At 37.6% G+C, this 461373-nt stretch carries 377 protein-coding genes, 17 tRNA genes, 2 pseudogenes and 3 riboswitches (2 of these 399 running past the window's edge); of the genes and pseudogenes, 190 read left to right on the forward strand and 206 right to left on the reverse strand.

Annotated features, from left to right (window positions below; translation table 11 throughout):
- The 7 genes from pepN to pyrD form a co-directional block, all read left to right on the forward strand.
- Nucleotides 1–26, forward strand: partial view of an aminopeptidase N gene (pepN, locus tag RI845_RS07905; protein WP_348389190.1) — the final stretch only. The gene continues 2545 nt to the left of window position 1, outside the view; only the last 26 of its 2571 coding nucleotides appear in the window; the start codon falls outside the window, past its left edge; its stop codon occupies nt 24–26.
- Between the two features lie 427 nt (nt 27–453).
- On the forward strand, nt 454–2472 hold the full coding sequence (locus tag RI845_RS07910; protein ID WP_348389191.1) for a DUF1302 domain-containing protein: 2019 nt from the start codon (nt 454–456) through the stop codon (nt 2470–2472).
- A gap of 11 nt (nt 2473–2483) precedes the next feature.
- Nucleotides 2484–3848, forward strand: coding sequence for a DUF1329 domain-containing protein (locus tag RI845_RS07915; RefSeq protein WP_348389192.1), 1365 nt, complete (start codon nt 2484–2486; stop codon nt 3846–3848).
- Between the two features lie 133 nt (nt 3849–3981).
- The gene (locus RI845_RS07920) at nt 3982–4989 is read left to right on the forward strand and encodes a WD40/YVTN/BNR-like repeat-containing protein (RefSeq protein ID WP_348389193.1); all 1008 of its coding nucleotides are present in this window, start codon (nt 3982–3984) and stop codon (nt 4987–4989) included.
- Nucleotides 4990–4999: 10 nt separating this feature from the next.
- On the forward strand, nt 5000–7357 hold the full coding sequence (locus tag RI845_RS07925; protein WP_348389194.1) for an efflux RND transporter permease subunit: 2358 nt from the start codon (nt 5000–5002) through the stop codon (nt 7355–7357).
- A 307-nt stretch (nt 7358–7664) separates the two neighbouring features.
- The gene (locus RI845_RS07930) at nt 7665–12491 is read left to right on the forward strand and encodes an NAD-glutamate dehydrogenase (protein ID WP_348389195.1); all 4827 of its coding nucleotides are present in this window, start codon (nt 7665–7667) and stop codon (nt 12489–12491) included.
- Between the two features lie 118 nt (nt 12492–12609).
- Complete coding sequence (gene pyrD, locus RI845_RS07935; protein ID WP_348389196.1) at nt 12610–13620, forward strand: quinone-dependent dihydroorotate dehydrogenase; 1011 nt, start codon at nt 12610–12612, stop codon at nt 13618–13620.
- A 174-nt stretch (nt 13621–13794) separates the two neighbouring features.
- Here pyrD and RI845_RS07940 read toward each other — a convergent pair whose 3' ends face one another.
- The 3 genes from RI845_RS07940 to nrdG all read right to left on the reverse strand — a co-directional run bounded on the left by RI845_RS07940 (nt 13795) and on the right by nrdG (nt 16997).
- Nucleotides 13795–14583: a hypothetical protein gene (locus tag RI845_RS07940; protein ID WP_348389197.1), complete on the reverse strand. Its 789-nt coding sequence runs from the start codon at nt 14581–14583 to the stop codon at nt 13795–13797.
- Between the two features lie 103 nt (nt 14584–14686).
- Nucleotides 14687–16534: an anaerobic ribonucleoside-triphosphate reductase gene (gene nrdD, locus RI845_RS07945; RefSeq protein WP_348389198.1), complete on the reverse strand. Its 1848-nt coding sequence runs from the start codon at nt 16532–16534 to the stop codon at nt 14687–14689.
- Nucleotides 16521–16997 (reverse strand): anaerobic ribonucleoside-triphosphate reductase activating protein, encoded by a 477-nt coding sequence (gene nrdG, locus RI845_RS07950; protein WP_348389199.1) that lies wholly within the window; start codon nt 16995–16997, stop codon nt 16521–16523. Before nrdG ends, nrdD begins: the two co-directional genes overlap by 14 nt.
- Before the next feature lie 323 nt (nt 16998–17320).
- Here nrdG and RI845_RS07955 point away from each other — a divergent pair, with 323 nt between their 5' ends.
- The 3 genes from RI845_RS07955 to RI845_RS07965 all read left to right on the forward strand — a co-directional run bounded on the left by RI845_RS07955 (nt 17321) and on the right by RI845_RS07965 (nt 23278).
- Nucleotides 17321–18916, forward strand: coding sequence for a DUF2235 domain-containing protein (locus RI845_RS07955; protein ID WP_348389200.1), 1596 nt, complete (start codon nt 17321–17323; stop codon nt 18914–18916).
- A 103-nt stretch (nt 18917–19019) separates the two neighbouring features.
- Nucleotides 19020–20213 (forward strand): exonuclease SbcCD subunit D, encoded by a 1194-nt coding sequence (locus RI845_RS07960; protein WP_348389201.1) that lies wholly within the window; start codon nt 19020–19022, stop codon nt 20211–20213.
- A complete protein-coding gene (locus RI845_RS07965; protein ID WP_348389202.1) occupies nt 20213–23278 on the forward strand; it encodes an SMC family ATPase in 3066 nt (1021 codons plus the stop codon). The genes RI845_RS07960 and RI845_RS07965 overlap by 1 nt, the downstream gene beginning before the upstream one ends.
- 288 nt (nt 23279–23566) lie before the next feature.
- Here RI845_RS07965 and RI845_RS07970 read toward each other — a convergent pair whose 3' ends face one another.
- Nucleotides 23567–24337 (reverse strand): hypothetical protein, encoded by a 771-nt coding sequence (locus RI845_RS07970; protein ID WP_348389203.1) that lies wholly within the window; start codon nt 24335–24337, stop codon nt 23567–23569.
- Nucleotides 24338–25256: 919 nt separating this feature from the next.
- Between RI845_RS07970 and RI845_RS07975 the strand changes: the two genes are divergently transcribed.
- Together RI845_RS07975 and RI845_RS07980 are read left to right on the forward strand one after the other, a co-directional pair.
- Nucleotides 25257–26675 (forward strand): MBOAT family O-acyltransferase, encoded by a 1419-nt coding sequence (locus tag RI845_RS07975; protein ID WP_348389204.1) that lies wholly within the window; start codon nt 25257–25259, stop codon nt 26673–26675.
- Nucleotides 26650–27726: a hypothetical protein gene (locus RI845_RS07980; RefSeq protein ID WP_348389205.1), complete on the forward strand. Its 1077-nt coding sequence runs from the start codon at nt 26650–26652 to the stop codon at nt 27724–27726. The genes RI845_RS07975 and RI845_RS07980 overlap by 26 nt, the downstream gene beginning before the upstream one ends.
- An 11-nt stretch (nt 27727–27737) precedes the next feature.
- Here RI845_RS07980 and RI845_RS07985 read toward each other — a convergent pair whose 3' ends face one another.
- From RI845_RS07985 to RI845_RS08000, 4 genes are all read right to left on the reverse strand, one after another.
- Complete coding sequence (locus RI845_RS07985) at nt 27738–28517, reverse strand: slipin family protein (protein WP_348389206.1); 780 nt, start codon at nt 28515–28517, stop codon at nt 27738–27740.
- A gap of 4 nt (nt 28518–28521) precedes the next feature.
- Nucleotides 28522–29871, reverse strand: a complete 1350-nt coding sequence (locus RI845_RS07990) for an NfeD family protein (RefSeq protein WP_348389207.1) — start codon at nt 29869–29871, stop codon at nt 28522–28524.
- 72 nt (nt 29872–29943) lie between these two features.
- Nucleotides 29944–32163 carry a YHYH protein gene (locus RI845_RS07995; protein WP_348389208.1) on the reverse strand — a complete coding sequence of 740 codons (2220 nt, stop codon included), beginning with the start codon at nt 32161–32163 and terminating at the stop codon, nt 29944–29946.
- A gap of 502 nt (nt 32164–32665) precedes the next feature.
- Nucleotides 32666–34447: a tetratricopeptide repeat protein gene (locus RI845_RS08000; RefSeq protein WP_348389209.1), complete on the reverse strand. Its 1782-nt coding sequence runs from the start codon at nt 34445–34447 to the stop codon at nt 32666–32668.
- A gap of 139 nt (nt 34448–34586) precedes the next feature.
- Between RI845_RS08000 and RI845_RS08005 the strand changes: the two genes are divergently transcribed.
- From RI845_RS08005 to RI845_RS08025, 5 genes are all read left to right on the forward strand, one after another.
- Nucleotides 34587–35006 carry a DUF3293 domain-containing protein gene (locus RI845_RS08005; RefSeq protein WP_348389210.1) on the forward strand — a complete coding sequence of 140 codons (420 nt, stop codon included), beginning with the start codon at nt 34587–34589 and terminating at the stop codon, nt 35004–35006.
- A 1261-nt stretch (nt 35007–36267) separates the two neighbouring features.
- Complete coding sequence (locus tag RI845_RS08010) at nt 36268–38583, forward strand: RHS repeat domain-containing protein (protein ID WP_348389211.1); 2316 nt, start codon at nt 36268–36270, stop codon at nt 38581–38583.
- A gap of 216 nt (nt 38584–38799) precedes the next feature.
- The gene (locus RI845_RS08015) at nt 38800–39594 is read left to right on the forward strand and encodes a sulfite exporter TauE/SafE family protein (protein WP_348389212.1); all 795 of its coding nucleotides are present in this window, start codon (nt 38800–38802) and stop codon (nt 39592–39594) included.
- Nucleotides 39595–40059: 465 nt separating this feature from the next.
- The gene (locus RI845_RS08020; RefSeq protein WP_348389213.1) at nt 40060–42402 is read left to right on the forward strand and encodes an RHS repeat domain-containing protein; all 2343 of its coding nucleotides are present in this window, start codon (nt 40060–40062) and stop codon (nt 42400–42402) included.
- A gap of 1146 nt (nt 42403–43548) precedes the next feature.
- Entirely contained in the window at nt 43549–44229 is a 681-nt protein-coding gene (locus RI845_RS08025; protein WP_348389214.1) for a hypothetical protein, read from the forward strand.
- Between the two features lie 213 nt (nt 44230–44442).
- Here the strand turns inward: RI845_RS08025 and RI845_RS08030 are convergent, their stop codons facing one another.
- Together RI845_RS08030 and RI845_RS08035 are read right to left on the reverse strand one after the other, a co-directional pair.
- Nucleotides 44443–44967 carry an SPOR domain-containing protein gene (locus tag RI845_RS08030; protein ID WP_348389215.1) on the reverse strand — a complete coding sequence of 175 codons (525 nt, stop codon included), beginning with the start codon at nt 44965–44967 and terminating at the stop codon, nt 44443–44445.
- Nucleotides 44968–45062: 95 nt separating this feature from the next.
- Nucleotides 45063–45893, reverse strand: a complete 831-nt coding sequence (locus RI845_RS08035) for a class I SAM-dependent methyltransferase (protein WP_348389216.1) — start codon at nt 45891–45893, stop codon at nt 45063–45065.
- 465 nt (nt 45894–46358) lie between these two features.
- Here RI845_RS08035 and RI845_RS08040 point away from each other — a divergent pair, with 465 nt between their 5' ends.
- The 4 genes from RI845_RS08040 (at nt 46359) to RI845_RS08055 (ending at nt 48816) form a co-directional block, all read left to right on the forward strand.
- The gene (locus RI845_RS08040) at nt 46359–47084 is read left to right on the forward strand and encodes an HNH endonuclease family protein (RefSeq protein WP_348389217.1); all 726 of its coding nucleotides are present in this window, start codon (nt 46359–46361) and stop codon (nt 47082–47084) included.
- Between the two features lie 292 nt (nt 47085–47376).
- Nucleotides 47377–47826 (forward strand): hypothetical protein, encoded by a 450-nt coding sequence (locus RI845_RS08045; RefSeq protein WP_348389218.1) that lies wholly within the window; start codon nt 47377–47379, stop codon nt 47824–47826.
- A gap of 16 nt (nt 47827–47842) precedes the next feature.
- Entirely contained in the window at nt 47843–48382 is a 540-nt protein-coding gene (locus RI845_RS08050; protein WP_348389219.1) for a hypothetical protein, read from the forward strand.
- The gene (locus RI845_RS08055; RefSeq protein ID WP_348389220.1) at nt 48379–48816 is read left to right on the forward strand and encodes a hypothetical protein; all 438 of its coding nucleotides are present in this window, start codon (nt 48379–48381) and stop codon (nt 48814–48816) included. The genes RI845_RS08050 and RI845_RS08055 overlap by 4 nt, the downstream gene beginning before the upstream one ends.
- Before the next feature lie 43 nt (nt 48817–48859).
- Here RI845_RS08055 and RI845_RS08060 read toward each other — a convergent pair whose 3' ends face one another.
- From RI845_RS08060 to amrS, 4 genes are all read right to left on the reverse strand, one after another.
- Entirely contained in the window at nt 48860–49171 is a 312-nt protein-coding gene (locus RI845_RS08060; RefSeq protein WP_348389221.1) for a hypothetical protein, read from the reverse strand.
- 88 nt (nt 49172–49259) lie between these two features.
- On the reverse strand, nt 49260–50309 hold the full coding sequence (locus tag RI845_RS08065; RefSeq protein ID WP_348389222.1) for a metal-dependent hydrolase: 1050 nt from the start codon (nt 50307–50309) through the stop codon (nt 49260–49262).
- A 7-nt stretch (nt 50310–50316) separates the two neighbouring features.
- The gene (locus tag RI845_RS08070; RefSeq protein WP_348389223.1) at nt 50317–50928 is read right to left on the reverse strand and encodes a hypothetical protein; all 612 of its coding nucleotides are present in this window, start codon (nt 50926–50928) and stop codon (nt 50317–50319) included.
- An 8-nt stretch (nt 50929–50936) separates the two neighbouring features.
- A complete protein-coding gene (amrS, locus tag RI845_RS08075; protein WP_348389224.1) occupies nt 50937–52019 on the reverse strand; it encodes an AmmeMemoRadiSam system radical SAM enzyme in 1083 nt (360 codons plus the stop codon).
- 104 nt (nt 52020–52123) lie between these two features.
- Between amrS and amrB the strand changes: the two genes are divergently transcribed.
- The 3 genes from amrB (at nt 52124) to RI845_RS08090 (ending at nt 54083) form a co-directional block, all read left to right on the forward strand.
- Nucleotides 52124–52894 (forward strand): AmmeMemoRadiSam system protein B, encoded by a 771-nt coding sequence (gene amrB, locus RI845_RS08080; protein ID WP_348389225.1) that lies wholly within the window; start codon nt 52124–52126, stop codon nt 52892–52894.
- Nucleotides 52872–53447, forward strand: coding sequence for an AmmeMemoRadiSam system protein A (gene amrA / locus RI845_RS08085; protein ID WP_348389226.1), 576 nt, complete (start codon nt 52872–52874; stop codon nt 53445–53447). The genes amrB and amrA overlap by 23 nt, the downstream gene beginning before the upstream one ends.
- 348 nt (nt 53448–53795) lie before the next feature.
- Nucleotides 53796–54083, forward strand: a complete 288-nt coding sequence (locus RI845_RS08090; protein ID WP_348389227.1) for a GIY-YIG nuclease family protein — start codon at nt 53796–53798, stop codon at nt 54081–54083.
- Nucleotides 54084–54493: 410 nt separating this feature from the next.
- On the opposite strand, the gene RI845_RS08095 is transcribed toward RI845_RS08090, so the two are convergent.
- Entirely contained in the window at nt 54494–56701 is a 2208-nt protein-coding gene (locus tag RI845_RS08095) for a S46 family peptidase (RefSeq protein WP_348389228.1), read from the reverse strand.
- Between the two features lie 320 nt (nt 56702–57021).
- On the opposite strand from RI845_RS08095, the gene RI845_RS08100 reads away from it, so the two are divergent.
- On the forward strand, nt 57022–57501 hold the full coding sequence (locus RI845_RS08100; protein ID WP_348389229.1) for an aminoacyl-tRNA deacylase: 480 nt from the start codon (nt 57022–57024) through the stop codon (nt 57499–57501).
- A 75-nt stretch (nt 57502–57576) separates the two neighbouring features.
- On the opposite strand, the gene RI845_RS08105 is transcribed toward RI845_RS08100, so the two are convergent.
- Nucleotides 57577–58905, reverse strand: a complete 1329-nt coding sequence (locus RI845_RS08105) for an Hsp70 family protein (protein ID WP_348389230.1) — start codon at nt 58903–58905, stop codon at nt 57577–57579.
- Between the two features lie 128 nt (nt 58906–59033).
- Here RI845_RS08105 and RI845_RS08110 point away from each other — a divergent pair, with 128 nt between their 5' ends.
- Nucleotides 59034–59450 (forward strand): DUF1294 domain-containing protein, encoded by a 417-nt coding sequence (locus RI845_RS08110; RefSeq protein WP_348389231.1) that lies wholly within the window; start codon nt 59034–59036, stop codon nt 59448–59450.
- A gap of 90 nt (nt 59451–59540) precedes the next feature.
- On the forward strand, nt 59541–59720 hold the full coding sequence (locus RI845_RS08115) for a hypothetical protein (protein ID WP_348389232.1): 180 nt from the start codon (nt 59541–59543) through the stop codon (nt 59718–59720).
- On the opposite strand, the gene ppx is transcribed toward RI845_RS08115, so the two are convergent.
- Together ppx and ppk1 are read right to left on the reverse strand one after the other, a co-directional pair.
- Entirely contained in the window at nt 59721–61256 is a 1536-nt protein-coding gene (ppx, locus tag RI845_RS08120) for an exopolyphosphatase (protein ID WP_348389233.1), read from the reverse strand. It abuts the gene before it with no gap.
- Nucleotides 61249–63315 (reverse strand): polyphosphate kinase 1, encoded by a 2067-nt coding sequence (gene ppk1 / locus RI845_RS08125; protein ID WP_348389234.1) that lies wholly within the window; start codon nt 63313–63315, stop codon nt 61249–61251. The genes ppx and ppk1 overlap by 8 nt, the downstream gene beginning before the upstream one ends.
- Before the next feature lie 263 nt (nt 63316–63578).
- Here ppk1 and RI845_RS08130 point away from each other — a divergent pair, with 263 nt between their 5' ends.
- The 5 genes from RI845_RS08130 to RI845_RS08150 all read left to right on the forward strand — a co-directional run bounded on the left by RI845_RS08130 (nt 63579) and on the right by RI845_RS08150 (nt 69586).
- Nucleotides 63579–64931: a TackOD1 domain-containing metal-binding protein gene (locus RI845_RS08130; protein WP_348389235.1), complete on the forward strand. Its 1353-nt coding sequence runs from the start codon at nt 63579–63581 to the stop codon at nt 64929–64931.
- Nucleotides 64931–66259 (forward strand): glycosyltransferase family 2 protein, encoded by a 1329-nt coding sequence (locus RI845_RS08135; RefSeq protein WP_348389236.1) that lies wholly within the window; start codon nt 64931–64933, stop codon nt 66257–66259. The genes RI845_RS08130 and RI845_RS08135 overlap by 1 nt, the downstream gene beginning before the upstream one ends.
- Nucleotides 66259–67305 (forward strand): HlyD family secretion protein, encoded by a 1047-nt coding sequence (locus RI845_RS08140; protein ID WP_348389237.1) that lies wholly within the window; start codon nt 66259–66261, stop codon nt 67303–67305. The genes RI845_RS08135 and RI845_RS08140 overlap by 1 nt, the downstream gene beginning before the upstream one ends.
- Before the next feature lie 124 nt (nt 67306–67429).
- Nucleotides 67430–68821 carry a M64 family metallopeptidase gene (locus RI845_RS08145; protein ID WP_348389238.1) on the forward strand — a complete coding sequence of 464 codons (1392 nt, stop codon included), beginning with the start codon at nt 67430–67432 and terminating at the stop codon, nt 68819–68821.
- Between the two features lie 90 nt (nt 68822–68911).
- A complete protein-coding gene (locus RI845_RS08150) occupies nt 68912–69586 on the forward strand; it encodes a 1-acyl-sn-glycerol-3-phosphate acyltransferase (protein ID WP_348389239.1) in 675 nt (224 codons plus the stop codon).
- Here the strand turns inward: RI845_RS08150 and RI845_RS08155 are convergent.
- The 3 genes from RI845_RS08155 to RI845_RS08165 form a co-directional block, all read right to left on the reverse strand.
- Nucleotides 69583–70014: a GNAT family N-acetyltransferase gene (locus RI845_RS08155; protein WP_348389240.1), complete on the reverse strand. Its 432-nt coding sequence runs from the start codon at nt 70012–70014 to the stop codon at nt 69583–69585. The genes RI845_RS08150 and RI845_RS08155 overlap by 4 nt on opposite strands.
- 63 nt (nt 70015–70077) lie before the next feature.
- On the reverse strand, nt 70078–70575 hold the full coding sequence (gene ilvN / locus RI845_RS08160; protein ID WP_348389241.1) for an acetolactate synthase small subunit: 498 nt from the start codon (nt 70573–70575) through the stop codon (nt 70078–70080).
- Nucleotides 70575–72299, reverse strand: a complete 1725-nt coding sequence (locus RI845_RS08165) for an acetolactate synthase 3 large subunit (RefSeq protein WP_348389242.1) — start codon at nt 72297–72299, stop codon at nt 70575–70577. The genes ilvN and RI845_RS08165 overlap by 1 nt, the downstream gene beginning before the upstream one ends.
- Before the next feature lie 344 nt (nt 72300–72643).
- Between RI845_RS08165 and astB the strand changes: the two genes are divergently transcribed.
- Entirely contained in the window at nt 72644–73993 is a 1350-nt protein-coding gene (gene astB, locus RI845_RS08170) for an N-succinylarginine dihydrolase (RefSeq protein WP_348389243.1), read from the forward strand.
- A 36-nt stretch (nt 73994–74029) separates the two neighbouring features.
- Here the strand turns inward: astB and ltaE are convergent, their stop codons facing one another.
- From ltaE to RI845_RS08240, 14 genes are all read right to left on the reverse strand, one after another.
- Complete coding sequence (gene ltaE / locus RI845_RS08175) at nt 74030–75052, reverse strand: low-specificity L-threonine aldolase (RefSeq protein ID WP_348389244.1); 1023 nt, start codon at nt 75050–75052, stop codon at nt 74030–74032.
- A gap of 124 nt (nt 75053–75176) precedes the next feature.
- Nucleotides 75177–77087 carry a TonB-dependent receptor domain-containing protein gene (locus RI845_RS08180; protein WP_348389245.1) on the reverse strand — a complete coding sequence of 637 codons (1911 nt, stop codon included), beginning with the start codon at nt 77085–77087 and terminating at the stop codon, nt 75177–75179.
- A 32-nt stretch (nt 77088–77119) separates the two neighbouring features.
- Nucleotides 77120–77302: riboswitch (cobalamin riboswitch) on the reverse strand.
- Nucleotides 77303–77429: 127 nt separating this feature from the next.
- A complete protein-coding gene (locus RI845_RS08185; protein ID WP_348389246.1) occupies nt 77430–78377 on the reverse strand; it encodes a cobalamin-binding protein in 948 nt (315 codons plus the stop codon).
- 5 nt (nt 78378–78382) lie between these two features.
- A complete protein-coding gene (gene cobO / locus RI845_RS08190; protein WP_348389247.1) occupies nt 78383–78991 on the reverse strand; it encodes a cob(I)yrinic acid a,c-diamide adenosyltransferase in 609 nt (202 codons plus the stop codon).
- Complete coding sequence (locus tag RI845_RS08195; protein ID WP_348389248.1) at nt 78981–80510, reverse strand: cobyric acid synthase; 1530 nt, start codon at nt 80508–80510, stop codon at nt 78981–78983. The genes cobO and RI845_RS08195 overlap by 11 nt, the downstream gene beginning before the upstream one ends.
- Nucleotides 80503–81132: a histidine phosphatase family protein gene (locus tag RI845_RS08200; protein WP_348389249.1), complete on the reverse strand. Its 630-nt coding sequence runs from the start codon at nt 81130–81132 to the stop codon at nt 80503–80505. The genes RI845_RS08195 and RI845_RS08200 overlap by 8 nt, the downstream gene beginning before the upstream one ends.
- Nucleotides 81125–81721 carry a bifunctional adenosylcobinamide kinase/adenosylcobinamide-phosphate guanylyltransferase gene (gene cobU, locus RI845_RS08205; protein ID WP_348389250.1) on the reverse strand — a complete coding sequence of 199 codons (597 nt, stop codon included), beginning with the start codon at nt 81719–81721 and terminating at the stop codon, nt 81125–81127. The genes RI845_RS08200 and cobU overlap by 8 nt, the downstream gene beginning before the upstream one ends.
- Nucleotides 81718–82497: an adenosylcobinamide-GDP ribazoletransferase gene (locus RI845_RS08210; RefSeq protein ID WP_348389251.1), complete on the reverse strand. Its 780-nt coding sequence runs from the start codon at nt 82495–82497 to the stop codon at nt 81718–81720. Before RI845_RS08210 ends, cobU begins: the two co-directional genes overlap by 4 nt.
- A gap of 26 nt (nt 82498–82523) precedes the next feature.
- Nucleotides 82524–83576: a nicotinate-nucleotide--dimethylbenzimidazole phosphoribosyltransferase gene (gene cobT, locus RI845_RS08215; protein WP_348389252.1), complete on the reverse strand. Its 1053-nt coding sequence runs from the start codon at nt 83574–83576 to the stop codon at nt 82524–82526.
- 12 nt (nt 83577–83588) lie between these two features.
- The gene (locus RI845_RS08220; RefSeq protein WP_348389253.1) at nt 83589–84575 is read right to left on the reverse strand and encodes a FecCD family ABC transporter permease; all 987 of its coding nucleotides are present in this window, start codon (nt 84573–84575) and stop codon (nt 83589–83591) included.
- Nucleotides 84575–85372 (reverse strand): ABC transporter ATP-binding protein, encoded by a 798-nt coding sequence (locus RI845_RS08225; protein ID WP_348389254.1) that lies wholly within the window; start codon nt 85370–85372, stop codon nt 84575–84577. Before RI845_RS08225 ends, RI845_RS08220 begins: the two co-directional genes overlap by 1 nt.
- Before the next feature lie 158 nt (nt 85373–85530).
- Nucleotides 85531–85718: riboswitch (cobalamin riboswitch) on the reverse strand.
- Between the two features lie 105 nt (nt 85719–85823).
- Nucleotides 85824–87080, reverse strand: a complete 1257-nt coding sequence (locus RI845_RS08230; RefSeq protein WP_348389255.1) for a hydroxymethylglutaryl-CoA reductase — start codon at nt 87078–87080, stop codon at nt 85824–85826.
- A 102-nt stretch (nt 87081–87182) separates the two neighbouring features.
- Nucleotides 87183–87779, reverse strand: a complete 597-nt coding sequence (gene yfbR / locus RI845_RS08235) for a 5'-deoxynucleotidase (RefSeq protein ID WP_348389256.1) — start codon at nt 87777–87779, stop codon at nt 87183–87185.
- A gap of 152 nt (nt 87780–87931) precedes the next feature.
- Nucleotides 87932–89149 carry a pyridoxal phosphate-dependent aminotransferase gene (locus tag RI845_RS08240; RefSeq protein ID WP_348389257.1) on the reverse strand — a complete coding sequence of 406 codons (1218 nt, stop codon included), beginning with the start codon at nt 89147–89149 and terminating at the stop codon, nt 87932–87934.
- A 156-nt stretch (nt 89150–89305) separates the two neighbouring features.
- On the opposite strand from RI845_RS08240, the gene RI845_RS08245 reads away from it, so the two are divergent.
- Together RI845_RS08245 and RI845_RS08250 are read left to right on the forward strand one after the other, a co-directional pair.
- A complete protein-coding gene (locus tag RI845_RS08245; RefSeq protein ID WP_348389258.1) occupies nt 89306–89905 on the forward strand; it encodes a hypothetical protein in 600 nt (199 codons plus the stop codon).
- 194 nt (nt 89906–90099) lie between these two features.
- Nucleotides 90100–91368 (forward strand): MFS transporter, encoded by a 1269-nt coding sequence (locus tag RI845_RS08250; RefSeq protein WP_348389259.1) that lies wholly within the window; start codon nt 90100–90102, stop codon nt 91366–91368.
- A gap of 75 nt (nt 91369–91443) precedes the next feature.
- Here RI845_RS08250 and RI845_RS08255 read toward each other — a convergent pair whose 3' ends face one another.
- The 19 genes from RI845_RS08255 to RI845_RS08345 form a co-directional block, all read right to left on the reverse strand.
- Nucleotides 91444–91824, reverse strand: a complete 381-nt coding sequence (locus RI845_RS08255; RefSeq protein ID WP_348389260.1) for a hypothetical protein — start codon at nt 91822–91824, stop codon at nt 91444–91446.
- A gap of 220 nt (nt 91825–92044) precedes the next feature.
- On the reverse strand, nt 92045–93760 hold the full coding sequence (locus RI845_RS08260) for a proline--tRNA ligase (RefSeq protein WP_348389261.1): 1716 nt from the start codon (nt 93758–93760) through the stop codon (nt 92045–92047).
- A 127-nt stretch (nt 93761–93887) separates the two neighbouring features.
- The gene (locus tag RI845_RS08265; RefSeq protein ID WP_348389262.1) at nt 93888–94100 is read right to left on the reverse strand and encodes a hypothetical protein; all 213 of its coding nucleotides are present in this window, start codon (nt 94098–94100) and stop codon (nt 93888–93890) included.
- A 304-nt stretch (nt 94101–94404) separates the two neighbouring features.
- Entirely contained in the window at nt 94405–95385 is a 981-nt protein-coding gene (gene trhO / locus RI845_RS08270; RefSeq protein ID WP_348389263.1) for an oxygen-dependent tRNA uridine(34) hydroxylase TrhO, read from the reverse strand.
- Nucleotides 95386–95527: 142 nt separating this feature from the next.
- On the reverse strand, nt 95528–96244 hold the full coding sequence (gene tsaA / locus RI845_RS08275) for a tRNA (N6-threonylcarbamoyladenosine(37)-N6)-methyltransferase TrmO (protein ID WP_348389264.1): 717 nt from the start codon (nt 96242–96244) through the stop codon (nt 95528–95530).
- Nucleotides 96245–96263: 19 nt separating this feature from the next.
- Nucleotides 96264–96659, reverse strand: a complete 396-nt coding sequence (gene rcsF / locus RI845_RS08280) for an Rcs stress response system protein RcsF (protein ID WP_348389265.1) — start codon at nt 96657–96659, stop codon at nt 96264–96266.
- Nucleotides 96660–96678: 19 nt separating this feature from the next.
- Complete coding sequence (locus tag RI845_RS08285; RefSeq protein WP_348389266.1) at nt 96679–99081, reverse strand: ATP-binding protein; 2403 nt, start codon at nt 99079–99081, stop codon at nt 96679–96681.
- Nucleotides 99082–99428: 347 nt separating this feature from the next.
- Nucleotides 99429–101288 (reverse strand): DUF885 domain-containing protein, encoded by a 1860-nt coding sequence (locus tag RI845_RS08290; protein ID WP_348389267.1) that lies wholly within the window; start codon nt 101286–101288, stop codon nt 99429–99431.
- 143 nt (nt 101289–101431) lie between these two features.
- Nucleotides 101432–102739, reverse strand: coding sequence for a M28 family peptidase (locus RI845_RS08295; protein WP_348389268.1), 1308 nt, complete (start codon nt 102737–102739; stop codon nt 101432–101434).
- Nucleotides 102740–102774: 35 nt separating this feature from the next.
- Nucleotides 102775–103320, reverse strand: coding sequence for a YaeQ family protein (locus RI845_RS08300; RefSeq protein ID WP_348389269.1), 546 nt, complete (start codon nt 103318–103320; stop codon nt 102775–102777).
- Nucleotides 103321–103329: 9 nt separating this feature from the next.
- A complete protein-coding gene (gene gloA, locus RI845_RS08305; RefSeq protein WP_348389270.1) occupies nt 103330–103719 on the reverse strand; it encodes a lactoylglutathione lyase in 390 nt (129 codons plus the stop codon).
- Between the two features lie 34 nt (nt 103720–103753).
- The gene (gene nth, locus RI845_RS08310) at nt 103754–104389 is read right to left on the reverse strand and encodes an endonuclease III (protein ID WP_348389271.1); all 636 of its coding nucleotides are present in this window, start codon (nt 104387–104389) and stop codon (nt 103754–103756) included.
- Nucleotides 104390–104439: 50 nt separating this feature from the next.
- Complete coding sequence (locus RI845_RS08315; protein ID WP_348389272.1) at nt 104440–105147, reverse strand: electron transport complex subunit E; 708 nt, start codon at nt 105145–105147, stop codon at nt 104440–104442.
- A complete protein-coding gene (gene rsxG, locus RI845_RS08320) occupies nt 105140–105781 on the reverse strand; it encodes an electron transport complex subunit RsxG (RefSeq protein ID WP_348389273.1) in 642 nt (213 codons plus the stop codon). The genes RI845_RS08315 and rsxG overlap by 8 nt, the downstream gene beginning before the upstream one ends.
- 2 nt (nt 105782–105783) lie before the next feature.
- The gene (gene rsxD / locus RI845_RS08325; protein ID WP_348389274.1) at nt 105784–106842 is read right to left on the reverse strand and encodes an electron transport complex subunit RsxD; all 1059 of its coding nucleotides are present in this window, start codon (nt 106840–106842) and stop codon (nt 105784–105786) included.
- Nucleotides 106843–106844: 2 nt separating this feature from the next.
- Entirely contained in the window at nt 106845–109595 is a 2751-nt protein-coding gene (rsxC, locus tag RI845_RS08330) for an electron transport complex subunit RsxC (protein ID WP_348389275.1), read from the reverse strand.
- A 10-nt stretch (nt 109596–109605) separates the two neighbouring features.
- Nucleotides 109606–110160, reverse strand: coding sequence for an electron transport complex subunit RsxB (rsxB, locus tag RI845_RS08335; protein ID WP_348389276.1), 555 nt, complete (start codon nt 110158–110160; stop codon nt 109606–109608).
- Between the two features lie 2 nt (nt 110161–110162).
- Entirely contained in the window at nt 110163–110741 is a 579-nt protein-coding gene (gene rsxA, locus RI845_RS08340; RefSeq protein WP_348389277.1) for an electron transport complex subunit RsxA, read from the reverse strand.
- 147 nt (nt 110742–110888) lie between these two features.
- Entirely contained in the window at nt 110889–112796 is a 1908-nt protein-coding gene (locus RI845_RS08345; RefSeq protein ID WP_348389278.1) for an EAL domain-containing protein, read from the reverse strand.
- 257 nt (nt 112797–113053) lie between these two features.
- On the opposite strand from RI845_RS08345, the gene RI845_RS08350 reads away from it, so the two are divergent.
- From RI845_RS08350 to RI845_RS08360, 3 genes are all read left to right on the forward strand, one after another.
- Nucleotides 113054–113455, forward strand: coding sequence for a diacylglycerol kinase (locus RI845_RS08350; protein ID WP_348389279.1), 402 nt, complete (start codon nt 113054–113056; stop codon nt 113453–113455).
- Nucleotides 113456–113589: 134 nt separating this feature from the next.
- Nucleotides 113590–114648, forward strand: coding sequence for a CNNM domain-containing protein (locus tag RI845_RS08355; protein ID WP_348389280.1), 1059 nt, complete (start codon nt 113590–113592; stop codon nt 114646–114648).
- Nucleotides 114649–114741: 93 nt separating this feature from the next.
- Nucleotides 114742–115395 (forward strand): outer membrane beta-barrel protein, encoded by a 654-nt coding sequence (locus tag RI845_RS08360; protein WP_348389281.1) that lies wholly within the window; start codon nt 114742–114744, stop codon nt 115393–115395.
- A 127-nt stretch (nt 115396–115522) separates the two neighbouring features.
- Here the strand turns inward: RI845_RS08360 and RI845_RS08365 are convergent, their stop codons facing one another.
- The 4 genes from RI845_RS08365 to bepA are packed head-to-tail and all read right to left on the reverse strand — an operon-like array spanning nt 115523 to nt 119692.
- Nucleotides 115523–117373 carry a hypothetical protein gene (locus RI845_RS08365; RefSeq protein WP_348389282.1) on the reverse strand — a complete coding sequence of 617 codons (1851 nt, stop codon included), beginning with the start codon at nt 117371–117373 and terminating at the stop codon, nt 115523–115525.
- A 34-nt stretch (nt 117374–117407) separates the two neighbouring features.
- Nucleotides 117408–117830 carry a DUF2069 domain-containing protein gene (locus RI845_RS08370; RefSeq protein ID WP_348389283.1) on the reverse strand — a complete coding sequence of 141 codons (423 nt, stop codon included), beginning with the start codon at nt 117828–117830 and terminating at the stop codon, nt 117408–117410.
- Between the two features lie 4 nt (nt 117831–117834).
- Nucleotides 117835–118182 carry an arsenate reductase (glutaredoxin) gene (gene arsC, locus RI845_RS08375; RefSeq protein WP_348389284.1) on the reverse strand — a complete coding sequence of 116 codons (348 nt, stop codon included), beginning with the start codon at nt 118180–118182 and terminating at the stop codon, nt 117835–117837.
- 46 nt (nt 118183–118228) lie between these two features.
- Nucleotides 118229–119692, reverse strand: a complete 1464-nt coding sequence (gene bepA / locus RI845_RS08380) for a beta-barrel assembly-enhancing protease (RefSeq protein ID WP_348389285.1) — start codon at nt 119690–119692, stop codon at nt 118229–118231.
- 216 nt (nt 119693–119908) lie between these two features.
- Here bepA and RI845_RS08385 point away from each other — a divergent pair, with 216 nt between their 5' ends.
- A complete protein-coding gene (locus RI845_RS08385; RefSeq protein ID WP_348389286.1) occupies nt 119909–120136 on the forward strand; it encodes a sulfurtransferase TusA family protein in 228 nt (75 codons plus the stop codon).
- 7 nt (nt 120137–120143) lie between these two features.
- Nucleotides 120144–121220, forward strand: coding sequence for an AI-2E family transporter (locus RI845_RS08390; RefSeq protein ID WP_348389287.1), 1077 nt, complete (start codon nt 120144–120146; stop codon nt 121218–121220).
- An 85-nt stretch (nt 121221–121305) separates the two neighbouring features.
- Here the strand turns inward: RI845_RS08390 and bcp are convergent, their stop codons facing one another.
- Nucleotides 121306–121776, reverse strand: coding sequence for a thioredoxin-dependent thiol peroxidase (gene bcp / locus RI845_RS08395; RefSeq protein WP_348389288.1), 471 nt, complete (start codon nt 121774–121776; stop codon nt 121306–121308).
- Nucleotides 121777–121784: 8 nt separating this feature from the next.
- Nucleotides 121785–122312, reverse strand: coding sequence for a glycine cleavage system protein R (locus RI845_RS08400; protein ID WP_348389289.1), 528 nt, complete (start codon nt 122310–122312; stop codon nt 121785–121787).
- A gap of 424 nt (nt 122313–122736) precedes the next feature.
- Between RI845_RS08400 and bamC the strand changes: the two genes are divergently transcribed.
- The 3 genes from bamC (at nt 122737) to RI845_RS08415 (ending at nt 125756) form a co-directional block, all read left to right on the forward strand.
- Nucleotides 122737–123813, forward strand: coding sequence for an outer membrane protein assembly factor BamC (gene bamC, locus RI845_RS08405; RefSeq protein ID WP_348389290.1), 1077 nt, complete (start codon nt 122737–122739; stop codon nt 123811–123813).
- Nucleotides 123814–124029: 216 nt separating this feature from the next.
- Nucleotides 124030–124857, forward strand: coding sequence for an ABC transporter permease subunit (locus tag RI845_RS08410; RefSeq protein WP_348389291.1), 828 nt, complete (start codon nt 124030–124032; stop codon nt 124855–124857).
- On the forward strand, nt 124854–125756 hold the full coding sequence (locus RI845_RS08415; RefSeq protein WP_348389292.1) for an ABC transporter ATP-binding protein: 903 nt from the start codon (nt 124854–124856) through the stop codon (nt 125754–125756). Before RI845_RS08410 ends, RI845_RS08415 begins: the two co-directional genes overlap by 4 nt.
- A gap of 44 nt (nt 125757–125800) precedes the next feature.
- Here the strand turns inward: RI845_RS08415 and RI845_RS08420 are convergent, their stop codons facing one another.
- A complete protein-coding gene (locus RI845_RS08420) occupies nt 125801–126874 on the reverse strand; it encodes a hybrid sensor histidine kinase/response regulator (protein ID WP_348389293.1) in 1074 nt (357 codons plus the stop codon).
- Between the two features lie 151 nt (nt 126875–127025).
- Entirely contained in the window at nt 127026–128315 is a 1290-nt protein-coding gene (locus tag RI845_RS08425) for a citrate synthase (protein WP_348389294.1), read from the reverse strand.
- 494 nt (nt 128316–128809) lie between these two features.
- Between RI845_RS08425 and sdhC the strand changes: the two genes are divergently transcribed.
- The 20 genes and pseudogenes from sdhC (at nt 128810) to glnS (ending at nt 148046) form a co-directional block, all read left to right on the forward strand.
- On the forward strand, nt 128810–129184 hold the full coding sequence (gene sdhC / locus RI845_RS08430; protein ID WP_348389295.1) for a succinate dehydrogenase, cytochrome b556 subunit: 375 nt from the start codon (nt 128810–128812) through the stop codon (nt 129182–129184).
- Nucleotides 129178–129525: a succinate dehydrogenase, hydrophobic membrane anchor protein gene (sdhD, locus tag RI845_RS08435; RefSeq protein WP_348389296.1), complete on the forward strand. Its 348-nt coding sequence runs from the start codon at nt 129178–129180 to the stop codon at nt 129523–129525. Before sdhC ends, sdhD begins: the two co-directional genes overlap by 7 nt.
- Entirely contained in the window at nt 129526–131298 is a 1773-nt protein-coding gene (sdhA, locus tag RI845_RS08440) for a succinate dehydrogenase flavoprotein subunit (protein WP_348389297.1), read from the forward strand.
- Nucleotides 131299–131310: 12 nt separating this feature from the next.
- Entirely contained in the window at nt 131311–132021 is a 711-nt protein-coding gene (locus tag RI845_RS08445) for a succinate dehydrogenase iron-sulfur subunit (RefSeq protein ID WP_348389298.1), read from the forward strand.
- A 175-nt stretch (nt 132022–132196) separates the two neighbouring features.
- Nucleotides 132197–135004, forward strand: coding sequence for a 2-oxoglutarate dehydrogenase E1 component (locus tag RI845_RS08450; protein WP_348389299.1), 2808 nt, complete (start codon nt 132197–132199; stop codon nt 135002–135004).
- A gap of 48 nt (nt 135005–135052) precedes the next feature.
- Nucleotides 135053–136525 carry a 2-oxoglutarate dehydrogenase complex dihydrolipoyllysine-residue succinyltransferase gene (gene odhB / locus RI845_RS08455; RefSeq protein ID WP_348389300.1) on the forward strand — a complete coding sequence of 491 codons (1473 nt, stop codon included), beginning with the start codon at nt 135053–135055 and terminating at the stop codon, nt 136523–136525.
- Nucleotides 136526–136611: 86 nt separating this feature from the next.
- Nucleotides 136612–136771, forward strand: a pseudogene (locus tag RI845_RS08460) (2-oxo acid dehydrogenase subunit E2); the annotation flags it as partial.
- An 86-nt stretch (nt 136772–136857) separates the two neighbouring features.
- Nucleotides 136858–137017: pseudogene (locus RI845_RS08465) on the forward strand (2-oxo acid dehydrogenase subunit E2); the annotation flags it as partial.
- A gap of 355 nt (nt 137018–137372) precedes the next feature.
- The gene (gene sucC / locus RI845_RS08470) at nt 137373–138539 is read left to right on the forward strand and encodes an ADP-forming succinate--CoA ligase subunit beta (protein WP_348389301.1); all 1167 of its coding nucleotides are present in this window, start codon (nt 137373–137375) and stop codon (nt 138537–138539) included.
- A complete protein-coding gene (gene sucD / locus RI845_RS08475; protein ID WP_348389302.1) occupies nt 138539–139411 on the forward strand; it encodes a succinate--CoA ligase subunit alpha in 873 nt (290 codons plus the stop codon). Before sucC ends, sucD begins: the two co-directional genes overlap by 1 nt.
- A 78-nt stretch (nt 139412–139489) precedes the next feature.
- Entirely contained in the window at nt 139490–139747 is a 258-nt protein-coding gene (locus tag RI845_RS08480; RefSeq protein WP_348389303.1) for a DUF2999 family protein, read from the forward strand.
- Between the two features lie 148 nt (nt 139748–139895).
- The gene (locus tag RI845_RS08485) at nt 139896–140738 is read left to right on the forward strand and encodes a hypothetical protein (protein WP_348389304.1); all 843 of its coding nucleotides are present in this window, start codon (nt 139896–139898) and stop codon (nt 140736–140738) included.
- Nucleotides 140738–141214: a pilin gene (locus RI845_RS08490; RefSeq protein ID WP_348389305.1), complete on the forward strand. Its 477-nt coding sequence runs from the start codon at nt 140738–140740 to the stop codon at nt 141212–141214. Before RI845_RS08485 ends, RI845_RS08490 begins: the two co-directional genes overlap by 1 nt.
- Nucleotides 141215–141404: 190 nt before the next feature.
- Nucleotides 141405–142520: a sterol desaturase family protein gene (locus tag RI845_RS08495; protein WP_405054125.1), complete on the forward strand. Its 1116-nt coding sequence runs from the start codon at nt 141405–141407 to the stop codon at nt 142518–142520.
- A 126-nt stretch (nt 142521–142646) separates the two neighbouring features.
- Entirely contained in the window at nt 142647–144308 is a 1662-nt protein-coding gene (locus tag RI845_RS08500; protein WP_348389307.1) for a tetratricopeptide repeat protein, read from the forward strand.
- Nucleotides 144309–144375: 67 nt separating this feature from the next.
- On the forward strand, nt 144376–144807 hold the full coding sequence (locus tag RI845_RS08505) for a GFA family protein (RefSeq protein ID WP_348389308.1): 432 nt from the start codon (nt 144376–144378) through the stop codon (nt 144805–144807).
- A gap of 87 nt (nt 144808–144894) precedes the next feature.
- Nucleotides 144895–145356, forward strand: coding sequence for a VOC family protein (locus RI845_RS08510; RefSeq protein WP_348389309.1), 462 nt, complete (start codon nt 144895–144897; stop codon nt 145354–145356).
- Nucleotides 145357–145407: 51 nt separating this feature from the next.
- Complete coding sequence (locus tag RI845_RS08515) at nt 145408–145830, forward strand: hypothetical protein (RefSeq protein ID WP_348389310.1); 423 nt, start codon at nt 145408–145410, stop codon at nt 145828–145830.
- 9 nt (nt 145831–145839) lie between these two features.
- Nucleotides 145840–146217 (forward strand): VOC family protein, encoded by a 378-nt coding sequence (locus RI845_RS08520; RefSeq protein ID WP_348389311.1) that lies wholly within the window; start codon nt 145840–145842, stop codon nt 146215–146217.
- A 161-nt stretch (nt 146218–146378) separates the two neighbouring features.
- Nucleotides 146379–148046, forward strand: coding sequence for a glutamine--tRNA ligase (glnS, locus tag RI845_RS08525; protein WP_348389312.1), 1668 nt, complete (start codon nt 146379–146381; stop codon nt 148044–148046).
- A 101-nt stretch (nt 148047–148147) separates the two neighbouring features.
- Here glnS and fur read toward each other — a convergent pair whose 3' ends face one another.
- The 5 genes from fur to RI845_RS08550 all read right to left on the reverse strand — a co-directional run bounded on the left by fur (nt 148148) and on the right by RI845_RS08550 (nt 151172).
- On the reverse strand, nt 148148–148591 hold the full coding sequence (gene fur, locus RI845_RS08530; RefSeq protein WP_348389313.1) for a ferric iron uptake transcriptional regulator: 444 nt from the start codon (nt 148589–148591) through the stop codon (nt 148148–148150).
- A 260-nt stretch (nt 148592–148851) separates the two neighbouring features.
- Nucleotides 148852–149379: a flavodoxin FldA gene (fldA, locus tag RI845_RS08535; RefSeq protein ID WP_348389314.1), complete on the reverse strand. Its 528-nt coding sequence runs from the start codon at nt 149377–149379 to the stop codon at nt 148852–148854.
- 62 nt (nt 149380–149441) lie between these two features.
- A complete protein-coding gene (gene ybfE, locus RI845_RS08540) occupies nt 149442–149717 on the reverse strand; it encodes a LexA regulated protein (protein ID WP_348389315.1) in 276 nt (91 codons plus the stop codon).
- A 4-nt stretch (nt 149718–149721) separates the two neighbouring features.
- Entirely contained in the window at nt 149722–149943 is a 222-nt protein-coding gene (locus RI845_RS08545; protein WP_348389316.1) for a DUF2788 domain-containing protein, read from the reverse strand.
- A gap of 428 nt (nt 149944–150371) precedes the next feature.
- On the reverse strand, nt 150372–151172 hold the full coding sequence (locus RI845_RS08550) for an alpha/beta fold hydrolase (protein ID WP_348389317.1): 801 nt from the start codon (nt 151170–151172) through the stop codon (nt 150372–150374).
- A 193-nt stretch (nt 151173–151365) separates the two neighbouring features.
- Here RI845_RS08550 and seqA point away from each other — a divergent pair, with 193 nt between their 5' ends.
- From seqA to RI845_RS08580, 6 genes are all read left to right on the forward strand, one after another.
- Entirely contained in the window at nt 151366–151974 is a 609-nt protein-coding gene (gene seqA / locus RI845_RS08555; protein WP_348389318.1) for a replication initiation negative regulator SeqA, read from the forward strand.
- A 66-nt stretch (nt 151975–152040) separates the two neighbouring features.
- Nucleotides 152041–153687 carry a phosphoglucomutase (alpha-D-glucose-1,6-bisphosphate-dependent) gene (pgm, locus tag RI845_RS08560; RefSeq protein ID WP_348389522.1) on the forward strand — a complete coding sequence of 549 codons (1647 nt, stop codon included), beginning with the start codon at nt 152041–152043 and terminating at the stop codon, nt 153685–153687.
- A gap of 211 nt (nt 153688–153898) precedes the next feature.
- Nucleotides 153899–154960 carry a succinylglutamate desuccinylase gene (gene astE / locus RI845_RS08565; RefSeq protein WP_348389319.1) on the forward strand — a complete coding sequence of 354 codons (1062 nt, stop codon included), beginning with the start codon at nt 153899–153901 and terminating at the stop codon, nt 154958–154960.
- A 284-nt stretch (nt 154961–155244) separates the two neighbouring features.
- Nucleotides 155245–156426, forward strand: coding sequence for a thiamine pyrophosphate-dependent dehydrogenase E1 component subunit alpha (locus tag RI845_RS08570; RefSeq protein ID WP_348389320.1), 1182 nt, complete (start codon nt 155245–155247; stop codon nt 156424–156426).
- A gap of 2 nt (nt 156427–156428) precedes the next feature.
- Complete coding sequence (locus tag RI845_RS08575; RefSeq protein WP_348389321.1) at nt 156429–157406, forward strand: alpha-ketoacid dehydrogenase subunit beta; 978 nt, start codon at nt 156429–156431, stop codon at nt 157404–157406.
- A gap of 10 nt (nt 157407–157416) precedes the next feature.
- Nucleotides 157417–158988, forward strand: coding sequence for a dihydrolipoyllysine-residue acetyltransferase (locus RI845_RS08580; protein WP_348389322.1), 1572 nt, complete (start codon nt 157417–157419; stop codon nt 158986–158988).
- Between the two features lie 218 nt (nt 158989–159206).
- Here RI845_RS08580 and RI845_RS08585 read toward each other — a convergent pair whose 3' ends face one another.
- Nucleotides 159207–159686, reverse strand: a complete 480-nt coding sequence (locus RI845_RS08585; RefSeq protein ID WP_348389323.1) for a glutathione peroxidase — start codon at nt 159684–159686, stop codon at nt 159207–159209.
- A gap of 89 nt (nt 159687–159775) precedes the next feature.
- On the opposite strand from RI845_RS08585, the gene RI845_RS08590 reads away from it, so the two are divergent.
- Nucleotides 159776–160645: an NAD(P)-dependent oxidoreductase gene (locus tag RI845_RS08590; protein WP_348389324.1), complete on the forward strand. Its 870-nt coding sequence runs from the start codon at nt 159776–159778 to the stop codon at nt 160643–160645.
- An 81-nt stretch (nt 160646–160726) separates the two neighbouring features.
- Here RI845_RS08590 and RI845_RS08595 read toward each other — a convergent pair whose 3' ends face one another.
- The 10 genes from RI845_RS08595 to RI845_RS08640 form a co-directional block, all read right to left on the reverse strand.
- Nucleotides 160727–161746: a DUF4382 domain-containing protein gene (locus RI845_RS08595; protein ID WP_348389325.1), complete on the reverse strand. Its 1020-nt coding sequence runs from the start codon at nt 161744–161746 to the stop codon at nt 160727–160729.
- 140 nt (nt 161747–161886) lie between these two features.
- A complete protein-coding gene (sbcB, locus tag RI845_RS08600; RefSeq protein WP_348389326.1) occupies nt 161887–163320 on the reverse strand; it encodes an exodeoxyribonuclease I in 1434 nt (477 codons plus the stop codon).
- A gap of 187 nt (nt 163321–163507) precedes the next feature.
- Nucleotides 163508–164467, reverse strand: coding sequence for a glycosyltransferase family 2 protein (locus RI845_RS08605; protein ID WP_348389327.1), 960 nt, complete (start codon nt 164465–164467; stop codon nt 163508–163510).
- Nucleotides 164427–165659, reverse strand: a complete 1233-nt coding sequence (locus RI845_RS08610; RefSeq protein WP_348389328.1) for a polysaccharide pyruvyl transferase family protein — start codon at nt 165657–165659, stop codon at nt 164427–164429. Before RI845_RS08610 ends, RI845_RS08605 begins: the two co-directional genes overlap by 41 nt.
- An 89-nt stretch (nt 165660–165748) precedes the next feature.
- Entirely contained in the window at nt 165749–167038 is a 1290-nt protein-coding gene (locus RI845_RS08615) for an O-antigen ligase family protein (RefSeq protein WP_348389329.1), read from the reverse strand.
- Nucleotides 166993–168393: a GumC family protein gene (locus RI845_RS08620; protein WP_348389330.1), complete on the reverse strand. Its 1401-nt coding sequence runs from the start codon at nt 168391–168393 to the stop codon at nt 166993–166995. The genes RI845_RS08615 and RI845_RS08620 overlap by 46 nt, the downstream gene beginning before the upstream one ends.
- 15 nt (nt 168394–168408) lie before the next feature.
- On the reverse strand, nt 168409–169710 hold the full coding sequence (locus RI845_RS08625; RefSeq protein WP_348389331.1) for a polysaccharide biosynthesis/export family protein: 1302 nt from the start codon (nt 169708–169710) through the stop codon (nt 168409–168411).
- A 233-nt stretch (nt 169711–169943) separates the two neighbouring features.
- Nucleotides 169944–170663: a sugar transferase gene (locus tag RI845_RS08630; protein WP_348389332.1), complete on the reverse strand. Its 720-nt coding sequence runs from the start codon at nt 170661–170663 to the stop codon at nt 169944–169946.
- A gap of 50 nt (nt 170664–170713) precedes the next feature.
- Nucleotides 170714–171547, reverse strand: a complete 834-nt coding sequence (locus RI845_RS08635; protein WP_348389333.1) for a WecB/TagA/CpsF family glycosyltransferase — start codon at nt 171545–171547, stop codon at nt 170714–170716.
- Between the two features lie 194 nt (nt 171548–171741).
- The gene (locus tag RI845_RS08640; RefSeq protein ID WP_348389334.1) at nt 171742–172509 is read right to left on the reverse strand and encodes a glycosyltransferase family protein; all 768 of its coding nucleotides are present in this window, start codon (nt 172507–172509) and stop codon (nt 171742–171744) included.
- Nucleotides 172510–172775: 266 nt separating this feature from the next.
- On the opposite strand from RI845_RS08640, the gene RI845_RS08645 reads away from it, so the two are divergent.
- The 5 genes from RI845_RS08645 to RI845_RS08665 all read left to right on the forward strand — a co-directional run bounded on the left by RI845_RS08645 (nt 172776) and on the right by RI845_RS08665 (nt 179273).
- Nucleotides 172776–174452: an LruC domain-containing protein gene (locus tag RI845_RS08645; protein WP_348389335.1), complete on the forward strand. Its 1677-nt coding sequence runs from the start codon at nt 172776–172778 to the stop codon at nt 174450–174452.
- Between the two features lie 15 nt (nt 174453–174467).
- Nucleotides 174468–174995 (forward strand): hypothetical protein, encoded by a 528-nt coding sequence (locus tag RI845_RS08650; protein ID WP_348389336.1) that lies wholly within the window; start codon nt 174468–174470, stop codon nt 174993–174995.
- 151 nt (nt 174996–175146) lie between these two features.
- Nucleotides 175147–176625, forward strand: coding sequence for a sigma-54-dependent transcriptional regulator (locus RI845_RS08655; RefSeq protein WP_348389337.1), 1479 nt, complete (start codon nt 175147–175149; stop codon nt 176623–176625).
- A 233-nt stretch (nt 176626–176858) separates the two neighbouring features.
- Nucleotides 176859–178151: an oligosaccharide flippase family protein gene (locus tag RI845_RS08660; RefSeq protein WP_348389338.1), complete on the forward strand. Its 1293-nt coding sequence runs from the start codon at nt 176859–176861 to the stop codon at nt 178149–178151.
- 42 nt (nt 178152–178193) lie between these two features.
- Nucleotides 178194–179273 carry a glycosyltransferase family 2 protein gene (locus tag RI845_RS08665; RefSeq protein WP_348389339.1) on the forward strand — a complete coding sequence of 360 codons (1080 nt, stop codon included), beginning with the start codon at nt 178194–178196 and terminating at the stop codon, nt 179271–179273.
- A gap of 52 nt (nt 179274–179325) precedes the next feature.
- On the opposite strand, the gene RI845_RS08670 is transcribed toward RI845_RS08665, so the two are convergent.
- A complete protein-coding gene (locus RI845_RS08670) occupies nt 179326–180678 on the reverse strand; it encodes a sensor histidine kinase (protein WP_348389340.1) in 1353 nt (450 codons plus the stop codon).
- 551 nt (nt 180679–181229) lie between these two features.
- Here RI845_RS08670 and RI845_RS08675 point away from each other — a divergent pair.
- The 4 genes from RI845_RS08675 (at nt 181230) to RI845_RS08690 (ending at nt 192559) form a co-directional block, all read left to right on the forward strand.
- Complete coding sequence (locus RI845_RS08675) at nt 181230–183047, forward strand: S8 family peptidase (RefSeq protein WP_348389341.1); 1818 nt, start codon at nt 181230–181232, stop codon at nt 183045–183047.
- Nucleotides 183048–183180: 133 nt separating this feature from the next.
- Nucleotides 183181–187710 (forward strand): two-component regulator propeller domain-containing protein, encoded by a 4530-nt coding sequence (locus RI845_RS08680; protein ID WP_348389342.1) that lies wholly within the window; start codon nt 183181–183183, stop codon nt 187708–187710.
- Nucleotides 187707–189485, forward strand: a complete 1779-nt coding sequence (locus tag RI845_RS08685; RefSeq protein WP_348389343.1) for a two-component system response regulator — start codon at nt 187707–187709, stop codon at nt 189483–189485. The genes RI845_RS08680 and RI845_RS08685 overlap by 4 nt, the downstream gene beginning before the upstream one ends.
- A 20-nt stretch (nt 189486–189505) precedes the next feature.
- A complete protein-coding gene (locus RI845_RS08690; RefSeq protein WP_348389344.1) occupies nt 189506–192559 on the forward strand; it encodes a sigma 54-interacting transcriptional regulator in 3054 nt (1017 codons plus the stop codon).
- Nucleotides 192560–192582: 23 nt separating this feature from the next.
- Here RI845_RS08690 and RI845_RS08695 read toward each other — a convergent pair whose 3' ends face one another.
- The gene (locus RI845_RS08695; RefSeq protein WP_348389345.1) at nt 192583–193266 is read right to left on the reverse strand and encodes a DUF2982 domain-containing protein; all 684 of its coding nucleotides are present in this window, start codon (nt 193264–193266) and stop codon (nt 192583–192585) included.
- Between the two features lie 98 nt (nt 193267–193364).
- Between RI845_RS08695 and RI845_RS08700 the strand changes: the two genes are divergently transcribed.
- The 6 genes from RI845_RS08700 to RI845_RS08725 all read left to right on the forward strand — a co-directional run bounded on the left by RI845_RS08700 (nt 193365) and on the right by RI845_RS08725 (nt 204942).
- Nucleotides 193365–193697: a hypothetical protein gene (locus tag RI845_RS08700; RefSeq protein WP_348389346.1), complete on the forward strand. Its 333-nt coding sequence runs from the start codon at nt 193365–193367 to the stop codon at nt 193695–193697.
- Between the two features lie 90 nt (nt 193698–193787).
- The gene (gene recC, locus RI845_RS08705; RefSeq protein WP_348389347.1) at nt 193788–197261 is read left to right on the forward strand and encodes an exodeoxyribonuclease V subunit gamma; all 3474 of its coding nucleotides are present in this window, start codon (nt 193788–193790) and stop codon (nt 197259–197261) included.
- Nucleotides 197254–200901, forward strand: a complete 3648-nt coding sequence (gene recB, locus RI845_RS08710) for an exodeoxyribonuclease V subunit beta (RefSeq protein ID WP_348389348.1) — start codon at nt 197254–197256, stop codon at nt 200899–200901. Before recC ends, recB begins: the two co-directional genes overlap by 8 nt.
- Nucleotides 200894–202789: an exodeoxyribonuclease V subunit alpha gene (gene recD, locus RI845_RS08715; RefSeq protein WP_348389349.1), complete on the forward strand. Its 1896-nt coding sequence runs from the start codon at nt 200894–200896 to the stop codon at nt 202787–202789. Before recB ends, recD begins: the two co-directional genes overlap by 8 nt.
- A 5-nt stretch (nt 202790–202794) precedes the next feature.
- Nucleotides 202795–203310 carry a DUF3087 family protein gene (locus RI845_RS08720; protein WP_348389350.1) on the forward strand — a complete coding sequence of 172 codons (516 nt, stop codon included), beginning with the start codon at nt 202795–202797 and terminating at the stop codon, nt 203308–203310.
- 222 nt (nt 203311–203532) lie between these two features.
- Complete coding sequence (locus RI845_RS08725; RefSeq protein ID WP_348389351.1) at nt 203533–204942, forward strand: FlgO family outer membrane protein; 1410 nt, start codon at nt 203533–203535, stop codon at nt 204940–204942.
- A 29-nt stretch (nt 204943–204971) separates the two neighbouring features.
- Here the strand turns inward: RI845_RS08725 and RI845_RS08730 are convergent, their stop codons facing one another.
- Nucleotides 204972–205334 (reverse strand): DUF3718 domain-containing protein, encoded by a 363-nt coding sequence (locus RI845_RS08730; protein ID WP_348389352.1) that lies wholly within the window; start codon nt 205332–205334, stop codon nt 204972–204974.
- Nucleotides 205335–205925: 591 nt separating this feature from the next.
- Here RI845_RS08730 and RI845_RS08735 point away from each other — a divergent pair.
- From RI845_RS08735 to RI845_RS08745, 3 genes are all read left to right on the forward strand, one after another.
- Entirely contained in the window at nt 205926–206354 is a 429-nt protein-coding gene (locus RI845_RS08735; protein WP_348389353.1) for a CBS domain-containing protein, read from the forward strand.
- A gap of 130 nt (nt 206355–206484) precedes the next feature.
- On the forward strand, nt 206485–210384 hold the full coding sequence (gene hrpA / locus RI845_RS08740) for an ATP-dependent RNA helicase HrpA (protein ID WP_348389354.1): 3900 nt from the start codon (nt 206485–206487) through the stop codon (nt 210382–210384).
- A gap of 204 nt (nt 210385–210588) precedes the next feature.
- Nucleotides 210589–210903, forward strand: a complete 315-nt coding sequence (locus RI845_RS08745) for a PilZ domain-containing protein (protein WP_348389355.1) — start codon at nt 210589–210591, stop codon at nt 210901–210903.
- A gap of 8 nt (nt 210904–210911) precedes the next feature.
- Here RI845_RS08745 and RI845_RS08750 read toward each other — a convergent pair whose 3' ends face one another.
- Nucleotides 210912–212102 (reverse strand): class I SAM-dependent rRNA methyltransferase, encoded by a 1191-nt coding sequence (locus tag RI845_RS08750; protein ID WP_348389356.1) that lies wholly within the window; start codon nt 212100–212102, stop codon nt 210912–210914.
- A 159-nt stretch (nt 212103–212261) separates the two neighbouring features.
- Between RI845_RS08750 and RI845_RS08755 the strand changes: the two genes are divergently transcribed.
- Together RI845_RS08755 and RI845_RS08760 are read left to right on the forward strand one after the other, a co-directional pair.
- Complete coding sequence (locus RI845_RS08755) at nt 212262–212531, forward strand: acylphosphatase (protein WP_348389357.1); 270 nt, start codon at nt 212262–212264, stop codon at nt 212529–212531.
- Between the two features lie 42 nt (nt 212532–212573).
- The gene (locus tag RI845_RS08760) at nt 212574–213548 is read left to right on the forward strand and encodes an NAD(P)H-quinone oxidoreductase (RefSeq protein WP_348389358.1); all 975 of its coding nucleotides are present in this window, start codon (nt 212574–212576) and stop codon (nt 213546–213548) included.
- A gap of 69 nt (nt 213549–213617) precedes the next feature.
- Here the strand turns inward: RI845_RS08760 and RI845_RS08765 are convergent, their stop codons facing one another.
- Nucleotides 213618–213830, reverse strand: a complete 213-nt coding sequence (locus tag RI845_RS08765) for a DUF1653 domain-containing protein (RefSeq protein WP_348389359.1) — start codon at nt 213828–213830, stop codon at nt 213618–213620.
- 189 nt (nt 213831–214019) lie between these two features.
- Between RI845_RS08765 and RI845_RS08770 the strand changes: the two genes are divergently transcribed.
- The 3 genes from RI845_RS08770 to RI845_RS08780 all read left to right on the forward strand — a co-directional run bounded on the left by RI845_RS08770 (nt 214020) and on the right by RI845_RS08780 (nt 215517).
- Entirely contained in the window at nt 214020–214262 is a 243-nt protein-coding gene (locus tag RI845_RS08770) for a hypothetical protein (protein ID WP_348389360.1), read from the forward strand.
- A gap of 42 nt (nt 214263–214304) precedes the next feature.
- Entirely contained in the window at nt 214305–214577 is a 273-nt protein-coding gene (locus RI845_RS08775; protein ID WP_348389361.1) for a DUF4242 domain-containing protein, read from the forward strand.
- 544 nt (nt 214578–215121) lie between these two features.
- The gene (locus RI845_RS08780; protein ID WP_348389362.1) at nt 215122–215517 is read left to right on the forward strand and encodes a hypothetical protein; all 396 of its coding nucleotides are present in this window, start codon (nt 215122–215124) and stop codon (nt 215515–215517) included.
- A 136-nt stretch (nt 215518–215653) separates the two neighbouring features.
- Here the strand turns inward: RI845_RS08780 and RI845_RS08785 are convergent.
- From RI845_RS08785 to RI845_RS08795, 3 genes are all read right to left on the reverse strand, one after another.
- Nucleotides 215654–215729: transfer RNA gene (locus RI845_RS08785), tRNA-Asn, on the reverse strand.
- A gap of 132 nt (nt 215730–215861) precedes the next feature.
- Nucleotides 215862–215937: transfer RNA gene (locus RI845_RS08790), tRNA-Asn, on the reverse strand.
- Nucleotides 215938–216021: 84 nt separating this feature from the next.
- Nucleotides 216022–216097: transfer RNA gene (locus RI845_RS08795), tRNA-Asn, on the reverse strand.
- Between the two features lie 522 nt (nt 216098–216619).
- Here RI845_RS08795 and RI845_RS08800 point away from each other — a divergent pair.
- The gene (locus RI845_RS08800) at nt 216620–217993 is read left to right on the forward strand and encodes an MATE family efflux transporter (protein ID WP_348389363.1); all 1374 of its coding nucleotides are present in this window, start codon (nt 216620–216622) and stop codon (nt 217991–217993) included.
- Between the two features lie 2 nt (nt 217994–217995).
- Nucleotides 217996–219993, forward strand: a complete 1998-nt coding sequence (uvrB, locus tag RI845_RS08805; protein WP_348389364.1) for an excinuclease ABC subunit UvrB — start codon at nt 217996–217998, stop codon at nt 219991–219993.
- Nucleotides 219994–220007: 14 nt separating this feature from the next.
- Here uvrB and RI845_RS08810 read toward each other — a convergent pair whose 3' ends face one another.
- From RI845_RS08810 to RI845_RS08820, 3 genes are all read right to left on the reverse strand, one after another.
- The gene (locus tag RI845_RS08810; protein ID WP_348389365.1) at nt 220008–220214 is read right to left on the reverse strand and encodes a hypothetical protein; all 207 of its coding nucleotides are present in this window, start codon (nt 220212–220214) and stop codon (nt 220008–220010) included.
- Between the two features lie 119 nt (nt 220215–220333).
- Nucleotides 220334–221710 carry a sigma-54-dependent transcriptional regulator gene (locus RI845_RS08815; RefSeq protein ID WP_348389366.1) on the reverse strand — a complete coding sequence of 459 codons (1377 nt, stop codon included), beginning with the start codon at nt 221708–221710 and terminating at the stop codon, nt 220334–220336.
- Nucleotides 221703–223079 carry an ATP-binding protein gene (locus RI845_RS08820; protein ID WP_348389367.1) on the reverse strand — a complete coding sequence of 459 codons (1377 nt, stop codon included), beginning with the start codon at nt 223077–223079 and terminating at the stop codon, nt 221703–221705. The genes RI845_RS08815 and RI845_RS08820 overlap by 8 nt, the downstream gene beginning before the upstream one ends.
- A gap of 446 nt (nt 223080–223525) precedes the next feature.
- On the opposite strand from RI845_RS08820, the gene RI845_RS08825 reads away from it, so the two are divergent.
- On the forward strand, nt 223526–224128 hold the full coding sequence (locus tag RI845_RS08825; RefSeq protein WP_348389368.1) for a hypothetical protein: 603 nt from the start codon (nt 223526–223528) through the stop codon (nt 224126–224128).
- A gap of 82 nt (nt 224129–224210) precedes the next feature.
- Here the strand turns inward: RI845_RS08825 and queC are convergent, their stop codons facing one another.
- On the reverse strand, nt 224211–224891 hold the full coding sequence (gene queC, locus RI845_RS08830; protein WP_348389369.1) for a 7-cyano-7-deazaguanine synthase QueC: 681 nt from the start codon (nt 224889–224891) through the stop codon (nt 224211–224213).
- Between the two features lie 102 nt (nt 224892–224993).
- Here queC and queE point away from each other — a divergent pair, with 102 nt between their 5' ends.
- Nucleotides 224994–225665, forward strand: coding sequence for a 7-carboxy-7-deazaguanine synthase QueE (gene queE / locus RI845_RS08835; RefSeq protein ID WP_348389370.1), 672 nt, complete (start codon nt 224994–224996; stop codon nt 225663–225665).
- 12 nt (nt 225666–225677) lie between these two features.
- On the opposite strand, the gene dinG is transcribed toward queE, so the two are convergent.
- On the reverse strand, nt 225678–227759 hold the full coding sequence (dinG, locus tag RI845_RS08840; protein WP_348389371.1) for an ATP-dependent DNA helicase DinG: 2082 nt from the start codon (nt 227757–227759) through the stop codon (nt 225678–225680).
- 80 nt (nt 227760–227839) lie between these two features.
- Here dinG and RI845_RS08845 point away from each other — a divergent pair, with 80 nt between their 5' ends.
- From RI845_RS08845 to RI845_RS08855, 3 genes are all read left to right on the forward strand, one after another.
- Nucleotides 227840–230236: a DNA polymerase II gene (locus RI845_RS08845; protein ID WP_348389372.1), complete on the forward strand. Its 2397-nt coding sequence runs from the start codon at nt 227840–227842 to the stop codon at nt 230234–230236.
- Between the two features lie 76 nt (nt 230237–230312).
- The gene (locus RI845_RS08850; protein WP_348389373.1) at nt 230313–231503 is read left to right on the forward strand and encodes a cystathionine beta-lyase; all 1191 of its coding nucleotides are present in this window, start codon (nt 230313–230315) and stop codon (nt 231501–231503) included.
- A 248-nt stretch (nt 231504–231751) separates the two neighbouring features.
- Nucleotides 231752–232501, forward strand: a complete 750-nt coding sequence (locus tag RI845_RS08855; protein WP_348389374.1) for a hypothetical protein — start codon at nt 231752–231754, stop codon at nt 232499–232501.
- A 69-nt stretch (nt 232502–232570) separates the two neighbouring features.
- On the opposite strand, the gene RI845_RS08860 is transcribed toward RI845_RS08855, so the two are convergent.
- The gene (locus tag RI845_RS08860; RefSeq protein WP_348389375.1) at nt 232571–234013 is read right to left on the reverse strand and encodes a sulfatase-like hydrolase/transferase; all 1443 of its coding nucleotides are present in this window, start codon (nt 234011–234013) and stop codon (nt 232571–232573) included.
- A gap of 414 nt (nt 234014–234427) precedes the next feature.
- Here RI845_RS08860 and RI845_RS08865 point away from each other — a divergent pair, with 414 nt between their 5' ends.
- The 4 genes from RI845_RS08865 to RI845_RS08880 all read left to right on the forward strand — a co-directional run bounded on the left by RI845_RS08865 (nt 234428) and on the right by RI845_RS08880 (nt 238162).
- Entirely contained in the window at nt 234428–235243 is an 816-nt protein-coding gene (locus RI845_RS08865; protein ID WP_348389376.1) for an SDR family NAD(P)-dependent oxidoreductase, read from the forward strand.
- A 15-nt stretch (nt 235244–235258) separates the two neighbouring features.
- Complete coding sequence (locus tag RI845_RS08870) at nt 235259–236383, forward strand: saccharopine dehydrogenase family protein (protein ID WP_348389377.1); 1125 nt, start codon at nt 235259–235261, stop codon at nt 236381–236383.
- Entirely contained in the window at nt 236383–237225 is an 843-nt protein-coding gene (locus tag RI845_RS08875) for an enoyl-CoA hydratase/isomerase family protein (RefSeq protein ID WP_348389378.1), read from the forward strand. Before RI845_RS08870 ends, RI845_RS08875 begins: the two co-directional genes overlap by 1 nt.
- Nucleotides 237226–237406: 181 nt before the next feature.
- On the forward strand, nt 237407–238162 hold the full coding sequence (locus RI845_RS08880; RefSeq protein ID WP_348389379.1) for an acetoacetate decarboxylase family protein: 756 nt from the start codon (nt 237407–237409) through the stop codon (nt 238160–238162).
- Between the two features lie 122 nt (nt 238163–238284).
- Here RI845_RS08880 and RI845_RS08885 read toward each other — a convergent pair whose 3' ends face one another.
- The 8 genes from RI845_RS08885 to RI845_RS08920 form a co-directional block, all read right to left on the reverse strand.
- On the reverse strand, nt 238285–239658 hold the full coding sequence (locus tag RI845_RS08885; protein ID WP_348389380.1) for a hypothetical protein: 1374 nt from the start codon (nt 239656–239658) through the stop codon (nt 238285–238287).
- A complete protein-coding gene (locus RI845_RS08890) occupies nt 239645–240319 on the reverse strand; it encodes a hypothetical protein (protein ID WP_348389381.1) in 675 nt (224 codons plus the stop codon). The genes RI845_RS08885 and RI845_RS08890 overlap by 14 nt, the downstream gene beginning before the upstream one ends.
- Nucleotides 240313–241308, reverse strand: a complete 996-nt coding sequence (locus RI845_RS08895) for a vWA domain-containing protein (protein WP_348389382.1) — start codon at nt 241306–241308, stop codon at nt 240313–240315. The genes RI845_RS08890 and RI845_RS08895 overlap by 7 nt, the downstream gene beginning before the upstream one ends.
- A complete protein-coding gene (locus RI845_RS08900; protein ID WP_348389383.1) occupies nt 241301–242347 on the reverse strand; it encodes a vWA domain-containing protein in 1047 nt (348 codons plus the stop codon). The genes RI845_RS08895 and RI845_RS08900 overlap by 8 nt, the downstream gene beginning before the upstream one ends.
- Nucleotides 242344–242850, reverse strand: coding sequence for a DUF4381 domain-containing protein (locus tag RI845_RS08905; RefSeq protein ID WP_348389384.1), 507 nt, complete (start codon nt 242848–242850; stop codon nt 242344–242346). Before RI845_RS08905 ends, RI845_RS08900 begins: the two co-directional genes overlap by 4 nt.
- A 23-nt stretch (nt 242851–242873) precedes the next feature.
- Nucleotides 242874–243824 (reverse strand): DUF58 domain-containing protein, encoded by a 951-nt coding sequence (locus tag RI845_RS08910; protein WP_348389385.1) that lies wholly within the window; start codon nt 243822–243824, stop codon nt 242874–242876.
- Nucleotides 243825–243870: 46 nt separating this feature from the next.
- Nucleotides 243871–244839: an AAA family ATPase gene (locus RI845_RS08915; RefSeq protein ID WP_348389386.1), complete on the reverse strand. Its 969-nt coding sequence runs from the start codon at nt 244837–244839 to the stop codon at nt 243871–243873.
- 140 nt (nt 244840–244979) lie between these two features.
- Complete coding sequence (locus tag RI845_RS08920; RefSeq protein WP_348389387.1) at nt 244980–246002, reverse strand: hypothetical protein; 1023 nt, start codon at nt 246000–246002, stop codon at nt 244980–244982.
- 288 nt (nt 246003–246290) lie between these two features.
- Here RI845_RS08920 and RI845_RS08925 point away from each other — a divergent pair, with 288 nt between their 5' ends.
- The gene (locus RI845_RS08925) at nt 246291–247229 is read left to right on the forward strand and encodes a LysR family transcriptional regulator (RefSeq protein ID WP_348389388.1); all 939 of its coding nucleotides are present in this window, start codon (nt 246291–246293) and stop codon (nt 247227–247229) included.
- 86 nt (nt 247230–247315) lie between these two features.
- Here the strand turns inward: RI845_RS08925 and RI845_RS08930 are convergent, their stop codons facing one another.
- Complete coding sequence (locus RI845_RS08930) at nt 247316–248335, reverse strand: AraC family transcriptional regulator (RefSeq protein ID WP_348389389.1); 1020 nt, start codon at nt 248333–248335, stop codon at nt 247316–247318.
- Between the two features lie 191 nt (nt 248336–248526).
- Here RI845_RS08930 and RI845_RS08935 point away from each other — a divergent pair, with 191 nt between their 5' ends.
- Nucleotides 248527–250896: a TonB-dependent receptor gene (locus RI845_RS08935; protein WP_348389390.1), complete on the forward strand. Its 2370-nt coding sequence runs from the start codon at nt 248527–248529 to the stop codon at nt 250894–250896.
- A gap of 192 nt (nt 250897–251088) precedes the next feature.
- On the forward strand, nt 251089–252630 hold the full coding sequence (locus RI845_RS08940; RefSeq protein ID WP_348389391.1) for a cytochrome ubiquinol oxidase subunit I: 1542 nt from the start codon (nt 251089–251091) through the stop codon (nt 252628–252630).
- Between the two features lie 169 nt (nt 252631–252799).
- Here the strand turns inward: RI845_RS08940 and RI845_RS18840 are convergent, their stop codons facing one another.
- Entirely contained in the window at nt 252800–252982 is a 183-nt protein-coding gene (locus tag RI845_RS18840; protein ID WP_451923616.1) for a CBU_0592 family membrane protein, read from the reverse strand.
- Between the two features lie 397 nt (nt 252983–253379).
- Between RI845_RS18840 and nhaA the strand changes: the two genes are divergently transcribed.
- Entirely contained in the window at nt 253380–254579 is a 1200-nt protein-coding gene (gene nhaA / locus RI845_RS08945) for a Na+/H+ antiporter NhaA (RefSeq protein WP_348389392.1), read from the forward strand.
- Nucleotides 254580–254680: 101 nt separating this feature from the next.
- On the opposite strand, the gene RI845_RS08950 is transcribed toward nhaA, so the two are convergent.
- The 6 genes from RI845_RS08950 to udk all read right to left on the reverse strand — a co-directional run bounded on the left by RI845_RS08950 (nt 254681) and on the right by udk (nt 260394).
- Nucleotides 254681–255364, reverse strand: coding sequence for a penicillin-insensitive murein endopeptidase (locus RI845_RS08950; protein ID WP_348389393.1), 684 nt, complete (start codon nt 255362–255364; stop codon nt 254681–254683).
- Nucleotides 255365–255426: 62 nt separating this feature from the next.
- Entirely contained in the window at nt 255427–256878 is a 1452-nt protein-coding gene (locus RI845_RS08955) for an alkaline phosphatase (RefSeq protein WP_348389394.1), read from the reverse strand.
- A 116-nt stretch (nt 256879–256994) separates the two neighbouring features.
- Nucleotides 256995–257579: a thymidine kinase gene (locus tag RI845_RS08960; RefSeq protein ID WP_348389395.1), complete on the reverse strand. Its 585-nt coding sequence runs from the start codon at nt 257577–257579 to the stop codon at nt 256995–256997.
- An 89-nt stretch (nt 257580–257668) separates the two neighbouring features.
- Complete coding sequence (gene deoC, locus RI845_RS08965; protein WP_348389396.1) at nt 257669–258436, reverse strand: deoxyribose-phosphate aldolase; 768 nt, start codon at nt 258434–258436, stop codon at nt 257669–257671.
- A gap of 51 nt (nt 258437–258487) precedes the next feature.
- Nucleotides 258488–259735, reverse strand: coding sequence for a NupC/NupG family nucleoside CNT transporter (locus RI845_RS08970; RefSeq protein ID WP_348389397.1), 1248 nt, complete (start codon nt 259733–259735; stop codon nt 258488–258490).
- Between the two features lie 20 nt (nt 259736–259755).
- Nucleotides 259756–260394, reverse strand: coding sequence for a uridine kinase (gene udk / locus RI845_RS08975; RefSeq protein WP_405054112.1), 639 nt, complete (start codon nt 260392–260394; stop codon nt 259756–259758).
- A gap of 177 nt (nt 260395–260571) precedes the next feature.
- Here udk and RI845_RS08980 point away from each other — a divergent pair, with 177 nt between their 5' ends.
- Both RI845_RS08980 and RI845_RS08985 read left to right on the forward strand, forming a co-directional pair.
- Nucleotides 260572–261792, forward strand: a complete 1221-nt coding sequence (locus tag RI845_RS08980; protein WP_348389398.1) for a phosphopentomutase — start codon at nt 260572–260574, stop codon at nt 261790–261792.
- 192 nt (nt 261793–261984) lie between these two features.
- A complete protein-coding gene (locus RI845_RS08985; protein ID WP_348389399.1) occupies nt 261985–264282 on the forward strand; it encodes a TonB-dependent receptor in 2298 nt (765 codons plus the stop codon).
- 144 nt (nt 264283–264426) lie between these two features.
- Here RI845_RS08985 and RI845_RS08990 read toward each other — a convergent pair whose 3' ends face one another.
- Nucleotides 264427–266658, reverse strand: coding sequence for a tetratricopeptide repeat protein (locus tag RI845_RS08990; RefSeq protein ID WP_348389400.1), 2232 nt, complete (start codon nt 266656–266658; stop codon nt 264427–264429).
- 379 nt (nt 266659–267037) lie between these two features.
- Here RI845_RS08990 and RI845_RS08995 point away from each other — a divergent pair, with 379 nt between their 5' ends.
- Nucleotides 267038–267427, forward strand: coding sequence for a DUF3718 domain-containing protein (locus RI845_RS08995; RefSeq protein ID WP_348389401.1), 390 nt, complete (start codon nt 267038–267040; stop codon nt 267425–267427).
- A gap of 140 nt (nt 267428–267567) precedes the next feature.
- On the opposite strand, the gene deoD is transcribed toward RI845_RS08995, so the two are convergent.
- Both deoD and add read right to left on the reverse strand, forming a co-directional pair.
- A complete protein-coding gene (deoD, locus tag RI845_RS09000; RefSeq protein ID WP_348389402.1) occupies nt 267568–268281 on the reverse strand; it encodes a purine-nucleoside phosphorylase in 714 nt (237 codons plus the stop codon).
- A 73-nt stretch (nt 268282–268354) separates the two neighbouring features.
- Complete coding sequence (gene add / locus RI845_RS09005) at nt 268355–269359, reverse strand: adenosine deaminase (RefSeq protein WP_348389403.1); 1005 nt, start codon at nt 269357–269359, stop codon at nt 268355–268357.
- A gap of 268 nt (nt 269360–269627) precedes the next feature.
- Between add and aroG the strand changes: the two genes are divergently transcribed.
- Nucleotides 269628–270683 (forward strand): 3-deoxy-7-phosphoheptulonate synthase AroG, encoded by a 1056-nt coding sequence (gene aroG / locus RI845_RS09010; RefSeq protein ID WP_348389404.1) that lies wholly within the window; start codon nt 269628–269630, stop codon nt 270681–270683.
- A gap of 2 nt (nt 270684–270685) precedes the next feature.
- Complete coding sequence (locus RI845_RS09015; protein ID WP_348389405.1) at nt 270686–271072, forward strand: DUF2750 domain-containing protein; 387 nt, start codon at nt 270686–270688, stop codon at nt 271070–271072.
- Nucleotides 271073–271145: 73 nt separating this feature from the next.
- On the opposite strand, the gene RI845_RS09020 is transcribed toward RI845_RS09015, so the two are convergent.
- The 4 genes from RI845_RS09020 to RI845_RS09035 all read right to left on the reverse strand — a co-directional run bounded on the left by RI845_RS09020 (nt 271146) and on the right by RI845_RS09035 (nt 277049).
- On the reverse strand, nt 271146–272387 hold the full coding sequence (locus RI845_RS09020; RefSeq protein WP_348389406.1) for a Y-family DNA polymerase: 1242 nt from the start codon (nt 272385–272387) through the stop codon (nt 271146–271148).
- Nucleotides 272375–272788, reverse strand: a complete 414-nt coding sequence (locus RI845_RS09025; protein WP_348389407.1) for a LexA family protein — start codon at nt 272786–272788, stop codon at nt 272375–272377. Before RI845_RS09025 ends, RI845_RS09020 begins: the two co-directional genes overlap by 13 nt.
- A 98-nt stretch (nt 272789–272886) precedes the next feature.
- A complete protein-coding gene (locus tag RI845_RS09030; protein ID WP_348389408.1) occupies nt 272887–274716 on the reverse strand; it encodes an SLC13 family permease in 1830 nt (609 codons plus the stop codon).
- Nucleotides 274717–274907: 191 nt separating this feature from the next.
- Nucleotides 274908–277049: a winged helix-turn-helix domain-containing protein gene (locus RI845_RS09035; protein ID WP_348389409.1), complete on the reverse strand. Its 2142-nt coding sequence runs from the start codon at nt 277047–277049 to the stop codon at nt 274908–274910.
- A 333-nt stretch (nt 277050–277382) separates the two neighbouring features.
- On the opposite strand from RI845_RS09035, the gene RI845_RS09040 reads away from it, so the two are divergent.
- On the forward strand, nt 277383–280442 hold the full coding sequence (locus RI845_RS09040; RefSeq protein WP_348389410.1) for a TonB-dependent receptor plug domain-containing protein: 3060 nt from the start codon (nt 277383–277385) through the stop codon (nt 280440–280442).
- A 118-nt stretch (nt 280443–280560) separates the two neighbouring features.
- Complete coding sequence (locus RI845_RS09045; RefSeq protein WP_348389411.1) at nt 280561–281679, forward strand: metallophosphoesterase; 1119 nt, start codon at nt 280561–280563, stop codon at nt 281677–281679.
- A gap of 69 nt (nt 281680–281748) precedes the next feature.
- Here the strand turns inward: RI845_RS09045 and RI845_RS09050 are convergent, their stop codons facing one another.
- Together RI845_RS09050 and RI845_RS09055 are read right to left on the reverse strand one after the other, a co-directional pair.
- On the reverse strand, nt 281749–286236 hold the full coding sequence (locus tag RI845_RS09050; RefSeq protein WP_348389412.1) for an EAL domain-containing protein: 4488 nt from the start codon (nt 286234–286236) through the stop codon (nt 281749–281751).
- A 171-nt stretch (nt 286237–286407) separates the two neighbouring features.
- Complete coding sequence (locus tag RI845_RS09055; protein WP_348389413.1) at nt 286408–287409, reverse strand: adenosine deaminase; 1002 nt, start codon at nt 287407–287409, stop codon at nt 286408–286410.
- A gap of 111 nt (nt 287410–287520) precedes the next feature.
- Here RI845_RS09055 and RI845_RS09060 point away from each other — a divergent pair, with 111 nt between their 5' ends.
- Nucleotides 287521–288009, forward strand: a complete 489-nt coding sequence (locus RI845_RS09060) for a low molecular weight protein-tyrosine-phosphatase (protein WP_348389414.1) — start codon at nt 287521–287523, stop codon at nt 288007–288009.
- The gene (locus RI845_RS09065; RefSeq protein ID WP_348389415.1) at nt 288006–288386 is read left to right on the forward strand and encodes a hypothetical protein; all 381 of its coding nucleotides are present in this window, start codon (nt 288006–288008) and stop codon (nt 288384–288386) included. The genes RI845_RS09060 and RI845_RS09065 overlap by 4 nt, the downstream gene beginning before the upstream one ends.
- 40 nt (nt 288387–288426) lie before the next feature.
- Here RI845_RS09065 and RI845_RS09070 read toward each other — a convergent pair whose 3' ends face one another.
- Entirely contained in the window at nt 288427–289476 is a 1050-nt protein-coding gene (locus RI845_RS09070) for a 3-deoxy-7-phosphoheptulonate synthase (RefSeq protein WP_348389416.1), read from the reverse strand.
- 101 nt (nt 289477–289577) lie between these two features.
- On the reverse strand, nt 289578–290387 hold the full coding sequence (gene ppsR / locus RI845_RS09075; RefSeq protein ID WP_348389417.1) for a posphoenolpyruvate synthetase regulatory kinase/phosphorylase PpsR: 810 nt from the start codon (nt 290385–290387) through the stop codon (nt 289578–289580).
- A gap of 136 nt (nt 290388–290523) precedes the next feature.
- Between ppsR and ppsA the strand changes: the two genes are divergently transcribed.
- From ppsA to ydiJ, 5 genes are all read left to right on the forward strand, one after another.
- A complete protein-coding gene (gene ppsA, locus RI845_RS09080; RefSeq protein WP_348389418.1) occupies nt 290524–292896 on the forward strand; it encodes a phosphoenolpyruvate synthase in 2373 nt (790 codons plus the stop codon).
- Between the two features lie 162 nt (nt 292897–293058).
- Nucleotides 293059–293646 (forward strand): DJ-1/PfpI family protein, encoded by a 588-nt coding sequence (locus RI845_RS09085; protein ID WP_348389419.1) that lies wholly within the window; start codon nt 293059–293061, stop codon nt 293644–293646.
- A gap of 38 nt (nt 293647–293684) precedes the next feature.
- Nucleotides 293685–294473, forward strand: coding sequence for a PhzF family phenazine biosynthesis protein (locus RI845_RS09090; protein ID WP_348389420.1), 789 nt, complete (start codon nt 293685–293687; stop codon nt 294471–294473).
- Nucleotides 294474–294525: 52 nt separating this feature from the next.
- The gene (locus tag RI845_RS09095; RefSeq protein WP_348389421.1) at nt 294526–294951 is read left to right on the forward strand and encodes a DUF3224 domain-containing protein; all 426 of its coding nucleotides are present in this window, start codon (nt 294526–294528) and stop codon (nt 294949–294951) included.
- Nucleotides 294952–295045: 94 nt separating this feature from the next.
- Nucleotides 295046–298096, forward strand: a complete 3051-nt coding sequence (gene ydiJ, locus RI845_RS09100) for a D-2-hydroxyglutarate dehydrogenase YdiJ (protein WP_348389422.1) — start codon at nt 295046–295048, stop codon at nt 298094–298096.
- A 97-nt stretch (nt 298097–298193) separates the two neighbouring features.
- Here the strand turns inward: ydiJ and RI845_RS09105 are convergent, their stop codons facing one another.
- Complete coding sequence (locus RI845_RS09105) at nt 298194–299237, reverse strand: Leu/Phe/Val dehydrogenase (RefSeq protein ID WP_348389423.1); 1044 nt, start codon at nt 299235–299237, stop codon at nt 298194–298196.
- A gap of 241 nt (nt 299238–299478) precedes the next feature.
- Here RI845_RS09105 and RI845_RS09110 point away from each other — a divergent pair, with 241 nt between their 5' ends.
- Nucleotides 299479–299889: a DUF4826 family protein gene (locus tag RI845_RS09110; protein ID WP_348389424.1), complete on the forward strand. Its 411-nt coding sequence runs from the start codon at nt 299479–299481 to the stop codon at nt 299887–299889.
- Nucleotides 299890–299905: 16 nt separating this feature from the next.
- On the opposite strand, the gene RI845_RS09115 is transcribed toward RI845_RS09110, so the two are convergent.
- From RI845_RS09115 to RI845_RS09145, 7 genes are all read right to left on the reverse strand, one after another.
- Nucleotides 299906–300367 (reverse strand): GNAT family N-acetyltransferase, encoded by a 462-nt coding sequence (locus RI845_RS09115; RefSeq protein WP_348389425.1) that lies wholly within the window; start codon nt 300365–300367, stop codon nt 299906–299908.
- Between the two features lie 64 nt (nt 300368–300431).
- A complete protein-coding gene (locus RI845_RS09120) occupies nt 300432–301580 on the reverse strand; it encodes a cupin domain-containing protein (RefSeq protein WP_348389426.1) in 1149 nt (382 codons plus the stop codon).
- Between the two features lie 153 nt (nt 301581–301733).
- A complete protein-coding gene (purB, locus tag RI845_RS09125; RefSeq protein ID WP_348389427.1) occupies nt 301734–303101 on the reverse strand; it encodes an adenylosuccinate lyase in 1368 nt (455 codons plus the stop codon).
- A gap of 29 nt (nt 303102–303130) precedes the next feature.
- Nucleotides 303131–303745: a high frequency lysogenization protein HflD gene (gene hflD / locus RI845_RS09130; protein WP_348389428.1), complete on the reverse strand. Its 615-nt coding sequence runs from the start codon at nt 303743–303745 to the stop codon at nt 303131–303133.
- Between the two features lie 37 nt (nt 303746–303782).
- Nucleotides 303783–304907, reverse strand: coding sequence for a tRNA 2-thiouridine(34) synthase MnmA (mnmA, locus tag RI845_RS09135; protein ID WP_348389429.1), 1125 nt, complete (start codon nt 304905–304907; stop codon nt 303783–303785).
- A 109-nt stretch (nt 304908–305016) separates the two neighbouring features.
- On the reverse strand, nt 305017–305484 hold the full coding sequence (locus RI845_RS09140; RefSeq protein ID WP_348389430.1) for an NUDIX hydrolase: 468 nt from the start codon (nt 305482–305484) through the stop codon (nt 305017–305019).
- Between the two features lie 24 nt (nt 305485–305508).
- Nucleotides 305509–306192, reverse strand: a complete 684-nt coding sequence (locus RI845_RS09145; RefSeq protein ID WP_348389431.1) for a pseudouridine synthase — start codon at nt 306190–306192, stop codon at nt 305509–305511.
- Between the two features lie 252 nt (nt 306193–306444).
- Between RI845_RS09145 and RI845_RS09150 the strand changes: the two genes are divergently transcribed.
- Nucleotides 306445–308673 (forward strand): NADP-dependent isocitrate dehydrogenase, encoded by a 2229-nt coding sequence (locus RI845_RS09150; RefSeq protein ID WP_348389432.1) that lies wholly within the window; start codon nt 306445–306447, stop codon nt 308671–308673.
- A gap of 228 nt (nt 308674–308901) precedes the next feature.
- On the opposite strand, the gene cspD is transcribed toward RI845_RS09150, so the two are convergent.
- Entirely contained in the window at nt 308902–309114 is a 213-nt protein-coding gene (cspD, locus tag RI845_RS09155; RefSeq protein ID WP_348389433.1) for a cold shock domain-containing protein CspD, read from the reverse strand.
- A 245-nt stretch (nt 309115–309359) separates the two neighbouring features.
- On the opposite strand from cspD, the gene clpS reads away from it, so the two are divergent.
- The 3 genes from clpS to RI845_RS09170 all read left to right on the forward strand — a co-directional run bounded on the left by clpS (nt 309360) and on the right by RI845_RS09170 (nt 312896).
- Complete coding sequence (clpS, locus tag RI845_RS09160; RefSeq protein WP_348389434.1) at nt 309360–309680, forward strand: ATP-dependent Clp protease adapter ClpS; 321 nt, start codon at nt 309360–309362, stop codon at nt 309678–309680.
- A gap of 85 nt (nt 309681–309765) precedes the next feature.
- Nucleotides 309766–312030, forward strand: coding sequence for an ATP-dependent Clp protease ATP-binding subunit ClpA (gene clpA / locus RI845_RS09165; protein ID WP_348389435.1), 2265 nt, complete (start codon nt 309766–309768; stop codon nt 312028–312030).
- 239 nt (nt 312031–312269) lie between these two features.
- On the forward strand, nt 312270–312896 hold the full coding sequence (locus tag RI845_RS09170) for an outer membrane beta-barrel protein (protein WP_348389436.1): 627 nt from the start codon (nt 312270–312272) through the stop codon (nt 312894–312896).
- Nucleotides 312897–313029: 133 nt separating this feature from the next.
- Here RI845_RS09170 and RI845_RS09175 read toward each other — a convergent pair whose 3' ends face one another.
- A complete protein-coding gene (locus RI845_RS09175) occupies nt 313030–314139 on the reverse strand; it encodes an arginase family protein (protein WP_348389437.1) in 1110 nt (369 codons plus the stop codon).
- Nucleotides 314140–314195: 56 nt separating this feature from the next.
- Entirely contained in the window at nt 314196–315674 is a 1479-nt protein-coding gene (nhaC, locus tag RI845_RS09180) for a Na+/H+ antiporter NhaC (RefSeq protein WP_348389438.1), read from the reverse strand.
- 515 nt (nt 315675–316189) lie between these two features.
- Between nhaC and RI845_RS09185 the strand changes: the two genes are divergently transcribed.
- A complete protein-coding gene (locus RI845_RS09185) occupies nt 316190–317368 on the forward strand; it encodes a multidrug effflux MFS transporter (protein WP_348389439.1) in 1179 nt (392 codons plus the stop codon).
- Nucleotides 317369–317550: 182 nt separating this feature from the next.
- Here RI845_RS09185 and infA read toward each other — a convergent pair whose 3' ends face one another.
- The 5 genes from infA to ald all read right to left on the reverse strand — a co-directional run bounded on the left by infA (nt 317551) and on the right by ald (nt 321641).
- Nucleotides 317551–317769 carry a translation initiation factor IF-1 gene (infA, locus tag RI845_RS09190; protein WP_011043571.1) on the reverse strand — a complete coding sequence of 73 codons (219 nt, stop codon included), beginning with the start codon at nt 317767–317769 and terminating at the stop codon, nt 317551–317553.
- Nucleotides 317770–317854: 85 nt separating this feature from the next.
- Nucleotides 317855–318622, reverse strand: a complete 768-nt coding sequence (locus tag RI845_RS09195) for an arginyltransferase (RefSeq protein WP_348389440.1) — start codon at nt 318620–318622, stop codon at nt 317855–317857.
- Between the two features lie 33 nt (nt 318623–318655).
- A complete protein-coding gene (gene aat / locus RI845_RS09200) occupies nt 318656–319363 on the reverse strand; it encodes a leucyl/phenylalanyl-tRNA--protein transferase (protein WP_348389441.1) in 708 nt (235 codons plus the stop codon).
- A gap of 13 nt (nt 319364–319376) precedes the next feature.
- Nucleotides 319377–320339: a thioredoxin-disulfide reductase gene (gene trxB, locus RI845_RS09205; RefSeq protein ID WP_348389442.1), complete on the reverse strand. Its 963-nt coding sequence runs from the start codon at nt 320337–320339 to the stop codon at nt 319377–319379.
- Between the two features lie 186 nt (nt 320340–320525).
- Entirely contained in the window at nt 320526–321641 is a 1116-nt protein-coding gene (gene ald / locus RI845_RS09210; protein WP_348389443.1) for an alanine dehydrogenase, read from the reverse strand.
- A gap of 180 nt (nt 321642–321821) precedes the next feature.
- Here ald and lrp point away from each other — a divergent pair, with 180 nt between their 5' ends.
- From lrp to RI845_RS09245, 7 genes are all read left to right on the forward strand, one after another.
- A complete protein-coding gene (gene lrp, locus RI845_RS09215; RefSeq protein WP_348389444.1) occupies nt 321822–322304 on the forward strand; it encodes a leucine-responsive transcriptional regulator Lrp in 483 nt (160 codons plus the stop codon).
- Nucleotides 322305–322401: 97 nt separating this feature from the next.
- On the forward strand, nt 322402–324900 hold the full coding sequence (locus RI845_RS09220; protein ID WP_405054113.1) for a DNA translocase FtsK: 2499 nt from the start codon (nt 322402–322404) through the stop codon (nt 324898–324900).
- A gap of 8 nt (nt 324901–324908) precedes the next feature.
- Nucleotides 324909–325547: an outer membrane lipoprotein chaperone LolA gene (gene lolA, locus RI845_RS09225; protein WP_348389446.1), complete on the forward strand. Its 639-nt coding sequence runs from the start codon at nt 324909–324911 to the stop codon at nt 325545–325547.
- On the forward strand, nt 325534–326892 hold the full coding sequence (locus RI845_RS09230) for a replication-associated recombination protein A (RefSeq protein ID WP_348389447.1): 1359 nt from the start codon (nt 325534–325536) through the stop codon (nt 326890–326892). Before lolA ends, RI845_RS09230 begins: the two co-directional genes overlap by 14 nt.
- Complete coding sequence (crcB, locus tag RI845_RS09235; protein WP_348389448.1) at nt 326885–327262, forward strand: fluoride efflux transporter CrcB; 378 nt, start codon at nt 326885–326887, stop codon at nt 327260–327262. The genes RI845_RS09230 and crcB overlap by 8 nt, the downstream gene beginning before the upstream one ends.
- A gap of 22 nt (nt 327263–327284) precedes the next feature.
- On the forward strand, nt 327285–328565 hold the full coding sequence (serS, locus tag RI845_RS09240; RefSeq protein WP_348389449.1) for a serine--tRNA ligase: 1281 nt from the start codon (nt 327285–327287) through the stop codon (nt 328563–328565).
- Between the two features lie 517 nt (nt 328566–329082).
- Nucleotides 329083–330204: a DUF3083 family protein gene (locus RI845_RS09245; RefSeq protein ID WP_348389450.1), complete on the forward strand. Its 1122-nt coding sequence runs from the start codon at nt 329083–329085 to the stop codon at nt 330202–330204.
- A gap of 71 nt (nt 330205–330275) precedes the next feature.
- On the opposite strand, the gene RI845_RS09250 is transcribed toward RI845_RS09245, so the two are convergent.
- The 8 genes from RI845_RS09250 to RI845_RS09285 form a co-directional block, all read right to left on the reverse strand.
- The gene (locus tag RI845_RS09250; protein ID WP_348389451.1) at nt 330276–332501 is read right to left on the reverse strand and encodes a xanthine dehydrogenase family protein molybdopterin-binding subunit; all 2226 of its coding nucleotides are present in this window, start codon (nt 332499–332501) and stop codon (nt 330276–330278) included.
- A gap of 1 nt (nt 332502) precedes the next feature.
- Nucleotides 332503–332970: a (2Fe-2S)-binding protein gene (locus RI845_RS09255; protein WP_348389452.1), complete on the reverse strand. Its 468-nt coding sequence runs from the start codon at nt 332968–332970 to the stop codon at nt 332503–332505.
- A 175-nt stretch (nt 332971–333145) separates the two neighbouring features.
- A complete protein-coding gene (locus tag RI845_RS09260) occupies nt 333146–333478 on the reverse strand; it encodes a TusE/DsrC/DsvC family sulfur relay protein (protein WP_348389453.1) in 333 nt (110 codons plus the stop codon).
- A complete protein-coding gene (gene tusB / locus RI845_RS09265; protein ID WP_348389454.1) occupies nt 333469–333756 on the reverse strand; it encodes a sulfurtransferase complex subunit TusB in 288 nt (95 codons plus the stop codon). Before tusB ends, RI845_RS09260 begins: the two co-directional genes overlap by 10 nt.
- Before the next feature lie 3 nt (nt 333757–333759).
- Nucleotides 333760–334131: a sulfurtransferase complex subunit TusC gene (gene tusC / locus RI845_RS09270; RefSeq protein WP_348389455.1), complete on the reverse strand. Its 372-nt coding sequence runs from the start codon at nt 334129–334131 to the stop codon at nt 333760–333762.
- Nucleotides 334128–334502, reverse strand: coding sequence for a sulfurtransferase complex subunit TusD (gene tusD / locus RI845_RS09275; protein WP_348389456.1), 375 nt, complete (start codon nt 334500–334502; stop codon nt 334128–334130). Before tusD ends, tusC begins: the two co-directional genes overlap by 4 nt.
- A 216-nt stretch (nt 334503–334718) precedes the next feature.
- Nucleotides 334719–335390, reverse strand: coding sequence for a Bax inhibitor-1/YccA family protein (locus RI845_RS09280; protein ID WP_348389457.1), 672 nt, complete (start codon nt 335388–335390; stop codon nt 334719–334721).
- A gap of 200 nt (nt 335391–335590) precedes the next feature.
- A complete protein-coding gene (locus tag RI845_RS09285; protein ID WP_348389458.1) occupies nt 335591–336187 on the reverse strand; it encodes a DNA-3-methyladenine glycosylase I in 597 nt (198 codons plus the stop codon).
- 177 nt (nt 336188–336364) lie between these two features.
- Between RI845_RS09285 and RI845_RS09290 the strand changes: the two genes are divergently transcribed.
- Both RI845_RS09290 and RI845_RS09295 read left to right on the forward strand, forming a co-directional pair.
- Nucleotides 336365–336455 (forward strand) — tRNA-Ser (locus RI845_RS09290).
- A 287-nt stretch (nt 336456–336742) separates the two neighbouring features.
- Nucleotides 336743–337282, forward strand: coding sequence for a DUF3750 domain-containing protein (locus RI845_RS09295; protein WP_348389459.1), 540 nt, complete (start codon nt 336743–336745; stop codon nt 337280–337282).
- Between the two features lie 159 nt (nt 337283–337441).
- Here RI845_RS09295 and RI845_RS09300 read toward each other — a convergent pair whose 3' ends face one another.
- Complete coding sequence (locus RI845_RS09300) at nt 337442–337891, reverse strand: hypothetical protein (RefSeq protein WP_348389460.1); 450 nt, start codon at nt 337889–337891, stop codon at nt 337442–337444.
- A 400-nt stretch (nt 337892–338291) separates the two neighbouring features.
- Between RI845_RS09300 and RI845_RS09305 the strand changes: the two genes are divergently transcribed.
- On the forward strand, nt 338292–339983 hold the full coding sequence (locus tag RI845_RS09305) for a phytoene desaturase family protein (RefSeq protein WP_348389461.1): 1692 nt from the start codon (nt 338292–338294) through the stop codon (nt 339981–339983).
- A gap of 46 nt (nt 339984–340029) precedes the next feature.
- Here RI845_RS09305 and chrA read toward each other — a convergent pair whose 3' ends face one another.
- The gene (gene chrA, locus RI845_RS09310; protein WP_451923617.1) at nt 340030–341184 is read right to left on the reverse strand and encodes a chromate efflux transporter; all 1155 of its coding nucleotides are present in this window, start codon (nt 341182–341184) and stop codon (nt 340030–340032) included.
- A 187-nt stretch (nt 341185–341371) separates the two neighbouring features.
- Between chrA and RI845_RS09315 the strand changes: the two genes are divergently transcribed.
- Complete coding sequence (locus RI845_RS09315; RefSeq protein ID WP_348389463.1) at nt 341372–343420, forward strand: CapA family protein; 2049 nt, start codon at nt 341372–341374, stop codon at nt 343418–343420.
- Between the two features lie 233 nt (nt 343421–343653).
- Nucleotides 343654–343794: a hypothetical protein gene (locus RI845_RS09320; protein ID WP_348389464.1), complete on the forward strand. Its 141-nt coding sequence runs from the start codon at nt 343654–343656 to the stop codon at nt 343792–343794.
- On the opposite strand, the gene RI845_RS09325 is transcribed toward RI845_RS09320, so the two are convergent.
- The 3 genes from RI845_RS09325 to RI845_RS09335 all read right to left on the reverse strand — a co-directional run bounded on the left by RI845_RS09325 (nt 343791) and on the right by RI845_RS09335 (nt 347512).
- Nucleotides 343791–344891: a transporter substrate-binding domain-containing protein gene (locus tag RI845_RS09325; RefSeq protein ID WP_348389465.1), complete on the reverse strand. Its 1101-nt coding sequence runs from the start codon at nt 344889–344891 to the stop codon at nt 343791–343793. The two genes, RI845_RS09320 and RI845_RS09325, sit on opposite strands and share 4 nt — an antisense overlap.
- A 15-nt stretch (nt 344892–344906) precedes the next feature.
- Nucleotides 344907–346118, reverse strand: coding sequence for a sodium/glutamate symporter (gltS, locus tag RI845_RS09330; RefSeq protein WP_348389466.1), 1212 nt, complete (start codon nt 346116–346118; stop codon nt 344907–344909).
- Between the two features lie 137 nt (nt 346119–346255).
- Entirely contained in the window at nt 346256–347512 is a 1257-nt protein-coding gene (locus tag RI845_RS09335) for a type III PLP-dependent enzyme domain-containing protein (RefSeq protein ID WP_348389467.1), read from the reverse strand.
- 283 nt (nt 347513–347795) lie between these two features.
- Here RI845_RS09335 and RI845_RS09340 point away from each other — a divergent pair, with 283 nt between their 5' ends.
- Entirely contained in the window at nt 347796–352547 is a 4752-nt protein-coding gene (locus RI845_RS09340) for an NAD-glutamate dehydrogenase (RefSeq protein WP_348389468.1), read from the forward strand.
- Between the two features lie 247 nt (nt 352548–352794).
- On the opposite strand, the gene RI845_RS09345 is transcribed toward RI845_RS09340, so the two are convergent.
- Nucleotides 352795–353682 carry a LysR family transcriptional regulator gene (locus tag RI845_RS09345; RefSeq protein WP_348389469.1) on the reverse strand — a complete coding sequence of 296 codons (888 nt, stop codon included), beginning with the start codon at nt 353680–353682 and terminating at the stop codon, nt 352795–352797.
- 429 nt (nt 353683–354111) lie between these two features.
- Here RI845_RS09345 and RI845_RS09350 point away from each other — a divergent pair, with 429 nt between their 5' ends.
- The 3 genes from RI845_RS09350 to RI845_RS09360 all read left to right on the forward strand — a co-directional run bounded on the left by RI845_RS09350 (nt 354112) and on the right by RI845_RS09360 (nt 359832).
- A complete protein-coding gene (locus tag RI845_RS09350; protein WP_348389470.1) occupies nt 354112–356952 on the forward strand; it encodes a TonB-dependent receptor domain-containing protein in 2841 nt (946 codons plus the stop codon).
- 102 nt (nt 356953–357054) lie between these two features.
- Nucleotides 357055–358236: a M14 family metallopeptidase gene (locus RI845_RS09355; protein ID WP_348389471.1), complete on the forward strand. Its 1182-nt coding sequence runs from the start codon at nt 357055–357057 to the stop codon at nt 358234–358236.
- 15 nt (nt 358237–358251) lie between these two features.
- Nucleotides 358252–359832 (forward strand): N-acyl-D-amino-acid deacylase family protein, encoded by a 1581-nt coding sequence (locus RI845_RS09360; protein ID WP_348389472.1) that lies wholly within the window; start codon nt 358252–358254, stop codon nt 359830–359832.
- Nucleotides 359833–359962: 130 nt separating this feature from the next.
- Here the strand turns inward: RI845_RS09360 and RI845_RS09365 are convergent, their stop codons facing one another.
- Nucleotides 359963–360127 carry a hypothetical protein gene (locus RI845_RS09365; protein WP_348389473.1) on the reverse strand — a complete coding sequence of 55 codons (165 nt, stop codon included), beginning with the start codon at nt 360125–360127 and terminating at the stop codon, nt 359963–359965.
- 368 nt (nt 360128–360495) lie between these two features.
- Between RI845_RS09365 and RI845_RS09370 the strand changes: the two genes are divergently transcribed.
- The 11 genes from RI845_RS09370 (at nt 360496) to RI845_RS09420 (ending at nt 369996) form a co-directional block, all read left to right on the forward strand.
- Nucleotides 360496–361284 (forward strand): putative hydro-lyase, encoded by a 789-nt coding sequence (locus RI845_RS09370; RefSeq protein ID WP_348389474.1) that lies wholly within the window; start codon nt 360496–360498, stop codon nt 361282–361284.
- Nucleotides 361285–361302: 18 nt separating this feature from the next.
- Complete coding sequence (locus RI845_RS09375) at nt 361303–362037, forward strand: 5-oxoprolinase subunit PxpA (RefSeq protein ID WP_348389475.1); 735 nt, start codon at nt 361303–361305, stop codon at nt 362035–362037.
- Nucleotides 362034–362711, forward strand: coding sequence for a 5-oxoprolinase subunit PxpB (gene pxpB / locus RI845_RS09380; RefSeq protein WP_348389476.1), 678 nt, complete (start codon nt 362034–362036; stop codon nt 362709–362711). Before RI845_RS09375 ends, pxpB begins: the two co-directional genes overlap by 4 nt.
- Complete coding sequence (locus RI845_RS09385) at nt 362708–363667, forward strand: 5-oxoprolinase subunit C family protein (RefSeq protein ID WP_348389477.1); 960 nt, start codon at nt 362708–362710, stop codon at nt 363665–363667. Before pxpB ends, RI845_RS09385 begins: the two co-directional genes overlap by 4 nt.
- Nucleotides 363668–363687: 20 nt before the next feature.
- Nucleotides 363688–364548 carry a glutamate cyclase domain-containing protein gene (locus RI845_RS09390; RefSeq protein WP_348389478.1) on the forward strand — a complete coding sequence of 287 codons (861 nt, stop codon included), beginning with the start codon at nt 363688–363690 and terminating at the stop codon, nt 364546–364548.
- Nucleotides 364549–364562: 14 nt separating this feature from the next.
- Nucleotides 364563–365420, forward strand: coding sequence for an aminotransferase class IV (locus RI845_RS09395; protein ID WP_348389479.1), 858 nt, complete (start codon nt 364563–364565; stop codon nt 365418–365420).
- Nucleotides 365420–366526: an alanine racemase gene (gene alr / locus RI845_RS09400; protein WP_348389480.1), complete on the forward strand. Its 1107-nt coding sequence runs from the start codon at nt 365420–365422 to the stop codon at nt 366524–366526. Before RI845_RS09395 ends, alr begins: the two co-directional genes overlap by 1 nt.
- A gap of 197 nt (nt 366527–366723) precedes the next feature.
- Nucleotides 366724–366814 (forward strand) — tRNA-Ser (locus RI845_RS09405).
- A 394-nt stretch (nt 366815–367208) separates the two neighbouring features.
- A complete protein-coding gene (locus RI845_RS09410; RefSeq protein ID WP_348389481.1) occupies nt 367209–368393 on the forward strand; it encodes a tetratricopeptide repeat protein in 1185 nt (394 codons plus the stop codon).
- Nucleotides 368393–369328: a M28 family peptidase gene (locus RI845_RS09415; RefSeq protein ID WP_348385937.1), complete on the forward strand. Its 936-nt coding sequence runs from the start codon at nt 368393–368395 to the stop codon at nt 369326–369328. Before RI845_RS09410 ends, RI845_RS09415 begins: the two co-directional genes overlap by 1 nt.
- Nucleotides 369329–369432: 104 nt before the next feature.
- Nucleotides 369433–369996 carry a phosphoribosyltransferase gene (locus RI845_RS09420; RefSeq protein ID WP_348385938.1) on the forward strand — a complete coding sequence of 188 codons (564 nt, stop codon included), beginning with the start codon at nt 369433–369435 and terminating at the stop codon, nt 369994–369996.
- A gap of 310 nt (nt 369997–370306) precedes the next feature.
- Here the strand turns inward: RI845_RS09420 and RI845_RS09425 are convergent, their stop codons facing one another.
- Nucleotides 370307–371104 carry a MipA/OmpV family protein gene (locus RI845_RS09425; protein WP_348385939.1) on the reverse strand — a complete coding sequence of 266 codons (798 nt, stop codon included), beginning with the start codon at nt 371102–371104 and terminating at the stop codon, nt 370307–370309.
- 310 nt (nt 371105–371414) lie between these two features.
- Between RI845_RS09425 and RI845_RS09430 the strand changes: the two genes are divergently transcribed.
- The 4 genes from RI845_RS09430 (at nt 371415) to RI845_RS09445 (ending at nt 377529) form a co-directional block, all read left to right on the forward strand.
- Nucleotides 371415–372023 (forward strand): paraquat-inducible protein A, encoded by a 609-nt coding sequence (locus RI845_RS09430; RefSeq protein ID WP_348385940.1) that lies wholly within the window; start codon nt 371415–371417, stop codon nt 372021–372023.
- Entirely contained in the window at nt 372013–372687 is a 675-nt protein-coding gene (locus RI845_RS09435) for a paraquat-inducible protein A (RefSeq protein WP_348385941.1), read from the forward strand. The genes RI845_RS09430 and RI845_RS09435 overlap by 11 nt, the downstream gene beginning before the upstream one ends.
- 2 nt (nt 372688–372689) lie before the next feature.
- Nucleotides 372690–375674: a PqiB family protein gene (locus RI845_RS09440; RefSeq protein WP_348385942.1), complete on the forward strand. Its 2985-nt coding sequence runs from the start codon at nt 372690–372692 to the stop codon at nt 375672–375674.
- A gap of 577 nt (nt 375675–376251) precedes the next feature.
- The gene (locus tag RI845_RS09445; protein WP_348385943.1) at nt 376252–377529 is read left to right on the forward strand and encodes a tyrosine-type recombinase/integrase; all 1278 of its coding nucleotides are present in this window, start codon (nt 376252–376254) and stop codon (nt 377527–377529) included.
- A gap of 61 nt (nt 377530–377590) precedes the next feature.
- Here the strand turns inward: RI845_RS09445 and RI845_RS09450 are convergent, their stop codons facing one another.
- The 4 genes from RI845_RS09450 to yejK form a co-directional block, all read right to left on the reverse strand.
- Nucleotides 377591–378460, reverse strand: coding sequence for a M23 family metallopeptidase (locus tag RI845_RS09450; RefSeq protein ID WP_348385944.1), 870 nt, complete (start codon nt 378458–378460; stop codon nt 377591–377593).
- Entirely contained in the window at nt 378453–379331 is an 879-nt protein-coding gene (locus RI845_RS09455) for a 6-carboxytetrahydropterin synthase (RefSeq protein ID WP_348389524.1), read from the reverse strand. Before RI845_RS09455 ends, RI845_RS09450 begins: the two co-directional genes overlap by 8 nt.
- A gap of 18 nt (nt 379332–379349) precedes the next feature.
- On the reverse strand, nt 379350–380378 hold the full coding sequence (gene pyrC, locus RI845_RS09460) for a dihydroorotase (RefSeq protein WP_348385945.1): 1029 nt from the start codon (nt 380376–380378) through the stop codon (nt 379350–379352).
- Nucleotides 380379–380506: 128 nt separating this feature from the next.
- Nucleotides 380507–381604 carry a nucleoid-associated protein YejK gene (gene yejK, locus RI845_RS09465; RefSeq protein WP_348385946.1) on the reverse strand — a complete coding sequence of 366 codons (1098 nt, stop codon included), beginning with the start codon at nt 381602–381604 and terminating at the stop codon, nt 380507–380509.
- 91 nt (nt 381605–381695) lie between these two features.
- Between yejK and RI845_RS09470 the strand changes: the two genes are divergently transcribed.
- The 13 genes from RI845_RS09470 (at nt 381696) to pepE (ending at nt 393409) form a co-directional block, all read left to right on the forward strand.
- Nucleotides 381696–381917 (forward strand): YejL family protein, encoded by a 222-nt coding sequence (locus RI845_RS09470; protein ID WP_348385947.1) that lies wholly within the window; start codon nt 381696–381698, stop codon nt 381915–381917.
- 21 nt (nt 381918–381938) lie between these two features.
- Nucleotides 381939–383630 carry a DUF3413 domain-containing protein gene (locus RI845_RS09475; RefSeq protein WP_348385948.1) on the forward strand — a complete coding sequence of 564 codons (1692 nt, stop codon included), beginning with the start codon at nt 381939–381941 and terminating at the stop codon, nt 383628–383630.
- A gap of 118 nt (nt 383631–383748) precedes the next feature.
- Nucleotides 383749–383825: transfer RNA gene (locus tag RI845_RS09480), tRNA-Pro, on the forward strand.
- Between the two features lie 519 nt (nt 383826–384344).
- Nucleotides 384345–384902 carry an NAD/FAD-utilizing enzyme gene (locus tag RI845_RS09485; RefSeq protein ID WP_348385949.1) on the forward strand — a complete coding sequence of 186 codons (558 nt, stop codon included), beginning with the start codon at nt 384345–384347 and terminating at the stop codon, nt 384900–384902.
- 320 nt (nt 384903–385222) lie between these two features.
- On the forward strand, nt 385223–386617 hold the full coding sequence (coxB, locus tag RI845_RS09490; protein WP_348385950.1) for a cytochrome c oxidase subunit II: 1395 nt from the start codon (nt 385223–385225) through the stop codon (nt 386615–386617).
- 24 nt (nt 386618–386641) lie between these two features.
- Nucleotides 386642–388429, forward strand: coding sequence for a cytochrome c oxidase subunit I (locus RI845_RS09495; RefSeq protein ID WP_348385951.1), 1788 nt, complete (start codon nt 386642–386644; stop codon nt 388427–388429).
- A complete protein-coding gene (locus RI845_RS09500; RefSeq protein WP_348385952.1) occupies nt 388429–389100 on the forward strand; it encodes a cytochrome c oxidase subunit 3 in 672 nt (223 codons plus the stop codon). The genes RI845_RS09495 and RI845_RS09500 overlap by 1 nt, the downstream gene beginning before the upstream one ends.
- A 7-nt stretch (nt 389101–389107) precedes the next feature.
- On the forward strand, nt 389108–389785 hold the full coding sequence (locus RI845_RS09505; RefSeq protein ID WP_348385953.1) for a heme-copper oxidase subunit III family protein: 678 nt from the start codon (nt 389108–389110) through the stop codon (nt 389783–389785).
- Nucleotides 389786–389822: 37 nt separating this feature from the next.
- Nucleotides 389823–390137 (forward strand): cytochrome C oxidase subunit IV family protein, encoded by a 315-nt coding sequence (locus RI845_RS09510; RefSeq protein ID WP_348389525.1) that lies wholly within the window; start codon nt 389823–389825, stop codon nt 390135–390137.
- 19 nt (nt 390138–390156) lie between these two features.
- Entirely contained in the window at nt 390157–391083 is a 927-nt protein-coding gene (gene cyoE, locus RI845_RS09515) for a heme o synthase (RefSeq protein WP_348385954.1), read from the forward strand.
- Nucleotides 391084–391091: 8 nt separating this feature from the next.
- The gene (locus RI845_RS09520) at nt 391092–391790 is read left to right on the forward strand and encodes an SCO family protein (protein ID WP_348385955.1); all 699 of its coding nucleotides are present in this window, start codon (nt 391092–391094) and stop codon (nt 391788–391790) included.
- 437 nt (nt 391791–392227) lie between these two features.
- Complete coding sequence (locus RI845_RS09525; protein ID WP_348385956.1) at nt 392228–392635, forward strand: type II toxin-antitoxin system HicB family antitoxin; 408 nt, start codon at nt 392228–392230, stop codon at nt 392633–392635.
- A gap of 63 nt (nt 392636–392698) precedes the next feature.
- Nucleotides 392699–393409, forward strand: coding sequence for a dipeptidase PepE (pepE, locus tag RI845_RS09530; RefSeq protein WP_348385957.1), 711 nt, complete (start codon nt 392699–392701; stop codon nt 393407–393409).
- A 95-nt stretch (nt 393410–393504) separates the two neighbouring features.
- On the opposite strand, the gene bioD is transcribed toward pepE, so the two are convergent.
- Genes bioD through bioB form a run of 4 tightly spaced genes read right to left on the reverse strand, consistent with a single transcriptional unit; the run spans nt 393505 to nt 397188 of the window.
- Nucleotides 393505–394176 carry a dethiobiotin synthase gene (bioD, locus tag RI845_RS09535; protein WP_348385958.1) on the reverse strand — a complete coding sequence of 224 codons (672 nt, stop codon included), beginning with the start codon at nt 394174–394176 and terminating at the stop codon, nt 393505–393507.
- The gene (gene bioC / locus RI845_RS09540) at nt 394169–394954 is read right to left on the reverse strand and encodes a malonyl-ACP O-methyltransferase BioC (protein ID WP_348385959.1); all 786 of its coding nucleotides are present in this window, start codon (nt 394952–394954) and stop codon (nt 394169–394171) included. Before bioC ends, bioD begins: the two co-directional genes overlap by 8 nt.
- Nucleotides 394936–396111: an aminotransferase class I/II-fold pyridoxal phosphate-dependent enzyme gene (locus tag RI845_RS09545; RefSeq protein WP_348385960.1), complete on the reverse strand. Its 1176-nt coding sequence runs from the start codon at nt 396109–396111 to the stop codon at nt 394936–394938. Before RI845_RS09545 ends, bioC begins: the two co-directional genes overlap by 19 nt.
- Nucleotides 396112–396129: 18 nt before the next feature.
- Entirely contained in the window at nt 396130–397188 is a 1059-nt protein-coding gene (gene bioB, locus RI845_RS09550; RefSeq protein ID WP_348385961.1) for a biotin synthase BioB, read from the reverse strand.
- A gap of 105 nt (nt 397189–397293) precedes the next feature.
- Here bioB and bioA point away from each other — a divergent pair, with 105 nt between their 5' ends.
- The gene (bioA, locus tag RI845_RS09555) at nt 397294–398595 is read left to right on the forward strand and encodes an adenosylmethionine--8-amino-7-oxononanoate transaminase (RefSeq protein ID WP_348385962.1); all 1302 of its coding nucleotides are present in this window, start codon (nt 397294–397296) and stop codon (nt 398593–398595) included.
- Nucleotides 398596–398755: 160 nt separating this feature from the next.
- Entirely contained in the window at nt 398756–400156 is a 1401-nt protein-coding gene (gene asnS / locus RI845_RS09560) for an asparagine--tRNA ligase (RefSeq protein WP_348385963.1), read from the forward strand.
- 231 nt (nt 400157–400387) lie between these two features.
- Here asnS and ybaK read toward each other — a convergent pair whose 3' ends face one another.
- The 3 genes from ybaK to RI845_RS09575 all read right to left on the reverse strand — a co-directional run bounded on the left by ybaK (nt 400388) and on the right by RI845_RS09575 (nt 402222).
- Nucleotides 400388–400852 carry a Cys-tRNA(Pro) deacylase gene (gene ybaK / locus RI845_RS09565; RefSeq protein WP_348385964.1) on the reverse strand — a complete coding sequence of 155 codons (465 nt, stop codon included), beginning with the start codon at nt 400850–400852 and terminating at the stop codon, nt 400388–400390.
- 2 nt (nt 400853–400854) lie between these two features.
- Complete coding sequence (locus tag RI845_RS09570; RefSeq protein ID WP_348385965.1) at nt 400855–401406, reverse strand: nitroreductase family protein; 552 nt, start codon at nt 401404–401406, stop codon at nt 400855–400857.
- Between the two features lie 120 nt (nt 401407–401526).
- The gene (locus RI845_RS09575) at nt 401527–402222 is read right to left on the reverse strand and encodes an HvfX family Cu-binding RiPP maturation protein (protein ID WP_348389526.1); all 696 of its coding nucleotides are present in this window, start codon (nt 402220–402222) and stop codon (nt 401527–401529) included.
- A gap of 211 nt (nt 402223–402433) precedes the next feature.
- On the opposite strand from RI845_RS09575, the gene sppA reads away from it, so the two are divergent.
- Together sppA and RI845_RS09585 are read left to right on the forward strand one after the other, a co-directional pair.
- Nucleotides 402434–404305: a signal peptide peptidase SppA gene (gene sppA, locus RI845_RS09580; RefSeq protein WP_348385966.1), complete on the forward strand. Its 1872-nt coding sequence runs from the start codon at nt 402434–402436 to the stop codon at nt 404303–404305.
- A gap of 151 nt (nt 404306–404456) precedes the next feature.
- Nucleotides 404457–404873 carry an ester cyclase gene (locus tag RI845_RS09585; RefSeq protein WP_348385967.1) on the forward strand — a complete coding sequence of 139 codons (417 nt, stop codon included), beginning with the start codon at nt 404457–404459 and terminating at the stop codon, nt 404871–404873.
- 171 nt (nt 404874–405044) lie between these two features.
- Here RI845_RS09585 and RI845_RS09590 read toward each other — a convergent pair whose 3' ends face one another.
- From RI845_RS09590 to gndA, 9 genes are all read right to left on the reverse strand, one after another.
- The gene (locus tag RI845_RS09590; RefSeq protein ID WP_348385968.1) at nt 405045–407828 is read right to left on the reverse strand and encodes a DUF349 domain-containing protein; all 2784 of its coding nucleotides are present in this window, start codon (nt 407826–407828) and stop codon (nt 405045–405047) included.
- A complete protein-coding gene (locus tag RI845_RS09595; protein WP_348385969.1) occupies nt 407825–408127 on the reverse strand; it encodes a YeaC family protein in 303 nt (100 codons plus the stop codon). The genes RI845_RS09590 and RI845_RS09595 overlap by 4 nt, the downstream gene beginning before the upstream one ends.
- A gap of 7 nt (nt 408128–408134) precedes the next feature.
- Nucleotides 408135–408458 carry a hypothetical protein gene (locus RI845_RS09600; RefSeq protein WP_348385970.1) on the reverse strand — a complete coding sequence of 108 codons (324 nt, stop codon included), beginning with the start codon at nt 408456–408458 and terminating at the stop codon, nt 408135–408137.
- A 97-nt stretch (nt 408459–408555) separates the two neighbouring features.
- Nucleotides 408556–410031, reverse strand: a complete 1476-nt coding sequence (locus tag RI845_RS09605; RefSeq protein WP_348385971.1) for an alanine/glycine:cation symporter family protein — start codon at nt 410029–410031, stop codon at nt 408556–408558.
- 104 nt (nt 410032–410135) lie between these two features.
- Nucleotides 410136–411263, reverse strand: a complete 1128-nt coding sequence (locus RI845_RS09610; RefSeq protein WP_348385972.1) for a M14 family metallopeptidase — start codon at nt 411261–411263, stop codon at nt 410136–410138.
- A 145-nt stretch (nt 411264–411408) separates the two neighbouring features.
- Complete coding sequence (locus RI845_RS09615) at nt 411409–411903, reverse strand: peroxiredoxin family protein (RefSeq protein WP_348385973.1); 495 nt, start codon at nt 411901–411903, stop codon at nt 411409–411411.
- Nucleotides 411904–412064: 161 nt separating this feature from the next.
- Nucleotides 412065–413510 carry a glyceraldehyde-3-phosphate dehydrogenase gene (locus RI845_RS09620; RefSeq protein WP_348385974.1) on the reverse strand — a complete coding sequence of 482 codons (1446 nt, stop codon included), beginning with the start codon at nt 413508–413510 and terminating at the stop codon, nt 412065–412067.
- Between the two features lie 161 nt (nt 413511–413671).
- Nucleotides 413672–414055, reverse strand: a complete 384-nt coding sequence (msrB, locus tag RI845_RS09625) for a peptide-methionine (R)-S-oxide reductase MsrB (protein WP_348385975.1) — start codon at nt 414053–414055, stop codon at nt 413672–413674.
- An 11-nt stretch (nt 414056–414066) separates the two neighbouring features.
- Nucleotides 414067–415593 (reverse strand): NADP-dependent phosphogluconate dehydrogenase, encoded by a 1527-nt coding sequence (gndA, locus tag RI845_RS09630; RefSeq protein ID WP_348385976.1) that lies wholly within the window; start codon nt 415591–415593, stop codon nt 414067–414069.
- 192 nt (nt 415594–415785) lie between these two features.
- Between gndA and gap the strand changes: the two genes are divergently transcribed.
- A complete protein-coding gene (gene gap / locus RI845_RS09635) occupies nt 415786–416814 on the forward strand; it encodes a type I glyceraldehyde-3-phosphate dehydrogenase (protein ID WP_348385977.1) in 1029 nt (342 codons plus the stop codon).
- 541 nt (nt 416815–417355) lie between these two features.
- Here gap and RI845_RS09640 read toward each other — a convergent pair.
- The 5 genes from RI845_RS09640 to zwf are packed head-to-tail and all read right to left on the reverse strand — an operon-like array spanning nt 417356 to nt 422988.
- On the reverse strand, nt 417356–418012 hold the full coding sequence (locus tag RI845_RS09640) for a bifunctional 4-hydroxy-2-oxoglutarate aldolase/2-dehydro-3-deoxy-phosphogluconate aldolase (RefSeq protein WP_348385978.1): 657 nt from the start codon (nt 418010–418012) through the stop codon (nt 417356–417358).
- A complete protein-coding gene (locus RI845_RS09645) occupies nt 418003–418989 on the reverse strand; it encodes a glucokinase (RefSeq protein WP_348385979.1) in 987 nt (328 codons plus the stop codon). Before RI845_RS09645 ends, RI845_RS09640 begins: the two co-directional genes overlap by 10 nt.
- The gene (gene edd, locus RI845_RS09650) at nt 418982–420811 is read right to left on the reverse strand and encodes a phosphogluconate dehydratase (RefSeq protein ID WP_348389527.1); all 1830 of its coding nucleotides are present in this window, start codon (nt 420809–420811) and stop codon (nt 418982–418984) included. The genes RI845_RS09645 and edd overlap by 8 nt, the downstream gene beginning before the upstream one ends.
- An 18-nt stretch (nt 420812–420829) precedes the next feature.
- Nucleotides 420830–421522 carry a 6-phosphogluconolactonase gene (gene pgl / locus RI845_RS09655; protein ID WP_348385980.1) on the reverse strand — a complete coding sequence of 231 codons (693 nt, stop codon included), beginning with the start codon at nt 421520–421522 and terminating at the stop codon, nt 420830–420832.
- A complete protein-coding gene (gene zwf / locus RI845_RS09660) occupies nt 421522–422988 on the reverse strand; it encodes a glucose-6-phosphate dehydrogenase (RefSeq protein WP_348385981.1) in 1467 nt (488 codons plus the stop codon). The genes pgl and zwf overlap by 1 nt, the downstream gene beginning before the upstream one ends.
- 278 nt (nt 422989–423266) lie before the next feature.
- Between zwf and RI845_RS09665 the strand changes: the two genes are divergently transcribed.
- The 3 genes from RI845_RS09665 (at nt 423267) to RI845_RS09675 (ending at nt 426762) form a co-directional block, all read left to right on the forward strand.
- The gene (locus RI845_RS09665; protein ID WP_348385982.1) at nt 423267–424115 is read left to right on the forward strand and encodes a MurR/RpiR family transcriptional regulator; all 849 of its coding nucleotides are present in this window, start codon (nt 423267–423269) and stop codon (nt 424113–424115) included.
- A 31-nt stretch (nt 424116–424146) separates the two neighbouring features.
- A complete protein-coding gene (pyk, locus tag RI845_RS09670) occupies nt 424147–425592 on the forward strand; it encodes a pyruvate kinase (RefSeq protein WP_348385983.1) in 1446 nt (481 codons plus the stop codon).
- 138 nt (nt 425593–425730) lie between these two features.
- Nucleotides 425731–426762, forward strand: coding sequence for a 6-phosphofructokinase (locus tag RI845_RS09675; RefSeq protein WP_348385984.1), 1032 nt, complete (start codon nt 425731–425733; stop codon nt 426760–426762).
- A gap of 19 nt (nt 426763–426781) precedes the next feature.
- Here the strand turns inward: RI845_RS09675 and RI845_RS09680 are convergent, their stop codons facing one another.
- The 20 genes from RI845_RS09680 to RI845_RS09775 form a co-directional block, all read right to left on the reverse strand.
- On the reverse strand, nt 426782–427606 hold the full coding sequence (locus RI845_RS09680; RefSeq protein ID WP_348385985.1) for a LytR/AlgR family response regulator transcription factor: 825 nt from the start codon (nt 427604–427606) through the stop codon (nt 426782–426784).
- Nucleotides 427603–428676: a sensor histidine kinase gene (locus tag RI845_RS09685; protein ID WP_348389528.1), complete on the reverse strand. Its 1074-nt coding sequence runs from the start codon at nt 428674–428676 to the stop codon at nt 427603–427605. Before RI845_RS09685 ends, RI845_RS09680 begins: the two co-directional genes overlap by 4 nt.
- 106 nt (nt 428677–428782) lie before the next feature.
- Entirely contained in the window at nt 428783–429649 is an 867-nt protein-coding gene (locus RI845_RS09690) for a phosphotransferase (RefSeq protein ID WP_348385986.1), read from the reverse strand.
- On the reverse strand, nt 429633–430277 hold the full coding sequence (gene pnuC, locus RI845_RS09695) for a nicotinamide riboside transporter PnuC (protein WP_348385987.1): 645 nt from the start codon (nt 430275–430277) through the stop codon (nt 429633–429635). The genes RI845_RS09690 and pnuC overlap by 17 nt, the downstream gene beginning before the upstream one ends.
- 21 nt (nt 430278–430298) lie before the next feature.
- On the reverse strand, nt 430299–430565 hold the full coding sequence (locus tag RI845_RS09700; RefSeq protein WP_348385988.1) for a hypothetical protein: 267 nt from the start codon (nt 430563–430565) through the stop codon (nt 430299–430301).
- 96 nt (nt 430566–430661) lie between these two features.
- Nucleotides 430662–432788, reverse strand: a complete 2127-nt coding sequence (locus RI845_RS09705) for a TonB-dependent receptor (RefSeq protein ID WP_348385989.1) — start codon at nt 432786–432788, stop codon at nt 430662–430664.
- Nucleotides 432789–432872: 84 nt separating this feature from the next.
- A riboswitch (TPP riboswitch) is annotated at nt 432873–433005 on the reverse strand.
- Nucleotides 433006–433152: 147 nt separating this feature from the next.
- Nucleotides 433153–433503, reverse strand: coding sequence for a purine nucleoside phosphoramidase (gene hinT / locus RI845_RS09710; protein WP_348385990.1), 351 nt, complete (start codon nt 433501–433503; stop codon nt 433153–433155).
- 10 nt (nt 433504–433513) lie between these two features.
- Complete coding sequence (locus RI845_RS09715) at nt 433514–434110, reverse strand: DUF4136 domain-containing protein (RefSeq protein WP_348385991.1); 597 nt, start codon at nt 434108–434110, stop codon at nt 433514–433516.
- Nucleotides 434111–434574: 464 nt separating this feature from the next.
- A tRNA-Leu gene (locus RI845_RS09720) sits at nt 434575–434661 on the reverse strand.
- A 100-nt stretch (nt 434662–434761) separates the two neighbouring features.
- A tRNA-Gly gene (locus RI845_RS09725) sits at nt 434762–434837 on the reverse strand.
- 53 nt (nt 434838–434890) lie between these two features.
- A tRNA-Leu gene (locus RI845_RS09730) sits at nt 434891–434977 on the reverse strand.
- A 64-nt stretch (nt 434978–435041) separates the two neighbouring features.
- A tRNA-Gly gene (locus RI845_RS09735) sits at nt 435042–435117 on the reverse strand.
- A 29-nt stretch (nt 435118–435146) separates the two neighbouring features.
- Nucleotides 435147–435222, reverse strand: a tRNA-Gly gene (locus RI845_RS09740).
- Nucleotides 435223–435269: 47 nt separating this feature from the next.
- A tRNA-Leu gene (locus RI845_RS09745) sits at nt 435270–435356 on the reverse strand.
- Nucleotides 435357–435360: 4 nt separating this feature from the next.
- Nucleotides 435361–435434, reverse strand: a tRNA-Cys gene (locus tag RI845_RS09750).
- Between the two features lie 43 nt (nt 435435–435477).
- Nucleotides 435478–435553, reverse strand: a tRNA-Gly gene (locus RI845_RS09755).
- 177 nt (nt 435554–435730) lie between these two features.
- Nucleotides 435731–436336 (reverse strand): CDP-diacylglycerol--glycerol-3-phosphate 3-phosphatidyltransferase, encoded by a 606-nt coding sequence (pgsA, locus tag RI845_RS09760; RefSeq protein WP_348385992.1) that lies wholly within the window; start codon nt 436334–436336, stop codon nt 435731–435733.
- Nucleotides 436337–436384: 48 nt separating this feature from the next.
- Complete coding sequence (gene uvrC / locus RI845_RS09765; protein ID WP_348385993.1) at nt 436385–438223, reverse strand: excinuclease ABC subunit UvrC; 1839 nt, start codon at nt 438221–438223, stop codon at nt 436385–436387.
- A gap of 36 nt (nt 438224–438259) precedes the next feature.
- The gene (gene uvrY, locus RI845_RS09770; RefSeq protein WP_348385994.1) at nt 438260–438904 is read right to left on the reverse strand and encodes a UvrY/SirA/GacA family response regulator transcription factor; all 645 of its coding nucleotides are present in this window, start codon (nt 438902–438904) and stop codon (nt 438260–438262) included.
- A 69-nt stretch (nt 438905–438973) separates the two neighbouring features.
- Nucleotides 438974–439237, reverse strand: a complete 264-nt coding sequence (locus RI845_RS09775) for a hypothetical protein (RefSeq protein WP_348385995.1) — start codon at nt 439235–439237, stop codon at nt 438974–438976.
- A 179-nt stretch (nt 439238–439416) separates the two neighbouring features.
- Here RI845_RS09775 and fabA point away from each other — a divergent pair, with 179 nt between their 5' ends.
- On the forward strand, nt 439417–439932 hold the full coding sequence (gene fabA / locus RI845_RS09780; RefSeq protein WP_348385996.1) for a bifunctional 3-hydroxydecanoyl-ACP dehydratase/trans-2-decenoyl-ACP isomerase: 516 nt from the start codon (nt 439417–439419) through the stop codon (nt 439930–439932).
- Nucleotides 439933–440017: 85 nt separating this feature from the next.
- On the opposite strand, the gene RI845_RS09785 is transcribed toward fabA, so the two are convergent.
- From RI845_RS09785 to rlmKL, 4 genes are read right to left on the reverse strand one after another with little or no spacing between them, the layout of a single operon-like run.
- Complete coding sequence (locus tag RI845_RS09785; RefSeq protein WP_348385997.1) at nt 440018–441817, reverse strand: DUF3466 family protein; 1800 nt, start codon at nt 441815–441817, stop codon at nt 440018–440020.
- Entirely contained in the window at nt 441817–443733 is a 1917-nt protein-coding gene (uup, locus tag RI845_RS09790; protein ID WP_348385998.1) for an ATP-binding cassette ATPase Uup, read from the reverse strand. Before uup ends, RI845_RS09785 begins: the two co-directional genes overlap by 1 nt.
- Entirely contained in the window at nt 443720–443965 is a 246-nt protein-coding gene (locus RI845_RS09795; RefSeq protein ID WP_348385999.1) for a glutaredoxin family protein, read from the reverse strand. The genes uup and RI845_RS09795 overlap by 14 nt, the downstream gene beginning before the upstream one ends.
- Before the next feature lie 13 nt (nt 443966–443978).
- Nucleotides 443979–446105 (reverse strand): bifunctional 23S rRNA (guanine(2069)-N(7))-methyltransferase RlmK/23S rRNA (guanine(2445)-N(2))-methyltransferase RlmL, encoded by a 2127-nt coding sequence (gene rlmKL / locus RI845_RS09800; protein WP_348386000.1) that lies wholly within the window; start codon nt 446103–446105, stop codon nt 443979–443981.
- Nucleotides 446106–446342: 237 nt separating this feature from the next.
- On the opposite strand from rlmKL, the gene RI845_RS09805 reads away from it, so the two are divergent.
- The 3 genes from RI845_RS09805 to RI845_RS09815 all read left to right on the forward strand — a co-directional run bounded on the left by RI845_RS09805 (nt 446343) and on the right by RI845_RS09815 (nt 446764).
- A tRNA-Met gene (locus tag RI845_RS09805) sits at nt 446343–446419 on the forward strand.
- A 45-nt stretch (nt 446420–446464) separates the two neighbouring features.
- Nucleotides 446465–446541 (forward strand) — tRNA-Met (locus RI845_RS09810).
- Nucleotides 446542–446687: 146 nt separating this feature from the next.
- Nucleotides 446688–446764: transfer RNA gene (locus tag RI845_RS09815), tRNA-Met, on the forward strand.
- Between the two features lie 462 nt (nt 446765–447226).
- Here the strand turns inward: RI845_RS09815 and RI845_RS09820 are convergent.
- From RI845_RS09820 to RI845_RS09830, 3 genes are all read right to left on the reverse strand, one after another.
- Nucleotides 447227–448261 carry a helix-turn-helix domain-containing protein gene (locus RI845_RS09820; protein WP_348386001.1) on the reverse strand — a complete coding sequence of 345 codons (1035 nt, stop codon included), beginning with the start codon at nt 448259–448261 and terminating at the stop codon, nt 447227–447229.
- Nucleotides 448262–448374: 113 nt separating this feature from the next.
- Nucleotides 448375–449553: a CaiB/BaiF CoA transferase family protein gene (locus RI845_RS09825; RefSeq protein ID WP_348386002.1), complete on the reverse strand. Its 1179-nt coding sequence runs from the start codon at nt 449551–449553 to the stop codon at nt 448375–448377.
- Nucleotides 449554–449684: 131 nt separating this feature from the next.
- Entirely contained in the window at nt 449685–450746 is a 1062-nt protein-coding gene (locus RI845_RS09830) for an AraC family transcriptional regulator (RefSeq protein ID WP_348386003.1), read from the reverse strand.
- A 212-nt stretch (nt 450747–450958) separates the two neighbouring features.
- Here RI845_RS09830 and RI845_RS09835 point away from each other — a divergent pair, with 212 nt between their 5' ends.
- From RI845_RS09835 to RI845_RS09850, 4 genes are all read left to right on the forward strand, one after another.
- Nucleotides 450959–452356 carry a coniferyl aldehyde dehydrogenase gene (locus RI845_RS09835; RefSeq protein WP_348386004.1) on the forward strand — a complete coding sequence of 466 codons (1398 nt, stop codon included), beginning with the start codon at nt 450959–450961 and terminating at the stop codon, nt 452354–452356.
- A gap of 68 nt (nt 452357–452424) precedes the next feature.
- A complete protein-coding gene (locus RI845_RS09840) occupies nt 452425–454035 on the forward strand; it encodes a GMC family oxidoreductase (RefSeq protein WP_348386005.1) in 1611 nt (536 codons plus the stop codon).
- 144 nt (nt 454036–454179) lie between these two features.
- The gene (locus RI845_RS09845) at nt 454180–455748 is read left to right on the forward strand and encodes a long-chain-fatty-acid--CoA ligase (RefSeq protein WP_348386006.1); all 1569 of its coding nucleotides are present in this window, start codon (nt 454180–454182) and stop codon (nt 455746–455748) included.
- Between the two features lie 193 nt (nt 455749–455941).
- The gene (locus tag RI845_RS09850) at nt 455942–456454 is read left to right on the forward strand and encodes a flavodoxin family protein (RefSeq protein ID WP_348386007.1); all 513 of its coding nucleotides are present in this window, start codon (nt 455942–455944) and stop codon (nt 456452–456454) included.
- A gap of 271 nt (nt 456455–456725) precedes the next feature.
- On the opposite strand, the gene RI845_RS09855 is transcribed toward RI845_RS09850, so the two are convergent.
- Complete coding sequence (locus RI845_RS09855; RefSeq protein WP_348386008.1) at nt 456726–458282, reverse strand: arylsulfatase; 1557 nt, start codon at nt 458280–458282, stop codon at nt 456726–456728.
- 191 nt (nt 458283–458473) lie between these two features.
- On the opposite strand from RI845_RS09855, the gene RI845_RS09860 reads away from it, so the two are divergent.
- Complete coding sequence (locus RI845_RS09860; RefSeq protein WP_348386009.1) at nt 458474–459406, forward strand: LysR substrate-binding domain-containing protein; 933 nt, start codon at nt 458474–458476, stop codon at nt 459404–459406.
- Between the two features lie 77 nt (nt 459407–459483).
- Here the strand turns inward: RI845_RS09860 and RI845_RS09865 are convergent, their stop codons facing one another.
- Nucleotides 459484–459894, reverse strand: coding sequence for a hypothetical protein (locus RI845_RS09865; RefSeq protein WP_348386010.1), 411 nt, complete (start codon nt 459892–459894; stop codon nt 459484–459486).
- Between the two features lie 179 nt (nt 459895–460073).
- Here RI845_RS09865 and RI845_RS09870 point away from each other — a divergent pair, with 179 nt between their 5' ends.
- The gene (locus RI845_RS09870) at nt 460074–461003 is read left to right on the forward strand and encodes a LysR family transcriptional regulator (RefSeq protein ID WP_348386011.1); all 930 of its coding nucleotides are present in this window, start codon (nt 460074–460076) and stop codon (nt 461001–461003) included.
- A 63-nt stretch (nt 461004–461066) separates the two neighbouring features.
- Here RI845_RS09870 and RI845_RS09875 read toward each other — a convergent pair whose 3' ends face one another.
- Nucleotides 461067–461373: the 3' end of a TetR/AcrR family transcriptional regulator gene (locus RI845_RS09875; RefSeq protein ID WP_348386012.1), read on the reverse strand. Its footprint extends 335 nt past the window's final position; only the last 307 of its 642 coding nucleotides appear in the window; its start codon lies beyond the right edge, outside the window; it ends in the stop codon at nt 461067–461069.

Below are 461373 nucleotides of genomic sequence, written 5' to 3' on the forward strand. Positions count from 1 at the left end.
AAAAATTAACCGCAGCATTGCAATAAATGCTAAAAATGACGTAGAGCATAAAATTATTTTAATTTTTTTATGCTCTATTTTTAATTATTTTATTAATCCCCATTTCCTTATATCAAACAGAACAACCCGGCTCATTAAAGATCCATTTTGAATAGAGTATTTGCTTTAATAACTGGTTGGACCATTGGTACTTCTAGCCTGTAGCAAAGTCGATTTTTTTGCAAAAATTAAAACCAATTAAATAACGCCTTCATCTTTTAAACAAACGCTTTAAATTATCGAGTGAAAAATGTTGGATATCTGTACAAACCATTAGTTTCACTCAGGTTTACAAGTGTTATTTAGTATTGCCAACCTGTAAAAATAGTGTAATTATTATTTCTGCAATTATAAATTAAGAAAAATAACGCACATAAAACTATAAAGTTTTTCTAAATTCTTGGGGAAAAAACAATGCCAAGTTCTACTTTTAATTTTGGTAAAAATCGTATCGCAAAAAGTGTTGCAGCCAGTCTAATGGTATTAGCAACATCGCAAGTACAAGCAGTTCAATTCGATCTCGGTGACTTCAAAGTCAGTTTCGATTCAACATTTTCTTACGGTGAATCACACCGTATTGAAGATAGAAATTGGAATGATCTAGTCGGTAAGTCAAATAACTTAAATAACAATATTGACTGGGTAAACAACCCGCCTTCAAACTTTGATGTATGGGCTAATGGTGCCGGTAGTTATTCAACCAACGGTGATTTAGGTAACTTAAATTACGACTCAGGTGAAGCCTTTTCAAGAATGTTTAAAGGCAACCATGAATTAGATATTACCTATTCAAACGAAGTTGGCGATTTTGGTGTGTTTGTTCGCGGCATGTATTTCTACGATTTTGAAATGATGGATAACGATCGTCCATACACTAATCCGTTAACGGGTGAGTCTACCAGTCCTTGTGATGATGAAGACGCAAAAGACGAAATTTGTCGTGACGTACGTTTATTAGATGCATTTGCTTATGCCGACTTTTATGTTGGTGATACACCGGTAAGTATTCGTGTTGGTGACCAAGTGATCAGTTGGGGTGAAAGTACGCTAATTGCCCATGGTGTTAGTGAATTAAACCCGGTTGATATTGCTCGTTTACGCTCACCAGGTGCTGAATTAAAAGAAGCATTTATTCCATTTGGTGCGGTTTGGGCATCAGTTGGGGTTACAGAAAACTTCAATATTGAAGCGTTTTATCAATACCGCTGGGAAAAATCAGTATTACCTGCACCAGGTAGTTATTTCTCAACCAATGATTTTGCCGGCTCCGGCGGTTACGCAAATAACGTACAGTTAGGTTTTGGCGGTACAGCCGATGTAAACTTAGATGAATTAATTGCGCAATTAAATGCATTTAGAGGCGACTTCCTTTCAGGTAATGCAAGTGCTGCTGATTATATTGGTATTGCTCGTCAAGCAACGTTAACGCCGCAAAATGAAGACGCAGATATTGAGCCAGATGATGGCGGTCAATACGGTTTACGTTTTTCTTATTTCTTTCCTGAGCTAAACGATACTGAACTTAGCTTGTACCACATGAATTACCATTCTCGTCGACCGGTTATTTCAGGGCAAACGGCTAACTTTACTAATGCGTCTTTAGGTGCAGATCTTGGTATGATTGCTCAGCAAGGTGTTAATGAAGATAATATATTACAGCTTGGCGCATTTGCTAAAGCGGTATTTACATACCCTGAAGACATTTCTTTATACGCATTAAGTTTTAACACTACCGTTGGTTTAACTTCTGTTGCCGGTGAAATATCGTATCGTCAAGATGAACCGTTGCAAATCGATGATGTAGAATTGTTATTTGCCGCTGTGCCACAACAATTAGCCAATGCAGGTCTTGCTCCTTTAGATGGTATTTCACAAATGCCTGTTTTCGCTCCAGGTGAAATCGCAACAGGTTTTATTGAGTCTGATACTGTACAAGCACAAGTAACCTTTACGCATTTGTTTGGTCCTACATTTGGTGCAGGACAGCTTACTGGTTTAGTTGAAATCGGTGGTATCGAAATTTTAGATATGCCTGACGAAAATGAATTACGTTTGAATGGTCCTGGTGGAGCGCGTTCGGGCTCAACTGATCCAATAATGTTGTTTGTACAGGGCGGCACCGAGACTAATCCATTCCCAACAGATTTTGCTTGGGGTTACAGAGCGTTAGCTAAACTAGATTACAACGATGTATTTTGGGGCGTAAACGTTTCACCTCGTGTGGTTTACTCGCACGATGTGAAAGGTACAACACCAGATCCTTTATTCTTGTTTGTTGAAGAGAAAAAATCACTGTCATTAGGAGTTAGCTTTGATTATCAAAGTACTTGGTCAGCAGATTTTACCTATAACAGTTTCTTTGACGGTGTAGGCACTACCAACACCACTGAAGATCGTGATTTCGTATCGTTTAACATTAAATATTCAATCTAAGGTTAGAAACAATGAAAAATATTACAGCAATTTCATTAGCTATTTCACTGGCGCTAACTTCAGCAACAAGTTTTGCCAAAGTTAGTCCAGAAGAAGCCGCTAAATTAGGCAAAGAACTAACGCCAATGGGCGCTGAAATGGGCGCCAACGAAGATGGTTCAATCCCTGCGTGGACTGGTGGTATTACATCAGCTCCTGCGGGTTATAAATCTGGTGATCATCATCCTGATCCATTCCCAGAAGATAAAATTCAATATACCGTTGATAGCAGCAACTATGCACAATACAAAAGTTTATTGAGCTTAGGTCAACAAAAATTATTTGAGACTTATCCTAAAACATTCAAAATGAACGTTTATCAAACACGTCGCAGTGCTTCTTACCCACAACACGTGTACGATGAAACATTGAATAATGCATCTCGTGCTGAATTAATACGTGGTGGTAATGGTATCAGCAAAGCAGCTGTTGGTGTGCCATTCCCAATCCCTGCTAACGGCTTGGAAGCTATTTGGAATCACAGTCTACGTTATCGTGGCGAAAGCATTACACGTCAAGGTGGTCAAGCAGCACCTACAGCATCAGGCAGCTTTACTTACATTGGTTTTGATGAAGCACTAATCATTCCATACGGTGTTAAAGGTGCAAGTTATCAAAAACTTGAAGATACCAATATTTTGTTTAAGTTTAAGCAAAAAGTATCGCAACCAGCTCGATTAGCGGGTACTGCACTATTAGTTCATGAAACAATGGACCAAATTAAAACACCACGTCAGGCTTGGACATACAATACTGGTCAACGTCGTGTACGCCGTGCTCCTAATGTAGCTTACGATGCACCAGGTACAGCTTCAGATGGCTTACGTACAACTGATGATTTCGATATGTTTAACGGCGCACCAGATCGTTACACATGGGAATTAAAAGGTAAGCAAGAACTGTTGATCCCTTACAACGATTACCGTTTACACAGCGATAAAATAAAATACGATGATATTTTACAGGCAGGGCACATTAACCCTGATCTGGTTCGCTATGAAAAACATCGTGTATGGGTTGTAGAAGCGTCATTAAAAGATGGTACTAGCCATGTTTATAAGAAACGTACCTTCTACATAGACGAAGATAGCTGGCAAGTATCTGTAGCTGACATGTACGATAACCGTGATGAATTATATCGTGTGGCTGTTGCCCATGGTCTTAATTATTACGAGTTACCGGCACAATGGTCTACACTTGAGGTGTATCATGATCTGCAATCACGTCGTTATATTGCTATCGGTTTAGATAATGAACATAACATGTATGACTTTGCTCCTAAGCATAAAGACAGAGACTTTACGTCTTCTGCCTTACGCCGAGAAGGTCGCAGATAAGAACCATCCAAAGACAAAAACGGTTGGCTCTGCCAGCCGTTTTTAGTTTTAGGCTAGTTGTTATTAAAACGTTAATTTAATGGCCATGACATTTAATCAATGTGATTGCTATAACCATTGAGTTTAAAAATTTATGATCCGTGTATTCAAATGTGTACTAGTTTACTGCACCTTTTCCTTTTCTGCTTTAGCTACCAGTAATCCGGTTCCCGCTGAAATTTTACCATTAGCATCTAAATCGCTAATGTTGGATATCGCTAAGGTGAGCGAGTCATCATTAATTGCTGTTGGCGACAAAGGCCATATTTTGCTTTCATCTGACGGTATTGATTGGCAGCAGCAATCAAATCCGGCAAATTCTGCGCTAAACCGAGTTTATTTTTTAGATGAGCAACGTGGATGGGCGGTTGGTCACGACTCAGCTATTTTAAACACCATTGATGGTGGTAAAAACTGGGCCATTCAAAATTATCAACCTGAAAAAGAGCGACCTTTATTTGATGTCGTATTTTTTGATCAACATCACGGTATCGCTGTTGGAGCTTACGGTGTTTTTTATCGCACCAAAGATGCCGGGAAAACTTGGGTTGAAGAGTTTCATTTAGAGCTGGTAAACAGTGATGATCAAGAATATCTACAAGAGTTGAAAGTCGAAGATGAAGAATTCTATTTAGAAGAAATTGCCAGCATCCTACCTCATTTTAATCGTATTTTATCCGTAGGAAACGAGCTATACCTTGCGGGTGAAATTGGCATGTTGGCAAAAAGCAGTGACCAAGGACAAACTTGGGAGTTGCTTGATGAAATTTACATGGGGTCATTTTTCGATATCGCTCAGATTGATCAACAACAACTGCTTGTCGTTGGCTTACGTGGCAATATGTTTTCCAGCACAGATGGTGGCGCTCAATGGCAACATCAAGACACAGACACTACTGCCTTATTGAATGATATTGTTGTTACAGAACAAGGGCATGTATATGTGTTGGCAAATGCAGGGGTGATTCTAAGCAGTGCTAACGGCACTGATTTTACCTTAAGTACACAACCGGACGGTAAAGCCTTAATTGGTGGCGTTTGGTTTAATAATAAACTTGTCGTCGCCAGTGAAGTTGGCGTTAAAGTATTGGCTGTTAAATAAGTAGGAGCCAATGATGGCAATTATAAAATTTCTAAATCATATCGAACGTAACATCTTTCGCTTCAGGTTCTCTGTATTAGGTATCTTCCTTTTTATCACCGGTTACTTATTAGCGCAAGCAACAAACATTAAACTTGATGCATCGTTTGAGAAAAACGTACCGTTGCAACACAGTTATATGCAAACCTATTTGAAGCATCAAACTGATTTTGGTGGTGCGAACAATGTATTAATTTCTGTATGTAATACGACAGGTGATATTTTTAATGCAGACTTTTTTACCACGCTTAAAGGCGTACACGATCAATTGTTCTTCATTCCTGGCGTTAACCGAATTCTAGTTAACTCTCTGTATGCTCCATCAACTCGTTTTGTTGAAGTCGTTGAAGATGGTTTTGCTGGCGGGCCGGTAATTCCTGCCGATTTTCAGCCTGACGAGCGTGGTTTGGCTATTGTAAAAGGTAATATTGAAAAAGCTGGCATAGTAGGCAGTATGGTTTCAGATGATTATACCTGTTCAATGGTTAAATCATCGTTAATGGAAATTGACCCACAAACCGGTGAAAAGCTCGATACGTTAAAACTAGCCAAGCAACTTGAAGTTGAGCTGCGTGGTGAGTTTGAAAAAGATAATATCAGCATTCACATTATCGGCTTTTCAAAAATGGTTGGCGATATTGCTGACGGCGCGAAAGGCGTAGTTACATTTTTTGCTATTGCGATAGCGATCACCGCCATAATGGTTTACCTATTTTGTAATTCTATAACGTTAACTCTTCTGCCTATCCTGTGTTCTTTAATTGCCGTTATTTGGCAAATGGGCATGCTGACGGAATTAGGCTTTGGTTTAGATCCTATGTCTATCCTTGTACCGTTTTTGGTCTTCGCCATCGGCGTGAGCCATGGTGTACAAATGATCAATGCAATTTCCAAAGAAGTTGCTAAAGGCAACAGTGCAAGACAAGCTGCTCAGTTAAGTTTTAGGCGTTTACTTGTTCCTGGTGGTATCGCATTGCTGTCTGATACCGTGGGCTTTTTAACGTTACTAGCGATTGATATCGGTATTATTCGCGAGTTGGCAATTACTGCATCCTTAGGTGTTGGGCTTATTATTTTTACCAACCTGTTATTATTACCAATTTTAGTGTCGTTTGTTCGCTTCAATGAAGAAGAACAAAAGCATATCGTTGAAAATGCTGATCATAAACTGATGAATCGGTTGTTGTGGCGTAAAGCGGCTATTGTTACCTCTCGTAAACCAGCGGCGATTATTCTAACGTTCACGGCAATATTGTTTATTTGGGGCTTTAACCAAAGTGGTGAGCTAAAAATAGGCGAACTTCATGCTGGAGCTCCGGCTTTACACGAAGATTCTCGTTATAACCAAGATACATTTTTAATTACTGACAAATACGCAATCAGTGTTGATTATATGTCTGTTGTGGTTGAAACTTTTGCTGAATCTTGTGTAGAGCATGAAGTATTGAATACCATTGATACCATGCAATGGCGCCTGGAAAACGTGCCTGGTGTACAGTCAGCTGTTTCTTTAGCCAGCGTCGCCAAAATTGTAAATACCGGTTATAACGAAGGTAACAAGCGTTGGCAGGTATTATCACGAAACCAGCAAAGCCTTGTGCAATCTATTGCGCGTATTCCACATACCAGTGGTTTGTTAAATACTAATTGTAGTGCGATGCCAATCATTTTATTTATGGAAGATCATAAAGCAGAAACCATTGAACGCATTGTTACTGCCGTTAAAGAAAATGCCGCCGAACTAAATACTGATACCATCAAGTTTAAGTTAGCATCAGGACCTGTAGGGGTAATGGCTGCTACCAACGAAGCGGTAGCTGAAGCTCAAATCCCAATGATGTTTTATGTTTATGGCGCGGTAACCTTATTATGTTTAATCAGTTTCCGCTCGGTTCGTGCAACAGTTGTTGTTATTGCTCCTCTTTATGTAGTTTCAACACTGGCCCAAGCACTAATGACGTACCTTGATATAGGCTTAACTGTTTCTACATTGCCAGTAATTGCCTTAGGGGTTGGTATTGGTGTTGATTATGGTATTTATATTCTCTCTACCATGAGTGCCCATTTAAAACAGGGTGAAACAATGGGGCAAGCTTACCTTTCAGCTCTTAAAGAACGAGGTAGTGCAGTATTGATTACCGGAGTAACGTTAGCTATTGGTGTATCAACGTGGTTTTTCTCAGATCTTAAATTTCAAGTTGATATGGGGATATTATTAACCTTTATGTTTTTAGTTAACATGCTGGCAGCAATTATTATATTACCAGCCTTGTCTACTTTCTTATGGTCAGACAAAAGTCAGTCTAAAAAAGCAAGCAAGACGAAATAATTGTGATGCGATAAAAATATTTTTATTCAAGCAGTATTCACATAACTGCATAATTAATCACTAAAATGGCCGAAAGGCCATTTTCTATTTATAGCTACTGAATAATCACGTACATTTGCTTGATAGCATTATAAAAATTGGTATTTTTACTCTAATAAAGTACTCGCAAAACAATAAAAATCACAATAGAATCCGCCCCATAGACTATTCTAAAGTTATAATTTGCAAGAATTTACTATACTTGCTGTAATTAACTGTGAAAGTTTAAATAATCAATTACATTTCGCCTTAATCTGAGGGTAAAAATATGGCGTCATTAGATAATAAATCTTCTGTACTTTTTAAAAATGTTGCAAAATTAATTCACGATAAAGTGCCTAGTGAAACGGCCCCTTTATTAGAGAAATTTACCAGTTTACTTTATAGTAATCTGTCGAAAGATGATCTTGCTGGTCGTAATGACAGCGATGTTTATGGCGCAACACTAAGTCTTTGGAAAGCGCTGAACGCCCAAAAAGATGAAAAAGCCTTTATACGCGTATTAAACCCTGAAGTATCCAAACATGGTTGGAAGTCCAGCCATACTGTAATTGAAGTTATCATTAAAGATATGCCATTTTTGGTAGATTCAACGCGCATTGCATTAAATCGTTTAGGCCTATCTCCTCATTTAATATTGAATTGCCCACTAAATATTGTTCGTGGCTATAATGGCAGTGTTGAACAAATTTCTCCAGCTCGAGAAGATTTAAAAGACAGCATTTGTGAAACCGTATTTTTTATCGAAATTGATCGCTTATCTGATCAATCACAGTTAGATGATTTAACAGCTGAATTGCATTCAGTGTATGAAGATGTGTCATTAACGGTTACTGATTGGCAGCCATTAATGAAAAAATTCACTGACAGCATTAAAGGCCTGGAAAAGTTTAAAGCACAAGTTGATGACACTGACTTTAACGAAAGCAAAGAATTTTTAAACTGGCTTTGTGATAACCACTTTACCTTTATGGGCTATCGCTCGTATAACGTGGTAAAAGTTGAAGGTGATATCGCTTTAGAGGCTGATATCGATACAAGCTTAGGGTTATTGCGCAATTCTAATGGCACTAAACAACGGTTGATTTCTAAATATTCAGAATCGGCAAGAGAGTTAGCATTAGGTCAAAACTTACTGATATTGACCAAAACCAATTCTCGTTCACGTGTTCATCGTCCTGCTCATTTAGATTATATTGGTATCAAGCGCTTTGATAAAAAAGGCAATATTGTTGGCGAAGATCGTTTCGTTGGTTTATTTGGCTCAGCTTTTTACAATAACAGCGCCTTAAACGTGCCTATTATTCGACATAAGGTTCAACGCGTAGTTGATAATTCTGGCTTTGCCAAAGGATCACACGCCTACAAAACCTTGATCAATATTTTAGAAACATTCCCTCGTGATGAAATATTACAATCAAAAGAAGAAGAACTAATTAGCACCGTAAAAGGGGTGTTACAAATGCAAGAGCGAGACAGAACAGGGTTATTTGTTCGTCGTGATGCATTTAATCGATTCTTTTCTTGTATGGTATATGTACCGCGTGAGCGATATAACACCCGATTACGTATCGCTACCCAAGAAATATTACAAAACGCGTTTGGCACCTCAGCAGAAGTAGAATTTAATACTTTCTTCTCTGAGTCTGTACAAGCAAGAACACATTACATAGTCCGTGTAGACTCAACTAAAGCAGATATCGATGTGAAAGAAATTGAAAGCAATCTTAATCAAGCTGCACGCAGCTGGGATGACAAATTAGCCGACGCGCTAAACATAAATAAAGGTGAAGTGTTAGGTAAATCACTTAGCCGCAAGTATGCTAACTTCCCGCAAGCTTATAAAGACGAAGTGTTACCTGGTACCGCTATTGTTGATATTGAAAAACTTGAAGCTGTTTCGGCAGAAAAACCGCTTGAGATGTTGTTCTATCAACCACTTGAAGAAAAATCTGACTCGCGTTTTGTTAAATTAAAATTATTCCATAAAGGTGAGCCACTACATTTATCTGATGTATTGCCAATGTTGGAAAACTTTGGTTTGCGTGTTATCGGTGAAAGCCCATACATGGTACGTAACTGTGACGGAGAAATGTGTTGGATTTTAGATTTCTCAATGCTGTTAACCGGTAATAAAGAATTTAATTTAGAACAAGTTCAAATATTGTTCCAAGATGCATTTGCCAAAGTATGGCATGGTGAATTAGAAGATGATGGCTTTAACCGATTAATTTTAGGTGCTGGTCTTGCAGGCCGTGAAGTGTCTATTTTAAGAGCTTATGCTAAGTACCAACAACAAATTGGCAGCACGTTCTCACAAAGCTATATCGAATCAACATTTACCCGTTACCCGAACTTTGCTGAGTTATTAATTAATTTATTCGAACTTAAGTTTACGCCAAACGGTAAGAAGAACGACAAAGCTATTGCTAAAGTGGTTGAAACTATCGAGTCTTCACTGGATAACGTAGCAAGTCTTGATGACGACAGAATTATCCGTCGTTACGAAGAAATCATTAATGCTACGGTACGTACTAACTATTTCCAAAATAATGAACAGGGTAATATCAAGTCTTACATTTCATTTAAAATGTTGCCTGAGCTTATCCCAGAAATGCCTAAGCCGTTACCTAAGTACGAAATATTTGTTTATTCACCACAACTTGAAGGTGTGCATTTACGTGGCGGAAAAGTGGCACGTGGTGGTTTACGTTGGTCAGACAGACGCGAAGATTTCCGTACCGAAGTACTTGGTTTAGTGAAAGCGCAACAAGTAAAAAATACCGTTATCGTTCCTGTTGGTGCTAAAGGTGGTTTCTTCTGTAAGCAATTACCCGTTGGTGGCTCTCGCAAAGATATCTTTGAAGCCGGTCGTGAATGTTATAAAACCTTTATTCGCGGTCTATTAGACGTTACTGATAACATTGTTGGTGGTGAAGTTGTTCATCCAGAAAGCGTTGTACGCCTAGATGAAGATGATACTTATCTAGTTGTTGCTGCCGATAAGGGCACGGCAACATTCTCTGATACGGCTAATGGCATCGCTGAAGAATACGGCTTCTGGTTAGGTGATGCTTTCGCTTCAGGCGGAAGTGTTGGTTATGACCATAAGAAGATGGGTATTACAGCGAAAGGTGCTTGGGAGTCGGTTAAACGTCATTTCCGTGAAATTGATATCAACTGTCAAACTACCGATTTTACCTGTTTAGCTGTTGGTGATATGGCAGGGGATGTATTTGGTAACGGTATGTTGTTATCAAAACATATTTGTTTGCAAGTGGCATTTAACCACATGCATATTTTCATTGACCCAACGCCAAATTCTAAAGCGACTTACCCAGAGCGTGAACGTTTATTCAACCTACCGGGTTCAAGTTGGGAAGATTACAACCAAGATCTAATTTCTGAAGGCGGTGGTATTTTCTTACGTTCAGCGAAATCAATTAAGCTGACACCACAAATCAAGAAAATGCTTGGCACTAAAAAAGCGAGCATGGCACCGAATGAATTGATTCAAGCGGCGTTAAAAATGAAAGTCGATTTGTTCTGGAATGGTGGTATTGGTACTTACATTAAAGGTTCGAGTGAAAGTCATTTAGAAGTAGGCGATCGTGCTAACGACTTATTACGTGTAAATGGTAACGAAGTTCAAGCAAAAGTTATTGGTGAAGGTGGTAACTTAGGTTGTACGCAACTTGGCCGTATTGAATATACAGCCAATGGCGGCCGCATGAATACCGATTTTGTTGATAATGTTGGTGGTGTTGACTGTTCAGATAACGAAGTAAACATTAAGATTTTACTTAACGTATTAGTCGCTAATGGCGATTTAACCTTAAAACAACGTAATAACATACTTTACGATATGACTGATGAAGTTGAAGATATCGTATTAGAAGATTGTTACCGTCAAACTCATTCAATTTCTATTTCAGAGTCGCGCGGAGCAAGTAAACTTAAAGAGCATGCTCGCTTTATCCATCATTTAGAACGTGAAGGTAAGCTGGACAGAGGCCTTGAGTTTATTCCTAACGATGAAGAAATTGCTGATCGTATGGCAAGTAATCGTGGTTTAACTCGTCCAGAGCTATCGGTACTTATTGCTTACGGTAAAATGGTACTCAAAGAGCAATTAGTTATTGATGAAGTAACTAACGACCCATTTATCAGTGCGTTATTGATCAAAGCATTCCCTGTGCAATTACAGGAAAAATATCAGGCAGAAATGCAAAACCATCCTCTGCGCGGTGAAATTATAGCCACACGTATGGCAAATAACATGTGTAATTACATGGGCGCTAACTTTGTTTACCGTATGGGTGAAGAAACAGGTTGTGATGTTGCTGAAATAGCCAAATGTTTCACTATGGCTAGCGAAATATTTGAGCTGGAAAGTATTTGGTCGTCTATTGAAGCGCTTGATAATAAAATTTCAGCGAAAGTTCAAACTGAAATGTTATTCCAAATGCGTCGTACTATTCGCCGTACCACTCGTTGGTTCTTGCGTCACCGTAATAAAGCACTAGATATTGAGCAATCAATTGAGTTTTACCGTCCGGCATTTAAAGTGTTGGCAACTAAAATGGATAAATTCCTGGTTGATGAAGAAGCTCGTGAATTAACTAACGCTAAAGATAAATTATTGGCTGAAAAAGTACCTGCAAAACTTGCAGAGCGTATTTCATTGTTGTCTACGTTATTCTCAACAATGGATATTGCCCAAGTTGCCTGTCAAGATGCACGACAAGTTGAACTGGTCGCGCAATTGTACTTCCATATTGGTGTACGTCTAGACTTGCATTGGTTCTTGAACCAAATTACCCAGCAACCAGTTGAAAACCATTGGCAAGCATTGGCTCGAGCTTCTTTCAGAGAAGAGTTGGATTGGCAACAACGTGCATTAACGTCTGTAATTTTGCGCGGAAGCCCTGAAAGTAAAGACATTGAGCAAATGTTTGAAACTTGGATGGAAACGTCTTCGCAACCAATTGAGCGTTGGCAGCAAATACTTGCCGACTTTAGAACAACCAAAACACACGAGTTTGCCAAGTTCTCAGTGGCATTACGTGAATTAATGTTGCTTGCTCATCAGTAGTATAAATATTTATACTGTTTAACTGAAAAATGATAAACTCCTTTTTTTAAGGGAGTTTATTTTTTTATAAGCCTAAAAAAATAAACTTTATCAATAATATTTAATCATTTGAGACGTCATGCTTTATTCATTAGCCCGTAATTTATTGTTCAAACTTAGTGCTGAACAAGCCCACGAATTAACCATTAATATGCTTAAACTACCTGCTTCTTTTGCTTTAAAAGGCTTATACGGCGCACAGGTAAAAGATAAACCTGTAGAAGTAATGGGCATATCATTTCCTAATCCGGTTGGTTTAGCGGCTGGCTTGGATAAAAATGGTGAATGTATCAATGGCTTTGGTGCTATGGGATTTGGCTTTGTTGAAATAGGTACGGTTACTCCGCGTCCTCAACCGGGAAATCCAAAGCCTCGTATTTTTCGTTTACCGCAAGCGAATGCGATTATAAACCGCATGGGGTTTAACAACCATGGCGTTGATTATTTAGTAAACCAGGTTAAAAAGGCCAACTTTAAAGGTGTGCTTGGTATCAATATTGGTAAGAACAAAGACACACCAGAAGAAAATGCCAAAGACGATTATATTTTTTGTATGCGTAAAGTGTATGAGCACGCTTCATACATCACAGTAAACATTTCGTCGCCAAACACTCCAGGCTTACGAGACTTACAGTACGGAGACGCCCTTAATAACCTTTTAAGCGCATTAAAAGCAGAACAAACAGCACTTGCAGCTAAACACTCTAAGTATGTACCAATTACCGTTAAAATCGCTCCTGACTCAACGGCAGAAGAAATTGCAGGAATTGCAGAATGTTTGTTAGCCAATGACATCGATGGTGTTATTGCGACCAACACTACCTTAAGCCGCGAAGGTGTAGAAAACCTGGAACATGGCAGTGAAATGGGGGGGTTAAGCGGTTTACCTGTACAAGATAAAAGCACTGAAGTTATAAAGTTATTAGCCAAAGAGCTCTCTGGAAAAATGCCAATTATAGGTGTTGGTGGAATTAATAGCGCCGAAGCAGCCCAAGAAAAACTAGCTGCAGGTGCAAGCTTGGTGCAAGTCTACACTGGCTTTATTTACGAAGGTCCTAAACTTATCAAAGACATTGTCGATTCGATTTAATCAACAATGTAGGGCGTAGTCAGGGGTAATAAATCACCTGGCTTTGCCGTCACAATACTTTACAAAACCTAAATTTACTTGCTGAGACGGCTTTAATTACCTGAGTCAGCTTTAATTTCCTGAACTTGTTTCAGCAGCCATCATATAAAGCAGAGCCTAACGACTATTGAAAGGTTATTGCTTTGTCAGCAAACGAAGCTGTTTCGTATCATTATCGCGTTTTAACTCTTTTAGCGCTTTTCTAAAGTCCTTACGTAGGTGCGCTTTCAAATGAGACGTTACGTGTCTACCTGGAATTTTCTTTAATGTTGCAAACAGCGCTAAACAATAAATAATTTCCTTTTCAACCAATGCCGATTGTCGGTTGGCATACTTGTTGTAACAGCTGCCGCAGCCACCCTTGAATTGATAAGCAGTATTGGCAAACATTACACCAAACCCCATGAAAGCCGCGACTAAATCTACTGCCTGAGGAAGAAGCTTATCACCGCCTGGTGGCAATACACCACGCTGTGCAATCAAAATTGAAGCAAAGGCTTGTACAAAAGAAGCAACCAGATCTTGTGGTTGGTTAATTTGTGCTGGATTATAGCTGACTAAAATTTCAGAGTTGTTGTTTACGGTGTAATCAGTATTTATTACTTGGCTTTGTGAGCCGCGCATACCGCCAGTAAAGCTAAGCTTAGGCAACGCATGTTCTTGATATTTATCGGGCGCTACCAGTTTGATTGGCCAGTGTTGCATGCCAGCATACTTTAATGTGTGATCAAATACCGATTGCGCCATTTCTTCAATGCTGCTTACTTTACCGGGATAAAACTTATTTGTCGGTAGTATCAACTGTGAATCTTGCATAAATACGGCGGCATCAAACTCTGTTAATGCCCAGGTAAAGGTGTCAAAAATCCAGCCTTTAGCATATTGATTAATATAGGGGGAGGGTGTAAATATGTTTGCAAGCATGACGGTAAATAAATTAAAAATGATCTAACAGCGATATGGCAGAATAACATTTATACAATAATATTACACTGCCATGTTTACATTTTTTATCTATTTTTCAAAGTTATACCAATTCTAAATGAGATTGTTTTTGTCTTTGTTGTTGCAGCATTCTTTCATTATACACTCGGTCGCTTTGTAAACGCTGATAATGACGTAAACCGTGTTCTTTTTGTCTGTCATTTGAAAATGAAGACACACGCTTTAAATAACCAATAACTCTTGTGCCATGATCAACATCCTCACTGCCACACGAATTACAGTAATGCAGAGTACGTTTGTCAATATGCTCACATTCATTACAAATGGTAATTTTTACGTTCACACAAAAATAGTTACAACCGGTTTTAGCCGCTACATTAAACAGTTTCACATACGCCTCGGCCGACAAACTCTCATCTAAATTTAGATGCAGAGCAGAGCCTCCATCAAGGTACTGGTTGATCTCTTTACCATGCAAAACAAACTTATCTAAGTGATTGCTGCTTTCATCTTCTACCAGATAGAAGTATGAGTTATAGCATTCACGATTAGTTAGGTAACCATCTTTAGCATCCCATTTTGCGTTTTTAACGCCTAGGTTTTCTGCCGGTACAAATTCAGTATTAAACATATAACCAAATTGCTTTTTCGCCTCTTGGTTGGCTTTGAAAATAACTTGCAAATGATCACTGACAAAGTCTTTATATTGCTGATTGTTACTTACTGCTATGCCTTTGTACTCTGCCGCTTCAGCCATACCATTAATGCCAATAGTTAAAAACTGCTTGTCCAGGGTAATAAAGCCAGCATCGTATACGCTTAATGCGCCCTGAGCTAGATAGTCTTCCATTATTTTTCGATAGGCAACCTGATATTTTTGAATTTTTTCAATTTCGGTTTTTAAATCACGACCATCTTGAATTAAGCGGTTCATATTCAGGGTAATGACATTTATCGAGCCCGTTGCAACGCCACCAGCGCCTAGAGTAAATGAAAAGGTATTATCGGTAATTTCGTTACGCAGTCGACAACATGATGCTAAAGAATCCGGGCTGTCTGATAAATACATAAAAAAGGAATTACCCATCGCTTTTTCTTTGGCTAGGTTGTAAGCAAACTCTTTGTCCTTACATTCTCCATTTTCGGTAAGCATAGCTGCAGTGATAACCGGGAAAGTAAGTACAGCTTTCTCTCGTTCACTGTTTATCCAGGTTAAAAAGAAGTTTTGTAATTTATCGACACTTTGCCAACTTGGCTTGGTAAAGTCAGGGAATACAAAATCTTCAAACATTGATTGAAAATAGAACTGATCAAAAATTGAGATATTCCAAAATACGCTTTGGTAACCACGGGCTGCGGCAGGTTGGTTTAGTGCGTAAACGACATGTTGTAGGTGATTTTCAATTGCTTTGCTGTGCTTATCAAGGTAGTTGTCTCCAAATTCTTTACGAGCAAAATAATCAAAATAAGTTAAAAACTCAACCGAGGCTACCGCCCCGGCAAATTGTGCTGAGATGGCAAAAATCAAGTTAACAAATGAACCACAAAATGACTCAATGTGTTTTGGTGCTTTAGACTCTCCACCCAACTTAGTTAATCCATCAAGTAAAAAAGGATACATGCTAATTGAAGTGCAGTAGGGCTTAATACTGGTTTCATCATGTACATAAATCTCATGATCTTCAATTTGACGTTGATATTCATTGGCTAATTCAGCATCAAAGATCTCACTGATCTTATTTTTGACCAATGAGCGATTAATTTGAACATAACAATCTTTAAGCAATTCAGCCTCTAGTGTTGCAATGTTTTTTTGTGTCACATTGGCATTGGCATCCATTTTAGAGCCATCTGCTGCATTTTTGGCTGCAAAATATTCTTCAATGTAAGCTGTTTTATTATTAATTTGTTCTTCGCTAAGCCGCAACATGTTGTATTCCTTTTTTTATAAATAAGTGATTTAGAGTGTTTCCAGTGGCCAAATCAATGAATTTTTGATTTGTGTCAGGGTTGTTTAATCCGCCTTTGCTAGGATCCCATTTTCCAATTTTTACGTAGCTTAAATGTTTGCTAATTTCATCATCAACAAAATTTTCGCCCGTATATAAACAGGTTTTTAATCCTTGCTGTTTAGCCCATATGAGTTTTTCAATCAGGTGCTCTTTTTGCCATTCCCCGCCCATAAACAGCACCGTTGAAATCAACGTCTGATATTTGTTAATCCAATGTTGAAATTTTGTATTTGTTAACGGCTCGCCAGAGTTTTTATTCCAAAGTTCAGTACTGTGGCAACCCTTACAACCTACTTGGCAACCGGTGATGCTAAAGCACAAACTTATCTCATTTGGTACTTCCTGAAACACAATTGTTGGCGGTAATGAATTAAACGTCATAATCTATATATGGTGTAATTTTTATTGTTAGACACACTATATAGTGCTTGTTAGGTGCTAGAGTTTGATCTAGATCAAACATTTATGGTTTTAATATCCCCAAATATTTTAGGGGATATTATTTATACGAAAGCTGATTAATAAAAAACAGCGCAAGAAATAAAGTGTAATAAGTGGTAATCAGCGCGACCAAAGGCTGGTAAACAAAGGTTTACGAGATGTTAATTTAAAGTTGCGTGGATTTGCTTTTGTATTGACTTTTAGCTCGCAAATTGGCAACTTTCAACTAAGTTTAACTAATGTAATTAATATCAGCAGGAAGCATGATGAAGCGTTTGATTATTTGTTTTGATGGCACTTGGAATAACCCTGAACAAGAAGAAAATGGCGTTACCACTCCGACCAACGTTTATCGTTTAAAAAACTGTATCAGTGCAACTGCAAATTCATCTGAAGTTACTCAAAAAGTATTTTATCACCCAGGTGTAGGCGGTGAAGAAATTGGATTAATTGATGAGTTTTTGGGCGGCGCGCTTGGTATAGGTATAAACCGTCATATCTCCAGTGCTTACCATTGGTTGGGTTTAAATTACCGTGAAGGCGATGAGGTTTTCTTATTTGGTTTTTCCAGAGGAGCGTTTTCAGCAAGAAGTTTAGCTGGCTTTTTAGGCAAGGGATTAGTAAATCTGCAAGGTATTTCAGCTGAAGAGAGTTGGCATCGAGTTGAAACTGCTTTTAATAGTGGCTACAAAGATAAAATGCCACAAAACCAATGGGCGAAAAATCATTGGAGTTTCTTTCATGACAAAGGCGCTATTCCGATTACATTTCTTGGGGTGTGGGATACGGTTGGGGCACTTGGGATCCCTGATGATTTGGAGATAATAAATTTATTTGATCGCAAAGACAGTTGGCAATTTCACGACACTAAATTAGCCGATCATATTGAGCATGCTCGTCATGCGATGGCGATGGATGAAAAGCGCAGTAGTTTTACCGTCACTCGTTGGAGTAATGTAAAGGAGCATAACGACGCTGTTGAGTTATGGTTTCCAGGAGTGCATTCAGATGTAGGCGGAGGTTACCAAGATAGTGACTTATCAAATGGTGCGCTAAAATGGATGATCAAACAAAGTAAAAGTTTTGGCTTAGAGTTTCGACAAGATATTGATCAGCTAATAATAGACAACCCGATTGGTGTTTTGCATAACTCTTTTAAAGGGGTCTTTTCAAAACTACGCTCTAGACCAAGAAATATTCCGGCGTTAATCAAAGCAAATTCTGGACAATTTCACGATAGTGCCTTTATTCGCCAGCGTATTTCACCAATAGAGCATGAACCATATTATCCCACTCAAATGCTTGCCGTTAATGAGGCGACAACCTTGCAAATATATGCCAAGTGTCGGTGGAATAAAACATCTGTTTATTTAGAACAAGGCCATGAATATGTATTCAGTGCTAAGGGGCAGTGGCAAGATGGAGTAGAGAGCTGCGACTGGCTTGGCACCGAATATAACAACCAACGTACAGCAGGGGATTTATTTCGGGCAACGTCAAGTTTTTTAGGTAAGTTTGAATCGTTAATTAAGCGTTTTAATAAAAACGTATCAACCGATTTTTTCGCCAGTAAACGCGTAGAAGATAAACCTTGGTTTGGCTTAATTGGTGCAATAGCAAATGACAGCGGCCAAGCTCATAAAAACCTAAATGTAAATCATCAAACCGAGCAGCAACAGGTGGTAAAACACGATGGTAGTGCAATTCCACATCAATACATACAACTAGCTGAACATCAAGAAAACGCACCATTGTTAATAAACCATGCTGGCTATTTATATTGTTTTGCCAACGATGCCTGGAGTTTTTATGAAAACAACAAAGGCTATATTGAATTAACCATTACTCGGGTAAAATAAATAACGGCAATAATAGAAAAATGTTATTGAGATATTTAATAACATGCCTTACTTTGAACGTAGTACTTTAATATCAAAATAAACTCATACCTTTAGGGATTCAATGCGCTTTATCCACACTTCAGACTGGCACATCGGCCGGTTATTCCAAAATATCTCATTACTTGACGATCAACTGTTTGTGTTAAAGCAAATTAAGCAATATGCGCAAGATTATAAAATAGACGCGTTAGTGGTAGCCGGAGACATTTTTGATCGCTCAGTACCACCAAGCGATGCGGTAGATGCGCTAAATCAATTTATTAAAAGTATGGAAGTATTAGCGATCCCAATTATTATGATCAGTGGCAACCACGACAGTGCCAAGCGTTTACGCTTTGGTGCTAAGCAAATGCAAAAAGCAGGGTTGCATATATTGGCTGATTTACACGATATTGAGCAAGGTATCGTGATCAATAGTGAAACCGGGCCGGTGACATTTTATGGTATTCCTTATCATGATCCGGTAGAGGTGCGAGAAGCGTTTAATACTGCCGAACAAGGCCTTGAGATCAAAACATACGATCAAGCCCATACCTTTGCCGCTAAAAAAATATTGGCTCATAAAACGGCGAATTACCCTGACCAACCGGCAGTATTACTCAGCCATTGTTTTATCGACGGTGCCAGTGAATCAGACTCAGAGCGACCTTTATCTATTGGTGGAGCCGACAGAGTATCATGGCAACCGTTAAGTGATTTTGATTACGTTGCTTTAGGTCATTTACATGCACCACAGTATAAGGGTGAACAGCACATTCGTTATTCGGGGTCATTACTTAAATATTCCTTTTCTGAATACAAACAGAAAAAAGGCGTCACATTAGTTGAAATGAATGCTGAAGGTTTGCTGTCACATCAGCATTTACCGTTAACCGCAAAGCATGACTTACGAGTTATTGAAGGCACGTTAGAAGAGTTACTAAAGCAGGGTTGTGCAAATTTAAAAAACACAGAAACAGCAAATGATGATTATTTATTGGCAAAGCTTACAGACACTCAAGTGATTTTAGATCCCATGGGACGACTGCGGACCGTTTACCCTAATGTACTGCAAATAGAGCGTACAAACTTTGATCTGCAAAGCGGCAGCAAATTAAGCCAAAACACATCCTCCTCAAGCGCTAACCAACGCAGTGAAGAAGAAGTGTTTACTGATTTTTTTAGTCAGGTTATGAACACTGAATTATCAGCGGAGCAAATCTCGATATTGCAAACTACCATTAACAGTGCTCGAGCCAGTATGGAGGATGAATAATGAAACTCCATAAGCTTAATATTCAAGCCTTCGGTCCATTCGCTCAAACCGAAAAAATCGACTTTTCAGATCTCGGTGACAACCCTTTATTCCTTATTGATGGACCAACCGGTGCGGGTAAATCATCTATTTTACATGCGGTTTGTTATGCCTTGTATGGCGAAACAACCGATGAAGACAGAAAAGACATGGGCGTACGCTCAGATAACGCCGCGGATGAGACTTTAACAGAATTAACGTTGGAATTTTCAATAAGAGGGCAGCATTACAGAATTACTCGCATTCCAACTCAGCAGCGTAAAGCGAAGCGTGGCGACGGTTTTACCGAGCAAAAGTCACAGGCACATTTGGTCAAAATTTTAGATGATGGCGAAGAACAAACAGTTGTTACTAAAAAGGTAAAGGACGCGAACGAGCAAATTAAAGTGATTGTTGGTTTATCTGCTCAGCAATTCAGGCAAGTAATGGTTTTACCGCAAGGTAAGTTTCGAGAGTTATTGCTGGCAAATTCAACCGATCGGCAGGCTATTTTATCAACGTTATTTCAAACTGAAATTTACCAGCGTATAGAACAATTACTAAAAACCAAAGCGGGCAATATTGAACGTGAGTATGCACGTTTTAAAGAGCAAATTACTGAAGCACTCAACGAAGTTTTTGTTGATGGTAAAGAAAATTTAATTGCCGCAGTCTTAGACTCAAAATTAAAACAGGACAAATTGAACCAGACTAAGCTTTCGGTAGAAAAACAACGCCAACTTAGTCATAACCAAGTAGAGTCCGCACAAGCAATAGCCACCTTATTCACCAATAAAAAGTTAAAGCAACAAGGATTAGCTCAACATGTTCAACAACAAAATTTGGTTGAGCAAAAACGGGAGCAGTTAACATTAGCTAAACAGGCTCTGTTAATTGCACCAGAGTTTAACGCACTGCAACAAGGGCAAGTTGATTTACAAAATAATGACAGCCAATATCAACTGGCATTACAGTCGCAGCAGCAACTAGTAGTAGGTCTTGAACAAGCAACCAAACATTTAGCCGTGACAACAGAGCAACACCAGCAACGTGATTCGTTCGTTAATCAGGGCAATACCCTACAAGGGTATAAACAAACTTTATCAGGCCTTAATCAATTACAACAGCAATCTAAGCAATGCCAAACGCAAGAGCAACTGGCAATTACCGAGCAAGCAGAATTAAAGCGGCAATTTAATCAGTTTACTGAACGTAGCGAAAACGGCTTAAAACTAATACATGACTTACATCAAGAGTTACAGGGTAAAGCCCAAATGGTGCGAGTACAGCAGACATTGCGACAACAAACTAATTGTTTAACAACACTGCAAACGATTGAGCAAAATAGGGCTAAACTGCTGGAGAAAATCACACAGTTGGAAAAGTCTTTTAACCAAGTTAAACAACAGTATGAGCAAGCTACCCATAATGCCAACCACGTTGAAATGCTTTGGCATTCAAACCAAGCAGCCATTCTGGCTCAAACATTACAGGCAGATACACCTTGCCCTGTGTGTGGCGCTATTGAACACCCTCAACCGGCAACCAGCACTGAGCAAATGTCTAAAGCAACGAAAGAGCACGTTGATATAGCCAGAAAAGAGCAAAACAAACTGCTTCATGCTCAAAGCGAAGCTGATAAAGTGTTTAGCGGTGCAAAACAAGAATTAACACAATTAGAGCAGCAAAAACAAAATCTAGTTGCTGAACTTGGCGAAGATTTTAATAAAACCTTAGTTCAGCTAAATGATGAGCTTAATGGTTTAAGTAAGCAGATTGTTGAATTAGAGACAAAAGAAAATAACTTGCCAAAATGGCAACAAGCTCAACAAGAAATGCAAAAGCAGCTCGCCCCAATTAGCCAAAAAATTGCTGAGTTAGAGCTTAATTTACCAGCTTTGCAAGCCAATAGTGTTGCGGCTAAAACAAAATTACAAACCGCAGAGCAGGCTTTGCCAGAGCAATATAGATCTGCGCAAGAGCTTGAGACCGCAATAAATAACAACAACAATCAAATAGAAACGCTTGATACAAATTTACGCAATGCTCAGCATCAGCATCAGAAAGCGAGTAATGACAGCAGCGCTATAAATGCCACTATTGAGCAAATTTCTGCCAATAAAACCACATTAACAGCACGCGTTGAAAAGCTGTCATTAAGTTGGCAGCAGTCATTAAATGACAGCGTTTTTGAAAGTGTTACTGCCTTTCAGCAAGCAATAATATCAAATGAATTGCTTGAGAAGTTAGCGGGACAAATTAAACACTATGATCAATCACTGCAAGGCTTCCAATCGGAATTGTCGGTGCTTGATGAGCAACTAAAAGGTAAAGTTGAACCAGATTTAGAGCAGCTTAATGCGAACTTAATAGAGCAACAACGCTTATATAAACAAGCGGAAGACAATTGGGCATTAGCTCAAAATCAGCACAGTAAGTTACAAGATACCTTAACTAAAATCACCCGCATTGAAGCTGAACAAGAAGACAATAAAAAACAGTTTGAAGTGATCGGCACATTAGCCAGCGCGGCATCAGGCAAGGGCAATGTTAAAGTGTCTTTAGAACGTTTTGTTCTTGGCGATTTACTCGATTCAGTATTAGCCATAGCGAGCAAACGTTTGCATATTATGAGTAAAGGTCAATATCGCCTTGTTCGTCAGGATGAGGGCACACAAAAGCGTAATGTAACCGCTGGTTTAGATCTAGCGATCGATGATGCCTATACCGGTAAAACAAGACCTGTTGCAACACTGTCCGGTGGAGAGTCGTTTATGGCATCTTTATCGCTTGCCTTAGGCTTGAGCGATGTTGTACAGCAACGCTCTGGTGGTATTCAGCTTGATACCTTGTTTATCGATGAAGGCTTTGGCTCACTAGATCAGGAGTCACTGCAACTTGCCATTCAAACGTTAATTGATTTACAGGCTACAGGCAGAACCATTGGTATTATCTCGCATGTGTCAGAACTGAAAGAGCAAATGGCGCTGCGCATTGATGTACAAAGCAGTAGGGCGGGGAGTTCGATAACAACAATTGGTGTATAAGAACTTTAAGGGGTTCCGCAGAACTTCTACGTTATTCCTGCGAAACCTTCCTCCGTCATTGCCGCGCATGCGGTAATCCATGTTTTGTTAACTAAATGGATACCCAAACGAGTTGGGTATGACGGTGTTATGTTGGTTGGCTTTTCCCGCGAACGACTAAATGGATTTAGGAGGTAGAGCGACGCATGGATGCCAAAACCGAGGCGGGAATCTAGCGTTAAATCCATAAATAAAAAGCCAATGCGTTTGCATTGGCTTTTTAAAACTGAAAGTTAGGTTTAGCTTTATCTAATCGGCACCCATAGACATATCATCTCTGATGGCATAAACCGTATAAGACGTAGAATGGAAATTATCAGACCAGCTTTTAAGGGCATCGGCTGCTTTCTTTTCGTCACCAATTTGCTCTGAAAATGCTGCGGCAAAAGACTTTTCTGGAGGTGCCATGCCTGCATAACCTTCATAAGGGATAACTAGGCTTAATCCGCCTTCACCACCAATTTGCCAGCTCCAAGACCAAGAATATGGCCACTTCATTGCTTTAGCTGTATCACTCAACATTTTTTTGCCATCACTGATACTTTTACCTGCGCCCATTTTGGCTTTGTAGTCAGTGACTGCAAAGTATCTGTAGTTAGTGTCGCTGTTAGGCCAATTGCTGTTAGTAAAATCTAAACGTGAATAGTAGTGTTGATAACTCTCTACATATTGACCAACATTGTTATTCCAATGCTCGTTAACTTTATTGTCACTATCCCATTTGATATAGCTTTCAACATCTTTAAACGCAGTACAACAAAAGCGAACAACATAAAAGTTTAAGTTATTTCCTATTACCGGGACATAGGTATTCCATTCTCTTGGATCACCTTTTGATGCTCGATATTTAATGTGCTCTTTGAATGCTTGCTCGAATTGAGCTTGTTGACCTGCGTTAGGTACGATAATCCAAGCATCGGCTAATGAAGGAGGTTTTTCGTCAGCAGCAAATGCTGAAAAATTGAATTGCATTATTGCTAATAAGCTAACAATGAATGTTTTAAATATTACTTTACTCATTATGTTTTCCTTAAAACGAGTTGAAATGTCTAGCTACAATTCTTTGAAACAACTCACAACAAGTACATAACACTATGAATTCAAATGGCATTGAAGCCAGTATGATTACCGTTAAAGCCTAGCAAAAAAAATGAAAATAACAATTTTTACTGTTACAAAGGGGTAACACCCGATTACATTTTTATCTATATACTCGCCTGGTAATTTAGAAAACCTATGAGGCGTTATTTTGATAAAGCGTAAACATCCAATATTAAAGAACAAAAAACAAGTAGAGCAAAATGTCTCAGTAGGGCAGTTATTTACGATCTTTTTTAAGTTGTTGCTAAACTCATTACCTTTTCTTGCCAAAGGTTTTTACGATATTTTGAAAACTCAATTTACTGGGAAATCTAATATCCATAACAAAACAAATATTTATCGTAATAAAAGCGCCAAGTAAATTTCAAAAACATTCCCTATTAAAAATAGAAAGCCCCTGAAATAAATTCAGGGAGTCGTATTTTTACTATGAAGTTAATTGTATCCAGCGCCACCTACCATCATCAGTAAACGCATAACTAATCACTTCCAAACTACAGCTCTCATCATTTGCTGACCTTACCACCACTTACTGAACGTATTTCAGCATCTCAGCAATCACTTGCAGGCCACAGCACCACTTGCTGAACTAGTTTCAGCATCTCAGCAATCACTTGCAGCCTATGCCCCCTTGCTGAACTTGTTTCAGCATCTCAGCAATCATTTGCATCCCGTGCCACCAATTGCTGAACTTGTTTCAGCATCTAATTTATCTGCTATGAAGAACATATCGAGTGATTAGCAATTTAGACAAATTTCTTATAAACTTAATTTTTGTACAAAAAACTAGCATTATCAGTTACTAACTGAATGGTTTAAAAAATCAGCGGAAGGTAAAATGCTATTTAATTCATTTTCATTCATATTTTTCTTTTTAATTGTTCTTACTTTGCACAATATGCCATTTAGTTGGCGTATTAAAAAATCCAACCTGCTTATTGCCAGTTATCTGTTTTACGCCGCCTGGAATCCTCCTTTTGTAATACTGCTGTGGATCTCAACCGTTGTAGACTGGCATGTTGCCAAGCGGATGTTCAATGAACAAAGACCTCATGCTCGAAAAGTATTACTGGCAATAAGTGTATTAGTTAACCTTGGTATGCTTGGTTTTTTCAAATACGGTCAGTTTTTACTCGATAACTTTATCGCGTTTATGGCGGTATTTGGTATTGAATATCAAGCTGCTGCATGGGAAATAATTTTACCGGTAGGTATCTCTTTTTATACCTTCCAAACCATGGCGTATTCTCTTGATGTGTATTTGAAAAGGGCAGAGCCGGCTAAATCACTATTAGACTTTTCTTTATTTGTTACTTTTTTCCCACAATTAGTTGCCGGCCCAATTGTTAGACCAACTTACTTAATTCCACAGTTTGCTAAACCCAAAGTCGCAACAAGCAACCAATTGTTGTGGGGGATTGGTTTAATGATCATCGGTATGTTTTCAAAAGTAGTGGTGGCAGATGGTTTATTAGCACCGGCGGCAGAGGCTGTGTTTGCTTCGCATGATCAGCTTAACCCCATTGATGCATGGCTTGGAACTTTAGCTTTTTCAGGGCAAATATTTTGTGATTTTGCCGGTTATTCCACCATCGCTATTGGTGTGGCGTTAACCTTAGGTTTTTCTCTGCCTAATAATTTCAATTATCCCTATGCCGCCATTGGCTTTTCAGACTTTTGGCGCCGTTGGCATATTTCGCTGTCTAGCTGGTTACGTGATTATTTATATATCCCACTGGGCGGTAATAAAAAAGGCTCTAGGCGTACCTTTATTAATTTAATGCTTACCATGCTGTTAGGCGGTTTATGGCATGGCGCAGCTTGGACATTTGTTGTTTGGGGTGGGTTACATGGCTTGTACCTCGCTGGTGAAAGAATACTTCGACATAAATATCAACAAGTAGTCTTTTGGCATACAACTAAGGGCAAAATTATACTCGCGGCAGTTACCTATTTCTTAGTCAATATTACTTGGGTATTCTTCCGTGCACCGGACTTTGCCACCGCTTGGCGAATGATGCAATCTATGCTGTTGTTTAGCGGTGATACAAACGTTCTCTCTAATCAGTTTATTATTCAAACGGTATTAACCATAAGCATTATGCTTGGCATTCACTGGTACATGCGCAATAGAAAGCTTGAAGATGTCATTAGCAATATTTCTTTACCGGCACTAAGTGCTACAGGCGCTACATTAATGTTTTTAATTGCGATTACGCAAGGAGGAAGCAATGCCTTCATCTACTTCCAGTTCTAAAATTGTTGAACGAGAAATTCCTAATAAAAATTGGGCTACGCTATTTGTTGTTATGGTTAGCTTGTTTGTAGTGTTAATTGCCGGATGGGAAATGTATTGGCGCAGCGAAGGTGCAAAACCCGCCTATATAAACTCTGACAGTTTATGGGCAATAGAACGACGTAAAGTGCAACAAGATTCTGTAGTATTTACTGGCTCTTCAAGGATGTTGTTCAATATGCAAACTGATATTTGGCAACAGCAAACAGGTGTTAAACCTATTCAGTTATCACTAGAAGGTACAACGCCATTAGGTGTGTTGGAAGATTTAGCAGACGATGAACAGTTTAAAGGAACTGTGTTTGCCGGTGTTGCTCCAGGGCTTTTTTTCTCTGGCTATGAATATCGCAAAAATGCCTTGAAAGCATATAAAAAAGAAGCGCCTTCGCAATGGTTAGGACAACAGTTAGCTATGTTGATAGAGCCGTTATTTGCGTTCATGAAACCTGATTTTGCTTTGTTTACCGTGCTCAAACGACAAAACTGGCCTGAGCGAAATCAGGTTAAAAATAACTTGGATGTGCGCGCCTTAATGGTTATGTCTAAAGACAGAAATACCCAAATGTGGGACAAGGTTGTTAACAACGAAGAGTATCGACAATTAGCTATTAAAATATGGATGCAAGGGTTTGAGCCTATCGATAAAAAATCCGCTGAAGATATTGCAAAAATGCATGAGAACAGAGACAAACAAATCGCAAGAGCCGTAGCGGTTAACAAAAAGATGATCGCGAAAGGCGCAAAACTTTTTTTTGTTAGAATGCCATCGCAAGGTTTTTATACGATGGAAGAGGGGATGTATAATCCAAAAGAAACGAACTGGGATGTTTTACTGAAAGAAACAGGTGCCCCTGGCATTCATTTTGAAGATTACCCAGATTTAAGTAAATATACCTTACCAGAAGACTCTCATTTAACGGCACATGACGCAAAAACCTTTACCAAAGACTTCGTTAGTATTTATCAAAGTCTTAATGGGCAGGCTGATTTTTCTACGCTTTCGTCTCAATAAAAATAGCTAGGTTATTTGTTTTCTTCATTTAAACTTTTTGTCAGACTACTTATTAAATCCAATGGTAATGGAAAGACAATGGTTGAATTTTTTTCGCCGGCAATTTCGGTTAAGGTTTGTAAATAGCGAAGTAAAATTGCATTAGGCTCTTGTGCCAATTTATTTGCCGCTTCAACTAATGCTGTTGATGCTTCGTTTTCACCACTGGCATGAATTACTTTCGCTCTTCGAGTACGCTCTGCTTCGGCTTGTCGGGCAATAGCGCGTACCATGGTTTCATTTAAGTCAACGTGCTTAATTTCAACATTAGATACTTTTATGCCCCAGGCATCAGATCGGGTATCTAATATTTCTTGTATATCATCGTTAAGCATTTCTCTATTGGCTAACATTTCATCCAATTCATGTTGACCCAATACTGAACGTAGTGTGGTTTGAGCCAACTGCGAGGTTGCTTCTAAAAAGTTTTCAACGTTAATTATCGCTTTTTGCGGATCAATAACACGAAAATAGATCACCGCATTTACCCGCACCGACACGTTGTCTCTGCTGATCACATCTTGGCTTGGTACATCCATAACAACGGTTCGCAAATCTACCCGTACCATTTGTTGTATAAGCGGAATAACGATAATAAAGCCAGGGCCTTTTACTTTGTAAAATCGACCTAGTAAAAATATGACACCACGTTCATATTCGCGCAAAATTTTAAACATGCTGATCAAAATAATGACAACTAAAAGTATTACACTCGACCAGAAAATTTGAGGACTATAAGCTAGAAACTCCATTGCGTCACTCCTTATCTTTAAGTTCGCTAACTCGTAAAGTTAAGCCATCAATGCTGTTGATCTGTACTGATTGACCGCGAGTTAATTCGTGTTGTGATTGTGCAGCCCAACGTTCGCCATTAACAATAACGTAGCCCAAGCCGGTGAAATCATGCTCTACCAATGCATTAGCGCCAATTAGTTCTTCTTGTCCACTAACCACTTTGCTATTACGGCTTCGCCACAAATAACCAAGTGTAAAAACAAAAAATAACGTAGAAATAAATGCCACTGCAGCAATTAACGGAATTGAAATTTGAAAATGGGCCTGATCAGTGTCAATTAAAAATATTGAGCCCAATACAAATGCGATTACACCGCCAATGCCTAATATGCCAAAACTAGGAGCAAATGATTCTGCAATTAACAGTATTAAGCCTAAAATTAACAAGCCGGCGCCAGTAAAACTTATGGGCAGTAGCTGAAATGCATAAAGAGCTATTAGCAATGAAATACCGCCGGTAATGCCTGCTATACCGATACCTGGGCTATAAAACTCAAGCAGTAAACCATAAATACCAATTAGCATAAGAATATATGCAATGTTGGGGTCGGTGATAGTGGCAATAAAATTGTTACGCCAATCAGCCTTTATTGGTGTTAGTTGCGCATTGGCTAGGTTTAATTGCTGACTTTCTTTATCTATCACTACCTTATAGCCGTGTAGTTTCTGGACTAAACCTGCAGGAGATTGTGCAATTAGGTTGATCACATTTTTATCCAGTGCTTCTTTGGCTGTAAGAGTTGCTGCCTCTCGTACCGCCAACACGGCCCACTTTTCATTTCTACCGCGCAATTGCGCTAACGAGCGAATATAAGCGATGGCATCGTTTAACACTTTTTTTTCCATAGCGGTTGGCGAGTTTGTTTTTTCCTCTTGCTTATCAGCGCCTGTTGGCGCTCCTATACTTACCGGTGTTGCTGCGCCAAGGGTTGTCGCCGTAGACATTGCAGCAATATGGCAGGCATAAAGGATATATGTTCCGGCGCTGGCTGCTCTTGCTCCTTGTGGATAAACCAAACAAGCTATGGGAATTGAAGACGCCATAATTGCCATATTGATATCACGTAAGCTTGAGCTTAAACCACCAGGGGTATCTAATGTGATAATGAGTAAAGGAGAGCTCTTATTATGGTTAGTGTTGGCTATTTCAGTGACTAAATAATCACTTACTGCAGGCCCTATTGCGCCTTTAATTGAAAGTACAGGTACGGTTTGTGTTGCAACAGGGGAAGGGCTTATTTTGGGCGGCTCTGTAGTGGCCTTGCCAACAAAGCTAACAATTAATAATAAGCCTACCAACCAGCGTAGCATAAGCAGAACCTCGCATAGACCTACTTTAAGTCTAGTTCAAATATGCCAGTGCTGCTTATCACCTAAAAAAAGTTACTTATGAAATGTTGCATCTGGGGTACCTTTAAAGCAATTTAAAACATAAGGAAATCCGTCGGTAATGTAATAGCCATAAACACCATCGACGGTCATACCATTACATTCATCTAAGTCGCCTAAGCCTTGTACATATTCATTGTCGTCTCGATAAGTTCCGTCGTAGCTCCCGCCTGGGCTTCCGCTATCAGTAGGGCGATTACCGCTTATTAATTGATAGCTGGGCAAGGCTTTTCTTATATTACCGTTGTCATCAAAATAAGGACCGTAAATAGGGAAACCATCGGCGGCAAAACCGACAACCGGAGAAACACTACCGTTATTTTCGGTATGATAAAATGCATTTGGTGTACCGTGGTAATGATAGGTGCCATCAGGTTGTGCATGGGCATTATGACTATCTACTGAAAAACCACTTAAAGGTGACATAGGATCATAGCGCCAAGCTTGACTCATATCGTTACAACCAACTTTGCCATTACCCACTCCAAAGCAACCAGCAGCTAATAAATCAACCTTTACGCCGTTGAGTAATATCGCATTGTCTACTTGCAAGCTTATAGCCGTTGTTGTGTTGGCAAAGCTTGGGGTGGTGGTGATTTCAAAGGTATCGTTTTGTGTTGATACATTGTTTGGAAAGCTATTATTGCCATCATTAAAGTCATGATTGGGTATCGCATTGGTGTTAAAAATACATTTATCAGCGCTAGTGCTTATAACTAAATTACCCGCAAATACTGTACTGTTGTTAACATCTAAAACATTAGAGCTGTAACGTTCAACATAGGCACTGCAGTTTGCGCTTCTATTTTCAAAAATTTGATTGGTAATGTCTAACGCCGAGTTTGTTGTTTCATTACGAACAACTTGGGCAATTTCTTCAAGTGAATGAACAATATCATGGCTGTCAAAAGAGGTAAGCAGCAAATCATTGGTTTCTGCCAGATCATCTTCAACATTAAATAACTGCTGTTCGCCATTAGAATATTCAATTAATTTATAATCACCTTCACGAACAGACCAACCAGTCGTTGTGTCACTTTCAAACTCTGAATAGTTAGAACTTCTAATCGGCTCATTAGTGGTTAAGGTGTTAGCAAAACTGTGACTGTCGTACACGCTGCTTGTGTCGCTGCCAGCAAGTTCAGCGATAGTAGCAAATAAATCTACGCTGTTAACCAGAGCGCTCTCCAAGACATTATTACGTTCGACCCCTTTACCTGAAATTAGCAAGGGCACTCTAATTCCGCCTTCATACAGGCTGCCTTTAGCATGAGATTTTTCAAACACACTTGTATCTATAACGCCTTTAGGTGAGCCATTATCACCCATAAAAATAATCACGGTATTGTCTTGTACGTCTGCCGGTAATGACGCAATTAATCTGCCTATTTCACTATCCATTGCCTCTATGGCGGCAAGGTAGTAGTCACGTTTATTGGCATTTATATCTGTTTCACTACCCGTTAAACCATTTCGGGTGTGCAGCGATTCAGGCGGTAAATGAAACGGAGAATGCGGCGCTGAATAGGCAAGCCAAACAAACCATGGGCTTGATTGTTCGCCAATCCAATCGATAGCCAAATCGGTCATTTTGGTTGTGTGGTATTCATTAACCATGCTGGTTTGCCCGTTTACGGTTAGCTCCCAGTTGTAATAATCATCTAGGTTACCTAAATTGCCAGCATAGTGTTCAACACCAGTGTCATTAGGATGGCTAGCAGAGCTTTGTGCGCCGCCCAAGTGCCATTTACCAAACACTGCCGATTGATAGTGAGAAGTAGCAGGATCTGCTTTTAAATATTCAGGTAAAATTTGTAATGTAGTATCAAGGGTGGCAGGCACATAAGTAACTCCGCTATTGACGCCATGTTTGCCAGTTAATATAGACGCTCGGGTAGTTGTGCAAGCAGGCGTTGCCCAGGTGTTGGTATAGGTGATGCCTTGTTCAGCTAACGCATTAAGCGTTGCTGTATTTGGTAAGTCGTTTGAATATGAATACTGCGCAGAAGCATCCAGCCCCTGATCATCACTTAATATAAATAAAATATTGGTAGAGTCTGAGATCACAGTATCATTATTCGTGTCATCATTGTTACTACCATCATCAGGTGTCGGTTCAACCACAGGCGTGCTGACTTCAGGTTCATCACTAGAACCACTTCCGCCACAACCTACGATTAATAACACTGAAAGCACCGATAACACTCTATACATAAACTACAACTCTATTTAGGACCTTAGTTAAACTATACATATTCTAAAATAATTCACCGTAAGGCATAAGTAAGTGTTGTGTAAATGTATTGTAAATATAAAGGTCGGTTGAGGAGTTGAATTTTTTATGGATACCTGAACAAGTCAGGTATGACGGTGTAGGGCAGGTATGACGGTGTGGAGCAGTTATGACTGAGTGGGGCGGGTATGACGGTGTCAAATGGGGATGATATGAGTAGAGTAAATCGCTATGGAGTAACTACAAGTCAAAAAAAAACCTCCTAAATAGGAGGTTTAAAAATAAAAATATAGGTCCCAGGGAGAAATCTAAATTTTGTTTACGTTATGTATGACGTAACAAAGCCAATAAAGTTCAAATCTTAGAGCAAATAAACTAAATAATTTAAAAATAGGTTAAAGCAGTTAAATAATAACTTAACACCTTTTCAGAAACTGATAGGTTTATACCTACTTAGTATGTTTTTGAGGGTTAAATTAGTATCTATTCTGGTGTAGATAAACCAAGGTTTTTTCGACGTAAATTTCTCAATTTAGCAAATGGTGGAGTGCTTAATATGTGCTTAAGCCCAGGGTGTTCAATGTTTGTTCTAGGATCGACAATTTTTAAATCAATAAACGTAAAGTAATTTAAGCCTTTTAATAACGATTTTTTTAGCCAAATTTCAGCCAAATCAAAATTGTTATTTTCAAAATGTATATTGGCAATAAATAATGGGTAAATATCGGCATAACTGTAATCATATATTCTAGTGTTAACTAATTGATTTAAAGCTAATTGGTCTCCTGTTTTTGCAGCAACTGCCAGATCGGTAAATTGGCTTTGTAAGCCCCAGTTAGGTAACTGTTCAATATGATCTTTATTTGCAGAAATAAGCCTAATAGCAAAATAATTTGGCAAATTATTAATGTTACTTTTATTAACCGTAAATCTATTATCACTTGCTAGTGCGGTTAATATTTTGAAGCCTTGTAATTCATACCCCGCAGAGATTAAAACTTGTCCGTATTCGCTTTGATTTATGTAAGAGTTAGGGTCAAGTTTAAGAGCCATGGCTTCCATTTCAATGGCTTTTTCGTAATCCATCACGGTATTTAAATAGTCGCCGTAAAAATTATAAACTTCGGCATCTTTGGCCGAAATACCAATAATAGTTTCAAAATCTTGTTTAGCACCGATAAAATCGCCTTCAAATTGAAACTTAATGGTGGCTGATGACAGTAATGCACCAATATTACTACTATCTAATCGTAATGCTTTACTTGTTGCAGCACGAGCTAATTCCTTTTGTTTGTTAAGATCTACCATTAAGCCGTAATTCATCATTAAGGCATAAGTTCTACCTAAACTTGCATAAGCATTAGCATACTTATCGTCTAGGGCTATAGCTTGTTTAAATAAATTAATCGCTTTAAACAGCGCTTGCGGGTTAGTGTCTCGCTTAGCAAATTCAAATTTTCCTTGTAGGTAAGATGAATATGCTTCAATGCTGTTCGTTTGGCTATATTGAAGTTGCTCAGGATGTAGGGTTATTTTTAATGAACTCACAATTGCATGTGCAATTTCATCCTGAATAGCAAAAATATCAGTTAACTCGCGTTCATAAGTGTTACTCCACACAGACTTATCGTCTTCAACACTAATAAGTTGTGCGGTGATGCGAACTTTACTTCCTGATTTACGTACACTGCCTTCAAGTACGTGGTTTACATTTAAAGCCGCAGCAATTTGTTGAATACTGCGGTCATTATCTTTAAACACGAATGAGGAAGTACGTGAGCTGACGATTAACTCGTTTATACGTGTTAAGCGGTTTAAAATTTCTTCAGAAATACCATCTGAAAAATACTCTTGTTCAACATCGGAAGACATATTTACAAACGGCAGTACTGCAATAGATGGAGGTGACTTTTGTGATGAAGAAGAAAAGTATTGGTTATATAGCAAGCCTCCAATAATTAATAACAATGCCGCGATTATCACATAGTCAATATACCGGCTGGTTTGATGACAAATAGACTCATCTGGATCAACTTCTTTACTGCGCTTTATTCCTTCTGGAGTTAATTCAAATGCCCAAGCAAATAGGCAGGCGATAGGGAAACCGGCTAATAACAAAATAAACACAAATTTAGCGATCCAATCTGGCGCTAAAATAATAGGTACAATTGTATTAACCACTTGCACGATGAGCCAAGCAACAATGACATAAGCAACGGCTACTTTAAAAACGTTACGGCGTTTTAACTCTTTAATTAGGGTCATCGCATCCTAGCAAAAATGATTAATTATCGTTTATAAAGAATAGTTTAATTGTGAAATTAGTAAAATGAGTGAAAAAGTGCTGAACTTTGTTTTTAAATATCTGTACACTGAAGTTCATTTCTACAAACGAGACATTTAAATGGACCATAATTTGCGACAAGCCTATATAAACACAGATTACATCATTGATGATGAGTTAGGTTTTTGGCAAATTAATATCGGTGATACCGACCGCCCATTGAGCCGCTATTTAAATACCTTTGAAAATCCAACCGCAGCGTTTATTACCGCCTACAACCCAAAGAGTAAACGCCTTAAAGAAGGGCAAAACCAACAACGCCAACAACAATTGCATCAAGCTGTAAGTAAGCTTGGATTAGCGAGTTGTAAAGGCTACGGTCTTAGCCAACAGAACGACTGGCCCAAAGAGCACAGTTTGTTAATTACCAACATAACTAAACAACAAGCTAGCCAATTAGCCAAAGACTTTCAACAAGCTGCTTTCGTGTGGATTGATGATAAAGGTTTAGTGTCGTTAGTTACCCAGCAAGACTATTAACGTTTTCAAACTCTGAATTAAATCCAGGAAAAGGTGCTATTTAACCTATCTATTTGTTGTAATAGGTACATCAATATCGACCTGAGTTCGTTTCACGTTATTAAAACGGCATCCCCCAGTAATCAATACCAAGCTACCTTTGCGTAGTTATGCCGTGTTAACTGTGTGTAACGTTGCGAAACTAACTTTGATAATTAAATGTTAAATTAAAATAACCTATAAATATCAATACCTAACAAATAGTTAGTGCAACACTTGGTTAACGGTAAGTACACGTTAAATTCATACACCTTTCAGCTTTGTAACAGCCACTTCCTATGTTTGCAATTGTTACTTATTGTAACCGTGTTGTTTTTAAATATTGCCAGAAAGGTAATTGAGAAGGTTCTATGGCCATATTTTTAGTGTGCATGTTTGGTGTACTTGGCATTGTTATTTGTAATGAAATTAAATGGTTTTAATCATTAATTAATGTTTAACACTTTGCAGTTGTTCAGTACAAAGCTAGCTATTACAAGAAAATTCATGGGGAGAGATAACTAAGGGCAACCTGAGTTATAGCGCATAAAAACAACAATAAATAAAACAAAGGCAAGCTTGACTTGCCGTTAATGCCGAGCTCGCTCGGTATTTTTTTACCTTAAATTTAGCCGTTGCTTACATTCCAATGTCAATCCCGACTTGTTCGGGAATGCAACAACTTTATTGACCCTGAAATGAATTCAGGGAGTTGGCTAATATTGAGCCACTATAACCACTTGCTGGACTTGTTTCAGCATCCATAAATCTCGGATAAAAAACCATAACCCCACGTATTTGAGTACTTGTTACGGAATCCATAAATTTCAGGCAAGAAAAAGTCACCTGCAATAATGAGGTGGCTAAGCATTCCACTCTCACCGTCATTACCGCGAACGACTAAATGGATTTAGGAGGTAGAGCGACGCATGGATGCCAAAGCCGAGGCGGTAATCCATAAATTTCAGGCAAAAAAAAAGCCACCTGCAATATGAGGTGGCAAAGCATTTCAGGGAGGAAAACTATGAAAAGTTAACTGTGTTTAATTATACATCGGACCAGAAAATATTCCGTTAACCAAATGTAAAACACTGCAATAGTTTGTTGTTATTAAATCGTCAACTAAGTGTTAAGGGTGGGTTATAACCACATTCTTTGTAGGTTGTTTATTAGTATCTGTATTGCTATGTTGTTTGCTCGCCCATCCCTAAAAAATAATAATAATAATCAAAAGGTGAATGATATGCTTAAAAGTCAGCATGTTAAGTCGATCAAGTGTTTAACTTCTTCAATAATCATAGCTCTATTAACCGCTTGTGGTGGATCAGATTCGAGCGATCCAGAAATTTTAACCGTTAATGATTCCATCTCTGACGTTTCTGGTCGTGACGGTGTAAACAGTGTTTCAATCATCAATAATGACACGCTGGACAGTGAGCAGCTTGATCTTTCACAGGTAAACATTTCTGTAGTTATGGCTGATGCACCATTAACATTGAATGGAGATGGTACTGTTAATGTTGCGCCAATGACGGCAGCCGGAACTTATCAACTTCAATATAAGGTTTGTTTGGTTGACGATAGTTCAATTTGTGAAACCGCGACTGTAAGTGTTGAAGTGCTTGCTGCTGAATTGGCATTAGCTGATGATTTTATTGACAATATTAATGGCGGTTTTGGCAATTCAAATATAATTGATGTACTCGCAAATGACACCATGAATAGTAATGTCATCAATATTGATGACATTACTTTGAGTGTTTTATCAAATGATCCCTCATTGCAGCTTGATAGCAATTACGTAAGTGTTGCCAGTAATACTATGGCAGGGGAGCATCAATTAACTTATCAAGTATGTGAAAACTTGAACCCAGAAAATTGTACTTCATCGACAGCAATTGTGAACGTTGATAAAGGCCAATTTATGGGAGGGATCGCCGGGATCCGTTATGAGTCAGATTCAGCTAATGGCGTTACCGACGCCAATGGCGGATATATCTATAATGCCGGTGATAACATCAAGTTTTATATCGGTGCCACAATGCTTGGTGAACAAGCAGCAGCTAAAGCTAAACTGTCACCATTAGATTTGATAAAAGATTCAAAAGTGCCTGTTAGTAGTACAGAAGTAAATTCATTTTTAGATAACAAGTATGACTTTGATATAAACCCAAAAATAAATGAGTTGGTTAATGCATTAACGTTAATTTATAGCGTAGACAAAGACAAAGACATCAGCAATGGTATTGTCATTGATGAGAAATTGCATACTCTCTGGGCTGACAAACAATTTAACTTGAAACAAAGTATTAGCCGTTTCGAGCGAGATACCGTTATCAACATTGCTATGTATAAAGCATTTGATCAAGAATTGTTAGCCAATACAAGTTTAACGCCTTATTTTAGCTCTTTAGACACGTTTGCTGCACAACAGGGCTTAACTCCGCATGTGTATGGTACTAATCAAGAAACGTATTACTCTGACCCTGGTGTCGCTGATGAAGTTTATAAAATTTCAGTAAGTTCGGATAAAGGCACTGTCACTTGGGATTACTTTGAAACAGACGATGAAGGCAATTTGCTTCCTGAAATTTCTTACCAAGATAAATACTTTTACGATGGTAATGCTAACTATACTGGCATGGAATATTATGAAGAAGGTGTACTAAACAGCAGTGAAACCTACACACTCAATATCCATGGGAATATGATGCGCTCTGACTATACAAGTATATACGGTGATAACAGTAGCCGTTGGAAAGAGTACAACAACATTGGCCTTGAAACTGCCTATTATAAAGACAATGATGGAGATGAGGTAAGCGATGAAAGTGAGTTTAGCCAATATGATGAAAATGGTAATGAAATTTCCTATCTGCGTGATAACGACGGCGACGGCAAAAATGATTATAAAAGGCTAACGGAATATGCCAATAATCTAAAAGTGAAACAGTCTAATTACAATGACATTTCAGCTTATGCAGGTGCTGAAAATGATGTCGACAATATGACCTTTTATTACTATAACGAAGCTGGGCTGCTAATTAGACAAGAAACTGATAATGATGCTGATGGGGAAATAGATTATCTTACTGAGTGGGATTATAACGAAGCAGGTCAAACAATCGAGTATCGCTCTGATAATAATTTAGCGGATGAAGCCTTCAATCATCGAACCGTCACTACCTATGAAAATGGTTTAAGAGTTTCAAATTTAACTGATAGCAATGGTGATGGAGTTGACGACCGAGGCCAGTTTTATACATACGACGAGCACGGAAATAGAATTCAATATACATATTATAATAATGGTTTTGACAAGCCTCTTTATTCATACTTTTACAAATATGATGATGCTAACAATATGATTGAACAAAAAACTGATAATAACGGTGATGGTGTTGCCGATTATGCCAATATTTATAGCTTTGACGAGCATGGAAATATGGTGTCATATGTTAATTATAGAGGCGAAGATCAAGACGGTGTTTATAGATATGGCTACCACTATGAATATTTACTTACCGATTTTACCACAGCATATCTACTGGAAAATTAAATAGAGCATAGATACTGTTTGCTCAACATTTAAAAATAAAACCAGCGATATGTCGCTGGTTTTTTTATTTAGGACGCATTGCCTAGCATTGACTAGGATGGCTTAAATTCTGTTATTTGCATGTACATCACAAATTAATCCGAACTATTTAAAAAGTAAGTACAGCAGTAGTTTGTTAATACAAATAAGTTAATATCTCGATAGAACCGTGCTAGTGTGCTAACAACCATCATCTTTATCATGAATTCAATGCTTGAGCATTTATTACTTTTCGTTATCAGTTTACTTGCCAATACTCTTTCTTCTCTTGCTGGCGGTGGAGCAGGGCTTTTACAACTACCTGTTTTAATTTTTCTTGGTTTACCCTTTGGCGTTGCACTAGTAACACATAAAATTGCATCGGTTGCGTTGGGTGTTGGCGCTTCTTTAAAGCACCTTAAATATGGTGGTTTTCAATGGCAGCTTGTAACCATTATGATTGTAGGTGCGCTGCCCGGCGTAGTTATTGGTGCCAACGTTATATTAAATATACCCGAGAGTATCGCGATGTTCTCGCTTGGCTGTTTAACCATAGCATTAGGTATTTATTCATTCTTTAAACCTAACTTGGGCATGCATGACAGCTTAAAAAACTTAACCATTAAAGGTTATTTAATTGGCGCACTCGGTTTATTTTTATTAGGTATTCTTAACGGCTCTTTAACTTCAGGAACTGGCTTATTTGTTACAATGTGGCTCATCCATTGGTTTGGTATGAACTACGCCCGAGCAGTATCTTACACCTTGGTTATGGTGGGAATTTTATGGAATGGTGCCGGTGCAGTAACGCTGGCGTTATTAGAAACTGTACAATGGTCTTGGCTGCCGGCACTTATATTAGGCTCATTAATTGGTGGTTACTTTGGAGCACACCTTGCCATTGAAAAGGGCAATACTTTAGTTAAAAGAACCTTTGAATTGATGACCGTGATAACAGGCCTGGCTTTACTGATAAAAGCCGTTAATGTATAACTAACCAGAAGCATATAAGTAGAATTAACCGTGGCAGTAAACGGTTATTGTTACACGCCTTCATTGCGTACTACTCACACTAGTTCAGTACGACCAAAGGCCATAAGCCCACGTCTTTCCGTAGCTCCCCACGTCATTCCGTACTTGTTACGGAATCCATAAATTCCAGACAAAAAAGCGATAACCCACGTCTTTACGTACTCGTTACGGAATCCATAAATTCCAGACAAAAAAAAGCCACCTGCAATATGAGGTGGCAAAGCATTTCAGGGAGGAAAACTATGAAAAGTTAACTGTGTTTATAATAGCTGATGGTTATTAATTAAGCTGTTAACCAAATGTAAAACACTGCAACACTATGTTGTTACGCTGGTGTTAATTAGATGTGGCGTTAAATGGTCTGAACAGGAAAAAATTTAAAATTGGTTTATAGTTAAAACATAATAACAATCAATGGTGAAAAGTATGGCTCTACCCCCACGTTGCAACGCAATAAAATTCCTGTCAACTTCTCTTATCATAGCTTTGTTAAGCGCCTGTGGCGGTTCAGGCTCAGGCTCAAGTTCGGATCCAAAGGTAGATGATAACTCGCCAGAATTAGTCATTACCAACGACACAATAACGAATGTTTCAGGTCGAATGGGCAGTGTTGGCATTGCAATTATCGACAACGATACTATTGATGGATCTAACCTTACGTTAGAGCAAATAAGTATTTCAATGGTTAACAGTCATGCGCCTCTATCATTGACGGAAGAGGGCCTTGTTACCGTCATGCCGATGACAAGTGCAGGTACGTATGATCTTGTATACAAAGTATGTTTGGTTGATGAACCAACGGTTTGTGCAAGTGGTAGTGTAAGTGTTGAAGTTATTGCCGCAGAGCTTACTTTGTCTGACGATACAATTAACGATATTAATGGTGGGTTTGCGAACGAAAACATACTTAATGTTTTAGCCAATGACCTAATAGATAGCGACAGTATTTCTGCTACTGAGGTAACCACAAGTGTTATCTCAATAAGCCCAGAGTTATCTTTACTGGGTGAGCACGTTAGTGTAGCAGCCAATATTTCAACCGGCGAATATGCATTAACGTATCAAGTGTGTGAAAACCTTAATCCTGAAAACTGTGCATCAGCCAATGCCACGGTCAATGTTAACAAGGGCCAGTTTATGGGCGGCGCAGCCGGTGTTGCTTATACTTCTGATTCTGCCAGTGGCTTTACTGATGAAAATGGTGGCTATATTTATAGCCAAGGTGACAATATTTCATTTTATATTGGTGGTACGAAGCTTGGGGAAACAACTCAAGCATTAACAAGTTTGTCACCGCTCGACTTAGTACCAGGAGCTGAAATACCTGTTACTCAACTGCAGGCACGTGAGTTTATCGATGATTATGATGACTACGAAAAATTTCCAAAGCTGAGTGAAATGATCAATATTGTGGCTATGCTTTACACGGTTGATAAAGATAAAGACACCAGTAATGGCATTGCTATTGATACAAACTTACATGCTTTTTGGGCTGATAAGTCTTTTAACTTAAAGCAAGAGATTGATGACTTAGACCGAGACAACTTAATTACCATTGCCTTGTATAAAGCGTTTGATCAAAGCTTGATTTCAAATGCCGATATAACCTTTCATTTTAAAGCACTGGACTTAATTGCAGCACAGCAAAATTTGATGCCACAAGTGCCCGGAAAAACAAAGGAAAGCTATTCTTCTAATGGCGTATTACAAGAATATTATAATATTTATTTAAATGCAGAAACTAACTCAACCGACTGGGATTACTACGAATTGGACAGTGAAGGTAATGTGGTTGCGGACTCGTTTACCAAAGATAGATACTTCCACGATAGCAATGTTAACTATTTAGGATGGGAGTATTATGAGGGAGAAACCAAAACCAGCAGCGGTCTTTATACCATGAATATTCATGGTAACCGTCTTCAAAGAGTGTTTGAACAGCTAGGCGTAATGACAGGTTCAAGTTGGTATGAGTATAACAATATTGGCTTTGAAACAGCGTCTTATGATGATGAAGACGGCGATACCATTAGTGATAACAGTGATTTCTCTGAATATGACGAAAATGGTAATCTAACATCATATTCAAGTGATGACGATGGTGACGGTGTTATCGATTATAAGTACACCCGAGAGTACACCAACAATGTGTTAACCAAAGAAACAGATTACAGCTCAATTGATACTCCAGAGGGCCCTCAGCTGGTCATTGAAAATGTGTCTTATTCTTACTATAACGAGCAGGGCTTAAGAATAAGGGTTGAAAATGACGAAGGTGGCGATGAAATAATAAATTATATTTCTGAGTGGGTTTATAACGAAGACGGTGAAGAAATAGAATATCGTTCAGATGGTAATTTCAGTGATGAACTTTATGATTACGTTAGTGTGAGCACATATGAAAATGGATATGTGATGAGCCGATTGACCGACAGCGATGGTGACGGTACAACCGACTATGGTTATTATTATGAATATGATGAACGAGGTAACCGCACTTCCAACACCTACTATGATGGTGATTTAGTAACGCCACTTTATCGAAATACCTACACCTATGATGAAATGAATAACATTACCCAACGAATAAATGATCACAACGGTGATGGTGTTATCGATTACACCTACGTGTATACCTATGATGAATTTGGTAATAACACGTCGTACAGCAACTTTAGAGGGGAACTTATTAATGGTAATGCCAGATACCGATACGATTATGAATATAGTGTTGGAAGCTATACCGATTGGTGGAAGTTGTATTATTAAAGCCACATAGGATACACAAAATAAAACCAGCGAACTCGCTGGTTTTTTAATTCATGGAAGAGTTAACTTAAAATTGCCAAGTTAGGGAAGTGGCAAAGCATTTCACTCTCTCAGTTCAGTCATCCCGTAAGCCTCGCAGCGTCATACCGTATCACCACAGCGTCATTCCGTATCACCACACCGTCATTCCCGACTTGTTCGGGAATCCAGCTCTTAAATTCCAGACATAAAATCCACAATCACGTCATTCCGTATTTGTTACGGAATCCATAAATTTCAGACAAAAACCATAACCCCACGTCTTTCCGTACTTGTTACGGAATCCATAAATTTCAGGCAAAAAAAAGCCACCTGCAAATATGAGGTGGCAAAGCATTTCAGGGAGGAAAACTATGAAAAGTTAACTGTGTTTAATTATACATCCGACCAGAAAATATTCCGTTAATCAAATGTAAAACACTGCAATAGTTTGTTGTTATAAACTTGTTAATTTGTTTTTGGGCTGGATGTTGCTTGGTTGGGTTGAAGCTCTTGTTTCGGCATTTACCGTTAACATGCGTACGACTAGTCTTCATTCCGTACTTGTTACGGAATCCATAAATTTCAGGCAAAAATTCTTCTGGAAATAATTTTCTTTGCGAAGCAGTCCGAAGGACCGAGAACAGGGATGTTTGAGATAAAAAAAAGCCACCTGCAAATATGAGGTGGCAAAGCATTTCAGGGAGGAAAACTATGAAAAGTTAACTGTGTTTAATTATACATCCGACCAGAAAATATTCCGTTAACCAAATGTAAAACACTGCAAAAGTTTGTTGTTATAAACTTGTTAATTTCATTAACTGGCATGTCAAAACCTGTAATAGCCCAATAGATTAGGGCTTCTAGCTCAACAACTTCCCATTAATCAGTAACAAAGCTAAACAGAAACACATTAATTGTTTAGGTAAAATAGCCAGTAATTAACAAACAGTAATTTATTTAAAGACTTTTTTATGATTTATCCAAAACAATACATGAATCAAACCAGCCCTTAGTCGGCAAAATTTCTACCAGCTATGGTTATTCTTTCAGTGCCATTAGTACTATTTTTTATTGCTAAAGGCTGTGTATCTTTATTAAGTAAAGCTAAGTTAAAGGCCTGCTAGTTTGAGCTACCACAGCAACAATAACGAACACGACTTTGAACAGTTTCAGGGTGACGAATTCGAAATTGAAGAGCATTACTATGAAGATAGTTTTGACGAGTTCGATTATCATGAAGCGGGTGTTGAGGAAGGCTTAGGCTTCTTAGAGTTTGCTGGTATTGCTGCACTACTTGGTGCATTTAATTCAAACCAAAACCATGTTGAGCATGAAGAGGGCAACTCTTCGGCTATGTTTTGGTTTTTAGTCTTTTTACCATTTACATTTCCATTACTTGTTATGGCCATGATGGTTATAGTCCCATATCAAATTTTAAAGTTTGTATTTAAGCTTTTGTTTAAAGTTATTCAAGCATGCATTGCTACAAAGCCTGAAAAAGCAAAACCGCTATCCTCTGTTAACTCTAAAAACGTCACTAAGCAAAGTGCTAATAACTATGTTGCTAAAACTACAAAAAACTCTGTAAATGCCAACGTTTACGTAATAGATGAAATGGAAGCTATTGATATCAAAATTAAAAAACTAGAGCGACAAAAGCAACAATTAAACCAACAGACTACAGACAGTGTAAAAGACCAAGGTTTAAATAATGCAGGCCGTGGTTATTATTACGAAAGCAATTCATACAACATAAAGAAAAATGCCACCAAACTGGCTGAACAAGCGACTATTAAATACATTTAACTATAATTTCATCTCTTTGTTAGAGAAAATAAACTGGGGCCAGATAAAAAAGCAGCACCATTTAAATATTATGGTGAAGTTGAATATTTGAATCACTAAGGTGAAAAACCTATGAGTGTTGAATGGCGTATTGTACAGAGTTAAATGATAAATAAAGTAATTCGGATTAGATACTATGCACGTGATGGGGGCACTTGTTATGGATAGTAATAGTTAGTTGCGTTTCTGCCTTAATACACACTCATATATTTTTAGGTTTTTCTTTATTTGATTTTTAAAGTTTTCTGCTTTACGTTTATTAGCAAAGTAGGGGCTTGTTACCACATACCATTTGCCAGAACTACTTACGTTCATTGGCGTGAGTTTGCTAATTTTATTTTTTAGGTTTTGCGCGTCACTTTCTAGTTTAAATGCTCCGCAGCGTAATTGATGGGGAGTAGAGTCAGGGGTGTCATAATCCCTTTCAATAAAACTTATCTGTCCTTGTTCAAGCTTTTCAGGAAAAACATATTTTGGTTTTGGCTTATTTGGTAAAACGAGCTCTTCAGTTTGGCTATCATTTACCTGTGTAGAAATAGCCACTGTTTGTTTTTCAGTACTAGAGTTATAAAAATTCAAGCCTATAACTGGTGTAACTATGCCTACCGTTAAAATAGTGGTAAATAGTTTAATCTTATATGCGCGTTGTTGTTTTTGTTTGCTAGGGTTGCGTTTAGGCGATTTATTTACATAATCCATTTGAGCATTTCTTTTTTATTATTCTATTTTCATTATAAATAAGTGCGCTCAAATGAAAAGAGCTAATGAGCCGTCATAATTAGCTGAGATAATGCTTAAAGTTTTTCTGCAATGATCTCAACCGGTGCAATTAAGTTATTACCAATGTTTTCCACCATGTTTTTAACTTTGTAGGCAGCGCTTTGTTGCATTAGGGTATGAAGGCCTAATGGTGGTGGCCCGCCATCTGCATTTATTTTGGCCTTAAGTTGTTGAAAAAATTGTAGGGAAAAAGCATGGCGATTAGTTTCTTTAATAATGCTAAAGCCTTCATCGGTTAGTGCTTGTTGGTATTGCTCTGGTGTTGCCAGTTTACTGGTGCTGCTGTTTGTCGCCCACGGAACTGGGTAAATTAAATCACCGTCACTTTGGCGCATAACATCATAAACAGCAAAAGTGGCACCTGGTTTTAAAACTCTGTGTATTTCTTTAAACAGCGCGGCTTTGTCTTCTATATTCATGCCAACATGAAGCATGTAAGCACCGTTAAAACTGTTATTTTTAAAAGGCATGTTTAAGGCGCTGCCTTGTACCAATGTAACTTTACTTTCAAGCCTTACCCATTTGCATAATGCTGTGCCGGTTTCAATATACTCATTAGTTAAGTCTATTCCGGTTACTTGGCTTTTACATTTTGTTGCGACATATCTTGCTGCGCCGCCTAGACCACAACCAACATCTAATAATTGGTCTTGCTCAGAAAAGTTGAGTTGCTCAAGTAAGTGATCTGTCGCCAAGCGCCCGCCAATATGAAACTCATCGACAGGGGCAAGATCAGCTATGGTTATGTTTTCAGTGGTTTTGCCTAGTGCAGGAAGAGCCGCTTCGATGGCATTGAGCAAATTGCCGTGTTGGTAATGATCAGAGACTGATTTATCGTACGACATTGTTTGAATCCCGCTAATTGATGATTATAAAATATAGCACAATGGACCCTGAAATAAATTCAGGGAGGAATGCAGAGGTTCAAGAAATGGTGGTTGGTGTTCAAGGTAGTGCTGGTTAACAAACTGTTTCTGTTTATTTGACTGAATTCGTTTAGTATATTTGTAAATAATACCAAAGAATGGATTCCTGCCTACGCAGGAATGACGGCTGGCGCAGGAATGACGTGGTAGTCGAATGGATTCCCGCCTTCGCGGGAAAGACGGCTAGCGCAAGAAAGACGTGGTAGGCGAATGGATTCCTGCCTACGCAGGAATGACGGCAGGCGCAGGAAAGACGTGGTAGACGAATGGATTCCCGCCTTCGCGGGAAAGACGGCTAGAGCAGGAATAATTGGGTTGGGTCTACGTTGTAGGTGATACGTCAGGTGTTGATGTGTTACGTTAAAAAGAAACTGTTTTACTAATATGCTAAAAAATTACTTTGTTGTCTGCTTAATTGCGGTGAGTATTTTTTTTGATGTGCATGCTGCTTCAGGTTTGGTTAAAAAATCTAAATCTGGTATTTGTCACTCTCAAGAAAGTTCTTATTATAATCGCACCAAGAATTTCACTGCGTTTGATTCACTTGAATCTTGCATAAATTCAGGCGGGCGCTTGCCTAAAGGTTTTGTTGCTAAAGGTGATGTTGCTGCTCAGTCTGCGTCGCACCTTAAACATTATACTCGCAGTCAGTTTGGTAGTGGTTGGAGTGATGTTGACCGTGATTGTCAAAATTCACGTATGGAAGTGCTAGTGGCGCAATCTGTTGGTCCCGTGCACTTTAAAGACTCCAGAGAGTGCTCTGTGCGCTCTGGTAAGTGGATATCATCGTTTACCGGTGAAACACTCTATGAAGCCTCATCGATTGATATTGACCACGTTATACCGCTTAAATGGGCATGGGATCACGGGGCAAGCTCTTGGAGTTATGAACAACGCGTCGCGTTTGCCAACGATCCTGCAAATTTACTTAGCGTTGAAGCAAGCTTAAACCGCAGCAAAGGCGCGAAAGGTTTGGATGAATGGCTACCTCCTAAAAATCAGTGCCAGTATATTGCACGTTTTATTAGGGTTATGAAGAAATATCCGCTTAATGTAGGTTCAAAAAAACTCGACTCTATAACATCACTTAAAAACAGTTATTGCGCTTAGTTATCCTGTTTTAATTACCATTTTTGTTAAGATCCCCTCTTAACTAATCTTTTATACGCTGAAATAAACATCGGCAGTATTTTTTAAATCGCTATTTTCCAACTTCTTACTCTCGTGTTCATGTGCATTTTTGTAGGTGCTTAAAGGATTTATGTACTTTAAAAAATCAAGCTGAAAGTTTAGGTTTTATTATTTAATCTTCAAAAACAATGGTTTACCTGTTTTTGTGGTTTGGCATGTTACCTGCAACTTACTTTATTGATGTTCATTAGATAAATGTATGGAGGTTTAAATGAATGCTTTTTATAAATTAACGTTGCCTACCTTACTGCTTATGGCCATTTCTGGCTGTATGACAGCGCAAGAACATCAACAGGAAATTGCCGACGACTCTACAGGCAAGCTTACCGTTGGTGTTGTGCAAAAAGAGATCAATATTGGCATGTCAGGCGCAGAAGTTGCGGCAGTTTTAGGTTCACCCAACATTGTTTCTACAGATGAAAATAGAAACGAAGTGTGGATTTACGACAAAATTTCTACTGAATTTGTACACTCCAGCAGTAGCGGAGGCGTTTCATCACTTGTTCTAGGCTTTGGTAGTGAGGTACTGGGAGGAGCTGGTGGTAGTTACAATAAACAAGCGGGAGCTTCTTCTAAATCACAGAAAACCTTAACAATAATATTAAAATTTGATGATGAGGGGCTTATCAGAGATTTTGCTTACCACACGTCACGCTTTTAGGCGTTAAGGAAATATCATGTTAACTAAAAACGTTTTAATAATGGTGTTGGTGGTCGTTGCAATAAGTGGCTGTACTAGTAATAGCAAGCCACCTACAGATGCTTTTAAATTATCGCCTACATCAATAGAAGATAAACAAATGCAAACCCGACAATTTACAACAGTGCAACGCATTGACTTATTAGTTGCCAGTGCCAGTGTATTGCAAGATTTGGGATATTCGTTGGATGAATCAAACTCGGTGTTAGGGGTATTGTCGGCATCAAAAGTTATAGATGCTAAAGATAGTGGTCAGATTGCTGGAGCCATTTTATTGGCAATATTTACCGGATCATCACCGCCAGTTGATGATAAGCAAAAAATTAGAGTTTGTTTGGTGATAAACAGCGATTTATCTGATGATAAGTCATCACTAGCCAGAATAACCATTCAGAGGCTAATTTGGAATGACCGAGGCAGACTGTCCCGTGTGCAGTCAGTAAAAGATCCTGAGCTTTATGATGCATTTTTTACAAAACTGTCTAAAGCGGTATTTTTGGAGGCAAATAGCATATGAATATTTTAACAAGTACAAATAAAGCAGCTTTATTAATTTCTATTTTGTTTTTAGTAAGCAGCTGTAGCGGAAGTAGAACACCAAAAGACGCGTTTGCCATGAATTCTAGTCAAGTTGAGGTTCGCAGTTATCAAACCAGAGCTTATGATACTACTGACAAGGTACTATTACTGCGCTCGGTTATTGCAACATTACAAGATTTGGAATTTATTATCGACAAAGCAGATGTTGAATTTGGCGTGGTGTCAGCAACTAAACTTAATCGTTATTCATTACGAATGACTATTACTATCAGAGAGCGGGGCGAGCATCAGTTATTAGTGCGAGCTAACGCTCATTACAACCTAGAGTCGATTGAAGATCCCACTCCTTATCAAGACTTTTATAGTGCATTAAATAAATCTACTTTTTTAACCAGCCATGAAGTAGATTAAGTAGGTCATCGTAATTAGTGAATAGTGCTTGTGCTGGAATAGCCTAATGGACAATACCGTGATGTTTTTCAGCGCAAGTATGGCAAATGTATTCATCATGCATATGACCACGTAAATTTGCTTTATTACATTGAGCACAGCGAGCAAAATATTTATCGTCGCTTGTCAGCTTTTTAAGCTCTCGCTCTAGTTGGTCATCGCTGGTATTTAACGGCAATTTTTTAACAATTCTATATTCCCGTTTTGGCTCATGTGGCCCTAGCCAATCTACCATTTCAACTGAAATATCAATAACACCTTGGGTTTTATCTATCCAAATGTATCTTCTAAAGTCTTCTTCATTGTTGTTAGACATGATCTGGCTTCTTTTTATTATTAATCTGTTCTAATTATTACTGCTTTTTTTACTTTAGCAATTTATCAGTTTATAAAATTTTTCATCGTTAATTTAACGTGACTTGATGTTTACTAAAGTACTTCATTCGGTATACGTGCCAGTCACTTTTACTATCAGTTTGATGTTTTTGGCACATACCATAACGAAAAGACGGGGTTATATTTGGCCAGTGGTAGCGTAAGTCACTAAACCAAACGCAGGTTTGTTGCGGTGTGTGCTGGTAATCATAAAAAATAGGGTAAACGCTGAAACGTTGGAACGCCTTAAACTTATGATGTTGCCAAACTTGTCTGGCATGTTTGTTCATTTGTGGCTGTATTGGCAGGGTGTAATAGTGTTGCCAAATTAACTGCTCGTTCAAGTGGTAGCTTTGTTGTTGCGGTAAACTTAACTTGTTACTAAACCATTCTCCAACGTGATCGTTGGTCAGTTTTATATACGCTTGATCGAATCCATTTGCCGTTTGGCTAATTGCTTGCCAGTAAAAAAACGAAAATGGTTGTGGCAACAAAGTAACGGGTTGTGGGTTGTCACTTAGCGACTGCTGGACTTGATTTTTAACGTTAATTACCACAAGCAAGTAGCAAGCAGGCAACAACAGTGCCAATACTTTAATCACTTGGGTTTTGTAATTTATGACGAACAACAAACTGCACAATACTAATGCGCTAAAGTAAATATCGATTACAAATAATAGATTGAATGCAACTTTATAACGGCTTATCGGGGCAAACCATTGCGTACCAAATGCAGTAAGGCTATCAAGCAGGGGGTGTGAAATAAGGGCTAGTAAACACAGCCAATATAATTGTTTAGACGGTAGCGGCCAAGCAGTAAGGCGCTGCCAACATTGCATTATTAGCCAAGCCCACAAAGGCGCCAGTATTAAAGAGTGTGTTTCTGCCCGGTGCCAGTCAGCAAGAAACTCTAACGGGTTAATATAAAATAGCAGGTAGTCTATGTCTGGAAATAGCGCAGCGCTTACGCCAATCAGTGCCCGTTTTTGCCAAGACAGTACGGGTTGTTTATCTGTATCACTAGAGCGGGGTAGTTGTGCGATTGCAGCGCCAACAATAGCATGAGTTAATGCATCCATTTATATGTCACTTGCGTAGCCTTAATGGCCTGCTAATTACCTTCAACACATGGTATAACTCACTGCTTCTTTTTAACGTTCGTTGTAACAATGCCTTGGTTTTCGCATGTTGCACACTATTGTCAACAAAGTAGAAGCTTAAACTGAGTAAATAGGCCGACGTTACCGACAATTCATCGCCTACTCGTTTAACCCCTGAATAATCCCTACCAGCGGCTTGCAAAAACCATTGTACTGTACGGCTTACCCGCGTAACTCCGTGAGCTTGCAAGTGAAAGTGGCCCGGTTCAAATTTATAGGCAAGGATCTCTTTAATTATACTTTTGTGGGGCGCGAGAAAATTAAGCCAAGCCATTATGCAATCAATTAAACGCTCAGTACTGGTTGAATTGTTACGGTCTAGTTTGCTTGCGAGCTTCAGCATGGCGAGATCTGCCTGATCAAACAATGCTTCAGCCATATCGTCTTTCGAGCGGTAAAAGCTGCGAATAACGCTAAGATCGCATTGCAGCCTTTCTGCCAATGCCAACATACTAAAACTCTCCCAAGAGCTTTGCTTAGCCAGGCTCAAGGCTTCATCTAAAACGATTTGTGGTGTTATTTCTTCGCCATTCTTCATTTCACACTTTACCCAATTGATACCGGAATACGTTGTCTGCCAAAGCCATTTTTGTATTCACCAAATATGCCATTAATTGGCTGATCGCAGTGTTGGCAATTACCGCTTGAGGTTAGATGATATTGGCTTATTTCATACCAGTTGCGCTTTATTACCGGATGTTGGCAGTTCGGGCAATAGGTAGAGTCTGAGTCGACATCAAACACATTGCCGCAATACACAAATTTTAATCCATAGCTTTGGGCAATACTTCTTGCTTTTAACAAAGTGGTTATCGGTGTATTTCCTTTATCAAGCATTTTAAAGTCAGGATGGAAGGCACTGAAATGCAGGGGAATGTCAGTGCCAAGGTTTTCGGCAATCCATTGACACATATTGTGCAGCTCTGCCTCTGAGTCGTTTTCGTCGGGAATGAGCAGGGTGGTTATTTCAAACCAAACATCCGTTTCGTTTTTTAAATACAGCAGTGTATCTAATACCGGTTGTAAATGGCCGTGGCATATTTTGTGATAGAACTCTTCTGTAAATGCTTTTAAATCGATATTGGCCGCGTCCATGTGCTGATAAAATTCAATCCTCGGCTCATCACATACATAACCGGCACTTACCGCTACACTCTTTATCCCTTGTTCTTTTGCGGCAATGGCAGTGTCTATGGCGTATTCCATAAATATTACCGGGTCGTTATAGGTAAACGCCAAACTTTTGCAGTCGTTTTGCTTAGCTGTTTTTGCCAACTCCTCTGGCATGGCTGAACCGCACAGAGTGTCAAGCTGTCTTGATTTGCTGATGTCCCAGTTTTGGCAAAATTGGCAGCTTAAGTTACAACCGGCAGTACCAAATGAAAGAACGCGTGTGCCAGGGTAAAAATGGTTAAGTGGTTTTTTCTCGATAGGATCAATACAAAAGCCAGAAGAGCGACCATAGCTAGTTAACACAATTTCGCCTTTATGATGCATACGTACAAAGCAACTGCCACGTTTACCTTCACGTAATGTGCAATGCTGTGGGCATACTTCACAGCGCACTCTACCATCATCCAGTCGATGCCAATACTTGGTAGGAAAATGTTCTATGAAAGCATCTGCCATGTTTATTACCGCCTGTATTAAGTATAGCCAAATTCTTTTTCTATACTTAATAGTTGTAGAAGCATAATTTTAATTTAGTTTAATCCGTAGGAGCAATTGTGAATGTGCGCGAGCCTGCTGTAGCGGGCAGTTTTTATTTTGACGATCCCATCGATTTGGCAGACAGTGTGCTGCAATGTATTGGTGAATTTGTTGATGCGGGTGTACAAGCCAAGGCGTTAATTGTGCCCCATGCAGGCTATATGTATTCAGGGCCAGTAGCTGGTGCGGCCTATCGGTTGTTAGCTAACCGAGCTGATGACATTAAAAGAGTCGTTATTTTGGGGCCTTGCCATCGGGTAGCCGTAAATGGCTTAGCGGTTACTGATCATGATGCATTCTCAACACCATTGGGCGATATAAATGTTGATGTAGAAGGTTGTCAGCGATTAATAGATAAAGGCATGGTGCACTGTTCAAACGAAGCGCATCAGTATGAACATTCGTTAGAAGTTCAATTACCATTTTTACAAGGCTGTTTAAGCAACTTTACCTTGCTGCCTATTGTTGTGGGGGCATGTACGCCAGATGAGGTATATACCGTAATTAATGAGCTTAATGTTGAAGGTACTTTGTTTTTAATAAGCACCGACATGAGCCATTTTCATACGTATCAGCAGGCAAATGCTATCGATAACTTTAATATCGTGCGGATGCTTAACTTTGATACCGACCTGACTGGTGAAGATGCGTGTGGCAGTAATGTACTCAATGGTTTTTTTAAATTTTGTGATCATGCCCAGTGGAAAATAAAAATGGTTAAATATGAAAATTCCGGTGATACCGCAGGAGATAAAAACAAGGTAGTGGGCTATGCCAGCTTTATCGTGTATTGAGCTCACTCAACACGAGCAACAGCAAGCCATAAATCTTGTTTGGCAGGTTTTGAATCAGGCCGTTAAAGAAAACTGTTATACAAAGCCAATTGCACCAAATTCTACTACGTTACTTTCCCCATATGCGTGTTTTGTTACCTTGTATGTTAGTGATGAATTACGAGGCTGCGTGGGGACAATGCAACGTGAGACACCGCTGTGGGAAAACATCTGTAAATACAGTTATAGTAGTGCTTTTGAAGATTATCGCTTTGACCGGTTAACGGCTAAAGAGCTTGAACATTTAAGTTTTCAAATATCAATATTATCACCGCTTGAGCCGATGGAAAATAAAGGCGAAGCACAATTATTTGCCGAGTTGGAGCCAAATGTTGATGGTTTAGTTATTGAATACCAGCAGCATAATGCACTGTTTTTGCCTTCGGTTTGGCAGTCATTACCAAGCGTTAAAGATTTTGTTAGTAAGCTAAAGTTAAAGGCTGGTTTAGCGGAAGATTATTGGCATAACGATATTAAACTATTTCGTTTTAATACCTTTTCAATCAAGTCCTGAATCGTTTATCACCGATTACTGAACTCGATACTCTAGTATTTCCCTGAACTTGTTTCAGGATCTTTAGTAAGTATCTAATTAACCTAGACTCTGAAATAAATTCAGAGAGGAGGATGGACCCTGAAATGAATTCAGGGAGTGGTTAATGATAACTCAGTCTTACTCGCCACTTGCTGAACTTGTTTCAGCATCTAATTAACCTAGACCCTGAAGTGAATTCAGAATAGGAGGATGGACCCTGAAATAAATTCAGGGAGTGGTTAATGATAACTCAGTCTTACTCGCCACTTGCTGAACTTGTTTCAGCATCTATCATTAATAGCTAACCACATTGAAAAGGATTTCATAATGAGCAATTGTGCCGTATACATATTAACCAATAAAAAACATGGGACTATTTACATAGGTGCTACTCGAGATTTAGCACGTAGAATAGACCAACATCATCTACAAGCAACAGATTGTTTTACATCAAAATATAACTTACGTACTTTAGTTTATTATCAACTATGTGATCATTTTTATGAGGCTTTAACTAGAGAAAAGCAGTTAAAGAATTGGCGACGTCAATGGAAAATTAATTTGATAGAAGAGGATAATCCTGACTGGCTTGATTTAGGCAATCAACTCGCTTAACTAGTAGTTTATAACCTAGACTCTGAAATAAATTCAGAGAGGAGAAGTGGATCCTGAAATAAATTCAGGGAGTGAGAGGGGTAATGAACTCCAGTTCTCACCCACCATTTGCTGAACTTGTTTCAGTATCTTATTACTATTTTAATAGATCCTGAAATCGATGTCTTAGCATCGCCCTGAACTTGATTCAGGGTCTAATTAGCAACTTATAACCTAGACTCTGAAATAAATTCAGAGAGGAGAAGTGGATCCAGAAATAAATTCAGGAAGGGAAAATAGAAGAAAATTAACAGAATTTAAGCCATCCGTGGCAATTCTAAGTTAATTCATCCCTGAATTAAAAAAGCGCAATAATGTGAATTATCGCGCTTTTATTTCAAAGATTATTTTAGTTTATTTATGTAAACGTTTTATTCTGCAACTGTGGTGTTAATTTCACTGGTTGCCGACATTTCAACGATGTCCATTTCATCAATTAGGTTGGTCGCGCCATCAATGTGCTCCATAACCCAAAGCATGTAACGTACGTCTACATGAATTGAACGGTTTAATTTAGCGTCATAATCCCAACCACCAATGATGCTCTCGTATACACCGTCAAACACTAAACCAACAAATTCTGCTTTGCTGTTTAATGTTGGTGAGCCAGAGTTACCACCAGTAATATCTAATGTACCTAAGAAGTTTACTGGAACAGTATTCAAGTCATCTTTGGTGTATGAGCCATATTGTCTTTTGTTGATTAAATCGAGTTGCTTTTTAGGCGCATCAAAAGGAAATGCACCCGTATCTTTAGCGACAATACCTTCAACGGTAGTGAATGGGGTAGCAGTAATGCCATCTTTAGGTGAGTAGCCTTTTACGTTACCGTAGGTTACTCGTAGCGTACTGTTTGCATCGGCATATACCGGGATGTTTTTCGATTTATTGTAAGCGATTAACGCTTCCATAAATTTAGGACGGTATGCTTGTAAATTACCGGCTAATTCTTTGCTGCTGTCTTCAATGGCTTTACGCGCTTTAAAGGTGTTAACCGCTAATTGAATGAATGGGTCGTTTGAGTTATTAAACTCTTCTACGCTTTTGTTCATCCACGCTAAACGCGTAGCTTCGTCGGCCAATTTGGTTGTTTGGTAAATAGCATCAAGTTTGTTATTTAACTCGGTTTCATTTAATCCGTTTTCTAAGCCAAAAAATTGGTCAAGCTCTTCAATACGCTGCTTTTTAGGTAAAGCGGCATAGTGCGTTAGCATATGCGCTAATATCTTTTGATCAATGTCTACATCTAAGCGACGGTTAATGGTTGTCATGCTTTGAGCAAAACGATCCATATCGCGCTCTTGATAACCGCGTTGGCGCTCAAGATCAGGCTTTGCTTTTTCAATAGCTAAGCGGTGTAGTTTATTTGCGGTAGTCAGTAACTTGCTTCTTGCCATGTAGCTTAATACATAACTGCGTGGGGCAAACTCTTGGCTGTCATTAACTAGTTTGTTCAAACCAGACAGGGCACTGCCGTATTGAGCTTTACGTGTAGGGTTACTGTTAATCCACGCGCTTAATTGTGCTTCTAGCTGCTGCTTACGTTCAAGGGTTGTGCCTTTGTTGTAGCTTTCTATTAATGAACCGTAGTTCTTGGCGTAATTTGCCAAGCTTGCCAATTCGTTTTGATACTTAATGCGTTTATCGCTGCCAACTTCAGAGTTCTCGTGAATTAAATTGATGATCTCTTCACGGTAAGATTTAGCCACAGGATAAGCCCAAGTGAATTGATGCTCAACTTCACTCGCTACGCGGTAGCGGTTTGTTCGGCCAGGGTAACCCAACACCATAATGTAGTCGTCTTCATCAACAGAGGCTTTGTTCACTTTTAAGTGATGCTTAGGCTGATATGGTACGTTGTCCAGCGAGTAATCTGCTGGTTGGCCATCTTTACCTACGTATGCACGGTAGAATCCGTAATCACCGGTATGGCGTGGCCACATCCAATTATCAATATCACCACCATACTTACCAACACTTGATGCCGGTGCATGCACTAAACGTACATCGCGGATCATTAATTGTTTAAATAAGTAGTACTCAAGCCCGCCGTGAAAGTTAACGACGCTACAACGGTAATTTTTATCTTGTTCACATTCACCAACAAGCTTTTTACTATTAGTGTCAATAAACTTGTAACGCTCATCACCCTTCATTGCTGTTGTAATACCAGCTTTAATAAGTGGGGTTACTTCGGTAATTTCTTCGGTTACATAAATGCGTTGTCCTGGCGCTGCAGGTAATTCTTCTGCGAACGATTTTGCTAAAAAGCCATCTTTAAGAAGGTTGTTCTCTTCCGTCGAGTTATATTGCACAGAGCCATATACACAGTGATGATTACTTACCACTAACGCCTGATCAGACACAAACGAAGCAGTACAACCCCCTAAACTGACAATAGCGCCCATAGGAAACTCTGTAAGGTTGGTTAAATCAGTTGGGTTTAATTCTAAGCCGGCAGCTGTTAATTCTTTAGCGATACTAGGTAATTGATGTGGTTGCCACATGCCTTCGTCGGCAACAGAAATAGAACTTACTGCTGTAATTGCGCAAAGCAGCAAGGATGATAATTTTTTCATCTAATTCTCCATGATGATGAATTCTTTTTATATATGGTCGGGATTTTTACAAAAACAGTTACTTTTAGTCAAATTGAATAATTCAATAATTGTTATAAAAGTTATCTACTAGTGAATAAAGGTTTACAGTTATTTTTCCTGTTTCCATCATTATGTTTATTTTTTAAATGGTTTTCAATGAGTTAATTGGTGGTTTTGTTTGAATAATTATCATAAAAATAAAGCCAGCGGTATTGATTGTAATTATGCCTATCTATGCAGAAGCAACTATACTTAATAGGCTACATTAGCATTTGATTGACATAGTTTTGGAGGTGTTTATGACTATTGCAACTCGACTTGACTCTTATCTGAACGAACATCAAATTAATTATCAGTTACTTCCTCATTTTCATAGCCTTAATTCAGTAAGCAGTGCTGTATCTGCTAACGTACCATTACATAAAATTGCGAAGGCGGTGGTACTTGAAGATCATGAAGGACGAAAGCTTATGGCGGTGTTACCGGCAAATAATAAAGTGAGTATGTCGTATATTAATGATGAATTACTTGGCAGTTACCATTTAATTAAAGAAAGTAAAGTGTATGAGTTATTCAAAGACTGCGAACATGGTGCGGTGCCTCCTGCAGGTGACGCCTACAATATGACAATGGTTTGCGATTCATTGCTTGATGACTTAGATGAGGTTTATCTTGAAGCTGGCGATCACGAAAATTTAATTTGTCTTGATCATGAAGGCTTTAAAAAGCTCACAGAAAACTCAAGGCATATGCGTTTTAGTCGACAAGTGTTTCATTAGAATAGGAGCGAATCACGAATCACGATTTATCAAGAAGTGTAGGGTATTAAAACCCCACACTTCTTGAACTTGTTTCTATCCGAATTTACGGCCCGCATCTATCGCCAAGCCCATGCCTACGCTGCCAAATTTATCACCATCAACTATTTCTGTGTTAGGAAATAAATCTGCAATGGTTTGTCTAACCATAGGTATTGCTGTTGTGCCACCGGTCATAAATACTTTTGTTATGTCGGTGTATTTAATACCAGCATCAGCAATGGTCAGTAACGTCTGTTTTTTAATGTTGTTTACTTCAGTTTGTATCGCGTCATGTAATTGGTTAATGGTTAAATCAACGTTCAATTTTGACTCAACATAATCTAAATCGATATTAGCAGTGCTGTGTGTGGTTAAATCAATTTTTGCTTGCTCAACATCTATAGCCAACAAATGTCCCTCGCGTTTATTGATCACGTTTAATAAGCGGTCTATTAATTGTTTGTTTTCAACTCTGAACGCTAAGTCTTTTAACGAAATTTGTGTATTTTTTTCATATAAATGATGAATTTTATGCCAGGTTGCCAATTCATGATAATAGCTTGAAGGCATGAACATTTGCTTGGTTTCATTGTGCGAAACATTTGCCATTGAACTGCGAATGCTAAATTGGCTGTCGGTATTACGGATTTGTTTGGTTTCTTTAAGTTTACTTTTATAACCCAAGTGCGGCATAACGATTTCAAGGCTTAACTTACGGTCAAAGTCGGTACCACCTATATGAATACCACCGTTAGCTAATATATCGTCTTCACGATCACTTCTAAGAGCACGTTCAGGTGACAGGCGAACCACTGAAAAATCAGAGGTACCACCGCCAATATCAACGATTAAGGCTATTTCTTCGTTATTAATGCTTTGTTCAAAATCAAGGGCTGCCGCAATGGGTTCATATTGAAATAACACATCACTAAAGCCAGCTCTTAATGCCGCTGTTTCAAGAGTGTCTTGAGCTAATAAATCGGCTTGTTTGTCGTTATCTACAAAGTGAACCGGACGACCTAATACTACTTGCTCAAACGGGCGATTCGCATTAGTTTCTGCTCTGGCTTTTAAGTGGCTTAAAAAACTGGTAACAATGTCGGCAAAAGGAACCTGTTGCGACTTTATTTGAGTTTTCTCTTCCATTAACGGTGTACCCAACACGCTTTTTAATGAGCGCATAATACGGCCAAACTCACCGTCAATGTATTCGTTAATTGCCGCGCGACCTAAAAAGGTTTGGTTCAGTTCAAAGTGAAAAAATATTGCGCTGGGAATGGTAAATTTACCGCCTTCCAAAGGCAATAATATCGGGTTACCATCTTGAATTGTGCCAAAGGTAGAGTTAGAAGTACCAAAGTCTAAGCCGCAATATGTGTTCACAAATGTTCCTTGTTTACGTTAAAAACGCAATTGATCGTAGTTAGGCGGGCAATTTTACGCTGAGTTGCATTACTTGGCTATAACGTTGTTTAATAACTTATAAAATAATTAGAGGAGTAATAACAAACTTGGCTCATCACACTGTAAAACAAGGTAAAAATAGAAGAGTGCGCAATTCAAATAACGCATCGATATATTTTGCTCTCCTATTTATCATGTCTGTTGGTTTGTTAGTGGTGTTTAACGAACTTGCCATTCACTTTTTGGCTGGCTACGTGGTGCTAAGCATTATTACTATGATTATGTATGGCTGGGACAAAAAGGCTGCAGAAAAAGGTCATTGGCGAACACCCGAATTAACTTTGCAGTTACTTGCCTTGATTGGCGGCTGGCCTGGTGCTGTATGGGCACAGCAAAAATTTAGGCATAAATCTAGAAAACTGTCTTTTAGAATACAGCTTTGGTTGATGATCATTTTCAATGTGTCAGCTTTTGTCTGGTTTTGTGTACCGCTGGCTAATAGTTTTATTCAATCCTGGTTTTAACAAATTTCGGCTTTGATTTGGCAAGAAAAGCGTTTATTGCATAAACTTAGTGGAGTTAGCTGCGTATATCGACACTTCTAGGGGAGTAATATGGTTAAATCTTTATGTAAATGGAAGAAAAAAGAAGTAGAAAATCATTTACATGAGCTTTGGCATATTGTTGATAAACCACGTCATATTTGTAAAGACTGCGCTCGAGCATCGCATACCAAAGGGTATTTATGTAAGCCGGTTAAACTTCCACATGACAGCCATTCAGGCAAAGATTGATTAAACGCCTTTGTAAGTTAATTTTATCCCTAATTTTTGCATTTGTTTGATCTCTGTATCCAAGTTGGCTTTAAAAAGCTCCTTATTTGTTAACCATGCTTGCGGAAATTCTAATTCAGCGTTGTTTTTGTGTACCTTAAATTGCCACGTTGGTAAAAAATCTTTCTGACGCTTTTGGTTAAACAACACTGACAACCTAAAGATAACAATAAGCCGAGCAACCCATTTATAGTCAAATAGTGATAATTCAGGAATTAACTCATTTAAAATCTTCTTTCTGTGTAATCGTATTAAGGTAGCTAACAGGGTAACTTCATCTTGATTGAAGCCAAGCATGCCTGCATTTTCTATAACGTAAGCAGAATGCTTGTGATAATTTGATGAGTTAATGTGTAAGCCCACTTCATGCAAAGCACTTGCCCAACGTAAATACCTTGGTGTTTCTGGTATTGCGTTAAAGTCCCAGCCTGGTTGGCTCTGCTTTAATAGTTGTAAACAAGTAAGTGCTACATGCTCGTTGTGTTGTACATCTACACTAACGCGGTTAATCAGGCTTTCTATGCTTCTTTCTCTTATGTCTTCATGCTGTAAATTATCGTCCATTTCATAAAGCGCGCCCTCTCTTAATGCCTTATCACAATATTCAAGTTGCGTTATTTCAAACAGATCAAAAATGGCCATCATAATTATTAAACCACCAACAATGACATGTTGCCTATCGGTGGTCAGGCCCTTAAGCTTTATTTGTTCGAAGTGATCAAATTTTAAAACGGCATTTTTAATGTCTGTTAACGCTTGATGAGTCAATGGGCCTTGGCAAAAGTTATTGGCGTGCGCAATCTCTGTTAATGCTGAAGCGGTGCCCGATGTACCTATGGCTAATTTCCATGTTATGTTTTTAAATTTATCTACAATTGGCTCCAGCTCTTGCTCAGCAGCAAGTAATGCATTTTTGAAGCGTTTTTTATTAATTTTTCCTTGGCCAAAATGGGTTTTACTTAAACTTACACAGCCAACATTTCTGCTGCTCAGGGCAAGTGTGTTGAAACCGTTGCCAATAATAAACTCCGTGCTGCCACCGCCTATATCGACAACTAACCGATTTTCCTGATAGTGCATGGAATGTGCTACACCCTGATATATTAGGCGTGCTTCTTCTTGCCCTGAAACAACTTGAATTGGGTAGGGGATAATAGCTTTCGCACGTTGTAAAAATTTACTGGCATTGTTCGCCACTCTTAAGGTGTACGTAGCAATAATATTTACTTTACTAGGATGAAACCCTTTAAGTGTTTCTGCATATATCGCTAATGTTCTTAAACCTCGCTCAATGCTTTCTTCACTCAAATTTAAATTAATATCCAAGCCTTGAGCTAATCGGACTCTGAGTTTTTCTTTTAATAAAATTTGTACATCTTGCTCTACAATACGGGCAAGAACTAAATGAAAGCTGTTTGAGCCTAAATCAACAACCGCCACTTTTTGTGATTTACCGATAATTTGAGACTGGATGGATGTTACTTCCGAGTTAGTCATGGCTTTCACATTGTTTTAGGTATTGATAGATTTCTCGCTGAGAACTTAGCTTTTTAAGTTTGTTGCGGTTTACGTACTTATTTTGCTGAAGTGGATCAACGATACGAGCTTTACAATTATCAAATATTTGTAGGTTTAGAATGTCGATAATTTGTTGTTTTAACGCAGGTGAATATATGGGCAAGCCGACTTCGACCCTATCTTCTATATTTCGCGCCATCCAGTCTGCAGAAGTAATAAATACCAGGGGAGCGCCATTGTTATGAAATAACATTACTCTGGCGTGCTCTAAATATCTATCAACAATACTGGTGACTGTAATTCGTTCGCTAATACCGGCTAAAGCTGGTTTTAAACTACACATACCTCGAATGATCAAATGAATATCTACACCGGCATTGCTGGCAGCATAAAGTTTATCGATAAGCTTTTTATCAACCAAGTTGTTCATTTTTAAAATGATTTTGGCTGGTAAATTTGCCTTGGCATTTTTTATTTCATTTTTAAGTAGCTGATTCAAACGTTTTCGTTGATTTATTGGTGAGATCAACAGGTGATCAAAATGAACGTCTTTATAGCTGTGTTCGATAAATTTAAAGACGTTATCTACTTCTTCAGCAATTAACTGGTTTTTAGTAAAAATGGCAAAGTCAGTATACATTTTGGCGGTATCTTCGTTGAAATTGCCTGTACTTACTTGGGCGTACTTTACTATTCTTCCTTGTTCAACTCGGTTGACCAAGCACAGTTTAGAGTGGACTTTTAAAGAATTTATACCAAACAGAACTTTGATCCCTGCATCGGTCATTTTCTTGGACCATTCAATATTATTGCTTTCATCAAAGCGCGCTCTAAGCTCTACATTTACGGTTACCTTTTTACCATTTCGCACCGCATCTAATAACGAACCAATAATTTGTGACTTTTTGGCCACTCGATAAATGTTTAATTTTATCGAGGTGACTGCCGGATCAAAAGACGCCTGGCGCACAAACTCCTTAAAATGGTGAAACTTATGGTAAGGGTAGTGCAGCAATATGTCTTGCTCTGTAATTGCTTCAAAAGTAGTGTTGTATTTACAAAACTGTTGGTTATCCAGCGCTGGCCATTTGGTATACCTTAAGTTGGCTTTGCCAACGTTTGGAAATTTAATAAAGTCTTTAAAGTTACGATAACGACTACCCGGAGATGTACTGTCATAACTGGTAAAGCCAAGTAATTTTTTAAGCTTTTTTTCCATCCTGGAGGGCATTTGCTCATCACACACAATCCGTACCGGATCTGCATGTAGGCGTTGCTTAAGGCTTTTCGACATTTTCATTAATATTGAATCGTCTAAATCTTGTTCACTTAATAAATACTCGGCATCTCTGGTTACTTTAAATGAGTAGGCAACTATATCGTCAAAGGTGAAAAGTCCTTTAAAAATGTCAGTTAATGAAAAGCAAACCACATCATCAAGCAAGATAATTTTTTGAATATTGTCGTTTTTATCTTTCGGTAGTAAGACAAAGCGATTAGTTTCAGTGCAGGGTACTTCTATCGCAGCATACTGATACTTTTCTTGATTACTCAGCTCGACAAAAAGGTAGGTTAAATGATCTTCAATACAACTGGGAAAGTCGATTAAATTACTCACGATCAATGGTTGCGTATAGCGCAGTACTTTATTGGTAAAGTATTGCTTTAACCATTGTTGGTGGTATTCGCTCAGATGTTCATGGGTGATTATTTCAATGTTCTGCTTTTTTAATTCTTGCTGTATTTTTAAGTAGGTTTGATTGAAGTCGTCATTAAGCTTTAATACCTTTTCTTGAATATCATTAATTAATGCCTGGTATTTATTGAATGCAGCTAAATTACCCTCGGCTTTTTTAAGTAACGCCTTACGCTTTATATCTGCTACTTTAACGCGAAAAAATTCATCTTGGTTATTTGAAAAAATACCTAAAAACCGTACTCGTTCAATAACTGGGTTATTGATATCTTGGGCCTCTTGTAACACGCGTTCATTAAACGCTAACCAGCTGAGTTCTTTTGGATAATACAATTGAGTCATAATTCGCTTGCTAATTAAATCTATATTTATCAATGTTTTGTAGTTATAATTGGACGGTAAATAAAATCTATCGCTTCTATTTAACTGTAGTATAGGCATTTCAAATGTGCATAAATTAAATCTGTGGGTTTTATTTATTCTCCCCAGTTACTTGTCATTAACAAATCACCAACAATTTTAATCTATTTTTAAACTTTGCCTTATGTTCTAATCCGCCTGAAAATGGCCTAAGAGCCTCTGTTTTAAGAATTTGAGTGGCAAGTATGACAACGATATTATGTATTGGTGAAAACAATGTAGAACAAATAACATCAGAATATGATGTTGTAACAGTGAGTGCGACAGGCACTGATTTCACTTTTGATATTGAATACGCGGCAATTATTATAAATGTTGCTAAACAATCATTATTTATTCAATGGTTAGAAAAAGTCCGCTCAAACGATGTTAACTTCGCAAGCTTAGTGTTTACCAATAACAGCCATTTTTCTGAGTTGGCCATGGTAGATGGCTTATTACCAAACCGAATTGATATTGATATCAATCGTTTCTTATCACGTAAAAAAGAACTTAATTTAAACACCAATGATAACTTAGAAAATAAATTATTAAGTTACTTGTGGATGTGTGAATCACGAACTTTACGACCTAGTAAAATTATTAATAACGGTGTTAGTTATCAATACCCATTTTTAGAGTTGTGGGATGATGGCCAAGGAAAAGAGTATTGGCTAAATCGTATGGTTAAATCAGGAAATTTAGTACAAGAACAATTGATTGATCGCATTCGTCAATGTAAGTCATGCAGTTCGAGTTTACTCAATTATGTTGATTGTTGTGGTGACTGTGGCTCTATTGATCTCAAACTAGAGCAAGCTTTGCATTGTTTTGCGTGCGGCCATGTTGGCGAGCAAAAGTCGTTTATTCGTAGTGGTGAAATGGTTTGCCCAAATTGTATAAATACACTTCGTCACATAGGTACGGATTATGACCGACCAATAGAGAATAAGCGCTGTAATGGCTGTAATAATTTATTTATAGATGCGAAAGTATCAGCACAATGTTTTACCTGTAGTCATAACAATGAAGTTGATGACTTAATTCAAAAAGAATACTTTAGTTTTGCAATTGGCCACAATGGCATTATTAAAATAAAAACGGGGAGTGAGCCTCAACAATTAGCCATGGCTGTTGGTGAATCTGTCCCTAATGAACATTTTTCATGGATGGTGCAGTGGCTTAATAAAATGGCACTTCGTCAAAGTGACAATCATTTATTTTTAGGATTGCGTTATAGCAACTTAGAACTACTTACCGAAACAATGTCGACGGTAAGTTTAACTAGCCGTATAGAAGCATTTAGTGAACGTTTAAAAAGTGTATTAAGAACCACTGATATAATTTGTCAGCCAAACAGTGATAGTTTGTATTTCTTGTTGCCAAACGTTACTGAGCAAGGGATGGAAGTTGTTCAAACCAAACTCAGTGATATTGCCAGTGAGCAAGAAGATAATCCGTTAGAAATAAAGGTTACCTTTAAATTATTACCCGATACAACATTAAACTCTGACATTGAACAGTGGTTTACCGAGCGAAATCAAGAGTTGGTTAGCTAGTGGAATTTGGTTACATCGAGTATCAGTTTCTTTCTACGCTTTCATTATTGCAGCAACATTTTGAAGTACTGATTATTTATTTGCCTATGCTAATGGTAGTTGAGCTACCGTTAACCTTTACTGTATTTGCAGGTATTGTGTTTTGGTATCGCAGAGCGAAATTGCGTGGGCCATTAAAAATACATCCTGATGTGAGTATTATTATTACTTGCTATGGAGAAGGTAATGCGATTAAAGACACCATTTTAACGTTATGCGAACAAGTTTATAGCGGTCGAATTCAAATAATTCCTGTTATAGATGGTGCAAAGCAAAATGCCGACACTTATCAAGCCGCGCTTGATTGCCAAGAAATAGTGAAAAATTACCATAATCGCGATTTAGATATTTTACCTAAATGGCAACGTGGTGGACGGGTAAGTACGTTAAATGCCGGATTATATCGCTCGAAAGGCGAAATTGTTATCAATGTTGATGGAGACACATCGTTTGATAACAACATGGTGTACGAAATACTTAAAGAGTTTGAAGACCCCAATGTACCTGCTGTAGGCGGAAGCTTACGTGTTAGAAATTGGAAGCAAAGTTTTGTTACTCGCATGCAAGCGCTTGAATATATGATCTCAATGCAAGCAGGTAAAACAGGTTTAGCGGAGTGGAATTTAATTAATAACGTATCTGGTGCGTTTGGTGCATTCAGGCGTCAATTTTTAGTGCAAATAGGTGGTTGGGATACACATACGGCTGAAGATTTAGATCTCACTTTACGTATTAAACAATACATGAAGCGACACCCTGAGATCCGTATTCCATTTGCCACTAAAGCCATAGGTCATACCGATGCGCCAGTTAGTTGGAAAGAGTTATTTTGTCAACGTATGCGCTGGGATGGTGATTTACTGTTTTTATATTTACGTAAGCACCCGTACGCATTCAGTCCGAAACTATTAGGATTTAAAGGCTATTTTTTCACCTTGGTTTACGGTGTACTACAAAATATTTTAATGCCGCTATTGGTGGTGTTATTTAATATATGGTTAGTAACTGCGTACAGCTTTGAGTTGTTTATTGCGATGATTGCCGTGCAATTTGTTGCGTATTTAATGTTAAGTCTTATTCACTTTTTGTTCTTTTTATTTGCGATATCAGAAAGGCCAAAAGAAGACATAAAGGTTTTGTATTTGTTAATGTTTTTCCCATTTCCAGTGTATACCCTAATTACTCGGGTTTTCTCGGCAATAGCATTAGTAAATGAAATATTTAGGCGTGGCCATGAAGAAAGCAATATGGCGCCTTGGTGGGTTTTGAAAAAAGGTAAGAAGTTTTAATGAAGATTCAATTTCAATCTGAGAAGCAGAAGAATGCTACTTTAAACGATGGCTTTAAAGTAGTTTACGCTCCTGCTAAGCGCATAGCATTTAAAATTCGCTGGTATGTTTTACTATCTATTATTGCGTCGCCATTAGTAATATTTTCGTGGCATATGCTTGATGACACGTTATTAGTTACCGCAGATGGGATTTTAACTACAGAGCCAATTGTTCTTAATGCACCAAAGTCTGTTTATGTTGAAAATATTAATATATCTGCGGGTGATAAAATTAGTGAACGTGATGTATTGATAAAGCTAAATTCACCAGTTGTAGATAAAGAATTGATCTTGTTAACTAAAAAATATTCAGCATACAAAGCGCATCATGAAAGTGGTAACGAAACGATTAATCGTTTGTATGCCCAGCAAATAGCAACGTTAAAGTCGGCAGAAAAATCTCAAGACAAAATTAATGAAAAATACCAAGAATATAATAGTCGTGGTGTGTTGCCATTAAATGAACAACTGTTGATTGAACAAAATAGTTTGAATGCAAAATCTAAATATCAGCAAGCGATGATTGAACATCAAAGTGCTTTAGATGAACACAAAAATGGACAAGCAGCTAAAACACTAATGGAAATTGAGTTAGCAATGGTAGAGGCAAAAGCCAAGCAAGATATGCTCGCAATACGTTCGAATAAAGAAGCTGTGGTTAATGAAGTTTTTGTTGAAGAAGGAGAGTTTATTGCTGAAGATACGCCGTTATTAGCAATATCTAATTTAGTAGATCCTGTTGTTAATGTGTATTTGTCACCAGAGCGTATGGACTATGCAAAAGTAGGGCAAACAGCCACGATCACACTGCCAAACGGTGATGAACATCATGGAGTAATTAATACCCCAACACAGTTAAGCCAAAAAATGCCAGACGTTTTATCAGGTCCTTTTGATGGTAATAAGCCAGCAATCAAAGTAACGCTGGATATTAGTCCAAAGCCTGAAGTCGTGCTAGAAGGGTTGCCAGTGAAAGTAAGGTTTCATTATTTATCTGAGACATAATTAACCGAGACAAACCCACCCTAGACAGAATGTTGATATTTCTTAAAGGCCTAAGTAATAAAATTACTTAGGCCTTTTTTTGTGCTAATTTAATCTCAATAGACCAGCGGTATACGGAGATTAAATGAACAAGTTAGTGGCGATATTTGGACTGTTTCTTTCTTGGGCAACCATTGCTCAAGTACAAACATTACGCGTGGATTATTATCACACGGGTGACAGTCAGCAGGAGATATTCTCTCTAGACAGTGTGGTGGTGGAGCCTCTCGCGTGGCCAGGTTCAAAATCTCAAGTACTGGATGATCTGAATCGTGGCAAATACCGTTTTATTATTAAAGATAAAACATCAAAACAGGTGTTGTTTACCCGCAGTTACAGCTCTATTTATGGTGAGTGGGAAACAACAGGAGAAGCGAAAAAAATTAAGCGCACCTTCCATGAGTCATTGCGTTTTCCTATGCCTGATAAAGAAGTGATTATTGAAATTGAAAAACGTGATGCCAAGCATCAATTTCAAAATGTGTGGACCACTGAGATTGATCCAAACCATTATTTAAATCATCGTGAATCAGCTGGCTACGCTGAGCAAGTTATTGCCATTGAACACAATGGCGACCCAAAGAATAAGGTCGACTTGCTTATCTTGGGCGATGGCTATACCAAGGCTGAATTATCTAAATTTAAAACAACGGCAAAAGAGCTTACCGAAGCGTTGTTTGCCACCAGCCCATTTAAAGAAAATAGAAAAAACTTTAATGTATGGGCGTTAGCACCGCTTACTAAAGAGTCTGGCGTTTCTCGTCCATCTACCGGCACATACCACGACAGCCCTTTGGGGGTAACTTATGATGCATTTGGCTCTGAACGTTATGTGCTCACCAGTGATAATCGAAATTTTCGTCGTATCGCCTCATCTGCACCTTACGATTTTGTTGAAATTATTGTGAATAACGATACCTACGGTGGTGGCGGTATTTATGGCTTATATTCAACCGCTGCAGCAAACAGTGATTGGGCCGATTATTTGTTTATTCATGAATTTGGTCACCATTTTGCAGGGCTTGCCGATGAGTATTACACAAGCTCGGTAGCCTATGCGGCACCTACAAATATCATAGAGCCTTATGAGCCAAACGTTACTGCCTTATTAAATGGTGACACTTTGAAATGGCAAACAAAAGTTAACAAGCAAACGCCATTGCCCACGCCTTGGCCAAAACAAGAGTATGAAAAGCACTCTTATGAATATCAACAAATTCGCGGCCAGTTGCGTAAAGATAACAAACCTGAAAGTGAGATGGATAAACTATTTCATGAAAACCAACGCATTGTTGAAGGCATGTTTTCTAAAGCCGAATATAACAATGTAATAGGGGCGTTTGAAGGGGCAAACTATTCTGCCAAAGGCTTCTATCGAAGTGAGTTAAACTGCATTATGTTTACCCGTACCGATGATTTTTGTGATGTGTGTCAGCAGGGCATTGTTGATGTGATCAAATTGTATTCAAGCCAGTAATTAAAATTCGTAATATTTGAACTAGTCCTAGAGATTACTGGTCCAATCTGTAATGATGAAATACTGGTGTTTTAACGGCAGGTAAATCTATTGCGCTTTATTAGTTATCTCTTATTGGTTTGGGTTAAATGTTTATCTAAGTTGTTCTATAAAATAGAGCAACGGTGGTTGTCAGATGAAAAACAGCCGCATTGGCAAGATATTAACCTGATTGTCATTTTAAATCATACCAGTTTGTTTGAGCCGGTATTGCTCCGCAATATTCCTTTGTCATTTTTGTGGCGCATGTCTGATCAATTAGTGTTGCCCGGTGCTGACAATACAATGCAACGGCCCATCGTTGGTAAAATACTTTATTCACTAGTACCCGGTTGTATTCCTATTAGCCGAAAAAATGATGACACCTGGCAAGACTTTCTTGGCGTGGTTAACGATAAAAAAATTACAGCGATTTTACCTGAAGGTCGAATGAAACGACCAAATGGCTTAGATAAACATGGTAATGAAATGACGGTAAGAGGGGGCGTTGCAGATATAATATCGCGTCTAAACCGAGGAAAAATACTGTTTGTTTACAGTGGCGGTTTACATCATATTCAATCTCCGGGTGATAAATTTCCCAAACTATTTAAAACCATAAAGCTTAATTTAGAGCTTGTTGATGTTAAGGCATACAAACTGGAACAGTCAGCTACAGTGGAAGACGATTATAAAGCCAATGTAATTAACGATATGCAGCAAAGGCTAAAGAATAAAACACCTTAACGGTTATTAGACGCTGACTCACTTAAGTATTGGTAACATTGAAGTAGGTTGTTTTTGTTGGAATAAATTTGAAATCTATCAAGTAAGTTCGCTGGTAACCTATTTGCGTTGCTCTTAACAAACCCTAGTTTTAGATAAAATTCAGTTAAATCATTATTAGCGAAACAAATAATATCAGTAAATTGCTGTTGGCATTGTGCCACCAGTTGTCGGGCTAAGCCGTTTTTCTGTTGGTTTTGTTGAACGACAAGGGCATGTAAGAAAGGAGTCGTTTTAGAATATGAAACTATGACACACGCAACAATTTCTTCGTGGTGTGTAATATAAAAGCATTGATCATCGCCCATAAAGCTGGCGCTGTAACGGTTGTTTTTATAAAAGCGTTTTATTGCTGATTTATCTGCTTTAGTTGCGACTTGTATGTGCATAAATAAATGAAGGTCAGAGTCAGGCTTTCTATAACCTGACTCTGACCCCCCTGTGTTTTTTATTTAAACTCGTAGCGCTTTTTCGCCGCGGGCTATGCCAACAGTACCAGAGCGTACTACTTCAATGATTTCAGTTTCATTGTTTAATACGCTGATAAACGATGCAATTTTATCTTCATCACCGGTCAATTGAACGGTATAAATTTGCTTGCCAACATCGATGATGTCACCGCGGAAAATATCTGCGATTCGTTTAACTTCAGTACGGGTAATATTATTCATTGCCAGAACTTTTACCAATACCAATTCACGTTCAATGTGAGCTCGATCAGTTAGATCAGATACGCGAATTACATCGATAAGCTTGTTAACTTGCTTAGTGATTTGTTCGAGCACTTTGTCGTCACCAAAGGTAGAAATGGTAATGCGAGAGATTGTTGGCTCATCAGTTTCAGCGACACATAGGCTTTCAATATTAAAGGCACGCTGTGAAAATAAACCCACAATACGTGAAAGGGCACCTGGTTCGTTTTCTAATAAAATTGATAGGATACGGCGCATTATACTTTTTCTCCTTTTTTAAGCCACATGTCGTCTACAGCACCAAAACGTACTTGCATTGGGTAAACGTGTTCGGTTTCATCGACAATCACATCCATAAATACTAAACGTTTTCTTATTGAAAATGCCTCTTTCATTGCATCATCTAATTGATCAGGGTGAGTTACTTCCATGCCAACATGACCGTAAGCTTCGGCCAGTTTAATAAAGTCAGGTAACGACTCCATATAAGATGATGAGTGACGGCCACCGTATATCATATCTTGCCATTGACGTACCATGCCCAGCGAGCGGTTGTTCAAGGTAACAATTACAACGGGTAAGTCATATTGCAAACACGTAGATAACTCTTGAATGTTCATTTGAATTGAGCCGTCACCGGTTACACATACAACGTGTGCGTCAGGGTAAGCAACTTTAACCCCCATTGCCGCAGGTAGACCAAAGCCCATGGTGCCTAAGCCACCAGAGTTAATCCATTGACGAGGTTTTTTAAACGGGTAGTATTGCGCTGCAAACATTTGATGCTGGCCAACGTCTGAACATACATAAGCGTCACCATTGGTGTGCTTATAAATTGCTTCAACAACTTGTTGTGGCTTAATTTTATCCGGGTGTTTTTCATAGCTAAAGCTGTTTAGCTTGCGCCATTCGTTAATTTCACTCCACCACTCTTTAAAGTCATCCTTGTTATGTTTGTGGCCAACTTCATCCAATTCAGCAGTTAGTTGGTCAATAACAACATCGACATTACCCACAATTGGAATATGTGCATTAACGGTTTTCGAAATTGACGTAGGATCAATGTCTACGTGGATAATAGTGGCATTTGGACAAAACTTTTCTACTTTGTTGGTTACACGGTCATCAAAGCGAGCACCTAAAGCAAGAATAATATCAGCACCTGCCATGGCTTTATTTGCTTCAGCAGTACCATGCATACCTAACATGCCAATAAAGTTGTCATGTAAGCCGCTAAGACCACCTAAGCCCATTAATGTGTTAGTACAAGGAGCATTTAAACGTTCAACCAGTGTCGTTAATTTATCGGATGCATCCGCAAGAATAATGCCGCCGCCCGTATACATAACCAGCTTTTTAGCGTTAACGATTTTTTCAACGGCTTTTTTAATTTGTTTACGATGACCTTTAACATTTGGATTGTAAGAGCGCATTTTCACGTCTTTATTCATTACAAATGGCATTTTAATATCAGGGTTTAAGATATCTTTAGGCAATTCAATTACAACAGGTCCTGGACGTCCTGTCATTGCGATATATTGGGCTTTAGCAACAACGTTTGGTAATTCGCTAGCACTACGACAGTTAAAACTGTGCTTAACGATAGGGCGAGAACAACCAATAATATCGGTTTCTTGGAAAGCATCGCCACCAATAAGAGTTGATGCTACTTGGCCGGCAAGAACGACCATAGGGATAGAGTCCATATACGCATTAGCAATACCGGTTACACAGTTAGTGTTACCAGGTCCTGATGTTGCTAAAACATAACCACACTTACCTGATGCGCGGGTGTAGCCATCTGCCATATGTGTTGCTGCTTGTTCGTGACGGACAAGTATATGGCTTACGTCATCTTGTCTAAAAATTGCATCATAAATATCTAAAACAGAGCCGCCTGGGTAGCCAAAGATGTATTCTACATCTAACTCTGCAAGAGATTTTATAAGTAGTTCTGCTCCTGAATATTGTTCTGTGGTCATTTTCTTGCCTTATTTAAAAGTTTTTTTCGTCCAGAAAAAACAAAACCCTCGATTTTTACAGCGAGGGTTTTATGAATTATTATGCGATTTCTAAATATTCAGTCACAACCCTTGGCTTGGTAATAAAACCACGACCAGTATGAGTTTAATGATAATTAGAATATTTGACATCGAAAATTAATATTTGGTAAACATTGATTTATATTTAATGGGTTACGGTCGCAATGTCAACAAGTAATTCATAAACAGGCGCAAATAAGCGAAAAACAAAGGGTTTTGCCATTTACTAGTGCAGAAAACTCGCTACAATAGCGCAAATTTATAAAAATGTTGGATATTAAAAAGTGAAGAGTTTTGAAGCAAATTTTGATGGTTTAGTTGGTCCTACCCATAATTATGCCGGCTTATCGGAAGGTAATGTAGCCTCTAAATTAAGTGCTAATGATATTTCGAGCCCAAAAAGTGCTGCCTTGCAAGGTATTGCTAAAATGAAAGCATTGCACGATATGGGAATGACCCAAGGTGTATTTGCTCCACAAGAGCGCCCTGATATTCTTTCACTACGTCGCCTGGGGTTTTCAGGTACCGATGCCAACGTTTTAGAGCAAGCACACAAAGAAGCACCAAACGTGTTGTCTGCTTGTTTTAGTGCCTCGAGCATGTGGACGGCAAACTCTTCAACCGTTTCACCATCTGGAGACACCAGAGATGGCAAAGTACATTTCACTCCTGCAAACTTAACCAATAAGTTTCATCGTTCATTAGAGCCTGAAATTACCGGCAATATTTTAAAAGCTGTGTTTAATGATGATAAGCACTTTAACCACCATTTACACCTTAATGAAAATGATCATTTTGGCGATGAAGGCGCAGCAAACCATACTCGTTTATGTAATAACTATGGTGAACAGGGCATTGAAATTTTCACTTTTGGTAAATATGCGTTTAATAATGCTAAGCCTATCCCTAAAAAATTTCCAGCAAGACAAACATTAGAAGCAAGCCAAGCGGTTGCTCGTTTACACGGTTTACGTGATGACAATGTTGTGTATGTTCAACAGAATCCTGATGTGATTGATCAAGGCGTTTTTCATAACGATGTGATTTCTGTGGGCAACCAAAATGTGATGTTTTATCATGAGCAAGCATTTTTAAATACTGATGCTTTCTTAAATGAATTAAATACTAAGTTTGCGGCCATTGGCTCAGATGACTTACATTGTATCAAGGTGGCTACTGAAGAAGTGTCGTTAGATGATTGTGTTAAAACTTACTTATTTAATACCCAAATCATCACTTTAAATGACGGTACTATGGCAATAATCGCACCTATGCATTGTCACGATAACCCGCGTGTTAAAGCGTATTTAGACCGTTTAGTAACAAGTAACACACCAATTAAGCAAGTTAAATACTTTGATGTTAATGAAAGTATGAAAAATGGTGGTGGTCCGGCATGTTTACGATTGCGTGTAGCAATGACAGAAACTGAACTGGCAGCAGTGAATCAACATTGTATTATGAGTGATGCACTTTATGGCAATTTAGAAACTTGGATAAACAAGCATTACCGTGACCAGTTAAGTTTTGATGACTTACGCGATCCTAACTTGTTAGTTGAATCACGCACTGCGTTAGATGAGTTGACCCAGTTATTACACCTTGGCTCTGTGTACCACTTCCAGCAAGTTTAATGGTAAGTGCTAGCCCATGAACCTTTCATGGGCTGTTTAAACGCCTTCTGACATCAACGAAATCGCATCTTTTATCGTATCTGCAGTATGAATTACATCGGCTGTGCTGATGTTTAAATGGGTGACTAGTCGTAAAGTTTGTCCTGCAGAAATTTGAATACCTTCAGCAAGCAGCAATTTTGCCAACAGCACACCATCAATACTGTCGTCCAGGTCGATATACACCATATTGGTTTGTGGTGTAGTTACCTTGAGCTTATTACTTTCTTTTAATAAGTCGGCAAGCAACACGGCATTACCATGATCAATTTGTAAACGTTCAATATTATGATCCAAGGCATAGTCCATCGCTTTGGCAATAATGCCTGCTTGACGGGTGCCACCACCGACCATTTTTCGAATGCGTCTGGCTTTACTGATAAACTCGTTACTGCCGCAAAGGATCGAGCCCATAGGTGTACCAAGACCCTTTGAGAAACAAATCGAAATAGAGTCGACGTATTGGCAAATGTCCTTTAATTCGATATTAATCGCGGTAAGAGCATTATAAATTCGCGCACCATCAAGGTGGATATCAAGACCGTGTTGATTGGCAAACTCTCGTGCTTGTTTAAAATACTCCAAAGGGATCACTTTACCGCAGTGAGTATTCTCAAGGCTTAACAGTTTTGATTTGGCAAAATGTGAGTCGTCTTCTTTAATCACGGCGGCTATATCGGCAAAATCCAGCGCGCCATTATCTGATACTTTAATTGGCTGAGGAACCACACTGCCAAGCACTGCAGCGCCACCGGCTTCATAAAGGTAAGTATGATAGCCCTGACCAACGATATACTCTTCACCGCGTTCGCAGTGGGCTAACAAAGCACACAAATTAGACTGTGTTCCTGAATTAACCATCATAGCGGCTTCAAAGCCACTTAACTCTGCCATTCTTGCTTCCAGGGCATTAACCGTTGGGTCATCGCCATACACATCGTCGCCAAGTTCAGCGCTGATCATAGCTTGAAGCATTTCCGGTGTGGGTTTGGTTACGGTATCTGAGCGGTAGTCGATCATTGAAGTTCTCAATCTGTTTTAGGAATACAGGTTAAGTGTATAAAAAAATACCGCAGCTTAATAGTTTAACTGCGGTATTTTTAGTTACCGGGTTTCCGGCATGACATTAACGTTAGAGTTAGTACTAAAAACTATAAGTTATCGATGCTTTGTAGTTGGTACCATCAGCAAAGTAATTTAGTGATGTTTCGTATTCTTCATCGAAGATATTATTTACTTTCGCATTTACGGTAATGTTAGATGAAGCATGATAGCTTACGCCTAAATCAACTAATACATAGCTGTCCAGCGTTACATCACCAGCATCAACACTTTCATCACGATAAGACACAACACCATTAAAACTGAAGTCTTGCCACTGATATCCCAGGGTATAAGTCGCTGTTAATTCAGGGCGACGTAGTAATTTATCACCGGTGTCTGAATCTTCTGCATCAATCAAGGCAAGATTTAATTGGTTATTAAAATTGCCAATAGTAAGTATTAATGATGCTTCTAAGCCACTGATTTCAGCCGAGTTTATATTGTCTGGTTGCCATAAACCAAATTCGTTCGGTGCCCAGGCAATCAAGTTTTCAATTTCAGAGTCGAACGCGCTGAATTCAACTTTAGTACTTAGGTTGTTTGAGCTGAATTGATGACGAATTAATAATTCGTTATTGGTTATTTTTTCTGGTTGTAAGTCAGGGTTTCCTGAGCCAGGCCAATATAAGTCATTAAATGTCGGTGCTTTAAAGCCAGTACCACGAGTAACACTTAGCAACCAATCATCGTTAATTTGATAGCCTATCGACGCGTTATACGTCGTCTCGGCATCCAGGTTTTCAATATCATCATGACGCAGCGCACCTTCTAATAAAATGTGACTAAATTGGTGCTGAGCTTGCACAAATACTGCACTAACATCACGTTCGTCCTCTGCCCAAGTTTGAAAACCAGGCACCCAAGCATCAAGATCTTCACTGTTTGAGATCTCTTCAACGTAGTAGTCAACACCAAGGCTCAACGACGTTTTATTACTAAACTGGTATTGGTTAATAAAACTTATTTGATCTCGCTCGGTGCTAATCGTACTTGCGACAGTATCATTACCAAAACTTTCGCCTTCATCCTGACTGGTCGCAATTGACAACTCACTGAATAATTTATCGCCCTGATAGCGACTTGCCAGTTTTACTGAGTAGTTTTCGTGGTCTTGTTCATTGGCATAAAAAGCAGGACAAGCAACAGTCTCATCATACCAACATGGACTATCAGGGTACGATGCATCGAACTCACTGTTACCGCTTTCAAAGCGAGATACTAAATGTAGAGATACAGAATCCGTCAATTGGCTATTACCTACGGCGCTAACGCTGAATCGTTCATAACCGTCGTCATCATCTTCATTAATGTCATATGGAAATGGGTCAGTTGTATAGGCATTGAAACCGTCGCTGCTTTCTGTTGATACGGCAACACTTAAATTATGCTTCTCGCTACCTAAGCCAATTGCCGCGTCGCCTTGAACAAGGCCATTACTGCCTGCGCCAACCGTTAAACTGCCTTCTCCAGAGTGCAATTGTTTGGTAAATATTTGAATCACACCACCAATGGCATCGCTGCCCCAAAGTGCTGCTCTTGGCCCTTTAACGACTTCAATTCGTTCGATTTGATTTGGCGAAATGGCGGTTAGGTTAGTTGTTCCCAGTGTTGCTGAGTTAATGCGTACGCCATCAACTAAAATTAAGGTGTGATTTGAATTTGTGCCGCGCATGAAAATAGACGTTGCCTGGCCAGCACCACCTTGTTGAACTACGCTGATCCCGGCGACAGTATCGAGTAATTCACTGATGTTGCCAACCTGCATTGATTTTATCTGTTCGCTGGTAATAACAGCATTAGCAGAAAGCGCTAAAAATTGTTCTTGCTGATTTCGGTTAGCGGTAACCAGCATTTGATCATCTATGTCGGTGTTGGCAGCAATGGCCTGCTGACTGGTTATAGCGGAGATCCCAATAGAGATCAGTGATGTTGCGATTATGGTTTTCTTCATTATTTCCTCACTAAAGATGCCCACCGCATCTGAAAAAAAATAGCGTTAAGATCGGTCTCCGGACTTATTTATTAACAAGGCAATATTGGCCTTATTAATAAAATCACCGTTGCGGGGGCAGTACAAGAATAGGCACACACTTTAATAAGTGGGCTGGCACTTGTTTCCCGTTAAAATTCGTTTTAATGACGAATATCTTAACGACAATATTGTCAGTTTAACTGACGTCGTGTTTTATACCAATCTGCATAAAGAATGGTATTATCACCCTGAGAATGACGTTAGCAGGGCAATAACATCTGAGCTGCGCTCAAATTTGTTTTTTACTTATACCGATTGGTATTAGTTTTCTAAACTCTGATAAAAGTGTCTACTCGCATCAATATCCAGGCAAAGCTGCTCTAATTCAGAGAGCAATCGATAGCTCATGCGATGTAATATGTCTGAATTTGGTGTTAATAATTGCTTATGCTTGGCCGCGGTTACTTGCTTGAAGTTTTGCCAATCTATGGCATCAGGGTTCGGCTCTCCGGCTGACATCGGTTGAATAATTAACTGTGGATTAGCGACAATAATTTGCTCAATATTTATTTGTGGGTAATCATTTATTAATGGCTTAAACGGATTACTGGCACCGCATATTTCAAGGTGTTGTTGCGGCCATGCATTTTGCGCGACCGTAGTTAGCGGTTTTGACCATAATTCATAAAATACCGATATCGGCTGCTTATGTTGATACTGCTGATGTAATGCCGCTAACTTACGCTCAAAATCTTGAGCTTTTTGTTCAGCCAGTACGCTACTGCCAGTCAACTTTCCAAACAGCCTCAGCTCTTTTGCAACATCGGTTAAATTCACCGGATCAGAGTAAACAACTTTTAAACCCAATTGCTCTAACCGCTCTAAGTCATCGCTTGGATTTCCGGTTCGCCAGGCAATTATTAAATCGGGTTGATAAGCTAATATCTTTTCAATTTTTAGCCGTGCGTAATTGCCAACACGTGGGATAGAGTTGGCTTGCTGTGGAAAGTCAGAATGTTCAGTTGTAGCAACAATTTTACTGCCTACGCCTATATCAAAGAGCACTTCTACCACATGGGGCGCAAGTGCGATGATTTTTTGCTGACTAAAGTCTTGTTGTGCATTTTCTTGCTTTTGTGTTTGTACTTCTTCAATCACCTCATTGACCACAGAAATTGCTGTGCCAGAGGCAAAAAAGATGACCTTAAAAAGCCAAGCTAAAATAATTAAGCCAATAAATACCAACAGAGTTTTATGTTTTTTGTTCATCAGGTTTACCAGTCGATACCAGCTTGCGCTTTGATGCCGTTATCAAAAGCATGTTTAATTGATTGCACCTCAGATACCGTATCGGCAAGTTCGATCAATTGACGATGACAGGCTCTGCCAGTAATAATGACATGCTGATTAGCCGGGCGGTTATTCAGTGCGTCAACAACATCATCAAGTTCAATGTAACCATAGGTGACCATGTAAGTTATTTCATCAAGCAACACCAAATCGACTTGCTCATCTTCTAGCAACTTTTTAGCGTCAATCCATGCCGTTTGAGCGGCTGCAGTATCTTGTTCTTTATTTTGTGTTTCCCAGGTAAATCCAGTTCCCATTACATAAAAGTCAACATTGTGCTGCTCAAGTAAATTACGTTCGCCACACTCCCAAGTACCTTTGATAAATTGCACGACACTGGCGTTTAAACCATGCCCAACAGCGCGAGCAACGGTACCAAACCCAGAAGTTGATTTGCCTTTACCATTACCGGTAATAACAATTAATAGGCCTTTCTCATCGACGGCATTAGCAATTCGTTGATCAACTTTTTCTTTTAATCGTTGTTGACGTGCTTGATGTTTTTGCTCTTTAGTTGGTTTGTCATTGCTCATGTGAATTCCATTGCTTTGTCAGGGTAATTATTTTTGCCATATCCAGGTGTTGTTCTACCGAGTCGGCGAGTGTATTTAATGCGTTATTTTGTAGTTCATTAAAGCTTTGTGTGCGCTCTATATTTGCTCCGGCCCATTTCATTATAAGAGAAAGGGCGTCTGGACAATCAAACAAGCCATGCAAATAAGTGGCAATGATTTGTTGGTCCTGACTTTCAAAGCCAAGTGATTCATTATGACTAAAAATAGCGGTCATGTTGTTATTGAGTTGGGTTGAAATACCGGCATGTATTTCATAACCTTCAATGTTGGCTGTTTGCTTCAATATGGTAAGCTTGGTTGCTACATTGGTTAATGTTTTGTCAGGCGTTAGTTTTGTTGTAAATGGCAATAAACCTAAGCCGTCGCTGGACAGTAGGTCACTTTCAATATTGTCAGGATCTAAAATTTCATTGCCTAACATTTGCATGCCGCCACAGATGCCAATGACTTTCCCTCCGTAACGTAAATGCTTATTGATACAATCGTGCCAGCCCAAGCTTTTTAAGAAGGCAAGGTCTGCTTGAACATTTTTGCTACCCGGAAGAACGATCAAATCGCAAGGTGGTAGCGGCTGTTTCTGTAGGGTGGTTATATCATCAAAATTTGTCACATCTTTAGGATAGATGAATTGTAAATCAATTTCAGGGTGCCAACGCAGCGCATCAAAGTCGGTATGGTTACTCATGCGTGGATACACTGGCACTACAATGTTTAATTTTTTAGTTTGGTTATTGTCTGAGGCTTGGTTGGTGTCAACCGCATCCTCTGAAGCAATAGATAAACCGTGTAGATAAGGCAGTACACCTAACACAGGCTTACCGGTTTTTTGTTCTAACCAATCCAAGCCTGACTCGAGCAGTTTAATGTCACCACGAAAGCGGTTAATGACAAAGCCGACAACTCGTTGTTGTTCACTTTGAGAAAGCAATTCCAATGTACCAACAAGATGGGCGAACACTCCGCCGCGGTCAATGTCTGCAACTATTATTACTGGACAATCAACCTGTTCAGCAAAGCCCATATTAGCAATGTCACCTTCGCGTAAGTTTATTTCAGCAGGGCTGCCTGCACCTTCAACAACAATATAATCAAAACGCTGTTGTAGTCTTGTATGTGACTCTAGAACTGCCTGCATCGCAACTTTTTTATAGTCATGATAACTTTGAGCTTCCATTGATGTTAATGCTTTACCGTGTACGATTACCTGTGCGCCGGTATCTGAATTGGGCTTTAACAAAATTGGGTTAAAATCTACTTCAGGTTCGATGTTTGCGGCATGTGCTTGTACTGCTTGGGCTCGGCCAATTTCTCCACCATCGCTGGTTACTGCGCTGTTTAAAGCCATGTTTTGGGGTTTGAATGGTGCTACTTTAATGTTCTTTCGTGAAAGTACACGACAAATGGCTGCAACAAGAGTGCTTTTCCCTGCATCGGATGTTGTACCTTGTATCATTAATGTTTGGCTCGGTTTAGTCATCTGATAAAGATCTCGCACAATTGGAAATAGGTAATCCTATGCCATAAACTTCACAAAAATTGCTGCTTGGATGCTGAACTAATTTACAAATACTGCCATTTTCAACACGTAAACTGCTGAACAATTTGGGGTTTGTCCAATCCAGCTCTAAAACAATACTCAGCAACATACGAATAACGCCGCCATGGCAAATTACCAGTACATTTTCATCTTTATAATCAACAATGAGTTGATTAAATACTGATAGCATACGTTGATTAAAAGCTGTTAAATTTTCCGCATCAGGTAATGGGTTTTTAGCCGGGTTTTGCCAAAATGATTCGAGCATTGGCCAATGCTGTTTTGCCGTTTCAAACGCAATACCGTCAAGCTCACCGAAATCAATTTCTTTTAACTGCTCATCAATAACAATAGGTAGGCCACTGGAATTGGCGAGTTTAACAGCCAGATTTTGGCAGCGCTTTAAAGGCGAGCTGACAATATGCGTAAAGCTGTCTTGTACTTTGAGTAATTCAGTTAGGAGCTGTTCATCATGCTCTGTAATAACGCCAATATCAGTATGGCCGTATAATGCAGGAGGGCCAGCAACTTTACCGTGGCGCAATAAATAAACACTAGTCATTACTATTCCCTTTCAAGGTTAAAGGGATACCTGCAGTTATCAAGGTAACTGTATCTGCTATTTTAGCAATACCTTGGTTTAACCAACCGGCATTATCAACAAATAGTCGGCTCACGTTGCCAAGAGGGACAACCCCAAGGCCAACTTCATTAGCCACAAGAACCAGATGCTGCTTTTGGGATTGTTGAAATGCTGCAAATGATGCGAGCAGTTGCTTGGTTTCACGGTCTAAAGCGTGTTGTGATACTGTTTCACCTAAATTAAAAATAATGTTGTTTAACCACATCGTTAAACAGTCGACTAGATAAATAGTGCTTTTTATTGGGCGGGTTTGCGTTGTTAATAACTGTGCGAGCTCTAAAGGGCATTCGATAACTTGCCAGCTAATTTGCTCACTGTTTGCAGCTCTGTCTTGCTGATGTTTTTCAATGCGTTCTTGCATCTCAACATCATCAAACGCTTCTGCGGTTGCTATATATACCGGAAGTCTTTCGTGGTTTCTTTTATCTTGTTTTAAAAGTTTAGCGCACAATTGCTCTGCATAAGAGGACTTGCCAGAGCGTGCACCGCCTAAAATTAAGTGGATCATGACAGCGCTCCTGCGATGTTTGCCACAATACTTAGGTAAATGAGTAATTCGGCTATTTGCTGAGCCGCGCCAAGGCAATCTCCGGTATAGCCGCCAAGGCGTTTATTAAGCCAATATTTAAAAGAGAACCTGAAAATGGCTAGCATAACTACGATGATCACTACTGTATTTAGTGGTAACAGTACTAACGGTAGGGCGCCGATAACGAGTAATAGCCAAAGCTCCTTAACGGTTTGTTTCATCGCGAGCGGTTTACTTTTACTGGTTTCGTTATCACTGACATAATTCATGTCAAAAATAAGGCTGGCCGCTGTTGCTCTTGAGAGCGAATAACCGACGAGAATACTGGCGATTAGTAATTGTTGCTGAGCGAGTTCAACTAATAATACATATTTTAATGCTAACGCAGATACTATGCTTACTGTGCCATAAGTGCCCAGTCTGCTGTCTTTCATGATAGCTAATCGTTGGTTAATGGTAATGCCTCCACCAATGCCATCGGCCATATCGGCCAACCCATCTTCATGAAATGCGCCGGTGAGTAATAAGCTGGCAATTATTAATAATATGAGCGCAATGCTAACAGGAAGAAATAACAACACACTTTGGTAAAAGGCAAGAAGAAGTAGGGCGAGGACTAACCCAACTAATGAAAAATAACGCCCTGACTGATTTAATAATTGCGGCGAATAGTCTACTGTTGCAGGCACAGGCAAACGACTAAAAAAACTTAGCGCTAAAAAGAATAAATTAAGTTGTTGTCTAAACATCTGCATAATATAAAACCATCGCAAAAATGCGGTTAAATCGTTACTCCTGCTTGCTCAAAACTTGCCATGTCATTGTAAAAGTGTGCTGCCGCGACTAGTAGTGGTAAGGCCAAAGCTGCGCCAGTACCTTCGCCGAGTCTTAAATTAAGGTTTAATAACGGACTGGCGTTAAATTGATTCAATAATAATTGATGCCCAGACTCATCCGATTGATGTGAAAAAATTAGATAATCAGCAATGTTTTCATTAATTTGATTTGCTAAAAGCGCCGCAGCACTGACAATAAAGCCATCAATGAGTACGGCGATGCCAGACTCTGCTGAGGCTAAAATAGCACCGACCATTTGAACTATCTCAAAGCCGCCGACTTGTTCAAGTATATGAATAGCATCAGTGCTACTAATGCGCGTTAACGCCTGTTCGATCAGCTGTTTTTTATGGATTAATTGTTTAGGATCTATGCCTGTACCACTGCCAACACAGTCATCTACATTGGCTTTAGTTAATGCGGCCAAAATAGCTGCCGCTGCACTGGTATTACTGATGCCCATTTCACCGAGGATCAGCAAATTACAGCCTTGCTCAATTTGAGTTAACGCAATGGTTTTGCCATACGCTAACCCTTGCTTTACCTGAGTTTTAGTCATCGCTGCTTGTTCAGCAAAGTTATTTGTACCAGCACCTAGGCGCTGTTCAATAAAGTGTTGGTGCTGTATTTTTATGTCGTTTTCGATTGGCTGAATTATGCCGGCATCAATCACTTTTAAAGCAATGTTGTTTGCTCGACAAAAGCAATTAATTGCAGCGCCGCCATAAATAAAATTTAACACCATTTGACGAGTAACATCACTGGGGGCAATGCTTACTCCTTCAACACTGATGCCATGATCGCCGGCAAACACTAACGCTGTAGGGTTGGTAATTTCAATGGTGTTGGCAAACTTGCTTTTCCGATTAGAGGCAATTAATGCTAATTGTGCGGCAACAGTCTCCAATTGGCCCAAAGCGCCGGGAGGTTTTGTTTTTTGATCAATTTTAGCGATGATCGCATCGCTGTACTTGGTGTTTAACGGGGAAATATTCATGAAAACCATAGCCTACATTTTGCGCATTAATAACAAGAAGAAAATACTGCCTAAAGCAGAGGTGATAACCCCGATTGGAATTTCTTGGCCATCAAGGGCTGTTCGTGCAATAACGTCTACCCAAACTAAAAAACATCCCCCTAATAAACCTGAGCCAATCAGTAATCTTGCTGTTGTTATGCCAACAAATGAACGGACAATATGAGGGATCATTAATCCGACAAAGCCTATGCCACCACAGTAAGAGACAATCACTGCGGTACTTGCGGCACAAATGACTAACACCATAATTCTTAATCGGGCAACTTTTACACCCAGCGTACGAGCGCTTTCATCACTCAGTAACAGCGCATCAAGCTGTCTAGCTAAGCTAAATGCAATTAAAGTGGAGATAAGGATCACCGGGAAAATCCACATCAATGCCGTGTTATCAGCACGTGCTAACGAGCCCATTAACCAAAAAATTACTCGATTTGACGAAAATGCTTCGCCCATATAGAGGATGAAACTAGTTATTGAACTTAGTAAAAACGACACCGCAACACCGGCGAGTAGCAAGTGTGATACCCGGCGCCAGTTATTATTGGCTATTACGGTTAATACTAATGCGACTGCTGCTAAAGCACCGACAAATGCAGCTAAAGGCAGTGAAATAAAGTGAATGCTAGCCGGTAATAAACTTGCCAGTGTTGCGCCTAAGCCAGCGCCGGCAACAATACCAAACAGATAAGGATCGGCTAGTGGGTTGCGAGTAACGTTTTGCATTAACGCACCAGCAATGGCTAAGCCAAAGCCTGCTAAAAATCCAAGTAGTACTCTGGGGAGGCGAATATCATATAAAATTGTTTGGTAGATACTTTTTTCACAACCAGCACTAATGCACTGCCAGACAGCAGAATGGTCGACTTCACTTACGCCAAAGCCTATCGCTAATATGAAAGTACCCAGTACTAAACTAAGCAGCAGCAACATTGAGTAATTGAGATTTAATGGTTTCATCAACTATCACTTACCTGTTGTATGTTGTGGGCTGCAAAGGTGATCCTAGGTTTACTGGTAAATGGGTTTTGATCAACAAAACAGTCTAAATCGAATACTTGCTTAAGGGTGCTTGGTGTTAAAACGTCAATAGGTTTGGCGTTTGAAACAACAGCGCCATTATTCATTAATACCAGTCGATCACAATATTCGGCCGCTAAATTTAAATCATGGATGGTTAATAACAGGGTGATGTTAAGTGTTTTAGCCAGTTTGAGTATTTGATGCTGATAATAGATATCTAAATGGTTAGTCGGCTCATCCATAATAAGAATGTCAGCTGCTTGTACAATGGCTCTGGCAATTAAGGCTCGTTGTTGTTCGCCGCCAGATAAGGTATTAAAGCTTTGTTGCTTTTTATCAAGTAAATCGACTTTGTCTAATGCTTGATTTATATGCTCTAAATCACTGTTCGTGTCTGTTTCAAATAAGCCTTTATGAGGAATTAACCCCATACGAACAACGTCGACAACGGTTAAATTAAATACAGAATTGGAGTGTTGGCTTACCACGGAAAGTTGCTTGGCAATGTCTTTGGTAGAAATTGATTTTAGAGATTTTCCTTTTAGGAAAATATTACCAGTAAAGTCTTGGTATTCGCCATACAAACACTTTAACAGTGAGGTTTTACCTGCGCCATTTGGTCCGACAATAGCCACAGTTTCGCCTTTAACCAAGTTGAAATCAATTTGGTTAATGATGCTTTTCCCGTCTACTTGCCAGGAGAGTTGTTTTGCTTGTAGTACCGTATTGGCCATGCGTATTCTTTTAGCTATTTAGCGCAGGCAATAGTAAGAAGGGTGGTTAATATTCAGCAATGAATAGAAGCAGAGCGAAACGTGCACTGCCAAGAACCAAAATCTTCTTCGCGTTACCCGCACGATTGAATAATTTAACAGCAAGTAATTGTATTAATTACTGTTATTAACTTATGGCAGGTCTCCTGGCTTATAGAGATAACCTAATTTAACCCTTCCCAAAATTACTTCAGTGGTATGTTAAATAAGCTCTATTTACAGTTGCGGGAACAGCTGTGGAATTGCACCACATTCCCTTTTAAGTTCTCAAAAAATATTTGAAAACACCAAAAGTTATGGAATGCTAATTGTAGCAACTTAACCTCTGCTTTAACAATGGTTAAGTGTCTAAATTTCTTACCAATTTATTATAAGTAATAATGGATATGATAAGTATTTAAGAATCGTTCAATTAACGAGCAAGTTTTCGATGCGCTTTAGCAAAGTGACCAGCACAAAATGCACCAATCATTGATAATTCACCGGCTAAACAAAGGCCTGCACATACTTCTGCCAACGCTCTGGCATTGCCGTTGCCCGCTAAACCAAGTAATTGTAAATTAGCTTGTTGGCTTGGTAAGCCTGTGCCACCGCCAACTGTGCCTACCATTAGGTTTGGTAAGGTTACTGAGGCGTATAGGCTGCCATCATCGTTCAGTTCCATGCGTGTAACACCGACCGCTGATTCAGCGACACAAGCAGCATCTTGCCCGCAAGCTATATATAGAGCGGCTAAACCATTAGCGTAATGACCTTGTACACCAACAGAACCACTTAAAACGCCACCGACTGATGACATGCGCCAGAAGTCCGCCATACGCTCTGGAGTCGTATGTAGACGTTTTTTGACTAACTCTGCGCTAATGTGAACTTCTGCGGTTACTTTTTTACCACGAACGCCATTTAATGACTGCATGGTTGCCTTTTTATCTCCGGACAAATTAGCATCAAGAAAGGAGTATTTAGCTTTAGTCGGCGAGTGCTCGGTAATATATTCAAGCACGGCATTGGTGGCAATTGTCACCATGTTTTGCCCTGACGCATCACCCGTTAAATAATCAAAAATTAAATAAACATGATTTCCTTCAATGTTTATTTTTAAATCTTTTAGAGTTAAATGATTTGACGTGCTTTCGGTAATTTCTGTAAAAGTATCTATTTGTGTTGTTGCCCAAGCAACAAACTGTCCTGCTTGTACCAGGGTTTCAAAAGCAAAGCCAGGGGTGCGACACACGCCTTCATTTAATAGCATAGCGCTACAACCGCCAGCTTCAGAGATTAGTAACGCGCCGCGGTTATAAGAGGCTACTAGCGCCGCTTCAGTTGTTGCTAACGGAACAAAATAATCATCCTGTGCAAATAAGCCATTTACCCGCAAAGGCCCGGCGATGCCAACAGGAAGCTTTACTGTACCAATAAAATTTTCAATATTTTTTTGGTACATACTCATACAACGTTCAGTTGTCTGATCGAGTAACTGCTGTTTGGCTTGCTCACAGTCAATTGCCTGCCAACGCTTTTCAACCGTACTTGCTTTAATGTACATGTTTAACGGTTGACGCTTAGCAAGCGGCTGCTCATTCGGGCTTAATTTTTGCAGTGATTCATCATTAATGTCTGACATTACTGAATACACTTCTGCATATTTATTTGGGTTATTCTTTGGCATCGCTTATTTGATCATTTATAAAGCTTTTGGCGAACGGACAAAATTGTACAAGCCGCCTAAAAAGGACGCTTATTGTATAAGGAATCGAGTAAAAGTATAGTTTTAATTATGTTTTGAAAGCTTATCAACGGTCGCAGTACAAAACCGTAAAAATGTTGTCATAAAGTATTCAACTTCAGGCATGGTCTCGCTAAGCTGATCAAGTTTAGTCTTTAAACGCTGTTCAACGTGTTTAAATTCTGGATTGTTGTGGTTTAGTTCATCGAGAGATTTTACATAAGCAACCATAATATCTGCAGCTTTTACAATGCCTTTGTATTCACTGTCGACGTTATCTTGAATAATTAAATCTTCAAAAACATCGCGTAACTCTTCGGGCAATGCATCCAAACATTCCTGTTCGGCAAGGGCTTCTATTTTTTTAAATTCAAATGCTATTTCTTCATTGGCATACTTGGTAGGGCTAACGATATCGCCATAGCGTGTTTCAGAGGCCTCATGATATAACGCGATAGTTGCTGCTCTGTCGGCGTTCAAATTACCGTTAAATTTTTTATTTTTAATCACCGCAAGCAAATGAGCTACGATAGCAACTTGATGGGAATGTTCAGCAATATTTTCTGCTTTTACACAATACATTAATGCCCAACGCTTGATTAAAGGCATGCGAAACATCCAAGCTAAAAACGTGCTTTCCATCAATACTTCCTCTGGTTTGGTAACGTATTCGAAGCACTAGCGTATCCGAAGTAGCGAAGCTACGTATTCGAAACTAAAGTGAGACTACAGAGTTTATACCATCCGTGGCAATTCTAAGTTAAATCATCCATGATTTAAAAGTCCCACCAACCCTAGTCCTGGCTATAGTGGCTGAAGAAATGTTCTAAGCGGTTAATCGCTTGGATTAAGTCTTCACTGTGCGGTAAAAATACCAGTCTAAAATAAATACCATCATGTATGTTAAACGCACTACCTTGCACCAGAAGGATTTTCTCCTGGCGTAAAATATCAAGCACCATTTGTTCATCGTTATCGATGCCAAGCTTGTCACCATCAACTTTAACAAATAAGTACATCGCGCCTTTTGCTTTATGACAACTTAATCCGTCAATTTCATTTATCATTTTGTGAGCAATATCAACCTGCGCTTTTAAACGTCCACCGTCTTGAACCAACTCATTAATACTTTGATAGCCGCCCAACGCAGTTTGTATCGCATGTTGGCAAGGCACATTGGCACATAAACGCATAGATGCCAGCATGGTTAAGCCTTCAAGGTAACTTTTCGCGCGGAGTAAGGGCCCTGTTAACATCATCCAACCCGCTCTAAAACCGGCAATGCGATAGTTTTTTGATAATCCGCCCATGGTCACAATCAGCACATCTTCGTTAAGGCTAGCTGTTGGCGTGTGAGTGGTACCGTCGTAGAGCACTTTGTCGTATATTTCATCAGAAAAAACAATCAGATTATGCTTATGCGCCACTGCAATAATTTGCTCTAGCACCTCTTTTGGGTAAACCGAGCCTGTTGGATTATTAGGATTGATGAGTACAATCGCTTTGGTCTTATTGGTAATTTTGCTGGTGATATCTTCGATGTCCGGATACCAGTATTTTTTTTCATCACATTTATAGTGTACCGGTGTACCGCCGGATAATGATACTGCAGCAGTCCATAGTGGATAGTCTGGCGCTGGGATAAGTACTTCATCATCTGTATTGAGCAAGCCTTGCATTGCCATGATAATAAGCTCGCTGACACCATTACCAATGAAAATATTATCCACATCAAGGTTTTTCATACCAAATTGTTGGTAATACTGCATAACAGCTACGCGAGCAGAATAGATCCCTTGCGATTCACTGTAACCTTGAGCCGTTGGTAGGTTATGAATTACATCCCGTAAAATATCGTCTGGCGCTAAAAAACCAAATGGGGCAGGGTTACCAATATTGAGTTTAAGTATTTTGTGGCCTTCTTCTTCTAATCGCTTGGCTTCCGCGGCAACTGGACCTCTAATGTCATAACACACACCGGAAAGTTTATTCGATTTTAAATACTGACTCATCACGACCTACTGCTTTATATACTATTGTTAAAACATGAAGTTAACTTAAATGATAGTCGTTTGAAACACTTGCTGACATATTTTTTGTGATATTTACTGAGTTTTTTAATATAACTAATAATTAAGAAAGAAAAATTTATAAAAGAGTTCTCAATTATGCCTTTACCCTTGTTATGGTTAGGTGCTGCCGTACTAGGCGCAGCTGCCATTAAAGAGCTTGATACAAAACGTGAAGCCCAAGAACATCATCGTGAGAATAGTGATGGTATAAATACGCGTGGCAACATAAAAAAACATGACTCTGGCATTGCGAAATACCCTAAAGAAGTGTTTAAAACAGAGACGTTAGCTATTGTCCGTCCGGGGGCATTAGTTTGTTGTGGACTTGGCGGTGTTTTAGAGCATACGGGAATATTAGTTGACGAAGACACTATTGTTGAATTACATGGCAGTGGTCTAATAAAAGCAATTTCACCGAGTAGATTTTTACAAGAGCGCTCAGGCACTGAAATATATGTTGCTTGTGATTCAACGGGGGAGTCTATCTGTGATGACTTAACCGCAGAGCGTGCAATAAAACAAATATATGATTACCAAGAGTATGATTTAATTAAAAATAATTGTAATCGCTTTGTTTGGCAGTGTATTAGTGGGTTAAAAGAAGATATCACCACGTTTCATCAATTGAATAAAAGCCTATCAAAACGATATGATCGAAAAATTTATTGGGATCGGTGGGATACTAAAGCCAATTAGACCCGATAAACTATAAACTATAAACGAAAAACGAGGCATAACCCCGACTTATAGGGCTCTCATATGATTTTTGCTCTTCGCTTCTAGTCTCTAGTTTCCATCCTTTTATTAATTTATATTAACAAGTTGCTTACATAGTTGCTTGCAAATGTTAGTGTTAGCCCGTTTAGAAAATCAAGCAGTAAAGAGTAGTTATGCAAAGCGACATTTCCATCAACCGATTTAAACAATTTCCATTACTTATGTGGATTTTGTTATTTGGATCATTCATTACCCGTGGTAGTTACTATATGGTTTGGCCGTTTCTTGCGGTGATCCTGTATGAAAAGTTTGCCTTATCAGCAACTCAAGTTGGCTTGATCTTATCAAATGCCGCTGTTATTTCAGTATTAGTCAGCTTTGCTGGCAGTGTTTTATCTGATCGAGTAGGCCGTCATCAATTAATGTATATCAGTGGGCTTTTATACATCATTTCGTTTTCTATTTTGGCGCAAGTCGATACCATCACAGGTTACGTGGTGGTTATTACGCTGTGTTCTATTGCAACTGCACTGTGGAGGCCATTAACGTCAGCACTGATTGGCGATATTATTAGCGATTCAAAAACTCGTGAGCTTGCCATGCAGTCTCTGTACTTCGTTGTTAATGTTGGGTGTGCGATAGGGCCGCTATTAGGAGTTTGGTTTGGTTTAACTGGTGAGCAATCGAGCTTTTATATTACGGCTGGCGCATTTGCTTTTTTATTGGGGCTACTATATTGGGGCTTTAATCAACATAAGGTAAATACCAACAGTAAGAAAGTCAATATAGATAAAGCCAGTGATAAAGCTAAGCCTGTTAGCGAAAATAGAGGTCAAATTATTGCTGTGCTGTTACAAGACAGGCTTTTGCAGTGTTTGATTGTTGCCAACATATTATGCATGTTTATTTATGCGCAAATGGACAGCTCATTAATTCAGTATTTAACTCGTGCAGAAGTTCCTAACTTACTAGAGTTAATTTCATCAATGATCTTTACCAATGCTCTGGTGATTATATCTACGCAATTTATTTTGCTTAAGTTTATGGCTGGTTTAACTCTGATCGCCAGAATACAAATAGGCTTGGTGATGTTGATGTTCTCTCAGATTTGGTTGGCGGTAAATCCACTTGAACTTTTCTGGGGCTGGATTGGGGCAATTATTGTAATGAGCCTAGCTGAAGCAATACTATTTCCAACAATGAATGTGCATATTGACCGTTTGGCACCGGATCATCTTCGTGGTGCATATTTTGGGGCTTCTTCGTTTTATGATTTTGGTTTTGCTTTGGCGCCGCTGGGCGGAGGGATAATCCTTGATCATTTAGGTGGCCCTTGGTTATTTATGATTGGTGCAGCATTATGTTTAGTGGTTATTTATATGTATGCCATTTTAGATAAGCTGCCAAGGCCAGATTTTGAACGATTAAAAGAAGGTAGTTAGAAACGAGGCTCGAGCCTCTAAAAACGAAGAGTGGGGCAATCACTAGAAAAGTGAGCCCCGATGTTCGCAGAAAAGTTAGTGCTTTGTTGATGAATACAAGCTGTTACTTGAACAGTTGGCTAAAGCCTCAAATTCTTTTGATAAGGCTCTACCTTCTTCGCTATTTTCCATCACATTCTCACCAGCAGCCCAAGATTGCATATTAGGGTATACATCAACAAACATAAAACCTTCTCTATTACCGACTCTTGGTTCTAAGTTGTAGCTATTAATACCGCCGCCCTTAACATTAGCATTCATGAATTTGACCCATTTATCATTTAGTGCACCAGCATCTTTCATTGTTTTTCCGTCATTTAGTTTGCACTGCCAAACATCAACAATTGTTGGCTCGGCAAAACTGTATGAACTAAATAAAATAAATAAACTTGCTAATAATTTGATTGTATTTTTCATTATTGTTTCCTTGATTGAGTATCCAAAGAAAACGAGGGGCTAATTCCAACTCCCAAGACAACTTTCCCATTATCGTGGTCAATTATTGTACAGCAATACAAATAATACAAATTTAGAGCTACCTCATACCAAATAATGGGCATAAAAAAAGTCAGGGGCATATTTATGCCACTGACTCGATTAAAACGGTTAACCTATTTTAGGAAAACACACTGATTACTTAGATGTTAGTGATAAACTCTGATACATCGGCAATTTTAAGCGTTGATTTGTCACCTGAAATACGGTTTTTGTATTCAACTTCTGCGTTATCAAGATTACGCTCACCAACGATAATGCTATGTGGAATACCAATAAGCTCCATATCTTTAAACATAACACCAGGGCGTTCTTTACGGTCATCAATCATAACTTCAATACCGGCAGCTTTAAGGTCTGTGTACAGTTGCTCTGCTGTTTCATGTACGCGATGTGATTTATGCATGTTCATTGGAATGATCACAACTTTAAACGGCGCAATCGCTTCTGGCCAAATAATGCCATTTTCGTCATTATTTTGCTCAATCGCAGCTGCAACAATACGAGAAACACCAATACCGTAACAACCCATTGTTAATGTTTGGTTTTTACCTTGGTCGTTTAATACCGCAGCGCCCATTGCTTTGGCATATTTATCACCTAATTGGAAAATATGACCAACTTCAATGCCGCGTTTTATTTCTATTGTGCCGTTACCACATGGGCTAGGATCACCAGCAACAACGTTTCGAATATCAGCTATGGTGTACTCTTTAATGTCACGATCAAAGTTTACGCCATTAAAGTGGAAGCCTGTTTCGTTTGCACCGCAAATAAAGTCGCTTAAATGTGCCGCGCTTCTATCAACAATTACGGCAGTATTTAAGTTTACCGGGCCAATAGAGCCAGCATCACAATTTGCTGCTGCTGCAATTTGCTCATCACTGGCAAATGTTAATGGTGTAGCAACGCCGTCAATCTTTTCTGCTTTAATTTCGTTCAGATCATGATCGCCGCGTAAAACAAGCGCTACAATAGGTGCAGTTTCACCTTCTTCACACTCACCAACTACCAACAAGGTTTTAGCAACTCTATTTGCTGCTACATCAAAGAATTTACACACATCATCAATACTATGAACATCAGGAGTAGCAACTTTGCTAATGTCCATTTCAGCTGCCGCACGCTCACCAGCAGGTGCCAGTGCTTCAGCTTTTTCGATGTTTGCTGCATAATCGCTGTGTGAACTAAAAGCGATATCATCTTCACCCGATTCAGCAAGCACATGGAACTCATGTGACGCATCACCACCGATAGAGCCTGTATCAGCAATAACTGGGCGATAATCTAAACCTAAACGGTCGAATATACGACAGTAAGCGGCGTGCATGTTTTGATAAGTTGTATCTAGACATTCTTGTGATAAATGGAAAGAATACGCATCTTTCATTAAGAATTCACGACCACGCATAACACCGAAACGAGGACGAATCTCATCACGGAACTTAGTTTGTACCTGATACATACTAAGTGGTAACTGTTTATATGAGTTTAATTCAAAGCTAATTAACTTTGTGATCACTTCTTCGTGAGTCGGGCCTAAAACGAACGAACGGTGATGTCTGTCTTGCATGCGAAGTAACTCTGGACCATAGTCTTCCCAACGGCCTGATTCTTCCCATAAATCGGCTGGTTGTACTAATGGCATCAGCATTTCAATAGCGCCGGCTCTGTCCATTTCTTCACGAACAATGTTTTCAACTTTCTTTAATACTTTTAACCCGGTAGGCAACCAAGTGTATAAACCTGAAGCTAATGGTCGAATTAAACCTGCACGTAACATGTATTGATGACTGATAACTTCAGCACTTGCTGGAGTTTCTTTGAGGGTAGAAAGTAGATATTGGCTAGTGCGCATTACTGTTCAATTCCGAAATATAAAGTGATAAAAAATTTTTTCTGTATTCTAACAGCACAGTGGACTTTGGCAAAACTGAAATTGCTATATTGAAGGAATTAAACCAATTAAAGTAATTTTATCGCGATTATGAGCGTTTACGACGAATATAACTGCGTTTATTGCTGCAATGTTTGTGACAACGCCTACGAGAATTTAACCACCACATGCTGTGGTCTTTAGGACTGTTGGGTAAATGGCTCAAAGAGGGCTCTAAGGGAGGCGTATGCAGGGCAAATTCAACACTGGTAACTAGGTAGTTATCACGTAGAAGTTCATTATCTGAGTTAATGTCGGCCATAGCTACCATCAATTTAACTGGTCAAATTTTGACCAATAATAAATCTATTCAAGCTAGAATTCAAATTTATTTACTTCAGGAACGAGTTACGAATACATTCCATTCCGAATACGGCACTTCGTACCTTCGAATTAAAATACTATCGAAGCTACGCATTCGACGTTACGAAGTAACATATCCGAAACTAAGGAACGAGTTAAGAATACATTCCATTCCGAATACGCTATCGCTACGATAACTACTTCGTGATTCGAAATGAAATGCATTCGAAGGCACGAAGTAGCGAAGCTACGTATTCGAAGTGTTAAGCGTTGTTTTGTTGTTGCTTAATTTTTGCTTTTTTATCCTGGCGACGTTGTTCAATGGTTTTACTAACTTCGCTGCCAATGTGATTTTCACCACGGGCTTTGGCAAGGTTCATTTGCTTTTCACGCTCAGCATAACGTGCACGTTGCTCATCAGTTACTTTGTTAATACAACGATGACAACTCACGCCACGTTCGTATTCTGGACGTTGTTTTTCTTCTTCAGTAATAGGCATACGACATGCGTGACATTGATCGTATTTACCTTTTTCTAAAGAATGATCAACGGCAACGCGATCATCAAACACAAAACAGTCGCCTTGCCATAACGTATCTTCTTGTGGAACTTCTTCAAGGTATTTTAAAATGCCACCTTCAAGGTGATAAACTTCGTCAAAGCCTTGCTCTTTCATATACGCAGTAGACTTTTCACAGCGAATGCCACCGGTACAGAACATCGCAACTTTTTTGTGCTTTGTTGGATCCAGGTTTTCTTTTACATATTGCGGAAACTCTCTGAACGTTTCTGTTTCAGGGTTTACCGCGTATTTAAATGTACCAATTTCAATCTCATAATCGTTACGGGTATCAACCAATAACACTTCAGGATCTGAAATTAACGCATTCCAGTCTTGTGGCTTAACGTACGTACCAACCACTTGTTTAGGATCGATTCCTTCAACGCCCATCGTAACGATTTCTTTTTTAAGCTTTACTTTACAGCGTTTAAAAGGGGCTTCATCAGTGAAAGATTCTTTATGAGATAGGTTCGCTAAACGCTCATCGGCTTGTAAAAATGCCAAGACATTATCAATGCCTTCTCGAGTGCCTGCAATAGTTCCGTTAATCCCTTCATTGGCAATTAACAGGGTACCTTTAACATCATTCGTTTCCATAGCGCTATGGATGGGTTTTCTAAGTTGTTCGAAATTTTCTAAAGTAACAAATTTATAAAGTGCACAAACTACAAATTGTGACATGGTAATTCCTCTTGCTGACCAGAACGTAAATCTGGCGCTGATTAGGTTTAATTAAAGTAGTAATAAGCTTTTCAGAGATTACTTATTACCAATAAAGCGCCGCGATTATACCTATATAGTTCGATATTACCAAGTCTGTGGCCTAAGACTTTTCAATACTGAGCACCGTGCAGTCGTTATTATGTATTTGCCAGCGAATATTCAAGTCGTACAAGTTCATGCCATATTCTTGTCGGTCAGTTTGTGCTTTTTTATAGGCGGGCCTTGGGTCTTGGTTTAACACTTGCTCGATAAACAACCTTAAATCCTGATAATTTGATCCAAGTGAGAGCAGTTGTTGCTGTGCATTATCTGTAAAGCTTATAACAAAATTTGTTTGTTCAGGCATGGGCGCCATAATGGATTGGGCATCTTGTACGCTGTCAGAGTAGGGGATATAAGGTTTTATATCTAAAATCGGTGTGCCGTCCAAGAGATCCAAGCCGCTAATATCAAGTGCTAAATTACCATTTACGGTAGATGTGCCCGTAAGTTTAACTACTGACATACCTATTGGGTTTGGCCTAAAGGTAGAGCGAGTTGAGAATACACCGGTTTTTTTGTTACCGCCCAAGCGAGGAGCTTTAACCAATGGCTTCCAACCTTGCTCGCTGGTACCGTGAAAGACAAAGACTAACCAAAGGTGAGAGTGTTGTTCAATATCTCGAATCAGTTCTAACTGGTTGTCTGCAATTAATAATTCCAGCTTTCCGTGCGCGGCAGTCACCAGCCCAGGCTGCCTTGGTATAGCAAATTTTTGCTTATATGGAGAGTGAATTACTCCAACTGGAGTAAATGAATAACTGCTTTGTACGGTCATGATTTAAAATTAATTGCTGTTAATGCTCTGAAATTTGAAACGCTTTGCCATAACAAACCATCATTTCTAAGCATTGTTGATCTTCAATAGGTGTACAAGAGGTAAAAACAACTGCATTTGCCTCCATGCTAGCGGCTTTTTCTCTTGCCATAGTGCGGGCATCTGCGGCGTTGGCTGGAATATCGTTTTCTTTAGCTTTGCAGCTGTCACCTTCAACTAAGCCCAGAAATTTCACTTTACCAGGTAACTCGTTTTCATCTTGAAAAACAGTAACATTACCAGCGGCAAAATACTCATCGAAATTTTCTTTATCTAAATTAGTTTCGACACTCGGACCATTTGTACATGCGCAAAGCAGCATAATACTGTTGATTACTAGTAAGTTTGTAACTTGTTTTCGAAATGTTTTTTTCATTGGTTTCATCGTTTGTTAATTAAATATATTTTATATGTTTATGGATCATTTTCTCTATATCAGCCAATAGAAATGGTTTAGAAATAAAATCATCCATACCAGATTCTATGCATTGTTGTAGATGCTCATTTTGTGCATCTGCTGTTAAAGCAATAATAGGAATGTGATCATAGTCTTTATTGGCGCGAATCGTTTGGCTGGCTACATGACCATCCATTATTGGCATATGTATATCCATAAATACCAGTTGATAGTCATTATTTTTCACAGCCTCTACCGCTTGCGCACCATCTTCGGCTATATCGACCTCGATGCCTAGCTTTTCAAGTAATCCTTTCGCGACAATTTGATTCAATTTAAAGTCTTCAGCAAGTAATGCTTTGATGCCATGAAATACACTGTGTTGTTTCTCAATGGCAATAGTGGCTGACTCTGACGATAAAGAGTTAACAATACTACTGAATAAAACCGGGCAGTGCAGCGTTTGAACATTATCCTTAAAGACAAATAATTCTATACTATCATTTTGATTAAAATTGGAGATTAGTAATAATTGGATCTTATCGTTGTTTAACCAATCTTTTTGTTTCGCTATGATTTCTTTTACTGCACTATTTTGCTGACCAGTTAAGTCAATGACGATTAGTGATTCTTCGCTGATTACAGCTTGTTCTCTTGTTAAACATTCAGTACCAGCATTGCACAGTTTTAGGTTTAGCTTGCTCGTATGTTGACTAAAAACGTCAATATGATGGGGATTATTGCTATATAAGTATATCGGTTTCTTTAATATTGCCAACGGCTCTTCATCAAGTTGTTTTATGATCGGTATGGTTAAATTAAATTGACTGCCTTTACCTAGCTCTGATGTAACAGATACATTGCCATCCATTAGACTGGCTAATCGTTTGCAAATTGTTAATCCTAAGCCCGTACCGCCATGAATTCGGGATGTAGAGTTGTCACCTTGTGAAAATGGCGCAAAAATATGTTCAAGCTTATCTTTACTTAGACCAATTCCTGTATCTGTTACTGAAAATATAACCTCGCTTCTATCTTCGTTATAGCTCAGTGATACGTTAATAAAGCCTTGTTCGGTGAACTTAACCGCATTAGAGGTTAAATTCATTAATATTTGACCAATACGAACAGGGTCGCCATAAAACTTGGTGTTTAATTCTGGGTCATAGTTAAACTGCAATTGTATATTCTTATTTTGTGCGCTAATTGCTAAAACATTAGCTACCCGATCAAAAATGGACAATAAATCAAATTCAATATTATCTAAATTGAGCTTGTCACTGTCTATTTTAGAAAAGTCTAAAATATCGTTTAATATGTCCAATAGTTGCCTTGCTGAAAGTAAAATTTTGTCGACATAGAGCTTATCTTCTGCTGCAAGGTTTTGATCCTGTAAAAGCTGTGATAGCCCGATAATACCGTTCATTGGTGTGCGGATCTCGTGACTCATATTTGCTAAAAATTCTCCTCGAGATTTATTCGCTGCTTCTGCTTGTAATTTGGCTCGCTGAGCAAGTTTGGTTTGCTGTTCAAACTTTGACACTGTTTTAGCGATATCATCCTGCATTTGATTCATTGAATTTAGTAACAAGTTAACATCTGCGGTTTTACTTTTAAGTTTGGGACGCCTTGAAAAATCACCATTGGAAATACGTTGGGCTAAATTTGTGATGGTATAGAGCGGATTAGATATGTGTTTGATCAAATAAAACCGAATTGATAGCAAGGCAAGAATAAATGCTATTTGTAACAGTAGCTTAGTGATCCTAATGTACTTGATCTGTTTTTCTAAGTTATGGCTTTTATTGACATGCCATTTATCATAATCGTGTTGGAACAAGTCAATTTGCGCCATAATTTCACTTTTAGATTTAAGATATTCAGCACCATAGAGAATATCTTTGGCTATAGCTTTACCTGTTTTACTATTTTCTTGATATGCAGTAATCGCATTTAATTCACTCTGAACTAATTTATCAGCTAAGTTAACCGCGATAAGTAATTTATTTAGTTCACTTTCGCGAGCGAGCAAATTTTCAACAATTTCGACTAACGGCACTTCCCGGTAATTCTTTTCTTCTCTTTCAGTATGTACTTTATCCCAATAAATACTGAAATAATGCTCAGGTCGCAAGCGTTCACCATTACGAATTTCTAAGATCTCATAAAAATAATCGCGGTAGGTTGTATCGCCGGTGACAATATAGGTTCTTGATGTTCGGGTGAGTTTATTTGAGGTATCTCTGACTTGCGCAGCAAGCTCCATAATGGCTATACGATCGTTTTCAAGCGCGTTGAGTTGGTTTGTCGTTAATTGATAATAATAAAATACACTAATATTTGCGGTGATTAACACCAATAGCAGCATAAAAAAGCGTGAAAAATAACGATTTATAGTCATTAAGTTTGAACAGTATGAAAGACGAATAAGTTGAGTTTAAGTGTATCACTGAAGAGCTGATTTAGCGAAAATGTTTATCGTTTTTATGATGTTATCATTGTTGAAGGTGTAGATATGTGGTGTTAGATCATTCTTACATGTCGGTACAAACTTAATACCATGATTTACACGATGTACTGAATACCGTGATCACATGGATGTGAATGAACGGTCCATGGTGGTTTGCATTCCATCATCCCTGAAAAACAGAATTTATGCCGTCCATGGCAATTCTAAGTTAATTCATCCATGAATTAAAAAGCCGCTAAAAATAGCGGCTTTTGCTTTAACTGAATATAATCGAATTGCTACGAAGCTTTTTTCTCTGCAATGTAGTTTTTCATCATGGTATTCATTACATCTAATGGTAGAGGACCATTTTTAAGGTAAACGTCATGGAACTCGCGGATATCAAATTTATCGCCAAGTTCAGTTTGAACCATTTCGCGCATACGCAAAATTTCTAACATACCTATTTTATACGCGGTTGCTTGTGATGGCATAACAGCATGGCGTTCAACCATTTTGATTGCATCTGATTTTGCATTTGGCGTATTGGTCACATAATAGTTAATTGACTCTTCTCGAGTCCATTTTTTAACATGCATACCAGTATCAACAACTAAACGACAAGCACGCCATAATTCCATGGCTAAACGGCCAAAGTCAGAATATGGGTCAGAGTACATGCCAATTTCTTTTGGCAACTTCTCAGTGTATAAGCCCCAACCTTCACTATAAGCAGTGTAGCTTTTAAACTTACGGAAAGTAGGGATACCTTCTAGCTCTTGTGAGATAGCTAATTGCATATGATGTCCAGGAATACCTTCATGATAAGCTAATGCTTCCATTTGGTACGTAGGCATGGCCTTCATATCATAAAGGTTAGCGTAGTACATACCAGGGCGAGAGCCATCTGGAGCAGGGCGGTTATAGAATGCTTTACCTGCAGACTTTTCACGGAACGCTTCAACACGCTTAACAATTAAGTCAGCTTTTGGCTTAACTAAGAACAACTCATCTAAATGAGTCTTCATAGTATCAATTAATGCTGTTGCTTCGTCTAAGTAGCGTTGTTTTCCTGCTTCATCATCTGCGTAGTAAAATTGTTCATCTTCACGCATAAATTGCATAAATGCAGCCAAGTCGCCTTTAAAACCTACGCTGTCTTTGATAACACGCATTTCATTATGAATGCGGCTAACTTCACTTAAGCCGATTTGATGAATTTCTTCAGCAGTTAAGCTAGTAGTTGTGGTTTTAGCTAACGCAACATTGTAATAATCATTACCTTCAGGGAATTTCCAGGCCCCAGCATCAGCTGTAGACTTTGCTTCAAGGCTAATTAGGTAATCCACCAAGTCTTGATACGCTGGTTGTACACTTGAAAGTAATGCTTCATTAGCTGAAGCGATAAGCGCTGAAGATTCAGTTTCTGACAACTCTAGCTTTGCTACCTTCTTTTTAAAGTCAGCTAACAGCGTTGAGTCTTCACCTTCGGTGAACGGTGCACCAGCAATTAAGTTTTGTGAATCACGAATAACGTGTGGGAAAACGAAACTTGGAGCAATAATGCCTTTATCTTCACGAATTTTTAGTTGTACGATTAATTGTTCAATCACTGTATCAATGCCTGATAAGCGCTCAACATAAGCTGTTGCTTCTTCAACATTACTAACCGTATGCTGATTTATTAAAAACGACGGGATGCTTGAGTGTTGGCCATGCATTTGATTAACAGGGTAGTTATGGTAGCGCCATTTATGGTTAGCAATTTCTTGCTCCATGCTTTGTTCTGCTAATTTATAACTGATTTTTGTTTGTTCATCCAAAGCATCGTAATCAAACGTACGTAGAGCAACTAACTGATCTTTTGTTATTTGCAGCTCTTTTTCAGCATTGGCTTCAGAATTGTCATTCCATTTTCCATAGTCTTTTTTAATGCCCAAATATGTTTGAAATTGTGGATAACGCATAACTGTATCCATAAAGTTTTTTTCAAAGGCAGCGTTTAACCGAGCTGATTCACTTTGCTCAGCAGCTGACTCTGTAACAACTTCAGTAGATTCTGGTGACACGGATTCTGTTTGAGTCGGTGCCTGACTATTACAACCGAATAGCAGTGCTGAAGAAAGTGCTAAAGCGATTAGTGATTTGTTGGTTTGCATATAAATTCCTATGTACATGGAAAAATCAATTCCGAAAGGGTGCCTGAAATTGTAACTAATGGCAACATTGTCGTGAAATTTTGTAAACCCTACACGGTAAAGTGTAGGTTTTACACGTTGTTTTACTGAATGGTATCGTTAGGTTAAAAAATTAGACCTGTCGCTCTAGGTTTTACTTTTTCAATTCTATTTGGCGTATCTTTGCCACTCACTAACGACTTACTTGCTTTTGCAATTGCATTAACAATCTGAGTCATTTGCGGCAGGTCCAGCGTTGCTAGCTCATCACTCACTTGATGATAATCATGATCATTACTCATTTGGGTACTGGATAAACTGTGGGCTGGCACACCAAGTTGGGCAAGTGATGCATTGTCAGAACGATAAAATAATTTATATTTAGGGTAAGGATCGGCAAATATTTGTTGTTCTTTAGCATTCAAATTTTTATTCAATATTTGTGCTAAATTTGAACGTTCATAACCTGTCATCCAAAATGTTCCTGGTCCAAATTCAGATGGTTTTCCTATCATTTCGATGTTTAACATAGCAACGATGCTGCTTGCATCAATATCTTTAATAAAATAGCTGGAGCCTAAAAGCCCAGATTCTTCGGCCGTAAATGTCACATACATAATACTGCGCTTATTATCGATATTTTGATAATGGCGAGCTAAATTTAATACCGCACTTACCCCGGATGCATCATCATTAGCGCCGTTATAAATGCCATCTTCTTCACCATTAGCAGTTGTCCCTATATGATCATGATGAGCGGAAAACACAACGTACTCATTTGGTTTCTCTGAGCCAGGTTTCACTGCAATCATATTAGTTAATTGTTGCTGTAAATGTTGAATTGAACCAGACACCAATACCTCATCGATGGTTACTGTGTCGGTCAAAATCATCACTAAAGTTGCAGGCTTTCTTTTTTCATTACTTTGACTGCCACCGGCGAAGTGATTTTTATAGCGCTTGAATAGCTCTTTGTGTGCACTATTTACCAGCAATATGTTATTGCCGCCATTCGTATTTACATGCTTTAGTTCGGCACGTAAATCGTCAGCTTGGCTAACTACTTTAATATTGGCATTATCTTGATTGAATTCGAAGCTGCTGGCACTGCCGGAAAAAGCGATAAACTGGTTATCTATGGTGTTAGAATTTAATTTAACACTAATGTTGTCTGGTACGTAGCGCTGTAATGTAAAGTTTTGCTTAAAACTGCTTAAACCATTTAAAGGCTGTAAGCCTGCTTGTTTAAATTGTGTGGCAATATAATCTTCAGCGATACCGATTTCAGGACTTCCCGCAAGGCGGCCTTTCAATTCATCGGAGGATAGAAATTGCATATCCTTTTCAATATTGGCAACGGTGATGTCACTTGCCACACAAATATTGGATAAAGCGGCCAGGATCAGGGCAGTGTAATAGGGTTTAATATTCATCGGTATATTCTTATATTTATGGTCAGCTGTATTTACTAACTTTTTTGTTCCAGAAGGGTTTCAAGATCTATTTGGACGGTAGAGTCATTATTGCCAAGCCAGATTTGGCCGGAATCAATGCTGCATTGCAATTCCATGGTTCGATCGACCAAACCTGCAAGTTGTTCACACGTTTCGTCATTAATTTTATACACGTTTAAATTAGAAAAGGCCGATAACTTATTTTGAATTTTCTTCCACCAGACATCGGCGGCTGAACCGTAACTGTATAACCGCATTTCTTTGGCTTTCGTACAGCCTTTTTTAATGCGTTTTTCGTCAATTTGGCCTAACTCTATCCATAAATGAATTTGTTCAGAATAATCTTTTACCCAAATTTCCGGTTCATCATCATCACTTAGTCCTTTGCAAAACTGTATGTCTTCGCGTGCGTTTAAAATGTAAGCTAAAATCCTTACCATCATGCGTCTGTCTGTTTCTGACGGGTGTTGGGCAATGGTAACGTTTAATGTGTCGTAGTAATGCCTATCCATATCAGATAACGAAATAGTGGCTTTATAAATGGTTGCTTTTTGCGCCATAGCGAGTATTTAATCTTCTTTTGCTTGAATTAATTCAATGGCATAACCATCGGGATCTTTAACAAATGCAATTTCAGTGGTACCGCCCTTAACGGGACCGGGTGCACGAGAAATAATGCCACCAAGTGATTCTATCTTTTCACATGCGGTATATACATTGTCCACTTCAATGGCTATATGACCAAACGCCTGCCCAAGGTCGTACTCTTTTACGCCCCAGTTATAGGTTAGTTCCAGTACGGTAGAGTGTGCCATATCGTCATAACCTAAAAAGGCTAAGGTATATTGATATTGTTCATTATCACTACGGCGTAATAGACGCATGCCTAACACATCTTGATAGAAGTTAATTGAGCGGTCTAAATCGCCAACTCGTAGCATGGTATGTAAAATTCGCATTCAGCTTTTTCCTTGATACAGTAAAACTGTGTAATTATTCTGAAGTTTTTTCTTTAAATTCACACAGGTCTTCAATAATACAAGCGGTACAACGTGGTTTACGTGCAACACAAGTATAGCGGCCATGTAAAATAAGCCAATGGTGAACATCAACTTTAAATTCTTTGGGAACTACTTTTAGTAATTTTTGCTCGACTAAGTCAACGGTTTTACCCATTGCCAGTTTAGTGCGATTTGATACTCGATATATGTGGGTATCAACAGCAATGGTAGGCCAACCAAACGCAGTGTTTAATACTACATTTGCCGTTTTTCTGCCCACTCCAGGAAGTGCTTCTAACGCGGCCCGATCTTCTGGTACTTCACCATTGTGAAGGTCAACCAACATCTGGCAGGTTTTAATGGTGTTTTCTGCTTTGGTATTAAATAAGCCAATTGTTTTTATATAACTTTTTAGTTTATCTAAACCTAAATCTAAAATTGCTTGTGGTGTGTTTGCTACCGGGTAGAGTTTATCAGTGGCTTTATTAACGCTGACATCGGTTGCCTGCGCTGACAGTAATACCGCTATTAGCAGTTCAAATGGCGAGCTAAAGTTTAACTCAGTGGTCGGGTGCGGATTATCATCTCTAAGTCGAGTTAAGATCTCGAGGCGTTTATCTTTGTTCATTTATTTTTATTCTTATTGTTATAACTGAGCATACTTTAGGTTTCTAGATACTAACCTTCGAAATTAACCCGAACACGTTCAATTGTTTGACTTTGTTCTGGTTTAGGTTGCTTATCTGCGATACGTGAATCGATACTGTTTTTGGCAGCAATTAAAAAGCCCATCGCAATAAATGCTCCTGGAGGCAAAATAGCCAGTAGGAATTTACTATCAAAACTAAACACTTCAATACGCAGTACTGTAGCCCAGTTACCAAGGAGTAACTCTGCACCGTCAAATAATGTGCCTTGGCCCAGTATCTCTCTAATTGCGCCCAGTGTCATTAATACGAAAGCAAAACCAAGTCCCATCATTAAACCATCGAAACTGGCCTGTTTTACTGGATTTTTTGATGCATAGGCTTCTGCTCTACCGATAATGGCGCAGTTAGTTACAATTAGTGGTAAGAAAATGCCAAGTGATTGATATAAGCCATAAGTAAAAGCATTCATCAGCAATTGTACGCAAGTAACAAAAGCCGCAATGATTAATACAAAAATTGGTATCCGAACTTCTTTAGGAACCCATTGCCTAATAGCCGATACTGTTGCGTTAGAGCAGACTAGTACTAATAATGTGGCTAAACCAAGGCCGATAGCATTGGTTAAGGTATTGGTGACCGCTAATAACGGACACAGGCCCAATAATTGCACTAAACCAGGGTTGTTTTTCCATAGCCCCTGCCAGCTTAGTTCTTTATATTCACTGCGTTCAGTCATTGCTTATATCTCGACATGAGGTGGTATTGGTAACAATCTCATCTTTATGAGCGTTGAAATACAATAGGGCATTGTGAACAGCGTTAACCACTGCTCGTGGTGTGATCGTTGCACCAGTAAATTGATCAAACATACCACCGTCTTTTTTTACAGCCCAGCGTAAATCTTTTTCTCCATCAATGAATTTTCCGTCAAAGCTGTAAATCCAGTCGGCTTTACGAATTTCAATTTTATCACCAAGGCCTGGCGTTTCTTTATGCTTTAAAACACGTACGCCGCTTAAAGTACCATCTGCATTGATAGCAACAAGCAAATTGATATTCCCGTTGTAGCCATCAGGAGCAACTGTGGTGATAGCAACAGCAACTGGAATATTATCCATACGTGCCACGTAAGCCGTTTGGCTATTGGCGCTGCCAAGTAAATCGCTATCGGTTATAAATTGACAATCATGGTACAAGTCATTATTTAATCGGTCAGGCGCAATTACCTGATGTAAGGTATCGAGTAATTGCTGTTCTTCTTGTCGTGCAATGGTGTCTTTGGTTAAATAGTTTACTATACCAACCATTGCAGTACAGGCTATTGCGAACATTGCTAACACTTTGGCATTTTGTTGGATGGCTATTTTCATAATTATTTCGCCGCCTTATGACCATAAGTTCTTGGCCTTGCATATTGATCGATTAATGGTACGGCCATGTTGGCCAACAATACTGCAAACGCAATTGCGTCGGGATAACCGCCAAATTTTCTGATGATATACACTAAGAAAGCAACTAATGCGGCATAGATAACGCGCCCTTTACGGGTAGTCGCTGCCGATACCGGGTCAGTTAAAATGAAAAATGCGCCAAGCATAGTTCCGCCAGCTAACCAGTGAAACATTGTAGAAGCACTGCTGTCTGGACTTATGCTAAAACCAATAAAAGAAAAAATAAACATAGCACCAAGGAAACTTACCGGGATCACCCAGTCGATGGCTTTTTTGGCTATTAGGAGTAAACCTCCCAGTAAAAATCCAACATTTACCCATTCCCAACCAACACTAAAGTGTTGGCCAAATACTGGGTTAGTTAGACTTTCCGCAGAAGTTAAGCCTAAAGTAAGATCTGTTTTTAAAGTATCTAATGGTGTCGCCATAGTGATACCGTCGATGTTCATTCTAATTTGTTCGACTGAAAACCCTTCCCAAGTATAACCCGTTAGAATTAGCCATAAATGATTAAAAAAGTTTAAGTCGTAAACCATTAATTCATTCGCGGGTTGCCAGGATGTCATTTGTACCGGAAACGAAACTAACAACATGACATAAGCTGCCATTGCAGGGTTAAATAAATTGAAACCTAAACCGCCATATAATTGTTTGACGACACAAATAGCAAAGATACTACCAATAGCAGTTATCCACCAAGGTGCAAGTGAAGGTATTGAAATACCAATCAGTAAGCCCGTTAATACTGCTGAAAAGTCAGTTATTTGCGCGGTTATATTTTTATCTCGTACTGCTAAAAATAAAACCTCAGCTAAGACCGCAAAAGTGATTGCCAGGATAATTTGAATAATTGAACCCCAGCCAAAAAAGTACCATTGAGCAAAAACTCCTGGCAAGGCGGCTAAAATGACCAAGCGCATTAAGGCAGGCGTTTCTGCCTTTATATGGTTGTGTGGTGAACTTGCTATCCAAAATGCCATGGTTATTCAGACTCTTTATTTTTTTCTGCTCGTGCAGATTTTGCTTTAGCAATAGCAGATGCTATTTTGGCTTTTTTATCAGTATCGCTTACTGATTCTTTTTTTGCTTGTGTGTCTGATTTTTCAGACGCGGCAGCTTTCTTTGCCTTTGCTTTTGCTACGGCAGCAGCTACTTTTTGCTTTTTCAACTCAGCTGCGCTAACCGTAGTTTGCTGTTCAATATTGGCATCGGATTGATTGTCAATCGTAAAGTCCAATTCTTCTTGAACGGAACTTTTCAATGCTTTAACTGCGGCATCCGTATGTGCTTGTTTCTCTTCAGCACTGTTGGAACCTTGTTTTAACGGTGTCGACTCTTTAGTTTTGGGAGTTGATTTTTTTGCTTTAGTCACTTTCGTTGCTGCGGCTTTCTTTGCTTTAGCTTTCGCTACTGCGGCAGCTGTGCGTGCTTTTTTCTCATCAGCGCTACTCGGTACGGACTCTGTTGGTTTCGACGTTGCTGTTTTGGCGTCTGATTGCTCTGTTGCAGTCACTTTCGTTGCTGCGGCTTTCTTTTCTTTAGCTTTCGCTACTGCGGCAGCTGTACGCGCTTTCTTTTCATCAGCACTATTAGATGCTTGCTCTGAAGGTTTCGACTCTGCTGCTTTGGCGCCTGATTTCTCTGTTGCTGTTGCTTTCGCTGCTGCTGCTTTCTTTGCTTTAGCTTTTGCTACTGCTGCAGCTGTACGTGCTTTTTTCTCATCAGCGCTATTAGATGCTTGCTCTGAAGGTTTCGACTCTGCTGCTTTGGCGCCTGATTGCTCTGTTGCTGTTGCTTTCGCTGCTGCGGCTTTCTTTGCTTTAGCTTTTGCTACTGCTGCAGCTGTGCGTGCTTTTTTCTCATCAGCGCTATTAGATGCTTGCTCTGAAGGTTTCGACTCTGCTGTTTTGGCATCTGATTGCTCTGTTGCTGTTGCTTTCGCTGCTGCGGCTTTCTTTGCTTTAGCTTTTGCTACTGCTGCAGCTGTGCGTGCTTTCTTTTCATCAGCACTATTAGATGCTTGCTCTGCCGGCTTCGTGTCTTCTGTTGTTTGATCGCTTGACGTTACTGTAGTAGCGGCTGCCTTTTTTGCTTTCGCTCGAGCAATTGCTTGCGCGGCTCTGGTTTTTACATCTGCTACTTCAACTTCAGGCACGTCTGTTTGTGTTGCTTGTGCAGCTTTTTTTGCCTTTACTCTGGCAAGAGCTGCTGCAACCGCAGAATTGTTTGATTTTGCTTGTTCAGGACTTGTTGCTGCTTTTCTGGCTGCCATTGCTTTTTTGTGTTTTACTTCACGAGCAATCTTTTCTTTTTCCAGGCGCACGTTACGCGCTTCAAAACGTATTTTTGCTTTTTCGGCTTGTGCTTCTTGTACTTTATTTTGTCTGATTTCGGCTTTAGCTACGCGGTAGTATTGAACCAATGGGATCTGACTTGGACATACATAAGCGCATGCTCCACAATCGATACAGTCAAACAAATTGAGCTTTTCTAGTTGCTCATATTCTTTGGCCTTAGCATGCCACTGTAGTTCCTGAGGTAATAATGAACTAGGGCAAACTTCGGCACACTGACCACAACGGATACACTCAAGCTCCTTGGTTGCCGGAGATATTTCTTCAACGGTAGGGGCTAAAATGCAGTTGGTCGTTTTAACCACTGGTACGTTAAGACTTGGCAAGGTAAAGCCCATTAACGGGCCACCCATGATAATACGTTGTTGAGCTTTGTTGTTCTTCGGCTCTAGTGGACTAAAACCGCACTGTTCTAGTAAATGGGCTATTGGCGTACCCAAAGGTACCCATAGATTTTGCGGTTTTTTAAGGGCTTGACCGGTAACTGTTACTACTCTGCGTAGAAGAGGCTTGTCATCAATTATCGCCTCCGCAATTGCAAACACCGTTGCTACGTTTTGTACAATAACACCTAAAGAAAGAGGTAACACACCACTGGGCACTTCTTGCCCTGTTAATGCTTGGATAAGTTGCTTTTCACCGCCAGTCGGGTACTTAGTTGGCAACACACATACGTGTATGTTCTCAATGTCAATTGTTGCTGCTTTTAATGCTTTTATCGCTTGCGGCTTATTATCTTCTATACCAATTAGGATGTGCTCGGGCTCTAATAAGTAGTTTAAGATCTCTAAACCCTTGATTATCGCAGCAGAGCGTTCGCGCATTAACAAATCGTCGCTGGTAATGTAAGGTTCACATTCTGCCGCGTTTATGACTAAAAATTTAATCCCTGGTTGCGCATTAACTTTGATATTTGTTGGAAAACCAGCACCGCCCATGCCTGAAATACCGGCAGCTGCAATTTTTTCTACAATGTCTGATTTACTTAAACTTTTAAAGTCTTCAACAATATGTCTTTTTATCCACTTATCTAAACCATCTGGTTCGATAAATATGCATAAATCGGACATCCCAGAAGGATGTGCCATAATCGATGGTTTAATTGCTGTGATGGTTCCTGATGTAGGCGCATGAACAGGGACACACATAGGGTTGTCACTGCTAGTTAATGCTTGGCCTTTCAATACATGTTGACCAACTTGAACCAACATCTCACCAGTTTTACCTATGTGCTGCTTTATGGGTAAAATTAATTCTTTGGCGAGCGCAATGGTTTTAATTGGCTTATCAGTAGTTAAGAACTTTTGTTCTGGTGGATGAATACCACCGGCAAAATTGAAAAACTTTTGTTTTTTTATACGTTCAATGACAGATTCCATTACAACCTCACTAATCTATCTGAACTATATCGATAGCTTGCAAATCCCACTGCCAGGTTTCTGGCGTCTGTTCAACAGGGATCATCTCTATGCAATCTACAGGGCAGGGTTCTACACATAAATCACAACCAGTACATTCGTCGATGATAACAGTATGCATTTGCTTAGCCGCGCCCATGATGGCATCAACAGGGCAGGCTTGAATACATTTAGTACAACCAATACAGTCTTCTTCAATGATAAAGGCAACCTTTGGTGTATTGTCGTTTACGTGTGTTTCATCAAGAGGTTGAACTTCAACCCCCATTAAATCTGCAATTTTTTTAATTGTATCATCGCCGCCAGGAGCGCATTTATTAATGGCTTCGCCATCAGCTACAGCTTGCGCGTACGGTTTACAACCTGGATAACCACATTGACCACATTGAGTTTGAGGAAGTAGGGCATCCAATTGTTCTACTAATGGGTCGCCCTCAACTTTAAAGCGCACTGAAGCGTATCCTAACAATGCCCCAAACGCAGTAGCAATAAGGCCAAAAACAACGATAGCTAAAATAAGGTCCATAATTACTTAACCAAGCCAGTAAAGCCCATAAAGGCGAGAGACATAAGGCCTGCGGTGATCATAGCAATTGCCGCGCCCTGAAATGGTTTGGGAACATCGGCATTAGCCAGGCGTTCGCGCATTGCTGAAAACATAATTAATACTATTGAAAAACCGACAGCGGCGCCAAAACCATAAACAATTGATTCAAAGAAATTGTGTTGTTCGTACAAATTCAATAATGCCACGCCAAGTACTGCGCAGTTTGTGGTAATTAATGGTAAGAAAATGCCTAATAAACGATATAGGTTTGCGCTGGTTTTATGGACAACCATTTCAGTAAACTGCACGACGACTGCAATCACTAAAATAAAGCCCATAGTCGTTAAATACTCTAACCCTAATGGTTGCAGCAAATAGGTACTAAATAAATAACTTAATAATGAGGCAAGGGTAAGTACAAATGTTGTAGCTAAAGACATACCAATAGCGGTTTCGGTACGCGAAGAAACACCCATGAATGGGCATAAACCTAAAAACTTAACCAGAACAAAGTTGTTTACTAACACTGTGCCAATCAACAGTAGTAGATAATCAGTCATTTATAATAATTTTTTTGTGAAGTTACCTTCATTATCCTAGTTTATTAATGATTTAACAACACGTTGTTAGTAAGGTTATTTTAGTTGGTTACTTATTGCACATAATATGATGATTATGTGCAAATTATTTTACAATTACACTGAATTTTACAGCGGTTCTGGTTTGCCCAGGTAAAATCCTTGGCAACCATCCATAAATACTTCGTCAAAGGTATACTTTTCTTCCTGAGTTTCAACACTTTCAGCTAACACTCGAATACCTAAACGGTGAGCAAGATCTATCATTAGGCGTAAAAAGTACTGATTATTTTTGTCTAAGTGAATGTTGCGTGTATAGCTACCATCCATTTTTATGTAATCAGGCGATAACTCTCTGAAGAATTTAAATGAAGTGATACCGACACCAAAGTGTTCAACACAAATTCTAGCACCAACTCGGTGTACCATATCGATAAAATGTGAACTGCCTTTAATGTTTTGCTCTAAACCATATTCACTTATTTCAAACACCAAACGTGTTGCAATGTCATGATCTTTTAATAAACGGCGCTCTAACCAAATTACAAAATGTTCATCGTGAATAGAACGTGTGCTTAAATTAATACCAAAGGTTTGTTCGCTCAGGTTTTTTTCTTTAATTTCATTGAGAGTTTTCTCAATCACTAAGCGATCGATCAAGATGATTTTATCAAGCTTTTCGGCCATGGCAATAAAGGTAGCAGTAGGTAAAATGTCACCTTCTGAGCTGGTAAAGCGAGATAACACCTCGCTGTATATTCTATTGTTACGGCTACTTGGTTGAATTAATTGAGAAAGTAATGAAACACTTTGATTTTCAATTACATAACTGATTTCTTTATTCCAGTTTTGGTTACCAAAGCCAGCGGTTTCGCTTTGTAACAACTCAGGATCTCGTTGTACATACCAAGAATTCTTATTACGGGTTTGCGCCATGCTTATGGCGGTATCGGCCAATGCCAACATTTCACCAAGCGGACGATGCACATCAATCTTTACGATGCCAGAGAAGGCTATTGAATCAAAATCAGCAAGTTGTTGATATTCATTAAACAGACCTGTCAATTCTTCACTGAATTTTTCAGCTGCTTTTAACGTGATATTAGGCAAGAATGTAGCAAAGTCAGAGCCGTTTAAACGGTATACATGGGCTGATTCCAAGTGTTTAACTTGTGCTTTTAATATATTGGCAACTTGGCAAATATAACGATCACCTTCCTGATACCCGTGTACTTGGTTAATGGTTTGCAGCTCTGAACAGCGGGTGATTATAAGCACTCCAAAACCGGAAGATTTGTTTGATTGGGTAAACTCGGTAAAGAAGTCTACAAAGCCGCTGCGATTCTCAAGTTCTGTTAAATGATCAATATAAGCGGTTTGCTGCAACTCTTGCGTTTTGAGTAGTTTATTACTGACAAAGGTTTTTAGCTCGGTAAGTACGCTGTTTACATCGTCAAATTCAGTTGGAAGAGTCAATTTCCCCGTTGTTTCTCTATTGGTAATTGCGGTTTTAATTTCTGTAGCAATAAGTTCAGAAATTTTCTTTGAAGCTTTGCGACTCGCTCTACCAGTTACCGAGTTTGTTACCAATGAACCAACGATTAACACGGAGAGTGCAGTTAATAGAATAAATAGGGTAATCGAGTTATATAAGTTAAATAAACTGTCATTGTTTAGACGATACTTGATGTAGATGCTTAAAGCGTTATTTTTGACAGTTTCAAGTTTTGTCTCACCATTAAATAACGCTAAAATACTGAAACTAGGATCAGAGTTTGTATATTTGTAAATCACATCATTATTAAAATCAGTAATTACCAATTCGTCGTATTCAAATGCCAAACGTAACTGTTTAGAAAAGCCTTTTAGGTCATCTCCTTGATAATGCTCAGTGATCTTTTTAAGTGAGGTGTGATGATCGCTTTTTGCTTCATTTAAAAAGTTATTTAAGCTGTATAAGCTGAAACTAAAATAACAGATAAAAAATATTGCAGTAACGAAGATGTTCTTGAAAAAAATACGCGCTAATGTCGACATCGTAAAAATGGATCCCTAATACCTAAAATTATTTTTATTATTTCAGTATCTTGAAGATACTTTTTTATAATTTTTTTATATCTATACCTTATGCAAATTAATAGCTAAAAGCAATCTTTATAAAGTGTGTAGTTAACTAAAAATTAACAATTTTGTCTTGATTTTCATTCAATTTTTAAGTGTTGCTCTCGCTTTATTAAAATAGGTTAAATATAATCAGTGCATGCAAACGATAAAAATAATTATAAGTCCGTGTTATGAGCGATAATCAATCACAAACTAATAAGCCCAACGGCACAGGTATTAAGCGTTTATTTAAAGCGACCTATTGTTCTATTAAAGGGTTTAAAGCCGCCTGGAAGCATGAATCTGCATTTCGTCAAGAACTTGTTCTTGTGTTGGTGCTATTTCCATTTTCATTTGTAATAGCGCAATCAACTAATCATTGGCTAGTACTGTTTTTCAGTTTAATATTTTTATTATTTTCCGAACTTGTTAACTCTGCATTAGAGGCGTTAGCAGACAAGGTATGCCTCGAGCATGATGAATTAATTGGTCGAGCCAAAGATATAGGCTCTGCCATTGTGTTCCTTGCTTTGATATTTTTAAAATTGGTGTGGATTATTGCAACTTTGCAGTATTTTTCATTGATCAATTGAAATTAAACCGATTACACATTCTTGGTTACGCTTTGTTATAACATTTTTGTTTTATATTGGTTAAACTAAACTTATTACCCACACCTTGAATGGCAAAGGGTATATTTCTTATCATATTGTATTACAGAGTTTAAATGACATTATTAATTGTTTACTTGTGCATTGCCATCGGCGTTTCTTTTATTTGTTCTGTATTAGAAGCCGTATTACTGTCGATTACACCAAGTTTTATTGCTCGGACTAATAAAGTTAAGTCACGAGGCGGTCAAGTGTTAACTAAGGTTAAGCTGAACCTTGATCAGTCAATATCCAGTATCCTAATTTTAAATACCTTTGCTCATACCATGGGCGCGGCAGGTGTTGGTGCCCAAGCCATTCGGGTGTTTGGTGAAAAATGGGAGACATTAATTGCTTTCTTACTTACTTTGGCCATTTTATATTTATCTGAAATCATTCCTAAAACCATAGGTGCTACTTTTTGGCGTCAACTTGCAATTCCTTCGGCGTATGCAATTGCATTTTTAGTAAAGGTGGTCTTTCCACTGGTATGGTTGTCAACTCGACTTACTAAATTATTTTCCAGTAAAACCAATAATGAAACCAGTCGTGAAGAAGTGCTAGCTGTTGCTTCATTAAGTTTTAAGGATGGGGCAATTGCCAGCCAAGAAAATCAACTGGTCGAAAATATTCTTAAATTAAGAGATGCTGATACGGAAGATATTCTAACGCCACGAAGTGTTGTTCATGCCCTAAATGAAAACACTACTGTTATTGAAGCATTAGATTTAGAAAAAACAGCTAACTTTACCCGAATTCCTGTTTATAAGGACAGCATCGATAATATTACCGGTATGATCATTAAAGGTCAGTTGTATGAGAATGAGCGTAAAGGTAAAGGAAACCTGACTTTAAAAGACATTGCCAACCCTTTGTATAGAATATCAGAACGCTTTCCTGTGCTTAATTTACTTGATGTATTTATCAAACGCCAAGAGCATATGTTTTTAGTGGAAGATCACTTTGGCCAAACAGCTGGCATTGTTACTTTAGAAGATGCTATAGAGACTATTTTAGGGCGTGAAATAGTTGACGAAAGTGATAAGGATGCTGATATGCAAAAGCTTGCCAAAGCTAATTATCGTCAACGACTTCGAGAGAAGGGCAGTAAACTTTCTGATAAAGACAGTGAGTAATTAAACTAAACTCGAATTAACTTATTCACTAGTTTCCCATCCAAAATTTAAATATTGCCTATAATTAATGAAAATAAATATAGGCAATATTCAATGCGCAAGTATGTAACCCTTCTGCTCCTTTTACTAAGTTGTTTTGTTATTAAAGCAAAAGCACAACAGGACAATAATAATCCTCCTCGTTCCTACTTTTATCTCGGCGGTATAATTGCTAATGCGGATACAAAAGAAACGTTTGAGGATCAACTTAACCTAGATGGAAGCGAATATAGTCAATCAGATCAAAATGCAGCATTTGGTTTTTATATTGGTTTTAACTTTGCAGATAAATGGGCGTTAGAAAGCAGCATATTGGTAACTGGAGGGATGGAGGAACGCCCTTCAACACTTCCTATCGACGAAGTGTACTTAACCGCAATTACGGTAACTCCCGTTGTTCATATAGACTTAACAGAACAAGTATCTGTTTATGTAAAAGCGGGATTAGGAATTTTATTTTATATTGAAGATTTGCACAAACATGGTGATGTTTATCGACATAGCGATGATGATTACTGGGCTGGAGGCGGTCTGGCGTATGGGGTGGGGATAGAAGTTGATGTAAGCGAAAATATAGCTTTTCGTTTAGGGTATGACGCTATTGAAGCTGACTTAGAGGCTGATGAAAATAACCACCATCAAAATTTAGCAGATGTAGAAGAAGAGTTTTCAATGGTGTCGATGAGCTTTCATTATAAGTTTCAATGAATAAAATCATAGAAACGAGAACGAGAACGAGAACGAGAAACGAGAAACTAAGAGCGTGCATTGCCACCTGAACAGTGGATATCATTTATATAAAAACCCCAGCAATTGCTGGGGTTTTAGTTTGTAATTAATGATTAGGCAAGGCTTTACCGTGAGGTTGGTAGACTCTGATTGATTGCTGTTTATTACCTAGCTGTGTGGTATTTTTACTTTGCAGTTGAGCACTACCTTGTGGACTTATTGCTAAGTTATCCCACCAATCCAGACCCTTAGTCATTTGAATAGGCGTAGGTAGGGTGTCTATTAATGACAAATCAAACTCAGGTAATAAGCGGCTGGTTACATAAGATGCACGTTCACTAATGTCTGGCTCTGCAACACGACCACGTTGTCCCCAACTTACAACATAACCTCCATCTCTGTCTGATGTAACAGCAGTGTCGCGCTGAACGCCGTAGCGTAGTGACATCATTAAAGATTCAAATAAGATACCTAAGTCTTCTTTTTCGTTGGTGTAATTGTAAAAGCCATTAGATATATCTTCTTTATAAAATAGGCTAACATCATCGGGGGTATAGGCCTTTTGAATAGCATTTGCATCTTCACCTAAAAACCTCACTGCAGCTAAATCTTTCATTTCTTGACTTTGTAATGGGTATAAAACAATTAAATCATCAGATATTTCTGCTCGTGTTAACGCTGCATCTAAAAATCGAGTTGAACCAGAATAAATACCCCATTCAGCAGGAGGGAAATAATCGTTAGCATGAGCAAGTTCATGGTAAAGCAAATCAGCTAAATCATATTTTATATGCTCTAAGTCTCTATCTAAACGCTCTGCTACTGGAAATGAATATGACACATAGTCATTATTCTTTACATAGCGCCAAGGCATAACAAATTGTAATTCAGAGCCAAAGTTTGCACGATAATCTGGAGCTTCATTGATGGTATCTCGCTGCTCCGCGGTTAACCATAAGTTGTTAGGGTCCAGATAAATAGCGCCTGTAGCGGCCCAATAAAAAGATGGTCGAATATCATAGGATAAAACAATGGCGGTTGTTGCTCTTAATAAGTTTTTAAAGTCGTCATTTGTGTCAAATGCTTCTAAATAAGCTTTAAAGTTAATCGCCATCCAATCATGTGACACGACTAAGCGATCCATTATTTGCTCGATAGAAGGCGTTGCGCCATTATTTTCATCGGCAAGAATTGGCAAATCGCCCAAGTCACATGAACTACTTAGTTGATTAGAATATACACAATTAACTAAGGTATCTTTGTAAGGCGAATTGGAATTATATACATACACATTGGCTAAAGCAGAACCGGGATCGTCATCATCAAAATAAGCATTAGATGGTATAGCGGGGCGGTCTTCTATTAATACTGAAACCACATCTTTATAGTTACTTCCATCGCTGTCTTTTGCACTTACTTCTATTTCAACAATACTGTCTTCGCTCACTTTTGGTGAGTTGAAAATTGCAATTTCTTTATTAGTATTGTCAGCATCAAAACTAACATTTGGGCCCGATAACTGTTGCCAAGAAATAGTATCTTCATCAATATCAGCACTGATGAATGCTCTTAGGGATACGCCTGCATCTTCAACGACACTGTGACCTAAACGAGCGACTAATTTTGGAGAGCCGGATGAAGCCGTAAATGAAACCGTTTCGGTTTCTTCTTTGCCACCACTAACATAAGAAACTTCAAAACTATAGTCGCCAGCAGATGGTATGGTGAATGAGATCACTTTAGATTTAGCACTTAAAAACTCAACTGCTTCACCACTGGTTTGAGTCCAATTTATTGACGTTATTGATTCACCTGGTTTCAACAAAATCAAATCCGCATTTTTCCCACTTACTAGAGATGTATTGGGATCTTCTGGTGTAATTATTCCAGACTCATCAGCATTATCCCCACATGAGATGAGTAATAATAACGTTAAAAAGATGAATGAATATTTCATGTAAATTCCTGTGTGTATTTATTATTTTTATTTTTTATTTTTTATTTGCTTCGCGTTCTTCTTTTAGTTCAACTTTAAGTTTTTTTAAGCCTAAACCCAGCTCAATACCACGATATTTTGAATAATAAGACCCGGCAAAGAACATAATAGTTGCAAACAGTAGCTCAATAGATGCCAGGATTCGTTCGTCGCTGGTCACCCATAATGTGGTTAAACTATGTAGAAAGTAAATCATAACGATAAAATTTGCCCAAGCAAATGTGTAAGGATTGCCTTTTAACATGCCCCTAAGAGGGAATAGTAATGGCAAAACAAACATTACAAAGGTTAATGGCATCGATAAACTTTCGCTAGGGGCTAAAACAAATAACCACAAAGGCATTAATATTAATAAACCAAAATAACCAAACAAGGCTAGTTTGCGTAAATTATCAGTAGAAATTGATTGTGTGCTCATATTGTTATTTCAAAAGTGCCAAAACATTTTCAGGTGGACGACCTATACAAGCCATTTCGCCCGAAACGACAATTGGACGCTCTATCAACTTAGGTGTTGCTGCCATTGCAGCGAGTAACTCTGCTGTGCTGATATTTTTATCGGCTAAATTTTGTTGCTTGTATTCATCTTCTTTGGTGCGCATCATTGCTCGGGGTTCAACGTCTAACAACGCTAATAGATTCGCCAATGTTTCTACAGACGGCGGATTTTTTAAATATTCTACAATTTCCACCTCAGCATTAGCAGCTTCAATAAGAGCAAGTGTTTGACGGCTTTTTGAACATCTTGGGTTATGATAAATTGTTAGCATTAGGTTTTCTCTGTTAATAGTATTTCGATTTGGTTTTTTGAATCGTTTATAAACGTTTCAATTGATCTTCTTGTTCTTGAAATTGCAAAATTCTTGCTTTAATTCTTTTTTGCATCAAGGTGTTTTTTGCTGTTGCATTATAGGCTGTATGTAGTTCGTCTATCGCTTTGGGATAAGCACCTAATAAAGCATAAACTTCTGCTTGCTGGGCGTGCATTTGTGCCGTTTTTTTCTGTTTTCGATACACTTGCGTTAACAGATCATTGGCGACGAAATCTTCTCGATTCACAATTAAGTAATCTTGTAACAGCGTGCTCGCGAGGTTGTATTGCTCGGCTTTTTGAGCTGTGTTTGCGTAGTTTAGTGTCACTACTTGATTATTAGGCATAATTAAATTGAGTTTTTTAAGCATTTCTAATGCAGGCTCGAACTTCTTTTGTTCAATAAGTATGTCGGTCATGGCATCAACATAAAAAAGGTTCTTTGGATTAGATGACAGTAAATTGCTGATTATCTCTTCCGCTTTTTCAAATTGTTTATCTTCAAAGTAGGATAGGCCCTGACCATAGAGTGCCGCTTGCTTGATATTGTATTTACCGCGTCTAATTTCATCAGTAAAAATACTAATGTTATCTTTGCCGTTTCCTTCATACCTTGCTCTTAAACGAGCCTTGGCTAATTCAAAGTTCAAACTTGGTGCTAATAGTTTATTAGGATAAAGTTGCGCGCGGTTTCTAGAATCGGTAATTCGAGACTCAGGCAATGGATGGGTCAATAACATTGCTGGTGGCTTCGAGGTATAGCGATATTTAGCTGACATTTTTCTAAAAAATTCTGGGGCACCATTTGGATCAAAACCACTGTTAACGAGTATGTTCATACCAACCCGATCTGCTTCACTTTCATTACTGCGTGTATAATTGATCCCTGCCTGTTGTCCAGCGGCCATGGTGGTTGTTAGCGTTGCCAAACCAGCTTGTGGATTAATAAGTGTTAATAAAACACCTGTTACCATACCTGCAATCGTTAAAGGCGTTGTACGGGATTGTGCTTCCATTTTTCGGGCTAAATGACGTTGCGTAACGTGAGCAATCTCGTGTGATAGTACAGAGGCTAATTCACTTTCGTTTTCAGCCATGGTAATTAGGCCAGAATGTGTGCCTATGTGACCACCAAAAAAGGCGAAGGCGTTCAGTTCTTTGTTATTTAGTAAAAAGAATTGAAATTGATAATTTACACCGTCTGCGTTTTTAACTAATTCATTACCTAAGTCATTGATGTATTCAATTAATACAGGGTCATGAATAATAGGCTGAGATGCTCTAACTGAGCGCATCATTGCTTGCCCGTATATACGCTCCTTATCTAAAGATAAAGTGCTGACAGCAGAGGTGCCTATTTCAGGTAATTGGTTTTTATCGGTAGATAAGGAATGCGCACTCGCGGCAAATAAAAAACTTATAGAAAAACTAACGATAGTGATGACTGATGATCTGAGTGACTTTTTCATTAAAATCCTGATAATACTTGTGATAGAGCTTTGAGTTTAAATAGTCTATAAAGTTGCAACTAAATTGAGACTATTCAATTTTTAAAGATGCCCCACCTTCAATGCCTATATATTGAATTATGTTATTAAGTTTTACAAGGTTATATACACATAATAGGTTTATTTAACATTGCGTTATTGCTACTATTTTACAAAATAATGATTATTTCGTAAAACATGGTTAAAACACTACATTATGATGGTAGGCTCGAAAAGTGTCCGCTACCGTTGGTAAAAACCAAATTGTTACTAAAACAGCTAACTGCGGGACAGTCATTGACGCTATTTTTAGCCGACCCTGGTTCTATCCAAGATATTCCTCGCTTATTATCTAAGTTAAATATCCCTTTTGAACAAAGCTTAATTGCAGAACATCAAGTTAAGATAACCATATTAAAAGAGTAAATCCTACATGATTAAATACATTGTAAATTGGTACAAAGAAAAGTTTTCAGACCCTCATGTGGTTACCTTAACCTTGTTTATTTTAATTGCATTTGCGCTGTTGTATTACGTTGGCAATTTATTAATGCCTGTGATTGTTGCGGTGGTATTAGCATTTTTATTAGAGTCGCCAGTGCAAAGGTTTAGTAAAATTGGCTTAAGTCGAAATAAAGCCGTGATAATTGTGATGGTACTTTTTACCGGCATCGGCTTATTAACCATTTTAGGGTTACTTCCTGTTCTTTGGCAGCAGACGTCCAATTTAATTTCTGAAGTGCCACAAATGTTGGTGCAAGGAAATACCTATTTATTAACGCTTCCAGAACAGTATCCTGATTTAGTTAAGGCTGAACAAATAGATACTATTATAAGCTCTGTGAAAGACAAATTATTAGTGTGGGGACAAGTCGTTTTAGAAGCGTCACTTAACTCTATTTCTGATTTGGTTGCATTGTTAATTTACTTGATTTTAGTGCCATTGATGGTGTTTTTCTTTTTGAAAGATAAAGTCGATATGATGCAAAACGCTGCGCGTTTCTTTCCAAAAGAACGTCGTTTAACCACGCAAGTTGCGACTGAAATGCATCAACAAATTCATAACTATATTCGTGGTAAAGTGATCGAGATTTTAATTATTGGTGTCGCGTCTACCTTAGCTTTTGTGCTTCTTGATTTACGTTATGGCGTACTTCTTGGTGCGTTAGTTGGATTGTCTGTATTAGTGCCATATGTTGGGGCGACGGTAGTGACCATTCCGGTTTGTTTAGTTGGCTTATTCCAATGGGGGATCAGCCCTGAGTTTGGTTACCTAATGTTGGCTTACGGGATTATTCAAGTAATTGATGGCAACATACTTGTACCATTATTGTTTTCTGAAGCGGTTAACTTACATCCGGTCGCGATTATTATTGCCGTAATTTTATTTGGCGGATTATGGGGCTTTTGGGGAGTGTTCTTTGCTATTCCATTGGCGACATTGGTAAAAGCGATAATTAATGCTTGGCCAACGCCAGAAGATAAAGAAGCGGTTATCAGTGAGGCTTAAAGCAATGTTGAGTTAACGTTGTGCTAAACAAATAAAAAAGCCAGTTGTTAAAACAACTGGCTTTTTTCATTCAGAGATAATGAACTTATAAATTATCGATGATATCTATCACCACATCATGATGATTTTTGGTTTTAAACTTATTAAATACATGTTCAATATTGCCATCTAAGCCAATTAAAAAACTCAGTCTGTGAATACCATCATATTCTCTGCCCATAAACTTCTTTAAACCCCAAACGCCAAAGTCGTCAGCAACTTTATGGTCAACATCCGAGAGTAAACTGAAGTTTAACTCATCACGCACACAAAATTTGTCTAGTCTTTTCACTTCATCAGGGCTGATGCCAAATACAACAGTGTTTAACGCATCCAATTTAGTTTTACTGTCACGTAACCCTTGTGCTTGTACTGTACATCCAGGAGTCATCGCTTTCGGGTAAAAATACACAAGCACACGCTTTTTACCGATATAATCAGTGAGTTGTACTGTTTCATTGTTTTGGTTCAATAAAGAGAAAAGCGGGGCTTTATCGCCCACTTGCAAAGTGTTCATAAAATTCCTTAGAGGATAAAATTAGTTGGTGTTTTGAAATTGCCAGAAACGGCTAAAGTTTGACACAATTGTTGGAATTCTTGTTCCAATTGTTGTTTATTTGTTTGTTCAGATATATTAATTAGCAGAGACGTTGTAATGATGTTTGTTTTAGGCATAGTAATGGTTTTAAGGGAGGTGAGGTCAATCTTTCTTTTTGCAAAGAATTGAGTAACCTGTTTTAAAATCCCTTTAGAATCTTCACCTTTAATTTCAACCTCTAAACATTCACTGATAGCTGCTTTTTCTGGCTGAGTTGTTCGCTTTATAATGGTAAGTAATGCTAAAGAATGAGCCAGTAGGGGCAGACGAGACTCTATTTGGTTGATGGCTGACTTACTGCCACTTAATAACATTACCAGAGTAAATTCATTACCTAAAATAGCCATACGCGAGTCATCGATGTTACAACCAAATTCGCTGGTCAACTTCGTTACTTCACTAACAATACCTGTCCGGTCTGATCCAAGTGCGGTGAATACCAAGTAATGGGCCATATAATCTCAACATTTGTCATTATTTTTATTTTATTGTAGTTGGTCTTTTGATGACAATAAAGCGTTAATAAAAACTTCTCTGGAAGTAGGGCAGCCACATAATATTAAAGCTGTTGATGCGATTAACTTAAAAGCTGGTAAATTTAAAGTTGTTTTGGTCAGTAAACCTTGTGTTTATAACAGCAGACAAGTACCATAAAGCGCAATAAAAAAAGAGCGCCGATTTTATTTTAAAATTTTCGGAACTTTATAATTAAAAGAATATCAAAACGCTCTAATGAAACCATTTCATAACTGTCAATAATAGATTCATAGTTATATTTGGCGCTTAAATAACAATAACTGTTGTTAAACAACGTTTAGATTGTTTACATAACAGCAAAGTATACTTTATGTATACAGGCTTTATCCCTCAGGAGTTTCAATGGATCGCCGTATTTTAACTATTTCTCTTATTAGCCTTTCTCTTGCTGCGTGTAGCAATGTCGAAACACGTAAACAAGCTAAAGGTGACTTCGATTACGTTAATATTAAATCAAGCAAAGAATTACAATTACCAGAAGGTTTAGAAAAACCTGCTGAAAATACCTTATATTCAATCCCTGAAGTTAATAATCAAGGACCAGTTGGTAAGAGAGTTGATGTTAGAGCTCCAGCGCTGGTATTACCGTTAGCGTCAGGCAGTCGAATTGATGAATTTGATAAAACTGCAGCCATTTGGTTTGACAAAGTTGATGATGATCGCGACTTACGTGAATTATTAATAAAAGCAATCTCTGATTACTTAAGTACAGAAGAGGTAACTTTTACCAGCGAAGATTTAGCAAATAATGTCTGGGAATCTGATTGGTTTCATGTTGAAGAAGAAAGTGGTTACCTATTTTGGTCAAGCATAGACTTAACTGAGAGCTGGCGTTTTCGCTATTCATTAATCACTAAGCCACACGGTCGTAGTGTAGGGTTAAATGTTGAATTAATCGATTACATGCACACCTCAGATAAAGGCTCTACTAAAAAAATTGATCCGATTGAGCAACAACGTGTAGAAATGGCGATGATCAATGCAATTACATCTCAATTAGATTATCAATACCGTTTGAATAATCGTGATGATCGTATTGCTCGAGCTAATATGGAAATAGTAACACTTGGTGAGTCTGATAAAGGTGAACCTGCGCTAATTATTGATTATCCAATTGATGAACTGTGGCGCTATATGCCAGGCTTCTTTGAGCAATATAATTTTAAAGTGACAGACTTAAACGAAGATAAGTATTTCTATGATGTAGAATATACCTTGATTGAGCCTAGCCTTTGGGATTCTATTTGGGGCGATGAAATGCCTGTTGTAAATTTCAAAGATGGCCCTTATCGTTTTAAGTTGACCGCTAAAGGCAAGCAAACCACATTAGTTATTCAAGATGATGATAAACAGGTGTTATCAAAAGAACTTCTTGAAGAAAATTTTGAAGTTCTAGATCCAGCGTTATCGTTTAGATAAATCTAGGCAGCGGAAAATTAAAAGCCCTGTAGTTTTTTGCTACAGGGCTTTTTTAATGTTCTAGAAACTAGAAACTAGAAACTAGAAACTAGAAACGTGGAGTGTGTATTGGGGTCAGTCCAGTCAGCATAAATTCTGTTACAACCAAACCTTTGAATGTTATCTTTAATTGGTATAACTTGGTTTTAATAAGCTTTTAACTTTTGGTAAATAAAATTGAATCTTTCGTTTCAACAAACTCTTTTAAGGATGTGGCACTTAGCGTGTTTTGAATTAACCCGGGTTTTTCAAACCAAGAGTGGCTTATTAGCATTGTTTGCATTTTCACTGGTTTGGTTTCTGATTTTATATTACCCCGTTAATTCTGCTTTTGAATTTATTTCTTCGCCGTTATTTAAAGACATCGCTAAAAATATGTTCGGAGCTTTAGGCTTATCAGCATTATTAAAATGGCCTGTTGCTGAACTGGCAATTTACTGGCTGATAGCGCTTTATATTTTTCCGATATTTACCATTGTTATTACCAGCGACCAAACATGTGCCGATAGAGAGAGGGGCACTTTGCGGTTTATTTCTTTACGTGCAACCCGAGGTGAAATAGTTGTTGGCCGATTTTTAGGTCAGTTTGTAATCATGACATTTCTCATTGGTTTAAGCCTGGTCGCGACAATTATGATGGTTGCTTTTCGAGATTATCAATTGCTTCTTCCTGGGATAATTAAAGCAACTCAACTTTATTTTCAACTAGTTATAATCGTATTACCTTTTATCGCGTTGATGACATTGTTTAACAGTTTTACCACGTCGTCTAAAAAGGTCGTGTTATTCAGCATATTGTTTTTTGGCTTAGGACCGATGCTTATTGCCCTTATGGAATATAGTCTGCCAATGTTAGGTTATTTAGAATACGCAATACCGGGCACACAAATTGATGATGTGATTAATTCTGAGGGCCCAAATTTAAGAATTTATGTTATTCCACTGAGTCAAATGATGGTTTTTCTAAGCCTGGCTTACTTTAAAATGAAAAGGAGTTCGTTATGAGCGCTTTAATTGAAGTGTCAGGTTTGAATAAATTTTATGGTGAAAAACATGCATTAAACAATATTGAGTTTACCATTAATAAAGGTGAGCCTATCGCATTAGTTGGACCTAATGGGGCAGGGAAAACAACTCTATTAAGTATTTTGTGCGGATACATTAAACCATGTAGTGGCAAGGTGTCGGTGTTTGGAGATGAACCCGGAAAACGGGGGAACTTGTCGCGTTTGGCTGCTTTACCCCAAGATGCCCAGTTAGACCCGCGCTTTTCAATTGCCAAGCAATTAACTTTTTATGCACAACTGCAAGGCTTAACGAAATCACAAGCCAAGTTGGAAGCTTATAGGACATTAAAATTAGTGGGTTTAGAAGATTCTATAAATAGCAAACCAAGCACATTATCACATGGTATGAGAAAACGAGTGACAATTGCTCAGGCTTTGATAGGAGAGCCTGAAATTGTCATATTAGATGAAGCAACCGCCGGTTTAGATCCTCATAATGCTCGTGAAATACGTTCACTTGTTGCTGAGCTTTCAAGTCAAACTACTTTTATTTTGAGCTCTCATGATTTGAGTGAATTAGAGCGCTTATGTAACCGAGTTCTATATTTAGAGGATGGCTGTTTACAACAGCATCACACATTAACCAATTCAACAGATACTCAATTTATCACCTTACGTATGGCGCAGCAGCAAGATGACTTAATACCTGCATTGAATCAGTTGTCACAAGTTACTCAAGTCATTAATACCCAAGATAAAGAATACTTAATTTCATTTAATATAAATGAAAGTGAAGTAGCATTGGATGTGCAAATATTACAGTTGTGTCACCAAAATGCTTGGTTATATCGTCAGTTAATTAACGGCAAAACCCTAGAAAACCAATTGTTTAATTAAACATAGGAACGGTTTTTCTTGAAATGACTATTAAACGTCTCAGTTTAATAGGCCGGCATAGTAACGATAAACTCAGTATATTTTTCATCAATAATATTAAAGCTAATTCTGCCTTTTTGCGCTTCAGTCATAAGCTTGGCTGAATAGGCTCCAAGCCCTGAGCCGCGAATATGGTTTGAGGTTGAGTATTTTTCAAATAACGTGTCACGAAGGTCAGCGGGTATAGCTCCGGTATTGAAAAGTTTAAACTCTATTTCGTCATTTGCTTCAGATATGGTTATACGAATTTCTTCATTATCTGGCGATGCTTCTACCGAATTTTTAATCAGGTTATTGAATATTGACAGGCATAATAATTCTTCAGCATCCATATAGGTAGATGATTGCACAGAGTCTATGTTGAAAGTAATGTTCTTCTTGGACGTTAAACTACTCACGGCTTTAATTGCCATATCGACTAATTTATTTAAATCGACCATATCCGGTGAGAGTGGGTAGGTGCCATTTTCAATTTTAAAAATATCTAAGGTATTGTTTATCATGTTCAATACATTATTAGCTGATTCTTCAATAGAGCGAGCGACATTTTTATCGGCAATTTTGGGTAATTCAAACAGAATAACACCAAGCGGCCCCTTTAAATCATGATGAGTTAGTTTTTCAATATCTTCACGTAACTTGGCATTTTCTATTAAGGTTTCAACTTGGTTTTCAAGGGCTATTTGGCTTTCGTGCAAAGTAACATGGGTATTTACTCTGGCCTTAAGGATTTCTGGCTGCAGAGGCTTGGTTATGTAATCTACTGCACCTAAAGTGAAACCCCGAGTTATATCGGCAACCTCAGCTTTTGCTGTTAAGAAAATAACAGGAATATTTTTAGTGGTATCATTAGCCTTAATTTCTTTACATACTTCATAGCCGTCCATATCTGGCATCATGATATCAAGTAAAATCAAGTCTATATTTGGATCAGCTTGCGCAATTTTTATTGCTATTTTACCGTTAGTTGCTGCTTTAACCTTGTATTTATCTTTTAGTAATGCTGAGGCTAGGTCTATATTGCCTGGCTCGTCATCAACAACAAGTATGGTATTTTTTTTAGAAGAATCTGTAGTCATTTTTAAATAGAATTCACTCTGTTCATGGTAAAAGCGTTTAACTTAAATCTATTGCTAAATTCATGATAAAGCAATATTTTATCAAAAATTCGGAAAATTGAGTAAAAAAAAAGGCTGCAAAATGCAGCCTTTCTATCAAGATTGAATCTTCTTACTTATGAGAAGCAAGAGGAGTAAATTCTTTATTTAACTCGCCAGTGTAGTTTTGACGTGGACGACCAATTTTTTGGCCCGGTTGAGTTAACATCTCATCCCAGTGTGCACACCAACCAACAGTACGTGACATAGCAAAGATTACTGTGAACATGCTTGTTGGAATACCAATGGCTTTTAAAATGATACCTGAGTAGAAATCTACGTTAGGGTATAATTTTTTCTCTACAAAGTAAGGGTCTTCCAACGCTACTTTTTCAAGAGCCATAGCTACATCTAATAATGGATCTTCTACACCTAGCTCAGATAATACTTGATGACAAGTTTCACGCATTACTGTTGCACGTGGGTCGAAGTTTTTATAAACACGGTGACCAAAGCCCATTAAACGGAACGGGTCAGCTTTATCTTTTGCTTTAGCAACAAATTCATCAACACGATCAACACTGCCAATTTCTTCAAGCATAGTTAAACATGCTTCATTTGCACCGCCGTGAGCTGGGCCCCAAAGTGAAGCAACACCTGCAGCGATACAAGCATATGGGTTTGCGCCAGATGAACCAGCTAAACGAACTGTTGATGTTGAAGCATTTTGCTCGTGATCAGCATGAAGGATAAAAATACGATCCATTGCTTTTGCAAGCGTAGGGCTTACTTTATAGTCTTCTGCTGGTACAGAGAACATCATATGTAAAAAGTTTTCAGCGTAAGATAAATCATTACGAGGGTAAACAAATGGCTGGCCAATACTGTATTTATAAGCCATTGCCGCAATAGTAGGCATTTTAGCAACTAAACGGTGTGCACAGCGTTTACGTTGTTCTGCATCAGTAATATCTAAATCTGAATGATAGAACGATGATAAAGCACCAACAACACCACAAACCATAGCCATTGGGTGAGCATCGTGCATAAAACCACGGAAAAAGTTAGCTAGCTTTTCGTGTACCATAGTGTGGTTAGTAATGATGTTTACAAAATCATTGTACTCTTCTTGGCTAGGTGCATGACCATTAAGAAGAACGTAACAAACTTCTAGATAATCAGCATTGTTAGCTAAATCATCAATAGCATAACCACGGTGTTGTAAAATACCTTTACCACCATCAATAAATGTAATTTCTGATTCACAAGACGCTGTCGCTAAAAATCCAGGGTCATAAGTAAAGTAGCCATTGCTGCCTAAGGTACGAATATCGATAACGTCGTTGCCAGCAGTACCTGATAAAATTGGTAATTCTGTGATCTCTTTGCCATTAATGCTCAGAGTGGCTTTATTCTCAGCCATAGTTCTTCCTCTTATCTGTATTTATAGTTATAAGTTTCATGTGTATGTGTGCTTTTAAAAAATAAAGCAAGCAAACTTAATCTTTGCAATTGTATTCAAATACAGATGATAAACATTAATGTAAATCAAATGTTGTGAAAACTTAGTCACTATTCATGAATATAAAATTGCCCGTATTCTACTCTAAGTATGGGGTAGGAAGTCAATTTAAAACTTTACAAGTTGAAAGAAAATAATACTTTTGGATGATATTTGTGCTAAATGACAACAAAGTGTAATAAAACCTTCGTTAAAATTGTAATTAAATATGTAGGGCTATATAATTCCCCCCGATCTTTTACGGCTGTAAGGTTTTCTACTAATATTGCCATAATAGATAATTAAAAATAAAAACTTTTACTAAAGTAGAGTATCTTTTCGTTTTCTTATTATGGAAAATAAAAAGCTACAATAAATAACAATAGTTTGATACATAACTTTTTAGGCAAAGAACTGTGAAAAAACAAAGACCTGTAAATCTTGATTTATCTACAATCAATTTACCGGCAGCTGGTAAAGCCTCTATTCTACATCGCATAAGTGGTGTAATGATGTTTTTCGCTGTAGGTATTTTAATTTGGACCCTTTCAGTATCTCTTTCTTCCGAAGCCGGTTTTAACTCGGTCAAGGAATGTTTAGATGGTGGATTCTTTAAATTCATCATGTGGGGCATTATCTCTGCTCTAACTTATCACTTTGTTGGCGGTATCCGTCACTTAATAATGGATCTAGGTCATCTAGAAGAGAAAGGTTCGGGGCAAACTAGTGCCAAGTTCGTAATCGCTCTTTGGATCATATTATCTGTAGTAGCAGGAGTTTGGTTATGGTAGGCAATATCGCAACTTTAGGTCGCAACGGTGTTCATGATTTTATCTTGATCCGCGCCAGCGCAATTGTTTTAGCTTTATATAGCATCTTTATGATGTGTTTCTTTATTTGTACTCCTGAAGTTACCTATGAAGCTTGGTCAGGTTTGTTTGCAAACCTTGGCATGAAAATTTTTACAATACTTGCTGTTATAGCAGTACTTTTCCATGCATGGATTGGTATTTGGCAGGTATTAACAGACTACGTTAAAAACGTTAAGTTACGTGGTTTCTTACAATTTATTTTTACTATTACGCTATTCGTATATGTTTTAGCTGTACTATTAACAGTGTGGGGTGTTTAAGTGAACAACGTTCCAGTTCGTGAATTTGATGCCGTAGTAATCGGCGCTGGTGGTGCAGGTATGCGTGCCGCCTTAGCAATTAGTGAATCAGGTCAATCTTGTGCCTTGATTTCAAAAGTTTTCCCAACTCGTTCTCATACGGTATCTGCGCAAGGTGGTATCACTGTTGCACTAGGTAACGCGCATGAAGATCATTGGGAACAACACATGTACGATACCGTTAAAGGCTCTGATTTTATCGGTGACCAAGACGCAATCGAATACATGTGTAAAACCGGTCCAGAAGCAATTATTGAATTAGAGAAAATGGGTTTACCGTTCTCTCGTACGGAAGAAGGTAAAATTTACCAACGTCCATTCGGTGGTCAATCTAAAAACTTTGGTGGCGAACAGGCGGCTCGTACAGCAGCTGCAGCTGACCGTACAGGTCATGCTCTTCTTCACTGTTTATACCAACAGAACGTTAAAAACAAAACTAACGTATTTTCTGAATGGTATGCATTAGATTTAGTTAAAAACGATGACGGTAACGTTGTTGGTTGTACTGCCGTTTGTATTGAAACTGGTGAAGTTGTTTACTTCAAGTCTCGTGCAACAGTATTAGCAACTGGTGGTGCTGGTCGAATTTTTGCATCAACAACTAATGCTCACATTAACACTGGTGACGGTGTTGGTATGTCACTTCGCGCTGGCGTACAAATGCAAGATATGGAAATGTGGCAGTTCCACCCAACCGGTATTGCTGGTGCAGGTGTACTAGTTACTGAAGGTTGTCGTGGTGAAGGTGGTTACCTTCTTAATAAAGACGGCGAACGCTTCATGGAGCGTTATGCTCCTAATGCTAAAGATTTAGCAGGTCGTGACGTTGTTGCTCGTTCAATGATGACTGAGATTCGTGAAGGTCGCGGTCTTGACCATCCACAATTTGGTAAGCACATTCAACTGAAACTTGATCACTTAGGTCGTGAGACTCTTTACAAGCGTCTACCTGGTGTGTGTGATTTATCGAAAACATTTGCTCACATTGATCCTGCTGAAGCACCAATTCCAGTTATTCCTACATGTCACTACCAAATGGGTGGTGTACCTTGTAACGTTAACGGTCAAGCATTATCAATTGCTGCTGATGGCACTGAGACTGTTGTTGAAGGTTTATTTGCTGTTGGTGAAATTGCTTGTGTATCTGTACATGGTGCGAACCGCTTAGGTGGTAACTCATTACTTGATTTAGTGGTATTTGGCCGTGCAGCGGGTAACTTCTTAGGTACTTACCTAAATGATACGCAAAGCGGTAAAGATGCATCACAATCTGATTTAGACGCAGCCCTTGCTCGTTATAATCGTTGGGAAGGTAGTGAGAAGGGCGAAGATCCTACTCAAATCCGCAAAGATCTACAAAACTGTATGCAAATGAACTTCTCGGTATTCCGTGAAGGCGAAGCTATGGCGCAAGGCATGAAAGAGTTAACGGAAATTCGTGAACGCTTGCAACATGCTAAATTAGATGACAAGTCTTCTGAATTTAACACACAGCGTATTGAGTGTTTAGAGTTAGATAACTTAATGGAAACTGCTTTCTGTTCAGCTAAAGCTGCAAACTTCCGTACAGAATCTCGTGGTGCTCATGCCCGTCAAGATTTCACTGAACGTGATGATGCAAATTGGTTATGTCACTCAATTTACTCTCCTGGAAATGAAGAGATGAGTAAGCGTGATGTAAACATGGAACCAGTACACCGTGATGCTTTCCCTCCGAAAGCTAGAACTTACTAAGGAGTTGTTGACATGAATCAGAAGTTTTCAATTTATCGCTACAACCCTGATGTTGACGCAAAACCATACATGAAAGAATACTCTCTGGAAGTTCCAGAAGGATCTGACATGATGGTACTAGACGCTCTTATTTTATTAAAAGAGCAAGACTCTACATTATCTTTCCGTCGTTCATGTCGTGAAGGTGTTTGTGGTAGTGATGGTTTAAACATGAATGGTAAAAATGGCTTAGCGTGTATTACGCCATTATCAGATGTTAAAGCTAAAGTTATTGTTTTACGTCCATTACCGGGTTTACCGGTAGTGCGTGACTTAATTATTGATATGACTCAGTTCTATAATCAATATGAAAAAATTAAGCCATACTTAATTAACGATGGTCAAAACCCACCAGCTCGTGAACATCTTCAATCAATTGAGGAGCGTGACAAGCTTGATGGTTTATACGAGTGTATTTTATGTGCTTGTTGTTCAACATCTTGTCCATCTTTCTGGTGGAACCCAGACAAATTTATCGGACCTGCAGGTTTATTACATGCTTATCGTTTCCTTATCGATAGCCGTGATACTGCAACCGATGAGCGTTTAGACAACTTACAAGACGCATACAGCGTTTTCCGTTGTCACGGCATCATGAACTGTGTTGACGTATGTCCTAAAGGGTTAAACCCTACTAAGGCCATTGGTTCAATCAAATCAATGTTGCTACAAAGAGCGGTATAACTAAATACACTAATAGTTAGTTATCATAGCTAATTATTATAAGGTATATCGCCAGACCCATTTTATGGGTCTGGCATTTTAGTTTTACTAGGTTGATCAATAACAATTTTTTAACCAAATATAGACAGCGGTTATACGTTATTGGTTTTGTTGCTGTTATCCATAGGAACAGGCAATGCCCGAAGGTGCAATGAAGGCTTGGTTAGAGTCTTCCCATTTCAGCGGAAATAACGCTGAATATATTGAAGAGTTATACGAATCATATCTTGAAAATGCTCATTCTGTATCAGATGAGTGGCGCAAGGTATTTGATGAACTTGAGAAAGTTGATGGTGTTGAAATTGAAACGAATCACACCGTGGTTCGCAACGAATTTCGTCAACTTGCTAAAGAAGGTGTTAAACATGTAACTGTTGGCTCTGAGTCAGACGCTAAGCAGGTACGAGTGTTACAACTGATTAATGCTTATAGATTTCGCGGTCATCAAAACGCAAATCTTGATCCATTAGGAATTTGGAAACGTGAACGCGTTCGTGATCTTGAGTTGACCCACCACGATTTATCTAAATCTGAATTTGATAAAGAATTTAACGTTGGTTCATTAGCCGTAGGCGTTGAATCAATGAAACTAGGTGATATTTATAAAACGTTAGAGAAAACTTATTGTGGCTCTATCGGTGCAGAATATATGCACATCACCTCTACAACTGAAAAGCGTTGGTTACAACAACGTTTAGAATCAGTGCAATCGCAAGCTAATTTCAGTAAAGAACAGAAAACTGAAATATTAAAAGACTTGATTGCTGCTGATGGCCTAGAAAAATACTTAGGCGCAAAATTTCCAGGTGCTAAACGATTCTCATTAGAAGGCGGCGACAGCTTAGTTCCAATGTTAAAGCAGTTAATTACGCGCGCTGGCGAACATGGCACTAAAGAAGTTGTACTTGGTATGGCTCACCGTGGCCGTTTAAACGTACTAGTTAATGTTATGGGTAAAAACCCTAGCAAACTGTTTGATGAATTCGCTGGTAAGGTCGATCAAATCGGCTCAGGTGATGTTAAGTACCATCAAGGTTACTCATCTGACTTTGTTACCCCTGGTGGTAATGTACATTTAGCGTTAGCGTTTAACCCATCTCACCTTGAGATTGTTAACCCTGTGGTTATTGGTTCAGTACGTGCCCGTTTAGACCGTCGTGATTGTGATAAAGGTGACTTAGTATTACCAATCACTATTCATGGTGACTCAGCAATTGCTGGTCAAGGTGTTGTGCAAGAAACATTTAATATGTCACAAGCACGTGCATACAAGGTTGGCGGTACAATTCGAGTTGTAGTGAACAACCAAGTTGGTTTTACCACGTCTAAACCTGAAGATACACGCTCAACAGAGTACTGTACGGATATCGCTAAGATGGTACAGGCGCCAATTTTACATGTGAATGGTGATGATCCTGAAGCGGTAATTTTAGCCACTCAGGTTGCCCTTGATTATCGCAACACGTTTAAGCGTGATGTAGTGATTGACTTAGTGTGTTATCGCCGCCATGGTCATAACGAAGCTGATGAGCCAAATGCTACTCAGCCATTAATGTATCAAAAAATTAAAACTCATCCGACTCCTCGTCAAATGTACGCTGATCAATTAGATGCTGAGCGAACTATTAGCAGCGCAGAATCTAAAGAGTTGGTTGAATATTACCGTAAACTTCTTGATGAAGGCCAATGTACCGTAGACCAATGGCGACCAATGACTGAGCATTCAGTTGATTGGACACCGTTTATTGGTCATGACTGGGACGATGACTACGACCATCAAATAGATGTTAATAAATTGAAGTCCTTAGCGACGAGTATTAGCACCTATCCAGAAGAGCATAAATTACAATCACGTGTTAAGAAAATATACGATGATCGTAAAAAAATGGCTGCAGGCGAGAAATTACTTGATTGGGGTATGGCAGAAAACTTAGCTTATGCTTCAATTGTTGATTCTGGTGAACGCGTACGTATTACCGGACAAGATGCTGGTCGAGGAACGTTCTTCCATCGCCATTCTGTACTTCATAATCAAGAAGATGCGTCAACTTACATGCCTTTACAGAACCTTAGTAAAGAGCAGGGACCATTTGAAGTATACGATTCAGTATTATCTGAAGTTGCAGTATTAGCCTTTGAATACGGTTACACCACGGCAGAGCCAAGTGGCTTAACCATTTGGGAAGCTCAGTTTGGTGATTTTGCCAACGGTGCCCAAGTGGTATTTGACCAATTTATTTCTTCTGGCGAACAAAAATGGGGCCGTTTATGTGGCTTAACTATTTTGTTACCGCACGGTTATGAAGGTCAAGGTCCAGAGCATTCATCGGCTCGATTAGAGCGTTTTTTACAGTTATGTGCAGATCACAACATGCAAGTATGTGTGCCTTCTACTCCGGCGCAAGTATTTAATATGTTACGTCGCCAAGTGGTACGCCCAATGCGTCGTCCATTAATTGTAATGTCGCCTAAATCATTACTTCGTCATCCTTTAGCGGTTTCTTCATTAGAAGAGTTAGCTGATGGAACTTATCACAATGTGATTGGTGAAATTGATGAGTTAAATGCTAAGGATGTTACACGTGTTGTTATGTGTTCAGGTAAGGTTTACTACGAACTATTAGAGCAACGCCGTAAGAATGATCAGAAAGACGTAGCAATTGTTCGTATTGAGCAATTATATCCGTTCCCTGAAGCAGAATTGAAAGACGTTATCGCACAATATCCAAACGCAAAAGATTTCGTTTGGTGTCAAGAAGAGCCTCAAAACCAAGGCGCATGGTACTGCAGTCAACACCATTTCCGCAGTGTCTTGCCAACAGGGGCTACTTTGACTTATGCCGGTCGCACAGCGTCAGCAGCACCTGCATGTGGCTATATGTCTTTGCATGTAAAAGAACAGCAAGCATTAGTGAATGATGCGTTAACTATTAACAAAGCCTAACTTAAGAAAAGTTAGGTAATTTGAATTTAAGATTTCTAAGGAATAAAAATGACAACTGAAATTAAGGTTCCAGTTTTACCAGAATCAGTTGCTGACGCAACGGTAGCTACATGGCATGTACAAGTAGGCGATTCAGTAACACGTGATCAAATATTAGTGGATATTGAAACTGATAAAGTAGTATTAGAAGTAGTCGCGCTTGAAGATGGCGTAATTTCTGCAATCAACGAAGAAGAAGGTGCTACGGTACTGGGAGAGCAAGTGATTGGTGTTATTGGTGCTAGCGATGTAAAAGCAGCGCCTGCGGCTAAAAAATCTACCGATGCAGCTCCTACTGCAGCTGCTAAAGTAATTGATATTAACGTACCTGTATTGCCAGAATCTGTTGCAGATGCAACGGTTTCTACTTGGCATGTTAGCGAAGGTGAAACAGTAAGCCGCGATCAAAATCTTGTTGATATTGAAACTGACAAAGTTGTACTTGAAGTTGTAGCTCAAGAAGATGGTGTAATTGGTAAAATTATCCACGCTGAAGGCGATACTGTATTAGGCGATCAAACCATTGGTCATTTAAATGCAGGTGCAGTTACTGCACCAGTTGCTGCAGCAAGTGAAGACACTGCTGGTGACGACGTTGCTAGCCCATCGGTACGTCGTTTATTAACTGAAAATGGCTTAACTGCAGCACAAGTTAAAGGTACTGGCAAAGGCGGTCGTATTTCTAAAGAAGACGTTGAAGCACACCTAAGTGCTGCTAAAGCACCTAAGGCTGCTCCTAAAGCCGCTCCTGCACCTTCTGCTCCAGTTGTTGCCCAAGGCGAGCGTAGTCAAAAACGTGTTCCTATGACGCGCTTACGTAAAACGATTGCTAACCGTTTATTAGAAGCTAAGAACTCAACGGCAATGCTTACGACGTTTAACGAAGTAAACATGAAGCCAATCATGGATCTTCGTGCTCAATATAAAGATTTGTTCGAGAAAACTCATGATACTCGTTTAGGCTTTATGTCTTTCTACGTAAAAGCGGTTACTGAAGCGCTTAAACGCTACCCAGCTGTTAATGCATCAATTGATGGCGATGATATTGTATATCACAACTTCTTCGACATTAGCATTGCGGTTTCTACTCCTCGTGGTCTAGTGACTCCAGTACTTCGTGACGCTGACCAATTAGGTATGGCTGGTATTGAAAACGGCATCCGTGATTTAGCGATTAAAGGTCGTGATGGCAAGTTAACAATGGATGAAATGACTGGTGGTAACTTTACTATTACTAACGGCGGTGTATTTGGTTCATTAATTTCAACGCCTATTCTAAACTTACCGCAAGCGGCAATTTTAGGTATGCACAAAATCCAAGACAGACCTATGGCTGTTAACGGTAAAGTTGAAATCTTACCAATGATGTATTTAGCATTATCTTACGATCACCGTCTTATCGATGGTAAAGAGTCAGTTGGTTTCTTAGTAACTATCAAAGAGTTACTTGAAGATCCAGCTCGTCTTCTTTTAGATATCTAATCTAAAAAATGATTAATAGAAAGCCGCTTTTTATAGCGGCTTTTTTATGTCTGGATTTTGACAAATCCAAGGCAGAACTCAAAAGGGCTGTTAACGGCAAAGTTGAAATCTTACCAATGATGTATTTAGCATTATCTTACGATCACCGTTGCTCATACATGTATTAACGGTAAAGAGTCAGTTGGTTTCCTAGTAACTATCAAAGAGTTACTTGAAGATCCAGCTCGTCTTCTTTTAGATATCTAATCTAAAAAATGATTAATAGAAAGCCGCTTTTTATAGCGGCTTTTTTATGTCTGGATTTTGACAAATCCAAGGCAGAACTCAAAAGGGCTGTTAACGGCAAAGTTGAAATCTTACCAATGATGTATTTAGCATTATCTTACGATCACCGTTGCTCATACATGTATTAACGGTAAAGAGTCAGTTGGTTTCCTAGTAACTATCAAAGAGTTACTTGAAGATCCAGCTCGTCTTCTTTTAGATATCTAATCTAAAAAATGATTAATAGAAAGCCGCTTTTTATAGCGGCTTTTTTGTATATGGATTTCAAAGTGAATTATCGTCATCTCGCTCCTCTCTCGGGGATAACGGCGGAATTTATCTAGTTAAATATTTACTTGAAACTTTTTTATCTTAGACTAAAGTTTTAGAGGCTAAAAACCGCATATTTACTGCTTTTTTAGGTCATTTGTAATTATTCGTCATGAATGTGTGACAGAGGGCTTTAATCAGCTTGCTTTTCACTATATAATCACGGCAAATTTATAACAGGTTAGTGTATTTACTCAGTAATTTAACTGGTTAAGCACATTAGCTCCATTTCAAAAAGCAATTGGGAAACATCATGAATTTACATGAGTATCAAGCGAAACAATTATTCGCTGAATATGGTTTACCGGTTTCTGAAGGTTTCGCTTGCGATACACCTCAAGAAGCTGCAGAAGCTGCGGACAAAATCGGCGGAGACATGTGGGTTGTTAAAACTCAGGTTCACGCTGGTGGTCGCGGTAAAGCTGGTGGCGTAAAGCTAGTTAAAACTAAAGAAGAAATCAAAGAGTTTGCACAAAACTGGTTAGGTAAAAACTTAGTTACTTACCAAACAGATGCAAACGGTCAGCCGGTTTCAAAAATTTTAGTTGAAAGCTGTACAGATATCGCCAACGAATTATACCTAGGTGCAGTTGTTGACCGTGGTACTCGCAAAGTTGTTTTCATGGCATCTACCGAAGGTGGTGTTGAGATTGAAACTGTTGCTGAAGAAACTCCTGAGTTAATTCACAAAGCAGAAATCGATCCACTTGTAGGCCCTCAAGCTTACCAAGCACGTGAGTTAGGTTTTAAATTAGGTTTAAACCCTACTCAAATGAAGCAATTTGTTAAGATCTTTATGGGTCTTGGTAAAATGTTCAACGATTTTGATTTCGCATTATTAGAAATCAACCCATTAGTTATTACTGATGAAGGTAACCTTCACTGTTTAGACGGCAAAATCGGTATCGATGGTAATGCTTTATACCGTCAACCTAAAATCCGTGAAATGCACGATCCATCTCAAGAAGATGAGCGCGAAGCGCACGCTGCACAGTGGGAATTAAACTACGTAGCCCTAGACGGAAACGTTGGTTGTATGGTTAACGGTGCCGGCCTTGCAATGGGTACTATGGATATCGTTAACTTACACGGCGGCAAGCCAGCTAACTTCTTAGATGTTGGTGGTGGAGCTACTAAAGAACGTGTTGCTGAAGCATTTAAAATCATTCTTTCTGACGACAACGTTAAAGCTGTTTTAGTTAACATCTTTGGTGGTATCGTTCGTTGTGACATGATCGCTGAAGGTATCATTGATGCAGTTAAAGAAGTAGGCGTTAAAGTTCCAGTTGTTGTACGTTTAGAAGGTACTAACGCTGAAGCTGGTCGTGAAGTATTAGCAAGCTCTGATGTAAACATCATCGCTGCTGAATCATTAACTGATGCTGCACAAAAAGTTGTAGCTGCTGCGGAGGCTAAATAATGTCTGTATTAATTAACAAAGACACTAAAGTAATCTGTCAAGGTTTCACTGGCGGTCAAGGTACGTTCCACTCTGAGCAAGCAATTGCTTACGGTACGCAAATGGTTGGTGGTGTATCACCAGGCAAAGGCGGTCAAGAACATTTAGGCCTACCAGTATTCAATACAGTACGTGATGCTGTTGAAGCAACTGGCGCAACTGCTACTGTTATCTACGTTCCAGCACCTTTCTGTAAAGATGCTATTTTGGAAGCTATCGATGCTGGTATCGAATTAATCGTTACTATCACTGAAGGTATTCCTACGTTAGATATGGTTGATGTGAAAGTTAAACTTGAACAATCTGGTGCCCGAATGATCGGTCCTAACTGTCCAGGTGTTATCACTCCAGGCGAAACAAAAATTGGTATCATGCCAGGTCACATTCACTTACCAGGTAAAGTAGGTATCGTTTCTCGCTCTGGTACTCTTACGTACGAAGCCGTTAAACAAACTACTGATGCAGGTTTCGGCCAATCTACATGTGTAGGTATTGGTGGTGACCCTATCCCAGGTACTAACTTCATCGACGTTTTAGAAATGTTCGAAAACGATCCACAAACTGAAGCAATCGTAATGATTGGTGAAATTGGTGGTACTGCTGAAGAAGAAGCTGCTGAATACATCAAAGCTAACGTTACTAAACCTGTTGTATCTTACATTGCTGGTGTTACTGCACCAGAAGGTAAGCGTATGGGTCACGCTGGCGCAATCATCGCTGGTGGTAAAGGTACTGCTGACGAGAAATTTGCTGCTTTAGAAGCTGCAGGTGTTAAAACAGTTCGCTCTCTAGCTGACATTGGTGTAGCTCTTAAAGAGAAAACAGGTTGGTAATTACCACTTGTTAACACTGTAAAGAGGTCGCGAAAGCGGCCTTTTTTGTATTAACTACTTAATAGAAAGTGACTAAATATGAACCCAATTATTCAATTATTAAAAGATGAAAATATTTCTGATCAACAAATTGCAGATGTATTTAAGCAACTTACTGACAACCCTATGGTAGCAATGGCGATTATCAGCCAAATGGGGATTGCTCAAGATAAACTTCAGCAACTTATGATGCAGGTAATGACCAATCCGCAATTAATCCAAGATGCGGTTGCAGAATTAGGTCTTGATATGGATGCTGCTTTACAAGCAAAAGATAAATTCCAGCAACAGCAGTAATTCCAATAAACCTACTCATTACAATTCCAAGGTCGCATTAGCGGCCTTTTATTTTTACCTTTAAATTTTTCACAAAAAACATTAGTTGCTAAATTTTAAGTGATGAATTAATGTATTTGTCAATTATAACAACAAGATAAATGGAATTATGAGTTGGTCCCACTTCCACTTTAAATGTAGATTTTTAACCCAAAAGCTTGAGCAGGGTTATTCACCAAAGCAAGCAATTAAAGAGTTGGATGCATTTGATGTATCTGCTCTTTTTAGTAAAGATAAACTCATTGGTGCTCCGGCACGATTATTTCAAGAAATTTTACTCATTAACGACAGTGAAAAATTATTAAAGTGTTTGCATAATTATAATGCAGTTGACATGGATGAGATCAGCTTTAACGAATCGACAATAGTTAAACAGCAGCAGAAAATAAACTATATGGTTGCTTTAGCTGTTGTTTATTTTACCGTTGGTTCAATATTTAAAGTATTTGTCTTACCTAGTTTTAACAAAATTTATCAACTATTTGACAATGAATTAGACTCTAAATTTTTAGCGTTTGATGCGATTTATGCAACCTCGATATTGGTTTTAACTATATTATTTATTTTGATTTTTATTTTAATACGTAACACTAAAAACTTGGATGAGCAGTTAGTGTCTCGTAAAAGCCTGAAGGGCAGTAAGTTGTTATCAAAAAAATTGAATAGTAACTTAACTCGTCTTAACGAATTGTTATTAGCGCCCATAGATATCGCGCTTGGCAAAAATTCATCTACAATACTTCTCTCTATTTCACAGTTTAATTCACAAAATATAGAACTTTCACATGAATTTAAAGGTTTACTCGTTACTATGAAAAAGAGTATAGAGCCTGACTTCAACAGATTAATTAACCGTTACTTTAACTTTTTACAAATCTCTTTATTTCTAGCCATTGGTTATTTAATCACGGTTATGTACATGCCAATATTTTCATTAGGAGCAATAATATAATGAAACAAAAAGGATTTACTTTAATTGAATTAATGATTGTTGTTGCAATCATAGGTATTTTAGCTTCTGTTGCGTTGCCAAGTTACACCGTTTACATCATGAAGGCGCACATGGCTGAACCGGTGACATATGCAGGAAACTTAAAGCGTCCTATCAATGACTATTACCTCAACAAATTAGCGTTCCCCGTAGATAACGCACAAAGCGGTTTGCCAGATCCTCTTAAGCTTATGACTAATAAAATTGAAAGTGTCACTGTAGAGAACGGAGCTTTTCATATATTGATGGGGCATGATGCACCGGAACCTCTTAAGGGAAAATATCTTTCTTTTAGACCTGCCGTAGTAGAGGGCAGTGCGATGAGTCCTATTTCCTGGCTCTGTGGTTACGATGAACCGGTGGAAGGTCTTATTGCTCAAGGTGAAAATAAAACGGATATTGATCAAACGTTTTTATCTGGTGATTGTCGAGGTTAAACAACCTTTTACCGTGTTAGCTTTAAATATATTACAAAGGTCGCATTAGCGGCCTTTTTGGTTTTAACATGTTGTAAGCGCTTAAATAGGGGATGTTTCCATTTACCCTTTTGTCCGATATATTAAAAGCTATGGGTCAACAGTAAAATTCTCTACACAAAAAAAATAATAAGGGATCGTTATGGGTAATATGTCGGATAAAATATTTCGTTCTAAAGAACTACGGTTTGGTGAAGGGCTGATCAGTGGTTATGTCGCCTGCATGTTAGCTATCCTTTCCTGCCTAGGAGCTCTTGCCTTTCACTACCCTGAATATTTAACTACGCCTGAATTAAGAGCAAATTATGATGTGAGTCTACTAAGGGAAGTACTGTTTTATTCTTTGGTGATAGCAGGAGCCCTTGGTTTATTAAATTTTGTTCGCAATACTAATAAACGCATGGGGGCAGTTGCGTGGGTGTTTATCATTGCGACTATTTTGATGGGCGGCCACACTGTTGAAGTTACAGATTTCCCTGATGATACCAACTACATTGGCTTGGATTGGTTTATTTTAGACTTATTGGGCTCGACTATCATTTTCATTTTTATTGAAAAATTACTACCACATAGAAAAGACCAAGCAATTTTAAGAGAAGCTTGGAAAACCGATTTACATCATTTTTTTGTAAATCATTTAATTGTTGGTTTTGTTTTATTGATAACTAACCACTTTGTTCATGGTTTATTCGGCTGGGCTCAAACAGATGTTGTACAAACTTTTATCTTGCAACAACCACTTTTATTGCAGGTGTTTTTAATTGTTTTAGCTGCCGATCTTATTCAATATATAACTCATAGGTTTTATCATGAAGTCCCTTTGTTATGGAGCTTTCATGCGGTACATCACAGTGCCAAGAAAATGGATTGGCTGGCCGGTTCTCGTCAGCATATTCTCGAATTAATTGTAACTCGGTGTATGGTATTAACACCAATATTTATTTTAGGGTTCTCTAAACAAGTCATTGATTTATATGTTGTAATTGTTGGGTTGCAGGCAGTATTTAATCATGCCAATGTACGCATCAATTTTGGTTGGTTGCAATACATTATCGTTACGCCACAATTTCACCATTGGCATCACTCTTCTGATAAAGCTGCAATAGATAGAAATTATGCCGCGCATTTTTCTTTTTTAGATTATTTATTGGGTACAGCTGTAAAAGGGGAAAAGGAATGGCCCGATGAATATGGCGTTGTTGGTGATTACATGCCCGATGGAATGATAAAACAGCAGGTATTCCCATTCACAAAAGCCAATAAATGATACTTAGATAAGAGAGATTTAGATGTATATAAGTTTAAATTTCTATTGATCAACTTATTTTAGTTTTTTCAATTTTTTACACTAAGATTATAAGATCATTCATATTACAGTGAGCGGTTTATAACAATGAAAAAGCTATTAATAGGTTTGTTTATTGTCATTAGTCTTGTTCCTTTCGCCCAAGGCGATACACCAGATAAAAAGCTATTTAAAGGGCAAATAGCACCATTACTTTCGGGCATGGGAACACATGACTTTGAAATCTCAAGTAAAGATAAACGGGCTAATCAATTCTTTAATCAAGCAATCGCACTCACTTATGGCTTTAATCACTTAGAGGCAGGGCGCTCTTATCAGCAAGTTTCTCTATTAGATCCTAATTCGGCAATAGCCTTTTGGGGACAGGCATTAGTGCTTGGGCCTAATGTTAATGCTGCGATGGAATCTTCAGCAGTAAAGCCTGCCTATGAAGCAATAAATAAAGCTAAGAGTCTTAAGAAATTTGCTTCACTTAAGGAGAAACATTTGATTGATGCTCTTGCTCGTCGATATAGCACAGATGAAAGCCTAATAGACCGAGCAGAGTTAGACCAAGCTTATGCCGAAGCGATGCAAGAACTGGTAAGCATTTACCCAGATGACCCTAATATTAGAACCATGCTTGCTGAAGCACTCATGGTCATACATTCATGGGATTATTGGTACGGTGATGGCAGGCCGAAAGAGTGGACTCCGAAAATCCTTGACGTATTGGAAGTTGGGCTAAAAAAACATCCGCGTCACACTGGCTTAATTCATTATTATATTCACGCGGTTGAAGCATCGAAAACGCCAGAACGCGCACTCGATAGCGCCGATATACTCCGTGACTTAGTGCCAGGTGCAGGTCACTTAGTGCACATGCCATCACATATTTATATTAGAACCGGGCGCTATCAAGATGGGGTAGTCGCGAATGAAAAAGCTATTCTTGTCGACAGTGAGTATATTGCACAATGTCATCAGCAAGGAATATATCCTGTCGCCTACGTACCTCATAATCGTCACTTTCTTTGGGCCATGGCTACTATGCAAGGCAATAGTAAAAAAGCAATTATGGCTGCAGAACATATGGCTAAACACATTGATCAATCTCTGATGCGAGAAGTTGGTTATGGCACTCTACAGCATTATTGGGTAACGCCTACGTACGCTTATGTTAGGTTTGGAAAATGGGATGAAATTAAGTCGTTAGTACAACCTAAAACTGACTTACAGTATCCATTAGGTGTTTGGCATTATGCTCAAGGAATGAGATATGTTGCGACTAAACAGTTATCTAAAGCAGAGGATGAATTAACTAAACTGCGAAAAATAGCGAATAATGACACATTAAAAAACATTACCGTTTGGGAAATTAACGATGCATATAACGTGCTTCAAATTGCCTCTTTAGTGCTTGAAGGGGAGATGCAAGGTCAAGCAAACAATTATAAAGAAGCAATTACTGTTTTGAATAAAGCTGCAGATTTAGAAGATAAACTCAATTATAACGAACCGTCAGACTGGCATTATCCCGTAAGGCAATCACTTGGGGCTATTTTGCTTGCAAGTGGTGATTTTGCAGGGGCCGAACAAGTTTATCTTCAGGACTTACAAACATTTCCAGAAAATGGCTGGTCATTGTATGGTTTGTACCAGTCGCTTATAAAGCAAGAAAAGCTTGTCGAGGCTGAGCAAATAAAAGCGCGTTATGAAAAATCTTGGCAATGGGCTGATATATCGTTACAAAGCTCAAGAGTTCTTTAAACTTTCCAATAACCGTTAATGCATCATGGTATTTATCCTTGAAGCATTTCTGAATGAGGTATATCAAATGACAAGTAAAGGCAGCTGTTTATGCGGGAGCATAACCTTTTCGGTAAGTAAGTTTGAACCTATGGTAGGGAACTGTCATTGCCGCATGTGTCGAAAATTTCATGGCGCTGCTTTTTCAACGTTTGCTGATGTTAAATATGAAAATTTTAAATGGCTTAGCGGTGAGTCATTTTTGCAAAGCTATAGGGCAAGTAACAACACGGTTCGTCAATTTTGTAAACAGTGCGGTTCAAGCTTAACGTTTAGATCATCAAACAGCGATTTGCATAGTACCATTGAAATTGCGTTAGCAACGCTAGATGACGAAGTGAAAATTAGTCCTGATGCACATATATTCGTCGAATCAAAAGTCGGTTGGTACAGCCCGAATGATGATTTACCGTGCTTTCGTCAATATAGGGACTCTGAAATAATATCGCCAAATGATTGATTTTGGCTGATTTATTTTTGTGCAAAATTGATAATTGCCCAATTTAACCTATAAATAGAATATCACGGTTAATACAAGGTAAATGTTATGCCAGTAAAAGCTATTCCCGATGGATATCATTCAATAACACCATACTTAATAGTCAAAGATGGTAATGCAGCGGTTAAGTTTTACCAAAATGCCTTTTCTGCAGAGATAATTTTAGTCCTCAATACGCCTGATGGTGGCATTGCGCACGCCGAAATTAAAATTGGTGACTCTCATATCATGCTTGCAGAAGAATATATGGATATGGGATTTGTTAGCCCGGAAACCCTAGGCGGAGCCGGTGTAAGTTTAATGCTCTATTTGGAAAACGTAGACCAGTCTTTTACAAAGGCAATTAACGCTGGAGGTATTGAGTTAAAACCCGTATCCGATCAATTTTATGGCGACAGAGCAGGTACGCTAAAAGATCCATTCGGTCATATTTGGACGCTAGGAACACATAAAGAGGACTTATCTGAAGATGAAATAAAGCAGAGGATGATGGCTGAATTTTCAGAGTAACCTCAAAATACTAAACAACAAAAATTAAATTTAACAAGAACAGGAGGGCTAATGGATATCATTAGAAATATACTGGCGGTGTTTGTTGGTTTGGGAATAGGCAGCGCTGTAAACATGGCTATAGTAATCTATGGTCCTGGACTAATTCCACCACCAGCAGGAGTGGATGTTAGTAATGCCGAGTCGATTCGGGACTCCATTCACCTATTTGAAGCCAAGCACTTTGTAACGCCATTTGTGGCGCATGCGGCGGGTACACTTGTTGGAGCTGCCGTTGCGTTTGTTATTGCTGCAAAGCGCCAAGTCATTATCGCTTATATTATTGGCGCGGTATTCTTAGCCGGTGGCATAACTGCTTCTTTTATGATCCCAGCACCCGTGTGGTTTATTGTCGTTGATTTAGTATTTGCCTATATTCCTATGGCCTGGATTGGCGCAAAGTTAGGTAATAAAATCAGCAAAGCTAAAACCTAAGGCTCCGTAGTGGACATTTATTTAAATCATACCATTGTGTATTGTCATGACATGTTTGCTTCAGCAAAGTTTTATGAGAAAATCTTTGGTTTTAAATTTATCAAGGTATGGGAAAACTTTGCCGTTGTAACCGTAAACAAAACCCTAAGTTTAGATTTTAGAGATAAAGAATGTTTCACTGCCCAACATTATGCCTTTAAAGTCTCTGATTCTCAGTTTGATCAAATATTAGCTCGAATACAGCACAATAACATTGCTTATGGCCCAGGCCCTGAAAACACTTATGAAAATGAAATTAATCATCATTACGGTGGCAGAGGTCTCTATTTTAAAGATCCAAATCAGCATTTACTCGAAATAATTACTGCTGACTATATTCTCGATTAAGCATTAGACACTCGTCATTTTTTACTTTTGATTGAAGTACACAGTGATAATTAAGTTTGTATGAGTTTATTTTTTAATTGCTCTACAAGATAGCGGTAACTGTTGCTATAATCCAAGGTTCATAAATTTCATATTAGCTTTAATTTTCAGAGGTTCACTAGATGTCGGAAGTTGAAAACCGTCCTAGCAATTTTATTCGTAATATCATTGATACAGATTTAGCCAGCGGTAAGCACAGTTCAGTACAAACTCGTTTCCCACCAGAGCCCAATGGTTACTTACACATTGGTCACGCAAAATCTATTTGTCTTAACTTTGGTATCGCACAAGATTATCAGGGGTTATGTAACTTACGTTTTGATGATACCAACCCTGAAAAAGAAGACATCGATTACGTTAATTCGATTCAAGCTGATGTTAAATGGCTAGGTTTTGAATGGGCTGGCGATGTACGCTATTCGTCAAATTATTTCGATCAGCTATATGCTTATGCGGTTGAGTTGATAGAGAAGGGCTTAGCATTCGTATGTTTCTTAACGCCTGATGAAGTACGAGAGTATCGTGGTCCACTAAATGCACCAGGTAAGCATAGCCCATATCGAGATACTTCTGTTGAAGAAAACTTAGCGTTATTTGAAAAAATGAAAAATGGTGAGTTTAAAGAAGGTGAATGTTCTTTAAGAGCAAAAATAGATATGGCTTCAAGCTTTATTTGTATGCGTGACCCTGTACTTTACCGTGTTAAGTTTGCCCATCATCATCAAACAGGTGATAAATGGTGCATCTACCCAATGTATGATTTTACTCATTGTATTTCTGATGCTATTGAAGGCGTTACTCATTCAATTTGTACATTAGAGTTTCAAGACAACCGTCGTTTATATGACTGGGTAATAGAAAATATTTCAATAGAAACAGAACCTCATCAATATGAGTTTTCTCGTTTGAATTTAGAATATACGGTAATGAGTAAACGTAAGTTAAATCAACTGGTAACTGAAAATTTAGTTAACGGTTGGGATGATCCTCGTATGCCAACAATTGCTGCTTACCGTCGTCGCGGTTATACCCCAGCGTCTATGCGTGAATTTGCTAAACGAATTGGCGTTACCAAAATGGAAAACACTGTTGAAATCAGCGTTTTGGAAGCATGTATTCGTGAAGATTTAAATGATAATGCTCCCCGTGCCATGGCTGTTTTAGATCCAATTAAACTGGTTATAGAAAACTACCCAGAAGGACAAGTAGAGGAGCTTACTGTTAAGAATCACCCAAGTGATGAAGAGCAGGGTACTCGAATTGTACCATTTGAGCGTGAGCTTTATATTGAAGCGGAAGATTTTCGTGAAGAAGCAAATAAAAAATACAAACGCTTGGTGTTAGACAAAGCCGTACGTTTACGTGGTGCTTATGTTATTAAAGCTGTTCGTTGTGATAAAGACGAAGCAGGCAATGTTACTACTGTTTACTGTACTTATGATACAGAGACATTAGGTAAAAACCCTACTGATGGCACTAAACCAAAAGGTGTTATTCACTGGGTTTCAGCGAATAAATCTGTTGATGCAGAAGTACGTTTATATGATCGTTTATTTACTGTACCAAACCCAGGAGCAGAGGAAGACTTTCATTCAGTAATGAACCCTGAATCATTAGTTACCATAACCAATGCCAAGGTTGAACCGTCACTTGTTAATGCTAAACCAGAACAAGCGTTTCAATTTGAGCGTCAAGGCTATTTTTGTTTAGACAATAAAGACGGCTCTGCTGAGCACTTAGTGTTTAACCGCACGGTTGGATTACGAGATACGTGGGCGAGTAAAGCGTAATTTAATATTATTACTCTCTGCTGAATACTAAAAAAGCCTGCATTTGCAGGCTTTTTTAATTCTGTTACTTGATGGACGAAGGAATGCCGATCTAACAGCGATTAAGAATGATCTATTCGGTATTGCTCACAGGCAACTTCATCTTCACATTCGCCATATAAATATAAGCTGTGATTAGTCAGTTTAATTTTATTGTCTTTAGCGATATCTAATTGGCGTTGTTCTATTACGTCATCTTCAAATTCAACAACTTTGCCGCAATTTAAGCAAACAAGGTGATCGTGGTGTGCTTTTTGGGTTAATTCAAAAACTGATTTACCACCTTCAAAGTGATGACGAGTAACGATCCCTGCATCATCAAACTGGTTTAAAACTCTATACACCGTTGCTAAACCAATTTCTTCATTGTGATCTAATAGAATTTTATAAACATCTTCAGCACTAATATGTTGATTATCTGGCTGTTGCAGGATATCTAAAATTTTAACTCGGGGCAGGGTTACCTTTAGGCCAGCTCTTTTTAATTCTTCATTTTGCTCAGGCATTTATACGTGCTTCTCTATAAATAAGTTATACAAATTATAGGGACTAACTTAAGAGGATAAAAGAGCTAATTGATAATTATTTGCAATTAGGTAATTAAATTACTCAATAAGAATAATTTAACGATCATAATGTGGATGAATAATTGGTTATATCGATGAAGTACAAATTTAAAGCCATCCTTGGCAATTTGCATTCCTTCGTCCATGAAGTAAAAAAGCTCTGCAATGCAGAGCTTTAATAGGAAAATATAAACGCTTAATTAATCGAGTAATTCAGCTAAGCACATTTCATCGTTTAACTGTTCAATCCATGCATCAACACGCTGTTCGGTTAACTCAGGCTGACGGTCTTCATCTAAGGCTAAACCAATAAAGTTGCTATCATCAACAAGTGCTTTAGACGCTTCAAATTCATAACCGTCAGTTGACCATTGGCCTACAATAATTGCGCCTTTCGCTTCACAAATATCACGAAGTGGGCACATTGCATCGACAAAATATTCTGCATAATCTTCTTGGTCACCAAGACCAAAGATAGCAACAAGCTTGTCGTTGAAATCAATTTCTTCTAATTCAGGTAAGAAATCATCCCAATCACATTGGTTTTCACCGTAGTACCAAGTAGGAATACCTAAAATAAGTAGATCAAATTCGGCGATATCTTCTTTTGTGCTTTTTGCGATATCTTTAACATCAACGTTCTTTTTACCCAGTTTTTTCTGGATCATTTTGGCGACAGCTTCAGTGTTACCAGTGTCACTACCAAAAAAAAGTCCGACAGTTGCCATGTTTGTAAACCCTTAAATTCTAAAAATTACTGTTACTAACTGAATGTTTTAATTCAATTAATTTAATCTTTTGCTAAAGCTTCAATGATTAGTGACTCGATAAGTTCACTACGGCTTACGCCTTTATCTTTAGCTAATGTATCTAACTGAGCAAAGACTTCATGATGTAGTTTAAATTCTACTCGTTTTAAGCCTTTACTTTTGTCTCGTTTAACTTGATTTCGCTTGTTGATTTTAACCTGCACTTCCCTGGAATATGGGTTGGTCTTTGGTCGACCAGGGCGTTTTTCATCAACAAATAAATCGATTGTTGTTAAATCTGCTACTTCTTTTGCCATAATTTTAGCCTATTCCGTTACTTTCCCAAATGATCTGGATCACTCCTTTGGCAATGAACCCCGCACACCCTAAAAATAAAACCAAATATACAACCATCTTGCCTTTTTTGGGCACATCGTTTTTTTTCATTACATCATGAATTGACATGCCGATGAAAAAAAATATCGCGACAAAAAATAAATTTAAACCAATTGTTTCTATAAGTTCTAAATGTTCGGAAAGCATTCGATACCCGTTACCGTTCAAGATGCGGGTTTCAGAGTGCTTAAGCGATTTCAATACAAGGCGCAGTTATGTAGTAATGGTTATTCTCGGCAACTGCTCCTGCGTTGCTCTAATAAAATACATCCATGTACCAACCATACTAATAGCTGCAACGAAGTAGTGGGATTGCTCAAGCGCTTCTTCGATGGGTTTAAAAACAATTTATGCTGCGTTATTAATTTTAACAATGGAACAACCATTCTTTAAATTTAATGCCTTGCCTATATTGCTTTTAACGCCCACTGAAATCCCGCACTATGAATAGTGACGGGTATAGACCCTAAAATTTAAGGGCGCACTATAGCATAAACACTAAAGAGTATGCACCAAAAAAACATGGTTTTTATGCTTGATTAATAACATCAATTTGGAAAATTAATACCAATATATTATGCGCTTAGAAAATCATTCACAATTTTGTTAAATGCAACGGTTTTCTCGGCGTGTAACCAGTGACCCGCACCTTGAATGATTTTAGCTTTTGCCAATGGGAACAATGTTGATATTACTGCTTGGTGTTCACTGGTAATGTAGTTTGAATTTCCGCCTTTTATAAATAATGTTGGGCCATTAAATTGACGCCTAAGTTCAAACCCTTGGGCTATTGAATTATAGTCATTAGCGACATTTTCGATATTCGCACGCCAAGTAAATCCAGATTCGGTTTTTATTAAGTTTTTCAATAAAAACTGTCTAACTCCCGGTTCATTAACATATTTTGCTAACTGCTTATCTGCATCTTGTCTATTGTTTATCTCTTTTGTGTTGATGCTTAATAACCCTGCGATAATCTCATTATGATGAGGAGGGTATTCAACGGGGGCAATATCGGCAACGATTAGTTTTTTTATTCTTTCTGGCTTAGATAGGGCACATTGCATTGCTATCTTACCGCCCATGGAGTGCCCTAAAATATCACAGCTATTTATATTTAAATGATCAAGCAGTGCAAATATATCATCACTCATTTCTTCATAATTCATCGACTTATGGTGAAATGAACTTCCATGATTGCGAACATCAACACTGATCACTTTAAAGTGGTCGGCCAAGGTTTTAGCAACCATATTCAAATTTTCAAGACTACCAAACAGACCGTGTATTAATACTAATGGTTCACCTTCGCCCCTGATGACATGATTAAGAAACGGTAGGTGTTGTGATGTTATGGTCGAATTATTTGTACTCATGACTAATGGCTGTTCGCTTAAATAAACTTATTTACACTATTTTAATTGGCTAATGTGCTTTTCATCAATATATTTTGTTTTTAATTACTTAAATCAGGCTAAAAAAAATATAAAACAGGCATAAACAGGGTAGAGAGTTATCGATAACATCAGTATACTTTAGCTTTCTAAAAATAAGATCATTGGAAAGTAAATGAAAACCATCGATATTGATGACGAACTTTATCAATACATCGCCAGTAATACTAAGTTTATTGGTGAAAGTGCCTCCGACATTCTACGACGCCTGTTAAGCTTTGATGAGCTGGTTGAAGCTAACGCAACCGTACAAGAAGAAACTCAACCTGTTACTAAAGCAAAACCTAAAAAAGCTAAAGTGACTTCAGATGCAGTTGATTTAGTTGAATTAAAACCTAAAAAAGTAGCAAAGCCTGAGCCAGTTAAAACATCTGTGCCAGAAAATGTGCAAAACATTTTTGACTTAATTAACAAAGAAGAACTTGCCACCCAAAAGGGAGCGGTAGGACGTTTTTTATTAATCTTAAGTAATATGCATCGTGTTCATACGCAACAGTTTGATTCTGTACTGGATATACAAGGCCGAGATCGCTTGTATTTTGCTAAAGCCGAACTAGATTTATTAGAAGCAGGCAGCAGTACCAAACCTAAACAAATACCTAATTCTGAGTTTTGGGTTATTACTAACTCAAATACTACAAGAAAGAAGCGTATGCTTACCGAAGTTGCCAATGTGTTAGGTTACAGCACAAGTGACGCTGAAAGAATTAGAGAATTTCTTTAATTTACAAACATTGCAGCGAACTAATAAAGGCAAATTAATGCCAAGCTAGATATTGAAGGACTAATGATGAGCATTCATCCTCATGCCGGTAAACCAGCAAGACCAGAAGACAGAATTAACATTGGTCGATTAACCAGTGACTATTTCTTTCTTAAACCTGATGTAAATATTGCGGCTCAACAAGTAAGTTTTGGTACCTCAGGTCATCGAGGCTCTGCTGCTAAGACAAGTTTTAATGAAAACCATATATTAGCAATAACTCAGGCGGTCGCTGAGTACAGGACACAGCATCAATTTCAAGGGCCTTTATATTTAGGTAAAGACACTCATGCTTTATCCGAGCCTGCATTTATTAATGCCATCTGTGTTTTAATTGCTAATGGTGTGCCTGTTGTTATTCAACAAGATGAAGGATTTACTCCTACTCCTGTTATTTCCAGATTAATCATTGCTCATAATGCAACGAATGACGCTCAAGCTGATGGATTAATTATCACACCTTCACATAATCCACCGAGTGATGGGGGGATAAAATATAATCCACCGCACGGTGGGCCGGCAGAAGGTGAGATCACTAAACTTATCGAACAACGTGCTAATGAAATATTAGCCAATGGTTTAAGTGATGTTAAACAAGTTAGCTTTATAGAAGCGATGAGTTCTGAATTATTAACCAAGTCAGATTTCATTAACTTTTATGTGGATGAGCTTGCTAAAGTTGTCGACATGAACGCTATCAAAAAGGCGGGCATTAAAATTGGCGTCGATCCATTAGGTGGCTCGGGTATTGACTACTGGCCAGTAATAGCACAAAAGTATGGTTTAAACCTTGAGATTGTAAACCCTGTTGTTGACGCTAGTTTTGGTTTTATGGCGCTTGATAAAGACGGAAAAATCCGTATGGATTGCTCTTCGCCTTACGCAATGGCAGGTCTTATTGCGATGAAAGACGATTATGACGTAAGTGTTGGTAATGATCCCGATTTTGATCGTCATGGTATTGTGACCAAGTCTGGCGGCTTAATGAATCCGAATCATTATTTAGCTGTTGCAATAAATTATCTGCTCACTCATCGTAACTGGCCTGAAACTGCCAAAATCGGTAAGACCTTAGTGTCAAGTTCGTTAATCGACCGTTTAGCCGATAAACTTGATAGACCATTGTCTGAAACGCCTGTGGGCTTTAAATGGTTTGTTGATGGTTTAAAAGATTCAAGCTATGCCTTTGGTGGTGAAGAAAGTGCTGGGGCTTCATTTTTATCATTGGATGGCAGTTGCTGGACAACGGATAAAGATGGTTTCATTATGTGCTTGTTAGCCGCAGAAATTCTTGCTGTAACGGGCAAAGACCCATATCAATGGTATCAATTTCTAGCGCAAGAATTAGGTGAACCGTGTTATGGGCGTGTTGAGGCTGTTGCTTCTACAGAGCAGAAAAAGGTATTAACTTCATTATCGAAAGATGATGTTAAGCAAGACACACTTGCAGGTGAAACAATTACTGCTGTACTAAGCCATGCACCGGGTAATAACGCTGCAATAGGTGGCGTAAAAGTTGTTACTGATAACGGCTGGTTTGCAGCTCGTCCATCTGGCACTGAAGAAATTTATAAAATATACGCTGAAAGCTTTATCAGTGAAGAACACCTTCAAACAATAATTAGCGAAGCACAAGTATTGGTTAGTGCAGCATTTAAAAACGCTGGTTTATAAATTTAATTCTTAGTCTATATTATAAAAGCCACCTAACTGAACGTTAGGTGGCTTTTTTTCAGGGAAGAACACTATGCAGAAATGCTAAGGACCTTTCTTAGACAAAAACGAAATTTTATTATTTTATTTTCATTTATTTACTCGTCAAATTTTCTATTTAATTTTAAATAACCTAAAATATGACCATCTTCCCTTAAATGAATAATATTACGTGTCTGATTTACAACAACAATTACTTACCAATGCAGATTTCTTGGCCATTACGCGCCAATATCCAGATGCTCTTCCTGAAACATTTACCGTACATTTAACTCACCCAACATCTGGTATACAAACATTAATGAGTGTTTTAGATACTGGCGTTATTAGTTTTGAACCTGTAGAGCAATTTACCGACAGTGATATAGTGTTATCTTGTGCTGTGCACGGCAATGAAACAGCACCGATAGAAATTTGTCAGCAATTAATCTCAGAAATCATTAAAGGTGAATTAGCGCTTAAACAACGCGTGTTATTCTTATTTGGTAACCCCGCTTCAATTAATATTGGTCAGCGATTTGTTGAAGAAAATTTAAACAGATTGTTTTCAGGCGCTCATAGTGATGGCGAAGGACTTTGTAATAAAGAACGTCACCGTGCATTGGCGTTAGAAAACTATGTGAGGGACTTTTTCGATCAAGGTGGGGCAATAGCCGGAGAGCGAACTCGATACCATTATGACTTGCATACCGCTATTAGAGGGTCAAAAAATGACAAATTTGCTGTTTACCCATTTTTGCATGGCAAACCGAGAAATAAACAGCAACTTCAATTTTTATTAAGTTGCGGCATTAATACCATTTTATTGTCTCACAGCCCAACAACGACTTTTAGTTACTTTTCTGCAAATGAGTTTAATGCACACGCATTCACTGTCGAGCTTGGTAAAGTAATGCCATTTGGTGAAAATAACATGAATAAGTTTGCAGCCTGTAAAAATGCATTAACTAATCTTTTAAGCGCGAATGATCTCGAACTTGACGAGTTTGATGAAGGCAATTTTAATATTTATGAAATATTTAAAACCATAAATAGAGAAACCGAAGATTTTTATTTAACGTTTGCTGAAAATGCAGAAAACTTTACTGACTACCCTTTGGATCATGTATTGGCTGTAGACGGGCAAACAGAACATAAAGTAACAGTACCTGGTGAAGCGATAATATTCCCTAATGCCCAAGTGGCAATTGGGCAACGAGCTTTATTGACTGTAATACCATGTAGCATTGATTAACGAGATCTGTACATCAAGTAAATCGATATTAAAAAGTGTAAAGCAAAATTTCCACTAAAATTAACTTTTAAGCGACTAATTTTGCTAAAAAATTGCATGTATATTACCCAAAATGTAAAGTTCTCGCGATAAATGCCCTAAGCCAAAGCTGTAGGGCATTACACCTAAATAAAATAAATAATTCATAGTTAAAGCCTTAAATTAAACTTTACTTAATAAAAGTGGCTTTATAATTAGTTAGGTTAATACAACAAAGCACGTAAGTGCTGTTATCAGAGAATCTTATGAACACTGAAAAGTATCAAGAAGGTCGAGTGGTTCACCAAGTTGAAGCCATTGACGGTCATTCCGTAGAAATTCCAATTCTTAAAATATTAAAGCAAGACGGTAGTGTGTATAAAAATGCAGACATGCCTGTTATCGACAAAGAGCTTGCGACAAAAATTTATAAAACATTAGCATTTCATCGAGTATTAGATGAACGTATGATCGCTTCTCAACGCCAAGGTCGTTTAAGCTTTTATATGTCGGCATTAGGTGAAGAAGCAGCCAGTGTTGGTAGCGCAGCCGGTCTTGATGATAACGATATGATGATGGCTCAATACCGTGAACAAGGTGCATTGATGTTTCGAGGTTTTAGCCTTGAAAACTTTATGAATCAAATGTTCTCAAATGAGAAAGATCTTGGTAAAGGTCGCCAAATGCCAATTCATTATGGTTCACAAGAGCTGAACTATATGACAGTTTCATCACCATTAGGTACACAAATCCCTCAAGCTGCTGGTTATGCTTACGGGCAAAAGCTTAAAGGTAACAAGCAATGTACCATTTGTTATTTTGGTGAAGGTGCGGCTTCTGAAGGTGATTTTCACGCTGGTTTAAATATGGCTGCAGTGCAAAGAGCGCCAGTAATATTCTTTTGTCGTAATAATGGTTACGCCATTTCTACACCTTCTTCTGAACAGTTTGCCGGTAATGGTATAGCTTCACGTGGTGTTGGCTATGGCATACGTACAATCAGAGTAGACGGTAATGACTTATTAGCGGTATTAAAAGCGACTCAAGATGCTCGTCATTATGCCATTGAAAATAACAAACCAGTGATCATTGAAGCAATGTCATACCGTTTAGGCGCACATTCAACCTCTGATGATCCAAGTGGCTACCGTACTCGCGAAGAAGAAGCAAAATACGCTGACCATGATCCTATCCTGAGAATGAAAAATTGGATGCTTGCCAATGAATGGTGGGATGAAACCCAAGAAGAAGAATTATTCGAAGCATACCGAAAAGACGTATTAGCCGCTGTAAAAGTAGCTGAAGTAATAGAAAAACCAGCGATTGAAGAATTAATCACTGATGTGTACGACGTAGCTCCAAAACATTTAGAACAACAACTTGCTGATTTAAAAGAACACATTAAGAAGTATCCTGATGCCTACCCAGTTACTGCAGGGAGAATATAATTATGGCTCAAATGAATTTATTACAAGCCATTAATAATGCCTTGGACATCGCAATGACTGAAAACGAATCTGCGGTTTGTTTCGGTGAAGATGTTGGCCATTTTGGTGGCGTATTTCGCGCGACAAGTAACTTACAAGAAAAGTTTGGTAAAGACAGATGTTTCAATACTCCGTTAACTGAGCAGGGGATTATGGGCTTTGCCAATGGCTTAGCGTCACAAGGTAGTGTGCCTATTGCTGAAATCCAGTTTGCCGATTATATCTTTCCTGCATTTGATCAAATCGTTAATGAATCTGCTAAATTTAGATACCGCTCTGGTAACGAATTTGATGTTGGTAACCTTACTATTCGTACGCCATACGGCGGTGGTATTGCAGGTGGTTTGTACCATTCACAATCACCAGAAGCGTACTTTGCTCATACTCCGGGCTTGAAAATTGTGGTACCGCGTAACCCATATCAAGCTAAAGGTCTGCTACTGGCGGCAATTCGTGATAAAAACCCGATTATATTCTTCGAGCCTAAAAAGCTTTACCGTGCCTCTACGGGTGAGGTACCTGAAGAAGATTATCAATTACCTCTAGGTAAGGCTGAAGTTGTAAGCAACGGTACTGATATCACATTATTAGGCTGGGGTGCGCAAATGGAAACCATCGAAAAAGCTGCTCAAATGGCAGAAAAAGAAGGTGTTTCTTGTGAGATTGTTGATTTACGTTCAATATTACCTTGGGATGTAGATACAGTTGCTGAGTCTGTTAAAAAGACTGGTCGATTACTCATAAACCATGAAGCTCCTTTAACTGGCGGTTTTGCCGGTGAAATAGCGGCTACTATCCAAGATAAGTGTTTCTTACATTTAGAATCACCAATCTCTCGAGTGTGTGGTTTAGATACCCCGTTCCCACTAGCGCATGAAAAAGAATACATGCCAGATGAATTAAAAACCTTTGAAGCCATTATGGCCTCGGTAAATTACTAGGATTTATGAAATGAGTATTGATTTTATTTTACCTGATATTGGCGAAGGTATCGTTGAGTGTGAATTGGTTGAATGGTTGGTTAATGAAGGTGATCATATTGAAGAAGATCAACCTGTAGCTGATGTGATGACCGATAAAGCGTTAGTACAAATTCCAGCGATGCATTCAGGTGTTGTTGATAAACTGTATTATGCAAAAGGTGATATCGCGAAAGTACACTCACCTTTATTTGCCATGACACCAATTGGTGAAGAAGCTGAAGTAGCAGCACCTGCTCCTGAAGCAGTTGCTGAAGCGCCGCAAACGGCTAGCCCATCTGAAACAGTTACCGCAAGTTCAATTGAAGACTTCATTTTACCTGACATTGGAGAGGGTATTGTAGAATGTGAAATCGTTGATTGGTTAGTTTCAGAAGGTGATCTGATTGAAGAAGATCAGGCCGTTGTTGATGTAATGACGGATAAAGCGCTAGTTCAAATACCATCTAAATACGCGGGTAAAGTAGTAAAATTACATTACGCTAAAGGTGAAATTGCTAAAGTTCATCAACCGCTATTTGCCATTGAAGTTGAAGGTTTACAAGCGAAACCTAGTGCTGCAGTAACGCCTGTTACAGAAACTGCACCTACAGCAAATACGCAAACGGCAAAACCTGAAGCCGCTAAGGCAGCGGTAGCAGTTAAATCTGCAACAGGTAAAGCCATAGCAAGCCCTGCTGTACGTCGTGTTGCTAGAGAGTTAAGCGTTAATATTCACGAAGTGCCTGGAACCGGCCCTAAAGGTCGTGTGTATAAAGAAGATGTTGTTAACTTTACTCAAGCGCCACAAGCAGCTCCTGTTCAAGCGTCTACGGCCATAAATACACAAACTGTTGGTGGTACAAGGGTTGAGCCTATTAGAGGCATTAAAGCCGCTATGGCGAAAGCTATGGTAGCGTCAGTATCAACAATTCCTCACTTTACCTATTGTGAAGAAATTGACATGACCAAATTGATTGCTCTGCGCTCTGAATTAAAAGAAGTGTATGCAAAGCAAGACATTAAGTTAACCATGATGCCATTTTTCATGAAGTCTATGTCGTTAGCGATCAAACAATTTCCGTTAATGAATACTAAAGTAAATGAAGATTGTTCAGAGCTTACTTATTTTGATGATCATAATATTGGTATGGCAGTAGATTCAAAAGTTGGTTTATTAGTGCCAAACGTGAAAAACGTGCAAAGTTTATCAATTGTTGATGTAGCGAAGGAAATTACCCGTTTAACCAACGACGCTCGTGAGGGTAGAGTTGCCAGTGGTGATTTAAAAGGCGGTACTATTAGTATTTCTAATATTGGTGCTCTGGGCGGTACGGTTGCAACTCCTATCATTAATAAGCCAGAGGTTGCTATTGTTGCTTTAGGTAAATTGCAAACCTTGCCTCGCTTTAATGACAAAGGTGAAGTTGAAGCACGTTCAATTATGCAAGTAAGTTGGTCTGGCGATCATCGTGTAATTGACGGCGGCACAATCGCCCGTTTCAGCAACTTGTGGAAGTCTTTCTTAGAAGAGCCTTCGACCATGTTAATGCACATGTCATAAACAATTCATTATTGAATTACAAAGCTGTTATGTGAAAACATAACAGCTTTTTTTACTTCAGGGATGAGGGAATGCAAACTGCCACGGATGGCTTTAAGTTTGTAACTGGAATACCTATACCCAGAAATGCCAAGGACCGCTCTTATGCATCCATGCATTCACGGCATTCATTACGTCTATGTAAATCATGGTGTATTTCTGCCTTGTTCATGAAGGAATTAAAGTAATGCCTTTACGAATCGTTCAATTTTTTCTGGCTTATCAATACTGCCAAAACGCTTAATCACTTTACCTTCTCGGCTTACCAAAAACTTTGTAAAATTCCACTTGATACTTTTACTGCCTAATACACCTTTTGCCTGCTCGGTAAGGTAGTCATACAAAGGATCGGTGTTTTCGCCATTAACATCAATTTTAGAAAACAAATCAAAACTGATATTAAAGTTTAAATCACAAAATCCCTTAATTTCAGCATCATCACCAGTTTCCTGTTTACCAAACTGATTACAAGGGAAGGCCAACACTTCAAAGCCTTGGTCTTTGTACTTTTTATAGAGTTCTTCAATACCTGCATATTGCGGTGTAAACCCACATGCGCTGGCAGTATTAACGATAAGCAATACTTTATTTTGATAATTTAACAATGGAATTGTATCGCCAACATTATTAATCACTGAAAAATCATATAAATTAGTCATTTTTTTGCCTGTTTAAGTCTTTTTATTTTGGATTCATCACATTACACTAACACCATTAAATAACGAATCACTAGTAATTGGAAAATAAAATGAAAAATGTCGCCTTTATCGGTTTAGGAGTTATGGGGTATCCAATGGCTGGCCATTTAGCCAAAGCAGGCTATCAAGTTACGGTTTATAACCGAACTACAGCAAAAGCGATGCAATGGGCGCATGATTTTGAAAACTCGTTTGCTAGTACCCCTAGAGAAGCTGTAGAGAATGCAGATATCGTATTTGCCTGTGTTGGAAACGATGATGATGTGCGAGAAGTATCATATGGCGAGGATGGTATTTTTGCCGGAATTAAGCCTGGCGCAATTTATGTCGATCATACGACCGCTTCAGCTGAATTAGCGCGTGAACTAAATGACGTTGCAATTAAACAAGGTAATCACTTTATTGATGCGCCGGTTTCTGGTGGTCAGGCTGGCGCTGAAAATGGACAACTCACTGTAATGTGCGGCGGAGACGAAGCTATATTTGCACAAGTTCAGCCGGTAATGGATGCGTTCGCAAAATTTAGCCAACTTATGGGGCCTGTGGGCAAAGGTCAAATTGCTAAAATGGCCAATCAAATTTGTATTGCCGGGGTTGTACAAGGGCTGAGTGAAGCATTTAACTTTGCACAACGTGCAGGCTTAGACGCCGATAAACTTGTCGAAACCATATCTAAAGGTGCTGCGGGCTCTTGGCAAATGGAAAATCGTTATAAAACCATGTTCTCTGGTGAATACGACTTTGGTTTTGCCGTTGATTGGATGCGTAAAGATTTGGCGATTGCCTTTGCCGAAGCTGAAAAATATGACGCACAATTACCAATGACAAAAATGGTTGATGGTTTTTATGAAGAAGTTCAAAAGCAGGGCGGTAGTCGCTATGACACGTCTAGTTTGATTTGTTTATTAAAAGATAAGTAAATAATCTTAATATCAATTATTCAAAACAATAAAGCCACCTGTTCAGGTGGCTTTACTTTTTATCAGCAATTAATTGAACTTTTATTCGGTAAAACTTAGTTCGTTATTACCTTTTTCAACGGTTAGCAATTGTAAATTAGTAAAATTCATTACATCTGCTACATCAGGAATATCATCAGAGCAGGTTAATGCTAATGTGTGCTCTCCTGTCGCGACAAAGCCTATTTCATAACTACCGTCAGATTGAACTTCAGTTAAAACTTCAGTTGACGCTAATGGCTCTATACCATCACCAATGTACGCACCTTGTTCGTTATAATGCATATCGCCTAACAACGACGCATCAGATTCACTGCCAACATATAAATACACAAATGTTGGTGTTTCAATGCCTGACTCATCAGTACATAAAAGAGACTCGCTAACGATACCAGCAATGTGACCTGCTTCATTGTTATCAATTAAACGTACGCCATTTGGTTTTAAGTGCCAAGCAGCACCTTCTTTATTAGGAATGTTCATGCTTTTTCGTAAATCAAATTCAAGAGTAAAGTTAGCCGCGCCACCTTGAGTCACAGTGAATTTACTGAACTTTAATTCTTCAGAAGGGACTTCAACAAGGACTTTTTCGTCAGTGCCATCTCCATCTTCGTCAGTCATTACATAGGAGCCACTAAAGTCAGGTACCGCTACACGCATCTGGTATTCACCAGGCTCTACATCAATTGTTTCAGAAATTTCAATTGACTCTGAACCTTGTGCACCAAGTAGGTTAATCGCTAAATTTTCATTAATAGGCATTCCGTCAGCATCTAAACATTCATAAGCACCTACAGGTTGGACAACATCGTCATTTGTCTTTAATGGTAATTGAATAACTTCGCCATCTTTTTTCAAAGTAATTTCACTAAAACAAACCACAACTTCTGATGCATTATCTACTGGAGCATCTGAAACACTTAGGTTAAATGCAACAGGATCGCTATTTGATGACTTGTCATCATCGTTATCACATGCCATTAAAAGAAAAGAAGATGAAACTACAAGTGCTAAAGCTGATTTATTAAATTTAAACAAAGTATTGATTCCTATTTTTGTCATGAGTATTTTTTAACTGGGATGATGATAACTAGCTTGTTAATGGGATGTTGATCGAATTTGTAGGGGAGTTGTTGTTAATTGTAAAAGCGCCTAATTATTAGGCGCTTATGTTTATATTGCGTTAATAGCAGGTAAAGCTTTTAACCTTGTACATACTCATACAAGGCTTTTAATACTGCCATCTTTTGTTTGTTGTCTTCGTATTTATGGGCATAATTCTCAATTTCAATCATGTACTCATCATAACTTAGGCCATTTTCTCCGCCTTGTAATTTATTCTGAGTATATTGCTGCCATTTATGCTGTTCATCAACGGTTAACGTTAACGGGTAGTTCCTTGCCCTAAAACGAAACAACAATGTGTCTAAACGCGGATCAGTAAAGTTAAACGGATAAGTGCCTAATTGCTCTACTGGCATTTCGTGGATCATCGACATTTTTTCTTTATCAGCAGCATTGAAAAAGCCACCACCATAAAGTGCGTGTTCGGGATCAATTGTTTCGTCGCCAAAGTCTTTTGTAAAAACTTCAGCTAATTTGTCTTTTAGTGTCTCAGCTTGCTCCTTTAGCTGTTTCCAATTTTTTAGACACAATTCACGATCGATATTAATTAAAGCTGCACGCTCTGGCGTTAATACTTTTGCAGGGGCGACAATAGGGCACTTATTGATGTGCACTTGTTTTACTGGAATAGGAAGTTTTCCTTCAGCTTTTAATTCATCATGACGTGTATATAAACGCTCTTTAATTTCATCTGCAGTTAAATCAAAAAGTGGTGAGATGTCTTTCGATAAATCGATACAGGTGATAGCATTTTTGTTTACCGGATCAGAATCAATCGGCATATACCAACTAGTATTACGTTGGTCGGGCGATATTTTTGACGAGGTATGTAAAAACGGCGTCATTTCAAATAAGTTAATGTGTTTATTAACTTCTTGTTTGGTGCGTATACCAAATACAAAGTTGTAAAGCTTTGGTTGTTTTTCTTTTATTAACTTAGCTAAAGCAATGGTTGCATAAACATCGCTCATTGCATCATGCGCAGCCTCATGACTAATCCCATTTTCAGCAGTTAACAGCTCTAATCTAAAACTCACTCTGCCTTCATCATTTACTGGCCAGTTGATACCCTCAGGTGCTACAGCATGACATAAACGCGCCATATCAATAATATCCCAACGGCTGTTACCGTTTTGCCACTCACGCGCATAAGCATCGTAAAAATTACGATAAAACAAATAACGTGACACTTCATCATCAAAGCGTACTGAATTATAACCAGCCACACAGGTATTAGGGACAGTAAAAATCTTTTGAATTCGGGCGGCAAACTCTGCTTCCGTCACACCTTCACGTTGTGCTTTCTGTGGAGTTATACCGGTAACCATACACGCGCCAGGATTAGGTAAGTAATCGGCCGGTGGTTGACAATAAAACATTTCAGGTTCACCGATAATGTTTAAATCATAATCGGTGCGAATTCCTGCGAACTGTGAAGGTTTATCAAGCTTTGGGGATACTCCCCATGTTTCATAATCGTGCCAGAAGATGGTTTGTGTGTTTGAGTTCAATGTTGTTCCACTTTATTGTTTTTGTACGTATTATCTTGATTAATTAATACTAACAAATCGATCTACATAAATCAGTTTTAGAAGACTGTAATTTTAATTGATAGTACATATTTGTTAAATAATCACAAATATAGTTTGAAACATCGATTAACGTTCTAACTATTACTATGTTAAAAGCTTAGTGCTTTTATCGGCTAAATTTTAATTGAATAGAGTTCTTACATTGCGCCACCATAGACCATAAATATAAACAAATCTTGTGTTTTGGTTTTAACCAACAGCGCTTGTCAGCTAATAAAGCTCTAGCACGACTAAACTGCATTGCTTTAATGTTAAGTTTGGCTAGATGACATAAGTGCGCTGCGCAAAAGGTTAGGATAGCTTTCCTATACTTAGAATTGTATTTTACTGCAGGGATCAATTCAGTTGTTGCTGTTAACCTTTTACTAAAAGGTAATTCATTTTTTGGTATGTTATTAATGCATGCCCGGTTTTCGGCCGCTAAATTATAAATAACATGAATATCAGTTGAGTAGGCGATCAATCCGTGTATGGCAATATGGCTAAAAAGTGCTTGGTCTTCCCCCATAGGTTCATTGAGTGGAAACATACCAAATTTTTTAAACGAACTGCGTTTGATGACGGAAGAAGAAACAATAAACGGTAAATCACCTTGGCTTGCACATTCGAAATAGTTAACTAATATACCGTCAATATGTTGATGATGGTTTAGCCTTATTTTCGCGTCTTTGTAGTTGTTTTCGCCTAATTTACACTGGTATTTACAAGCAAATATATCGGCAAAAGGCGATTGATGGATCATGCTTGTAATTTTCGTTAGATATAATGGCAACCACAAATCATCTGCATCTAAAAAAGCAATGAAAGGGCTGTTAGCCAACAAAGCACCTTCATTTCTTGCCGCAGAGACTCCTGCGTTATCTTGATCAATAATGATTAAGTTTTCCAAATTTTTTTCAGTTTTAAAAGTCTTAACAACTTCTAAACTGTTATCTGTAGAGCCATCGTTAACCACAACTACTTCATATGCAGGATTTTGCTGTTGGTAAACACTGTTTAATGTTTTTAAGATATGCTGCGCTTTATTATAAAGCGGAATTACGACAGTAATATTCAATTTGTTCATCACTTAGTCTCCAATTCTTTAAAGATTGCTGTAAAGCGGTTCGTACAGGTAATTTAGGTGGTGTAAAGCCATGCTTTAAACCGGTTTTTATTGTTGTTAAAAGAGCTGTTAGGTCAGTATTTTCTGGTGATATTTGATACTTCTTAGCAATATTAATTTGTTTGCACCAGGCTTGACATTTTGGGTGGTAATTTATGGCGATGACAGGGGTTTTATTGATATAGCTTAAAATAAGTGCGTGTAAACGCATTGCAATAACAAGTTTAAAGGTACTTAAGATCTTGACCATATTTAATGGGTCGCCGTGGTACTTAATTATGTGTAGACGAAATAGAGAAAACTTATCTTCTGTATTTTCCGCTACAGTTTCTTTTACTTTTTGCAACAGAGAATCATCATTTAAACGATTATGATTTATCATCGGTTCGGCATTAAGGCTTATTAAGGTTATATGCTGCTCTGTGGTTTTTAGCAGTTTGCAAATGAGTTTTGCATATTGAGAAATAATTCGTTGCTCAGTGCTCTTATTAGCATTCCCTAAATTATCAGAAGGAATAGAGCACAAGTTAATCGCTATGCCATAACGTTTTCTTTCAAATTTAGATTTACTGAGCAATTGTTTTTTATAATCTACTATGTGGCTATGACAAAGTAGTAGCGGGGCCAAATCGAAGGTTAGTGAAATATTTGCATCGGGTGAAAGTTGCTTTGCTCTTTGATAGCTATCTTTGTCACGTAAGCCAATAAATGGGCATTCTGCTAAAAACTTTTTGCAAGCTGCTTCTGCTTTGTCGTCATTAAAGGCCTCAATACCAACGCCTACCGCCATATGTTGGCGTTCTTGCTGTGAGGTTAAATTGAATTTGGAACTCAATTTTAGCATTAACCGTTTAATATTTAGATCATGGGCACTATGAAGTACAGAGCCCCCGCCCAACACAATTTGTTGGCTTTTCCATGCTAATTGGTATTGCAATAAACGGTTTTGTCCGGGAAATTTCTGTTCCGCTTTAAGCGTTGCTTGTGTCTGTTTAAAATCGTTTAAATTTATAGGAGCACTAGCAGTACATTGGGCTTGTTCATTCTTTAATATGTGTTTATTAGCCCAAGCAGTAGCAAGCAATAGGGCGTCATCACCTAAATTTTGTTTACCATAGAAACCAACAAGTAGTGCCTTAGCCGTATTTGTCATAATGAGCCCCTTTAATATTAATGCTGATAACCATGAATGTGGTTACCTTATATTCAAAGAAGCAATTAAAATGCCACTTTGATACATCACTAAACTGGTGAATAAGTAAGGGTTTCTTTGTTTGCCGGGCAGGGTTTTAAACTAAGGCCAATATAAATTAATGCCGGCCAAAAGATAAACGCTAAGATCTCTAGATTTTCATAAAAACTGTAAAGCCAAAAGACCACCATTAACGCAAGAGCAATACGTGCATTTGCTCGCCAGAAACTAAGGTAAAGTAAATAACAGCTGGTAGCGAACATTGGAAGGGCAAGACATAATAGACCTACAGATCCTTTAACATACAAAAGTCCATACCAGGTATGATGGGAGCCTATTTGCATACTCTCTACCACTTTTGGGCCCCGCTCAACGATACCATGTCCCCATATAGGAGCTTCACTTTGCCAGCGTTGAATGGCGATATCTGCTAATGCTGCTCTTACCCGAGTTGAGTCAGGTCTTGATTGTTTAATTTGCTCAAAATGATCAAACAGTAATTGCGAAATGGGATCACTAAGTATGATGAATATTGGTAGCATGAAGCCTAATAAAAGTAAGCTTTGCAGTTTCAATGCTTTATCAAAGAGTAGCGTGAAGGGGAGTAAGCAAATAAAAATAAACAGCCCGGCTCGCGATTGCGATAATAAAATCATTACTACACAACCTGCAATACCAAGAATTCGCCAACGTTTGTTTTGTTCTTGCAGGCAAAGTACTAAATATATACAAGACATAAAGCCCGCAGCAGGTGCCCAAGGGCCAAAAAAACGCCACCTTGGTAATCCCGTTTCAGGGTTAATGCCAAATAAACTAACCGAAAAAAACTCAACACCAGGTCCGCCAATCGCTTTTAAAGGGGAAACATATACCTCTCCAGGTACACCTACTAGATAAATGAGCAAAGTGACAATAGCAAAAATCAGGGTATAAAAGCTGACTTTACATATTGCACGAACTAACATTTTCTCATTTATATTGGCAAAATAACCTATGAATATGAAAATAGGAAACAGGGCCCAACCTTTCATCCAACCTATTGTGGATTTGATTGTTTTTGAAAGTCCTAAGTCCCAGTTAGCGTGGGCTATGAATAAAGTAAATAACATGATTAGCATCATTGCTACCCACAGCCAAATGATCGCAGGTACGACCTTCGGCTCTGTGATAGTATTTGGCCGTACATTCCACCTTAATAGTAAAATTGATATCAACAACCAGCCAAGCAAACAGCCGGTAACATACAAGCTACCTGATAAAAAGAATAAATAAGTACAAGTGATGTTGTACCAAACTAACTTTTGTTCAACAGTAGATTTGTTAAGTTGTGTCGTTGCCATATAGCTACCAAAAAGAGAGTGATAAAAATGATCCCAATAAAACCTGCGGCTAAGGCAATAGCCGTTTTAGGACTGCTTGATTCTTGTGGAAACGATGCCACCGTAAGTTGTTGAATTACTGGGTAGGAAGCAAAAATATCAGCTTTACTTGCTTCTAAACGTGCTGCAGCAGAGGTATAAATCGCTTCAGCCATGTTAAAGTCATGCTCTAGACGCTCAAGCTCTGCAACTTCTCTGCTATAAATTTTTAATTTGTCACGTACAAAGGCAATTGATTGTTCAATATTAGCGAGCATTGCCTGCTTACCTTCTTTAATTGCACTTGAATCAATTAAATCGGCAAACAATTGGGCGCGGTTGTTTTGTTTTTTTAAATCTAGTGTATTAAAACTCTCGCTGACATGAATACCTATCATTTGCATGCTGCGCTGCTTTAAATGCGAATTTACTAGATTTACCCGTTGTTGAGCAGCAACGACTTTAGGGTGGTTATTTCCCCAACGAGAGGAATAGGTTGTTAGTTCACCTAATGAATTATCAAGTTCGGTTAAATAGCTACTAAATTGGGCATCGGTTTGTAATTTAAAGACTTGCCCTGCTAACGACGGGGAAACACCTAAATTGAGACTCAATTTTCTAATGTAACTATCGATTTGTTCCAGCTCTGATGATACCAGCATGTGTTTTTCATTTAGATCAGACAAGGCAATTACCATTTGCTCAAGCTGAATGCTGGCAACGACAAATGAATTTTGTTGAAAGTCGACGATATTTCCGCGAGCAAGATTTAACTTGTTCTGATATTGAGTTAAAACAGCTTTAATACTTACATCACGTCTTAATACTTCATCGGCGCGTAATCTATCAAGCTCTTGCTGCAGAGATTGATATAAAGCATTCGCTTTGCCATTAGCCTCTTTCGCAGTACGACCGCGGATTTTTATTGAAATTATAGATGTTTGTTCGGTTAACTTGATAACCGGTGTGGCAAATTCACGCACACTAATGCCCATAATCAAAGCCGCGCGCTCTAATACAGAACGGCTGGTTAGCATTTCTTTATAATTGACTCTAGGGTTAAAGCTTGAAGAGCCATAGGGTGCAGATGTTTGCGAGACAACTTCACCAACTTCATTTAATTTTACGTTGCTACTAGTTCCTGTGCCTGGAAGTACCAGATCCATTTCACTGCTATATTTTGCCGGCATATTAAGGTAGATAAGAACCATAGCCAATACAGATAAGTAACCAAAAATTGCGGCAACTAAATACGGCTTTTTAAATAAACGGTAAATATAAGCTCGAATTTTGTCTGTCGGGCTTATAATCATCATTTGGTAAGTCTTTTTAATCATAATTAATGCCAATATTTACAATAGTTTAAAGGGAATGATAAAGTCCGCAATGGTGTTAGCAATATCGCGAAGATTGGTTACATCAGAGTCATAACATGCAACAGCATCATTGGGCATTAAATAAGGGTTAATGGATTCTCTATTTGATTGCCTCATGAGTTCTTCAATGGATCGTTCAATTACCTGTGTTTGTTTAGTTAAAGGGTTAACGCTTACAAGCACTACTTTTCGAGGAGCATTGGTCCATTGTTTGCCGCCCACACAATTAGCAGAAATTGCCGATTGTAATAAACGGGTACCATAGGGCACATTGGCAGAGTAACGTCCAACAGCGGCGTTTGAGTTACTCATCGCCGGTGCTATTAAGTTAGACATAAAGATACGAAAACCTTTTGGGGTTATTTGACTCGGTCTTACTAAGTTTGATTGAAAGCAACCTGTAGTAGGGACAATAATTCGGTCTCCGGTGATTAATGGGTAATCCGTAACAGGATCGCCGGTAAGTATTCCTGTCATGTCAGCTTCTAAACGCCATCCTTTTCGAAGTAAAATTACTTGGTCAAGTTTTGCATCGGGCCTTACGCCAGAAGCAGCACGCAATGCTTCTGATAGCAGTCGTTTGTTTGAATGATCGCCGTAACTAAAAGAGTCTTGTTCTAATTTTTGCGGTAACGTTTCATTGATCAAAACTCTACCAGGGTTAAATACAGCCCCAGATACTGATACTTCTATTTCAGACCAGTGGAGAACTTGCAGTGTTACGTGGGCTGTAGCGGCTTTAAATATTTCTTTTTTGATAAATTCAATTGATATTTTTTCGGCAACAATATTGGTTGGTAGGCCAAGTACATCAATGGGCGGTAATAATGGAATATTAATAAGGCCATTACTATCGATGATGTAATTACCGTTAAAACCTTCACCATTTTCTATATTCACCGCTACCATATCCCCTGGGCTTAAGCCATTTAACAATGTTTGCTCATTAGCGTTTGGGAAGCTTGCAGGAGCGGCTTGTTTTAATTGCAGTGGTTTATCGATTATGTAATGTTCAGGGGCTGCAAAATCTTGAAACTTTTCACATGTTTTAGCCGTTGCAAACACATATTTAGCCGTACTTTGCTGACTAATATGAGTGCCATTAGCTTTTTCATTGCCATAAAAGTCTGGTTGCGAATGTTGGGGAGTATCTAATGAGTCTGTTTGTGTGCAAGAAAACACAGAGGTAAGTAAAATGCTCACGATGGCTAAAAATATTAACTTGTTCTTGCAAAGGTGAGAGTTATGAAAACTCATATAAAAAAACGAATAGAACATAATAAAATCCTGGTTGACCATATACATGGACATTGCATTAAAATGTTATATATCTAATGCAGCAATATAGGTGCCAACATTTAGTTATTGTGTTCAGCGCTTGCACAGGTACATGAATAGGTAGGGAAAATAAAGATCTTTAATGTTTTATTGAGAGTTAGAACATTAATATTTGCAATTTGCAAAACCTTAAAAAACAAAAAGGAGTTGCAAAAAGCAAATAGATAAGTGTTTTAGTATGCGCCTTTTGCGCTGATTACAGCAGGAATAGTTCCCAGTAAAATCTTCAAATCAAATAAAAATGATTGTTGACGAATGTACTGTAGATCTAATGATATTTGTTGAGTAAAGCTTGTATCGGCACGACCAGATATTTGCCATAGACCAGTCATACCAGGCTTACAATTTAAGCGTTTAAATTGATGTTGATTGTATTGGTAACTCTCACTTGCTAAGGCTGGTCTGGGGCCTACTAACGACATATCACCGATAAGTACATTGTACAGTTGTGGTAGCTCATCAATAGAATATTTACGGATGAACTTACCTACAACAGTTACACGAGGATCATTAATATATTTTTTACAAATACCGTCACGATGGCTTAAATTTTCATCAACTTTAGGGGCAAATATTCGCATTGAACGGAATTTATAAAACTTAAAATGACGTCCATTTTCACCTATGCGGGTCTGACAAAAAAGCACCTTGCCGGGGTTTTCTATATATATAAATAAAGCGACCATGAGCAGTAAAGGTAAGCTTAATAATATTAAACCTAACGCTATCAATTGCTGCAGTGGCATAGGGATACCAACATTTCGCTTTATATTTTTCGCTTTTTTATGATAAACATATTGCTTTGAAGAAACCGAAGAGCTTCGCCAGTATTGCATAACTAATTTTTCATTTAAAAATGGATAATACTGCTGAATGTTCATTTGATTATTCATGTTAAGCCTCATTTATATCTAATTATTAATTGATGCGAGTTTACTCATTCTTATGGTTTACTTACGTGTGAGGGGGGATTAGAAATTGCCTTAGCCGCTTGTCTAAAAAGATAAGTTCTAAACAAAAATATTGGGTTACCTATTACGTATCGGTAAAACTTATTCTTAGGCTCTTGTAGTAATCTAAATAACCATTCCAGATTTAAATTTCGAAGCCAAAGGGGCGCACGGGGAATATTGCCGGAATAAAAATCAAATAAACCTCCTACCGCAAGGGCTGTATTACAGTGTAAGTATTCGGCATTGTTGGTTAACCAAATTTCTTGTAAAGGCGAGCCTAGCGCCACTAATAAAATATCGGCTTTTGATTGGTTAATTTTTGCAATGATACGTTTGTTATCATGTTTCTTAAAATAACCATGTTGATAGCCCGCAACCTTCAGTTTCGGGTAGGTTTTGTGTAAGCGTTTAGCTGCTTTACTCGCAACACCTGGGCTAGCTCCTAAAAAGAAAATTGATTTTCCTTCATTAGCCGCTTGTTCGCAGAGCTTTGGCAGCATGTCTGAGCCATTCACATTTTCCTGTATAGGTTCGTCTATATGGTTTGCTGCTAAACGCATGCCAATACCATCTGCAAATAAACAGTCAGCTTGTTTTAGCGTTTGATAAAAATCGTTATATTTAAAGCTTAAATTTATTGAATGTGCATTTATGAAAAATCCTAGGTTTGGTTTTTCCGATGCTTTTGTATGAGATTTATTACTACTTAAGTTGAAGCGGTGAGAAATAACCCAATTTATGGCCTTGCTCATAGGAACGTTGTTTATGGGTAAATCAAATAATCGGCAAATATTATTATCACTACAGTTTGTTGAACTAGTCATGGCAAGCCTCACGTTTATTTTAAGGACCTAATTAGGCGATAATTCATTTCAGCAATAACTATTCCAGTTTTTGTTATTTCTTAAAATACAATGGCTTAGCGTATGTTGTGGATGGCTGTTTTGCAAATTGATAATACATTTTTCTCAATTTGAAAATTAACCTAATATTCTCTTAGTTAATCTTGAAGGATTGATTAGGGTTTGTGAGATGATTGAAATTGTGGGTAGTTAACGATTACCTTTTGTGTCTCTCGTTGAAAGACATCAGAGGCTAGAATATGGTTTACACCTTGTTTTACAAACACATACTTGACCAACAACCCAAGACTTCGTCGTAATACATGATGTGCCAATGTTTTCAGTTTTGAGGTACGCATAGGACCATAGCTAAAGTGTCTAATATGATCATTTAGTTTTTCATCAAATGTATTATTCCAGCGATGATGCAACACTTTGATAAAGTTAACTTGTTTACTAAAGTGAATGATATGGCCATTTTCACCCCAGCCTGTTGAATCGATACTTGGTAAGTGCTGACGGCGAGATAGTATCAATTTATCTAACCAGTTTATTAATGCCCCCGCTTTTTTAGCTATCATAACTCCACTGTTAAAACGTCCGGTATAACCATTGGCCATGTAAAGATATTTATCATCTACGAAAATTTCATCTATAGATGGGCAATCCTCATTAATGAGGGCATCAGCATCGACAAACATAACATTCTGGTAGCCATTAACTAATGCTGCTTTTAACAAAACCAACTTTAACCAACAGCACTCCATGCCTAAGTTTGATATTGATGGCTTGGAAATTACCACATATTCATAATTGTTCGTTTTTGCGTAAGCCTGATGGCTTAATAAGTACTCTTGATAAAGCCATTGATAGCCATTTAAAGCGATACTAAATACCAGTGTTTTTTGAGGAGGAGTTTGTGAGTTTTGAATTTGACTCATCATGATTTACCTTTATGAAAATGGCTATCTTTCTTATTTATTAAATATAAGCAATAAATGTTCCGTATAACTAAAGTACGTAGTTTGCTAAACCCAATACGTATGTATTTAATTTTTTTCAAATTAAAAAAGATTTTTAATCTTTCTTTATTTACATGCCGGATAAAGTCTTGTGGCTGATGTAAGGTGATGATTTTATGGAGTTAAAAAATATTGGTATAAAACTCGCTTAAAGTAAGTAGAAAGTTATGATGGGTAAGGAAAGCGTTATGAAACCATGCAAACACAACTTACTAAATACGCAAATAGCAAACACTCTATCAACCATAATACTATTACTGTTATGTTTTTTTGTATTCGTTTCTGTTTATGTCCAAGCCGTAACCCAAGATGAAAACGGCAATTATATCTGGTCCTTTCTTTCTGGGGCACCTTGGCCACAAGGTTATGATCAAAGTACCGGTAAACCCGATGATTTGATTTGGGCGAAAGATGAGTACCCAGCTGATTTTTTCACCCTGATCAATAATGCTTTACCCGAAAGTGAAGTAAATGAGGCGTTTTTAACTGGTGACGCTGGCTCGACTATCACTATAAAACCAGACGTAGAAGAAGCAGAAATATTTATTACTTTTATCCACGAGGGAGCAGGTTATAAAAACTCATTTGGCTTCTTTGTATTTGATCCTGAAAATCCACCAACGAGTCCAGAACAAGTCAACGAAATTATCATATTTCCTAATTTGTCTTTTCCGCATTTAACGAACGGACATAGAGTAAGCTTAGGAACCTTCTCCGGCGGCACGAGTATTGGTTTTTTCTTAGCAGCCAATGCCTTTTGGTATGACACTGGGGTAAAACCAACAAAAGTGCCTTATTACTATTCCCTTACTAATTTAAATGATGAACCCAATTCGACTTTACAACAACATATGGTCGCTTTATACGATCAAGGCGTTGAAGAAGTTATTTTGGGTTTTGAAGATTTACCAAGGTCATGGGGGGATAATGACTTTAATGATGCTGTATTTAGTGTCAAGGTTACCCCTGCCTCCGCTTTACAATTAAATGATTTAATAGAAATTCCAGATGTTAATGACTCTGATGCCGATGGAATTCTTGATGATGCTGATGAGTTTCCTAATGACTATCATCGGGCATTTAGTTCCTTTTACCCTAACGAACAATCTTGGGTAACCTTAGCTTTTGAGGATAATTGGCCTCATATAGGTGATTACGACTTGAATGATTTAATCATTAGAGAGCGACTGCAAGTGATTTATAATAGTGATACACAGATCACTGGTTTTAAAATCAGCGGCTTTATTGATGCTCGTGGTGCTGCTTATCACAATGGCTTTGCTTTACGTTTATTGGATATTCCCGCCTCAGCATTTTTAAACAGCACATTGAGTATTGGTGGGCAATCGTATGAAAAGACTGCAGAGCAATATCAACAGGATTTGGTAATAAGTTTATGGAACGATACCCATGTATTCACCGAAACGGGTGGTTCAGGAAAGTGCAAGCATTTTAATACTGTTGCAGAGTGTAATACATTTCCATCAGTGCCATTCGAGTTAGATGTTAATTTTGCTACCGTTGTTGATAGCTTACTACATTCATCATTGGACTTTTTTATTTACCGTACAAACAATAGGTCTAGAGAAATTCATTTTGCTGGATACCCACCTACAGACCTCTTTGATCTCACCCAGTTTGGTAAAGGCGATGACAGCTCTGTTGTGGAGCATGATCGTTATTATAAAACAGACAATAATCTGCCATGGGCTATTAAAATTGATACTACCTGGAGTTACCCAAAAGAGTACATCGACATAATATGGGCATATCCTGTATTTGAAACCTGGGTTGAAAGTAGTGGCAGTGAAGCGCCTGATTGGTACATAAACCCAGGTAGACCACAACACACCTTTAACCCCTAAAATAGGAATAATATTATGTTAAACATGAAGAGCAATTTTTCAAAGCGGATTTTAATTATCAGTATTTTAGCTCATGGTTTAATTGGTTGTGGCGAGGGCAGCAGTAAAGCAACAGCAGTAAATGAAGTCCCACCCCAATCTGAAACCCAAGCCAGTATTGATCATAGCCCTAACCCTGAAAAGCTTGCTACAGTTGCTGAAACAGCAAATGATTTATACGTTGAAGAAGATTTTGACTTTCAAAGTTTTCGTACGGTAACGATTGATATTCATGTTCAATCCTATGCCGGAGACAATATCGATAATGCATTACTTTATGTTTCATCCATTCCTGATGACATTATGGAGTTGGATGATTCTCGACTGATGACAAAGTCATTAATTGCAGTATCAAAAACAGATAATAATGGACAAACACTGATTACACTTGAGGTACCACAAATCGTAAATAACCTACTTATAGAAGTAAACTCACTTGGGGTAGATAATAAGCACATAGTAGATATTAGCCAGCAAGATTATTATGTGCTTTACTTAAACTAACAGCAGTGAGCATCTCTCATATGATTTAAAGTCCTTTAAACCTTAATTTAATTGAGCACTGTGCGTACTCTATTTTTACCATTATAAAACCGTACGCAGTTGTCTGATACAAATCTACGTTTTGTGATGTTATAAACGTTAAGAGAGGAATATGGACTTGCCAAAGAGTAGTGTGTTATTTGTAGATGATGAGTCTATGATATTAGACGCTTTGAAGCGGGTTTGCCGTAAACTCTATGCGACAGTGTTTACTGCCCATGGCGGGCACGAAGCACTTGAAATTATCAAGAACAATCAAATTGATATCATCGTATCTGACATTAATATGCCTAATATGGATGGCATCACATTTCTAGAAAAAGTATCTAAAATTTCTCCTGAAAGTATTCGTATCATTTTAACCGCTTATACCGATGTAAATAATACTTTAGCGGCCATTAATGAGGGGAAAGTTTGGGGTTACCTCAATAAGCCTTGGGATAACACCCATTTAATTAATACCCTGAATCAAGTGATAGAATTTCGTAAAATCATGGTTGAACGTACGTTATTAAAAGAGTTTAAGCCTAGAGATAGTTTCCCCTCTATCGATAAATTTTCTGGTTTTGTTGGTAGCAGCGCCAAGATGCAGAATATATACCAAACGATCAAACAGTGTGCGCCATGTAAAGCTTCTGTATTTATTACCGGGCCAAGTGGTAGCGGTAAAGAGGTGGCAGCGCAAGCTCTACATGAATTGAGTAGACGAAAAGAAGGCAGTTTTATTGCGTTAAATTGCGCGGCAATACCGGCTGAATTAATGGAGTCAGAAATATTTGGCCATGTAAAAGGTGCTTTTTCGGGCGCTCATTCAAATCGAGATGGCGCGGCAACGTTAGCACATAATGGAACTCTGTTTTTAGATGAAATAGCTGAAATGGATATTATATTGCAAGCTAAATTACTGCGGTTTATCCAAACCGGTACGTTTAGTCGTGTAGGCAGTGGTAAAGTTGAAAAAGTTGATGTTCGTTTTATTTCGGCGACAAATAGAGAGCCTGACAAGGCAATCGCCGAAAACAAATTACGGGAAGATTTATTTTACCGGCTTAATGTATTGCCAATCGCTTTACCTCCGCTAAATGAACGGGGCAGTGATGTAGTGCAAATTGCCGAAGTCTTTTTGCAAAAATATAATCAAATTGAAGAAAGAAATTACCAAGGCTTTACCCCATTGGCTAAAAAGTTACTTCGTAAATATCAATGGCCCGGAAATGTAAGACAGTTACAAAACTTGATCTATAGCGCGGTAGTTCTCGCGAATGAGCCATTAATAGATGAACATATTTTTGCTAGTATATTAAACCTTTCCGATGAGCAATTATCATTATTACTTGAAAGTGAAGACGTTGCACAGATACATGAAAAAGCGACGGATAGTAATATCCCTATTGGTGAATGTGTAGTGACTGATGGCAAGAGCTTTCAAGATAATAGTAAAATTTATACCTTAGCGAGCGTCGAGCGTAAAACCATAGAGCATGCATTAAGCCAATGTAATGATAATGTAGTAAAAGCCGCAGAAGCACTAGGCGTTAGTCCATCAACCTTGTACAGAAAAATTCAACAGTGGCAAGACAGCGCAAGTTAAATATGGATGTTTGCATTTTGCAAATTCTCTTTTTGTTTTGCTAAAACATTTGCTTTTTAGTGAAAATAATTCTTTTTGGTAAAACTTTCCCCACCATAAAACAAACATTAACGCCCATTTATTGGCGGCTGTAGTGAGTTGCATCGTTTTTATAGGCTTATTTTTTATTTAATGATAACTGGAACCTTTCTTGCATTTTAATCAACATCCCCCTAGTAACTGTTGAAAATACTATGCAAAAGGTAAGAGAAAGTACCGCAACACTTATAGCCTTACTACGCGATTATAAAAAACATTTAACGAAATTGGTCAGTAACTCTTTATGGCTACTGAGCTCAGATATACTTGGAAAAGGCTCTAGATTAATCACCATTATCGTTTTAGCGGCGACATTATCACCGAGTTTATACGGCAGTGCCATGCTAGCGCTTGTATGTCATGATATTTTGCGTTTATTACTGCGCTCTGGCTCAGGCAATCAAGTAATTAACTGTAGTGATGAGCAACTGCCAGTCATTGCAAAAAATGCCCTGTCTTTGCAATGGATTATATGTATTACGTTATTCTTTATGCAGTTGCTTTTTGCACAAATGATGGCAAGTTTCTTTGAGCAGAATGTGATAGCAAAAATGCTTACGGTTATGGCCATAAGCTATCTTTTATTACCCGTGGTAAGTATTCGAGTATTTATATTACAACGTAATAATCAAATGGCACACGTTGGTATTTGCAGTGGTGTTTGTTTACTTATTGAAAATTTAAGTATCGCTGTGCTTGTTTATAAAAGTGGTGATGTTATGGCAATTGCCTATGGAAAGCTCATTTACTCTGTTGCCTGGGCAGTTATTTTTAGTTTTGTTGAAAGTAAAAGTTATGGATTTGGCTTTAATCTTTCGGTAATTAAATCATTAGTTTTTGCGTCAACAAAAATGATGTTTGCGGAATCTGCAAAAGGAATACAGCAACATGTCGATATTTTTATGGCCGCTAAATTATTATCTCCAGAGTCGTTTGGTTTGTACAGTTTTGCTAAAAGTGCAGGTATAGGTATCACCCAGTCAATAAATTGTGCATTTACCAACGCTTTATATCCACAACTCTGTAGTTTCAATAGACAAAACAACTTACAGCAAAGAAGCCGAAGCATATATTGGTTAACGCTATTGTTGGCAAGTCTATTTGTTGTTCAAGCCGCCGCCGCATTTATATATATGCCGTTATTTTTTTCAGAACAATGGTTGCTCGCTATTCCAATTACCAGTGTTCTATGTTGTTCAGCCTGTACCACCATTTTTTTAGACGTTAAGTGTTGTATGTTTCGCGCCCTTTATTTTTATAAAGCAGAAAGCTGTTCGCGTGTGGCTATCTTACTCTGTTATGTGCTTGCAATAGTGATCATACAGCCAGATTCAGCAATGGGATTAGCGCTAAGCATGTTAATACTTTCAACGATTAACTTATTCGTGTTTATCCCATTTAAGCGGTTATATAACTTACCAAAAATTGAGATTAAACGTATTCAATAGTGAACAATTTGTTTTACTCATTAATGTATAAGAGGTTCCATTATGTCAAATGCTATCACTCATAAACAGTTCAAAAAACCGCAAGTTTCTGTCATTATTCCAATGTTTAATGTCGAAAAATACATCAATAAATGTATTAGTTCGGTTTTAGATCAAACGTTTAATGATTTTGAAGTTATCTGTGTTGATGACGGCTGTAAAGACAGCACCTTAGCAAAGCTTAAGCAATTTAACGATCCTAGAATTCGACTAATACAACAAGTAAACCGAGGGTTGGCAGGGGCAAGAAATACTGGCATTAGCCATGCGAAAGGGCAATACATAGCTTTATTAGATGCAGATGATTTTTGGCATGAGGATAAACTCGCTAAACATGTAAGTCACCTTAATAGTCGGCCAAGTGTTGGTATCAGCTATTGCTCATCTTTATTTGTTAATGATGATGATAAACCTTTAGGAATTGGCCAGTTTCCGAAATTGAAAAATATCCGTCGACGTGATGTTTTATGTCGAAATCCTATTGGGAATGGCTCTGCACCAGTGATGCGTAAAGCAATGCTTATTGATTATGTAAATTGTCTGGAAAAAGGGTTATGTAGCAAGACTTTCCGTAACAAAGGGAGAGAGAAATGTCATCAAGTTCGTACTGAATACTTTTATGAAAAATTGAAACAGTCAGAAGATATTGAATTTTGGCTTCGACTTAGTTTGAGCACAAGTTGGAAATTCGAAGGAATAGGGCAAGCGTTAACATTTTATAGAATAAACCCACATGGTCTATCGAGTAATTTAGAAGCTCAATTTTCTTGTTGGAAAGCCGCGTTAGCGTTAAATAAAGCGTCTCAGCCTAGCTTTTTTAATCGTTATTATTCGTTAGCGAAAGCATATCAGTTTCGCTACTTTGCACGACGAGCAATTCAATCTGGTAAAAGTGATACTGCTTGGTTGTATATGGGTAAAGCGCTAAAAACCAATTTTAGAATTATTTATCAAGAGCCGTTAAGAACGTTGAATACATTATTATGCACAGTGTTGTTAAAACTATTACCTTATAACGTTTATAAATCTCTTGAGAAATATATCATGGGGCAAATGTGTAAGTTGAAGGCTGAGGTAAAATAAGCCTATACGATCTTAATGTCAGATTGTTTTTAGTCTTGTTTTATTTATTGTACTAGTAACACGCTAACTGTTTACTAACGTTTGGTAAGAAAATGGTGAAAGTTGTACCTGTTTCATCGGAGGCGACGGTTAATCTACCTCGGTGTTCTTCCTCAATGATTTTGTAACTAATCGATAGTCCAAGTCCAGTTCCTTGGCCAGCAGGTTTCGTGGTGAAAAATGGCAGGAATATGTGCGATAAATTTTCAGAAGGAATACCTATACCGTTATCACTAATATTAATAAATACACCTTGATTATCGGCGTAAGTTTCAATGTCAATATTGCCTTCTTTTTTACAAGCCTGACTAGCATTAAGAATAATATTCATAAATACTTGATTTAACTTGCCTATATTACCTTGTACTAAAGGCAAGTCGGTTAAATTAAGGTTTACCTTACAGTGTGATTTAATTTGGCTGTTAACAATATTCAATGTAGTTCTAATCCCTTCATTGATGTCAACATTACACAACTCCTCATCTTTAGAGCGAGCAAATCTATTAAGGTCACTCACTATTCCTTTTGCGACGGTTAAGCCTTGTATTGTTGATTGCGTAAGGCCTGAAAGATCGTTAACTACATGGCAATAGCTTTTATCCCTTAATGGCAGTTTGTGTTGCTCTGCTATATTTGGGTTTTCTATAATGGCCTGATGGGCAGATTTAATATCAGTAATATAATCTTCTAAAATTGCCAAGTTACTTAATGAGTAGGCCAATGGGTTGTTTATTTCGTGGGCAATACCAGCAGATAACATGCCAACCGATGCCATTTTTTCTGATTGAATTAAGGTTTGTTGATTGAGTTTTAAATCGGCAATGCTTGCTTGTAATTCGCTATTGGCACGTTTTAATCTGATTTGTGTGGTTTGCAGATTTCTTTGATAAATAGAACTTGCGATCCGAGGAGCAATAATATTAGCAACTATTTGCAATAACTCTTGTTCGGATTTTGTATAATTATTTATAAATTTAGATTCAGAGTCGATAACCGCAATTGTTTCACCTTCATAGATTACTGGCACTGTAAGCTCTGAGCGGCCTGAATATTGATCAAATATATAGCGAGAGTCAAGCATAGTGTCAGGTACTATCTCTGCTACCTTAGTTTCTGCTACGGTACCAACAATGCCTTGCCCCATAGGAATTTCTATTCTTTCATAGATTTGCCTATCTTTAGGGTTTTTAATACCAAATGCTGAAACTTGAATTAATACTTGCTCTGCTCGTAGGTAAATAACACAATCTTCAAACTCCATGATATCACCTACGCCTTGAGCGATAGACCATAGCAGGTCATCTAAACTTGCTTGCTCAAGCATAGCCAATGCAAAATCATTAATTTTCTTCACACCTACTGACATAGTTACTACCTATTAGATGTTAGATTACCCATTATTAAGCATAGTTTAATTTTTGCAAGGTAACCAATTTAGTTGAGTTATAAGTTAACTAAATAAGGACATTTAAAGTGGGCAGTTATTAAAGTTAAGGGAGGAATGTATATTTTTATTGTGTAGGCAAAAATAGAAAGTGGGGCGCTAGCCTTTTAAACCTGGCATTGTTACATAATCGTATTATGAACATAGTTTGCTGATAACTTTTGAAATTAATTTCTAGCTGTACCTTATGATTGAATACTTTTATAAAACTAGTAGATAAAAGGTATTAGTTAACTAATTGAGTATGTTATTCGCCATTTTCTTCTGAATTCGCCAAGTTGTATGCTCTTCCAATCTTGTCGTCATTTATTTCTTTTGTTCGTCATATTTTTGTCGCCATTATTTTTCTTTTGAAAAGGGTGGAAACCTAAGTTTTATTAGAAGCTAAGTAAAATGGGTTTTGTAACCCAATTGTTATTTGTTGGCATGATTCTGGCTTTAGTAGAGGTAGATTAATTTAAACGGAATAATTTATGAATCTTTCTTCATCAAACAAAATAACAATAATAAGGTCTGCGCTTAGTACTTTGCTGCTACTTTCTGTAGCAGCTTTTCTTTTTTTCTCTAACAGTCAAACGTTACAAAAGGGTTCTTACATTGTTCAAGGAGCAAGTAAACCAACGTTGATTGCCGCAATTGAATCAGTTGGTGGTGAAGTCGTTCATAACTATACTGTCATTCAAGCAATTTCAGCTTTATTAACAAGTAACCAAGCAGAGCAGATTCGTAATAATCATCCTTTGATTAGGTTGTTTTCCGATGAGAAAGTTAAACTGAGTTCACATAAGTCGAAATCTAAAGCAGGAAACGGCGTTGATGAACGTAATACTTATTTTCCAACACAGGTAGGTGCAAGCCAGCTTCATTCGCAAGGGATCACAGGTGAAGGCGTTGGTGTTGCTATTATCGATAGTGGTGCTGCAAAGTTTGATGGTATCCGTAAGAACAGCTACGGTAAAAAGCGTACAATTCATCATCATAGCGTACTTAAAGGTAGCAAAGCATTAAAAGATGAGTATGGTCATGGTACTCATATCACCAGCTTAATTAGTAATAGCTCAACTGCATTTAATAGTAACGGTGATGCAAGTGAATCATATAATGGCATTGCCCCTGACGTTGAATTAACGATTGTTAAAGCGTTTGATGCTAATGGCAGCTCTACTTACACAGATGTTTTAAAAGCTATTGAATATGTTGTTGAAAATCGTGATAAACATAATATCAAAGTATTAAACCTTTCTTTTAGTGCTAAACCACAGTCTTTTTACTGGCAAGATCCTATCAACCAAGCATTAATGGTTGCTTGGCAAGAAGGAATTACTGTATTTGCTTCAGCAGGTAACAGTGGTTCAGAAGCTATGTCTATTGGCGTTCCGGGCAATAACCCTTATGTGATAACCATTGGTGCTACTTCGGACAACTATACACCGTTTGATTTAAGTGATGACTTTGTTACTTCATTTTCTAGTGCTGGTCCTACCGTTGAAGGTTTTATTAAGCCTGAACTAGTTGCTCCTGGTGGCCATATGCAAGGCCTAATGAGTCATAAATCTAAAATCTATAAAGATTACCCTGAATATGCAGATGGTAATGATTACTTCTTATTATCTGGTACATCACAATCTACCGCTGTAGCAAGTGGTGTTGCTGCTCTTATGCTACAAGATGACCCATATCTAACACCTAATGATATTAAATGTCGTTTGATATCATCAGCATTTGCAGGTACAGCAAATGAAGGCGAATTGTCATACAGCATTTTTCAACAAGGTGCAGGTATGATAAACGCACCATGGGCAGTAGCTAGCGACAAAGTCGGCTGTGCTAACCAAGGAATGGATATCGCTAATGAATTGAATGATTCACAACATTATGCCGGCCCAGCTCGTCGTTATGATGATAATGGTGATTTTTATATTCTAGGTGTAGAAGGACATGAATGGGATGGTTTGTACAACAAAGCTCACTTGTGGCCAAACGCTCACTTGTGGCCAAACGCTCACCTGTGGCCAAACGCTCACCTGTGGCCAAACGCTCACTTGTGGCCAAACGCTCACTTGTGGCCAAACGCTCACTTGTGGCCAAACGCTCACTTGTGGCCAAACGCTCACTTGTGGCCAAACGCTCACTTATGGCCAAACGCTCACTTATGGCCAAACTCTAACTTATGGGGCGATGCAGCCGTTTGGGAAAACGCACATTTATGGCCAAATTCGAATTCATTTTTAGATTTGGGAAGTGATATAAGTTCAGTCTCATTTATCAATAAATGGATAGAACAAGAATAATAATTAAAAAGGCGCCGAAGGCGCCTTTTTACTGAATAAATTATGCATTGAAGGCCTGAATTTTAATGACAATTGAAGGCTGAAATGCTATTAATAAGTAGAATTAAATAATAATAAACTTTAGGTTGCTGTAATGACCACTAATAAGAGTCAGTATATTTTATTGCTGACCGTATCTCTTATATTTTCCGCTTTGTTTTTACTGTTCAGTAGTCAGACATTTGCATCAAATATTACTAATCAAAATCAAATTCAGTTTACTAACTTGAATGATACCGAAATACTTTCGCACCCGGCTGTTAATACCATAACTCAAGATGAAATGGGTTTTATATGGCTTGGTAATCAAAATGGTTTAAATCGCTTTGATGGGATATCTTCAACCATTTATACCCACATGCCAGGTGAACCAAACAGCCTCGCAAGTACTTGGGTTAAAAAGGTTTTTGTTGATTCAGAAAATAGACTTTGGGTATTGGGAAATGGCGGGATCAGTCTATACCTATCGGAAATCGATGGGTTCAAAAATTTTAATGATATAGAACGTCATAAAGAGGTACTTGGGAATATTTATCAAACGGTCATAGAAGATGAAAATGGTGATTTATGGTTTGGAAGTATTGATAAAGGTATCACCATATTAGACGTCAAAACATCAGCATTTACTTCATTAGAAGCGTTAAATGGAGAATCGATTTTAGATTTGTTTATTGATAATAGTCAAAACGTATGGGTCGCTACTGAAAAAAATGGTTTAAAGGTCAAACTGAAAGGTCAGGATGATTTTCTGTCTTTTACGCCAACCAGTGCTATTCCTATTTCAAGTAACAAAATTCAAACCGTTTATGAAGACTTAGAACATAATTTATGGGTGGCTACACAGGATGCAGGTGTTTTCATTTTTGATCTGAATAAAGGAGTAATAAAATCTTTTACTCATCAAAAAAATGATAATGCCAGTTTATGCTCTAATTATGTATATGATATTTATCAAGATAGAAACAATACATTGTGGCTAGCAACAGATGCAGGCCTTTGTCAGTTTAACCCTCAAACAGAAACATTCATTCGCCATACGTTAAATACCGCTAGAGCCAATAGTTTAATCGATAACAGAGTAACTACACTGTTTCAAGACACTGGAGGGGTCATGTGGGTAGGTACCTTTGCCGGTGTTAGTCGTTGGAATGCGGTCTTAACTCCATTTACTCACGTGAGTAAAAACTTTGGTATTGGTACTGAACTTTCATCTAATGTTGTCGCCGCTCTTGCAGAAGATTCAAAAGGAAACATTTACGTAGGTACCTGGGGCGGTGGTCTTAATATTATTGAATCTGCAACTGGAAATATAAAACAAATTCATGCGGATAAAACTAATCCTGTCGCTTTACAAGATGATCGAGTGATGAATTTGTTGATCGATAAATCAGACAATTTATGGCTAGGAACATTTGGCTCGGGTTTACACTATAAATCTAGTAAAACTGATACGTTTAAAATTTATCAACATGATCCAACAGATCAAAATTCACTTAGTAGTAATGCTATCAGTAAAATAGTCGAACTGGATAACGGATCTTTAGTCATTGCCACATTTGGTGGCGGGGTTAACATTCTTCATAAAAATGGCAATATCTCGCGTATTTTACATGACGAGAATGATGACAACTCAATATCGAGCAATAAAGTTATCGACGTAATGGTTGAGAATAAACAAAGCTTATGGATAGCAACGCGCGGGGCTGGCATTAACCATTATAATTTAGCAACCGGCGATAACACTCGTCTGCAGGCCAATGATGAGCAAGAACACTCATTAAAAACCAATAATATTGTAAGTTTATTAAATACAGAAGAATACATCTGGCTTGCCACTGAAGATTTTGGTATCGCACGTTTAAGTAAAAATGAGTATTACCAAGGTAATGCTCATTTTGAACAAATCGGTATAAGTCAAGGAATGCCAAGTAATGTAGCTTATGGCCTTGTTGAAGATAACAATGGTTATATTTGGGTAAGTCATACAAGAGGGTTAACTCGCTTATCGTCAACAGATTTATCAATTAATAACTTTAATAAAACTCATGGCTTGCAAGAAGATGACTTTAATACCGGCGCTCATTTTAAGTCAAAATCTGGGCGAATATATTTTGGTGGTCCTAATGGCTTTAATTCGTTTATGCCAGATAATGTACCGATCAATACCTACGAGCCACCATTAAGATTTACTAAGTTTTCCAAAAATAATAAAACCATTCCAATACACCATATGTTTCGTAATGATGGAGTCTTAGAGCTTGATTATTCGGACTCATTTTTAGATTTTAAATTTGCTGCATTGGATTATACCAAACCAGAAAACAATAAATATCAATACATGATGGAAGGCTTGAATTCAGAGTGGATTGAAACCACAAGCAATAATATTCCATTTACCAGCTTACAGCATGGAAGTTATCTGTTAAGGGTTAAAGGATCAAATAATGATGGTATCTGGAGTAAGGATGAATTATCTATAACTATCCACGTTAATCCGCCATTTTGGCTAAGTTTACCTGCTTATATTTGTTATTTTTTAGTGTTGTTTATTGCTGCACTCCTAATGTATAAACGTCAACAATACAAACGTCAGCAGTTGCTAGATGCACAAAAGCAATTACAAGCTGAGGTTAAATTACGTACCCAAGAGTTGCAAAATGCCAACAGTGCTCTCGAACAAGCAATAGTCGAAACCAATAGCGCTAAAGATCTTGCTGAAAAGGCTGCTCAAACAAAATCAAACTTCTTGGCAACAATGAGCCATGAAATTAGAACGCCAATGAATAGTATTATAGGCATGAGTGATCTTCTGCTTAAAACCGGGTTAAATCGAACTCAAAATCATTACGCCGAATCAGTACAAAAAGCTGGGTCAATGTTACTGGAGTTGATCAACGACATTTTAGACTTTTCTAAAATGGAAGCTGAAAAAGTGCAATTGGATCTACAAATCTTTGACTACCACAAACTTATTGAAGAAACGTGTTTTCTATTTGCCAATAAAGCCCATGAAAAAGGTGTTGAACTTTCTATTTACATTGACCCTGATTGCGTAAAATTAATTAATGCCGATTCGTTACGAATTAGGCAGGTTATTGCTAACTTGTTGGGTAATGCAATCAAGTTTACTGAAAGCGGCTTTATTGAATTGAATACTCGTTCTGAGCAGGGCACTTTGTATATTTCTGTTAAAGACAGTGGCGTAGGTATCAGCAAAACTAACCAAACCAAAATATTTCAGTCTTTCCAACAAGAAGATAACTCAACCACTCGCAAGTTCGGCGGTACAGGTTTAGGACTGGCAATCACTGAAAAATTGGTGCAATTAATGTCAGGTACTATTGCTGTTGATTCTATACCTGAAAAAGGAGCAACCTTCACCGTAACCATGCCTTTACTTGATTGTCAGCAAGCCAAAGATGATGTAGAACATCAATTAAATTACCAAATAATGGTGTTGACTGAAGATGACATTGTTAAAAAAATGACTTTAAATTTGCTCAGCAGGCTTAACATCCAGCATCAAACGTTAAGTATTGAGAAACTTCAACTCACTGTTTCGGCAACAAACGAAAATGTCATTTATTTAGTAGATGAACAATTGCTGTCACAAACAGAAGTTTATAAGCACTTAGAAACGGTCGTTGACAAAGTAGTAGTGCTAAATAGAACTACATCATCTCCTAGTTTATTAGCCCACGCTAGATACTTGGAAAAACCATTACGAAAAGATTCTTTGTTGGACGTATTACAAGATTGTGAAGATGGGAAAAAGGTTGATGAAAAATCCAAAAATCCTCACATTGTTGAAGAAGTTGATGAGTTTAAAGCACATATATTACTCGTCGAAGATGCCATTACCAATCAAGAAGTGGCTAAAGCAATGTTACACTTGTACGGTTGTGAAATTGATATCGCCGACAACGGTGCTATTGCTGTCGAAAAGATTAAGACTATGCAATATGACCTAATCTTTATGGATTGCCAAATGCCTGTCATGGATGGTTTTAAGGCAACGCAGTTAATCCGTGAATGGCAAAGTCAAAATGAACTCGAAGAAACGCCTATCGTGGCGTTAACTGCGGGAGTTGGATTAGGTTATGAACATGAATGTATTAATGCAGGTATGAATGAACACATAAGTAAACCTTTTACCACTGAAGTATTGTTGAATGTATTAAAGAAATATCTTAATAACCTCATTGTACTTAACGATGACGTTGTTGTTAGTGATGAAATAAGCGACTTTGAATATTGTGATAATTCAGAAGCACTAATTGATTTTGCTGCTATAGAGGCGATTCGTGATATTGAAAAAATTACCAATCGAAAAATTTATCAACGAGTTTTAACGTCGTTTAAAGCAGAGATTATTGTAAAAATAGATGATCTAATGGTTTATCTGGATAAACTGGATAGTGAGAATATACGTAAAACTGCACACGCCATGAAATCTTTATGTGCAAATGTAGGTGCGAAAGAGTTAACAAATATTTGTATTTTTATTGAACATGAATCGGCGAAAGGTAACATTTCTGAATGCCAATTTAGTGCCAACAATATAAATGAAATTTACCAAAATACAATCGTTTTACTCGAAGAGTTATCGAAGGAAGTTGTATGAACAATGCAGAGTTAAATCTATACAATAAAGCTAAAGTGCTTATTTGTGATGATGACCCAACATATTTAATCTTAATGCGAGATACGCTTGAAGCTCAAGGTTTCGAAGTTATTGAAGCTGCTGATGGTGATACCGCGTTAATTAAGTTTTTTACTATGCAACCTGATGTGATATTACTTGATGTTGAAATGCCAGGTCTAAGTGGTTATGAAGTTTGTCAACAAATCAGGGCGCATAAATCAGGTAAAGACGTACCAATTTTAATGGTAACAGGCGCTGATGATTATAAATCAATTTTAAAATCCTATGAAATAGGCGCGACAGATTTCTTACCAAAACCAATTCGCTGGCCAATGATTGCACACAGAGTGCGTTATATGCTGCGTAGCAGAGATGCGTTAAGAGAGTTAAAAGACTCTCAAGAAAAACTTAAGTATTTAGCGTATTACGATAGCTTAACAGGGCTGGCAAATCGAGAAAGCTTTAACCATCACTTAGAAAAATTTTTATTGTTGGCTGAACGCAGTAGTCATCATGTTGGTGTGTTATTTATTGATTTAGATAGGTTTAAACGGATCAATGACACCCTTGGTCATGGTTTTGGTGATCGAGTTTTACAAAAGGTTGCCAAAGTATTAGAAAGTAACCTTAGAAATTCTGATTTATTAGCTCGTGGTAACGATGAGGTGTTAACGTCAGAAGTTGCTCGCCTAGGTGGTGATGAGTTTACCGTGTTTCTAAGTCAAGTTGATCATGTTGATGATATTGCTCAAGTTGCCCAGCGGATAATACAGTCCTTGTCAAAACCGATAAAAATAGATCAGTTTGAAGTCACAGTAACACCGAGTATCGGAATTTCTGTGTATCCTGATGATGGCTTAAATGTTACCAATTTAATGAAAAATGCTGATGTTGCTATGTATCACGCAAAGGAACAGGGGCGATGTTGCTTTAAATTTTACTCTGACTCTTTAAATTGTAGGGCAATTGAACGGTTAGAGCTTGAACAAGAATTACGTAAAGCTTTACAAAATGATGAATTTGAATTGTATTACCAACCGCAAATTGATGTTGAAAAAGATCAAATAGTAAGCGTAGAAGCGTTAATTAGATGGCATAACCCTAAACATGGATTAATTTCTCCTGCGGAGTTTATTCCAATTGCCGAAGAAACTGGTTTGATCATAGACATAGGTGAATGGGTTCTTAAAACCGCATGCCAACAAGCTAAATTGTGGTTAGACCAAAGTGGCAATGAATGTCGTGTATCAGTTAACTTATCTTCTGTACAATTTAAACGCGGTTCATTGGTTGGCTTCATTCAAACAGTACTTGAAGAAACTGCATTACCAGCTAATTTACTTGAGTTAGAGCTTACTGAAAGCGCAATTATGACCGATGTTGAAGAGAATATTGTTCGTCTGCAACAAATTAAGGCATTAGGGGTTGGAATTGCAATCGATGATTTTGGCACAGGCTATTCATCGCTTAGTTATCTAAAGAAATTCCCTATTAGTACACTTAAAATTGATCGTTCGTTTATCACTGATATTGATACTTCTGCAGATGCTGCTGCTATTGTAAAAGCAATTATTGTTTTGGCTGAAACATTAAACCTTGATGTAATAGCCGAAGGCGTAGAAACGAAAGGGCAGTTACAAATTTTACAAAGTTTCAATTGTTCATTAATTCAGGGATACTTATTTAGCCCTCCGATCAATGCAAATAACTTTGAAAAGTTACTTATTAATGATCTTCATCTGGTTGCGAGCTGAGCTAAAGCGATAGTCTATTTATGATTAATACAAATAATAACAAAACAGTGTTGCTAATAAGCAATAGTGAAAGTTCGACTGAAATTTCTGCTTCATTAAAGCAACAAAATTTAATCGTTTCCTTAAGTTCTCAAAACATTAATCAGGTGGTTTCCACAAGAGAGTTTGTTGGTTTCGATTTTGTTATTATTGATACCAAAGACATTGAGTCTGCGATAGATAAAGAACGTTTATCTACTCAAATGAATTGCCCGGTTCTTTTTCTCAATGCAGAGCATGAACCTAGTGCTATGGACAACTATCAGCAAGCAAAATATACATTCAGTGAATTTTTCTGGCCGATAAATGAGATTGAACTTCAGCAAAAACTTCATCTATCTCTATATAAATTTAATATTCGCGAACAAGAACAAAAACAAAGCCATTTATTACAAAACACCATTTCCTGTATAGGCGATATTTTAGTTTACCTTGACCAGCAAGGTGAGGTAGTTGATATCAGTAATACTGCCGAACTATTATTTGGAAAAACTCTCGAAGATGTTAGAGGAAAGCCTTGGTATAACTTGATTCAAACGCGATTAGATTTAACCGCTAAACAATCCCAACAATTTATTTCTACGGCGATAAAAATTCAAACCGTAACCAAGCTTCAACCGTTGGCTATTCAAATTGCTCATGGATCAAGCCAACTGGTAGATGGCGTTGTAGGTCCTATATCATACGCCAATGGCACTAAAGGCGTAGTACTTATTCTTAGGCAGCTTACTAGTTTAAACAGCTTGCCGAAAGAATTTAATTTTGTCCCTAAAAATAAAGATAATGCTTCTGAAACAGCCTTAGTTTCAGGCATTTTATTGCTTAGCCCTGATAACTTTAATGAGCTAAATTTACAGCATGGGCGTAATTATGGTGACAAAGTACTTTACAGTATTGGTGATTTGTTAAGAGAGTTTGTTCGTCCTACAGATATGGCATCCCATTATGGCGGTACCATGTTTATGGTGATGTTTTCCCAAAGTAGTGCGGCACAAATTAAGAATATTGTTAATCAACTACAAAAAAGGTTAAAAGAGCATAAATTCCTTGAAGAGAAAACATCCCTAAACTTTAGCATTGGCGTAGCAATAAATTCAAAGCTGCTAAACTATTCTCCGGTAGAATTGTTTTATCAAGCAAATTATTCACTCTCTCAGGCGAGAGAATTAGGTGGGGCGCAAATTAGGGAATGGCAATCACAAAATGCCATGCTGCAAATTGGTAATTTAGATAGATTAAGTGGTAATGTTTCCCAATCGGCCAATAATGATTACCAAAAAATGCTGATGCAATGGAGTATTCTTAATTTTCTCAATGAAATCGAACAATTGCCAGTATTTATCAAAGAGTTACTTAGTCAGGTAATTAACGGATTTGGCTTGAAAGCTGCTGGCTTTTACACCTTGGAAAACAATTCACTTAACTTGCAACAAGCGTTAAATAGTTCTGGAAATGAATTAACCAATGCGGATGTTTGTTTATCTGAAAACCAAGTATCTCACATCAAATCAATTCAAAATGAACATGGTAAAGTTTTTACCTCTGTATTAGCTGATCACGGCATAGAAAAAATAATTCCAATTTATGTTCCAAACAAACCAGGCGCATTTCTTTGGCTTTCCAGCGATCAAGATCAGGATATAACGTCTAAAGATCATCACGTTTTGTATAATATAGCCGACTTTGCTGCGGTTAAGATAGAGCGCTTATGTGCTGGAGCAAATGATACTAAACAGGTTGAGTCTAGCAATTCATTGAACTTTTGGTATCAATCTAGTGCCATGGCTAATTTAATGAAAGAAGTTGAAATGGTCGCGCCTACCAACGCAACTGTATTAATTACCGGTGAATCGGGTACTGGTAAAGAAATGTTAGCGCAAAGTATACATCAACTTAGTGATCGTAAAGATAAACCTTTTATTATTTTTGATTGTGGCGCGGTTGTTGAGAGTTTGGTTGAAAGTGAATTGTTTGGCCATCAAAAAGGTGCATTTACTGGAGCTAACAGGGATGTAGCAGGGCGAATTCATGAAGCTAATGGCGGAACTTTGTTCTTAGACGAAATAGGTGAATTGCCGCTTGAGGTGCAAGTGAAATTATTGCGCTTCGTACAAGAAAAACAATATTCAAAAGTTGGTAGTGGCCAGGTTAAAAAAGTTGACGTGCGGCTCGTTGCAGCAACTAATGTAGATTTAAAGGAACAAATTACCAAAGGTAAATTTCGTCAAGATCTCTATTTTCGTTTAAATGTTTTCAAGATTGAAAATGTACCATTAAGACAGAGAACTGACGATATTCTACTTATCGCAAAATCATATTTAGATATTTTCTCAACAGAATATAATAAAGGTATTATTGACTTTAGTGAGCAGGCAAAACAAGCACTATTGGAATACCAGTGGCCAGGAAATATCAGAGAACTTAAAAATTTAGTACACCGCTCTGTTATCGTATGTAGTGATAATGTTGTATCTTGCAATAACTTAGGCTTATTTCCTGCAGAGCTAAGTATCAATAATGATACAGAAAAAATGGCAGGACAAAACAATAATCAAACCGAAACTGTTGTCGTAAATAATGATTTTGCTATAAACCAAACTAGTGTAAATGACGAGGTGCCTGAACAGTCAATCAGTATTGCAAAAAATGTAATAAATCACTGTTTAACATCTAATTCTAGTGAAGCCATAATTGCAATTGGACCTTGGGTAGAATACCAACTCTACCGACTTAGTCTTGAGCAGCATCAACACGTTGCTTTGCAAGCTGCTAATAGTTTGAATATAGCCGAAAGCACATTCCGTCGACGTTGGAAAAAATTACAAGCCGATGCCGAATTAATTAATGCCCCCGGTTTTTATGAACAATTTGCTTTAGTTGAGCATATTCAACAATTGAATATGGTTGAATCAAAAGTTGCTTATTCACAATCGTTGCTTGCACAAGCCTGCAAAGAATTGCGTCTAAGCCTAAAGTTAACCAGTAGTTTACTCGCCGTTTCAGCACCAACATTACGACGTTTAGTAGCACGCTAGAACTAGCCCCTATAATAATGTGATTACTCAATTGATTTAGTATATTGAGATGAATAAGCATGGCATTGCTTTAGTAAGCCTACAAACTGATCTGTATCTCGATCAAAGCTGCCTTCGGGCAAATATACATGGTATCCATAAGCAAGGTTCAAATTTTTACTCTGATGCAACCAAGCTCCTACAGGACCCTTTAATAACGATCCTTTTGTCTTGAATCCGTCGAAGTGAATAGCAGCTTGCGCTATTGTTAATTGTGAGTTTTGAACTGCTAATTTGCATAATTCTTGTTGTTCATGAAGGAGTTTATTTGCCAATCTTGGGGTAACTGTTGTTGCTAACGGCTCTAAAGAGGTAAGTTTTATACCTATGTAGGGTAAACGGACTCTCTCACCTTGTATTTCTGAGCTTATCACGCCAACTCGTATTATGTCTGACCAATTAATTTGCCATTTTCCCCTTCGATGATAATAAGTGATTGTTTGCGGCGTTATTTTGTAGCTGATACTTGGTTCACTATGTTTAAAATATCCAATTAAAACAACAATAAAACTCGCCAACATTAAGGCTGTTAATTGTAATTTAAACAAATGCCAATAAGCTAAATTTAACATAAAGCATATGAGCATAAGTATTAAACCTAATGTTAATAAAAACAAACCGTTACGTTTAGAATTGGGTTTAATTATCAGGGTGTTTTTATTATCCATAGTGTGTTTGCTGAGCATTGTTTAATTGTTAAAAAACTTGAAATTTTGATAATTTTTATCATAGTTATAGTAGTGTTAAGTAAAGCTTAAGGATAATAATGGCGCAATATCATCTTGATGATAAAACCTTTAAGGTTGAAGGCAAAACCATTGCGATTATCAGTTATCTAACGATTATTGGTTGGGTGGCTGCGTTATTATTGCATGGTAATAATCCTACGAGCTTTGCCGCCTTTCATTTAAGACAAACTCTTGGTCTATTACTTACCTGGGTTTTGTTAAGTTTTATTCCTATTGTCGGTTGGATCTTAGCGTTACCTGTTTTGGTGTTATGGGCATTTGGTCTATATTATGCCTTTGATCACCAGTGCAAACCGGTACCGGTAATAGGGGCGTTTTTTGAACAAAGTTTTAACTCTTTGATCGAATAATAACCATCAATAATTATTTACCAAAATTCATCTAGTTAAATCCCCATCTTTGTGCTTAAATCGTAATAAAATAACCATAATAGAATTGGTATGATCAACATATACCCAGCAAACCGCATGGAAGATTTGCTCACTTTATTTGATGAAGTGCAAAAAGTGTCTACCTTGCCTGTTTTGTCCAAAGAAGTCGTATTGGTACAAAATCCAGGTATGCAGCATTGGCTAAACATGCAACAAGCACAAATTTCCGGTATAAGTATGAACGCCAGTTTTGTTTTGCCTGCCCAGTTTCTTTGGCAACAACTGCGAATTTTATCTGGTGATGACATTCCAGACCAAACACCCTATTCAAGAGAAGTACTTGCCTGGCGGATAGATGCACTTTTACAAAGTACTGAAGTTTTAAATAACAAAGATTGTCTACAAGCTAACCAATATTGGCATAAAAACAATAGCCCTGATTCATTGAAACGTTTTCAATTAGCGGTGCAAACAGCAGATTTATTTGAACAGTACTTAATTTATCGACCTGATTGGCTTGATAGCTGGGCAAAAGGTGAGACTGTAACGAGCTTTGACAGCAGTGCTCAACAACAAGAAAAATGGCAGAGTTTTTTGTGGTACTTATTGCATAAACAAAGCCCATATAACCCTAATACACTTATAGCTACCGCTAAAAACAATTTATTAACTTATAAACATTTACTGCCAAAACGGGTGTCAATTTTTGGTATTAACGCCTTAGCACCAATGTGGATAGACTTTCTTAATGCGCTATCTACTCATATTGAAGTGCATTTTTATCACTTAAATCCCTGTTATGAATATTGGGGCGATATAAAAACTGATAAAGCGAACGCTAAACAAGCTTACTTAGCACAAGTCGCAAAATGGCCAGAAGATGCATTACATAACGACAGTGCCAACCCATTACTTGCAAACTTAGGCCAACAAGGCCGTGAGTTTCTATCACTACTGCATAGCGGTGATACCATAGAAATTCCGTTGTTTGATGAGCTGTTTGATCATTCCAACTTAAGTGATGAAACTGACCCTATAAATAAACCGTCGGTTTTACTGCAATTACAAAAAGACATATTAACGTTAACCGATAAACGTGACGAGCCTGTTGTCTCAATTGATAACAGTATCACAATAACATCAGCACACAGCGCCTTGCGCGAAGTACAAGGCTTGCACGATTATTTATTGCATTTATTTAATGAGGATAGTTCTTTAACGCCAAAAGATATTTTGGTTATGTGTCCACAAATAGAACAGTATGCACCTTATATCGATTCTGTCTTCGTGCGGGGGTGGGATGAAATTGGCGAAGCTGTGCCACCGTTGCCATGTTCAATCGCAGATAGGGTTTCAAAGGACTCTGAGCCATTAGTTGCGGCATTTTCGGAATTACTTTGTATGCCTGACAGTCGTTTTGGTGTTAATCAAATATTATCATATTTACGCTTACTGCCATTGCAAATGCGTTTTGGCTTAAGTGAACATGATATTGAATTGATCACCGACTGGTTAGACAAAGCAAATGTGCACTGGGGCTTAGATGCCGAACATAAAAACCGTTTACTTGCCACACAGCAATCAACAGCACAATTCACTTGGCAGCAAGGTTTAGAACGATTATTAAAGGGCTTCGCATTTGGTGATAGCACCAGTTTATATGCAGATGATATGGTTTTACCTTGGGTTGAAGGTAATAACGCTCTGATATTAGGCAAACTCTTGTTGTTATGCGAACAGCTTAAACAAATGAGCGTAAGTCTAACTAAGCCTAAAACGGCAGAGCAGTGGCAACAATCGTTGCAAAATTTTATTGAGCGCTTATTTTTAGGAGAAGAGACTGACAATGGTTTAGTTATCATTAATCAGGCAATTTCTTCGTTAGCTTTGTATTGTAAAGAAGCTGGTTATACCGGGAACATTGAATTAGCTGTAGTGCGTGAATATTTAAACCAACACTTTAGCCAGCCTGATCCTGGTCGACAATTTATGATCGGCCAAATAACCTTTTGCTCTATGCTACCTATGCGTTCAATTCCGTTTAAAGTACTTGCTGTACTTGGTTTGAATGATGGTGAATTTCCTCGTCAACGACAACCATTAGGTTTTGACTTAATGTCGATGACGAAGGTTTTGCCAGGTGATCGTTCTCGCCGTGGCGACGATCGTTATTTGTTTCTTGAAGCGCTTATTTCTGCCAGAGACAATCTGTATTTAAGTTATCAAGGATTTGATATTAAAAACAACAATGAACGACAGCCATCAATTGTTTTGCGTGAGTTAATGGATTACTTGAGTTGTGGGTATGGTTGGGACTTCAAACAAGCAGAACAACCAACGCAAAGCCAACTAAGGCAGCTCCCTCTGCAGGTATTCAGTTTAGATAATTTTAGTGAAGTTAACCCCTATAAAAGCTTTGATGATAAATGGTTGAAGCTGGCTAAAGTCAGTGGAGAATGTATTCAAAACGACTACGCAGAGCAATTACTGCCTCTACCTGAAGAACAAGTGCTCGAATTAAGTTTAGTGCAAATAAACCGATTTTTAACGAATCCTGCGCAGGTATTTGCAGAGCAACGGCTTAAACTATTTTTCAATAAAAACGAACAAAACATTGATGATGCTGAACCATTTACCTTCAGCCATTTAGATAAATACTTATTCCAGCAAAATGTGTTGGTTGAAGATATTGCCCAACGTCGCGATATTCAATCATGTGACCTGTATCAACAAGCGCTATTATCAGGAGACTTTCCTGATAACCCATTATTTGCACAAGAATTATCAGATTGGCAAGTAACAATGCATAATTTCTCAAAGGCCGTTTATGGAAACATGCAAACTACGTTAGATTCCCAGGGCTCAATTGAACCGTTACTATCAAATTTAGAACAGAGCATTCAACTCAATCCATGTGATGAAGTGCTTGGTGAAATCGTCGTTATGGATCCTGCTTTGACATGGCAAATTAGCGCTGAAATAACTCTTTATCAAACCGCAAACAATCTGGTGCATTTCAGTTATCGTCCAGCGAAAGTAAAAGCAAAGGATCTAAGCCAATTATACCTTAATCATTTATTGTTATGTGCGTTATGTCCAAGTGATAAAGAAGTCTCTAGCTTAGGCTATTACCTAAATGAAAAAGATAATAAATTACAAATGGTTAGTTTTAACTATATTGATGGTGCCAAAGCGCAACTTTCTAAAATACTCGCTTACTATCAACTCTCGTTAACTAAGCCGCTTTTGTTAAACAGCATTATTGCCGATAAACTGTTTTGGAAGTCGGGTAAGGGCGGTGGAAAATTTATCGAGCCAGAGTTTAACCAAGCCCAGTTAACAAAGCTTTGGCAAGATGGTTATAACATTGACGGGTTAGAAAGTGATCCTTACCTGCATTATATTTGGAAAGAATGTCCTAATTTACAAGAGTTCAGCCAAGGATTTACTGACATCTACCAGACTCTTTACCTCAATCTAAGCATCACAGAACAAGAATTGAACGCATCAGAAACCTCAACAACAGAGGTTAGCTATGAATAACGTAAATTCTATTAGCAAACAGACGTCACAGGCTCTACACGCAGAAACGCTACCATTAAATGGTTGTCATCTTATAGAGGCAAGTGCAGGTACTGGTAAAACCTTTAACATTACTCGTATATACCTGCGAATGTTGTTAGAGCGAAGACTTAGTGTTGAAAACATTTTAGTAATGACGTTTACCAAGGCCGCAACAGAAGAAATACGTGGTCGAATTGACGAGTTTTTGCGGGACGTATTAACCCATTGGCAAACGTATACCAATGATGAAAATAATCATTACTTTTATACGCTAAAGCAAAATTTAATGGTTGATGGCATTAGCGATGATGCCGTTAAAGTTATCATTAAAAATGCATTAATTAATCTTGATGAAGCGTCTATATTCACCATACATGGCTTTTGTAAGCGTGTTTTATCAGAGCAGGCGTTTGCTTCTGGAATGAATTTTAACGCTCAAATGGAAGCTGATGACAGTGAAGTCGTACTGCAAGCTTGTCAAGATCACTATCGGATACTAGCCCATGCTGATTCATTGGATGATTACCAACTATTTGTTCAACACTGGGCAACCCCAGAAGCGTTTTTAGCGAGTTTTAAAGGATTACTTTATGATGACAACTTACCCACTATTAGTGATAAGCAAAGTTTAGTTAGCTCATTACAAGTTCTTGCAACTGTTGCTGAACAAGAATTACTTGAGTTTGAACAATGTATTTTTCAAGCATTAATTGATAGTAAAAAAGGCAAGGCTCGTGACACTAGAGTTGCCGAGTTCGAGCAACTTTTACAATTTTTAAAGCAGTTACAATCGACAAACTCAGATATTGAAAATCAACTTTCAAATGCACCTGACTTTAAATTTATTGCTGCAAATCGTTTCTCCAAATCGCCTGTTAAAGCAGAGTTAAAACAAGCATTTAAAACCACCGGTGAACTGAGCAAACTTATCAAGGGTTTTGGTGCCGCGTTACTAAAGTCTGAAGCGTATTCTTTAGCTGTTGTTGCTGTTAAGGCTATTAAATTCAAAGTGTTAGAAGCAAAGCGTCTGAAAAACATGTTGAACTTTGATGATTTGATATCTGAGCTTGCACGGGCCTTAAAAAATGAACAAAACTCTAATGAACAACCTTTAACTAATGCATTAATAGAACAATATCCTGTAGCACTTATCGATGAATTTCAAGATACAGACCCAAAACAGTTCTCCATATTAACGCAACTGTATTTTGATCATTCTAAAGATGATTCAGGAGCAATTAAGCAAACAGCTTTGTATCTAATTGGCGATCCTAAACAGGCCATTTACGGTTTTAGAGGTGGTGATATTTTTACCTATTTGAGCGCCGGTGAGTTGGTTGATCAACAATGGGTTATGGATACTAACTGGCGTTCATCAGCAATGATGATTGAAGGTTATAACCACTTATTTTATGGAAATGAACTTACCAGTAGTGCAAAAGATGTATTTGGCTTTGGCATACAATATCAGCCCGTACAGGCTTCTATTAATGCTGATAAAGAACGGTTGATTGATAATAAAGATCATAAAGCCCTGCAGTTCGTTGATTTTAAAGCAAGTGAAGAGTTTGAATACAGAGGTTATATTAAAACCGACTTTCGTAAATCGATGGCACATTGGGTTGCTGCAGAGGTTGGTCGGTTATTAAGTGAAGCGTTATTAGCCACAACCGTTGGCTCAGAGCCAGTAAAAGCTGCAGATATTGCCATTTTAGTTAGAGATGGTGGTGAAGCCGAAGATATAAAACAAGCGCTAAACACATTAAATATTGCCAGTGTTTATAAGTCACAGCGAGCTAATTTATTTTTAAGTGACATTGCCCAGCAATTTGTTGCGGTGTTGAATGCCATTATCAATCACGAAGATGACAGAGCATTTATCCAAGCGTTGTCAGGTCCATATTTTTCTTATTCTCCGAGTAAACTCTATGAAGTTCAAAATGATGAAATAGTATGGGAAAGAGTACGCAGTGAATTTAATCGATTAAAAGCAATTTGGTTTAAACGTGGTTTTATGGCCATGGCGCTGAAAATATTGCATGATTATTACCCTGGCAGCCAGCAAGATAACGAACGCCAACTCACTAATATCATACACTTATTTGAGTTATTACAAACGGAAAGCCAACGGTTAAAGCAACCGCAGGAGCTAATGGCTTATTTGACCGAACAATGTCAAAACCCTAATCAAAATGAAGCCGAACTTCGTTTGGAAAGTGATGCGGACCTTATTCAAATTGTTACCCAACATGGCTCTAAAGGGCTTGAATATCCTGTCGTGTTTGTGCCATTTGCAAGTCGTCATAAAAACCCGGTTAAATTTGGGGCATCATTTAAAGAAGTTTTAAGGTTTCATCAACAAGAAGGGGACTTCACAGTCCATTTAGGCGATGATGCACTTGCTCGGCAACGTATGGCTGATGAAGGCTATGCAGAAGACGTACGTTTGCTGTATGTTGCTGTGACCCGAGCTAAACATCGTTGTTACTTAGCTTGCACTACATTTCAAGAACATGACAAGTCGCCACTTGGTAAAGCATTACAATTATCGAATGGCCAATCGTTTTCAGAGGGCATACAGCCTCTTATAGCATATGCACCGCAAGCCATCGGTTTGACAATTGCCGAAGGTGCCGACTTTAAAGGCAGCCTTGTTGAAACGGTAACCCAACTTGAACAATTTACTGAACAAGAATTTACTGGTCGAATAGAGCGCGATTGGTGGTTAAGCTCATTTTCAGCCCTAACTCGAAATGTACGTCATGGTGGTAGAAATGAGCCAGACAGGGATCCCGATGAAGTCAGTTTAAATCAGTTAGTATCGAAGAAAGATGTCATTCGCTTTGCCTTTCAAAAAGGAGCTAAGACCGGTAATTTATTGCATGATGTCTTTGAGCGTATCGATTTCGAACAACCAAACTGGCAAAAAGATGCCAGTTACAATCTAACTAAGTTTGGGGAATTACCGAGCGGCTTTGAGCAAAGTGATGTGTATGACTGGTTAGAAGATTGTTTAAATACACCATATAACGAGCACAATCACACTCTAGCGCAGTTATCGGTTGAAGAAACACTCAGAGAGGCTGAATTTTACTTTCCTATGGAAAACGTTGATTTAGGCGGTTTAAAGCGTTTGTTAACCCAGTTTAGAAAATCCTTAGGGTTACCAGAGGAGGAGCTAGCGCAAATCAATTCAGAATTACCTGCATTTGGCCAATTAAAAGGTATGATGCATGGCTTTATTGATTTAATTTTTTGCAAGGATAATAAATATTTCGTTTGTGATTATAAATCTAGCCATCTCGGTGATAAATTCAGTGATTACCTACCTGAACGACTTAGCATTAATGTCATTAAGAACTTTTATGACTTACAGTTTTTAATTTATTCTCTGGCGTTGCATCGATATTTAAAGCGTAGAGTACCTAATTACTCGATAGAAACTCATTTTGGTGGCGTTTATTATTTATATCTTCGTGGCATGAGTGCTGATAATAACGATTTTTGCGGTGTTTTCTTTAATAGCTTAACAGCAGAGTTGTTGCAAAAACTCGATCATTTATTTTCTGGAACCAAGATATCCCTAGAGGTTGATACCAAGGAATTTAGCAATGAATAGTTCTATGTCATGTTTGCCTTATCAAACCTTTTATCAAGCTGAGCAAGTACTTGAGGGCATTCAAGCGATTGACTATTACTTAGCATGCAACTTGTATGAGAACAGTCAGAACAAATCATCTCTGCTATTTCATTTGTATTTGGCTCTGAGTGCTAGCCAACGGGATGGACACAGTTGTTTGGATGTTAGCGCATTAAACGAGCAGACTCTATGGCAGACTAAAACAGAAGGTACTGAAAACAATAGATATTACCAAGAACCAGTTGAAGAAAAACCAGGCTACTCGTTTCCTGTTTTTGATACTTTGTTATCTAGCTTGAGTGAATTTGAAGTAGCGAGTAAAGATTGCAAAGAACAACTGATTGTTTTAGAACATCAAAATTTATATTTGCGCCGTTATTGGCAGTTTGAAGTAGAGCTCGCAAACTATATTGAGCAAAGGTTATTACAAACTGAAGCTGTTGATGTAAGCCAAACAGCAAGTATAATTCAATCGTTATTCTCAGAAGCTAACGAGGATGTCGATTGGCAACTTACCGGAGTTGCCAATGCGTTAAATAAAACATTTTCAATTATTGCCGGAGGACCTGGTACTGGTAAAACTTATACGGTAACTAAATTATTAGCAGGGTTATTAATGCAAAATGCTAATATTCGTATCGATATGGTTGCGCCAACCGGGAAAGCTGCTCAGCGTTTATCTGAATCAATTGTAAGTGCTGTTAATTCGTTTAAACAGCAACAAGTAATTGATGACTCTATATTAGAAAAAATACCAACGACAGCGTCTACTATACATCGTTTATTGGGGGTCATTAAAAATAGCCCTAATTTCCGTCATCATCAACAAAATAAGTTAAACACTGATGTTGTTTTAATTGATGAAGTTTCGATGGTCGATTTACCTATGATGACTCGTATATTTAGAGCCTTACCGAAAGATTGTAAAATTATTTTACTTGGTGATGGTGATCAACTTCCTTCTGTTGCAACAGGAAGCGTACTCGCTGACTTGACGCCTTGGCCTGACACCCAATACAGTGCTACCAACAAAGATTTTGTCGAGAAAACAACGAACCAAACGTTGCCTGACTTTGATAGTTCACCAAGCGTAGATTATTTAACCTATTTAACCTTAAGTCGTCGCTTCAGTGGTGATGGTGGTATCGGTAGAATTGCTAAGTTGGTCATTGCGTCTGAAACGGAGCCGTCGTGGTCTTTGTTAACTGAAAAATCAAACCAAGAACTCGATTTTATTGGTGATAAACCATTAACAGAAACAATTAAACGCTTGACCGAACAATTTTATGCGCCAATCTTTTCAGCTAGCACTATAGAGCAAGCTTTTTCACTTTTAGTTAAGTTTAGAATACTTGTTCCGACACGTATAGGTGAGTCGGGCTTAGAGAATATCAATGAGTTGGTAGAGAACTATTTAACAAAACAGCATTGCATTACAAACAAACAAGAAAATTATCACGGCAGACCCATTATGATCAGCCAAAATCATTATGGTGTAAATCTATTTAATGGGGATATTGGTCTGTTGTTTAAGGATAATTCTGGCCGATTAATGGCGTACTTTCCTGAAGGAGATGGTTATCGGGCTATATCCATTGCCCGCTTGCCTAGTTTTGAAACGGTATATGCAATGACAATACATAAAACTCAGGGGTCTGAATTTGAAAATGTTGCATTAATTCTTCCAGAGTCAGGGGCAAATCGTTTATTATCCCGGGAACTAATATATACCGGAATAACTCGAGCTAAAAAACACTTGCAAATATTTTGCAGTAAATCAGTTTGGCAGACAGCTGTTAGCCAAAAAGTAAGCCGAGCGTCAGGATTAACTACACGACTCATGTCGTTTCTCACGAGCAGTCATTAAATACCATGAAATTATTAGATATTGATAAAAAACGTTATCGTCAACACCTTAATAAAGTTATTGCCGGCTTTATTTTTACTTTTATGATTTTAGCCTTGGCTTTAGGGCAGTTGTTTATTTTTCTGTGGGCAGAGCCTGGAGGAACGGGGGATAATTTTTGGTTCAACTTTTCTGGCGTTGCTTTGGCCTTAATATTGTCATTAAGTATTATCAATAGATTTAAAACCCACGAGTTCATGAAAGAAGTACTTTACGTGTGGCAGTTGAAACAACAAATTAATTTGGTTTACCGAAAATTGAAAGTTGTAAAGAATAAAGCTTTTACAGATAAAAACATTGATGCCTTAATTATCCTCAGCTTTTATTATAAAGCTTGTCGTCAACTATATAATCTAGACGATAATACCATCACGATCTTCTCTTTAACGAGAGAGGAAAATACTTTGTTACAGTTTATTCAATCCCATAATTTATCGATAAACAGTGAAGATTATCAGCAAAAACTTATAAAAGATGTTTAATAACAGTAGTTTGAAATAATCCACTAGATTAGACATCACAATTTTCATGTTTTTATGTGGTTTTTTTCAGAAATAAATTGGTAAATATCAGTACAAACACTAAAATTATTCTAGGGATTTTTATTTTCCCGTATTTAGTCGTAACCTATTCGTAGCAAGGCAATTAGCTTATTTCAGAGTGATTCTGGCGATGTAGGTTACTTAAAATACTAAGGATAGTATGTGAAGGAGTCCGACAAAGAGTTTGTTTTGGATGAATGGTTTATTTATCCTGAAAAATCGACGATAAAACGTAATGATGAACTGATCCATTTAGAGCCTAAAATAATGGAGGTGTTAGTTTATCTTATTCAAAATGCCAACCGTGTTGTTTCCAGGGAAGAGCTTACTGAAAAAGTATGGCAATCAAAATTTGCTTCCGATGAAGTGATCACTCGAGCAATATCAGTTCTGCGTAAGAAGCTAGATGATACAGGCAAAGTACACCGCTTTATTAAAACTATCCCCAAACATGGCTACGTTCTTGAATATTCAAATCACATTGAGGCGCATGTATTGCCTCCATTTGAAATTGAAAGTGAGCCTAATGGTATAGCACCAACGATAAATAAACTTATTAACCCCATGTGGGCATTGATTATAGCCGTAGCGGCAATAGTAATGTTAGTTACGGTTTTAGCTGTAAATTTATTTGATAACCGAGCGCATCAAGAAAGTGACAAAATTTATATTAAAGTAGATGACTTTGAGGCATTAGATAACCTATCTTCAAGCGAAATGGTTGCTAGAGTTTTATCTGAGCAGTTAATCACTACGTTAAGCAATTCCGAGTTTGCTAAAATCAGTATGCAGACAGAGTCCATTGTAGAAATAGTTAACGAAGTCGATTTTATCATTAATGGCGGAGTTAAAGAGCTTGAACATGAATACCACGTGAACTTACATTTTGTTGACGGCAATTCTGGTGATGTGTTGTGGAGTCAATCGTTTGCCGGTGATAAAAAAATGTGGCATCAATTGGTCAACAACATCAGTAAAACGATTGATTACTTTATAAGTGTTGCTTATAAGGATAATTTAAATTTGAAAAAATTATCTTTAAGGAATTTACAGGCGGCTATTCTTATTCATCAGGCGAGGGAGTTGAGATTTACCGAAGAGAAAGATAGTTTAGATTTATCGATAAATATTTTACAAAACGCCCATGTTTCTTACCCAAATGAAAAACAAATTATGATGGAGCTTGCTTTAGCCTATTTTAAAAATAAAGATGGTTACTCTTCTGTTGAACATCTTCAGCTAGTAAAGCAGCTTCTAGAGCGAGCTGAACAGGCTAAATATAAAAAAGGCATTTATTGGCTGGTCAAAGCGTTATATCAAAAAATAAATAAAGAAATAAATATTAAGCAAGCTATTGTGTTAATAGAAAAAAATAGGTTGTCAGAGCCTAAAAACATAGAACTGTTAGCTATTTTAGCTTCATTTTATCAAGCTAACGGCCAATATGCTGAAGCGATGACCTTATTTTCAAATGTATTAGCACAAGAGCCAAACTTTTCATTTGCTCTTTCACATAGAGCCAAAATAGTGAGTGCCAAAAATAAACAAACTCCCAAACTAATGACTAATTAGAATGGGAGTTTAATTGTGGCTTTTATTGATTAAAAGTTTACATATAGTTTATCTGATTCATTTAATGCAACATCCTCAATACTTACATCACCTAGAGCGTTATTTAAACGGTCTGCTGTTTTATTTGCTCCATGGTTAGCTGCAAACTCAGAAATGTTTTCTCCATTACATACAACTTTAAGAGCGACTGTTTTTGTTTTTAAACGGTAGCCATCAACAGTATTGTCAAAACGGATAGTATTATTAGATTTTGCCGCCTTACATACATCAATTAATGCATTTTCCATGTAGTTTGACATGCTGTCTGCTTGAGCTCCATTTGACAGTAATAGTGATGAAGCAATAATTAATGCGCTAGTGGTAGTAGTTAATGTTAGTTTAGTAGTGTTCATGATGTGTTTTCCTTTTCTCAATGTTTTAATTTGGTTCTGTTAATCGTTTTCTTTAAATTAATTTACAGTTTTGTATTTATATTTAAATTATTCACTTTTTGTTGAATCGTTTATAAAACTGCTTTAATTCGTACTTGTCTGCGTTGACCTATTAATTAAAGGATTATTTAACATTAAAAACCTGATGAAAACATGATGAATATCTATTTTATATCTATAAGAAACATTATCAATCAAGAGGTTATGGTGTTAGTTGTGTGGGGTGTGTGTAAAAAGCTTAAGAAACCTTACATTTTTATATAAAAGAGTATTATTTGCTTAAATGTTACAAAATATGTAAATCGATTTTGGGTAATTATTCTCTTTTTGTGAAATAGTATTGCAATCTGTTGTGGGAAGAATTTCTAAAATTTGCTTGGTATTTACAAATTGATGTGTAAAAGTAAAAAAAGTGAAGGTTTTATCTTATAAAATTAGGTATTTATAAAATATAAGCTAATCTAAAGGTAAGCATTACATGATCTAAATGCTTAACAAAAAGTATTGTCGGATTAAATGCGAATTCTAAAATAAAGAGAATGGGGAACGCGAATGCAATCATTACAAGTAAGAGATTATTTAAATACTCATCCTGTTACTTTTACACCTGATATGGCGATAGAAGAAGCCAGTGAGATGATCACTAAAACTCATGAGTTAGGGGGACCTGTTTTAGATACAAACGGAAATTTAGTAGGTTTTTTATCAGAGTCAGATATTTTAGGAAAAATGCTTGAAACTGGGTACTACAGTGAGCATGTTAGTTCCGTAGATCAGTTAATGAGAAAAGATGTGCTGGTAATGAAACCTTACGACAGTATTGTTGAACTGGCCCAAACAATGATGCAAGCAAAACCTAAGGTCTACCCTGTAACTGATGATGATGGAAATTTATTGGGTACCATATGTCGTAATGATGTATTAGCTGCTTTGGATTCACATATTAGGGCTTCATTTCATGTAACCACTAAAACTGGTTAGAAAGTAAATTACTTAACTATTATCGTTAAATTATTTTAATTGCTAAAAAGCAGCGTTTACGCTGCTTTTTTCATTTTAAATTTCTGTTAATATTGGCGCAGTTTTTTAAGTTACACGTTATGAGAAAATTTTGTCCGAACAGCCATCAGATTTTAAACCTTTAGTAGACTCTTTATTTCAACAATTACGTAATACGCGTAATTGTGATCGAGGTATTCTAAAAAAACGCCTGCATGGCCTGAAGCATATTAAAAATGAGCAAAAGAAGTTAAACGCTTTATCCAATATTGAGCAAGCCATAAATCAATCAATTACTAATAAAGTTCATTTATTAAAAGCTATCCCCAAAATAACATACCCAGAGCAACTGCCTGTTTCGCAGAGTGTAGATAAAATAACCAAAGCGATTAAAGACAATCAAGTTGTGATCATTGCTGGTGAAACTGGCTCAGGTAAAACCACACAAATACCAAAGATATGTTTGGAACTAGGGCGTGGTATTGAAGGTTTTATTGGTCATACACAACCAAGACGAATTGCTGCAAGAACTGTGGCAAACCGCATCGCTGAAGAAATGCATGGCAAATTAGGTGAACAGGTTGGTTATAAAGTTAGATTTACCGATCAAGTATCATCAAACACTTATATAAAATTAATGACCGATGGCATTTTGTTGGCTGAGATGCAGCGCGATAGGTTACTAAGACAGTATGACACGATTATTATCGATGAAGCGCATGAACGCAGCTTAAATATTGATTTTATATTAGGGTATTTAAAACAAATCCTTCCTAAGCGTCCTGACTTAAAGATTATTATCACCTCAGCTACGATTGACCCGATGAAATTTTCTAAGCATTTCAATAATGCGCCTATTATTGAAGTGTCAGGTAGAACATACCCGGTAGATATTCACTACAGCCCTTTAGATGAACAAGATGGCGATTACATCAGTGGTATTATTGATGCGGTAGGGCAATTAGATAATTTACCTATGGGCGATATTTTAGTGTTTTTAAACGGTGAGCGTGAAATTAGAGACGTTGCCAGCGCATTAGAAAAAGAAAATTTAAGAGATACACAAATACTGCCGTTATTTTCAAGATTAACAGTTGCTGAACAAAACAAAATATTTGCTCCCCATCGAGGACGTAATATTGTTTTGGCGACTAACGTTGCCGAAACGTCATTAACTGTCCCAGGTATTCGTTATGTTATCGACCCTGGAACTGCAAGAATATCTAGATACAGCTACCGTACAAAGGTCCAACGTTTACCAATTGAGCCTATATCACAAGCAAGTGCCAATCAACGCTCTGGGCGTTGTGGTCGTGTTGCTGCCGGTGTTTGTATCCGTTTATATTCTGAAGAGGACTTTTTATCTAGAGCAGAATTTACAGATCCTGAGATTTTACGAACAAATTTAGCGACGGTAATACTGCAAATGCTAGCGCTAGGTCTTGGCGATATTGGCATGTTTCCATTTCTGCAAGCGCCTGATAGTCGAAATATAAATGACGGTATGCGTTTGTTGGAAGAATTAGCCGCCATTAAGTCAGCTAAATCAGTCAAACCGTTATTAACCGATACCGGTCGAAGTTTATCTAAATTTCCGATAGATCCACGTTTGGCTAAAATGTTACTCAGTGCTAAAGAACTGGGCTGTTCGCAACAAGTTGCAATTATTGTTGCCGCTTTGAGTATTCAAGACCCTCGAGAACGACCGATGGAAAAACAGCAGGCTGCGGATCAAGCACATAGCCGTTTTAAAGATAAAGAGTCTGATTATATTAGCTTACTCAATTTATTTAATTACATCAGGCAGAAACAACAAGAGCTTTCTAATAACCAGTTTAGACAATTATGTAAAAAAGAATATCTGTCGTATTTACGTATTAGAGAGTGGCAGGATATTATTTCGCAGTTAAAGCAAACCTTTAATGAAAACAAATGGTCATGGCCAAAATTTGACCCTGAAGATGAATCTAAGCATGATATTTTGCACCAAGCGATTCTTTCGGGGCTATTGAGCCATATTGGCAATTTAGATGAAAACCGAGAATATAAAGGCGCCCGTAATAGTAAGTTTTATATTTTTCCAGGATCTGGTTTAGCTAAGAAAACACCAAAATGGATAATGGCAACAGAGCTTGTTGAAACAAGTCGTTTATTTGCCCGTATGTGCGCAAAAATTGATCCTGCTTGGCTAGAGTCATTAGGGGCACATCTACTTAAACGCAGTCACTCTGAACCTCACTGGGAGAAAAAGCGTGGTGAAGTTCAAGCGTTTGAACAGGTGAGCCTATATGGATTAGTCATAGTACCTAAACGTAAAATAGCGTTTAGCCCTATAGAACCTGATACCTGTCGTAAAATCTTTATTCGTGAAGCTTTAGTTAATGGTGATTGCAGTATTAATGAAAAGTTTCTTCAACAAAATAATAAACTTGTTGCTTCAATAGAAGATCTGGAAGATAAAGCGCGTCGTAAAGACTTTTTAGTGGAAGAAGAGGAGTTGGTCGATTTTTATTTACAACGTATACCTGAAGATGTTGTAGGGCAAATAAGTTTCCTCAGCTGGTGGAAGAAAACTAAAGCTAAACAACCGGAATTATTAAACTTTTCTAAACAACAGTTACTAAAACAGCAAAGCCAAACAATTAGCGCAAAAGATTATCCAGTTGTCTGGCAACAGGGCAATATTAGTTTAGCATTAACATATAATTTTGAACCAGGCGCGGATGATGACGGGATCAGTATAAATATTCCTGTAGGGGTATTAAATCAAATTGAAGATGTTGGGTTTGAATGGTTGATACCTGCGCTAAGACTTGAACTCATTACCGCATTAATCCGCTCACTGCCTAAACAGCAACGTAAAAACTTTGTACCTGCACCAAATTATGCCAATGCATGTTTTGAAACGATAGCACCTAGTATGGGGAGCCTAGTTGATGCTATTGAAAAGCAACTATTAAGAATGACGGGTGTGCGTATACCTGAAAATAGTTGGGACTTCTCCAGCCTTACTGAACACCTTAAAATGAATTTTAAGGTGCTAACTAATAAAGGCAAGCTATTAAAACAGGGGCGCGATTTAACTGCACTGAAAGAGCAGTTACAAGGTAAGGTAAAAGAGTCGATTAAATCAGTTGCCGAAAAGGGCATTGAGAGAGAAAATATTAAGCAATGGGATTTTAATGATATTCCCAAAGCCTATGAGAAAAAAGTTGCTAATTTAGTGATCCAAGCGTTTCCTGCATTGGTAGATAAAAACAAAGATGTTGCAATAGAGTTATTTGAACATAAAAGTTTAGCCGAACAAGCAATGCTTAAAGGGTTAACGCGTTTAGTGCTGCTTAATATCCCATCGCCAATAAAATACCTGGAAGCTAAATTACCTAATAAGGCTAAGTTGGGTCTGTATTTTAATCCTTTTGGTAAAATTTCAGACCTATTGAACGACTGTATTGAGGCCTGTGCACAGCAATTAATTAAAGACAGTGGCGATTTACCGTACGAGCAAGCTGGATTTGATCAAGCCCGAGATTTAGTGAGAGCCGAAATTGCTGATAAAGTACTTGCCAGCGCGATTAAACTCGAACAAATACTATCATTAAGACATGACATCGCTAAAAAAATGAAAGGTAATATTGGATTAAATATTATTCAAGCGCATGGTGATATTAAGCAGCAACTTGAAACGCTTGTTTTTAAAGGCTTTGTCAGCAAAAGCGGTGTAGATAAGTTGGACAATATTGTTCGCTATTTAAAAGGTATTCTTCGCAGAATGGAGAAACTTCCAATCGACCCAAATCAAGATCGTTTGAAAATGATTGAAGTTCAAAAAGCAGAAGAGCTTTATACCGCTTTGTTATTGCAACAACCAAAAAACAAACCGACAAACAGCGATATAGTTGAAATTAAGTGGATGATAGAAGAATTCAGAGTCTCTGTATTTGCCCAAAATCTGGGGACATCATTACCTATTTCGTTAAAACGGATAAAGAACAAAATTGCTGAATTTTAAATTATATTGATTAGTACTTTAGAGATAAAATTGACAACAGCGTCACAAGTCCTTATAAAAGTAGGGTGTTTATTTTTGTGTTTTTTTAAGATCTTTGTACAAATAAAAGATTTAAAGAAATATGGTACTAATTTTATAATTTATCGAATAATCAGATAGTTAATTAGTATTGAATAAGTTGTCGCAGTAGTTATAGAGGTATCTATGCACAAATTTGATCAAGATTTTGATGAAAGTCGCTCAATGTTTAGAACTATGGTTAATCAGCAAATCACCATCACCTTGCTTGATGAAGAAACCAATATGGATGTGATGGTGAATTGTCGTGACATTAGTGCCACAGGGATCGCTCTAGAAATAGAACACCCTGTTGAGGTAGGCACGATAATTAAATTTCATAATGAATGTGATGAACAACTATCAGCGCCCTTGACTGATTGCAAGGGTAAAGTATTACGTTGCGAACAAGAAAGTAAAGACTTGTTCTTATTAGCCATTGAAATTATAGACGTCGAATAATTCTTGAGTTAATCCATTTGGCAGACTAAGCCTTTAAGGTAATAGCCTTCTGGATAGTTCAACGAAATAGGGTGGTCTGCTGCTTGATGTAAACGTTCAATTATTCTACCTTCACGTTTTGCATCTAATGCTGCATCGGCAACAATTTTCTGAAATAAACCTGCGTCCATCAAACCTGAACATGAAAACGTAAGCAGTAAGCCGTTTTTATTCAACAGTTGCATCGCCAACATATTAATGTCTTTATAACCCCTACATGCCCCTTTTAATTGCGCTTTCGATTCTGCAAATTTTGGTGGATCAAGAATGATCATGTCAAACTTTTTACCTTGTTCACGATATTGACGAAGCAATTTAAATACATCTTGTTTTACAAACTGCACGTTTTTATCTTGTAAATTGTTTAACTCAAGGTTTTCCTTTGCAAGGTCTAACGCTGTTTGAGATACGTCAACGTTTATCACTTCTTTGGCACCTGCTTTAGCACAATGGAGTGAAAATGTGCCTGTATAAGAAAAACAATTTAAAACAGTTTTATCTTTCGCGTATCGTCCCGCAGCTAAACGTGAGTCACGTTGATCAAGATAGAAACCTGTTTTATGGCCTTTCTCTACATCAACCTTGATCTTAATACCATGCTCTTCAATGACACATTCAGTAGAATCTAACGGTGTGCTGATCCAACCTTTGCTTAGTTCTAAACCTTCTTTTTTACGTACATCAACATCTGAGCGTTCATAAATTGCGTGTGTGGGATATAGCTCGGCTAAGATCCTAAAGATTGTATGGCGATGATAATCTGCTCCAGCACTTAATAACTGACAGCTTAATATGTTGTCATACACATCGATGGTAAGACCTGGTAAGTTATCTGATTCGCCAGCAATTAAACGAAAGCCATTTAAGCCGCCATCGGCTATAGGTCTTTCTCTTAGTGTTGCTGCATTGATAAATCGAGTTCTAAAAAATTCATCATCAATGTTTTCATGTTGATTAAACGTCCAAACTCGAACTCTAATTTGTGAGTCTGGTGAATATGCTCCTTTAGCAAGCCAGTTACCCTTACTATCAAAAATTTCAACGGTTTCACCGGGGAGTGGTTTTCCAACAATTTTGTTGACTGCTTTGGAAAAAATCCAAGGATGACGACGTAAAAGTGATTTTTCTCGCGCAGGATTTAACATTATTCGTGCAGACATACTATATTCTTTATGTAAGGTAAAAAGAGCACTGATTGTAAACAAAGCTGGCGCAGTTAACAATATACCCATGACCATTGAATATACAGGTTTTCGTATGTTTGGAGTTCTTACATGGTTACGGCTATTCGATCGGGCGAAAATAACAAAGGATAAACTATGAAAGTTTGCTATATAGCGAAAGTAACTGGTGTTGTACAAGGTGTATATTTTAGAGCCAGTGCCCAAAATATCGCCATAGATCATGCACTAAGTGGCTATGCACATAATCTTGAAGATGGTAGTGTAGAGGTTATGGTGTGTGGCGATGAAGATAATGTTCAACATATGCTCGACTGGTTACATCAAGGTCCAGATGAAGCAGAGGTTGAAAATGTTACAGTCGATCAAACTCACCCACGAGATATTAATCATTTTTCTATTGGATAAATTGCGTATTTGCAATTAAACCTGTTTTTATTAGGATGACAAGTGAAGTTTATAGACGTAACTGAACAACAAGAACTAGTATTTAACCAAACACCAACTCCGACTATTACCAATGACGAATGCCTAATAAAAGTGCATGCGCTGGGTGTTAATCGTGCCGATTTATTACAACGTGCTGGCAAGTATCCACCACCACCGGGTGAGTCACCTATTTTAGGTCTTGAAGTTTGCGGTGAAATTACAAAACTTGGCGATGACGTAAGTGGGTTTGACTTAGGCGATAAGGTCTTGGGCCTTGTTGGCGGAGGCGGATATAGCGAGTATGTAAAAATTAAAGCCTCACATATGATTTCGTTGCCTGAACAGCTTAATTATTCTCAAGGTGCCGCCATCGCGGAAGTTTATTTAACTGCCTTTCAAAGTTTATTCTCTATTGCTAATGTACAACCCAAAGAACACGTGCTCATTCATGCTGGTGCGAGCGGGGTAGGTACTGCTGCAATTCAATTATGCAAAGCGATAGGCGCTGAAGTTACTGTTACGGTTAGCTCTGAGAAGAAAGCCCAAGCGTGTAAGGCTTTAGGTGCAGATAACATCATTAACTACAAAAATGAAGACTTTGTAGCATGGAAGAAACAACACCTTAAAGCTGGTTTTAATGTGATTTTAGATGTTGTTGGTGGTGATTATTTATCTAGAAATATCGATGTTGCCGCTTTAGACTCAAAAATTGTTATGTTAGCAATGTTGGGCGGTCGATTTTGCGAACAAGTTGATGTCGCCAAGATGTTGCTTAAACGAGTTAATATTCATGCGACTACGTTAAGAAGTCGTTCTGATAACTATAAAAGTAAGCTCGTAGCTGATTTTAATGCAAAGTTTTCACAAGCGTTAAGTGATGATTCGGTAAAGCCGGTGATTGAACAAGAGTTTGACTGGAGCGAAGCGGATCAAGCTCACCAGTTAATGAGCCAAAATAAAAATATTGGTAAGTACATTCTAACGATTAATCACTAGTTAATTTTCTGATATTCGAATGCCAAGACAAGATAAACACTTGTCTTGGCATCAAGTTAAGGCCACTAATTAATCTGCTACCTTTGTAAACCTTAATAGCGTTTTTCCATCTCTTTCAATGGTTTCATTAAACATGGTGAGGGGTCTTATCCATACGTTTCTATCACCATATAAGGGGTGATAAACAACAAACTCCTCTTCAGTTTCACTATGTTTGGCAATATGTAAAACCTGATAAAAATTGCCCTTAAAATGTTGGTATTTACCTGTTGGTATGCTCATACAATACTAGTCTTAATTCAATCGGTGGTTAAGTTTACCCTAATCAGTACTAAAGCCAAACATAACTGACCCCGTTTATGTTCTTTGAATGAGATGAATGTGAAAACGTTAAACATCTTCTATTATTAGCATTATTAAATAAGGGTTTTATCCCGATCGTTCAGTGTGTTGGTATCAAATGAGGAATTTATGGCAAACTTTTTTAACTTTTTATGGGCATTTATTCTTTTATATAGTGTTGTAGCCGCGCTGTTATTAGTTACCGGCAAAGCCAAACCGGGTATGCAGGTTGGTTACTCACTATATGGCCACTTAGTGACTTCAGCTGGTGCATTAATAAATGGCTTAGGGTTAAACCCAACAATAGGAGTAATTGTTATTTTGTATGGGGTATACCTTCATTATAAAGAAATGATAAAACAGCAAAATTGACAGGGTAACCTATAATGAAATAGATTTTTCAAGGAGCTTGTCATGCCAAAATACATTATTGAAAGAGAAATACCAGATGTTGGTCAGTTATCCTGTGAAGATTTTACCGGAATAGCGCAAAAGTCGTGTTCTGTACTCAATGAAATAGGTACGAGCATACAATGGTTGGAAAGTTATGTTACTGATAACAAAATATACTGCGTATACATAGCACCCAATGAAGATGTCGTTATGGAACATGCTAATAAGGGCGGATTTCCAGCAAACAGTATTCAACAAGTGCGCAGGATAATTGATCCAACCACTTCAGAGTGATATGAAAATTATTTAACACTCACGTTGCTCTACCAACTGAGCTAGTTTTTTTCTTCAGAAAGCAAATCAGAAAATAAACCATCCATGGCATTTCTGCATATAGTTCTTCCATGAACAAAAAGGCCTGTAACTATTTCTAGCACAGGCCTTCTTTAATGTGGTCATTAACCTAGATTTGAAATCCTAATCATTCTCAATTATTCATCTTCATTGATTCGTAATTACAAAATTTACATAAAGTTTTTAGATACGCCTCCCATAAAAACAGAGCAAAAGGTTAACCTAATAAGATTCAAATATAATAAAGCCAACAGTTATAAGAAGCTCCTGCGGTAATTGCTAATTAAGTTGTTGATTATAAAAGGACTAAATAAAAATAAACTTTATATTACATGGTCAAAAACTTTTTAAAAATCTCATGTAATAATTTCATTTACAGGATATTTTGTATTTCTAAATTACTATACTGGTTTCAGTTTGAGGGTGTAAAATTTAGTTTTGTATTTTGCTATCCATATTTAGTAAAAATATAGGGAATCATAAAATGAAAACATTTATTAAAACACTGTTTGCAGTGACGATCACTTTTGGGTCTTATCTATCAGTAGCGAATGAAAGGAATGTGACTTTTAAAGCCGGAGATTCTAGTCGAGGAACACAAACTTGCATAGCTGCGGCTCAAGATGACTTATTTAAATTAAAAGCATGGGGTAGGTTTGACGGTAACGGTCCAAAGGATACAACTAGAAATTTAATTTGTAATAATCAAGATATAACAAACTTTGCAGCTTCTTTTCAAGCCTACAAAACGACAAAATATTTATCTCGATATGCTCCTGGAAAGTACAAGGTAGACGTAGATAAAGTAAGGATTATTGATTTAGCAAACAGTAAAACTCAATCATATAAACATGTAATCATATTAGTAAGTAGCAATTAAGTTTTGTATTAGACTTGAACCAGGGACAAACGCTGACTTTACAAATAGTACAGTCCGTTGCTCTACCAACTAAGCTAGTTTTTCTTCAGAAAGCAAAAAGGCCTGTAACTATTTCTAGTACAGGCCTTCTTTAATGTGGCTCCTCAACCTGGACTTGAACCAGGGACAAACGGATTAACAGTCCGTTGCTCTACCAACTGAGCTATTGAGGAATAATTTTTTAGAGTAGTATTATTTTCTACTTTTAATATGGCTCCTCAACCTGGACTTGAACCAGGGAGGAACGGCGATTTTATATTAATCAGTCCGTTGCTTTGCAACTTTCTGTATATCATCACCAAATATGGCTCCTCAACCTGGACTTGAACCAGGGACAAACGGATTAACAGTCCGTTGCTCTACCAACTGAGCTATTGAGGAATTGTTCTTTTTTGATTTATAAAAGTCTTACTTGAATGCTTTCTAAATCTTAATAATCGTTATCGCTAACCATTACTTTTAATATGGCTCCTCAACCTGGACTTGAACCAGGGACAAACGGATTAACAGTCCGTTGCTCTACCAACTGAGCTATTGAGGAATTGTCGTTAAGCAACTTGCTTAACGGGGCGGAATATTATATTTCTATATCGAGCCTGTCAACACTAAAAATAAGATTAATTTCAATTGTTGTATCGTTTGCTTGTTTTGCATACAAATTGTCGCTGAATTAGCCGCCTAGAGACAAGTTGATTGTTAAAAATAATTTAACAATTATCAGGATTTCATTGAAAAGTTATCCACTGTTTCTGTGGATAACTGTGTGCATTGAAGTGTAAACATTTTGTACGGGGCTGTTTCTATTGATTTTTATAAATAGAACACATTGAATGATGCCCTGTAAACTTGTTAATTTACAATGGCTTATGTTCTAATTGGTTATTATTGAATCTATCGGACTGTTTTATAAGCAATCGAATGTTTTATGTTCTGAATGTGCATAAATTATTTGTTTTACGTTAAATGCTGATTAATTAGCTATAAATCTAATAATTAATAGCTAGTGCGGTTACTATCTTTTACAATAATAAACTTTCCATTTCTCCAAAGTATTATTTTATCGATGACAAAAAAAAATAAACGGACTAATCAAGATTTATTGAATGATCCAGTCAATAGCACACTAAAAAATATGACCATACCGATGATCTTTGGCATGGTGTTGTTAATGACGTTTAACTTAGTCGATACATTTTTTGTCAGTTTGCTCGGCACGCAACCATTAGCGGCGATAAGTTTTACTTTTCCAATAACGTTTACCGTTATTAGTTTATCAATAGGGCTAGGTATTGGTACCTCAGCGGTAATTGCGAAAACGTTAGGTAAAGGTAATACAGAAGATGCACGCAATGCGGCAACAGTTGCGTTATTGATTACATCAATCATTGTTATGATCCTGTCCTTTTTTGGTTATGTATTTTCTGATCAAATATTTACTTTATTGGGCGCTGAAGATCACCTATTAGAACTTATTCATGATTATATGGATTTATGGTTTTTAGGAAGTGTTGGTTTAATTGGTCCAATGATTGGCAATGCCGTTTTAAGAGCTTCAGGTGATACCCATACCCCCAGTATTGTAATGGGAAGTGCCGGTCTAATAAATGCGATTTTAGATCCAATACTTATTTTTGGTTTTGGTCCTATACCAGCTATGGGGATTCAAGGCGCTGCATTGGCTACTGTGATTTCTTGGGGCTTTGGCTTAGCGTTTATTACTTATGTACTTGCGTTTCAACGTAAACTCATACATTTATCCTTACCTGAATGGTCTGTGGTAAAACAATCAGCAGGGCAGATACTGCAAATTGGTCTACCCGCTGCAGGGGCCAATATGCTTACCCCTATTGCTGCAGCAGTAATGACAGCAATTGTTGCTGGTTATGGTGAATCAGCTGTAGCGGCGTTCGGTGTAGGTTCCCGCATTGAATCAATAGCTTGTTTAGTCGTGCTGGCAATGTCGATGACATTACCACCATTTATCAGTCAGAATTTTGGCGCTGGCAATATCGAACGAGTAGAGCAAGCGTTTAATGCTTCGGCTAAATTTGTCATATTGTGGCAAATTGTTATTTATGTTGTGCTTATTATAATTTCCCCTCTAATTAGCTCTGCTTTTGCAAAAGAACAAAGTGTGGCAGACATCATCACTTTATTCATGTGGATTCTGCCATTAGGATATGGTTTACAAGGTATTGTTATTTTAACTAATTCTTCATTTAATGCCTTACATAAACCAATGGTTGCATTAGTATTGAGCATTATTCGTTTGTTTGTATTTTATGTCCCTCTAGCATACGTTGGCAGTATATTTTTCGGTTTAACTGGGCTCTTTGTTGGTGCGTTATTGGGGAACTTATTTATGGCCGTTGTTTCTTATTACTTATTTAACAAGCAGTTTAAGAATCCTGAAACATTAAGTTCAGCGGGAGCATAATCATGACTAAAGAATTTCAAATAGTTTCTGATTATACGCCAAGCGGCGATCAACCAACTGCGATTGCTAAATTAATGGATGGTTTAGACTCTGGCTTAGCTCATCAAACCCTACTTGGAGTTACGGGCTCGGGTAAAACGTTTACTGTTGCAAATGTTATTGCAGAACAACAACGCCCAACAATGATTTTAGCGCCTAATAAAACGTTGGCCGCTCAGCTGTATGGTGAGATGAAAGAGTTTTTCCCTCATAATGCGGTTGAGTACTTTGTATCGTACTATGACTATTACCAGCCAGAAGCCTACGTACCAACTACCGATACATTTATTGAAAAAGACGCATCAATTAATGAGCATATTGAACAAATGCGTTTATCAGCCACTAAGGCACTATTAGAGCGACGAGATGTTGTTATTATTGCCTCTGTTTCTGCAATTTATGGTTTAGGTGACCCAGACTCTTATTTAAAAATGATGTTGCACCTCAGGCAGGGCGATATTATCAATCAGCGCGACATTTTAAGGCGTTTAGCTGAATTACAATACACTCGCAATGATGTTGCGTTTCAGCGCGCTACATATCGTGTCAGGGGCGATGTGATTGATATATTTCCGGCTGAATCAGACCGAATTGCTATTCGTGTTGAATTGTTTGATGAAGAAGTAGAGCGCATTAGCCAATTTGATCCACTTACCGGTCAAGTAGAGCGTATATTACCAAGAGTCACCATATACCCAAAAACTCATTACGCCACACCACGCGAAAAAATACTCGCTGCAGTTGATAAAATTAAAGTTGAATTGAAAGAGCGTGCTACCCAATTAAAAGAAAATAACCGCCTTGTAGAAGAGCAGCGAATCGTACAGCGCACTCAATTTGATATTGAGATGATGACTGAGCTCGGCTATTGCTCTGGCATCGAAAACTATTCCCGTTATTTGTCAGGGCGAGAGCCGGGTGATGCGCCGCCAACCTTGTTTGATTATTTACCAGATGACGGTTTACTTATATTAGATGAGTCGCATGTAACCGTCCCTCAAATCGGTGCTATGTATAAAGGTGACCGTTCACGTAAGCAGAACCTTGTTGAATACGGTTTTCGTTTACCTTCTGCGCTTGATAACCGGCCGATGAAGTTTGATGAATTTACTGCTATTTCACCACAAACAATCTATGTTTCAGCTACACCAAGTGATTATGAAATTGATAAGTCTTCAGGTGAAATAGCGGAACAAGTCGTTAGGCCTACCGGCTTATTGGATCCTGAAATTGAAGTTCGACCTGTAGAAACACAAGTTGATGATTTACTCTCAGAAATAAATGTTAGGGTGGCTAAAAATGAACGAGTTCTCGCGACGACATTAACGAAAAGGATGGCTGAAGATCTTAGTGAATATTTGACCGAACATGGCGTAGCCACTCGTTATTTACATTCAGATGTAGATACGGTTGAGCGTATGGAAATCATACGTGATTTACGCTTAGGTAAGTTTGATGTGTTAATCGGCATTAACTTGTTGCGTGAGGGACTAGATCTACCCGAAGTATCTTTAGTGGCTATTTTAGATGCTGATAAAGAAGGTTTTTTACGTTCAGAACGTTCACTAATTCAAACCATAGGCAGAGCGGCGCGTAATTTAGAAGGTAAGGCTATTTTATACGCTGATAGAATTACTAAATCGATGAAAAAAGCTATCGATGAAACTGAACGTCGTCGTGCTAAACAACATAACTATAATGTAGAAAATGGTATCACTCCTAAAGGATTAGTTAAGAAGATACAAGATGTTATGGGTGTAGGTAGTGGATTAAAAGAAGGGGACTCGAAGGTAGCTTCTCCAGCGGCAGAGCAACATATTTTAACTACGACAGAAATAGATAAAAAAGTTGCCAGCCTTGAAAATGAAATGTTTGATCATGCACGCAATTTAGAGTTTGAGAAAGCCGCTGCATGTCGAGATGAAATATCGAAACTACGAAATTTACAACTAAAAACGTAACCAGTTTTAAATAGTTAAACTCTAGAACTATAAAACGTAATTATTTCTGCAATCTCATCGGTATTGCATTTACGTAAACTGGAGATCTCATTAATGATTTTGTCCTGGATATCAACAGGAAATAACATTAATTGTTCTAAATACAAGTGTGCTTGTAACTCGTCTTTTGCACTAATGAGATCGGCTAAATGAATAGCATGATGTTCCCAAATAGAGCCCATACGTCCTCCTATAAATAACTAAGACATATGATAAGTTTAGGCTAGAAATTCACTTTTAGCCTAATAATTATGGGGCTTGTGGGCATTTATACATAGAGCTTTAATTTTAAAAAGCTAAGTTATTTATTTAATTGGTATTTTTCTAATCGGTATAAAAATGCTTTGTACGACATTTGTAAATGTTTAGCAGCTTTGGTTCTATTTCCATGATTTTTGCTTAATGCACTCGCTAAGCATTGTTGTTCAAAACTGTCCCAGCTAAAGCTCTCATCTGGAAAACTAAAATCAGGCGTATTGTCACAATTTTGTCCATCTGGAACATGCAATGCACTGATCAATTCTTGTTCATCATCTAACAATACAAACCGTTCAAGCCTATTGGATAATTCCCTTACGTTTCCTGGCCAGTGATACTCTAGTAACGACCGATAGGCAGATGCAGATAGTTTGGCAATGTTTATGTTGTGGCGTTTGCTGTGTAACGATAAAAAGTGTTCGCACAATGAGGCAATATCTTCACTGCGATCTCGTAAGGCAGGCATGTTTATAGGAACAATGTTTAAACGATAAAAAAGATCTTCTCTAAATTGGCCTGTTTTTACTTCTTGGTCTAAATCCCGGTGTGTTGCTGCAATTACCCTTACGTCGAGTGTCAGTTCTTTATTACTTCCAACTCGAGTAATTGTACCTTCTTGTAAAAACCGTAATAACTTAACTTGGGTGTTTAATGATAACTCACCAACTTCATCTAAAAATACCGTGCCATGATTGGCAGCTTCAAATTTACCTATTTTGGTTGTATTTGCGCCAGTGTAGGCACCTTTTTCAGCACCAAATAATTCTGATTCGGCTAATGAATCGGTAATTGCACCACAGTTAATGGCAATAAATGGTTTATTTTTTCTGTCAGACGACTGATGCAAAGCTCTTGCAGCGAGTTCTTTTCCTGTACCTGTTTCTCCAAGGATCAAGATTGTTGCATTGGTAGCCGATACACGTTCGATCCGTTGATAAACCTTTTGCATGCATGGGGCTTTGCCAACTAAACCGATCAGTTGGTTTTGTTCGCCAAGCTGTTGGTTTAAGTTCAAATTCTGTAAGCGCAGTGATTTAGCTGTAAGCGCCTTTTCGATAGTAAGCAGCAGTTCTTGTCGTTGAAAAGGTTTAGCGATGTAATCATCGGCACCTTGTTTAAGTGCTTCTACTGCATGGCTTATGGTTCCATGAGCCGTAGCAATAATAAAGCCGTGTTCGGCACTTGCTTTTATCGTTGTCTTGTTTCTAACGTAATTGAGTAAATCAATCCCAGATAGTTTGCCTAATTTCCAATCTGAAAACACTAGGTCAACAGGCTGCTCTTTTAGTAATAGAATTGCTTGTTCAACACAATCGGCACTGATCACTTGATAATTAGACGCACTGAGCAAACTAACAATTAATTCCCGTTGCTGTTGCTCATCTTCAACGACTAATATGAGCACATCCTGATTATTCATTATCATCACCGCTGCTAAATGTTGCACTGGCAAGGCAACCTGTTTTTGAATTAGTTAATTTAATTTTTCCATTATAGTTTAAATTAATCAGACGGTTAGCAATATATAGTCCCATGCCAGAGCCTTCGGCTTTATTGGTAACGTGAGGTTTAAATAAGTCTTCTTTTATATTTTCTTCAACACCGCCGCCGTTATCTTCAACAATTACTTTTACCGCGTTATTTACTGCCGTAGTGCTAATGTTTACGGTTCCATTAAGTGTTGATGCTTCGCACGCATTAATAATTAACGTATGCAGGATTGAGCGGATCTCAGATTCACTACCTTTAATTATTAGATTTTCATCACCCTCACAGCTGATGTTTAGTTGCTTGTCATCGCTGGCTTTGTATTCAAGAATGATATCTTGTATCACAGCATGTATCGGTACTTGCTGATCTCTTGTTAAGCCGGCCGTGGTAAGTTGTAGCAATGCGCTGATCGTTTTATTCATATGTTTAATTTTGGCTGTTACAGCACTGATTAATTCTGTTCGAGTTTTAGCCGTGATGGACTCATCATTAAGCTGTTCAATAGCAAGGCCTATTGTATGAATAGGATTTCGTAATGCGTGGGCCAAGCCCTGGCTTACTTCGCCAAGCTCGGCCAATTGTTGAATTTGTTGGTGTTTTTTCTCTGCTTTGCTAAATTCCTCTAGTTTTTCTTTAGTCGCATTAAAATGCTGAATGGTTTCTCTGATCTCTGTAACCCCTTGTTCACCAACATGATGATGATAGTCACCAGACGCTAATTTTTTAAACCCTAATGATAGTGCTTGTAATGGCTTGTTAAATTGGTGACTTAACCAGTACGCGAAACATAATGCTAATGCTGCTGATACGATGATCATTAATAGTATTTCTTCCATTAATGATGTTATTTTTGTATTGCTATCGCTAAAGTTAAAAACAAAGTCTTTGTTTAAATGTTTAACATGGGTCGCCTTATTTGAATTTTCTCTATGTAAGTCTTGTACTATTTCATTAAACTCTTTTAAAACCACGGCTTTACTAACCTGGTGCGGTTGATTTTCTACATTATTATCATCTACGCTGTCGAAAGAAGAGCTTTGAATTTCAGCTTTTGTTATAAACTTTATCTTTTCATCTTCTTTATTAACTTCCCGAATAATGTGAACGTCTTCATCATTGTGCAGTTCAGTATCTGAACTCGAGTTTTGATGAATAATTTTAATGTTTCTATGAAGGTTTTCTTGTGAGTTACCTTCATCCTCTACCACAACCTCTATTCGTTCTGCCGCCATTGCTATAACACGTTGCGACATATGTTTTGCTTGTAAATTAACTTCTTCATTGAAGTTTTTTGCCATCCAGTTGACCAGTGCTATTTGGCTTAATGCTAACAGCAGGATTAGGCATCCAATTAATGAAAATAAGTAGGTTTTTAAAGACATATCAGAATATAAAATAATAAATGCATAGTGTTAATATAACAACAAATGTGCCAATCGCTAATATAAAAATAAACTCATTAAAACAATGAGTTATCTAGGCATAATATTTTGTGAATTATCTTTTCAAAGCAAAAGTCCTGATATCAGGATATTTGTTACTTATATAAGTACATTAAACAATGAAAATTATTCAATAAAGAATCAAAGTAGCATTTAAATGGCTGCTAATACCGTGTGTTTTCTTATGTTTAGGCTTGTGTTATAAACTTGGTATGGATTTCGCAATCATGATATTGCAATGACAAAACTCGCAGTTAAATAATTAACCAATTGTCATCATAATAAATACAACGGAGTAATACATGAACAAACAATTTAAAGCATTTAATAAAACATTCTTAGCAACAACGTTAGCATTCGGCCTATCTACACTAGCTGTTGCACCAAGCTTTGCTGCAGAAAAAGAACTGCACAGAAATATTGAAGTTATTGCCAGTGATGATGTTAACGCACAAGTAACGATAAACGTAAATGGCGAAACTTCAGAATATACTTTACCTAGAGAAGCTTTGCATGATCCGAGTAAATTAAAATCAGCCATTTCAGATTTACCAGAAGAAGATCAACAGCTTATATTAGAGTCTTTAGGAAATATGCCAAAGTTACATGAAGCCCATGGTGAAAACGTAATGGTGATTAAATCAGGCGCGGAAGACATTGAGTGGGTGAGTGAAGATGGTGAACACAAAAGGGTAATGGTTATTGCAATGGATCATAATGACAGTGACAAAGTCATTCATAAAGTTGTACACAAAGAAATGCCAAAAGATAAAAACCATGTATTTGTCAAAGCGGATGACCTGCAAGGCAGCCATGCTAAGGCGATAAAACATTTAATCAGTAAAGGTAAGTTTACTGCAGAAGAGCTGAATGATATTCAACAAGCTTTAGACGAAAAACGTTAAAGATTACAGCGCACAAGCTCAATATAATATGTTAATAAAAGCCACATTTGTGGCTTTTTTTATACTAAAATTAAGCGTGTGGTTATTCGTACTCTAATGGGTCAACTACTTTGTTTAGCTCAAATGCTTCGAGGCGCTCTTGGCAAGCTCCACACTTACCACATGCTTTTTCTCGACCGTTATAACAGGTCCAAGACTTGCCATAATCTAATCCCATCGCTAAACCGTCAGTTAAGATATCTATTTTAGTTTGGGTCAAGTAAGGGCTAAATATCTCTACAGGTTGGTAGTTTGCTATTTGACAAACGTCATTCATTTTCAATACGAATTCAGGGCGACAGTCAGGATAAATAGCGTGATCGCCAGAGTGAGCACCATAATATACTTGACTTGCTTCTACTGAAACGGCATAACCTACAGCTAGAGATAATAAAATCATATTACGATTAGGAACAACCGTAGACTTCATGCTGTCTTCTTCATAGTGGCCTTCAGGTATGTCAATGTTGTCGGTAAGTGATGAGCCGGCAAGTAATTGATTAATTGCAGAAATATCAATTACTTTGTGTTCAATATTTAGCTCTTTACAAACATTGGCTGCATATTCAATTTCTTTCACATGCTTTTGCCCATAGTCAAATGTTAAGGCATAAACGTGTTTACCATCTTTTAAAGCTCGATTTAAAACCGTAAAAGAATCCATGCCGCCAGAGTAGATCACAACTACTTTATTAACACTGTTTTCTGCCATTTTTTCAGTCATTTCTTGTTGCTCTTGAGTTATACTATGAATAATTAACAATATTATACCAAGTTAAATTAATTGGTATTACTTAAAATTAAAAGATCCAAAAGATTATTTACTATGAGTCACTATAAAATTAATGAATTGTTTGAAACTATCCAGGGAGAAGGGTCATTCACCGGACAACCGTCTATTTTTTTGCGGTTACAGGGGTGTCCTGTTGGTTGTAGTTGGTGCGATACCAAGCATACATGGGAGATAAATTTAGACAGTGAAGTTTCAAGTGATGTGGTTTTACATAAAACAGCAGAAACTGACGAGTGGGTCGATCTAGATTGTGACGCTATTCTAAGAATTATTCACAGCAAAGGCTTTAAAGCCAAGCATATTGTTATTACTGGTGGTGAGCCTTGTATGGTTGACCTTAAACCCTTATGCGAAATGTTTGAGCAGCATGGTTATTCTTGTCAGGTAGAAACCTCTGGTACATTTGAAATTTTAGTGTCAAACAACTGTTGGGTTACAGTGTCGCCAAAAGTAAACATGCGTGGTGGTTATGAAATATTGTCATCAGCAATGGTTCGTGCCAATGAAATAAAGCACCCTGTGGGTACAGAGCAGCACGTTGACGATTTAAAGGCATTGCTCACCCTGCATAATATTACCGATACACCGGTTTACCTGCAGCCAATAAGTCAAAAAGAGCGAGCAACCAAGCTCGCGATTGATACCTGTATTGCTAATAACTGGCGTTTATCTGTACAAGTTCATAAATACATCGGAATTGAATAGCCCTGATATTTTTTAGTACTCAATATTACGATTAAACGGTGGCAAAGAATCAAGTAAATCTTTGCCGTAACGTTTTGAAACCAGGCGTCTGTCTAAAATGGTGATCATGCCAGTGTCTTTTTCATTTCTTAATAAACGACCACAAGACTGGATTAACTTTTTAGATGCATCAGGCACAGACAACAACATAAATGGATTACCACCTTTAAGCTTAACGTATTCAGCTTGTGCCTGATCTACCGGTGATGTTGGTACTGAGAAGGGCAGCTTGGTAATAATTAAATTGGTTAGGTATTTGCCGGGTAAATCGAGTCCTTCAGAGAAACTTTGGCTACCAAAAATAATGCTTGTTTTACCCTCATCACAAAGTTCTTTATGAGTTTTAATTATTTCCTGACGAGAGTTTTCCCCTTGTACTTGCACCTTAAATTTTGGTTTCTTGCGCAACGCTTCTGCAACTTTTTCCATTTGCCAATATGATGAGAACAGTACCAAGTTGGCTTGTTTTTCTCTTAATAATGTTGGCAGCTTTTTGATGATCTCCTCGGTAAACTCATCACTTACGTTTGGCTCATATTGCATTTTTGGAATACTAAGTACTGCATTTTCTTGGTAATTAAACGGTGAATCGAGCTTTTTGTACTGAGTACCGTCGTTATTTCCCAGTCCCGATTGTTTTCGAAAGTGATCGAAGGAGTTTAATGCACAAATAGTAGCAGAACATAACACTGCAGCTTCACATTTACTCCATAAGTTATCTTCAAGAAAAAAACCGACTTCAATAGGTGATGCTGAAATTAAATAATCATCTTTTTTACTCGATGTTTTCTCTAACCAGCGAGCAAGTGGGGCGCCTTTTTCAGAATCTGTTTTAGCATACATATACCAAATTTTTTCTAAGTTTTCTAAACGTTGAATTTCAAAGCCTGATTCAGCCAGTAATGGCTCTGCGAGATACATTTGTACCTCGCCGTCTTTTACTTCTTCCATGAGTAAATTGTAAAGCTTATTTATTTCACTTAACGCTTTTTTAGCCGTTGATGAAATATCTTCTGCTAAGTTCTTCAAGTTTTGCGGAATAATGCCATTTTCAAATCGATATTGTTTTTCTTTGGCAAAATATACTTGTTGGTTGGCATCTAAAAATGAGTTTACTTTTTGTAAATCTGCAATGAGCTCCTGAGTAAAGTCTGCCAGTTTTAATGCTGGAGATATTGCCCGTTGACTCTTACAAAGTTTACCTATTTTATCACTGGTGACTGCTACTTTAGCTAACCATTCAATCGCACCTTTTACCGTAGCCATCGCGGAAGAATGATCGCGAGTTATATCAGGCAAATGATGAGCTTCATCAATAATATATATACTGTCTTCTGGTTCGGATAGTATTTTACCACCGCCAAGCTCTAAATCAGCGAGCAACAAGCTGTGATTAACCACTAGTACATCGGCAACATCCATCAGCTCGCGTGCTTTATGAAATGGGCAGTGAGTGTGCTCACTTAAATGTCTTAAACAGCTGTGCTTATCGCTTTGTATATGTTTCCAAATGTGGTTTGGAATAGGCGTAGGCCAGGAATCTCTATCACCTTGCCATTTACCGGAGCTTAGTTTTTCATTTAACCGTTTGAGCAGTTTGATGTCGCTAACTTTAGGTTTTTCAGTAAACATTGCAACTTGTGCGGTATCACTGTCGGTATTGCATGCAAGGGCTAAACGATGTTTACAGACATAACGCTGACGACCTTTAACTAAGCAATATTCAAAGGCTAACCCTGATGTTTCTAATAAAAAGGGTAAGTCTTTTAAAACTAGCTGCTCTTGCAAGGCAACCGTTGCGGTAGAGATCACAACCTTTTTTTGACGGGAAATAGCTAAGGGAATAGCACCTAGGCAATACGCTAATGACTTTCCTGTACCTGTGCCGGCTTCAATAACAATATGTTTTCTGTCTTTTGAATATTCACCTGCAATAGTTTTGGCAATTTCTGCGATAAGGTAAGCTTGCTGTTTTCTTGGCGTAAAATTTTCAAGTTTATCACCTATGTTTTTATATGCTTTGCGGATAATTTCCTTGGTTTTATCACCTAACATTATTTTTTTGTTTCCATTAGCGTGTTGCTTTAATATACTGCTGTATATATTAACAGGTTTTTATATTAATTCGACTTTTAATGTCTCAACAGCTTCAAAAAGGTTTTCTCCTCACAAGGCAAGTGCAAGACACTCGCCACGGCATGCTTTTGACCTACTGGTTAAAGGGCGTTGATGGCCCGATAAAAATTACCGTAAATAACGAATTAGCCGTATTTTTTGTCGAAGATGCTAATGCGTTACAGGCCCATGACTTTTTAACTCAAAACAATATAAAACATCAATATAAACAATTGAATTTAAAAAACTTCAGTCAAAATCAAGTGCATGGATTTTACTTTGCCAAGTTGAAGCTTTTTTATAAAGCAAGAGAGCTTTTAAAAGAGCTCGGTATAAAATGTTTTGAAGATGATATTAGGCCTGAAGACCGATTTTTAATGGAACGTTTTATTACCGGAGCAATGGAGTTTACCGGTGTAAAACAAAGCGCTGTTGGCTTCAGTCAATATCAGCAAGCCAAAGCCCGAAAAACTGAATATACTCCCAATTTAACCATGCTTTCTATTGATTTAGAGTGTTCTTTTGACGGTGACTTATTTTCTATTGGTGCTTATAGCAACACCATAAAGAAAGTTTTTATGATAGGTGATGTGGAAGAGAGTGCCGATGAGTATATTGAATGGGTAGAAGATGAGTACGATTTATTACTCAAGTTTATTCGCTGGTTAAATGAGGTTGATCCCGACATTATCATTGGTTGGAACGTAATAAATTTTGATTTTAAATTACTGCAAAAGCGTTGTGACATTAATAACATTAAATTTGCCATAGGTCGTGATGGCAGTGCCCCTTATTGGCGACAAAATCGTTTAAGCCCTGAGCAAAACTTTATTTTAGTTGCTGGTCGAGTCATTCTCGATGGTATTGATTTACTTAAATCAGCAACGTATTCGTTTCCTAGCTTTTCACTTGAGTACGTATCTCAACATCTACTTGGTATTGGCAAAGATATCGAAGACGTAGATAATCGGGTTGAGGAAATTAAACGTAAATTTTTATATCACAAACAGCAGTTGGCAAGTTACAACCTTGAAGATTGCCGCCTGGTCTGGCTGATTTTTGAAAAAACGTTATTATTAGATTTTGCCGTATTACGCTCTGCGTTAACCGGGTTAGAACTAGACCGTGTTGGTGGTAGTGTTGCAGCGTTCACAAATTTATATTTACCAAAACTGCATCGTAGTGGCTATATTGCTCCGAATATGGGCGATGGTGACAGTGGGTTAGTGTCACCGGGCGGTTATGTGATGGATTCTATACCCGGTTTATATAAAAACGTATTAGTACTTGATTTTAAAAGCTTGTATCCCAGTATTATTCGTACCTTTAACATCGATCCTATGGGGTTAATTGAAGGATTGTTAGAGCAACAGCTAGAAATTGAACAACCAAAACCCGACATGTACAAAACCATCCCTGGTTTTGATGGCGCTTTTTTCTCCCGTAACAAACACTTCTTACCAGAAATAATAGAAAACTTATGGGCAGAGCGGGACAAAGCTAAACAACATAAGAATGCACCGTTATCGCAAGCCATTAAAATTATTATGAATTCTTTTTATGGAATTTTAGGCTCTACTGGCTGCCGTTTTTTTGATCCAAGGCTGTCGGGCTCAATTACAAAACGCTCACACCAACTCTTAAACCAAACCAAAGATTGGATAGAAGAATTAGGCTACACGGTTATTTATGGTGATACGGACTCCATTTTTGTCAGTGTTGGTGAAGATAAAACCGACAAGCAAAGTGTGTCTGTCGGTAAAGAGATGATGGCGTTTATCAATAAACGTATGAATCAAGAACTCACAGATAAATACCATATAAACTCTGCATTAGAAATTGAATTTGAAACTCATTTTCATCAGTTTTTGATGCCAACAGTACGTGGTCAAGATATTGGTACCAAGAAGCGTTATGCGGGCTTAGTAGGGCGTGGGGAGCAAGAGAAGCTTGTTTTTAAAGGCTTAGAAAGTGTTCGTACCGATTGGACCGAGCTTGCAAAAGAATTTCAGCAAACACTGTATTTAAAAGTATTTAAAGGTGAGCCGGTAGAGGATTACATTTTAACTACCGTAGCCGATACGTTAGCGGGTAAGTTTGATGGGCAGTTAATTTATCGAAAGCGTTTACGCAGAAAGTTAGAAGATTACCAAAAAAATATACCTCCTCATGTAAAAGCTGCTCGCCATGCTGATCACCTAAATGAAAAGCTTGGCAAACCTTTACGTTATCAAAATAAAGGCTGGATAGAGTATGTTATGACTGTAAATGGTCCGCAGGTAAAGGAACATCTAAGTTCAGCGATAGATTACCCTCTATATATTGAACGTCAATTGGGGGCGGTGGCTGATGGAATATTACCCTTTATAGGCAAATCGTTTGGTAATATAACAGATGAGCAGTTGCAACTATTTTAAATAACAGGTATAAAACATTTAGATGGCTAGATAGCTATATTAGTTAGATTAAGTTTTTAAATAATTCAAACCTCAATTGAGTAACAAGATGAAAGATAAAACAAAAATTGTTAATGCCGGTCGTTCAAAAAAATGGACTCAAGGTATCGTTAACCCACCAATTTATCGTGCATCAACGGTAGTATTTGATTCAGTCGCTCAAATGAACAGCGCGGTTAAAAAACGTCAACAACAAGAATTATTTTACGGTCGTCGTGGCACGCCAACTACCTTTGCTTTCGCGAACGCGATGAACGACTTAGAAGGCGGAGTGGGCTGTTATGTATATCCTTGTGGTACTGCTGCAATCACCGCTGCAATTTTAGCGTTTGTAAAAGCCGGAGATCATTTGTTGATGGTTGATTCAGTGTATGAGCCAACACGAGATTTTTGTGAGCAAACGTTAAAGTCGTTTGGTGTTGAGGTTACCTATTATGATCCACTTATTGGCAAAGGTATAAAGAACCTAATTCAAACTAATACCAAAGTTATTTTTCTAGAATCTCCTGGCTCTATTACCATGGAAGTACAAGACGTACCGGGGATATGTGACGTTGCGCATGCGCTAAATCCAGACATTACCGTTATCTTAGACAATACTTGGGCCTCACCAATACATTTTCAACCATTTGAGCATGGGGTTGATGTTTCAGTGCAAGCAGCAACCAAATACGTAGGTGGGCATTCAGATGTCATGTTAGGTACGGCTACAGCGAATGAAAAAAGCTGGCCTGTACTTAGAGAAAAGTCATATCTACTTGGGCAATGCGCTTCACCAGATGATATTACCTTAGCGTTAAGAGGAATAAGAACGCTAGATTTAAGGCTTAAACAACATGAGCAAAATGCGTTAAAAGTAGCAACATGGCTGCAAGGACGTAGTGAAGTGGATACTTTATTTCATCCCGCGTTTGAGTCCTGTCCGGGACATGAATTTTTCAAACGAGACTTTGTTGGTGGAAATGGTTTGTTTTCATTCTCTTTAAAGCAAAGTAATCCACAAGCGTTAACAGAATTTTTAGATGGTATGACTCACTTTAAAATGGGCTTTTCTTGGGGCGGTTTTGAAAGTTTAGTCATGGCTTACAGTACAATGAAGAACAGCAGGCCTAACGCCACTGTTGCGCTTGATTCCCCTGTGATCCGATTACATATTGGTTTAGAAGATGTTGATGATTTAATTGACGATTTAGAACGTGGATTTGAACGGTTGAATAAAGCGTTATAGCGAACACCAAACTAACTAGTAGTTTGAGCCATTTATAATACGATAAATGCAAACCAACAAGGATATATGTGGGTTTGTATTAAACTCTTTAATTTTTTCATCGATAGTTTTAACTTCCTCCTCCTTACAAATTCTTATTGTAAAATTCTGATAAACATTGGTTTTTTTAAATTCTCTGATACTGTTAATACTAAGTTTACATATTTGTTAACGCTAATTAAAAATAAAAACATAGAAAGGGGAGTTTCATGTTCATTAAAACTATTATATTAAGCGCCTTATTAACCGTGAGTTCAGTAGCAGCAGCTGACGATTGGAAATTTGGTATTGGTACGGGATTCTTTGCTTTAAATATTGACGGTGATATTGGTTTGAATACTGGTGCAGGACCTGTATTAACACCTCTTGATTTAAGCTCAAGTGATGTCAGTGACCTTATGGAAAGTGCGTTTGGTTTTACGGGGTTTGCACAAAAGGGTAAATGGAAAATCAGTTATACTGTTTCACACCTTGAGCTAGCAGGCTCAGAAACGTCTGAGTTAGAAAATAGCGGAGAGTCAATTGCAACAAAGTTAAACTTTGTTGCTGATGGTTTAGATGTCAATGTGGCTTATCAATTTGACAACGGATTTAGTGCTTATGCAGGCGTTCGCAATACAACGCATGAAATTGACTTTGATCACAATGGTCCGGTACATGTTATTGATCGAACGGTAGAAAATGACTGGACTGATGCATATGTTGGGGTGGCTTATGCTATGACAATTGGAACAGACAAAGCCTGGGTTACTCATATAGATGCTGGAGCCGGTGGCTCTGAAGGCAGTGTTACCATTAATACTGCGCTGGCTTGGCAGTTTTCACCGTCATGGGCAGCGTCTATTTATGCAAAGCATTATTCTGTAGAGTTTGAAGAAGGCAGCATAGGTGATAGTGATTGGTACTTTTACGATTCGGCAGAGTTCGGTGCTGGGTTAGGTATTATGTACAGTTGGTAAATTAGTGTATTAATTGTATTAATAAAAAAAACAGCCAATTCAGGCTGTTTTTTTAAGTTTAAAACTAGGTTATTTTTTATCGTAACCTTTGAACTCTTCACCCGGTTGAATGTTTCGATACACTGCCATGCTCTTTTTAAGATCAACAATCTTCTTCATTATTGGCTCCATTACCCAGCCGTGTACATAGCCCTGATTTCCCCATAACTCATAAGCTTCTTTGGGATCATTTTTAATGTCAAAAAGTTGTGGGAAGGTAAATTTAGTTACCGCCACTGAATGAGTTGATTCTGTTGCCATAAAATGCATTTTCATATTACGCCACTTGATGGCAAACAAATCATCACCAACAAAAACAATAAAATGATCTCGATTAGATGTCTCTTGTTTGCCAAGGAAAAAGTCCTTTTGATTTACGCCGTCAATAGGACGATCTGTAGGTACCAGTTTATCTGCACCAGCAAAACTGGCAATAGTGGTGTACATATCAATATCACCTACGATTTCATCTGATACACGACCAGCCTTAATTTTATTTGGGTAGCGGATCATTGCTGGAGTCCGTAATCCGCCTTCGTAGGCGGTACTCAATCCACCACGCCAAGGGCCATTTGAACCACCTCCACCGTCTTCACCGGCAGCTAGAGCACCTGTTTGTGGGAAATTTCCTGCACCATTGTCTCCGGTAAGAATAACCACTGTATTATCAGCAATGCCTGCATCATCTATCGCTTTTAAAACTTGACCTATATTGTGATCAACTTCCATTTGTGTATCAGCATAAATGCCGGCTTTAGAGGCGTTTTTAAAGTCTGGGTGCACAGTAAAAGGAGGATGAAAATGAGTAAAAGCAATGTAGCTATAAAAAGGTTTGCCAGTTTTAGCTTGCTTTTTAATATTTGCTATCGCTTTTTCGGTTATCTCACTATCTAAGGTTATTTTTGCAGGAATATCGAATTTTCTAACCTTTGTCGCATCCTTACCTTTTACGCCCTCATAAATATAAGGGGTAGTAGCAACAGTCGGATCCCATTGTGGTGTTGCTGTATAGCCTGAAGCATTGGTGCCTTCTTGCGTTCCCCAAAAGTAATCATACCCCTGATAATTAGGAAGCTTTTTAATGCTTGCACCAACATGCCATTTGCCAAACAGTGTTGTGTGATAACCTGCATCAGAAAGAAGTTCGGGTAAGGTATACTCCCAATAGGCTAAACCATCAGGCTCTCCAGGGGCTGGTACTTTTTGATTACCGCTACGAATTGGTAGCCTACCAGTGTGTAACGCGGAACGAGTAGGGGTGCATTGGTTTTGAACATTAAAGTTTGTAAGTCGTAACCCTTGGTTTGCAAATTTATCAATACTAGGTGTTTCAATGGTACTGCCTTGAATACTCAGGTCTCCCCATCCCCAGTTATCCACTAAAATATAGACAATATTTGGCTTATCTTCTGCAAAGGTATTAAAAGATAATACTAATACGGTACAAACTAACAATCGCTTAAAAAAATTCATTAATCTTGTTTCCTATACTACTGAATTCAATAGAACTTATTGAACTATGTGAGAATATAATCAAGTTAAGTATTACTCAGCATTTGTAGTTTTGCTTGATAATTCAGACCATTTTTTAATTAATTTAATCAGAGTGCTGTTTTAAGTTTAGTTATTACTCAGTTATATTCGCCCAGATGCCTAGTAACAATAGCAAAGCATCCTCAATTTTTTGCATAAACCTCCTTTAGAATCAAACCAATCCATCAATTTAATAATTGAGCCAAATTATCAAGCTTATCGGTCTTGCATTCTTATACTTGAGCTAATTTTTAACATTAGCTAAAAATTAATGAAATTAGAGTATGCATTGATAACTGTAATCAAATAAACGCAATTAAGTATTTATAAAATTACATCTGCAGGAATTTTTATATGAAAAATCAATTTTACAATAAAGTATGTCTGGTTACTGGATCTGCATCTGGCATCGGAAAAGCCGTTACTCAATTACTTTCCAGTCGTGGTGCAAGGGTTGTAGCCGTTGATATTAATATCACTCAATTACAGCAATGGGTCGATTCATCTAATAACAACATAACGGTTAAACGTTTAAATGTTATTGAACACGAGGATTTTTCTCAATTAATCAAAGAGATCATAACTGAGTTTGGTCAGTTAGATTATTTATTCAATATTGCTGGCATTACAGTTGCGGGCGAGGTTGTTAATTTAACTATCGAACATTGGAAAAAGGTTTTGTCGGTAGATTTAGATGGTGTCGTAAATGGATCAACATTAGCGTTTAAACAAATGGCTAAACAGGGGGGGGGTCATATTATCAATCTTGCTTCTATTCAAGGTTTGGTGCCACTACCTATGGAAGCACCATATGTTACTGCAAAATTTGGGGTTGTTGGCTTGTCACAGGCGTTACGTGTTGAAGGTGCTGATTTGGGCGTTAAGGTAAGTGTTGTTTGTCCAGGTTATGTCAAAACCCCAATTTTTGAAAAAAGCGAAATGATGAATTTAGATCGTGATAAGCACCTTAAGTCACTAGAAGGCTTTGAAAAATCAGGAATATCCCCAGAAGGCTGTGCTGAAGTTATTTTAGCTGGTGTTAAAAAGAACAAAGCAATAATCCCAGTAACAACTCCTGCTAAATTTTTATGGATGTTAAGTCGTCTTTCACCAAGTTTTTTAATCAAGTTATTAACCAAAGATTTAGCAAAATCAAGATTAAACAGATAAATAGGAATATTAAAAATGAATGATAATTATCAAGTTGTCGTCTATGGCGCGAGTGGCTATACCGGACGTTTAGTTGTTGAGTTTTTAAGGGAATATAACATTCCTTTTATTGCTGCTGGTAGGAATTGTAGCCGCATCGAAGAAGCAATGAAAACAATTCCCGGAATTGAAAATGCCGACTACAAAATAGTAGAGGTTGAGCATACCGTTGAAGCTTTAACTGCGCTATTAAAGGGCAAAAAGGTCGTTTGTAACACGGTAGGCCCTTTCTCTCGATTTGGTGAAGAAACCATCCAAGCAGCATTAAATAGCGGTTGTCATTATTTAGATACAACGGGTGAGCAAAATTGGATGTTGGAAATGGAAGCAAAATTCCATGATAAATTTGAGCAGGCTGGTTTAGTCTGTGCACCTGCAACGGCATATATGTTTAGTGTGAGTGATATTGCAGCTCGTGTTTGTTTAGAAACTCCAGGTATTGATAGCCTTGATGTTAGAGTTTTTACTTTTGGTACACCTACTGTTGGTTCTACCCAATCAGTGTTTGATATGTGCCGTAACCCGTCATTCAAAATTGTTGACCACCAGTTACAACAGTATGAAAAAACATTTGTTAGGCAAGAGCTGGCACTTCCTTATAGCGGTGACATTGTTATGGGAAACCAATGGGGAGGCGGATCACACGTTGTTTATTTTAAAAATGATGGCCGAGTTCGTAACTGTAATATGGTACTTGCCATGGGTAATCAAAATATCTGGAAAGGTTGCGAAGAACTGGAAGTTGCTTACAACGTACAGCTGCAATGGCTTAATGATGAGCAATTGTTTCCGGTTTTGGACCATTTAGCGGGTCAAATGCAAAGTACTATGCCACCGCGTGAGAATCGACATAAAAATCGATTTATTGATTGGTGTGTCGGTCGAGGTAATAACAAGTCTGTTCGTTGTGAAATTTCTGGCAATAATGCCTATCAAATCACCGGTTTATTACAAGCTTATGCTGCTATGCGCCTTATTAAAGATAAGCCAAGTAAAGCGGGTTTTCGTTCAATTAATGAAGTATTAGGGCATCGTGACGTATTTGGCGCAATTCAAGCTTATGGGTATGCCACTATGAAAGAACAACAGGAGACACACTAATGAACTTTTCAACATTTTCCACTAAAAAAGATGATGCAACTTTAACCGTTACTCTTAATTACGGAGACGTTAATATGATGTCAGCTACTATGGTTGCAGAGCTTTTTTCTTTAGTTGGACAGCTAACGATCGACACATCAACTAGGGTAGTAGTGTTTGAAAGTGCAAATACAGATTTTTTTGTTGCTCATTTTGACATTAACGACATTTTAAAATTAATTGATGGTGACCCTACAATTCCAGTAAGTAAAAGTAAGGATTTGAATATATTACAAGCCCTTGGTTTATCACTTAATAGTTTGCCGCAGGTCACTATCGCTAAGGTAGATGGCATATGCCGTGGTGGTGGCTTTGAAATGATGCTGGCGATGGACATGTGCTTCGCCACCGAACATTCTAAATTTTGTTTTCCTGAAGTCAGTGCCGGCTTTTTACCATCAGGAGGTGGGTCTACACTCCTTCCTCTTAAAGTTGGAAGTGCTAGAGCATTAGAAATTATGTTAACTGCTAGAGACTTTTCAGGAGCTGAAGCCGGGCTTTACAATGTCGTGAATAAAGTTTTCTCAAATAGCGAGCAATTAGATGACTATGTAAAAAGTACTGTGGCATATATGTCTACTAATAGCTTGGCTTCAATTCAAGGAGTTAAGTCTGTATTAAAACAAACAATGTCAGGTTTTAAAAATGGCTTGTTTTCTGGTTTAGCCCAAGAAAACACAGTAATGGAACAATGTTTTTCAAACCCGAAAACTATACAAACACTGCGTTTACTTGCAGATAATACCGGTGCTGTGGAGCAAGAGTTGGAACTTGTTAATACCATTAGAACTTTAGTGAACTAAGCATAGTAATGATAAAGAAGGAGGAAGATATTTAACGTGCCTTTAATTGACGAATAAAGACCTTAAAAATTAAGGTAATACAATTTTTGTGAAATATGAGCTTTAATATCAAGTTAAATATCCTCTCTATATTAACCTATCGAATGAAACTAACAGCCATCGATAAATAGAGAGAACAGATATGGGAAAGTTTACAGTAAATCGATTTGGTCAAAGTGGTCCTGCACACAGTCCACTTTACCAGGTTCCCCTACAAGTGAAAAACACCACCAACATAATCTATCGTTACCAAGCTGATCCAAGTGAAATAGAAGATATATTACCGGAGGGCTGTGAGCTTAGATCTGATGGCAGTGCAGTCGTACAGGTACTTGTTCAAATTTGTGATCATTTACCTATGCCTTATATTGGCACTTATGTTTTCCCAGAATGTACCTTTGATGGCAAGGATTATTGCTTTGAATATTTCCTAATGGTTAACAGCGATGTGGCAATGGCATCGGGTAGAGAATATTGGGGAGATTCTAAAAAAATATGTTATGCAGAAGTTAGTTTTGAGAGTAATGAAATTTATAGCAAATGTCAGCGTCCTAAAGGTTTGTCATTGGTTGAAACTCACTTTAGAACTGAGGTACAAATACCTGCCGAAGAAGCGCCAGAAATGCCGCCGGGTTTATGTTTGAAAATGATCCCTAATGTAGAAGGTAAAGGCTTTGATGTACATCAGTACGTAGAAGATGATGCGCAATTTGTACCCTCTACTGATGCTGCAGGTCGGTACGAAATTTATAAAGGTACTGGATCTGTGTGGATGCCTGCTGAAACTGACGTTTGGCCAATACATAAATTAAAGCCGATTAAAATGCTAGACTGCTATCTGGTCAAAGGGGATATGGATTTTAATCCAGGCACTATTTTAAAAGACTTCAATAAGTAAAAAATAGAAAAGGGCAGTCATTCCCGCTGAGGCGGGAATACTTTATTTTGCCTATTTTTGACACAAGTAGTTTTAACCAAATATCACATAAACCTCTGCGTTCACATTCAGTGAGATGGTTTTTAATTTAGCTTCATATTAAATTTAACGGGTGTAAAAAAGTGAGTTTCAAATTTTTTATCGATAATGGTTTGTAACAACGCTTTAGCGCTTTGTTTTGAAACAGAGTCTGTCATCTGTTTTTTGTCATAGGCTAAAGTAAATAGCAGCTGGAGCGTTGCTTGTTCTTTATCATTTTGAATCAAAGCCTTTAGTGCCGGCTTGTTATTATGTTTAATATCGGCAATTTGATATAAGCAAGCAAGTGCGACTTGGTGTTCGCTTTGTTCAATAGCGTATAGGTAACGATTAACTAACGCCTTAAAATGTATACGTTGATTAAAATGCGCTGTTATTACTTGTTTGTTTTGCCTGATAACTTTAATAATCGCCAAAAGAAACAAAAGCGCAGTACAAATCACAATTACTAACCACCAATTAATAGTCGATGTGCTAGTTTGTGGTTGACTCTCTGCTTTTTGTGGTGCGTTTGCGATGATTTCTTCACTAGACTCTCCCACTTGAAAGCTCATCTCTGGCATTGTCACAGTCTTAAGTCGTTTTTTGGTCGTGTCCCACCAAAGGACGGTTTCAGCAGGAAGTTTATAGAGTCCTTCTTGCTGAAAAATCAGTGTAACTGATGAGGTTAAACGAGTCTGACTTATGTCGCTGAGAACATCGTAACCATCTGATTTGTTAGTTGGTTTTTCATAAGTTTGCGCGCCGTCAAACTGAATGGGCTCAAAGTCAGGTAACATAACGCCATGTAAATTATCGCCGTGGATCTCTCTTTTTATGGTAATAGCGCTTCCAATGGCAAGCGCCTGTTCAGGTTGCTCAGTAATTTCACGGACAACGTCTAATTTCGAACTAGCAATATAACCCTTTACCTGTTTAAGTTTCTCGGTTTGAGTGATATTAAACGTGTATGCTTGTGTCTGTATTTTGCCAGAAACCACATTTCCTTCGATGTTAATGAAGGCTTCTGTAGCAATGGGGGCAACGTTATATTCCCCTTCCTTTAGTGGGTACAGGGCGACTTCTTTGGTTTGTATGTACCATTGTTTGCCTTTTATGGTTTTTGTTTTAAAGCCTGTTCTAGCAAAAGGTTTAGAGACAATAGCATTTTCGATATCGAAAAAGTCTATTTTCATATTGTCGCTAAAATCATGGTAACTGATTAACTCTATTTCCAATATCGCTTGCTGGCGAGGGACAATTTGGCTTTGCTCTTTTAGGTTTACTGATACCTTTAGCAATCCATCTTGCATTAAGTCATCAACCGATAGCGGTGCATTCGCTGAACTAACAGTACTAAAAGTCACTAATAAAGCGAGTAAAAACAACTTGGACATTGTTTTAGTTGAGTATTGATATAGTGCTTTAACGGTTTGCATCCACATACTCCTGTTGGAACTTCTTCTTTAAAAATTTAGTGGGGTTTTGTTCTACTTGCTGCAACCACATTTCTCCTGTCATTTTTGCTTTATTTTTTTGTGGTTGGTCTTTAATTTTCGCCAACTCTTCTTTGCTCATTTGTACCGCGTTGTCAGGCGATGGGCTACCGCCACCTTTTGTTTTGGTTTTTACCTGATTTTTTGCCAGTTCTTTTACAATCGCTAAGTTATGCTGAGCTTGAACATGATTTCTATTATTTTCTAAAAGCTTTTCATATTTTGTAATGGCCAAATTGATATTTCCCGCATGTGCTAGGGCATTGGCTTCGCCAAATAATGCTACTTCACCAGGAATTTGAGAGTAAACGCTAGCAGCTTGTAAAAACTCACCGTTGGCATAGTAGCTATAAGCGATCCAGTGTTGATTAGAGAACGTAAGTGCTGCTTTAGCAAACTCTTCACGTTCAACCATTAGCATGGCTTGTTGGTCTCGACTAAGCCATAAATTAACAAATGGCTGAGGATTGCTATAAATTATTGTCGTAATTAGCAAAAGAGCAGTTAATAACCAGCGCGATTTGTAAGCTTTGACATTTTTTATTAACTTAGCAAAAGCACTTGGATTAGAAGGCTGATTTACGATGTTGATATGATTTACCATTGCATTGTCCATCCTTTTCTAAACCAAAGAGCTTGTAATGGGATCAATAAAAACAATAATAAGTAGCCTGCATCAAACCAAGGTAGTGAGTTGTCATCAACATTTTGCAAGGTATTGTTTAGTGAACGTAATACCATTTCTACATCATCAGAGTTATGAGTAAAAGGTACCATATTACCATTGCCTACATCTGCTAACTCTCCAAGCAAGTTTAAATCATTTGCGCTTAACCCGGCGCTGCTGGCCAAGCCGCTATCTGGATTTTCACCAATCCCCCAGACAACGAGTTGGTGGGGAGTGCCTGTTAATAGGTTTCTAAAGCCGGTAACCGCTAACTGGTTGGTTTGATCAGTTAACAGCAAAATACTTGATGGTGCTTTGACCTGCGCCAGTAAAGCTTCTGCTGCTGGTAATACGGATTGTGGTATTTTACCACTGGCTGGCATTATGCTGCTATCTAAGACATCGAGAAAATGGCGTATCATTTCGTTGTCTTGAGTAATGGGCATAGCTACATGAGCAGATCCTGCAAACGCAATTAGGGCTGTTTTAGCATCACCACGCTTCTGTAATACCTCATTAATTTTTTGCTTGGCACGAAGTAATCTTGATGGTTGCAAATCGCTCGTGTTCATACTGGCAGAAACATCTAAGCCAATAATCAATACCGACTCATCAGTAAAAAATGGCGTAGGTTGTTGTTTCCATGTTGGTCCTGCCATGACTAGCGTGATGATCACAGCAAACAGCATAAATAACCTTTTGGGAGTGAGCCGCCTTTTTTGTTGTTCTTTGATGGCTAAGTGGTAAATCATTGCGTCTGACATATGACCTTGCCATTGCGACAATGAATCCTCACTCTTTACCACAAAGCGCATAAATAAATACATAGGAATGATGGCCAATAGCCACCATGGACGTAAAAAGTGAAAGCCGGCAAGTTGGTGCAAGGCTAGAATATCAATAAAATCGAGCAATAAATCAGGCACGATTCACCTCACTTATATCATCTGTTGTGTTAGTTGATGAACCTGATATAAATATCGCCTCTTTTCTTCTAAACAAATTAGCGATTAAAAATAAAATGGCAATCAGCAGATTTGTGACAAAATAAATACCGATTGTCCAGTGGTGTAGGCTGGTTCTTGGACGATATGAGGATGTTTCATAAAGCTCTTGTTCTAGCTCATCAATGGTATCGTATGCTTGGCTTAACTCAACTTTGTTGAGTGCTTGGAAGTTTTTTCCGCCAGTAATACTAGCAACTGTTTCTAGGGTTTTAATATCCATTTTATAGTCGCCCTCACTAGCAGGATCACCAACAGCGATGGTGTAAATCTTGATATTATTTTCGGCTGCTATTTCAGCGGCTTTAATTGGTGGCATGGCTGAGCCTGTATCCTCTCCATCGGTTAGGAGAATAAGTACTCGTTGCTTTTTACTGTCTTGTTTAAAAATATTAATTGCTAAGCCAATAGCATCACCAAATGTTGTTTTGAAACCAGCGTAGCCTAATTTAGTTTGGTTGAGTAGTTGCTGCCAAGTTGCAGTATCCTCGGTAAATGGCGCTTGTAAATAGGGAGCATCAGCAAAAAGGATTAAGCCTAATCGGTCATGTTGACGTCGGCTGGCAAACTCATTTAATACATTTTTGGCGGCTTCTAAACGGGTAATTTTATTCCCCGCTTCATCAGTAAAATCTTTTTCAGACATAGAGCCCGATAAATCAAGGGCAAACATAACTTCGCGTGCAGACTTCTTCTGCTCTATAGGCTCTCCAACCCATTCAGGTTTGGCAATAGCTACTATTAAAGCAACCCAACCAATAACCAATAAAATACGCTGTAGCATGCGTCGATTAAGCTTCACTGCTCCTTGCTTAGGTTGTTCTCCTGATAAAGCAGCCAAACGTTGAAAATAAGGTACTTGAATCGAATCTTTTTGCTCTTTATAGGTTGGGAACAACCAATAAACAAGAAAAGGCAAAGCAATCAGGCTAAGCAACCAAGGGTAGGCGAGTTCAATCATAATTCCCCCTGATGATATTTTATCCACTGACTAATTTGTTGTTTAAGCTCATTAAACTGCATGGTTGTTAACTCAGGTGTTGGGCTATAAGCTAGGTGGTTAAGTAATCCTGAAATAGGCGTTTTCGAAAACTCTGTTTGTGAACATTCTTGATCTAACCAAGTCTCCAAAGCCAAACCAGTAAGTTCAGCTACACTCTCTCTTTTATATGCATATATAGCTGTTTTTTTGAGTAAAATTGGCAGCTTTTGAAGATCTTCTGTGCTTTGTGTTAATAGGCTTAGTTGTAAATTTGCCCAGCGTCTGTAAGCATTATCCATATAATGTTTAAATACACGGTAAAAGCGATAACAAATAAATAGCACGAAAAGAAACAGTAATATTTGCCAACCGAGCGTTTCAGGCCACCAACTGATATTCTCTGGGCGTGATACTTCTATAAATTCTTCAACCATGGGGTTGCCATTTTTGGGCGTAAACGAGTTACTTGCTTGCGTTTGCATTTTAAAAATTACTCCTGCTACCTTTATTCAACAACTAAACCTAACGCCTTCCTAAGCTGAGTTTCAGTAGGAAGTAAGGTGTTAAAAGGTAAAAGCGGTATTCGGTATTTACGTGCCGTTACTCTAAAGTTATCAATTGCTTGCTTAACATCTTTCTGGAAGTCTTGTTTCAATTGGGATTTGTCAGAGGAAACTTCTATTTGCATAGCACCATCACTGACCACCATTTGCTTCATACTCGCTAACTGATGTTCTAGTGGATCGGTAACATGACAGCAAATAATATCGTTGTGCTGGCTAATGTTTTTAACTAATTCTGCACATTTATCATTCCAACCCATACCATCACTTATAAAAATAACTAAAGCATCGTGGCCAACAATTCTCATCGTCTGCTCAAACATGTTTTCCAATGACACACTGGCATTAGTATTAGCCACACCACTGTTTAATGCTTGATTTTGCTTACAAACTTCAGCTAAAAACTGCAATACATGGTGCTTACTGCGTTTGGGAAGAGTGGTCAGACAGTTTTGGCTATTAAAAACAATACCTCCGACTCGGTCCGTAGCTTCTAGCGTACGCCAAGCAACCAGGGCGGCGATTTCGGCTGCGATAACAGATTTTGTTTTGCCTTTGCTACCAAAGAACATAGATTGTCGTTGGTCGACCAACAAAAACACGTTGCGTTCGCGTTCCTCTGTATATACTTTTACGTGTGGTTTGCCAGTTCGCATAGTAACTTTCCAGTCCATGGTGCGTATATCGTCACCCAACTGGTACTGGCGCATTTCTTCAAAATTTAAACCGCGACCTCTCAATTTAGATACATTTTTACCTGCCAAAATACTGTTAATTGGCTGCTTGGGGTTAAATGAAAAGCCATGGGCTTTAAATTGTAGCCGTGTAAGTACATCTAAATTGGTATAGATATTAAGATCAAATTCATCTACTTTTTCTGGTGTTTTAGCCATGTGTAGAGTCTCTCAGGTCATCATAAATAAGTAGTTAACTTGAAGGCTAAGCCACTGCAACTTGCTTTAATATTTCATCAATTACTTGGTCGGGCGTAACGCCTTCAGCAAGGGCATCATAGCTTAGCATCAACCTGTGACGTAACACGGCATGAACAACTTGGCGAATATCATCTGGATCGACAAACTCCTTATTGTTTAGCCAAGCCATTGCACGTGCGCTTTTATCTAATGCCAAACTTGCACGTGGGCTTGAACCTACGCGTATCCATTTTGATAAGGGTGAATCAGGGTAATTCTCTGGCTCACGTGTTGCAATAATAATAGACACCATGTAATCAAGCACTGAATCACTGCAATGAATATCAAAGATTTGTTCTCGAGCGTCAAAAATACATTGTGGGTCAATTGGTTGAAATGATTCTTGGGTTGGCTTTTCTTCGCCACGAACCAATTTGATAATTTGGGCTTCAGCAGCCTTATCAGGGTAATCCAAGTTAATTTTCATGAGAAAACGATCCATTTGAGCTTCAGGTAAAGGATAGGTTCCTTCTTGCTCTACTGGGTTTTGTGTTGCTAGGACCATAAATAGTTCGGGTAATTTATGGGTTTTACCAGCAACGGTAACTTGCCTTTCTTCCATAGCCTCTAGCAGGGCAGCTTGTACTTTTGCCGGAGAACGATTAATTTCATCTGCTAGCAACAAGTTGTTAAATATCGGTCCCTGTTGAAACGTCAGTGTTGGTTTTCCTTCAACTTCTTGATAAACCTCTGTGCCCGTTACATCAGAAGGTAATAAATCAGGTGTAAACTGCACACGACCTAGGTCAACCGACAAGGCTTTAGCTAATGCTTTGATAGAACGGGTTTTTGCTGTTCCAGGAAGGCCTTCTAACAGCACGTTACCATTAGTTAAAAGTGAAATTAATAAGGTTTTGACCATATGCTTTTGGCCAATAACAGACTTTTCCATTTGGACTTGTAGTTGCTTGATGGTATTCAACGTATCGCTCATTGCTACTCCTAAATAAAACAAAATATTGCTATTAATCTTAAACTGTCATAGTTAAATTAATAACTATGACAAATAATGATTTGTTTAAAAACTTAATAGAAAGCTTACTGCATAGCAGTAAGCTTTTATTAATTATTGAATTACTTCTGTGCTTTAACAGCAGAGATGATTGGGTCTTCAGGAGCATCCATAACTTTTTGGTTCACACCATAATGACGACTGGTAAATGTAAAGTCAGTGCCTTTGGTATCGATGTTATTTTTAGCATTGTCACCACAGTTAAATGAAACGGTAATAGTGCCATCGGCGTTCTTATCCCATCGATGAGAGTTAATATTGTTAACCCCTTCCATTAAGTATTTGCTGCTGTCATAAGCGGTAATTGAAGTGAAAAACGCGTTCTTAGGATCTTCAAAGGTTGATGTATAACAAATACTTGCTTTCATTTTTGGACTGTTTGCGTATTTATTGCCCACCATAGCTTCAGGGCTTGCGCCACCCCAGCCAGCCGCATTTTCTAAGTTCCACTGATGTAGGTCGGTAACTGTATCTGAGGTGCGTGGAAAGGTATAAGTAAACTTACTCAAATTATTTACTTCTTCGGTGTACTTTTTAACCCACGCCTCTACTTCTTCGTAGTTGTATGGTTGCACTTGGTAGTCGACTGCATAGTTAAACTGGCTAACATCCACTTTTTCCAATTCTGCACGAGCTGCTTCAATGCCGTTTTCAGTACCTGAGCGATAAATAAAGAATGCGTAGTCTGATTCAATCGGTAAATTATAGTTGCCATCTTCAACGACATAATGCTGGCCATGACCACGCTCAGTTACTACTTGCACAGCCATGTAGTTATCTGTTTCAGGGATGTTAAAGGTTACTTTACCGTCTACCGCTTTTACAATTGCAATACCGTAAAGAGTATCATCGTTCATTTGTACAGTTGGTGCATCCTTTCCACGAGGCGGTAAGCCTTTCATTTTTGCAAATTGCTTGTTTGCCCCCAATGCTACCCAATTACGAAAATTACGAGCAGTCTCCGCATGAGTGAAATTATCTTCAGTCACAGTTAATGATTTTGCTTGCTCTGAGCTGGCGATTGGAGTGTAAATTGAGAAAACTGTAGTAATAGATAATGCAATAATAGAAGTCTTAAAGTTCATGTGGTTACCTTTTTAAAAGCTTAAGTAATTGATATTCATACTAAACTATAGTGTAGTTTTTCACGAATGCCATAAAAATTTCGTGCACTAAAAATTGAATATAAAAATCCTATCAGATGCTTAAATCCTTCAAGAGTATAGCCCTTGAATTTTCTTTAAACAGTCAACCTTTTCAGGATTGTAAAGTTCAATATTTGTTCAGATGGGGCTAGTATAGATACTTTTGATTTATTCGTAAAATGAGTTATTCTTATTTATCAATATAACCAAATGGAATAGTGGGTAAGAGTGGAAAGTGAACAAATACTATCCAGAATAGATTTAAATTTACTAATAGCGTTAAGTGTATTGTTAAAAGAGCGCAATGTGAGTAGGGCTGCTGATAAATTGTTTATCAGTCAACCAGCGATGAGCAAAACTTTACAAAGGCTCAGGGACACATTTGACGATCCAATGTTTTATCGAACTAGCGACGGCATGATGCCTACAGAGAAGGCGCAATACATTGGTAAACAATTGCCTTATATTATTGCCAGATTGGAAAAGCTAGTTAGTTCACCTGATTTTAGTGCGGCTTTATGTGATAAAACCTTTTCAGTATCTATTCCACCATTATTAGCTCATGGCTGCATTTTAAATTTATATGAACGTCTCGCTATTGATGCTCCAAATGTCAGCATTAGTGAGCATCCTCCCATGTCTAATCCATTTCAGTTATTGGAGAGTGGAGAATTAGATTTTGCGGTTTATTCAACTAATGATGTGCCTGCATTATTTAATGCGACTTACATAGGAAATGTTGACTTAAGTATCTATGCTGGGCCACGACACTCGTTGACCTTAAAAGATAAGGTTACTTTAGAGGATTGTTTACAATACAAATTTGTAAATTTAATTGTGGAGTCACGCTCAAAGATGAGTTTTTCTCACCCAGTAGATAACTTGCTTATCAAAAAAGGAGTAGAGCGTAAGATTAAGTTTGCAAGTCACCAATTACAAGTGCTAGTTGATATCTTACAAACAACAGATAATTTACTTATAGGCCCAGCAAAATTTACTTCACAACTAAATACTGTTACTAATTATGTTCCTGTTTTTAACTTTGGTTTACCCGAAAGGGAACGGATAAAATTCTATTTACTCGAGCATAAGCGTACACAGGAAAGTGCAGCTCATGCTTGGTTTAAACAATTATTAATAGATAGTTTATCAAACTTTAATCGTTAACAATTTAAGAGGTTGAAGCCGTATGATTGTTTAAGTTACGAGGGATCCTAGCTTCGTACTCTAGTTATACCAATAAAGCAAAGCCATCATATCAATTTCGCTTTAGCTTGTTTTCTATAATAGCTAGGTGAATGATTTGTTTTTCGAAGAAAGAAATGATTAAAGGCACTGTGTTCTGAATAACCTAGTGATAACCCTATTTGATTAATCGATAATTTATTCTCAGAAAGCAGAGATTTTGCAATATATAACAAAACTTCTTCTTTAACTTTTCTAAAGCTTAAGCCTAATTTTGCTAATCTACGCTTTAATGTGCTGATTGACATAAATAATTCTTTAGCAATAACTTCGCTGGATAACATATTATCGCTGAGGTTTTTCATGATCAGAATTCTGACCTTTGCTTCAAAACATTCTTCTATCACCATTTTATCTATTATTTGATCTGCAATAGGCTTAATAACATTGATTAAGTTCTCATTTACAGAGCTATATCGACGTAACAGTAATTTGGTTTCTATATCAAAACTATTATAGGGTTGATTGAAAAATAAGTTTTCACCAAACACTTCAGTTAACGGTGTAATATCAGTAGGTGCTGGATTTGAAAAGCATACTTTAAGTGGTTTCCAATCAAAGTCTAATTTTTGCGATATTTGATCGACAAACCAAGCCAATGTCCACTCGTTGTCATGTCTGTGAGAATTCTTCGTAGGAATTGAGTCGCTATATCTGAAACTCATATACGATTTTTTGGGTAGCAGTTCTAATTTTGCCGGTCGATACAGTATTGGGTAGTACTTTATCGATGTTTCTAAAAACGTCTTTATGGTGTTTGACTGTTCCAACAGATAACCATAAATCCCAAGGTCTTTGATAAGAGTGCCTTTGGCAAGTTTAATGCCTATATGATGATCAGATGTTATATCCTCCAATACGCTCAGTATTACTTCCAACTCATCAATTGATATTTCAGCACTGTTAGTAAGCATAGACTCGAAATGCTTTGGCAGTTTATTTTGTAAAACCTCGCAATCAATACCTACATTTTCAAGTAACTGCAGTAACCACTTTTCATTTTTTTCTATTTGAGAATTAGGGCTCATAAAATTCCAATGTTTTGAAATCGACTCATCTTTTATATTTTAGCGTTGATTGAGCTGTTTTATCAAGTTTTCAGTGCGTTGCCTTGTTATTAATACCCTTGGTTACAAAAAATCACGCATAACAACAATTTAATTATAAGTGTGAACATCGTTAAAAGTCGCTATTACACAGATTTGAGGAAGTACTAGAAATGAAAAAAACGCTAACAGCCGTATCTATCGCTCTTGCATTAAATTCAATTGGTGTTTACGCAGCAGTGAGTATAGAAAGCACTGCTACTCCGAATACAAGAAGCATTGAAGTAATTGAAGTAAAAGCCCAAAAAAGAACACAGAACGTGCAAGAAGTAGGTATTGCCGTATCCGCTTTCTCAGGGGATGACTTACGTTCTATGGGGATCACTCAATCAAATGAAATCGCTGCACAAGTACCCAATGTTACAATTGGCAATAATGGCGGCTCTGATGGCTTACCTTTATTTTTTATCCGCGGTGTTGGTTTAACTGACTTTTCCAATGCGAACTCTGGGCCTATTGCCATTTATTCTAACGATGTATATTTAAAAGCTCCTCGCAGCCAAAATTTTGCGTTATTTGATATTGAAAGTGTCGAAGTTTTAAAAGGGCCACAAGGAACATTATTCGGTCGAAACACATCTGGTGGTGCCATTTTATTTAATTCAGTCAAACCTACCGATGATTTTGAAGGAAACATTAACATTGATGCTGGCAGTTTTGGCACCTATGCCGTAGAAGGGGGGATTGGGGGCGCATTAACCGAAAACTTAAATGCTCGCCTTGCTGCTAGGTACTCTGAGAGTGAAGGTCATCAAGATAATTTATTCACTGGCGACACACAAGCTCAACCAAAAAAATGGGCTGCTCGTACAACGTTTATATATGAAGTCAGTGCAGACTTAAATATTACCGCAACCTTGGAAGCAGGTTCAAAAGATGGTGCTAACACCGCAGGTAAGTTTAGAGGAATAATTGACCCTGCCACAGGGGGGCTTTGTTCTCCAAAGCATTCGCAAACTTATACATGTATGAATGCATTAGGAGAGTTTCCTGTATCTGACGATCCATTAGAAGTAGAAAACAACTTGGTAATGGACCACACCGAAGATTACTCTTCGGCAACATTACGCTTAGATTGGGATTTAACCGACAATATCAGTTTTGTATCGATATCAAACTATATGGAGTTAGAAGCATTTCAAGCGGATGATACTGATGGTGGGTCAACTCAAATATTGGAGTTATTTTTAGATGAAGAGTCTGATCAAGTAACACAAGAGTTGCAGTTGTTAGGTCAATACGACGATAGCTCTTGGGTTTTAGGTATGTATTACTTAAAGGATTCAGCTAAAGCAAATCATGATTATGCCATTTTACAAGAGTTTGCCCCTATATTTAACAGTATACCTACAGACACACTCGTTGATTATGTGCAAGGTGCTTTAGGTGGCTTGTATGGCTTAGCTGGTTCAACCGGTGTATTTAATGAAATATATGATCAGGAAGTGGAAAGTGTTTCAATTTTTGGTCAATACGAAACTAAATTATCTGAAAAATGGAACTTAACCATTGGTGCCCGTTATACCGACGAAAAAACTACAATGTTATTAGACACAGTATTGGATGCTAATTTATTACCTTTCGATGTAAATGGTGACGGTAGTGCTGATATGTTTTTGAGAGGAGCAATACCGGTAGTTCATTTAGATGATGAAGTGTCTGATTCAAATTTATCGGGTAAAGTCGGTTTAAATTACCAAATTGATGAAAACGTCATGCTTTACTCTTCAGTGAGTACAGCATTTAAAGCACCAGGCTTTAATACCTCTGCAGTGTTTTCTAATAATGAAGCAAAATCGTTTGATTCAGAAGAAGTTACAGCCTATGAGTTTGGTGTTAAATCTGACTTGTTAGACAATCAACTAAGGGTAAATGCCAGTATTTTTAGTTACGATTATGAGAATATGCAAGTGTATACTTCTCGCGTTACTCAAAGTGGAGTTCCTGCTCGTTTTATAGATAACGCCGCCGAAGGTGAGTACCAAGGTGCGGAATTAGAAGTTATCACTATGCTTACCGAAGATCTAAAATTCCAGTTTGGTTTTGGTTATATTGATGCTGAACTAAAAGACTTTTTAAGCGAAACATCAGTTGACCCAGTAACTGGAGTACCTGTAGTTGAAGATTTATCTGGCGCAACAACAGCATTTACGCCTGAGTATACTGCTAATGTTATGCTTAACTATTACTGGGAAATGCAAGTTGGGCTCGTTGATTTCCAAGTAGATTATAGCTGGCAAGATGAGGTTTATCACAATACCGACAATACGCCTTACAAAATGACCGATGCTTATGGGTTGTTAAATGCACGCGTTATGTGGACCAATGAAGAAACAGATTTAAGTCTTTCTGTTTGGGCAAAAAACATTACTGATGAAGAATACGTTTCTTACACTTCTGGCTTGGAATCATTAGGGATCCTTAATGACTCTATTGGGTTGCCAAGAACAGTGGGTGTTTCTCTTTCTTATCAATTTAATTAACTGCAATAAAGGTTTAACTGAAAGTGCTGATATATAGTCAGCATTTTTTATAAGTTCATTGCTTGACCTTATTTAGAGCTAATTTATCAATTAAGCATAAATTTAGCCTATATACTTATTCAAGTTACATTATTTATCTTCAAACTTTATTAGATGCTTGGTTAAGTGACATATAGATTGTAAAGGAAGAGTATGGAATACATAGATTTTATCAATAACGCTCGTGCAGAGTTTGCCCTCAGTATGATGGCGCACCATGTCTGGGTTCCTATTTATATAGGGGCAGTGCTCGTTGCTGCTATATTAGAAACATTGTATGTTCGTACTGGTGAAATTCAATATAAATCATCGGCAATATTTATTGGTCGCATGATGCTGCCTACGTTTCTATTTATTGTTCTGTTGGGTATTGCTACGCCACCTTTCTCTGAGGACTGGGCACAGTGGTGGCGATATGTTCAAATCCTAGACCCAGAAGATCTAACTGGTCGTATTCCATCAACTTTGATCGTAGTAACGATAATTGCCTTTATCATCAACCAAACATGCTGGGATCGTATCCCACCAAAAGCACACTTAATTTCGTCTTGGATTTTACCTATTATGCCCGCTTTGGCTGAATCTTCTGCTGTTGCAGTTAATGGTTGGATGCAAGCACCCCATGCAACTTCGGTGTTTGACTTAGATACATTTGCTTATGTTAGAGAGAGCATGGCTGCATATTTCTTACAACCTATGACATCAATACGATTCTTGCACAATTTTTCTGCTACCTATCTAGTTGGAGTAGGGGCAATATTAAGTTTGTCTTGTTATTTTTTGTTAAAGAATAAACATCAGTTCTTTACCCAAAAGGCAATTTTAATCTCTTCGATAGTAGGTGTTGTGTTTACCATTTCAGTTATCGCTGGAGGGGATGCTCAGGGACGTGCAGTACATGAAACACAACCGATGAAACTAGCATCCTTAGAAGCCTTGTGGGAAACAGAGGCAACTCCTCATTTTGTTCTGTTTGCTATTCCTGATGTAGAAAATATGAGAAATAAATATGAAATTGCCATTCCTCACATATTAGGATTTATGCTAAGCAGTAGTGAAGATCAACCTGTAAAAGGCATTAAACAGTTATTAATCGAGAATGAACGCAGAATTCGTAATGGCTTAGTCGCTTATCAAGCAATGAATTTGTTTGAACAAGACCGTTCAAACGAACAAGCTAAGCAATCGCTATTAGAAAACCATAAGGATCTTGGTTATGCCTACTTACTTCATAAATACACCGGTAACATTTTAACCGCAACTGATGCCGATATTAAAAATGCAGCCAAAGATACTATGGCAAATATAACGTTTTTGTTTTTCAGTTTTCGTATCATGGTTGTAGCAGGGGTCTTATTACTCATCATTTTCTCTTATTGGGCTGTGAGAAGTTATAAAAATGATTTAGCATCGGCTTCTGGGTTTATTATCAAAGCTTCAATATTCACACTACCAATCGCTTTAACAGCATACCTACTAGGTTGGGCTCTTTCAGAAGTAGGTCGACAGCCATGGATTATTTATGAAGTTTTACCTACGATTTCTGGTGGTGGTTCATACAAAAATGGGGAGTCTGCTGGCTTTTCATTTAACGAGTTAATATTGACTACTATCGTAATATTTACTTCGTTAACGGCACTCATTGTTAGGCAAGTTCGCAAGGGACCACCGCATCTTGAACCTCGTGTCGATTAATTATATTTGGAGATTTAAACCATGATGTCATATGTTATTTTTTATTTACTTACAATTATTGCAGTGTTTATTATCTTTAAAGTTGATGATAAACAACAGCGTAAGTAAATAGTTCAGAAGCGAAGGTCTAATAAACCCTAAAGGACAATTTTAGGTGGCAATTTTAAAATTATGTAGGTTTAATTTTTCGACGCTTATAGTTGATTAGGCTGACTATGGCAGCAATAACCCAGAAAATATCAATAACGAAACTCGCCAAATTAAAATTAATGCAAAGGCTGGTAAAAAGTAGGATAGCGCCCACTAAATTTGATAAATTATAATTCAACCCTTTTGGAACAATCTTATCCATTTGAATTAAGTAAAAGCCAAAACAACCATTATTGTTCCAGCCATACCGACGATATCAGCCAACATAAATCCCCTTAGATGAACCTTTTAATTGGTTCTTGGTCATATAAATCTCGGTTCCTTGAAGAAACAACTTATTATTCCAAAAAGTGAGGTTAACCTTTTAACAAACCGCACTATTTTAGGTGTTTAGGTATAATTAACAAGCAAGAAACTGTTCTGTATTGTTAACTGCAAATGTATTTAACGTTAACTTATTGAATTAGTTGCCAGAAACGGGTGGTTTTTAGTAACTAATTGTTAAAAACAAACTAAAATTAATCCAAGTTTTGTTATTATTCGTGATACTTAACAATTAAGTGCATTCCCAATTTTATCTCTAACTACAATGGAGCGTTATGAACAACCAAGATAATTTTATTAGCAGCTTTTTTAAACTTGAATCAGCCGGTGGCATCATATTGATGATGGCGGCAGTTCTTGCCATGATTTGTGCCAATTCTTCTTTAGATATTTATTACAACCTACTTTTAGATACTCCGGTTGAAGTTAGAGTAGGCCCTTTAGAAGTGGCTAAGCCCTTATTATTATGGATAAATGATGGCTTAATGGCGATATTCTTCTTTTTAGTGGGCTTAGAGCTTAAACGAGAATTAAAAGAAGGCGAACTCGCCGATAAACGAAATATTATACTGCCAGGCGTTGGGGCTATTGGTGGTATGTTAATTCCAGCACTTGTTTACGTGTACTTTAATTATGATGATCCTGATGCAATAAATGGTTGGGCCATTCCTGCTGCTACTGATATTGCTTTTGCGTTAGGTGTGTTAACGTTGCTTGGCTCTCGTGTGCCAACCTCGGTTAAAATATTTTTAACATCACTTGCTATTTTTGACGATATTGGTGCAATTATTATTATTGCCTGTTTCTATACTGACGATATTTCCACTACCGGTTTGATCATAGTTGCCTGTTGTTTGCCTATCTTGTATCTGTTAAATCGCAATAAAGTTGAAGCACGAAGCTTATATATGGTTATAGGCGCAATTATGTGGGTTGCCATGCTCAAATCTGGTGTTCACGCTACGTTATCTGGGGTATTAGTTGCTTTATTCATCCCTATGCGCTCAAAAATAAACCCAGATTATTCACCGTTAAAAACCTTAGAGCATGATTTACATTCAGTGGTGGCCTTTATTGTGCTACCAGTATTTGCCTTTGCCAATGCAGGGATAAGCTTAAAAGGTGTAGGGTTTGAAGATGTCATGCACAGTGTGCCAGTTGGTATTGCCTTAGGCTTACTCATTGGTAAACAAATAGGGGTGTTTGGTTTTTGTTGGTTAGCAATCAAGCTTAACTTTACGCAACTGCCTAGTGGTATGAATTGGAAAACGCTCTACGGTACTGCCGCATTGTGTGGTATTGGTTTCACGATGAGCTTGTTTATCGGCTCTTTAACATTTGAAGCGAACGCAATGGTTAAGCTATTTGATGAACGTTTAGGTATTATTGTTGGCTCTTTACTGTCAGGAATAATCGGATTCTTGGTGTTGAAGTATTCATTACCCAAAGAATCAAAAACTAACGAAAACCTATAGTTGTTATAGATTTAAAAAGGCTTATTAATTAAGCCAATTATCTAACTTAGTTTATAAACTCCTTATACTGCAGGGTATAAGGAGTTTTTTTATATTAAACCTTATTTACAAGGGATATCAAAATCAACATGGTAGTGTTCATCATGCCTGACCCAAGATCGTTTTTGAGAAAACTGTATGTTAGCTTTTAAGTAGTTGGCATACTTTGTTTTGAATAAATGTGGTTGTAATTTAGGATCAAATATTACACGCCACAAATCATAGCCTTGTTTAACGGCTTCTTTATGTAATGAAACGATGTGTCCAGCTAAAGCATCATAATCAATTTTATATTCATCAAAATTGCCTACTTGGTCAAACTCAATGCTATATCCAAATTTGTTGAATGGGTGGGTAGGAAGGTGTACGGAGTTACCTTTAGCATCAAGTACTGGTGTCATGAAATCAACGGACAAGCCATTTTGATGAGTTTTGTGTGGACTAAACTTTCCACCATCTTCAAAGCCGGTTTCTGCATATTTAAACACTTTATCAGGCTCGGTTTGTTCTAGATTAGAATATGAGTTAACTATGATATCGTTAACTTTGGAATGAACATAAGTTCTGCCTGCTAATCTAGCGACATTACTATACGCAACAAAGTTATTCCCTTCACTGGGTAACTCAACTCCTTTTTTTAAGCTGCCTGCGGAAGTTGTGCCATAACAAACACTTTCCTTCGAGGTAAAATCCGAGGCAGTTAATACAAATGGTAATACAGCAATGGAAGTTAGATGTCCTAACATTATTTTAACTAAATCCTTTTATCAATGTCATCGCAGACTAATAGCAAATGAGTTTTGAAAAATCACTCTCTACCCATCAATTTAAACAACTTGTCTGCAATTTCAATGTTGTCTTGGTAGCCATAAAACTCTTCTTTACCTTGGCCAACGGCATAAACAGGGACATCAATTCCTGTGTGGCCGCCTGTTGTCCAGCCACTATGGGTACGTAAATCGATAATGTTTTTAATTGCTTTATAATATTGTTTGGTTAACGCTTTCTCTGCTTCAATCGGCGTTTGTTTTTGTTGACTTGCAGCTAAGGTCTGTTCAAGTTTAATGACATTAAACTGTAAAACTTCGTCATCTGTAATAGGAAACCCTAATAATTCAGTAATTTGTTGATCGGTAATCTTATTTGTTGCTAAAAGTGAGGCTATTTTTTCTGGTGACTTTTTTAATAACTGAATAAAGTGAGGTTTCCACTGATAAGTATTTTTCGAACCAATACTAAGGCCACCAGTATTGTGATCAGCAGTAAGTACGACTAAGGTGTCAGGGTGTTGCTTTACATAGTCATCCAGAAATTCCATGGTTGCAGATAAGTCATCCATTTCACCCATGGCATAGGCGATATCATTACTGTGGCCACCCCAGTCAATTTGGCTCGCTTCAACTAATAAAAAGAAGCCCTTATCATTTTCTAATTGCTTTATGGCAGTTTGAGTTAATGTTTTCAGTCTATATTTATCTTCATCATCTAGCGCAGCAGGTAAGGCAACATCAGCAAATAAACCTAGCACTGGTTGGTTTTTGTCTAGAGTACTTAATTGACTGAACTGATCGATATATTGATAGCCGGCTGCAACAAATTCATCTTTTAGGTTTCTATCATCTCTAATAAAATATTTAGTGCCACCGCCGAGCATTACATCGGCTTTAAATTTACCATCAACTTTTAAATCATAATAGTTATCAGCGATAGCATTATAATTTCCACGCTTTTCATTTTTAGCTATGTACGAAGCAGGCGTGGCATGAACAATTTGTGAAGTAACGGCAATGCCCGTTGTTTTGCCAATAGATTTAGCCCATTCAAGCACGGTTAAGTGGGCTTTCTTTTGTTGGTCTATACCAATGGCGCCATTATAGGTTTTAATCCCAGCAGCAAGCGCAGTTGCACTAGCCGCAGAGTCAGTAACAAAGAAGTTATTTTTTTTAACACCACTGGCCAACGCTGCGGCACTAGCATCTGACGTCGAGATATACCCTGATTCTGATGCAGGATATGTACTTGCAGAGCCAACTAGAAGCTTATCAAATATTGTCCGTTCAACTAATGGCGTATTTGGGTTGTCATGATAATAACGAAATGCAGAAGGGTAGACAGGACCCATGCCGTCGGCTACAACCATTATGATATTTTTAGGTTTTACTTGGCTTTGTGGTGAAACAGTATCTTTCGAGCCACAAGCGCTTAGAGTTAATACAGAAAAGCTTATGGCTAATAAGCTTGGAGTAAGTTTGAAATTCACGACAACACCCTGAAAAAATTCATTTTTTAAGGATGAGAATACTAACATGCTTGTCTATAGGGTTAAATCTTACTTTTAATAAAATAACTAATTATTAAAGCCGCGTTCACAAACAGTCATTTTTTGTTCCAAACAAGGGCTTTAAAGTGCTGCCGGCAAACAGACTCATACACATCATTACCACCTATCTGTACTTGCTCTCCTTGCGTCACCGCTTTGCCTGCTTCATCAAAGCGAATAATAAAGTTTGCTTTACGGCCACAATGACACACAGTTTTCAGCTCGACCAATTTATCTGCCCAGGCAAGTAAACATGCACTACCTGTAAATGTTTCCCCTAAAAAATCGGTTCTTATGCCATATGCAAGTACAGGTATAGATAATTTATCAACAATTTCAGTAAGTTGTATAACTTGCCGTTTGGATAAAAATTGCGCTTCATCGATAAGAATACAATGAATTTGTTCGTTGGTAAGCATTTCATTGGTTTGTTGAAACAGATCTGAGTTTTCATCAAACAGTATGGCATCTGATTCAATACCGATACGAGAGGTTACTTTACCAACACTAAATCGATTATCGAGCTGAGCAGTAAATACCTTAGTATTCATGCCACGTTCAATGTAATTATATGACGATTGCAGTAAAGAGGTCGACTTACCGGCATTCATTGCCGAGTAATAAAAGTAGAGTTGTGCCATAAAATTAAGCTCCAGAAAGCTAAAAGCCTATTTTTTACCACTATTGTGGTTCAAATAGGCTTGATCAATATCTTATTCTATAAATTTTGTTAGTAACCAGACGTAGGTTTTGCTGCACCATGGCCAAGGGTTGCAAGCAAGTTGCCTAATAAACCACTAGCACCAAATCTAAATGTTTTAGCAGAAATCCAAGCATCGCCCAAAATATCATTTGCTAAATCAATATAAACTTTGGCATCTTCAACACTTCGTACACCTCCTGCGGCTTTAAAACCAACGTTGGGGTTTGTGTCTTTAATTACTTGTAGCATTAATTTTGCTGCATGGGGAGTTGCATTAATAGGGACTTTGCCGGTAGATGTTTTAATAAAGTCTGCACCGGCGTTGATTGAAATCTCACTCGCCTTTTTTATAAGTTCATCGGTAGCTAATACACCGGTTTCAATAATGACTTTTAATAGTACATTATCAGGGCAGGCCGCCTTACAAGCTTTTACCAAATCGAAGCCAATATTTTCATTGCCGCTCATTAACGCGCGGTAGGGGAATACTACGTCAACTTCATCAGCACCATAGGCAACAGCGGCATTGGTTTCTGCTACAGCAATATCTATATCATCATTACCGTGGGGAAAGTTTGTTACTGTGGCGATCAAAATACCGCTATTGTTTAATAACTTTTTCGCCGCGGGTATAAATCTTGGATAAATACAAATAGCAGCTGTGTTGCCCGCTGCTGACTTTGCTTGTACGCATAGCTTAGCAACAATCTCATCAGTATCATTGTCATTTAACGTGGTTAGGTCCATGTAGCTTATTGCTTGTTTAGCAACTGCATTCATGTTTTCAGGAGTCATATTTACCTCGAATAAAAAAAGCCCGCAAACTATGCGGGCTTATAAAGTAGTTTACGCTAGAGAGATGAACACACCAGCAATTGCAGCACTCATTAAGTTGGCTAGGGTAGCCGCAAATACCGCTTTCATGCCCAGTTGAGCAATATCATGACGGCGTGAAGGCGCTAATGTACCTATACCACCAAGTAAAATAGCAATAGAGGCTAAATTAGCAAAACCACAAAGAGCAAAAGTAATAATGGCTTGTGTGCCAGAGCTTAATTGATCTTTGATATCCATGAAATTGATATAGGCAACAAATTCGTTAACCACTACTTTTTGACCAAGTAAACTACCTGCATGGAATGCTTCACCCCATGGAACACCTAACATATAGGCAACAGGTTGAAGGGCGTAGCCGAGGATCATTTCCAATGTTAAGCCATCAACACCAACCAAGCTGCCTAGCCAGCCTATTAGACCATTTAATAATGCAATTAGTGCAACAAATGCCATTAGCATAGCGCCAACATTAAGGGCAAGCATCATACCTTTACTTGCACCTTCAGCTGCGGCATCTATAACATTAACAGCATCTTTTTCTTTACCTTCATCAGGTACTTCTTCAAAGTCATTGGTTGGTTCTTCAGTTTCTGGCATGATGAATTTTGCCATTAATAAACCACCTGGAGCGGCCATGAAACTTGCTGCAATAAGGTATTTTAATTCAACACCCATCCCAGCATAGCCAACCAGCACAGCACCAGCAACCGAAGCCAATCCACCTACCATTACTGCAAACAGCTCAGAGCGAGTCATTGTTGGTAAGAAAGGGCGCACCACTAAAGGCGCTTCTGTTTGACCGACAAATATATTCGCCGTTGCGGATAATGATTCTGGATGGGAGGTTTTTAATATTTTGGCTAAACCACCACCTAAGAATTTTACAACTTTATCCATAATGCCTAAGTAATAGAGTACAGCGATTAACGATGAAAAGAACACGATAACAGGTAAAACACGTATCGCGAAAACAAAGCCCACGCCATTGGCAAACATTGCATCGGTACCTAATCCACCAAATAAAAAGCCAATACCAGCCGCAGAGTAATCAATGATACTCGCCACTGCATCAGATACACTTTCTAATACAGCTCTACCGCCATCGCTATAAAGCACCAACGCAGCTAAAAACACTTGGATTGCAAATGCACCGCCAACAGTACGCCAGTTAATATTTTTTTTGTGTGAGCTTGCTAAATATGCAACGCCTAGAATCAAGAAGATTCCAATCACACCACGTAAAGTATCAAAGTCCATCAATTCACCTATGGGTTAGTTTATAAATTCGCTAGTTCGCGAACTTTTGCTTTTATTAATTCAAGAGCCATTCTATTGCGGCCCCCTTTAGTTATTACTATATCGGCATGCTCTCGCGATGGTTCAATATAGCGGTAATACATTGGACGAACAGTGTCTTGGTACTGGTTAGTCACTGATTCTAAATCTCGGCCACGCTCTTCTAAATCCCGTTTTATACGGCGGATCAAACAAATATCTAATGGTGTATCCATGAAAATATTTATATCAAATCGCTTACGTAACGCTTTATCAGTAAGTAATAAAATACCTTCTACTAATACAACTTTTGCAGGGTTTATCACTTCAACCTCATTACTACGAGTATGTTCAGTATAGCTGTAAACGGGCACGTTAATGGGCTGGCCTTGACTTAATTCTAATAAGTGCTGTGCTAACAGCTCATGTTCAAATGCTTTAGGGTGATCGTAATTAGTTTTTATACGTTCTTCAAAAGGCAGGTGGTCTTGGCAGCGATAATAAGAATCTTCTTTAATAATCGTCATGCTATCAGAGCCAAGTTCGTCGACGAGCTCATCATATATTGTTTGGGCAAATAGAGATTTTCCCGATGCCGAAGCACCCACAACAGCAATGATTGTTAGGTTATTAATTGACAAGAATTTTCCTAAAAAATCTACACTTGTAAATAGTATCGACTATTTTCCATTAAAAACTAGTGAATGTTAAGGAATTATTGATTTAAGTACAATTAATCAAATGAATGTATAATATGTTTACATGAAATTAATCAGTTATAGACTGATTATTGTAAGTTATTAAAAAGGTGGAAGTAAATGGCAAGAGCTTTAGTGTTAGTTATTGATAGTTTTGGTTTAGGTGAAGCGCCAGATGCTGATAAGTTTGATGATGTTGGGGCAAATACCTTTGCTAATTTGGCTGACGCTTTTCATCATGAAACCGGCCGAAAGTTAGATTTACCGAGATTATCATCTATGGGATTAATACATGCGGCTACCAATGCGGGTAAAAGATCTCCTGCTGTTAATGGCAGTGCTCCACAAAGTGGTGCATTTGGTTATGCTGCAGAAATAAGCTCTGGTAAGGATACGCCAAGCGGTCACTGGGAAATGATGGGAGTACCAGTATTATTTGATTGGGGTTATTTTGATAATAAAGCCGAGTCATTTTCAAGCGAGTTACTTGCGAAAATTTATCATAAAACTGGTATTCAAGGCTGTTTAGGTAATTGTCATGCCTCTGGTACAACAATTATCGCTGAGCTTGGTGAAGAACACATGAAAACAGGTAAGCCTATCTGTTATACCTCTGCCGATAGTGTGTTTCAAATTGCCGCGCATGAAGAGTCCTTTGGTTTAGAAAATTTAAATAAATATTGTGAACAAGTTCGTGAGTTACTAACCGAACTTGATTTAAATATTGGTCGTGTTATCGCTCGTCCATTCATTGGTACGTGTGCTGATGATTTTGAACGTACCGGTAATCGCAGAGATTATTCCATTTTACCTCCAGCGCCAACCATGCTTGATAAACTGGTAGAAAATGGTGGCAAGGTGGTAAGTATTGGTAAAATAGCTGATATTTATGCGCATCAAGGTATTTCAGAAGGGTTTAAGGCGACTGGTCTAGAAGCATTAATTGATACCAGTATTACTCAGTTAGGTTGCCAGCCTGATAATAGTTTAATTTTTACCAACTTAGTTAATTTTGACCAAGACTTTGGTCATCGTCGCGATCCAATTGGTTATGGAAAAGCGTTAGAGTATTTAGATGATCGCTTAGAAGATATTATTAACGCCTTGCATGAAGACGATATGTTGGTATTAACCGCTGATCATGGTTGTGATCCAACCTGGCATGGCAGTGATCATACCCGCGAATATGTACCGGTAATGTTTTATCAAAAAGGTATGCCTGCCATAGATTTAGGTGAACGTGACACCTTTGCTGACATAGGCGCCACACTTGCGGATATGTTCGAACTTTCGCCGTTAGAGTATGGAAAATCATTCAAACAGCAGTTAAAAGTATCGTAAGTTAAAAACTTGTTAAACACCTGGTTACAAAAATAAACGGGTGTTTAACATATCATTACACTTTCAATTCCTTTATAATTCTCCCTGTAAAATTTTGTTGTATTTACTTACATAAAAAAATAAATAAAACCTAAACCGTTTTGCTGTTTACCAAAAGTGATCAAAATCACTGTGTAGACACAGGGAGAAAACATGAAAACCTTCAAAAAGCATGCTCTAACCATGGGCATCCAAGGCGCGTTATTGTCTGTTATGGCAACAATGTCACCAACTACTCTTGCTGCTGAAGAAGCAGAAGCTCTTGATTCAACCAAACTAGAAGTTATCGAAGTTACAGCACGTAAACGTGTAGAGAACGTACAAGAAGTTCCTATTTCTGTGACTGCGCTACAAGGTGAAAAACTTCAAGCTATCAGCTCCGGCGCAATGGATATTCGTTTTTTAAACGCACGAATTCCTAGCCTTTCAGTTGAATCATCATTCGGTCGTACTTTCCCTCGCTTTTATATGCGTGGTTTAGGTAACTCAGATTTCGATTTAAATGCATCACAACCGGTTTCTCTTGTTGTTGATGACGTTGTTCAAGAAAACCCTATTCTTAAAGGTTTCCCTGTTTTTGATGTTGCTCGCGTAGAAGCACTAGGCGGCCCACAAGGTACATTGTTTGGTCGTAACACGCCTGCTGGTCTTGTAAAGTTTGATTCTGTAAAACCATCACAAGATTTTGATGCTTTTGTTTCAGTTTCATACGGTAGCAAAGAAACGTCTGATGTTAGAGCTGCCGTTGGTGGTGGTTTAACAGATAACCTTTCTGCTCGTATTTCAGTTTTAAATCAAGATCGTGGTAACTACATTGACAACAAAGCTCCTGGCTATGAAGAAGATGATGTATTAGGTGGTTATACAGACCAAGCTATGCGTCTGCAGTTTTTATACGAAGGCGATGATTTCAACGCTTTATTTAATTACCACATGCGTGATTTAGATGGCGAACCAGTTACTTTCTACGCGAATGCATTTAAGCCAAATTCAAATGAATTAGGCGGTGATGGCTGGGACGGTAGAGATACTGTTTGGCATGACTCGGCTTCTCGTGCAACTCAACAAGTTGAAACTGAAGGTGCTAGCTTAAAGCTTGATTTTGATTTAGGCGACTACACTGTTACGTCAATTACTGGTTATGAAAGTGCTGAGTTATTCTCTCGTGCTGATGTAGATGGTGGTTACGGTGCTGGTTGGGCTGTTGATTGTTGTGGCATGCCAATGGGACCTGGTTTAATTATGATTGATTCAGAAACGTCTGATGGCATTCCTGATCATGAACAAATTACTCAAGAACTTCGTTTAACGAGTAACCTTTCTGGTGATTTTAATTATCAAGTTGGTGTGTTTTACTTCAGCGAAGATTTAACTATTGAAAGTTATGCCTATGAAACTGTATTTGGTTCAGGTGCTGAAACTGGTTACGTTATCCAAGAACAAGAAACTACGGCATGGGCGGTATTCGGTTCATTTGATTATGACTTCTCTGAAAAAATGTCTGCAACTTTCGGTATCCGTTATTCAGCTGATGATAAAGAGTACTCTAACTTAAGAACTATGGCTCCTTTAGGTTTCTTAGGTCAGCCTGACAATGTTGCTGGTGAAGTTGAAGTTGATGATTCTCATGTTAGTTGGGATGTTAGTGTTAGCTACAAATACACAGATGATTTAAATATTTATGCTCGTGTTGCTGACACATTCAGAGCGCCAAGTATTCAAGGTCGCTCATTATTTGCATGGAACGATGGTATTTCTGTTGCTGATTCAGAAACGATTTTATCATTTGAAACTGGTGTTAAATCAGACATCCTAGATGGTAGTGGCCGTGTTAATGCTTCTGTTTTCTATTACACCATGGAAGATCAACAATTAACGTCTGTAGGTGGCGATAGCAACACTGCACGTTTATTGAACGCTGATGAAACTGTTGGTTACGGTTTCGAACTTGATTCAGAGTTTATGTTAACTGAAAATCTTGCTGTTACGTTTGGTGCTAGTTACAACAATACTGAATTAAATGACGATAATCTTTCAGTACCAGTTTGTGCACAATGTACAGTAACTGACCCGCTTAACGGCAATGGTCAAGCAATTGTAGATGGCAATAGTCTTCCACATGCACCAGAGTGGATCTATACATTTACAGCGCGTTACTCTCGTGAAATCGGTGATGGTGAATTTTATGTTTACACTGATTGGGCATACCGCGATGAAATTAGCTTCTTCTTATATGAGTCAACAGAATTTACTGGTGATGCATTATTAGAAGGTGGTGCTCGTACAGGTTATGCTTGGGAAACAGATTCTCAAGAGTATGATGTTTCATTATTTGTTCGTAACATGACAGATGAGCAACAAGCAATTGGCGCAGTAGACTTTACTAACAATACCGCTATTGTTAATGAAGAACGCTTTGTAGGTGCTGAGTTTAAAGTTAGCTTCTTTTAAGGACTACTTTAAATTTATTACCCTTTAAGTTGTATTCAACTTAAAGGGGCTATTCAAACGACTTAACTCTTACGGGTTAAGTCGCTTCTTAAATTTTTAATATAATCACTTCAAACCTTCTCAGGCTATACGACTACTTTTTTCCTATTGTATTGAATGGAAAGGAAATATTTCTCCATTAATACGCATGTTTTTGAATTTTTCTCGTTCTTTATTTAGCCGGATTTTCATTGTTCGCTGTAGTGTTTGAAATTTAGGGTCGTCACGAAATACGTTATAATCAGGGTCAGTGACAAGTTTTTCTGAGTGCCAACCTTCTTCGACAATGTTAGTAAAAGCTTTAAGTGCTGCCTTTTCATTTCCCATTGCCAAGTAAATTTTAGCCTCCCAGTTATTATGAAGGTCTGTCCAACTTCCATGCATTCTAAATTGAGCAGCTTTAAGACTAGCTTTCAATAACCTATCTGCCTGTTCCGTTTGTCCTTGTTTTTTTAATAATCGGCCAAGTGTAAAAGCGATAGCATAATTGGATTGGTCTACCTTTGCATCAGCCTGAAAAAATTCGGGATAATTATTTTGGTAATATTCAATGACTTCTGCCGCTCGCTGAGTTTGTAAGCTTGCTTTCATTAAATTATACATAGACTCATTAGCTAACCAAAAGTCTCTTGATACCTTAAGGTAGGAATCAACAGATGCATTATAGTCGCCGTTAAGTGCATGCATCATCCCTAAACCATGATTTGCTCCACTATATTTTGGAGCAAGCTTTACAGCACGGTTAAACCATGATGAAGCAAGTTTCTTTTCGCCTAAATGCGCAAGTGTCATACCGACTAACAATGAATTAAAGGGCACATTAGGCTCAAGTTCAACTGTCTTATAAAGTGATCTAAGAGCTTCTGAAATATTTTGTTCACCAAAAAAACTAATAAATGCCAATTTTGTATGAGCGATGGCGTAGGTGGGGTTGCGGGCAATAACATCCTTTACTATATTCTTTGCTTCTTCAAACCTCCCTACGAAAATTAGACCTTGTGCTAGAGACAGGACCAAGCCATCATCTTTTGGATTTAACGAATAAGCTTTTGCAAATAAGGTAATGGCTTTAGGAATATTGATTTTATACTTCATAAATAAACTACCGTATGACGCATAAGCCTCGGCATTATTTGGATTTAAATTGATTGCTTTTTGATAAGCCGAATCAGCAGCGCTAAAGTTTTGTTCATAGCTCTTAAGTGAACCAATAGCTCGATGAAGTTCACTATCATTACTATCTAGCTTCATCGCAATAGCAATCAAAGATTTAGCTTTCACTATTTGTTCTTCTACTGGTAAACCCGTCCAGTAAATTTGCCCAACGTGTAAATTTGCTAATAATGCGTATGCGGTGGCAAAATTAGGATCTAGTCTTACTGCTTCCTCTAAATAAACAATTGCTTGCTGATTACCATCATGTGTGTGCTTTGTGCTACTTTCTTTTGCCCTAAAGTATGCTTCTAAAGCAGGCAGGTTTTGAGTTGGTAGTTTTTCAATATAAGCTAATTCTTTAGGTGAAAGCGTCGTTTCAAGCTCTGCTGCAATAGTTTTAGCTATTTCTTCTTGAATATCAAAAACATTTTTAGCTGTGAGTTTTCTGGTATAGCTTTCTGACCAAATATTTTCATTATTTAAGGCATTGACTAAATGAACATTGATACGAATTTGCTCCGTAGCTCGTTGTACACTACCTTGCAGAATTGTTGTTACACCTAGCTCTTTGCCGATAGTTTGTAAATTTTTACTACTATTTTGGTAAGTCATCACAGAAGAACGAGAGATTGACTTTACAGCACTAATTTTTGAAATGTGTACCAGTAAGTCATCATGAACTCCTCTGGTAAAGAAAGCGTCCTTCTCCAAATCACTATGATTTTTAAATGGTAAAACGGCAATTGACTTTTGTTTGGGAATATTAGTTTGATCCATCATGGCTTTTTCGCTATTAAAGAGCCATATATAACTAATGATAAATATGAATAGTAAACTTACTGCAACTAAGGGCTTTACATTATGTTTAAAGCCAAGAGCTGTAAAAATAAATTGAAAAGTCGCATTAATGCTAGATAAAGAGATGTTGAGTTGTCTATTTCCACTCGCTAGCTCTATTTCAGCAATAAACTGATAACCCCGTCCACGAGTCGTTTTTATAATACTTTGTTTTTCACCATCATCACCTAAAGCTGCGCGCGCGCATTTTATATTATTGCTTAAAGTGGCATCACAGACTTCACGACCCGCCCAAAGGTTTTTGAATAATTCATCTCGAGATACTAGTCTACTTCTATGTTCGATCAGGTATAAAATCAAATCAAATACATGAGGTTCTACCAATCGCGGTATTCCATTGACCAGCAAAGTGAAATTTTCAGTATTTAGCTCACAGCTATCGAACCTGAATATCATTTGGTTTATGTCATCCTAGTTGGCATTTTCAATTTTGCTCAACCTATTATTTTTTATTAATGATAATTTTTAATCAATAATAACAATGAGGTACAAAATAAATAGGTAATCCATAGCTATTCCATAGCAAATAATAGAAAACGCATAGGGTAAGCAAGCACACTTTCACTATATTGAAAGTGTAGTCTAGCTTTCGTAACAATGTGTATAACTACTTTTTGTTGCGAATTCATAGTTCATCTTAGTCAATTTTACTTGATGATTGCAGCACACTTGTCGTCATGAGTAATGATAGGAGTAAAAAATTATGAAACCAACCAAATTACTACTAATTGCCGCGGCTATTTTCATGATGAATAGTGCTTATGCTGTTCAATATAAATTCGTAGCCAAGGATAATTCTGTGTACACAAAAATGTGTGTGCTTGCAGGTAATAATGAACAAGAGGCTCTAAAAAAAATCTTAAAACGCCAGAGGGAAAGAGTAAAAACTCTTGCAAATACGACTCGTTGCAATGATATGTATATTGCAAATTTTGCCAAAACGTATCATGCCGATTTGACTTTTGAATACTTAAAGAAATACACCCGTAGCGACATTTTAGATAAAGCACCAAAAGTATCCATTCAGGACATCGCACGTGTAAATAAGGGAAAATCAACGGAAGAAATTATTTTAGTTTATGTAGGTAATTAAGTTACCTGAAAATACATCACTAATAACTGAGGTTTGTACTGAGGGAGGTGCTTTTAGGTGGTATCACCATCCCTCAATGTCACTATGCCATATACAGAAGTAATTCCAATATATTAACGATGTTGTAAAGTTTAGAGCTATTAACCTTGTAACAACACTGACTCTAAGGCAATTTCCATCATATCTCTAAATGATGTTTGTCTGTCTTGTGCAGACAGGCTTTCACCGCGTTTTATATGATCGCTCACTGTTAATATACATAATGCTTTTTTACCGTATTCTGCGGCAACCCCGTAAAGACCTGCAGCTTCCATTTCAACACCTAAAATGCCGTGTTTGGCCATAGTATCGAAAAATTCAAATTCAGGCGTATAGAACAAATCAGCAGTAAAAATATTACCGACTTTAATTGGTTTATTTAAGTTGGCAGCAGCATCTACAGCATTTTTTAATAGGCCAAAATCAGCAATTGCAGCAAAGTCATGATCATTGAAACGTATGCGGTTTACTTTTGAATCAGTACTTGCACCCATACCAACAATAACATCCATCATGTTAATGTCGTCTAATACTGCACCACAGCTGCCGATACGGATAATGTTTTCTACGCCGTAATCTTTATAAAGTTCAGTGGCATAAATAGAAATAGATGGTATACCCATACCTGATCCCATAACCGAAATACGTTTACCTTTGTAAGTTCCGGTATAACCCAAGATATTACGAACGGTATTAAAACAGACTGCGTCTTCAAAAAAAGTATCCGCAATTAATTTTGCTCTAAGTGGATCGCCTGGCATTAGCACTGTTTCTGCTATATCACCGACGCTGGCTTCTATGTGTGGAGTGGCCATATTGATAATTCCTATGTCTTAGGTGTTTTTTAAAAGGTATCTAAATCCATGTTTTAGTAGGATTTGATGGTAATTAAATTTTAGCTGACTTTTCAGTAAGCAAAGTTTGTTTTTCTGAATCACTTATAAACGCCGCATTTAACGCGTTTAACTGTATATCCTGTAATTGCTGGGTGGTTAAACCTAACTGCTGTTTCGCCAGTGTATATTCGTGTTTAAGCTCAATACCTTCTACCGCTGGATCGTCAGTGTTTAAGCACACTTTAACGCCATGTTCTAAGAAGGTATGAATAGGGTGGTCGCTTATGCGATCAATTGTGCCCGTTTGATAGTTAGAGGTTAAACAAGTTTCTAAGGTGATGTTGTTTTCGGCTAAATAATCCAGTAAATGTTTATCCTCATAGCTTTTAACGCCATGACCGATGCGCTGAGCTTTTAACAGCTTAATTGCATGCCACACGCTTTCAGGCCCTGCGGCTTCACCTGCATGAATAGTTACGTTCAAACCTGCGTTGGCAACTTGTTTGAATTGATCTTCAAACAAGTTTGCCGGCTTACCAAGTTCATCGCCCGCAAGGTCTATGGCAACAAGGTGATCTTTATGAACAAGCAGTGAATCAAGTTCATGTTGGCATTTTTCTAGCCCAAACGTACGGCTTAATATTCCGATTAAATTGGCCTTTACGCCAAACTCTTCGCAGCCTTGCTTAACACCTTCAATAACTGCAGCAACAACATCTGCGGTTGGTAAATTGTGCTTCATTGCCATGTAATAAGGTGAAAACCTAAGCTCGGCATAATCTATGCCTGCTAACGATAAGTCTTCAACGTTTTCAAAGGCAACACGTTTACAGTCCTCTAAACTCGATAATACATTTACACCCCAGTCGAGTTTTACTAAAAACTCCATTAAGTCACTGGCTTTATCTTGAATGCGTACATGAGGAATAAAGTCGTTAAAATGCTCAACCGGTAAGTCTATGCCATTTTGTTGGGCTAGATCCCATATGGTATCTGGTCGAATATTTCCATCAAGGTGTCGGTGTAAATCTATCAGCGGCAAGGTTTCACAAATCATTTAAAGTAGCCATTTAAAATTGAATGAAAAAAGTAAATATAAATATAGTCTGTATTTTGCTCATACAGGGTAATTTTATGGTTTACTTGTTATTTACGGCGAAGTTTAAATTATTTTACTTAAAAAATCAGAAAATTGTCTTAAAAACCATATCGGTTGGCTATTTTATTAACAATTAGAGCATTTACTGAAATTTGTCATTGGCTTGTTTATAAAACACTGCTAGATTTAGCCCTATAGATAACCCATTAAACAAAAAGAGCTGACTATGTTGTTTCAAACCGATGATGTTCGTATTAACCAAATTAAAGACTTGTTACCACCGGTTGCATTACTAGAGCGCTATCGTACCAACGAGAAAGTTGCAAAAAGTGTTGTTGGTGGACGCGAGGCGATCAGTAACATTTTAAATAATAAAGACGGCCGTTTATTAGTTGTTATAGGCCCGTGTTCAATTCATGATCCTATTGCCGCACTTGAATATGGCAGTCGTTTAAATAAGTTGCGTACTAAATATAAAGACAGTTTAGAAATTGTAATGCGTGTTTACTTTGAAAAGCCTCGAACAACTGTTGGTTGGAAAGGTTTGATCAATGACCCTCATTTAGATGGCAGTTTTCAAATTAACGAAGGTTTACGCATAGGCCGTAAATTGTTATTAGATTTAAATGACATGGGTTTGCCAACAGCGGGTGAGTATTTGGATATGATCACTCCGCAGTACATGGCTGATCTAATGTGTTGGGGTGCTATCGGCGCTCGTACTACTGAATCACAGGTTCACCGTGAATTAGCCTCAGGTTTATCATGCCCGGTAGGTTTTAAAAATGGTACCGATGGCACAATTAAAGTTGCTATAGATGCCATTGGTGCGGCGAGTGCGCCACATCACTTTTTATCAGTAACCAAACTTGGCCATTCAGCCATTGTTGAAACTAAAGGTAATCCAGATTGTCATATAATTTTGCGTGGCGGTAAAAAGCCTAACTATCACGCGGAAGATGTAAACTCAATTACTGAACAGCTAGAAACTGTCAATTTACCTGCTAAAATTATGGTAGATTTTAGCCATGCGAACTCTAGTAAAAAGTTTGAAAACCAAATGCTGGTTTGTGACGATGTTTGTACGCAAATGACTAGCGGCAATGAGTCTATTTTTGGTGTTATGGTTGAAAGTCACTTAGTCGAAGGCCGCCAAGATATTGTAGATAATAAAGTTGAAACGTACGGGCAAAGTATTACTGACGCTTGTATTGGCTGGCAAGATACTGAAGTATTATTAGAAAAACTAGCAAAAGCTTCTACTCAACGTATGCAGGGCTAACTATGGTTTTAATTGATAAAAACAGTGTAAAACTCTCGGACGAACAGCGTTACGACTTGTTTATGCAAAACTTGATGAGCGAACGTGAAACGTGGATCTTAACGGACGAGCATGGCGCTGTAATGCTTACCGAGAACGAAGAAGATTACGTACCGTTTTGGCCTACAGAAGAAACCGCATCTTTATGGGCAACTGATGAATGGGATCATTGTCAGCCAAAGCTTATCAGCTTTGATGAGCTAAAAGACAAATGGCTGCCAGGTATGGAAGAAGATGATTTATGCTTAATTATTTTCCCAACTACCCAGCTCACCGGACAAGTGTTCTACCCTTGGGAGTTCAACCAAGTATTAGATAAAAAGCTGACTAAACTTGCTCGCAAAAACTAATCGTTTAATACTAATATAATCCATCAAAGGCGCTGTTTAGCGCCTTTTTAATGTGTGTGGTATTACATTGCTTTTAACAATGTATTTTAGGAATGTCTTGCCATTGGCTGGTAAACCTTGGGGACATAAACTCGCGTCGCATATGAAATTTTTCTGTTTTCATTGAGCCAAGTTGTAATGTGCCTGAGCCATAACGGTTATTAATGGCATCGAGGCATTGCATTAATTCAATGTTGTTGGTGTCTTTAGCAAATAAATCTGGCTGATAAATATTGGTATCCAATTCTATTGCGCCAACGCCACAACGGTAAAACTTAACACCCGGGTAATATATTTTCTGTACCGCTTCTGCCACACAGGAAGCTATATACAGAGTATTGTCTGTTGCAGAAGAAAACTGTACCTGTACCGCGTTTTTGTAGTAGTCATCATCATGAGGAGAGCTTGAGGCAAATACACTAATACGTTTGATCAGTGATTGTTGCTCACGTGCTTTTTTGGCAACAATATAAGCATGGAATACTAATGCAGATTTTAGGGCATTAAAATCAGTTAAGCGTTGACCAAATGAACGGGTTGAAAAGATTTCTTTTTTTGCCTGCTTTACCTCATCCCATGATAAGCATTTGATCCCATTTAATTCGTTAATGGTGCGTTCAACCAATACTGAAAATTGTTTACGCATTTGTTTCGGGTTTTGTTTTGCTAAATCAAACGCCGACTTTACCCCAAGCACGTTAAGTTTAGCGCCAAGCCGAGTTCCAATTCCCCAAACTTGTTCAACCGACATGCGCTTTAAAATATCTTTTTTATGCGTATCGGCAATGGCAACACCATCAAAGCCACTGAGTTTTTTAGCGGCATGGTTAGCCGCTTTTGCTAACGTGGGAGTCGAGCCAAAGCCTACACCTACAGGTAAACGGGTTTCTTTCCAAACCGCTTTACGTATCTGTTGACCATAATTGTGCCAATCATTAATACAGGCATAGTTGTTAAACGATAAAAATGATTCATCAATGGAGTAGATATGCTGATTGTCACAAAATCGAGATATAACATTCATCATTTTTTCTGATAAATCGGCATACAACTCATAATTTGATGAACGAATTACAACATTGTGTTTTTCTAAAAAACTCTTTATTTGAAAGTAAGGCTTAAATTTAGGAATGCCAAGTTTTCTGGCAATAGGGCAAACCGCACAAATACAGCCATCATTATTGGTAAGCACCACAACCGGTTTATTTCTTATGGTTGGATCAAACACTTTTTCTGCCGAGGCATAAAAGGATACTGCATCGACTAATGCATACATGCGATTATTTCTGGTGCTTGGTGATGTAGACGAATAGAGCGAATAACGACACCTTCAATTTGAAAGTCATCACCACGAGTAATGGTTACAGGAGAGTGGGTTGATGATGCAGAAATTAACCTTGCTTGCACTTTATCGAGTATTTTACAAACAAAGCAGCCATTGTAGTTAGCGACAATCACATCACCATTTTTGCAATTAAGTGACCGATCAACAATTAATATATCACCGTCATAAATGCCAACGCCTTGCATAGAATCACCACTGGCTTGACCAATAAAAGTGGCATCGGGATGGTTTATCAATAGTTGATCTAAGGATAATCCCAACTCTTTGTATTCTGCGGCAGGAGATTCAAAGCCAGTAATTCCAGCTTCTGCATAAATCGGAATTATTTTCATAAACACCTATACTGTAAATTTGTACAGTATAGGTGTTTTGACTGAAAAAAGAAACAACCTTCGCTTTAAATAAAAATAGCGCCTGTTCAAATATGGCTTTATAAATACAACCAACTAAGCACAAAAGATAGGGTAACCCACATTAATATAATCAGTGGAATACCTACGCGCATGAAGTCAGAAAATTTATAACCACCGGCATTCATTACTAACACATTGGTTTTATAAGCCATTGGTGTGGCAAAGCTTAAATTAGCACCGAATAATACCGCTAATACAAAGGGTTCTACTGGCACATTTAATTGGTTAGCAACAGAAATAGCAATTGGTGTACCAATTACCGCAGCTGCATTATTGGAAACAATATTAGTGAGTACAGCAAGTAATAGCATTAACGCTGATAATATCCCTGCTGGTGGTAAATCAAAGGCTAAGGCAACAAACATCTGCGCCATGTATTCTGCGCCACCTGTTTTCATCATTGCCGCACCTAAGGCAAGTGACGCCGCGACAATAAGGATCACTTGGCTACTTAATGCAGAAGAAGCATCATCCCAATTAATGCACTTAGTTGCTAATAATGCTAATACGCCACAAAGAGAGCTTACTGCAATAGGTAATATGCCAATTGCAGCCACTAAAATAACCCCTACAAGGATCCCTAGGGCAAGTGGCGCTTTTTTAGAATGGGGCAGGTCAGCCGCGCCATCGATTATAAGTAACCCACGTGCTGCTTTTAATACTTCTACTTGCTCATCATCACCTTGCACTAACAACACATCGCCAGTTTGTATTGGTACTTTATTGATGCTTCTGCGACCTAGATCTAACGCTTTACCACCACGATGCAGCGCTAATACAGAAACACCAAAGCGTTCTTTAAAGTTCGCTTGTTTTAATGTTTGCCCATTAAGACCAGAAGATTGAATAACAACAATTTCAGCCAGAGTTTGTTTTTCTTCAACTAAAGGATGCTCAGTATCTACTTTATGTTTCTCTGTATACAAAGTTGCACTCAAAACCGTTTCATATTCTTTTAAACGATCGGGGTAGTCTTTTATTTTTAAACGATCACCCGCTTTAATTATGGTATCGGGTAGGGGAATAACATTTCGGAAATCGGGTTTACGTTGAATAAATTCAATCGACATTTGGTTGTCAGTAAGCTTTCTTATTTGTGCAACCGTTTTGCCTACACATAAGCCGTCTTCACTTATATTTAAATAACCACCAAATATTCTTGGTGATGTATCTGGCAGTGATGGCGTGCGTTTAGGAATTATTCTAGGAGCGATTAACCACAAGTAAATAATGGCAATGGATGCAGCAAATAAAGCAGGGTATGCAAAGTCAAACATACCAAAGCGACGAAAGCCCATATCATTAGCAACACTAACAACTAACAGGTTAGTAGAGGTGCCTATTGTTGTTGTCATGCCTCCTACCAGCGTTGCAAGTCCCATAGGCAGCAGCATAGGGGAAGAGTCAGTTTTGGTTCTGATCGCAACACTGATCAATATTGGTAAAAATAGCACCACAATTGGCGTGTTGTTAACGAAGGCGCTTAGTGTTCCTGCCACAAGTAATGTGACAAGTAATGAAAGAGTCGGGCTTATTTTCCACAGCTTAGCTAAGTTTCGACCAATAGGCTCTAATGCGCCAGTTCTTACCAACGCATGGCCAATGATCATTAACCCACATACGGTGACAAGCGCTTCATGACCAAACCCATAAAACAATGACGATGGCTCTAGGTGCACGCCATTAACTTCGAATGGAAACACAGTAAACACTAACGCTAATATTGCTATTACGGCTAGAGAAGAAGTTTGTAGCGGTATATCATCACGACGAAAAAAATATAATGCGACTATAGTAATTAGCAACATAGCTAAGGCATGATTATTAGGAAGATCAGGTATAGTCATTTAGTTCTCATTGTTATTGATAAAGTTAACTTAACTGGAATAACTCCAATTAACTATAATCGATTTTAAATAACGTACAGATTTTGATGCTATATGATCTTAACTGTTATGCCAATATTTTATTTTAGGTTGTTAATTTTTAAGAAATTTATTTGTTATTTAGCCGCTGTAAAAATAACAGATAAATTCGTTTAACGTAGTTTAGGATGTTGTAATTTTTTGATATCGGCTTGAGGAAAGCTAGAGCCGGTGAATAATAAAAGCTGTAGATCATCAATAATTGTTAGGTTTGTAGAACTTGCTACGGCATTTTTAGGCTGAGTAAGAAATGTGCTGATGTGATTATTGCTAAAATCATAAAACTTTAATTTCGACGTGCTAGTCGTATGGTGATTAAAATAAATACCTCGCTCGGTAATTTCCCAACTATATACGGTATTGAAAATATCCTTGTCTAACAATTGCTTTACACTTAACTTGTCAGAATTTAAGTCTGTTTGCCATAAGCCGCCCGATACTCGAGAGTAATATAACTGGTTTTCTTTATTGATAACTCCTGTTCTTGCTCCGTCAAACGTTACTCTTTTACTTGTTTCAGATTTCAAGTCAAATTGATGTAAATCGGTATACTCTTCGGCATAAACTGCAGAAATTATGTAATTATCATCAAATGACCAAGTAGGGCGATTGTGTCGCTTAAACTCAGTCGATAACTGACGCAATTTTTTTGAATTGAAATCTAATATATAGATTTGGTCGCCTTTCCCTGAGCGATTTGCGGATAAAAACGCAATTTTAGAGCCATCATTTGACCATTTAGGGTATTTTACCGTATCTTCGATAAAAGTTAGCTGTTGACGGTGTGAGCCATCAGAATTAGCAGACCAGAGCTCATAAAAGCCTGATTCATTAGAAACATAAGTAATTTTATCTTGGCTTACTGAATAATCGGCAGATAAATGGTTAAATTTAGATTGTAATACGGGAAAAGGGCTGGCCGTTATATCGGACTTTACTGATAAACTGGATACCTGATAATGCTCTAATCTGTGTTGAAAAAATAACTCTGCAGATTGACTCGAATATTTAGGATAGCTAAAACCTTCAACATTTAAATTAGTGATAATTCCTGATTCTGGTTCAACCATATAACCTTGGCGAATATCAGCTCGCTGAGTAGCAAACACTATGTGCTTGCCGTTTGGATGCCAGGTTAAACCAACAATGTCTTCTTCAGAAAAAGTAAGTTGCTTTTCTTCCTTAGTGACTAAATTTATTAAGTATATGTTTTCTTCAAACGTACTGTACCTTCGGGAAACAGCAATATATCTGCCATCAGGCGAAAAAGACATATCCCGATCGCGGTAGTTACAGTTCAAGTTACAAGAAAACCTGTGTGTGTTTAACTCTGGAGACGTTAAATCTAAGAAATATATTCCTGAATGACTGTCACTGGCATTTTTACCATGATAGGCGAGTGTTTTACCATCAGCTGAAATATCAATGTAATAGTAACCACCTCTATTATGGCATTGACCAATAATGGTTTCTTCATTGGTTTTTACTTGCATTTGTATAAGATCACAGCGCTTATTAATTTTATCTTTTTTGGCAAAATATAGATATTCTCCGTTTAAACTCCACACTGAAAATCCTTGTTCGGCACTATCATAAGTAAGCTGGGTTGCTTTTAACTGCGGCTGAGTTCTATCCCGCATATACAAATTTGAAATACCCTGTGGATCATGCCATTGATAAACAATATAACGGCCATCAGGAGACGGAGACGTAAAGAGTTCATTGCCAGGCTCTGTGGTTATTTGTTCAAACATAGGAGCATTAATTGAGGTATCAATGGTTAGTTGTTGCCAAATTATATAAACCATTAAAAAAGAAGCTAAACCGTACAATGATGCTCTAAGCCAGTAGGCATTATTCTTATTTTTAATTGTTGGATTGGAAATCTCAGCTTGACAGCTGGCATTATTGCTTAGCTCATTTGTGCTGTTTAGTAACTGCGGCGCAACTAATAATCGATAACCACTTTTTCGGATGGTTTCAATAACTTCTTGCTGATCTTCTAGTGTTAGTTTTTGTCGTAAATTCCAAATTGCGTTGGTTAACGCTTTTTCACCGACAAAACTATTTTCACCCCAAACGGCTGCAATAATTTCTTCTCTTGGTACAACTCTTGGATACTGGTTGGCTAAATACCCTAATACCTCGATCAGTTTAGGTTGTAATTGAATTTTTTTTCCACAAGAAAAATAAAGACAAAAATCACTTGGCTGTACTTTGATAGAAGATAGGGAATAAGTATGTTTTTGAAACATCGCCAACTTTCTTGTTATTTGAATAATTGTTACAGGGCGGTAACACACGCCTTTAAATTCTAATTTTCTTTTTTTAATAACTCAACTTTTTTTTCCACCTTTTTTAATGAAGTCTGATCTTGGATTTATTTTTATAAACACTGTAAGTGATTGTTTATTAAAGAATAGATGTTAAATAGATATAGAAACGACACTCAATAGGTTGAGTGAACCTTGGTCATTCCTTAAAAACTTAATCGCAACATCATATTTACATTGTTGTGGCTGCCTCTTAAGTACGGAGGCTTAAAATAAAAAATAAATAGAAATTAAAACATACATAAGGGAGCAGTGATGAAAAAGAATTTAATCACACTGGCAATTCAGTCGGCAATTATTGGTGGTACAACCTTACTAGCACCACAAGCAATTGCTGAAGAAGAACAAAGCATTAATCGTGTCGTTCAAGAGAGTAAAACAACTGAGAATAAAGATGCTTTAACTCAAGACGATGACGTTGAAAAAATTACCGTTACCGGTTCTCGTTTACGCCGTGACAGTTTCAGCGTAGCAACACCACTTGTAACAGTAAGCAAAGAAGCGATATTAGATACAGGTTTAGGCTCACTTTCAGAAGTATTAGTTGATGAAGTGCCGGCTATTTCTGAAAGTTCTAGTAATATGAATACCCAGTCATCTGTAAGTGCCACGGGCCTTTCAACGGTTAACTTACGTAATTTAGGTACAGATAGAACACTAACGCTTATTGATGGTCGTCGTGTTGTATCTAATAGCTACAGTGGTAACTACGTTAGTTTAAGTACCATACCTACTGGTATGGTTGAAAAAGTTGAAGTGATAACCGGTGGCGCTTCTGCAGCATACGGTTCTGATGCTATTGCTGGTGTAGTGAACATTATTACACAGCAAAACAAAGAAGGTTTTGAATTTCAAGTACGTGGCGGTGAAACACCAGAAGGTGGTGGTAGAGAGTTCACAATAGATGCTGATTACGGTACTGAGTTTGCTGATGGCCGTGGTTATATGTTTGTCAGTTCAACCTGGGATCGCCAATTTGGTATTGATGTATCTGACAGAGACCGTTCAGCGGTTGAATCAAGTTACGATTATAACACTAGCGAACTTTGTAACGAAATGAACACTGTTGACGGTGATCAATGTATGCGTGATATCACTAAAGCTGATTGGCGTGAACGTAGTGATGGTACTAAAGGTGGCGTATTTGAAGAAAGGAGTTCATTTGCTGACGGTGGTTTCTTTTATACCGCGGACGGCCTACAAACCGGCTGGACTGAAGAACGAGACGGTATTAACCCTTATCAATGGGATAAAATTAAAACACCAAATGATCGCTTAGCTACAGCTGTGAAAGTTGATTATGAATTAACTGATGACATTACAGGTTCATTTCAGGTTCAGTACTCTAACAATGAATCAGTAAATGTTAAGTCTCCAGAAGATGAATATGAAGGTGCTTATGTACCAATTATTGACCCTGAAACCGGCGAACTAGGAAGAGTACGCCCAGGTTATATATCTACAGATAATCCATTTGCTCCAGCTATTATTGCTGATAACGCTGGTAGCAGTATTAGTTGGGATCGCCGTTTTTACGAAGTAGGTAATGTAACTACTGACAATGAACGTGAAACGGTAAGAACTTGGGCTGGCCTGCAAGGCACTATGTTTGATGGCGACTGGGATTGGGATTTATCTGTAGGTTACGGTAAATTTGAGCAAAATCAAAGACGTTTAAATGAATTAAATACTGTAAGAGTGTCACAAGCCCTAGATTCAGAATATGCTGATGATGGCGTTACTATCCAGTGTGCGGATGAAGATGCAAGAGCAGCTGGTTGTGTGCCTTTAAATATTTTTGGTGAAGGCTCAATTACGCCTGATATGGCTGACTGGATCCGAGCGACTCCTACAATTGATACTGAAATTGAACAAACAAACATTTTAGGTTTTATCGCCGGTGATTTATTCGACATGCCTGCTGGGCCTGTTGCCGCTGTGTTTGGTGCCGAGTACCGTAAAGATAAACAAACAGTAAGTACAGACGAAGGTCACCAATATGGTGGTATTACTTTCAACTTGGTCCCTAGTTTTACTGGTGATGTAGATGTATATGAAGCGTTTGCTGAATTTGCATTCCCATTATTGAAAAATAAAACTTTTGCTAAGTCGCTTGATGCAGAAACATCTGTTCGTGTCGCTGATTACTCGCATGAAGGTATTGATCTAATGTCGAGTTACAAACTTGGTTTAACTTGGCAACCTGTTGAAGGTTATATGATCCGTGGTAACTTTGCCCGTGCACAACGTGCGCCTAATATCACTGAGTTATTATCACCACCACGCGGTGACTATGATACTTATACAGATATTTGTGATGGTACATCAGCAACTTCAACAGAAGCTGGTCACGATAACTGTCGTTTAGAACCTGGCATTGCTGCTCAGATTGCCGCTGATCCTGATTTTATCTTTGAAGATGACAATAATGGTTATGGTCCTGGTGCAGGTAATGAAAACCTGAAAGAAGAAACGGCTGATACCTATACGCTTGGTATAACCATGAGCCCAAGTTTTATCGATAACTTTAATATCGCCATCGATTATTACAACATTACAGTGGAAGACGCTATTTCGGAAATTGGTAATGAGGAATTACTGGCAGAATGTTACGACTCTTCAATTGGTTTTGGTGATTCAAACCCATTTTGTGCTGACATAACTCGTGATGATGAAGGTCAGATAATTGAGATGTTACAACGTCAAATAAACGTTGGTGAACTTAAAACCAGTGGTTACGATATTGCAATTCAATACTCACTTGATTTAAATGATTACGGACGATTGGCGTTCAAAGGTGATATGACCCACGTAATTGAGCACAGTGAATCATTTGAAGGTAATGATGGTTTAGTTGAGTTAGATAACAATGGTCAACTAGATACCGGCATTTTCGAAGACAGAGCGTCAGCGTCATTAACTTGGTATAAAGATGGATGGCGTGTACGTTGGAGCACTAAGTACAAAGGTCCTGTAGTAGATGCTCATGATCGTGTTGACGATTATAAAGAGTTATTCGCTGAAAATGATGCAAATTGTGCTGCGGGTAATGAAGACTGTATCGAAAACCCTGAAACGCCAAAGTATTTGTATTACGGTTCTTTCATCAAGCATAACGTGAGTGTTTCTTATGCCTTTGATTTCAACAAAACTGAAATCCGATTATTTGGTGGTGCAAACAACGTGTTTGATAATAAAGGACCGTTTATTCCACGTACCGGTGACAACTATGAACGAGGTATAGGTAACTACGACAGCAAATACGAAGGTGGCGTTGGTCGTTTCGTATACTTGGGAACCGAAGTTAAATTTTAATTTCACTCATAGGCTTAACCTCCTAGAAGGTTAAAAGGAATTAACCATTTAAAGAACGTGTTACTTTAGCTCTATATGGATATAGAGCTTTTTTCTTTTTTATTTACTCGAGATTTTAATGAAATTATTCTCCTCTTATTTACTGTTGTTTGTGCTTGTTACAACATTTCAAATTAGCAATGATGCACAAGCTAACACTCAAACTGTCAATGTTATTAGTGATGGTCCTTACATATTTCTAAACGATAAACACAAAATAGATAAAATTATTAATGTTTGTCATAACAGCAAAGTGATTCAAAATGTTAGTGACAAAGATAACATTGTTATAACTGAAGATTGTTCTGGCAACAAAGCGTTAAGTTTTAGTCGTTTTTATCACAGTGCTAAAACTGCTGTTGAATATAAAACTGCGCACTCAATTGCTGCTATCAGTGATTTTCATGGCCAATATGAATTAATGGCCACAATTTTAACGAATAACGGTGTAATAGATGAAAATGGAAACTGGGACTTTGATAAAGGTCACTTAGTGATAACCGGTGATGTATTTGACCGTGGCGATAAAGTAACAGAAATATTATGGTTTCTTTTTAATTTAGAGAAACAGGCTATAAAGCAAGGGGGAAGGGTGCATTTGTTACTCGGAAACCATGAAACCATGGTCCTTAATGATGACTTACGTTATTTGCATCCCAAATATTTTAAAGTAGAGAAAATATTAAAACAATCGTACAGCAGTTTATATGGTGACAATACGATATTAGGGCAGTGGTTACGTTCAAAAAATGTTCTAGTAAAAATAAACAACATATTGTTTGCTCATGGGGGCTTTCATCCCAATTTGGTTAAAAAAGAACTACCCCTGAAAAAGCTTAATCAGGTATTCAGTAATAATATTACCAAACCATTGTTGCCAATTAGACGATCTGAATTAGGCGATTATTTACATAAAACTAATGGACCAATTTGGTACAGGGGCTATTTTAGAGAGCCTTTAGCAACCAGTGATGAAATCGACAATTTATTAAGGTTTTATAAAATAAACCATATTGTTGTTGGGCATACTTCTCAAACTAATATAAAAAGCCGATATGATGGTCGTGTTATCGCTATTGATAGCAGTATTAAAAATGGTAAGTATGGAGAAATTCTTTTAATTGAAAAAAGTAAATTGGTAAGAGGGACAATGGAAGGCAATAAACTACCAATTGAAGAATTATCAATGAAAGAATAAGGCTGTTATTTATTTGAGCGACTCCAAATATGGAGAAGCTCAAACATGGTTAATTAGAATATGAAGATATTAATATTCGTAAGTTAATTCATGAGCTTTAGAAGACATTTTTAGCAGTGAGGCAAAGGCATCATTGCTGATAGGTTTGCTAAATAAAAAGCCTTGCATTTGAGTACAGCCTTTATTTAATAACGCTTGTTCTTGCTCGAATGTCTCTACACCTTCTGCAATACAATGAAGACCGAATTTTTCAGCTAAAAATAAGGTTGTTTCAACGATAATTTCATCGGTATCATTTTTATCCATGCCATTGATAAATGCACGGTCTATCTTAATGATTTTTATAGGCAAGTTTCGCAAATAGTTTAATGATGAAAAACCAGTGCCAAAGTCATCCAAAGCAATATCAATTCCTAATTCATTAATACGCGTCATTGCGGCTATTGCCTTTTCTGGCTCATTAATTAGAGCTGTTTCAGTAACCTCTAACTTGATAGCTGAACAGGGCAAATTATGGTTGGCTAAAATGCGTAACAATTGCGGAATAAAAGTCTCATCAGTGAAATGATTTGCTGAAATATTAATAGTTAAATACAAGTCATTATTCACTTTTCTCCAATGAGCTAGATCTTTAGCTCCTCGTTCCATAGCAGCCACTGTCATTGGCTTTATTAGGCCAAGCTTTTCTGCATCGGGGATAAATTCGTCAGGAACGATAATGTTTCCTTTATCGTTACACCATCTAAGTAACAATTCACAACCACAAATTTCACGGTTGTTACCATGAACTATAGGTTGGTATAGGTTGAAGAATTCATTGTTTGCAATCGCATTTTTAATATCAGCCTCTAAAACAAACTGCTTTGTGGTCAATAAGTTCATATCTTCGTTGTAAATTTTAAATTTAAACTTATCGTCTTTTTTGGCGAAATACATTGCAGCATCTGCATTTGCTAATAACTCTTTTGCATCACATTGTAAGGTCGGATACATAGCAACACCGATGCTGGCGCCTACTCTTAATTTGTAAGTGTTGATATTGATAGGCATTTCGATTGCGTCAATAACATCAGTAATGACCTGTTCGATTGTCGCAACATCAGGAGCCTTCTTAACCAACAGCACAAACTCATCGCCACCGATCCTTGCCAATGTATCTTCATTGCTGATAACCGATTGAATTCGTTGACTGACAGTAATTAACAGTTGATCACCTACATCGTGACCAAATGAATCATTCACTAATTTAAATTTATCAAGGTCGATGAATAAAATCGCGAAGCTCAAATCGTTGTTCTCTGCTTCTTCAATAGTTGCGGTGATCTTTTCTAAGTAAAACTTTCGGTTTACCAACCCCGTTAAGTTGTCATAGTTTGCTAGTTTTTCTAATTGTCTGGCGTTACGTTTTTGTTCCGTAATATCTGAAGCAATGCAGACAAAATAAAGATCCTTACTGTATTTATTCGTATGTGTGGATATTTTAAATGACACATCTATTGGTCTGCCATCTTTTAGAAACAGTCTTTCTTCAACTTGATAATTAGAACCTGGTTCTAGTTCCGCAAATAACGTTCTGTAATAGTCAGATTTTCTAGCATCTAAACCAAATGTTTCAGGCGTAAAATCAAATGCTTCATCAGCTAAATCATAGGCTTTGCGTAATGATTCATTTGCCACCGCGGTCTGATTTTTAGCATTAATAATGACCACCCAATCGTTGGTGTTTTCTATTGCTTCAATGTAAATCTCATTTAACTCTTCACCGTAGCGAGAACTGGTGATATTGCTGTAGGTTCCTACCACCTTAGTGGCCAAGCCAACCTTGTTAAACTCTACCGCTTTACCTGTATCCCTATACCATTCATATTGACCTGATTGGTTTTTAAGTCGATAAATGAAACTAAAATCTTCATGTTGGTTAATATGCAGGTAACTTTGCCAATGCTTTTTATATTTGTGTTGGTCTTGTTCATGTATTAAAGATAAATGTTCGTCAAAGCTTATGGCTTTATCTAAATGATGAAGAGCAAGTTCGTCATGGTACCTGCTACCAATCATTCGATTATTATTAAGTTGCCATTCCCATACGCCGCTTTTGGTGTTTTTTAAGGCTATTTGTAAACGATTCTCGCGTTGCTTTACTTGTTGATGCGCCGCGAGTAACTGTTGGTGTAACCCCAGTCTGTGACGGTAATAGGTTATTGAAATAAAAATTATTATCAACGCATATATGCTGAGGCTAATTGGCGATAACCAAGGAGAGTATGAAACCTTAATAGGTAAATTAAATGTTGCTAACGTCTTGTGTTGAAAGGCATTAACTAAACGCACAATTATATGGTTGTTTCCACTTGGCAGGCTTGAGAAAGAAATGCTATTACCTTCCATAGAGATGAAATCTTTATCGCTATCAGCAAATTTGTATTCAAAGGAAAAAGACTGACTTGCATGTGCTTGAGAGTGAGAAAAACTTAATTTTATACCAATATCATCGTGGTTAAATGTTAAATCATCGTGGTTGTTTAGTAATACAAACGGCTTGGGAGTCGACATAATTTCAACATTAGATAGGTTGATTTTTAAGTTTCGTCTTTGTGTTGCTAATTTAAACTTCGAAGGATTAACAATAGAAACACCATTTGCTGAACCATAAGCAAAGTTTCCATTTTTTAATCTAGTGTGAGCGTTAGAATTAAATTCATCACTAACAAGGCCATCATTCTTGTTGTAACTGTGTAACATTTGATCGGCAATATTTAGTTTATGTATGCCTTGGTGACTGGCAAACCAAGCATCGTTATTACTATCAAACATAATGCCATAACTATGTTTTACCGAGTTACTCTCTTCAAAACTATTATATGTAATCGCCATATTATCCAGCGAAATAGCGATTAACCCTGCACTATAGTAACTTAGCCATAAGGTATTATCTTTAATGTGAAAGCTGTCTATTAGTGCTTGTTTATTATCCTGTGTTAGTGGATTTACAAAAAGTTTTGTTACGCGTTTGGTTGAGGTATTAAATGTCCATAAAGTATCATTGCTACCTAACATTAACGTATCAGTTTTTGGTAAAAAACCAATTAAACGGTTGATACTTTCTAAGGGAAGTTGCGCATTTATTTCGGGGTATTCATTAATTTCACCGTTTATAGTGTTGGCACTATAAAGAATGTTTTCTTTAATGAACCAAAATGTGTCTTGATAAAAAGTGTTTTTGTATATATTGCGCCTCATTAACTCACCAAGTTTTTGCTGTTTAGCATTTAACGGTTGCTGAGTTCTAGTACCAGAATCGAATATAGTCAAACCATCGGTAGTGTGAAGCCATAATTGCCCTTGAGTATCAAAGTCCATATCGTAAATATAACTTTGATTAATTGTTTCTTGTTTATTGTTATTTACTAGATAGGGAGAAACTTCTAATGTATCCATATTGATAACATTGAGTCCATTTTCGGTACCTGTCCATAATAAGTTATCTTTATTAGGGTCTTGTTCTAACGCCCATATATTATTGCTTGAAAGGCTATTTAGTCTGCTTTTATCAGCGATGATACTGGTAAAGTTTTGCTGTCTTAAAGGCCACTTGAATAATCCAGAATATTTTGAACCTAGCCAAATATTATCATCACCAATAATCAGGGAACTAATCCTGTTATTTTTGATTTGTGGATAAACATCACTAAAGGCTGTTAATTTTTTAAGTTGTTGCTTGTTAACACTGTATTGGTATAAGCCGTTATGGCTGCTGACATAGAGCTGATTGTCTTGGGTTAACAAATGCCAAACATTAAGGTCGGCTATCTCTAACTGATAATCTAATTTATCCGTGGTCTGTTCCAAATAGTTATCGATTGCAGCAAGTGGTAACGAAAGCACACCATTATCAGTACCAATATAAAGGAGTTGGTTTAATATTTCGGTGGTAAATAATTCATTTACAGAATGAGCTTTGCTTACTTCGGGGAGCGGTAGTTTGTTGATCTTTTGAACATTCGTTTGGTAAACAAAAAGACCTATTTTAGTCGCTATATATACTGTTCCTTGATGTATATTAATATCAAAGATACGGTGTTCTAGATCAAATAAATGACTTATGTTTACTTGTTCAATTAAACGCTGTTCTTTTAACGAAAACTTAAACAGCGAATGCGAACTTGCAAACCACATATTGCCATTGTGGTCTTGCTGAATATCAATGATTGTATCGTTAGAATTAGTCGGATTTGAAGGTTCGTAGATGAGTTGGTAGCTTTGTTCGTGAGGAGTGTATTTATATAATCCTCCTTCAAACAAACTAATCCACATCTCATCATTGTTTTGTTGGTACAACTTGGCAATACGATAATCAGAAAATTTAGCTTTCGGTCCTGGCAGTTGATGAAAAGTATAACCATCATATATGTTTAAGCCATCGTCTGTACCTATCCAAATATTTCCCTGATTACCTTTTACTAAAGATGTAATGTTTTGTTGGCTAAGACCGTCTACAACACTAAATCGCTGTAAGTGAGAAAAACTGGATGTGAAGCCAGGTTTAATAAAAAGCATCAGCAAAAGGCAAGTTAAACTTGCGATGTATTTTATCAACACATTTTTCATTCTTAACAACCAAATACTTTATCTTTTTTATTTTTTACCATTTACAAATGCAGTTTGCACCTGAAAAACTGCACTTGTTACGTTTGGGTTACGCTTTGGTTACATTCGCTTGTATCATATTTATTGATGTAGATAAGCCTTAGTTATTTCGGTCAATCGTTTCTTTTCTCGTTCAGATATAAAACTTGCTTGAATCGCATTAAATGTAAGTTGTATGAGTTCTTTTTTGCTCATTGGGTGAGCATTTGCAACTGCAATAAAGTTTGCATTCATATACCCTCCGAAATATGCCGGATCATCAGAATTAAGAGTGACGCATAGGCCTCTTCGTAGCAGTTCGACTACATTATGTTGTTCCATTTTATCAAACACTTTCAATTTGGTATTAGATAATGGACAAACGGTTAAAGGCGTTTTATTCGCAATAAGTTGATTCATAAGTGCCTCATCATCAATACAACGCACGCCATGATCAATACGGGTTATCCCTAAAAGTTCTAGTGAATCATGAATATTTTGTGCAGGACCTTCTTCGCCAGCATGTGCAACAGTTAATAATCCTGCCTGTAAAGCAGCTTGAAATACATTAGTAAATTTACTGGGCGGGTGACCAAGCTCGGAAGAGTCTAACCCTACAGCAATAATCTTATCTTTATGATTCATCGCCTGGCCTAGTGTTTCAAACGCTGACTCTTCACTTAAATGTCGTAAAAAACACATGATCAATCGGCTTGAGATGTTTAATTCTGCAGCGGCTTGCTCAAGTGCACGATAAATGCCATTTACTACGGTATCGAAACTGATATTTCGAGCGGTATGGGTTTGAGGATCAAAGAAAATTTCAGTATGAATAACGTTATCTTCTTTACAACGTAATAAATAAGCCCAGGTTAAATCAAAAAAGTCCTGCTCTGTGATTAATACATTGGCCCCTTGATAATAAATGTCGAGAAACGATTGTAGATTGTTAAATTGATAAGCTTCATGTACTTCTTGTGGGGAGTTATAAGGAATTTCTACCTTATTACGTTTGGCTAATTCAAACATAAGTTCAGGTTCTAATGTACCTTCGATATGAAGGTGAAGTTCAACTTTAGGTAATCCGTATATAAAATTTTTCATATTTGCTCATAATAGGTGAAATATTACATCTAATTTTTTGAGAACATACATTGTTAAGTTAATTCAATTTAGCCTATTATTTAGTGTGGTTCTGATCCGAGGAAATGCCAGTTGGTTGATAATAAAAAGTTAAATAATATTAAGTCAGTACTGTTTGTCTGTATGGGCAACATATGTCGTTCGCCATCGGCAGAGGCTGTGTTTCGCCATAAAGCAAAAGAGCAGGGCGTTGATGTTGAGATTGACTCGGCCGGTACCATTGGCTATCACGTAGGCCATAAACCTGATGCCCGCTCACAAAAAGCGGGCGAGGCTCGTGGTTATGACTTTAGTGGTTTGTTTGCTCGTAAGGTAGTAGTTGAAGATTTTGATAACTATTCAGTAGTGCTTGCTATGGATAATGAAAATTTTTCTAATTTAATCGAATTATCGCCAACCGAGCATCACCATAAAATAAAGCTCTTTTTAGAGTATGGTGAAAGCTTTTCAGAAACAGAAGTGCCAGATCCTTATTATGGTGGTAGTGGTGGCTTTGAGTTAGTGCTGGATCTCATTGAGGATGCTAGTGATGGTTTATTGAAAGAAATGAACCATTTATGAATATATATAAAGCACTATTGTATTCTATGGTTGTTTGTTCAATACCTGCTTGTTCTTCGGATTCAGGGGCACAGGCAGAACAAGTTCATCGAGGTGTTTATACCTGGGGACCAGAAGTTCGAAGTTTTAAGCCCTGTGATCAAGAAAACGCTTATTGGGTTAGCTACGATTTTGCAGGCCAAGCTATGCAACGTTATTATAAGAAAATGCAAACAACACCCTATCAGCCGATGTACATTGAATTTAGAGGCATGCTGTTAGATGAAGAATTGGCTGGTTTTGCTAATGATTACTCTGGGTTGTTTCGCATAAGTGAGGTATATAACTTTACTTTCGAAGTACCCGATGAATGTAACGTTTCAGGACTTAAAAAATAAGGCTCCAATGGGAGCCTTATTTATTGGTATGTTTCGTTGCTTATTTTGTACTTTTTATGGCTGTTTGTAATATATTTAGAATATCTTCGCTTTGCTCTAAGTTAACGCACGCATCGGTAATGCTTTGGCCATACACAAGCTCTTGTTCTGCAATGACTTTTTGATTGCCTTCCACTAAAAAACTTTCAATCATTACACCAAATACACCAGTTGAACCACCTTGTATTTGCGTAGCTAAATCTTTCGCAACGTTCACTTGTTTACGATGATCCTTTTCACTATTACTGTGACTACAATCAACCATAATGCTCGGAGTAAGCTTTGCATCGTTAAGCTTTGAACATGCACTGTTAACATGCTCCAATGAGTAGTTAGGTACTTTACCACCACGTAAAATGATATGAGCAAATGGATTACCTGAAGTGCGATAGATACACATTTGTCCGGTTTTATCCGGCGAATATAACACGTGCGGTACGCTTGACGCTTGAATCGCATCAATGGCTATTTTTACATTACCGTCTGTACCATTTTTAAAGCCAACTGGGCATGACAGGGCTGACGCTAATTCACGGTGAACTTGCGATTCAGTTGTGCGAGCACCGATAGCGCCCCAACTGATAAGGTCGGAAATATATTGACCAGTAACCATGTCTAAAAATTCAGTGGCTGTTGGTAAGCCCATATCATTAATTTGCATTAATAAATTACGTGCTAAGTGTAGGCCTTTTTCAACGTTGAATGATTTGTCTAAATCAGGATCACTTATTAGTCCTTTCCAACCAACAGTGGTTCGAGGTTTTTCAAAATAGACACGCATAACAATGTATAAATCATCGATGTAATGATCATGCAATACTTTAAGTTTTTCAGCGTAATCTAACGCGGCTTTTGGGTCATGAATTGAACACGGACCAATAACGACTAATAATCGTTTATCTTTACCGCTAATAATATTTTCAATAATGTTTCTAGAATCAATTATGTGTTGGGCATTTTTATCTGATAACGGGATATCGCGAGCAAGTTGAGCAGGTGATACTAAGTGGTCAATCAGTGATGTGCGAAACTCATCGGTTCTAATAGTCATGTAAAGTCTTTTTTATAAAGCAAAATCTGGCGCTAATATAGGTAAAAACGGCTCTTAAGGGAACCGTTTTCTTATAATTTTATGATCTTTAACAAGATATTTTAGTATTTATATCGTTGTAAGCCAGTTTCCGATAATATTTTTGCTGATATTTCTTCTACAGAAAGTTTCGTGGTGTTTAAAAAAGGAATTTTTTCTCTTTTGTATAACTTTTCAACTTCTCTAATTTCCATTCGACATTGCCTTGCTGAAGAATATTTAGAGTTTGCCATTCGTTCATCACGAATTTCATGTAAGCGATCAGGTTTTATGGTTAACCCGAAAATTTTACCTTTATGCTTTTTCAAAAATGGTGGTAAAGAAAGTTCGTCCATATCATCGTCAGTGAAAGGGTAATTAGCCGCTTTAACGCCATATTGCAGTGCTAAATATAATGAAGTAGGGGTTTTACCTGAACGTGAAACACCAACCAAAATAACATCGGCATGTTCATAGTCAGTAACTTTACTGCCATCATCATTGGCTAAAGCAAAGTTAACCGCATCAATTCTAAAGTCATAACTGTTTTCATGAATAGAGTGTGTGCGATGTGCTTTAGGCTTTGCTTCAATACCAAGTTGTTTTTCCATTGGGCTAATGAAGTGCTCTAAAAAGTTATAAATAATACCATCACAACTGTCTATAACTTCCCGCGTTTCAGCTTTAACAAAGGTATGAAAAACAAATGGTTTTTCACCTGTCCTTTTATAAGTTAGATTAATTTGTTTCTTTACTTCCTCAGCTTTTTCTATAGTTTCAACAAAAGGAATGGTGATGTGCTCAAATTCAAGCGGAAAAAGTGACAATAAAGCATGTCCAAAAACCTCGGAAGTTATTGCTGTACCGTCGGATATGTAAAAAGCTGCGCGCATTTTGTAACCTAAAATAAAAACTTACTAAATTGGTTTTAGTTTAGCCTTTTGCAGTGTAGAATGTCGACGATTTTTGCAGGTTATTATGCTGATAACCCGTTTATTACAATTTGATTATTCTTGTTAGGAGAAACACGTGCAAGAGAATGTACTTTGGTATCAAGATCTAGGTATGGGTGATGTAGAACGCGTTGGCGGTAAAAATGCATCCCTTGGTGAAATGATAAGTAACCTTTCAAACGTTGGGGTTCAAGTACCGGGTGGTTTCGCAACGACTGCCTTTGCATTTAACGAATTTCTAGAGCAATCTGGCGTTAACGACAAAATTTATGCTGAATTAGATAATCTGGATGTTGATGACATTCAAGCATTAACTGATTCAGGCGCAAAAATTCGCCAATGGATTATCGACACTCCTTTTCTACCTGAAATGCAAAAAGACATTGAACAAGCTTACGCTCAATTAGCGGGTGAGTTTTCTGCTGAAGCTTCTTTTGCAGTTCGTTCTTCAGCTACAGCTGAAGACATGCCAGATGCATCTTTTGCGGGTCAACAAGAGACATTCCTAAACGTACGTGGTTTAGACGCCGTGATGGTCGCTATCAAGCACGTATTTGCCTCATTATTCAATGACCGTGCTATTTCATACCGCGTACATTCTGGTTATGACCACCGTGGTGTTGCATTATCTGCTGGTATTCAACGTATGGTTCGTTCAGACATTGCATCAAGTGGTGTTATGTTTACTATTGATACTGAATCAGGTTTCGAAGATGTAGTATTTATCACTTCAAGCTTCGGTTTAGGTGAAATGGTTGTTCAAGGCGCTGTGAACCCTGATGAGTTTTACGTTCATAAACCAACATTAGCAAACAATAAGCCTGCTGTTGTTCGTCGTAATATCGGTTCAAAAGCAATAAAAATGATTTATGCTGATACTCAAGAACATGGTAAGCAAGTTGATATCGTTGATATTGAAGAAGCACAATCGAATACATTCTCTATTAACGATAGCGAAGTTGAAGAATTAGCTAAACAAGCAGTAATTATTGAACAGCATTACGGCCGTCCAATGGATATTGAATGGGCCAAAGATGGCTTAGACGGTAAACTGTACATTGTACAAGCTCGCCCTGAAACTGTTCGTAGCCGTGAAAGCGCAAATGTTTTAGAGCAATTCCAATTGCAAGACAAATCAAAAGTTGTTTGTGAAGGTCGTGCTATTGGCCAAAAAATTGGTAAAGGTAAAGTAGTCGTTCTTGATTCAATTGATGAGATGGATAAAGTACAGGTTGGTGACGTTTTAGTTACTGATATGACTGACCCAGATTGGGAACCAATCATGAAACGCGCATCCGCTATTGTGACTAATCGTGGTGGCCGTACGTGTCATGCTGCAATCATCGCTCGTGAAATGGGTATTCCAGCGGTTGTTGGTTGTGGTAATGCTACAGCGCTTATCAAAGATGGTTCAGAAGTAACTGTATCATGTGCTGAAGGTGATACAGGTTTCATTTATGAAGGCCAGTTAGAGTACTCAGTTACAACTTCTGAAATAGATAACATGCCTGATATTCCATTAAAAGTAATGATGAATGTTGGTAACCCAGATAGAGCGTTCTCTTTTGCACGTTTACCACATGCTGGTATTGGCTTAGCGCGCGTTGAATTTGTTATTAATAAAATGATCGGCGTACACCCGAAAGCACTTTTAAACTTTGATAATGAATCAGCTGACTTGCAAGCAGAGATCACTGACATTATCGCTGGTTACGAGTCTCCACGTGAGTTTTACGTAACTAAACTGACTGAAGGTATTTCAACATTAGCCGCGGCGTTTAATCCAGAACGCGTTATTGTTCGTATGTCTGATTTCAAATCAAACGAATACGCTAACTTGGTTGGTGGCGACATTTACGAGCCAGAAGAAGAAAACCCAATGATTGGTTACCGCGGTGCTTCTCGTTACATCTCTGAAGACTTCCGTGAATGTTTTGCAATGGAATGTGACGCAATTAAACGTGTACGTAATGACATGGGCTTAACAAATGTTGAGATCATGATCCCATTCGTACGTACGTTAGAAGAAGCTGAGCAAGTTATTGAAATTTTAGCTGAGAATGATTTAGTTCGTGGCGAAAATGGTTTAAAAGTGATTATGATGTGTGAATTACCATCAAACGCTTTATTAGCCGACCAGTTCCTTGATCATTTCGATGGCTTCTCAATTGGTTCAAACGATTTAACTCAGTTAACTCTTGGTTTAGACCGTGACTCTGGTTTAATTGCTCACTTATTTGATGAGCGTAACCCTGCGATTAAAGCATTACTTTCAATGGCGATTAAAGCCTGTAAAGCACGTGGTAAATATGTAGGTATTTGTGGTCAAGGTCCTTCTGATCATAAAGACTTTGCTGCATGGTTAGTAGAACAAGGTATTGATAGTGTGTCACTTAACCCTGACTCAGTATTAGATACTTGGTTATACCTTGCTGAGCAAAACAAATAAGCATTGAAACTGTTTGAATAAAAAGCCGGCTTATTAGCCGGCTTTTTTGTTTTCAATAACCTGGTTTAGGAAAATCAAGAATGCGTAAGAATTAATTAATGGACTTGCTATAAATTACAACGTAATTTAGATAAACAGTATTTTAGTCAACCCATCTTACTTATGATCAATGTCGCTATTTATATTTATGATAATGCCGAAGTTTTAGATTTCTCTGGGCCATTTGAAGTATTTACCACTGCAGCAAGAATTGCGGGTGATGTGGTTCCTTTTAATACGTTTCTTGTTTCTGAACAATCAAAGCAAATTCAAGCAAGAGCAGGTTATACGCTGCAGTCAAACTATTCTTTTGATGATCACCCCAATATCGATGTATTAATCATAGTTGGTGGTGTGCACGACGCTGAAATGGAAAAACCTAATGTGATTCAATGGATAAAGCAGCAATCTGCCTCATCGTGTTTAACCGCATCAGTGTGTACAGGAGCGTTTCTGTTAGCCAAAGCGGCAGTGCTCAGTAATATGCAGGTTACAACTCATTGGCAAGACATAAAAGATTTACGAGAGCAGTTTCCTTGCTTAGATGTAAAAGAAGGAGTGCGCTGGGTAGATAACGGCGACATTGTTACGTCTGGCGGTATCTCTGCTGGTATAGATATGAGCCTACACTTGGTCAGTAAATTACATTCACATGAATTGGCAGAGCAAACTGCAAAGCAAATGGAATTTAGCTGGACTAAAAATACATAAGACCTGAAAAACTTTGTTCAATAAGGAATTTAATACCTGTGCAACTTAACATTCAATTTATTAATGCTTTTACTGATACGTTATTTAAGGGGAACTCAGCTGCTGTAGTACTGCTAGAACAATGGCTGAGTGATGAGTTGATGCAGTCTATTGCTACTGAAAATATGCTTTCAGAAACAGCATTCTTAGTTAAATTGCCTGATGGACGTTTTCATATACGTTGGTTTTCACCGATAACGGAAATCGATTTTTGCGGCCATGCGTCACTAGCAAGCGCCTATGCGTTATTTACCGACAATTCAAGATTGAACTCATTAATATTTCATGCCGATGCGGTAGGGGATTTTACCGTTGAAAAAGATGTCGAATTTATTACCATGAATTTCCCTTTAATGACACCAGAGGCGGTTGATGAAATACCATTGCCAATAATATCTGGTTTATCGATTAAACCAATCCTGGTTCTTAAAAATAAACAAGCATACTTTGCTGTTTATGAAAATGAATCTGATGTTATAAATGTTGTACAAAATTCAGACCAAATCAAACTGTTAGCACCGTTAGATGTGGTAGTAACAGCGCCATCTAAAGACTATGATTTTGTGTGTCGTTATTTTTGGCCAGCCAATGGTGGTGATGAAGACCCGGTTACCGGTTCTATCTATGCTGGGCTTGCTCCATACTGGCACTCTCGGTTACGCGTTACTTGTTTGGAGGCCCGTCAGGCCTCATTGCGCGGCGGTTTAGTGAAATGTAAGCTTTTAAACAACAGAGTTTTAGTGAGCGGTAAAGCGGTTAAGTATTTGACCGGAACCATTGATGTTTGATGGTTTTTTAATCATGGTAAATGACGATGTTATCTAACTAAAGAGTGAAAATATGAGCAAAACGTTAACCGGTATATTCCAAATAACCCAATGGGATGAAGAATCACATATTGTATTTGATGAAGGCGGAAAGCAATCTTATGCACAAATAAAACAAACCTATAATGGCGATATTAAAGGTGATTCATCAATAAAATATTTGATGAATTATAAAACGGAAACGTCTGCTTGTTTTGTCGGTTATGAAGTGATGAATGTCACTATTGATGGAAAACAAGGCCAATTAGTATTAAAGCATGACGGTCTATTTGAACAAGGAATCGCCAGTAGTAAGTTTGACATTATTAGTGAAAACTCTACTGGGGACTTAATCGGTATACAGGGCAGTGGTAGCTTCACATCTACAGAAAATGGTCAGGCTGAATATACATTTAAAGTAAACTTTGACAAAAATTCCATCAAAGTTATCGGTATATAGCGTATTTCTCTATTAAGTAAGCAGAAAGCATTTGTTTTCGTAACAAATATTTAGCATCATAGGGCTCTCTACATTCTTAGTTCATTAGAGCACTATGTTACCTCGTTTAGACTTTACAGATGTTATTGCACCGATATATCAGCAATATATTAAAGCCCTGAAAAAATCCAATTTTTCTGGTGATATTTCATGTCACTATAGTTCCCGTCTTGCTGTAGCGACAGACAACAGTATTTATCAACAACTTCCACAAGCTGTCTTACACCCAAAAACTGTTGAAGACATTAAATTGATCAATCAAATTTCGAGTCTTGAAAAATTTAATGAGATCAAATTTAGTGCCAGAGGAGGTGGTACAGGGACCAACGGACAATCGCTAACACCAGGTATTGTTGTTGATTTATCCAAGCATATGCGCAAAATCCTCGATGTTAATGTGCAGGAAGGCTGGGTTAAAGTTCAAGCGGGTGTAGTAAAAGATCAGCTCAATGAATATTTAAAACCGCTGGGGTTTTTCTTTTCTCCAGATTTATCTACCAGTAACCGTGCCACTATTGGCGGCATGATAAATACTGATGCTTCGGGGCAAGGCTCGTTAGTTTACGGTAAAACGTCAGACCATGTATTGGGCTTGCGCTGTGTTCTAGCAAATGGTGACGAATTTTCTACTAAAGCTAAAACTATCGCAGAAACAGAAGCACTTATAAGCCAACCAAATTCGATTGCCCAGTTATATAAAACTGCTTTTTCCAGTTGTTCTGAAAATCGTGAACAAATCATCGCTAAGTTCCCTCGTTTAAACCGTTTCTTAACAGGTTATGACCTTGAAAATGTGTTTAACGACGATTTGTCTGAGTTTGATTTAGGTCGTTTAATAACGGGCTCTGAAGGCTCTTTAGCAATTGTCGCCGAGGCAAAATTAAATATTACACCTATTCCAAAAGCCAGGGCTTTGGTCAATATAAAATACAACGATTTTGAGTCAGCATTAAGACATGCGCCAGCATTGCTTGAAGCAAAAGCGTTATCGGTAGAAACCATTGACAGTAAAGTGTTAAATTTAGCCAAACAAGATGTGGTTTGGCATACCGTGAAAGATTTAATCTGTGACGTTGAAAATAAAACAATGGACGGTTTAAACATTGTTGAATTTACTGGTTTAGAGTTAAACGACGTCGAACAAAAAATTGAGCTTTTATCAGCCTCGCTTAACCAAAATATAGAGCAGCAGACTCTTGGAGTAATTGGATTTCAAGTTACCTATGACTTAGGCAGTATTAACAAACTGTATGCTATGCGAAAAAAAGCGGTAGGTTTATTAGGTAATGCCAAAAGCCAAGCAAAACCGTTAGCATTTGCAGAAGATACTGCGGTTCCTCCAGAAAACCTAGCCGATTTTATTTTAGAGTTCAGAGCACTACTTGATAGTTATAACCTTGATTATGGTATGTTCGGACATATCGATGCCGGTGTTCTACATGTGCGTCCAGCGCTTGATATGTGTGATCCAAAGCAAGAAGTTATCCTACGAGAAATATCTGACCAAGTTGTCGCATTAACAGCTAAATATGGCGGCTTGATGTGGGGAGAACATGGTAAAGGCTACCGTAGTGAATATGGCCCGAAATTTTTCGGTGATGAGCTTTTTAATGAGTTAAGAAGGATTAAAACTGCTTTTGATCCTCTCAATAAAATGAACCCGGGTAAAATATGTACGCCACTGGACAGTAATGAGCAACTGGTTAGCGTTGATGCTAAAAAACGTGGTGCATATGATCGTGAAATTCCAATTACTATTAGAGAAGCCTTACCATCAGTAATGAACTGTAATGGTAATGGCTTATGCTTTAACTTTGATAGTAAAAGCCCAATGTGTCCATCAAGTAAAATTACTGGAGATAGAAGGCACTCACCAAAGGGGCGCGCAGGTTTGATGCGCGAATGGTTACGTTTACTTGCCGATAAAGGTGTCGACTTTAAACAATTGCAACGTGAATCTACGCACGTATCAGTCAAGACTATGGCATTAAAAACGTTAAATACCATTAAGAGTAAAGTTGGTGGTTACGACTATTCTCATGAAGTGATGGAAGCTATGAGTGGTTGTTTAGCGTGTAAAGCGTGTGCCAGTCAGTGTCCGGTAAAGGTTGATGTGCCAGACTTTAAAGCACAATTTGCACAAGTGTATTACTCAAGATATTTAAGACCAATGAAAGATCATTTTGTTGGCCAAATTGAAAATTTAGCGCCATTAATGGCAAAATTACCATCGGTAATTAATTTCTCTATTAATAACGGTTTATTCAAATCATTCAGTAAGCATGCTTTAGGGTACATTGATACGCCGTTATTGTCTGTACCTACGCTAAAAGCTGAAATTAGTGATGAAAACTTTGAGACATTTAATTTAGAAAACCTACAAAATTTATCACTTGAGCAAAGGTCTAAATACGTAATAGTTGTACAAGACCCGTTTACGTCATTTTACGAAGCCTCGCTTGTTAGTGATATGATGAAACTTATTGCTAAGCTTGGCTTTAAACCTATTTTGTTACCGTTCATGCCAAATGGTAAACCTCAACATGTGAAAGGTTTTTTAGCTCAATTTACGAAAACTGCAGCAACAGCAAGTGAATTATTAAATGAAATTCATCAGTTAAACATTCCTATGCTGGGAATGGATGCGTCACTAGTGCTTTGTTATCGAGATGAATATAAACAAATACTTGCTGAAAAACGTGGTGATTTTGAAGTAATGCTTAGTCATGAATGGTTAAAACAAATCATGGTTAATGAGCAACCTAAAGAGTCTAAATACTTGCCCATATACCAATTATTTAGTCATTGCACTGAAAAAACAGCATTACCAAGCTCTGAATCAGATTGGCAATCAATTTTTACCTTCTTTGGTTTAAAATTAAACGCGATCAGTGTGGGCTGTTGTGGAATGGCCGGTACCTACGGGCATGAAAAACAAAACCAAGCTAATTCGCAAGGTTTATATGAGTTAAGCTGGCAACAACCGATTGATGCTGGTGATACATCGTATCAATTAGCAACGGGGTTTTCATGTCGTAGTCAAGTGAAAAGGCTGGGGCAAAAACAATTGAAGCATCCTATACAGGCGTTGTTAATGCACCTGTAACCGATAATGGAACATAGCCAAAAAAAGCCCGGTTAAATTTAATTTAACCGGGCTTTTTATTTAATACTTTAAAGCGTTAGCTCATAAGTTTGTATAATTATTTATGTCCGTTCTTGATTATTTCTCTAGCCATTTGATCGGCGACAATACCCGTTGGTAAATCTTCCTGCGCCGCTTTTTCAAATACTTGCATTAACGTATTATAAATATTCTCAACTAAGCTTGTTGCTGTTTTTGCACAATACTCATCTTCGTAGATTTCTAGCGCCACATTGATGATACCACCAGCATTAATGACATAATCAGGTGTGTATAAAATGCCTAAATCTTTTAATACTTGATCATGACGTGCTTCAGCAAGTTGGTTATTGGCACAACCGGCAATAATTTTTGCTTTTAATTGTTTGATTGATTCATCATTAATACTTGCACCTAAAGCACATGGAGAATATACGTCAACATCCTGGCTATAGATGTCATCCAAAGCAACTACTGTTGCATCGAGCTCTTTAGCCGCTTTTTCAAGAGTTTGTTGATTAATATCTGTTACAACTAATTCTGCACCTTCAGCTTTAAGTTGTTCACATAATGAATAACCAACGCTGCCTAGGCCTTGTACCGCAACTTTGACACCTGATAACGTATCTTTACCAAGTTTAAATTTAACCGCAGCTTTAATGCCTAGCAGTGTACCGTATGCCGTGAATGGACCTGGATTGCCACTTTTTCCTTCAAGACCAGAAACAAAGTCGGTCTCTTGATTAGCAATAGCCATATCAGCTGTTGTAATGTTCACATCTTCAGCGGTGTAGTATCGACCGTTTAAATTGTTAACGGCGCGGCCAAATGCTTTTAATAACTCTTCTGATTTAAGTTGTTTAGGGTTTCCTATAATAACCGCTTTACCACCACCAAGCTTTAAGCCGGCCATAGCATTTTTATAAGTCATGCCTTTAGATAAACGTAAAACGTCTTTTAGTGCATCTGCATCGTTTGAATAATCCCAAAAACGACAACCACCAGCAGCTGGGCCTAAATTTGTATTATGCACAGCAATAATTGCTTTTAAACCTGATTGCTCATCTGAACAATAAACAACTTGTTCATGGTGATCAAAATCGACTAAATCAAAATAAGACACAGTTTTCTCCAATTTATAATCCGTTGCTAAAGTAATTATAACAACCAATTTCATAAGTATATTTTTGTGGACGCAACATAGCATTTTACTTGGACTAAACGCTAGTTATTTAGCAATAATTACACACAAACATTCGTTAAGAATTAGTTACAGCAAATTACTCAACGTATCTTTAAGTTATACTTGTCAAAACCCTTTTTTTCAGCGAGTATTGACTCAACCTATTTTGATGAGAAGTAAAATGTCAGAACAACTTAATTTAACCGAAGAGCAGCAATCTGCTTGGGTTCGTGAACAATACCTAAAAGCAACGAAATACTTGGCCGACAAAGGGGTAGTAACAGATAATGTAGCGCCTCAAGACAGTCGATACTTAGTGCCTATAGTAGCCGTATGGAAACTTAACACCATGTCAGATGGATCCGTATGGGTAATAAGTGGTGATTTGCCTTGTGATCATATTTCTACATCTGCAGCTGATAACGTAAGAGATGCGTTGCGTAATTTTTCGATGAAGTGGCAATTACAAGCTCAAAACATTGTGCAGACTGTTAACGATCAGACTCAGTTGGATTTTGCTAGATTATTGGTCAGTCGCGCAGAAGGGCTTTTTGAATTATGTGAAAAAGATGATATATGGCCAGAAGACTAAAGAGTATATAAATAAATCAGTGGGACAAATAGAAGCGTTTAAAGTTTATTTGTCCTAATGAACATGCCATGCGCTGTCTTGGCATGCCTGCTTCCATAAACACTGAACCGACCGGTTCAAACCCATGACGGGCAAAGTAATCAACAGCATCTAACGAACTGTTTATATACACTTCGGAAAGATTATTGTTTCTGGCAATATTGAGAAGGGCATCGATAACTTCTTTACCAACTGGAGACTTGCGTTTAGACATAACTACGCAAACTCTTGATATTTCACCTTGGTTGGTAATACGTCCTGTTGCAATAGGCTCTTGTGATCCTTGTTCAATGACTAATACGTGATAGGCTTTTCTGTCATGGCGATCAAACTCGACGTTATAAGGTATACGTCTTTCACAAACAAATACCTTTTCCCGTACAGATTTTAATTGTTGCTTCGCTTGTTTCCAATCAACAATATTTACTTGGTAAACCACAAAAATACATTTCCACGCCGTTCTTTAAAATTAAGCACAGCAACTTAATTTAAAAGAATAAACCTTAGTCACACTCAAAACACCAGAGCCCCTTATTAATAACACTAGTTAACAGTTGTTGGTTTTTCAAACAATTTAATGAACTTTCTACTAAGTTTTTCGTCAAAGGTTTTTTGCTAGCTAATAATTTTGCTAACTCAATAGTATCAGTGTCTACCGGGAAGTTTTCTCCATTTACGAATAAGCGTTTGATTTCATGTTGATTTATTAATATACACTTCAGACCTAATACTGGGTAAAGTACTTCGCCTTCCGCTAAAAGTTCTTTTATCAGCTCGATCGGCAAAGGTTCAACAGGAACGAGCAAATTTAAGGTGTGGTGTACTGTTGTTAAGTATTTACCTAGAAAATCCTGTACTAAACCTTCGTCTTTAAATGCGGATGTCATTACGTTATGTAGTAGGTTTAGATCTGAACCTTCGATTTCTTCTGGTTTGTCTGTCGCTCGTCGTTTGCTGTCATCAAATCGTTGTTCAAATAAATGATTGTCCAGTTGGTAATCAGCAAATGCAGATATTAACTCCTGTGCACTTGGCGCCTGAAAGCCAACAGAGTAATTAATTGAATTATCAATAGACACACCATTGTGTGGGTGGTTCGGCGGAATATAAAGTAAATCGCCAGGTTCGGTAATTTCATCTATTACTGCATTAAACATTGAGACCTGCTTTAAATCTTCATGCGGAATTAGCTCTGTTAAGGAAGCATCAGGTTTACCTACTTGCCAACGCCTTTTTCCTTCACCTTGAATGATAAATACATCGTATTGATCCAAGTGGGGACCAACACCGCCACCTGGAGTTGAAAAACTGACCATAACATCATCAATACGCCAATTTGGAATAAACTTAAATGGTTCAATTAATGAATCAACATCTGCTGACCAATGATTAACTGCTTGCACAAGTAGGGTCCAGTTTGCTTCACCAAACTCGCTAAAATCTTCAAAGGGCCCATGTTTCACATCCCACTTGGAATTGTTGCAACTAATGATCCTAGATTCGATAAATTCTTCCATCGCTAAACCAGCTAATTCGTTAGCGTCTATTGAATCTTCAAAATTAGCAAAAGCACCTTTGATGATTAATGGTTTTTTCTGCCAATATTCAGCAAGAAAGGTTTCTGGAGTTAAATCTTTAAAATCTATTTTCATTTTGGTTCTTATATAAATATGTTGGTTTCTATAAAAGTATAGTGTAGTGAGAAACAGAAGAATTTAAACTATACATGGCAATTCTAAGTTCCTTCATCCCTGAAGTAAAAAAGGCGCTAATGCGCCTTTATATTCCGAAAACTAAACAACAGCTTAGATTTCGTTAACAAACTCAATCGCTCGACCGATGTAACTTGCTGGAGTCATAGCTTTTAATTCGTCTTTAGCGCTTTCAGGCATTGCTAAAGTATCAATGAATGCACGCATAGAGTCAGCATCAACACGTTTACCACGAGTTAATTCTTTCAGTTTTTCGTATGGCTTTTCAATACCGTAACGACGCATAACCGTTTGAATTGGTTCAGCTAAAACTTCCCAGTTTTTGTCCAATTCATCTAATAACGCTTGCTCATTTACTTCTAACTTGCTCATACCTTTTAACGTAGACTGGTATGAAATTAATGAGTGAGCAAAACCTACACCTAAATTACGAAGAACTGTAGAGTCGGTTAGATCACGTTGCCAGCGAGATACAGGAAGTTTTTGTGCAAGGTGGTTCAATATTGCGTTTGCAATACCTAGGTTACCTTCAGAGTTCTCAAAATCAATAGGGTTAACTTTGTGCGGCATTGTTGAAGAGCCAATTTCACCAGCAATAGTTTTTTGCTTAAAGTGACCTAAGGCAATATAACCCCAAACATCACGATCAAAGTCGATTAGTATTGTGTTGAAACGTGCCACAGCATCAAATAATTCAGCAATGTAGTCATGTGGTTCAATTTGAGTAGTGAAAGCATTCCATGTAACACCTAAAGAGGTAACAAATGTTTCAGAGAACTCATGCCAGTTTACTTCTGGGTAAGCTGATATGTGAGCATTATAGTTACCAACAGCGCCGTTAATTTTACCTAACATTTCAACATTGGCAATTTGATCACGTTGACGCTTTAAACGTACATAAACGTTAGCCATTTCTTTACCCATAGTACTTGGGCTTGCAGGTTGACCGTGAGTACGACACATCATTGGCATTGATTGATATTCAAGCGCTAGGTTTTTAATCTCGCTTAAGATTTCATCCATTACCGGTAATAAAACTTCTTGGCGACAATCAGATAACATTAATGCGTGAGATAAGTTGTTGATGTCTTCAGACGTACAGGCAAAGTGAATAAATTCAGAAACTGCGTCAAGCTCAGGATAAGCTGCAACTTTTTCTTTTAATAGGTACTCTACGGCTTTTACATCATGGTTTGTAGTCGCTTCAATGGTTTTTACGCGAGCAGCATCGGCTTCTGAAAAGTCAGTTACAATAGCATCTAATACGGCATTCGCTTCATTTGAAAATGCTGGTACTTCAGCGATTTCTGCTGTTGCGGCTAATTTTTGTAACCAGCGAACTTCTACAGTTACACGGTATTTGATCAGACCAAACTCACTAAAGATCGGACGTAGGGCTTTTACTTTGCTGCCGTAACGACCATCTACTGGTGAAATTGCACTAATGCTTGAAAGTTCCATAAGTTTTCCTAAGTTTTATAATTTAAATTTTAAATCTGTTTAAGTAGTTGTTGAGCCGTGGCAACAAAATTGCCACGTCTGAATAAAATCGTTCGGCGTTTACCGCCCATTTGACGCCATAAAACGGTAGCACGAATACCAGCAAGCAATAACGCTCTAATCCGATGTTGATTACCAACCTGTTTTAATATATTTGGATCACCGGCAATTTGTATTTTTGCACCTAGCGGGCTTATTACATCGGTGTAGATACTCGCAAATGAATTGCGCATATGTTCACTATCTAAATCAAAATGATCAAGTTGGCGAGAACATTGCTCAATGCGAGAGCCAAGTTCAGCCATAACTTTAGGCTTATTTTGTAAACGTCGTTCTAAATTTAATAAACTAACGATATAGCGGGTGATTTCTGGGTCTTTTTTCGGATTCTTGTCACCTAGTTGGGCAATTATCATCATCAGTCCATCACTGACATTTTCCAGTTTATCATCATACACGCCTAAGCAGTTTGCTGGATTGGTGTTTACAATGCTGCTCATCATTACGTTAAATAAATCTTCATCACAATGATTTTTGCGGGCAATACCTTGTGCCATCATTGCAACTTGGCAAATTCCGGCGAAGGCTAAAGTCTGTTCTTTCATGCTCATAATAGTTTTAATACTTTTTTATCTAGCGTTATCATCTGATCAGGGTGTCGATAATGCCACCACCCAAACAAATTTCATTTTGATAAAATACTACCGATTGTCCAGGTGTAACTGAACTTTGTTCTTGCTCAAAAACTACTTGATAATTTTCATCGTCTAAACGTGTGACAGTACATACCACGTCGTCTTGTCTATAACGAGTTTTTACAGTGCATTGTATAGACTGGCTTATTGATAAATCGATTCGTGAGACCCAATGCAATTGCGATGCGATTAATCCTTTAGAAAAAAGGCGAGGGTGTTTATTACCTTGGCCGACGATTAATACATTGCGTTGCATGTCTTTATCAACTACATACCAAGGTTCTTCACCGGCATCTCTTAAACCACCAATGTGTAAGCCTTTGCGCTGTCCCAAGGTGTGATACATTAAGCCTTCGTGTTTACCAACTTCAACACCCTCGGCCGTTTCAATAACACCAGGTTGAGCAGGTAAAAACTTTCCTAAGAAGTCTTTGAACTTACGCTCACCGATAAAACAAATACCGGTAGAGTCTTTTTTGTTGGCGGTAACTAAACCTTCGCGCTCAGCAATTGCACGCACTTCAGGTTTCTCAATATGTCCGACAGGGAATAACGTTTGACCCACTTGCTTGTGGCTCAATGTATATAAGAAATAACTTTGGTCTTTATTACTGTCTAGTCCGCGCAACATTTCAAACTTGCCGTCAGCATCAGCTCTGCGTTGAACATAATGCCCTGTAGCAATGTAATCTGCGCCTAAGTCTTCACAAGCAAACTCAAGGAACGCCTTAAATTTAATTTCTTTATTACACATAATATCTGGATTAGGTGTTCGTCCAGCTTTGTATTCTTCAAGGAAATACTCAAAAACATTGTCCCAGTATTCTGCAGCAAAGTTTATTGTGTGTAATTCAATACCAAGCTTTTCACATACTTGTTGTGCGTCTTTAAGATCATCTGCGGCAGCACAATATTCATCGTCATCATCTTCTTCCCAGTTTTTCATAAACAGACCTTCAACCTGATAACCTTGTTCTAATAACAAGTAAGCTGAAACGGACGAATCAACACCGCCAGACATGCCGACGATAACTTTAATATCTTTATTTGCTGTGTTTTGCTCAGTATTCAAAGACTTTAAATTCCAAGTAGGTGTAAAAATGGCGCGAATTGTAGCATGAATTGGAAAATCTGACAGTAAATATTGTGTCTAATATATAGAAAATTATTGTATAAATTTGTTATGTATTAACAGAAGTTATATTTGTTTTGAGAATTGAAAGCGGGTAGTTATTGCCATTTAAAAAATCATTTAAACATTCGACTACCAGCGGGCTCCTAATTTGCTCACCTTTAGCAAGTAATTCTTCTTTAGTTAACCAAATAGCACGTAAGATATCACTGTCTTGGGGCTGCGTTTCAGTAAAGTCACTAAGCTCTACGACAAAACAAAATCGAAGATAATGTAGTTTTATATCTTCGCGATAATGATAATAAATACCACTTATAAAATCGGGTTCAACCTGTAAACCGGTTTCTTCCAATACTTCTCGTTTGAATGCGGCGATCAAGTTTTCATTTTCTTCAACATGACCAGCAGGTTGGTTGTAAACAATCTTTTCGTCATCGACTTCCTCAACAATCAGGAATTTATCCTGATGAAAAATTATTCCGGCAACGGTTGTATTGGGCTTAAATTGTTCTGTCATGACTATTCTTATATTAATGGTAGATTATACGATTCGGTACTCACCGGGCTTTAGGTCACTTAATGTATATTTACCTACAGAATAGCGTATTAAACGTAGAGTAGGGTGACCAATATGAGCCGTCATACGACGTACCTGACGGTTTTTACCTTCACTAATACTCATTTCGAGCCAAGTTGTAGGGATGTTTTTGCGTTCACGTATAGGGGGATAACGTGGCCAAATTGATGGCTCGTTAATGACTTTAACTTTAGCCGGTTTAGTTAACCCATCTTTAAGTTCAACGCCTTCAATTAAAGCGTTAATTGCTTCTTGGCTTGGTGCACCTTCGACTTGTACCCAATAAATTTTACTTTTGTTGTTTTTAGGATTGGCTAATTGGTGCTGTAATTTACCATCATTGGTTAATACTAGTAAGCCTTCAGAGTCTTTATCTAATCTACCTGCCGCGTATACATGAGGAACATCAATATAATCTTTTAATGTTTTGCGTTTTTGATCGTCAGTAAACTGGGTAAGAACATCAAACGGTTTATTAAATATAACCACCTTTGTTGGGCCTGTATCAAGCTTTACTGGTTTGGCTTTTTGTTTGAAAGAACTCGCTTTCTTATACGCACCAGTACTTGGCCTATTACGCTTTTGTTGGGCTTGTTTGTTATTTGATTTTAGCTGATTTCGGCTGTTTTTATTTTCTAAATTAGACAATTACAAACTCTTATTAACAATGTATTTGGATTATAGTTACAGGGTAGTTATTAAATAAATACCAAGTATAAATATTATGAATGGTATATAGCCCTATGACGACTATTTTAATCAATAACATGCTGATATACTACTGCGCGATTAGATTAATACCCGTATCCATTGATGTTTTTTTAAAGTTCTTTAATAAAAGTTGATGGTTCAATAAGACTTAGACCACAGTTAAGTGGTAAGCATACTATAGGAATTGAAATGACAACTGATAATTCAAAAATCATTTATACCATTACCGATGAAGCACCTGCATTAGCAACTCATTCTTTTTTACCAATTGTTGAAGCATTTACTGCTCCGGCTGGTATTGAAATGACTACTAAAGATATCTCTTTAGCTGGTCGTATTATTGCAAACTTAGCAGAGTTTTTACCTGAAGAGCAACGTATTGGCGATGCACTTGCCGAGTTAGGCGATTTAGCTAAAACACCAGAAGCTAATATTATTAAGTTACCTAACATCAGTGCTTCAATTCCACAATTACAAGCAGCGATCAAAGAACTACAAGCTAAAGGTTATGCCTTACCTGAGTTTCCTGAAGATGCTAAAAACGATGAAGAGAAAGCAATAAAAGCTGCGTACTCTAAAGTATTAGGTTCAGCAGTTAACCCTGTATTACGAGAAGGTAATTCTGACCGTCGTGCACCAGGTTCTGTTAAGCAATTTGCTAAAAATAATCCTCACCGTATGGGTGCTTGGGCAAAAGATTCAAAGTCTCACGTTGCACACATGAGTGGCGGTGACTTCTATGGTAGCGAACAATCAGTAACTGTTGCTGACGCAACTGATGTTAAAATTGAATTCACAGCTACTGACGGTACAGTTAATGTATTAAAAGCTTCTACGCCGCTATTAGCTGGTGAGATCATTGATTCATCAGTAATGAACTCAAAAGCATTACAAGCATTTTTAGCTGAGCAAATTGCTGATGCAAAAGCACAGGGTGTTTTATTCTCTTTACACATGAAAGCAACAATGATGAAAGTTTCTGACCCAATCATTTTTGGTCAATGTGTATCAGTATTTTACAAAGCTGTTTTCGATAAGCACGCTGAAGTATTTGCAGACCTTGGTGTTGATGTTAATAATGGTATTGGTGATGTTTACGCAAAAATTAGTTCTTTAGATGAATCATTACAAGCTGAAATAAAAGCTGATTTAGATGCTGTGTATGTTGATGCCCCTGCTATGGCAATGGTTGATTCAGATAAAGGCATTACTAACTTACACGTACCTTCAGATGTAATCATTGATGCTTCAATGCCTGCAATGATCCGTGGCGGCGGTAAAATGTGGAACACTGCTGGCGAAGAGCAAGATACTAAAGCTGTAATTCCTGATCGTTGTTATGCAACCTTATATTCTGAAACAATTGCTTTCTGTAAAGAAAATGGCGCATTTGACGTAACAACTATGGGTACTGTACCTAACGTTGGTTTAATGGCACAAAAAGCAGAAGAGTATGGTTCTCATGATAAAACATTCCAAATGGCAGCTGATGGTGTGGTTAAAGTTATCGACGCATCTGGTACTGTTCTTATGGAACAAAATGTTGAATCTGGCGATATCTTCCGTATGTGTCAAACTAAAGACTTACCAATTCAAGATTGGGTTAAGCTTGCTGTAAACCGTTCTCGTTTATCAAATACACCAGCGATTTTCTGGTTAGATGAAAACCGTGCACACGACGCTGAAATGATTAAAAAAGTAAATGCTTATTTGCCACAGCACGATACAACGGGTTTAGATATTCAAATTTTAGCACCAACTGACGCAACTAAAGTAACACTTCAACGTGCTAAAGATGGTTTAGATACTATCTCTGTAACAGGTAATGTATTACGTGATTACTTAACAGATTTATTCCCAATTTTAGAATTAGGTACGTCAGCTAAAATGCTTTCAATCGTGCCATTAATGAACGGCGGTGGTTTATTTGAAACTGGTGCTGGTGGCTCTGCTCCTAAGCACGTTCAACAGTTTGAACAAGAAAACTACTTACGTTGGGATTCATTAGGTGAGTTCTTAGCATTAGCTGCGTCTTTAGAGCACGTGAGCAACTTTGCTAATAACCCACAAGCACAAGTGCTTGCTGATACTTTAGATGCTGCTACTGCGACGTTCTTAGCTGAAAACAAATCTCCAGCGCGTCGTGTAGGTCAAATTGATAACCGTGGTTCTCATTTCTACCTTGCTATGTACTGGGCACAAGAATTAGCCGCTCAAGATACTGATGCAGCGCTTAAAGCGAAATTTACTACACTTGCAGCAACGTTAACTGAAAACGAAGCTAAAATTGTTGATGAATTAAACTCAGCTCAAGGTGTTGAAAACAACATTGGCGGTTACTACCAAGCAGATGTTGAATTGGCTGCAAAAGCAATGCGTCCAAGTGCAACACTTAATGCTGCGTTAAGCGCACTTTAATCGTAATTATTTAACGATTATTAAGTAATATTAAAATGCCACATACAGCGATGTATGTGGCATTGTTGTTTTAAGCGTGCAACAGAAATTAAACCATCCCTAACAATTCTAAGTTAATTATTTCCAGACACTACAGAATTCATGCCATCCCTGGCAATTCTAAGTTATTTCATCCCTGAAACAAAAAAAACACCCTTAGGTGTTGATTTTGTTTGCACACTTAATGTGTTATTCGCAGTCTGTTGGTTTTATGCTTGCAGCATGGTGTCCCTTAGGGCCCTGATTAAGCTCATAATCAACGTGTTGACCTGCCTTTAAAGTTCGGTATCCGTCCATTACTATTGTTGAGTAGTGAGCAAAAATGTCTTCACCACCTTCTTCAGGACAAATAAAACCAAAACCTTTGGCATTGTTAAACCATTTCACTGTACCGTTTGCCATATTACTAACTTCCTTCTTTATGAATCGGTAATTTGTTATATTTACTGGCATAAGCATGATTAAATTCAATTCATACTTCGTTTTTAATTATTTGCAATAAATATCAACAATTAGTGTCTAAAAATTAGTCACTTATAAAAATTTAGATAATTTTGTAGAATAGTCAAGTTAAATCATTGGATTTTTTTACATTTATTTTACAAAAAGAATTCTACAGAACACAAAGTTAAGGCTATTATTTGAGTATGGGCAAGGGTAAAGAAGAGCTCGAAGGCGATCTGCAGACGCTGGAAATCGAAAAAGAAAAATTTAAGCGTCCATCTATGTATCGGGTAATTTTATTAAATGATGATTACACACCGATGGATTTCGTTGTAGATGTATTAAGTAAGTTTTTTGGCATGAACAGTGATCAAGCAACTGACATCATGCTGACAATACATTATAAAGGTAAAGCAAGCTGCGGTATTTTTAGTGCCGAAGTGGCAGAAACAAAAGTTGATTTAGTGTGTCGTTATGCCCGAGAACATCAGCATCCGTTGATGTGTACCATGGAAAAGGTATAACAAAGGCAAAAATAGTTTCAGAAAAATATTGGTTTTTCCCCGTGTTAGTACTAGTTTAGAAGTATAGAGTGTCAGGAGTGTGCCTATGTTGAATAAAGATTTGGAAATTTCGTTAAATTTAGCTTTTCGTCAGGCGAAAGATTCTCGCCATGAGTTTATGACGGTAGAGCATTTGTTGTTAGCGCTATTAGAAAACCCGGAAGCGGTTGATGCTATAAATGCTTGTGGTGGTGACATCAACAAGTTAAAAATGGAAATTCTAAACTTTATTGGAGAAACAACCCCGGTTATTCCTCAAGGTGATGAAGATAGAGAAACACAACCAACATTAGGCTTTCAAAGAGTTTTACAACGTGCTGTTTTTCATGTTCAATCATCAGGTAAAACTGAGGTTAATGGCGCTAATGTATTAGTCGCTATCTTTAGTGAACAAGAATCTCAAGCTGCTTATTTCCTTAAAAAGTCTGAAATCACTCGACTTGATATTGTTAATTATATTTCCCATGGTATTGCGAAAAACTTGCAGCCGGAAGAGGTTAGTCCAAGTTTAGAACAACCAGTAACGCCAGAAGATGAATCTAAAAATCTTGATGCTTACGCTGATAATTTGAATGCATTAGCCGTTAAAGGCGAAATTGACCCTATGATCGGTCGCAGCAATGAACTAAACAGAGCTGTACAAGTGTTGAGTCGTCGACGTAAAAACAACCCATTGTTCGTTGGTGAAGCAGGCGTTGGTAAAACCGCAATTGCTGAAGGCTTAGCCAAATTAATTGTTGAAAAGAAAGCGCCAGAAGTGTTGGCTGATGCAACCATTTACTCTTTAGATATGGGCGCATTGTTGGCTGGTACAAAGTACCGTGGTGATTTTGAAAAACGTTTTAAGGCGTTATTAAAAGAGTTACAAAAAGACAAGCACGCGATTTTATTTATCGATGAAATTCATACTATCATTGGCGCTGGTGCTGCATCAGGCGGCATGATGGACGCTTCAAACCTAATAAAACCGCTTTTGTCATCAGGTAAACTGCGCTGTATGGGCTCAACCACCTTTCAAGAATTTAAAACAATTTTTGAAAAAGACAGGGCTTTGGCTCGTCGTTTCCAAAAAATTGATATTCATGAACCTAGTATTGATGAAACCACAAAGATATTAATGGGTTTGAAAGAAAAGTATGAAGAACACCATAGTGTTAAATATTCTAACAAAGCGTTAAGGGCTGCCGCAGAGCTTTCTGCTAAATACATCAATGATCGATTTTTACCTGATAAGGCGATTGATGTTATTGATGAAGCTGGCGCTAAGCAACAAATTGTCGCTGCTACTAAACGTAAGAAAGTAATAAATATTGGTGATATAGAAGCAATTGTTGCCAGTATTGCCCGTATTCCTGAAAAGTCGGTATCTTCCACTGAAAAAGATAACTTGATGAATATTGACCGCAACTTGAAAATGGTTGTATTTGGTCAGGATGAAGCGATTGATGGTTTAACTTCGGTGATCAGATTAAGCAGAGCAGGGCTTGGCGCTGATGAAAAGCCGATTGGTTCATTTTTATTCTCAGGCCCTACCGGTGTTGGTAAAACTGAGGTAACACAGCAATTAGCCAAACAGTTGGGTGTTGAACTGTTACGTTTTGATATGTCTGAATACATGGAAAAACATGCAGTTAGCCGTTTAATTGGTGCTCCTCCTGGATATGTAGGTTTCGAACAGGGCGGTTTGCTGACTGACTCTGTTATTAAACACCCGCATTCAGTGGTATTACTTGATGAAATTGAGAAAGCGCATTCAGATATTTATAATATCTTATTACAAGTAATGGACCACGGTACGTTAACTGACAATAATGGTCGAAAAGCTGATTTTAGAAATGTTGTATTAGTATTAACTACAAATGCAGGCGTACAAGAAACACAGCGTAAATCTATAGGCTTTAAACAACAAGACCATAGTCATGACGCTATGAGCGAAATAAACCGCGTATTCTCGCCTGAATTTAGAAATCGTCTCGACTCAATTATTTGGTTTAATCATTTAGAGAATGAAGTGGTTGAACAGGTTGTTGACAAATTTATTGTTGAACTACAAGTGCAATTGGATGGCAAAGGTGTTTCGTTAGAAATGTCTAAACAGGCCAGAACCTGGTTAGCTAACCATGGTTATGATAAATCAATGGGTGCAAGACCTATGGCTAGACTAATCCAAGAGAAACTGAAAAAACCGCTCGCAAACGAACTTCTGTTTGGTGATTTAATGCAAGGTGGTGTGGCAAAAGTTTGTGTAAATAAAAAATCAGACACGTTGAGTGTTACGGTTGAGCCCAAAAAAGAGCTTGTCTCTCAATAACCTCAAATTATTACAACAAAGCTCTAACATTTCATAAGGGACCTGATGGTCCCTTTTATTTTTTTTATTCATTGTTCCTTCAGAAAAATAATTCTATTTGTATCACCCCTTTACTTGATGTTATTGTAAATCAATAAGTTACTGTGGTCTTGGAAGACTGCTTTTAGCGAATTCACAGACGCTTAATGTTTTAAATCTTGAGACAACTTGAAACAGCAACAACAAATACAGGGATGTTTATGAAAAATTTACTATTAGCCTTTCTTTTATTTAGCTGTAAAGTTTATTCCTCAGATGTTTTACCCTTAGATTCACATTTTTCTATAGAACTAGGTGGAGGAAATATTCAATTAAATGACTTTAAACTATCAGGTCATGATGTTGGAACTTCACAAGATGTTTTAATTGCAAAACTTAAATATCACTATAACTCTTCTTTAAGTTATGCACTTTCTTTTCCAACACCTATTGATTGCTATAGTTGTGGCGGGTTTAGTACAGATAATAATGGTGGTTGGCAAGAAGTTGATTATAAAGGACGTTTTTTTCAAGTTGAAAGTCAATTTAACTACCCTTTAAATGACAAGTTATTCCTGAATTTAATTGCAGGAATTAATTATTCAGATGAAGATATCGATGTCCAGGAATGCCAATCTAAAGGTTTGTTCTTTGGTCAGAAATGGTGCGATAGTAATGATACGGTAGATGACTTATCTGAAACGGATATTAAGTATTCAGTTGTTATTGGAATAGGGGCAACATACAGGTTTACAGGTCGTTGGTCAGTACAATCAAACTATAAGTATATTGAGAACAGAGAGGGACTTGGTATTTTTGAATTGACCATTGGGTATCATTTCAGATAAATCCCTATAACCGCTTTTGGTACTTAACAGCCGTTTGGTGATCCTCACACAGGTTCAGGGAATGAATTTCCTGCGCAGTAAACCTCATCATATCCCTTTAATAAACGGGATATGATTTCTAGATTTTATAGGGCTAATTTTCTGACATTTTAGTTAGTAGGAATGCTGACAAGTCTGCGCCCACTGCTAATGTTTGTTGTGAACTTGTTATACCTTCACCACTTGTATCGGTAAAAGGCGCTATTTCCATCATGTCGGCACCAGTAATTGGGTATTTAGCAGCTAAAGCTTTTAAAATATCCATAGCTTCATCAGGAGTTAGCCCATCAGGCTCTGGAGTACCTGTTGCTGAGACAAAACTTGAATCTATGGCATCTATGTCAAAGCTAACATAAAGTTCATCAATATTATCATTATCTAATTGCCTTAAAATCGTTGAGATGATTTGCTCAACGCCAAGCTCTTGTACTTCTTTAGCCCAATGTTGAGTTACGCCAAATTCCCCTTCCCAGTGCGACTTTGGTTTGCCGCTGGAGCGAATACCAATTTGAATTAAGTGAGCAGGGTTGTGCAAGTATTTTAATATATGAGTGCACCAAGAGCCAAAACATAAATCGATGCCAAGACGTTCAACCAACAAATCTGTATGTGCATCAAAATGGATGATCGCCACTTTTTTACCTTGTTGCTGCTTGGCCTTAAGGTATGCTTTGGTTAAAGGATAACTAATTGAGTGATCGCCACCAATACCAAATAAACCTTTATTAGGATAGGCAGCATAGAAGTCTTCAGCGACCAACTCGGTTAGAGATAATGGGCTAACTGGGTATTTTGCCGAGTCATCTTGATAAAAGGCATTGCGACAATTGCTGATGGTTGGATCATTCAAATATTTGTCATGCAGTAAATGCGGATTCACTCTAACATCACCCATATCAAAGTAGTTAAGCCTTGAACCTTGTTCATGCAAGGTTGCACGTAAAAATAAAGGCCCCCAGCTTGCGCCTCTTAAAATACCACCTCCACAATCTGAAGCGATACCTAACATTACGGCATTGTCACTTTCTGGTAGGGTTTCAAGTGATTGTTTCCAAGCTGTATCTACATTCTCTGCTCCTGGGAAAATGGTTTTCTGCAACTTTTGTTTTCGTTCTTTTGCAGTATTTACCGTATAAACACCATCTCCGGGAGGGCACAAACATGACTTTAGGGTAGTCAATAAATTATCTTGTAATTTATTCATTTCAAACTCCGAGCTTTTATTATCATTAATAGTAGGTGTGCAATGTAATATTGCAATTAAGCGTAAGACTGTTTCAGATTATTTATTTGTTTAACAGACAGCTTTTTTAAATTAAAGCCGATAAACCCATAAGTTACAGCTAAGATTGGGTTAATTATATTAAAGAAACAATAAAACAAATAATCCAGTGGATTAACCAATAAAACACTATACATATAAGCACCACAGGTGTTCCAAGGGATCAGTGGTGAAGTGATAGTACCTGAATCTTCAAGGGTTCGACTTAATACCAGTGGATGTAGGTTTCTGTTTTGATACTCTTCTTTAAACATTCTTCCTGGCATTACAATTGACATATATTGATCAGCCGTAACTACATTAGTACCTATACATGTTGCTACCGTACTTGCGATAAGGCTGCCGGTTGATTTTACTGATTTTAGAATGGCGTTTAAAAATGTTTGTAACATGCCTAAGTGTTCTAATACGGCACCAAAACTTAGCGCGCAGATGATCAACCAAACAGTATTAAGCATGCTCGACATACCACCACCACTTAACAAATTATTTAATCCTTCATTGGCGGTTTTAATGGTCACGCCATCAAATAGTGCTGTCCAAATAACAGTTAAGTTTGCATTAAGGCTTGTTGCTGAAGGATCCGCTAATGTCACTATTAAAGGTTGTTGAAACATGACCGCACAAAGCACGCCAGCCAGTGCACCAATGGCAACGGAAGGGAAAGCTGGGGCTTTTTTAATTGCTAAAACAATTAATATAACCAGCGGAAATAAGTTTTCGATGCCAATATTATAGTTGTTCAAAAGTTGCTGACCTAAAACACCAATATCTTTGTCTGCCACTTGGCTATATTCAGACAAACCAAGGAACGTGAACAGTACTAATGCAGTAACTATCGATGGAATGGTGGTGTAAAACATATATTTAATATGAGAGAACAGCTCACTGCCTGCTACCGCTGGAGCTAAATTTGTCGTTTCAGATAAAGGTGATATTTTATCACCAAAATAAGCACCAGAAATGATCGCGCCTGCAGTTATCTCAGCTGATAACCCTAACCCTTGAGCGACACCGATCAAAGCAACACCTATGGTCGCGGCTGTTGTCCATGAACTGCCGATACTCATTGCAACAACACCACAAATAATGCACGCAGCAGGGTAGAACCATTGTGGCGATAATATTTGTAATCCATAATAAATCATCGTTGGCACAGTGCCTGATAATAGCCAAGTACCAATTAGTGAACCTACGGTAAGTAAAATTAATACAGCACCTAAGGATAAAGAAATACCTTTTACTATGGCTTTTTCTATTGACGTCCAGCAGTAACCATTTTTAAATCCAATTACGATTGCCACGCCCATACTAAGTAACAAAGCGATTTGATTAGGTCCATAAGAAGAGTTATCACCAAAATACTTAACGGCAGTTGAAAGCAATATTATCAATACAAAAATAGGGATAAACGCATCGCTTAAACTTGGTAACTTAGTATTCTTCAATTTTTGCATAGACCATTACACCATACTAATTATTCATCGATTATTCACAAATTATGCACATAACCTGCCTGTTATGGTTACGAACTGCAAGAAGTTTTTTTAACGCTTAACCCCTGTCGCGCTAATAGAATAGTGCTGTTTTGAGTAGTTATGCGTTGATGGTAAATAAAATGATCAGTAAAAAACGTTTGTAAGGGTAAAGTCATATTATTCATTGTTTATGCATGTTGTGAGTTGAAAGGAACATGGCAAAAATGCGCTAACAATCTGTTTAATAGGCAATCAAGTTAACAATGTTAGCGCTTAATACCAGCTTAAAATTATTAAGTTAATGCAGAAGCATGCACTTAAAGCGTTTAATTAGTTACACGTTCCTATCTCTTTACGGAAGGAACTAGTTATAAACAATACGAATAAGTATCTAACGTTGGTTTTTTACATTTTATTTACAATAAAATGCAGTTAATGAAATTTGAGTCGGTTTTGCTATATAATATGATTCCTTTTTCTTTCTCGGTTTCTTCATGCACAAACTTAAAATGCTGCCAGTATTAATGCTAATGGTCATATTTAGTCCTTTAGCCATTGATATTTTTTTACCAGCGTTACCGCTTATGGCAAGTGACTTTTCTGTTTCCTTACCAACCATGCAATGGAGTATTTCCATCTTTATGTTAAGTATGGGCTTGGGGCAATTATTTACTGGTCCTTTAACCGACAAATATGGCCGTAAACCTGTCGCGATTATAGGCATAGCGGTATATGCATTATCATCATTATTAACGGTTTATGCTTCATCTATTGAATTACACCTGTTTTCACGACTAATGCAGGGATTTGGCACCTGTGCAGTTGCTGTAGCTGCGTTTTCTGTCGTTAGAGATAAGTTCGATGCCATTCAAAGTGGTGTAATGTATAGCTATTTAAATGGTTTAATTTGCTGCATACCAGCATTAGCGCCAATTCTTGGGAGTTGGTTAACTCAAACATTTAATTGGCAAAGTAATTTTGTATTTATGATTTTATACGCCATTGTGGCTGGTTTGCTCATCGCATATTATTTAATTGAAAGTAATAGAACGCCGGTTGAACAAAGACGTTTAATAAACCCATTTAAAATATCACGCTATAAAAGTGTTATTACCAATAAAGTGTTTTTATTTCATGCCATCGTCGTCATGATTGCGATGGGAGTGATTCTTGCCTATGTGAGCAGTTCGCCTGCTTGGTTAATGATTGAGCTTGAATTGAGTCAAAATGAATTTGTCTTTTGGTTTAGTTTAAATGCGGTTGTCAATATCATTGCCTGTGTCACAGCACCTAAGATATTAATTCGTAAAGGAGCTGCTCGTACGATAAGTTTAGGATTGATCACATTATTTAGTGGTGGCTTATTAATGCTCGCGTTACAGTCTTTACATACACCTATCGCATTTATGTTTCCTGTAATGTTAAGTTCTGTTGGCTTCTCTTTAGTTATGGGAACGTGTGCAGGACAAGCATTAGCATCATTTGGCGATAAAGCCGGTACAGCGTCAGCACTGCTCGGATTTATGCAAATGAGTGGTGCAGCGCTGTTGGTTGGTTTAGTTCAAATGGTACCTATCACAATCAGCGAACAAGTAGCATTACTTATGCTAATGTTTGCGCCATTGATGATGATTTGGTTTTCTAAAAAAGGCAGGCAGACGGTACTTGTATAACGTCTGAATAAGTCCGGTCCAACTACAGGTTTTGTCTCTTGCCTGACGTGGTAACACTCCATGGCAGTTTGCATTCCATCATCCATGAAGTAAAAAAAAGCCCTGCTATTTTAGCAGGGCTTTTAAATTCTTATATTTTTAAGATGATTGATTTAGATAACCGATCACCTTTAAAGTAACTATTATCTGGCGCGGAAAATAATGCGACCCTTTGATAAGTCGTAAGGCGTTAATTCAACAGTAACTTTATCGCCAGTTAAAATACGAATGTAGTTTTTACGCATTTTGCCAGAGATGTGAGCTGTAACAACGTGACCGTTTTCTAATTCAACACGGAACATAGTATTAGGTAGTGTATCTAATACCGTACCTTGCATTTCAATATTTTCTTCTTTCGCCATTGGGCGTTAAACCTCTATAAATTGTACTATAAAATTTTGCTGCCGAGATAATGCCCAAAAGTGAAGTGATTGTAAAGGTAAACCACTATTTATTTGGATGTTTTTGTGTATTTTGAACTAGAGCTTGCTTGTTTTCTGTACGTTGCCATTGATCATCTTTAAGGCGTTCATGCGGAAAGTATTGGTTTTTGTAGTTCATTTTGGCGCATTCATCAATTTGATAGCCTAAATATAAAAACTTTTTATGCATTTTTTTGCTTAATTCTATTTGTTTTAATATTGAAAACTTTCCTAATGAACGCTTTGATAAAGTTGGATCGAAAAACGTGTACAGCGCAGACAGGGCAAAAGGCAAGTTATCACAAACCGCAACAGAAACGAGTTCATCTTCTAAGTAAAGTTCAATAAAAAGTTGATCAACCCTGGAGCTGAAAATAAAGCTTTCGTATTGCTCGTAATTAGCAGGGTACATAGCACCATCTTTATGGACGGTATCAATGTAGCGTTGATACAAACTGAAATATTCTGGGCGAGGGGACTTAACTACTCGAAGAGTTAAATCTTTATTTATAGAATTAATGCGTTTTTGACTTTTTGACGGAGTAAATTCATCTATTGGTAAACGGATTGACTCACAACTTTTACAATCACTGCAGTGAGGGCGGTAAACCTGTTCGCCACTACGACGAAAGCCTGCGGTGAGTAGTCGCTCATAGTTTTCACTGTTAAGCTCCTCTACATTTGTCACTACAATTAGTCTTTCTTTTTCGGTCATTAAATAATTGCAGGGAAATGTTTTAGTTAAGCCAAACTGAAAATATTTTTTTGGTTGGTTCACTACTTTATTTCTCATCTATGATAAAAACAAGATTCACTTTTGATCGTTTTACCACGTTAGTTCTCTATTAAGCCAAAAGTCTTTGTTAACGTTGCGATTTAATTCATTGCTCTTTAATTGTAAAAATTCGTCTCTACTGATGTCAACCGCTCCCATACTTTCTAAAAATGGATTCTGAATTTGACAATCAATAAACTCTACCTCTATTAATTTTAGCAAATTTATTAATGAAACAAGTGCAATTTTTGAGGCATTGGTTTTAGTATAAAACATAGACTCGCCACTGAAAAATCCATTTATTGCCACACCATATAAACCACCTACCAGTTCATTGTCATGCCAAACCTCTACAGAGTGGGCAAAACCTTGTTGGTGAAGTAGTCTGTATGCATTGAGCATGTCTGGTAAGATCCAAGTATCATCGTTTCTAAACGGCGCATTTGCACATTGAGCAATGACTTGGTTAAAGTTTTGGTTAAGCGTAACTCTATAAGGTGATTTGTTAATAAACTTTTTTAAACTGCGATTTACTTTTAAATCTGCAATTTTTATTACGGCGCGAGGATCAGGAGACCACCAAAGTATTGGATCGTTATCATTAAACCATGGAAAGATCCCGTTAGAGTAGGCTTGAATTAATCGTTCTGGCGATAAATCACCACCCATGGCTATCAAACCATTTGGTTCATTGAGTGCGAATTGATGGGGAGGAAAAGCCAGCTCTTTATCATCTAAGGTGTAAAGATACTGGCTCATAATGTTTTATCCGTTATACGTTTGAATTCAACGCATCTAAATAACGTTCAGCATCTAATGCAGCCATACAACCTGCGCCTGCTGATGTTATTGCTTGGCGGTAGATATGATCAGCAACATCGCCAGCAGCAAAGATACCTTCTTTACTGGTTAATGTTGCATTGCCTACTGTGCCACTTTGAATGGTTAGGTAACCATCTTTCATGTCTAATTGGCCTGCAAAAATATCTGTATTAGGTTTATGGCCGATAGCAATAAAACAGCCAGTTACATCAATTTCTTCAGTCGCGTCTGATTTCGCATCTTTTAAACGTAAACCGGTAACACCCATGTTGTCACCTAGCACTTCATCCAACGTACGGTCAGTATGTAATACAATATTACCGTTTGCTACTTTGTCCATTAGACGGGCTGTTAATATTTTTTCACTGCGGAATGTATCGCGACGGTGAATTAGATGCACTTCAGAGGCAATGTTTGATAAATACAACGCTTCTTCAACAGCAGTGTTACCACCACCAACAACCGCAACTTTTTGATTGCGATAAAAGAAACCGTCACATGTCGCACATGCTGAAATACCTTTACCCATAAAGGCCGTTTCAGATTCTAAGCCAAGGTACTGGGCCGAAGCACCTGTACAAATAATTAGTGCATCACAAGTATACTCACCAGAGCTGCCTTTTAACTTATAAGGTTTCTCAGAGAAGTCTAATTCATCGATGTGATCAAAAATAATTTCAGTATCAAATTTTTCAGCATGCTTTTGCATACGTTCCATTAATGCTGGACCGGTTAAATCATCGGCGTCACCTGGCCAGTTTTCAACTTCAGTGGTAGTTGTTAATTGACCACCTTGTTGCATACCAGTGATCATTACTGGGTTTAAGTTAGCACGTGCTGCATAAACCGCAGCAGTATAACCTGCAGGGCCTGAGCCTAAAATTAGAAGAGGGCAATGTCTTACATCACTCATGAAAAACTCCAAGTGTATTTGAAAATAGCGGTTGCGCTATAACTATGATATTTATTATTGATTGGGATGATAGGCAATTAATGCAAGAGCATCAACAAAAAAAACGCAGTCATTACTGACTGCGTTTTTTAATAAATTTAGATTTTGTAAACTAAGTGGTACTAAGTTACAAAACTAACAAGGTATTTAGCCTAAAGCTACTTTTGGTTCAACAAATTCAAAACCAAGGTTTTCAGCTACTTCACGTACTGTAACTTTACCGTTTATAACGTTAAGACCGTTTAAGAAATGGTCGTCTGACAATAGTGCTTCTTTGTAGCCTTTATTCGCTAAGTTGATAATGAACGGTAATGTTGCATTATTTAATGCGAACGTAGAAGTACGTGGCACTGCGCCTGGCATATTCGCAACACAGTAATGAACAACGTCGTCAACGATAAAGGTTGGTTCTGCATGAGTTGTAGCGTAAGAAGTTTCAATACAACCACCTTGGTCAATTGCAACATCTACAATGGCTGAACCAGGCTTCATGTTTTTGATATGTTCTTTTGTTACTAGTTTAGGAGCAGCTGCGCCTGGGATAAGAACGCCACCAATAACAAGATCTGCTTCTAAAACATGTTTCTCTAATGCATCAGCAGTTGAGTAAACGGCTTTTACTTTGTTACCAAATTGAGCATCTAATTTACGTAATACATTGATGTTACGATCTAAAATTACAACTTCAGCGCCCATACCTACAGCCATTTGCGCTGCGTTGTTACCAACCATGCCGCCACCAATAACAACTACTTTAGCTGGTTCAACACCAGGTACGCCGCCAAGAAGCATACCGCGACCAGCGTTAGATTTTTCTAATGCTTGTGCGCCTGCTTGAATTGACATACGGCCTGCAACTTCTGACATAGGAGCAAGAAGTGGTAAACCACCGTGACTATCAGTTACTGTTTCATATGCTATACAAACAGCCTTAGATCTAACAAGGTCTTCAGTTTGAGCAAGATCAGGTGCTAAATGTAAGTAAGTGAATAAAATTTGGCCTTCACGTAACATTGCACGCTCTACAGCTTGTGGCTCTTTTACTTTAACGATCATTTCAGCTTTAGCGAACACTTCACTGGCAGTATTTAAAATCGTTGCACCAGCTGTAATATAATCAGCATCAGAAAAGCCAATGCCACTACCAGCATTCGTTTCTACAAATACTTGATGGCCGTGAGCAATTAATTCACGAACGCTTGCAGGAACCATACCTACACGGTATTCATGGTTTTTAATTTCTTTAGGTACACCGATAATCATAATTAATATCTCGCTATGTTTGCTGTAATGTAAAATTCATAGTTTAAAATGCTACGAATTGTTATTTGTTTTATTTAACGCTAGTATATCTAGGCATTTATAGGATTACATACCGTTATATTTATAACTGCAGAATAAAATATCGTAAAAGTATAAGTTATCGGAGTTAAAAACTACGTTATGCCAGCTGAAAATAAAAAACTTGATCGTATTGATAAAAACATTCTAGTTGAACTTCAAAATAATGGGCGGTTATCTAACGTTGAATTATCAAAAAGAGTAGGCTTAAGTCCAACGCCTTGTTTAGAGCGGGTAAAGAAGCTTGAACAAGAAAGGGTAATCACGGGTTACAGTGCCAATTTGAACCCACAGGTATTGAATGCAGCTTTATTGGTATTTGTCGAAATAACATTAAGCAGAACAGGTCCAGATGTGTTTGAAGAGTTTTCAAAGGCAGTAATGGGTTTGGACGTTATTCAAGAGTGTCATTTAGTGTCTGGCAGTTTTGATTTCTTATTAAAAACTCGAGTGTCAGATATGCAAGCGTATCGGAACTTACTTGGTGACACACTACTTACGCTCCCGTCAGTCAGTGACAGTAAGACTTATGTGGTAATGGAAGAGGTTAAATCGGGCAATAAATTACCAATTAACTATAGATAGTCATAATTACCGCGTTTAGATATTTTATCTAACGTAATAATCTGCTATTTTGTAAGTATATAACAACAATTATAATCACAAATTCATGGATGCGACTTTGGCAGCTAAAGAATCTATAAAACTTACTGGTACGCAACGCTTATTAGAAGCGGGACTTATCTTTACCAGTATATTCTCCCTTTACCTAATTATTGCCCTTATAAGCTTTGACCCAGCAGATCCAGGTTGGTCACAAACGGCTTATCATGCCACAGTCAATAATGCTGGTGGTGCCTTTGGAGCCTACCTATCTGACATATTTTTATTCGCCTTTGGCAGCGTTGCCTACAGTTTGCCTTTTGTTATCGCTATTATCGGTTGGTTATTATTTCAACGTATTCATTATCTGCTTGAAATTGAATTTTTTACCTTAGGGTTAAAGTTCATTGGTTTTATGATGTTTTACATCGGTTTAACCTCGATAGCGAGTATGAATTTTGATGATATATTTGATTTTTCGGCTGGTGGTATCGTCGGTGATTATATCTCGTATTCATTACTGCCTTATTTTAACTTTATTGGTTCCAGCCTTTTATTTTTGGTACTAACGTGCTCGGGCTTTGTGCTATTAACCGGCTTATCATTATTTACAATTATTGATTTCATTGGTGAGCATACGATTAAGTTCGCGTTATTAATTAAGTCTTTGCTTATTAGTTTTAAACAGAACTTTAATTCTACGCCTGTAGCAAATGACAAAACTAAGAAAAAGCCTGTTGCCAAAGAAGACCCTTCAAAAAGTGCAAGTCAAACAACTAAATTTGATGAGCAAGCTGATCTTGCAGCACAGTTATTTGGTAATAGCGACAGCTCACCTGCAGTGTCAATTGATGATGAGCATCCTGAGCCTATGATAGCGGATGATGGCTTTGTTGAGATAGATGATTTAATTGATGAACCTATGATCGCCAATTTAGATGAAAATATTGGTGAACATGAACTAGATGCCGCATTTAAAACAGTTGACAAAATTGATGTTGAAGATGATGACATTGCCGACACTAAACCAGCCACCAAAACTGATGCAAGCAATAAAGTAGAAGAAAACCCGCTTGAACGTTATAAAGGCATGCCAACAATTGACTTGCTTGATAAACCTAATCGTACTAAAAATCCTATTTCTCAAGATGAACTTGATCAGGTTAGCCGTTTAGTAGAAGCAAAATTGTTAGATTACGGCGTGATATGTGAAGTTGTTGATGTTTATCCAGGCCCTGTTATTACAAGGTTTGAACTTGATTTAGCCCCCGGAGTTAAAGTTAGTAAAATAACCAATTTATCAAAAGATTTAGCCAGAGCACTTTCTGCTGCCAGCGTACGGGTTGTTGAAGTAATACCGGGTAAATCTGTAATTGGTATAGAAATTCCAAATAAACACCGTGAAATGGTGCGCTTGAGTGAAGTTATAGAAAGCGAAATATTTGTTGAATCAAAATCATCATTAACTATGGTTTTAGGTAAAGACATCGCCGGCGATCCTATTATTGCAGATTTAGCCAAAATGCCACATTTGCTAGTTGCAGGTACTACGGGCTCAGGTAAGTCTGTGGTTGTAAATGTAATGATTGTAAGTATGTTGTATAAATCAACGCCAGATGATGTACGTTTCATTATGATCGATCCAAAAATGTTGGAGCTTTCCGTTTATGAAGGCATTCCGCATTTATTATCTGAAGTAGTTACCGACATGAAAGATGCTGCCAATGCACTTCGTTGGTGTGTCGGAGAAATGGAGCGTCGTTATAAATTAATGTCTGCACTTGGTGTACGTAACCTAACCGGTTATAACCAAAAAATACTCGCGGCTAAAAAAGAAGGCAAAGCGATTGTCGATCCGTTATGGAAACCAGGCGACAGCATGGAAGAAACAGCACCGGAGCTTGAAAAATTACCGAGCATAGTTGTTGTTGTAGATGAGTTTGCTGACATGATCATGATTGTTGGTAAAAAGGTTGAAGAGCTAATTGCTCGCATCGCTCAAAAAGCTCGTGCTGCTGGCATACACCTTATTTTAGCGACTCAACGTCCATCGGTAGATGTTATTACAGGTTTAATTAAAGCCAACATTCCAACTCGTATGGCGCTTACCGTTCAATCAAGAATTGATTCAAGAACAATTTTAGACCAGCAGGGCGCAGAACAGCTACTTGGTAATGGTGACATGTTATTTTTACCGCAAGGAACCAGTGTGCCAGTTCGAGCACAGGGTGCTTTTGTTGATGACCATGAAGTACATGCGGTAGTAAACGATTGGAAAGCTCGCGGCAAACCTAGATACATTGAAGAAATATTATCTGGTGATACTACTGAAGATACGTTACTACCAGGTGAAGCTGCTGAAGGTGAAGACCAAGAAACTGATGCTCTATACGATGAAGCGTTAATGCATGTAACTGAATCTCGTCGTGCATCTATATCGGGTGTACAAAGAAAATTCAGAATTGGTTACAATAGAGCGGCGAGAATTATTGAACAAATGGAAGCCAATGGCGTCGTAAGTAGTCCAGGCCATAATGGTAACAGAGAGGTAATTGCGCCTCCTCCAGTAAAAGATTAAGAAGTAATATGCCTAAATTAACATCCGTTACAAAAATACTGCCAGCAACGTTTCTAGCTTTAGCTTTTAGCTTTGCTAATGCTACAGAAATCGAAATAGATCAAAAAGCTATGTTAAAAGACAAACTCAATACAGTGCAAGGCTTCAGTTCATCATTCACTCAGAACGTTGTAGATGCCGATGGTAATGTTTTACAAAATTCCAGTGGCACGTTAGCAGTAAAACGACCTAATTTAATTTATTGGGAAACGAAAGCCCCAGATGAAACGTTGGTGGTGAGCGATGGTGAAACATTGTGGTTTTATAACCCATTTGTCGAACAAGTATCGGCCTTTAATATTTCAAATGCCGTCACTAATACGCCAATTTTATTATTGTCAGGGTTAAATGATGAAGCTTGGCAAGATTACAGTGTTGCTAAAGTTACTGAAAACGAGTTTCGCATCACATCTTTAAATGAAGATGCACAAGTTAAAACATTACATTTGGTGTTTTCTGGTAATGACTTAATTAAATTCACCGTAACCGATGCAACAGGGCAGTTAAGCCATTTTAATTTAGCAGATGTGGTATCTACGCCACTGCCAAAAGATTCAATGTTTAAGTTTACCTTACCTGAAGGTGTAGATTTCGATGACCAAAGATAATGGCAGCCTGTCATTAGAGTTTGATCATCAATCTACATTTGCGCCATTAGCCGCAAGAATGCGCCCACAAGTGCTTGACGATTACATTGGTCAAAAGCACTTATTATCTGATGGTAAACCATTAAAAGTCGCAATCGAACAAGGGTTGTGTCATTCCTTGATTTTTTGGGGACCTCCCGGCACTGGTAAAACGACGTTAGCTGAACTGATAGCTACTTATGCGAACGCTGAAATTGAACGTATTTCAGCGGTAACATCAGGTGTTAAAGAAATTCGAGCCGCAATAGAAAAGGCGAAACTAACCGCGCAAGCAAGAAATCGCCGTACCATTTTATTTGTAGACGAAGTGCACCGCTTTAATAAGTCACAACAAGATGCGTTTTTACCCTTCATTGAAGACGGTACCATTACTTTTATCGGCGCCACAACAGAAAATCCATCGTTTGAATTGAATCAGGCTTTATTATCGAGAGCTCGTGTATATCTATTACAAAAACTCTCAAATGAAGACTTAAATACAGTATTAAGCAAAGCGTTAGAAGATAAAATTAAAGGCTACGGTGACTATGATGTTTCCCTAGAGCCTAAAGCACAAGAGTCGTTACTTGCGCTTGCCAATGGTGATGCACGTCGTTTACTTAACCTGCTGGAAAATTGTTTCGATATCAGCGAACAAGCCGATAATAAGGTTATTATCACTTTAGATATCGTGAATATGGTTGCCGGTGAAAAACAAGCTTTGTATGACAAAGGTGGTGATCACTTTTACGATTTAATAAGCGCCTTTCACAAATCAGTAAGGGGTTCTGACCCAGATGCAGCGTTATATTGGTATTGCCGAATACTAGAAGGTGGCGGTGATCCTTTATATGTTGGTAGAAGGTTATTAGCCATTGCCAGTGAAGATATTGGTAATGCCGACCCTAGAGCGATGCAGCTCGCAATAAATGCCTGGGATACTTATCATCGAGTAGGACCCAGTGAAGGCGAACGAGCAATCGCACAAGCTACCGTTTACATGGCCTTAGCGCCAAAAAGTAATGCCGTGTATACCGCATTTAAAAAAGCTAGAGAACTGGCTAAAGATACTGGTCACTTAGAAGTGCCATTACATCTTCGTAACGCGACTTCTAAGTTAACTAAAGAGTTAGGCCATGGGGCAGAATACCGTTATGCTCACGATGAACCAGGGGCCTATGCCGCTGGAGAGTGTTATTTACCTGAGTTGATCAATCATGCTAATTTTTATCAACCTACTGATCGTGGATTAGAAAAAAAATTGCAGGAAAAAATCAAATACTTACGTGAACGTGACGATATGAGTGGGAATAAGCGTTATGAATAATGCAATGATTTATTTGTTTGTTGCCATTGGTGGTGCAGGCGGAGCATGTCTGCGATTTTTTATTGCACAAATAGTGTTAAATTTACTTGGAAAAGGATTCCCTTTTGCCACCTTGATCGTTAATATAACGGGCTCGCTCATAATGGGTGTTTTATACGGATTAATTGAACAAGGTGTTATCGAGGTTGTCTTATACCGGACATTAATAGGTATTGGATTTCTGGGTGCTTTTACCACCTTTTCTACGTTTTCATTAGATACGTTGTTGTTATTGCAACAAGGTGAGATAATGAAAGCCATGTTAAACGTTCTTTTAAATGTGGTGCTATGTGTATTAGCGGCAGGTTTAGGAATGTTTTTTACAAAATAAATTTATAATACAGTGACAGATCATGCTTGACTCAAAACTGCTTAGAGCAGACTTAGATACAATTGCAGCAAAACTAGCCGGAAGAGGTTATATTTTTGATACTGCTACATTTAACGCTTTAGAAGATGAGCGTAAAGAATTACAAGTTCGCACTCAAGAACTTCAAAATGAACGTAATACCCGTTCAAAATCTATTGGCCAAGCGAAAGCCCGCGGCGAAGACATTCAACCTTTATTGGCTGAAGTAGGTCAGCTAGGTGCTAAATTAGATTTAGCTAAAGAAGAGTTAAATGTTTTACTTGCTAAGATAGACGCTATTGTTTCTTCTGTACCAAATGTTCCTCATGAGTCAGTGCCACACGGTGCAGATGAAGATGATAATGTAGAAATTCGACGTTGGGGCACACCGAAAGAATTTGATTTTGACGTTAAAGATCATGTTGATTTAGGCGCAGCTATAAACAAAGGTTTAGACTTTGAAAGTGGCGCTAAATTAAGTGGTACTCGTTTTGTTGTTTTAAAAGGTCAAATTGCTCGTTTAAACCGTGCATTAGGGCAGTTCATGTTAGACCTTCATACCGACACACACGGTTATACAGAAGCTAACGTGCCATTATTGGTTAACCATGAGTCGTTATACGGCACTGGTCAATTACCAAAGTTTGGTGAAGACTTATTCCACACTGATTTGGGCAACAAAAAGTTTTCTTTAATTCCAACGGCAGAAGTTCCACTGACAAACTTAGTGCGTGATGAAATTGTTGATGAAGATGAATTACCAATTAAATTAACTGCGCTGTCGTCATGTTTTCGCAGTGAAGCTGGCTCTTCAGGTCGCGATATTCGTGGTTTAATTCGTCAACATCAATTCGATAAAGTTGAATTAGTGCAATTAGTTAAGCCAGAAACATCATTTGATGCGTTAGATGAATTAACGGGGCATGCTGAAAAAGTGTTACAACTTTTAGAGTTACCATACCGCACCGTAACGTTATGTACAGGCGACATAGGTTTTAGTGCGATGAAAACCTTTGATATTGAAGTTTGGTTACCGGCACAAAATACTTACCGTGAAATTTCTTCATGTTCAAATATGGGTGATTTCCAAGCTCGTCGTATGCAAGCTCGTTTTAGAAACAAAGAAACTAAAAAGACTGAATTACTGCATACCTTGAATGGCTCTGGATTAGCTGTTGGACGTACTTTAGTAGCAATACTTGAGAATTACCAACAAGCCGATGGTTCTATTACTGTTCCAACCGTGTTGCAGCCTTATATGGGTGGGTTAACCAAACTAGGGTAACCAACACAGTAATACTTCTTAATAAAAAGCGCTTCGGCGCTTTTTTTGTATATGGACATACTTATACACGGCAGGCATGGATAGCCTTTAGAGTGTGATTTAATCATGGATGAATTAACTTAGAATAGCCAAGGACCATTTCTTCACATCCTTGTGATCATTGCATATACAACTTCCATGTTGAAAATGGCTTATATTCTGTTTGTATATGGACATACTTATACACGGCAGGCATGGATAGCCTTTAGAGTGTGATTTAATCATGGGTGAATTAACTTAGTATTGCCAAATTGACCATTTCTGCATTTCCCTTTGCATATGTCATTTACAACTCATAAGTTGAAAATTGTTTAAATTAACAATTTTATTAGATTGCTAGTAAACCTTTGTCATAGCTAAAAAAATCGGAAATGTTTACGGAAATGTAATAGAATTTGTTTTAAAATAACATTTAGAGAAAACTCTTAAGTTATAATCATTTCAAACCATTAAATTCAACTTTAAATAAGGTTCAGCCATGTCAGTTCGTCGTAGTAGAAGTAAAGGAAACACCATTTTTTTGCCATCTAACTCTCGTTACAATCAGTATTTACTTGCCGAGTTTAAGATCACAGATGAATTATTAGATCGTTTAAAGGCAGAGCAAAATGCCGATAAATTAACACCTTGGCAAGGTTTTTATCAAAATGTCTCTGAACAATTATTTTCAATATGTGAAGATGAAGAGATAGATAATGTTCACTTTATTGCTAATGACAAATTACCAAGAGTACGGTTTAACCAAGAAATTCGTCATTGGGAAACAGAACAGCAAATGTTGATATTTTATAATCCTGAATATCATCAATTTTACAAATCACATTTTGATCCCGCATTGCGAGCCAAGAAAATATCAATATTATTTCTTGCTTCTGGAAGTACTGTTAGAACAAGTGCAGCAGGTTACCATACAAAAGTTCGCAAGGTCGTTAATAAATTAATTGACCAACTTGGCGTTAATGCGTCACAAGTACGTTTACGCGACCATCAACATTTAACTTACGATTTATTTGCTAAAGATAAAGGTGTAGAGGGCGGTAATAGCCATAATTTACGATTAATTAAAAACCGTTACCAAGCATCAGATGTCACGTTACCAACCAAGCACGATACCATTAGCTACGTTGTTGCCAGCCTGCCAATAACGAGAAGATTATTGAAAAGTGCAAATATTAAGTTAGTTGGACAAGAATCTTATGATCAATTCTATAAAATGATCAGCGATTCCTGTAGTGCCGCAGCTAAAAGAAAAAATTTAACTACAGGCGCATTTATTGCAAATGGTTTAACACCGATCGTGCGTAACAGCTCGAATGAACCCGAGCAAAAAGTTGGAGAACTACAGTTATTAGGTTTTGATCCAAAGCAAGCTAATGACGAATTTTACAGTAGCTGGAAAGCTGATACGTTAGTTGATTATGTGCAAATTGTTTTTGCCGCAACAGAACAAGATATCGAAAACAAAGGCTATAGTGAATTTCTTAAACGAGTAGACAGTGCCTTAAAACTGTTGGCTACTGACTTAGAAATGACGCCAGAGCATGAAGAAATTGCGGTACGCTTCCATCAGCACCTTGCTTATCATTTTAATGAACAGTAAATCACTTGCGAGTTAAACCGTAAACGTAAAAAAAGGCTATATAGAAATATAGCCTTTTTAGTTTCAAAACATTAAACCGCCATAGGTTTCATTGGTAGGTCTCGATAACGTTTACCTGATGCGGCAAATATAGCATTACTTAATGCAGGGGCAAAAGGTGATACGCCAGGCTCACCTAAGCCGGTGGGGCCTTTATTTGAATCAATAATGTGTACATTTACATTTGGCATATCAGATATTCTCATAACCGGATAATTATGGAAATTCGAATTAACAACGGCACCGTCTTTAAATGAAATTTCAGTAGCAAGAGCCAGTGACATCCCCATAACAACAGCACCTTCCATTTGTGCGGTTGCACCATCTGTATTTAAAATTTGGCCACAATCTATGGCACAATCGACATTTAATACTTTTATATCGTCGCCATCAACTTTCACGTGTACTGCCATTGCTACATAACTTTTAAAACTATAATGTACAGCAAGACCAATACCTTCTCCTTTTGGTAATTCTTTACCAAAACCAGAATGTTTAGCCGCAAGAGCCAGTGTTGCTTTAGAGCGTTTTACTTGTTCTGCTTGCTTAGGATTGTCATTAGCATCATAAATGTTGTTGAGCATTGTCAACGTATCTGTACCGGCCTCTACCGCTAATTCATCTGCGAAGGTACCAAAGGCAAAGCCATAAAAAATAGAATAAACCGCTCGATACCAACCGATACGTGTATGTGCAGGTGCGAGACCTGTTTCACTGCGATAGTTTTTAATGCCAAATGGGTGATTATCAACTTGCCCCAATGTTTGTGCAGGAGCTCTATCAAGGCCTTCTTGAAATAATGAAACTATGGAAGGAAACGCAGCACGGTGTAGCCAGCCAGTTACATTACCTTGGTCATCTAAAGACGCTTCTATGTGTTGAGCACTGATTGAGTGATAAAAACCGGTTCGCATATCTTCTTCACGAGACCAAATAAGTTGTACGGGCGCCTTGATTTTCTTTGAAATAACCGCCGCTTCATGCACATAATCACATTTAAATTTACGGCCAAATGCGCCACCTGCCATCATAACATTCACGTAAATGTCTTTTGCTTCACGGCCAAGCAGTTGGGCAAGGACTTTTTGGATATCAGCAGGGCTTTGAGTGGAAGCCCAAACTTCACAACTGGTATCCGTTACCGATACAACGCTAGCATTCGGTTCCATAGGGGCATGTGATAAATGCCCTCCAGTATAAGTTGCTTTTACTGTTTTGCTAGCCGATTGAAAAGCATTTTCTAGATCTCCTCGCTCTTTAGCTACCTCAGCAGGCTTTTCAACATTTTTAACTAACTCAGCTTTATATTCTTTAGTGTTATAAACCTTGTTAGGACCAAGGTCCCATTCAACAACTAATTTTTTAACTGCTTGTTGTGCTGTCCATGAATTATCGGCAACAACAGCAACCGCTCCAACAGAACTAAATGGGTGTTCAATAGGCGTTATTTCAACAACATCAATAACACCTGGTACTTTAAGCGCAGCTGTTTTATCTACGGATTTTAATTTTCCACCAAGTACCGGGCAATGCGTGACTGCAGCGTATTTCATACCTGGCAATTTAGTGTCGACACCATAAGTACGTTTACCAATTACAACTTTGTCTTGGTCGTGTCTGTCCAATGCCTTGCCAATGTATTTGAATTCCTCTTTTGTTTTTAGCTTAGGTTTTTTGGGTGTTTTAACATTAGCGGCCAAACTTGCTAACTCGCCATAGCCCAACTTTTGTTTATTGAGTTTATTAATGACAAAATGATTTTCAGCGTAACAATCTGTTGGTTTTACATCCCAAACTTTTGCGGCAGCGATAATTAACATTTCTTTAGCTGCTGCACCTGCTTTACGCATAGGTTTATACATTTTACGAATACTTGCTGAGCCACCAGTCGCCTGATTGCCATATTTGTCTTCATTGCCTTCACCTTGCTCAACGGTTACTCTTGACCAGTCTGCCTCCATCTCATCGGCAACAGCTGCTGGTAGTGCGGTAGAAATACCTTGTCCCATTTCACAGCGACCACAAAATAACAATAAGTCTCCGTTTTCACTTAAATGTATGAATGCATTTGGATTAAACTCGTCTGTTGGAGATTTAGCAACAGTAATATTTGGAATTGAAACACCAAGTACCAAACCTCCTGCAGTAATTCCGGTAGCTTTTAAAAAACTGCGACGATTCATTTTAGTGATAGTACCTAAATCAGGTGTGTTTGATTTATAGTACTCGGCTAGTGCTTCTTCGACATGCTTATTCATTTTAAACCTCCTTCGCTAAATCAAAGGCAACAGACTTAATTGCTTTTTTGATCCGCTGATAAGTGCCACATCGGCAAATATTTCCTTGCATGGCATTATCTATTTCGTCATCTGTAGGCGTAGCATTGGTCGCTAAAAAACTTGCTGCATTCATGATCTGACCTGCCTGACAATAGCCACATTGTGGTACATTGTTTTCTAACCAAGCGGTTTGTAATGGATGGGTACCATCTTTAGATAATCCTTCTATGGTGGTAATGGATTTACCAGCTAATACACTAACAGGTGTAATGCATGAACGTGTCGCCACACCGTCTACGTGTACAGTACAAGCGCCGCATAAGCCACTGCCACAACCAAATTTTGTGCCAGTAATTTCTAATCGGTCGCGTAGATACCAAAGAAGCGGCATGTTTTCATCGACATCTATTGGCTGGTCTACGCCATTAACTTTAATTGATTTGCTCATCGTAGCTCTCTTATAGAAGGTTTAAACTAAGTCTAATATGTTAATATCATATTAATATACATTACTTTAGCAAATAATCACTATGTAACTGTGGATCTTTAATTGTAAGAAAGTATGAGTTAGTTAAAAATAGGCAGGTAACAATGATAAAGCCCCATGGAATGGAGCTTTCGTATTATATACAGCGAGCAGGTTTTGGTAGGCCGGCAATTTTTGTCGCTTGTTTGGCAGGGCCTTTAGGGAATAATCGGTAAAGGTAGCGACTATTTGCTTTTTCTTCACCAAACTCTTGTTTTAGCGCTTTTATTAAAGCGCGAATAGCGGGAGACGTTTTGTATTCTAAATAAAAACCGCGTACGAAATTAACAACTTGCCAATGATCCTCTGATAAAACAATGTTATCGCCTTCGGCAATAATAATCGCTAGCTCTGCATCCCAATCACTAACCTGTAATAAATAGCCTTCTTTATCGGTTTCTATTTGTTGATTTTTAAATGTTATTGCCATGTGATCACTTTTGTTGCTGTATCAGACAATGTAACCAAGTCTTTTAAATTGGCCAAAACGATAGCACTATCGCCTATATCTACACCTCGTGCTTGTAGATGATTATATAAAGCATATACAGTTAGTGAATCAGTTCTCGTCATAAGCTTTGGATGAGCGACATTATAAACACCATCATCCATTAAAAAGAGGGTGTCTTTACTACTGATAATGCTTAAGCAAAGATTGAGTTTATTGTCGTTAAATGCGCTGCTGCGCACAATATGTAAAATAGCCATAAATTAAAAAGTTAAAATAACGTCTGCTTGGTTGAGAATGAGTGAAAGTTCATCTTGGTTAACTAACTTAACATCTTTAAAGGCGAAGTTAGTAGTTAATTGTCGTTCGGTTAAACAAGCCTGACTAATATAAATATTATCGATGTCGTAAAAGCCTAGCGCTTTAAAAGAAGATATAAAATCTTTACCATCAACACGCTCTGGATCCTGCTTAGCTTGCGTTTGATATACACCATCACCGATAAAAAATAATGACACATCCATTTCATAACTGGCCAATATTAGAGCTGCATCAAGCGCCTCTTTAGCATTGAATCTATCGAATGTTGAACTGGTGTTTAATATTGCATACTTTTTTATTTGATCGGGCATCATAATTGTACCACCTTGTCAGCAGTACTTGTTAAAACAACTAGCTCGCCTAGGCCTGATATCGTAAATGCAGGGTGAATATTATGATTAAACCCTTCATCATCATTATCAGTTAAACCACGACGTTCTCCAGCAGTAATACAAAGATGTAGGGGGGTTGATGTAAGTTTATTAAAATCTATCCAGGCAGTTAATAAATTAGTTTCATCACTAGGAGCTTGTACGTATTTATTCGCATTTAATACGCCATCTTGATAAAAAAAGATCCCATTAATACTGTGACCTTGTTGTACCAACTCTTGAGCATATGCCAAGGCGGTATTGGTTTTATTGTCAATGACTGAGGTTGTCACTATCAACGCAAAACTACTCAATTTATACCTATTTTTTATTAATTAAAAACAAAATGGCCATCAATGCCGACCGTGTATAACTATAAGCCGTCCATGTTTGATTGGCATTCCATCATCCCTGATGTGAGTCAATCATTAAAACATCCATGTTTAATTGGCATTCCATCATCCCTGATGTAAAAAAAAGCTCCGTACTAAGTAAGGAGCTTTTGATTATAAATGATTTTTTATAATTTATTAATCATCATTACCTGATAACACAGCTAATAAATGTAGTAAATGTACAAAAATATTATATATGTTTAAGTATAAAGACACTGTAGCGCGAATATAGTTCGTTTCACCACCGTGAATAATACGACTAGTATCAAACAGAATTAGACCAGACATAATTAAAATGATGCCTGCGCTAATTGCAAGTGATAGAGCCGGAATTGCAAGGAAGATATTGGCAATTATTGCAACAACAGCAACTAGTAGACCTACCATCAAGAAACCACCCATAAAAGAGAAGTCTTTTTTACTGGTTAGCGCATATGCTGATAATCCGAAGAAAATTAATGCCGTTCCACCTAAGGCTTGCATGATTAACGCGCCGCCACCTGGCATAGATGCATACATGCTTAACATAGGACCTAAAGAAGCACCCATTAAACCAGTAAATGCAAAAATCCAGTAAATGCCACTCGCTTTATCCGCTTGCTTATGAACAACAAATAATAAACCAAATGCAGCTAAAGTCATTACTAACGCCGCTATGTGAGAAAGGCCCATGGCCATTGAGATACCCGCTGTTACCGCACTAAAAGCTAACGTCATACCTAATAGCATATAGGTGTTGCGTAAAACCTTATTGATTTCGATAGCTGAGCTTTGGCTAGCAGTATTAAAACCCATTTGAGATTGCATAAAATTTCCTTTGAAAACTTAATTACTTAGTAAATCACTATTTATATTAGATGGGGATAAATTAAAAAAATTCAATATTTTTAGATTAAATGATTTTAAATCAATCCCTTTACCTACTTTTATATCGTAAACATCAACATAGGTAAACATAAATCGTGACATATTATGACATACGTTAAAATATTTGCCAGAAAAAGTGACTAATAAGCATTTATTATTTGTTGTTTTCTGTAACAGTCATTGCTGTGATCGTTCACCATGCCACACGCCTGCATATGAGCGTAGATAATAGTAGAGCCAACAAATTTAAAACCTCTGTTTTTTAAATCTTTGCTGAGTTTGTCGGATATTTCTGATGTAGCAGGGTAGTCGGCCAATTTATCTAAATTATTTATTATCGGCTTGTTATCTACATAAGCCCATATATAACTACAAAAACTGCCAAACTCTTGTTGGATTTCTAAAAACAGTTTGGCATTGTTCACTGCCGCCTTTACCTTTAATCGGTTACGAATGATACCTGCGTCCAGTAAAAGCTCTTCTATTTTGTCGTCATCAAACTTTGCTACAGCTTTAACATCAAAATTGGCAAAAAGTCTGCGATAATTTTCTCTCTTTTTTAATACCGTATACCAACTCAAGCCAGCCTGTGCTGATTCTAACGTTAAAAATTCAAACATAGTTTGGTCATCTCTAACAGGAACTCCCCATTCTTTATCGTGATATTCAACATAATCGGCTTTAGATTTATCTAGCCATGGACAACGGCATTTCATTTTAACAGTAGAGTTGGGCATTTAATTTCCTGACAGAAGGTGAGGGGTTGTTCATATATTGTTAATTTAGCAGAAAATTCAATCGAACTGGCGAAAAAATTTGCAAACAAACTTTTTTTTGAAATTAATGCTTTACAACAATTAAGAGACTCTTTAATATTCGCCCCATCTTGAAGCAAGCATTGTTTTAAGACTTCAGGTGAGATGGCTGAGTGGTCGAAAGCACCGGTCTTGAAAACCGGCATGGGTTTGTAGCCCATCTAGAGTTCAAATCTCTATCTCACCGCCATATTTAAAGAAAAGCCCAACATAAGTTGGGCTTTTTTTTATCCAATAAAAAATCATGGGTTTGTAGCGCTAATCCAACTTAGAGCTCAAATCTCTATCTCCAGGTTTTTTTCACGTCCTTGTGAAAACCACATCACTTCATTCTTGAGGTTAACCGTCATATAAAAAAGCCTTTGCTAGAATATATTGTGATCATAAAAAACTTGAAAAAACTACTTACAAATCTCCTACTAAACATACTTTTTATTAGAAAATTTAATTGCTAGGCTTAAGAAAACACGTAAACCAATGGAAAAAAAATTGAAAAATACAGTGCTGTCCATTTTTCTTGTAATTTTGGTAAGTGGATGTGCCAATAATTGGCGCACAGCAAGTCGAGAATCCGCTGGTATTGCTCCTATACCCAGTGAGAATAAAGCTGCTGTGATTGAAGTATATGCTGCCGATGCCTTCAGTTGGCGTGGTTGGTTTGCTGTGCACCCTTGGATAGCAATCAAAGAGGCTAACGCATCAGAATATACCGTTTATGAAGTAACAGGGTGGCGGGTAAAAAGAGGCTTGCCAGCAATAAGAAGCTATCAAACAGTAACACCAGATCGTTATTGGTATGGTTCAAAACCGGAAAAGTTAATCTCGTTAAAAGGCGAACAAGCCGAAAAATTAATTCCTAAGGTTAAAACTGCAGTTGAAAGTTACCCCTGGGCAAATGAATATACTGTATTTCCTGGCCCTAATAGTAATACTTTTTTAGCTTGGATAGGTTTACAGGTGCCCGAGCTTGAGTTAGAGCTACCGTTTAGTGCTATTGGAAGTGGTTATGTAGACTAGAAGGTTAGCGACTTCCATTTGGTAATCATCAAAAGCAATTAAAGCTTTTACATTTTCAGCATTCTTAACATAATCTTGGGCTTAATCTTTGTATCCTCCCAAAAATATAAAAGCCCACAACTGTGGGCTTTTACAATTTCAATTATATGTATTCACTTATTAGATCATAATTGAATTATATAATGGTCTCATTGAACATGCGTCTTCAACAGAGCCTACATGGAAAGACACGCCTTCAATCCATCGTAAGTTAATTGTATGTTCTTCTCTTTTTCTAAAATTTTCTTCATTTGAATTATTGGTTTTGTAAAAACAATCTACAACAACAATGTACTTTTTAGGTTTAACTTTTAATATATTTTGCTCAAATGTTTCTTGATTGCCTTTAGCATTAAAAATATATTTATTACTATCTAAATGCCTAATACTTTCAATCTCAAAATGCCATTGAGCTTCACTGTACTTTTCTATACCAGAATAATTTTTTCCACTAAGTTTTATTGCTCTTACATTATCCTGATCAAAAGAGTTACTTGTAGGGGAGGTAGAGCAGCCAACCATAATCATCGTTAGCGCGCAGATAAGGTAAGTTTTAATTTTTGTACTCATAATATTTTTCTTTATTAAGCTTTTAAATTTTTGACAATCACACAATAAACAAAACATCTTTACGATTTTGTAAATATTTGTTAATTATTGTAAAGATGTACAATATACATAAAAAGTCCGTAGAATCAATTGTTAACGTTCGTTTATTTATCATTTTTTTATCTATTTTATATCAATCAATTGAGGATGTAGCGTTTAACTATTTACTAATAAGTTGATTTTAATAGGATTTATCAGATAAATGATGCGTATTCATACGTAATGATACTTAAGGGTTACTATTTTGATTATTTAACCTTAAATAATAAATTTAACTAACAGAGCTATTGAAAGGCGTATTGGTTAGATGCAACACTGTAATTTCTATATGTAATTGCCGATAAATAATAACAGGGAATTTATGAGCAAACTAGCAACCGAAGCAGACGATGATTTTAGTACTGACAGAACAAATAAAAAAACAACTGTTAGAAATGGTCGTCGCTTTAGAAAGTCACTGGTTGATGAACATTATGATGTTATCGTTGTTGGCTCTGGTATTGGTGGGCTAACAAATGCAGCTTTATCATCGCTACTTGGAAAAAAGGTTTGTGTACTTGAGCAACATTATACCGCGGGTGGCTTTACTCATGCATACCGACGTAAAGGATACGAATGGGATGTAGGTGTGCATTATATTGGTGAAGTTCATAAAGAGTATTCTTCATTACGCCGTATATTCGATGTCATTAGTAACAGTCGCCTCAAATGGGCCGAAATGGATCCCGTGTACGACAAAATTGTATTAGGTAATGAAGAGTATGATTTTGTTGCAGGAAAAGATAATTTTATTTCTCATCTTGTAGAGCGTTTTCCTGACGATGAACGTGCTATTAATCTCTATGTAGAACTGGTTAGAAAACTCAGTAAACAAAGTGCTAAATACTTTGCAGGACAAGCATTGCCACTATGGTTCGCAAAGGTTTATAACCAATTTAGGCCCTTGTTTGTATCTAAAGAGTTCTTTCTAACGACACGTGAAGTACTTGAAAGCTTGACGTCAAACCAAAAACTTATCTCGGTGTTAACAGGTCAATGGGGAGATTATGGTCATGTTCCTAAAGAATCTGCATTCTTAATGCATGCATTACTTGCAAAACACTATCTTGCCGGTGCAGCTTATCCAGTTGGTGGCGCCTCAGCAATTGCACGCGAAATAATACCTACAATTGTTAAATCAGGCGGAGGTGTTTTTACTGATGCTCTTGTTGAAGAAGTGTTGATAAAGAATAATACCGCTTATGGCGTAAAACTCAGTAATGGCTGCGAAATTACTGCAGATAAAATCGTCAGCAACATTGGCTTTGTTAAAACCATGCAGAAGTTATTACCTGAATCCATCCAAAGCGAACATAAAATTTCGCATTGGATGAATGAGGTTAATCTTTCTAGCAGCTCTATTTGTTTATATGCCGGATTTAAAGGTGACAGTAAAGAGTTAAATTTACACAGTACTAATTTATGGTTATACCCTAATAGTGATCATGAGGGGAATGTAGAGCGTTTTCAAAATACAACCAAAGATGATGTCGAAACAGAGCTACCATTAGTATACATATCCTTTCCTTCAACTAAAGATCCTCAGTGGTCTACTCATTTTCCTAATAAATCTACTGTTGAAATTGTTTCTATCACTCATAGTCATTGGTTTGAGCAATGGCAAGGAACAGAGTGGAACAAAAGAGGCGATGAATATATTGCATACAAAGAGGCGCTGTCACAAAAACTATTAAATAAGTTGTTCGAACGAAAGCCACAATTACGTGACAAGCTTGATTATTATGAGCTGTCAACGCCATTATCTACGCAATTTTATCAGCATAATGTTGAAGGTGAAATTTATGGATTGGATCATAGGGTAGAGCGTTTTAATAAATCGTTCCTGCATCCTCAAACTCCGATTAAAAACCTTTATTTAACCGGTGCCGATATTATGACTGCAGGTGTTGGTGGTGCCTTAATGGGTGGTGTGATGACAACTATGCGTATGCAAGGTTTAAGAAAAATGTCACAGGTAACAAAATTACTGAAACGTTACTCTAATAACAGTTAAAGTCTTTTAATTTCATTAGCATTAAATTTAGCCTGTTTTATGCAGGCTAAACAAATAACCCTACAACTAAGCCTGATACTATAAAAAACGCCACTAACCACATTATTGACACCTTTAAGTGCTTAAATAAATACCAACCGGCCCCAACTAGAGCAATGTCTACAGTATTAAACACCGCATTAGCAAATACTGGATTATAAAGTGCTGAAAACAGTAACCCTACTACAGAGGCGTTTACGCCTGCGACAATGCCAGACAGCTTAGGATGATTGGCAAGCTTGTGCCAATTATTTAGAACGGTTAGTAATAATAAAAAACCAGGTAAGAAAACAGCTAAGGTAGCAAGTAATGCACCGACAAGGGGTGTACTTGGTAATAAGTGAAAACCTAAATATGTCGCAAACGTAAACATAGGCCCCGGTACTGCTTGAGCCGCAGCATAACCGGTAAGAAAAGTATCTTGAGTGACTTGCTCACCTAGAATATTTTGCAATAATGGCAGTACTACATGTCCGCCACCGAATACCAAACTACCAGCTTGGTAAAAGTCACTAAACACTTTGATCGAAGTAGAATATTCCCCTAATAAAGGCAAACCAAATAGTAGTCCAACAAAAACTATAAAAGGTATGGTTGAAATATTTGATTTTTCTGTCAAGTGATTGGTGTTTTCAGATAAGTACTTAAGGCCTATTAAAGCAGCAATAACCAAAACCATTATTTGAGACAATATCCCTGAAACTAGCCATAATGCAATAGCAGTAAAGAAACACAACCCTACAGTTATAGTGTCCTTACAAAAGCTTTTATACATCCCCCAACAAGCGTCAGCAACGACCACTACAGCTAAGAGTTTTAACCCATGAATGATTTGTTGAAATATACTTGTGTCGGTAAGTTGGCTACTAAGTACTGCGAGTATTAGCATTAATAGCACTGAGGGCAATGTAAAGCCTATAAATGCGAGGCATGCTCCCATGAGTCCGTGCTTTTTATAGCCTATGGCGAAGCCAACCTGACTTGAACCTGGCCCTGGTATAAATTGGCTTAATGCAACTATTTGGGCGTACTCTTGATCGTCCAGCCATTTTAGTTTTTCAACAAAGGTGTTTCTAAAATAGCCAATGTGAGCAGCAGGGCCTCCAAAACTGATCCAACCAAGTAAAAAAAAGGTTTTAAAAACAATAAACAAAACGTTCATCCATAAAAGACAATGTATTAATATTATTAAACCGAGGCTGTGTATACAATTAAATTTAAGTTAAATTTTTATGAATCTACTTTGTTATATAATTGTATAACCTTAAGTTATGGTTCATTGGTAAATATGAATGCACCATAAGCTTTTAAATAGTTACACTGGTTCTTTTGTCATATTAGGAATGTGAATGCGCAATTACTTAATTATTTTATTACTTGTATCTCTTGGGTGTACTGCTGAGCAATCAAAAATAATCACTATTGAGGGCAAACTGTTTACTGAATCAAACCAACCGATCGCGGGAGTAGGTGTTCTTTCTGCAAATAAATCAGCAACAACCGATAAACAAGGTAAATATACGCTTAAACTCCCTAAAGCAGACATATATCAACTTAAATTTTCTAAGAAAGGTTTTTATCATTCAGTGCAAACTTTCAGCGACTATGAATTACACACAAATATCAATAGTCACGCTTTAATTGCAGATATTACACTGGTTGAACAAACAGAAAAGCGAGTGATGTTTGCCTTTGGCGGTGATGTGATGATGGGGCGTCGGTATTATCAACCAAAATTTGGTGATGGTGTTTTGATTTCAGATGATAATCGTCTGAGTGACAGCAAAGCCATAGTACAGCATGTTAAACCGTATATGAGTCTTGCTGATTTAGCAGCTGTAAATTTAGAGACTCAGGTATCTGAAACCGAACCAGAAGAGCGCGCACCTAAATCAGTTACCTTTTATTCAAAACCTGAAGTATTAGAGGCATTGTCTTGGGCGGGAATTGATTATGTAACATTAGGGAATAACCATACGTTCGATTATATGAATTCTGGTCTTAAATCTACTTTGGAAAACCTCAGCAACAGTACTCTTGGCTATTCCGGAGCTGGCATTAATGAACAGCAGGCTTTGTCTGCTTATCACACAACTATAAATGATAATGATTTTGCTATGCTTGGTTACGTCGGTTGGGAAGGCGGCTTTACACCAAATCAAACTGCTGGCAAAGATAAAGGCGGGGCAGCTTACGGTTCAATGAACAATATTAAAAACTCAGTAAGTCGCGAAGTTGCTAACGACAAGGTTACCTTTGTGCAATACCATGGCAGTCAAGAATACTCTACTGGACCTACCGGTGTTACAGAGCAACGGTTAAAGTCGGCAATTGATGAAGGTGCGGCATTAGCTATCGCCCATCACCCTCATGTCACCCAGGGCCTTGAGCTTTATAATGGAAAGCTTATTGCGTACTCAATGGGGAATTTTGTTTTCGATCAGTACTTCAATTCAACCCCTCATAGCTTTATCCTTTATGTGTGGATGGATGGTGAAAAGTTTCATCGTGCTGAAATAGTACCAATTTATTTAAAAGGCTATAAACCAACTCCTGCTACAGGTATGAATCGATTTAATACCATGAAAAGATTGGTGACATTATCGAAAGCAAGAGGAACCAATATTGGTTATTCTGGTGGTCACGGAGTGATCACGTCTGCCAATAAAGCAGTAGAAAATACTGGTCAATATACGTTAAATTTTAAATCTGGCACCCGAGTTAGAAGCTTGTCAAACCTACCATGGTATAACAATTTAACATCCGTTGACTTACCTGAGCCGAATTTAAGTTACCGGTTAGGGACGAACTTAATAAATGGCAGTGACTTTGAAAGTTTTGCAACATTTGATTCAAATGAACGCGGTTTTTTATTTAATAGAGAAAACACTAAAATTAATGACTTTAATGGCAATAAGAACCTTCAAATAGGGATCGATAAAAGTGAGCCAACAATATTTGGTATGCAAACCTTCAGACGTGTTTACAAGCCAAGTAGCCCGATGACTATCAAAGCTAATATCAGAACGAGTCAACTGACGAAGGCAACTTTTTATTGGCAGGGACGTAAATCAAAACAAAGTTTTACTGATGCGTTAACTAATGGCAAGAAACATGTTATTAGTTCAGTTATTTTTAATAATGAAAATACCTGGCAACCGATTGAAATAGATTTTAATTCACCACGTATTGGTTATCGAAGTTTTAGAGTGTTAGTAGAATTTGAATTACAAGATGGTAGTAACGGTACCATCGACTTGGATGATTTTTCCTTAATCGAGTGGCAAAGTGCATTTTCAAAAGAGCCTGTGCCAAAGTTGTTTAATTTAGGTAGTAAGCAAGCAAGTTTCATTGGATTAAATTTAACCACCGATGAAGCTGTTACCGTAATTCATTAGCAAGCGGTGTTATTATAATGTTGTTTCCTTTGAGCATGAGGAAACAACGTTATTTAATAGGTTCACCAATTAAAGTAGAAAAACTCTTCCATAGCCTTTCTTTCTTATTTTCCCTGTTTAAAACCAAATATTTCGTAAGTTAACTACAAAATAGATGTAAATAACCCTGTTTACTTGTTATTTAACTCATTTTACTGTAATAATATTACATAATGATTGTTCAGGAGAATATAATGGAAGAGCAGAACGAAAGAGTAGAAGTAAATAAAGTGTCAGATACAACAGTGTTTGATTATGATAATGGCGGCTGGCCACGTGACTTTGACATTCGCATTGAAGTCGCTGAACAACGTGAAGTTTTGGAAGCTAATTAGTTAGTACCAAGGTATTTTTCCAGTTTTTCGCGCCAGCTATCGTTACGAACAATTCGTATTAATACACGATTTAGAGGCTCTCTTAGTTCACTGCCTTGAGTTAAGGCAAAACCATAGTCTTGTCGTTCAAATGTAGCAGGCGATATTTCAATTTCACCTTTAAACTCTGTTTCTACAAAGTACTGTAGTAAAGGTGCGTCGTATACCATGGCATCAACTTTCCCTTCAGTAATTGCTTGTAGTCCACCTTTCACATCGGCAAAAGTGACGATCATATAGCCGTTATTTTGAAGAAAGGCTTCACTGGTTGAACCGTCTAATGTAGCGATTTGAAGTTTATTTAAATCGGTTAAATTTTGAATGTTAGTATTAATTTTTTGAACAGTTAATATGCTTGAGAATGCAGCAATAAAACTGGCTACAATCATCAATGCAGTAAACATCCAAATCACACCAAACGCCCGTCCTATCTTAGTCATCGGTGTTTTATCACCATAACCAACGGTTGTCATCGTCGCTGCCGCCCACCAAAAACCTTCACTGATATACTCAATTGTATGAGTGTCTTCATTTTTGGATTTATGCTTATGCTCAACCAACCACATAAGCCAACCGACAATAAATAATAATAAAAATAGAGAAACGACTACTTGAATAAACTGCCATGAAAATAATTGTTTAAAGGTGGATAACCATACATTGACTTGCTCGTCAGACAAGGTTGCAATGGCAAACCCGGTGGAATGGTGTGGGTGAGTAAAGTCCATTAATGGTTCACGTTCTTCCGTGATGGTAATCGCTGCAATGGCAGCATCTAAATTCCCTTGCTCTACGCCTTGTAATAACTCCGGTAATGTATGTTCTTCAAATTCATATTTAAGATTGAGTTCGATGGCTATTTCTCGCCATAATTCTACACTGATCCCTGACCAACTATTGTCAGGGTTTTTAATAGCGAAAGGGGGAGAATGCATAGTACCAACACGTAACACTTGTTGTGAGGTTTGTTGAGTTGTTCTATCTTGGGCGTTAACAGAATTTATCGACAACAAAGTTGCAGATAAATAAATAATCATATAGATAAATTGTTTCAACATCCTAAGTCTCTAAAGCTAATTTCCAACAAATGGTAAACTTAAATATAGCTGAATCACTAAAGCATTTGTAATATCGATAAAAAATGCACCAACCAACGGAACCACTAAGAAAGCTTGAGGGGAAGGGCCGTGACGGGCAACTAATGCTTCCATATTGGCCACCGCTGTTGGTGTTGCTCCTAAACCAAAACCACAATGACCACCGGCCATAATTGCGGCATCGTAGTTTTTTCCCATAATTCTAAAGGTGATAAAATAAGCAAACATCATTAGAACTATGGTTTGAATTAATATTATAAACATCATTGGGCCAGCAAGGTTAGCCAACTCCCAAATCTTTAATGACATTAATGCCATAGCCAAAAATATAGACAGAGCCATAGTGCCCCATAAATCAATACATGGGCGACTTATAGTATAAACCTTTGAAAATTCACATACATTGGTGGCTAACACACCAAATAACAGTGGGATTAAAAAGGAGGGAAGAATAACACCTGCTTCTTTCAACGCAATGTGACCAATATGGCCAACAACCATACATAACAAAATCACAAACAATGTCTCCATCATTCTTTTTGGAGTCACCAAATCATGATCTTCTGGACTAAACGTTACTGTGTCATCGACTTCTTCATGATACTCAGCCGGTTTTAAATTATGGCGTTTAATTAAGCGTTTACTCACCGGTCCACCAACCAAACCACCTAACACTAAACCTAAAGTAGCAGCCGCCATTGCTAATTCGAATACACTGCCAGGCATGCCATATTCTGAAATAAATAAGTCTGCATAAGTTGCACCATTGCCATGACCACCAGAAAGAGTAACCGAACCGCCCAGTAATCCCATTAAGGAGTCCATGCCAGTAGACATTGCTAGTGTTACTCCTACTGCATTTTGCAAAATTAAATACACTGAGGTCACGACTAAAAACAACACAACTTTAGGGCCGCCTTTAAGCAGCAATTTAAAACTGGCACCTAATCCTACTGTGGTAAAAAAGATTGTCATAAATGGCTTTTTAAAGCTCATATCAAAATCGAATACAATATCAAAATAGCTGTATGCAATGGCAGCTATTAAAGAGAAAATAATACCGCCAACGACAGGCTCTGGAATATTGTTGTTACGTAGAATTGCAATTTTACTATTGCAGAAATAGCCGGCAAATAAGATCAATAACGCGACTAACAATGTTTCTATAATACCAATTTCAATATTCATGGGAGAGTATTCACCTCTTAATTTTTATATTTGTTTTTTAGCACTTGTTAACGAACAAAGTGTTTCCTGCTTTTGACTTTACTATGAATAAATTTAATTTCTCTCAGTCAGTAATTTTTTGAATAATTTGATGTCAGCTACATTTTATTTGCAACATCTTCAAAGGAGTCGGCTTTTCGAATGCAGGAAAAATTTAGATTTTCATCATCGCCGCTTACTGAGAACACGCCGACGCGAGGTAAGCTATTGTAATCAAAGTGATTACTAAAGTAATAGCCTCCTGTATCATGAGCCATCACATAGTCATTAGGTACAAGCTTTGGTAATTGTTTCCCTACACAAATTAAATCACCTGCAAAACAGCACGGTCCGGCAACATCCGTTGTTACAACTTCACAGGTATCTGCGGTTTTTTCTATTCCTTCGGCGCTAAAGCCGGTTACCCTAATTGGCCAAGATTTTGGTAAAAATGCGGTTCGGGTAAATATTTGTGCTCCAGCATGGGTTGTTGCAATGTGACGTCCACCTGAGTTTTTAGTATATTCAACCCGAGTTATTATCACCCCATTTTTAGCTGCAATAGCTCTTCCAAACTCAGTTTTAACCTGATATTTATTGGTAAATAATAGTGGTACATTCTTCTTCAATATTTGTGCATAATCAGCAAAGCTCGGGGTAACATCTTCAGATGCAAAATTTACGGGCAAGCCGCCACCTATATCAATTCGGACAACTTGTTGGCTGCCGATGTTGTTATTAATTTCTTCAGCTAGCTCTGTAATAACTTCAATGCCCTTTGCCATTAACTCCAATGCGCAGCCCTGTGATCCACTATGGGTATGCAGGCTAGTAAGCCATGGACGCTGACGATAAATATTTATTAATTCTTGTCTATTATTGGCATCTGCTAATGGGTAGCCAAATTTAGATGTTGCTGTTGCCGTACTGGTGGAGCTTATCGCGCCACCACCTATTTGCGGGTTAATTCTAAAGCCGATCACTGATTTTGTATTAGGGTGCTCCTGCATCAGTTGCTCTACACGAGTGAGTTCTTGCAAGTTATCAATATTTATCGAAATATCATTTTTAATACATGTTCGCAAATCATGTAATGTTTTTGCTGGAGAATCAAAGATAATATCCTGGTTTAAGAAACCGGCATTTTTTGCAATTAATAACTCCCCTGGGCTAGCTACTTCAGCTCCCATTCCATATTCACGCAATACTCTTAACACCTCGACAAGTGCATTGGCTTTTACTGCAAATGTATGAAAAAAATTCTTTGGAAAGGCATCATAGGCTGCAGCAACAGTTTTTTGTAAACCGTCGAAATCCATAATACCAATAGCAGTCAGGTCACTATCAATAACATTCGTCGCTATGGCAGTTTTCATTATCTGTTGCTTTCTAATCATTTTGTCATCTCTAGTGTTGATTTTTGTAAAAAATTTGATGCATTTAAGATAAAGGACAGTTACAGATAGCGATATTATTAAGTGTTGGCTAATGTATAGCTTTTGGTTATGGCATTGTAAATGCAAGTACAACACTAGGTTATACCTTTGCTATTGAAATGAATTTGTCGAAGATATTTGCACTGGATATGATTTTTAAATCCCAAAGCATAAGCTTGTTTGCGCTTTGGTTGAAACTAAATTTCATATTAAGGTGATTATTATGACTACAGCAATGCCTCAGGACTTTAACAGTTATATTGCTAAAAATTACAATGAAGCGAACGTCCACTCATTTACCGCGTTTTCCCAGGAATTGCTTGAATCCTCCTTAAATGACGAAATACTACTAATGCCTCTAGAGCGCCGATTCAGTTTGGCACTTTCACTTTGGAGTAGTTTTACCAGTCGTAAACCGCAGGAAAACAAAGTCACTATTAGTCCCCTAAGGCAAGGTGGCATAGACGTGTCAACGTTGCACATAATCAGTGATGATAAACCCTTTATTTTTGATTCCATTACTAACTTGTTGCTTGAACAAGGGTACCGCATCAAAAACTGTTTACATCCGGTAATATCTGACAAGCAACTATCATCAAACGTAAATTATAAGTCAGACGTTTCAGTAATTTATATACAGTTAGGTAGTTTATTAAATGACAATGCATGTGCATCTTTAAAGACCAAAATTATTGCGCTGTTAACAAATGTTCAGTTAGTAACGGATGATTGGTCAAATATGCTTAATCAAGCAAAAGCAGTTGCCCAAGATCAAAGTGATAGCGTTATCAAAAGTAAAAATAGTGAACAAGCGCAAGACTTCATGTATTGGCTTTGCCAGGATAATTTCACTTTTTTAGGCTATCATCAATTTCTTATTGATGAACACCAAGAACAACGTGGTGTTGAAAGTTTAGGAATTTTTAAACAAAGTAGTGAATTTATTGCATCTGAAGAGTCAGGGCTCAAATTAAAAAATGAGGAACTGCAGCATTTTATCGATTCTGAACAATCCTTGTTAATATCAAAATCTACTGTAAAAGCAAAAATTCATCGCCTTGATTATTATGATCAAATAAGCATAAAAGAATACTCTAAAAATGGAAATATCATTGTAATACATAGGTTTATTGGATTGTTTACTCAAGCCGCGAACAATCAAAACCCATTAAACATCCCTTATTTAGAGGCTAAATTAAACACCGTACTTAAACGCGTCAATTACAAAGTCGAAAGTCATAAGTACAAAACATTTCGACATATCCTTAAAGCTTTGCCCAAACGAGAGATATTTGAGAGCAATGCCAGTAACTTGTTTAATTTGGCGAAAGGTATTTATAACTTAAATGCGCAAAATAAAGGCGGAACCTTTGTACGTGAAAATAACTTTAATCAACAGGTATCTGCCTTGGTATTTGTTTCTAAAGATGCGTTTTGTACAGACCTACGTGATGAAATTGAAACATTATTTTGCCAATTTTATGGAGGAAAAATATTATCTCGCTGTTCGATGCTTAACGATAATAATCTCGCCCAATGGCATTTTACTTTAGTAAAAGATGAACAAATATCTAGTGGCTTAAACCGTAATGTTTTAATTAATCGAATTGAAGCAAAAACAAAGAGTTGGATGGAATCGCTAAACAGTTCGATACTTGAACGTTGGAAAGATGAATACGCAACCCAAATTATTCAAAAATACAGCAACAGTTTTTCAAAAAGTTATCGAGAGACGTTTTCTGTAACCGCCGCACTTAAAGATATTGAGTATTTTGAAAAACTTACACAAGAGAGTAAATATCAATTTCAAATTTACCGAAACGAAGAAGACCAAAGTAATTTATTACGTTTGAATATATATTCTCTTGCTCAAGGTATAGCTCTAAGTGATTCAATTCCAATTTTAGAAAACCTTGGATTTAGACCATTAGATGAATTTAGTTTTAAGGTTATAACAAAGGATAATAGTTGTAATGCTTTGTACAGCTATACCCTTGAGTGTCCAGTTAATACAGACCTTTGTCTAAAAGAGATTAAAATTAATCTAGAACAAGCTCTAACTGATATATGGGCCCAGCACATTGAAAATGATGGTTACAATAAATTATTATTAACCGCCAACATCAATATTAGACAAATCGTTATTATACGGGCTTATGGTAAATATTTACGTCAATTAGGGCTAGGTTACAGCGAAGAGTATTTTCAACAGGCATTGATTTCATACCCAGATATAGTGTCAGATTTAGTTGCATTATTTGAACAACGCTTTTCAATAAATGACAGTTCTATTGCTAAACGCATGCTATTAGCAAATGATATTTCAAAGTGTTTATTTGGCCGTTTGAACGGTGTCTCTCAGATAGATCATGACCGTATTTTACGTAACTTCATCGCTGCTATTTCTGCAACCGTAAGGACTAACTTTTACCAACAATCGGATACTGGGCAACAAAAATCATATTGTTCATTTAAGATATTAAGTGGTGAAATTGAAGATGCCCCGCAACCAAGACCTTATGTTGAAACCTTTGTTTACTCGCCCAGATTAGAAGGTGTTCATTTACGCTTTAGTGCGGTGTCACGAGGTGGACTTCGTTGGTCGGATAGAAAAGAAGACTTCCGTACTGAAATTCTAGGTTTAGTAAAAGCTCAGCAAGTTAAAAATGTTGTTATAGTACCGCAAGGTGCAAAAGGCGGGTTTGTTCCTAAACAACTCCCAATTGATGGTACTAGGGCAGAAATAACCAGCGAAGCTATAGAATGTTATAAAATATTTATCTCATCCTTACTTGATATTACCGACAATAACACCCCACAAGGCATCGTTAAGCCTAAACAGGTTGTTTGTTTTGATGGTGATGATAGTTACCTGGTTGTAGCTGCTGATAAAGGTACGGCAACATTTTCAGATATTGCGAACCAACTCGCTGATGATTATGGTTTTTGGTTGGGCGATGCCTTTGCTTCTGGTGGTAGTGTTGGTTACGACCATAAAAAAATGGGCATTACCGCAAAAGGCGCGTGGGTTTCTGTACAAAGACACTTTCGAGCAATGAACGTGAATGTCCAGAAAGATGAAATCATGGCAATTGGTATTGGTGACATGTCTGGTGATGTGTTCGGTAATGGTATGTTGTCATCTAAGACCATAAAGCTAGTTGCAGCATTTGATCACCGTGACATTTTTATCGATCCTTCACCAGAGGCAATGGCAAGCTTTTTAGAACGTCAACGCCTATATAATCTGCCACGCTCATCTTGGGCAGATTATAACCCTGAATTGATTTCATCAGGTGGTGGTGTATTTAGCCGTAGCCTTAAAAGTATTAATCTTAGTGATCAAACTAAGCAATTGTTGGATATACCATCTGATATAAATACCTTGTCTCCTAATAAGTTAATCACTTATATATTAAAGGCAAAAGCTGATTTGCTATGGTTTGGCGGTATTGGCACATATGTAAAGGCAACAGAAGAAAATAATAATGATGTTGGCGACAAAGGTAACGATGTAGTACGAATAAATGCAGCTCAATTGGGCTGTAAAGTCATAGGCGAGGGTGGTAACTTAGGCTGTACACAGTTAGCCAGGATAGAATTTGCAAAAGCTGGAGGCAGGATAAACACTGATGCCGTAGATAATTCTGCTGGAGTGAATTGTTCGGACAATGAAGTAAACATAAAAATTTTACTCAATCGTTTAATCACAGACCGCAAATTAACTAAGCTAGAACGAGATAAATTACTGGAAGAAATGACCAATGACGTCAGTGAATTGGTGTTGCAGAATAACACACTACAAGTGCAAGCCTTAAGTTTGGATGAAGCAAATAGCCATTCGCATTTTGACAGCTTCACTCGACTGACCAACTATTTAATCGACAATGTAGAGTTAAACCGAGAGTTGGAATACTTGCCCGATGAAGATGAATTGCAAGGGCGGAGCCAGCATAAACAAGGCCTTACACGTCCTGAATTAGCTGTTTTAATGGCGTATTCAAAAATGGATGTAAATAATGCATTATTGCAGCAATCAAATTTACTCGAGGATGAGTATTTTCAGAGATATTTATTGGCAGCATTCCCATCAATATTACAGACAAGGTATCCAATAGAAATTTTAGAACATCCTCTAGCTAAGCAAATTGTTGCAACAGCTGTCGCTAACGAGATCTTTAATCGTGGTGGCATTCATGCCGTTCGCGAACAAACTGGAGCAAGTATTGCTCAAATAGTGAAGGCATTCGTGATCACTAAAGAAGTGTTCCAACTCGATAAAATTTGGCAAGAAATAGAGTCTTTAGACGGAATTGTTTCTTCTGAGATACAAGTCAAAATGATGGTAGAAGTGCAACGTTTCTATCGGTTAATGGCTATTTGGTTTATAAATAATGACGATCAAAAATCGACTGTAATCACTGTTGTAAATAAATTTACGCCGGGTATAAAGCTGTTACAACAACTTAACGGAGATGAAGTAATATTACCGTTTACCCCTGTTGCAAAATCTTTATATCAAATACAAACCGGGGAATGTAGTCGCAGTATTGTCGATAAAATTCATCAGTTAAAAGTATCAAGTGTCGTTTTTTGCGATATTGTAAAAAACTCTGTTGAATTAAAAGTACCTATTGAACACGTGTTAATGAGTTACCAAAAGTTAACTCCACTTATTGGTATCTCTTGGTTGATTGAACAAATAGAAGTTATTGATACTACAGACCATTGGTCTAGAATGGCGCTGTTTTCGCTATTGTTAGATTTGCTCGAGTTACGAGAGCAATTAGTTGTAAAAATAAGTAAAGCCTATGCTAAGTTTGCTGCTGATATTGCTATAGACAAGTGGGCAGAAACCAAACAAGCTGATTTAAAAAGAGTAAGCAGAGTTATTGAGGATCTAAAAGCTACCGGATTACTTAATATCGACAAATTGCATTTTGCTAATAGACAAATGCGCACTTTGTTAAGTTAATAAAACGGACGATTGAAGAGAAAGGCAGTTAATGATTAACTGCCATTATACCAATCCGTATAATGATCTGATCATTGAGTAACTCATATAAACAACATATGAGTTACCCTTCGGTAAAGTAGATAAAGCTTGATAACGTCCTGAAATTTTAAAAAGATATGAATAACTATCTATTTAAAATTTCAGTTGTTCTAAAGCTTTCTATATCATTCTCAATTGTTCACATCATTACGCGAACGGGTATTAATTATTTTTTGCTGGCAAATACTTCGGTCAAATAAGGAATGTATTCTTGTACTACTTTAGGCAAGCCTTTGTTTTCTAAATGTAACCCTTTAATCGACACATTTAAAAGTGGATCAAACGAAGCAATGGCAATATCCTCAGTTAAGTTATTTTCTGCAGTAAACTTATCGACAATACATATTCCCAATCCTTGGGCAACTAATCTCGCGGCAATAAAATAGGTTTGTACTTTAATTAAAGATTTTGGCGCAACCTTTTCTTCCAGCAATCTTTTCCAAGCAATATCACCCAGTGGACCACTGCTAGTAATATCGATGAACTCAACATCGGCAACTTCACTCAGTTTAAGTTTATCTGGACAATGCGGGAATAATTTTTTTGGATAAACAATAACTAATTCTGATGTAGTCAAGTCGATTGCTTTTACTCCTGGCATGTCTTCAGGTGCAAATAACACAGCTAAATCGCATTTGTGTTCCATCAAAGCTTGCTGCACTGAATCGTTATGAATTGTGGTGATATTAAATTCTACATTTGAAAATTTTTGATGATATTTAGCAATACTTATAGGTGTAACATCAAAACCTAGGGCAGGGCTGATACCTAGATTTATACGGCCAAACTCCAACTTCTTGATATTATCCGTTGTATTTTTTAACGCTAAAATTTGTTTATATATTTTATCTACTTCGGTATAAAGCATTTCTGCTTCATCGGTAGGAATTAACCGCCCCTTAATGCGCTTAAATAGATTAAAACCTAACTGCAGTTCTGCATGGGCTAACACCTTACTTACCGATGGTTGGGACACGTGCAACATGTTTGCCGCATTAGTAATTGAGCCAGTAGTGTATATGGCATGAAATATTTCGATATGACGTAGTCGCATACATTTCTCTCTTTAGTGAATTTATACATATCACTACAGTAAAACATCTAATTTTTGATTCAAAAGCTTATAATAAAGCCAGTATTTTATGCTTTCATTATCATAGTTAAGTTAATCAGAACATCTGTAGAGTGCAAATTAATAGTTTTAATGTTGCACCCAGTTTTGTGCAATATTTTTAAATTGTGCTATTTTTTCAGTAACATAACATCTATTTAACACCTTGTATTTAAGCTATTCAACCTTAATCCATAACCTTTGGTTATGGATTTACAATCAACAGTCATTGGTATTTGTTACGTTTTTTATTCATGGTTACTAGGTGTTAATTAAACGTAAACCAATTGAAAACAAAATCGAAATATAAATTTAGTAGCAACTTACTAAATTAAAAAAATAAACGATTAACTGGGAAATAAGGTGAATAAAATGAAAACGAAGACTATGGCAAATTTAAAACGTAAGCATTTAAGTTTGTGTATCTTAGCTGCAATGTCATCACAGTTTGTGTATGCACAAGAAGCCGAATCTGATGATGCAGATATTGAACAAATTCTTGTTGTAGGTTCACATATCAAACGCGGTACTGATGTTGAAGCTATGCCGGTTACGACTTTGTCTGCAAAAGACATTGAAAACCTAGGTGTGTCAACAGGTGATGAATTATTAAGAAGTATTCCACAAATTGGCGCAGTAAATTTTGGTGCAGCTACCGGTAACGGTGGTGTAAATGATGCACGAGGAGATGTTTCTTCAATTAATTTACGTGGTATAGGTACGGGTAATACTCTTACGTTATTAAATGGACGCCGCCTGGTAACTCATCCAGGTACACAATCAGAAAACTTTGTGCCTGTTTCTACCGTTAACTCAAACACTTTACCAGTTGCAGGTTTACGTTCTTTAGAAATACTAAGAGATGGCGCTGCGGCTATTTATGGTTCAGATGCTGTTGCAGGTGTAGTTAACTATGCATTAAACAGTGATTACGTTGGTAATAAAGTAAGTTTAACTCATGGTGTTTCTGAGGGTACTGAACTTGATGAAACAACGTTTAACTACCTTACAGGATTTGACTTTAATGAAAGTAAATCTCACCTAACTGCATCATTTAACTTTTATCAACGTAATGGCATGATGGCAAGCGAAAGACCTTATTCAGCAAGCCATGACTTACGTGAATACCCTGGTTTACCAGAAAAGTTTGTTGGTGACACACAATTAGATAACCGTACAACATCAACACCTTGGGGTGAGTTTCAATCTGATTCGCTTGGCAGATTCCATATTCAACCTGATACCATGTCGGGTTGTGAAGTTAATTTAGCTGGTGGTGTTTGTGCTGATGGAGGTAGTATTTCTCGTGACCTTCGTTTTGATCGTGGTACAACACGTTCATTATCATCTGATGTTGACCGTTTAAACTTTTATGGTTATTTCACTCATGAATTAAGCGATGATTTAGAGTTTTTCTCTGAAGCTATTTATTACAGCGCAACAGCAGAGCGTACACGTGAACAAACTCATAATTTAACAGCACAACGTTTTCAAGTATCTGCTGATGCTGCTTACAATCCATTTGGTGAAGAAGTAACGTTACGCCGCTATAGAGCTATTGATAGTGGACCTCGTAACATCGAAGTGGACGATACCAGTTATCGTATTCTTGGTGGTTTAAGAGGTATGTGGGGCGATTGGGACTGGGAATCTGCTGTGTTTTATACCGAAGCTGAAACTAATGATGTCGCTAATCGTATTCAGGCCAGTAAGTTTCAAGCAGCCATTAATAGTACTGATCCTGCTTTAGCATATGATTTATTTACCGGTGGTGATTTAAATAACTGGAATACAGGTGACTCCACGTTAAATCCAGCAAGTGTTATTGACCAATTTATGGTTAACGTTTCACGAGATTCAAAAACAAGTTTGGCACAAGTAGATTTTAAAGTGAGTAATGGTGATATTTTTGAATTACCTGCCGGTACAGTAGGTGTTGCAGCGGGTGTTGAATTTCGCCATGAAACGTTTGAAGATGATCGTGATTCATTGTTAGATGGAAGTAATCCATTTGTAGATGCAATTACTGGCGAAGAGCTTTCAGGAAGTGATGTATTAGGCTCTAGTCCAACGCCTGATTCAGACGCTGATCGTGATATCTTTGCAGCTTACGCAGAGTTTTTAGTACCATTACTTGAATTTGGTGACCAGTATGTAGAGTTACAACTTGCTGCTCGCTACGAAGATTACTCAGATGTAGGCGATGCTCTTAAACCAAAAGTAGCTCTATTTTGGGAAGCTGCACCTTGGTTAAGCTTTAGGGCATCATATTCTGAAGGTTTCCGAGCTCCAGGTCTTCCGCAAGTAAGTGCAGAAGGTGTTCCTCGTAGTAATAACTTGTATGACCCTGTACTTGATGATTCATATGCAATTGTAGATATTCGCAGCGGTACAACTGATTTAGAGCCTGAAGATGATGTGAATACTTCATTTGGTATCGTGTTACAACCTGGTGATGATTTAACCATTACGTTTGATACCTGGACTATAGAGCAAGAAAAATTAGTAGGTATCCTTCCGGGCTCTTCACACTTACTTTATGATTCTTTATTACGTAGTCAAGGCTCTAGTAATGAAGCAGTTATTCGCGACCCTGATACTGGTGAAGTGATTCAAATAAACAATGATTACATGAACTTGGGTGTACGTAATATCGAAGGTTATGATGTAAGTGTTGTGTATGATATTGATACGTCTTTCGGTGATTGGGGCTTTACGTTAAATGCGGCTAAATTAACTAAGTTTGATCAAGAAGCAGATCCAATTTCACAAATGCTACTAGATGCCCAAGAAGCCGGCGACCCGTCAGTTCCAGCTGATAGAAATGTTGCAGGTGCTGGTGATTTAATTAAAGAAAATGGTCGACCTGAATGGCGCGCACGAGTTGCACTTGATTGGGATTTAAATCAATGGGGCGCAGGTATTAGTGCAAATTATATTAGCGAAGTATTTGACACCAGTGCTACCGCAACAGTAGAAGGTGATGACACCATTTATGACTTACCAGTTGATAGTTTTACAACCATTAACTTATATGGTGAATATCGTTTTGCTAATGAAGGTTTCCTAAAAGACAGTAAAATTAGATTAACTGCTCGTAACATTGAAGATGAAGAACCACCATTAGCTGATGAATTAGCACATGGTTATTTCGGTGGACTTCACTCAAACCGTGGCAGATACTTCCAATTAAGTTTAAGCAAAGAGTTTTAAATACTGCTTAACACTTATTGAAATTATCTAAACTCAATGTGGCTCGGCTCGTTAATCTAGTCGGGCCATATTTTTCTCCAATAAATTAATAAAGATAAAATTATGAAAAATTTATTATTTACTTGCTCATTATTATTTTCAACTGCATTACTTTTCTCATGCACATCAAGTAACAGTGATAATGCGCAAGCGTGTAATACTGGCAATGTTACATTAACCACTAACTTTGCGACCGGTCGAATGGATAGCTGTAAACGAATTGCTGAAAACGAGTACTTTATAACTTTAAAACCAGAAATAAATAAAGCCAAAACGCCGATCAACTCTAGTCCTTGGTATGCATTTAAAGTTCAAGCAAAACAACCTGCATCGATCAAAGTTACTATGGTTGTTAAAGGTGATGAACATAGGTATCCGCCTAAAATCAGTAAAAATGGTAAAACTTGGCAATTACAACCCTACAAATTAAATGGTCAACGCTTGGTTATGAATATAGAAGCATCAAATGAAGCTATATATATTGCTGGTCAGGAAATTATTAACAACGAATACTATGATGATTGGGCTCAGCAACTATTAGAGCAATCATCAATTAGTTATGACTTACTGGGTGAGTCTACTCAAGGTCGACCAATTTATAAAATAGAAAGTAAAGGCAGTAGTAATGAATGGCTAGTCATTTTAGGCCGTCAACATCCGCCCGAAATAACAGGCGCATTGGCTCTTTTCCCCTTCGTTGAAACGCTACTTTCGAACAGTGATTTAGCATCTTCATTTCGTGAAAAATATAATATATTAGTTATTCCTAATATTAATCCAGATGGCGTACAAGCCGGTAATTGGCGTCATAATGCCAATGGTTATGATTTAAATCGTGACTGGAATGATTTTAATCAAGTTGAAACTCGTCAAATAAATGCCTATTTAGAACAGCTGGTAGAGAATAACCAAAAAATCAAATTTGCCGTCGATTTTCATTCCACTAGAAGTAATGTGTTTTATACAATGCCGGTTGATTATGGTGTTGAAAATGCTTACTTTGTACGTCATTGGTTAGGTGACTTAGACAAAAAAATGCCAGATGTAGAAGTGGTATTAAAACCTGGTAACAATCCTGATTTGGGTGTTTCAAAACAATATTTTTCAGATAAATTTGGTGTACATGCCATTACTTATGAAATGGGTGATAACACCGATAGACAAGAGATTATAGATATAGCCATTAATGCCTCTAATCTATTAATGAGTAATATGTTGTCTGACAAAGACCATAATAAACAGTAGGGTAAAAAACTTTATATGAAAAATTTTAACCGAAGTCCGATATTTCTAGCCGTTAGTTTAACTTTGTTGTCTTCGTGTTCTCCTGAGAATGTTGATACCAACAATGTTGCTGATATCGATTTACTGATCACCAATGGGACTGTTTATACGGGTGATAAATTACACCCTCAAAACTTGGATATTGCAGTATGTAAGCAAGTGATTTGTGGTTTATATCCGTCAGGTAATGTAAAGGTTGATGCAACAAAAGTCATTGATGCTAAGGGAAAAATAGTTAGTCCAGGCTTTATTGACCCTCATACACATAGTCTTGAAGAGTTACGTAGTAAAGATAAGAATCATAACTTAAATTATTTAACCCAAGGCGTAACCACTGTTGTTAATGGTAACGATGGTGAAGGACCTGTTGATATTGCTGGAACAGCCAAGTTACTTGAAAATAATGGTATAGGCACTAATGTTGCGTTGTTTGTTGGACATGGCAGTGTTCGTCAACAAGTAATGGGACGAGAGCAACGCTTTGCTACAGATGCAGAACTGACAGAAATGTCCGCATTAGTAGAACAAGCTATGAAAGATGGCGCTGTTGGTTTATCGAGTGGTTTATATTACGTTCCTGGCAGTTATGCTAATACAGAAGAAGTAATCACACTGGCAAAAGTCGCCAGCAAATATAAAGGGATTTATGACACTCATATGCGTGATGAAAGTACCTTCAATATTGGTTTTTTATCTTCTTTGGATGAAGCTATTGAAGTGGCAGAAAAGGCAAGCATTCATTTGCACTTAGCTCATATTAAAGCCTTGGGCGTAGATGTTTGGGGGCAAAGTGAACAGGCCATTGCTAAAATTGAATTAGCACAACAAAACGGCATCAGTATCACTGCCGATCAATATCCGTGGCTTGCATCAGGTACCAAATTACATAGTGCAGTAATGCCCAAGTGGGTCATGGCAGACTCAAAGTCTGCTTTTCATCAACGACTCAATGATCCTGAATTGGCAGAACAGCTTTATCGAGAAATTAAAGAAAACATTAGGCGTAGAGGTGGTCCTACATCGTTACTTGTAACAGCCTTTAAAGATCAGCATTTAGTAGGTTTGAATTTACAACAAATTGCCGAACAGCGTAATTTAACTGCAGAGCTAACGGCAATGCAATTAGTTCAAGAAGGTGATGTACGAGTAGCTTCATTCAATATGTCGCCAAAAGATGTTGAACGCTTTATGGTTAAACCTTGGGTAGTAACTTCTTCTGATGGTACAAACGGTCACCCGCGCAAGTTTGCCAGCTTTCCACAAAAATTTAATGAATATGTACGTAACAAAAAATTACTTACTGTAGGTGAGTTTATTTCCAGAAGCTCGACAAAAACAGCAAAGATTTTAGGTTTACATAAACGAGGTTCATTACAACAGGGCTTTACTGCAGATATTATTATTTTTGATGGTGATAAATATTCACCTCAAGCGAGCTTTGCTAAATGGAATGTATATTCTAAAGGTGTTGATACCGTTATTATTAATGGTGATGTAGTTATTGAGAATGAACAATATTTAAACAAATTGTCCGGTAAGTTTATCTCGAATAAATAGGCTTAAATACATATAAATTGGTTGAAGATGTTTTGCATCTTCAATTAGTTTTAAAAGGAATAGGTGTTTTTCATATGACAGGGGAAAATAAAATGTGGCTAAATCCTTTTAACCACCAGGGAAGAGGGGGTTAGTTATATCCAAGTACAAAAGCTTCGCAGGACCCTTCCAGTTGTTCATAGAGTTTCGTCTGTAACTTTTGTTTCATAAATTTGTCATCAATCACTTTTGGGGAATAGTATTTATTCAATAAGTCTAAAATTGAATCGTTATCTTCATTTTTAACTTCGTTCATGACTTCACCTTATTTGCTCTAATATAGGGATTTGGATTAACATTATTTCTACATTTAGATTAAAACATTTTAACAACTAAGAACATTCGAAAGAGTTTTCAATGCTATAGATAAAGGTTATGGCTGTTAAATTGCTCTATAAAGTCAACGTTTTATATGCGCGATTAGAAAGGTAGTAGTTAAAAATAAAGAAATTGATATATCAAATCCTTCATTTTCTATTTCAAACGCTGATAATATTTCCATATCATACAAATTTTCATTCAAATGACTATAATAAACTACCTTTCGCCTAGACTATGAATATTCTGTAAAGCAATATAGAGTAATAGTACTAATAGTCATCATTTAAAAAGTGTCCATATATCATGAGTACAAACTTTAGCCCGGTTCAGTTAAGACAAAAAATCAGAAATGGCGAGCATAATTCTAACACTTCCGGATATTGCCATGGCTTTGTGCAATGTAATTTAGTGATGCTGCCAAAAGATTGGGCGGCAGATTTTTTAAAGTTTTGTCAATTGAATCAGAAACCTTGCCCATTGATTAGTGTTTCTGAAAACCCAGGTGATACACATTTACCTGATGTAGCAACAGATTTAGATTTAAGAACTGATATACCGAGCTATCGAATTTTCAAAGATGGTGTGATGACAGAAGAGGTATCCGATATAACACCGTATTGGCGCGATGATCTTGTTACCTTTGCTTTAGGTTGTTCATTTTCGTTTGAAGAAAGTCTTATTGCTGATGGCTTGGATGTAAGAAATATAAGCGAACAAGTAAATGTACCTATGTATCGAACAAATATTGAGTGCAAACCAGCCGGGCCATTCAAAGGCAATATGGTAGTCAGTATGCGCCCATTTAATCCAAGTGATGCAATAAGAGCAATACAGATATGTACAAGGTTCCCTTCAGTTCATGGTGCGCCTGTTCATTTTGGCGATCCTAGTATGATAGGCATAGATGATATTAATTCTACAGACTACGGTGATCCAGTAACAATAAAACCAGGTGAACAACCGGTATTTTGGGCTTGTGGTGTAACACCGCAAGTAGCATTAGAACAAGCTAAACCACCATTTTGTATCACTCATAGCCCAGGCTGTATGTTAGTAACCGATTTACCTAACAGTAAATTAGCTGTTTTATAATTATATAAAGGAATATTCATGTCGTTGTTATTAAATTGTGATTTAGGTGAAAGTTACGGCTCTTGGACTATGGGACTGGATGCCGCAGTAATGCCGTTTATTGACCAAGCAAATATCGCCTGTGGATTCCACGCTGGTGACCCTTTAGTAATGCAAAATACGTTGGCGTTAGCAAAAAAACACGATGTAATGGTTGGTGCTCATCCCGGCTATCCAGACCTAGTGGGTTTTGGACGTCGCTCAATGAACTGCTCAAAACCTGAAATTATTGCTTTTATGCATTATCAAATGTCGGCAATATGGGGTATGGCTAAAGCCCAAAATTTATCGTTAGATTATGTTAAACCACACGGTGCTTTGTATAACGATATGATGGCCAATATTGATGTTCGCTGTGCAATTATGCAAGCAATTGCAGAGTTTCCATACCCGATCACCTTAATGTTACAAGCAACTCCTGCCTATAAAGTTCATCAAAAAGAGGCTGAACAGCTTGGCATTAAATTATGGTTCGAAGCGTTTGCAGATCGTTGTTACGACGACGATGGAAAATTATTGTCCCGCACTCAGGTTGGCGCCGTACACAACAAAGAAAAAATGATCGCCCAGGTAGAGCAACTATGTGCTCACGGAACAGTAACAACAGTAAGTGGTAATTCATTGGCTATTCATGCGGATACATTGTGTGTTCATGGTGACAACATGGAAGGCATAAATGCTATTCAAGAAGTTAGAGAGCGGATATCTAAATGAATATAGAGATCGCGGGTGAAAATTCGTTAATCATTTATTTTTCTGAACATGCATCACCACAAGTATCTGCGCAAGTACAGAAATCATCAAGACTACTGCAAAATGTTCTTGCTGATGTATTAGTAGATGTTGTTCCTTCATACGCATCGTTACTGATCATTTATGATCCGCTGTTAACGGATAACTTTTATGTGCTATCCACCATTAATAGAACATTATCTGACAGCTCAACTGCGATCGTAGAAACAGGTAAAGTCGTTACGTTACCTGTTTATTATTCAACAGAATCTGGTGCTGATCTAGAGCGTATTGCTCTGCATTCAAAATTAAGCGTAGATGAAGTCATAGATATACATCAACAATCAGAGTATCGAGTATATGCCATCGGTTTTGCACCTGGTTTCGCCTATTTAGGTGAGGTGGATGCTCGCATTGCAATGCCAAGACTTGCCACGCCCCGTTTAAAAGTTCCACTCGGTGCAGTAGCTATTGCAGACAGACAAACTGCTGTGTACCCCGCAGAATCACCTGGCGGATGGAATATTATAGGCCTTTGTCCGCAGCGAATGTTTGACCCGAAAGCAACACCAACCATGCCTGTAGAAGTCGGAGATACAGTAAAGTTTAAAGCGGTTAGTCGCAGTAAATTTATTGCTTTAGGTGGTGTGATATGAGTGAATCGAACGCACTAGGCTTTAAAGTGTTAAAGCCAGGAATGCTTACCCTTATTCAAGATTTAGGACGCTTCGGTTGTCATAATATCGGCCTGACAACCGGAGGCCCGTTAGATCCAAATGCTTTTAATTGGGCAAACAAATTATGCTCAAACTCAAGCAATACCAGTTGCTTAGAAGTGACTGTTGGCGGCTTAGAGTTAGAAGTACAACTTGATACAACTTTTTGCGTCACAGGTGCTAAATTACCTCTAACGGTAAATGGTAAAAGCAAACCACAATGGCAATCTTTATCTGTTTATAAAGGTGACATTATAAAGTTAGGTTTTGCCTGTGAAGGAATGAGAGCATACTTGACTGTATCGGGTGGTTTTAATATAAAGCCAACCTTTGACAGTGTCAGTACAGTGGTTAGAGAAGGTATTGGTGGAGTAGATGGTGACAAAGTATTGCAAGGGCAGATTCTACCTTTTTCAGCGAGTAATACTGCTCATCACAACAGGCTTGTTAAGACGCCATCTTATAAGAAAGACGTAACATTGAGAGTCTTACTTGGGTATCAACATAACGCATTTACCGAATTGCAAAAACGGGTGTTTTTTTCAAGTAAATATACAGTATCAGAAAGTTGCGACAGAATGGGATATAGACTTAAAGGTGCTAAAACAAAACCTTCGATTGATGGAATTTTATCAGAAGGAATTTGTTTAGGAGCAATTCAAGTGCCTGCAGATGGTCAACCCATTGTACTGATGAATGATAGACAAACTATAGGCGGCTACCCAAAAATTGGTTCGGTTTTATCATTAGATTTAGCTAAGTTGGCACAATGCGGGCCAGGTGCAACGGTCACTTTTGAGCCTGTTTCAATTGAAGAAGCACACAACATCCTACATTTAGAAAAAGCAGTAATAGAGCTAAACCCAATTGAGCCTATTGAGCTTCTATTACATTAAGTATTTAAAAGAGATTAATTTTGACTGATTTAAGCCTATCGCTAGAAAGAGATATTGAGTTAAGTAAGCATATTGAAGATTTACTTGTCGCTCGAAACCCTCGTGGTATGAAGGATGTCCAAACGGCACTAACGCCTGGATATTATTTTCGCGCAGCCCAAACTTTACAAGGTTTAACTGGTACAATTTTGATCGGAACCGGATTTCCTGTAACGGATACATTTGAAACAGATGGACCAGTAGGTGCCATTGCTTTATATAATGCTCTTGAAGAATTGGGAGCACATCCCATTTTAGTCGGTGGAGAGTCGTTTTTAAGTTTAACTGAAAATGAATTTCGTGTGCATAAACTGATAGAAGGTGATCTCAGTAATGCCAAACAAGAAGCGATCAAAACTTTAGCTGATTTAAATCCCCAAGCTGTTATATCCATTGAACGACCTGGCCTTTCTGAGCAAGGTGGCTATTTTAATATGCGAGGTGAGGACATAAGTACGTATTGTGCTTGTTTTGATCATTATTTGAATGAAGCTAAATGTTCGACAATAGCCATTGGCGACGGTGGTAATGAAATTGGTATGGGCAATATTAAACAAGCTATTTCAAGTTTAGATATTACGCCATCAGTTACAACATGTGATGAGCTGTTAATAGCCGATGTTTCTAATTGGGGGGCTTATGGGATCCTTGCGTTATTAGGAATGTGGGCAAATGTTGACTTGCTTGCAAAGGTCGACCCTATTGCAATATTAGAGTATATCTCTGAACGGGGTAGTGTCGATGGCGTTACCCGAGAAAACAATTTAACCGAAGACAGTTTCCCTCCTGCTTATGGACATGAAATCATTTCAAATTTGCGAAAATTAACAAAATTTATTTAAGATTAGAGAGTAGTATGAGTATTGTATTTTTAAACGATTCTTTTATGCCGATGGATCAGGCAAAAATTTCCCCAATGGATCGTGGTTTTTTATTTGGTGACGGTATTTATGAAGTAATCCCAACATACAATGGAAAAATGGTTGGTTTTGCTCCTCACATAGCCCGCATGCAAGAAGGGTTAGGGCTTATCGGTATTAACCTTGGTTGGACCGAAGCAAAATGGCGTGACGTTGTTGAAACATTGATCGAAAAAAATGACGGCGGTAACTTAGGTGTCTATTTGCATGTAAGTCGTGGTGCTGATGTTAAGCGCTCACATGCTTATCCTGAGAACGTAACACCTACAGTATATGCTTTCGCGTTTGAAATTCCGCCGGCCAATGTTGCCGATAAATCAGTGACCAAAACCTATAAAGTTAACTCAACAGAAGACTTACGTTGGAAACGTTGTCATATTAAATCGACAGCTTTACTAGGTAATGTCATGCACTATCAACAAGGCTTTGCTGAGGGTTGTAATGAAACCTTATTATTCAATGCAAATAATGAGTTAACTGAAGCAAGTGCTTGTAATGTCTATGTCATTAAAGATGGAGTCATTGCAACTCCGCCATTAGATAATCAAATTCTGCCTGGTATCACTCGTTTAATTTTATTAGACCTGCTTGCAAAAGAAAGCTCATTGAAAGTTGAAGAACGTCCAGTTACTATGGAAGAAGTTGAAAATGCTGATGAAATTTGGCTAACCAGTTCAAGTAAAGAAGTAGCTCCTGTTATAGAATTTAACGGTAAAGCTGTTGGTAATGGTGAAATTGGCGATGTTTGGTTAATCGCCCAGTCGATTTTTAGTTCAGGAAAATATAATTACTAATGTCACGTCCTACTAAAGCGTTAATAAGCAAAAAAGCTCTGTGTCACAACTATCAAGTAGCACAAGAATTAGCGCCTAATTCAAATAACCTCGCCGTGGTAAAAGCTAATGCTTACGGCCATGGCGCCGTTGTTGTCGCGTCTATATTAGAAGCGTTAGTTCCTGCTTTTGGTGTCGCTTGTATTGAAGAAGCATTAGAGCTAAGAGCAGGTGGGATACAGAAACCCGTACTGTTATTAGAAGGTATTTTTAGTAGTGATGAAGTTGAATTAGCCGCCAATAACAACTTTTGGATTATGGTGGATAATTCACAACAAGCAGAATGGGTATTGAACGCGAACATTTCAAAACCTGTTAAAGTTTGGCTTAAAGTGGACACTGGCATGCACCGTTTAGGTGTACAGCCTAAGTTTGTGAATGAGATATATTTAGCATTAAGAGCGAGTGACAATGTTAATAATGACATTGTACTAACGACTCATTTTTCCAGTGCTGACGAACATGGCAGTGGTGAAACAGCAAATCAAATGGCGATTTTTGATAAAACGAAAGCATCCCTTCAAGACTGTTTAGATCAAGCTGACAACATTCCTTGCAGTTTAGCTAACTCAGCAGGATTACTTGCTCACCCTAAATCCCATTTAGACTGGAATCGTATAGGTTTTATGCTTTATGGTAATTCACCTCTTGAAAGAGAGAACGAGGCTTCAAAACGTTTAATTCCAGTGATGACACTTAAGTCAGCAATAATATCTATAAGAGAGATATCTGCAGGTCAATCTGTTGGCTACAATCAGACCTGGACAGCATCAAGAACAACTAAGATTGCAACCGTTGCTATCGGTTATGGGGATGGTTATCCTAGAAGTGCGAAGTCTGGTACACCTACCTTGATTAATGGTCAAATAGCACCATTGGCCGGCCGAGTATCTATGGATATGATCACTATTGATGTGACAGATATTACAGATGTTAAGTTAGGCGACAAAGTTATTTTGTGGGGACCTGAGCTTCCCGTTAATGAAGTAGCAAAGTGTTCTTTCACGATTGGCTATGAAGCGTTAACTCGTATGCCAAAAAGAACACCAAGTGTGCTAGTAGATTAGTAATTAATACAAGTTTATTTATCTGAGTACGCTCAATTCTTTTAGGCTGCTTTTACTTCCATTTTTTGGAGTTTTTTATTTTTTGTACAGAGTTCGATGTTTTTTTCTGCAAACAGTCAAGTTTTCTTAAAATAATTCAAAATATTTAGATTTAGGTCTTTACAAGTGCGCCATCAATCTTTAATATTCGCGTCATTGGTGAGATGGCTGAGTGGTCGAAAGCACCGGTCTTGAAAACCGGCATGGGTTTGTAGCCCATCTAGAGTTCAAATCTCTATCTCACCGCCATATTAGGATAAAACCCCGTACTTTGTACGGGGTTTTTTCGTTTAACCCATTTGGGTTTGTATCGCAAAGCCAACCCAAGAGTTCAAACAAATGTATGGAACATTTTTTCACGAACTCGATCGTCCATAGGGTAAATTATAGGGAAGTAATTTATACAATCCCTATCTCCAGGTTTTAATCACATCCTTGTGAAAACCACATAACTTCATCCTTGAAGTTAACCGCCATATTTAAATAACATTTCTTAAGTTTGCATCCACTCCATACTAATCAACTGAAATCCCTATTAATTGTAATATAGTATTTCTAATCAATGGATTTTCTGTCATTTTTTATATCTTTGGTTATGCTTAAATTATCAGCAAATATTTGTTTTTGTTCACTCGAGGGCAGTATGAAGATAAGTACGAAACAGTTCACCTTATTTTTTACAATCAGTTTGTGTTTGTTATTAAGTGGTTGTTCGAGTAACCAAGCTACTCCTCATGTTGTCGATGTTGATACAAGTGATTTATTATACGATGAAGCATTTCCTGAACATTCAACGTTTACCATAGAAACAGAGAAACAAATTTACGCCTTAGACGATGAAATGTATGACTTTGTTCATAGTCATTTAATGCAAAAAGATGATCCCTTCATTCGAGCTAAACTTTTATTAACTAAGCTGTTCTATCGCTCGCCTGAAAAATTACAATATCTAAGCGGTGCAAATCTAACGGCACAGCAAGCATTTCATCAAAATACCGCTAATTGTTTGTCATTAACCATTTTGGCCTATGCCTTAGCAAGAGAATCAAATTTAGACATCAAATTTCAAGAAGTTATTATCCCTGAATATTGGATCCGAGAGGGCAGCTATAACATGTTGACAGGGCATGTTAACTTAAAAGTTGTTGGTGATGCCAAAACCCAATATAAGATTGTCTGGGGAAGAAATGAAACCACAATAGACTTTGATCCATATGCAGTAAAAAAACATTTCCCTAAAAATATCATATCTAAGAATCGCGTAACCGCGATGTATTACAACAACAAAGGTGCTCAAGCGTTAGTAGATGATGAGTTATCTTTAGCCTATGCTTATTTTAAAGCCTCAATAATACAAGAGCATGATTTCAGTCCTGTCTGGGGTAATCTAGGGCTTCTATATAAAAAGGTAGGGTTAACTGATTACGCAGAACAAGCATATTTGGCGTCAGTAAAATTTAATAATAAAAATTATAATGCCTGGAATAATCTGGCTATTTTAGTAACCGAGCAAGAGAAGTACGAGGAAGCCACGAAAATTTATAGTTACATACATAAAGCGCGTATGAAGAACCCTTATTATCACGCATTGTTAGGTGAAGAGGCATTTTACAATGGTGATTATAAACTCTCGATTAATCATTATAAAAAAGCTAAAACGATGTCTGATAGAGAGCATGAATTTTATTTTGGTTTAGCAAGGTCATACTATAAATTAGGTGACTATAAACAGTCTGAATATTATTTATTGAAAGCCAAACGTTATGCTAATTTCAAAGACTTAGAAGATAAATATCAAAGCAAACTCAATTTGCTTTCAAAATTATAATGTTTAGAGGACGTAGTTTACTGATTGTTGGTGTTGTTTGTTATTTATATAGTGTAAATGGGCATGGTTTTAACGATAATAATAAACAATTAATCAATCATTTAGAACAGCTTTCTTCCTCGCGTTTTTCTGGTCGAGAGCCTGGCACCGTTGGGCATACTTTAGCGTCTAATTATATTGCTCAACATCTTATATCTACATCTCCTTTAACGAATTCAATCACAGAGGTATTTACCTATAAATATGGGTTTAATAATAAACAGGGCACTAATCACCTTTTTATTAAAACCGGGAGCCTATATGAAAGAAAATATATTGTCATTACAGCTCATTACGATCATCTTGGAAAAAAATCGGGAAAAATTTACCATGGTGCAGATGATAATGCTTCTGGTGTAGCAGCATTGCTCACCTTAAAGTCTTGGTTGAGTTCAACAGATACAAACTATTCTATAGTACTATTAGCTACTGATGCCGAAGAGGAGGGCTTATATGGAGCGAAGGCATTTTTATCAGCTTCAACAGTCAAAAAGTCAGATATTATTTTTAATATAAACTTAGATATGATCTCATATGGCACAAAGCAGCAGAATTTATATATTGTCGGTACTCGCAAAAGGCCTGAACTTAAAACTTTAGTAGAAAAAGTAAATCAAACCGCAGAGGTAAACTTTACCTATAAAAGTCGACTTAAAGATAACTCGATATCATCAGTTAAGTCTTATATTAATTTACACAAAGCCAGCGACCATTATGAGTTTCATAAAAGCGATATACCTTATTTGTTTGTCACCGGTGAAAATCATAAAAACTACCATTCTACTAATGATACGTTTGAAAATATTAATATGAGTTTTTATTCAGAAGCATTTGAAAGCATTAAAAACCTTATTTTAGCTGTTGATCAAGATTTATCTCAAAAAAATAAAATTTGAATCTCAAAATTTACCCTTTTACGTTATAATCAACTTTTGTTTATTTCACTATCATTTGATTGCCTTATAACAGTCAAATTGATCAATCCATGGGAATTAATAATATGGATAAAAAGTTCATTACCGCACAAGAGCTTCTAGAGGACTCTTTTCGTGTCGCACATAAAGTATATAAAGATGGTTTTAAACCACAGTTTATTATTGGTATCTGGCGTGGTGGTGCACCAATTGGTATTGCTGTACAAGAGTATTTTGATTATAAGGAAATAGAAACGGATCATATTGCTGTTCGTACTTCTTCTTATTATGGAATCAATCAACAATCAAAAGAAATTAAAGTACATGGCTTACATTATCTTATTGAAAATGCCAATGCTGACGACTCATTGTTAATTGTTGATGACGTATTTGATTCAGGTCGAAGTGTTGCAGCATTAATTGATAAAATTAAAGAGCAAATGCGTTTAAATACACCAAAAGATATTCGAGTTGCATGCCCATGGTACAAACCACAAAACTCTAAAGTAGATATAGTACCAGACTACTATGTTCACTCTTCTGATGAATGGCTAGTGTTCCCTCATGAATTATCAGGCTTGTCAAAAGAAGAGATTATCGCTGGCAAACAAGATTTAACAAACATTCATGATATATTATTTGATGAATAATAAATTTTGAAACATGGAAGAAGGGCACATTAGTACTCTTTTTTTTACTTCAGGGACGAAGGAATGCCAATTAAACATGGATGTTTATAAGATTGGCTCACTTCAGGGATGAAGTAATGCAAATCACTAGGGACGGTATTAGATTTGTAGCATGGAAGTGCTTATCCTTCCGTGCCAAGGATGGCGACAAGGGAGGGGGTCGTCAGGGAGGAAGGAATGGCAAGTAAACAAGGATTGTATCTTTACTTTTGAGTAAAAATAAAAAAAGGTCTCTACTGAGACCTTTTTATATAAACTAATATAAACGCTATTAGAATGTGTAAGTAGCACCAAATAATGCGGTAGTACCTGAATCTTCCATTCCTGCGCCACGATTTGTTGGAGCGTCAGCAATTGCATCACCGTAAGATGTTGCTAACACTGCACCAATCAATGTCCATTTAGGCGCGATGTTGTATGTACCAACTAGGCCAACAGAAACGTTTGTTGTACTCTCGCCACCTGAGAATATTGGGTCACCAGAATTTGCATTTGCGCCATAGTAGAAGTAATTAACTGAATCTTCTGATAGTGATTCAGCTTTTACCATACCAGTAAGTGTACCTTTAGCTGATGCCAAGAACGTATAGCTCGCAGTAATGTGCATTTCACCACCGCTGTCTTCTTCAGAAGAACCTAATAAAGATGCATCTAATTTGAACATGCCAGATTTCCATTGAGCACGAACACCAGCTAAACCGGTATCGTCAACTTCATGGCTTGTCCAAGGACCATCGCCGCGGTCATAACCTTTTCGTGATTGAGCAACTAAACCTAAACGGAAGCCAGTATCAGCTGGTTTCCAAGCCCACCAACCAAGTTTGTTGTATTCAAAGTAAAATGTATCGTTGTAGCTTACATTTATTAATGGTACGCCTGTAGATTCTGTGTCATCAACACCGGCAAATGTAGGTGCATTCACCACACCTAGACCAACAGATGCTTTCCAACCCGATTTAGCTTCAGTTGGAGTGTCTGGCACATCACTCACGCTACCTGCAACACCAGAGCCACCAGCCATAGCTGAAGTTGACGCTAATAATAGCGACGTAATTAATAGTTTTTTCATTTTATTATCCTTAAAGACAAATACAAACCTAGGTTAAAGGCTAATTATTTTTATAAGGGAATTCATTTAATTCCTCTTGATATTAAGTATTAGTTCAAAACGTAAACTATGCAAGAAAATATAAGTAAAAATTACAAATTTCTAAGAAAAATCATAAAGTTGTAATCGCTTGATTACAAACCAGTTTGTTTATTGAGCTAAATCAAGTGGATTAAAATAAATATATGCATATAAAGCTTGCCTAATCTCTGTTTATTAATACAATCATATACATAGAAGTTCAAATACATATTATTGGGGCGACACTACTTTGAATCAAACGCAATTTGCTTGTTATGAGTGCGATACTTTAATAACAGTCACTTCGATAAATGAAGGGGAGATTGCTAGTTGCCCAAGATGTCATCATCATATTTTAGATAAAAAACATGATTCAATTAACCGTACTCTCGCAATAAGTGGTACGGGGCTTTTATTGTTTATACCTGCTGTTTTTTTTCCATTAATGTCTATGCAATTATTGTCAGTAGAAAGTTCTGCAAGTTTAATATCCGGAATAGCGGCACTTTGGCAAACCAAGCTTTACTTTGTTGCAACCTTAATTTTTCTATTTTGCGTGTTATCTCCTTTAATAAAATTAACCGCTGCTTTTGTTGTTACTTTGGGTTTTAAACACAATAAACATCAGCATCCTTTCTATAAACAATTGTTATTGTTCTATCATCATGTTGATAGTTGGGAAATGTTAGAAGTGTTTTTGATAGGCATTTTGGTGTCTATTATAAAGCTAAAAGACATGGCTGATTTATCCTTTAATCTAGGACTGTTGTGTTTCAGTGCTTTTATGCTTTGTGTCTTATCTTTAAAAATCACGTTAGACAAGCAAATGATCTGGGATGATCTAAACTATGAGCGCTGATCAAAATACAACTGTGCATGACATTCAGACAGCTAAATCTAAAGGTTTGGCACAATGTCATGTCTGTAAACTGTTAGTCCGTGTTGAAGAAACAGTAGATAACTATTGCCCACGGTGTGATAGCAAGATTCATATGCGTATTTATGACTCTTTACAGCGCTGTTGGGCGTTGACCATTTGTTCGCTAATAGCGTTTATCCCTGCCAATGCCTATCCTATAATGACTATTTTGTACTTTGGTAAAGGCCAACCCGATACAATTTTGTCTGGCATAATTTTGTTACTTAAACTTGGCATGTATCCAATTGCAGCCATTGTATTTATCGCCAGTTTTGTTGTGCCATTAGCAAAAATCATAGGTTTGTTTGTATTATTAGTCTCATTAAAAAATAAATCTAAATTTACCAAACAGCAAAGAACCAAGATGTACAGATACATCGAATTATTTGGTCGTTGGTCAATGCTTGATGTTTTTGTCGTGGCATTATTGGTCGCGTTAGTTGAAATAGGAGCTGTCGTTGAAGTTGTGGCTGGGGCAGGAGCAACGGCTTTTGGACTGATGGTGATTTTAACTATATTTGCTGCTAATAGCTTTGATCCTCGCTTGTTATGGGACGAGGAAAACGAAGAAGATGCTTTTAATAATTTAACAGAAGAAAAATAAATATGAGTGAAGAACAAGCTGTAATTTCAAATAAATCGCCAATTTCATCCATATGGTTATTACCTGTTTTGGCTGCTTTAATTGGTTTATGGTTATTATTTAAATCTTTCAGCGATGCTGGTGTTGATATCATAGTAAAAACAGACAGTGCTGATGGCATCGTTGCGGGTAAAACTGAAGTTCGCTACAAGGGTTTTCCAGTTGGTTTAGTAAAAGCTTTAGATTTAGAAGACCTCAATACAGTATTAGTGTCTATTGAAGTTAATAACAGCGTCAAAAAATATCTTTCTGAAAATACATTGTTTTGGTTGGTAAAACCAAAAATTAGTTTGTCTGGTGTATCTGGTCTCGATACTGTTATAACGGGTAACTACTTTGAACTTTTGCCAGAAGAAGGCAATACATTTGTTAAAGAGTTTGTCGCTTTAAATGAGCCACCACCAAAGTCAGAAGATGCGCCAGGGTTACATGTTACCCTTCATGCGAAAGAGCTAGGCTCAATAACACATGGGAGCAGTATCTATTTTAAACAAATTAAAGTTGGTGAAGTGTATGGGTATGATTTTTCTGACGATAAAAGCCATATAAAAATCCATTTGTTAATAGAAGAACAGTACAAAGATTTGGTTAAATTAAATTCTCGCTTTTGGAATGCCAGTGGTATTGAGATGGCAGGGGACTTATCTGGATTTAAATTGAGAACTCAATCTTTATCATCGATTATAGGAGGCGGCATCGCCTTTTATACACCAGAGTTAGGCGACACTAAAACAAAAGTAGAGAACTTTACTGAATACCCTTTATTCGAAGGTTTTGATGAAGCAAAGTCCGGCATTATCGTTAAGATGAATTTTCCTCGTAACAGCGGTATAAAAGCTGGGATCACAAAAGTGATTTTTGAAGGTGTTGAAGTTGGTTTAATAGAGGACTTTGTCTATAACCAGGCAAAAGGAGGTGTAACAGCTACCGTATTATTTGATCCTCGTTTAGAACCTTATCTATTAAGCAATATGGAATTTTGGTTAGTAAAACCACGTATAAGCCTAGCTGGAGTTTCTAACATTGATCGCTTGCTTAGTGGTACTTATGTATCTTTTAGACTCGGCGATGGTGAGCCTAGTCGCGAGTTTGATGTATTACCATCAGTACCTGCTTTAAAATATACTGAAGAAGGCCTGCACCTTAACATAGTTGCCAACAGTGTTGATTCATTATCGTTTGGCTCTCCGGTGTTTTATAAAAACTTACAAGTAGGTAGTGTCCAGGATCATAAACTGTCTGATAATCAACGTTTCTTTAACGTTCATATTCATATTGAAAAAGAATATGCGCACTTGATCAATTCAACATCAGTTTTCTTCGAACAAGGCGGTGTTGAAGTGACAGGATCTTTAAAAGGTTTCACGGTTAAAACATCTCCTATACAGTCGATGTTAATTGGTGGTGTCTCTTTTCATACTGTCGATTTTGACAACGTCGAAGCGGTTAAGAATGGGGCTTCTTTTGATTTAAACAGAAATTTTGAAGATGCGTTAAATACCGAATTAGTAACGATTATTGCGGCTAATAAATATGAGCTTACGCCAGGCATTACTAAATTAATGTTTGCGGATAAACAAATAGGTACGATTAAAGACATCAAGCCAAGTTCCGACTTAAAGTCGTCAATCTTAACTATTGGTTATCATCGAGATTATAAAGAATTATTTAAAGAAGATTCAAAAATTTGGATTGTTGAGCCTAAATTATCTAGTGGTAATTTAGCCGGTTTCAGTGCATTAATCTCAGGAACATTCATACAAGTTAAACCTGGTAACAGTGCTAAATATAAAAACAGCTTTAAACTGTTAGCTAAAGCACCGCCATCTTCTGCTGAAGATGAGGGCTTACAACTGGTATTTAAGTTGAAAACTGCCGGTTCAATTGAAAAGGGCACGCCAATTTCTCATAAGAAAATGGTTATCGGTATAGTTGATTCTGTTAATTTTAGTGCTGATGGAAAACACATAGAAGTGGCTGCAACTATAGCTGATAGTTTTAGATACTTAGTTAGTAACAGTTCTCAGTTTTACCAAAGTAGCGGTATTAGAGCCCATGCAGATATGACAGGCATGACCATACAGACTGAAAGCTTGCAAAGCATCATTCGTGGCGGCATTGCTCTTGATAACGAACGAGCAAATTTAGACGATTTGGCTGCAGAAATGGCCGAATTTATCCTACATCCAAACTTTGACACGATGAACCAATCAGGGAAAGAAGTAAGTTTAGTATTTAATGAAGTGGTTGATATTAAAGTGAACGCTAGCGTTCAATATGCGGGTCATATTGTTGGCCATGTTATGTCAGTTTCCCTTAACGATGAATTAACTCAAACCAAGTTATTGCTAACATTAAGCAAAAGTCATCCGCAATTAAGCGCTACAGACACAAAGTTCTGGTTGGTTAAACCGGAAGTTAGTGTGGCAAGAGTTGCCAATGCCAAAGCTTATTTTACAGGTAATTATATTGGCGTTTTACCTGGTAACGGTGAAGATGAAACAAATTTCATAGGTTCAATTAGTGAGCCGGCAACAACGACAAAACCAACTGGAGTTAATATCGTATTAACCAGCGATGTTAAAGGTTCAATTAATATTAATAATCCTGTCTATTATCGTCAGGTAAAAGTTGGCAGAGTGTTAGGCGTAAATCTAAATGAAAATTCAGATGGTGTTTATGTTTATATAAATATTGATGATCAACATAAGCATTTAGTTAATAACAAAACAAAGTTCTATAATGCCAGCGGAATAAAAATCGATGCAGGTTTATTTTCAGGCGTTAAAGTAGACACAACATCCATAGATGCCATTTTAGCCGGCGGTATAGCATTTGCGACGCCGGAAGATAATGACGCAACGGTAATTGAAGATGGTCACATATTTAAACTGAATGCCGAAGCTGAAGAAAGTTGGCATAACTGGAAACCTCAGCTTAATAGATAAAACAGCTTATTATGTATATTATGAATTTTATAAAACAAAATATAACTGTAATTTTTTTCAGCATTTTATTGTTTATTTTTGGAAAAATTCTATTAACAGAGAGTCAGCAAATCGTGAATTGGGGTGCGTCTGCTTTATTTTATATGATCGGTTTCCATTGGATTTTGGCTTATTTCACCAATAGTATAATGTTCGCACCGTATGTCACCCTTAAAGCTGAAGGAAGTGATGGTAATAAATTTGTTAGATTAATTTTTATGTTGTTCGGATTTGTGTTTTGTATAGCTGCAATTATCAAATGATACATTCATTACGAAAATTATTCCGACGCTTATGTGGCTGTATATATGAAGTTTACGAAAACTGATAGGTTTGTATTTGGGAATATAAGTGATTGTAAATAGACATAGAAGCGTATATAGACTCATAAGGGCATCTTTATTACATTAAAATGTCCGTTAATGTTAATTAGTGGACATTTGGTTTTAAACTATTTAACATAGGCTCTAACGCTGCTACTTAATTAAATTTAAGAAATGGCGTTTTAATCAATAATAATAACTTCGGTGCTTTTACTATGTCAGATGTTTTCAACGCTGAGCCTTTATTCGATTCTCATCGATATTTCCAACTTATTCATAAAAACACTTTATTCTGTGATGACAACCCAACCGTTAAATCATTTGTCGAACTTTCTGTTAAATCTGTGCCTGATGCATTAGAAGATTATCGATATACAAAAGAGTTTCTACAATCTAAAGGACGCCGCAATGAAGCAACGTATAATTTGTTTCGCGGTGAAACTGAAAAGTTTTTATTGTGGTCTTGGCTCATTGCTAAAAAATCTGTTGTGCAATTAAAGCGCCGTGATTTAGAAACCTACATTGATTTTATTAATAAGCCTCCACATTATTGGATTGCTGATAATGTATATCGACGCTTTGATAATCGTAACGGTATTCGAGATGTGAACCCTGACTGGCGGCCGTTTGCGATTAAAATCCCTAAAGCTCAACGCCTGGATAAAATTGACCATAAACAAAAGAAGCTTAATTATAAATGTTCACAAGATACGCTTAAAGCAACGTTCTCAGTGCTTAATGTCTATTATGACTATTTAGTTACCGAAGATTATGCATTTGGTAACGCCATTGCATCTGTAAAGAAAGATTGTCCCTATTTAATAAAAGACAGTTCTTTTACCGAAGTTAAGCGATTATCAAGCTTACAGTGGGATTATATCCTTGAAAGCGCAACTAAAATGGCTGATGAAAACGAAGATCATGAACGCACCCTATTCATTATTGCCAGTCTAAAAACCCTATATTTACGTATATCCGAGCTGTCTGAACGGAGCAATTGGGCGCCAGTTATGGGCCATTTTTGGCAAGATAAAGACAAAAATCACTGGTTTAAAGTCTTTGGTAAAGGCTCTAAACAAAGAGATGTATCAGTGCCCGACTCATATCTTTTATACCTGGAACGCTACCGTGAATGCCGTGGCTTATCAGGGTATCCACTATCCAGTGAAACAGACCCTTTGATCCATAAGCTTAAAGGCTCTGGCGGTATGACTTCAAGACAATTACGACGCATTGTTCAACAGGCTTTTGACTTTGCTTACGAGCAAATGGTTAGAGAAGGTTTTAGCAATGAAGCACAAACATTAAAAGAAGCCACAACTCATTGGCTTAGACACACAGGCGCTTCTATGGACATAGATTCAAGACCATTGAAACATATGGCTGATGAATTGGGTCATGCGAGCATGGGCACTACAGATAGAGTGTACGTACAGTCTGATCATCTAGAACGAGCTAAATCAGGTAAGAAACGTCTTATTGAAAGTAAGTAAAACAATAAAGGGGTCAGTGAATTTTAACTTTCGCTGACCCCTTTAATTTAACTAGCTGCGGCTATTCAGCCGCTTTAGTCTTTTTTGGTTTAAATGTATGTGAATTGGGCAGAGTTAATGCCAATGCGGGATCCAGTCTTACATTGTGCCAGTTTACTCGCCAGTCAAGATGAGGACCAGTTGAGCGCCCTGTCGAACCGATTTCTGCAATTGGCTGACCTTGCAATACTTTATCACCAACATCAACTTTGCTTGCGCTTAAGTGTAAAAATGTTGAAGTAATCCCGTGACCGTGATCGATAATTAACGTGCCACCAGAATAAAACATATTTGGTGCCCATAGTGTGATCACTCCTGCCGCTGGAGATTTTACCGCAGTACCTTTAGGTCCGGCATAATCTAGACCGTAATGAGGATTTTTAGGTACACCATTGTATATACGTTGGCTTCCGTAAACACCAGTAATTCTGCCTGTTGCAGGCGCCTTAAAGCCATGAGCAAAATCTATATTGTCTGATGAAATCGCACGGGCAGCTCTAATTTGTATACTGTCTTTAGCAATTTGTTTCAGAGCTTCAGCACTTGGCTCCATAATTTTTTTATCAATGCCTTCAATACTTTGTACATTATATTTACGCTTGGTTGGCGTTAAATATTGCACCAGCTTTTGTCCGTCAGATTTTATAATCTTCAGTTCATGTGTTTGATCATCATCTCTAGAAAAACCTAATGTAAACAAACCATGTCGTGAGACTTTTAATGGGTCTTTATCATAATAAACTTCATTGCCGGGACTTGTTTTACCAACAACTAAACCACCTTGAGTAATTTCACCATCAAGCTCTAATGATACCTTTGCTTGTATTGATTGACTCAAACAGGCTAATAATAAGCCTGAAACAACTTTGCCTACTAAATACTTCTTAAGCACTTGCTATTGCTCCTTTACCTACACCTTCAAATGCAACAACTCTATAATCATTAGAATTGTTAGCTGCCTTTAATTGTCTGGCAATATAATCCGCTAAAAGTTCTACTGTAGAATCACAATCTACCACCTCTAGTGTGCCTTTTCGTACCGCAATGTCAAACCTTCCTTGTGGTGCATAGTAGGAAAAGTATTGGTGATCGGGTTTTAAATTAGCTTTTGCATGTTCTGACAGTTCAACTTCGTTTAATTGAATTTGATCTGAATGAGTTGCTAAATATATATCTTGCCAACGTTTACACCACATTTGCTCAAGATCGTTACTCCGATTACCATTTTCATAAATGTGGATGGTAGAACGATGCCCGTGTGCTATACGCTGGCAATTACCATCATGTTTTTTCAAACCATGGGTGTAATGATAGGAATTTCCAGGAACTTTTTCTGGTCTTAGAGTTAATTCTATACCTTGTACGTTTTCTGGAAGCTGTTGTTTTATCACAAGTTCAAGGTAACGCGTAACGTTTTCCTCATTGATAAAGTCAGTTTCTATTTGCGCGAATGCTTCACTTGGCGATTGTAAAAATAAACCGTTATCTTTTAAGTCGAAATCAACATATAAATGATTAATTCGACTTGATTTTGAGATAGAAATATCAGGGTTTAACGTTGGTAGCACTAACTTGTGATCAACACTGTTATCGATAATGGCTTTAATTTGTTTTTTAACAATACCAAAATCAAGTACCATACTTTCCGCATTCAAGTCACCAGATAAAAGTACATCAACTATCCAACTTTCACCGACAACTCCCCTTTCACTACATAAATAAGAGAAATCAATTACGGTTAAATCATTAACAAACAGTTGCATGTTTTTCATCGAAAGTACCTACTTTACTTGCCATAAAATTTTATCGTTTGCACGAATAGGAACAACTACATCGTTGCCAAACGGCATAGTAGCAGGAACATCCCAGCTTTCTTTTACTAAAGTAATTGTATCTGTGTGTCTTGGCAGCTTGTAAAAGTCTGGACCATTAAAACTTGCAAATCCTTCTAGTTTATCGATGGCATTTTCTTGATCAAATACTTCAGCATAAAGCTCAATGGCGGCATGCGCAGTGTAAGAGCCAGCACAACCACAGGCATTTTCTTTATTCGCTTGTGTGTGTGGTGCAGAATCTGTACCTAAAAAGAATTTAGAGCTACCACTTGTTGCGGCTTCAATAAGCGCTTGTTGATGGATATTACGTTTTAACACAGGTAAACAGAAATAATGTGGACGAATGCCACCAACCAACATGTGATTGCGATTAAACAATAAATGATGTGCTGTAATGGTTGCCGCTACATTTGAACTTGCACTTTTAACAAAATCTACCGCATCTTTAGTGGTGATATGTTCAAGTACAATTCTTAGTCCAGGAAAGTCTTTAACAACAGGTGTTAAAATTCTATCAATATATTCTTTTTCACGGTCAAAGATATCTATGTCATTGTCTGTCACTTCTCCGTGCAGTAATAATGGCATATCTTCAGCTTGCATAGCCTCAAGTACAGGGTAAATATTTTTAATATCAGTTACACCAGATGCTGAATTGGTTGTTGCACCAGCAGGATATAATTTAGCGGCATAAACAATACCACTTTCTTTACACGCTTTGATGTCTTGAGCAGTAGTGTTATCAGTTAGATACAAAACCATTAATGGTTGAAAATGCTCAGTTTCGTTAACCGCTTGAATTCTATCATGATATTCTCTAGCTTGGTCAGCGTTCATCACAGGGGGCACCAAGTTCGGCATAATGATTGCTCGGCCGAAATAACGGCTAGTATCTTTTACGGTATCTTTAAGTACATCACCATCGCGTAAATGTACATGCCAGTCATCTGGACGGGTAATTGTTAATGTAGTCATAGTTTCCAACTTATTCAGCTTACAATTCGTAAGCAAATTTTAATTTTATACTGTTGTCGATCCTAGCTCGCCTTATTTATTAAGACAATAAAATCAACATTTTATTACACATTCATATAATCAATTAACTAAAATTGATTCGTAGTTTCTTGCTGATATTGGCTTTCTTCTTGCTTTTGCTTTTGCTTTTCATCTTCAGCAGCGGCAAGTAGTTTCATTAACTGATCTTTTAAGTTTGGTGGAACTTTATGAATCGTTAACGAACCTTTTAATGGGTTGTAGGTAACGTCTGTTCCAAAATGAGAGCGTTCAAAGCTCACGCTGATTCCTGCACCAAATCCAGAGTATTTTGTTACTTTATTAATAACGGCCTGATCGTGCGGAAACGTATGTTCGATTTCATATTCATTTTCTTTACAAAAATTAAAGAACTCATCACCATTATCTTCATGGGGTATTGCTTGTGACAATTCTTGTAAATCAACTTCTTTACCCGTTTGTTGCTGTTCCTTACAGTAAGAAAGTAACTCTTTACGTGTATTTTGCTTTTCTTCAGGGTTTAGCTGATTAACACTTACAAAATCTTCTACCGCTTGTACTAAGACCTGCGATTGTTGTTTAGGGTCAACGCCCTCTTCACAGCCTAAAAAGTCTAAAAAGAAGTCTGATACTTTACGACCAGCACGCCCTTTAATAAAGGATATATAACGAGCTTTATCTGGTGAGTCAGCATAGTCAAATAAATCTATACGGGCAGCGAGTTGCATTTTAGAGCTATCAATATGTTGGTCAGCGGCTATATTTAGTTCACCATCTACATAATAATGTTCAGTAACTGGTAATAAACAAACAAATAAATAGCGACCTCCAAGCATTTCATAGTGACAAGTAACTAAATAGCCTGTTTCTGCAAGATCATATTTTTCTAGTTCTTGTTTTAACCTGATACAGGCTTGATTAGAAAACGGAATAAATTGCTCTTGATCATCTAAGTAATCTTGCATTAATTTTTTAAATGGCTGTGATACGTCTTCAGCAGGTTCATCTTTAAAAGAACCGTAGGCTTTACTACCCTTGCTGTTATAAGTATTGTGAAGAGATTCAACGAAGTTTGTAATTTTTTCATTGATGTCAATTAGCCCTTTACTTGATGTAATTTTAACATCAGAGCTATTTTCTGCTTTAGTTAGATAATGCAGATCGATATTGGTTATAATTAAACTCATAATAATTGGTCAGTGTTAACTTGTGTTAGGTTTTGATAAACTAAATGCTATTAAACTAAAAACCCTGTAAAAGGATGTAATTTAAAAAATAATGCCTATTGTATCTAAATATTCTAATGAACGTGTAGAAAAGATTGTTCAAGACTTAATTGATGTTCTCGTTAATGAAGAAGCCTCTACGGATCTTGCCTTAATGTGTCTTGGTAACACATTATCAACGATAATAAATAATCAAGTACCAGAAAATCAAAGAGACGCTATTGCTAAAAACTTTGCAAATGCATTAGCTAAATCAACAAAAACAATAAAATAACAAAATTTCAAGAATATTTATATGGTTACTACAGAAAATAGTTCATACAGTAAAAAACTATTGCATCTTATTAGTTGGGGACATTGGTTCACCTTCTTCAATATAGGTGCTGCATTATTAATCGCTATAATATTTTTGGATGCAGAAGGCATACCTGAACAACTAATTGGTAAAATTTATATGCTTACTAATTGGTTGAGTCACATGGCTTTTCTAACGTTTATCACCTTTGTACTTACTGTATTTCCGTTAACCTTATTGTTTCCCAAAACTCAATTTATACGAGGCGCAGCTTCTTTTATATTCAGTTTTGTCCTTTGTTTATTAGTTGTTGACGGTTTTACCTTTGCAGAGCTTGGTTATCACATAAACACAGATTCCAGCTCGCAAATATTTGCATTGTTAAAGGAAAAGTTTCAATCTGGAACTGTCTCTTTAACAACGTTTAATTGGATAATATTTATTGCTATTTTATTATTTCAATTAGTTATGAGTAATTATTGTTGGAGACACCTTAAAGAGTTACAACAACGAAAAGCGCCTAAATATATTGTGGCCGCGCTTGTTTCATCATTCTTTATTTCTCATTTAATTCACGTTTGGGCTGACGCCAAGCTTGAATACAGTGTATTAAGACAAGATACTGTTTTACCTTTTTCATATCCATCAACGGCTAAAACATTACTTACTAAATATGGCTTATTTGATCGTGCCGATTATGAACAGCGTAAAAACAACCCCTTTTCGTTTACCAATAAAGCTCCTGCTTACCCTGAACTAACACAAGAGTGTAAGGCGTTAACGGGGCCTCAAAGTTCTACATTTTTAGTGTTAAATGATAAAGTGTTAACTGAGAAACAACTTAAACAATTCAATCAAAGCTCTGGCATCAAAGGTAGCAATTTAGTTAACTATATTGACAATGCCAATAGTCATGATGCTTGGTTTAACTTGCTTTATGGTTTACCAACAATTTATCAAGAAGACATGAAAGACCAGCAGTCAGTACCTATTCTACTGCAACAAATCAAAGCAGCTAAGCTTGATACATCAATTAATGTATTTGCAAATGAAGGGCAAAATACAAGCTTACCATTATGGCTTTCTAAATTATTTAACCATCAAAGCCAATATGAAGATATTTCAAGCTTTCTATTTGCAGATAAACTCAATGGTTTAAATGCTGGTTTACATGTTTTTTATTTTTCAGGACAAACTGATTATCAATATGAATTGTTTGTAAATGCATTGCTGCTTGCTCAACAGCAGAAAGAGTTAAAGGATATTATATGGCTTAGCTCTCTAGGTAATGTAACAGACAAAACATCGTTAACACCAAAGCCCGCACTGTTTATATTTCCTGAACAACAAAGTCGCCCAATTACTGAATTAACAAGTGTTATGGATGTTCAAACAACGTTAATGAGAAATTGGTTTGGCTGCCGCTTGGATTACAAGCGCTACAGTAACGGCCATAACATATATCGAGTCCGCGATGATAGGTTATTCGCCAACACAACAGAAAATGGTTTGATGGTGATCAAAAAGGATAAAAATTTGTTTGTTGATCAACAAGGAAACTTTGAAACATATTCTACTCAGCTAGATACGTTGATCAGTGAAGATTCTGATTTTCCGATGCTTATTGATGGTGTGAAACTAATTAACTCTTTTAGTTTGAAAAATAAACCTACTGAAAAGATTAATAATTAAACAATCAATCACTTAAGTTAAATTTTAACTATGCATTAGTTAAAAACTTAATTACTATTGAAGAGTCATTTATATGGCTCTTTTTTATTTATAGATGAACATTAAAATTGAATATAGTCGGGGTGTAGCGCAGCCTGGTAGCGCGTGCGTCTGGGGGACGTGAGGTCACAAGTTCGAATCTTGTCATCCCGACCAATTCAAAGAAAAAATACAACAATCTGCTCTCTTTCAAAAAGGTCACAAGTTTCTTATATAGACATCCCGACCAATTCAAAGAAAAAATACAACAATCTGCTCTCTTTCAAAAAGGTCACAAGTTTCTTATATAGACACCCCGACCAATTCAAAAAAAATTATAAAACAAAATACTCTCTATCTAAAAATGGTCACAAGTTTATTGTATAGATATCCCACCAATTCAAAAAAATTATAAAACAAAATACTCTCTATCTAAAAAATGGTCACACGTTTCTTATATAGACATCCCGACCAATAAACCTCGATAAACAATACAGTTCACCGTTTAATATCAGTTAAATTCTCTTATTTTATTTACCTGCTATACTAATACTAAGTCCAATAAAATAAGAGAATTTATTGGACTTAGTATTAATTAAGCATTCATTAAATAATGTTTATGCTAAGTTGTGCACTCTTCCCAAACCGCACTTGTTTAATGAATATTATTCAACACTGAACAACGCGGAGAACCTTATGGTACGCCATTATTATTTAAGCAATGATTTGGACGAATTAGAAGACGTTGAAAACGAGCTTCTAAAAGAGGGATTTACAACACCGCAAATGCACGTATTAAGTGAAAATGATGCGGAAGTACAAAAACACCATCTACATGAAGTCGAATCGGTATTAAAAAAAGACGTGGTCCACTCCACTGAAATAGGTGCTTTAGTGGGCCTTGTCGGTGCGGTATTGGTTTTACTCACTGCCTATTTGTTAGGGTGGACAAATGGCGCAGCCGGTTGGATGCCGTTTATCTTTTTATCGGTAGTAGTGCTAGGTTTTTGTACCTGGGAAGGTGGTTTTATTGGCATTCAACGCCCTAATGTTGAATTTGTACGTTTTCAAAAAATGTTGGCCGAAGGTAATCACATATTTTTTGTTGATGCCGAACCGGAACAAGAGCCATTATTGAAAAGGTTAATGAAAAATCATCCTAACTTAATTGTTGAAGGGCTTGGTGAAGCTACCCCGAGTTGGGTAGTTAGAGGTCAGGATAAGTACCACGACTTCATGAAAACAATGCCTTAGCAGTAAAACGCTTTACAATTGATATCCCTTAAGGGATAACATTCGAATGAATTCAAACCAACCTTACTTTATCAAAGGTTGGTAAGAATTTATTCGCTCACTTCTTAACCCCTAATCTTACCAAATACTCAAAATCATTTTAAAACCGATATTTCAATTACTTGTGGTCAAATAGCGAAAATAGACTATGTTTAATAATAATAAATATTATTTGGTCTTTTCGTAGTATGTAGTGAAAACCCTAAATAAATAATTAGCACTGAAAGCGCCATTGTACGCATTAATAACAGTAATAATAATTTAAAAAGGATTCATACGGCATGGCAATTTCGATTGTTATACTTATTCTCATACTCGCGACGGTACTTTTTCACTTTTTAAGCCCGTGGTGGTTTACTCCCCTCGCCTCTAATTGGAGTTCTATTGATGGCACCATAGATATTACACTGTGGGTGACAGGTGTCGTCTTTGTATTAGTTAACTTATTCCTTGCTTATGCAGTCTATCGATACCGTTATAAAAAGGATCAAACCGCAGATTATGAGCCAGAAAATAAAAAACTGGAAACTTGGTTAACAATCATTACCACCATTGGTGTAGCTGCAATGCTTGCCCCAGGACTGGTTGTGTGGTCAGAATTTGTCCATGTTCCAGAAGATGCTAAGGAATTTGAGGTTGTTGGACAACAGTGGAGCTGGAATTATAGGTTTCCTGGTGAGGATGGAGTATTAGGTAAAACTGATAATACGTATACCTCCTCACAAAACCCTTTCGGTATAATTCCAAGCGATCCTAATGGTCAAGACGATGTACTAATCAATTCTAACGAAGTTCATTTACCAATCAACCAACCTGTTAAAGTGTTACAACGTTCAAAAGACGTATTGCATAATTTTGCCATTCCGCAATTTCGAGTAAAAATGGATTTAGTTCCGGGTATTACCAGTTATTTTTGGTTTACGCCAACTAAACTCGGTACGTTTGATGTTCTTTGCCAAGAGTTATGTGGTATTGCACACTATTTGATGCGTGGAAAAGTGGTTGTTCAAACAGAAGCCGACTTTAATTTATGGCTAAGTAAATTCCCAACCTTTGCTGAATCATTACAACTACCTAAGGGCGACGTGATTGCTGGTAAACAATTTTATCAAGCATGTGCCGCGTGTCATGGCACTGACGGGCAAGGTAATAAAGCAATGAACGCCCCTAAACTTGCGGGCTTATCGTCCTGGTACAGTAAACGGCAATTAGAATACTTTAAGCACAATATTAGAGGCTCTTCTGCAGAAGACACTTATGGCGTTCAGATGGCTGCTATGACCGCAACCTTGCCAGATGATAAGGCAATTACCGATGTTTCTGCCTACATCCAATCCTTACCTATTGCACAACAAATACAACACAGCACTGCAGACATTAATAAAGGCGCAATTTTGTATCGAAATTGTGGTTTTTGTCATGGCAATAAGGGCCAAGGCAATTACGCATTAAACGCTCCAAGGCTAGCAGGTCAACATGATTGGTATTTAAAACGCCAGTTACTTAATTTCAAAAACGATATTCGTGGGAAACATACTGATGATCTCTATGGTAAGCAAATGGTCCTTATGTCACGTTTATTACAAAACGATGAAGCAATTGATCAGGTGATTGCCTATATAAATCAGCTGCAACCCATTGATAGCGAACAAAACAACGCTGTTTTGCAAGAATAACAACTAGCACTTTAAAGGTTTTTTATGACACATATTGCGATTGCAGATCAAATAGAAGAAGAAGAGCACGAACCAAGTGGCTTTATTCGTAAATATATTTGGAGCCAAGATCATAAGGTTATTGCCATACAATATTCTATTACCGCTATATTTGTTGGACTCATCGCTCTTGTCCTTTCAGGAATGATGCGTTTGCAGTTAGGTTTCCCTGACAGTTTTTCATTTATTGATCCAAGCTCATACCTACAATTTGTAACCATGCATGGCATGATCATGGTGATCTATCTACTCACCGCACTACTCCTTGGGGGATTTGGTAATTACTTGATCCCCTTAATGGTTGGTGCTCGGGATATGGTATTCCCTTATTTAAACATGCTCAGTTATTGGACGTATTTATTAGCTGTTATTGTGCTTATTTGTAGTTTTTTTGTGACAGGTGGGCCAACCGGAGCCGGTTGGACGCTATATCCACCACAAGCCATTTTACAAGGCACACCTGGGGCAGATAAAGGCATAATATTAATGTTAGCCTCATTAGGTATCTTTATCATCGCCTTTACCATGGGTGGTTTAAATTATGTAACCACGGTCTTACAAGCAAGAACTAAAGGTATGACCCTAATGCGTATGCCACTCACCATTTGGGGAATATTTATTGCCACCATTCTAGGATTGTTGGCTTTCCCTGCATTATTAGTAAGTGCCATTATGATGTTGTTTGATAAATTATTGGGCACCAGTTTTTTTATGCCGGCGATAATCTCACTTGGCGAGTCTCTGGAGTACACCAATGGCAGCCCTATTTTGTTTCAACATTTGTTTTGGTTTTTTGGCCACCCTGAAGTATATATTGTCGCACTTCCTGCGTTTGGTATGGTGTCAGATGTAATCGCTACACACGCACGTAAAAATATTTTTGGTTATCGTATGATGGTCTGGGCTATTGTTGCAATTGGCGGACTAAGCTTTATTGTATGGGCTCATCATATGTACGTAAGTGGCATGAACCCATATTTCGGATTCTTTTTTGCCACTACGACACTAATTATTGCCGTCCCTACTGCCCTTAAAGTTTATAATTGGGTCTTAACCTTATGGAAAGGTAACATCCATTTAACCGTACCCATGTTATTTGCTATTGGCTTTATATTTACCTTTACCCATGGTGGTTTAACCGGTCTATGGTTAGGCAATGTTGTCGTCGATTTACCCTTGTCTGATACTTACTTTGTTGTCGCTCATTTTCATATGGTCATGGGTGTTTCGCCAGTTATGGTGCTATTTGCTGCTATTTATCATTGGTACCCTAAAATTACTGGGCGGTATTTCCATAATGGTCTAGGTAAAATACACTTTTGGGCTACCTTTTTAGGCACTTACGCAATTTACTTACCGATGCACTATCTGGGATTTTTAGGAGTGCCCCGAAGATACTTTGCAATGGGTGAAACTAATTTTATCCCTGAGTCTGCCGAATCATTAAATGCCAGTATTACGGTGTCTGCAATCATTGTAGGCGTGGTGCAATTAATATTCATCTACAATGTAATTTACAGTTTAAAATACGGAAAGAAATCACCTCCTAACCCTTGGGGAGCAACAAGTTTAGAGTGGCAAACTCCCGATAATCCGCCAAAACATGGTAATTGGGGGAAAAAATTACCGGTGGTACATAGGTGGGCTTATGACTTCAGCGTACCCGGTGCTGCGAGTGATTTTTTACCGCAAAACATGCCTGATAATGAAGTAAAAATGCGTGACAACTCTATCTATGTAGGGCAAAGCCCAGAAAAGCATGGAGAAGGCTAATGGCTATATTTAATACACTAGGTGAAAAACCTTGGTTAGAAAGTACCTCTGGAGTTGGTTTTGAACAAACTGAAGAGGACTATAGACCAGGTAAAACAGCGCTTAAGTTCTTTCTAGCAGTTGTTTCTGTAGTATTTTTCTTATTTACGATTACCTTTTTATCACGTACTCAATTTGCTGACTTTCAAGCTTTAGCTGGTGAGCCATGGCTACCACTAGAAAACAGCAATCAATTGATGATTAATACTGGTGTCATCTTATTTGCCAGCATTTTATTACAACTTTCTGTTAGCTTAACGAAGCTCTCTACAAACATACGATTAAGTTTGTTTTGTGCTGCTTTAGTAGCAAGTTTGCTTTTTATCTTTGGTCAATGGCAAGTATGGCAATTATTAAACAATAATGGTTACTACGTTAATTCAAACCCGGCAAACAGTTTCTTTTATTTACTTACTGGCATGCACGCATTGCACTTAATAGGTGGCTTGTTTGCGATGTTCAGAATGCTTTATGTGCTCTATCGTAGTAAAAACTCGTTAAAGTTTGAGCGAGCATTGCAACTAGCAACTACCTACTGGCATTACCTCTTTTTTGTATGGTTAGCTTTATTCTTCTTGTTAACCAGTTCAACAGAAACATTTAAAACGATAGCCGAAATTTGTGGCTTTTAGGTGACTCATGGCAAATAACGACAAACAACCAGAACAACAAAGCTCTTGGCAAAGTGCTGTAGCCGACTGGTCTGCCGATAAAGAAACCTTCAACATGCCTTGGGGTAAGTTGATGATGTGGATCTTTTTATTAAGCGATACATTCATCTTCAGCATTTTCTTAACCAGTTATATGAAAGTTAGGATGACAACTACCGCAGACTGGCCAAGTTCCAGCGAGGTTTTTGCTTTAACGATTGCTGGTAACCACATCCCCCTGGTGTTAATCGCGATTATGACTTTCATCCTGATCACAAGCAGTGGCACCATGGCTATGGCAGTAAACTATGCCTATAAGGGAGATAAATCCAAAACCTTTTACCTGATGATCCTCACGGCATTGTTAGGTGCCTCATTTGTTGGTATGCAAGCTTTTGAGTGGACCAAGTTAATTGTCGATGAAGGTATAAGGCCGTGGGGAAATCCATTAGGTGCAGAGCAATTTGGCTCTATATTTTTTATGATCACAGGCTTTCACGGTTTACACGTAAGTTGCGGCGTTATCTATTTGGCCGTTGTCGCAAATAAAGTACGCAAGGGTGATTACGATAAGAAAGGCTTTCATATAGTCGAGATAACCGGGTTGTATTGGCATTTTGTTGACTTGGTGTGGGTGTTTATATTTGCCTTTTTCTATCTTTGGTAACTCAGTAGAACGGGGATTGGTTTAATGGAGAACTATGATGAGTGAATCAAGCAATGAACAACATCCAATTAGTCTATATTTGAAAATTTGGGGACTGTTGTTTGTGTTAAGTACCCTCTCCTACATGGTTGATTATTTTCAAGTACAGGGCTTTCTTAGGTGGACGTTAATAATAATCTTTATGTTTTTAAAGGCCGGATTGATTATTGGAATATTTATGCATGTAAGTTGGGAAAAGTATTCGGTAAAACTATTATTGTTCGTTCCCCCTGTGGCAATACTTATATTTATCGCGCTTATGGCTATAGAGGCCGATTATAGCTATTTGAATCGTTTAACTTTCTCACAATAACTTTAATAACAGGCTGACAATGGTTGAGAAGATAGTCACTTTACAAAAACAATTTGCCTTACATGGTTTAGCTTACTTTGAAATGTGCAAACCTAAAGTCGTATTTATGTTGTTAATAACGGCATTTGTCGGAATGCAACTAGCACCTAATGTAACTCAGGAACTTGCGACAACTCGACTTATAACGATGTTCATTGCATTAATTGGCATTGGATTAGCAGCCAGTGCAGCTGCTATTGTGAATCACTTAGTTGATGTTGCCATTGACAGTAAAATGGTACGTACTCATAAACGGCCTATGGTGGTAGGTAGTGTAAATAGCCATATGGCTAAGTTATTAGCTACATTCCTGGCAATAGTCTCAATGTATATTTTGGTTAATTATGTCAATTTACTCACCGCGTTATTAACGTTTTCAGGTCTTATTGGGTATGCCTTTATATATAGTTTATATTTAAAGCATGCAACTCCACAAAACATCGTGATAGGCGGGCTTTCTGGTGCGTTACCACCATTATTGGGGTGGACGGCGATGACCAACGAAGTGAGCGTAAATGGCTTAGTATTACTCGCAATTATATTTTTTTGGACACCCGCGCATTTTTGGGCATTAGCGATAGACAGAATTGAAGATTATAAAAAAGCAAAAGTTCCGATGTTACCTGTTGTTAAGGGGATCCCTCATACTAAAAACTGCATCATCAATTACACGTTCATAACGATAATCGTTAGTTATATTCCGGTATTCACTGGTATGAGCGGTACTATTTACGTCGTATTAGCTACGGCATTGTCAGCATGGTTTTTTTATTCGTCAATAAAACTTAAGTACTTTCCAGATAAAACAAGTGCAATTAAATGCTTTTATGTTTCCATATACTATCTATTAGGGTTGTTTATGGCGTTATTAGTAGATCACTTTATCCTGGTATATTTAAGTTTGTGATATAAATAATGAATACGTTATCAAGACAGTACTTCATAGGAATTTGTTTTGTTATTTTATTGTCTTTTATTTCCCTAATTTATTTAATAAATAAAACGTCTCAACAAAACCTTCAACCACCACCGAAGATCAGTGGCACAATACTTATCGATCCATATCCACTAAGCCCCTTTGCTTTAGTCGATCAAGATAATCGGATATTTAACAATAGTAATTTAACCGGTGATTGGCATCTAGTGAGCTATGGTTATCTACAGTGCCCTGATGTTTGCCCAACCAGCTTATTATTATTAACACGAATTAAGGAACAATTGTTTGATAGTTCGTATATGCTCAATGTCGTTTTTTACACCGTAGATCCAGTAAGAGATAGACCAAAAAATTTAAAAAAATATTTAAGATATTTTGATGATGAATTTATTGGGTTAACACATCAAAATATTCCACCCAATGAACACGACTTTGCTAAAAGTTTAGGCATTAAAGCAAAAATTGAAACTACCCAAGTTGAAAACAATCAACAAATTAAAGTAAGCCACGGAGTGCATCTATTTTTAATTAATCCTGCCGGTAAACTTGTAGCCGTTTTTAAACCGCAACCTCATTCAATTGGAATTGATGAGCCTTTACCTAGTTTTAACCCCAAGCGTTTATATAAAGATATTACCACTACAATTGATTATTTAAATGTAAGAACTAATAGTTAGACCTGCACAATTTCTTCTTTTAATGGCGTATTAACAAAGATAAAACCTTGTACATTATTTTTAAATGTAGGGTACTGACTCGCCAAAATAGGTAAAAATCCAACATTTAAGAACCTACCCTTAAAGACTCCGATAACCCTTAATGCTATATGTTCACATTTGTTGTGGATAAATCAGTGATCAAAATCATTTAAACTTATCTTCAACCGTTGAGTATATTGATATTCAAACGAAAACCTTTACTGTTGGTAACTGCCAGGTATGTAAATATTTACACACTAGGTTGCGGGGTTAGCAGGGTTACCGCCGGTAAAACATCAAGGGTTATCAGAGTTATCGAAACCTAGCTGCAAGGAGTTAGTAGGGTTATCTTGATTTTTAAGTTTAGGGTTGTTAGGGTTATCGTATATTTATATAAAATTAAGAGAATTACCCTCATGCGCTTCCCCATTGTTTTATTATTTAACCCCGAATCAAATGACTACAAAGTCACAGTTCCGGACATGCCTGGTTGTAGCTGTCGAGCTAAAACCATGGATATTGCTTTAAATGAAATTATTGCCGTGATAGAGAGTCATCTGTCTTTATTGGCAGAGTACTCAGAAGACATCCCAAGTGCTTCAAGTTTTGAAACACATGTGAGTAAAATGGAATTTAGAGGCGGTGTTTGGGCTGTTGTCGATATAGATATCACCCCTTTTCTAGGTAAAAGCCATAAAATTAATGTGACGTTACCAGAGCTGCTAATTAAGAAAATAGATGAACGCGTTTCATCTAATCCAAACTATTCAACACGTTCTGGTTTTTTAGCCACTGCGGCAATAAACGAACTAAAAAATAGCTAAATTTTTTCATAGCTAATATGTATAATTAGCAAGTCCATAAATAATAAATCCAAGTGGTAAAAAATGAGTAAAAACCTTTTATTGTTAAGTAGTTCAAGAGTTGGCAATACAAAATATTTGCAGCACGCAAAAGAAATGATTAATAACCACCTTGGTGAAATACGCGAATTAGTATTTATACCATTCGCCGGAGTCACTGTAGATTACGATAAGTATACAGAAATGGTGCAATCTGCTCTGGCTGAGCTAAACATTAAGGTTGTTGGTTTACATACTTTTGAAGATCAAGTATCTGCCATAAACAATGCTGAGGCCGTTGCCATTGGTGGCGGTAATACATTTCATTTGTTACATCAGCTTTATGAAAATGATCTTTTCGAACCCATTCGCCGTAGAACATCAGAAGGTATGCCTTATATAGGCTGGAGCGCTGGCTCTAACGTTGCAGGAAGTACTATTAGAACAACCAATGATATGCCGATAATTCAACCAAAAAGCTTTGATGCTTTGGGGTTAATTCCTGTTCAATTGAATCCGCATTACACTGATTACAATCCTCCAGGACATAATGGTGAAACCAGAGAGCAACGTCTTGCTGAGTTTATGGTATTAAACCCTACTACTTATATTGCAGCCATTGTTGAAGGTACAGCCTTGAAAGTTGAGGGTAATAAAATGACTCTTATAGGCGGCGAACAAGGCTATTTGTTTTTAAATGGCCAAAAGGACATTATTGAAGCAGGTGCTGACATTAGTTTTTTAATTAATGATTAAATTACCCCTGGTAGCAGAGATTTATTAGTCTCTGCTACCTGAGTGATAACGCCAACTCGCTATTTTGGAAAATAGCGAGTTTTAAAAAAAACGGGTTATCCAAGTAATGGTTTTATATCTATTGAGTTTATCGCTTGTTCTATATCGCTTATAAATCCAAGTCGCCCTATCAGCGGAGCTTTAATGGTAGATTCAAGTAATTGAATGTTTTCTTCAAGATATGGCATATGGACAGGATGGTTAGCTATCCACCCTACAACATTTACACCATCATTAACGATACTTTCATAAGTTAATATGGCATGATTCAAACAACCCAACTTCATACCTATAACTAAAATCACATCCATTTGTTGCTGTTGAACAAAACCAGATAAAAACTCACCATTACCTAATGGTAAACGCCAGCCTCCCGCGCCTTCTGTAATGATCACATCCGGTTTGATTTTGATAACATCATTAAAATGAGTACTAATGATTTCTGTAGATATCTCTGTGCTTTCACTAAGTGCAGCAATATGAGGTGCAATTGGCTCTGCAAACGCAATAGGGTTAATATTTGCAATTGATTGGTCACAATTAGCCTGACCTTGCAAAAGCTTAGCATCGAGATTAACCAACTGTTCATTGATCAATTCACATCCGGCAGAAACAGGTTTAAATACTGCAACCTTTGAATTACTGGTAACAAACGCAGCAGTTAAGGCAGTAGCAACCAAGGTTTTACCTGCATCAGTATCTGTTGCTGTTATAAAGTATTTATTCATGATTATTAACCACCATACCAGTACAAAGTTGATACGTTGCAGGATAAGCACCCTGCTCAGTTAAATAGCCATCATAGGCTTGCGTCATCTTTTTCCAACTGTCTTTACCAGATAAACCTTTACGTGTTCGTTTAGGTACTTTACTAGCCCCTAGGTTTTTAAGCTCTTTTGCTAGATGCTTTACGTTTTCGTAATCAAGTACAACAGGCTGTTGTTCAAGCTCTGAGATACTTAAACCACTAACGTGTAGTGATTTTTCAATATCATTAAGCTTACTAAAATCAATGACATGTTTATCAGTATCGACACTAAGCCATGACTGCTTTAATTCAAATAAAGTACCGTCTAACAAACTTGAAAAAATGAAAACCCCATCTGGTTTCAATATTCGTTTTATTTCAGCAAATGCATCGGTTAATGGATCACACCATTGAATGGCTAGGTTCGAAAACACTATATCAACACTGTTATCCATTAACGGAATGCTGTGAATGTCGGCATTGAGCCAATTTATTTTATCGTTTCGGTTCAGATTAGAAAAATTTAACATTTCTTTTGATAAGTCTAGCCCTATCACATGGTTAAATTGTGTTGCTAATACGTCAGCAAAGTAACCTGTACCGCAACCTAAATCTAAAACAACACTCTCGGATTTCTTAGGTAAGTTTGATAACAATAATTCACCGGAAAAACGCTGTAATCTAGCAGAGCCATCATAAGATGACGATGCATTACCGAACGTATTTGCTATTTGTCTTTTTATTTGTTCTGCAGGCATTTGCCTAACACCTCATTGATGCAATTGGCTAACTCACTGATATCTTTATCATTATGATTTGCCGTTATGGTTACGCGTAACCGTGACTTTCCTTTTTCAACGGTAGGAGGCCTAATCGCGGTTAGCCAAAAACCTCTATTTTTTAATTGCTCTTGGCAATACAATGCATTTTCTTCACTACCGGTAAATACACCAATAATTGACGATTGAGAATCAGTAATTTCAATACTGGCATCAAGCTTCGATTTAAACAATTGACTAAGCGCGCTTATTTTTTCTCTTCGCCAATGCTCTGTCTGACAAAGTTTAATACTGGCAATTGTCGCCATTGCGTTGGCGGCAGGCATTGCCGTTGAATAAATATAGTCACGACACCGATTTACTAAATAATCGATAAGCTCTTCGCTGCCGGCAATCGCTGCACCTTGTGTTGCTAGTGCTTTGCCAAAGGTGATCATTTGAATAAGATGACTGCCCTTTTTAAGGTTTTGCTGTGCAATAGTGCCTTGGCCGGTACTACCCAATACGCCAACCCCATGTGCATCATCAATATATAAATTAGCTTGGTGTTTTATGGCAACATCATTTAGGCCTGACACATCACCTACATCACCATCCATACTGTAAACACCTTCAGCAACAATAAGTTTATCTTCGCAATTACTATTGCTCAGCATATTGCTAAGTTGACTAATGTCATTGTGTTTAAATCGTCTACTTAACGCTTTTGAGTTAAATGCCCCGTCTATAAGCGACGCGTGACTGAGCTTATCGAGAAAGTAACCGGTACTTTTATTTTGTCCTAAGGTTGATAGCACACCTGAGTTTGCACTAAACCCAGTTGAAAATAATAAACATTTTGGTGCTTCTAACCAATCGGCAATCAACTCTTCCAGTTCCTGATGTACCTTAGTGTAGCCGGTAACTAAACTAGACGAACTAGAGCTACAGCCAAACTGATTAATCCCTCTTATATAGGCAGACTTTAAATCATCATGTTGGCTTAAACCAAGGTAATCATTACTGGAAAAGTTTATGTATTGTTCACCTTGATGAATCAACAAACGTCCCGTGCCTTTATCTAATTCTTTGCGGGAACGATAAAGGTTCTGCGTTTTTTGGTGCGCAATTTGCGATTGAATAAAAGAAAAAGTCATTTTACTAACGTTGACAACTTACACGCTTGCGTCGTAAAACAAATCTTTGTTTTCGTTGTTCACAATAGCTGTTCTTAACGCATATTCTTCGTCCGCTTGTTGGCCATGAGTTTGTGCATTTAATCGTTCGGTATTTATACCTAACTTCTTAAATAACATCATATCGGCATCTGCTTCCGGGTTATCAGTAGTCAGTAATTTACAACCGTAGAAAATTGAGTTAGCTCCGGCAAGGAAACACATCGCTTGCATTTGTTCGTTCATGGCATCTCGACCAGCAGATAATCTAACGTGAGACTTTGGCATCATGATACGAGCGACTGCAATACAACGGATGAAGTCGAAGTTATCTAAATCAGCAACGTCTGCTAATGGTGTACCATCAATTTTTACTAACATATTAATTGGCACACTTTCAGGTTGTTTATCAAGATTAGCAAGTTGTACTAATAATGATGCCCGATCAACTGAAGTTTCGCCAAGCCCCATAATACCACCACTGCACACTTTCATGCCTGAGCCACGAACATTGTCTAAGGTGTCTAATCGGTCTTGATACGTTCGAGTAGTAATAATTTGGTTATAATGTTCAGGTGAAGTATCCAGGTTATGATTATAGTAATCCAGACCAGCTTCGCTTAGCGTGTCAGCTTGGTCTTTAGACAGCATACCAAGTGTCATACAAGTTTCTAATCCTAACTCTCTTACACCTTCAACCATTTTAACAATATGGGGCATATCTCGTTCTTTTGGATTTCTCCAACCAGCGCCCATACAAAAACGCGTTGAACCTTGGGCCTTGGCTTTTTTAGCTGCCTCAAGTACATTTTCAACTTCCATTAATTTTTCTTTATCAACATCGGTAGTGTATCGGGCGCTTTGCGAACAGTATTTACAATCTTCAGGACATGCGCCTGTTTTAATAGATAATAGTGTGCTTACTTGCACTTCATTCGGATTAAAATGCGTTCGGTGCACAGTTTGTGCTTGAAACATTAGGTCGTTAAACGGTAAATTGAAAAGTGCTTGTACTTCAGATACGGTCCAATCATTTCGGACGATGGCATTTATTGACATAAGATTCTCTGTAAATGTAACGGGTTATTGCAAGTTTTGCTTTTAATCGGTAGTCTAGCTTTCTCAACTTTCCTGTCAACTAACTAAAAGACTATTTGTTTACCTATGGTTAAAAACTATACAGATATTTTATCGTATGACCAAGAACATCTTTGGCATCCATACACATCTATGACCAACCCGCTGCCTTCTTATGTCGTGGAAGACGCAGAAGGGGTTTACTTGCAGTTGGCAAGTGGCGAAAGAATAATCGATGGCATGTCATCCTGGTGGTCAGTGGTACATGGGTATAATCATCCAGTATTGAATACTGCAATGAAAGCTCAAATAGACAAATTTTCGCATGTAATGTTCGGCGGGTTAACTCACAGCCCTGCAGTAGAGTTGGCCGAAAAACTTATTAATTTAACGCCTGAAGGTTTAAACAAAGTATTTCTTGCTGATAGTGGCTCGGTTGCCGTTGAAGTTGCGATAAAAATGGCGATTCAATACCAGCACAGTAAAAATAAACCTTCGAAAAATAAGTTACTCACCATTAAAAATGGTTATCACGGTGATACATTTGCAGCAATGTCTGTATGCGACCCGGTTAATGGCATGCATCAGTTATTCAGCGGTTTTATTACAGAGAATTATTTTGCAGATGCTCCGAAAATTGGATTTGATGAAACATGGCATGAATCAGAACTAGACAGTTTAAAGAATCAACTTGCTGACAATCATCAACACATTGCTGCGCTTATTCTAGAGCCGATAGTGCAAGGGGCTGGTGGTATGCGCTTTTATAATCCCGAGTTTTTAGCGGGATGTCGAGAATTATGCGATCAATACGATGTATTACTCATTGCTGATGAAATTGCTACAGGCTTTGGTCGCAGTGGTAAATTATTTGCCTGCGAACATGCCAATATCAGTCCAGATATTTTATGTCTAGGGAAAGCATTAACTGGTGGCTACCTGACCCTTGCTGCAACGTTATGTACTGACACCGTTGCTAATACAATCAGTGAAGGTGAAGCAGGCGTATTTATGCATGGCCCAACCTTTATGGGCAACCCGCTTGCGTGTGCAGCGGCTAATGCCAGTTTAGAGTTACTTATTGAAAATAACTGGCAAAGCCAGGTAAGTGATATTGAATCACAATTAAAAGCTGAACTTTTGCCGTTAATTAGCAGCAAAAATGTAGAAAATGTTCGTGTCCTTGGCGCAATTGGCGTTATTGAAGCTAAATACCCTGTGAATATGGCGGTTATACAAAAAAGATTTGTTGAATTAGGGGTTTGGGTAAGACCTTTTGGCAAACTTATTTATATAATGCCACCGTTTGTAATAAGCCCTGACGAGTTATATAAACTTACCACTGCAATGGCTAAAATCGTTGATTGTGATGATGTTTTTAATAAATAAGCTTAACAAACACTAAAATAAGCAAAAACTGGCTCATAAAAGTAAGAATTACTTGAGTCTATTGTTAGCGTAGGTAAAATACATCAACTTAATAAATGCATATTAAAAATTACATGCATTTACCAATTTACTAATTATTCAAAATAAAATGAGGTCAATAATGACATTTACTGCAATTACTGATGCCCTAGCGGGTAAATCAGCTGTTGGTGAAACAGTGACAGTAAAGGGTTGGATCAGAACCCGCCGCGACTCAAAAGCCGGTATTTCCTTTTTAGCTATTCACGATGGTTCGTGTTTCGATCCTATTCAAGCAGTTGTGCCAAGTGATTTGAATAATTATGAAGAAGAAGTTTTAAAATTAACTACTGGTGCTTCCGTTTCTGTAACGGGTACTTTGGTTGAGTCAATGGGTAAAGGCCAATCGTTTGAAATTCAAGCGACCAATGTTGAAGTACTTGGATTTGTTGAAGACCCGGATACATACCCTATGGCCGCTAAACGTCATTCAATTGAGTTTTTGCGCGAGCAAGCACACTTGCGTAACCGCACAAACATTGGTGGTGCAGTAACGCGCGTTCGTAACTGTTTAGCTCAAGCGATTCATCGCTTCATGCATGAAAAAGGTTACTTTTGGATCAGCACGCCACTAATTACAGGCTCTGATACTGAAGGTGCTGGTGAAATGTTCCGTGTAAGTACTTTAGATTTAGAGAACTTGCCTCGTGATGATAAAGGCGCTGTTGATTACACAGAAGATTTCTTCGGTAAAGAAACATTTTTAACGGTATCTGGTCAGCTTAATGCTGAAACGCTAGCCTGTGCCATGTCTAAGGTTTATACCTTTGGACCAACGTTCCGTGCTGAAAATTCAAATACGTCTCGTCATTTAGCCGAGTTTTGGATGATGGAACCAGAAATTGCCTTTGCTGATTTAGGTGATGCAGCTACCCTTGCAGAAGAAATGTTACGTTACGTATTTAAAGCAGTTTTAGAAGAACGCCCAGATGACATGGCTTTCTTCCAACAACGTGTTGATAAAACTGTTATTGATCGTTTGCAATCAGTCGTAGAATCAGACTTCGCACGTATGGATTACACCGATGCTATCGAAATCTTACAAAAATGTGGTAAGAAGTTTGAGAACAAAGTTGAATGGGGTGTAGATTTAAATTCTGAGCACGAACGCTACCTTGCTGAAGAGCATGTTAAAGGGCCACTTGTGTTAATGAATTACCCGAAAGACATTAAAGCATTCTATATGCGTTTGAATGATGACGGTAAAACCGTTGCAGCTATGGATGTACTTGCACCAGGTATTGGTGAAATTATCGGTGGCGCTCAGCGTGAAGAACGTTTAGATGTTCTCGATATGCGTTTAGATGAAATGGGCTTAGACAAAGCTGATTACAGTTGGTACCGCGATTTACGTCGTTACGGTACAGTTCCTCACGCTGGTTTTGGTCTAGGTTTTGAACGATTAGTTGCCTATGCAACTGGTATGCAAAACGTACGTGACGTGATCCCTTTCCCACGCACACCAAACAATGCGGAATACTAATTTGTGATCCTCAAAATCATAAATGACAAACAAAAAGGCGCATCAGCGCCTTTTTTTTTACTTCAGGGATGAAGGAATGCCAAGCTTACATGGATGTTTAAAGGTTGGTTCACTTCAGGGAAGAAGTAATGTCAATTTACCATGGATGGTTTGAAATTGACTTCAGGGATGAAGTAATGTCAATTTGCCATGGACGGTATGAAATTGACTTCAGGGCTGAAGTATTGCCTATTAGGTAATATGTTGAAAGCTTGCGTTTAGTAATGAACGAAGATCCTGTGGAGCAAGTTCAATTTCTAAGCCTCTTTTTCCGGCGCTAACAAAAATAGTTTTATGAGATGTAGCACTTTCATCAATAATGGACGCTAATATACGTTTTTGACCTAAAGGACTCACGCCACCTAACACGTAGCCTGAACTTCGTTCTACAAGTTTAGGCTCTGCCATTGTAACCTTTTTTGAATGGCAGGCTTTGGCAAAAAGCTTTAAGTTTAACTTTTGTTCAACGGGTACAATCGCGACAAACAGTGTTTTTTGTTCATTTATAACAACTAACGTTTTGAACACCCTACTTGCTTCAACGTTTAGCTTTTCTACCGCCTCCAACCCATAAGACACAACAGATTCATCATGGCTATATTGATGAACGATATGATTAATCTTATGTTTTTTTGCAAGGTTTATAGCAGGTGTCATTCTTACTGCCACTGCTCGATGAAGTGCTCTGCTGCTTTTCTTGGCTTGTTAGGCAGTTCTTTGCTTTTGGAACCAATGTATATAAATCCTACGATATCATTATCTTCAGAAATGCCAAGACCTTGCTTTACGATATTACTATACGCGACATCACCAGTGCGCCACATAGCACCGTAGCCTAGAGCTGTACTGGCCATTTGTATTGCATGCGCCGCACAACCGGCAGTAACTAATTGCTCTTGTTTTGGCACTTTCGCATGTTGTTTATAATAAGTGGAAACCACGATAAGTAATGGCGCGCGGTAAGCCATTTTCTCAGCTTTTGCTATTTTAACCGGGTCATCAGTAACTGACTTTATTGCTTCTACATAGTAATTAGTTAACTTTGTTAAACCATCACCTTGTATTTGATGAAATTTATAAGGATTTAACCCTGCATGATCAGGCACAGCGATAGCAGTGGTGAAAATAGCGTTTAGTTGGTCTGCTGAAGGCGCAGGAGATGTTAAGAAGCCGTTCGACTGTCTTGTTGCTAAAAATTCTATTGGGGACATAATGTAAATTAAAATAAAAGTGTATGCCTTAAATTAACATGAAACTTATGAGCAAGTCACTTCATGTAAAGGATTCAAGGCGTTTTGAAGGCCTGAAATAAAACTCAGACCCATAATTGTTTAATCGATTTGTTTCAAGTCATCTTCTTCGGGTTTAAAAAGCCAGTAATCTAAACTCACGTATCTACCAGCACCAATAAAAAACAATGCTAATAACATAATAAAATAAGTGGCCGCGAATTCTATGCCATTATTAAGTAATACCACATTACCTTTTTCGTAAAGCCATTCCGGATTGCCATTCTCATCAACAATGTCCCTGATCTTACTTAACCTAATACTTGCTTCTTCACTATTCTTTAGGCTGTTATCGGCAGTTTCAAAACCAACCCAAGAAAAAACTTGAGCTGAGCTAGTAGATGAATTTGTAGGAGTTATAGCGTACCAACCATTATCAAGATGAACCGTTGTTGCTGCGACAATCATAGTAAACATTAACGGAATACTAAGTAAGCGTGTTGCTAAGCCGATTAAAATTAACCAACCACCAAAGAATTCAGTCCATGCCGCAAGATTGGCCAATAATTCTGGGAACGGTAATCCTAAGCCCCATTCGGAGTTTCCAAACCATTGAGCAATTTCTGGTTTAACCATGATTTGTTCTAAAAGACCAAGTTCGTCATTACTTAATTGCATTTTATTGTAACCAGCAATTATAAAAACTGGCGCTAAAAAAACTCTTAAGAGTAAAGCAGGAATAGCATCTAGCTTTAATAACTTATCAACGACCGTGTTATATAAATTTATAATATTCATAATTGTCCTTAAATTAGTTTTAATATTGTTTTCAATAACTAATAAGAACATTGTAGTTCAAATAAAATTTCGTACATTATTTGAATGGAGCTTTTATGTCAATTATCGATTAATTGTAAATATTTCTTAATATAGCTTAGATAACAAAGATCTTTTATTAATTGCGTTGTATATTAAGGTTATAAAAATATTCATTAAGACGTGAGGATATATGTCTGAAAAACCAAGTGTTATTAAAAAAGTATTCAAAAAATTATGGCTGATTTTAAACACCTCGAGAAAGGTGTTTTTAAATTTAGTGTTTTTTGGATTTGTAATCATATTATATAACGTGTTAACTGATGACTCTCATGAAGTTAAAGTACCAGCTAAAACTGCATTAGTGCTTAACTTTTATGGCACTATTGTAGAGCAAAAACAAACTGTTGATCCTGCTGATGCAATAATGCAAGAAGCATTTGATCAAAAAGAAGAAAATCCTGAAATGTTGATCACTGACATTAAAAATGTGATCAAAACCGCTAAAGATGATAACCGAATTAAAACACTAGTCTTGTACCCGCAAAATCTGAAGCGAGCTGGTTTACATCACTTACAAGAAATTGGTACAGCAATTAACGATTTTAAACAATCAGGCAAGGAAGTTATCGCTTTTGGTGATTATTTTAGTCAAGATCAATACCATATAGCGTCTCACGCAGATAAGGTTTGGATAAATCCTGAAGGCGCCATAGTTCTTGAAGGTTATGGTCGTTATAGAACGTATTTCAAAGCTGCGTTAGATAAACTAAACATAACTGCTCATGTATTTAAAGTTGGTACATATAAGTCTGCGGTAGAACCATACCTTAGAGACAATATGTCTGATAATGCTAAAGAAGCTAACAAACAGTGGCTTGATCAGCTATGGACAAGTTATAAACATGATATAGCGGAAAACCGCAACTTGGATATGGCTAACTTTGATGAAACAGCTGTAGGCTTGTTAGAAAAGCTTGAAAAAGCTGAAGGCAGTTTTGCTGTTTACGCTTTACAAAGTGGCTTAGTAGATGAACTGAGAACACGTGAACAAATACGTCTTTCAATGATTGATAAAGTTGGTAAAGCAAAACGTGGCAACCACTTTAGTCAAATTAATTACAAAGATTACTTAAAGGCAAATAAGGCCCCTTTCCCAGTTGTTAACCCTATGACAGACAAAGTCGCAATTGTTGTTGCTAAGGGAGCAATTTTAAATGGCGATCAAGAGCCAGGAACTATTGGTGGAGATTCAACGGCGAAGCTTTTACGTAAAGCACGTTTAAATGATAAAGTTAAAGCCGTCGTGTTGAGAGTTGATAGCGGCGGTGGTAGTGCCTATGCTTCAGAAATTATTCGCCAGGAAGTTGAATTATTGAAAGCGGCTGGCAAACCGGTTATTGCTTCAATGGCAAATTACGCTGCGTCTGGTGGCTACTGGATTTCAGCTTCTGCAAATGAAATTTGGGCATCTCCAAATACAATTACCGGCTCTATCGGTATTTTTGGTATGTTTCCAACATTTGACCGAGCGTTAGACAAATTAGGCATTCATACTGACGGTATAGGCACTACTGACCTTTCTGGTCTTGGTGTTAGTCGACCATTAAACAAAGATATTGGTAACATCATACAAGCAAGTATCAATAGAGGTTACAAAGAATTCCTTACCCTTGTTTCTGAAAGTCGAGGTATGACGTTAGAACAAGTAGATGCAATTGCACAAGGCCGTGTATGGACAGGTGCAAAAGCTCAAGAGTTAGGTTTAGTTGATAAACTTGGAAACTTAGACGACGCGGTTATCGCTGCTGCAGACAGAGCGGGTTTGAAAGCTTACGATACTTGGCTTGTTGAGAAAGAACTGAGTGCAAAAGACATGTTCATAAGAAATATGTTTGAAACAGCACAAACATTTTTTCCAGAAACAGAATCTCCAATGATGAGTGTGTCTAACCCCACCCTTAAACAACGTATTATGACAATGATTAATGAGTTTGAGAGCATCAATCAATTAAATGATCCTAAAGGTGTATACTCATTCTGTTTAGTTTGTGAAGTAAACTAAATACATAGAAATTAAGCAGGAATTTTATTCCTGTTCCCCAAAAAAATAAAAGTCGAGGCATGTTCCTCGACTTTTTATTTCTAAAACAGGCAATTTAGTATTAATGAACTAGAATTCATATTCGACAGCCTATTAGATTGGGAACCGAAATATGAGTAACAACCTTGCACAAGCCAAGCTATTTTTTGAAGCATGCGAAACTGGCAAAGGATGGGAGTCTTGTAAAGCATACTGCCACAATGATGCCTCTTTTTCAGCACAGTCATCAGCGCTTGCAGACATAACCACCCTTGAAAACTATACCGATTGGATGAAAAACCTACTCACTCCAATACCTGATGGACACTATGACTTAAAATGCTTCTCTGAGGATAAAGAGCGCGAATGTGTTGCTGCGTACGCAGTGTTTCATGGTACGCAAACCGGACCTGGGGGCCCAGGAGAGCCAACGGGTAAATCCATTGAAGCCGACTATGTTTATGTAATGCAGTTCGAGGGAAACCTAATACGGCATATGACAAAGATATGGAATGACGCGATAAGTCTTCAACAATTAGGTTGGGCTTAAGCTTAACTAAGTCGTAATAAAATACACATGAAAATGAATAGGATCACATCATGTGATCCTATTTTTTGCTCATGGAAGAGCTATATGCAGAAATGCCATGGATGGCGTATTTCTGCTTTGCTCATGGAAGAGCTACATGCAGTAATGTCTGAGAAGTACATTAGCTAAGCATTAATTAATATAAACAGGTTTTATTCGCTCAAGCAAAGGAAATTCTTCTTCACTTAAAGGGCCACAATTTAACCATTGCTTTAGCTTGGTATTTATATTTATTTCTTCACCCTGTACCATTTTGTCTGACAATAATTGAACTTGAACGGCCAGCCTTTGCTCAGAAAATTGCTTTGGTGACTCGATATTAGCAAGAATTTCCAATTCTAGAGTGAGTTGTTCACGTAATTGTGTATTACTTGGTTTAGTCAAAGCGAATTGAACTGTTTTTTGCCAGCTTGTAGGTAATGCAGAGTAGCTACTATTGTCATTAAGCTTTGTTACATCGCCTTTAATTACATTAAATATATTAACGAATATCTGTTGCTTCAATACGAGTTTAGCTTGTTTAATTTTGTCTTTAACATTATTTTCAGCACTTACACCTTGATTTAACAATGTTTTAAGCAAGGGTTTGGTGCCTTTTATACTGCTAACGAGTTGCTCAAGACTTACAAGCAAATTTTGAAGTTCTTTTAATTCATCTGTCGATGATATTGACTCATTTAAAGCTGATAGTTGTGAGCTGAACTCTTCAGTTTGAGCATTTAATTGAATTTGCTCTTGCTGTTTGATTTCGTTTCGTTTAGCGAACGCTTTATCGTTTATTTTTCTAAACGACATCCAAAGACTGTTTTCTTTATTCGGACCCGCATGCCCTATTTCTTGCCATTTGTGCTGCAATGATTTCAGCTCATTAATCGCTGAAAATACATCTTCACTATCTAGTTGTTGCTTTGCTTTTTCAATTAAGGCTTGCTTTAATTCAGCATTTTCTTGGTGAAATGCATTTATGGCTTTTTTTAACGGCTCTATTAGCTGATTGAATTTTGGTTGAATCTTTACATATTCTTCACGATCTACTTCACCAGAGTCACGCCATTCTTTTAAAAGTTTATGAAGTTGATTGTCAATATCTCGCCAATTGACTTGTTCAGCTTTTGATTGATTTAACAATGCTTCAGCTTTATCAATTACTTGTAATTTTTGCGTTAAATGATTTGCTCTAATATTCGCTTGTTCGGCATAAAAAGCTCTACAAGGTGCAAAAGCAAGCTCACAGGCTTTATTAAATTCTGCATTGAGCTCTTTATCTAACGTTTCATCTGCATGCCCCAAAGAATTCCAATGCTTTCTAAATGTTTTAACTTGTTCTGCTTGCGCCATTGGATTGTCGAGAGGTTGTTCAATAAGGGCTTTAATTTCTTCCAGCATTTCTTGCTTTCTTGGCGTTACAATGAATGCTTCAAGCTCGTGCAGTTCATTAATTTTAGCTGTAACGGTTTCAAAATCGGCAGTTATCCGCTCTTGCTGACTTGTCGATAAGTCATTAATTAAAAAAGTTAATTTTTTATGTAAACCAAAAGCAGATTTATATTTCCCGTTTGCCATTAAACGTTTTAGTTCTGATACTTTCTTACGAAAATGTTCAAAAGCTATATGCTGTTGTTTTACAAGAGGCTTAAGAGCGGCAGTCCAACTAGACTGTAATTCATCTCGAGCACTTTTTATTGATTGCGGTAGCACATCATTGGCTAAATTATTTATTTGTTGCCATTGCTGTTGCCATTGATCAAACACGGGTTTACGTAAATTAAGTTCTTCTATGTTTGCAGGTATGGCTAACGTTGATAGTTTCGAAATTAGTGATGTGGCACTACTTACGCATTCAGCTACTTCAGGTAACTGGTTAAGTTTATTATGTAGGTTTTTAACCTGAGCGTAAGATTTGGTTTTATCCGTATCAGAAATTGTTGATGATTCAATTTGAGTATTTATACTGTCTAAATGCTGGCTGACTTTAAATTCATCTAATTCAGTATTTTCAAACACTGCTTCACTAATTTGTTGAGATATTATTGTTATTTCTGCATTAATTGCTTTCAGTTCAGATTGTTGTTTAGCTTTTTGATCGTCAATAAATTGCTGATGTAAGTATGCTTCTTCACGTTGGCCAAAATGCTTTTTAAGTTGTTGCTGTATATGTTCGTGTTTGTCGAGATATTGCTGCTTTTCTTCTTCACCTAAGTGAACAAATTCGGCAACAACTAATTGCCACTCTGCTTCCAATGAACTTTTACGCTCTTGCATGTCTTTATAATCTTGCAAGTCTTTTAAGGCAAGTAACTTAGATAAAAGTAGCTGTAATTGTTTTTTAATTTTTCCTGGCTTAGCAGCAATTTCTTGCAAGTCATTTAGCTTATTAACAAGTTCTAATTTAAATTTATCATCAGTTAACTTTTTCGCTAATTTTTCAAGCAATCCGATATCATCTATACCGGATAAAATTTCACGCTGTAAATCGATATTATCAGTTTTAACAATAAACTGAGCTAATAAATGCGGTTTGTTAACTTTAGATATTAACGCTTGCAGTATTTGATGATCATGTTCAGCCATTAACCAACTTTCTAAAAATTTCGTTTTATCACAATGTTGCAAATAAGCGTTTTTTTGAGAATTAGTAACTGTATCAGATTCTAAAATTTGCAGTTGTACGCGCTGGTGAGCAAACTGACGAATAGTCAGTTTGCTATGATTATTTGCCATGCTGAGAAACTGTTCAAAATCGTTTAACTTAAGCAAAGCGGCTCTACACACTAATTCGCTGTTGTCATTTTCTATCAACTGTTTAATAACATCTACATTGGCTTGTTCGAGTAAATCAAGCTCTTGTATTGCTTGAATACGGACATTTGCGTCTTTATGCTGCCACTTTGCTTTGAAAAGTTTGTTAAAAATCATAAGTCGGTAAACCTAGCAATGTCGTCATTGTCTTCTGAAGTTTCTGCCTTGGCAGCTTGTTTAAATTGTTTTTTTAATTCAGCTTTAGTTTTATGAACAATTTCACCATCACTGCCAACAGTAAGGATATCGTCACTGTCTAAATGCCTTGATTGGTACGCCATAGCAAGTTGCAGCGCAGAATCTCTTTGCGCTTTGTCTACAGGTGTACCTTCAGGCCATTTACCAGTTTCAGCGGCATGCTTAAGACGTTCATACATTTCAATCGACATATTATCGACAACTTCAAAAAGATCCATGTCTACTCTACTTTTTCTTTAACATTAAAATTCGAACTCGGTTAACAATATACCAGGCAAAACCTAAAACGGCGGTTCCTGTAGCGATACTATATTGCCATGAGTCTGGAGATGGTTCTCCCCAAAACATAAAACCAAAACCACCACAAAATAACAGCATGGCGACCATCGATTGGTTCATTAACTTTTGCGAAGTTTCAAGTCGAGTTAATTGTTGCATATTAACTCGTTGCTCTTCACTTAATTCTCCCAAAACACATTGACAATGACTACACACTGCTGCTTTTGACGAGATTCTTTTTGAACATTTAGGACAATTAATTAATGCCATAATGACCCCTTTACAATAGTTGATTAATTTTACCTAAAAAAAACGCCCTTGCGGACGTTTTTTTACAAATTAACTAAGTTTTTTCTTAAAAATTAAGTTAAAGCTTCTTTTCCCACAGTTCGGCATTCTTTATACCGAGTTTTTTAGGGTCGAATGTATATTTTTCTACGCCAGCTTTGCGTTGCTCTTCATAATCTTTTAAAGCTTTAAGAGCAGGCTTAGACATAAAGAATATAATAAGAATGCCTATTATATTTAACCATGCCATTAAACCAACACCAATATCACCCATGCCCCAGGCAATATCTGCAGCTTTTACGGTACCGTAAAAGGTTGCACTCATAATGGTAGCTTTTAATAAGAACGTTAATGCTGGAGCTTTAAACGTACGTTTAATCCAGTAGATATTATTTTCAGCAATAAAGTAATAAGCCAATATTGTCGTAAAGGCGAAAAAGAATAACGCTATTGCAATAAATGGCTTACCAACACCAACAAATACACTATCTACAGCCATTTGGGTAAATGCTGGGCTGTTAGCTGCAACTTCTGCTGCAACGTTTTGTACGATAAACGCATCGCCAACACCGTGAACATTGTATGCACCAGTGATAAGGATCATAAATGCTGTTGCAGAACAAACAAATAATGTATCAATATAAACTGAAAATGCTTGTACTAAACCTTGTTGAGCCGGGTGATCAACTTCAGCAGCCGCTGCGGCATGAGGACCAGTGCCTTGACCTGCTTCGTTAGAATAAACACCACGTTTTACGCCCCAACCTATTGCTGCACCGACACCAGCCATCGGAGTAAAAGCATCGCCAATGATTAACATAAATACGTGAGGTAGTTGATCAATATTTAAACCAATAATAATCAAAGAAACCAAAATGTACGCTAACGCCATAAAAGGAACCACAACTTGGGTGAAGTGAGCGATACGCTTAACACCACCAAAAATGATAAATCCTAATAAGATTACAATCGCAGATGCGGTATAAATTTTGGCATAACTGATTACACCTAAGGCAGTATCTAGAGTTCCTGCAGTACCAAAAGCTTGTTCAACAGCTTCACCAATACCATTTGATTGCACCATAGGTAACATTACGCCACAAGCTAAAATAGTCGCAATTGCAAATATCCAAGCGTACCACTTTTGTCCCATAGCTTTTTCAATATAGTAAGCTGGACCACCTCGGTATGAACCGTCACATTCTTCTTTATATATTTGAGCAAGCGTTGATTCTACATAAGCGGTTGATGCGCCTAAGAATGCTACAATCCACATCCAAAAAACAGCACCAGGTCCACCAAAACCAATAGCAGCAGCAACACCGGCAATATTACCGGTACCCACACGACCTGATAAAGAAACGGCTAAAGCTTGGAAAGATGAAATACCTTGCTCTGAACTTTTACCTGACAACAGTAAACGGTACATCTCTCTGAAGAAACGCACTTGAACAAAACGGGTTTTGTATGAGAAAAACAAACCAGTGCCTAAACAAAGGTATATTAGTGCTGGGCTCCAAATGATCCCATTTATAAAATTAACAAACTCTAGCAAGGAAAACTCCTAAATATTATTATTATTGTAAAACCCACAAGTCATTGCTGACTGTGGATGTTTATAAGCTGAGTTCAAAAACTCAAACTCAGCATTTTAATGACTTATCTTAAATCATCTACAACATGATAGATAGCAGTCAGGGTATCTCTTCCAAGGATGCTACTGCGATTGTCATTCCACCCTACCATAGGATCAGGCAGTAAATCGTTATCTTTAAATGGCATTTCAACGGTATAAGCCAAACATTTAAACTGTTCGCCAACCCAGTTAGAGCCAACAGTTAGGTTAGCTTGACCTGGTTTATCTTTATCATAACCTCGGGTATCTTGAAACTCAGGAGTAATCGCTAAAAGAACATTCTTAAATTTCTCTTCCAACATTTTATGACGCTCGTCATATGAAGGGATACCCTCACAACCAGCAACAAAATTAACTGGTAACGCTTCATCGCCATGAATATCAAGATGCATATCCACACCGACTTGTTTCATTTTTTCTGTCACAAGATAAACTTCTGGACTCTTTTCCATTGATGGCGTTTGCCACTCACGGTTCAAGTTAACCCCTAAAGCATTAGTTCTTAAGTGACCACGATAACCGCCATCTGGATTCATATTGGGTACCATGTAAAAAACGGCCTTACTGAATAAAGAACGAGCTGTGCCGTCATCTTCATCAAGTAAACGATCAATAAAACCTTCCATAAACCACTCAGCCATAGTCTCACCAGGATGTTGACGAGCTGTCAGCCAGATATTCATTTTACCTTCTTCGGGTTCACCAACTCTTAATAAGCTAATATCACGACCATCATGTGTTTGACCTAATACTTCCAACTGACAGTCGGCATCAAGTTGTGCTTGATGGATCAAGTCTTGATGACGCTCATAGCTATAAGGCACAAAATAAGCAAAGTACATTGAATCAAATTCAGGGGTAACGGTAATCGTTAAATTTTGGCCATCAAATGTTGTAGGCACACGAAACCAGGTAATTCGATCATAAGAGGCTACTGCTTGGTAATCGGTCCAACCTTCTACATAAGCTGACTGACCTGCATTGGTAATCGCTAATGTGTGCTCACAGCGTTCGGTATTGTGCAATTTGAAATGAAACCATTGATAAAACTCAGATTGATTATCGTGTTTAATTTCAAGTTGAATATCGTTTGCTGAATCAGCCTTAATGACACGGATATTACCGCTGTCAAAATTTGAAGAGATTTGCATAGTAAACCTTTTACTTATTTAAAATTTTGAATCAGTGTACACAAGTGTTTGCATGATAAAAAGTAAGGAAAGGAAAAATATAACAATAAGATAAATATATAACTGTAAAGAGTTTAATACTTAATCAAATTACCATTAATGTAGTTTATCGGCTACGTAAAAACAGGCCTAGTTCGGTTGAGTAGCCCATGGATCTATGCTCAATTGTACCAAGCTGATTTAGTACATAATAACTTGGATACGCGGAGACTTGATAACGCTGTTTAACTTCTTCATTGCCTAATAAAATAGGGAAAGTTAGGTTTAAATCTTGAGAAAACAGAGCAACTTCGTCTACATCGACAAAATCTAACGCTACAGCAACAATACTGATATTTTCATCACGCTCGTACAGGTTTTGTAGATTTTGAATGCTTATTCGGCAAACTGAACACCAAGGAGCAAAGAAATACACTACTGTATTATGGTCTACGCCATGTGCGGTTTGATAAATAAATGACTCATTGCCTTCAAGAGAAGTTAGCTCAAAGTTTGGTGCGCTTTCTTTTTGCCAACTAGATAACATACTGGTTTCTCTGACCATTGATACTAGGTTGACGATAAGGGCTATTATCAATAACTGTGCAATAAAACCTTTCAATTTAAAATCCTGAAAATAAACTTTATACCTAGTAGACCATAGTTAAACAAAATCTATTTCTTAATATAGAAAATTTAACTGCAATCGGTTATCACCTATTACACTGTGCAAAAAAAAGCCAGTTCGAATTGAACTGGCTTAGTATTATTTAAAAAAGGTAATTATGCTTTTGGTAAATTCTGGAACGTAACGCCAGCCATTTTATGCATAACTTTAACTACCTGGCAGCTATAACCAAACTCGTTATCGTACCATACATATAAAACAGCACGATCGTCTTCAACAATTGTTGCTTGTGAGTCAACAACACCTGCAAAGCGAGAACCAACTAAATCTGTTGATACAATTTCTGTAGACGCTGTGTAGTCAACTTGTTCACGTAATGGAGACTCAAGAGAAACACCACGTAAGTAATCGTTTAACTCGTCACGACTAGTTCCTGTTTTAAGGTTTAAGTTCATGATAGCCATTGAAACGTTTGGCGTAGGAACACGAATAGCGTTACCGGTTAATAATCCTTTCAACTCTGGTAATGCTTTAGCAACTGCTTTAGCGGCACCAGTAGAAGTGATTACCATGTTAAGCGGTGCACTACGGCCACGACGCTCTGATTTATGGTAATTATCAATTAGGTTTTGATCATTAGTGTAGGAGTGAACAGTTTCAACGTGACCGTTCTTTATACCAAACTTGTCATTAAGTGCTTTAAGAACAGGAGTGATCGCATTAGTAGTACAGCTTGCTGCTGAAACGATTTTATCATCATCCAAAATCATATCTTGGTTCACACCGTATACGATGTTCTTGATGTCACCTTTACCAGGAGCTGTTAATAGTACTTTACCAACGCCTGTAGATTGAAGATGTTGACCTAAACCATCTTCATCTGACCAAATACCAGTATTGTCGACAACTAATGCATCGTTAATACCATATTGGGTGTAATCGATTTCGCTTGGAGATTTAGCGTAGATAACTTTAATGTATGCACCGTTAGCACGAATTGCACCTTGGTCTTCATCAACAGAAATACTTCCGTTAAATGCACCATGGATTGAATCGCGACGTAACAAAGAAGCGCGTTTTTCAAGGTCACCATCTTTACCTGGGCGAATAACAATTGCACGTAAACGTAAGTTAGCCATTGGACCAGTACGTTCGATAAGTAAACGAGCTAAGATACGACCGATACGACCGAAACCGTATAGTACAACATCTTTTGGCTCTGGAGCATCTTGCTCTTTTAATGGTGACAATTCTTTTTCAAGATATTGTTCAATTGTAAGATCGTTTGCTTCGCCAAGGAACAAGTAACGGTAAGCCAACTTACCAACATCAATACTTGCTGGACGTAAATCCATGTTACTTAGAGCTTCTACGAAAGGAAAACTTTCACGTAAACGCAATTTGGTTTCTTCATGAGTACCAACATATTTATGTGCCTTGATGATATCAATAGCAGAGGCATTCACTAATGGACGTCCATATACTGAAACCTCAACACCGAAATTACGGTATAACTGGCCAATAATTGGTTGCATTCTTTCAGCGAAGTCTTGGCGTTCCTGCCAACTCTTTTGGTACATTTCCTCGTGTTGAGAAGTCATTACGTAAACCTTAATTGTTAAAACTAAATGGAATTACATCGGTTAACTTTATTATAAAACCAATGCAATATTAAAATTCGGGTGTATTGTAATTGAAGTTGTAACTTTTCTCCACCACTTACAAAACGATTTTTATAAATTTTTAAACAACACGTTTAGTACTATTGGGACGGTTCAAAAATAAGGCTTAAAGAGTTTACGCAGTATCGTTTAAATGTAGGCGCGGGTCCATCATCAAAAACATGGCCCAGGTGTGAATCACAATGCTTACATTTTATCTCGGTGCGTTTCATTCCATGACTATTATCATCTAAATATAAAACAGCATTCTCTATAGATTCGAAAAAGCTCGGCCAGCCACAACCTGATTGGAATTTTTTAGCACTTAGAAATAAGGAGGATTGGCAGCACGCACAGTTATAAGTGCCCTGCTGCCAATGTTCGTTGTATTTGCCGGAAAATGGCGACTCTGTTGCTCCTAGCCGACATACCTGATAAGCGTCAGCCGATAATGTTTTTTTATAGGTATCATCTGCTTTGCTCATAGTACTCTCCGTTAAACTTGTTCTATAGGTCGACCTGGATCTGTCCACTGCACATGAAATTTTTGAGTCTCAGGTTTATCAATACGTTTAAATGTATGAGCACCAAAATAGTCACGTTGCCCTTGTAAAAGGTTAGCAGGTAGAACGTCACTGCGCATCGAGTCATAATAACTGAGTGATGATGAAATTGCCCCGATTGGGATCCCCATCATCGTCGCTTTTGCGACTGCAAAACGCCAGTTTTGTTGATACTGACTTAACTGTTCACTAAAGAATGAATCAAGCAATAAGTTCTCTAACTTATAATCACGTTCAAAAGCATCAGTAATCGACTGTAAAAATGCGGCTCGAATGATGCAGCCTGAACGCCAAATCTTAGCAATGGAAGCAAAGTTTAATTCCCAGTTTTGCTCAACACTTGCCAGTTTCATTAATTGAAATCCTTGAGCATAAGCACATATTTTAGCGCAATACAGTGCATCATGTAATTGCGTAACCATTTCTTGCTTTTGCTCTGGTGAAAATGATTCCACTTGTGGTGCTGACAGTGTTTTAGAGGTTTGCTGACGTAATTCCTTAAATGAAGAAATTGAACGAGCGTAGACCGCTTGGGATATAGTCGGTGCAGGGCAACCTACTTCTAAAGAGCTTACTGCAGTCCATAAACCAGTACCCTTTTGTCCGGCTTTATCAAGAATCAGATCGACAAGGTGAGAACCAGTATCAGGATCTTTATGACGTAATACTTCAACAGAAATACCCATTAAGTAACTATCAAGAACACCTTCATTCCACTGAGCAAAAATGTCTGCGATTTCGTCACATGAGTATTGTAAACCTTCGCGCAGTACATGGTATGCTTCACAAATCATTTGCATATCAGCGTATTCAATACCGTTATGTACCATTTTTACATAATGGCCAGAACCAGCTGGACCTATATAATCCGCACACGGTTCACCTTCTTCAATGACTTGCCCTGGAGCAGTACGTTCAATAGGCTTGCCAGTAACAGCGTCAACCTTGGCTGCAATCGCACTCCATATTGGCTTTACACGAGTCCATGCATATGCAGAGCCACTTGGCATTAATGCGGGACCAAACCTTGCCCCTACTTCACCGCCTGAAACCGCTGATGAGAAAAAGATGAAGTTATCTTTATAAACTGATTCTCTTTCTACAGTATCAGTCCATAAACTATTACCTGTATCGATAACAATGTCATCAGGTTGGATACCAGCACCAATCAAGTTTTGACACACTTGGTCAACTACTTCACCTGCTGGAACTGATAATACGATCAGATGCGGTGCTTTTAATTTGGAAAGCAGTTCGGTATATGAAGAACAGCCTATGACTCTTGGGGCTTGATTATTAGTTTCTATAGCGTCTTGCTCTATTGCTGCAGTAACTTTTTCTGAATCTAAATCAAAAGCAGCAATTTTATAGCCATTGTCAGCTAAATTTAAAACAAGGTTTTTCCCCATAACACCAAGACCGACAAAGCCGATGTCACATTTACTTGTGTTGTTAGACATTTAAAATATTATCCATTTATTCAATGATTTTTATTAACCCACGTATTTTGCCATAGATAGCTTCATTTTGTAATGTTTACAAACTAATTAAGATAAAATCTAATAAAACTACACAAAAACACAAATAAAGCTTGATATTTCGCTCAAATGTTGTAATTTTACTACATTATATTTTCCATAAGGATTTTAAGCATGAAAAAGATTGCAATCAATGGTTTTGGCCGCATTGGTCGATTAGTATTTAGAGCTGCTGCAGAGCGAAATGACGTAGAAGTAGTAGCAATCAATGATTTAATAGACATAGATTATATGGCTTACATGCTTAAATATGATTCAACTCATGGTCGTTTTAACGGTACTGTTGAAGTCTCTGGTAATGCTTTAATTGTAAATGGTAAATCAGTACGGATTACAGCAGAACGTAACCCAGAAAACTTAAAGTGGAATGAAGTTGGCGCTGAAATAGTTGTTGAATCAACTGGTTTGTTTTTAACTGATGAAACAGCTCGTAAACACATTGCAGCAGGAGCGAAAAAAGTAATTTTATCTGCCCCTTCTAAAGATGCTACCCCAATGTTTGTTTCTGGTGTTAACTTTGATGAGTACCAAGGTGAGGACATTGTTTCTAACGCTTCATGTACAACAAACTGTTTAGCGCCATTAGCCAAAGTTATCAATGACAAATTCGGTATTGAAAACGGTTTGATGACTACAGTACATGCTGCAACTGCAACCCAGAAAACAGTAGACGCTCCAAGCGCTAAAGACTGGCGCGGCGGCCGTGGTGCTGGCCAAAACATCATTCCTTCATCTACGGGAGCGGCAAAAGCTGTTGGTCGAGTTATTCCTGAACTAAATGGAAAACTTACTGGTATGGCGTTCAGAGTACCAACTCCAGATGTTTCTGTAGTCGACTTAACTATAAATCTTAAGACTTCTGCAAGTTATGAAGACATTTGTAAAGTTGTAAAAGACGCTTCAGAAGGTTCAATGAAAGGTATTTTAGGTTATACCGAAGATGCTGTTGTATCTAATGACTTTATAGGTGAATCTTGCACCAGCGTGTTTGATGCTAAAGCCGGTATTGCAATGACTGATAAATTCGTAAAACTAGTGGCTTGGTATGATAATGAAATGGGCTATTCAAATAAGGTGCTCGATCTAGCTGCTCATATGTTTGCTTATGAGGAAGCTGTAAACCCAAAGCGATTGGCTAGCTAATTTAAACCAGTGCTATTTAGTTAGCTATAAAAATGTCTGAATATTGAAAGGAGCTTTTAAGCTCCTTTTTTTACATCAGGGATGATGGAATGTCGACTTGCCAAGGATGGCAATAAAGTCGACTCACTTCAGGGATGATGGAATGTCGACTTGCCAAGGATGGCAATAAAGTCGACTCACTTCAGGGGTGATGGAATGTCGACTTGCCAAGGATGGCAATAAAGTCGACTCACTTCAGGGGTGATGGAATGTCGACTTGCCAAGGATGGCAATAAAGTCGACTCACTTCAGGGATGATGGAATGTCGACTTGCCAAGGATGGCAATAAAGTCGACTCACTTTAGGGATGATGGAATGTCGACTTAACAAGGATGGCATTAAGTCAACCCACTTCTAGAATGAAACTGTGTAATTACTCTTAAGTATCGGCGTTGTTATTTAACTTACACCACTGATAGCTAAAATAATTAACGCAAAAAAACGGGACCATATATGATCCCGTTTTTAAGTCAACTTACGCTGTTACTATCACATGTAAAAATTATGCAAATTGCTTTGCTGAAGCGACTGCATTTTTGGTGATTTCTGTAATTTTCGCCCAATCTTTATTGGCAACTGCGTCATTTGGTACTAACCAAGAACCGCCAATACAGCTTACATTGTTTAAACTTAAGTAATTACCCATGTTATCCTGATTTATGCCACCAGTAGGACAAAAACGAATGTTAGGAAAAGGACCTGAAATTGATTTGATCGATTTTGAGCCACCAACAGCTTCAGCCGGGAAAAACTTAAAGTGATCAAACCCTGCGTCAATACCAGTCATTAATTCAGATATTGATGCAATCCCTGGAATTAACGGAATTGGTGAATTTTTAGAAGCTACTAATAGCTCTTTGGTTAAGCCAGGGCTTATGGCAAATTTTGCACCCGCATCAATTGATTGTTGCAAAGTATCAGGATTAGTTACCGTACCTGAGCCAATCATAGCTTCAGGCACTTTAGATGCAATCTCTCTTATCACATCTAAGGCATTAGCTGTTCTTAACGTTACTTCAAGTACATTGATACCGCCCGCAATTAATGCCTTAGCAATAGGCACTGCATCTTCAACATTTTCAATTACTAATACAGGAACAATAGATCCTAATGCAAAGATTTCTTCTGGCTGAGTTTGCCACTTATTTGTTAACGACATACGTCCTCATTTATATTTTGTTGAATTAAGTAGGCACTAGCCCCAATTAAACCAGGTTGTGATTCGGTTATAACAAAGGTCGGTATTCTTGCATTGAAATGCGTAAACCTTCCTTTTGCCTCAAAACGGCGTCTAAAGCCGCTTTCTTCAAAGAACTCTAAAAACCTTGGGACAATTCCACCAGCAATATAGACACCACCAAAACTAGCAGTAGTTAATGCTAAATTGCCGGCAAAACTTCCTAGAGTTTTGCAAAACTGTTCCATTGTTTCTAAACATATATCGCAAGTTTTATCGATTGCACGACTTGAAATCTCGGCCGCACTATAGTTATTGGTATCAACATCACGATAATGACATAACGCTTGATATATTTGCTCTATACCTAATCCTGAAAGCAGTTGTTCATATGATACGCGTGAATATTTCTCTTTTAAGTAGTTTAAAATTGCAATTTCTACATCGTTAATTGCAGCAAAGTCGGAGTGTCCACCTTCTCCGCCAACACTTATCCACTGATCGTTACCCCATATAACATTGGCAACCCCTAAACCAGTACCTGGTCCACAAATTGCGATAGGCTTGTGATTAATAACCTCACCACCACCAATTTTATATTTTTGCCACTCATCCAAACTATTGATCGACCAAGCTATCGCCGTATAGTCATTGATCATGTGTAGGCTTTTTAACCCTAGATCTGCTTTCAATTTTGCCTTTGAAAAACTCCACGGCAAGTTGGTCATATCAATTAAGTCTTGTTCGACAGGACAGGCAATAGCTAAGCATGCGTTAACATTTTGTTTTTCAGTATCTATTGAAAACAATTCAAAATAATCATCGATTACACTACGTAAACTTGCATATTGAGCACACTCATACGTCTTTAAATTTTGAATATTTCCTGATTCATCGTTCATTGCTATACGAAGGTTAGTCCCTCCAATATCAGCAACAATATTTACTGGCTTAGACATTATTTAAATCCTCGGGAAATAATGAACAAGCGCCTAGCTCTGCACCACTAAGACTATTTCGCATAAAGCCAAACATTTCTCGACCCATGCCTTGGTGCTCATGCTGGGCTGCAAATTTCGCTAATGGGCGACTGTTTAATTCTGCTTCATCGACCATTAAGGTCAGTTCGCCGCTAACACCGTCAACCAATATCATATCGCCCGTTTGCACTTTAGCGATTAAGCCACCATCAAGTGCTTCTGGTACTAAATGTATTGCTGCAGGTACTTTTCCTGATGCACCTGACATTCGACCATCGGTTACTAATGCAACATTAAAGCCTTTATCTTGTAGCACACCTAGTGGTGGAGTTAATTTATGACACTCAGGCATACCACGAGCTTTAGGTCCTTGGAATCGAACCACAGCAACGAAATCTTTGTCTAGCGCACCTGATTGGAACGCTGCATCTAGCTCATGTTGATCTTCAAAAACAACAGCCGGCGCCTTGATCACTTCTTGACCAGGTCGTAGTGAAGAGGTTTTTAATACTGAACGCCCTAAATTACCTTTTAGTAATTTTAAGCCGCCATCTGCTTTAAAAGGTGCTCCAGGATTAGCGATGATTTCTAAATCACCTGACTCTTTCGGGCCTTCAACCCAAACGAGTTTTCCTTCTTGTAATGTAGGAACTTGCGTATAACGTTCGAGACCTTGGCCACAGATTGTTTCAACATCTTCATGAAGTAGGCCTGCATCGATTAACTCTCTAAACAATAACGCCATACCACCAGCTTCTTGAAACTGATTAATGTCGGCAAAACCATTCGGGTAAATACGTGTCATTAACGGTACTGCATCGGATAAATCGGCAAAATCATCCCAATTAATAATAATCCCTGCTGCTTTAGCGAATGCAATAATGTGCATGGTTAAATTTGTTGAACCACCTGTTGCCAATAACGCGACAATGGCATTAACAATAGATTTTTCATTAATCATTTTACCAACCGGAACAAAATTACCCGATTGTTGAGTTAGGCGCGTTACTTGTCTTGCTGCGGCTTTAGTCAATTCTTCACGCAGTTCGGTATTTGGTGCAACAAATGATGCTCCAGGTAAATGTAAACCCATCACTTCAACGACTAATTGATTCGAGTTCGCTGTACCAAAAAACGTACAGGTACCAGGGGCATGATAAGATGAAGATTCGGCTTCTAGAAGCTCATCTTCCCCTACTTCACCTTTAGCATACTGTTGTCTAACCCGAGCTTTTTCTTTGTTTGGAATACCTGAAGGCATAGGTCCTGCTGGCACAAACACTGTAGGAAGATGACCAAAGGTCATTGCAGCAATTAATAAACCCGGAACTATCTTGTCACAGATGCCAAGCATTAACGTTCCATCAAACATATTATGGGAAAGCGCTACCGCAGAAGACATGGCAATAACGTCTCGGCTCATCAAACTAAGATCCATACCCGGCTGACCTTGGGTTACACCATCACACATCGCGGGTACACCACCGGCAAATTGAGCTACACCGCCAGTTTCTCTAATCGCCTGTTTAATGATCTCAGGATATGTTTCATAAGGCTGGTGTGCTGATAGCATGTCGTTATAAGCCGACACAATCGCAACATCACTATGATTTAGCTGTTTTAAGATAGACTTATCTTCTTTGCCACAAGCGGCAAAACCATGTGCTAAATTGCCACAAGACAACGCAGAGCGGTGAACTTTTGAAGACTTAGCATTGTCAATTTTTGCTAGATAGTCGGCTCTTTGGCTTTTACTTCGTTCGATAATGCGATTGGTGATCGCGGTAATATTTGCATTCATTTTGATATTTGACATTGGTTATTCCGCCCAGAAAATATTGCAGGTTTTGTCTTTATTTTGTAAAAAGGCTCTTATTGGCATTTGCGTTGCGTCATCATTAGCAAGAGCTTGTGAGATAACATCCTGTTTTGATTGACCGACAACGTGTAAATAAAGATTTGAAGATTGAATTAGTGCAGCAAAGTTAAAGGTTACTCGCTCATATGGAGCGGTAGTTGGTACTACTTTGATTAACGATGGCTCTGCATTTTCGTCAAGCCCTTGATGAACTTGCGCACTACAAGGAAATATTGATGCTGTATGGCCATCCTCGCCCATACCAAGAATAGCGACATCTAAAGGCATAAAGTCATTTGCGAGCTTGGTTAAATCAGCTAAATAACTTTCGGTTAGATTGTTTGCTTGTTTTAACGAAAAGAATGTTGCATTAGTCGCATAATTTTGTAGTAGATTTTCTCTTAATAAACGATCATTTGAATCATTATTTGTCGTATCTACCCAACGATCATCCACTAACGTAACTGTTACTTTAGACCAATCAATGTTTTTATTTGAAAGCTCGGTAAATAATCCTTTTGGAGTGCTACCACCAGAAAAAGCAATACTGGCAGAGCCTTTATCAGCAATTGCTGCAGCTAATTGCTTGGCAATACGCAAGGCAAACTTTTTATCAAGCTGAGGACGCGACTGAAAAGTATTATTAATGATCATTATTCGTCCCAATCCCTATCATCTCGAGCAATAAGAGCTATCGAAGATACAGGCCCCCATGAACCAGCTGCATAACCTTTAGGCGCTTCATTTGATGCGTCCCACGCTGCTTTAATACTGTCTATCCACTCCCATGACGCTTCTACTTCATCACGACGAATAAATAAACCTGCGTTACCGTTAATTGCGCTTAAAATCAGACGTTCATAGGCATCTACTACCCGTGAAGAATCGCTGATATCCGAAAAACTTAAATCAAGCTTAGTTTCATGAATTTCAATTTCTTTAGTAATGCCTGGTACTTTATTCATTACGGTTAATTCAACACCTTCATCAGGCTGAAGACGAATGGTTAATTTATTTGCAGGAAGCTGTGTGTAACTATTACCAAATATGTTGTGAGGTTGATGTTTAAAATGGATCACAACTTCAGAATGTTTACATGGCATGCGCTTTCCTGTTCTCATATAAAATGGAACACCTGCCCAACGCCAGTTATCTATTTCAGCTTTAATTGCAACAAAACTTTCGGTTGAACTGTCTGTTATAGCACCTTCTTCTTCAGTGTAACCAGGTACTTGCTGGCCATTCATATGGCCTTTGGTATATTGACCTCGCACTGTTTTTTCATGAACGTTTGTACGGTCAATTTTTCTTAATGCTTTAATGACTTTAAGTTTCTCATCACGAATATTTTCTGATGATAAATCCGTTGGCGGCTCCATCGCGAGCAAAGAAAGGATTTGTAATAAGTGATTTTGAACCATATCACGCATTTGGCCAGTGTCATCATAAAATCCCCAGCGCCCTTCTATACCTACACTTTCAGCGACGGTAATTTGAACATGATCAATACAGGTATGATCCCAGTTATTACTGAATAATGAATTCGCGAATCGTAATGAAATTAAATTTAATACTGTTTCTTTACCAAGATAATGATCAATACGATATATCTGTGATTCTTTAAAATGTCTACTGACTAAATCGTTTATTACTTTCGAACTTTCAAGATCGTGTCCAATTGGTTTTTCCATCACAACACGAGCGAAATCATTATTTAATTTATGAGCTTTTAAACCATCAGCGATCATTCCGTAGATTGAAGGAGGTGTTGCTAAGTAATGTAAGGTGTATGCATTGGCATCTAGTGTTTTAGCCAATGATTTAAAACCAGCTTGTTCAGCGAAATCTAATTGCACATAAGAAAATAATTGAATAAATTCATCTACCTTTTCGGCCTCAGTTTGATCGCCTACAAAAGTGTTAAGATTTTCTTTTACAAAAGCTTGGAAGCTAGCATCATCAAGCTCTAAGCGAGCTACGCCTATTATTCTAACCTCTTCTACGAGGAGGTCTGCAACAAATAGCTGATAAAGTGCAGCAAACAATTTACGTTTAGATAAATCACCTGCAGCGCCGAACAATACGATTTGTTTAGCTGATAATAATGAAGATTCGGACATGAATATTAATCTCTCAAAATAATGAAAATAAATTACATTTCACACTAATTTAAACTGATATCGTTCTAAGGTAAAGAACTTTTTGTAATTTAATTACAGCAAACAATCCTTTATATAACGAGCGTTTGGGGCTTTAAACTAAATTTATTTGTCAATTAGTTTCAAAATGTATGAAATTCAGTTAGTATTTAACAACAAATATGAAATAAATTTACATAAAAGCTGTTTTATTTCATAAAAATAATTTACAGTAACAGCAATTCAACCGAGGCCTGTTAATGAATATATTAGAAAAAATCACCAACGAGTTTGATTCTTTTAGTAAATCAGAACGTAAAGTTGCGGAAGTCATTTTAGCGTCACCGGCTACAGTTATACATGCAAGTATAGCTGCCCTAGCTAAGCAAGCGAATATAAGCGAGCCTACCGTTAATAGGTTCTGTCGTCGTTTGGACACCAAGGGATACCCTGATTTTAAATTACATTTAGCCCAGTCGTTAGCAAATGGTACGCCTTATGTTAATCGCCATGTAGATGAAAATGATTCTGCAGATGAGTATACAACTAAAATATTCGATTCGACCTTGGCGAACCTTGAAATGGCTCGCAAAAGTTTAGACACAAGTTTGATCAATCGCGCTGTAGATGTATTAACCCAAGCAAATAAAATATCATTTTTTGGTCTTGGAGCATCAGCAGTCGTTGCCCATGACGCGCAAAATAAATTTTTTCGCTTTAATGTTCCTGTTATTTATTTTGATGACATATTAATGCAACGTATGAGTAGTATAAATAGCTCTCAAGGTGACGTTGTAGTCGTTATATCTCATACAGGGCGAACAAAGCCTCTTGTTGAAGTAGCAGCTATAGCACGAGAAAATGATGCCATTGTTATAGGTATTACCGATGCAAATACACCATTGGCCAAAGAATGCAATATTGTGTTGTCACCTACTGTTGCTGAAGATACCGATTTATATATGCCAATGGCTTCTCGCATCGCGCAACTTACACTTATTGATATTTTAGCCACTGGTTTTACATTACGTCGTGGTTCTAAATTTAGAGATAACTTAAAGAAAGTTAAAGACAGTTTACGAAGCTCTCGTTTTGAGCGTAAAGATTAATTAAATATTTACAAAATAAGGTTTCCCCTCCATGCCTAGAAGAACGAAAATTGTTGCTACCTTAGGGCCAGCTACAGATGATATCAATGTATTAAGAGAAGTAATTAAAGCCGGGGTTAATGTTGTACGCCTTAACTTTTCACATGGGGTCGCAGAAGATCATATCAAACGAGCTGAAAATGTTCGTGCTATTGCTAAAGAGTTAAATACATACGTAGCTGTTTTAGGTGATTTACAAGGTCCTAAAATACGAGTTTCTACCTTTAAAGATGGCCCTATTCACTTAAATATTGGTGATAAATTCATTTTAGATGCTGACTTGGGCAAAGGTGAAGGTACTATTGAAAGTGTCGGTATCGATTATAAAGCCTTACCTAAAGATGTTTCTAACGGAGATGTACTTTTATTGGATGATGGCCGAGTACAATTACAAGTTGAAAGTATTGACGGCAATAAAGTTCATACTGTTACCACTGTTGGTGGTCCCCTATCAAACAACAAAGGTATAAATCGCCAAGGTGGTGGTTTATCTGCTGCAGCGTTAACAGCTAAAGATAAAGAAGATATTAAGCTTGCTGCCAAGTTGGATGCAGATTTCTTAGCGGTATCTTTCCCTCGTGATGCAGCAGATATGCGTGAAGCACGTCTATTAGCTCAAGAAGCTAAATGTAACGCTCGCTTAGTATCTAAAATTGAACGTGCTGAAGCCGTAAACGATAATGATGTTCTGGACGGCATTATTTTAGCCTCTGATGTTGTAATGGTTGCTCGTGGTGACCTAGGTGTTGAAATTGGTGATGCTGAGCTTGTTGGTAAACAAAAACACATCATTGCTCGCTCTCGCCAGTTAAATCGTGTAGTGATAACTGCGACTCAAATGATGGAAACAATGATCACCCAACCAATGCCTACACGTGCAGAAGTGATGGATGTTGCGAATGCAGTTCTTGATGGTACTGATGCTGTGATGTTAAGTGCTGAAACTGCTGCCGGTAAATATCCAGTAGAAACTGTTAAAGCAATGGCACAAGTATGTATTGGCGCTGAAAAACAACGTTCTGTTAATATCTCAGGCCACCGACTTGAAATGATGTTTGAAGGTGTATCTGAAACAGTTGCATTATCGGCAATGTACGCAGCTAATCACTTGAAAGGTGTTAAAGCAATTATTTCATTAACGGAATCGGGCATGTCTTCTAAAATCATGTCACGTATTACGTCAGGTTTACCTATTTACTCTTTATCTCGTCATATTAAAACATTGAGTAAATCGGCAATTTATCGCGGTGTATATCCAGTTGAATTTGATTCAACAAATTCAACTGAACACGACTTGTCAAAAGATGTATTAAATGCGGTACTAGAAACTGAAATTTCTGAACTCAATGATGGTGATCTGGTGATCTTTACCCATGGTGATACGATGGAAACTGTTGGTGCATCGAATACGATGAAGATATTAACCGTTAACAAATAAACACCCTCTATTTGTTTAAGAAAGCCAACTAATTTTAGTTGGCTTTCTAGTTTCTAGAAACTAGAAGAAGTCCGTTCTATTTAAACTAATCTGTTATACTTTTATTTATTAATGACTTATAAACATGAACTTATAGCCATGAACAATAAAAGCCCTGTCAAAAACATAGCCATACTGACCAGTGGTGGTGATGCTCCAGGAATGAATGCAGCAATTCGTAGCTGCACTTTAGCTGCCCTACACTATGGCCACAATGTATTTGGTTTTTTGCATGGTTTTAAAGGTCTCATTAATAATGATTTTATCCGTTTAGAAGAACAACATGTAAGAGATATTATCCATTGTGGTGGTACAATGTTAAAAAGTGCACGCTGCCATGAATTCCATGATGAAGCCAATCAACAGATTGCCGCTAATAATTTAAATAAATTAAAAATCGATGGATTAATTGTTATTGGAGGCGATGGCTCTTTTTTTGGCATGTTAGCGCTTGATAAATATTACAATGGACAATTGATTGCAATACCTGGAACTATCGACAATGACGTGGATGGCACAGATCACACCATTGGCTTTGCTACAGCCGTTAATACCGCTATTGATGCTATAGATAAAATTAGAGACACCGCTGATGCATTTGAGCGTGTATTTGTAATTGAAGTTATGGGTAGGCACAGTGGATTTTTAGCATTGAACGTTGGGATCGCTAGTGGCGCAGAGCAAGTTATTACCTTTGAAAACTTCAAAAACCCTGGCGTTGAACTACAAAAAATTGCCGAACATATAAAGCTTAGTAAACAAAAACGTGGTGCCAGTAGCTATTTAATAGTCGCAGCGGAAAATCTTTGGCCACAGGGAATAGAACAGCTGTGCATCGATCTTCAAAATTATGCGAATATCAAATGTACACCTTGTATTTTGGGTTATATCCAAAGAGGCGGCTCTCCGGTACCTAAAGATAGAATAATGGCCACAAAGATGGGAGTCGCAGCGATAGATGCCGTTATTGCAAATAAATCAATGATTATGATTGGAGAGGTTTCTTCGAAAACTGTAGAAGTTAATTTAGAACAAGCTGTTAAACATAGAAAGCAAGTTAATGGCGATTTGTTAATGGCTCAAAATTCTATTTTAGACATTGCTGAATTAGCAAAGATAAATAAACTTTAAACTTAACGAAAGCTGTTCACTAACCAAGTACGGCCTGCTTTACTTTGTCTTTATAACTACGACTAACTTTCATTTCTTTATCATTAGTGAGTATTAAGTAATATTCGCCACTTACATGATTACCAAATTTATCGATGTAAGTTTTATTTACAATGCTAGACCGATGAATACGGATAAACACTTTTGGATCAAGAATTTCTTCGAGATCTTTCATTGTTTTTCTCAAAATATGGGTGCCACTATGAGTATGGACACACATATAATCGCCTGCAGCATCAATGCAAAGTATATCCTTGGTTGGTACTAATGTGGTTTCACCAACATCTTTAATGGCTAACACATCAGAATACTGACTTACACTAACCGGGGTATTGGATGCGAGCTCTGCTAATATTTGTTCACAATCATTACCAGTAACTTCGCTAACTAACTGTACAAGTTTATGTTTATGCTCGCCATCTTTAGCATGTTCTAAGGTTTTAACGACCTTATCAATGGCACTGCCTAGCCTTTCATGATCAACGGGCTTTAATAGGTAATCCAAGGCATGTATTTCAAACGCTTTAATGGCATATTGATCGAATGCTGTGACAAAGATAATAAGCGGCATATTATCATGCATTTCTTCTAGAGCCTGAACTACTTGAAAGCCATTTATTTCAGGCATTTGAATATCAAGAAAAACTAAATCTGGTTGCTGCTTGGTGATTTCAGATATTGCCTCACGCCCATTACTGCATAGCGCACAAACATCAATAATATCAAAAGCGCTTAGCCTTACAGCTAAGCCCTTTCGTGCCAGAGGTTCGTCATCAACAACTATTGTTTTTAGCTTTTCATTCATTCGTCATGGTCAAGTTGAAAAGGAATACGTATGTTTATTTTAACGCCTGTAGGAATATTGTCACTAACAACTATAGAATAATTATTATCGTATAGCGCTGACAACCGATCTTTGGTGTTAACAAGCCCTACACCATTCTCCCTGTGTAAATTACCATTTTTAATTTCAGCACCAGGACCGTCATCTGCAATCTCTAACTGAAGATCATTCGCAAACCTTGATACTTTAATGGCAATAGTTCCACCATGTTCTTTAACAGCTATGGCGTATTTGATTGCATTTTCAACGATTGGTTGAAACAGCATACTAGGCACTAAAGCATTTTGACAATTGTTTTGTACTTCAAAAGTAACTTTCAAACGTTCTTCAAACCGTACTTTTTCTATTTCTAGATAAAGGTTTACCGCTTTTACTTCTTGCGACAAGGTTACCTTTTTCATTGGGTCCATATCCAATGAATAGCGTAAAAAGTCACTGAGTTTAGTAACCATACCATTGGCAGTTTTATTATCATTAATTAAAACAAGAGTAGAAATTGCATTTAAAGTGTTAAAAAGAAAATGAGGGTTTAACTGATAACGCAGCATTTTTAACTGTGCTTGGTTTGCCATATTATTAGCATTTAAAACTTTTTGCTTTTCTTGTTGCAACATTTGGTAGTACTTAATACCAAAATACAAGCCACTCCAACTTAAAATGATGTAGAAAGACCACAACGTATTTTGGCTATAGTACCAAATCGAGTCTGGCTTCCAACCGTGCTTGTATATCTCCCAATAAGTAATATTCTTGACTATTTGCCATAACAAACCAGTTATAAATGATGAGCTTATGATAACTAATGCTATTTTTATAGGAGAGAGATTCCAAGCTTTTTGGTAGATGTAACGTAGAGGAATAGAAATGATTGCACCTGCATAGGCACTTAAAAAGATCACCCAGATAAATAAATCTCTTAAGTCATGTAGTAAAGACCCAAGGAAGTGAACCAAAGCAAAACCAATCCAGCCACCAATATGCAGTAACCAGAAAAAACGATTTCGATTTTCGATAAACTCTTGCCAATTCAAAATATTACTCAACAATTAAAATACTTAAGTTATAACATCATTATCACTTAAGATAAGTGTAAACACACTGTAATTAATCGTAACAATATTGCTACTTACCGCAAAGTTACGCCTGTAGAAGACGTTCAAGTGCCTTAATTGATTGATTTTTACTTTGACATGCTAGGCTTTCAGAAGGTTCTATATTTTGATCAAAAAACCATAAAGCATTGATTATAAGAGACAATTCATAGTAACGCGTAACCTTATGGGTATTGATGATAGGTGTAGAAAAGGATAAAACGTCTATATTTTTATTGAAATCACTAATGAAACTCTTATGCAATGACTCATCAATATTGTTAATTGCTAAACACATCCCTAGGTCAAACTCTGGCTCAGCTAATACGCAATACTCCCAATCAATCAACCATGGTTGTTGTTGAGCAATGACAATATTATCAAAATTAACATCACCATGACTGACAACGAGGCGATTATTATCTATCGCTAACGATGCAATTATCTTGTTTGAAAGGTATTTGATCTGGGATTTGTCTTTTAAACTAAGCGCAGCATTTTTTAGAAGGTAGTCAATGATATTTCGTGGTTCAAATTCAGCCAGCGAACATTTTAATTGTTGGCATTGAGAGATTACACGAGCAGCCTGAGATAAGTTTTGAATTAATGGCAAGCCACTGTCGCTAAGTGGTTTACCATCAATAAACTCTGTTACTAGATAGCCTTGCTGGTAACAACTTTCGATTACTGCTGGTCCGAAGCCTAATTTTGCAGCTTGAATCTGTACCTCTTGTTGATTTTTCCATTGTTCCTTGGTGATACCTGTTTTATTCAAAAATATTTTAAGAAAAACAGAATGTTTTTTTGTGATAACTTTAAAGCATTGATGACTTAAACCATTCGTCAGTTCAATCACCTGAGTATGATCAACTAAACAGCTACTTGTTGATAAAATATCATCGAGTAATAACACTGTTATCCTCTATAGCTTCATTAAGCGTTTTCTGCTCTGACTTATACAAATTAAGCCAATTAATAAAACCAATAACGCACATTAAAATATTAAACGCAGCGAGTGCTGCTGTAGGTTCAAGGCCTTTTTGTAAATATAAAAATACCGAAATACTATTTATCACAAACCAGTACAACCAGTTTTCCAATAATTTTATCGTAACTAAATACGTCGTTGCGATTGCAAACACCGTAGTAAATGTATCCAAGTAGGCATAATCAGCATGAGTAAAGTTATCCATATACCAACCTAATCCAACACTTAGAATTGTTAAGCAACAGATAAGTTTAATATGCTTTATCACTGGCCATGTACATACAGGCATAGTGTTATTGGCCGTGAGCACATCCGAATTTTGCCAACGGTACCATCCATAAATTGCCATTGCCATGTAATAAACACTTAGCAAGGATTCCATCAATAACGACACATCATAAAAAATAATGGTAAATATCAATGTACTGATAAAAGCAGCAGGCCAACACCAGCTATTATTCGCGGCCACTAATACCACATAGGCGATAGACAAGCCTACTGCCAGTAATTCCCATAAAGGTAAGCCGATAAAATAATTAATGATACTTTCCATTAGATGTTCTTTACTCGATTGTTATATTTCAGCTTCAGGTTCACTTCGATCACCACTGATAAATTTGCAAACAAACACAGCACTGCCAAGAGTTTGATGGACTTGCTTTATTTCTTGCATAACGGTAGCAACAGCTAAATCATAATCACCAAACACTTGAGTACTCATGCCATTAGTGACTACTTTTAATCCGTCAACCGCTCTTAACGTTCGAATAAAAGACCAAATCTCAGCTTTAAACTTTTCTTCAGCTAATGGGTATAAACTTATTTCAATTGATATTTGCATAACTTTCTCATTCTGTGAAACAAGTACGATCGCTACTTGCTTCAATATTAAAAGGGCGATTAACCAATTATAACCGCCCTACTAAGCTTGTTTAGATTAAAATTGATAATCTAATGTAACACCAAATTCTGCTGGTGCAGCTAATTGATAGTAACCTTTAGCTGTGTATAGATCTCGAGGATCATTACCAAAATAAAAGCCACGTGTTTGGTAGTCTTTATCAGTAATGTTACGTCCCCAAAGCTTAACTTGCCAACTGTCTTGGAAATATGTGATTGAAGCATTTAATAAATCAATAGCATCAGATTTTTCTTCATGTGTATCGGAGAAAAAGTATTCATCCTTTCCATCGACATTAACATTCACTAACCATTGATCATTCACATAGTAATTAACACCAACATTGTATTGATATTTTGGCGCGTGGGCTTGCTCACGCCCTGATAAGTCATCACCATTGCCATTAATAAAATCTACGTATTCTGAGTCTAGTAAACCAAACGCACCATACACTTCAAAAGAATCGGTAATATTCCATGCAGCGTCAATTTCAATACCCTGGTTAGTACCTTCAGCAGCATTATCTAAATAAGTAATAAATTCTTCACTACCATCTGGACGTTTGTTTGCTGCATACGTACTTACTTGCATGTCAGTTCTATCCATGTAAAACACTGCAAAACGAGCATAAGCATCACCATCTAGGTAGTTTTGTTTTAAACCTAGTTCGTAGTTCATTACATATTCAGGTTCAAATTCACGATTTTCATCACTCAAGCTACCACTTGAATTTACACCGCCAGCTTTAAAGCCACGGTTTACTGAGCCATATACTAATGTGTTGGCCGATGCTTCATAAGCTAATACAATTTTACCACCAACCATAGTATCCGAAGGCTCAAATTCACTACCTTCAGAATTGCTGTAATCTGCATCTCTGTCTTCAACACGAATACCGGTTGTTAATGTTAAGTTATTTGTAAGAGAGCTATCGAATTGCACAAATCCAGCAATCGTAGTGGCTTCAAATTCTGATAAATAATCGCCATCGTTGTAGGTATATTCACGTAACAAGTCTTCGCTTTCGCTTTTGTGGTAAATGCCGGCAACCCATGAAGTGGTATCAGCGAATATTTGGTGATCGGGCTTAGAAACTAATCTTACTTCCTGAGTTGAAGTAGTTTTATCTCTAAAATAATGATCTGTGGAAGAATAATCTCCCCAAGGGCAATCATTTTCTATACATAATTCAGGGTTACTCCAATCTTCATCATAGCCATAACCAAGATCTGAGTCGGCATAACTTAAAATTGAAACAACGTCGATGCTTTCTAAACCGGTATATGTAGCTTTTACACTTGTCGCAATAGTTTCTTGTGTATCAAAGCCAGGTTCATCCGACAAAGTATTACGAGTGTTATCTAAAGAGAAAGCATCATAACCATTATCAAAGTCTAAATAAAATACAGTCATATCTAGAGTTAAATCATCACTAGCTTGGTACTTAAGCTTAGTTCTAACCGTTAATTCATCTTTATTATTAGTATCTTCTTTATCTAAGTAAGTGTTTTCAATAAACCCATCACTTTGAAATTGTTCAACAGCTAATCTATAACCAAGCTTGTCACTTGCAGGACCAGACAGCATTAACCCTAAAGATGACGAATTATAGTTACCCACCATTGCCTTAACAGAGCCTTCAAACTCATCGCTAGGATCAAAGGTAGTTATATTGATCACACCTGCCATAGCATTAGCACCGAATTTAGTGCCTTGAGGGCCTCTAAACACTTCTACTTGTTGAACGTCATATAACGACGCAGCACTGCCAATTCCTGTAAAGTCGACTTCATCAATTATCACACCAACAGATGGGTTAATTGGTTCTTTAAATTGACTACGCTCGCCTATTCCGCGTATTTGATAATAACGGGCACGACTTGAACCACTGGAAAAGTTTACATTTGGTGTAGCTAGGACAATTTCTTCAAGGTTTTGCGCGTTACGTAGCGCTATATCATCACTATTAACGACTGATAGAGATGATGCTGTTTTTTGCAGATTTTGTTCACGAAAGTCGCCGACTACTTGAATTACTTCAAGATCTTTGTCTAATTCAGCATCAGTCGTTGTTTGGGCAAATACAGTGGTTGGTATTAAAGCCATTGTTATAGCAGTAGCTAAAGATGATTTAGTGGCTTTAAATGTGTTTTGAAAGTTCATTACAGATCTCATATTAATTTTATAATGGAGATCCGGCACAAAGAAGGAAATATAGAAATTGGAATAACGTTGTAAAAGAAAAGTTCCCAAATTCTTAACCATCCCTACGCCGGTATTATCCGGTTCAGGTTCAAAGGGTTTGCTTTTACAATAGTTAATTGTGAAGTGCATCTCAGTTATCATTGCTTATACAACGATAACACCCCCTGGCTCGGTGCGAATACTATCAAGTTTTCACACTTTGTAAATACTTGTAACTATAATAACTTGAACTTTTACTCTATAAATTTTGTGATAACTACAAACAAAAACACATAAGCCAGATAAAAATCTGGCTTATTAACAAGTGAAGTTTTGAATTGTTCTAAAAAGACAGCATTGGTCCTAGTCGTTTACCACCAAGTAAATGCATATGAATATGATAAACCTCTTGGCCACCATGACTATTACAATTCATAATCAAACGATAACCATCTTCACTAATCCCCTCTTCCCTTGCTAACTTTTTAGCAACGGTGATCATTCTTCCAAGCGTTAACTCATCTTCTTCTTCAACATCATTAGCCGTTGGAATTAGTTTATTAGGAATAATCAAAATATGTGTAGGCGCTTTAGGTGAAATATCACGAAATGCAGTGACTAAATCATCTTGGTACAGCAAGGGGGTCGGAATTTCTTGGCGAATTATTTTTGAAAATATAGTTTCTTCACTCATAACGATTCCTTTATTGTGCTGGTACGGCAGGTGCTTTAAAGCTTGCTAGCATGGCGTTTACTAACTCTTGTATTTTGGCTTGTTTTTCTTCAACAGGTATCTTGGTTTTCTTAATTGCTTTAGAAACCACAGAACGCCATACAGACTTTCCTTTAGCAGGATCAACAAAATCTATAATGATGGTCCCTTCAACGTAATCTTTTATTTCAACTTGTTGCACTGGAGTTATACCACCGTAGCCATAATGGCCTCTACAACGCCAACATTGATAAAAACCAGTGTTGTAAGTTCTTAATTGAGTTTTATCTTTAGTAACTAATTGGAAACGCACTTGCATGTCTGCATCAGCTTTATCTGCTTCAACCATACCTTTTTGTTTTAAGGTGTTAGTTATCGCCTTAATTAAACGATCGTTATCCAGACTACTCAAGTTGCGATTAAGTTTCTTTGACGCTTCTTGGTTCGCTTCAAAGTCATCTAAAACTACGAATGTTTGTAACTGATCAAAGTTATATTCTGGATTGTAATCAATATCAGGGTTATAGCTTGTGGCACAACCTGAAAGTAAAAGTAATAAGGCAGCTAATTTAAAACATGAAAATTTCATAAATACATCTCAATAAAAGTCTATGTAATTAATAATACTAAGAATAATATAAAAAGGTAGATTTATTTAGTTTTAAATTGAAGAAGTTAAAGAATAGCTTGGGAACTAGAACAAGTTCAGCAAGTATGAATTTGTTAATAGGACGATTTAATAAAAAAGCAATGCTACCTAAGGCCGGACTTGAACCTGTACGTCGCGATTATATGAGTGACGTGGGATTATAAATATCTTTAAACGTTATATACATTTAAACACTGAAATAAGATCAGCAGAAATGAATTTGTTAACAGAATATTTTGATAAAGAAAGTAATGGTACCCGGGGCCGGACTTGAACCTGTACGTCACGTTTATATGAGTGACGCGGGATTTTAGATAACTTTTAACGTGATGATATACATCTAGATACTGAATAAATTCAGCAGATATAAAATTGTTAACAGGATATTTGTATAAAGAAAGTAATGGTACCCGGGGCCGGACTTGAACCGGCACGTCCGTTAAGACGTGGGATTTTAAATCCCATGTGTCTACCAATTCCACCACCCGGGCATAATACTTAAAAAGTATGGGAAGCATTTTTTAGAGTAGAGATTGGTTCCCTACTTTCAATCACAACTGAATGTTAAACACGGAGTTATAAATGAGAAATTGGAGCGGCTAACGAGACTCGAACTCGTGACATTCACGTTGGCAACGTGATGCTCTACCAGCTGAGCTACAGCCGCTTCATATAGAGCTATGTTACTTAATACATTGTAGAAATGGTCAATACCATAAATGGTACCCGGGGCCGGACTTGAACCGGCACGTCCGTTAAGACGTGGGATTTTAAATCCCATGTGTCTACCAATTCCACCACCCGGGCATTGTATTCCTATTCAAGGATACTGCCTGTCATTTCTACATGACTAAGTAGCAAAATATTAGATTGGAGCGGCTAACGAGACTCGAACTCGTGACATTCACGTTGGCAACGTGATGCTCTACCAGCTGAGCTACAGCCGCTTTATATAATCTATTTTGTATTGTTAAATTGGAGCGGCTAACGAGACTCGAACTCGTGACATTCACGTTGGCAACGTGATGCTCTACCAGCTGAGCTACAGCCGCTTAATTTAATCAATACGTTCTTCGTACAATCAACATAGTTGATGAAATGGTACCCGGGGCCGGACTTGAACCGGCACGTCCGTTAAGACGTGGGATTTTAAATCCCATGTGTCTACCAATTCCACCACCCGGGCAAAGTGGAGGCGGGTCCCGAAGTCGAATCGAGGTCCACGGATTTGCAATCCGCTGCATAGCCACTCTGCCAACCCGCCAATATTCATCAACTAGTTGGTGATGTACTTCCTTAGAAAAAATTGGAGCGGCTAACGAGACTCGAACTCGTGACATTCACGTTGGCAACGTGATGCTCTACCAGCTGAGCTACAGCCGCTTCAAGATGTCGACTCCTTGTCAACGGATGTGCATTCTACATCGTTCTATTGATGAGTCAACACTTTACTTTCAATTTTTTTCTATTTTTTTCTGTTTGCTTAAAATACGACTAATATGCCGATTTTTTAGCTAAAAATTGTAATTTAATTAACCAGGCTATGTAAATAAATGTTTATTATTTTTTTGAAAATTCTGGCCAAGCCGCTTTAAGATATTGAAACATTGATATAAAAGCAAATGCAGTGGCAAAAAAGTAAAAGCCCCATGCAGCATAATTAATCACAATTGCGGGTAAATCAAACAGTACTAATGGGATCGGATAGTCTGGGTTCCAAATTAAGCCCATTAATGCCAACATTTGCGCAGCAGTTTTCCATTTGCCTAACTCAGATACTGCAACATCGCCACGTTTGCCTAAGTCAGCCATAAACTCTCTAAGGGCAGAAATTATTATTTCACGAGCAACCATGATTAAAGCAGGAACGGTAACCCACAGGTTACGATATTCAGAAACGATTAAGACTAAAGCGATAGTTACCATGAGTTTATCGGCTACTGGGTCTATAAATGCGCCAAAATTACTCGACTGCTTAAGTTTTCGTGCTAAATAGCCATCTAATGCATCACTAACTGAAGCTATCCAGAAAACTGCAAACGATGCAAAGTTTGACCAATTTTTTGAAAATGTATCAGGCATCATATCGTGCATATAAAACACAACGACAAAAACAGGGATTAAAATTATCCGAAACAGGGTTATTTGATTAGGTATTGTCCACATAAATCTACTACTGGCTTGTTATTATAAATACATTGTACAGGAAGAAGGTTAATTGTCATGTAAGCTATTAAAAATATTTGTCGCTAAATCTTTACTTATCCCTGGTACTTTCATTAATTGCTCTATGGTTGCTTTTTTAACTTCTTGTAACCCGCCCAAATATTTAAGCAGAGCCTGACGTTTTTTAGCGCCTATTCCAGGAATTTCTTCCAAAGTTGACTTCGTAGCGACCTTCCCTCTTTTAGCTCGGTGCCCTGCTATTGCAAAACGGTGTGACTCATCTCTAATATGTTGTACTAAATGTAGTGCAGGTGATGTAGCAGGCAATGAAATTAGCTGGTGTGAGCCAGCCATAATAAGCGTTTCTAATCCCGGCTTTCTAGACTCTCCTTTCGCCACACCAATCAACATAGGAGATTTTGTTAAATTTAATTCCGCGAAGAATGTTTCTGCTCGTGCTAGTTGCCCTTTACCACCATCAATAAATACAATATCAGGTAAATTATCTTCATCAGTCATTTTTCCGTAACGCTTATTAAGAGCAAATGACATCGCAGCATAATCATCTCCGGGAGTAATACCATGAACATTGTAGCGTCGATAATCACTCTTTAGCGGACCTTCAGTATTAAAAACTACACAAGACGCAATCGTCTGCTGACCCATAGTGTGACTTATATCGAAACATTCGAGCCGCTCTATTGGTTTAGATAATTCAAATTCATTATTTAAATCTCTAAAACGAGCTTGCATCGACTCTTTATGGCTATTTTTTACATTTAAGGAATTTTCAGCGTTAGTCGTTGCAAGTTTTAAATAACGAGCACGTTCACTGCGAACATTAACTGACAATTTTACGTCACGTTCTGCCTGTTTAGACAATAATGTAGCTAATTGTTTTTGAGAATCAAAAGCAATAGGCAATATTATCTCCTTAGCGATATTATCCTGATCAATACCCTCGCCTAAATAATGTTGACTTATAAATGCTTCTACGACTTCTTCATCACTGGTATTGGCAGGTATATTTGGAAAATAACTCTTACTGCCAAGAATTTTTTGATCCCTAATAAATAACAAATGCAAACAAGCTTGATTTTTTAACCGATAGAAACCAATCACATCAAGCTCTGCAGTCGTACCGCTGACAAACTGCTGTTGTTGTACTTTTCTTAACGTAGCGATTTGATCGCGAAATCTCGCTGCACTTTCAAAATCTAACTGTTCACTGGCAACTTCCATACTGCTAACAAGAGAGGCGATTACCTGTTCGTTTTTACCTTGTAAAAATAATCTCGCCAAGTGAACTTGCTGTTGATAGGCGTCATCGGAAATTTTACCCACACAAGGGGCTGAACAGCGTTTAAGTTGATATTGTAAACACGGCCTAGAACGAGCTCGGTAATAACTGTCTTCACATTGTCTGATTGGAAACAGCTTTTGCATTAAGCGTAAGCTTTCCCAAACAGCTCCAGCGGTAGGAAAAGGACCAAAATACTCGCCTTTTACTCGCTTGCCTCCACGATGAGAACCCAGTTTAGGGTGTTTATGTGCACTAATTAATAAATAAGGGTAGGATTTGTCGTCTCTAAGTAGAACATTATACTTAGGTTGGTACTTTTTAATGTAGTTGTTTTCTAAAATAAGGGCTTCGCCCTCGGTATGAGTAACGGTAACATCAATGGCTTTTATATGGCTAACCAAAACTCTGGTTTTTACATTACCAACATCTTTTCGAAAATAACTGCTCAGCCGATTTTTAAGATCTTTTGCTTTACCAACATAAATAACAGTTTGTTCACCGTCATACATTCGGTATACACCACTTTGCTCAGTTACCGTTAATAAAAAAGCTTTATGGTCAAAAGCATTACTTTGCTCAGTCATCAAAATACCAATTATAAGTCTATTTAGATATAACTCTTAAAGCATTTCAGTGTTGAGCATGCCAAAGCGTATTGCTAAATGAGTTAGTTCGACATCATTGCTTACTGAAAGTTTATCAAACATGCGATATCGATAACTGTTGATAGTTTTACTGCTTAGACTTAATTGCTCAGAGATATCAACAACCTTTTCGCCGCGAGTGATCATCATCATAATTTGTAATTCACGTTCTGATAAACAGGCAAATGGGCTTTCGTCGGGTTTATTGAATTGGCTCAATGCCATTTGTTGGGCAATGCCAGGCGTTATGTAACGTTGGCCACTCTTAACAGCTTTAATCGCCTGGATCATTTCTTGTGGCGGCGTATTCTTGGTTAAAAAGCCTGAGGCTCCTATTTGCATTACTTTGGTCGGGAAAGGATCTTCAATATGGACGGTTAAAATTAACACTTTAATGTCTGGGTTATACCGTATGATCTTTTTAGTTGCTTCTAAGCCACCTATTCCTGGCATATTAACATCCATTAGAACAACATCAGGATTATGAGTACGACAATACTGCACAGCCTCTTCACCAGTTGACACTTCACTAACAACTTCTATTGTTGGAGCATCTTCTAATAAACGTCTGATCCCCATTCTAACTAAATCATGATCATCAACTAACAATACTTTGATCACTTACTTTCCCCTAAGGTGAGCTAAGGCTCTTTATTATTAATATAAAAATATCACATATGTACTACGTGGTTAAAGTTTATTTTGGGTAAGCCAGTTATTAAGTAACCCTATTTGGCCATTTTTATAGGCAGCATAGGTAATTCTTATCGCATTAGATAATATAACACTGTCATTCCAATCAGTCTGATCGCTAATTTTTGCGTAACATTCGATGGCTTCAGCGGTTAAATAGCCCCTAACTTCTTTCTTACCGTTATCTTTTTGCTTATCTCGAAATCTTTTTTGCTTTTCAGCATTGGTTAATGCTGCTTTTTTGCTAGTCTTAATAGTCATAGGCATTACCTCATAATGAATAAGGTCTATGGTTACGGATAACCAAACTAATTGCAATTTATTTCAAAAAAATATTGTTTAGTGTACAAGTGTTCGCTAAAGTAGCGACCAGAATTTTCTGATAATGATAATTGATGATAATTTTCATTATCTACACATTTAATTGAGAAAGTAGAGTCATGACAAAACAAAACTCATTTGACAAAGCAGGTCTAATTCAAGCAGGTACTGGTGAATTATTTGGTCCTGGAAACAGCAAGTTACCTTCAGATAATATGTTGATGATGGATCGCATCATTAAAATCACTGACGAAGGTGGTAAGTATGGTAAAGGTGAAATTATTGCTGAACTAGATATCACTCCAGATCTTTGGTTCTTCGATTGTCACTTTAAAGGCGACCCAGTAATGCCAGGTTGTTTAGGCCTTGATGCTATGTGGCAACTAGTTGGGTTCTTCTTAGCATGGTCAGGTGGACCAGGTTTAGGTAGAGCGTTAGGTGTGGGTGAAGTTAAATTTACTGGCCAAATACTACCAACTGCGTCTAAAGTTACCTACCGTATTGATTTAAAACGTGTGATCAAGCGTAAATTGTTCATGGGTTTAGCTGACGGTACAGTAGAAGTTGATGGTCGTGTAATTTACACCGCAACAGATTTAAAAGTTGGTTTGTTTGAAGATACTTCAAAATTCTAATTTCTAGTTTCTAGTTTCTAAAAAAATAAAAGGCTGCCAATTGGCAGCCTTTTTGTTAGAAAATTAACATTCTAAAATAAATTATTTAACTACGACGTCTTCTAAACAATAAAGCCATACCTGCAAATAACGATAAGAAGCCAAACCCTGCCCCTCTACGCTCTGTTTTTTCATCAAGCTCTTCAGAACAATCGTTTATTACAAATCCTTCACCTGTTGGTGTTAATTTTACCGCAACCAATACGTCTTGTTCAGCATCAGGGATTACTTCACCATCAATAGAGAAAGGTTCACCCTTAGAATCAAGCTTAGGTGCTTTAATCCATGCGGTACCTAAAATTACATTTTCGTCATTGATATCTCTGGCTTCTACGATTGTATATTTTTCTTGATCTTCACAGCTTAAAAACTGATTAACATTATAAAACGCATCATCATTTATGCTGTATAAAAAGCCGTGGCGACGACGTGGAGTACTTGGACTGTCGACGAAATCTTCTACTTCACCTTCACCAACAATCATGCCATTTATATTAATGCCATGCGGGTAACTCGACGAGCCTTTAAAGAAATCTACCGGGAAAACAGGCGTTATTTCAGCATCGTTAGCATTGGCATAATAGAACTTAGTTCTGGCTTTACCATTTACGTATTTGTACATATAACCTGTAAAAATACCGTCATTGTTTATTTCTATTGCTTTTGATTCGAAATAATCATCACGATCAGTAAAATCGATTATCTCACCATCTTTAAATATTGCTGCAAAACTACCAACACTCTCGCCTCGACTTGGAGTAGTTTCATCTTCATCCCACCAAAAATGAGAATAACCTACAATGATACCCGCATCATTAATACTTAACGCGTCACTAGTAAAAGGACGTTTATCATCTGGATGAATGTTTACTACGCCTCGGCCCAAATCTGTTGCTGTTACCAGGGTACCGGTTTCATCAACTTCCCATTTAAAAGCATTTGAGTAGTACAAGTTTTGGCGAATAATTTGAACACAAGCCTCGAAAGGCATGTCGTCTAAACGATCGTCACAATAGTCACCTTCTTCTTCTAAATCTTCAAGAGCATTAGGGTTCAAATCAACACTAGAAGTACCAATTGCAACTGTATTTCCATTTATTGAAGCGAGATCGTTTACAGCTGACAAACCACCGTAATGATTCGTCGTTTCGTCTAACTCAGTAAAAGGAATTAACTCAAACTCAACAGAGCCATCAACACTTCGTATCCAACCACGACTGGTAAAATCACTTACCCAATGAATATCTAATTCACTGCCACCATCATCAAACGGCGGTAAAGATAAAAAAGGAGCTGATGAATAACCGTATACTAAACCTTCATCCGTTATTCCTTTCGGAACATCAACGGTTGAACGAGTTAAATTGCCATCTTCGAAAGCAACATCAAATACAGGCAGCTCAGTTGCGGTGGTTGTGTTCGGTTCATAAACATAAATTTGCGCATCGCCGTATTTTTGGTAAAGAGTACTACCTTTCCCTCTTAACCAAAGAATAGTCCAAGATAAAGCATTGGCATCAGGGTTACCGGCACGTAATGCTTCTTCAGCTGCATCATCTATTTTAAATAAATCATAGTAATTATCATGAGTATTATTAGCCAGGCGTACAATTTCATCATAATCATCGCCATCTTCAGCGAAATGTTGAAATTGGACAGGGAAATTATAGGTAGTTTGTCCAGACAGTAAAACTTGTCCGACATTGTTTTGTTCAATGCCGTATGTATTTTCAACGGAGTCTACAATACCTAAATCTTCAATGGTGTATGTTACAGCTTGAGCTGCGGGTGCTAATAATGCACCTGAAATGCTTAGCGCTAAAACGGATTTTATCAAGGTTTTCATTAACTACTTTTCTCTTGAATTTCTTCTAATTCTTGCCAACGGTCAAAAGCCTGTTCAAACTTGGCTTCAGCTTCTTGTAATTTTTTTAATACTTGTTGAGTTTTATCTGATGATTGGGTGTAAAAATCGGCTGCATTTACTTGCATCTGATAATCATCCACTTGCTGTTCAAGGGTTTCCAATAATTCTGGTAATGATTCTAACTCATGTTTTTCTTTAAAAGATAATTTATTTTTAACTTTTTTTACTTCAACGGGTTTTACCTGTGGTTTTTCTTTAGTTTTGTCTTTGAGTGTAAATTTTGCATTTTGTTCCGCCTTGTAAGATAAATAATCTTCAACGTCACTATAACCACCTACTATTTGGGCAATTCGGCCACTACCATCAAAATACAAACAACTATTTACACAGTTATCGACAAAATCTCGATCATGACTAACCAATAGTACAGTACCTGGGTAATTAGCGACAACCATTTCTAATAACTCTAGAGTTTCAATATCTAGATCATTAGTAGGCTCATCGAGAATCAATAAATTACTTGGACGTAAAAATAATTTAGCGAGTAATAAACGATTTCTTTCACCACCAGATAAAGCACGTACAGGTGTTCGAGCTCTTTTAGGGCTAAATAAGAAATCTTGTAAGTAACCTAACACATGACGGGTCACACCGTTAACAGTTACTTCTTGTTTACCTTCAGAAACTGCATCTTGTACCGTCATATTCACGTCAAGCTGTTCTCTGTGCTGATCAAAATAAGCAACTTCCAAGTTAACGCCAATACGCATTTTGCCAGATGTTGGTTTATATTGATCAGTTATCAGCTTAAGTAACGTTGATTTACCTGTACCGTTACCACCAATTAACGCTAAGCGATCACCACGACTGATAAGTAACTCAAGATCTTCAATAATAGTTTTGTCATTAAAGGCAATAGATAAATCGGTACATTCAAATACCAACTTACCACTTCTCTCGCCTTGCGACAGCACCATCTCACCTTGTTTTTTAACATCTCTGCGAGCTTTTCGCTCAAGACGAAGCTTTTCTAATGCTCGAACACGTCCTTCATTACGAGTTCTACGGGCTTTAATACCTTGTCGAATCCAAGTTTCTTCTTCTGCTAAACGCTTATCAAATAATTTATTTTGCGTACTCTCTACTTCTAAATCATGCTCTTTTTGTGCTAAATAAGTATCATAATCGCCAGGGTAACTCGTTAATATACCTCGGTCTAAATCGACAATACGAGTAGCTAGTGAACGTATAAATGCCCTATCATGTGAAATAAATATTATCGTTCCTGCGTAATTTTTTAAGAAATTCTCTAACCACAACACACTTTCTATATCTAAGTGGTTAGTAGGTTCATCTAGGAGTAATACATCGGGATTTGTTACAAGTGCTTGAGCTAGCGCAATTTTTCTTAACCAACCACCAGAGAGCTCATTGACATTCTGATCAGGATTTAACGAAAGTTTACTTAACACTTGTTCAACGCGTTGTTCATCTTCCCAAGCATTGTTTTGCTCAAGTTCCGTTTGAATTTGTGCCATTTTATTTAAATTGGCTTCACTTGGGTCTTCAGTGACCACATGAATAATGTCGTGATATCTTTGGATCAAGACACCGTTTTCTTTTAAACCATCTGACACATAAGTAAAAATTGTTTGGTCACAAGATTTAGGAGGATCCTGAGCGAGCATTGCCACATTAACTTCATTAGATATCACCAACTGGCCATCATCTAGATGTTGCATACCCATTAATATTTTCATTAATGATGATTTACCTGCGCCATTTCGACCAACCAAACATACACGTTCGCTGGTTTTAATACGCAATTCGGTATTATCAAGTATTTTGTCTTCGCCAAAGGCTAATTCGGCGTTAGTTATTCTAATTAGTTCCACTGATAAACTCTTGTAATTGTTCTTCGTTAAATGGCCAATATAAGGCCATATTACTATGTAAATGCTCTAGTACAGGAATACTTGTACTGTATAATTCAACCAACTTAGGCTCATTAATAATATCAACGTAGGCAATATTATCTTCGCTGATAAGATTTTTACATAATTGCTCAGCTATTTCGCACAGATGACAGCCATCTGTGCCATATAAATTATATTGTATTGTGTTCATTAAAAGCCTTTCATTATATACGGCTGATACACCAGCTGTTATGAATGTGCTTATTTCGCTTGAAGTCAAAATCACGAGTAACTTCGGTTAAGCACTCAGCTTTAAGGCCAACAAGATTTAATCCGTCAAAGTCCATTTTAAAACCACGCTTGTTATTAGTGAAAATTAATTCACCTTGATCAGCAACTGATTTCATTCCGGTTTTAATCAAATCCAAATGGTCACGTTGCACATCAAATGTAGTGTTCATTCGTTTAGAATTAGAAAATGTTGGTGGATCAATAAATACCACATCATATTTATTTGTGTTTTCTTTTAACCACTGCAAACAGTCAGCTTGAACGAATTCATATTTATGACCACGTAACTTATTTAGTTCGAAATTATCTTGAGCCCAGTCTAAATAGGTTTTTGACATATCAACGGTAGTTACTTTTTCAGCGCCATTAATTGCAGCTTGTAATGAAACAGATCCGGTATAGGCAAAGAGGTTTAATAAGGTTTTTCCTTTAGACTTTTTAGCAACAATTTTACGAGTCTTGCGGTGGTCTAAGAATAAGCCAGTATCAAGGTAATCCCACAGATTAACTTTTAGCAAGGCATCGTATTCTTTTACAATAAGTGCTTTTTTACTTTTGCTTAACTGCTGGTATTGATTTTTACCCTTTTGCTTACTTCGTACTTTTAACGCCACTTTATCAGTATCTATGTTTAATACTTTAGGGGCCCAATATATAGCTTCTTGTAAGCGCTGCGCGGCTTTAACTTCATCGATATCTTTAGGCGGCGCATACTCATGCAACACTAAATGATCGTCATATACATCAATGGCTACATTAAATTCTGGAATATCAGCATCATAAACTCGATAACAATTTACATCGTTTTGCTTTAACCATGATTTCAACCCTTTAACGTTTTTCTTTAAACGGTTGGCAAAATCTGAGTTCTGACCAGAAAAGTCTGTTTGTGCAGGTGTACGGTCTAATTGCCCTTCGTCAATGTTATATAGCGCTAATTGACAATCTAATGGGCCATTTTTGAATTTATAACGCTTAAAGCTAGATAGCTTTAATAGAGAGAGCATTTCAACATTCGCGGTAATTAAGCCAATTTTCCAGCCTAAAAACTCTTGTTTAAACACTTTGCCAAGTTCGGTAAACGTAGAAACGAGCTCTGGTAATGAACCAATACGTTCACCATAAGGCGGATTAAATAAAATATGGCCAGGTTCACCAAATTGATTTTTAAGATCTTCAGCTCTGCCCTGTTTAAATTCAATTAAATGACCAAGTCCTGCACTGCGAGCATTTGCTTTAGCCGTTTGAAGTACTCTCCCATCCATATCAAAACCAAATACTTTAACAGTACTATTAGCTAGGGCTTGGTCGGTTTCTAACTTAGCGGTATCTAACAATTGGTTAAATAGGCTCGCATCGTGAAATTTCCAGCGACTAAAGCCCCAATGTGTTCTATCGACACCTGGATACATTCCTGATGCCATAGACACAGCTTCAAGCATTAACGTACCTGAACCACACATAGGGTCAACCAATGGCTTACTTGGATCATTTAACCAACCAGAACGAACTACAAGAGCCGCAGCAAGGTTTTCTTTAATAGGCGCAGCACCAGAATTTTCACGGTATCCACGTTTAGATAGTGAACGACCAGAAAAATCTACATAAAACGTTACTTCATTTCTAAGTAAGCGAGCTTGTATACGTATATCCGGATTAGTTTTTTCAACAGATGGTCTGTCTAAACCTTCGTCTCTAAAGCAATCAACAATCGCATCTTTTACAGTTAAACCGCCAAATTGTGAATCACGAATGTGTTCATTTTTACCAACAAAATCGACAGCAAAAAAGTCTTCACTGGTGAAATGTTCAGTCCAATCTATGTCTTTAGCGGCTTTATAAAGTGCGTCTTTATCTTTTACAGGAGACGGTTCATCGATTCTTATAAGAATACGACTGGCTAAACGAGATTTTAAACAGGCTTGATATCCAGTTTCCATACTTGCAGTAAAATGAACGCCTTCAGGACGTTGTACGACTTCACTGCCGCCTATTGACGTTATTTCATCGGCTAAAAGTGGCTCTATGCCAAAAGAAGTTAAAGCTAAAAATTGTTTCATGGTGTGATCCAAAGCATTTGATGGCGCAGATTATAAACGACCCATTGCCATTTGTCTTAGCCAATTACTTTATTTAACTAAGAAATATCTGATATCAAAGCTAAATTTCGTACATTTTAAGTATACAATTAAACCGACTGATTAATTATCAAACACATTATCAAATTAATTAATAAATATGGTAAAATCTACTTGCAATCCTATAAGGCAATCCTTATAGTACGCATCGAATTCAGGCGCGGGATGGAGCAGCCTGGTAGCTCGTCGGGCTCATAACCCGAAGGTCGTCAGTTCAAATCTGGCTCCCGCAACCAATTCTTTGATTATAAAAGAGTTTCTGAATTCAAACATATTACAGGCGCGGGATGGAGCAGCCTGGTAGCTCGTCGGGCTCATAACCCGAAGGTCGTCAGTTCAAATCTGGCTCCCGCAACCAATTTTCTTTAATTAAGGGAATGTAGGAACTTTAATATTGTAAGTGTTACTGACTCATCAGTTCGCTAACATCAAAATAAGGGCTCCACAACAAATTAATTTTTAGAAAATACTGTAATATGACAATTAGTTTGAGAGAACCACGGACGCGGGATGGAGCAGCCTGGTAGCTCGTCGGGCTCATAACCCGAAGGTCGTCAGTTCAAATCTGGCTCCCGCAACCAATTCTTAACAAACTACGAAAAAGAAGCCCTAACGGGCTTTTTTCGTATCTGGAGTTTGATAATGTCATTAATGGGTTAATCAAAAAGCATAACCCGAAGGTCGTCAGTTCACTTATACCAGAACAGCGCTCCCGCAACCAATGCTCAACAAACTACGAAAAAGAAGCCCTTACGGGCTTTTTTCGTATCTGGAGTTTGATAATTTCACTCTTTGAGCCTCAAAGATTTAGAAAAAATGCACCGTCATCCCCCGCGAGTATAAGCGAGATGAGGGACCTCATCGAACGTACTGTGCATATATAGAATTTACTTATCAATTTTTTAAAATCGTTAAATTTGTTATCTCGTTACTTAACCGCTGCCGATATTCACCTAAGGTCTCCGCAACCAATGCTCAGCAAACACGATAAAAATCTAAAAAAGCCCTACAAGGGCTTTCATACCTGTAAATTAAGAAAACAATTAACTTGCTAAACGCATGCCTTTTTTATGTGTATTTTTATAATGCAATGGTGAAACTCCATACCAAGCTTTAAACGCTCGAGAAAAGTTCCCGTAGTTACAATAACCTAATTTAAATGCTAATTGCTCTGGCGTTAATTTGCCTTCTTGTAAGTAATAAATTGAATATGACTTTCTAATTTTCTCAACGATACTTTTAAAGTTAGTACCTTCCGCGTTTAATTTATTATTGAGGGTGCGCTCTGATATCCCGCAAATTTCAGCCACTAATAATTTGCTACAATTGCCATCAAGCAATAACTTCAAAATAATATTACTTACTTTAGAAGTAAAATTAAAAGCACTACTACGTTTCAAAAATTCGTCCACCATTTTATCCGATTGTTTTGCAAGTTTGTCATTTGCAAAAGGCAATTCAACATCTAACGTATTAGAATCAAAAACAACCTTAGTTTTATCTGCTGAAAACTCTATATTTTCACCAAAACAATCAATATATTCCTGTATCATTTCATCTTCAGGCGTCCAGGTTAAACAAACTTTTTTTGCCTTAAAATCAGCACCAATCATTAATTTTATAAACGTTAATGTTAAAGCGGCAAAAATATCAGAATAAAAATTTGAGTTTATGTCATTAAAATAGGTTTTCTCATCAAATGTTAAATAACTTTCAAAACTGTCCTGAATAAAATTAACCTTTATTGAGCTAGTAATAAATGGAAAACCATTTGTATAACGATGGCAAAAGTCATTTAAAGAATTGCTAAATAACAATCCAGTTCCAAACGATTGGAATATCGCCGGATTCAAATATTCACAGGCTTTAATCGCAACTATAGGTGACGCTTTCTTAACAACCAAATCAATATAATTACTACTCAAATGAGAAGGTATTCGCTTATAAATTGAATTGAATTTATTCATATCTATACCAGCTTCAATTAATGTTGAATCGACATCAACACCATACTTTTCAATCGTCGGCTGTAAAAACTTTAATGTGCCACTATAACTGTTGGCTAATAATTGGTGCATCTAAAAAACCCTTAAAACTAATGAAACTCTCGATTTAGAGAGTTCCTTTTAAGTTAAATATCTAAAATGAGATACTTTGAATGAGCATAAAACCATAATGTATCAGGGATTAATTATCCTAATACGCCATTTTCTTGCATGGTTTCAATCTCATCATTATTGAAACCCATCTCAGTTAAAACTTCCTGATTATGATGACCTACGCGACAACCTGCAGAGGTGTAGTTAGGCTGGTTTCTAGAAAATTTAATTGGTGACGCGATTTGCTTGATTTTATTGTTATCTGTTGTAGTTACTTCAACAACCATATTTCGCGCTTGCATTTGCGGATGTTCGGCCGCTTCTACCACTGTTAAAGTAGGTTCAACACAGGCATCAAGCTTAACGAATACGTCTTGCCAATAGTCAAAGTCGTGCTGTATAAATGCACCTTTTAATGCCGCGATTAACGGAGCTTGTGATTCAGCACTGTAGTCAAAACCATTTTTGATCAGGTCTTCTCTACCTATGGTTTGACAAAGTTGCTGCATAAACGCAGGTTCAATACTACCAACAGAAAAATAACGACCATCTTTAGTTTCGTAATGGTTGTAAAAAGAAGCACCATTTAGTGTTTCTTGCTCAAGTCCGGGAGCAATACCGCTGCCAAGCGCACCAGCACCACTCATAGCATTCAAAGCAAACGCTGCATCAGTCATACTGATATCTATATATTGTCCTTCACCACTAATTTGACGTTCTATTACTGCGGCAAGAATGCCGTTAACAGCATGCATTGACCCACCTGCTACATCTGCAATTTGAAAACCAACAGGAACAGGCCCGGTTTCTTTAGTACCGGTATAACTGGCTACACCAGCAATTGCTAAGTAGTTTATATCGTGGCCACCACGGTGTTTATACGGACCAGTTTGGCCATAACCAGTAATAGAACAATAAATTAATTTAGGATTAATCTCTTTTAATGATTGATAATCCAAACCAAAACGTTGCATAACACCTGGACGGAACTGTTCAATAACGATGTCATACTCTGTCACCATCTTTTTGACTAAATCTACGGCTTCCTGTTTTTTTAAATCCAAGCCAATAGACCGCTTAGAGCGATTTAGAGTTTGATGAATGTAAGATACGCCCTGCTCATCTAAAGGAGGCAATATTCTGGTAAGATCTTGACGGTTAGGCGATTCTACTCGTAGAACCTCTGCCCCCATATCAGCTAACATCATAGTTGCAAATGGGCCGGGTAATAACGTTGAGAAATCGAGAACTTTAAGAGATTTTAATGGCATGGGTTTGTCTATCCGCTTAATTAAATTAATGGCGACAAATTAAGCGAGAACAACTTTAACTACAATGACAAAATAACACCAATCTATGAACAAATCTTACTTTATCTCTTATCGAACAGCGGAGCTAGCCCTTAAGTATTTGATGACTGATAAGATTTTGGAGACGACCCAGTCCAGCGCTTAAATGCTCGGGCAAAATTATTATAGTTTGAAAAACCAAGTAAATGGCTAATGTCCGTTAAAGACAAATCAGAATTAGGTACGTAATCTAATGCTAATTCTTGCCGACAATCTTCCGTTAAACTCCTAAAGTTATATTCATGGCTTGCCAGCCGTCTTTGTAATGTCCTTTCGCTCATATGCAAGCGAGCAGCAATATTAGTAATAGATGCTTCATCGGTCGCTAAATTCTGTTTCACCAAAATTTTCACTTGATCAATCAAATGATACTTATCAATTTTTTTTAGTCCGTCCTTTAATGCTTTAGTTGACACAGTAGGCAATAAACCAGAAGCAAGGCCAGTGATATTTGAAACCTTACGTTCGAGCAAGTCTTTAGCAAAAACCATTTCTAACTTATTGGCTGAAACCTCAACTGGACAGCGAAAAAAACGTTGAAAATAGGTTTTATCTTTAATTTCAGGATATGGAACTTTCATAGAAATTGGCGAAAAGTCGTCACCGTAATGCTGCCGACACATGGTAATAAAAGCTGAAAAGAAAGCGTCAATATTGGCTTTTGGTACTTCAAGATTAGTTAAAACGTTAATTTGTAAACGATAACCTGCCTTAATTCTAACTAAATACATTCTCGCCGCATTTGAAAACAAACGGAAAAAACGAAACATAGTTTCCATACCTTCTAATGGCGTTTGGGTTAACCCCATTGAAGGCCCTAAAATATTGAATATTTTAGGGCTGGCAAATCGACCTGCTTTAATACCTACATTTTCATCCAAGGTTAAGTCATATAGCTTTTGCCAAAGCATACAGGAAACCTTATTTTGGACCTGATAGCCAATATCGCCAAGTCTAGCAACATCAACACCTTCATCAGCGAAAAACCCTATTTGATCAATTTCATATTCATCTAATAGCGGTAGCATCATTAATAAATATGTGGCCGAAACATAGATAAGATCTTCATCATCGGCAGTTGTTAAATGGTCAAACTGAGATTGAAACTTGGGCACTATTAAAAATTTCCAATTGAAAACAATTCTCATACTCTAACATCCTTGTCGCCTCAAGAGTACCCCGTTGTCGTCTCAAGAGTATTTGAAAATGATAATCAAATGTAACATCAGCTCAATTCCTAGCACACATCAGTTTAACAAAATTGCTAGTTCAATGAATTTAAAAACAATTATAAAAATCAAACATCACGGATTAATATTTATAAATCATGAAGTTAATAACACAGTTAAAAAAGCATAAAGACTCTTATTTGCAGTCGCCTATGCCGTCAAAACAAGAAAGAATTAAACGCTTACAATCATTAAAAGTTGCTTTATTAGAGCACCAAGATGAGTTGTGTGCTGCTTTAAATAATGATTTTGGACAACGCAGCAGCACAGAATCACAACTCCTTGATATTTTACCAACCATCAATTACATCAATTATTCATGTAAAAAACTTAAAGGTTGGATGAAATCAGAAAAGCGCCATTCAGGTTTATTGTTAGGCGGCGCTAAAGTCAAAGTAATGTACCAGCCTCTAGGTGTAGTAGGCATCATTGGCTCTTGGAATGCCCCCCTCACGGTAACACTTGCACCGTTGGTAACGGCTATATCAGCGGGTAACCATGCAATGATCAAAATGTCTGAATTTAACCCTTCTACTAATAAGGTTGTTGCAAAAATTATTGCACAAGCATTTGATCAACACTTAGTATCAATGGTTGAAGGTGAAGCAAGTGTATCAGCTGAATTCTCACAACTACCATTTGATCATTTAGTTTTTACCGGCTCTACCACTGTCGGTAAACATGTTATGAGCGCTGCAGCTAAAAACTTAACGCCAGTAACACTTGAGCTTGGCGGTAAATGTCCAGTAATTATTGGTGAAGACATGGACATTGATGATGCGGTTAGTCGTATTGTATTTGGTAAAGCCTTTAATTCCGGCCAAATTTGTTTAGCTCCAGATTACATTTTCTGTCCAGCGGATAAAGAAAATGAATTCATACAAGCCTATTGTAAAAAGTTTCAACAATTGTTTCCTGATTTTGTTAACAATAAAGATCACACCAGTATTCATAGTGATCGTCATTTCCAACGTTTTCAACATTTATTAAATGATGCGAAACAAAAAGGCGCAACAATCACGTCAGCCAATAATATCGAAGGTAATGCTGCGACTCGCTTAATGGCTACTCACTTAGTATCCAATGTTTCTGATGACATGCAATTGATGCAAGAAGAAATTTTTGGTCCGATTTTACCAATTAAAACTTATAAAAATTTAGAAGAAGTTTCCTCATACATTAACAATAAAACCAGCCCTCTTGGCCTTTACATTATGACCTTTAATAAAAAGAGCCAACAATATCTTCTAGAGAACACTCATTCTGGAGGGGTCAGCATTAACGAAGTGTTGTTCCATGCAATGTGTGATGATGCTCCGTTTGGTGGCGTTGGAGAATCAGGCATTGGTCATTATCACGGACCAGAAGGCTTTAAAGCCCTCTCAAAAGCAAAAACAGTGCTGACTCGTGGAAAATTTTATCCAGGTAAATGGACTAGCCCCCCTTATAACAACAGCTTAATTAAGCCAATAGTAAAGTTCTTACTGCGTAGTTAATTTAAAAAATACTCAGCAGAAAATTTAATAACAACAATAAAACAAAATTTATCAACAAGAGAAAAACTATGCATGATTATATAATAATTGGCGGTGGTTCAGCTGGTGCTGTCCTTGCCAACCGCCTTAGTGAAGATAAAGACATTAGCGTATGTCTACTTGAAGCCGGGACTCCAGGAAAAACTCCGTTTATTTCAATACCAGTTGGAATGTCAGCTTTAGTCCAGGATTTTAAAATCAATATTTGGAACTGGCAGTTTAATACACAGAAAGATAAATCATTAAATAACCGAGCTCATTATCAGCCTAGGGGAAAAACCCTTGGCGGCTCAAGTAGTATCAATGGCATGGTATATATGCGTGGTGATAAATCAGATTTTGATCATTGGGCTGAGCTGGGCAATACAGATTGGGATTATGAGCAGGTTCTGCCTTATTTTAAAAAAGCTGAAAACAATGAACGTGGTGCAGATGAGTATCATGATAATCGTGGTCCACAACATGTAAGTGACGGCGTCAGTGAATTTGATGTTTGTGACAGCTTTAAACAAAGTATTCTTGAACAAGGGTATGCGTTCAACTCTGATTTTAATGGTTCAAGCCAAGAAGGCGTTGGTATTTATCAATTTACTACTAAAAATGGTAAACGTGCTAGTACCAATGCTTGTTACATCGAACCAATAAAGCAGCGAAAAAACCTAACCATTAAAACGAGTGCTCAAGCTCAACGCATTATCTTTGACGGTAAACGTGCTGTTGGTGTTGAATACATTACTAATGGCAAAACCTTTACCATTAACGCCAAAAAAGAAGTGTTGGTTTGTGGTGGTAGCTTCAATTCTCCACAACTATTACTTCTATCTGGTGTAGGTCCTAAGGCTCAATTGCAGCAGCATAATATCGATGTTGTTCATTCATTAGACGGTGTTGGTAAAAACCTGCAAGAGCATCCAGATGTTATGTTGGTTTACAAAAGTAAAACAAAAGCGGGCTTGGCTTTAAACCCTATAGGTATTGCTAAAGGTTGCGGCGCTTTAATCAAATATTTGGCAAATAAAACAGGTTGGTTTGCAAACCCACCTACTCCCGTTGGTGGTTTCTTTAAAACTGATGAACAGATGACCGTACCAAACTTTCAAATTCATTCGGTGCCTATGGCATATCGAGATCATGCTCGTGATTACAAATTAATGACTAATTGGGGGTTTAGCTTACTGGTTAACATATCAAGACCAAAAAGCAGAGGCGAAGTGACTCTTAAGGATTCAAATCCTTTATCGGCTCCAAACATTAAATTAAATTTACTAGAGCATCCTGAGGATATGGCTGAATTAGTCGATGCCGTTAAAAAAGCTCAACAAATGGTTGATCACCCATTAATGAATGAACACATTCAAGGGCCTTTACACCCACCAAAGCGTTTTAACAATGATGAAGAAATCGAAAAATATTTACGTGAGTACGCCTCTCATGCATATCACCCTGTTGGTACTTGTAAAATGGGTAATGATGAGATGGCTGTGGTAGATGATCGTTTAAAGGTTCATGGGTTAGAAGGGATAAGAGTCGTAGACGCTTCGATTATGCCAACACTTATAAGCGGAAATACAAACGCGCCAACAATCATGATAGGTGAAAAAGCTGCCGATATGATCAAACAAGATAACCAGCATTCTTAGGTGAATAAATTGTTAATTAAAGGGTTTTCTTTTGTCATTGTGAACAAACTAAAACTCTCTAGTATCAGTGTATAAGCGCAGTTAATGCTAAAAACAGCAACTGCTGCAATAGAAAATAATTAAAAGAACGAATAGAGATAAAACATGATTTTTACCCAAGCAGTACAAAGAAACGCTCAAGTATTTCGCGATCAAATCGCGGTAAAATGTGCAGACAGAACTCATACCTGGAATGAATTTAAAAACAGAGTAGCGTCTCTTGCATCAGGGATGCATAATGCGGGAGTAAAGCCAGGAGAACGAGTGGCGATTCTAGCCTTAAACTCAGATCGCTACCTTGAATATTATTACGCGGTAGCCTGGGCAGGAGCTGTACTCGTTCCACTGAATAATCGTTGGTCAGTAAAAGAAAACCAATACGCATTAAATGATTCAGGGTCAGTAATGTTGTTTGTAGACGATGTATTTTATGAAACAGGAAAACAACTTAAAGACCAATGTGAGTTAATCAAAAACTTTGTATACCTTGGAGACAATGAAACCCCTGATGGTATGCTGAACTATGAAGATATGATCGAACAAAATGCTGCTATTGATGCTTTTGATAGTAATCCTAGCGACATGCTTGGCATATTTTATACTGGTGGAACTACAGGCTTTCCAAAAGGCGTAATGCTGTCACACACAAATATTTCAGTAAGCTCAATTGCAATAATGGCCGAAATGAAATTTTACGGCAGAGAAAACCATTCAATGATGATGGTAGCTGGCCCAATGTTTCATTTAGCAGCAGGCGCAATGTGTTGGAGCAGTGTTATTGCAGCAGTACCTATGACAATTGTACCGGCATTTAATGTACCGGATGTGATTAACTGCATAGAAAGAGATAAGGTGACCGATTGTTTATTGGTACCTACTATGATCAGTATGTTATTGGCTGATAAAGCATTGTTAGAAGCTGATTTAAGCACGCTGAACCAAATAATTTATGGCGCTTCGCCAATGCCAGAAGGAACACTTCTTGATGCAATGGAGAAATTACCAAATGTAGGGTTTGTACAAGCTTACGGTCAAACAGAGCTATCACCAGCTTGTTCTATACTTCCGGCTAAATACCATACCTTAGAAGGCCCATTGTCGGGTAAAATTCGCTCTGCAGGCAGACCTTGTTTAAGCGTAAATGTGACTATCAGAGACGAGAATGATAACGAATTGCCTCCTCATAAAGTTGGTGAAATTTGTGCAAAAGGTGAAAATGTAATGATGGGTTACTGGAATAACCCAGAACAAACGAGTAATGCATTAGCAAATGGCTGGTTGCACACTGGTGATGCAGGTTATATGGATGAAGAAGGCTTTATCTTTTTAGTCGATAGAGTAAAGGATATGATTGTTTCAGGTGGTGAAAATGTATTTTCTGCCGAAGTTGAAAGTGCTCTTTCAAAGCACCCTCACGTACACGAAGTTGCGGTAATTGGTATTCCAAGTGAACAATGGGGTGAATCTGTACATGCCATTGTTCGTGCGAAACCAGATACGATCGTTACCGAAAAGCATATCATCGATTTTTGTCGTGAATATATCGCCGGATATAAAGTACCTAGATCAATTGAATTTAGAAATGAACCGTTCCCAATAACCGGTGCAGGTAAGATACAGAAAAATGAATTACGTGAAGTTTACTGGCAAGATCAAGAACGCAATATAAATTAGTCTCTAACCGCCGTAAACCATACAGTAGAAAGTTTAAACAATGTATTTTTCTTTGTATTACAAAATGCACCTTACGCTTTACGCTTAGGTGTATTTTTTTTAATTTATTCAAAATAATCACTTGATCTCAACTTAACCTGAGGTATTACCCTAGATATGAATTTAAAATGTTTTTAATCTAGGAATAAACAATATGAATAATACTGTGGCAATACTTTCAAGCGCTAGAACAAATGGAAATACTGAAAAACTATTAAACAGGCTCGCTATTAATACGAACACCAATATCGATATAATCGATTTGTCCAAGTACAACGTTAGTGAATATGATTATAACTATAACAACCAAGATGATGACTTCCTGACTTTGATAGAAACAATCTTGTCTTATGAAAAAATCATTTTCGCATCACCTGTGTATTGGTACTCAGTAACGCCTACAATGAAAAAGTTTCTCGACCGTATATCCGACTTATTAGACCTTCCTCATTTATTAGACTCAGGTCGACGTCTCAGGGGTAAAGCAGCTTACGTAGTATGCAGCTCAGCAAGTACCGAAGTGTCTAACTCTTTTATCAGTGCTTTTAAAGATACCTTTGAGTATCTTGGCATGAATTACGGCGGCTTTTTGCATGCCGACTGCTCAGATGGCTATCAGGAAAAATATTATATCGATGACCTCAATAGCTTTAAGGCATTGTTTTAAATAATGCTATTTTGAAAGGGTTAATTTAGCACTTAGTTAATGATAGATCCTGAAACAAGTTCAGGAAGTGGCTTTCAGGTTCAGGCATTTGAGTATTTGTATCGTTATTTTGGTTGCGAATTCTTCCTACTACACTGCCCTTTCACATTAGCGTAAATCTAATTGACAAATACTTTAAAACACAAAAAAGCACGGCTTAAACAAGTCGTGCTTTTTCTTATCAAACCCAACTCAAGTTAATTGTTGGATTTACTCAATTTAAATCATTCGATTAATATTGAGGTTCATTCATACTGAATATTTGTTTTACCATGCCATCTACTGACCAGCTTGGTGGTACTTGACGTGGAGGGAAAGCAACAAATGTTCTCATTTCTTTTGCTGTTTCAGAAATACCACGGGTAATTTCAAACATATGCTCAGCATACCACTTATCATATCCACCTGCTTCATCACGAGCACGCTCATATGGGTCTTGACGTAAGTTTGTGATCAAAGGAGCACGTAGTGGTGTTAATGGACACATCCAAACTGATAAACCGTGACACTCTTGCATAGAGTATTGTAGTTTTATATCGCCAACACGAATTGCTGATAAATCACCACCATCAGTAAAGTACATATAATTTGGACGTGGAGCTTCATCTGTTTCACCTGTTAAGTAAGGAAGCATGTTATAACCATCTAAATGTACTTTGTACTGCTTACCATTAATTTGTGTACCTTTTTTCAGCTTTTCTTTAATGTCAGTTACGCCAGCAGCAGCAAGGAACGTTGGAGCCCAATCCATATGAGATGCGATCTCATTTTTGTATTGACCCGCTGGAATTTTGTTCGGCCATCTAACCATTGCTGGTACACGGAAGCCACCTTCCCACGTTGTATTTTTCTCACCTTTAAATGGAATAGAACCACCATCAGGCCATGAGAACGTTTCTGCGCCATTATCCGTTGAATAAAGTACAATAGTGTTATCAGCAATATTAAGGTCATCAAGTTTGTCTAATAAAACGCCTACTTGATAATCATGCTCCATCATACCGTCGCCGTATAAACCACCGCGTTTTGAAATACCTTCTGACTCTGGTCTTAAATGAGTCCATACATGCATACGAGATGAGTTAAACCACACGAAGAATGGTTTGTCTGCTTTATGAGCTTTATCCATAAATTTAGTCGCTGCAGCTAAAAATTCATCATCTACAGTTTCCATACGTTTTTTTGTTAATGGACCTGTATCTTCAATTCTGCCGTCAGCATAGGTATGAAGCACACCACGTGGACCAAATTGCTTTTTGTAAGCAGGATCTTTTGGATAATCTGGATGTTCTGGCTCTTCTTCGGCATTTAAGTGGTATAAGTTACCAAAAAATTCATCAAAACCATGGTTTGTTGGTAAAAATTCATCTTTATCACCTAAGTGGTTTTTACCAAATTGACCAGTAGTGTAGCCACGATCTTTTAATAACTCTGCGATAGTGACATCTTCAGCTCGTAAACCTAAATCTGAACCAGGCAAGCCCACTTTAGTCAAACCTGTACGTACTGGATATTGACCTGTAATAAAAGCTGCACGGCCAGCAGTACATGAGTTTTCACCGTAGTAATCAGTGAAAAGTGCACCTTCGTTAGCAATGCGGTCGATGTTCTTAGTTTGATAGCCCATCATGCCATGCGTATAAGCACTGATGTTACTCTGACCAATATCATCTCCCCATATAGCAAGAATGTTTGGACGTGATGTATCAGTTGTTGCCAATGCAGCACCTGACATTGCAATCAGGGAAACACCAGCTACGATTTTACTGAATTTGTTTAGCAAAGTCATAATTGAAACCTATGTAAGTTATTAACGATAAAGTTCTGAATGAACTTAAATTTCAAAATAATTTTACTGAACAATTTGTATAATTAAAAAGTATTGCTTACTATATAACTATAAGCATTGCTTATATATGAATATTGACTTTTAATAAACATTGGCGTTTGTAACTTATTGAATCAATTTAGGCTGACTGGATGACGGACATAAACCTTAGAAGTGTAGATCTGAACTTACTGTTAATTTTTGACGGGCTGATCCATTTACAGAACTTAAGCCATACAGCTACAAGCCTCGGAATGACTCAACCTGCTGTATCACAAGCCTTGAAAAGACTTCAACACATGTATAACGACCCTCTGTTTGAACGCAAAGGTCGTAAAATGCACCCCACTATGAAAGCAACTTTAATTCAACCAGTGATAAGCAAGGTTCTTGAAGAAATTAAAGGAACTCTCCCAGTTAAAGGCTCATTCGATCCATCAAAGCTTACGATGCAATATCGAATTAACCTCACCTATATTAATAATGGACTGTTTATTTTCGATTTTACCAAAGCACTTTTTGAACAAGCACCAGGGGTAAAACTTACCGTTACGTCCGATATTATTTATGATGCAGAGACTTCATTGCGTAACCGAGAATATGACTTATGTATCGAACATCTAAAATTATCGCATTCAGCGTGTAACAATGACATTTTATATTCAGAAAAAGTTGTTGTGATTGCTAGAAAAAACCATCCAAGATTAAAAAACAAGAAATCAATAACACTCGATGATTATCTAAGCGAAGAGCATGCAGTGTTAATCCCACACAAAGATAATATTCATCCCTTATCAATCATGAATAATGAATTTGGTGAACGCAAAGTTGGCTTTACCGGGGCAAGCATGAGCGATACATTTAATATAGTAAGAATGACCGACTATATCGGTGTGATCCCAAAAACTGAATTAAATTATCAACCTTTAGCAAATGAATTAATTTGGTTTGAGCCCCCGTTTCATACTGGTATTGCAAGTATTTATATGAACTGGCATTGGGATATGGAACGCTATCAGTCACACAGATGGATAAGAGAATTATTACTTGAAACTTGCCGTAGCAAAGATATTTTGTCCAAATAATGAATACAAAAGGTGGCTTCTTAAATTAAGTTATTCAGTGACTCTAATTAAAGTCACTGAATATTCATTTAGTAATACTATTTTTCTACAACTTCTTTATTGTTAATGATATAGACTTCTTTACCTTTAACAACACCTGAGCATTGTTGGCTTGGTTGATCACACCATGCATCAACAACATGCAATTCATCATTCGCTTTTACAATATAGCGCCATCCATATAACATTTCTTTTTTCTTTTGCGCTGCTTTTCTTGCACCTAGTAAACCACCAGTTATCTTCGCTGCATCTTTACCACTACCAGAGCCAAACGCTGAGCCAATACCAACACCAACTGCTGCACCAAGTAATGGTTTTCCGTCACTGCCTACTTTAGTTGTAATAACTTCAGCCTTTTCAATTACCCCTTCCATTACAGTAGAACCAGCTATAGCTTGGCTTGTAAATAAACCAATAAATATGAACGCAAGTGATTTGAATTTAAACATAAAATATTTTCCTAGTGGTCTCATTGATGAAAACTAATTGTTAACCGAAACTCAAATTCAGTATTTACTTCAATTAGTCGAGATATTTCTCAGATAATAATGAGTTTGAGATATTCCGTCTAATGAATTATTATCAAGCCAGATATGACCAGGGATACTATCTAATAATTGGACATTGTATGAGTGATACTGAAAAGAAACTTTCCAGATTGGATTTAAATTTATTAATACCATTAAGTGTTTTACTCAAAGAGCGAAACATCAGTAGAGCAGCTGAGCAGCTTTGCATATCTCAATCGGGGATGAGTAAAACACTGCATAGACTTAGAGATCTATTTGACGATCCCCTATTCTACCGAACCAACAGAGGTGTTATTCCTACCGTAAGAGCGAAAGAATTGGAACTGTTGCTCCCTGGTGTTATTGACGCTCTTGAAAACATAATGAAAAGCACAAGTTTTGATCCAAAGACGAGTAATAAAAATTTTAATATTTCTGTACCTTCAATATTAAGTCACGCAATTACATTGCCGCTAATTAATCAATTGGTAAACCAAGCGCCTAATATACGTATCAATGAACAACAAATAGTACTTAATCCATTTTCATTACTCGAATCTGGTGATCTTGATTTCGTTGTGCACTTTGAAAAGCCAAATGACGATAATTTTGAAGTTATTCATTTAAAACAAGTTAGTCCAATAATATATGCTAAGAATGATCACCCATTATTTTCCCAGCAGGTTACGCTGCAAGACTGTTTAGAATACAAGTTTGTTGAGTTCTTGATAAAATCAGGGGATAAAGTAAAGGCCGAAAACCCATTAAATAAATTACTGTTTGGCAAAGAAAATGTAAAAACGACCATAGTAACAAGCAGTCAAATGCACATTTTAATTGAGGTTATGAACAGCTCAGACTATTTGTTTATTGGCTCAAATTTGCTGATGTTTTCAAATCCGATGAGCCAACAAATAAAACCAGTTTATAATTTTGATAATGCTGAACAAAAATATTTTGATCTGTATTTAATTTCGCACAACAGAATTGCCAGCAGTGAAGCTCATCAATGGCTAAAGCAGTTGTTTTTAACTAAGAACTTAAATTAACTCTGATATGTGTTTAGTTATATTGAAACACCAATCCACAATAAAAAATATGTAGCGTTTGCACTAAGCACTCTGCTGAATACCGATCAATAGCTCCTTGTCTTCATTATTAAGATAAGGATAAATTAAATTTAATATTTGATTTACTCCCTGTTTAATGAATAAGTGCTCATCGGAGCCTTTCACATCCTTTATAAGACCATTTCTAACACTTGCAGCAATATAACTAGGCCACTGAGTAAACAACAAATGCATGTTATTACCCAAGCTAATAATTTCTTGTTCATCAGCGTTCACTATATGTTGTTTTTGTAAATGCTGACAAAATGTATCTATTGCTGTTTTTGTCGTTTGCATTGCTTTAGCAAAT

Source organism: Thalassotalea nanhaiensis, from assembly GCF_031583575.1.
GTDB classification, from domain to species: Bacteria; Pseudomonadota; Gammaproteobacteria; order Enterobacterales; family Alteromonadaceae; genus Thalassotalea_A; species Thalassotalea_A nanhaiensis.

What these genes read in the sequence shown, in the direction of transcription:
- RI845_RS07910 (WP_348389191.1), top strand. Translation starts at nt 454, where the DNA reads ATGCCAAGTTCTACTTTTAATTTTGGTAAAAATCGTATCGCAAAAAGT.
- RI845_RS07915 (WP_348389192.1), top strand. Translation starts at nt 2,484, where the DNA reads ATGAAAAATATTACAGCAATTTCATTAGCTATTTCACTGGCGCTAACT.
- RI845_RS07920 (WP_348389193.1), top strand. Translation starts at nt 3,982, where the DNA reads ATGATCCGTGTATTCAAATGTGTACTAGTTTACTGCACCTTTTCCTTT.
- RI845_RS07925 (WP_348389194.1), top strand. Translation starts at nt 5,000, where the DNA reads ATGATGGCAATTATAAAATTTCTAAATCATATCGAACGTAACATCTTT.
- RI845_RS07930 (WP_348389195.1), top strand. Translation starts at nt 7,665, where the DNA reads ATGGCGTCATTAGATAATAAATCTTCTGTACTTTTTAAAAATGTTGCA.
- pyrD (WP_348389196.1), top strand. Translation starts at nt 12,610, where the DNA reads ATGCTTTATTCATTAGCCCGTAATTTATTGTTCAAACTTAGTGCTGAA.
- RI845_RS07940 (WP_348389197.1), bottom strand. Translation starts at nt 14,583, where the DNA reads ATGCTTGCAAACATATTTACACCCTCCCCCTATATTAATCAATATGCT.
- nrdD (WP_348389198.1), bottom strand. Translation starts at nt 16,534, where the DNA reads ATGTTGCGGCTTAGCGAAGAACAAATTAATAATAAAACAGCTTACATT.
- nrdG (WP_348389199.1), bottom strand. Translation starts at nt 16,997, where the DNA reads ATGACGTTTAATTCATTACCGCCAACAATTGTGTTTCAGGAAGTACCA.
- RI845_RS07955 (WP_348389200.1), top strand. Translation starts at nt 17,321, where the DNA reads ATGATGAAGCGTTTGATTATTTGTTTTGATGGCACTTGGAATAACCCT.
- RI845_RS07960 (WP_348389201.1), top strand. Translation starts at nt 19,020, where the DNA reads ATGCGCTTTATCCACACTTCAGACTGGCACATCGGCCGGTTATTCCAA.
- RI845_RS07965 (WP_348389202.1), top strand. Translation starts at nt 20,213, where the DNA reads ATGAAACTCCATAAGCTTAATATTCAAGCCTTCGGTCCATTCGCTCAA.
- RI845_RS07970 (WP_348389203.1), bottom strand. Translation starts at nt 24,337, where the DNA reads ATGAGTAAAGTAATATTTAAAACATTCATTGTTAGCTTATTAGCAATA.
- RI845_RS07975 (WP_348389204.1), top strand. Translation starts at nt 25,257, where the DNA reads ATGCTATTTAATTCATTTTCATTCATATTTTTCTTTTTAATTGTTCTT.
- RI845_RS07980 (WP_348389205.1), top strand. Translation starts at nt 26,650, where the DNA reads ATGCCTTCATCTACTTCCAGTTCTAAAATTGTTGAACGAGAAATTCCT.
- RI845_RS07985 (WP_348389206.1), bottom strand. Translation starts at nt 28,517, where the DNA reads ATGGAGTTTCTAGCTTATAGTCCTCAAATTTTCTGGTCGAGTGTAATA.
- RI845_RS07990 (WP_348389207.1), bottom strand. Translation starts at nt 29,871, where the DNA reads ATGCTACGCTGGTTGGTAGGCTTATTATTAATTGTTAGCTTTGTTGGC.
- RI845_RS07995 (WP_348389208.1), bottom strand. Translation starts at nt 32,163, where the DNA reads ATGTATAGAGTGTTATCGGTGCTTTCAGTGTTATTAATCGTAGGTTGT.
- RI845_RS08000 (WP_348389209.1), bottom strand. Translation starts at nt 34,447, where the DNA reads ATGACCCTAATTAAAGAGTTAAAACGCCGTAACGTTTTTAAAGTAGCC.
- RI845_RS08005 (WP_348389210.1), top strand. Translation starts at nt 34,587, where the DNA reads ATGGACCATAATTTGCGACAAGCCTATATAAACACAGATTACATCATT.
- RI845_RS08010 (WP_348389211.1), top strand. Translation starts at nt 36,268, where the DNA reads ATGCTTAAAAGTCAGCATGTTAAGTCGATCAAGTGTTTAACTTCTTCA.
- RI845_RS08020 (WP_348389213.1), top strand. Translation starts at nt 40,060, where the DNA reads ATGGCTCTACCCCCACGTTGCAACGCAATAAAATTCCTGTCAACTTCT.
- RI845_RS08030 (WP_348389215.1), bottom strand. Translation starts at nt 44,967, where the DNA reads ATGGATTATGTAAATAAATCGCCTAAACGCAACCCTAGCAAACAAAAA.
- RI845_RS08035 (WP_348389216.1), bottom strand. Translation starts at nt 45,893, where the DNA reads ATGTCGTACGATAAATCAGTCTCTGATCATTACCAACACGGCAATTTG.
- RI845_RS08040 (WP_348389217.1), top strand. Translation starts at nt 46,359, where the DNA reads ATGCTAAAAAATTACTTTGTTGTCTGCTTAATTGCGGTGAGTATTTTT.
- RI845_RS08045 (WP_348389218.1), top strand. Translation starts at nt 47,377, where the DNA reads ATGAATGCTTTTTATAAATTAACGTTGCCTACCTTACTGCTTATGGCC.
- RI845_RS08050 (WP_348389219.1), top strand. Translation starts at nt 47,843, where the DNA reads ATGTTAACTAAAAACGTTTTAATAATGGTGTTGGTGGTCGTTGCAATA.
- RI845_RS08055 (WP_348389220.1), top strand. Translation starts at nt 48,379, where the DNA reads ATGAATATTTTAACAAGTACAAATAAAGCAGCTTTATTAATTTCTATT.
- RI845_RS08060 (WP_348389221.1), bottom strand. Translation starts at nt 49,171, where the DNA reads ATGTCTAACAACAATGAAGAAGACTTTAGAAGATACATTTGGATAGAT.
- RI845_RS08065 (WP_348389222.1), bottom strand. Translation starts at nt 50,309, where the DNA reads ATGGATGCATTAACTCATGCTATTGTTGGCGCTGCAATCGCACAACTA.
- RI845_RS08070 (WP_348389223.1), bottom strand. Translation starts at nt 50,928, where the DNA reads ATGAAGAATGGCGAAGAAATAACACCACAAATCGTTTTAGATGAAGCC.
- amrS (WP_348389224.1), bottom strand. Translation starts at nt 52,019, where the DNA reads ATGGCAGATGCTTTCATAGAACATTTTCCTACCAAGTATTGGCATCGA.
- amrA (WP_348389226.1), top strand. Translation starts at nt 52,872, where the DNA reads ATGCCAGCTTTATCGTGTATTGAGCTCACTCAACACGAGCAACAGCAA.
- RI845_RS08090 (WP_348389227.1), top strand. Translation starts at nt 53,796, where the DNA reads ATGAGCAATTGTGCCGTATACATATTAACCAATAAAAAACATGGGACT.
- RI845_RS08095 (WP_348389228.1), bottom strand. Translation starts at nt 56,701, where the DNA reads ATGAAAAAATTATCATCCTTGCTGCTTTGCGCAATTACAGCAGTAAGT.
- RI845_RS08100 (WP_348389229.1), top strand. Translation starts at nt 57,022, where the DNA reads ATGACTATTGCAACTCGACTTGACTCTTATCTGAACGAACATCAAATT.
- RI845_RS08115 (WP_348389232.1), top strand. Translation starts at nt 59,541, where the DNA reads ATGGTTAAATCTTTATGTAAATGGAAGAAAAAAGAAGTAGAAAATCAT.
- ppx (WP_348389233.1), bottom strand. Translation starts at nt 61,256, where the DNA reads ATGACTAACTCGGAAGTAACATCCATCCAGTCTCAAATTATCGGTAAA.
- ppk1 (WP_348389234.1), bottom strand. Translation starts at nt 63,315, where the DNA reads ATGACTCAATTGTATTATCCAAAAGAACTCAGCTGGTTAGCGTTTAAT.
- RI845_RS08130 (WP_348389235.1), top strand. Translation starts at nt 63,579, where the DNA reads ATGACAACGATATTATGTATTGGTGAAAACAATGTAGAACAAATAACA.
- RI845_RS08140 (WP_348389237.1), top strand. Translation starts at nt 66,259, where the DNA reads ATGAAGATTCAATTTCAATCTGAGAAGCAGAAGAATGCTACTTTAAAC.
- RI845_RS08145 (WP_348389238.1), top strand. Translation starts at nt 67,430, where the DNA reads ATGAACAAGTTAGTGGCGATATTTGGACTGTTTCTTTCTTGGGCAACC.
- RI845_RS08155 (WP_348389240.1), bottom strand. Translation starts at nt 70,014, where the DNA reads ATGCACATACAAGTCGCAACTAAAGCAGATAAATCAGCAATAAAACGC.
- ilvN (WP_348389241.1), bottom strand. Translation starts at nt 70,575, where the DNA reads ATGCGCCGTATCCTATCAATTTTATTAGAAAACGAACCAGGTGCCCTT.
- RI845_RS08165 (WP_348389242.1), bottom strand. Translation starts at nt 72,299, where the DNA reads ATGACCACAGAACAATATTCAGGAGCAGAACTACTTATAAAATCTCTT.
- ltaE (WP_348389244.1), bottom strand. Translation starts at nt 75,052, where the DNA reads ATGATCGACTACCGCTCAGATACCGTAACCAAACCCACACCGGAAATG.
- RI845_RS08180 (WP_348389245.1), bottom strand. Translation starts at nt 77,087, where the DNA reads ATGAAGAAAACCATAATCGCAACATCACTGATCTCTATTGGGATCTCC.
- RI845_RS08185 (WP_348389246.1), bottom strand. Translation starts at nt 78,377, where the DNA reads ATGAACAAAAAACATAAAACTCTGTTGGTATTTATTGGCTTAATTATT.
- cobO (WP_348389247.1), bottom strand. Translation starts at nt 78,991, where the DNA reads ATGAGCAATGACAAACCAACTAAAGAGCAAAAACATCAAGCACGTCAA.
- RI845_RS08195 (WP_348389248.1), bottom strand. Translation starts at nt 80,510, where the DNA reads ATGACTAAACCGAGCCAAACATTAATGATACAAGGTACAACATCCGAT.
- RI845_RS08200 (WP_348389249.1), bottom strand. Translation starts at nt 81,132, where the DNA reads ATGACTAGTGTTTATTTATTGCGCCACGGTAAAGTTGCTGGCCCTCCT.
- cobU (WP_348389250.1), bottom strand. Translation starts at nt 81,721, where the DNA reads ATGATCCACTTAATTTTAGGCGGTGCACGCTCTGGCAAGTCCTCTTAT.
- RI845_RS08210 (WP_348389251.1), bottom strand. Translation starts at nt 82,497, where the DNA reads ATGCAGATGTTTAGACAACAACTTAATTTATTCTTTTTAGCGCTAAGT.
- cobT (WP_348389252.1), bottom strand. Translation starts at nt 83,576, where the DNA reads ATGAATATTTCCCCGTTAAACACCAAGTACAGCGATGCGATCATCGCT.
- RI845_RS08220 (WP_348389253.1), bottom strand. Translation starts at nt 84,575, where the DNA reads ATGAAACCATTAAATCTCAATTACTCAATGTTGCTGCTGCTTAGTTTA.
- RI845_RS08225 (WP_348389254.1), bottom strand. Translation starts at nt 85,372, where the DNA reads ATGGCCAATACGGTACTACAAGCAAAACAACTCTCCTGGCAAGTAGAC.
- RI845_RS08230 (WP_348389255.1), bottom strand. Translation starts at nt 87,080, where the DNA reads ATGCCAAAGAATAACCCAAATAAATATGCAGAAGTGTATTCAGTAATG.
- yfbR (WP_348389256.1), bottom strand. Translation starts at nt 87,779, where the DNA reads ATGGAAAGCACGTTTTTAGCTTGGATGTTTCGCATGCCTTTAATCAAG.
- RI845_RS08240 (WP_348389257.1), bottom strand. Translation starts at nt 89,149, where the DNA reads ATGAGTCAGTATTTAAAATCGAATAAACTTTCCGGTGTGTGTTATGAC.
- RI845_RS08245 (WP_348389258.1), top strand. Translation starts at nt 89,306, where the DNA reads ATGCCTTTACCCTTGTTATGGTTAGGTGCTGCCGTACTAGGCGCAGCT.
- RI845_RS08250 (WP_348389259.1), top strand. Translation starts at nt 90,100, where the DNA reads ATGCAAAGCGACATTTCCATCAACCGATTTAAACAATTTCCATTACTT.
- RI845_RS08255 (WP_348389260.1), bottom strand. Translation starts at nt 91,824, where the DNA reads ATGAAAAATACAATCAAATTATTAGCAAGTTTATTTATTTTATTTAGT.
- RI845_RS08260 (WP_348389261.1), bottom strand. Translation starts at nt 93,760, where the DNA reads ATGCGCACTAGCCAATATCTACTTTCTACCCTCAAAGAAACTCCAGCA.
- RI845_RS08265 (WP_348389262.1), bottom strand. Translation starts at nt 94,100, where the DNA reads ATGGCCGACATTAACTCAGATAATGAACTTCTACGTGATAACTACCTA.
- trhO (WP_348389263.1), bottom strand. Translation starts at nt 95,385, where the DNA reads ATGTCACAATTTGTAGTTTGTGCACTTTATAAATTTGTTACTTTAGAA.
- tsaA (WP_348389264.1), bottom strand. Translation starts at nt 96,244, where the DNA reads ATGACCGTACAAAGCAGTTATTCATTTACTCCAGTTGGAGTAATTCAC.
- rcsF (WP_348389265.1), bottom strand. Translation starts at nt 96,659, where the DNA reads ATGAAAAAAACATTTCGAAAACAAGTTACAAACTTACTAGTAATCAAC.
- RI845_RS08285 (WP_348389266.1), bottom strand. Translation starts at nt 99,081, where the DNA reads ATGACTATAAATCGTTATTTTTCACGCTTTTTTATGCTGCTATTGGTG.
- RI845_RS08290 (WP_348389267.1), bottom strand. Translation starts at nt 101,288, where the DNA reads ATGCAAACCAACAAATCACTAATCGCTTTAGCACTTTCTTCAGCACTG.
- RI845_RS08295 (WP_348389268.1), bottom strand. Translation starts at nt 102,739, where the DNA reads ATGAATATTAAACCCTATTACACTGCCCTGATCCTGGCCGCTTTATCC.
- RI845_RS08300 (WP_348389269.1), bottom strand. Translation starts at nt 103,320, where the DNA reads ATGGCGCAAAAAGCAACCATTTATAAAGCCACTATTTCGTTATCTGAT.
- gloA (WP_348389270.1), bottom strand. Translation starts at nt 103,719, where the DNA reads ATGCGAATTTTACATACCATGCTACGAGTTGGCGATTTAGACCGCTCA.
- nth (WP_348389271.1), bottom strand. Translation starts at nt 104,389, where the DNA reads ATGAACAAAGATAAACGCCTCGAGATCTTAACTCGACTTAGAGATGAT.
- RI845_RS08315 (WP_348389272.1), bottom strand. Translation starts at nt 105,147, where the DNA reads ATGACTGAACGCAGTGAATATAAAGAACTAAGCTGGCAGGGGCTATGG.
- rsxG (WP_348389273.1), bottom strand. Translation starts at nt 105,781, where the DNA reads ATGAAAATAGCCATCCAACAAAATGCCAAAGTGTTAGCAATGTTCGCA.
- rsxD (WP_348389274.1), bottom strand. Translation starts at nt 106,842, where the DNA reads ATGGCATTTTGGATAGCAAGTTCACCACACAACCATATAAAGGCAGAA.
- rsxC (WP_348389275.1), bottom strand. Translation starts at nt 109,595, where the DNA reads ATGGAATCTGTCATTGAACGTATAAAAAAACAAAAGTTTTTCAATTTT.
- rsxB (WP_348389276.1), bottom strand. Translation starts at nt 110,160, where the DNA reads ATGGACCTTATTTTAGCTATCGTTGTTTTTGGCCTTATTGCTACTGCG.
- rsxA (WP_348389277.1), bottom strand. Translation starts at nt 110,741, where the DNA reads ATGACTGATTATCTACTACTGTTGATTGGCACAGTGTTAGTAAACAAC.
- RI845_RS08345 (WP_348389278.1), bottom strand. Translation starts at nt 112,796, where the DNA reads ATGTCGACATTAGCGCGTATTTTTTTCAAGAACATCTTCGTTACTGCA.
- RI845_RS08350 (WP_348389279.1), top strand. Translation starts at nt 113,054, where the DNA reads ATGAGCGATAATCAATCACAAACTAATAAGCCCAACGGCACAGGTATT.
- RI845_RS08355 (WP_348389280.1), top strand. Translation starts at nt 113,590, where the DNA reads ATGACATTATTAATTGTTTACTTGTGCATTGCCATCGGCGTTTCTTTT.
- RI845_RS08360 (WP_348389281.1), top strand. Translation starts at nt 114,742, where the DNA reads ATGCGCAAGTATGTAACCCTTCTGCTCCTTTTACTAAGTTGTTTTGTT.
- RI845_RS08365 (WP_348389282.1), bottom strand. Translation starts at nt 117,373, where the DNA reads ATGAAATATTCATTCATCTTTTTAACGTTATTATTACTCATCTCATGT.
- RI845_RS08370 (WP_348389283.1), bottom strand. Translation starts at nt 117,830, where the DNA reads ATGAGCACACAATCAATTTCTACTGATAATTTACGCAAACTAGCCTTG.
- arsC (WP_348389284.1), bottom strand. Translation starts at nt 118,182, where the DNA reads ATGCTAACAATTTATCATAACCCAAGATGTTCAAAAAGCCGTCAAACA.
- bepA (WP_348389285.1), bottom strand. Translation starts at nt 119,692, where the DNA reads ATGAAAAAGTCACTCAGATCATCAGTCATCACTATCGTTAGTTTTTCT.
- RI845_RS08385 (WP_348389286.1), top strand. Translation starts at nt 119,909, where the DNA reads ATGGTTAAAACACTACATTATGATGGTAGGCTCGAAAAGTGTCCGCTA.
- RI845_RS08390 (WP_348389287.1), top strand. Translation starts at nt 120,144, where the DNA reads ATGATTAAATACATTGTAAATTGGTACAAAGAAAAGTTTTCAGACCCT.
- bcp (WP_348389288.1), bottom strand. Translation starts at nt 121,776, where the DNA reads ATGAACACTTTGCAAGTGGGCGATAAAGCCCCGCTTTTCTCTTTATTG.
- RI845_RS08400 (WP_348389289.1), bottom strand. Translation starts at nt 122,312, where the DNA reads ATGGCCCATTACTTGGTATTCACCGCACTTGGATCAGACCGGACAGGT.
- bamC (WP_348389290.1), top strand. Translation starts at nt 122,737, where the DNA reads ATGGATCGCCGTATTTTAACTATTTCTCTTATTAGCCTTTCTCTTGCT.
- RI845_RS08415 (WP_348389292.1), top strand. Translation starts at nt 124,854, where the DNA reads ATGAGCGCTTTAATTGAAGTGTCAGGTTTGAATAAATTTTATGGTGAA.
- RI845_RS08420 (WP_348389293.1), bottom strand. Translation starts at nt 126,874, where the DNA reads ATGACTACAGATTCTTCTAAAAAAAATACCATACTTGTTGTTGATGAC.
- RI845_RS08425 (WP_348389294.1), bottom strand. Translation starts at nt 128,315, where the DNA reads ATGGCTGAGAATAAAGCCACTCTGAGCATTAATGGCAAAGAGATCACA.
- sdhD (WP_348389296.1), top strand. Translation starts at nt 129,178, where the DNA reads ATGGTAGGCAATATCGCAACTTTAGGTCGCAACGGTGTTCATGATTTT.
- RI845_RS08445 (WP_348389298.1), top strand. Translation starts at nt 131,311, where the DNA reads ATGAATCAGAAGTTTTCAATTTATCGCTACAACCCTGATGTTGACGCA.
- RI845_RS08450 (WP_348389299.1), top strand. Translation starts at nt 132,197, where the DNA reads ATGCCCGAAGGTGCAATGAAGGCTTGGTTAGAGTCTTCCCATTTCAGC.
- odhB (WP_348389300.1), top strand. Translation starts at nt 135,053, where the DNA reads ATGACAACTGAAATTAAGGTTCCAGTTTTACCAGAATCAGTTGCTGAC.
- sucC (WP_348389301.1), top strand. Translation starts at nt 137,373, where the DNA reads ATGAATTTACATGAGTATCAAGCGAAACAATTATTCGCTGAATATGGT.
- sucD (WP_348389302.1), top strand. Translation starts at nt 138,539, where the DNA reads ATGTCTGTATTAATTAACAAAGACACTAAAGTAATCTGTCAAGGTTTC.
- RI845_RS08480 (WP_348389303.1), top strand. Translation starts at nt 139,490, where the DNA reads ATGAACCCAATTATTCAATTATTAAAAGATGAAAATATTTCTGATCAA.
- RI845_RS08485 (WP_348389304.1), top strand. Translation starts at nt 139,896, where the DNA reads ATGAGTTGGTCCCACTTCCACTTTAAATGTAGATTTTTAACCCAAAAG.
- RI845_RS08490 (WP_348389305.1), top strand. Translation starts at nt 140,738, where the DNA reads ATGAAACAAAAAGGATTTACTTTAATTGAATTAATGATTGTTGTTGCA.
- RI845_RS08495 (WP_405054125.1), top strand. Translation starts at nt 141,405, where the DNA reads ATGTCGGATAAAATATTTCGTTCTAAAGAACTACGGTTTGGTGAAGGG.
- RI845_RS08500 (WP_348389307.1), top strand. Translation starts at nt 142,647, where the DNA reads ATGAAAAAGCTATTAATAGGTTTGTTTATTGTCATTAGTCTTGTTCCT.
- RI845_RS08505 (WP_348389308.1), top strand. Translation starts at nt 144,376, where the DNA reads ATGACAAGTAAAGGCAGCTGTTTATGCGGGAGCATAACCTTTTCGGTA.
- RI845_RS08510 (WP_348389309.1), top strand. Translation starts at nt 144,895, where the DNA reads ATGCCAGTAAAAGCTATTCCCGATGGATATCATTCAATAACACCATAC.
- RI845_RS08515 (WP_348389310.1), top strand. Translation starts at nt 145,408, where the DNA reads ATGGATATCATTAGAAATATACTGGCGGTGTTTGTTGGTTTGGGAATA.
- glnS (WP_348389312.1), top strand. Translation starts at nt 146,379, where the DNA reads ATGTCGGAAGTTGAAAACCGTCCTAGCAATTTTATTCGTAATATCATT.
- fur (WP_348389313.1), bottom strand. Translation starts at nt 148,591, where the DNA reads ATGCCTGAGCAAAATGAAGAATTAAAAAGAGCTGGCCTAAAGGTAACC.
- fldA (WP_348389314.1), bottom strand. Translation starts at nt 149,379, where the DNA reads ATGGCAACTGTCGGACTTTTTTTTGGTAGTGACACTGGTAACACTGAA.
- ybfE (WP_348389315.1), bottom strand. Translation starts at nt 149,717, where the DNA reads ATGGCAAAAGAAGTAGCAGATTTAACAACAATCGATTTATTTGTTGAT.
- RI845_RS08545 (WP_348389316.1), bottom strand. Translation starts at nt 149,943, where the DNA reads ATGCTTTCCGAACATTTAGAACTTATAGAAACAATTGGTTTAAATTTA.
- RI845_RS08550 (WP_348389317.1), bottom strand. Translation starts at nt 151,172, where the DNA reads ATGAGTACAAATAATTCGACCATAACATCACAACACCTACCGTTTCTT.
- seqA (WP_348389318.1), top strand. Translation starts at nt 151,366, where the DNA reads ATGAAAACCATCGATATTGATGACGAACTTTATCAATACATCGCCAGT.
- pgm (WP_348389522.1), top strand. Translation starts at nt 152,041, where the DNA reads ATGAGCATTCATCCTCATGCCGGTAAACCAGCAAGACCAGAAGACAGA.
- RI845_RS08570 (WP_348389320.1), top strand. Translation starts at nt 155,245, where the DNA reads ATGAACACTGAAAAGTATCAAGAAGGTCGAGTGGTTCACCAAGTTGAA.
- RI845_RS08575 (WP_348389321.1), top strand. Translation starts at nt 156,429, where the DNA reads ATGGCTCAAATGAATTTATTACAAGCCATTAATAATGCCTTGGACATC.
- RI845_RS08580 (WP_348389322.1), top strand. Translation starts at nt 157,417, where the DNA reads ATGAGTATTGATTTTATTTTACCTGATATTGGCGAAGGTATCGTTGAG.
- RI845_RS08585 (WP_348389323.1), bottom strand. Translation starts at nt 159,686, where the DNA reads ATGACTAATTTATATGATTTTTCAGTGATTAATAATGTTGGCGATACA.
- RI845_RS08590 (WP_348389324.1), top strand. Translation starts at nt 159,776, where the DNA reads ATGAAAAATGTCGCCTTTATCGGTTTAGGAGTTATGGGGTATCCAATG.
- RI845_RS08595 (WP_348389325.1), bottom strand. Translation starts at nt 161,746, where the DNA reads ATGACAAAAATAGGAATCAATACTTTGTTTAAATTTAATAAATCAGCT.
- RI845_RS08605 (WP_348389327.1), bottom strand. Translation starts at nt 164,467, where the DNA reads ATGAACAAATTGAATATTACTGTCGTAATTCCGCTTTATAATAAAGCG.
- RI845_RS08610 (WP_348389328.1), bottom strand. Translation starts at nt 165,659, where the DNA reads ATGACAAATACGGCTAAGGCACTACTTGTTGGTTTCTATGGTAAACAA.
- RI845_RS08615 (WP_348389329.1), bottom strand. Translation starts at nt 167,038, where the DNA reads ATGGCAACGACACAACTTAACAAATCTACTGTTGAACAAAAGTTAGTT.
- RI845_RS08620 (WP_348389330.1), bottom strand. Translation starts at nt 168,393, where the DNA reads ATGATTAAAAAGACTTACCAAATGATGATTATAAGCCCGACAGACAAA.
- RI845_RS08625 (WP_348389331.1), bottom strand. Translation starts at nt 169,710, where the DNA reads ATGTTCTATTCGTTTTTTTATATGAGTTTTCATAACTCTCACCTTTGC.
- RI845_RS08630 (WP_348389332.1), bottom strand. Translation starts at nt 170,663, where the DNA reads ATGAATAATCAAATGAACATTCAGCAGTATTATCCATTTTTAAATGAA.
- RI845_RS08635 (WP_348389333.1), bottom strand. Translation starts at nt 171,547, where the DNA reads ATGACTAGTTCAACAAACTGTAGTGATAATAATATTTGCCGATTATTT.
- RI845_RS08640 (WP_348389334.1), bottom strand. Translation starts at nt 172,509, where the DNA reads ATGATGAGTCAAATTCAAAACTCACAAACTCCTCCTCAAAAAACACTG.
- RI845_RS08645 (WP_348389335.1), top strand. Translation starts at nt 172,776, where the DNA reads ATGAAACCATGCAAACACAACTTACTAAATACGCAAATAGCAAACACT.
- RI845_RS08650 (WP_348389336.1), top strand. Translation starts at nt 174,468, where the DNA reads ATGTTAAACATGAAGAGCAATTTTTCAAAGCGGATTTTAATTATCAGT.
- RI845_RS08655 (WP_348389337.1), top strand. Translation starts at nt 175,147, where the DNA reads ATGGACTTGCCAAAGAGTAGTGTGTTATTTGTAGATGATGAGTCTATG.
- RI845_RS08660 (WP_348389338.1), top strand. Translation starts at nt 176,859, where the DNA reads ATGCAAAAGGTAAGAGAAAGTACCGCAACACTTATAGCCTTACTACGC.
- RI845_RS08665 (WP_348389339.1), top strand. Translation starts at nt 178,194, where the DNA reads ATGTCAAATGCTATCACTCATAAACAGTTCAAAAAACCGCAAGTTTCT.
- RI845_RS08670 (WP_348389340.1), bottom strand. Translation starts at nt 180,678, where the DNA reads ATGTCAGTAGGTGTGAAGAAAATTAATGATTTTGCATTGGCTATGCTT.
- RI845_RS08675 (WP_348389341.1), top strand. Translation starts at nt 181,230, where the DNA reads ATGAATCTTTCTTCATCAAACAAAATAACAATAATAAGGTCTGCGCTT.
- RI845_RS08680 (WP_348389342.1), top strand. Translation starts at nt 183,181, where the DNA reads ATGACCACTAATAAGAGTCAGTATATTTTATTGCTGACCGTATCTCTT.
- RI845_RS08685 (WP_348389343.1), top strand. Translation starts at nt 187,707, where the DNA reads ATGAACAATGCAGAGTTAAATCTATACAATAAAGCTAAAGTGCTTATT.
- RI845_RS08690 (WP_348389344.1), top strand. Translation starts at nt 189,506, where the DNA reads ATGATTAATACAAATAATAACAAAACAGTGTTGCTAATAAGCAATAGT.
- RI845_RS08695 (WP_348389345.1), bottom strand. Translation starts at nt 193,266, where the DNA reads ATGGATAATAAAAACACCCTGATAATTAAACCCAATTCTAAACGTAAC.
- RI845_RS08700 (WP_348389346.1), top strand. Translation starts at nt 193,365, where the DNA reads ATGGCGCAATATCATCTTGATGATAAAACCTTTAAGGTTGAAGGCAAA.
- recC (WP_348389347.1), top strand. Translation starts at nt 193,788, where the DNA reads ATGATCAACATATACCCAGCAAACCGCATGGAAGATTTGCTCACTTTA.
- recB (WP_348389348.1), top strand. Translation starts at nt 197,254, where the DNA reads ATGAATAACGTAAATTCTATTAGCAAACAGACGTCACAGGCTCTACAC.
- recD (WP_348389349.1), top strand. Translation starts at nt 200,894, where the DNA reads ATGAATAGTTCTATGTCATGTTTGCCTTATCAAACCTTTTATCAAGCT.
- RI845_RS08720 (WP_348389350.1), top strand. Translation starts at nt 202,795, where the DNA reads ATGAAATTATTAGATATTGATAAAAAACGTTATCGTCAACACCTTAAT.
- RI845_RS08730 (WP_348389352.1), bottom strand. Translation starts at nt 205,334, where the DNA reads ATGAACACTACTAAACTAACATTAACTACTACCACTAGCGCATTAATT.
- RI845_RS08735 (WP_348389353.1), top strand. Translation starts at nt 205,926, where the DNA reads ATGCAATCATTACAAGTAAGAGATTATTTAAATACTCATCCTGTTACT.
- RI845_RS08745 (WP_348389355.1), top strand. Translation starts at nt 210,589, where the DNA reads ATGCACAAATTTGATCAAGATTTTGATGAAAGTCGCTCAATGTTTAGA.
- RI845_RS08750 (WP_348389356.1), bottom strand. Translation starts at nt 212,102, where the DNA reads ATGTCTGCACGAATAATGTTAAATCCTGCGCGAGAAAAATCACTTTTA.
- RI845_RS08755 (WP_348389357.1), top strand. Translation starts at nt 212,262, where the DNA reads ATGAAAGTTTGCTATATAGCGAAAGTAACTGGTGTTGTACAAGGTGTA.
- RI845_RS08765 (WP_348389359.1), bottom strand. Translation starts at nt 213,830, where the DNA reads ATGAGCATACCAACAGGTAAATACCAACATTTTAAGGGCAATTTTTAT.
- RI845_RS08770 (WP_348389360.1), top strand. Translation starts at nt 214,020, where the DNA reads ATGGCAAACTTTTTTAACTTTTTATGGGCATTTATTCTTTTATATAGT.
- RI845_RS08775 (WP_348389361.1), top strand. Translation starts at nt 214,305, where the DNA reads ATGCCAAAATACATTATTGAAAGAGAAATACCAGATGTTGGTCAGTTA.
- RI845_RS08780 (WP_348389362.1), top strand. Translation starts at nt 215,122, where the DNA reads ATGAAAACATTTATTAAAACACTGTTTGCAGTGACGATCACTTTTGGG.
- RI845_RS08800 (WP_348389363.1), top strand. Translation starts at nt 216,620, where the DNA reads ATGACAAAAAAAAATAAACGGACTAATCAAGATTTATTGAATGATCCA.
- uvrB (WP_348389364.1), top strand. Translation starts at nt 217,996, where the DNA reads ATGACTAAAGAATTTCAAATAGTTTCTGATTATACGCCAAGCGGCGAT.
- RI845_RS08810 (WP_348389365.1), bottom strand. Translation starts at nt 220,214, where the DNA reads ATGGGCTCTATTTGGGAACATCATGCTATTCATTTAGCCGATCTCATT.
- RI845_RS08815 (WP_348389366.1), bottom strand. Translation starts at nt 221,710, where the DNA reads ATGAATAATCAGGATGTGCTCATATTAGTCGTTGAAGATGAGCAACAG.
- RI845_RS08820 (WP_348389367.1), bottom strand. Translation starts at nt 223,079, where the DNA reads ATGGCAAAAAACTTCAATGAAGAAGTTAATTTACAAGCAAAACATATG.
- RI845_RS08825 (WP_348389368.1), top strand. Translation starts at nt 223,526, where the DNA reads ATGAACAAACAATTTAAAGCATTTAATAAAACATTCTTAGCAACAACG.
- queC (WP_348389369.1), bottom strand. Translation starts at nt 224,891, where the DNA reads ATGACTGAAAAAATGGCAGAAAACAGTGTTAATAAAGTAGTTGTGATC.
- queE (WP_348389370.1), top strand. Translation starts at nt 224,994, where the DNA reads ATGAGTCACTATAAAATTAATGAATTGTTTGAAACTATCCAGGGAGAA.
- dinG (WP_348389371.1), bottom strand. Translation starts at nt 227,759, where the DNA reads ATGTTAGGTGATAAAACCAAGGAAATTATCCGCAAAGCATATAAAAAC.
- RI845_RS08845 (WP_348389372.1), top strand. Translation starts at nt 227,840, where the DNA reads ATGTCTCAACAGCTTCAAAAAGGTTTTCTCCTCACAAGGCAAGTGCAA.
- RI845_RS08855 (WP_348389374.1), top strand. Translation starts at nt 231,752, where the DNA reads ATGTTCATTAAAACTATTATATTAAGCGCCTTATTAACCGTGAGTTCA.
- RI845_RS08860 (WP_348389375.1), bottom strand. Translation starts at nt 234,013, where the DNA reads ATGAATTTTTTTAAGCGATTGTTAGTTTGTACCGTATTAGTATTATCT.
- RI845_RS08865 (WP_348389376.1), top strand. Translation starts at nt 234,428, where the DNA reads ATGAAAAATCAATTTTACAATAAAGTATGTCTGGTTACTGGATCTGCA.
- RI845_RS08870 (WP_348389377.1), top strand. Translation starts at nt 235,259, where the DNA reads ATGAATGATAATTATCAAGTTGTCGTCTATGGCGCGAGTGGCTATACC.
- RI845_RS08875 (WP_348389378.1), top strand. Translation starts at nt 236,383, where the DNA reads ATGAACTTTTCAACATTTTCCACTAAAAAAGATGATGCAACTTTAACC.
- RI845_RS08880 (WP_348389379.1), top strand. Translation starts at nt 237,407, where the DNA reads ATGGGAAAGTTTACAGTAAATCGATTTGGTCAAAGTGGTCCTGCACAC.
- RI845_RS08885 (WP_348389380.1), bottom strand. Translation starts at nt 239,658, where the DNA reads ATGCAAACCGTTAAAGCACTATATCAATACTCAACTAAAACAATGTCC.
- RI845_RS08890 (WP_348389381.1), bottom strand. Translation starts at nt 240,319, where the DNA reads ATGGTAAATCATATCAACATCGTAAATCAGCCTTCTAATCCAAGTGCT.
- RI845_RS08900 (WP_348389383.1), bottom strand. Translation starts at nt 242,347, where the DNA reads ATGATTGAACTCGCCTACCCTTGGTTGCTTAGCCTGATTGCTTTGCCT.
- RI845_RS08905 (WP_348389384.1), bottom strand. Translation starts at nt 242,850, where the DNA reads ATGCAAACGCAAGCAAGTAACTCGTTTACGCCCAAAAATGGCAACCCC.
- RI845_RS08910 (WP_348389385.1), bottom strand. Translation starts at nt 243,824, where the DNA reads ATGGCTAAAACACCAGAAAAAGTAGATGAATTTGATCTTAATATCTAT.
- RI845_RS08915 (WP_348389386.1), bottom strand. Translation starts at nt 244,839, where the DNA reads ATGAGCGATACGTTGAATACCATCAAGCAACTACAAGTCCAAATGGAA.
- RI845_RS08920 (WP_348389387.1), bottom strand. Translation starts at nt 246,002, where the DNA reads ATGAACTTTAAGACTTCTATTATTGCATTATCTATTACTACAGTTTTC.
- RI845_RS08930 (WP_348389389.1), bottom strand. Translation starts at nt 248,335, where the DNA reads ATGAGCCCTAATTCTCAAATAGAAAAAAATGAAAAGTGGTTACTGCAG.
- RI845_RS08935 (WP_348389390.1), top strand. Translation starts at nt 248,527, where the DNA reads ATGAAAAAAACGCTAACAGCCGTATCTATCGCTCTTGCATTAAATTCA.
- RI845_RS08940 (WP_348389391.1), top strand. Translation starts at nt 251,089, where the DNA reads ATGGAATACATAGATTTTATCAATAACGCTCGTGCAGAGTTTGCCCTC.
- RI845_RS18840 (WP_451923616.1), bottom strand. Translation starts at nt 252,982, where the DNA reads ATGGATAAGATTGTTCCAAAAGGGTTGAATTATAATTTATCAAATTTA.
- nhaA (WP_348389392.1), top strand. Translation starts at nt 253,380, where the DNA reads ATGAACAACCAAGATAATTTTATTAGCAGCTTTTTTAAACTTGAATCA.
- RI845_RS08950 (WP_348389393.1), bottom strand. Translation starts at nt 255,364, where the DNA reads ATGTTAGGACATCTAACTTCCATTGCTGTATTACCATTTGTATTAACT.
- RI845_RS08960 (WP_348389395.1), bottom strand. Translation starts at nt 257,579, where the DNA reads ATGGCACAACTCTACTTTTATTACTCGGCAATGAATGCCGGTAAGTCG.
- deoC (WP_348389396.1), bottom strand. Translation starts at nt 258,436, where the DNA reads ATGACTCCTGAAAACATGAATGCAGTTGCTAAACAAGCAATAAGCTAC.
- RI845_RS08970 (WP_348389397.1), bottom strand. Translation starts at nt 259,735, where the DNA reads ATGGACTTTGATACTTTACGTGGTGTGATTGGAATCTTCTTGATTCTA.
- RI845_RS08980 (WP_348389398.1), top strand. Translation starts at nt 260,572, where the DNA reads ATGGCAAGAGCTTTAGTGTTAGTTATTGATAGTTTTGGTTTAGGTGAA.
- RI845_RS08985 (WP_348389399.1), top strand. Translation starts at nt 261,985, where the DNA reads ATGAAAACCTTCAAAAAGCATGCTCTAACCATGGGCATCCAAGGCGCG.
- RI845_RS08995 (WP_348389401.1), top strand. Translation starts at nt 267,038, where the DNA reads ATGAAACCAACCAAATTACTACTAATTGCCGCGGCTATTTTCATGATG.
- deoD (WP_348389402.1), bottom strand. Translation starts at nt 268,281, where the DNA reads ATGGCCACTCCACACATAGAAGCCAGCGTCGGTGATATAGCAGAAACA.
- add (WP_348389403.1), bottom strand. Translation starts at nt 269,359, where the DNA reads ATGATTTGTGAAACCTTGCCGCTGATAGATTTACACCGACACCTTGAT.
- aroG (WP_348389404.1), top strand. Translation starts at nt 269,628, where the DNA reads ATGTTGTTTCAAACCGATGATGTTCGTATTAACCAAATTAAAGACTTG.
- RI845_RS09015 (WP_348389405.1), top strand. Translation starts at nt 270,686, where the DNA reads ATGGTTTTAATTGATAAAAACAGTGTAAAACTCTCGGACGAACAGCGT.
- RI845_RS09020 (WP_348389406.1), bottom strand. Translation starts at nt 272,387, where the DNA reads ATGTATGCATTAGTCGATGCAGTATCCTTTTATGCCTCGGCAGAAAAA.
- RI845_RS09025 (WP_348389407.1), bottom strand. Translation starts at nt 272,788, where the DNA reads ATGAAAATAATTCCGATTTATGCAGAAGCTGGAATTACTGGCTTTGAA.
- RI845_RS09030 (WP_348389408.1), bottom strand. Translation starts at nt 274,716, where the DNA reads ATGACTATACCTGATCTTCCTAATAATCATGCCTTAGCTATGTTGCTA.
- RI845_RS09035 (WP_348389409.1), bottom strand. Translation starts at nt 277,049, where the DNA reads ATGTTTCAAAAACATACTTATTCCCTATCTTCTATCAAAGTACAGCCA.
- RI845_RS09040 (WP_348389410.1), top strand. Translation starts at nt 277,383, where the DNA reads ATGAAAAAGAATTTAATCACACTGGCAATTCAGTCGGCAATTATTGGT.
- RI845_RS09045 (WP_348389411.1), top strand. Translation starts at nt 280,561, where the DNA reads ATGAAATTATTCTCCTCTTATTTACTGTTGTTTGTGCTTGTTACAACA.
- RI845_RS09050 (WP_348389412.1), bottom strand. Translation starts at nt 286,236, where the DNA reads ATGCTTTTTATTAAACCTGGCTTCACATCCAGTTTTTCTCACTTACAG.
- RI845_RS09055 (WP_348389413.1), bottom strand. Translation starts at nt 287,409, where the DNA reads ATGAAAAATTTTATATACGGATTACCTAAAGTTGAACTTCACCTTCAT.
- RI845_RS09065 (WP_348389415.1), top strand. Translation starts at nt 288,006, where the DNA reads ATGAATATATATAAAGCACTATTGTATTCTATGGTTGTTTGTTCAATA.
- RI845_RS09070 (WP_348389416.1), bottom strand. Translation starts at nt 289,476, where the DNA reads ATGACTATTAGAACCGATGAGTTTCGCACATCACTGATTGACCACTTA.
- ppsR (WP_348389417.1), bottom strand. Translation starts at nt 290,387, where the DNA reads ATGCGCGCAGCTTTTTACATATCCGACGGTACAGCAATAACTTCCGAG.
- RI845_RS09085 (WP_348389419.1), top strand. Translation starts at nt 293,059, where the DNA reads ATGATCAATGTCGCTATTTATATTTATGATAATGCCGAAGTTTTAGAT.
- RI845_RS09095 (WP_348389421.1), top strand. Translation starts at nt 294,526, where the DNA reads ATGAGCAAAACGTTAACCGGTATATTCCAAATAACCCAATGGGATGAA.
- ydiJ (WP_348389422.1), top strand. Translation starts at nt 295,046, where the DNA reads ATGTTACCTCGTTTAGACTTTACAGATGTTATTGCACCGATATATCAG.
- RI845_RS09110 (WP_348389424.1), top strand. Translation starts at nt 299,479, where the DNA reads ATGTCAGAACAACTTAATTTAACCGAAGAGCAGCAATCTGCTTGGGTT.
- RI845_RS09120 (WP_348389426.1), bottom strand. Translation starts at nt 301,580, where the DNA reads ATGAAAATAGATTTTAAAGATTTAACTCCAGAAACCTTTCTTGCTGAA.
- purB (WP_348389427.1), bottom strand. Translation starts at nt 303,101, where the DNA reads ATGGAACTTTCAAGCATTAGTGCAATTTCACCAGTAGATGGTCGTTAC.
- hflD (WP_348389428.1), bottom strand. Translation starts at nt 303,745, where the DNA reads ATGAAAGAACAGACTTTAGCCTTCGCCGGAATTTGCCAAGTTGCAATG.
- RI845_RS09140 (WP_348389430.1), bottom strand. Translation starts at nt 305,484, where the DNA reads ATGACAGAACAATTTAAGCCCAATACAACCGTTGCCGGAATAATTTTT.
- RI845_RS09150 (WP_348389432.1), top strand. Translation starts at nt 306,445, where the DNA reads ATGACAACTGATAATTCAAAAATCATTTATACCATTACCGATGAAGCA.
- cspD (WP_348389433.1), bottom strand. Translation starts at nt 309,114, where the DNA reads ATGGCAAACGGTACAGTGAAATGGTTTAACAATGCCAAAGGTTTTGGT.
- clpS (WP_348389434.1), top strand. Translation starts at nt 309,360, where the DNA reads ATGGGCAAGGGTAAAGAAGAGCTCGAAGGCGATCTGCAGACGCTGGAA.
- clpA (WP_348389435.1), top strand. Translation starts at nt 309,766, where the DNA reads ATGTTGAATAAAGATTTGGAAATTTCGTTAAATTTAGCTTTTCGTCAG.
- RI845_RS09170 (WP_348389436.1), top strand. Translation starts at nt 312,270, where the DNA reads ATGAAAAATTTACTATTAGCCTTTCTTTTATTTAGCTGTAAAGTTTAT.
- RI845_RS09175 (WP_348389437.1), bottom strand. Translation starts at nt 314,139, where the DNA reads ATGAATAAATTACAAGATAATTTATTGACTACCCTAAAGTCATGTTTG.
- nhaC (WP_348389438.1), bottom strand. Translation starts at nt 315,674, where the DNA reads ATGCAAAAATTGAAGAATACTAAGTTACCAAGTTTAAGCGATGCGTTT.
- RI845_RS09185 (WP_348389439.1), top strand. Translation starts at nt 316,190, where the DNA reads ATGCACAAACTTAAAATGCTGCCAGTATTAATGCTAATGGTCATATTT.
- infA (WP_011043571.1), bottom strand. Translation starts at nt 317,769, where the DNA reads ATGGCGAAAGAAGAAAATATTGAAATGCAAGGTACGGTATTAGATACA.
- RI845_RS09195 (WP_348389440.1), bottom strand. Translation starts at nt 318,622, where the DNA reads ATGAGAAATAAAGTAGTGAACCAACCAAAAAAATATTTTCAGTTTGGC.
- aat (WP_348389441.1), bottom strand. Translation starts at nt 319,363, where the DNA reads ATGAGCCAGTATCTTTACACCTTAGATGATAAAGAGCTGGCTTTTCCT.
- trxB (WP_348389442.1), bottom strand. Translation starts at nt 320,339, where the DNA reads ATGAGTGATGTAAGACATTGCCCTCTTCTAATTTTAGGCTCAGGCCCT.
- ald (WP_348389443.1), bottom strand. Translation starts at nt 321,641, where the DNA reads ATGATTATCGGTGTACCTAAAGAAATTAAAAACCATGAATACCGTGTA.
- lrp (WP_348389444.1), top strand. Translation starts at nt 321,822, where the DNA reads ATGCCAGCTGAAAATAAAAAACTTGATCGTATTGATAAAAACATTCTA.
- lolA (WP_348389446.1), top strand. Translation starts at nt 324,909, where the DNA reads ATGCCTAAATTAACATCCGTTACAAAAATACTGCCAGCAACGTTTCTA.
- RI845_RS09230 (WP_348389447.1), top strand. Translation starts at nt 325,534, where the DNA reads ATGACCAAAGATAATGGCAGCCTGTCATTAGAGTTTGATCATCAATCT.
- crcB (WP_348389448.1), top strand. Translation starts at nt 326,885, where the DNA reads ATGAATAATGCAATGATTTATTTGTTTGTTGCCATTGGTGGTGCAGGC.
- serS (WP_348389449.1), top strand. Translation starts at nt 327,285, where the DNA reads ATGCTTGACTCAAAACTGCTTAGAGCAGACTTAGATACAATTGCAGCA.
- RI845_RS09245 (WP_348389450.1), top strand. Translation starts at nt 329,083, where the DNA reads ATGTCAGTTCGTCGTAGTAGAAGTAAAGGAAACACCATTTTTTTGCCA.
- RI845_RS09250 (WP_348389451.1), bottom strand. Translation starts at nt 332,501, where the DNA reads ATGAATAAGCATGTCGAAGAAGCACTAGCCGAGTACTATAAATCAAAC.
- RI845_RS09255 (WP_348389452.1), bottom strand. Translation starts at nt 332,970, where the DNA reads ATGAGCAAATCAATTAAAGTTAATGGCGTAGACCAGCCAATAGATGTC.
- RI845_RS09260 (WP_348389453.1), bottom strand. Translation starts at nt 333,478, where the DNA reads ATGGCAATAACATTTAAAAATCAACAAATAGAAACCGATAAAGAAGGC.
- tusB (WP_348389454.1), bottom strand. Translation starts at nt 333,756, where the DNA reads ATGGCTATTTTACATATTGTGCGCAGCAGCGCATTTAACGACAATAAA.
- tusC (WP_348389455.1), bottom strand. Translation starts at nt 334,131, where the DNA reads ATGATGCCCGATCAAATAAAAAAGTATGCAATATTAAACACCAGTTCA.
- RI845_RS09280 (WP_348389457.1), bottom strand. Translation starts at nt 335,390, where the DNA reads ATGCAATCTCAAATGGGTTTTAATACTGCTAGCCAAAGCTCAGCTATC.
- RI845_RS09285 (WP_348389458.1), bottom strand. Translation starts at nt 336,187, where the DNA reads ATGCCCAACTCTACTGTTAAAATGAAATGCCGTTGTCCATGGCTAGAT.
- RI845_RS09295 (WP_348389459.1), top strand. Translation starts at nt 336,743, where the DNA reads ATGGAAAAAAAATTGAAAAATACAGTGCTGTCCATTTTTCTTGTAATT.
- RI845_RS09300 (WP_348389460.1), bottom strand. Translation starts at nt 337,891, where the DNA reads ATGAGTACAAAAATTAAAACTTACCTTATCTGCGCGCTAACGATGATT.
- RI845_RS09305 (WP_348389461.1), top strand. Translation starts at nt 338,292, where the DNA reads ATGAGCAAACTAGCAACCGAAGCAGACGATGATTTTAGTACTGACAGA.
- chrA (WP_451923617.1), bottom strand. Translation starts at nt 341,184, where the DNA reads ATGAACGTTTTGTTTATTGTTTTTAAAACCTTTTTTTTACTTGGTTGG.
- RI845_RS09315 (WP_348389463.1), top strand. Translation starts at nt 341,372, where the DNA reads ATGCGCAATTACTTAATTATTTTATTACTTGTATCTCTTGGGTGTACT.
- RI845_RS09320 (WP_348389464.1), top strand. Translation starts at nt 343,654, where the DNA reads ATGGAAGAGCAGAACGAAAGAGTAGAAGTAAATAAAGTGTCAGATACA.
- RI845_RS09325 (WP_348389465.1), bottom strand. Translation starts at nt 344,891, where the DNA reads ATGTTGAAACAATTTATCTATATGATTATTTATTTATCTGCAACTTTG.
- gltS (WP_348389466.1), bottom strand. Translation starts at nt 346,118, where the DNA reads ATGAATATTGAAATTGGTATTATAGAAACATTGTTAGTCGCGTTATTG.
- RI845_RS09335 (WP_348389467.1), bottom strand. Translation starts at nt 347,512, where the DNA reads ATGAAAACTGCCATAGCGACGAATGTTATTGATAGTGACCTGACTGCT.
- RI845_RS09340 (WP_348389468.1), top strand. Translation starts at nt 347,796, where the DNA reads ATGACTACAGCAATGCCTCAGGACTTTAACAGTTATATTGCTAAAAAT.
- RI845_RS09345 (WP_348389469.1), bottom strand. Translation starts at nt 353,682, where the DNA reads ATGCGACTACGTCATATCGAAATATTTCATGCCATATACACTACTGGC.
- RI845_RS09350 (WP_348389470.1), top strand. Translation starts at nt 354,112, where the DNA reads ATGAAAACGAAGACTATGGCAAATTTAAAACGTAAGCATTTAAGTTTG.
- RI845_RS09355 (WP_348389471.1), top strand. Translation starts at nt 357,055, where the DNA reads ATGAAAAATTTATTATTTACTTGCTCATTATTATTTTCAACTGCATTA.
- RI845_RS09360 (WP_348389472.1), top strand. Translation starts at nt 358,252, where the DNA reads ATGAAAAATTTTAACCGAAGTCCGATATTTCTAGCCGTTAGTTTAACT.
- RI845_RS09365 (WP_348389473.1), bottom strand. Translation starts at nt 360,127, where the DNA reads ATGAACGAAGTTAAAAATGAAGATAACGATTCAATTTTAGACTTATTG.
- RI845_RS09370 (WP_348389474.1), top strand. Translation starts at nt 360,496, where the DNA reads ATGAGTACAAACTTTAGCCCGGTTCAGTTAAGACAAAAAATCAGAAAT.
- RI845_RS09375 (WP_348389475.1), top strand. Translation starts at nt 361,303, where the DNA reads ATGTCGTTGTTATTAAATTGTGATTTAGGTGAAAGTTACGGCTCTTGG.
- pxpB (WP_348389476.1), top strand. Translation starts at nt 362,034, where the DNA reads ATGAATATAGAGATCGCGGGTGAAAATTCGTTAATCATTTATTTTTCT.
- RI845_RS09385 (WP_348389477.1), top strand. Translation starts at nt 362,708, where the DNA reads ATGAGTGAATCGAACGCACTAGGCTTTAAAGTGTTAAAGCCAGGAATG.
- RI845_RS09395 (WP_348389479.1), top strand. Translation starts at nt 364,563, where the DNA reads ATGAGTATTGTATTTTTAAACGATTCTTTTATGCCGATGGATCAGGCA.
- alr (WP_348389480.1), top strand. Translation starts at nt 365,420, where the DNA reads ATGTCACGTCCTACTAAAGCGTTAATAAGCAAAAAAGCTCTGTGTCAC.
- RI845_RS09410 (WP_348389481.1), top strand. Translation starts at nt 367,209, where the DNA reads ATGAAGATAAGTACGAAACAGTTCACCTTATTTTTTACAATCAGTTTG.
- RI845_RS09415 (WP_348385937.1), top strand. Translation starts at nt 368,393, where the DNA reads ATGTTTAGAGGACGTAGTTTACTGATTGTTGGTGTTGTTTGTTATTTA.
- RI845_RS09420 (WP_348385938.1), top strand. Translation starts at nt 369,433, where the DNA reads ATGGATAAAAAGTTCATTACCGCACAAGAGCTTCTAGAGGACTCTTTT.
- RI845_RS09425 (WP_348385939.1), bottom strand. Translation starts at nt 371,104, where the DNA reads ATGAAAAAACTATTAATTACGTCGCTATTATTAGCGTCAACTTCAGCT.
- RI845_RS09435 (WP_348385941.1), top strand. Translation starts at nt 372,013, where the DNA reads ATGAGCGCTGATCAAAATACAACTGTGCATGACATTCAGACAGCTAAA.
- RI845_RS09440 (WP_348385942.1), top strand. Translation starts at nt 372,690, where the DNA reads ATGAGTGAAGAACAAGCTGTAATTTCAAATAAATCGCCAATTTCATCC.
- RI845_RS09445 (WP_348385943.1), top strand. Translation starts at nt 376,252, where the DNA reads ATGTCAGATGTTTTCAACGCTGAGCCTTTATTCGATTCTCATCGATAT.
- RI845_RS09455 (WP_348389524.1), bottom strand. Translation starts at nt 379,331, where the DNA reads ATGCAACTGTTTGTTAATGATTTAACCGTAATTGATTTCTCTTATTTA.
- pyrC (WP_348385945.1), bottom strand. Translation starts at nt 380,378, where the DNA reads ATGACTACATTAACAATTACCCGTCCAGATGACTGGCATGTACATTTA.
- yejK (WP_348385946.1), bottom strand. Translation starts at nt 381,604, where the DNA reads ATGAGTTTAATTATAACCAATATCGATCTGCATTATCTAACTAAAGCA.
- RI845_RS09470 (WP_348385947.1), top strand. Translation starts at nt 381,696, where the DNA reads ATGCCTATTGTATCTAAATATTCTAATGAACGTGTAGAAAAGATTGTT.
- RI845_RS09475 (WP_348385948.1), top strand. Translation starts at nt 381,939, where the DNA reads ATGGTTACTACAGAAAATAGTTCATACAGTAAAAAACTATTGCATCTT.
- RI845_RS09485 (WP_348385949.1), top strand. Translation starts at nt 384,345, where the DNA reads ATGGTACGCCATTATTATTTAAGCAATGATTTGGACGAATTAGAAGAC.
- coxB (WP_348385950.1), top strand. Translation starts at nt 385,223, where the DNA reads ATGGCAATTTCGATTGTTATACTTATTCTCATACTCGCGACGGTACTT.
- RI845_RS09495 (WP_348385951.1), top strand. Translation starts at nt 386,642, where the DNA reads ATGACACATATTGCGATTGCAGATCAAATAGAAGAAGAAGAGCACGAA.
- RI845_RS09500 (WP_348385952.1), top strand. Translation starts at nt 388,429, where the DNA reads ATGGCTATATTTAATACACTAGGTGAAAAACCTTGGTTAGAAAGTACC.
- RI845_RS09505 (WP_348385953.1), top strand. Translation starts at nt 389,108, where the DNA reads ATGGCAAATAACGACAAACAACCAGAACAACAAAGCTCTTGGCAAAGT.
- RI845_RS09510 (WP_348389525.1), top strand. Translation starts at nt 389,823, where the DNA reads ATGAGTGAATCAAGCAATGAACAACATCCAATTAGTCTATATTTGAAA.
- cyoE (WP_348385954.1), top strand. Translation starts at nt 390,157, where the DNA reads ATGGTTGAGAAGATAGTCACTTTACAAAAACAATTTGCCTTACATGGT.
- RI845_RS09520 (WP_348385955.1), top strand. Translation starts at nt 391,092, where the DNA reads ATGAATACGTTATCAAGACAGTACTTCATAGGAATTTGTTTTGTTATT.
- RI845_RS09525 (WP_348385956.1), top strand. Translation starts at nt 392,228, where the DNA reads ATGCGCTTCCCCATTGTTTTATTATTTAACCCCGAATCAAATGACTAC.
- pepE (WP_348385957.1), top strand. Translation starts at nt 392,699, where the DNA reads ATGAGTAAAAACCTTTTATTGTTAAGTAGTTCAAGAGTTGGCAATACA.
- bioD (WP_348385958.1), bottom strand. Translation starts at nt 394,176, where the DNA reads ATGAATAAATACTTTATAACAGCAACAGATACTGATGCAGGTAAAACC.
- bioC (WP_348385959.1), bottom strand. Translation starts at nt 394,954, where the DNA reads ATGCCTGCAGAACAAATAAAAAGACAAATAGCAAATACGTTCGGTAAT.
- RI845_RS09545 (WP_348385960.1), bottom strand. Translation starts at nt 396,111, where the DNA reads ATGACTTTTTCTTTTATTCAATCGCAAATTGCGCACCAAAAAACGCAG.
- bioB (WP_348385961.1), bottom strand. Translation starts at nt 397,188, where the DNA reads ATGTCAATAAATGCCATCGTCCGAAATGATTGGACCGTATCTGAAGTA.
- bioA (WP_348385962.1), top strand. Translation starts at nt 397,294, where the DNA reads ATGGTTAAAAACTATACAGATATTTTATCGTATGACCAAGAACATCTT.
- asnS (WP_348385963.1), top strand. Translation starts at nt 398,756, where the DNA reads ATGACATTTACTGCAATTACTGATGCCCTAGCGGGTAAATCAGCTGTT.
- ybaK (WP_348385964.1), bottom strand. Translation starts at nt 400,852, where the DNA reads ATGACACCTGCTATAAACCTTGCAAAAAAACATAAGATTAATCATATC.
- RI845_RS09570 (WP_348385965.1), bottom strand. Translation starts at nt 401,406, where the DNA reads ATGTCCCCAATAGAATTTTTAGCAACAAGACAGTCGAACGGCTTCTTA.
- RI845_RS09575 (WP_348389526.1), bottom strand. Translation starts at nt 402,222, where the DNA reads ATGAATATTATAAATTTATATAACACGGTCGTTGATAAGTTATTAAAG.
- sppA (WP_348385966.1), top strand. Translation starts at nt 402,434, where the DNA reads ATGTCTGAAAAACCAAGTGTTATTAAAAAAGTATTCAAAAAATTATGG.
- RI845_RS09585 (WP_348385967.1), top strand. Translation starts at nt 404,457, where the DNA reads ATGAGTAACAACCTTGCACAAGCCAAGCTATTTTTTGAAGCATGCGAA.
- RI845_RS09590 (WP_348385968.1), bottom strand. Translation starts at nt 407,828, where the DNA reads ATGATTTTTAACAAACTTTTCAAAGCAAAGTGGCAGCATAAAGACGCA.
- RI845_RS09595 (WP_348385969.1), bottom strand. Translation starts at nt 408,127, where the DNA reads ATGGATCTTTTTGAAGTTGTCGATAATATGTCGATTGAAATGTATGAA.
- RI845_RS09600 (WP_348385970.1), bottom strand. Translation starts at nt 408,458, where the DNA reads ATGGCATTAATTAATTGTCCTAAATGTTCAAAAAGAATCTCGTCAAAA.
- RI845_RS09610 (WP_348385972.1), bottom strand. Translation starts at nt 411,263, where the DNA reads ATGCAAATCTCTTCAAATTTTGACAGCGGTAATATCCGTGTCATTAAG.
- RI845_RS09620 (WP_348385974.1), bottom strand. Translation starts at nt 413,510, where the DNA reads ATGACTTCTCAACACGAGGAAATGTACCAAAAGAGTTGGCAGGAACGC.
- msrB (WP_348385975.1), bottom strand. Translation starts at nt 414,055, where the DNA reads ATGAGCAAAGCAGATGATACCTATAAAAAAACATTATCGGCTGACGCT.
- gndA (WP_348385976.1), bottom strand. Translation starts at nt 415,593, where the DNA reads ATGTCTAACAACACAAGTAAATGTGACATCGGCTTTGTCGGTCTTGGT.
- gap (WP_348385977.1), top strand. Translation starts at nt 415,786, where the DNA reads ATGAAAAAGATTGCAATCAATGGTTTTGGCCGCATTGGTCGATTAGTA.
- RI845_RS09640 (WP_348385978.1), bottom strand. Translation starts at nt 418,012, where the DNA reads ATGTCGTTAACAAATAAGTGGCAAACTCAGCCAGAAGAAATCTTTGCA.
- RI845_RS09645 (WP_348385979.1), bottom strand. Translation starts at nt 418,989, where the DNA reads ATGTCTAAGCCAGTAAATATTGTTGCTGATATTGGAGGGACTAACCTT.
- edd (WP_348389527.1), bottom strand. Translation starts at nt 420,811, where the DNA reads ATGAATGCAAATATTACCGCGATCACCAATCGCATTATCGAACGAAGT.
- pgl (WP_348385980.1), bottom strand. Translation starts at nt 421,522, where the DNA reads ATGATCATTAATAATACTTTTCAGTCGCGTCCTCAGCTTGATAAAAAG.
- zwf (WP_348385981.1), bottom strand. Translation starts at nt 422,988, where the DNA reads ATGTCCGAATCTTCATTATTATCAGCTAAACAAATCGTATTGTTCGGC.
- RI845_RS09665 (WP_348385982.1), top strand. Translation starts at nt 423,267, where the DNA reads ATGAATATATTAGAAAAAATCACCAACGAGTTTGATTCTTTTAGTAAA.
- pyk (WP_348385983.1), top strand. Translation starts at nt 424,147, where the DNA reads ATGCCTAGAAGAACGAAAATTGTTGCTACCTTAGGGCCAGCTACAGAT.
- RI845_RS09675 (WP_348385984.1), top strand. Translation starts at nt 425,731, where the DNA reads ATGAACAATAAAAGCCCTGTCAAAAACATAGCCATACTGACCAGTGGT.
- RI845_RS09680 (WP_348385985.1), bottom strand. Translation starts at nt 427,606, where the DNA reads ATGAATGAAAAGCTAAAAACAATAGTTGTTGATGACGAACCTCTGGCA.
- pnuC (WP_348385987.1), bottom strand. Translation starts at nt 430,277, where the DNA reads ATGGAAAGTATCATTAATTATTTTATCGGCTTACCTTTATGGGAATTA.
- RI845_RS09700 (WP_348385988.1), bottom strand. Translation starts at nt 430,565, where the DNA reads ATGCAAATATCAATTGAAATAAGTTTATACCCATTAGCTGAAGAAAAG.
- RI845_RS09705 (WP_348385989.1), bottom strand. Translation starts at nt 432,788, where the DNA reads ATGAACTTTCAAAACACATTTAAAGCCACTAAATCATCTTTAGCTACT.
- hinT (WP_348385990.1), bottom strand. Translation starts at nt 433,503, where the DNA reads ATGAGTGAAGAAACTATATTTTCAAAAATAATTCGCCAAGAAATTCCG.
- RI845_RS09715 (WP_348385991.1), bottom strand. Translation starts at nt 434,110, where the DNA reads ATGAAATTTTCATGTTTTAAATTAGCTGCCTTATTACTTTTACTTTCA.
- pgsA (WP_348385992.1), bottom strand. Translation starts at nt 436,336, where the DNA reads ATGTGGACAATACCTAATCAAATAACCCTGTTTCGGATAATTTTAATC.
- uvrC (WP_348385993.1), bottom strand. Translation starts at nt 438,223, where the DNA reads ATGACTGAGCAAAGTAATGCTTTTGACCATAAAGCTTTTTTATTAACG.
- RI845_RS09775 (WP_348385995.1), bottom strand. Translation starts at nt 439,237, where the DNA reads ATGACTATTAAGACTAGCAAAAAAGCAGCATTAACCAATGCTGAAAAG.
- fabA (WP_348385996.1), top strand. Translation starts at nt 439,417, where the DNA reads ATGACAAAACAAAACTCATTTGACAAAGCAGGTCTAATTCAAGCAGGT.
- RI845_RS09785 (WP_348385997.1), bottom strand. Translation starts at nt 441,817, where the DNA reads ATGAAAACCTTGATAAAATCCGTTTTAGCGCTAAGCATTTCAGGTGCA.
- RI845_RS09795 (WP_348385999.1), bottom strand. Translation starts at nt 443,965, where the DNA reads ATGAACACAATACAATATAATTTATATGGCACAGATGGCTGTCATCTG.
- rlmKL (WP_348386000.1), bottom strand. Translation starts at nt 446,105, where the DNA reads ATGAAACAATTTTTAGCTTTAACTTCTTTTGGCATAGAGCCACTTTTA.
- RI845_RS09820 (WP_348386001.1), bottom strand. Translation starts at nt 448,261, where the DNA reads ATGCACCAATTATTAGCCAACAGTTATAGTGGCACATTAAAGTTTTTA.
- RI845_RS09825 (WP_348386002.1), bottom strand. Translation starts at nt 449,553, where the DNA reads ATGCCATTAAAATCTCTTAAAGTTCTCGATTTCTCAACGTTATTACCC.
- RI845_RS09835 (WP_348386004.1), top strand. Translation starts at nt 450,959, where the DNA reads ATGAAGTTAATAACACAGTTAAAAAAGCATAAAGACTCTTATTTGCAG.
- RI845_RS09840 (WP_348386005.1), top strand. Translation starts at nt 452,425, where the DNA reads ATGCATGATTATATAATAATTGGCGGTGGTTCAGCTGGTGCTGTCCTT.
- RI845_RS09845 (WP_348386006.1), top strand. Translation starts at nt 454,180, where the DNA reads ATGATTTTTACCCAAGCAGTACAAAGAAACGCTCAAGTATTTCGCGAT.
- RI845_RS09850 (WP_348386007.1), top strand. Translation starts at nt 455,942, where the DNA reads ATGAATAATACTGTGGCAATACTTTCAAGCGCTAGAACAAATGGAAAT.
- RI845_RS09855 (WP_348386008.1), bottom strand. Translation starts at nt 458,282, where the DNA reads ATGACTTTGCTAAACAAATTCAGTAAAATCGTAGCTGGTGTTTCCCTG.
- RI845_RS09860 (WP_348386009.1), top strand. Translation starts at nt 458,474, where the DNA reads ATGACGGACATAAACCTTAGAAGTGTAGATCTGAACTTACTGTTAATT.
- RI845_RS09865 (WP_348386010.1), bottom strand. Translation starts at nt 459,894, where the DNA reads ATGTTTAAATTCAAATCACTTGCGTTCATATTTATTGGTTTATTTACA.
- RI845_RS09870 (WP_348386011.1), top strand. Translation starts at nt 460,074, where the DNA reads ATGAGTGATACTGAAAAGAAACTTTCCAGATTGGATTTAAATTTATTA.